We start from the raw sequence: 397,616 nt of genomic DNA on the forward strand, positions 1-397,616 counted from the left end.
AGGTCTTGGACTACGCCACCCCGGCTGAGAAACTCAACGAACTACTCACTGTTGCGCACACCCCTTGAATCCGCCACTCCAGGGCGGGCGGAGATACCTCGAACCGGCAGTCGGGGTGCTGCCGGCGTCAGGAGATGTCGGACGGCCGGAGCGCGCGGGGCGGCAACAGCCCCACGCAGTCGCTGCGCAGCGGGGTGAGCAGCGCCTCGGCGATGCCCTCCAGCTGCTCGGCCTGGCCGGGGTCGAGGTGCTCGAAGACGAGGCGGCGCACCTCGGCGGCGTAGCCGGGCTCCACCTCCTCGACGACGCGGGCACCGGCCGCGGTCAGCCGCGCCAGCGTGCGCCGGGCGTCGGTGGGGTCGTTGCTGCGGGTGAGCAGCTCACGCTTCTCCAGCCGGGCGACGATCCGCGACAGGTGGGACGGGGTGACGCTGGCGGTGGCCGCGAGGCGGGTCATGTGCACCTCACGGTCCTCGCTGAGCGAGAGCCAGCGCAGCACCTGGTACTCGGCGTGGCTGAGCCCGGCGGCGCGGTCGAGGTGGGCGTCGAGCTCGGCCGGCAGCCACGTCATCACCCCGATCAGCAGGGACCACGCGCGGTCCTGCTGCGGGGTGAGGCGAGGCGTCGGCATGGGCCCACCCTACGATCATTTGCCGCGGCAAGCATGGCCTCGTACAGTCTTTTCCGCGGCAAGCAATGCCGTGACCCGATCGAGGAGCCTCCCGTGCTTGCTGCCCGCTACCACCGCTTCGGCGCCCCGGACGTCCTGACCGTCGAGGAGGCGCCCGAGCCGCACGCCGGCGAGGGCGCGGTCCGCATCCGCGTGCAGGCCGTCAGCGTCAACCCGATCGACGTGCTGCTGCGGGCCGGGCACCTGCAGGGCGTCCTCGACCTGCCGCTGCCCCTCGTCCCCGGCCGGGACGCCGCCGGTGTGGTCGACGAGGTCGGGCCCGGCGTCGAGGACGTCCGCATCGGCGACCTGGTGTTCGGGCTCGGCGGGATCAGCGACACCACCGGGGAGCACGCCGTGCTGACCGCGTGGAGCGCCGTGCCGGAGGGCTGGTCCGCACCGCAGGCCGCCGCCGCGGGTCTGGCCGCCGCCACCGCCGCGAACATCGTCGACGCCCTCGGCGACCTGTCGGGCAGGACGCTGCTGGTCGAGGGCGCCTCGGGCGCCGTCGGCCGCGCCGTCGCCGCCTTCGCCCTGGACGCCGGCGCCACGGTGATCGGTACCGGGCGGGAGTCCAACCACGCCGCCCTGGCCGAGCTGGGCGTCCTGCCGACCACCTACGGCGACGGCTTGGCCCAGCGGGTGGCCACCCTGGCACCCGGAGGTGTCGACGCCGCCGTGCACTCCGCACCGTCGCCGTCCCTGCCCGACCTGGTCGAGATCGTCGGCGACCCTGCGCGGGTCGTCACCGTCATCGACAGCGAGGGGGCGCAGCGGCTGGGCGCGCGCAAGGTCGACGCCACCAACGACTCCGCCCAGCTGCGCCGCTTCGCCGACCTGGGTCGTCGCGGCGGCTACACCCCGCCCGTCGAGCACGTGCTGCCGCTGGCCTCGGCCGCCGAGGCGCACCGGCTGGCCGAGAGCGGCAGCGGCAAGGTCGTCATCACCGTCCCCTGACGTCGGGACGCCAGCACCGCCCCGGGGCCCGCTGGTGCAGGGGCCACGACGAGGCGGGCTCCGGGGCGCTGGCCTCCCACCCGTGCCCGGGCTGTCCCAGCGCTAGCCCTGTGAGCCGAGCAGTGGGAGCCAGGTGAGTGCGCTGGAGACGAGCGCGACGAGCAGGAACGTCGCCAACGTGATCAGCAGCCAGCGCCGGCGGTGCCATCCGAGCGCCATCACCGCCGGGCCGGCGCTCAGGGAGAGGGAAGCCCCCAGGATCGGCACCCAGATGTCGGGGTCCAGCTCCGCCTCCTGCCACGAGTACAGCCCGAAGGTCATCAGCGAGGCCAGGAAGAAGCAGAAGCCGGCCGGCACCAGGCTGAGCCCACCCACCACGACCGCCGCGGCACGGATCCACCGCTGCCGGCGCACGGCATCGGTGGCCGGCGCCGACTCCTGATCGCGAGCCGATTCTGCGGGCATCGGGGCACCTTCCGTCGGGGCTGGGACCAGTGTCGCGGCTCGTGAGGGTCACGGATCCCGGATCGCAGCCCTGCGGGCCACGACGGTGATGATGGTGACCGCACAGCAGCTGCAGCGCTACCTGATCAACGGGCTGACGCCGCACCGAGACGTCCTGAACTGCCCAGACGGAGGAGACCATGCAGATCACCCGGTTGAGCGTGCACCACGTCGAGCCGAGGTACTCCTTCCTCGTCGTGCACACCGACGACGACAGCCTGTTCGGCGTCGGTGAGGCGTGCCTGGAGGGCAAGGCACGGGTCGTCCAGACCGCGGTCGAGGAGTACGCGCACCTGCTGATCGGCCGCGACCCCCGGCGGATCGAGCGGATCTGGCACGACCTGCACCGCAGCACCTTCTACCCGATCGGCTCCGTCCTCTCCAGCGCCATCTCCGCCATCGACCAGGCCCTGTGGGACATCGTCGGCAAGCACCACGGGGTGCCGGTGCACGAGCTGCTCGGGGGTCGCGTCCGTGACCGCGTGCGCGCCTACCGCCACGTCAACGTGGGCGACCACGGCCCGGACGAGGTGGCCCGCGACCAGGACCACATCGACGAGCTCGCCGCCGAGGCGCGGCTGGCGGCCCAGCAGGGCTGGAGCATGATCAAGACCGCCCTCCCCGGACCGGCCCGAGGGCTGGAGTCGGCGGCCTTCGTCGACTTCCAGACCCGCCGGTTCGCCGCCCTGCGGGAGGCGGTCGGGCCCACGGTCGACATCGGTATCGACTTCCACGGCCGGGTCGGCCCGGCGCTGGCGAAGACGCTGATCAAGGCGATCGAGCCGTGGTCGCCGATGTTCGTGGAGGAGCCGTGCCTGCCCGAGAACGTGGACGCGCTCGCCGACATCGTCCGCAGCACGACGGTGCCCATCGCCACCGGTGAACGGCTGTTCACCCGCTACGGCTTCCGCGACGTGCTGGAGAAGCAGGCCGCGGCGGTGCTGCAACCGGACCTGGCGCACTGCGGCGGCATCTCCGAGGGCCGCAAGATCGCCACGATGGCCGAGACGTACTACGTCCAGATGGCCCCGCACAACCCGCTCGGCCCGGTGAACCTGGCCGCGAGCCTGCAGCTGGACCTGGTGACGCCGAACTTCCTCTGCCAGGAGCAGCTGACCCTGGGTGAGGGCCTGGTCGAGGAGCCGCTCCGGGTCGTCGACGGCTACCTGGAGGCGCCGACCGCGCCGGGTCTGGGCGTGCAGCTCAGGCCCGAGGTGTTCGAGAGCGACTGGGCCGGTGACTGGCGGCTCCCCTCGTGGTCGGATCCGACCGACGGCGCGCTGCTGCCCTGGTGAGGACGCCGCTCATCAGCGAGGGCCGAGCAGCCGTGATCAGGAGGTGGCGCGGCGGGCGTTCGAGCTGGCCTCGCGCAGGGCGTCGGCCATCACCGTGACGACCTCGTCCTGCAGGACGTCCTCGGCGGCCGGCGCGATCAGCCGACAGACCCGCCGCACCACGGTCACCTCGTCCGGCCCCTCGTCGAGGAGGGCCAGCACCTCGGGGGCCAGCGGGTCGCTCGACGGGTCGCGGAACCGGGCGAGGTAGGCCAGCCAGAGCCCGACCAGCCGGGCCGTCCACTCCGGACGCAGCCCGGCGGCGAGCTGGTCACGCATCGTGCCGAAGACCCGTTCCGGCAGCTTCCGTGAGCCGTCGCGGGCGACCTGGGCGGTGGTGTGCCGGATCATCGGGTTGGCGAAGCGGCGCAGCACCTCCGCGCGGTAGCCGGGGACGTCGGCACCGGGCGGTGGCTGCAGCACCGTCGCCACCTCATCCATCAGCGCCACCACCTGCTGGTGCAGCGCCGGGTCGGCGGCGGCGCTGCTGATGGTGTCGTGGCCGGCGAGCGCGCCCTGCCAGGCCAGCAGCGAGTGCGAGGTGTTGAGCACCCGGAGCTTGAGCTGCTCCCAGCCGGCGACGTCGGGCACCAGCTGGACACCGACCCGGTCCCAGCCGGGATGGCCCGCCACCAGATCGTCCTGCACCACCCACTGGCTGAAGGGCTCGGCGACCACCAGGCCGTGGTCGACCAGCCCGCTGAGCGCCGCGGCGGCCTCGACGTCGGCCGGGGTGGTGGCGGGGACGATCCGGTCGACCATCGAGCTCGGGAACGCGACGGTGTCGGCCACCCACGACGCCAGCGCCGAGCCGGGCTCGAGCAGCCGGCCGACGGCGTCCCTGAGCACCCGGCCGTTGTCGGAGAGGTTGTCGCAGCTGATGACGCTGAGCGGGGCGCGGCTGCGCTCGTGCCGGCGCGCCAGTCCAGCCGCCAGCCGGCGCAGCGGGATCGAGGTCGCCGGGTCGGCGTAGGCCTGCTCGGTGATGGTCAGCGTCACCACCCGGGTCCGCTCGTCGGCCAGCGCGTCGGCGATCGCGTCCTCCTGCTCGGCGGCGAGCACGTCGAGCACCGCGTCGACCAGGTCGAGCCGGTCGCCGTCGGGGTGGCGCACGAGCACGCCGTAGGCGCCGCCCTGCTCGGCCATCGTGCGCGCGACGTCGGGGCGGCGTCCGGTGACGCCGAGGACGCCCCAGCTCCGGTCGCCGGACAGGGCCATCGCCCGCTCGGTGTAGAGCCCCTGGTGGGCGCGGTGGAAGGCGCCGAACCCCAGGTGCAGGTGCCCCACCGACTCCGGGTGCGACCGGGCCGGTGTGACACCGGGCGCCGACACCTCCGCCGCGGCCTCGCGCGTCAGTCGTCCCACGTCACGCTCCCCTCCCGCGCGTCTCGGACGTCCGACGAATGCGGCGCTCCCGGGCGTCCTGAATTATCGTGGTCCGACCGGTACCGAACGAGAGGCACCCCTGGTGAGCACTGCCGCTGCACCGACCGAGGACGTCCGCACGGACCCCACCCTGCTCCTGCTCAGCGAGGAGGACGACGTCGCCGTCGCCCTCGCCGACCTGGTCGCCGGCCAGCAGGTCGACGTGGCGGGCGGGGCGCTGACGGTCACCGCCGACGTCCCGCGCGGGCACAAGGTCGCGCTGCGTGCGGTGCCGGCGGGTCAGGACGTCCGCAAGTACGGCCAGGTGATCGGACGAGCCACCGCCGACATCGTCCCCGGCGCGCACGTCCACACGCACAACCTGTCCATGTCGGACACCGAGCGCCAGCACGAGTTCGGGGTGGCCCGCTGGCGGCCGCCGGCACCGACCGGCGAGCGTCCGACGTTCCAGGGCTACCGCCGCGCCGACGGCCGGGTCGGCACCCGCAACTACATCGGCGTCGTCACCTCGGTGAACTGCTCGGCCACCGCCGCCAAGCTCATCGCCGAGCAGTTCCGCGGGATGGCGCTGGACGCCTTCGAGAACGTGGACGGCGTCGTGGCGTTGACCCACCAGAGCGGCTGCGGGCTGGTGAGCGGGTCGGAGGGCGCGGACGTGCTGCTGCGGACCATCCGCGGCTACGCCACCCACCCCAACATCGGCGGGCTGGTGCTGCTCGGGCTGGGCTGCGAGATGCTCGAGCTCGACCTCATCTCCGCCGACCTGCCGCTGCCCGCCGACACCCTGGTCGAGCGGATGACCATCCAGGAGACCGGCGGCATCCGCGCCACCGTCGCCGCCGGCGTCCAGGCCGTGAAGGACATGCTGCCGCGGCTGGACGAGCGCCGCCGCGAGACCGTCGACGCCGGCGAGCTGGTGCTGGCGCTCAACTGCGGCGGCTCCGACGGCTACTCCGGCATCACCGCCAACCCCGCCCTCGGCGTCGCCTCCGACCTGATCGTGGGCTGCGGCGGACGTTCGGTGCTGGCCGAGACCCCGGAGGTCTACGGCGCGGAGCACCTGCTGACCCGGCGCGCGGTCTCGCCCGAGGTCGGCCAGAAGCTGCTCGACCGGATCGAGTGGTGGCGCGCCTACACCGCCGCCGGTGGCGGCACCATGGACAACAACCCCTCCCCGGGCAACAAGGCCGGCGGGCTGACCACCATCCTGGAGAAGTCGCTGGGTGCGGTGGCCAAGGGCGGACGGGCCGAGCTGGTCTCGGTGCTGGAGTACGCCGAGCCGATCGTCGAGCGCGGGTTCTCCTTCATGGACACCCCCGGCTACGACCCGGTCTCGGTCACCGGTCTGGTCGCCGGCGGGGCCAACCTGGTCTGCTTCACCACCGGCCGCGGCTCGGTGTTCGGCTGCAAGCCGGTGCCCAGCGTCAAGGTGTCGACCAACTCCACCCTGGCCCGCCGGATGCCCGACGACATCGACCTCGACGCCGGCACCATCATCGACGGCGGCCGCAGCGTGGAGGAGGTCGGCCACGACCTGTTCCGGCTGTTCCTCGCCGTCGCCTCGGGTCAGCAGACCGTCAGCGAGGAGCTGGGGGTCGGGCAGGAGGAGTTCGTCCCCTGGCAGCTGGGTGCGGTGACCTGAGCCGCGGCAGTCGCGCGCCAGGTCAGCTGAAGGAGAGCCCGGCGAGGTCCTCCATGGTCTCCCAGTAGCGACGGGCCAGGTCCGGGTCGCGGGCCGCCTCGGGCACGGGGGCGTAGGTCGGCGCCCCGCGCAGACCCTGGACGTCGCGGGGACCGTAGTAGGCGCCCCCCGTCGCCATCGGCGAGGTGGCGGCGTACAGGGCGGGCAGCGCACCGACGGCCGCGTCCTGCCACATGAAGGGCAGGTACTGGAAGCGGAACCCCTCCGGGGTGTCGAGCCCGGGCCCGTCCACGACGATGCTGGTGCGGCAGACGCCGGGATGCACGGCGAGGCTGGCGATGCCCCAGCCGCCGGCGGTGCTGCGGCGCTGGCACTCGAAGGCCATCAGCAGCGCGCCCAGCTTGGTGTCGTCGTAGGCCCGCCCGTAGTCGTAGCTGCGCACCTTCTGCAGGTCGTCGAAGTCGATCTCGCCGACCCGCGAGCTCGACGTCCACACGATCCGGGGCGCAGTGCCCCGCTGCAGCAGCGGTCGCAGCCCGGCCGACAGCACGAACGGCCCGCGGGCGTTGGTCGCGAACACCCGCTCCAGGCCCTCGGGCGTCTCCTCGCGCTCCAGACGTCCCTGCACCCCGGCGTTGTTGATGAGGAGGTCGAGGCGGTCACCGGCGTCCTCCATGCGGGCGACGAAGGCGGTGATCGAGGCGAGGTCGGTGAGGTCGAGCGTCTCGAACCGGACGCGGGCCCCGGGGGCGGCGGCGCGGATGCGGCGGACCGCTTCCTCACCCCGTCCCTGGTGGCGGGAGGCGATCGTGACGTCGGCGCCGGCGCGGGCGAGCCCCAGGGCCTCGTGGTAGCCCAGTCCGCTGCGGCCGTCCTGCGGGTAGCCGTTGCCGCCGGTGACGACGGCCCGTCGCCCGGCCTGGGACGGCATGTCGGCCGCGGTCCAGGCTGGGACCGCCGACGGCGGTGCGGTGAACCGTCCTCCGGCGAAGCCCACCGAGCCCGCGGCCGCAGCCACCACCGCCCCGCGCAGCAGCGCGCGTCGCGTCACCCCGCGACCTTTCGGCGTCCCCGTCCCGGCCGGCATCGACCGGTCGGTGTCGTCATGTGGCATCGTCGCCCCCTCTCGTCTTCCGTATACTATACCGTGGAGTATATCGGGTGGTGATCGGGTGGCACCCGATTCGGACGACCTGCCAGGGTGACGACATGAAGACCATCGACGGCCTGCCGCTGACCGAGGCGATCCTCAAGGCGGCGATCGCGACCTTCTCCGAGCGCGGCTACGACACCGCCTCGATGGACGAGGTGGCGGCCAGGGCGTCGACGACCAAGCGCACCGTCTACGCGCACTTCGGCAACAAGGAGGGCCTCTTCCGCAGCGCGCTCGGCAGGGCGGTCGAGCTGGTGCGGAGCGAGCTGCCGACGCTGGACGACCTGACCGACCCCGCCGGGGAGCTGACCGCGTTCGCGATCGGCTTCAGCGACATCAGCACCTGGCGCAACCCGGTCCGGCTGCAGCGGGTGGTGATCGGCGGGGCCGGCCAGTTCAGCGACCTCGGTGCGATGCTGCACCGTGAGGTGATCGAGCAGGCGGAGAGCACGGTTGCGGCCTACCTGCAGCGGCTGGACGCCTCCCGTGGCGGTGGTGGCGACGAGCAGCACCACCGGCGGCTGGCCGGGTACTTCCTCAACCTCACCACGGCCCGCCAGCGGTTCGCGACCCTGTTCGGTGCGCGCGAGCCGATCCCCGACCACCCGCACCGGGTGGCGCCGCCGGACACCGACCACGCCACCATCCGGGAGGCGGTCGGGCTGTTCCTCCGCGGCAGCGGCCTCGACGGCTGAGCGGCCCGGTGCAGGAGGTGACCCCGGCGGAGTGCGGGTGCGCCTGGACCCCGGGCTGCGGGACGCCTACAGCCGCGCCGGCGTCCGGCTCGCGCGCTCGCTGCTCCGCGAGGAGGTCCGCACCCAGGCCTTCCTCAGCGAGCGGGCCGCCGAGCGGCTGCGCGCCAGCGGCGCGGCGCGGGTGGTGCCGAGGCGGGCCGCGACGCTCCCGCACGACCGCGAGTCACGCGGCCACGGCCAAGCCGGTGGTCGTCACGTGTAGAAGAGCTGCGCGGTCACCCGGCAGGACGACGACGGGACCAGCCGCACCCAGTGCGCGCTGAAACCGGGAGGGAACACCAGGCACTCGTAGCTGTCGACGGTGAGCGTCCGGTAGCGCCGCCACTGGCCGGTGCCCATGAAGTCGACCTCGACCGCGAACTCGACCGGTCCGGCGGCCTCGGTGGTGAGGTGCAGGCACTTCTGGTCGTACCCGGTCATCAGGTAGGGGTCGGACGGCACCCCGGCCTCGACGTCGTCCTCCCACCACGGGCCGCCCCAGCCCTGCGGCTTGCCGAACGACCACAGGTCGTCGGTCTTGCCGAACCACAGCCCCGCCTGCGGCTGCCCGGCGTGGGGGTTGGAGTCACGGATCGGGGTGGTCTGGTCGCCGGCCATCACCAGCAGCCCGTTCCAGGAGCAGAAGTCACCGACCACCCGCAGGTGGGAGGAGATCGGGCGGATGCCCCAGACCGAGGAGCCGTACGTCATCGCCGGCAGCTCGAAATAGGTGCCACTCGCGTCCAGCAGCAGCCGCTCGGACTCGACCTCGCGGATCCGCGGCCACTCGGTGGTGAAGGCGTGGTCCTGCGTGTGGGTCGACTTCGGCAGGCGGTACACCTTCCACCCGGTCTCGGGCAGGTAGACGTGCAGCAGCGCCGACGCCCGGTCCTGGCCCACGGCGAACAGGGCGTCCCCGATCCCGTTCGCGCTGCCCAGGGTGTTGAACTGGGTCCGCGCCAGCGTGCGCCACTCCGTGCCGTCCCACTCGGCCAACCGGCCCTCGCTCTCCCCCGTCGGGAAGTCCTTGTCGTAGTAGGAGTTGTTGCACACCACGACCCGGCCGTGACGGCTGATCGCGTCCTTGAAGTGCGGATAGCCGCGGACGTCGAGCACCTCCAGCAGGTCGAACAGCTGGGTCACCTCCAGGGTGTGCACGTCGACCTCGAAGAACTCCCCCTCCATGCCGAGGGTGTAGACCTTGTTCGCCGGGTCGGTGAGGTGGCGGCAGGTGGCGGTCAGCCGGTGGTCGACCAGGGCGTCGATGGTGCGGACGTTGCCCTCGACGTCGATCACGTGCGGGCCGATGAAGAGCTGGTTCGACTCGTGGTGGACGATCCGGTTGGCGTAGGTGCCGACGACGCTGGCCGGGTGCTTGGTCAGCTGCAGGTCGTCGTCGAGGGTGAACAGCCCGGTGCCGCCGCCGGTCGGGGCCTTGTGGGCGACGTAGGTGACGAACCAGAGCCGGTCGGCCCACGGCATCAGCGCCCCGATCCCGGTCTCGCTGCGGGGCACGTGGTCGGCCTTGACGGCGGCGCTCGGCACCACTCCGCTGATCGTGAGCGGGGCGGTCGGGCTGGGCGGGGTCATCGGGTTTCCTTCCGTGGTGGATCGGGTGCGTGCGCTCGGCGGGTGGGCGATCGCCCTTCGACAGGCTCAGGGCGTTGGGGCGGCTGGGTGCGTTCAGGCTCGGTCGGATCGCCCTTCGACGAGCTCAGGGCGTTGGGGGCGGGTCAGGGCGTTGGGGGCGGGTCAGGGCGTTGGGACGGGCTCAGGGCGTTGGGCGGGGGTCGCTCCGGGCTCAGATCGCGGGGGACGGGGTGGCGTAGGCGCGGAGCGAGACGACGTGGGCGGCCCCCCTGCTCCCCGGCGCCACCACCCGGACAGCCGTGACGTCGGTCGGCACGGTCAGCGGGTGGACGCGGTGGCGGCGGCGGTTGCCGGTCGCCTCGGCCAGCACCGTCCAGGCACCCTCGACCTCGACCTCGACCCGGTAGTCGGTCAGCAGGTCCGGCATCACCTCGGGTTCGGTGCGGTGGTGGTGCAGGTTGATCAGGTCGATGTCGACCGAGTCGTCCAGCACCAGCTCCACCGAGCTGATCGTCACCGGCTGGTCCCAGCGGGCCTCCAGCCACGGCTCCGGGTCGAGGCGACGGTCCTGCGAGACCCAGGTCTGCGGACCGCCGTACGGGCGGGCGTACCCACCGCGGGCCTTCTCCGGCGCGTAGGCGTCGACGTCGTCGGAGACCCGCAGGCACGGGCTCTGCCGGTGCAGCACCTGCTTCCAGTGCCGGAACTGCTCGGTCCAGCGCTCGTCGGCGGCCGGCTCGCGGTAGGTGAGGGCCAGGACGCCCAGCGGGGCGTGCTCGTCGACGTGCAGCCGGACGCCCGCGGCGGCCTCGACCACCACGAACGCGTTCTGCGGTCGCTCGGGTCGCCAGTCGAGGTCGAGCGCCACCCACTGCTTCTCCCCGGCGCCCACCGGCACCGTGACCGAGCGCAGCTGCTCGTCGGGCAGGTACACCTGGGGCCGGCTGGTGCGGTGCAGCCGGACGGTGAGCTCGGTGTCGGTGTCGGCGTCCACCAGCAGCGAGAGCGTCCCCAGCGCGGGGTCGACGGGCAGCACCAGCCCGAGCGGGGCGTCCAGCGGGTGGGTGCCCGCCGGCTCGTCGGCGACCAGCTGGCGCAGCGTCGAGGAGGCGCTCAACGTGGCGCTGAGCACCCGGTCGGCCGGGTCGTCGTGCACGACGCCGAGCACGGACGCGTCGGCCCGCACCAGCGCCCGGTGCACCTCCTCCATCCGCCCCGCCACCAGTTCCCGCGGCGTCACCCCGGCGCGGGTGGCCAGCGCGGCGCCGACCCCGGCGGCCTCGCCGAGGACGGCGCAGGTGGCCATCACCCGGGTGCTGCCGAAGGCGACGTGGCTGGCCGAGATGTTGCGCCCGGCCATCCACAGGTTGGACACGTTCTGGCTGTACAGGCAGCGCATCGGCACGTGGTAGGGCCCGTCGGGGTGCCAGTGCTTGGAGCCGGCCTCGCTGGCGTACATCCCGCCGGGCGGGTGCAGGTCGATCGACCAGCCGCCGAAGGCCACCCGGTCGGCGAACTCGGTCATCCCGAGCACCTCGTGCTGGGTGAGGACGTGGTCGCCGAGGAAGCGGCGGTACTCCCGCTTGCCCGGCACCGCCCCGATCCACTCCAGGGTGAGGTTCTCCGCGTCGTAGCGGCCGGAGTTCTTGATGTGGTCCCAGATGCCGTAGACGGCGGCCTGCAGCTCGTCGCGGATGCGCTCGTTGTCGTCGACGACGTCCAGCTCGCCACCCCACTCGATCCACCAGTAGGCGCAGCCGTTCTTCTCCGTCGAGATGATCCGCCGCTCGGGGATGGAGGTGGTGGTGATGTCGAGGGCGAACGAGGGCGGCACGAACTTCACCGGGCGTCCGGCGTCCTTGGAGTAGAAGAGGAGAGTCGAGCCCAGGGTGTTGTCGTCGGGCACCTCCGGGGCCCACGACTCCTGGTAGGCCGAGTACGGCTCACGGCCGGTGACGTGGCGGGCGCCGGCGAGGTAGCCGACCAGCCCGTCGCCGGAGCAGTCGAGGAAGGTGGGCGCGGTGAAGGTGATCAGCCGCTCCGAGCCCATCATCCAGCCGGTGACCGACTCGATCCGGCGGTCGTCCTCGGGCCCGGACGCGCTGACCTCGCGGACGTCGGTGTTGAGGAACAGCGTGATGCCGGGCTCGGCGCGGACGGCCTCGAGCACGGTGAGGTCCCAGTAGTAGGGGTTGCCCTCGGGGTTGGTGAACTGGTTCTCCACGAACAGCTCGCCCATGATCCCGGTCTCGCGGGCGTTGAGCTGGGTGCCGTGCGCGGTGGCCCCGCAGACCCACACCCGGATCTCGCTGGAGGAGTTGCCGCCCAGCACGGGGCGGTTCTGCACCAGCGAGACCGAGGCCCCCTGCCGGGCGGCGGCGATGGCGGCGCAGACGCCGGCCAGACCACCTCCGACCACGACGATGTCGGAGGAGACGTTCTCGGTGCGCATGGGGCTCACTTCCTGGAGGGTGGGGGTCGGTCACGGGCGTCGGGGTGGGCGCCTCCGGTGAAGGCACGCTCGAGGCTGTCGGCACTGCGCTGGGCGACCAGCACGAACAGCAGGCTGGCGGCGAGGACGTCGCTGGTCCGGCCGCCGAAGTAGTCGGTCCAGGCGCTGCCGTTGGGGGTGCCGGTGAGCAGCACCTCGTCGGCCACCCGCTCCAGCGGGGTGCCTGCGACGCCGGTGATGAGGACGGTCCGGGCCCCGTGCTCGCGGGCGCGGCCCAGGAAGTCCTCCGCCACCGGGTCGTTGCCGCTGCGCGAGAGGGTGAGGGCGACGTCGCCGGCGCCCAGCAGCGAGGCGACCACCTGGGACTCCTGGCGTCCGCTGTGGAACCAGCACGGGCGTCCGATCCGCAGCAGCCGCAGATGCAGCTCCTGCATGGCGATGGAGTCGCCCCACTCCCCGAACAGGTGGATCCGTCCGGCGGCCGCGATCGCGTCCGCCACCCGGGTGGCGGTCGGCAGGTCGATCGCGCCGAGCGCCACCCGCATCGCGTTGGCCTGGGTGCCGGCCAGCGTGGTGAGCACCTGGTCGGCCGGGTCGTCGGGGCTGATCATCCGGCCGATGTCGGACTCCCAGGCGGCCTGGGCGTCGCGGCCGTTCTCCTCCGCGATCGCCGCCCGCAGGGCCGGGTAGCCGTCGTAGCCCAGCAGCACCGCCAGCCGGGTGACGGTGGCCGGGGACGTCCCGGCCTGCTCGGCCAGCCGGGTGATCGGCGCCCGGCCGACCTCCTGCGGGTGGTCCAGCACCAGCTGGGCCACCCGGGCCATCGCCGCGTTCAGCCCGGGGAGGGCGTCACGGATCTGCTGCATCGGGCTCTGGGTGAGGGCTCTGTCCACGTCCCTCATCCTCGCCTGTGCCGTCGGTGCGCTCACTTGATGCCGGTGTGGGTGAGAGCCTGGACGAAGCGTCGCTGCAGCAGCAGGAACACCACCAGCACCGGGACGATCGTGACCACCGAGGCCGCCATCGCCAGGCCCGGGCTCAGCGCACCCTGCTCGTTGGTGAAGCTGGTCAGGCTGAGCGGCAGGGTGTACATCTCCGGGCTGGAGATGAGCACCAGCGGGGTCTCGTAGTCGTTCCACGACCAGACGAAGGCGAGGATGCCGAGGGCGGCCATCACCGGGCTGGCCAGCGGCACGTAGATGCGGGTGAAGATCCGCCACTCCGAGGCGCCGTCCATCCGGGCCGCCTCGGCGAACTCCGAGGGCTGGGCGACGAAGAACTGCCGCATCAGGAAGGTGCCGAGCACGGTGAACATGCCGGGCAGGATCAGCGCCCACAGGGTGTCGTAGAGGCCGAGCTGCTGGAAGTAGATGAAGCGCGGGACCAGCAGCAGCTGGGCGGGGATGATGGCGGTGGCGAGGTAGAGCAGGAACACCTTGTCGCGGCCCTTGAAGGTGAACCGGGCGAAGGCGTAGCCGGCCATGGTGGCGGTGACCAGCTCACCGGCCACCCGCAGCAGCGCCACGAACACCGAGTTCGCGAACGCCGGGAGGATCGAGTCCTCGCCGAAGAGCACGGTGGTGTAGTTGCTCAGCTCCGCCGGGCTCGGGATCCACTCCATCGGCACGGCGTAGGCGTCCAGCTCGTTCTTGAACGAGGTCGACAGCATCCAGGCGAACGGGGCCAGGAAGGCGATCGCCAGGATCCACAGCGGGACGCCGACGGCCCAGCGGCGGGTCCGGCGACGGCGTCGGCGCTGGCGCGCCCGGTCGGCGGCGTCGGTGGTGGCGGGGACGGCCGACGACGCGGCGGAGCGGCGCGGGGCGTCCAGGGTGGTCTCAGTCATGGAGGGTCCTTCCGCGCTGGGCGCGCCAGGTGAGCACGGTGAGGGCGAGGACGCCCACGAAGGTGGCCATGCCGATCGCGGCGGCGTAGCCGAACCGGTAGAACTGGAAGCCGTTCTGGTACATGTAGTACGAGACGACGGTGGTGGCGTCCCCCGGCCCGCCGGCGGTGATCAGGGCGATCAGGCCGAAGCCCTGCGAGGCACCGATGAACAGCGTGACCAGCAGGAACACCGTGGTCGGCATCAGCGAGGGCCAGGTGATGGTGCGGAACCGCGTCCACGCCCCGGCCCCGTCCACCTCGGCCGCCTCGTACAGCTGGGTGGGGGCGTCCGACAGCGCGGAGAGGTAGATCATCGAGGCATAGCCGACGCCGCTCCAGATCGCGATGAGGATGAGGGCGGGCAGGGCCCAGTGCGAGGAGGCGAACCAGCCGGGCACGTCCTGCAGCCCGAAGGCGGCCAGCGTCTGGTTCACCAGTCCGGCGGAGGGGTTGAGGATCATCAGCCAGACCATGCCGATCGCCACCACGGTGACGATGTAGGGCAGGAAGAAGATCACCCGCAGCACCGCTCGGCCGGGGACGTCGCCGTTGAGCAGCAGCGCCAGCCCGAGCCCGCCGAGGACGGTGAGCGGGACGCTGATGCCGGCGTAGACCACGGTGCGGAGGGCGGCGTTCCAGAAGCCGGGGTCGACGGCCAGGTCGAGGAAGTTCTGCAGGCCGACGAACTCGATGCCCTCCAGGCCGGAGACGAGGTTCCAGCTGGTGAAGGACAGCCCGACCACCGACAGCAGCGGGATGAGGGTGAAGGCGAGGACGCCGAGGAGGTTGGGGGCGAGGAAGGCCCAGCCGATCCACGGCTTGGGCAGCGAGGGGTTGCCGCGGCCGGTGCGGGTCGCGGTCGTCGGGGCCGGGGTGGGCGCGGCAGGAGGTGCCAGCGGCGGCGTGAGGGTCATCAGGCCTGCCTCTCGTAGCGTCGGATCGCCGCGTCGGCCAGGGCGTCGATGCTGGCGACGGCGTCGGCCGGGGACTTCTCGCCGATCCAGCAGAGGTTGCGCTGCTGCTCGCTGACCAGGCTGATCTCGGGGACGGCGCTGAGGATGGTGTCGGTCATCAGCTTGGGCTCGTCGGTGAACAGCGTGCGGCGGAACGACTCGACGTCGAACCACTGCTCCGGCTCCTCGCCGAGGACCCCGGCCAGCACGTCCTCGTCGGGCAGGACGTCCAGGGCGGGGATCTTGCCGCCGCCGAGCATGGGGCCCGCGCCGTCGGTCACCCAGTAGCGGACGAACTCCCAGGCCAGGTCGATCTTGGTCGAGCGCGGGTTGATCATGATGAAGTTGTTGAAGCTGCCGCCGTTCCAGTCACCGCGGGCGGTGGTGGGCGTCGGCGCGGCCGCGACGAGGAAGTCGTGCGGGTAGTCCTCGGCGTTGTTGAGGTAGCGCAGGTTGAACGGCGCGGTGGGCCAGACGACGAACTCCCCCTGCAGGAACGGGGTCTGCTGGTAGGCCTCGAGCTGGCGGGCCAGCACCTCGGTCCAGGGGTAGGCCGCGCCGTCGTCGATCAGGCTGCGGCCCAGCTGCATCCACTCCAGGAAGGCGGGGTCGTCGAAGTTGGAGCCGCCCTCCGGGGCGTACCAGTAGTTCGCGCCGAGGGAGACCCTGGCCGTGTCGGGCACGGAGTAGGTGCCGTAGCGATCCGGCCCGGCGAGCTCGCGGACCGTGGCGGCGAACTCGTCGACCGTCCAGGCCCGGGGCAGCTCGATCCCGGCCTGCTCACGCAGGGACTCGTTGAAGAGCAGGAAGTGGGGCTCGCGCGCGGTGGCGAGAGCGACGATGCGGCCGTCCACCATGGTCGCCCGCGGGGCGGTGGTGTCGAGGTAGGGCGCGAGTTCGGGGTCGGCCCGGACGCGGTCGGTGAGGTCGAGCGCCATCCCCGAGCCGGCCCGCAGGGCCATGTTCTGCGCGGCGTAGGTGAAGTAGACGTCGATGTCGACCCCGCCCTGGAGCGCGGTGTCGACCTTGAGGTTGCCGCGGTCGTCGTTGACGAAGCGGGTGTAGGTCACCTGCTCGCCGGTGGCGGCGGTGAAGCCGTCGACCAGCTCCTGCGGGCCGTTGGCGGCCGGTACGCCGCCCCAGACCTGGAGGGTGGTGGAGGGTGAGCCGGTGCTGCCTGATCCGCAGCCGCTGAGGGCTGCTGCTGCCCCTGCGCCGGCCGCGGCCCCGAGGAGGGCGCGGCGGGAGAGGGTCGTCCGTGGTGTCATCGCTGATCTCCCTTGATGCTGTGCGATGGCAAAAAATTAGCGGGCGGCCGGCCTGCACGGCAAGCACCTGTGAAGAATTTTCTTCCCGCGGGCACCGACACCCGGATGCCCGACGAGTCGACGTCGACGCGCGGTCAACGATGAGGGCCAGCGTCACCCGGACGTGTGCGGTAGACCGGCACATCCGAGCGCAGACCAGGAGGAACCACCGACATGCCGGCGAAGGCGGCTGCTGCTGCGACGAGGTTGAAGGCCGACGACGGTCCGCAGGTCACGTCTGACGTGCCGAGCGTGCCAGCCGCCAGCCGGTCCGCGAAGGTGTCCGCGGCGGCTGCGGCATCGGCCGCATGCTGACCGGTTGCCGAGGGCACCGGCTTGCCGGTGCCGGAGACGAAGGCCTCCCAGACGAACAGCTCGGCCTGGCCTGCGGTCCAATGACTCGGGCTCGTGGTGACGCGCAGCGTCGACATCTGCGACGCGAGCCAGTCCAGCATCCAGGCCAGCTGGACCAGACCGGTGGTCAGGGCACCACTACCCGCGCCCGCGGACCATGGCCGCGACTGACCTCCGCCGGTCTCGCCCTGACGAGCGCGGCCCAGGGTCCGCCATCCCTCGCTCGTGTCGACCGGGCTGACCGGCACGACGATCGGCGCCTCGAACCCGAGCGCCACCGGAGCACCCGAGGACAGGGCGTCGAGCACCGCGCTCGAGGCGCCATGGGGATCCGCGCCCGCTCCTGCCGGTCGGCGCGAAGGGAGGTCGAGAGCGGCCCAGGCGAAGTTGCGCTGCACGGACCCGACGTCCACCGCCACGACTCGGCATCGCCGCAAGGAATCGACTGCCACGCGGTGGACGCTAGCTCCTCGACGCGATCGGTAGGCGGGTCCGCCGGGCACGCCCGCCGAGAGGCGGGGGCTCGCCGCGCCCGGCGGACCCGACCGGTCTCAATCCACCGGCACCCCATCGGTCCACACCCGGGTCGGCGCGTAGCCGGCCTTGGTGACGGTGACCTCGACCGACAGCGTCCTGCCGGCATCGGCCTCGGTGACCTTGTGCTGGCGGGTGTCGGCGCCCTCGACCGGGACGCCGTCGCGCAGCCACTGGTAGCTGGTGCGCACGCCAGGCTGGCGCCAGCGGCCCGGCGCGACCACGAGCGTCTGACCCACCTCGGCCTGTCCGCGCAGCACCGGCTCCGACACCGGCACCAGCTGCGGACCAGCGGCCTCGGCGTAGGCGTCGACGGCCTGCCGCAGCGACTCGGCCGCCTCCACCACCTGGGTGTGGGTGACGTCGCCGGCACCGGGGGCTCGCACCCGTGCCAGGACGTCTTCGCCGACCTCCAGCGCGCTGGCGAGGGCGGCGTAGTCGTCACCGTCGACCGGGGCGTAGGCGCGGGCGTCCCCGACGGCGGCGGTGAGGTCGGTGGTGTCGAGGAGCATCAGGTTGACGTCGCGGGTCTGGCCGGAGGCGAACTCCAGCCGCAGCCCGGACGATCCGAGCGGACGGCTGAGCAGGAACTCCCGCGCGATCGTCAGCTCGCCGTCGGCGAAGGTGTAGTCGTCGGCGCCCAGGCTGCCGAGGACATTGCCCTCCGGGCCGATGTAGCGGACGCCGGTGAGCTCGTCGCCGTCGAGCTCGACGCCGAAGACCACCCGGTTGGCCGGGTCGTCGGCCGTCGCTGCGTTGACGTCGTAGGTGGCGGACGCGGGGTCGACCTGCGGGTCGGTGTCAGGTGCCTCGGCCGGCCCGTACACCTCGATCTCGGTCATCGTCGGGCTCCACTGCTCCCCCTCGACCAACGAGGTCAGCAGCACCCGCAGACCGGTGGAGGAGATGGTGCCGAAGTCGGTGACGACGTGGTCGTGGCCGATGCCGTCACCGCCCTCGGCGAAGGTCACCCACTCCCCCGTCGCCGCGTCGAGCCGCTGCAGCTCATACGTCTGCACCCGCGGGTTGGTGCCGGAGTCGGTGTACTCGTCGAGCTGCACCTCGGTGAAGGTGGTCGCGGGGCCGAAGTCGAGCTCGAGGCTGATCGGGTAGGTGGCGTCGTCGGCGGCGGCCCAGCGGGTGGTCGGGTCGCCGTCGACGAGGTTGGCGGCCTTGAGCGCGAAGTTGTTGTGCGGGTGGGTGGAGCTGGCGGTGGCGTTCGCCCCGAGCGCGAGGTTGGGGCGCTCGCCCGGGCCCTCCTCCTCGATCGGGTCGTCGTCGACCGGGTTGGTCACCTGCTCACCGATCGGGCTCTCGTGCAGGCCGATGTCGATGCCGTCGCCGTAGTAGAGCGGGGTGCCGAAGAAGTCGGCGTCGCCCACGTTCGGGTTGTAACGGCCGGCGTCGATGAGCGGGGAGGTGGGCCGGAGCTGGAAGTGGGCCGCGGAGTCGACGACGTCCTCCACCCCGCCGTCGCGGTCGTAGTCGGCCGGGTCGCCGACGAACTGGGGATCGGCGGTGACGGCGTCGGCGTCGGCCGGCTGGTCGGGTGAGTGCACCCCGCCGGCCTCGTAGAAGGCGTTGTGGGAGAAGCGGGTCAGCCGGAAGGCGTCGTCGCGGCGGGACCACGGCGTGGGGGTGGTGGTGGAGGTGTTGTAGAAGACGTTGTTGAGGAAGTAGACGGTGTCGAGGAACGTCTCGTCGTGGACGTAGTCCATCTGCGCGGCGTCGTAGACGAAGACGTTGTTGGTGAAGTAGGTGGGTGAGTAGTTGGTGGAGAGCATGTTCTTCACCAGCACGCCGTTGTCGTTGACGCTGAGGTTGTAGCGGGCGACCGAGTTCGAGCTGTTGCCCATGTAGGCCATCCAGCCCGCGGCGTTGTCGTGGGAGTAGTTGTACTCGTAGGTGACGTTGAAGTTCGTGTACTCCAGGTCCCACGGGGTGCCGTCGTACTCGTCGTAGGGTCCGCCGTAGACCTCGTTGAAGCGCATCACCGAATCCGCGCCGGCCCAGAGGTAGAGCGCGCAGGAGACGCCCTCGTAGCGCTGCAGGTAGCCGTTGATCTCGTTGTACTCGACGACCATGTCCTTGGTGTTGGCGAGCTGGATGGCGCCCTGGCCGATGTTCTCGGCGTAGTTGTGGCCGATGTAGACGTCGCGGCTGTAGAGGTCGCGCTCGCGGACCCACAGCTGCTCCCAGCCCTCGTGGAACTTGCCGGTCTCGTCGTACTGGCCGGAGGCGGCGTCGCGGTCGAAGAACCAGTTGAAGGCGAACTGGATGGCGTGCAGCTCGACGGTGCGGAAGGTGTTGTCCTCGATCCGCACGTCCTGGAAGTAGTAGGCGCTCTCCTGGTAGTTCGCGTAGCGGTCGGCGCCGAAGACCTGGAAGACGATGCCGCCGTAGTGGATCTGCTGCCAGGTGCTGGGTCCGTCGATGTGGTGCACGTCGACGCCGCTGATGCGGAAGTGGTCCATGACCAGGTCGTCGCCGTCGGAGAGCAGGTCGGCGTTGATGGTGATCGAGATCCCGTCGCGGACGATGTTGCCCTCGGTGATGTCGACCTCGAAGTCGTCGTCGTTGGACACCTGCAGGTGGTGGATCTCCCAGTACTGCTGGTTGCGCAGCGTGATCGCGCCGGTGGTGCCGACCGTCTCCGGGTTCTTGGTGGTGCCGGTGGTGAACGGGCTCGGGGTGGTGCCATCGGCGGCGATGTAGGGCTTGGCCGCCTCGGCGTCACCGTAGGCGTCGATGGTGATCGGCGCCCCCTCGGCGCCGTCGCCCTTGGGCCACAGCTGCTGGCCGTGCCAGGACTCGCCGGCCTTGAGCAGGATCCGGTCGCCGGGGGCGAAGGTGTGCTCGCTGGCCCGGGTCAGGTTCTGCCAGGCGTCCTCGGGCGAGGTGCCGGGCGCGCTGTCATCGCCGCTGGTGGCGTCGAGGTAGTAGTCGATGCCGCCGTAGGGGTTGGCGCTGTTGCCCGGCCAGTCGGCGGTCTCGGCCTCGGTGGCGGGAGTCGGCTCGGGGTCGGCGGCGCGGGCGTCAGGCGTGGTGGCCCAGGGCAGGGCGAGCGCGAGCAGCACGACGGCCAGCAGGGCGACGGCCGAGCGGGCGCGGGTGGGGAGGGTGGTCACGAGAGGGTCTCCTGGGCGAGGGCGGTGAGGCGGTCGAGATCGGCGTCCACGTCGAGGCCGGCGCGGCGCTCGTCGAGGTAGGCGGTGAGCTGCTCGTCGAGCAGGGCCTGGCGGATGCGGGGGCGGTACTGCTCGAGGGCGGCGGCGGTGTCGGTCTCGGCGTCGAGCAGCCCGACGCGCTGGACGTGCTCGGTGGTGCTGGTGGCCGGGGCGACCGCGCCGACGTCGAGGGTGCTGACGGTCTGCAGCAGGCGGGACTGCGGGGAGTGCTGCGGGGCGGGATCGGACCCGTCGAGGACGGTCTGCTCGGTGGTGGCCGTCCGGCAGCTGCTCAGGTCTTTGAGCCCGCCGGCTGTGATGTCGCCGGTGAGGAGCTCGCGGCATCCCGGGCTCTTCGCGTCGGCGGCCGGGACAGTGAGGGTGACGGCGTTGTAGCGGGTGGCATTGGTGCGCCAGCGGTCGGAGTGGGCCGCGAAGTAGGCCTCGACGTCGGCCTCGGTGGCGTGCAGCGGGTCTCCCGGCTCGTCGCTGAGCCGCTGGCCGACCTCGGTCCGGGCCGCAGCGAGCAGGTGGTCGTAGAACTCGTCGTCGTCGAACTCGGTGAGGCCGTAGACGACCTCGCCCTGGCGGACCGCCTCGGCGCGATCGCTGTTCGTCTGCTCACGGAGCTCCATGAGGGAGGCGAAGTCAGTCTCCTCGAGGACGCCCTGCTCGCGCGCGACGGCGAGAAGGGCTTGGTCGGCGGTGATCTGGTTGACCGCTTGCTCCGCGAGGAGGCGGGAGGCGTCCCGGCCAGTGCGACGGGACTGGTCAGTGGCCGCCGGCGCGAGGCGATGGAGGTGGAAGACCACCTCCTTCTCCGCGATGCCTTCGTCAGCGATCGTGAGCGTTGAGGCGGAAGCCAGAGCCGCGGCCAGCCCAAGCAGAACGGCCGGGAGGAGCGCAGCGGTGGCAGACCCGAGCACGAGCATGCGTCGGAGCCAGCGAGTGGACATCTGCACCATCCGGGGGTCGGACGAATCAGGAGCGAGGTGATGACTCGGCTACGGATCAGATCACGTCATGCCGTGCAGGCCGACCGTAAGTTGCCTGTCTAGACCTGTCAATAGTCAGATGTCTGCCTATGCGGGGTCGGGGCTCAGCCAATCAGCCCACCTATCCGCCGATGGTTGAGCAAGGAGCCGTTGGCAAGTGCCCCTCCCACCTGCGCCCATCTCGTACTGGCACCCGTCAGCTCCGCGGATGACGGCTCCGCACACCGTCATCGCTGTTTCGCAGGGCCGGGCTGCTCCTTGCAGTCGCATGGCTGGCGTGCCCAGCCGTCTTGCGGGCCGTCCATAGAGACTTGACCGCGGCGATGCATGGCGAAGCAGAGCTCAGCGAGGCACAGCGTCCCAGTTCGTGGGTGCGAGACGGCAGGCCTGGCCCAAGTCGCCAGCCAGCCGGTAGTGACTTTGAGACGCAGTCTCGAAGTTGAAGACCCGGACGAGCGAGTAGCGTTCCGACTCCTTCTGGCTGACAGCCAGCTCATGGCGGGTCACGCTGAAAGGCGTGAACTGGCTCCGACGAGTCGTCTTCACCTCGAGGAGCCGTTCCGATCCGGCCGAATCAAAGGACAAGATGTCGAAGCCCAGCCCGTCACCCTGCGTCTGCGAGACATGCTCCACCCGGTCGGCGAGGTCGGGCCTGCCCAGAGTGACGAGCCGAGTCCTCTCGGTCTTGAGGACTGCCAGCTCACCGGCGAGCCCGAGGCTTCGGTTCGCCTCCTCCAGGGCGACGAAGTCGATGTGCCTGCCGACCGGCTCGTGCCACCTCGCCTCATCGAGCTCGATGATTGGTGCGGCCGCCGGCGGCCCAAGCACCTGCACGTCCCAGCGAGGAGACGGCACCCGTGCGAGCGCTCTCGTCGTCAGAGCGTGAAGATCGCGGGCCGCCACCCACCGTTCGGTCACCGCGGTCCGCAGGGCACCCTGAACGTTCGGGAGAGGCTTGTAGCCGTTGATGAACGGCGCCTGCAGATCGCGGAGGATGCTGCTGATGTTCTGCAGCTTACGCTCGACAGAGCCCTTCGACCGCTGCACGACCTGACGCACCTGCTCGTTGTGAGCGGACTTGTTATATGGCTGACCGCTGAGCTCCATCGTGAGCATGGCCAGGTAGCTCTCCAGGACCACCTCGATCTCCTCCGCGGTCCACGCGTCTCCACTGGCCACACCCGCACACTAGAGCGGGCCTGCGATGCCCGGTCGCAGGCACGCCTCAGCGGTCTCGTCCGATCCCACTCGCTCGCGCTGAACCAGGTGGCGTGGTGGTGGACGCCGCACGGCTGTCCAGCCGGTCGAGCCAGGCCTCGACGACATCTGCAGCGGCGCCTGCTGGGACATGCTCCCAAACCCTCAGCGAGACCCACCCCTGCGTCTGCAGGCTGGCATCGGTATCAGCGTCACGTGCCTGGTTCGCCGCGAGCTTAGCCAGCCACCACTCGCGGTTCGCTGCAGGCTTGTTCCCGTGCTCGGGGCACCCGTGCCAGAAGCAGCCGTCGACGAAGACGGCGAGCTTCTGCCGTGTGAACGCGATGTCGATGGTCCTGCGGTTGTTGCCGGGCACTCGGAAGACCACGCGGAACCGACGACCGCGCCGGTGCAGCTCCCGGCGCAGGGCGAGCTCGGCGCTGGTGTCGCGCCGCCGGGCGCGCGACATGCGCGCCGACACGTCGTCCGAGGACGAGCCGGGATGGGCCGGCACGTTGAAGGTGGCCACCACGCTCCGCCCTGCTCCTTGGATCCGTCAGTCCGTAAGGCTAAGCTCATCGCATGCCTGACAGCCCCTTCACCTTCGCCGACCTGTTCGCCGGCGTCGGGGGCTTCCATGCCGCGCTCCACCACGCCGGCGGACGCTGCGTCTACGTGTCGGAGATCGACGACGCCGCTCGAGCCGTCTACGTGAACAACTGGGTCAAGCCTCTGCCGCCCGACCAGCGACCGCGTATCAACACCGACATCAACCTCGACACCGCAGAGGGTGCCCCGGTCGACGTCCCTCCTCACGACGTCCTCACCGCGGGTTTCCCGTGCCAGCCGTTCTCCAAGTCGGGCGCACAGCGGGGCATGGACGAGACCCGCGGGACCTTGTTCTGGAACATCGCCCGCGTGCTGCAGGAGCGCAGGCCTCCGGTGATCGTGCTTGAGAACGTGCGCAACCTCGCCGGGCCACGGCACGCGCATGAGTGGGACACCATCATCCGGACGCTCCGCCAGATCGGCTACCGGGTGTCGAGCCGTCCGGCCGTCTTCTCCCCGCACCTCCTCCCTCCGAGCAGCGGAGGCACGCCGCAGGTACGGCACCGCGTCTTCATCTGCGGCACCTACATCGGCCCCGAACGAACCGCCGCAGAGCTAGCGGCCGGCCGAGAGCCAGACCCTGTCGTCAACCCCGTGGCCGTCGACGGCTGGAACCCGGCGAGCTGGCGCACGGAGTGGATCCTCGACGAGGAGCCGACCGCCGCCCGGTACCGCCTGAGCGCAGAAGAGGTCCGCTGGATCGACGTCTGGGACGACCTCGTGCAGCGTCTGCACGCTCGCGGCGTGACCCTGCCCGGGTTCCCGTTGTGGTCCGACAGCTGGGTGCTCGAGAGCGACCTCGGCGACTTGTCGGCGCTGCCGAGGTGGAAGGCTGGCTTCCTTCTCCGCAACGCCCGCTTCTACGAGCGCAACAAGCTCACCATCGACGCCTGGAGGAAGGACCATCCGGAGCTCGTTGAGTTTCCCGCGACACGCCGCAAGCTGGAGTGGCAGGCCCAGGGCGCTCGATCTCTGTGGGACACCCTCCTGCAGATGCGCCCCTCGGGCATCCGCGCCAAGGCTGCGACCTACCTGCCGGCGCTGGTGGCGATCACGCAGACGTCCATCTACGGACCGGGCAGACGCCGTCTGACCCCGCACGAGACGGCGCGGCTGCAAGGTCTACCGCGGAGCTTCGACTTCGGAGGACAGCCAGACGCGGCCTCCTACCGCCAGACCGGCAACAGCGTCGCCGTCGGAGCGGTGTGGCACGTGCTGCGCAGCCATGTCCTCCGAGACGCCGCTGACCTGCCGGACCGTCTGGTGCGCGCCGTCACCTCAGCACCGAGCCATCTCGTCTCGGATGCGCTCTCGCCAGCCGCCTTCGACCCGTCGCCCGGCTCCGACGCCCTCGATCTGCAGACCTCGATCCTCGCCAGCTAGCCGAGAGCCGCCCTGAGCAGCCGCTGGGCGAACTGGTTCGGCCCATCTGTCGGGTTGAGGTCACCGCTCACCCGCGGCGGGAGGTTCATCGTGTAGGTGATCGAAGACTGGACCACGAAGCTGCTGCTCGACACCTGGGACGAGCGCAGCACGCCCTCCTGCACCTTCTCATCATTCATGTCGTAGAGGCGGGCGAACCGGACGACGTGCGGTGCTGACCACGCTGGTCTATGGCTCGACGTGGGATCCAGCCCTCTCAGGTAGTCGCGGACGTGTGTGCGGAAGCCCTCGATGTGCTCGGCCGCCAGGCCTCGCTCAGCGAGCTGCTCCTCGATGCGGCGCACCATGTCCTGCAGGTTGATGCTGCCCTCGGTGTCCTCGTCGGCTGCCTCGAGCCCCAGGCTGAGCAGGAAGAGCTGCTCCTTCACCCCGTCGACCACCGTCGGCTCTGCCTGGTGAAGGCCCTGCAGACGGTGCTGCGAATCTGGCCTCCGGGTCGCCTTCACCTCGACACCCACCCGGCCGAGCTCGAAGTCGCGGAGCGAGGGCTTCCAACCTTGCCAACCATCGAGGACGGTGACGACATGGTCGTCCGTGGCGCGGCTGACCAGGGCCTCCAGGGCGTACAGCTCGCCGAGGAGCCCGAGGACGGCGTCATCCTGGCGGACGAGTGGGTCGAGCGCGACCGCGATCAGACCTTCGCACGCAGTGAACGCACCCTCACGGTCTTCTGCCACACCGGCGTCGATCAGCTCCTTGCAGATGACGGCAGCGATCTGGTCGTAGCCCGGGCCGTGCGGGATGACGATGCGGTTCGCGTCGATCGGCTCGTGCCCGTGGTACCAGGTCCGGTGGTCCAGGTGCTCCTTGACCGTCGAGACGCTCGCCCGCAGCGGAGCGCCCGGGATGAAGATCTCGACCTGCTGGCGACTGGTCCTCGCCACAGCCAGTGCTTCCGGCGCCACCCAGGTCAGCGCGCGGTCTGCTCCCGAAGCAGCGGCCCGCAGATCGCGGACCGAGGCCCTGATCTCCTCGTAGCTCCTCACGCACGTCCTCTCGTCGCCGCCGCCGCGAACTGCTCGGGGCCTCCGTCGGGCAGGCCCAGTGCGATCGCAACGGTGAGTCGCCCGTCACGCAGCTGCACCGGGTGAAGCAGGACCAGACCAGGATGGCCCTCCGGCCTCCACGTCATCTCACCGGAGGAGCTGCTCGGTGCGGCTAGCCCGCGGTCGAAGTAGTCGAAGTACAGGTCTCCGGGATAGGAGCCGCCGGTGCCCCGGCTCCCCCACCGGGCAGTGAGATGACCGTCCTTCGTCGTCCGCAGCATGGGCCGGATGGCAGCCGGACCCAGCGACTCCGCACCTCCGTCGCCGAAGCGGACACCCACGTGGAAGCTCGGCCTGAGACGCGACTTCTCTGCCAGGTCGACGGTGGACCACGGGCGTCCGGTGATGGGGTCGACCAGGCCACGGGCGTGCCGTTCGAGACACGCATCCCACAACCGCAGGTACGCCGCCCAGGAGTACGGGCACTCCAACGTGTCCTCGAGGGTGGGGGAGGCAGTCTCCGGCGGTCTGTACAGGGGCAGCAGCGCCTCCTCGGTGATGCCGGCGTGCGCGGCCAGGGCCGCCCAACGACGCCCTTGCCACCCGTCAGGTGCAGGAGCGTAGGTCGAGTACCTCATCGACTCGAGGAGCTGTGCGACGTCCCTCAGGGTGAGGCGCTCGTCGAGCATGAGCCCCCTGGCGTCCTCGACCGTCGCGCCACCGACGAGGTGGTGCGGTCGGCTGAGCACGTCCTCGAGGACGGCGACGTTCGGGTCGCCACCCTCGTTGATGCGGGTGAGGAAGGGCGCCGGCCCTGGCCGGAGCGGGACGCTGCTGACGTTGGTGATCTTCCCTGTCGCCTCGAAGAGCTCGCCCTGCAGCACCAGCGGTGACGGGGCGTCGCCGCTGCCATCCATCAGCGCGACGACATGTCTCCTGAGCGCCTCGTCGTTGTCGTGGTACTGGGCGAAGAGGTCATGCTGCGCCCGGGTGAGGAAGACCCGGCAGAGGTCGAGGTCGGCACCGCGGTAGCCGAACCACCGCTGCATCTGCATCTGGGTGTCGGCCAGCGGGTTCTTCGAGACCCGGCTGAAGGCGGTGGTGGTCAACCCCTCCAGCGTCAGACCCCTGGCCATCACGTTGCCTGACACGAAGATGGTGCACAGGTCCGGGGCGGCCGTCCAGCCGTCGTCCTCCTGCTGCTCGGGTTGGAACCTGGGGCGGTCGTCGGCATCCGGGTCACCGTTGATCACCGCGACCCGGGTGGCCGGCACCACCTCCTCGACCAGGAGCCGCTCGATCTCCGGCCAGTCGTCGCCGCCGGGCCACGGCCCCGCCCCTGCTGTCCCGAGCTCGGTGGCCAGGTTCTGCCGGGAGGAGGTGTAGGACGTCAGCCACTCCCTCCACAGCTCCGGCTGCTCTTCGACCTGCCTCGCCAACCCCTCCGCGGACAGGCTGCGCGACGTCTGCGGAAGCCCGTCCGGTGCCACACCTCCGTAGGACCATGCGACGATCTCGTCAGCGGTCTGGAAGTGGTCCGCGACGAGCCCCGACGGGTGCACCAGCATGCAGTGCACCGGCGGGCTGTGCTGCAGGGCCTCCTCACGGCTGCGGAACAGCGTCCCACGGAGCTGGTCGAGGCTCGTGGACGCGAGCGGGCGGCCCGCCGAGGCGTCCTTCCGTCGATGTCGCCAGAGCTTGATCGCACCGGCGACGAGGAAGGCACGAACTGCCGCTCCGAGTGGTGCGTCGATTGCTGGACCCGGCCGATCCGTCTCGACCATCAGGCTGTCGGCGGCCCGGCGGTAGAAGACCTCCCCGCCGGTGTAGTAGGCCGACCGTCCTGCCGGCTCCAAGAACGTCGACGCACGAGGTGTGACCTGGCCGTGGTCGAGCGGCGTCCTGAGAGCGGCCACGAAGTGCTTGGGCGCCAGCGGGTTGACCGCCTCCTGCAAGAAGTTCGCCTGCGGAGTCGCGGTGTACCCGACGTAGGTCGCGTACAAGTTCGGTGACCAGGTCGAGCCTGCCTCCTGCCATCCCTCCCAGAGCCGCACGATCGCGCGCGGGATCTGCTTCTGCGACGCGTCTGGCCCTCCGAGCGCCTCGCCCCGGGCGTCCAGCACCGAGCCGTCATCAGCCTCGTCGTCGAGGACGAGCATGTGGAAGGGCCGGTCCAGCCCGTCGACCGTCGGCTTCAGCCGCTCCACCAGCACCGTGGCGAGCCCCATGAGGTGGTGCACCTCCTTGAGCGCCACGACGACCAGCGGTCGACCTCTTCCGACGGCTCGTCGGAGGAAGGGCTCGGGACGCTCGTACGCTGCTGCTGCACCGCCTGGGTAGCCAGCCTGCGGAGGTGTCCGAGGCATCAGCACGCAGTCGCGGCCCTCCCCGGGCACGAGGAGCTGTGCGGTCAGGCGGTCGTAGGTCTGCCGCCAGAGCGAGAGGCGGGTGCCCGCGAGCACCACGACCAGGTCGACGCCTCGGTCGAGCGCCATCGCACTGACCGCGAGCATGGAGGCCGTCTTGCCCGACTGCACCGCTCCCATGACGATGCCCTGCCTGGACCGGGACGACGGCCAGCCCTCAGTCTGCGGCGGCCCCGCACCGAAGATGCATCGGTCGACCACGTAGCCGGCGTCCTTGCTCAGGACATCCAGCGCCGTCGAGGTGAGGAATCCTCCGCACAGCTCCCGGTACTGCGGCCACCAACCTGTCGGCAGCGGGTCAGGCCTCGGCTCGGGGTGCAGGATGAACGGTGCCAACGGATTCACGGCCTGCCCTGGCCCGACGCCTCCTGATGCTCGGCGCGCAGGGCGACCAGCGTCCGGACGCCTGACGTTCCGAGCGCCTGCCGCACGGCTTCGTCCGCCTGCGAAGGCGTCAGCCCCAGCGTCTCCACGATCCCCAGGGCCACCGTGGCGATGAAGCGCCACTGCTCCTTCGTCTGCGTCTTCGTGGGTCGCCGCCACTCCTTCGAGGCCGTGCTCCGGGCGAGCTCGTCCGCCGCGTCCTCGAGACGGCTGTCGATCCCGTCGGGGTCGGCGACCAGAGCCAGGGCGACGCCCAGCAGGGAGGCGACCAGCGTCAGCTCCTCCCAGGCGGCCTTGCCGCCACGGAAGTTGGGTGCCCACGCATCATCGGCCGCGAGATGGGCCTCGACCGCCGAGGCGAGCGTGACCGCTGCGCGCTGCACGACGGCCTCCTGACGCATGGGGTCCGCACGGTTCTCCTGCACCCGGTGCAGGAAGGCGTTGATGTGCTGCGAGGTGGAGCGGAGACGCAGCTTGCCGTCGTCGGTGAGCCCGTCGAAGACCAGGAGGGACAAGAGCCAGGAGAGGATCTTGGTCCGCCTGTAGCGCGCTTTGCCCATGCCGTACTGGCCGAGGTGGTCCGACAGCGACTCGACCTGTGGCCACACACGGGTCAGCACCTTTGCCACGGTCCTCGGGTCGTGGATGTCGTCCACGTCACCTGCGGCTGCCAGCAGCGCCAACGTCAGCGGGACGTCGTGGAAGACGGCGTTGCGGATCTCCTCGGCGTTCAGGTGCTTTCCCTGCTTGTTGTAGAGGTTGAACACCTCGTGGATCTGCCGAGGGGTCGCCTCCTCGAAGATGATCACCGGAATGCGGTACTCGCTCGTCTGCTGGAACACCTCCTCCAAGGTCTCCATCGTCCCGGCGATCGCGATGCGCTCCTGCTCGATCTCGGTGTAGTACCGGCCGGCCATCTGCTGCAGCACCCCCGGCAGGTCCTTCTCGTTGCGGCCGAGTGGGAACGGGAAGTAGTACTCGCGCTCCTCGGCCGAGGTCAGCGCCTTGCCGGTCGCCTTGGCCACCGCCCGTCTGAAGGCCGGGTAGTCGGTGCGGAACAGATTCTCGAGGTCGGCCTCGGGGAACTGCTGCGCGTACTGCGCCACCCGCCGCAGCGCCACCGGATGGGCACCCATGAAGCGCAGGATCGACGTCAGACGCTGCTTCCCGTCGACCACCTCGAACGGCTGCTGGGCGTCGGTCGACTTCAGCAGGATGACCGACGGCAACGGGATGCCTCTCAGGATGGACGCGATCAGCAGCTGGGCGTCCGTGTTCGGCCAGACGTTGCCGCGCTGGTATGTCGGGCTGAGGTTGAGCTGGTGCTTGCGAGCCCGGGCGGCGAAGTCTGTGATGCTCCACGACCCCGTCTTGGCCTGCACCGCCTTCCCCGGCTCGGCACCGAGCTCCTCCTCGTCCGCCTCCTCCTCCGCGGTCCAGGCCTCCTCCCAGGCCCGGAAGGCGCGCCCGAGGTCCGGCGCGTCCTTGTCGAGCTCGGCCTCGAAGACGTCCGAGTAGATCTTCACCGCCCGGTCGGTCTGACGCCGGAGGGAGTCCAGGCCGTCGGCGTTCAGGCGCCTCGTGCCGTCGGGCTGCAGCTCGACAGCTTCCTCCGGACGAGTGAAGCCGAGACCGAGCACCAGCGAGCTGAGCAGCTCGTCGGGCGTGTGCCCACTGATGCTCGAGACCAGGTACAGCCACGGCTCGACCTCCATCACCTGGTGCAGCCAGGCGGAGCCGGTGAAGTCGACGTCCTCAGGACCGAACGGGAGCGGACCGCCTCGACCGCTCGGGAAGCGCCCGACCCCTGACAGGTGCGCCAGGTTGTCCCTGATCTCCTGCTCGACGGCCTGCCTCTCGTCCTCGGTCTGCGGTGCCGCGGGGGCGACGGTCGTCATCGTTGCAGTGCCCTTCTCATCGAGGTGCGGGTCCGACGGCCGCCCCATCTCCTGCTCGAGCGCCTGCAGCACTCGGTTCAACCCTGTCAGGGTGACGGTGTCACCCGCCGACCAGCAGCTCTCGTCCCAGGCCAGACGGGCGTGACGAACCATCGTCTCGGCGAGCTCCACCTTGCCGAGGTCGTTCGGGAACGACAGGGACATGCGCCTCGCCACATCGACGAGCAGCGCCTTCCGTTCCTTGCTGCCACGACCCAGCTCACCCGGCGCGCCAGTCGCGAGCAGACCTAGGCGAGTCACGGCCTCCTGCTTGGACCTGGCTGAAGCGAACGGGGCGGTCGGCTGAGCCATGGCAGAAGGTTATGCGAGGTCGTCGTCGCGGCTGGCGCCACCTGTCAGTCAGACAGCCGGGCTTGGGGCGCCCCGCGAGAAGGAGCGCCTCCTGGCAGTGCGTGCTTCAGCGCATTGCGTTCCATCTTCGCCCGCGAGACCGCGGCCAGGTCGATGTCGAGGACGTCTGCGAGACGCACCAAGTAGAGAAGGACGTCGGCCATCTCCTCGCCCACCCGAGCGCGCAGCGGTTCCTCGTGCGCCTCCTCGGCGGCGTGCTCGGCCGGGAGCCACTGGAACAGCTCCGCCAGCTCCCCCACCTCACCGACGAGGGCGAGCAGCAACGACTTCGGGTCGTGGAACTGCTCCCAGTCCCGCTCCTCGGTGAAGCGCCGCATGGCAGCCCGCAGCTCGATCAGATCGCTCACCGGTCCAGCCTCGCCTCAGCCGACCAGACGCTCAAGCAGGGCCTGCGTCTCGGCGTCGGTCGAGAACACCGTCTGCCCCTTCATGCCGCGGGTGAGCAGCACCTTGTAGGTGTTGCGCACAGCCCGGTCGAACTCCTCAGGTGAGCCCTTCTTGGCCTGGCTGTCGTGGCTGTGCTCAGGCCGCGCCACCCAGCGGTCCTCTCGCCAGACGAGGTCGGGGCCCATGATGACGCCGGACCAGTCGTACTCGAAGCCCTGCGCGGTGTAGACGCAGCCCACCTGCTCGAAGCCGCGGGCGTCCGAGGCCCAGAAGGGCGTGCCGGGCGCGTCACCGACCGTCGTCTCCTTCTTGTTGTTCCACGGTCGGTGCCAGTCGTCGATGCGCACATCGGCCTTGAGCGCCTCACCGCTGCGGACGTCGCTCCACGGCCAGCAGTAGCCCGCCGCCATCCGGGCGTTGTCACCGGCTTCCAGCCGCTGCGCAGCCGGGCCTCCATCTCGGCCGGGCTGCGGCTGACGCTGAGCTCGAACTGGTCGTCGCCCTCCCAGCGGACGGGGCCGCCGGGCTCCAGTCCGAGCAGCTGGTAGAGCCACTTCTCGTAGGCCCGGCTCCCACCACACCGGAACTGCTCGTTCAGCTCGATCTCCCGGGTGCTCAGCCCGGCGGCCGCGGCGGCCGCCTTGATGTCGGCCACCGTCCCGATCTCGCCGGGGCGCACCACCTGGTACTCGTCGAGCAGGAACACCGGCACCCGGGCGGCATCGATCAGCTCGGCGATCTGCGGTCGGCCGGTGCGTTGCGCCGCCGGCGTCCACCGGTTGTGCGACACCTCGCGGATACGGTGCGCCTCATCGCAGATGAGGACGTCGAGGTCGTTCGGCCGCGCGTCGGCGAAGCTGTTGAAGAACTTGAACAACGACTTCACCTGCGGCGCCCGGGCACCGGCAACCTTGCGCAGCGTCTTGGTGAACGCGCTCGACCCCGTGGCGTGCAGCGCTGCGTAGCCCTGGCGGGCGAGCTCACCGAGCAGCGAGAGCGCGATGACGCTCTTGCCCGAGCCCGGCCCGCCGGTGACGATGAGGACCTCTTTGGTGTTGAGCCGCTGCGCCCGCTCGACCGCGCGCATGACCAGTGAGTACGCCTGACGCTGCGCGTCGAGGAGCACGAACTGCTCGCGTCGCTGCACCTCCTCCGCAGCCAGACCGAGCAGCTGCTTGCTGGGACGGACACGTGCCGAGAGCAGCTGGTCGGCCGCAGCGGCTCCGCCCTCGCCGCTGAGGAGCGTCCGCAGGTAGGCGATCCACTCGCCACGCCGCTGGCCGGTGAACAGCCGGCCGTGCTGGTCGGGCACGAGGTCGAAGAGCTGCCGGACGCCGTCGTCCTGAGCGTTGTGCAGGTAGGCAGCTCCATGCAGGCTCGGGCCGGCGCCGGCCACGAAGTCGGTGAGATAGCGGCAGTAGGCCCGCACCTGCTCCACGGGGTGCAGTCGCTCGCTGCCGTCGCGGAGGACGCAGACGTCCTCGCTGTCGACCAGCATGCTGGCCTCGCTCCACTGCTTGAGCTCCACCGTCACATACACCGGCTGACCGGTTTTCGGCGAGGTACCGCAGAGGAGCGCGTCGACACGCTTGCTGGTGAGCGGCAACTGGTACTCGAGGAGCATCTCCACACCGGACAGCGCGGCGTCGTGGAGGTCGTTGGCGAGCACGGCGAGGCTCTCCCGCCAGGACCGCTGCTCGGCCGGGCTCGGGCGGTGGCCGACCTGACGCCGGAACTGCTCGCTCAGCACGTCCACCAGCGTGTCAGCGCGGACACGTTCGAGGAGGTGCGCCGCGGACCCGCGGAACAATGGCACGACAAACCCCAGGAAGTACGGAACTTCCCGCACGGGTGGGAGGCTCGTCGCGCTGACTCGCCTGTCGGGCCGGGCGGCTTCAGCGGCACTCTACCGAGGGCCCGACGGGGCGCCACGCCCTCCGAGGCGTCCGGGCTGGAGTGTCGGCCGCGCCCTTCTGAACGCGCGGAGAGGGGCCGCACAGCGTCCGGGCTGGCGGCCGCTCCCACGGTGTCGTTCAGGAACGCGTCAGGCTCAGCTGCGGCGCGTTCTGCTCACGCACCAGCTGCCGCAGCTGGTTCGGCCCCTCAGCGGCCTCCGGATCGTCGGTGAACGGGTTGCCCTCCATCGCGCAGACCCGGCCGTCGATCTCACCGGCGCTGTTCGGATCCAGCAGGTACTGCCCCACCAGCTCCCCGGCGCACACGTTGGCCCCGAGCGCCCCGTGCCCCGGGGTCTCGGTGGTCAGCAGCGCGCTGTTCGGCAGCAGGCCGCGAAGGGACTGGGCACCCTCGTAGCGGGTGGCGGGGTCCTCGCGGTTGCCCACCACCAGCACCGGCGCCGCGGTCTGGTTCGTGTACGGGCCGGTGTAGCGGTCCTCGTCGGTGAAGGGCCAGACGCTGCAGGTGCTGCCGGCCCAGGTCCACACCTGACCGAAGGGGCCGTCGGTACGCACTGAGCGGTCACCGGCCCGGTCGATCTGGTCGTGGTCGCTGGGGTTCTCGCTGTCGCTGCAGCCGACCCCGACGAAGCCCTGGTTGGCGTTCACGGTGTCGGGGATCTCGGGGAACGGGGCGTCGCTGGACTGCGCCAGCGTCGACCGCGCGGTGTCGGCGTCCGGCAGCAGCTGGGCCTGCTGGGCGGTGCGTCCCAGCTCCTCGGGGCTGGCACCCGCCTCCAGCTGGGCCAGCAGCTCGGCCAGCAGGGGGAAGAGCGGGGCGTTGTAGAGCAGGTTCATGGTCAAGGCGAGCAGCTCGTCGTAGCCGATCACCAGCACCTCACCGGTGGACGGGTCGCTGAGCTCGATCGGATCCTCCCGCACCCGCTCGGCCAGCGCGTCGAACCGGGACCGGGCGTCGGGGGCGAGCGCGCACGTCTGCGGCCCGGCGTCCTCGCACAGCTCCAGGAAGCGGTCGAGGGTCTCGGTGGCGCCCTCGCCGGAGCGGATCGCGGTCAGGAACGGGAGCCGGCCCGGACGGTTCGCCCACTTCACCGGGTCGATCACGGCGTCCACCACCAGCGCACCCACCCGGTCGGGGAACATGTTGGCGTAGGTCGATCCGAGCTGGCTGCCGTAGGAGATGCCGTAGTAGTGCAGCTTCTCCTCCCCCAGCAGCTCGCGGACGTGGTCGTGGTCGCGGGCCACGTTCGCCGTCGACATGTGCTCGGCGATGGCACCACCGTTCTCCGCGCACGCCTCGGCGAGATTGCGGTCAGCGGCCTCGAAGGCCGGCAGCTCCTCGTCCTCGACGGGGAAGGCGCCCGGCTTGGTCGCGGGCAGCGCGTCCTCGACGGTCGCGAAGCAGTCCAGCGGGGTGCTGCGGCCGATGCCCCGCGGGTCGATGCCCACCAGGTCGTAGCGGGAGGACGCCTCCGCGCCGATCCACTCCTGCAGCTGCGGCCCGCCGGCGGCGACGAACTCCACCGCCGAACCGCCGGGACCGCCCGGGTTGACGAAGAGCGAGCCGATCTTGTTCTCCTGGTCCGACGCCGGCAGCCGGACCATGGCGAGGTCGATCTGCTCGCCGTCGGGGTCGTCGTAGTCGAGCGGCGCCGGCACCAGGGCGCACTCCAGGCCCTCGGTGAGGTCGGCGTAGCAGGGGTGCCAGGCGATCTGCTCGGCCGGTTCGGCGGACGCCGGGACCAGACCGGCCACCAGGACGGCGGCCGCACCGAGGGCTGCGGGTGGGATGAGGCGTGACACATGGGGCACGGGGGTTCTCCTCAGTTGTCGGGGTACTTCATGCTCAGCACACCTCGGCATCGGTCGACCACCCCTGCGGACGCATCTGGGCCCACAGGACTACACCGTCCCGGGCGGCTGCTGACAGACGTCACCACGAGGCCGGGATCCCCCGACCTTGCGGACGTCGACGGCGCACGCCAACCCGTCCGCGAGCGTCGACCCACCGGAAGGCATCCGCCTTGGAGCCAGCGTGAGGACGGCGACATCAGCCGGCCGACGATCTACGCCCTGCACGAGAACCCGGAGTGGTTCCCGCCGTTCGCGGCGGCGTTCGCCGAGCAGGGGTGGAGGTCGAGGAGTGGGTGCTCACCGACGGCGTCCTCGACCTGGACGCCGCCCCGCCGCCGGGGGTGTTCTGGTGGCGGATCAGCGCCTCCACCCACACCCGCGGCCACGGGCTGTCCAAGGACTACGCGCGGGCGTGCTGTCCTGGCTGGAGGCGCACGGCGACCCGGCTCGGGGCCCCGCGAGGCCCCGAGCCGCAGCGGTCAGCCGATCAGTGCCGCCGTACGCGACCGCAGCGAGGCCATCTTGGCGATGACGTTCCGCCCCGGGCAGGCGGTCGCCATCACGTCACCGTGGCCGGCGATCCGGTAGATGGTCTTGCCGGCCAGCGTCACCCGGCTCTCCGGGTCGCGCCCGTACGGCGCGAGCTCCCAGGCCGCCAGGCGGGCGGCGGACTCCAGCATCGCCGTGGTCGCGGCGGCGGTCTCGTAGTTGCCCATGAACGAGATGCCGACGGTGTCGGTGTTCCAGCTGCCGGCGTGCGCACCGTGGGCGTTGGACTCCACGCTGCCGTCGCGGCCCTCGAAGATCCGACCCCACTTGTCGATGAGGAAGTTGTAGCCGATGTCGCACCAGCCCAGCGTGTTGGTGTGGTACGCGTGGATGCCGCGGATGATCTGCGCCGAGTCGGCCTGGGTGTAGCTGTTGGTGCCGGCGGTGTGGTGGATGATCGCGGCGTGCAGCGTCGGGTTCGGGCCGCGGCAGGTGCTGCCCAGGTTGGGATCCGCGCCCCAGCCGCCGCGCCACGTGAGCTCGGGACGGGCCGGCGCCGCGGTCGTCCCGAGGCGGTCACCCGGCACCTCGCGGTCGGAGGCGAGCCGCTCGGGGTCGATGAGCACGACCTGCGGGTCGGCGACGTCGCCAGCGGGAGCGTCGAGCACCCGGACGGCCACGCCGTCGCAGTCCCCGACGAAGATCGGGTCCGTACCGTCGCGGGGGCCGACGGTGCCCTCGACGCGGCCCACCGGTCCATCCCCGAGCGGGCCCCAGTCGCTCCAGCGGCCGTCGCGGCGGACCCGGTATCGGACGTCCGGCGCAGGGGCGTCGGTGACGGTCCAGGTGACGGCGAGGGTGGAGAAGGCGCTGGTGGTGCGGGCGGCGAACTCGGCCACCGGGCGGGCCTCGCGGGACGTCCGGGTGGTGCTGGTGACCGGGTCGAGGTCGAGGTAGTCGATGCGGGTGCGGGACGGCTCGGCGACCGCCGGGAACGGGGCGACCAGACCGGCGCCGACGGTTCCGGTGAGGCCGACGACCCCGCCGAGGCGGAGCAGCGAACGGCGGGAGAGCGCAGCAGAGCCAGACATGGCGACCTTTCAGGGGGGTGGGGTCGTCTGGACGAGGGCACGGCCCTCGCCTCGCAGTTAACCGTCCGGCTCGGCGGATGTCACGGGGTCGGGCGCACGAGATCAGGGCTCGTGGACGTCCGGCTGGTTCAGGAGACGGTGGCGTGCGGGACGGCCGGCAGCTCGAGCGCGTCGAAGAAGTGGCCCACCGTGGACTCGTCGACGCCGCGCACCTGGAGCAGCTGGGACCGGGCCTCCTCGCGGTGCTGGGCGACGTCAGTGGACGTCAGCAGGCCGACGGCGATGAGCGCGTCCGCGGCGTCCTGGACCACGCAGGTGCGCGGACGTCCGCCCAGGTGGCAGGGATTCCGCATGACCCGGGCGAAGGCGTAGTCGTCCAGGCCGGTGATGTGGGTGAGCTTGTCGGCACGGCACGCCCGGTGCAGGTGCCAGCGGTCGACCGCCCGGCGGATCTCGTCCGGCTCGCAGGCGGGATCGGTCGCGGTGGCCGTGGTGAAGACCGCAGCGATCAGCGCGAGCTCCACCTGGTCGGCGTAGCTCGACGGGTGCGTGGCCGAGATCGGTGGAGGGGTGGCCTCCTTCGCCGTCGGCTTCCGCAGGAACCGGTCCAAGAGCATCGTCGCTCCTCCTACGTGTCGTCGTTGACCCTTCGAGAGTAGATCAACGCTCCACCGGTCAGAGGATCCGGCGGCGACGGGCTGACCCTGCGGCGTGGTCGTCTGAGGCCACCCCAACGGAAGGACTGATCGATGTCTCCCACCCCTCCCCAGCTCAGCCGTCGGCACGCGTTCGGCGTCACCGCGGCCCTCGGACTCGGCGCCGGGCTGTCGGCGCTGCCCACCCTCACCGAGACCGCGGCCGCCATGCCGCCGATCCCCGAGCCCGGCATCCCCGACCGCAAGGTGCTGAGCTACACCTACCAGCGGCAGGCCACCCAGAACTGGTGCGCGGCGGCGTCCGGTCGGATCGCGCTGTCGGCCAAGGGCAAGACCCCGACCCAGAACTCGCTGCGCAAGCAGATGGGGATCGGCCCGGAGGGCAGCCACGGGCTGCAGGAGCCCCGCGAGATCGCCTGGACGCTCAACGCCCGGCTCGGGCTCGGCGGCAAGTCCTTCCGCTACCGGCTCTACATCCCCGCAGCCGGCACGCTGAAGGAGCGGCTGCGTTACCGCACCCGGATCAGCATCCACAACGGCTATCCCGTGGTCATCAACATGAACAGCGTCGCCGGTGAGCCCTACAGCGCCGGGCACTACATCGCGATCGTCGGCTACGACAAGACCCGCTACAAGATCGCCGACCCGGACGCGCCCAGCCGCAACGGCGTCTGGTACCACCAGAACGACATCGTCGACTGGAACAAGCGCAACCGCTTCACCGCCTTCGGCACCTGATCCGTCGGCTGAGCGCTGCCGGTGCGACCGTCTCGGTCGTACCGGCAACCGCGGTTCCTGTGGCTTTCGCGGCCGGTTATCCCCAATCCACATGACTTATCCACAGGTTCTGGTGAAAGGCTGTGGGCCGCGGGATCCCGGTGGCAGGATGACGACCGAGACGGCTCGAGGCCTCACCCCAGGGAGGAGCGGATCTCGTGAGACGACGGCTGCGTGCCGCCATGGTGGGCATCGGGCTAGGGTCTGCCTTGTTCGTGGGAGCGTGCCGTGGCGCAGACCCCGATCCAGCTCCTACGGCGGTATTGCCAACGCCGGCCGTCCCTTCCGCGAGCCCCTCACACAAGTCAGCAGAACAACAGGCGGCGAACGCAGCGGCTGAGCGATATCTTGCGGGCCGGGATCTTGCGGAGTCGCTGCTGGTGGATGGCGCCTACGACGATCCGGCTAGTCAACTCGAGCAGTACTTCTCCGGGCAGTACCTCGAGTTCTGGGAAGCAGAGTTCGCTGAGTACCGCGACAAGAGCTGGTCCACGACCGGCGACGTACGAACGGTTATCGAGAGCGCCGGGTCGTACGAACCAGCCTCGGCGAGCGGCCCCGAGACGATCAAGATCTACGCGTGCGTCGACTTCCGTGAGACCACTGTGGTGGACGAGGACGGTCAAGAGCAGGAGCGCGGCTTCGACTTCTCGCTCGATGAGGTCCAGATGGTCAATACCAGTGACGGCTGGATGGCCGACTCCGTCGGTTCTGCAGTGTTGAGAGAACTCGAGGACACACCATGCGCTGGCGTTCTCGCGTCGTAGGACTCGTCTATGTGGGCGGCATCTTCCTCATCGGCGCCTCAGTCACACAGCCCACCGCCGTGGCCAATCCGTCCCCTCAGGACGTACGCATCGACAGTAATGGCGCCACGGCGGAGTTCTTTGAGGAGAATGCTGGAGACGGCAGTGGAGCCGACGACGGCCATGCCCGGGGCGGCTCAGGCCAAGAGGCAGCGGGGGCCGATACGCGGAGTCCCGGATCTTCAAGCCGGCGCGGCTTCCGCGACTACGGCGCTCCTGTTCCGGACAGCGGCGGCGCCTACCAAGCGCCAACGCGACAAACGACTGAGGGCAGCGCACCGCCACCGCACCGCTGGGCAACCTCCGGACGAACCGCGATACCTGGGATCGGGTCCTGCGATCGAGCTGTTCAGCAAGGCTTGGATGCTGGGTGCGTTCCGGCGGATCAGACGCCGGCAGCCGGGCCGGAGATAGAGCCGGATGAGCCAGCAGCACCTGCGGCTGCACCGGAAGCAGCGGCCGAACCCGCAGTTGACCCAGTGGTCGCAGCCCTGTCGCTGATCGCTGAGATCGAGTTTGCCGGCGGCACTCCGCAGATCGGACCCCCTGCCGACATCAACCCCTGGGACATCTACGTGGTGGGCTATCCGTACTGGTTCTGGACCGACGGGCCGACCTCGCTCACCGACTCCGAGGAGTCCCTCGGCGTCGAGGTGTCGCTTGAGGCGACGGCCACCTCGGTGACCTTCACCACCGGCGACGGCGGCAGCGTCACCTGCGACCCGGCGAGCGCACCCGCCTGGGGCAGCTCCGTCGCACCCGAGGAGCCCTCGCCGAGCTGCGGCTACACCTGGGAGCGACGCTCGGCGACGCCCGATCACCCAGACGCCACCCACACTGTCACCGCCACCACCACCTGGGAGGTCGACTGGACCGCCGGCGACGCCTCCGGCACGGAGGTCGTGCAACGCAGCGAGTCCGTCGACGTCGTGGTCGGAGAGCTGCAAGCCCTCGTCACCGGCTGACCCACCGCCCTCGGCCGAGGACGAGTCTTCGCTGAGCACACCCGGCGACCGGCGCGCAGGTGGTTGCTCAGGAGGAGGACGGCGCTGGTCCGGGGGCTCCGCCCCGACTTCCGTCGGCTCACGCTCCCCGCGGGTCAGGGTGCCGCGACAGCTCCGCCCGCCTCGCGCCCGTCGACGATCAGGGCCAGCCGGTCGGCCGCGTCGAGCACGACCGGGGCCAGCTGGGGCACCCGCTCGGTCGTCACCCGCGCCGAGGGCCCGGAGATGGAGACGGCCAGCCGGACGCTCTTGGTCGGAACCGCCACGGCGATGCAGCGCACCCCCACCTCCTGCTCACCGTCGTCGATCGCGTAGCCGCGGGAACGGATGGCGGCCATCTCCTCGAGCAGCCCCGCCACCGTGGTGATCGTCTGCGACGTCCGCGGCTCCATGCCGGCATGTTCGACGATGGCGCGGACCTCGTCGTCGGGCAGCGCCGACATCAGCGCCTTGCCCACCCCGGTGCAGTGCGGATCGACCTGCCGGCCGACCTCGGTGAAGGTCCGCATGGTGTAGGGCGACGGTGACTGCGCCAGGTAGATCACCCGGTCGTTGGACAGGATGGCCAGGTTCGCGGTCTCGGACGTCTGCTCGGTCAGCGCCCGGAGGACGGGATGGGCCCACGTGCTCAGGGTCTGGCGGACCACCTCGCCGTAGCTGAGGAAGCGCGGCCCCAGGGCGTAGAGCCGGTTCTGCGTCTGACGCACCAACCCGTGCTCGCCCAGCGTCGCCAGCAGGCGGTGCACGGTGGTCAGCGGCAGCCCGGTCTCCGCCACGAGCTCACTGAGCGACGCCTGCCCGCCGGCTGCGGTCAGCGCCTCCACCACGGCCACAGCGCGCTGCACCGACTGGACTGCACCACCGGCCATCTTTTCCTCCGACCTGTTGACGGGACCGCTCACACACCATAGCGTTCCGCATGTCGAATAGTAGTTTCCACCAGGCGGAAGTCAGAGTTGATGATCCAGATCCTTGGAAGTTCCCGTCCCGACGCAGAGCGGGTGCTCACCCCCCAGGCCCTCGAGCTGGTCGAACAGCTCCACCACCACTTCGACGGACGTCGTCGAGAGCTGCTGGCGCTGCGAGCGGAGCGGGCCCGCACCATCACGGCAGGCAAGGACTTCGACTTCCTGCCCGAGACCGCCGACATCCGCTCAGGTGAGTGGACCGTGGCCCCCGCCGGGCCAGGTCTGGACGACCGCCGGGTCGAGATCACGGGCCCCCCGGAGCGCCGGATGGCGGTGAACGCGCTGAACTCCGGCGCCAAGGTCTGGCTCGCCGACCTCGAGGACGCCATCACCCCGAGCTGGGACAAGCTGGTCGACGCCCAGCTCACGCTGCACCGCGCGGTGCACGGCGACCTGGACTTCACGACCGAGCAGGGCAAGGAGTACCGCCTCGGTGAGGAGCTGGCGACCATCGTCGCCCGGCCCCGGGGCTGGCACCTGCTGGAGGAGCACGTGCTCGTCGACGGCACACCGGTCGCCGGCGCCCTGTTCGACTTCGCGATCTACCTGGCCGCCAACGCCGAACGGCTGCTGGCCAACGGCAGCGGCCCCTACTTCTACCTGCCCAAGCTCGAGAGCCACCTCGAGGCCCGGCTGTGGAACGACGTCTTCACCTTCGCCCAGGAGCGGCTGGGCATCGCGCACGGGACGATCCGCGCGACCGTGCTGATCGAGACGATCCCGGCCGCCTTCGAGATGGAGGAGATCCTCTACGAGCTGCGGGACCACGCGGCAGGGCTCAACGCCGGCCGCTGGGACTACATGTTCAGCCTCATCAAGTACTACCGCGACCGCGGAGCCCGGTTCGTGCTGCCGGACCGCAACGCCGTCACCATGACGGTGCCCTTCATGCGCGCCTACACGACCCTGCTGGTGCAGACCTGCCACCGGCGCGGCGCCCACGCGATCGGCGGGATGTCGGCCTTCATCCCCAGCCGCGACGCCGACGTCAACGCCACCGCGCTGGACAAGGTCCGGGCCGACAAGGAGCGCGAGGCCGGCGACGGCTTCGACGGCTCCTGGGTGGCCCACCCCGGCCTGGTCGACATCTGCCGCAGCGCCTTCACCACCGTGCTGGCGGACCGTCCGCACCAGAAGGACGTGCTGCCCGACGGCCACGTCTCCGCTGCCGACCTCCTGGCCGTCGACCAGACCCCCGGCGCCGTGACCGACGAGGGCCTGCGCAGCAACGTCTCGGTCGCCCTGCGCTACCTGCGGTCCTGGCTGGGCGGCGTCGGCGCCGCGGCGATCGACAACCTCATGGAGGACGCGGCGACCGCCGAGATCGCCCGCGCGCAGGTGTGGCAGTGGGTGCACTCCGGGACGCGGACCTCCTCGGGTGAGCCCATCACCGCCGAGGCCGTCCGAACCCTGGTGGAGGAGCAGGTCGCCGCCCTCGGGCCCGACTTCCCGCCGGCCGCCAGAGACGTCTTCCTGCAGATCGCGCTCGCCGACGACTTCGACGACTTCCTGACCACTGTCGCCTACCCCCACGTGGTGGAACCGTCGGCTCGCGCCGACGTCGCCGCAGGGGTCTGACCACGTACCCGAGGAGAACGATGACCATGACACGGATCAGCCGACGCAGCCTGATCACCGGCCTCGGCGCCCTGGGCGCCAGCGGGGCACTGGCCGCCTGCGGTGGCGGGCCGGCTGGCTCCGCGACGCCCAACGAGGTGTCCTTCGCCAACTGGTCGGACAACTTCGCCGATCTCTACACCCAGAGCCTGGACGCCTACGAGGCCCAGTCGGGTGTGACGGTCGTACGCCAGGCCGATGTCCCCTTCGACGACTACCAGACCAGGTTCCGCACGCTGCTCTCGGGCGGGCAGCCGCCGGGTCTGATGCGGCTCAACGACGACTTCGTGCGCGAGATGACCGACAAGGAGCAGCTGGCCGACCTCGGCGAGCGGATCAGCGGTCTGAGCGAGGAGGAGTACTTCGCCGACGTCGCCGCCTTCACCGCTCTGGAGTCCGGGCAGGGCGGCCTGCCCATCGGGTCATCGCCGCGGGTCCTCTTCTACAACAAGACGATGCTCCAGGAGGCGGGGATCACCCCGCCCAGCAGCTGGGTACCCGACCAGTGGCAGTGGGACGACGTGCTTGCTGCCGCCCAGGAGGTCACCGGAGGGGACCGGTACGGCATCTGCCTGTGGACGGACACCGGCTTCGAGAACACCTTCGCCGTGAACAACGGCGGCCCGGGGATCTTCTCCGCCGACGGCACCAGCTTCACCCTGGCCGACCCGGCCGGCATCGAGGCGATCCAGTGGGTGGTCGACCTGACCCTCAAGCACAAGGTGCAGCCGACCTGGGCCTACCTCACCGGGGAGGACGCCGACCTGAGGCTGTTCACCGCCGGCAACCTCGGGATGTTCTTCGGCACCATGGGCCTGGCCACCTACATGCGGGAGAACGTCACCGACTTCGAGTGGGACGTCGCCCCGATGCCGGCCAAGGTCGAGCAGCGGCAGGAGGGCAGCCTCTCGGTCTTCGTGGTACCCCGGGAGTCCGCTGACGTCGACCGCGGCTGGGAGCTGCTGCAGTGGATGGTGGGCCGCGAGTCGGGCTCGATCTTCGCCGAGGCCGGCGCCTTCATCCCGCTGCACCGGGAAGCGGCCGCACTGGTCGAGAAGACCTCCACCCAGGGCGAGAACATGGCATTGTTCGCCGAGGCGGCCGGGTACCAGACCACCGTCAACTCCACCCGAGCCACCGCGCAAGCCGTGCAGCTCTACCGCCCCCAGCTCGAGCGCGCCTACATCGGCGAGATCAGCGTCGAGGAGGCGCTGACCAGTGTCCGGGCCCAGGTCGAGCGTGTCATCGGCTGACATGTCCGTGCTGACAGAGCCCACCGCGTCGGCGGTCGCCCGCCCGGAGCGACGGCGACAGCGGCGGCGCGCCGCCCTGCAGGGCTGGGCGTTCGTCGCTCCCCTGGTCATCGGCATCGCGGTGTTCCAGGCGTATCCGCTCCTCGTGTCGCTGTGGGCCTCCTTCCACTCCTGGGACGGTTTCACCACACCGACCTGGATCGGGCTGGACAACTTCACCGCGATGCCGGCCGACGAGCTGCTCGTCAACTCGGTGAAGATCACGCTGCTGTTCACGCTGGGCTCGATCCCGCTCACCGTCGTCCTGGCCCTGCTGCTGGCGGTGCTGTGCAACCGCGGGGGGCGGATCAGCAGCTCCTTCTTCCGCACCGCCTACTTCACGCCCTACGTCACCAGCATCGTGGCCATCAGCCTGGTCTTCACCCAGTTCTTCGCCCCCGAGGGCGTGATCAACCAGGTGCTGGGTCTGGTCGGCATCGACGGTCCGGAGTGGCTCGCCGACTCCACGTTCGCCCTGGTCGCGGTCATCGTCGTCGCCGTCTGGCAGGGCGTGGGCTACCCGATGGTCATCCTGCTCTCCGGCCTGCAGGCGATCCCGAAGGAGCTGTACGAAGCAGCCGACGTGGACGGGGCCAGCCCGCCCGCACGGTTCCTCCGGATCACCTTGCCGCTGCTGACTCCCCAGCTGTTCTTCGTGCTCATCACCCAGTTCATCCTGAGCTTCCAGATCTTCGGGGTGGTGTTCGTGATGACCTCCGGCGGACCGGGGAACGCCACGTCGGTGTTCATCTACTACGTGTTCCAGAACGCGTTCTCCTTCGGCCAGCTCGGTTACGCGTCCGCCATGGCGTGGGCGATGTTCCTCTTCATCGTGGCCCTCACCGTCATCCAGCTGCGACTGCAGAAGAAGTGGGTGTTCTACGCATGACCGTCCTCGAGAAGCAGACCGCGCTGCCGGCTGCACCCGGTGCCGAGCAGGGCCGAGGGTACCGCCGACGCGCCCGCCGGCTCAGCGGATGGTCGTTCGTCCGGGTGCTGTTCATGCTCGCCCTGGTCGTCGTCTTCGCCACCCCGCTGCTCTGGATGATCAACAGCTCGTTGCGGACCGAGGCGGCCATCGCCGCCGACCCGCTGGGGCTGGCCGGTCCACGTCTGGAGCTGGACAACTACGCCGTGGCGGGTGAGGCCGTCGCGCCCTTCTTCCTCAACAGCGTGAAGCTCGCCGTCCTCAACGTGGTCGGGGTCCTCCTGATCGGAGCGCTGGCCGGGTACGCCTTCGCCCGGATGCAGTTCCCCGGCAAGGGCGTGCTCTTCGCGGTGGTCCTCGCCACCGCCATCGTCCCCGGCATCGTCTACCTCATCCCCCAGTACGCGCTCTTCCAGCAGCTCGGCTGGATCGACACCCACCTGCCGCTGTGGGTGCCGAGGGTCCTGACCCCGGTCTTCGCCACGTTCCTGCTCCGCCAGGCCTTCCTCGGTCTGCCTCGAGAGCTCGAGGACGCCGCCCGGATCGACGGGGCCGGGACGCTGCAGATCTTCTTCCGGGTGATGATCCCCCAGGTCAAGCCCGCCCTGGCGGCGGTCGGCATCTTCACCTTCATCGAGAGCTGGAACGACCTGTTCGGCCCGCTGATCTTCCTCAACTCCACGTCGCTGCAGACGCTCCCGGTGGCGCTGGCCCTCTTCCGTGGCGAGTTCTTCACCACCGTCAGCACCCTGATGGCTGCCTCGACGCTCACCGTCGCACCGGTGCTGGTGGTCTACCTGTTCGCCCAGCGCTACATCGTCGAGGGCATCACCAGCAGCGGCGTGAAGGGCTGAGCAGCACCGCCGACGAACGCGCAGAACCACCCGACCGAATCCGCCCCAGAAGGAGCGATCCACCATGTCCGACGCCGCACTCCCCTGGTACCGCCGCACGCTGCGCTGGGGCCAGACCAACCTGACCGAGACCGACCCCGAGCGCTACGACCCAGAGCTGTGGCGGGCGCAGTGGAAGGCGACCCGGATCCAGGGCGTCATCGTCAACGCCGGCGGCATCGTCGCCTACTACCCGAGCGCGTTCCCGCTGCAGCACCGGGCGAGCCACCTGGGTGATCGCGACCTCTACGGCGAGATCGTGGCCCACGCCCGGGCCGACGGGCTGAGCGTCATCGCCCGGATGGACTCGAACCGGGCGGGCGAGGAGTTCTACGCCGCGCACCCGGACTGGTTCAGCTGCGACGCCGACGGCGCTCCGTACCGGGCGGGCGCCGCCTACATCTCCTGCGTCAACAGCCCCTACTACGACGAGTACCTGCCTGCGGTCTTCCGCGAGATCATCGAACGCAGCGCACCCGACGGCTTCGCCGACAACAGCTGGGCCGGGCTCGCCAGCCACCAGATCTGCTACTGCACCTACTGCCGTACCCGCTTCCGCGACGCCGTCGGTGAGGCGCTGCCGGCTCGCCGGGACTGGGACGACCCGGTCTTCCGGGAGTGGGTGCGGTGGAACGACCGGCGCCGGGTCGAGATCTGGCGGCAGAACACCGCGGTGACCACCGAGGCCGGTGGCCCCGACTGCGTCTGGGTGGGCATGCTGCACGGCGACCTGGCCGACCAGGTCAAGCGGTTCACCGACCTCCGCGAGCTCACCCGTGACGCGAAGATCCTGTTCGTCGACCACCAGCGCCGCACCCAGCGGGACGGCTTCGCCGAGAACGCCGAGGTCGGCAAGCGCCTGCACCAGCTCGCCGGCTGGGACGTCCTCATGCCGGAGAGCCAGGCGATGTACGCCGCGGGGGCGGGCTTCTTCCGCTCGACGTCGATGCCCGAGGCCGAGGTCCGGGTCTGGTCTGCCTCCGGGACGGCCGGCGGCATCCAGCCGTGGTGGCACCACATCAGCGCCTACCACGAGGACCGGCGTCAGTACGCCACCGCCGAACCCATCTTCACCTTCCACGAGCGCAACGAGCGCTACCTCACCGACCGGACACCTCGGGCCCAGGTCGCCGTGGTGTGGTCCCAGGCCAACTCCTACTTCCACGGCCGCGACGACGTGGACAACACCGCGGTGGCACCCAACCGGGGCATGGTCGCGGCACTGCGCCGGGCCAGGATCCCCTACCTGCCGGTGCACGCCGACGACATCGCCGGGCTCAGCGAGGAGATCGGCGTGCTGGTGCTGCCCGACCTCGCCGTGATGTCGGCCGAGCAGTGCGAGGCCGTACGAGCCTTCGCGGCCCGCGGAGGATCGGTGGTGGCGACCGGGCAGACCAGCCTGAAGGATGCCGACGGGCAGCTCCTGGACGACTTCGGGCTGGCCGACGTGCTCGGCGTGTCGGCCACCGGCAGCTCCCGCGGCACGGTGCAGCCCTACGCCTTCGACATCGAGGACTGGCAGCGGCACGACTACCTGCGGTTCGACGACGCCGTGGCCGACGAGTCCTCGCCGCTGCGGTCGGGCCTGGAGGGGACCACCATCCTCGCGCTCGGCGGTCGGCTGGAGGGCGTGCGTGCCGTCGACGCCGATGTCGCCGCCACCTACGTCGAGCCCTTCCCCTTCTACCCTCCGGAGCTGGCCTGGCTCCGCACCGAGCCGACCAGCACTCCGGTGCTCACCGTCCGCGCGCACCCGGCGGGTGGGCGGATCGCCTACCTCGCCGCCGACCTGGACCGGGCCGCGTCCCGGGACCACCGGCCGGACAGCCTGCAGCTGCTCGGCAACGTGGTCCGCTGGACGCACCCGGCACCGCCGCTGCTCGAGGTGGACGGCGCGGGCGACATCGACTGCCACGTCTACGAGCAGGACTCGGCACTGGTCGTGCACCTGGTCACCAACACCGCACCCAGCCCCGTGCCCGGCTCCCTGCACGAGCTGATCCCGCTGGGCCCCTTCCGGGTGCAGGTGCGAGATCCCCGGCTGACGGGCGAGATCCGGGGCCGCGCCCTGGTGGCCGACACGGATCTCACCGTGTCCACCGACGCCGGCACGGCCACGGTGGAGGTGCCGAAGCTCCTCGACCACGAGATCGTCGTGCTCGGCCTTCCCGGGTGAGGACCTCCCTCATCCCAGCAGGGGCCGGGCCGGCCCTGTGAGGGACCGGCAGCCCGGCGATCCCCCGCTCGTCCGTGCTGCCGGCCCCTCCTGGGTCCCGGGCCTGCGCCGACGGCCGCGGTGGCTCGTGGGAGGTGGCTCCGGGTGCCGAGAGGTGCGCGAGGCACCGACGAGGCCGCCCGTTGCCCAGCGCTCATCCGCAGGCTTACGCTCGCCAGATCCGGACGGCCTCCCGAAGGGATCGCAACGATGCGACCGACCCCGACCACCCCTGCCTCCACGCGCCACCTCCGCACCGCGGCCCTGCTCAGCGCGCTGGCGCTCACCGCCACCGGCCTGACGGTCACCGCCGCTCCCACCCCGGCGCAGGCCGAGGACGAGCTCGTCACCCTGGTCGGCAGCCTGCAGAGCGAGCTCGGCTGCGCCTCCGACTGGGACCCCGGCTGCACCGACACCGTCCTCGAACCCACCGGCGGCACCGGGTACGCGGCCACGTTCACGGTCCCGGCCGGCAGCTGGGAGCTCAAGGTCGCCATCGGGGGCACCTGGGACGAGTCGCACCCGGCCGCCAACCGTCCGCTGGTGCTCGAGGACCCGACCGAGCTCGAGGTCGCCTACGACTCCCAGACCGACGCGGTCGACGTCCGCTCCGCCGACCTCCCCGGCGACGCCACGCAGGCCGACGCCGACCTCGCGCAGGACTCGCTGCGGGCGCCCGTCACCACCGAGCAGTTCTACTTCGTGATGGCCGACCGCTTCGCCAACGGCGACCCGTCCAACGACACCGGCGGCATCACCGGCGGACGGCTCGACCACGGCTTCGACCCCACCGACAAGGGCTTCTACCACGGCGGCGACCTCGCCGGCCTCCAGCAACAGCTCGACTACATCGAGGGGCTCGGCACCACCGCGATCTGGCTGACGCCGTCGTTCAAGAACAACCCGGTCCAGGGCGCGGGCGCCGACGCCAGCGCGGGCTACCACGGCTACTGGATCACCGACTTCACCCAGATCGACCCCCACCTCGGCACCAACGAGGAGATGAAGGCGCTCATCGACGCCGCCCACGCCCGCGGCATGAAGGTCTACTTCGACATCATCACCAACCACACCGCCGACATCATCGACTACGCCGAGGGCGAGTACTCCTACATCGACAAGGCGACCGAGCCCTACCGCGACGCCGCCGGCACCCCCTTCGACGACGCCGACTACGCCGGCACCGACACCTTCCCCGAGATCGACCCGGCCACGTCCTTCCCCTACACCCCGGTCTTCCGCACCGAGGCCGACGCGACCGCGAAGACCCCGGCCTGGCTCAACGACCCGCGGCTCTACCACAACCGCGGTGACTCCACCTTCGCCGGCGAGTCCAGCACCCACGGCGACTTCATCGGCCTGGACGACCTGTGGACCGAACGCCACGAGGTCGTCGACGGCATGATCGACATCTACTCCACCTGGGCCGAGTTCGGCATCGACGGGTTCCGCATCGACACCGTCAAGCACGTCAACCTGGAGTTCTGGCAGGAGTTCTCCCCCGCCGTCCTCGAGGCCGCCCGCGCCGGCAACGAGGACTTCTTCATGTTCGGCGAGGTGTTCGACGCCAACCCCGCCTACACCTCCACCTTCACCACCGAGGGCCAGCTGCAGGGCGTCCTCGACTTCGGCTTCCAGGCCCGCGCGGTCGAGGCCGCAGGCGGCGGCGTCGGCAGCACCGGGCTGCGCGACTTCTTCCTCGCCGACGACCTCTACACCGACACCGACTCCAACGCCTACCAGCTGCCCACCTTCCTCGGGAACCACGACATGGGCCGCGCCGCGATGCTGCTCAAGGCCAAGGGCCTCGACGACGCCGCGCTGCTGCAGCGGGTCGGACTCGCCCACGAGCTGATGTTCACCAGCCGCGGCCAACCGGTCGTCTACTACGGCGACGAGCAGGGCTTCATCGGCGCCGGCGGCGACAAGGACGCCCGCCAGGACATGTTCGCCGCCCAGACCGCCCAGTACGCCGACGAGCCGGTCCTCGGCGGCCCGTCCGGCTCCCGCGACCGCTACGACACCAGCCACCCGCTGTACCGGCAGATCCGCGAGCTGTCCGAGCTGCGCGCCGACCACCCGGCCCTGGCCGACGGCGCCCAGCAGCACCGCTACGCCTCCGACCAGACCGGGCTGTACGCCTTCTCCCGCGTCGACCGCGAGGAGCGCCGCGAGTACCTCGTGGTGGTCAACACCGGCAGCGAGGAGCAGACGGTCGCCATCCCCACCTGGACGCGGAGGGGCAGCCTGCGCGGCATCCACGGCGACGACGCCCGGCTCCGTGCCGACGCCGAGGGCCGCGTCGAGGTCACCGTGCCCGCGACCTCCACCGTGGTCTACCGCGCCGACCAGCCGCTGAAGAAGCGGAAGAGCGCGCCGGACGTCGTCCTCGTCAGCCCCGACGGACGTCCGGGGCAGCCGGCCGAGCAGGCCACCGTGGGCGGCCGCGCCGAGATCCGCGCCGGCACCACCGACAGCGTCTTCGCCCAGGCCAGCTTCGCCTGGCGTCCCGCCGGCACCAGCGAGTGGCAGCCGCTCGGCACCGACGACAACGCCCCCTACCGGGTCTTCCACGACGTCGACGAGCTCCCCGCCGGCGCCCTCGTCGAGTACCGGGTGGTGCTGGAGGACGCCAGCGGCAACCTCAGCGCCGACTCCTCTTCGGCCGTGGTGGGCGACCCCGCCCCGCCGCCGACCGGCCCCGGTAGACCGACCGGGCCGGTCGAGCAGCCCGAGGCGGTCTCGGTGCCCGGCGACCACAACAGCGAGATGGGCTGCGCCGCCGACTGGGCGCCCGACTGCGAGCAGGCCCAGCTCACCCTCGACCCCGACGACGACATCTGGAAGGCCACGATCGACCTGCCCGCCGGCCCGCACGCCTACAAGGCCGCGGTCAACCGGTCCTGGGACGAGAACTACGGCGCCGGGGCGGTCCGCGACGGCGCCAACATCTCCTACACCGCTCCCGGCGGCCCGGTCACCTTCTACTACGACCACGCCACCCACTGGGTGACCAGCGACGCCCAGGGCCCGATCCTCACCGCCCCGGGCTCGATGCAGAGCGAGCTCGGCTGCCCCGCCGACTGGTCCCCGGACTGCATGCGCCCCTGGTTGCAGGACCCCGACGGCGACGGCACCTACACCTGGTCGTCGACCGAGGTGCCGGCCGGCAGCCACGAGCTCAAGGTCGCCCACGGCCTGGGCTGGGACGAGAGCTACGGCGCCCCCGACGGCGGCAACATCACCTTCACCGTTCCCGCCGACGGGCTGGTCACCACCATCAGCTACGTGCTCGCCACCCACCAGATCACCGTCGGCACCGCCGCCCCCGGCAGCGCGCCCGACCTCGGCCAGCAGCGCGCCTCCTGGGTCCGCGACGACCTGCTGGCCTGGCCGTCCGACGCGCTCGGCGACCTGCCCGTCGAGCTGCTCGACTGGCGGCTGCACAGCGCACCCGAGGGCGGGGCGGGCATCGACGCCGAGACGCTGTCGGGCACCCGCTCGGTGCCGCTCACCCGGCTGCCCGACGGGTTGCCCGAGGACGTCCTGGAGGACTTCCCGCACCTGGAGGGCTACGTCGCACTGCGGCTCGACACCACCGACAAGGCCGCGAAGGAGTGGTTGACCGGGCAGCTCGCGGTGGCGGTGTACGACGACATCGGACGCCTCCAGGACGCGACCGGCGTCCAGGTGCCCGGCGTCCTCGACGACCTCTACGCCGACGCCGAGGACGCCGACCTCGGCGCCACCTGGCAGGGACGACCCGGCGCGGCCCGGCCGTCGCTGCGGCTGTGGGCGCCGACCGCCAAGGACGTCGACCTGCTGGTGTGGCCCGGCGCCGGCGCGGAGACCCGTCCGGTCGAGGAGGCCACCCGCGTCCAGCTGCGGCGCGATCCCGACGGCACCTGGCTCGGCCGCGGCACGCCGCGCTGGAACGGCGCGCACTACCTGTACGAGGTGCGGGTCTACGTGCCGCAGACCGACACGGTGGAGACGACGTTGGTCACCGACCCGTACTCGGTCGCGCTGACGCTGGACTCCACCCGCTCGGTGCTGGTCGACCTGCGCGACCCCGACCTGGCACCCGAGCAGTGGCGCTCGGCCGAGCCGCCGACCCTGGGGGACGAGGTCGACCAGTCGATCTACGAGCTGCACGTGCGCGACTTCTCGATCGGCGACGAGGACGTCCCGGCCGAGCAGCGCGGCTCCTACCTGGCCTTCGCCGCCGACGGCAACGGGATGCGGCACCTGCGCGAGCTGGCCGGGGCGGGGCTCAACACCGTGCACCTGCTGCCGACCTTCGACATCGCCTCCATCCCGGAGGACCCGGCCGACCAGCGCACGCCGGACTGCGACCTCGCCGCGCTGCCGCCGGACAGCCCCGAGCAGCAGGCCTGCATCGCCGAGGTCGCCGCGGCCGACGCGTTCAACTGGGGCTACGACCCGTGGCACTTCATGGCCCCGGAGGGCTCCTACGCCTCCACCGCGGAGACCGCGCACGGCGGGCAGCGGGTGGCCGAGTTCCGGGCCATGGTCGGCGGGCTGCACGACGCCGGGCTGCGGGTGGTGCTCGACCAGGTGTACAACCACACCGCCGCCTCCGGGCAGGCCGAGAGGTCGGTGCTCGACAAGGTGGTGCCCGGCTACTACCACCGGCTCGACGCCGTGGGGGAGGTGGAGACGTCGACCTGCTGCCAGAACGTCGCCACCGAGCACGCGATGGCGCAGAAGCTGATGGTCGACTCGACCGTGCTGTGGGCCCGCGACTACAAGGTCGACGGGTTTCGATTCGACCTGATGGGACACCACAGCCGGGAGAACATGCTGGCGGTCCGGGCAGCGCTGGACGAGCTGACGGTGCCCCGGGACGGCGTCGACGGGTCGGCGGTGACGCTGTACGGCGAGGGCTGGAACTTCGGTGAGGTGGCCGACAACGCCCGCTTCACCCAGGCCAGCCAGGGCCAGCTCGACGGGACGCACATCGCGACCTTCAACGACCGGCTGCGCGACGGCGTCCGCGGTGGCGGGCCGTTCGACGAGGACCCGCGCACACCCGGTTTCGGCAGCGGCGGCACGGATCCCAACGACACCGACCTGGTGCAGATCGGGCTCACCGGCAACCTCCGCGACTTCGAGCTGCGCTCGGCCGAGACCGGTGAGGTGGTGAGCGGGGAGGAGATCGACTACAACGGCGCCCCGGCCGGCTACGCCACCGACCCCGACGAGGTGGTCACCTACGTCGACGCCCACGACAACGAGACGCTGTTCGACGCACTGACGTTCAAGCTGCCGCCCGACCTGCCGATGGAGGACCGGGTGCGGATGAACACCGTCTCGCTCGCGACCGCGACGCTCGGGCAGGGGGTGACCTTCTGGCACGCCGGTACGGACCTGCTGCGCTCGAAGAGCCTGGACCGCAACTCCTACGACTCCGGCGACTGGTTCAACAGCCTCGACTTCACCCGCACCGACAACGGGTTCGGCCGCGGGCTGCCGCCGGCACCGGACAACGAGGACAAGTGGGACTACATGCGTCCGCTGCTGGCCGACCCCGACCTCGAGCCGGCCCCGGCCGACATCGACGCCGCCGCCGAGGCCGCCCAGGACCTGCTGCGGCTGCGCTACTCCTCTCCCCTGTTCCGGCTGGGCTCGGCCGAGGCGGTGGAGCAGAAGGTCAGCTTCCCGGTCTCGGGCACCGCGGACGGCCGCGCCGACGTCATCGTCATGCGCATCGACGACACCGTCGGGGCGGACGCCGACCCCGAGCGGGACGGGCTGCTGGTCGTCTTCAACGCCTCCGGCGAGCCGCTCACCCAGACGGTGCCGGGGCTGGAGGGTGCGGAGCTGGAGCTGTCGGCTGTCCAGGCCGACGGCGCTGATGAGGTGGTGAAGGGCGCGACCTGGGACGCCGAGGCCGGAGCGGCGAGCGTCCCGGCGCGGACGGTGGCGGTGTTCGAGCAGCGATGACGAGAGGTCGGAGGGTCCTGCTCGGCCTGCTGCTGACCGCGCCGCTGCTCCTCGCCTCCTGCACCGACGACTCGGCCGTCTCCTCGGTGCCCGCTGAGCTGGTGACCGAGCTGGCTCCGGTCCTCGCCGTCGACGCGTGCCCGTCCGAGCGGTTCCTCGACGACGGCGCCGGCCACCTCTACCCCGACCCGCCCGAGGGTGCCGTGCCCGAGGAGGTCGTGGTCGAGCTGGTGTGGTGCCAGCTGACCGGCCAGCACGTGGTCGAACGCCGGACGGGGATGGTCGGGGACGGCCTGCTGGAGCGGGTGACCGACCGGACGCTGACGGAGGGTCAGGTCGACGGTGAGTGCCCGGCGACGCTGCCCGACGTGCCGGCGCTGCTGGCGGTGACGGACGAGGGCACGTACCGGGTCGCGCTCCCACGGACTCCCGGCTGCGGCGACGTCAGCCCGGTGGTCGCGGCCGCGCTCGACCCTGACGACGACCGGTGGCAGGTCACCCGCACGGTGCGCATCGACCAGCCGTGATCACGAGCGCGGAGGACGATCAGGCTTCGTGCCGGTAGCCGCGGATCCGCAGCGACCACTCCAGCCGGCCGTCGACGTCTGGACGGGCCAGCTGGTCGGGTTCGGCGGTGTCGACGTCGGTGGCGGCGCCCAGCAGCGGTTCGACACCGATCGAGCGGTAGGGCGCGCCGTCGGGCCAGCCGCCGAGGTTGCGCCACAGCAGCAGCGACACCGGACCCGCGCCGCGGTCCAGCCGCCAGGACAGCTCGAGGACGTCCGGACCGTCGACCAGCCGGACGCTGCTGGTGTCGACCACGGCCAGCCGGGCGGTCCCGTCGGCCGGGCCGCAGCGGTCGAGACCGTCGTCGGGCCAGCGACCTGGGCGCCATGCGCCGTCACCGCTGACGTCCTGGACCCGGAGCGGGGTGCCGCCGGGGACGACGACGCGGGCCTCGTCGGACAGCGCGTAGAGGCCGTGCATCGCGTGCAGCACCCCGTGGCCGGGCTCGCCGTGCAGGTCGTAGCGGACGGTCAGGCCGGTCGGTTCGGCCTCGATCCGGCGGCGCAGCTGCCAGCCGAGGGCGGCGACGCTCGCGTCGGTCGGGGTGCCCTGCCAGGGGCGGGACCAGACGTCGCCGTGGTCCCAGCGGCCGGCGACGGTGGGAAAGCACTCCTCCACGCCGCCGGCGTCGACGAACGCCTCGCCGGGTCGGACGCTCGTGCGGTCGGTGGCGACGACCGGTCGGTGCCAGAGCCACTCGCGCATACCGTCGGATCGCCCTTCGACAGGCTCAGGGCGTTCTGGCTGGGCGAGGACGGCCGGGTGGTCGGAGGTGCGCAGGGACGTCCAGCGGCCGCCGTGGTCGAGGTCGATCTCGACCGTCAGCGGCCGCCGGCGCACCGTGGTCAGCCCGCGGGGGTCAGCAGCGGGCGCAGCGCGTCGGCGCTGACCTGCGGCAGCGAGTCGGCCGGGACGCCGGTGGCGAGGTAGGCGTCCAGGCTCGTGCGGAGCTGCCGGGCCGCGGGGCGGATGTCCAGGTCGGAGTGGAGGTCCATCGAGCACACCACCAGGCGACCCTCCCCGACGGCGACCTCCCACAGGACGCCGAGGCGGCGGGCGGAGAACCAGGTGTCGATGGGCTGCACGATCGGGCGGACCGGCACCGGCAGGTCGTCCAGCACCACCGCGTGCGCACCGTGCAGCGGCTCCCACCACTGCCAGTCGGTGTGGCCGTCGGACGGGAAGCCGGCGAGCGCCGGATGGTCGGGGTCGTGGGTGATGCCGAGGGTGTGCGGAGCCTGGTTCTTGGTCCACGCGGTGTTCCAGAACACCGGGGAGAACCCGAGCGCGACGTCGGTGTGCGGTGCCCCGAGCTCGGGGAACAGCAGCACGGTCCTTCCCTCGCCGGCGGCGGCGAGCGCCTCCTCCAGGTCGGCGGTGGTGAGGACGTCCGGGCTCGCCTGCAACGGTGCTGCGGCCGGGTAGACCCACAGCGGCCAGTCGTTGGCGGACACCGCACCGTCCCCGGCGGACACCGTCAGCTCGAGGGTGAGGCGGCGGGCGTCCGACACCTCCGGCAGGGTGATCGGCACGCGGCCGTGGCGCTCGCTGTTGCCGATCGCGATGGTCCCCTCGAACGCGGTGCCGGAGTCGACGACGGCGCCGTCGTCCTCGCGCAGGGTCCAGGCGAGGGTCGCGCCCTCCAGTGGTGCGGCGCCGAAGTGGGCGACCTGCGCCTCGGCCTCCAGCGTCTCCCCGCCCGTGAAGACCCGCTTCGGCAGCCGCGCCAGGGGCACGGTCGGTCCGCAGAACCGGGCGAACTCGGCCGCGGTGCAGTAGCCCTTCTCCTCCCAGAACGCGTCCAGCACCCCGACCAGCGCGGTGCCCTGACCCGGGAAGTCGGTGAGGCCGAGCAGGTGGAAACCGCCGAAGCCGGGCGTCCGCAGCGCCGCCTCGATGTCCTCGCGGTAGCAGAGCTTCTGCAGCTGGCCGGAGGCCTGCAGGAACTCCTCGCCCTGGTCGGCCATCCCGGACGCGGCCAGGAAGTCGGCGAAGACGTCGAAGTTCCGCGCCTGCATCAGCCCGGTGTACTTCTGCCGCTCGGCGAGGTTCGGGTACGCGCACCACTGACCGATCTCGTGGCTGACGATGGGCCGCGGGGTGGCCTCGACGTCGCTGGAGTAGTCCGACGTGGTCTCCGGGGGACGTCCGTTGATCCGCGACGCCAGCCCCTCGCCCCAGCGCTGCACCCGCGGGTGCGGGATGTTGTCGAAGTCGTTCTCGGGGATCGCCGGCCAGCCGGCGCCGCTGGTGTAGAGGTGGCGCGGGTCGAGCCGCTGCATGTGCGCCACCCACGGCCCGAGGAACTCCACGTCCCGCCCGCCCGGCTCGTTGCCGTGGGCCATCATCAGGAACGACGGGTGGTGGCCGAAGGTCTGCAGGATCGCGCGGCTCTCCTCGAAGACGTAGCCGTCCACCGGCCGCGACTCCCCCACCGCCGCACCCTGGTTGGCCCAGACCGGCCCCTCCACCTGGAAGTAGAAGCCGGCCTCGTCGGCGGCCACGAACGCCGCGTCCGGCGGGCACCAGGAGTGGAAGCGGAGCAGGTTGAGCCCGAACGCCCGGCAGGTCGCGATCACCCGGCGCCAGGCGTCCACATCGGTCGGCGGGTGGCCGGTGAGCGGGAAGACGCAGGACTCCAGCGTCCCGCGGATGAAGGTGCGCCGGCCGTTCACGGTGACCTGGGTGCCCTCGGTGCCGACCTCACGCAGCCCGAGGACCAGCGTGCGGGTGTCGGTCGAGGACGTGTCGCCGACGGTGGTCTCCACCGTGACGGTGAGCTCGTGCAGCGCCGGGCTGAACTCGTCCCACAGCGGCGCGTCCTCCCCCAGCTCCAGCTCGACGTCGACGTGGCCGCCGCCGGCGGTCATCCCGCGCTCGAGCAGGTCGCGGTCGTGCTCGGGCTCGACCGGGACGCTGACCGACACCTCCGCCGGCGCCGTGCCGACCCGGCGGGCGGTCACGGTGACGGTGCCGTGGCCGATGCCGGCGGTGCCGCTGGCGAGGTCGACCCCGACCCGCACCCGGCGGTTCGCGACGTCGGGCAGCGGCGTCACGTGGCGGATCCGCACCGGCGCGAGCGCCTGCAGGGTCAGCGACCCGATCACGCCGTTCCAGTTGCCCTGGGTGTGGTCGGAGATGCTGTGGGCGTTCGGACCGACGTCGACGATGGTCCGGTTGTCGACCTTCAGGGTGAGCCGGTGGGTTCCCGGATCGAGCTCGCCGAGGTCGAAGCGGTGCGGGGTGGACAGGCTGCGCTCCGAGCCGACCCGGACACCGTCCACCCACAGCGTCGACTCCCAGTGCACCCGCTCCAGCTCGAGCAGCACCCGCCGACCCTGCCAGGACGCCGGCACCTCCACCTCGCGCTGGAACCAGGCCGCACCCCGGTAGTAGCGGCGGGGCTGCAGCCAGAACGGCACCGCCACGTTGCCCGGCTCGCGGTAGGGAGCGTAGCGCTCGTCGGTGAAGAAGGAGCGGTCGACCACCATCCCGGTCCAGGGGGTGTCGACGGTGATCTCGTCGCCGAAGCCCTGCTCCTGGATCGACCCGGGGAGCCGGACGTCCTCGCCCGCGGGGTCGGCGGCGAACCAGCGCTCCTGCTCGCCGACGTCCTCGGGGTCGAGCCGCAGGGACCAGATGCCGGCGACGTCGAGCCGGTCGGCGGTCGTGGGAGTCGAGATGGTGTGGGCGGCGAAGGTGTCGGTGGTCATCGGGTGTCGGCCTCCGGGTTGGGCGGTCGGGTGCGGGTGCTCGTCCTTCAACAGGCTCAGGACGTCGGGATCGGTCGGACGTTCCGGAGCGGGTGCGCGGCGGAGGGCAGCACCCGCCCCGGAGGTCACTTGTTGCTGCCGACCAGGAGGCCGGAGACGAACTGCTTCTGGAAGATGAAGAAGACGATCGCGGTCGGGATCGCGGCCACCAGGGAGGCGGCGGCGATGACGTTCCACTGGCTGGAGAAGCCGCCCTGCAGGTTGAGCAGGGCCGCGGTGATCGGGAACTTCGTCTCGCTGCGCAGCACGGTCAGCGCCCAGATCAGGTCGTTGAAGATCCAGGTGGTGGCCAGGGCCGCCAGCGCGGCCAGCGACGGACGCGACAGCGGCAGCACCAGCTGGGCGTAGATCCGGGCCGCGCCGGCGCCGTCGAGCCGGGCCGCCTCGAACATCTCCTCCGGCAGCCCGCGCATGAAGCCGTGCAGCACGAAGGTGTAGAAGCCGATCCCGAAGCCGACCTGCACCAGGGTGAGGGCGAACAGCGAGTCGTAGATCCCGACCGACTGGGTGATCTGGGCGACCGGCACCAGCAGGATCTGCGGGGGCAGCAGGTTGCCGGCCAGCATCACCAGCAGGATCGCCTTGCGCCCCGGGATCCGGTAGCGGCTGAGCGCGTAGGCCGCCCAGGACGACAGCAGCAGCGAGCCGATCACGCCGGCCGCGGTCACCAGCAGGCTGTTGCCGAGCGCCTGCAGCAGCCCGCCCCCGGCGAAGGCGCCGGCGAAGCCGTCCAGGGTCAGCGAGACCGGGAACGCGCCCAGCCCGCGCTCGGCGATGTCGTCGAAGGAGCGCAGCGCGATCATCACCACGAAGAGGATCGGGCTGATCCACAGCAGCGTGAGCGGGATCATCGCCACGTGCAGCCAGGGCGAGCGGCCCCGCCGGCGTCGCCGCCGCGGTGCGGTCGCCCCCGCGTCCAGGGTCATCGCGGTCATGTCAGTCCTCCTCCCGCGCCTGGCGGGCCAGGTAGGTGATGATGAAGCCGATGGCCAGCAGGAAGATGACCACCGCGATCGCCGAGGCGTAGCCGAGGTTCCCGGCGGTGAACGCCTGCTCGAACATGTAGGTGCTGAGCAGCTGGGTGCTGTTGAACGGGCCGCCGCGGGTCATCGCCCAGACCAGGTCGAAGGTGCGCAGCGAGTCGATCACCGTCACCGCGAAGACGACCATGTTGACCCCGCGCAGCTGCGGCATGACCACGTGCCAGAAGGTCTGCCACCGGCTGGCGCCGTCGACCGAGGCCGCCTCCTCCAGGCTGGCGTCGGCACCCTTCAGCCCGGCCAGGTAGAGCACCATGATGTAGCCGACCTGGCGCCAGATGCCGGCCACCAGCACCGCGTACAGCGCGAGGTCGGGGTCGGCCAGCCACTGCCGCTCCAGCGAGCTCAGCCCGAGGACGTCCAGGCCGGCGCTGATCGGCCCGCCCGGCTGGTACATCACCCGCCAGAACAGACCGGTGACGGCCATCGAGACCACCATCGGCAGGTAGATCGCGCTGCGGTAGATGCCGACGCCGCGGCCGGGCTTGTTGAGCGCGACCGCCAGAGAGAGACCCCCCAGCACCGAGAGCCCGCCGAACAGCACCACCCAGATGACGTTGTTCTTGAGCGCCGTCTGGAAGATCGGGTCCGCGGCCAGGTCGGCGAAGTTGGCGAACCCGACCGGTTCCGCCGCCCCGATCCCGTTCCAGCTGGTGAAGGCGAGGGAGAAGGAGTTGGCCGCCGGCCAGAAGACCCAGGCCAGCTCGACCGCCAGCGGGATGGCCAGGAACAGCCACACCACCACCGGGACCTTGCGCAGCCGGCCCGCCAGGGACGTCCCACGCGGGGTGGACCGGTCGGCCTCCGGCCCGCGTCGCGACGTCCCCGGCCTGGCTCGCCGCCCCTGCTCGGGCGCCGGGGCCCGGGTGTCGGTGCTCATCCGCCGAAGACCCGCTCAGCGGCCGCCTGCCACTCCTGCAGCACCTCGTCGCGCGAGGACGGGTCGGAGAGGAACCGGGTCAGCGCGGCGTCGGCGGTGGTCTGCAGGGCGTCGGAGGAGTCCCGGTTGAAGAACTGGGTGATCCGCTCGGTGCTGCCGAGCAGCTCGATCCCCTTCTGCACCAGCGGGGCGAAGTTCGACGTGTCGACGTCGGGCGAGGTCGGCAGGTTGGACGAGCCGGCGCCCTCGATGAAGGCCTGCTGCTGCTCGGCGGAGGCGAGGTAGGACAGGAACGCCTTCGTGCCCTCCGGGTCGCCGGTGCCCGCGGCGGCGAAGAAGCCGTCGGTGGGCGCCTCCTCGGCAGTCGGCACCGCGTCGTTGATGACCGGCACCGAGAAGAAGTCCAGGTCGTCGCGCTGGTCCTCGGGCAGGTACTGGGAGACGAAGGCGCCGATGAGGTACATGCCGGCCTCGTTCTGCACCAGCGGGGTGGCCCCCTGCTGGGCGTCGTAGCTGGCCATGTTCGGGTCGAAGTAGGGGATCAGCCGCTCGTACTGCTCCATCACGTCGACCACCTCGGGATCGGTGAACGAGCGCTCCCCGGCCAGCAGCGCCAGGTGGTAGTCCGGACCGTTGATCCGCAGGTTGAGGTAGTCGAACCAGCCCGAGGCCATCCACGGGGTCGGACCGATGCCGTTGGCCAGCGGGATGATCCCCTGCCCGGACAGGTTCTCGCAGAGCGCGAGGAACTCGTCCCAGGTCGTCGGCGGCTCCACCCCCCACTCCTCGAAGGCCGAGCGCTTGTAGAAGACCGACCACCAGTAGTAGTTGGTCGGCACGAAGATCTGCGTGCCGTCCTCGGCCGTCGACAGCTCGCGCAGCGCGTCGGAGAAGCCCGCGCAGGCACCGTTCCCGGTCCACAGGTCGGAGACGTCGAGCAGCAGGCCCTCGGCGGCGTAGTCGCGGGCGACCGAGCCGGCGTACCAGCTGATGACGTCCGGCGGGTCGGAGGCGCGCAGGTAGTTGGTGAGCTGGGCCCTGAACTGCTCGGTGGCCACCGAGTTCATGGTGACGTCGCCCTCGTAGCTGGCGACGATCTCCTCCAGGGCCGCCTTGGGCGCAGTGTCCTGGATGGAGTTCTGGAAGACGAGCGGTCCCCCACCACCACCACCACCACCGCCGGCCCCACCGCCGCCGGCCGCGCCGCCGCCTCCGCCGCTGCCCACGCAGGAGGTGAGCAGGGCGGACGCGCCGACCCCGGCGGTGGCGCCGAGCAGACCCCGTCGGCTGAGGGGCGTCCTGCTGAAGCTGTTGGTCATCGGTGGTCCTCCTGTGCGTCGTCGTTGGCGCTGGCGGGACGGTTCCCGTCAGTGGTGGAGCGGGGCGGGCGTGGGGAGGGGGTGGGGAGGATCACGGCGTGGCTCCCCGCCCGGAGAGCTGACCGGCCGGCCGGGCGCCCGGGGACGCCGGCCCGTGCAGGAGCGCGGTGTCGAGCTGGTCGACGGCGGCGAGCAGGTCGGCGGCGTGGGTGGAGGCCGCCAGCGAGGCGTCGGCCAGCTGGCGGCTCGCGCGTTCGGTGGCGCCGTCGAGCAGGGCCAGCTGGGCGTCGAAGAAGGCGACCCGTCGGTCACGGACCACCACCGGGTCCTCCTCGAAGAGCAGCAGCTCCGGCAGCGAGGTGGCGAAGAACTCCACCCGCGGCTCGGTGGCGGCGTAGTCGTCGCGGAAGGCCCGCAGCTCCTCGGTGAGCCGCTGCGCCTCGGGATCGCGGCCGAGCCGGCGCAGCGCGAGGACCGTCCAGAAGGTGGTCTCGGAGTGGGTCTGGGTGGCCATGGCCTGGAAGTCGCCGCGCTGGCCGGCGGCCTGCTCCCAGGCGGTGCGGGCCGCGTCGGCACGTCCGGCCCGCTGCTCGGCGTCGCCCAGCAGCAGGTGCAGCTGCGCGGTGGCGGCCAGCGGGTGGCGGGCCTCGCCGAGGACGGCCGGGTCGGGCTCCAGCGCGGTGGTGAGGTGCTGGACGGCCTCGGCCGCGCGGTCGTCGGCCAGCGCGGTGAGCGCGAGCCGCAGGTGCGCCCGCTCCCAGGCGGCGAGCACCTTGCCCTCCCCGCCCTCCCAGGGCTGGAAGACCCGGCTGCGGACCAGCTCGACCGCCGCGGCCGCCTCGCCGGTGGTGGTCATCAGCTCGGCCACCTCCAGCGTGGCGTCGTCGCGGCGGGCGGCCAGCTCGGGCACCTCGCGCCAGGCGGCGAGCCGCTCGGCCGCACCGGTCCCGGCCAGCGCGGCCAGCTGGTCCTGCTCGTAGCGCAGCCGCGGGTCCGCGGGGTCGGCGGCGACCGCAGCCCGGTAGGCCTCCTGGCCGCCGTCGAGGTCGCCGAGCTGGTTGACCCGGTGGACGCCGAGGTTGCGCCAGGCCATCGCGTCGGCCGGGTCGGCGTCGGTGGCGGCCTCCCAGAGCGCGGCCGCCTCGGTGTGCCGGCCGACCGAGTAGGCCCACAGACCGAGCAGGGTGGCGGCGCGGGGGTGGGCGGTGGCGCCGGGGGTGAGAGCGATGAGGTCGTCGAGGACGTCCCCGGCGCGGGTCGGGTGGGTGCCGTTGATGTCGTGGACCGGGGCGGGGGCGAGGACCGAGGCGAGGAGGGTGGCGTCCTCGAGGCGGCCCGGGAAGCACCAGCGGGCGTCGACCGATGCGGCCCGGGCGGCGGCGTCGGCGGCCTCGTCGGGTCGGCCGAGGCGGCCGAGCAGGTCGGCGCGGTACCACCACAGCAACGGCCGGCTGGCGGTCTGGCCGATCGCGCGGGAGTCCTCCCGCTGCTCGGCGAGGTCCAGCACGGTCAGCGCGTGCTCCAGCTCGCCGACGCCGACCAGCTCGAGGGCGACGTCGAGGCAGGTCTGCGCGTCCTCGCTGGGCAGCTCGCCGGCCAGGGCGCGCAGCCACGGGTCGAGCGGGTCGAGCCGGCGCGCACGGGCCAGCACGTCCTCGGCGGTCGGGTCGTCCAGACGCCGCCGGCACACCACCTCCAGCGCGGCGGCCTGCAGGTGGTCGGGCTCGGTGCGGGCGACGTCGGCCAGCCGGTGCAGGGCGTCGGCGTGCCGGCCGGCGCGGGCGTCCAGACGGGCCATCCGGTAGCCGGCCGCGGCACGCCAGGCACGGGTCCAGGCGGCTCGGCCGTAGGCGTCGTAGGCGTCGGTGTCGCGGCCCTGGCGCTCGCGCAGCAACCCCAGCAGGTACAGCACCTGGGTGTCCTGCGGGTTGGGGTGGCGCCGGCGCAGCCGCCGGTCGGCGGTGGTCAGGTGCGTCTCAGCCTCGCCGGTGCGGCCGGCCCGCAGCGCGCGCAGCGCCAGCCCGGTGCGGGAGGCCAGGTGCTCGGTGTCGCGGCGCAGCGCCTCGGCCCAGTACGGCTCGGGCGAGCGGGTGGGGTGGCGGTACAGCTCGAGGTGCTGCCCGGTCAGCCCCAGCTCCTCCACCGACTCGACGAGCTCGGGCGCCGGCGGCTCGGTGGCTGCGGTGATCTCGCTGCTACGCGGCTCCCCGACCGGCTCGGTCCAGGAGAGGAGCACCTCCCCGCCGGAGCGGACGGTCAGCGTCACGGGGGCGACGAGGTCGCGGTGGGTGGCGCGGTGGGCCGTCCCGGGGTCGAGGTCGACCACCTCGCGGACCCGCCGCCCGCCGGCGTCGGTCAGCTCGACCTCCAGACCGGGGCGCGGGCGGGTGACGACCACGCCGACCTCGAGGCCCTCCTCGGTGCGCCGCAGCCGCACGGCGGCCTCCTGCCCGGCGCGGTCGACCGGGCCGATGGCGCGCAGCGGGTACCAGGTCTGGGTGAAGACCTTGGTCTCGCCCGGCGCGAGGTAGCTGAAGTCGGGCTGGTTCTCGGTGAAGACGCCGGCCATCAGCTCGATGTAGTGCGAGCCGTCGTCGGCGAGGTTGGCGTCCCAGGCGTGCCCGAACGGGTCGTTGCCCCACGTCCACTGCTTCTTGCCGACGGCGACCTGGTGGTCGGCGACGTGGACGAAACCGACGCCGGTGCGGTGGTCGTAGCCGCCGAAGAAGTCCTCGGCGCTGCCCACGGCCATGTAGGAGGTGGGCACCGGGATGTTGCGGTACCAGTCGAGCTGGTCGGCGCGGCGCGGGGTGCCGTCGGCGGCGGTCGAGACCTCGGTGCGCGCGGGGTAGTCGATGCCGTAGTAGGGACGGTCGGCGTGCGGGAAGGCGGTCACCGCGCGCTTGGCGTGGTCGGCGACCATCGTCACGTCCGAGGGGAAGAACGACTGGTAGTCGTCGTCCACCCGGGCGGCCACGTTGGCCCACCAGAGGAAGGTCTGGGTGCGCTCGGAGCGGTTGTAGAGCCGGACGTCCACCTCGATCCGCGAGCTGCCGGGGCGCAGCCGGACGCCGTGCATGCCCTTCATCCGGGCGAACGGGTCGTGGTCGGAGCACCAGACCACCGCCGAGCCGTCGTCCTCGGTGACGATCGTCCAGTCGGTCGGCAGGTAGGTGGCGGGGCGGTGGTGCTGGGGCCAGTTGAACTCGACCCCGCCGGCCAGCCACGGCCCGGCCAGCCCGACCAGGGCCGGCTTGATGACGTCGTTGGCCCAGAAGATGTCCTGCCCGCTGACCCGGTCGTGGGCGGCGTGGATGCGTCCGCCGAGCTCGGGCAGCACCACCACGTGCACCCACGCGTTCTGCAGGTGCACCGCGCGCCACCGCCGCAGGGTGGGCTGCTCGGCGATGCGGTCGTGGAACGGCAGCGGGTAGACCCGGCCCGAGGAGCCCTGGTAGACGCGCCGGTCGAGGTACATCGGCAGCTGCTCGGGCTCGGCCGGGTCGTAGGTCGGCAGCGTCAGCCACCCGTCCCAGGCCGCCACGTCGAGCCCGTCGAGCTCGGTGGGTCGCGTCATCTCCGACGCGGTCTCAGCGGTGAGCATGGCCACGACGCTACGGCGGCTCCCGGACGCACCTGAAGAGACGATCCCGCCGACCTGGGTGGACGATCCGACGATCAGGTCACGATCCGGTGACCTACCATGAAGGGATGCGCATCCGCGATGGGTTCCCCGGGCAGCGGATCCGGGTGCTGCCGCCGGAGGTGGTCCGGACGGCCTCGTCGACCGGTCTGACCGGCCGGTTGCTGGTCACCGACGCCGGCTACTTCCCGCACGCGCTGCACCACGGTCGCCAACGACGGCGCGGTGTCTCGGGGTCGATCGTCATCTTCTGCGTCAGCGGACGCGGGTGGTGCGAGGCCGCCGGGGAGCGGGTCGGCGTGGAGGCCGGGGAGGTGCTCGTCGTCCCCGCCGGGCTCGGCCACGTGTACGGCTCCGACGACACCGACCCGTGGACGATCTGGTGGATGCACGTGCGCGGGCCCGACGCCGACACCGCCGTCGGCCAGGTCTGCGGCGGGCACGCCCGGGTGCGGGTGCTGCGGGTCCACGACGCCTTCCGGCTGACCGCCGAGCTGACCCGGGTGGTGGAGCTGCTGGAGACCGACGAGACGATGCCGAGCCTGGTCCGTGCGGCCGGCAGCGCCTGGTCGGTGCTGGCCTCGATCAGCGCCGACGACCTGGCCGGCGACCCGCAGCGGGCCGAGCCGGTGCGCCAGGTGCGCGAGCTGCTGCGCCGCGACCCGGCCGCCCCGGTCTCGGTCAGCGCGCTGGCCCGCACGGCCGGGCTGTCGACGTCGCACTTCGCGGCGCTGTTCCGGCAGGCGACCGGTGGCGGGGTGGTCGAGTACAGCAAGCGGCTGCGGATGGCCCGGGCCTGCGAGCTGCTCATCACCACGACCCGCCCGGTCGGCGAGATCGGCGGCTCGGTCGGCTACCCCGACGCGCAGTACTTCGCCCGGCAGTTCCGCTCGGTGCACGGCTGCACCCCCTCCGACTTCCGCCGGCACCACGCCGGGACGTCGGAGCCCGAGGAGGGGGACGCGGTGGACGGCCGCCTCGGCGCCGTGCGCGGCTGAGCCGGCGCTCAGCCCTGCTCGGCGGACTCCAGCTGGGCCAGCACCCGCTCCCGGGAGCGGGCCAGGTGGTCGGCGATCGCGGCCTTGGCGCCGTCCACGTCACCGGCGCCGATGGCCGTCATCACCGCGACGTGCTCAGCCACCACGGTCGAGGGGGTGGTGCGCCGGTGCGCGGCGAACTGGCCCATGGTGAGGTGGATCTCGCCGGAGATCATCTCGTACATCCGCGTCAGCCGCTCGCTGCCCAGACCGTGGATCAGCGACCAGTGGAAGGCGATGTCGGCCTGCACCTGCTCGGCGAAGTCCGACCGGTTCGCCGCCGCCTCCATCTGGGTCTGGGCGCGCTCGGTCTCGGCCGGGACGCGGCGCAGCGTCGCCAGGTGCCCGGTGGCCGCCTCCTCGAAGGTGGTGCGGCTGAAGAACAGGTCGTCGATCTCGGCCGCCCCCAGCTGCGGCACCACGGCGGACTTGTGCGCCACCCGGCGGAGCAGCCCGAGCGCGGTCAGCCGCTCCAGGCACGACTTCGCGGTCGGCCGAGCCACCCCGTACTCCGAGGTCAGCCGCTGCTCGGTGACCTTCTCCCCCGGCGCGATCTCGCCGTTGATGATGCGTCCGCGCAGCGACTCGAAGACCGCCTCGGTCAGTGACGAGGGACCGAGCTTGAACTGACCCGTGGTGGTGGCCACGCAGCACCTCTCCCGTTCGACGACCCGTCTCCCGCGACGCCGGTCGCGCGCGGTGGTGCCCATGATGGCAGCCGTCGACCTACGCGGCCGTCAGCCAGCCGAGGCCGTCGACGGTGCCGGCCGCGGGCCGGTACTCCGCCGCCACCGGACCGGCGAAGCCGATCCGGTGCAGGGCCTCGGCGACGGCATCCCACGGCACCTGCCCGGTGCCGGGCTCGGAGCGGTCCGGGACGTCGGCCAGCTGCACGTGCCCGATCCGCCCGGCCGACGCCTCGACCGCGGCCGGCAGGTCGACCCCGTTCATGCCGAGGTGGAAGGTGTCGACCAGGAGCACCAGGTTCGGCGCGGCGGCCTCGTCGAGCAGCGCCAGCACCTCGGTGTGCGTGGTCAGCGGGTACTCCCCGTTGAGCCCGCGGGCCAGCGGCTCGACCAGCACCGTCCCGCCGAGGTCGGCCACCGCAGTGGCGGCCCGGCGGTAGGCCTCCACCGCCGTCGCGTGCTGGGCGTCGAGGTCGCCGGAAGGGTCCAGCTGGCCGTGCAGCAGGTTGAAGGAGCGGCAGCCGGTGGCCTCGGCGATCCGCAGCAGGACGTCCGTGCTGGCGGCGAGCTCGTCCTGCCGCTCGGGCCGGCAGGCGATCCCCCGCTCACCACCCGGCATGTCGCCGGCGAAGAAGTTCAGCCCGGTCAGCTGCAGCTGGGAGTCGGCCAGCAGCCGCACCAGCTCCTCGACCTCGGCGTCGTCCGGACGCGGGCCGGCGAACGGCCACCAGCTCTCCACCAGCGTGAACCCGGCCGCGGCCGCGGCCGCGAACCGCTCCCGGTAGGGCAGCTCGGCGAAGAGCAGTGAGAGGTTGGCACTGACGTCGAACCCGTTCCAGCTGATGCGTCGCTCCATGGCGACCACCTTGGCAGATCTTGCTCGACATGTCAGCATGTCTGACAATCTGACGAAGGAGAGGTCGACCAGTGACGATCACCGAGCCGAAGCCCACGTCCGCCGTCCCCGACCGCGACCCCGAGTGGTACCGCCGCGCGACCCGGTGGACGCAGCTGACGTTCACCGACGACGACCCCGCCGTCCTCGACGTCGACTTCTGGCTCGACGTGATGCGCCGCACCCGCTCGAACGCGCTCTGCCTCAGCGCCGGCGGCTACATGGCCTTCTACCCGACCCGGATCCCCTTCCACCACCGCAGCGCCCACCTCGGCGACACCGACCCGTTCGGCGCACTGGTCGAGGGCGCCCGCCGGCTCGGCATGCACGTGATGGCCCGGGTCGACCCGCACGCCGTGCACGCCGACGCCGCCGAGGCCCACCCGGAGTGGCTCGCGGCCGACGCGGAGGGGCGTCCGATCCCGCACGCCTCCCAGCCGGGCGTCTGGTACACCGACCCCTGCAGCAGCTACCACCGCGACTACCTGACCGAGGTCGCCCGCGAGATCGTCTCCGACTACGACGTCGACGCCGTCTTCGCCAACCGCTGGGAGGGCCACGGCGGCGTCTCCTACGCCGAGGGCACGGCCCGGGCGTTCCTGGCCGACACCGGCCACCGGCTGCCCCACGTCGACCGCCCCGACGACCCCGCCTGGACGGCCTACGCCGGCTGGCGCAGCCGCCGGCTGAGCGAGCTGGTCGTGCGCTGGGACGACGCCGTCCGCGCCATCCGCCCGCACGTGCGGTTCATCCCCAACCGCGGCGCGATGCTCACCCGCGACCTGGTGCGCGAGCTGGTCGACGACCGCTACCCGATGTTCTTCGTCGACAAGCAGGGCCGCTCGGGCACCGAGGCGGCCTGGACGCCGGGCCGGATCGGCAAGCGCACCCGCGGGCTGTTCCCCGACCGTCCGGTCGCCCTCATCACCTCGGTCGGTCCGGAGTCGCCCGTGCTGCGCTGGAAGGACTCGGTAGCCGACGGCCACGAGCTGCGCAGCTGGATCGTCGACGGCTTCGTCCAGGGCGCCCTGCCGTGGTTCACGAAGTTCAAGGCCGAGTGCTTCGACACCCGGTGGGTCGAGCCGGTGGCCGAGGCCTACCAGCTGCACGAGCGCTGCGAGCCGCTGCTCTCCCGGCTGCCGGTCACCGCCGAGGTCGCGGTGCTCGACACCCAGACCCGCTCCAGCACCAACCCGTGGGCCAGCCACGGCGCCCCGAGCAGCCACGAGGACGGGTTCTACCAGGCGCTGGTGGAGGCCCGGATCCCCTTCGAGTACGTCGCCGACGAGGCCCTCACCACCGAGCGACTCCGCGACGTCCGGGTGCTGGTGCTGCCGCGGGCCGCCCGGCTGGGAGCGGCCCAGGTGGAGGTCATCGAGCAGTTCGTGGCCGGTGGCGGCAGCGTGGTCGCCGCCTTCGACTCCGGTCTGCCGCCCACCACCGAGCCGGACCGGCCCAGCCTGGCCGGGCTGCTCGGCGTCCGGCTGGTCGAGGACGTCCGCGGACCGGTGAAGAACAACTACATCGCCCTCGCCGACCCGCACCCGGTCAACCAGGGCTACGACGGGGCGCAGCGGATCGTCGGCGGCACCCAGCTGCTGGGCATCGAGGCGGTGGACGACGCCGACGTGGTGTTCCGCTTCGTGCCCGACTACCCCGACCTGCCGATGGAGGAGGTCTACCCGCGGCCCGGCGTCGAGCGGCCGGCGGTGGTGGCCCGCGAGCACGCCTCCGGCGGGCGCACCGTGCACATCGCCTTCGACCTCGGCCACATCTTCTGGGACGCGCTGCAGTCCGACCACGGCCGGCTCATCGCCAACGCCGTCCGCTGGGCGCTCGGCGACGCCGGGCCGTCGGTCGAGGTCGGCGGACCGGGGCTGGTCGACGTCGCCGTCCGGTCCGGGGAGGGCGAGCTCGCCGTGGCGGTGGTCAACCTCACCAACCCGATGGCGATGCGCGGGCAGAGCCACGAGACCATCCCGCTCGCGGGCCAGAGCGTCAGCGTCCGGCTGCCGGCGGACGTCCGGGATGTCACGGCAGAGCTGGTCGTCGCCGGCGGCACCACCGAGGTCGAGGTCGTCGACGGCCGCGCGGTGGTCCAGCTCGACCCGGTCGAGCTGCTGGAGGTCGTCCACCTGCGCTGGGAGGCCGCGTCCGCCTGAGATCGGCCCGGGCGGGGTGATCGCCCTTCGACAGGCTCAGGGCCCTGGGGTCGGGTTCGGCGACCGGCGCGAGCTGGCACCGGGGCCGACACGGTGCACACACCCACCACAGCGCGCTGAGCCTGTCGAAGCGTGAGCATCCCGAGGCCCTTCGACAGGCTCAGGGCGTTGCTGGCTCGGCTGAGGGGGTTGCTGGCTCGGCTCAGGGCGCTCGGACGGGAGCTCAGGAGGTGGGCGGCGGGGCGGTGGAGGCGCGGACGAGGAGCTCCTCGTCGGTGGCCCAGCGGACCTCGTCGACCTCGATGCCGAGCTCCTGCAGCAGCAGCTGGGCGGCGACCCGGCCACGGAGGACGACGTTGCGCTGCACGGTGGTCAGCGGGGGGTCGATCCACTGCCCGACCGACTGGCCCTCCGCCCCGATGACCGAGACGTCGCCCGGGGTGCGCAGGCCGAGGTCGCGGGCGGCCTTGATGCCGGCGATGGCCATGGTGTCGTTGCCGTAGAGCAGCGCCGTCGGTCGGTCCGGCGCGGTGAGCACCTCACGGGTGACCTGCTCGCTGGCGGTGCCGGAGTAGGAGGTCGACACCATCGGGCCGAGCTCCAGCCCGTGGTCGCGGACCGAGGCCTCGAACGCCTCGCGGCGCCGCACCGCCTGGACCCGGGTAGCCGGGCCGCCGATGAAGCCGAGCCGGCGGTGCCCGAGCCCGAGCAGGTGGTCGACGGCCTGGTCGATCGCCGGACGCGGGTCGGTGCGCACGTGCGGGATCGGGTCGTCCCCGTCGGGCGTCCCGACCAGCACCGCCGGCAGCCCCAGCTCGCGCAGCAGCGCGGGTCGGGTGTCGCCGATCACGCTGTCGGTGAGGATCGCCCCGTCGACACGACCGGCGTCGACCAGCCGACGGTAGATCTCGCTCTCCGCGCCGGGCGGCTGGTCCACCAGGTGCAGCAGCAGGCCGTAGCCCCGGCTGCTCAGCGTGGTCTCGATGCCGGTGATCAGCTCGGCGGTGGTGGCCGAGACCGCAGGCGGCGCCTCGTGCCGGTTGAGCACCAGCGCCACCGTCTGCGAGCGCGCCCGCCGCAGCGCCACCGCGTGCGCGCTGGGCTGCCAGTGCAGGTCGCGGGCCGCCTGGAGCACCCGGTCACGGGTCGCCGTCGAGATCGAGCCGGTGCCGTTGAGCACCTTGGAGACCGCCGTCTTGGAGACGCCGGCGCGCGCGGCGACGTCGGTGATGGTGGCCCGGCCGGACTTCGGCACCTGATCGCCCTCCTCGAGATCTGCTCGTCCGGAAATCCGCGGACGGGTCTTGCCGGGCGACGATACCTCGCCTAGTGTACCGGTACACCAGGTGTAACGATGCACTAGATGGAGGTCCCCCTGTGGTAGTCGGCTTCATCGGTCTGGGCGTGATGGGCGTCCCGATGGCCAGCAACCTTCTCTCCGCCGGTCACGAGCTGGTGGTCCACCGCGTCAAGGAGCGCTCGCAGCGCCTGCTCGAGCAGGGCGCCGTCGCGGCGGACTCCCCCCGCGCGGTGGCCGAGCGCAGCGAGATCGTCGTGCTGATGCTCCCCGACACCCCCGACGTCGACGCGGTGCTCTTCGGCGAGGACGGCGTCGCCGCCGGGCTCGCCACAGGCTCGTTGGTGGTCGACATGTCCTCGATCTCCCCGGTCGAGACCGTCGAGTTCGCCCGGCGCATCGCCGAGGCGGGCAGCGACTACGTCGACGCCCCGGTCTCCGGCGGCGAGGTGGGCGCCCGGGACGCAGCGCTGACGATCTTCGTGGGCGGCGAGGACGGCCCGGTGGCACGCGCGATGCCGCTGCTCGAAGCGATGGGTCAGCGGATCACCCACATCGGCGGCGTCGGCGCGGGGCAGACCGCCAAGGTCGCCAACCAGGTCATCGTGGCCCAGACCATCCAGGCCGTGGCCGAGGGCCTGGCGCTGGCCCGGGCCGCCGGGGTCGACCCGGCCGTGGTCCGGGAGTCCCTCACCGGCGGGTTCGCCTCCTCGCGGATCCTCGAGCTGCACGGCCAGCGGATGCTCGACGACGCCTTCGACCCGGGATTCCGGATCCGGCTGCACCGCAAGGACCTCGCACTGGCCCAGCAGGCCGCCCGCCACCACGGCGTCAGCCTGCCCGGCACCGAGACGGTCGCCGGCCAGATGGACGCCGCCCTGCAGCGCGACCTCGGCGAGCTCGACCACTCCGCGCTGATCCGCCTGATCGGCGGGGAGGACGCGTGAGCACCACCACCCGACCCCAGCCCGTCGCCGAGCCCGGCACAGAGACCTCCACCCCATGGTGGCAGCAGCCGTTCCGCACCTTCCAGACCAACCTGCGCGAGATCGACGCCGGGCTGGACGTGGCGGCCGTGCTGGACGCCATCGAGGACTACGGCGCGGACGTCTGGCTGCTCAGCGTCGGCGGGATCATCGCCAACCACCCCAGCGACCTGGACAGCCAGACCCGCAACCCGGCGCTGGCCGCCCGGCCCTCGGGCGACTTGGTGGGCGATGCCACCGCGGCCGCCAGGGCCCGCGGCATCCGGGTGCTGGCCCGGATGGACTTCTCCAAGGTCGACCGCCGGCGCGCCGAGGAGCACCCGGAGTGGTGCTTCGTCGACGCCGACGGGCAGAACCAGGTCTACAACGACTACGTCAGCGTCTGCCCCAGCGCCGACTACTACCAGCGCGAGGTCTTCGAGATCGTCGCCGAGGTGCTGCGGCGCTACCCGCTCAGCGGCTTCTTCTTCAACTGGATGTCGTTCAACGAGCGCGACTACAGCCGCCGCTACTGGGGCGTCTGCCACTGCTCGGCCTGCCGCACCGGCTTCGCCGAGCACGCACCAGGCGTCCCGCTGCCCCGCGGCAAGGGTGACCCCGGCTACCCCACCTGGCGGCGCTGGTCGGCCGGGGTGCTGGACGACCTCACCGCGCGGATGCGCGCCCACGTCCAGGAGCTGGCGCCGGAGGCCGCCCTCATCCTGGGTGACCGGGCCGACATCACCTTCCACGAGGCCAACAACGCGGTCGGACGTCCGCTGTGGCACCACGCCACCGCCGAGGCCGTCAGCGCCGCCCGCTCCGCCGACGACGGACGTCCGGTGCTGGTCAACTCGGTCGCCTTCGTCGACATGCCCTACCGGTGGGCCGGGGAGGACCCCGAGCACTTCGCGCAGTACCTGCTGCAGAGCATCGCCCACGGCGCGCAACCCTCGACCTACGTGATGGGGACGCCGGCGGACAGCCCGTTCACCGCGCTGGCCGCCGGGCGGGAGGTCGTCCGCTTCCACCGCGACTCCGCCGACGTCTACACCGGCCTGCGGTCGACGGCCCGGGTGGCGCTGGTCCGCGGCGTCGACCCCGACGACCCGGACCGGGAGCGGCGCTCCGACGAGTTCCAGGGCTGCTACCTGAGCCTGGTCGAGAGCCACGTGCCCTTCGACGTGGTCCGCCTCGACCGGCTGGCCGAGGTGGCGGCCGACCGCTACGCCCTGCTGGTGCTGCCCGACCTGGGCCCGCTGCCGGCCGGTGCGGTGGACGCGCTGCGGGCGGCGCTGGCGGCGGGGGCGTCCGTGGTCGCCACCGGTGACTCGGGCTGGGAGCACGAGGACCACCAGCTCGGCGAGGCGCTGGGACGCCGGGTGGCCGCCTTCGAGACCGAGGAGTCGCTGCGCTCGCTGCACCTGCGGCTGGACGGCACCTCCCCCGGCGACCTCGCGCCGGTGCTCGGCCGGTTCGAGGTGGTCCGACCCGCGCCGGCGTCCACCGTCGCCTGGCCCGCGATGGGCCGGGCCCGCTACGGCCCGCCGGAGGCCTGCTACGGCCACCGCGACACCGGCCACCCGGGCTGGCTCAGCGGTGCGGTCGGTGGCGGCCGGCTGGCGCTGGTGCCCTGGCGTCCGGGTCTGGTCTACCGCCGGCTCGGCCTCGGCCGGGTCCGCGACGCCTGGGTCGAGCAGGCCCTCGAGCTGAGCGCGGAGCGGCTGCGCTGGACGTCCACGCTGCCGCCGCAGCTGCAGCTGGTGCCGGGACGCTCGCGGGCCGGACAGGTGGTGCACCTGCTCAACCGCTCCGGGGACGCGGTGCAGCGCTTCCTGCCGCCGCTGACGGTGCCGGCGGGACGGCTGACCGTCCCCCTCGACCCGTCCGTGGCCGCCGTGGAGGGGCTGCGGGTGCGGGCCCGGGTGGCCGGCACCGAGCCGACCTGGCGCCGGTTGGGCGACGAGCTCGAGGTCGAGCTGCCCGCGGTGGAGCGCTTCGAGGTGCTCACTCTCGAATCCGTATAACAGTCAGACATGAACTATTGACAGACAATCTGTCACCTCGCACAGTGAACAGGACCGCCGGTCACCGACCGGACTCGCAATGACGGGAGTACGACCATGACGACACTCAGCCGCAGGACCCTGCTGAAGATGACCGCCCTGGCGGGAGGTGGACTGGCCGGCGCGGGTGCGCTGTCGGCCTGCGGCGGCGTCGGCGGTGCCGCCAGCGGTGGCTCGGAGCCGCTGCGCTACGCCATGTGGGGCAACAACGTCCGCCAGCAGAACTACCAGAAGGCGTTCGAGCAGATGCAGGCCGCGATGCCCGACCTGCAGATCGCGATGGAGTTCGCCGACTACACCGCCTTCCAGGAGCGGATGACCACCCAGATGGCGGCCCGCACCGTGGCCGACGTGTTCTGGGTGCCGTCGGCGCAGGTGATGACCTACGCCGACAACGGGCTCTACCGGAACCTGGACGGCCTGGAGACCCTCGACCTCTCCGACTACTCCGAGAGCGACCTCGAGGGCTTCAAGCTAGGCGGCGAGCTCAACACCATGCCGTTCGGGATCTTCGTCCCGGCGATGCGCTACAACGTCACCTTCGCCGAGGAAGACGGCGTCGAGCTGCCCGAGGACGGACCGGGCTGGACCTGGGACTCGCTCGCCGAGTTCGCCCGCGACTACTCGGCGAACAACTCCTCCGGTCGCAAGGCGCTCTCCTACGGCGCCGAGCACGACCTGTCGTTCGAGAACTGGCTGCGCCAGCGTGGTGAGCAGCTGTGGACCGAGGACGGCCGGATCGGCTTCACCGAGGACGGCCTGGCCAGCTGGATCGACTGGTGGGAGGCCCTGCGCACGGCCGAGGCCACCACCTCGATCGGCGAGCAGGACGGGGTCGCCCCCGACTGGCCGACCATCGGCGACAAGATCCTCATGAACTTCGGCAACTCCAACCACATCATCGACGACGCCAAGCAGTTCCCCGACTACGAGTTCGCGCTGCGCCACCCCCCGGTCGACCCGGCGGCCGAGCCCGGCTTCCAGTACCTCTACTTCCCCCGGATGGCGATCTACAGCGGCACCGACGACGAGACCGCCGCCACCGCCGGGCGGGTGCTCACCTACTGCACCAGCACCGTGGAGATGCTGGAGGCGGTCGGGCTGACCATGGGCGCCCCGGTCAACCCGCGGGTGGCCGAGGAGGTCAAGGCGATCGCCAGCCCCGACGAGGTGGAGATGCTCGACCTGGTGGCCGAGGACCGCGCCCTCGACCGGCGTCCCCGCTACGAGGCGCCGGCCGGCTCGAGCACCTGGCGCACCGTCATGGGCCGGGTGCTGGAGGAGGTCACCCTGGGCGACAGCACGCCCAGCAAGGCCGCCGCCGACCTCATCGCCGAGGTGGGCGCCGCCATCGACCGGGCCGCCTGAGGGACCGCGTCCGACGATGACGACCACCACACCCACCCGGCCTCCGGCCACCGTCCCCGGGACCGACGGGCCAGCCCCGCGGTCCCGGGGCCGCCGGCGCCAGGACGTCGCGGCGCACGTCTTCATGACGCCCTGGCTGGTCGGCCTGCTGGCGGTGACCGCACTGCCGATGCTGGCCTCGCTCTACCTCGCCTTCACCGACTACAACATCCTCTCCGCACCCGAGTTCATCGGCGTCGACAACTTCACCCGGATGGTCTCCGACGAGCGCTTCTGGAGCTCGGTGCGGGTGACGCTGCTCTACGTGCTGGTCTCGGTGCCGCTGCAGCTCGCGTTCGCGCTGCTGCTCGCGCTGGTGCTGGACAAGGGGCTGCGCGGGCTGACCATCTACCGCAGCGCCTACTACCTGCCCTCGCTGCTGGGCACCAGCGTCGCGGTGGCGGTGCTGTGGCGCCAGATCTTCGGCCACGACGGGCTGGTCAACCAGGCGCTCGCCCTGGTGGGGATCGAGGGTCAGAACTGGCTGGTGAACCCCGACACCGCGCTCGGCACCCTGATCGTGCTCAACGTGTGGACCTTCGGCTCACCGATGGTGATCTTCCTGGCCGGGCTGCGCCAGATCCCCGAGGAGCTCTACGAGTCGGCCCGGGTGGACGGGGCGACGGTGCTGCGGCAGTTCCGCCACATCACGCTGCCGATGCTGACCCCGATCGTCTTCTTCAACCTGATCCTGCAGACCATCGGGGCGTTCCAGTCCTTCACCCAGGCCCACGTGGTCAGCGGCGGCACCGGCGGCCCGGTGGACTCGACGCTGTTCTACACGCTGTACGTCTACCAGCAGGGCTTCGTCGCCTTCGACATGGGCTACGCCTCCGCCCTGGCCTGGGTGCTGCTGGTCTTCATCGCCCTGATCACCGCCCTGCACTTCGCGCTGTCGAGGTACTGGGTCTTCTACGGAGACTGAGATGAGCGAACAGATCCTCGACCGCACCCTCGACCCGGTGCAGGACCCGCCCAAGACCGAGCCGCCGCCGTCGGCCCGCCGCGAGCGGCGTCGCTCCGACGTGCTGCGCCACGCCGGGCTCATCCTGTTCGGCCTGGTGATGCTCTACCCGCTGGTGTGGATGGCGGTGAGCGCGTTCAAGCCGTCCAACCTCGTGCTCACCGATCCGAGCATCATCCCCACCGAGCTGACCCTGCAGAACTTCCGGGACGGCTGGAACAGCGCCAACCAGCCGTTCTGGGTCTTCTACGGCAACTCGCTGGTGGTGGCCGTCTGCTGCATCATCGGCAACCTGTTCTCCTGCTCGTTGACCGCCTACGCGCTGGCCCGGCTGGACTTCCGGGCCAAGAAGACCTACTTCGCGATCGTGCTCGTCTCGGTGATGCTGCCGATGCACGTGGTGGTCATCCCGCAGTACATCGTGTTCTCCCAGCTCGGGCTGGTGAACACGTTCGTGCCGCTGATCCTGCCGAAGTTCCTCGCCACCGACGCCTTCTTCATCTTCCTCATGGTGCAGTTCATCCGCGGCATCCCGCGCGAGCTGGACCAGGCGGCCTGGCTGGACGGCGCCGGCCCGTTCCGGACCTTCTGGTTCGTGGTGTTCCCGCTGATGCGCCCGGCGCTGGTGACCACGGCGATCTTCACCTTCATCTGGACCTGGAACGACTTCTTCGGCCAGCTGATCTACCTCACCGAGTCCTCGGTGTTCACCGTGCCGGTGGCGCTGAACTCGCTGGTCGACAGCCAGACCCAGAGCGGGATCGGGATGCTGCTGGCGATGTCGGTGCTGTCGCTGGTGCCGATCCTGGCCTTCTTCGCCTTCGCCCAGAAGTACCTGATCCGCGGCATCTCCACCACGGGTCTGAAGTGACCTCGCTGGTGGCGGTGCGGGCGCCGGCCGACCCCGGCCTGGACCGGCTGCGGGCGGTGCTCGGCGACCGGGTGGTCGAGGTCGGGGAGGTCAGCCCGGACGGGTGCCGCCGGGCCGGGGTGGACCCGGCCCGGGTGGGTGCGGTGCTCGGGGCCTCCCCCGCGGACCGGCTGGACGTCTTCCCCGCGCTGGACTGGGTGCACAGCCCGGCCGCCGGGGTGGACGCCTGGGTGCGGCGGCGCACCGTCCCCGACGGCGTCCGGCTGACCAGCGCCGTCGGGAACGGGGCGGTGCCGCTGGCCGAGCACGCGCTGATGCTCATGCTGCAGCTCAGCCGGTCGGCGTTCCGCTGGGCCGAGGCGCAGCGCGAGCACCGCTGGGACCGCTTCGTGCACGGCGAGCTCGCCGGCTCGACGTTGGGGCTGGTGGGGCTCGGCCACAGCGGCACCGACCTCGCCCGCAAGGCGCTGGCCTGTCACATGTCGGTGCTCGCGCTCACCGGACGCCCGCGCACCTCCGACGTCCCCGGTGTGACCACCCTGCACGGCCCGGACGGGCTGCGCCGGCTGCTCAGCGAGTGCGACCACCTCGTCGTCACCTGCCCGCTCACCGAGCAGACCCGCGGGATGATCGGTGCCGAGCAGCTGTCCTGGATGCGTCCGAGCGCGTTCGTGGTGGTGATCTCCCGCGGTGGCGTCGTGGACGAGGACGCCCTGGTCGAGGCGCTCCGCGCGGGCCGGCTCGCCGGCGCCGGGCTGGACGCCCACCCGGTGGAGCCGCTGCCGGCCGACAGCCCGCTGTGGGACCTGCCGAACGTGGTCGTCACCCCGCACAACGCCGCAACCACCGAGCAGACCGCCGAGCGCGGCCGGCAGATCCTGCTGGACAACGCCGCCCGCTGGGTCGAGGGACGCCCGCTGCGCAACCTGGTCGACCTCGATCGCGGCTACTGACCCGGAGCGCGGAGCCACCGCGGCACCCGGGCCGGCCACCTCGACCGGCTACGCCGCGGCGCGCTCCTGGGCGGGCCGGCGGCGCAGCGTCGGCGACAGCAGCGGCGGCGTGCGGTACTCCTGGTCCATCTGCCCGACACCGGTGCCGGGCGGCACGATCTCGTCGACCCGGTCGAGCAGGTCGTCACCGAGGCGCACGTCGGCCGCGGCGAGGAGGTCGTCGAGCTGCTCCATCGTGCGCGGCCCGAGGAGCGCGGCGGTCACCCCCGGGTGCGCGATGACGAACGAGAGCGCGAGATGCGTCAGAGGCATCCCGGCCTCCTCCGCCAGGGCGATGAGCTGCTCGACCGTGTCGATGCGGCGCTCGTCGCGCAACGCGGCGAACATCCGGGTGCGGCGCAGGTCGCTCTCCTGCCCGCGACGGACCCGGCCGGTCAGCATCCCGCTGGCGAGCGGGCTCCAGATCACCGTGCCCATCCCGTAGCGCTGGGCCACGGGCAGCACCTCGCGCTCGATCGTGCGGTCGAGCAGGGAGTAGTGCGGCTGCTCGGCGCGGAACCGCTCGAGGCCACGGCGCTCGGCGACCCACTGCGCCTCGACGATGTCGGAGGCGGGCATGTCGGAGGTGCCGATCGCCCGCACCTTCCCGCTGCGGACGAGGTCGGTCAGTGCCGACAGGGTCTCCTCGATGTCGGTCAGCGGGTCGGGCCGATGCATCTGGTAGAGGTCGAGGTGGTCGGTCTGCAGCCGGCGCAGCGAGTTCTCGACGGCGGTCATGATCCACCGCCGCGAGCCGCCGCGCGCGTTGGGGTCGTCACCGATCGGTCGGGAGAACTTCGAGGCGAGGACGACGTCGTCGCGTCGCCCCCGGAGCGCCCGCCCGAGCAGCTCCTCCGACTCGGCGTAGGCGTCGGCGGTGTCGACGAAGTTGATGCCGGCGTCCAGGGCGCGGGCGACCATGCGGTCCACCTCGCCCTGGTCGGTGGTGCCGAACGAGCTGAACATCATCGCGCCGAGCGCGAAGGGCGAGACGTGGATGCCGGTGCGGCCGAGCGGACGGTGCTGCATGGGATTCTCCTCAGGCTGGCGGGTGCCGCGGAGGCGCGGCTACCCTGGGCGGAAACGGAACGTCCGTCCACAACTATACGGAACATTGTTCCAGTTGTCACCGAGGAGAACGATGCAGACTGACGACGCCGCGGGCGCACCGGCGCCCCGCCGCCGACGCGCGGACGCCGTCCGCAACACGGAGGCGGTGCTGGAGGCGGCGAAGGCGGTGTTCGCGGAGGCGGGGGTCGACGCACCGATGCGCGACATCGCCGCGCGCGCCGGGGTCGGTGTCGGCACGATCTACCGCAGCTACCCGCAGCGCTCCGACCTGATCATCGCCGTGTTCCGGCGCGAGGTCGGCGCCGTCGCCGCAGAGGCCGAACGCCTCGGTCGCGAGCACCCACCCCTGGAGGCGCTGCGGTTGTGGGCCGACCGGCTGGCACGCTTCGTCGCCACCAAGCGCGGCTTCTCCGGCGCGCTGCACTCCGGCGACCCGGCCTACCAGCCGCTGCCGGCGTACTTCCTCGGCGCGCTCGCCCCGCGCGTGCAGGACATCCTCGACGCCGGCGCGCGCGAGGGCACCATCCGTGCGGACGTCCGCGCCGAGGACCTCGTCCCCGCCCTGATCCGCCTCGCCAACAGCCGGTCCGACGAGCACGGCGGGTCCGGGCTGGACATGACGGGGGTGCTCCTCGACGGTCTGCGGGCCGCCCACCCCGAGGCAGGCGGGGCGGACCAGGCGCGTCCGCCCGGACCGGTCGGCGCCGACCCTCGCTGAGCCCAGACTGGCCGCGTGACCGGCCACCTCATCGCCCTCGTCGGCACCTCGAGCGTCGGCAAGACCTCGGCCGCCGCCGCGTTGCAGCCGCTGCTGCCCGAGCCGCACCTGGTGGTCGGCATCGACCTGTTCCTCAACGCGTTCCCGCACCACTGGGCGGGCCACCCGCGCGGGCCGGGGCCGGGGATGTGGTACGACGACCGGACCGACGCCGACGGACGTCCGGTGGCCCGGATCCACTACGGCGAGGCGGGCGTCCGGCTGCTCGCGGGCATGCGGCTGGCGGTGCGGGCGCTCCTCGACGCGGGCAACCACGTCGTCCTCGACGAGATGCCGCTGGACCAGACCGTGCTGCCGGGCTGGCGGCGCGACCTCGCCGGCTACGACCAGCACTGGGTGCGGCTGACCGCCTCGCTGCCGGCGCTGGAGGAGCGTGAGCGCGGACGCCGGAGCGGCCAGCACCTCGGCAACGCCCGCGGTCACCTCGACGTCGTCGGGGACGAGCCGTTCGACCTCGTCCTCGACACCTCCGAGCTGGCGCCGGCCGAGGTGGCCGAGCGCGTGCGCGCCTCCCTGCCCGCTGACTGGCGACGTCTGGAGGAAGCTCCACGAGAAGGTTCCGGCGGCGATGTCGAGAACGTCGCGGGGGCTCCGTCCCCGGGGTGAGCGCGGCCAGAATGGGCCGCACCACACGAGGAGACGAACGATGAAGTACCTGCTGCTCAAGCACTACCGCGGCGCCCCGAAGGGTGTGAACGACCACCCGATGGACACCTGGTCACCCCAGGAGGTGTCGGACCACATCCAGTACATGGACGACTTCGCCAAGCGCCTCCAGAGCACCGGCGAGTACGTCGACGGGCAGGCGCTCTCGCCCGAGGGCGCGTTCGTCCGCTACGACGGCGAGGGACGTCCGCCGGTGGTCGACGGGCCGTTCCCCGAGACCAAGGACCTCATCGCCGGCTGGATGGTCATCGACGTCGAGAGCTGGGAGCGGGCCGTCGAGCTGGCCGGTGAGCTCTCGGCCGCCCCGGGCAAGGACGGCAAGCCGATCCACGAGTGGCTCGAGGTGCGGCCGTTCCTCACTGCACCGCCGACCATCACCGAGTGACCCGGACCCCGTCGACATGGACGAGGCGCTGCTGCGTCGCCTCACCCCCGAGGTGATCGGGGTCCTCGTCCGCCGCGGAGCCGACTTCGCGGCGGGCGAGGACGCCGTCCAGGACGCACTGGTCGAGGCGCTGCGGGTGTGGCCGGAGGACCCGCCGCGCGACCCCAAGGGCTGGCTGGTCACCGTGGCGTGGCGCCGCTTCCTCGACGCCACCCGCTCCGAGACCGCCCGCCGCCGGCGCGAGGACGCCCTCGAGGCCGAGCCGGCGCCCGGACCGGCGCCGTCCGGCGACGAAACGCTGCAGCTGTACTTCCTCTGCGCCCACCCCTCGCTGACCCCGTCCTCGGCGGTGGTGCTCACCCTGCGGGCGGTCGGCGGGCTGACCACCCGCCAGATCGCCGAGGCCTACCTGGTGCCCGAGGCGACCATGGCCCAGCGCATCAGCCGGGCCAAGCGCACGGTGGCTGGCGTCCGGCTCGACCAGCCCGGCGACGTCGCCACCGTGCTGCGGGTGCTCTACCTGGTCTTCAACGAGGGCTACTCCGGTGACGTCGACCTCGCGGCCGAGGCGATCCGGCTGACCCGCCAGCTCGCCGCCGTCATCGACCACCCGGAGGTGGCCGGGCTGCTGGCGCTGATGCTGCTGCACTCCGCCCGGCGCCCCTCGCGCACCGCCGCCGACGGCAGCCTGGTCCCGCTGGCCGAGCAGGACCGCAGCCGCTGGGACACCCGGCTCATCACCGAGGGCGTCGAGGTGCTGCAGGCCGCGCTCGTTCGCGACCGGCTCGGGGAGTTCCAGGCCCAGGCCGCGATCGCCGCCCTGCACGCCGACGCCCCGACGGCGGAGGAGACCGACTGGGTGCAGTTCGTGGAGTGGTACGACGAGCTCCTCCGGCTGACCGACAACCCCGTGGTCCGGCTCAACCGGGCGGTGGCGGTCGGCCAGGCCGATGGCGCCCGCGCCGGGCTGGCCGCGCTGGCCGAGGTGGACCCCTCGCTCCCCCGCCACACCGCCGCCTCGGCGTACCTGCACGAGCAGGACGGTGACCCGGTGACGGCGGCCCGGCTGTACGCCGAGGCGGCACGGAAGGCCTCGAGCGCGGCCGAGCGGGACCATCTGACCCGCCAGGCCGCCCGGCTCAACACCCCGACGGCGTAGGCCCACCGGGATTCCGCTCCACCGTGGGTCACCGGGCGGCCCGGATTCCCGTGGTTGCGCGGGCGGGCGGCGCCAGAGCGGCGACGTGTGCGCGGAATCCGTGTGGCCCCGCCCGGGGTCGCGACCGATTTCGACGGTCAGTCGGCCTCTGCCGAGCGGCAGAGCCGCCAACCATGCGGAGCACCCGCCTCCGACACCGCGACCGACCGTCGAAATCCGCTCCTGCTCTTGACCCCGGAACGCACGGCGCTCTACCGTTCCTGTTCATCGGGACGCCTGTCCCAATCATCGGGAACAACGGAGTACCCATGACCCCACGACTTCGCCGGCGGACGCTGCTGGCCGGCGCGGCGGCGGCCGCGGCCCTCGGTGCGCTGGGCGGCTGCGGACGTCCGGTCGACACGAGCGCAGAGCTGCCGGCGGTGTCCGGCGACTACACCGGTCCGCCGCTGACGCTGCAGTTCTGGAACGGGCTCACCGGCGGGGACGGGCCGGTGATGCGCGAGCTCATCGCGCAGTTCAGCGCCACCCACCCCAACATCGGCATCGAGATGTATGCGATCCCGTGGTCGAGCTTCTACCAGAAGTTCCCCGCCGCGGTGGTCAGCGGGCTGGCCCCCGACCTCGGGCTCATGCACAACTTCCAGGTCGCCACCAACGCCGCCCGCCAGGTCGTCGTCCCGCTGGACCCGCTGGTGCCGGCACTCGGGCTGCGGCAGGAGGACTACCTGCCGGTGGTGTGGCAGTCCGGGCTGATCGACGGCGCGCGCTGGTCGCTGCCGCTGGACATGTGGCCCGACAGCCTCTTCTACAACCGCCGCGTGCTCGCCGACGCCGGGCTCGACCCCGACGCCCCGCCGCAGACGGGCGAGGAGTACCTGGCCGCGCTCGACCGGCTCGCCGCCAACGGCGTCCAGGGCCACTGGCTCCCGGCGGTCGACCCGCAGGGCGTGGGTCGCGGCTTTGACTCGCTGCTGTGGCAGTTCGGCGGCGAGCTCTACGCCGAGGACGGCAGCGCCGCGCTGTTCGCCGAGGAGGCCGGCGTGCAGGCGTTGGAGTGGCAGGCCGGCCTGATCGCCGCCGGCTACAGTCCCAGCGACGTCAGCGGCTCCGACGCCAACGTGGCGTTCAAGAACGACCGGAACGCCTTCCTCTGGGGCGGTCCGGGCGCGCTCATCAACGACCTGGGCAAGGTCGACGACCTCGACTGGGACGTCGCCCCGCTCCCCCAGATCGGCGTCCGGCGGGCGGCCTTCTCCGGCTCCCACCAGTTCGTGCTGATGCGCCAGCAGGAGTTCGACCCCGACCGGGTCAGCGCCACGGCCACCTTCCTGCGCTGGATCATGGGCAACTCCCTGGGCTGGGCCAGCGCCGGACCCGTCCCAGCCCGGCTGCCGGTGCTCGAGCAGCCCGCGTTCGCCCAGCTCTCCGCCCAGGCCAACGTCGCCTCCGGCGTGGAGCACATCCGCTTCTACCCGCTCGTCCCCGGCATCGCCGAGGTGCAGACCACCATCCTCTACCCCGCCGTCGGGGACGCCCTGCTCGGTCAGCTCAGCCCGCGCGACGCCCTGGCCCGCGGCCGCGAGCAGGCGTCCTTCCTGCTGGCGGAGAACCTCACGAAGTACGGGAGGGCCTGATGACCGCCACCACCGCACCGACGTCCGCCCCGCCCGCGCCGGCGGCCCGTCCGGCTCCGACGACCGCGCCCGGCTCGCGCGGCGCCCCGCACCGTCCCCGGCCGTGGACGCCCTACCTGTTCCTCGCGCCGTTCCTCGTCGTCTTCGCCACCTTCGTGCTGGCGCCGGCGCTGTACGGGTTCTGGATGAGCCTGCACAACTGGGACTTCTTCCTGCCCGAGCGCCCCTTCGTCGGGCTGGCCAACTACGCCGAGCTCTTCACCCCCGGCGCCCTGGTGGCCCAGCAGTTCTGGGAGAGCATGCGCGCGACCGGACTGTTCGTGCTGCTGTCGGTGCCGCTGCTGATGGTGATCCCGCTGGCGCTGGCGCTGCTGCTCAACCGGCGCTTCCGCGGCCGCACCTTCTTCCGCGCCGTCTTCTTCGCCCCCTACGTGCTCGGCGTCAGCGTCATCGGTCTGCTGTGGCAGTACCTGCTCAACGCCAACACCGGTCTGGTCAACGGCTACCTCACCGACCTGCTCGGGCTGGAGGAGGGCATCCCCTGGCTGACCGCGCTGCCGTGGGTGTGGGTCACCCTGGTCGGCGTCACCGTCTGGTGGACGATGGGCTTCAACTCCGTGGTCTACCTCGCCGGGCTGCAGGGCATCGACGAGAACCTCTACGACGCCGCCAAGGTCGACGGCGCCAACCGCTGGCAGGAGCTGGTGCACGTCACCCTGCCCGAGCTGCGGCCGGTGATCCTCTTCGTGCTGACCATGACCGTGCTGGCCTCGGCCAACATGTTCGGCCAGTCCTACCTGCTCACCAGCGGCAACCCGTCGGACGAGACCCGCACGGCGATCATGTTCATCGCCGAGGTCGGTCTGGAGCAGTTCCGGATGGGTCTCGGTGCGGCGATGAGCTACCTGCTGGCCCTGGTGCTCGTGGTCGTCAGCGCCCTCAACTTCCTCTTCCTGCGACAGAAGGAGCGCTGAGATGACCACGCTCGCCACCGCGCCGACGTCCGTCCTGCCCGACACCCCGCCGCCCGACCGGCGCCGTCCCCGCAACCTGGTCAGCACGCTGCTGCTGTACGCGGCGCTGCTGATCCTCTCGGTGATCATCATCTCGCCGCTGCTGTGGATGCTCTCGACCTCGTTCAAGACCACCGGGGACGCCACCACGATGCCGCCGCAGTGGATCCCGCCCGAGCCGTCGGTCGAGGGCTACACCACCCTCTTCGCCGACGCCCAGGCCCCGGTGCTGCGCTGGCTCGGCAACTCGGTGCTGGTCGCCGTCCTGCACACCGTGCTGGTGCTGGCCACCGCCGCGCTGGCCGCCTATCCGCTGGCCCGGATGCGCTTCCCCGGACGCGACGTGGTGTTCGCGCTGATCGTGGCGACCCTGTTCGTGCCCGGGTTCGTCTTCCTGATGCCGAACTACCTGATCGTGGACTCCCTCGGCTGGCTGGACAGCATCTGGGCCCTCGTCGTCCCCGGAGCGGCCAGCGCGTTCGGGGTGTTCTTCCTCCGCCAGTTCTTCAGCTCGCTGCCCGAGGCGCTGGAGGAGGCGGCGCTGATCGACGGCGCCAACCGGTTCCAGATCTTCTGGCAGGTGGTGCTGCCGCTGTCGAAGGCGCCGCTGGCCACCCTGGCGGTGCTGTCGTTCCTCACCAGCTGGAACGACTTCCTGTGGCCGCTGTACGTGTTGTTCAACCCCGAGCAGCTGACCCTGCCGGCCGGCCTGGCGACCCTGCTGGGCTCCTACGCCACCGACTACCCGATGATCATGGCCGGGGCGGCGCTGGCGAGCATCCCGGTGCTGGTGCTCTTCGCCTTCGTCCAGCGCTACGTCATCGCCGGCGTCGCCCGGTCCGGGCTGAAGGGATGAGCCGACCGGCCGCGACGGACGTCCCGCCCGCATCGCGACGACCTCGCCGGAGCGCCTCTCCCGAGCGCTCCGGCGGGCTCAGCGCGCTGCGGGTGGGACGGCTCGCGGCCGGGCGACGGCTGGACCGCTGGGGGATGATGCCGCCATGAGCACCCAGCCGAGCACCACGTCGGCCGGCACCCTCGCCCGGGGGCTGGACATCCTCGAGTGGGTGGCCGAGGTCGAACGCGGCTCCATCCCCGACCTCTGCGCCGCCCTCGGGCTGAGCCGCAGCGCCGCGTACCGGATCGTGGCCCAGCTGCGCGACCGCGGGTTCCTGGTCGAGGCGGGGGAGAACTCGGTCCGGCTGGGGCCGGTGGCGATCCGGGTCGGGCTGCAGGCGCTGGAGGGCCTCGACCTGTTCAAGGTGACCCCCGACCACCTCCGTGCACTGGTGGCGACCACGCAGGAGACCGCGTTCGTGGCCGTCCCCGAGGGCGACGAGATGGCCTACGTCATGCAGGAGGTCGGCCCGCAGGTGGTGAAGGTGTCCTCGAAGCTGGGCAGCCGCGCCCCGCTGCACGCCTCCGGGCTCGGCAAGGCCTACCTGTCGGCGCTGCCGGCCGACGAGGCCGACGTCGTCATCGCCGCCCTCGACCTGGTCCGCTACACGCCCACCACCCTCACCTCGGTGGGCGACCTCACCGCCGCGGTCCGCGAGGCCGCCACCCGCGGCTACGCCGTGGACGACTCCGAGCGCGAGCCGGGCGTGCGCTGCCTGGCCGCCCCCATCCTCGACGCCTCCCGGCGTCCGGTGGCCGCGATCAGCGTCGCCGGGCCGAAGGAGCGCATCCTCGCCGCCGAGACCGACATCGTCGCCGCCCTGCGCAGCACCGCCGCCCGGATCTCCGCCGGGCTCGGCCACCACCCGTCCGTCCCGACCTGACCCGACCGAAGGAGCACCGTGCCCGACCCCGTGATCACCGCCGTCGACCTGCACCGCCTGCCCACCCGCTACCCCCGCACCGTGGGCCGCAACGCCCGTCTCGGCAGCCACGGCAGCGGCGGTGAGTCGGCCGTCGCGGTGCTCCGCACCGACACCGGACAGGTCGGCTGGGGGCTGACCGAGGGCACCGGCGGTGACCCGCGGACGGTGGTCGGACGGCCGTTGTCGGAGCTGGTCGACCCGGCCACCGGCGTCCGCGACCTCGACCACGCCTGGCTCGACATCGCCCTGCACGACCTGCTCGGGGTGGTGCACGACCTGCCGGTGCACGCGCTGCTCGGCAGCCGCGGCGCGACCACCGTCGAGGTGTACGACGGCGCCATCTACTTCGACGACCTCGACCCCGAGGACTCACCGGTCGGTGCCGCGGTGGCGGTCGAGAACTGCCGGGCCGACACCGCCCTCGGCCACCGCAGCTTCAAGCTGAAGATCGGCCGCGGGAACCGGTGGATGAGCCGGGCCGACGGCGACAAGCGGGACGTCCTCATCACCCGCTCGGTCCGCGAGGCGTTCCCCGAGGCCAAGGTGCTGGTCGACGCCAACGACGGCTACGACCTCGACGGCTTCCGCCGCTACCTCGACCAGGTGGCCGACTGCGACCTGTACTGGGTGGAGGAGCCGTTCCTCGACGACGCCGACGACCTCGCCACGCTGCGCCGCCACCTCGACGCGGTCAGCCCCACCACCCGGATCGCGGAGGGCGAGACCTCTCCCGACGTCGACGCGCTGCTCCCCGTCGCCGCGGCCGGGCACATCGACGTCCTGCTGATGGACGTCATGAGCTACGGGCTGACCCGGTGGCGGGCGCTGATGCCGGAGCTGGAGCGGATCGGCACCGTCGCCTCCCCGCACGCCTGGGGACGTCCGCTGAAGACGCTGTACGCCGCCCAGATGGCCGCCGGGCTCGGCAACGTCGAGGTGGTCGAGGGCGTCCCCGGCACCACCGACCTGGTCGACGACACCGCCTACCAGTTCGCCGACGGCCACCTCACCGTGCCCGACCGCCCCGGCTTCGGCCTCCCCGTCCCCCAGCTCTGAGCCCCGACGCACGCCACCGCACCCGATGTCCTGAGCCTGTCGAAGGACGCCCACCCAGACGCCGAACCCCCGCCCAGCGTCCTGAGCCCGTCGAAGGACGAGAAGACCGCACCACCCGAGGAGCCCCGTGCAGACCCTGCCCGCCACCCATCCCGACGACTTCCCCGTCCTCGACACCGACGGCCTGCGCGACCGCTTCCTGGTCGACGGGCTGTTCGCCACCGGGGAGGTCGGGTGGGCCTACGCGCACGACGACCGGCTGCTGCTCGGCGGCGTCGACCTGACCGGCGAGCCCCTCACCCTGGAGGCGCCGCCGGAGCTGGCCGCCGAGCACCTGTGCGACCGGCGCGAGCTGGCCGTGGTGTGCCTGGACGGGTCGGTGTCGGTGGAGACCGACGGGCAGACGCACGAGCTGGACGCCTTCGACGTGCTGTACGTGTCGCGGGGCACCGGGTCGGTGCGGCTCACCGGGACGGCCCGGGTGTACCTGGTCGCGGCGCCGGCGCACGCCGACCACCCGACCGCGGTCGGCCGCCGGGACGAGGTGTTCGGCGCCGACCTCGGCGAGCAGGAGCAGGCCAACGTCCGCACCGTCCGCCGCTACGTGCACGCCGACGGGATCGCCTCGGCCAACCTCGTGCTCGGCATCACCACCCTGGCGCCGGGCAGCGTCTGGAACACCATGCCCTGCCACACCCACCCCCGCCGGACGGAGGTGTACCTCTACACCGGGCTGGGCGACGGGCGGGTGGTGCACCTGGCCGGCCCGCCGACCCAGACCCGCTCGGTGGTGGTCGCCGACGGGCAGGCGGTGGTCAGCCCGGGCTGGTCGGTGCACACCGGCGTCGGCACCCGGGCCTACTCCTTCGTCTGGGCGATGGCGGGGGAGAACCAGGACTACGCCGACATGGACGTCGTCGACCTCGGGAGCCTGCGGTGAGCGGGGCGCTCGGTCCGGCCCCCCTCGGAGCAGCACTGTTCGACCTCACCGGCCGGACGGCCCTGGTCACCGGGGCCAACCGCGGTATCGGCCTGGCGATCGCGGAGGGGCTGGCCGCCGCCGGGGCCGACGTGGTGGCCGTCAGCTCCAGCATCGCGACCGAGGGCAGCGAGGTGGCCCGCCGGGTGACCGCGCTGGGCCGGCGCTGCGAGGCAGTCCGGGTCGACTTCTCCGACCGGGAGGCGGTGCTCGAGCTGGGTCGGACCCTGGCCGGGCGGGTGGACGTCCTGGTCAACAACGCCGGCACCATCCACCGTGCGCCGGCGATCGAGCACCCGCTGGACGCCTGGGACCGGGTGCTCGAGATCGACCTCACCAGCCAGTTCGCGCTCACCCAGCTGCTGGCCGCGCCGATGCTGGAGCGGGGTCGCGGCAAGGTGGTCTTCACCGCCTCGCTGCTCAGCCTGCAGGGCGGGATCAACGTGCCCAGCTACGCGGCCGCGAAGTCGGCGGTGGCCGGGCTGACCCGCGCGCTGGCCAACGAGTGGGCGCCGCGTGGGGTCAACGTCAACGCGCTCGTCCCCGGCTACATCGCCACCGACAACACCACCGCGCTGCGCGAGGACCCGGTGCGCGCCGAGCAGATCCTCACCCGGATCCCGGCCGGCCGCTGGGGCCAGGCCTCCGACCTGGTCGGCGCCGCGGTCTTCCTCGCCTCCGCCGCCTCGGACTACGTGCACGGCACGCTGCTGCCGGTGGACGGCGGCTGGCTCAGCCGCTGACGGCGGACGCCGCCCGCAGGGATTCCGTGCCGAGGTCGCCGCGCCCTGTCCGCGTCGGTGGGCAGTGGCGCGCCGCGGAGCCGGAGGTGCGAGGACGCTGGCGCGGAATCCCTGTGCCCGAGGCCAGCGGTCAGCGGCTGACCACGCCAGCGCGCTGAGCCCGTCGGAGCGCGGGCATCCCGCCCATCGACGGGTTCAGGGCGCTGGGGTCGGGTCGGCCGCAGACGTCCAGCCCGCGCCAGCGTCGAGGCGGGACGAACGCCCACTCGCGGCACCCCTCGCGGCGGCGCACCCCGTCGCTACGGGACGACTGCCCACTCGACGCGCTCCTCGGCGCCGCCTGCCCTCGTGGCCGCACTCTCGCCGCGGGACAGGCCCCACGACGCGCTGAGCTCGTCGACACGCGAGCCGAACCCGCCCTTCGACAGGCTCAGGGCGCTGGGGTCGGGCCCACCACGCACGTCCGCTCGCGTCGGCGGGAGAGCGCGAGGAGCGCCCACTCGCAGCACTCATCGGGCTGGCGTCCTCAGCCGAGCCCAAGGGCCGCCCACTCGTAGCACTCGTCGCGGCTCTGCCCCCGCGACGACAACGACCACCCACTCGCAGCACTCGTCGCGGCCCTGCCCCGCGACGGCGCAACGACCGCCCACTCGACGCGGTCGTCGGTCGTCAGCCGTGGCGGCCCCGCGGTGCGGCGACGTGGTAGCCGATGGACTCGCGCCAGCGCTGGTGCACCTCGATCAGCCGGGCCACCTCGTCGGGGCGTCCGGCGGCGAGGTCGATGCGCTCGCCCGGGTCGGCGGCCACGTCGTGCAGTATGAAGCCGTGGCCGGGGTCGGCGTGCTCGACCTGTCGGATCCCCCGCGCCTCGGGGCTGTCGCCGTCGACCCACCGCAACTTGAGGTCGCCGCAGCGCACCGCCCACTGGAACCCGCAGTCCCAGTGCAACGCCCGGTCCGGCGCGGTGCCGTCGCGCAGCAGCGGGGCCAGGTCGGCCCCATCGGCGTCCTCTACCTGCCCACCGGCGGCCGCGACCAGGGTGGGCACCAGGTCGAGCGCGCTCACCAGGCCGGTCCGCTCCGTCCCGCCCGACCAGCCGGCGGCCGGCCACCGCGCCAGGAAGGGCACCCGGACCCCGCCCTCGGCGAGCGTGTACTTCGAGCCCGACAGCGGGGTGTTGTCGCCGTAGTTGCAGGGTGAGCCGCCGTTGTCGGTGAGGTAGACCACCACGGTGTCCTCGGCCAGCCCCGACGCCTCGAGCTGGTCCAGCAGCCTCCCGACCTCGGCGTCCATCAGCTCCAGCTGCGCCAGGTAGTACCCGCGCCCGTGCTCCAGGTTCGGGCTGATCGCGCCGTCGTACCAGTCGGCGTAGCCGCCGGTGCCCTCGTCCCAGTCGCCCCGCGCCGGCAGTCCGCGACGCCGCAGCTCCTCGGCCGGCAGCTGCCAGCAGAAGTTGTGCACCGCGTTGAACGCCACCACCGCGAAGAAGGGACGTCCGTCGTCGGCGGCCACGAAGTCGCGAGCCCGGCGGCCGAGCTCCGCGGTGAGGAACCCCTCGAGCTCGACCTCCTCATCACCCTCGAGCATCGGCTGCACCCCCATCCGCCAGGACGCCTCCGGCCCGTACTCCTCGACCGCGGCGGAGGAGTGGCGCAGGTAGTTGAGCCGGCCCTGCTGCTGCCCGGCCAACCCGTAGAACGTCTGCTCGAACCCGTGCTGCGGCGGGCAGGCCCGGTCGCCTCGGCGTTCGTGGCCGTAGTGCACCTTGCCGAAGTAGCTGGTCCGGTAGCCCAGCTCCCGCACCCGCTCCGCCAGTGACGGCCCATCCGGGTCGAAGGCGGAGTTGTCGAACCAGGTCGCACCCCACCGCTGCGGGTAGCGTCCCGACATCATGGCCGCCCGCGAGGGGCTGCAGATCGGGGCGGTGACGTAGGCCTCGGGGCAGCTCACCCCGGAGGCGGCCAACCGGTCCAGCTGCGGGGTGCGGACGGCCGCGTCGTGCCCGAGGTGGCCCAGGTCGCCGTAGCCGTGGTCGTCGGAGACCACCAGCAGCACGTTCGGCCGCGCGGGCCCGGACGCGCTCACCGGACCGCCAGCTCGCTCACCCAGGACGCCTCGGTGCGCACCGGTCGGCCGGTGACCAGCTCCCCGTCGGCCACGAACCCCTCCTCGCGCCCCTCCAGGTAGCCGACCAGCCGGGCGCGCCAGTCGGCCACCTCGGCGGCCCGGGACGGGTCGGTGGAGAGGTCGTGCAGCTCGTGCGGGTCGGTCTCGAGGTCGAAGAACTGCTCGACACCGCGTGCGGAGGCCCACAGGTACTTCCGCCGCCCGTCGGTGACCCACTGCAGGGACTGCTCGAAGTGGGTGTGCTCGCCGTGGATCTCCGAGCGCCACCCCGGCCGCTCACCGCGCACGTGCGGCAGCAGGCTCCGGCCGTCCACCGTCGCGGGCACCTCCACCCCTGCCATCTCGAGCACGGTCGGCATCAGGTCGCGCAGCTCGGTGACGTCGTCGACCACCTGCCCCCGGGGGACGTCGGGGAAGAACGCGGGCGCCGGCCGGACGACGAAGGGCACGTGCGCGCTGCCCTCGTAGCCCACGCTCTTGCGGTACATGTCGTGGTCTCCCATCATCTCGCCGTGGTCGGAGACGAACACGATCGACGTCTCCTCGAACAGCTCGTGGTCGGCCAGCCCCTCCATCAGCCGGTTGATCTGCAGGTCGATGTGGCTGATGTTGCCGTAGTAGCCGCTCATCGCCCGGTGGTGGCTCTCGGGGTCGAGCCGTCCCATCACGGTCTGGTGGTAGCCGTCGCGGCGGAACTCCTCGAACTCCCCGATCCAGTCCCCCACCGGGGGCTGCACCCGCGGCCCGTGCCAGTACTGGTCGAAGGCCCACTGCGGCGGGTTGAACGGGGCGTGCGGGCGGTGGAAGGAGACCCAGGCGAAGAACGGCGCGGTGGGGTCGCGGCGGTCGAGGAAGTCCAGCGTCTCCTGCACCACCCAGTTGGTGGGGTGCAGGTGCTCGGGCCGGTTCCAGGGGATGGCCACCATCGAGTTGCAGCCGACGCCGTCGTCGAAGTAGTCACCCCCGGCGCCCACCTCGGGCTGGCGGCGCAGCCAGCGCAGGTAGTCGTCGTGGGCCTCCAGGTGCCGCCCGCCGTAGCGGCGTCCGAAGTGCAGGAAGCCGTCGTGCAGCCGGACGTCGTCGAACCCGCAGCGCGACCGCTCGGGGTAGACGTGCATCTTGCCGACGGCCTGGGTCTGGTAGCCGGCCTCGCGCAGCGTCGACTGCATGGTCACCGGGTGGGCCAGGTGGAACGGGACGCCGTCACGGTAGCCGGTCCGCCCGTGCCGTTCCTGGGACTGCCCGGTGAACATCGCCACCCGGGCCGGCACGCAGGTCGGGGTGGCGGAGTAGGCGCGGGAGAAGCGGGTGCCCTGCCCGGCCAGCTCGTCCAGGTGCGGGGTCTTCACCACCGGGTGCCCGGCCGCCGACAGCGCGTCACCGCGCCACTGGTCGACGCAGATGACCAGCACATTGGGACGGCTGGCCGGGCGCCGGCGGGGTCCGGCGGCCCGGCTGATGAGCAGCGGCGGGCCTCCGGCCGGTCCGGCGGTGGCGACGGGTTCGGGGTCGCCGGGGGCGGGGCCGACGCGGGCCGGCGCAGTGGGGTCGGCGGTGGGAGGCGGGTCGACGGGCACGGGCGTGGCTCCTCGGTCGGGGGTGGTGGTCGGCGGGTTCGAGGGGCCGGGTGGGCCCGCCCCGCTCACCCCTTCACCGCCCCGGCGATGCTCTCGACGAAGTAGCGCTGCAGGAAGAGGAACAGCACGATGATCGGCAGCAGGGCCAGCGTGGACGCCGCCGTCATCACCCCCCAGTCGCTGAAGTACTCGTCGCGCAGGGCGTAGATGCCGACCGACAGCGTCCGCAGGTCGGGCCGGGTCAGCGTCAGCACCAGGGGCAGCAGGAAGTCGTTCCAGGAGTGCATGAACTGCAGGATCACCGCGGTGGCGGTCACCGGCTTGGCCAGCGGCAGGTAGACCGTGGCGAAGATCCGCAGGAACCCCGCCCCGTCGACCCGGGCCGACTCCTCCAGCTCCTTGGGCAGCTGGCCGAAGAACCCGGCGAAGAGCAGCACGCTGATGATGCTGACCCCGCCGGCCTCGGCCAGCGTGACGCCCCACAGCGACCCGCTCAGCCCGATCCGCTCGATCAGGTCGTAGATGGGGATGATCGTGTAGCCCTCGGGCAGGAAGACCACCAGCGCGAAGACGCCGATGATCACCTTCTTGCCGACGAACCGGTAGCGGCCGAGCACGTAGCCCATCAGCGCCGAGGTGGTGACGGCGATGAGGATGGAGAAGCCGGTGACGAACACCGTGTTGAGGAAGTAGCGCCCGATCTCGGCCTGCTCCCAGGCGGCGGCGTAGTTGCCGATCCGCAGCACCGACGTGAACGGGTTGACCGAGCCGAAGATCTCCTGGTTGCTCTTCACCGAGGAGGTCAGCGTCCAGACGAAGGGGTAGACCCAGGCCAGGGCCAGCGGCACCAGCACCACGGTCATCCCCACCGCCCAGATCCGCTCCCGCCGGGAGAAGCGGGCCCGGGCCGGCTTCGGACGCGCCCGACGCGGGCGCGGTGCGTCCTCGGTCCGGGGCGGGCGGACGTCCAGCGCGGTCACCGGGGTGCTCCTGCCGGAGCGCCGGCGTCCACCGCCGGGGTGCCGGTGCGGCCGCGGCCGCCCATCCGGCGGACGGCCCAGAACTGCGCGAGTGCGAGGAGCAGGGTCGCGGTGCCGAAGAAGCAGCCCGCCGCCGAGGCGTAGCCCAGCCGGGGGAGCGCGCCGCCGTCGGGGGCGAAGGCCGTCCGGAAGATGTAGATCTCGATCACCTCGCTGCGGAAGTAGGGACCGCCCTGCGTCATCGCCTGGACGATCGCGAAGGCGTGCAGGTTCTCCTTGGCGGTGAGCACGATGATGATCACCGCGAACGGCACCAGGATCGGCAGGGTGATGTGGCGCATCAGCGCCCACGCCCCCGCCCCGTCCAGCCGGGCCGCCTCGTAGTACTCCTCGGGCACCGTCTGCAGCGCGGCGAGCCAGTAGATCATCGTGGTGCCGAAGTTCTTCCAGCCGTGCACCACCAGCGCGGTCCACAGCGCCAGGTCGGGGTCGGAGAGGAACCCGACCGGGGCGTCCACCACCCCGCTACCGGCGAGGACGGCGTTGACCGGTCCGTTGCTGGGGCTCAGCACGAAGGTCATCACCACGCCGATGATCGAGGCCGAGGCCATCACCGGCAGGAAGAACATCGTGCGGAACGCGACCGACAGCCGCAGCACCTGCCGGTTGAGCACGATCGCCAGCAGCAGCGCCAGCCCCACCCGCACCGGCGTCCCGACCAGCACGAACACAGCCGAGCGGCCGAAGGAGTCCCAGAAGAAGCGGTCACGGACGAGCTCGGCGTAGTTGGCCAGCCCGACGAAGGACATGTCGTCGGAGAAGCCGGACCAGTCCATCGTGGAGTACACCCACGACATCACCATCGGGTAGAAGGAGAACATCGCCGTCAGCACCAGGGCCGGCAGCAGGAACAGGTAGCACCAGCGGGTGGTGCTGCGCTCGTACCAGCCGCCCACCCGGGTCTGCACCCGGCGCTGCAGCGCAGGCGTCGTCGCACTCACCGGCGTCTCCCCGCGGTCGCGGCGGGCATCAGCCGAGCGCCTCGTAGTCGGCGGCGGTGTAGTCGCGGGTCGGGTCCCAGTTCTCGAAGACGTAGTCCTCACGGGTGACCGTCGAGCCCTTGGCCGCGGCCGCCGCGATGGCGTCGTCGAGCGCGGCGTTCATCGCCGCGTTGTACCGGCCGAGCTCACCACTGACATCGGTCAGCTCGCCGCTGAAGACGCCCTGCAGGACCTGCGACAGGCCCGGCTGCACCGGCTGGACCTCCAGCTGCACCATGCCGGCATCGGGGTTGCGCAGCTGCACCTGGGGCACCGCACGCATCACCTGGCGCGCGAGGTCGGCAGCCCGGCGGGCGTTCTCATCCAGCAGCCCGGGCTGGTCGGCGTCGGTGTTGGCCTGCTCGATCGTGGAGACCAGGTTGCCGCCGGAGAGCGCCACCATCGCCGCCTGTCCCGCCACCGAGCCCATGTAGGCGGCCAGCTGCCCGGCGACCTCGGGGTTCGGGGTGTCGGCGTAGACCCAGGTCGAGTTGGCGCCGGTCTCCTGGTAGGGCACCACGAACTCCGCGCCGTCGGGGCTCGGCATGGTCGCCATCGCGTACGACCAGTCCGGGGCCGCCCGCTGCCAGGCCGGGATGTCCCACGGCCCGTTGAGGATCATCCCCGCCACCCCGCTCGGCATCTGGGCGCGGGCGTCCTTCTCGTTCAGGGTGAGGAAGCCGGGCACGACCGACCCGTCGGCCACCATCGACTGCAGCAGCTCGACCGCCTGCACCATCTCCTCGGCGTCGAAGATGTACTCCCCGGTGGACATGTCCATCCCGCTGGCCGGGGCCCGCCACCCCGCCGACATGGCCAGGAAGGAGACGAGGTTGCTGAGGTTGTCCCCACCAGCCATCAACCCCGCTGGGCCGGTCTCGGTCACCGCCCTGGCCGCGGCCCGCATGTCGTCCCAGGTACGGATCTGCGCCACGGGGTCGTCGTAGCCGGCGGCCGACATCACCTCGGTGTCGAAGAACAGCATCCGGTCCAGCCGGCGCACCGAGTTGAGCGGGAAGGTGTAGGTCTTGCCGTCGAAGACGTGCACGCCTGGGATGAACGTGGTGGCGGGGAAGGCTGCCTTCCAGGTCTCGAAGTCGGGGACGATGTCATCCAGGGGGCGCACCCAGCCCTCATTGATCGCCACCTGCGCCGGCTGCTCCAGCGGGAGCGCGAAGACGTCGTGGGCGCTGCCGTTGCGGATGCCGAGCGGGACGACCTGGGCGACCTGCTCCCAGCCGCCGCCGTCGTAGCTGGTGGTGACGTTGGGGTGCTTGGCGGTGTAGGCGTCCAGCACCGCCTCGATGAAGACCGACTTGAGGTCGCCGCTGTCGACCCAGCGGAAGGTGACGTCGCCGGTGGGCGTGCCGGGGTAGTCGGGGAAGCTGATCTGGTCGGCCGGGGCCGGGCCCTCGGGCGTCCCGGTGCCGGTGTCGATCTGGCAGCCCGTGGCGAGCAGCGCCCCGCCGAGGGCGCCGGCTCCCAGCAGGGTGCGGCGGGACAGTGTGGTGCGACGCGGCAGGTCCACGGTTCGGCTCCTTCGCCTGAGTGGTTATGCGCCTAACCTGTCGTCCGGTCCGGGCTTCTGTCAAGAGGGTCGGACGGCTAGGGTCCGGGTGTGCGACGAGCGGCGGCCGACCGGTGACCGTCGACGAGCCGCGCCCGCGGACCGCCGGACGTCCGGCGACCCAGCGCGACGTGGCCGAGCTCGCCGGCGTGTCGGTCGCCACGGTCTCCTACGTGGCCAGCGGCCGCCGCGACCGCCGGTCCGCCGCCACGCCGGAGGTGACGGCGCGGGTGCGGGCGGCGATGGAGCAGCTGCACTACCGCCCGCAGCGCGCCGGCCGGGTGCTGCAACGCCGGCGCACCGACCTGGTGGCGATCGCGGCCTACACGCCGTACAACCCGTGGGGGTTGGCGCTGATGAACCAGGTCGAGGAGGTCGCCGAGGCCCGTGGCCTGGGGGTGGTGACGCTGCGGTACGGCCACAGCGTGTCCCGCACCGACCGCGCCGAGCACCTGCTGGCCGACGGGATCGCCGACGCCGCGGTGGTGCTCGCCCGGCCCGACTTCGGCGCCGACCGGCTCGACCGGGTCGCCGCCTCGGGGGTGCCGGTGCTGGCGATCGGTGCGGAGGGGATCGAGCGGAGCCCCGACGCCGCGTGGGCGGCGCTCGTGCAGGACCAGTACCCCGCGCTCGAGGCGGGCCTCGACCACCTGCTGCGCACCGGCTCGCGCCGGGTCGCCTACCTCACCGAGGGCGACGCGGACAGCCCGCGGACCCGCTCCTTCCGCCGGGCGGCGGACGCCCTCGGCCTGGACCCCGCGCGGGTGGAGCTGGCCTTCAGCGGGACCAGCACCAGCCTCACCTCGCTGGAGACCTACCAGGCGGTGCGGGCCCTGCTCGACCGTCCGGACGCCGAGCGCCCGGATGCACTGATGGTCAGCTCCGACCGTGGTGCGATCGCCACCCTGTGGACCGCGATCGACCTCGGTCTGCGGGTTCCGGAGGACCTGCGCATCATCGGCGCCGGCAACACCCCCGACGGGACGGCCGTCAGCCCGCCGCTGAGCACGATCGGCTGCGACGCCGTCGCCTACCGCCCGGCGGTGGAGCACCTGCTGGCGCGGATCGACGACCCCATCCTGCCGCCGGAGCGGATCTCGGTGCCCTGGCGGCTCATCCTGCGCGGCACCACCTGAGCACCCCGACCGCGCGCGGGTGACCGTCCGGGCTGCTTCACTGGAGCCGGTGAGCACCTCCGACCCCCAGGCCGACCGGACGCTGCCCGACTCGCTGGAGACCTACCTGCGGGTGTGGTGCGCCGACCTGCTGGTCGGGCTGGGCCCGCGGGAGCGCCAGCACCTGGTGCAGGCGGTGCAGGACGTCTACCGCGGCGGGCCCTGGCCGTCCCGGCTGATGGTGCAGCGGCAGGCCGAGCTGCTGTCGGCACGGATCGACCTCGCCCAGCTCCGCGACGACGCGATCACCCGCCACCACCGGCTGACCGACGACCTGCTGCTGCTCAGCGTCCCGGCCGAGCACCCGGGCGCGGTGGACCGGCTGAGCCGCCGGCCGGCAGACCGGGCGCTGCTCGACGGCGTCGACCTGGCCCACCGCGAGGGCCACCTCGACGACGCCGAGCTGCGCACCGTGCTGGAGGGGGCGACCGCCCGGACGCCGCTGCCCGACCCGGTGCCCGCCCCGCCGGAGTTCCCCGACCTGCCGCCGGACCATCCCGAGTCCTGGGCGCGGTGGCAGGACCGCGACCCCGACGCGCCGCGCTGACCGCCCCACCCGGCCCAGGCGCCGGTGTGGTCAGATCGTCGGTTGCCGACCCCGCAGGACGACGCCCCGGCCACACTCGCCCTCGGACCGTGGGCCAGCCCGCCGTGCTAGCGTGGCATTGAATATAAGGAAGGACCGGGCGCCGGGCGCCCCCGACGAGAGCGAAGGCCGTGGCCGCCCTCTACCGCCAGATCTACGAGCAGCTGCGCACCGACATCGAGCAGGGCCGTCTCACGGTCGGGGACCGACTGCCCACCGAGACCGAGCTGGCCCGCCAGCACGAGGTCAGCGCGATCACCGTGAAGAAGGCGCTGGACCTGCTGCGCCAGGACGGCATGATCGTACGCCGGCCCCGCCTGGGCACCTTCGTCACCGCGCCGAGCCCGCAGCCACGGACGTCCACCGAGCAGCCGGCGGCGCTGCCGCTGGTCGGCTGCGTGCTGACCAACTTCGACGACACCTTCGGCACCCATCTGCTCGGCGGTCTCCTGGACGCCGCCGCCGGCCAGGCGCTGCTGGTGCCCCGGCGCTCGCACGGGCAGGCCGACACCGAGGAGCAGCTGATCCGCGAGCTGGTGGCCAGCGGCATCCAGGCGCTGGTCCTGGAGCCGAGCTCCTCGGAGTACGTCGCGCCGGCGGTGCTGGAGCTGATCACCGGACGGTTCCCGCTGGTCATCGTCGACCGGGTGCTGGAGCGGTTCCCGGTCTCCACCGTGGGCTCGGACAACGTCGCCGCCGCCCGCGCGCTGACCGAGCACCTGTTCGGCCTCGGGCACCGCTCGATCGGCTTCGTCAGCGCCTCGAGCCACGTGTCCACGCTGGGCGAGCGGCGTCAGGGCTTCCTGCTGGCCCACGCCACCTTCGCCGTCCCGCACGACGAGGCGGCGGTCTTCACCGAGGTGCGCTCGACCCAGCCCGCCCTCGGCGGCGACCTGCACGAGGACCTCGCCGGACTGGAGGCGTTCGTGGCCGCCCACCCCGACCTGACGGCCTTCGTGGCGACCGAGTACAACATCGCGCTGCTGCTGCACGAGGCCTGCCGACGGGCCGGGCTGGACGTCCCCGGCGAGCGCAGCATCGTCTGCTTCGACTCCCCCGACCGGGTCTTCGACGTCCGCGGCTTCCGCTACACCCACGCCCGCCAGCACCAGGAGCGGATCGCCGCGCTGGCCCTCGCCCAGGCGCTGCGGCAGGTCGCCGACCCCACCGCCATCTCCAAGGAGCAGCTCCCGGTCGAGCTGGTCGAGGGCGACTCCACCCTCGCCCTGCGCCGCCGCCGGACCCGCCGCAGCTGACCGCCGAACCCCACGCCGCCGGGCCGGAACGCGACGACGTCCCCGCCGTGGCTCTGCGGCAGGGACGTCGGCGGGTTCAGGCGAGGCGGGTGTCGGCCGGACGGCCCTCCTCCAGACGCGCGCGCAGCTCGGTGGCCTTGATGGCGCTGAGCAGGGCCGAGTACGGCATCGGGCCCCCGGCCGGACGCCGCCAGTCGGTGCCGGGCAGCAGGTGGCCGTCGACCACGCTGCTGGCCCACAGCGCGTCGGTGCTGGTGCGGACGAAGCCGGCCAGCCGCTCCCGGACGTCCTCGGCCCCGTCCACCGCCGCCAGCCGGTCCAGCAGCAGGCCGTAGTAGCGGTAGGCGATGCCCTTGAACAGCCCGACGTCGCCGCCGTCGCCCTCGTCGCCGAACACCTCGCCGTCGCCGAGCGCGGTGAGGGAGGTCAGCGCGGTCCGGCCGGCCCGCTCCAGCAGCGAGGCGTCGCCGGTCACCTGCTCCACCGCCAGCAGGGCACCGACGTAGAGGCCCTGGTTGTAGGTGTAGCGCCAGTCGACGTCGACCCGGCCGTCCTGCTCGCGGTTGACGCCGTCATGGACGAACCCGTCGGGCTCGACCAGGTGCTCCTCGAGCCAGGCGAGCGCCTGCTGGGCGTAGGGGAGGTGGCGCGGGTCGCCGGTCAGCTGGTGCAGGCGGGCCGACAGGATGATGAGCGGACCGTTGGCCGGGGTGTTCTTGTAGTGCAGCGACTGCTTGCGCCAGGCCAGGCTCTCCCCGTGCGTGGTGTTCCAGCCGTGCTCGACCACGTGCTCCCACAGCGCCACCGACTGCTCCAGGTGGCGGGCTTCCCCGCCGGCCCGGTGCAGCCGGAGCAGGGCGAGCGCCCACCAGAGCATGTCGTCGAAGTAGTCGTTGAACAGCTCGCCGCCGTTGCGCTGGCGGATGTTCTCGCTGACCGCGTCGGCCTCGGCCAGCCAGGCCGGGTCGCCGGTGCGGTGCCAGGCGTCCAGCCGGACGTCGACCACGTGGGCCAGCCACCAGTAGTTGAACACCGAGTCGTCGCCGGCGGGGTGGCTGTTGTGCCAGCGCTGGGGCGGTGCGGTGCCGTACCAGTGGTCGAGGCTGGCCTGGGCGACGTCGGCCCGTGCGCCCCACTCGGCGACGGTGCCCGGCCCCGCGGTCAGCGTGGTGGTGTCGGTCATGCTCAGCTCCGGTTCTCGGTGAGGATCTGGTTGCCCATGGTCTCGGCCTCGGCCAGCGCCTGCTCGGCACCGATCTCGCCGGCCAGGAACTTCTGCAGGGCGGGGATCAGCGCCTTGCCCTCCATGTCGGAGTACCCCGGCACCGACGGACGCACCTCGGCGTACTCCATGGTCGCCACCAGCGCCTCGTACTTGTCGTCCTCGGTGAAGAAGGCGTCCTGGGCGGCGTCCCGGTTGGCCGGGATCTGCCCCGACAGCTTGCCGAACTCCAGCGCGTTGGCGGGGTCGGCGCACCACCAGCGCATCAGCTCCCAGGCGCCGTCGGCATTGCCGGCACCGGCCGGGATGGCCAGGCCGAAGCCGCCCATGCCGGCGGCCTTGTCACCGTTGGGCCCGGCGACCGGCTCGGCGGTGCCGTAGGACAGGTCGGCCACCTTGTCGTAGTCGGTGAACGACCACGGCCCGGTGTAGGTCATCGCCACCTTCCCCTCCGCGAACGGCACCCCGCCCTGGCCGAAGCCGAGCTCGTAGACGCCGGCGTCCATCAGCTGCTGCCAGAACTGCAGCACCGCCAGCCCCTCCGGGGAGTTGAAGCCGACCGTCGCCTCGCCCGAGATCATCGAGCCGCCGGCCTGGCGCAGCCAGATGCTGAACAGGCCGGGGTCGTCGAGGGCGAAACCGGACACCTCGAGCGCACCACCGGAGCGCTTGGTGGTGGCCTCGGCGGCCGCCAGCAGCTCGTCCCAGGTGGTGGGCGGCTCGACGCCGGCCTCGTCGAGCAGCGTCACGTTGTAGAACAGCGAGCGGTTGTCGACGATCACCGGCAGCCCGTACAGGTCGTCGCCGACCCGCAGCTCCTGCACGGCCTGGTCATACATCTGGGTGAGGTCGACGCCGTCGGCCTCGACCCGGCCGGTGATCGGCTCCAGCGCACCCTTGGGCACGTAGAGCGGGGTCTGGAAGCGGTCCCACAGCACGACGTCGGGCACCTGCCCGCTGGCCAGGCCGGTGAGCAGCTTCTGCTCCATCTCCTCCTGCGCGACGTAGCGCAGGGTCAGGTCGGGGTGGGCGGCGTTGAAGAGCTCGGCCAGCTGCTCCATCTGCTTGGCCTGGTCACCGACCCAGCTGCCCCAGAAGGTCACCTCCCCGGTGGGGGCGCCGCCGGCGGCCGCGCCACCGCCGGAGGAGGCGGGTCCGCCGCAGGCGGCCAGCGCGGTGGCGGCCGAGGCGCCGAGGGCGAGGGAGCCGAAGGCCCGTCGGGAGAGGTTCATGGTGTCGTCCTTTCGATCACAGCGTCGTGAGGCAGAGGGGGTCGTGAGGCAGAGGGGTCGTGACGGGTGGTGCGGGCAGAGCTGGGCCGACGTCACTTCGTGCCGATGTGGGCGATGCCCTCGATGATCCAGCGCTGGCAGACGAGGAAGAGCACGAGCATCGGGACGCTGGTGAGGATGGTCCCGGCCATCAGCGGCCCGAAGTCGGTGGTGCGCTCGTTGACGAAGGACGACAGCGCCACCTGCACGGTGAGCATCCGTTCGTCGTTGAGCACGATCAGCGGCCACAGGAAGGCGTTCCAGCCGCCCTGCAGCGTCATCACCCCGAGCACCGCCAGCCCGGCCTTGGCCAGCGGGAGGTACACCTGGGCGAAGATCCGGAACTCCCCCGCGCCGTCGATCCGGGCGGCCTCGCCCAGCTCGTCGGGCAGGGACTGGAAGAACTGCTTCATGAAGAAGACCGCGAACGGGCCGGCCGCCCCGGGCAGCACGACCGCCCAGAAGGTGTTGATGAAGCCGAAGCCGCCGTCGCCGAAGAGGTCGTTGCCGCCGACCAGCGGGAAGTGCCGCAGCACCAGGAAGGTGGGCACCATCGTCACCACGCCCGGCACCATCATCGAGCCGAGGAAGACGGCGAACACCGACCTCCGGCCCCGGTAGCGCAGCTTCGCCAGCGAGTAGCCGCCGAGCGCGCCGAAGAAGAGGTTGGTGACGGTGCCGGCGATCGCCAGGAAGGCGGAGTTGCCGAGGTAGGCGGCGAACGGGGTGGCGGTGAAGACCGCGACGTAGTTCTCCAGCGTGGGCCGGCTGGGGATGATCGACAGGTAGCTGCCGAGGACGTCCTCGGCCGGCTTGAGCGAGGTGGCGAGCGTCCACACGAACGGCATCACGGTGGCGAAGGCGATGGCGAGGCAGCCGATCCACCAGGCCACCCGGCCGACCTGCTGCAGCGGGGTGCGACGACGACGGCGGGTCGGGGCGGGCGCGTGCTGCGGGGTGGGGACGGTCGCCGGGTCGATCGAGACGGTGGTCATCACTCACCCACCCTGTTGATCCGGGCGTTGATCAAGGAGAACACCATGATGATCAGGAAGAGCACGAAGCTCAGCGCCGAGGCGTAACCCATCTCCAGGGAGTCGAAGCCGCGGTCGAAGATGTAGTAGACGAGGGTCACCGTGGAGTTGCCCGGGCCGCCCTTGGTGAGGATGTAGGCCTGGTCGAAGACCTGGAAGGCGCCGATGATCTGCAGCGTCGAGACGAGGAACATCACCCGCGAGATGCCGGGCAGGGTGACGTGGCGGAACTGCTGCCAGGCGTTCGCGCCGTCGATCCGGGCCGCCTCGTAGAGGTCGCGCGGCACCCCCTGCAGCCCGCCGAGGAAGATCACCATGTTGGCGCCGAACCCGGCCCACACGCTCATCACGACGATGGCCGGCATCGCCCAGGTGGACTCGTGCAGCCACGCCGGGCCGTCGATGCCGAACCAGCCGAGCGCCACGTTGAACACGCCGTAGGTGGGGTTGAGCAGCCAGAACCAGATCGAGGCGGTGGCCACCGAGCTGGAGACGACCGGGATGTAGAAGAGGGTGCGGAAGATCCGGGCGGAGCGGGCGTTGCGGTTGAGCAGCAGCGCCGAGCCGAGGGCGACCGCGATGCCGAGCGGGACGTACAGCGCGGTGTAGTAGGCGGTGTTGCGCAGCGCGACCCAGAAGAAGGCGTCGCCGAAGACCCGGGTGTAGTTCTCGACGCCGACGAAGCCGAAGTCGCCGATGATCGAGTAGTCGGTGAGGCTGAGCACCAGCGCGGCGACGATCGGGATGGCGAAGAAGACCACGAAGAGCGCCACCGGCACCGCGATGAAGAGCCAGCCGCTGACGGCCTGCTGGCGTCGGGTCGTCGACGGCGGCAGGAGCCGGCGGGGTGGCCGCAGCGCGGACGGCCCGGGTGGGGCGGCCGACGGTTGCGCACGGACGGTGCTGTCCATGATCGAGGTCACATCGTGCTCCCTTGCATCGGTGTGGCTCACATATATTCATATGTTTGTTGCGGCGTCAAGCGTGCATTGCATACGTGCTGAATGGAGAGAAACCCTTGACGGCCGTCCGCGCGGCGACCTAGCGTCCCGGACCATGCGATCACCGTCGATCCGCGGCCGGTTGGCCGTCCTCACCCTCCCCCTGCTGGTGGCGCTCCTGGCCACCCTCGCCCCCGCCGCACCGGCCCGGGCGACCACCGAGACCACCGCCGAGACCGCGATGGCGGCCTACGTCGACGCGTTCTGGGACCCCGACGAGCAGTACTTCACGACCTACTCCGACGGCCGGCCGCGCGGCGGCGTCGGCCCCGAGAACGGCACCTACAGCGACTTCTGGTGGGAGGCCCGGCTGTGGGAGGTGGTGATGGACGCCTGGGAGAGCACCGGCGACCCCGAGTACCGCGCCATGGTCGACCAGGTCTTCGACGGCTTCGTCGCCCACTACCCCGACTTCGGCTCCGACTTCAACGACGACGTCAACTGGTGGGCCATGGGCGCGGCCCGGGCCTACGAGATCACCGGCGACGAGCGCTACCTGGAGACCTCGCAGCAGCTGTTCGCCCGGATCTGGGCCGACCGGGACGAGACCTACGGCGGCGGCATCTGGTGGCGCCACTCGGTGCAGGACCAGAAGAATGTCGCCACCAACGCCCCGGCCGCGCTGACCGCCGTCCGGCTGGCCCGCCACACCGGCGACGAGGCCTACCTCGACCGGGCCGTGGAGCTGTTCACCTGGGTGGACGAGGCGCTGGTCGACGACGACGGCCACGTGCACGACCACTGGGAGGGCGAGGACACCCTGGTCCGCTGGGACTTCACCTACAACTTCGGCACCTACATCAGCGCCGCCACCGCGCTGTACGAGGAGACCGGCGACCAGACCTACCTCGACAAGGCGCTGCTGGCCGCGGTCTGGGTGACCACCCGCCTCACCAACGGCGGCACCTTCCGCGACGAGGGCATCGGCGACGGTGGCGGGTTCAAGTCGCTGCTGGTCCGGGCCCTGGTCGACCTGGTGCAGCGGCACGGGCAGGAGCAGTACCTGGAGCAGCTGCAGGACAACGCCACCCAGGCCTGGAACCACCGGCGCTCCGACGGGCTGATGGGCCCGGACTGGTCGGCGCCGACGTCCAGCGGCCCGCTGCAGAGCCTGGCCGCGAGCTCCGGGCTGACCGCGGTGCTGCTGGTGCCGCCGGACGGCGTCCGCGGGGTGCTGGCCGAGTCCGGGGTCTACGAGGCCGAGAACGCGTCGGTCGTCGGCATCGACCTCGAGGCCACCTCCCCGGGCTGGACCGGCCGCGGTTACCTCGCCGGATGGGGCCAGGACGGCGAGCAGGTGACCTTCCACGTCAACGTGGCCCGCGCCGGCAGGCACACCGTCACGTTGCGCTACGCCGGTGACGACGGCGACGCCACCCGGATGGTCATGCTCAACTCCCGGGTCTGGGACGTCTCGGTCGACTTCCCCGAGACCGGCGGCTGGGACCGCTGGACCACCCAGGAGATCTCGCTCCCGCTGAGCAAGGGCCACAACTCCATCCAGATCCGCCTCGACGAGGCCTCGGACAACCTGGCCCACCTCAACCTCGACCGGATCGAGCTCACCCGCCCCTGACGCCCCCCGCACGTCCGCCCCGCGAGTGTGGGCGAATCGTCGTACAGCCCAGCCGGATACCGACGATTCGGCCACATTCGCGGATGCCGGGGTGGGCCGGGGACGGGCGGGGTGGCCGGGGCGGGGTGGCCGGGGCGGGGGAGGGGCGGACGCCTAGGGTCGCAGACATGACCGAGACGCGACGCCGTGTGCTGCTCACCGGGGCCACCGGCTACATCGCCGGCCAGCTGCTGCCCGCCTTCCGGGAGCGCTACGACCTCACCCTGGTGGACGTCCGCCGCACCGACCGGGACGGCCGCGAGCTGCCCGACGTCCAGGTGGTGGATGCGCTCGACGACCCGGAGGGACGCTTCGACGCGCTCTGCCGGGGGATCGACACGGTGGTGCACTGCGGGCACCTCAAGCCCGAGACGCCGTCGTACGCCGCCGAGCGGCGCAACGTCGACCTCACCGCACGCGTGTACGAGGCGGCTCAGGCCGCGGGGGTGCGCCGCGTGGTGGTGACGAGCACCAACCAGGCCAGCAAGTGGTACGAGCGGCCGTGGCGGGAGGGGCTCGTCGACCGGGTCGGGCCGGAGGACTACCCGCGCCCCGACACCTGGTACGGCTGGGCCAAGGTGGCCTACGAGTCGATGGGCTTCCTCTACGCCACCGGGCAGATCGGCCCGGCGCTGCCCAACGTGCAGATCCGCATCGTCGCCCCGCGCCCGATCCGCGCCGCCGACTTCGCCGACCGGCCCGTCGCGGACTTCCACCGCGACCTCGCCGGCTACGTCAGCCCGCGCGACCTGCAGCAGCTCTACGTCCGCTCGATCGAGGCCGCCTCGGTGGACGACGAGCACGGGGTGCCGTTCCAGATCTTCTACGGCGTGTCGGCCAACGCGCGCACCTTCTGGAGCACCGCCAACGCCCGGCGGGTGGTCGGCTACGCGCCGCAGGACGACTCCGAGCGCGCGTTCGCCGACGAGATCGCGCAGGTCTTCGGCGCCGGCTGACGCCCGGCTCAGGAGCGGGCGGCGTCGGCCTCCGGACGTGCGGTGGAGACGTCGTCGGTGTCGCGCGCGCGGCGCAGGGCCTCGATCAGCGACCGTGCGTCGTGCGGGCCGGTGTGGCGGCGTCCGTTGATGAAGATGGTCGGCACGGCGGTGATCTCCATCGCCTCGGCGTCCAGCATGTCGTCGCGGACCCGCCCCGCGACGCCCGGCGAGACGAGGTCGGCCTCGAAGCGGTCGACGTCCAGCCCGAGCTCCTCGGCCCGGCGCAGCATGTCGCGGGGCTGCTGGTGCAGCTGGTCGGCGAACAGGCTGCGCTCGAACTCGAAGAACTTGCCCTGCCGCGCCGCCGCCTCCGACGCCTCCGCCGCGGCGATCGCATTCGGGTGGTAGCGCAGCAGCGGGGCGTGGCGCCACACGTAGCGCAGCTCCCCACCGAGCTCGCGGACCACCTCCTGGATCGCCCCGGACGTCTTGAGGCAGAAGCCGCACTGGAAGTCGCCGTACTCCACCAGCGTCATCGGCGCGTCCATCGGCCCGTAGACGTGGTCGCGCGCCGTCACCGGGCGCTGCAGCACGTGGCCGACCTCCTCCGCCGGGTGGGCGTGCTCGGTGAGGCGGAAGATGAGCGTCGCCAGTCCGAAGGCGATGGCCGAGGCGAGCAGGATGCCCATCCGGGCCTGGTTCGCGACCGCCTCGTCGTCGATGGCGAGGTCGACGATGAACAGCGAGAGCGTGAACCCGACGCCGCACAGCGCCGCCCCGCCGGCCAGCCGGCCGCGGGTCAACCCCGGGCCGAGCTCGCCGATCCCCAGCGCCCGGACCAGGGCGGTGGAGCCGAGGACGCCGATCAGCTTGCCGACCACCAGCCCGACCACCACACCCCAGGTGACCGGGGAGACCGCCGCGGCCGCGAGCCCCTCCATCGACACCTGCACCCCGGCGTTGGCCAGCGCGAACAGCGGCAGGATGACGAAGGAGACGTAGGGGGCGTAGGCCGACTGCAGCCGCTCGTTGATCGAGATCGACTCACGCAGGCTGTTCGCGGCGGCGCGGGCGTACTCGGTGGTCGGGGACTGGCGGAAGGTGCGGGCCAGCGCGAGGGCGTGCTCGACGTCCTGCCGGCTCGGCCGGTACACCGGCACCAGCAGCGCGACGGCGATGCCGGCCAGGCTGGGGTGCACGCCGGAGGCGAGGAAGGCCAGCCAGACGATGATCGCCAGCGTGGTGTAGATCGGCGCGCGACCGCTGGGCAGGTGCCGCGTGAACCAGATCCCGACCATGCCGGCGGCGGCCACCAGCAGCGGCACCGGGTCGAACTGCTCGGTGTAGAACAGCGCGATGATCGTCAGCGCGCCGATGTCGTCGACCACGGCCAGCGCGAGCAGGAACACCCGCAGCCGGCCACCGGCCCGGGGGCCGATGAGGGCCAGCGCGCCGACGAGGAAGGCGGTGTCGGTCGAGATGACCACCCCCCAGGCGCTCTCCCACCCCGAGCCGCGCGCCACCAGGACGTAGAGCAGCGCGGGCACGACCAGCCCGCAGAGCCCGGCGACGACCGGGACGACGGCCCGCGACCAGCTGGTCAGCTCGCCGATCGTCAGCTCACGGCGCACCTCCAGCCCGAGGGTGAAGAAGAACAGCGCCATCAGCGCGTCGTTGACCAGGGCGTGCAGGGTGAAGTCGAGGGTCAGGTCACCCAGTCCGAGCACGAGGTGGGTGTCCCAGAAGGTCTCGTAGCTGTCGTGGGCGACGTTGGCCCACACGATCGCCAGCGCGGTGGCGAGCAGGAGCAGCAGCGCCCCGGTGCGGGTCGGACCCATCCGGCGGACGAAGCTGGCGATCGGGATCTCCCGCCGGTTCGGGTCGGGACGCTCCGGATCGGGCGAGGTGTCGATGACGACGGGAAGCGACATGGCGACCCCCTGACGTGGCTGGGCTGCTGGGACGGCCGGTGCAGGGATCGCCGTCGACCCGCGTGACCGGCATCACCCTAGCCCCTGGCGTAACCTCCCGGCCATGAGTCAGGTGGAGGTCACGGTCCGGGGTCGGTACAGCGCGTTCCAGCCGCCCGAGCGCGGCACCGTGCACCTCACGGTGACGCTCGAGGGTCCGAAGGAGCCGTCCGTGCACGGCGGCGTGGCGGAGGCGGTCGGCGCCGTGACCGAGCGGGTGCGTCCGCTGCACGACCCGGCCGCGGGACCGGTCACCTGGTGGGCCAGCGACCAGCTGCGCACGTGGGCCCGCCGGCCGTGGAACTCCGAGGGCAAGCAGCTGCCGCTGGTGTTCCACGCCTCGGCCGACGTCCGGGTGAAGTTCGCCGACTTCAGCGTGCTCAGCCGGTGGCTGGCCGAGGTGCTGCAGGTGCGCGGCGTGCGGGTGAACCGGATCGAGTGGGCGCTGACCGAGGCGAGGAAGACCGAGCTGACGCACCGCGTCCGGGCCCAGGCGGTGGCCGACGCCCGGCAGAAGGCCCAGGCCTACGCCGACGCCCTCGGGCTCGGCGCGGTGACAGCCGTCGCGGTCGCCGACGCCGGCATGCTCGGCCAGGGGCTGGAGCCCTCGAACGGCGCCCCGCCGGTGGCCTTCGCCCGCGCCGGCGCGGCGTCCGGCGGTGCGGCCGAGGTGGCATTCGCCCCCGAGGACGTCGAGGTGTCGGCCGCGGTCGACGCCCGATTCCTGGCCGGCTGACGACGGCGGCCCGGGTCCGTCCCGGACGTGCCCCGGCGCGAGCCTCCCGGTGACGGCGAGGCCTGCGTCGGATGAGCAGCGTCGGACCCGGGCCGGCCCGACGGGTCAGCCGGCAGCCGGTGCGACGTCGAGCACCCAGGTGACGCCGAACCGGTCGGTGAGCATGCCGAAGCCGGGGCTCCAGGCCGAGGGGCCCAGCTCCTCGACGACGGTCGCGCCGTCGGCCAGCCCCTCCCAGTAGCCGCGCACCTCCTCCAGGCTCTGACCCTGGACGGAGAGGAAGAACGGCTCGCTGGTGAGCGTGAGGCCCTGCTCGCGGCGGGTGGTGGCCTCCACCGGCGCGGGCTCGCTGCCCGGCACGTCGTAGGCCAGCACCCGGAAGCCGTTGTCGGCGAACAGCCGACCGAAGACCACCCTGTCGGCGTCCGGCGCCTCGGCGGGCATACCGAGCTGGGCGTAGCGGGTCAGCTGCAGCTCTCCGCCGAAGACGGACTGGTAGAAGCCGAGCGCCTCGGCCGCCCGGCCGCGGAAGTTGAGGTGGGTGACGGTGGTGAGGGACATGTCGACTCCTTCGATGCCTGCGCCGGACCTCCCGGCGACGCGACCCACGATGCCGGCGGTGCCGGACAGGGAACGTCCGCTACTCGTGGCATCGTCGGACTCGTGCCGACGAGCTCCTCCGCCCAGACGTCCGGACGTCTGCTGACCCTGCTCTCGCTGCTGCAGGCCCGCCGGGACTGGTCGGGGCCGGCGCTGAGCGAGCGGCTCGGCGTCAGCGACCGCACCCTGCGCCGCGACGTCGACCGGCTGCGCGAGCTCGGCTACCCGGTCCGCGCGCTGATGGGTCCGGCCGGTGGCTACCGGCTCGACGCGGGCAGCCAGCTGCCGCCGCTGCTGCTCGACGACGAGCAGGCGGTCGCCGTCGCGGTGGCGCTGCGGGCGGCCGTCGGGACCGGCGCGGAGGTGGCCGAGGGGGCGGCGCGGGCACTGACCACGCTGCGGCAGGTGCTGCCCGCACGGCTCCGGCAGCGGGTGGACGCGCTGGACTTCACCGCCGTCGTCCCCGGTGACCGCGCGGGTGCGGCGGTCGACCCGGGCGTCGTGCTGGCGATCACCGCGGCGATCCGGGCCCGGGAGGAGCTGCGCTTCGACTACGAGCCTGGCACGGACGCGGCTCCAGAGGGGCGGGCGTCGAGCGGGCCGCCGCCGCGGCGTGTGCAGCCGCACCACGTGGTCGTCCGGGCGGGACGCTGGTACCTCGTCGGCTGGTCGGCCGAGCGGGAGGACTGGCGCGTGTACCGGGTCGACCGCATCCGGCCGCGGACGCCGAACGGCCCCCGATTCACCCCGCGCGAGCTGCCGGGCGGTGACGTCGGCGCATTCCTGGACGCGCGGTTCCGCGGGGCGGCCGACGGGTCGACGGGGTGGCCCTGCCGGGGCACCGTGGTGCTGCACCGGCCGGCGTCGGAGGTGGGACCCTTCGTCGGCGAGGGCACGGTGGAGCCGCTCGGCGCGGAGCGCTGCCGGGTCGCGCTCGGCTCCTGGTCGTGGGCCGGGCTGGCCGCCACGCTGGCCCGCTTCGACGCGGATGTCGACGTCCTCGGTCCGCCGGAGCTGCGCCAGGCCTTCGCCGACCTCGCCGCCCGCGCCGCCCGGGCCGCCCGGGCCGCCGGCGGATGAGCGTCGCCCGTACCAAAACCTGTCGATAGCGGCCAGACACGCCCATATCCGCCATGTCGGGCTCCTATGAACATGTTCTGGAGCGCGAGAGGCCCTTCGACAGGCTCAGGGCGCTGGGATGGGTCGGCCGCTGAGCTCGTCGAAGCGCGAGGGTCAGGTGCGTTCGGTGTCGCGGACGGAGGCGCGGAGGGTGCGCCAGGGGCCGGCGCCGGTGCCACGGATGCGGTAGCGGCCGACGGCGGCGGGGACGATGAAGGTCTCGGCGTAGTGCACCTCGAACGGGTCGAAATCCCCGTCGGGGGACTCCACGACGGCCGCCTCGCCCTGCACCAGGTTGAGCACGTGCACCGTGCCGTGGGTGTCGTGCTCGACCGGCGCGGTGAAGGTGTGGCGGCGGGTCTCGATGAACTCCAGCTCGTGCAGGCCGGTCCGCTCCTCGGTCCAGCCGTCGCCGGCGTCCACCGGCTCGACCTGGTCGACGAGGTTCTGCCGGGTCCAGTCCGTGTCACGGCGGACGTCGATGTTGGCCAGGCCGTGCTCGAGGTGGATCGGCCGTGGACGCCCGTCCAGTCCGAGGCGGCCCCAGTCCCACAGCTTGAAGGTGAAGATGAAGGGGGTCGCCGACACCTCCAGCACCATCGAGCCCGCGCCCGAGCAGTGCACCGTCCCGGCCGGGATGAGGAAGTGGTCGTGCGGACGCGCGGGGAACGTGTTGACCAGCCGGTCGGCGTCCACCTCACCTCCGGCCTGCCCCTCCTCCAGCGCCGCCCGGACGTCCTCCAGCCCCACCCCGGGACGCAGCCCCAGGTAGACCTGCGCCCCGGGCTCGGCGTCGAGCAGGTAGTAGGACTCGTCCTGGGTGTAGGGCATCGCGAAGTGCCGCTGGATGTAGTCGGTGGTCGGGTGCACCTGCAGGGAGAGGTTGCCCCCGGCCATGGTGTCGAGGAAGTCGAAGCGGATCGGGAACTCCGCCCCGAACCGGGCGAAGGTCCGCTCCCCCAGCAGTTCCCGCGGGTGCCGCAGCACCAGGTCGATGGCGGGGATCTCGACGTGCTCGGCCCCGAGCCCGAGCCGCAGGCTGTTCTCCTCCGGGACGCCGTCGAAGCACCACGCGTAGTGCTGCCCGCCCGGCGCCGGGTCGAGCCCGCACACCTCCTCCATCCAGGTGCCGCCCCAGGGTCCGGGGTCGAAGAAGGGGACGAGCCGGAACGGACGGGCCGCCGCCTGCTCCAGCCCCGCCCGCAGGGTGTCGCCGGTGACCAGCTTCGGGGTGGCCGTCGTGGTGTCGAGCAGGTGGGAACACCGCGCCAGCAGCGGCCGCTTGTGCTCGTCGGCGACCCGCCACTCGACGAAGAAGCCACGCTTGTACTTGCGCAGCACGTCCTCCTCGCCGTTGCCCGCCCGCCAGTTGCCCGCTCCCGCCCGGAACCGCTGCTGGATCTCCCACCGCGGCAGGTCGGCCAGCACCACCGGCGCCTCCGCAGGCACGACGAGGCTGGCACCCCAGCCCACGACGACGGTCGGCCGGTCGGTCCGCGCCAGCTGGTGGCGCAGCCGGTCGAGCTCGCCGGGGTGGAAGAAGGCGCCGATCCGGCGGCGGCTGAGCACCCCGAACACGCGGTCGTCGGTCAGCTCGTCGGCGAGCAGCTCGTCGAGGTCCTTGGCGCTCAGGGCGGCCTCGGCCTCGACGTCGACGACCACCAGCGCCGGGTCGGCGGCCGACAGCGCGTCCCGCACGGCGCCGACGTCGACGCCGGGGTAGCAGTCGACGGCGAGCGGGGAGGACGTCGCGCGCGCCAGCCCGGCCAGCTGGGTCCAGACGGCCTCGCCCGTCCACAACGGGTGGGCGCCGTCGAGGGCGACGACGGGGTGGCGGTCGTAGTTGCCGTGTCCGGGCACGGTCAGTCCTTTCCGAGGAGGTGACGGGCCTGGTCGGCCATGCCGAGGGTGGCGGAGGCCCAGACGTCGGGGGCCACCCGAAGGTCGGGTGCGGCCGACGGCTCCCACACCAGCGCGGCGAGCCGGCGGCGCAGGTCGTCGAGGAAGTGCGGGGCCGCGCTGGCCAGGCCGCCGGTGAGCACCACGCGGTCCGGTCCGACGACCGCGCAGGCGTTGGCGATCCCGACCGCCCACCAGCCGACCAGCTCGTCGAGGACGGCCCGTCCGAGCGGGTCGCCGGTGGTGGCGGCGGAGACGACCAGCGCGAGGTCGGCGTCGGCGGGCAGGGTCGAGGACGGGTGGCGCGCACGCTGCTCGGCCACCACCCGCGGCAGCGCCCAGCCCGAGGCCAGCGCCTCCAGGCAGCCGCGCCGCCCGCAGGTGCACTCCGGCCCGTCGGGGAGCAGCTGCTGGTGCCCGCCGAGGACGCCACGGTGCCCGGGCCCGTCGCGCAGCGCGACGCCGCCGACCACCAGCGAGGAGCCGACCCCGGTGCCGAGGGTGAGGGTGAGGAGCACCTGCGCCCCCTGCCCGGCGCCGGCGACGTACTCGCCCCAGCCGGCGGCACGGGCGTCGTTGTCGACCGCCACCGGGACGCCGAGCCAGCCGCCCACCTCCCCGGCGAGGTCGCGGTCGACCAGCGAGCCCACCTTGTCGTGCACCGAGCGCATCACCCCGCGGCGTCGACCACGCCGGGCAGCGCGAGCCCGGCGGCGGCGACCGGCCCGGCCGGGGTGGGGTCGTCCTGCCAGGAGCGCGCCAGGGTCTCGAGCGCACCGAGGTCGGCCTCGCCGCCGCGGTGGGGCAGCCGGGAGGCACGCAGCACCCGTCGGCCGTCGAGCTCGGCCACCTTGGTGCTCGACCCACCGATGTCGGCAGCGATGACGGTCACCGGGTCTCCGTTCAGGTATCGATACCGCAGGTATACCAGACGGTGGCCCGCTTCAGGGTCAGGAAGCGAACGGCTCCCAGGCCGGCACCGGCTGGAGGTCGAAGGCCGCGATGATCCGGTCGGCTGCCTCGTCGGGGGTCGTCGTGCCGGTGTCGATGCGCAGGTCGACCGGAGGCCGCTCGACCTCGACGGTGCTCCGCCGCAGCCGGCGCAGCGTCTCCAGGTCGGTGAGCTTGCCGACCTCGTGCCGGCTCGGCAGCCCGATCCGCCGCTCCTGCTCGGCCGGGTCGACCACCAGCTCGACGAAGTGCACCCGCCCGCCTTCGTCCTCGACGCTGCGGCGGGCCCGCTCGGGGAAACCCGGCCGGACGGTGGCCTCCGGGGTGAAGGTGAAGACCAGCGAGACGTCCGCGGCGGCCGCCCGGGCGAAGGTGGCGAGCCAGAACTGCTCGCGGAGCTCGACGAACGGCGGCGAGCCGAACGGGAACACCGCGGTCAGCGCGTCCACCACGAGGTGGTTGTGGAGGACGCCGGAGTGCAGCCGGGCGGACAGCGCGCGGGCCACCGTCAGCTTGCCCGCGGCGGCGACGCCGTGCAGGAAGACCAGGTCCATCGCGCCGACGCGAGTGCGCCGCCTCCCGCGCGGCCACCGCATGGGGGAGGCTCAGCGACGCCGCAGCGGGTCGCCGTGGTGGACCAGGTGCGTGGCGACCACCTCGTGCTGGGGCGGCAGCTCCTCGCGGCTGCGCAGCCGCTGCAGCAGCAGGGCGGCGGCTCGGCGTCCCACCTCGGCCGGGGCGTAGGTGACCAGCGAGACCGGCATCGCCAGCAGCGGCGCGGTGGCGATGTCGTCGAAGCCGACCACCCGCAGCGGGACGCCGGCCGCGGCGACCCAGCGGCAGGCGGCCAGGGTGTTGCGGTTGTTCGCGGCCAGCACGGCGGTCGGCGGGTCGGGCGCGGCCATCAGCCGCCACATCCGCGCGTCGGCCGCGGCGGTCTCGGCCGGCAGGTCGACGAGCAGGTCCTCGGCCACCTCGACCCCGCACTCGGTCTGCCCGGCGAGGAACCCGCGGCGGCGCTCCGCACCGGGCCAGGACGGGTGCGGCAGCCCGAGGAAGGCGGTGCGCCGGTGCCCCTCGAGGACGAGCTGGCGGCTCGCCTCGCGCGCGCCGCCGAAGTCGTCGACCACCACCGAGTCGACCTCCGGCGAGGAGCCGCGGCTGGTGGCCAGCACCACCGGCAGGTCGTGCAGGCTCGCCCGCGACAGGTGGTCCTGGTCCGCGCCGGCCGGCACCACCACCAGCCCCTCGACGCGGCGGGACGCCAGCCCGTCCACCACGGCCCGCTCCCGGCTGCCGTCCTCCCCCGACGTGCCGAGCAGCACCTGCAGCCCGTGCTCGGCCGCCACCTCCTCCACGCCGGTGGCGAGCTGGGAGTAGAAGGGGTTGCCCAGGTTGGTGACGACCAGGCCGAGCAACCCGGTGGCCCTGCCGGCCCGCAGCCCCCGCGCCCAGTCGTTGCGCCGGTAGCCCAGGGCGTCGACGGCGGCGAGGACGCGGGCCCGCAGCGCCGGGTCGACGGTCGGCTCGTCGCGCAGGGTGCGCGAGACCGTCATCGGCGAGACGCCGGCGTGCGCGGCGACGTCGCGCATGGTCGGGGGCTGACTCACCCCGGCATCCTCCCGCCTCGCCGCGGCCGGCAGCCACCCCCTTGCCGGAGGCGTCGCGTTATCGTTACCTTGCTGGTGCACCCGCTTCGACGTGGAAGGAGCAGCGCGATGGGCCGACGGCCGTCCCGTCGGGCGACGCGCCCGCCGTCCGTCCGCGCGCACCCTGCTCCCCCGCTGAGCCCCATCCCCTCGCCGGTCGCCCCAGCGACCGGCCCCTCGCGCACCCGCTGACCCGGAAGGACCTCCCCGTGCCGGACGACAAGGCCCTCATCTCCGCCCGCCCCTGGTCGGGCGACGACGCCCGCGACGGCATGCTGCGCGTCAGCGCGTGCGCCGCCCTCACCCTCCCCGAGGGTGAGCTGGCGGTCGTCTGCGAGCCGATGACCCGCCGCGACGAGGACGGCACCCGGTGGCGGGCGCTGCGGATCGACCTGCCCCCGCGGCTGGCCACGCCCGTCCGCGCCGAGGACGTCCGGCTCGAGGACGTCGGCGGCGATGCCGTGCCGGTCCGCCCGGTCGACGGCCCGGCGGGCAGCGTCAGACTGCTGGTGCCGTTCAGCACCGAGGAGCGCAAGCTGCGGCTGTCGGTGCCGACCCTGGGCGAGGGCGTCGTCCTCGACGTCGTCACCGACGTGCCGCGGGAGTGGACCATCCACCTGGTGCACCACTCCCACCTCGACATCGGCTACACCGACCCCCAGCCGCGGATCCAGGCCGAGCAGCGGGCCTACCTCGACTCGGTGCTGGAGCTGGCGCGGGCCACCGACGACTGGCCCGAGGAGTCCCGGTTCCGGTGGGCGGTGGAGTCGCTGTGGAGCTTCGCCCAGTGGGCCGAGCTGCGTCCCGAGGCCGACGTCGAGGAGTTCTGCGAGCGGGTGCGGGCCGGGCAGATCGAGCTGACCGCGATGCCGTACAACCTGCACACCGACACCTGCTCCACCGACGAGCTGCACGAGCTGCTGCGTACCGCGCGGGAGGTCCGCGACCGCTTCGGGCTGCCGTTCAGCGCCGCGATGCAGACCGACGTCCCCGGCGCCGTGGTCGGGCTGCCGGCCGCGCTCGGCGAGGTCGGCGTCCGCTACCTCGCGGTGGCCCACAACTGGGCCGGCCGCTCGATGCCGCACACGAGCGGCGGGGAGCACCTGCCCCGGTTGTTCCGCTGGACCACCCCGGCCGGGGACACCGTGACGGTGTGGATGACCGACAGCCCGCACGGCCTGGCCTACATGGAGGGCCCGTTCCTCGGCTTCGCCGACCGATACGAGACCGTCGACCGGCTGCTGCCGTCCTACCTCGCCTCCACCGCCCGCAACGCCTACCCCTACCCGCCCGGCGTCTTCGGCTGGCACGGCGAACCGGTCACCAACCGCGAGCCCTACCCCTGGGACGTCCTGCACCTGCGCACCCAGGGCTGGATCGGCGACAACGCCCCGGCCCGGCTCACCGCCGCGAGCATCGTCCGGCGCTGGAACGAGACCTGGGAGTGGCCGAAGCTGCGGATGTCGACCAACACCGACTTCTTCACCGACGCCGAGCAGCGCCTCGGCGACCAGCTGGAGACCTTCGAGGGCGACTGGGGCGACTGGTGGGTCGAGGGCGTCGGCTCCGCCGCGCTGCCGCAGGCGCTGGTGCGCGGCGCGCAGGCCCGGGTCACCGACGCGCAGGTGGTCTCCTCGACCGGGCGCCTGCTCGGCGGGAGCGCCGACGTGGCCGAGCCGGTGCACGCCCGCCGCACCTACGAGTCGATCTCGCTGTTCAACGAGCACACCTGGGGCGCCGCCAACTCCTGGCTGTCCGCCGACGAGGGCGGGAGCTCGGGTGAGCAGCAGTGGCACTGGAAGTCCGCCCACGCGCTGGCCGCCCAGGAGCGCTCGGAGGCCTTCCTCGAGCGGTCGCAGGCGGTGCTCGGGGCGCAGCTGCCGCGGGCCGCCGGGGCGGTCGAGACCGTCTACGCCCTCAACACCCAGACCTGGGCGCAGACGACGACCGTGCGGTTCCTGCTGCGGGAGTCGGTGGTGCCCGACGACACCGCGGTCGAGGTCCGCGACGCCCGCACCGGCCAGGCGCTGCCCTGCACCAGCGAGCCGCAGAGCAACGTCACCCACCGTCAGGCCGGGCGCTGGCTGCGGGTCCCGGTTCCGGACGTCCCCGGCGTCGGGATGGTGCGCCTCGACGTCGTCCCCGTCGACCACCAACCCCGGGAGGGCAGCGAGCACGACGTCGACGAGGGCCTGCCCGGGGTGGTCGTCGACCACGACACCGAGGACGCCGTGCTGCCCGACCTGCCGCGCAGCGAGCTCCTCACCCTCTCCAACGAGCACCTGCGGGTGCGCTTCGACGAGCGGCGCAGCTGCATCGCCTCGATCGTGGAGCTGGCGACCGGGCGGGAGCTGGTCGACCCCGATGCGGTGATCGGCTTCAACGGCTACGTCTACGACACCTACACCAGCGCGGGCGGCTTCAACCACCAGTCCAACAAGACCGAGACCGGGCCGTACCTGGAGCTGCTCGGCTCGCGCAGCCTGGCCCGTCCCTGCGCGGTGCTCGAGCGCACCGACGACGGCGTGGAGCAGCGGCTGGTGGTCGAGTTCGCCGCCGACGGCCTCGACCGCGGCCGGACCACCCTGCGGCTGCGCCGCGGCGAGCCGGTGCTGCACATCGAGAACCGGCTGTGGAAGCCCGCGACGATGACCAAGGAGAGCGCGTTCTTCGCCTTCCCGTTCGCGGTCGAGGACCCGACCGTGCGCTACGAGGTCAGCGGCGGCGTCACCGGGGACGGGCTGGCGCACGTGCCCGGCGCGCCGCAGCACATGCGCGCGATCCGGGACTGGGTGAGCCTGGACGACGCGGCCGGCTCGGTCGCCTGGGTCAGCCCGGACGCCCCGCTGGTGCACCCCGAGACCATCGCCCTGCCCTACGCCCCGTTCCCCGACTCCACCCGTCCGCGCCAGCCCGGCACGATCTACTCCTGGGTGCACAACAACGTCTGGGACACCAACTTCCCGGTGCAGCAGGGCTTCGACGCCACCTTCCGCTTCGCGGTGGGCGTCCCCGCCGGACGACCGCTGACCAGCACCGCGCTGGCCGCGGCGACGGCCGCCGCGGTGGTGCACCCGCCGGTGCCGGTGCTGGCCCGCGGCCCGGTGGCCGAGGACGCGCCGGCGGTCCGGCAGCTGGTGGAGGTCGGCGACCCGCGGGTGAAGCTCGTCAGCGTGTGCGCCGGCGCGGAGAGGGCGCTGCAGCTGCGCTTGCAGTCCTTCGCCGACGAGCCGGTCGAGGTGCGTCTCCGGCTGCCCGACCAGACGGTGCGCGCGGCCCGGCAGACGACCTACCTGGGTGACGTCCGGGGGGAGCTGGCGGCCGACGGTGACGCGACGTCGGTCCGGCTGGAGCCGTTCGCGGTGGCCGCGGTCGAGCTCGATCTCCGCTGACGCCAGCCCCGAGCTTCGACAGGCTCAGCGCGCTGTGCGCCGGTCCGCGCTGTGTCCCAGGCCGCGCGGTGCCCGAGTCCGCGCTGGGTGACGTCCGCGGGTGTCCGTCCTCTCCGAGCCTGCTGGGGGCGTCGGTGACGCTTGGCAGCGACTGAACACGCCGTGTCTCGACGGTGGCCACCGGCCGCAGGGGCGGCGCTGAGGAGGTGATCCGCACACGGGCGGGCAGCGGCCCGGCGCGACCCCGCAGAGTTCAGCCCGCCCGCACCGCCGCGTCACCCGGTGTTCAGCACCGCCGCCCTAGCGTGACGGAGGTCAAGAACCCACCCCCCAGCCTGGAAGGGCGTGCGCAGACATGGCCGAAGAAGCAGACCCGTCGCAGCAGGACCCCACCTTCACCCGCCGCCGGATGCTCGGTGGCGCCGCCGCCGGAGGCGCCGGGATGGCGCTGTCGGTGCTGCCGTCGAGCGTGCAGCGCGCGCTCGCCACGCCGCTGCCGAGCAAGCGGCCCTCGTTGGACGACGTCGAGCACGTCGTGCTGCTGATGCAGGAGAACCGCAGCTTCGACCACTACTTCGGCACCATGTCGGGGGTCATCGGCTACTCCGACCCGAACGCCGTCGAGCTGCCCACCGGGCGGAGCGTCTTCTACCAGCCCACCGACCAGAACGCCGACGGCTACGTGCTGCCGTTCCACCTCGACAGCCGCACCACCTCGGCCCAGGGCATGCCGACCGCCGGCGACTACGCCTGGGACCCGGCCCACATGGCGTGGAACGGCGGGAGGATGGACCAGTGGCTGCCGGCCAGCTACCGCTACTTCGGCGGCGACAAGTCGAACATCCCGCGTCTGATGGGCTACTTCGAGGAGCAGGACATCCCGTTCCACCGGGCCCTGGCCGACGCCTTCACCATCTGCGACCGCTACCACTGCTCCATCCTCGGCTCGACCACGCCGAACCGGGTGATGTGGGAGACCGGCACCGTCGACCCCGACGGCCGGGCCGGCGGTCCGATCCTCACCAACGCGATGGACGAGAACAGGTGGCGCAGCTACGCCGAGGAGCTGACCGACGCCGGCGTGAGCTGGCGCTTCTACCAGGAGCAGGGCGGCATGCGCAGCCAGACCGGCTGGTTCAAGACCTTCCGGGAGGCGCCGGAGTCCTCACCGCTGCGCCAGAACAGCCGGATGGTCCCGACCGGCCAGTTCGAGTACGACGCGCTGCACGACCGGCTGCCCACGGTGTCCTGGCTGTTCCCGCCGACCGACCAGAACGAGCACCCCAACCAGTCGATGCCGGCCGCCGGCGCCAGCTACATCGCCTCCAAGATCGACGCCATCGCGGCCAACCCGGAGGTGTGGGCCAAGACGGTGTTCCTGCTGGTCTGGGACGAGAACGGGGGGATGTTCGACCACGTCGTCCCCCCGACGCCGCGGCCCGGCACGCCGGAGGAGTTCGTGACCCTGACCTCACCCGGCGGGGTCGACGGCGGCGGACGTCCGCTGGGCGCCGGCTTCCGGGTGCCCTGCATCATCATCTCGCCGTGGACGGCCGGAGGCTGGGTGTGCAGCGAGCCCTTCGACCACACCTCCCACCTGCGCTTCCTGGAGCGGGTGACCGGGGTGCCGTGCCCGACCATCAGCCAGTGGCGCCGCGACACCTTCGGCGACCTGACCTCGGCCTTCCGCTTCGCCGGCCGGGCCGAGCAGCCGCCGGTCATGCCCAGCACCGCCGGCGACCTGACGCGGGCCCGCTACGAGGTGGCCACGCTGCCTGAACCGGCCTACCCCGAGGACCGGCAGACCCCGCCCAAGCAGGCACCGGGCACCCGCCCGAAGACCCCCCGACGCCGCTGACCCGACAGCACTGACGCCCGCGGCGCAGGATCCCGCGGGCGCTCCGGGGCGGACCTCAGCCGCTCGGTGGGCTGAGCCGCTCCTGGCAGCGGCTGGCGTGGACGGCCTCGGCCTCGGCGTCCCAGCCGTCGAGGTGGACCAGGTGCGGGTAGACGAAGCCCTCCCTCAGCCGGACGAGGTCGGCCCGCGCCCTCGTGCGACGGAAGTCGTCGGGGATGCTGCCGACGGCGTCCACCGTCCCGCGCACCGCCCGAGCAGCCCGGCGCGGGCTGCGCCCGTCCCCTCCGCGCCATCAGGACGTGCTCCTTGCGTCGCGCCCATGGCGTCGAGACTAGGCGGGTCAGCGCGGGTACAGCGTCGGAAAGCCGTTGCCCCCGCCCACCCCCCGGCGGCCACGATGAGCGGCCGGAAGGAGGACGTCGTGCCGGAGAAGATCGCACCCAAGGCCCTCTCGTGGGCCTCGGTGCTGGAGGAGAAGACCCGCGCCCAGGCGGTGCAGACGGCCGGAATGCCCTTCATCCACCCGCACCTGGCGCTGATGCCGGACGCCCACCTCGGCAAGGGCGCGACGGTCGGCTCGGTGATCCCGACCGACCGGGCGATCATCCCGGCCGCGGTGGGGGTCGACATCGGCTGCGGGATGGACGCCGTCCGCACCCAGTGGACCGCCGAGGACCTCGCCGGCCGCGACCTGCGCGCGCTGCGGACCGGGATCGAGCGCGCCGTCCCGCTGTCGGCGGGGAAGGACAACCGCCGCCTCATCGACAGCGCGGCCGCGCGGGTCGAGCAGCTGGAGCGACTCGCCGGCGAGCACCAGCTCGACCCGGCCCGCTACGCCGCGAACTGGACGCTGCAGCTGGGCAGCCTCGGCTCGGGCAACCACTTCATCGAGGTCTCCCTCGACACCGACGACCGGGTGTGGCTGTTCCTGCACTCCGGCTCGCGTGGGGTGGGCAACAAGATCGCCTCCCAGCACATCGCGGTCGCCCAGGAGCAGTGCCGGCGGCAGCGGGTGGAGCTGCCCGACCGCGACCTGGCCTACCTGGTCGAGGGCACCGCCGAGTTCGACGCCTACCTCCGCGAGCTGCGCTGGGCCCAGGAGTTCGCCCGGCTCAACCGTGCGGAGATGATGGACCGCGTCCGCCAGCAGATCGCCCGCCTGATGGGCGCTGAGGTGGAGGCGGAGCTGGAGGTGTCCTGCCACCACAACTACACCGAGCAGGAGGAGCACTTCGGACGCCGGGTGTGGCTGTCGCGCAAGGGCGCGATCTCGGCGCGGAAGGGGGAGTGGGGGCTGATCCCCGGCTCGATGGGCACCCGCTCCTACGTGGTGCGCGGGAAGGGCAACCGCGACTCGCTGTGCTCGGCACCGCACGGGGCGGGGCGGATGCACTCCCGCTCGGCGGCGCGCAAGCGGTTCACCCAGCAGCAGCTGCGCGAGGCGATGGCCGGCATCGAGTACCGCGACACCGACGCCTTCCTCGACGAGCACCCCGGCGCCTACAAGGACATCGACCAGGTGATGGTCGACGCCGCCGACCTGGTCGAGGTGGTGCACGAGCTGCGCCAGGTGGTCAACGTCAAGGGCGACTGAGCCCGACGGTCTCCACTTCGCGATCTTGTCCCGATGTCGGTGCACGATCGCGAAGTGGGACGCGCTCGGCACGCACAAGGGCGGCCGGGAGCTAGCCGGGCGCCCAGCGGTACAGGACGTCGGGCTCCCGCTCCTCGTTGTCGCCGTCGGTGCGGCGCACCTCGACGAACCCGTGCCGCTCGTAGAAGGAGCGCGCCCGGGAGTTCCGCTGGAAGGTCCACAGCTGCAGGGGCCCGCTCGCCACGTCCTGCGCCAGACGCAGCAGGCGCGCTCCCAGCCCGCACCCCTGCTGCTCCGGCGCGACGTAGAGCTGGTTGATCCAGCCGGGGCTGAGGGCGAGCACGGCCACTGGCCTGCGGTCCTCCCCCGGCCGGCACGCGACCCTGACGTCGTGCTCGCGCAGCAGCACCTCCGCCACCCACACCTCGTCCTCGGCGAGGGTGTGCGGCACGGCGAGCCAGGGCATGGCCTCGGCCTTGGTCCGGCGGATGAGCCGCGCCACGTCGGGGGCGTCGGTGTCCTCCGCTCCCCGGATCACCGGGCTGCTGTCGGAACCGGACCCTGCACGCACGGGGGTCACGCTAGAGGTCCGAGCCGGTCGCCTCGACGTCTTTTCCGCAGCGGCCGCAGACTGCTCCGGCCGGCCGGGGGCCCGGGGACGCGACCCGCTGGTGGTCGCGTCCCCGGGTCTCGCGGGCTCAGGCCCGTTCGATGTCGGAGAACAGGCCGGTGAAGGGGGTGCCGAGCTCGCCGAGCCGGGTGAACAGCTCCCCGGCGACCGGCGTGGTGACGGCGGCCGAGGCCGCGTCGTAGTCGTCGAAGTAGAGGTCGAGCGTGCGGTGGGCCGGGGTGGGCGTGCCGTCCTCCTTGGGCCAGACCCTGGCCGACTCGGTGCGGCGCAGGCCGGGCAGCTGGGTGGCGAGCTCGACCAGCGGGGCGTAGGCCTCCTCGAAGGCCTCGACGTCGGTCGGGTTGTCGATGATGAAGGTGATCTTGGTGGGCATGGACGGTCCTTTCGTCGGTGGTGCTGTGGTGGTTTCGCGGCCGCCGGTCAGCGGCCGAGGGTCTCGAGCAGGCGGAGCCACACCTCGCTCATCGTCGGGTAGGCGGGGACGGCGTGCCAGAGGCGCTCGACCGGCACCTCCCCGGCGATCGCGATGGTGGCGGCGTGGACGAGCTCGGCGGTGTCGGGCCCGACCGCGGTGAAGCCGACGACGACGCCTCGGTCCTCGTCGACGACGAGCCCGGCCCGTCCGCGGTAGCCGTCGGCGTGCAGGGCCGCGCCGGCCACGGCACCCAGGTCGTGCTCGACCGCGCGGACGCGCAGGCCCGCGGCCCGTGCGCTGGCGGTGGAGTGGCCGACGGCGACGACCTCGGGGTCGGTGAAGACGACCTGCGGCACGGCCAGCCGGTCGGCGGTCGCGGCGTGCCGGCCCCAGGGTCCGTCGTGGACGGGAGCGCCGGTGGCGCGGGCGACGATGACGTCCCCGGCGGCCCGGGCCTGGTACTTGCCCTGGTGGGTGAGCAGCGCCCGGGCGTTGACGTCACCGGCGGCGTAGAGCCAGCCGTCGCCGACCGGACGATCCTCGGCGTCCAGCACCCGGAGGGTCTCGTCGACCTGCAGCCAGGAGCCGTCGGCCAGACCGAGCGACGACAGGCCGAGGTCGTCGGTGTTCGGGCGGCGGCCGGTGGCGACGAGGATCTCGTCGGCCCGGACCACCTCGCCGTCGCCGAGGGTGATCGCCACGCCGTCGGCGTCGCGGCGGACCTCGGTGGTCTCGGCCCCGATCATCACCCGCACACCGGAGGCCTCGAGCGTCTCGACGACCTGCGCCGAGGCCCAGGGCTCGACGTTCGGCAGCACGCCGTCGCGGGCGAGGAAGGTGACCTCGGCGCCGAGGGCGCGGTAGGCGGTGGCCATCTCGGTGCCGACGACGCCGCCGCCGAGGACGGTCAGATGACCGGGTACCTGCCGGGCCGAGACCGCCTCGCGGCTGGTCCACGGCCGGCTCTCGGCCAGACCGGGGATGGGCGGGACGGCGGCCCGGGTGCCGGTCGCGACCACGACGGCGTGCCGGGCGACGAGGTCGGTGGTGCTGCCGTCGGCGGCGGTCACGGTGACCGTGCGCGGCCCGCTGATCCGGCCGTGGCCGCGGTGCAGGCCGATGCCGGCCCCGCGGAGCCAGGCCACCTGGCCCTCGTCGTCCCAGCCGGAGGCGAAGCGGTCGCGGCGCTCGAGCACCGCGGCGGCGTCGAGCGGGCCGGTGACGGCCGCGGCGGCACCGGGCAGCGCCCGGACGGCGCGGAGCGCGGCAGCGTCCCGCAGGAGGGCCTTGGTCGGCATGCAGGCCCAGTAGGAGCACTCGCCGCCGACCAGCTCCGACTCCACGACGGCGGCGGTCAGCCCGCCCTGGACGACGCGGTCGGCCACGTTCTCCCCGACCGGTCCGGCGCCGATGACGACGACGTCGACCTCGGTCGCGGCGTTCATCGGGCGGCCTTCGCGGCGCGCCCGAGGCGGAGGGCGGAGAGGAGGAAGAAGATGCCGCCGAGGGTGGCGTAGCCGGCCAGGCCGGTCAGTGCGCCACCGCCCCCGCTGGCCTGGAGGATGAAGCCCGAGCCCGCGAGCACGGAGATGCCACCGCTGAGGATCATCGGCCACTGCCCGCCCAGCCGGCGGCGGACCAGGCCCACGGCGAGCTGGACCGCGCCGGCGGTGATCGCCCACACGCCCCAGACGACGAGCACGGCCGGGACGCCGGACGTGGAGGCGATGGCGAGCCCGACGACGGTGAGTCCGCTCAGCACCATGTTGACGACGAGCAGGGGCGTCGGCCGGACGGCCCGGGAGGCGCGGTGGTCGACCACGGCAGCCACCAGGTCGACCAGCGGGTAGAGCAGCAGGAGGCCCACGGTGAGCGGGCCGAAGGTGCGCGCGGTGAGCGCGAGCAGCACCGCCCACACCACCGCGAAGACGAAGCGGGCGAGGTAGAGGGTGCGTAGCCGCGGGGCGAGTGCGGTGGGTGCGGTGTCGGTCGTGCTGGTCACGTCAGGTCCTGTCTCTCCGGTCCGGAGATCGTCCGGACCACTAGTAGAATTACTAGTCACTCTACATGGATCGACACAGAAGGCAAGGCGGAAGGAGCGGCATATGATCGAGCGGGTGAAGAAGGGGTCGATGCGCGAGCGGCTGGTCGAGGCGGCGACGGAGCTGTTCTACGCCGAGGGGCTGCGGGCGGTGAGCGTCGACAAGGTGATCGAGCGGGCCAGCACCACGAAGGTGACCTTCTACCGGCACTTCTCCAGCAAGGACGCGCTCGTGGTGGCCCACCTGGAGCGTCGCGCGGAGCAGGAGCGGGCCGGCGTCACCGGGGCGATCGAGCAGGCCGGTGGCGACCCGGCGCAGGCGTTGCGCCTGATCTCGGAGACGCTCGGCGTGATGTCGTGCCAGCCCGGGTTCCGCGGCTGCCCGTTCATCAATGCCGCCGCGGAGTACCCCGATCCCGACAGCGAGGTCCGCAAGACCGTCGCCGCGCACCGCGGCTGGTGCCGCCAGACCTTCGAGGACCTCGTCCGCCCCCTCGACCTCCCCGACCCCGCCGGCACCGCCGCCGATCTCATGCTGCTGCGCGACGGCGCCATGGTCGCCGGCTACCTCGACGACCCCGACCCCCTCGCCGCCTCGTTCCTGCGCAGCGGCCTCGCCCTGATCGGCCAGGACTGACGAGCTGCTCCCCGACAGCGGGCTGGGCCTGTCGAAGCCCGAGCTCGCCGTCACGAGCTCGCAGCTGCGCGGTCACCCCCGCGCCGCACGCGTCGGCTCAACCTGACGCGGGCACGGGTCTACGGGCGCTGGAGCTCTCCGGCCGGGAACGACACCCCGGTCAGCTCCTCCGACACCACCCACAGCCGACGCGCCACCGCCTCGTCCAGCGCCGCTGCCGACCGGCCGACGAGCTTGGGCGCACCGCGTCCCTCGAAGGCTCCACCCGGCCCGGCGTAGCTGCCGGGCGGCACGTCCGCGGTGGCCGCGTACAGCGTGGGCCGCGCGCCCTCCTCGTCGCTCTGCCCCACCCGGCGGAAGAACGCCGACGCGAGGCCGTGCAGCGGCGCGGGCACGCTGCCGGGCCGCAGCAGGTTCGTCGCCGCCAGACCGGGGTGGGCGGCGGTGGCGATGATCGGTGAGCCGGCCGCGATGAGGCGCCGCTGCAGCTCGGCGGTGAAGAGCAGGTTGGCGAGCTTGGACTGCGCGTAGGCCGCCATGGCCCGGTACCGACGGCGCTCCCAGTTGAGGTCGTCGAAGTCGATCGTGCCGGCCCGGTGCCCCATCGACGCGACCGTGACGACGCGCTCCCGGATCCGCGGTAGCAGCAGGTTGGTCAGCGCGAAGTGGCCGAGGTGGTTGGTGCCGAACTGCAGCTCGAAGCCGTCCGCTGTGCGGCCGAGCGGCGGGATCATCACGCCGGCATTGTTGATCAGCACGTCGACCGGACCTGGGAGGTCGTCGGCGAAGGTCCGCACGGACGCGAGGTCGGCCAGGTCGAGCCGGCGGACGCCCACCTCGCCGGTCATCGTCGAGGCAGCCTCGGCGCCCTTGGCGGTGTCGCGGACCGCGAGCACGACCCGGGCGCCACGGGCGGCGAGCACCCTCGCGGCCGCCCGGCCGATGCCGCTGTTGGCGCCGGTGACGACGACGGTGCGGCCGGTCTGGCCGGGGACGGTCGGGTCGGCGGGGGGCACGCGCCCCAACCTAACCGCCGGTGGCCAGCGGTCCGGGTGCCCACACCAGGTTTCGGTCACGGCCCATCTCGCGCGCCCCCCTCGACCCCGAACATCCGAGTCAGGGTGGTCGGCCAAGATCGCCTCGTGCAGCTCGGAGAGCGCGACCGTCGCGGCGTGCATCGGCCTCCCGTCCAGGGAGAGCCACTTCCCGTCGAGCACCGTCTGGACCTTGTTGCTGATGACGACGTGCGTGGGCGAATGAGGGCGCCTGCCCGAGAGTCGTAGTGGTCGAACGCGGTTGCGATCAGCCCGGTCAGATCGACCTGCGCAACCGCGCCGTCGCTTCCGGTTGCGCCGATACGCGTGGCAGCAACCTCCCGCTCCATGAACGCAACCACCTCCGCGACCACCGCGTGATGCCGTCCGCGATGAGCGCCTGCGTACCGGCATCGGCGACCGCCCACAGCATCGAGGCGGACTCCGGGATCGAGAACGTGAAGTCGTACCCCGCAACCGCCCGCCGCCTGCCGCGCTCGGCTTCTTCGGCGTCGATCGCGGCGACCACCTCGGCCCGCGCTGCCGGGCCGAGCTCGGGGTCGAGGGTGGCGGTGCGCTCCTCGATCCGCTCAGTCGCGGACCTGTAGGGCGGGTAGGCGTGTCCGAGCGGGTCGCCGGTGATCGGGTGGCGGCCCATGCCGACGCGGAGCTGGAGCTGGGCTTCGGAGACCTGCTCGCCCTCCCCGATCCGTCCGCCACCGAGGCCAGCGAGGCCGCCGCCGATCCAGCGGCCAGGCGGTGTTCCCTCGGCGGTGGAGTACCGGGTCAACGGCGTCGAGAGCGACCTGTCGCCGTCGCCGGCCGCCACGGTGCGCAGCAGGTCCTTGTAGCCGTCACCCGCGCTCATCACTCGGCATCGAGACCGTCACGCGCCCGACCTCCTCCACCGCTGCTCACCAGGAGAGGTGCGCGGCGCCGGCCCAGGGCGCCCTCTGATGCGACTCGGGACGGTTCCACCTCGATCTGCCAGCGGTGTGGTGGCTCAGAGAATCGGTCGGGCTGAAGGTAGCGGCGAGCCGTCGCAAGGTCGCTCGGGTGCGAGGCCGGCCATGCGGCCGACCGTGGACACGTCCGAAGGAGACGACGATGAGCGACGCAACCCCCGGTGCTGCAACCCTTCGCAACCTGGAACCCGACCCGTGGGGTTGGGGGAACGAGCCCGCCGGACCTCTTCGGGCGCTTGGCGTACTCGGAGACCTGGCCGACCTCCCGGCATGACGCACGATGGACCGGCCTACCCGCTTCCGCAGTCGGCGCCCCGCACCCCCGGTTTCGCATCGTCATCCTCGCCCACCGCGCTGTTCCGCACACCGCTCACCTCGGATGGCTCATGGGGCTGGAGGACGGCTGGGCTACTGACGCATCATCCGGACTCACCCCGCCCAGCAGACCGCGCTGGGAAACGGGGTCCTGCCGTTGCAGGGTTCGGCGGCTCTGGCCTCGCTTGCTCGCATCTCAGCGTAGGTGTCGATGGACGCCCAGTGCCAACCCAGGTTGACGCTACGTCCCCTGCCAACCTAGGTTGGCACCATGACGGAGGCGACGACGTTGGCGGCGGCGGCCGGTGACCAGGACCCGCATGTGGGGCTGGTGGCGGTGGCCGCGTTGCGGAAGCTGGTCGATCAGTTGGAGCGAGCCCAGGTGCAGCGGGCGCGTGAGCAGGGCTGGTCGTGGGAGCGGATCGCGGACGACCTGGGCGTGACGCGGCAGGCGACCTACAAGAAGTACGGGAGGCGATGAGCCGTGAAACGGTTCGCAGGTATGGCGCGGGCGACGGTGGCGTCGGCGGTGGGAGCGGCGCAGCGCGACGGCTCGGCTGAGATTCGTGAGGAGCACCTGCTCGCGGCGGTGCTGGACTCGGCGGTCGGCGCGCGGGTGCTCGCTCCGCTGGGTGATGTCTCGACGCGGACGCGGGTGTTCGAGGACATCGCGCGCCTGCGGCGCTCGGGCGGCTACACGGCCGAGCAGCGCGACGCCTTGTCGGCATACGGGCTCGATCTGGACGGGCTGGTCTCGCGGGTCGAGTCCCAGCTCGGCGATGGCGTCCTGGATGAGCGGGCTCGTCGCCGCTCGGGCGGGCCGAAGCTCTCCCCGGCTGCGGCAGGAGTGATCGAACGTGCCGCCCGTGAGGCCGCAGACGACAGTTCGGCGCGCGTCGATGTCACGCATCTGGCGCTGGGTTTGGTCGCCTCGCGCGGCGTGGTCGGCGACGTACTGGGCGAGCACGACCTGACCGTCGCCGCGGTGCGTACCACGATCCGCAGCAACCGCTCCGGCCAGACAGGGCAAGGCTGGTGAGTCGTGCGATCGAGTGCCGCGATCTGCGGATGCGGTATGGCGACCAGGATGTCCTGGCTGGCGTGGACTTCGACGTGGTGGCCGGTGAGACGGTGGCGCTGCTCGGGCCGAACGGGGCGGGCAAGACGACCACGATCGAAGTGCTGGAAGGGTTCCGCCACCGCTCCGCCGGGCACGTCGCCGTCCTCGGCGTCGATCCTTGGCACGGCGATGACCGGTGGCGGTCGCGGATCGGTGTGGTGATGCAGTCCTGGCGCGATCACCCCAAGTGGCGAGTACGGGAACTGCTGGCCTACCAAGCCTCGCTGTACGCCCCTTTCGTCCCCGCCGGAGCATCGCGGCCGTGGGGGGTGGACGACCTGCTCGCTGCGCTGAACCTCGACGGCCTGGCGGACGCGCAGATTCGCACGCTGTCCGGTGGGCAGCGACGGCGGCTCGACATCGCGGTCGGGCTGGTCGGACGGCCCGAGATCGTGTTCCTCGATGAACCCACCGCCAGCCTGGACCCACGCGCCCGCCGCGACTTCCTCGCCCTCATCCAGCGCGTCGGAGACGACCTCGGCTCGACCATCCTCATGACCACCCACGACCTGGCCGAGGCCGAAGAACTCGCCGACCGGATTCTGATCCTCGTCGGCGGGCAGGTGATCGCCACCGGCACGTCGAAGGAGCTCACCGATCAGATCGCCGGTCACGACCGGGTTCGCTGGGCGGTGGACGGCCAGCGTCACGAAGAATCCACTGGCGACTCCACCGCGTTCGCGCGCGACCTGTTCTCCCGCTACGGCGAACAGGTGCACGAGTTGGAGGTGCGGCGAGCCTCGCTGGAGGACGCCTATCTGTCCATCGTCCAGGCCGCCGAACACGACACACCTCCCGGCGATATCGAGGAGAAGGCGGCATGACCCCCACCACGACGGCACTCAGAAGCGGCCTGCGGCGGGGGGTCATCGAGTTCCGGCAGGACTTCACCGGTGCCGCGCTGATCGGGCAGTTGTTCTGGCCCGTCCTCACCCTGGCGTCGCTGTTCTTGCTCCGTGACCGCACCGTCGGTGACGGGAGCGTCAGCCTGGGCACGATGGTCTATCCCGGCCTGATCGGCATGTTCGTGTTCTTCGGCATGGTCGCGCTCACGCAACGCCTCAGCGCAGACCGGGAAGACGGCACTCTGCTGCGCGCCAAGGCCACCCCCGGCGGCATCCGCGCCTACCTCGTCGGGCGTTTCGTGACCACCGCCCTCACCGTGGTCGCCTACCTCGTGATCGTGGGCGTGCCCGGCGCACTCACTGTCACCGGGCTCGCACTCCTCACTCCCGATCGACTGCTGACCCTCGCGTGGGTGCTCACGCTCGGCATAGTCGCCACGCTGACCCTCGGTGCTGTCCTCGGATCCCTCATCCCGAGCGCCCGCGCTTCCAGCTACATCGCGCTGCTGGTCATGGGCTTGGTCGCTATCTCAGGGATCTTCTACCCCATCACCGCCCTGCCCGGCTGGCTCCAAGGGATCGCACAGGCTTTGCCGGTCTACTGGCTCGGTCTCGGCACCCGCGCCGCCCTGCTGCCCGAGTCCGCAGCCGTCCTCGAAATCGTTGGATCGTGGCGAACCGGGGAAACCGCAATCGTCCTGGCCGCTTGGTCCGTCGTCGCCACCCTGCTCGCCCCCGCCCTGCTCAGAACCATGACCAGGAAAGAGTCTGGCTCCCGCGTCGCCGAACGCCGCGACAAGGCACTCCAGCGGCTCGGCTGAGACCTGACGCAGAGCGCACCTGGCGGCTGGACAATGCCCCAGTTCAGAGTCCCTCCTGTCGGCCGAAGCCGACGCGATCGCTGGTGCCGAGTACGGACACCCCTTCGCCGAGCGCGTGACGCAGCGCAATGGCTACCGTCATCGCGATCTCGACACCCGTGTCGGCACGATCGATGTCGCCGTCCCGAAGCTCCGCGAGGGCTCCTACTTCCCGGAGTGGCTGCTCGAACGGCGCAAGCGCGCCGAGTCCGCACTGAATCACGGTCGTCGCCGACTGCTACCTCGCTGGCGTCTCAACGCGCCGGATGGACAAGCTCGTGAAGACCCTCGGCATCCACGCGCTGTCGAAATCGCAGGTGTCCCGGATGGCTGCCGAGCTCGACGAACATGTCGATCAGTTCCGCAACCGGCGTCTCGATGACGTTGGCCCGTTCACGTTCGTCGCGGCCGACGCGTCTCGCATTCACGAGCTTCCCGAAAGACGTCTGGTCGCAGATCTGGTCGAACAACCCCAACGAGCGCCTGAACCGCGTGATCCGCCGCCGCACCGACAGCGTCGGCATCTTCCCAAACCGGGACGCGATCATCCGTCTCGTCGGCGCGGTCCTCGCCGAGCAGACCGATGAATGGGCCGAGGGACGGCGTTACCTCGGCCTCGAGCTCCTCGGTCGCTGCCGCTTGACCCTTGTCCCCGATGCTGGAGAGGAGACCGACACCGACGACCCCGTCCTCGCCCTGTCCGCCTGACCACAACCCGCTCGATCGATCACGCGAGCGTTACACCACTCCACGAGACCTGACCCGACGACGGCGCGGTTCGCCGTGTGGTGTTCTCCGACCCGGAGGTCGCCGCCGTCGGGCTCACCGAGACCGCCGCGCGGGAGGCCGGGCTGACCATCCGTGCCGTCGAGTACGACCTCGGCTAGGTCGCCGGCGCCAAGCTTCACGCGGACGGCTACGCGGGTCGCGCGAAGCTCGTCGTCGACGAGGATCGCAAGGTCGTCGTGGGGGCCACGTTCGTCGGCCAGGATGTCGCCGAGCTGTTGCACTCCGCCACGATCGCGATCGTCGGCGAGGTGCCGATCGACCGGCCCTGGCGCGCCGTGCCGTCGCATCCGACCATCAGCGAGGTCTGGCTCCGGCCGCTCGAGACCTATGGCAGGCCCTGAGCCCTCGGCTGCGGCTCACCAAGGCGGCCCCCCGGCGTGCATCGCCAGGGGGCCGCCTTCTTCTGACCGGGTTAGCCTGCGAGCTAGCGCAGCTGGGCTCCGTCCGGGAAGTCGGTCGTCACGGTGAGGTCGCGCCACGCCTCGATCTCGGCGTCGACCGCGGCGCGGGCAGTGCTGACCAGTCGCAACGCGTCCGAGCCGAGGACGAGGTGGGCGGGCGGCTCGGGCGACTCGATGACGGTGAGGACGGCGTCTGCGGCCTTCTCCGGGTTGCCGAGCTGGTTGCCGTTCGCGCGGAGGCGGTTCTCGCGGATCGGGTTCATCAGCTCGTCGTAGTCGGCGATGGATCGCTCGGAGCGGATCATGGATCGGCCGGCCCAGTCAGTGCGGAAGGAGCCGGGCTCGATCGCGGTCACGTGGATGCCGAGGTGCTTGACCTCCTTGCCGAGCGATTCGAGGATGCCCTCCAACGCGAACTTCGAGCCGCAGTAGTACGCCATCCCGGGGACGGTCATCAGGCCGCCCATCGAGGTGACGCCCATGAGGTGGCCCCTGCGGCGCTCGCGCATGTAGGGCAGGGCGGCGTGAAGCGTCGCGGCTGCCCCGAAGACGTTGACATCGAACTGGCGGCGCAGCTCCGACAGCGGCGACTCCTCGAAGACGCCCTCGTGCCCGTAGCCGGCGTTGGCGATGACGACATCGAGGGGACCGACGTTCGCCTCGACATCCGCGACGGTCGAGGAGACCGCGTCATCGTCGGTGACGTCGAGGATGCGGGGGACGGCGAGCCCGTCGGGCGAGAGCGCGGCGAACGCCGCCGCGGCCTCGTCGTTGCGCACGGTACCGATGACTCGGTGCCCGGCGGCGGTGAACCGCGTCGCAAAGGCTCGGCCGAAGCCCGAGCTGACGCCGGTGATGAAGATGTTCTTCTGATCAGACATACGAGAAGTCTACATCACGACAGTTATTCTTGACGGCGCGTCGATTTCTGTCGACGAGGTGGCAGGATGGGGGCATGGGCGAAGCAGAGGTCGATACCGGACGGCGTCGTGGCAGGTCGAAGGGCGATCTGCGCGAGGAGGCGATCCTGGCAGCCGCGGAGCGCCAGCTCGCGTCGGTCGGCTACGAGTCGATCACCGTCGCGACGCTGATGGAGGAGGCCGGCGGAACCCGGGGAGGCTTCTACTTCTACTTCCGCACCAAGGCCGACGCCGTCGCGGCGCTCGTCGAGCGGACCGTCAGCGCCCTTCACGTCTCACTCGAGTCACTGTCCGTCGACCAGCCGGGCGCGGAACCGGTCGATCTCATCCGTGAACTTCTCGTGCGCACGCAGGCCATCTGGGCCGAGCACGGCCCCGTCATGAGTGCCGCGGTCGAGCTCGCGCCGACGGTTCCGGCGATCGGGGACAGGTGGGCGGCCGCACGGGACGCGGTCACGCAGACCGCGACCAGGATCGCCATTCAGGCGGGGCTGCCCGATTCCTCGGCCTCGGACGGCGCTGCAGCGGTCACGGCATTGCTGGTCCGGATGGGCGAAGGCGCCTTCTACGAGGCCACCAAGCGTGCTGCTCCCCCGCTATCCGAGGTCACTGCGACCTGCGGCCTGATCTGGCAGCGCTGCCTTGGTGCGTAGATCCCGATGCGCAGCCCGTCGGGGCTGAACTGACCGGCAGCCGCCCAGCTCGACCCCGCCGCGCCCCGCGACCGTGGGAGCCGCTGATGGTCCCCTCGCCCAACGTGGCAGCCTTCGCGCTCGCCGCCGTCGTCCTGATCGTCATCCCTGGCCGCAGCGTGTTGTTCACCATCGGCCGGTCTTTGGCATATGGGTGGCGCGGCAAAGCGCTCTCCGTGCTGGGCAACGCCATCGGGACGTCGCCCGCGACCGCGTTGGTGGCGCTCGGGGTCGGTCAGGTGATCGCCGAGTCCGTCGTCGTTCTCACCGCGGTGAAGATCGCCGGAGCGCTCCACCTGATACACCTCGGCGTGCAGGCGATCCGCCACCGCCACGATCACGCGGTGTTGCCATCGAGTCAAATGCAGGCGCCCAGCAGTGCTCGACAGCTCTGGCAGGGCGTCGTCGTGGCTGTCACAAACCAAGACACTCATCTTCTTCGTCGCGGTCCTGCCCCAGTTCGTCAGCCGCGACAGCGGTTCGGTGCCCTTGCAACTCACGGTCCTCGGCTGCCTTCTCGCCCTGATCGCGTTGTGCTGCGACAGTGTCTGGGTGCTGATCGCGGGTACGGCACGAAGGTGGTCCGGACGCAGCCCACGCGGCTGTCGCAGATGAGCGCCGGCGGCGGCGTCATGATGATCGGCCTCGCGGGGTCGTGGTGGCCACCGGCAACAAGCACTGGCGCCTGAGCGGTCCAGGGAAACGAGACGCCCGTCAGTTGCTCCGAGGTCTCCCAGAGTAGCTTTCCGACGGCGGGGTCGAGCGCTTCGCGAGACGCTTCCACGTCGATCGCGTCGCCGCGCCGCTCGTTCCGGCCGCCGGGCCCGAAGAACTCGCCTCCGTGAAGCTCCGGCGCGGTGGCGGCGCGGAGTTTGCGGGAGCGCGCCCTGCTCGGTGGGCTGGGTCGGAAGGAACAGGCCTGTGGCGATCCGGCCGCGCTCCTCCCACGCGCGGGGCACGAGGTTCGACCGGGACACCCCGGGGTGCGCCAGCGTGCTGATGACCGGAGAGCCCTTGGCGCGGAGCCGTCTGTCGAGTTCGATCCCGAACGCCGTGGTGGCGAGCTCGGATGCTCCGTAGGCGGCGGAGGCATCCCAGCGACGTCCGAACATGAGGTCATCGAAGTCCAGGTGGGCGGGCTTGTGCGAGATCGAGCTGAGCGACACGACCCGGGGCCGGTCGCCGCGTTCGAGGAGCGGGAGCAGGAGCCCGGTGAGGGCGAAGTGGCCGAGGTGGTTGGTGCCCAGGTGCGGCTCGAATCCGTCGGCGGTGGTGCGCCGTGGGCCGAGGATCACGAGACCGGCGTTGTTGACGAGCAGGTCGACTTTGTCGAATCGTCCTCGGCGCGCTCGGCGAAGCTCCGGACGGAGTCGAGCGAGGCGAGGTCGAGCCGGCGGCCGCACCTATACCAGCGCCCGGGACGGCCTCGACGAGATCCTCGACCTGCTCACCGACCTCGGCGATCTCTACAACCGATGCGAACCTGCTGAACGCCGCATGCTCAACCGAGCCCTGTTCGACCGCATCATCATCGACGAGGACGAGAACGTCAGCGTCGTCCCTGCCGAGCCCGCCGCCAGCGTCCTCGCCCACGTCAACACCGACGTCCCCGAGCCGGTGACCGCAGAAACGAACCTGCCCCGCACTCAGGCGGGGCAGGTTTCGATTCTCTCAACTCACGTGGAGCCAACGGGACTCGAACCCGTAACCCCCTGCTTGCAAAGCAGGTGCGCTACCAATTGCGCCATGGCCCCGTGGCGAGGAGGACCTCGCCGACGTCCGATGGTAAGACATCGCACCGACCGTCCGCCATCCACGGAGTTCGCCGCACCGAACTCCTGCGTGCGTCGATGCGAAGACTATGGTTCTCCCATGCGGAGGAACGCTGCGGCGTGGACGGCCGTGGTCGGCGTCCTGGTGCTGCTGCTGTCCGCCTGCCAGCCGGCGGCCCGGGCTGAGGACGACGATCGTCCGCTGGTCCTGACGACGTTCACCGTGCTCGCCGACGTCGCCCGCAACGTCGCCGGGCCGCACCTGCGGGTCGAGTCGATCACCAAGCCGGGCGCGGAGGTGCACGGCTACGAGGTGACGCCGGGCGACCTGCGGCAGGCGTCCGAGGCCGACCTGGTCCTCGACAACGGGATGGGGCTGGAGGGCTGGTTCGAGCAGTTCGTGGCCGAGCTCGACGCCCCTCGCGTGGTGGTGAGCGAGGGCGTCCAGCCGATCGACATCGCCCCCGACCCGGAGAACCCGGGTGGGTACGCCGGACGTGCCAACCCGCACGCCTGGATGAGCCCGCTCAACGTGCAGCGCTACGCCGCCACCATGGCCGACGCCTTCGCCGAGCTCGACCCCGCCCACACCGCCGACTACCGCGCCGCCGCCGAGCGCTACGCCGCCGAGCTGCAGGACGTCCACGACGACCTGGTCAGCCGGCTCGCCGACCTGCCGCCGGAGCACCGCGCCCTGGTCACCTGCGAGGGGGCCTTCTCCTACCTGGCCCGCGACGCCGGGCTGAGCGAGGTGTACCTGTGGCCGGTCAACGCCGAGCAGCAGGCGACGCCGCAGCAGATCGAGCGCGCGATCGGCACCGTCCGCGCTGCGGGGATCCCCGCGGTGTTCTGCGAGTCGACCGTCTCGGACCGGCCGATGCAGCAGGTGGTGCGGGCCACCGGCGCCCGCTTCGGCGGTGTCCTCTACGTCGACTCGCTGTCCGAGCCGGACGGGCCGGTGCCCACCTACCTCGACCTCATCCGCCACGACACCGACCTCATCGCCACCGCCCTCGGAGGACGCCCGTGACCACCCCCGCCGTCGAGGTCGACGCCCTCACCGTGCACTACGACGACGTGCTCGCCCTCGACGACGTCACCCTGCGGCTGGCGCCCGGGCGGGTGTGCGGGCTGATCGGCATGAACGGGGCCGGCAAGTCGACGCTGATGAAGGCGGTGCTCGGTGCCGTGCGCCCCGACCGCGGCACGGTCCGGCTGCACGGGCTGACGCCGGCGCGGGCCCGCCGGAGCAACGTCGTCGGCTACATGCCGCAGAGCGAGGCCGTCGACTGGGACTTCCCGCTGTCGGTGCGCGACGTGGTGATGACCGGGCGCTACGGGCACCTCGGGTTCACCCGGCGTCCGGGACGCCGCGACCGGGACGCCGTGGACGCCGCGCTCGACCGGGTCGGGCTGGCCGACCTCGCCGACCGGCAGATCGGGCGGCTGTCCGGCGGCCAGCGCAAGCGGACCTTCCTGGCCCGCGGGATCGCCCAGGAGGCACGGGTGCTGCTGCTCGACGAGCCGTTCGCCGGTGTCGACACCACCTCCGAGGCCACCATCACGCGGCTGCTGCGCGAGCTCGCCGGCGACGGTGTCACCGTGCTCGTCTCCACCCACGACCTGCAGGCTCTGCCCGAGCTGGCCGACGAGGCGGTGCTGCTGCGCCGGCGGGTGCTGCGGCACGGTCCGCCGGCGGAGGTGCTCGCGCCGGAGACGCTGGCGCTGGCGTTCGGGCTGGAGGAGTCGGCCGGCGCTGGTGGGGCCCTTCGACAGGCTCAGGGCGCTGGGGTCGGGTCGGCCGCGCAAGCCCCACCACAGCGGGCTGAGCCTGTCGAAGCCCGAGCACCTGGGGCCCTTCGACAGGCTCAGGGCGTTGAGGTTGGGGATCAGGGCGCTGGGGTCGGCGAAGCGCACGACGACAGGGGCGTGCGGTGATCGAGTGGTTGGTCGAGCCGTTCACGTTCGGCTTCATGCAGACCGCGCTGGCCTCGACGCTGGTCGCGTCGGTGACGTGCGCGGTGCTGTCGTGCTGGCTGGTGCTCATCGGCTGGTCGCTGATGGGCGACGCCGTCTCGCACGCGGTGCTGCCCGGGGTGGTCCTGGCCTACGTGGTCGGGGCACCGTTCGCCCTCGGTGCGCTGGTGTTCGGGGTGCTGGCGGTGGTGCTCATCGGGGTGGTCCGCGACACCGGGCGGGTGAAGGAGGACGCCTCCATCGGGATCGTGTTCACCACCCTGTTCGCGCTCGGGCTGGTGCTGGTCTCGGTGACGCCGTCGCAGACCGACCTCACCCACATCATCTTCGGCAACCTGCTGGGCGTCTCCCCGGCCGACCTGGTGCAGATCGTCGTCCTCGGCGCGGTGGTGCTGGTGGTGCTGCTGCTCAAGCGCCGCGACCTCGTCCTCTACGCCTTCGACCGGGTGCACGCCCATGCCATCGGGCTGGACGTCCGGCTGCTGTCGGCGCTGCTGCTCGGCCTGCTCGCCCTCACCTGCGTGGTGGCGCTGCAGGCGGTCGGGGTGGTGCTCGTGGTCGCGATGCTCATCATCCCCGGGGCCACCGCGCACCTGCTCACGGAGCGGTTCACGCGGATGCTGGTGCTCGCCCCCGCGCTCGCGGCGGCCTGCGGGGTGCTCGGGCTCTACCTCAGCTACCACCTCGACACCACCCCGGGACCGATGGTGGTGCTCGCCCAGGGAGCGGTGTTCGCGGTGGTGTACCTGGCCAGCCCGCGCAACGGCCTGGTCGGACGCCGGCTGGCCGCGGCGCGTCGCCGGCGCAGGCTCGCGTCGGTCTGAGTCGGGCGGATCGCCCTTCGACGAGCTCAGGGCGTTGGGGTGGACTGGCCACGCTGCCCCACGTCGGTCACGGCTGGCGCGGGACGAGCCGGCCCAGGTGGTGCACCGCGGTCACGACCTGCCCCGTGCGCACGAACGCGCTCTGCAGTCCGGCGAACGGTCCGTCGGCCACCAGGAACCGGTCGTCCGGCAGCGGCTGCAGCGGGAACTCGACGGTCTCGCTCGTGCCGTCGTCGTCGATGATCGTGCCGCGGATGACCAGACCCGAGCCGGCGCTCCGCACCTCCAGCTCGATCCCCTCGGCCCGGAACGTCCCCGTGTACGGGGCCAGGTCGGCGGCACTGCGCTGGACGACCTCGGGCGAGGTCTCGCTGAGGTCGAGCCGCGACGCGAGCACCGAGGTGGTCAGGCGCTCGCTCAGCTGCCGGCCGGCCGGGGCGGCGTTGGTCAGCACGACGACGGCGAAGCCGCGCTCGGGGGCGACGGTGACCGAGGCGTGCTGCCCGGACACGTCTCCGCTGTGCTCGAGCAGCCGGGTGCCGTCGACCTGACGCAGCATCCAACCCAGACCTATGCCGACGCCGGGCATCACCTCGTGCGGGGTGCTCGCCGACCCCATCGCCCGCAGGGAGTCGGAGGCCAGGACGCGGGTCCCGTCCGGAGCGGTGCCCTCACCGAGCTGGAACGCCGCCCACGCCAGCAGGTCGGTGGTGCTGCACGACAGCCGTGCCCCGGCCGGCACCCAGCCGCGCGGACCGCTCCAGGTCGTGACGTCCGCCCCGTCGGTCGAGCGCCGGCCGACGGCGAACGGCCGGGTCATGATCACGTCCAGCTCGCTCGACGTCTGGGTCAGCCCGAGCGGGGTGAGCACCAGCTCAGCCAGCGCACGGTCGAACGTCGTGCCGGTGACCTCCTCGACCAGTCGACCGGCGAGGACGAAGGAGGCGTTGTTGTACGCCGCCGCCGAGCGCGGCGGGAAGCGTTGGGGGAGGTCCGCCAGCAGGTCGACGACACGGGTGATCGCGTCGTCGCCTTCTCCGGTGTCGGGCCAGCTGTCCATCCCGTCCCAGCCGGCGGTGTGGTTGAGCAGGTCGAGGACGTCCACCTCAGCCGGCAGCCGCACCCCGGGCAGGTAGGCGCTCACGGGCCGGTCGAGGGCCACCCGACCCTGCTCGACGAGCACCATCACGGCGGTCGCGGTGAAGCTCTTCGCGACGGAGCCGATCTGGAAGAGCGTGGCCGGTGTGATGGGGGTGCCGCCCTCAACCCTGGTCCAGCCGCTGACGGCGATCTCGGACCGGCCCTGGTGCACGACCCCGACGGCCGCGCCGGGGATGGCCAGCTCTTCAGCCAGCGCGGCCAGCTCGTCGGCGAGGGTCACGTGGGCAAACTACCCGCCGGGCTGCGTCTCGGCGCTAGCGGCCGGAGGGGCCGCGGGTGGGGGCGGTGTGGTGGCGGAGCGGGGCGTTGGAGCGTCCGGCCGCCTGCTCGCGGCGTCGCGCCACCTCGGCGGTCGGGGTCGTCCGGACGCTCTCGGGAGGCGTGAGGTCGGGGCCGCGGCCGATGTCGGTGGCGGGACGGGCGAAGCTGGCCCGGACGCGCTGCTGCGCCTGCTGGGTGCGGGTGAAGCTCTGCCAGGCGTCCGGCACCGACAGCTCGCGCCCCTCCTGGCGCGCACGGGCGTGCTCGCGCTCGTAGTGCCGGAACGCCTGGCCGGCGTCGCGGAAGGCCTCCCCCATCGCGGTGTGGGCGGGAAACCGCTCCTGGAACTGGGCGATGCTCTGCGGGTCGGAGCAGTCGACCACCGCGAAGCGCTGGGGGAACCGACGCTGCGCCGCGTCGAGCGCAGCCCGCACCTTCGGGTCCTTCAGCCGGCTGAGATCGGCATGGGCCCAGACCCTCGTCTGCCCGCGCGCCGCGGCCCGGGCGTCGAGCTGGATCTGCCGCAGGACCGCCGTCCGGTCTCCGCCACCGACCTTCGTCTCGATCCCGAAGCCCAGGTCCTCGTTGCCCAGGTCGTGGGTGCGCCGTGGACCGGCCGCACCCAGTCTCACCTCGGTCGACCATCCTCGCGCCGCCGTGTAGCCGTGCGACCCGATGGCCATCGAGGTGAGGTCGCGGAAGCCGTGCCCGCGGCGCTGCTGCTCCGGCCAGAACTGCCGGGCCCAGTCGCGGGCCCGCTGCCAGCCGTCGACCTCCTTCGGCGTCTCGCCCCGGCGCAGCTTGCGGGCCCGGTACCGCTCGAAGGCCTCGCGTTCGTCGGGCGGGAGTGTGTCGGTCACGGGGTCAGCCGAACAGCTTCGCGAACTCGATCTCGGCCCAGGCGGGGTAGGCCGGACGCCCGGCCTCGACCCACTGCCCGTAGGTCTCCTGCTGGTACCCGAAGGTCGTCGACAGCTCCTCGCCGGTGCGCCGGCCGACGACCGAGGTGAGCAGGGTCAGCAGCGTCACCGGCTCCAGGTCGTAGGGCAGCTCCACCACCGGGAGCCGGCCGTAGGTGTCGGACACGTCGGCGTAGCGCCACCGGCCCTCGAAGTTCCGCACGAACACCTCGCCCAGGTAGCGGTGGAAGGCGTCGATCGTCCCCGCGTCCTGCGGTGACGTCCGGGGGTTGGCAGCGTCCATGTCGGGGAAGATCCGCAGCGCCGCCGCCTCGGCGTGCCGCACACCCTCGAGGCCGAAGCGGTCCGCCGGCATGTCGGGGACCACCTCGGCGAAGAACCGGTCCAGCCCGGCCTCCATCCCGGCCAGCCACTCCTGCCACACCGGATCAGCCTCCAGCTCGGCGTAGTGGCGCTGCAGCTCCGCGTACTCGCGCTCGTCCTGCGTCATCCCGCCTCCTGTGTCCTCCGCGTCGTCTCCGGCCCCGACGTCCTCCGGCGTGAGGCCCGCGATCGGGTCCCCGTGCACCCGCACCCAGTCCAGGTAGCCGGGCCGGCCGGCCGCCACCCAGGCGCCGTGCTGCTCGACGTGGCGGCGGTACTCGGTCAGCCACACGTCCCCGGTCCGCTGGTCGGCGGCCTGGTTGAGCAGCACCCGGACCGACGTGGCCTCGGCCGTGTACGGCAGCCCCACCGCCGGGTCCGGACCGTGCCCGTCGTCGGCGTCGAGGTTGACCCACCTGCCGTCCAGACGCCGGATGAACACCTCACCGAGGTAGCGGTGCATCGGATCGGACGTGGCGAAGTTCTGCGGTGTGGCGCTCGGCTCCGCGGAGCGGATGTCGGGGTAGAGGCGCAGCGCCGCCTGCTCGGCGTGCCGCAGCCCCTCCTCACCCCACGGGTCGTCCGGCATGTCGGGGACGACCTCGGTGAAGAACGAGTGCAGCGACGCCCGCATGAACGAGGCCCACTCGACCCACTCCGGGTCCTGGGCCCGCTCGGCCAGCTCCTCCTGCCACTGCGCGTACGCGTCGGCGAAGCGGTCCGTCAGATCTGCCACGTGCTCACCTCCTCGACACGGCCGACCCTACTGAGGTGCGGGGTCCGTCGTCGCTGATGGCGGCAGCAGGTCGAGACGCGGCGCTCACATCCCTGAGACCCAGATCGACTCGGCCGCGGCGGCACCCAGGCTGAGCGGCGTGCGGTCCACGGCGAGCTCCAGGGTGCCGGCATAGGGAGTCGGTTCGCGCACCTCGACCACGGTGCCGATCCGGACGCCGCGGTCGGCGAGGAACTGCAGCAGACCGGGGTCGGTGTCGCTGATCCGCTCCACCCGCACCCGCGACCCCGGCTCGACGGTGGTGAGCACCACCGCCGTCGGCAGCTCCACGGTGCCGTCGGCGCTGGGGATCGGATCGCCGTGGGGGTCGCGGCGGGGAAAGCCGAGGACGGCGTCGATCCGGTCGACCATCAGGTCGGAGACGGCGTGCTCCAGCGTCTCGGCCTCGTCGTGCACCTCGTCCCAGGAGTAGTGCAGCGACTCCACCAGGAACGCCTCGATCAGCCGGTGCCGGCGCACCATCGCCAGCGCCAGACGCCGCCCCTCGGCGGTCAGCTCGACCGCGCCGTAGCGGACGTGGTCGACCAGGCCCTGCTCGGCCAGGCGGCGGACCCCGTCCGAGACCGAGGACGCCCGCAGCCCGGTCCGCTCGGCCAGCACCGTCGTCGTCACGGGCGCCTCCGACCACTCCGACAGCGTCCAGATCGCCTTGAGGTAGTTCTGGGCGCTGGCGCTCAGCTCGGAGACGGACACGGCCGCAGTCTAGGAAGTCCGCCCGGCCGCGGGCAGCGGTCAGCGGGCGGTGCTCGCCCCCTTCGACAGCTCAGGACGACGCTTCGACAGGCTCAGGGCGTGGGAGGCAGGTCGGACGGGGTTCGGTGTCGGTGGCGTGGCGCATGATGGACGGGTGAGTGCTCCACCCGTGCTGCTGGCCGTCGACGGCAACTCGTTGCTGCACCGCAGCTACCACGCGCTGGCCGGGACGGGGGCGCGGACGGTGACCGGGGAGCCGGTGTGGGCGGTCCGCGGGCTGCTCACCCAGGTGGTGGCGGCCGCCGACCGGGTGGGGCCGTCCCTGGTGCTGGTCGGCTTCGACGACCCCGAGCACAGCCGGCGGCGCACCCGCTGGCCGCAGTACAAGGCCCAGCGCGCCGACAAGCTGCCCACGCTGGTCTCCCAGCTGCGGCTCGCCGCGGCGGTGCTGCGCGAGCTCGGCGTGCACGTCGTCACCCCGGACGGCCTGGAGGCTGACGACGTCCTCGCCACCGCCGCCGCCCGCACCGCCGCCGCCGGCGGACGCACCGTGCTGGTCACCTCCGACCGGGACGCCTTCGCCCTCATCGACGAGCGCACCAGCGTGCTGCGGGTCATCAACGGCGGCGTGGACGCCTCCCCGCTGATGACCCCGGACCGGCTGGAGCTGCTGCTCGGCGTCCGTCCGCACCAGTACCGCGACTTCGCCGCCCTGCGCGGCGACCCGTCGGACAACCTGCCCGGGGTCTCCGGGATCGGGCCGAAGCGGGCCGCCCGCCTGCTGGCCGCGTTCGGCACCGCGGAGGCGGTCTTCGACGACGTCGCCGCCGGCGGCGCCCGGGTGGCCGGGCTGGTCGGCCCGGGCACCCGCGACCGGTTGGCCGACCCGCAGGCCCGCGCCTGCTGGGAGCTCAACCGGGCCGTGATGGCCAACGTCTGCGACGTCGAGCTCGGCCTCCACCCCGACCGCCGGCCGGGCCGGCTGCCGCTGTCGCCGGACGTGGTGCGGCGGGTGCTGGTCGGCCACGGGCTGCCCGGCACCGCCAAGGTCGCCGAGCGCTGCCTGTCCGGGCTGGAGCCGTGCCATCCCGGACCGCCCGTCCCCGGTGACCCCGTGGTCGACTCCCTGCCCTGGGACGCCCGCGCGGAGTGGCGCTCGCGGCAGACCCTCCCGCCGCTGCCCACCCGTCCGGTCGACCTGCAGGCCACCCTGTTCTGAGCCAGGGTCACCCCGGGGCATCTCCCCTTCTGGTCGCACCGGCGACACGGTTGGATGGGTCCGTGCTGTCGGACCTGTTCCAGCTGGTCCTCGCCGAGGTGGGGGCGGCGCTGACGCTGCAGCCGCACGTCAGCGGTGTCGGCGCGGGCGACCAGGTGCTGGTGGGTGCGGTGCTCGCGGTGCTGGTGGCGGTCTCGATGCTCGCCGGCGAGAGCGCGCTGCTGGCCATCAACCGGGTCCGCGGGCTCGCCTACTGGCTCACCCTCGCGATGACGGCCACCGGCGTGCTGCTGCTCTACCTCACCCAGGCGAGCCTGCTGTGGGTGCTGGGCATCGCCATCGGCCAGCCCACCGACTGGCTGGTGCTCGCCTACGCCACCCTGCTCGCGGCGTCGCCGAAGCTGCTGTCGTTCATCCAGATCGTGCCCGGCTTCGGCCCCTTCCTGGGACGCCTGCTGTCGGCCTGGGGGTTCCTGGTGCTGTGGGCGGCCACCGCGTCGGTGTTCGCCGTGGGCGAGGGGCTCGCGCTGCTCGTCGCCGCCACCGCCGGGCTCACCGGGCTGGCAGCCAGCCACTTCGGCGGACCGCCGCTGGTGCGCGTCCGCGACCGGATCTGGACGGCCATCACCGGACGTCCGATGCGTCGCTCCAGCGCGGAGCTGCTGCAGCTGCCCGGGCTGCTCGACGACGGTGTCGTGGGTGAGCGCCGGTGATCGCCGGGTTCCCCCTCGCCGAGATCGTCGTGGGGGCCGTCGCGCTGCTCCTGCTGCTGCTGATGACCGCCCCGTTCGAGGCGCTGTGGTGGTGGTCGCAGCAGGAGGAGCCGGTGCAGCGCCGTGCCCCGCGCGAGGTCGGCCCGGCTCCCACGCAGGGCACCACCTGGATCGTCTACCTGGCCGGTGTCGGCACCGCCTCCTCGGAGTCCAGCCGTCCCGAGCAGCCGCTGCTGGACCGGCTGCGCAACCGCCTCGGCGACGAGGCCGTCCTGGTCACCGGGGTCTTCCCGTACTCCGTCCTCGACCACGGCCTCACCACCGATCGCGACCTGTCCTGGCTGTGGCGGGTGCTGGACCGGATGCAGCGGCGCAAGTGGCCGGTGCTGCCGCTGCTGATCAACCTCTACAACGTCTTCCAGGTGCTGGTCTCGGCCGACCGCCGCTACGGGCCCTTCTTCAGCCTGGCGATGGCCCGCACCATCTGGGGACGGCTGCGGGCGGCGGGCTACCAGTCCGGCAGCGGCGACCCGGTGGTGCTGCTCGGCTGGTCCGGCGGCGGGCAGATCTGCCTCGGGGCGTCCTGGTACCTGGCCGACCAGGGGGCGCCGGTCTACGTGCTCAGCCTCGGCGGCGTGCTCTCCTCCGATCCCGGCCTGGACCGGGTGCGCCACCTGTGGCACCTCCACGGCTCCCGGGACCGGGTGCACCGGCTGGGTGCGCTGCTGTTCCCGTCGCGCTGGCCGACGTCGCGGGACTCCTCGTGGAACCGGGCCAAGCGGGAGGGACGCATCACCACCACCGAGATCGGCCCGTACACCCACTCCAGCTCGCCGTCCTACCTGACCCGGCGCCCGCAACCCGACGGCTCCGTGCCGATCGAGGTCACCACCGAGGCCCTGCTCGGCACCCTGGCCGGGGCGGGCCTGCTGGTACGCGACCGGGCCCGCTGACCCCGAGGTCAGCGGGCCCGTCGGCACAGCTCGGCGTGTGCGGCGCCTCGACGGAGGCGTCGCGGTCAGACGTTGTAGCGGTCCCCGTTCGGCGAGGTCGGCAGGCAGCACATGATGAAGACGATCAGGCCACCGATCGAGGGGATGAGGTTCAGCAGCACGAGGAACCCGGACTGGCCGGTGTCGTGCAGCCGCCGCACCTGCAGGGCGATGCTCGGCACGATGATCGCCAGCCCGTACAGGCCGATGATCAGACCGATGATGCCCAGACCGGCGCCGGCGCCCGAGCTGACCTGGGACGGGTCGGAGGCGCTGCCGGCGGTCGCCGCCACGATGGCGATCGCGATCACGTAGAGCACGGCGACGACGATGACGTTGAACAGCGTCGCCCACAGGAACTCGCTGCGGCTGGCGCGGCCGTTGAACTGGGCGTACTTCTTGAAGAACCGGCCGATCGCCTGCCCGAAGGAGGCGCCGTAGAGGGGCTGCGTCAGCGGGTCACCCGACGACGGGCCCTGGCCGTAGGGAGCGGGCTGGCCGTAGGGGTTGGGCTGGCCGTACGGCTGGGAGGGGACGCCCTGGGAGGGCCCGGAGGCCTGCGGGTCGTACTGCGGCTGTGTCATGGCGCAGACGCTAGTGCCGATGGAGGCCATCCGGGCGTCAGTTCCGCGACCGGAGGGCGGCGCGGCGTCACCACGGGCGTGGCGCTCAGAGGAACTGCGCCGGGTCGAACTCCTCGATCGGGATGACCCGCAGCCGCGGCAGCCGCTCGTTGAACGCCTTGACGTCGAGCTCCAGGTCGATCAGCTCCATCCCGCGCTCGGCCAGCGCGGTGAAGCCGGAGTTGCGGAACTCCGAGAACCCGACCAGGGCCGTCCGACGCTCGCCGACCAGCGCCGACATCTGCGGCAGGAAGTCGCCGTCGTGGCTGGCCAGCACGACGTCGCCGCGCCGGCGTCCGATCTCCTCCAGGGTGCGCTGGATGGCGATGTCGACGACCTTCTCATCCGGTGCCCCCGACAGCGGGACGGTGACGAAGCCGATCGCGGTCAGCGCCTGCACGAACGGCATCGGCAGCTCTCCGGGCACCGCGAGGAAGAACAACCCCTTCACCGGCTGGCTCCAGCGGGCCTCGACGAACTGCAGCAGCCGCTCCCAGCGCGGACGCTCCTGGGGCAGCGGACGGCGCCGCAGGATCGACTGACCGAGGGTGGCGTCGAGGTTCTCCCCGTCGACGAGCAGGTAGGTCAGGGGCGCGTCGCCGTCGGTCATGGCGGTCACGCTACGCCGCCGGACGCCTGGGTGCCCGACGACCCGCGCCAGGTAACGAAAAGATCACGAATGCGGTCCGGTCGCCGAGGGGCTTGCGGTCGGTGCGCACCGCGAGGTTGCCTGTGGGATCGGTCGACGCCGTCCCACCGGGGGGTGTCCGTCCCGCCGACATCCCCACAGGGAAGGACCGCATGAATCTCGAAGAGGCGATCAACAGCTTCCTGGACCCGTTCAGCACCGGGTTCGCCAACCTCGTCTTCGCCGAGGTGACGTTCGGCCCGGTCAGCTTCCCGGTCGTGGTGGCCTGGCTGATCCTGGCCGCCCTCGGCTTCACGATCTACTTCGGCTTCATCCAGTTCCGCGGCGCGAAGGTGGCCCTCGACGTCGTCCGCGGCAAGTTCTCCAAAGCCGACGACCCCGGTGAGGTCACCCACTTCCAGGCGCTCGCCTCGGCGCTGTCGGGCACCGTCGGGCTCGGCAACATCGCCGGCGTGGGCGTCGCGGTGACGATCGGCGGTCCCGGTGCCACCTTCTGGATGATCGTCGCCGGCCTGCTCGGCATGTGCACCAAGTTCGTCGAGTGCACCCTCGGGGTGAAGTACCGCGACATCGACGAGGACGGACAGGTCTCCGGCGGCCCCTTCAAGTACCTGCCGATCGCCTTCGGTGAGCGCAAGCACCCCGCGCTCAAGGTCGTCTCCCGCGTCCTCACCGGCGTCTTCGCCGTCTCCATCCTGATCTTCGGGGTCGCCGGCGCCGGCATGTTCCAGTCCAACCAGACCTTCCAGCAGCTGCAGTCGATCACCGGCGGCGCCGAGGACGGCCTGCTCAGCAGCACGACGGCCAAGCTGGTGGTCGGCCTCATCTTCGCCGGGCTGGTCGCCCTCGTCATCATCGGCGGCATCCGCTCGATCGCCACCGTCACCAGCAAGCTGGTCCCGGCGATGGCGCTCTTCTACGTGGTGGCCTGCCTGCTGGTGCTCATCATCAACGTCGACCAGATCCCGTCCGCCTTCGCCGCGATCGTCGACGGCGCGTTCAACCCGGTCGGCATCGCCGGCGGCGTGGTCGGCGTGATGATCGTCGGCTTCCAGCGCTCGGCGTTCTCCAACGAGGCCGGTATCGGCTCGGCCGCCATCGCGCACTCCGCGGTGAAGACCCGGCGTCCGGTCTCGGAGGGCTTCGTCGCCCTGCTCGAGCCGTTCATCGACACCGTCATCATCTGCACCATGACGGCGCTGACGATCATCATCGCCGACACCCCGTCCTACAGCGCGGCGCAGGAGGCCTACCGCACCGACCAGACCGAGGTCGGCGGCGTCACCCTCACCTCCGACGCCTTCGCCACGGTGCTGCCGTGGTTCCCGGTGCTGCTGGCCATCGCGGTGGCGCTGTTCGCCTTCTCCACGATCCTCACCTGGTCCTACTACGGCCTGAAGGCCTGGCACCACCTGTTCGGCAAGCGCCGCTGGAGCGACATCGTCTTCCGGGTGCTGCTCTGCGGGTTCGTCGTCATCGGTTGCCTGGCGGCCCTGTCCAGCGTGGTCACCATGGCCGACGCGGCCCTGTTCCTGTGCGCCTTCATCAACATCATCGGTCTGGTCATCCTGCTGCCGGTGGTGCGGCGGGAGATGACGGCCTACCTGCGCGACCGCAAGGCCGGCACGCTGCACGAGCTCGGCGCCGAGGACGAGGCGGAGCTCGCCGAGATCAAGCGGGAGCACGGCAACGACTGACCCCAGGCAGACGGGAGCCCCGCCACCGGAGCGGTGACGGGGCTCTCGTGGTCCCGTGTGCGGACGCCGCGATCAGGCCTTGGCCTCGATGCTGGGCGTGGTGCCCTCCGTGGAGCTGAGCACCTCGATCTTGCGCGGCTTGGCGCGCTCGGCCACCGGGATGGTCACGGTCAGCACACCGTTGTCGTAGCTGGCCGAGATGCGCTCGGTGTCGATGCCCTCGCCCAGGGAGAGCTGGCGACGGAACTTGCCGCCGAAGCGCTCGGAGGTCAGCCACTGGACGCCCTCGTCGCTGCGCGCGGTGCGCTCGGCGGTGAGGGTCAGGGTGCCCTCGTGGACGCTGACGTCGACCGAGCCCGGGTCCACCCCCGGCAGGTCGGCGAGCAGCACGTAGTGGTCACCCGCGCGGAACAGGTCGACCGGCATGAACCGGGGCACCCGAGACGTGTCACCGCTCATGCCCAGGAGCTGCTTGGCCATCGCGTCGAAGTCGGAGAACGGGTCGAAACGAAGCACAGCGATCACCTCCCACATGTGCGACCGGCCCGGCCACCGTGGCCGGGACCACTGGAGCTGTGCACCTCCATTTTTAGCACTCGAAGGGAGAGAGTGCTAGTCGTCGCGTTCGCCCTCAGCGAACGGGTCCCAGTCGTCGGCCAGGGCGTCGAAGACGCCGACTTGGCGGCCTCGACACCGGTGCCGCGCTTGAGCTCGTGGTACCGGTCGCGCGCCACCGGGTCGTCGCGCAGCCGCGCCCAACCCCGGACGAAGCGGGTGTCGTGCTCACCTCCGACGACGGTCACCGCGATCCCGACCACCGGGGGCACGGGGCGCTCGAAGGTCGCGAACTCGTCGGTCCAGAGGTGGCGGTGCACCGGCTCGGCCACCCGGTGCAACCGCTCCACCGCCACGTCGAGCTCGCCGGGGCCGACCCGCAGGTGCAGGTCGACATCGCCCTGGGTGAGCAGACCGGGCAGGCTGCTGCCCCCGGTGAGCACCAGCTCCCCCGGCACCTGGTGCCGCGCCAGCAGCGCCGCGGCGTCCCGGGCCGTCTCCCGGGCCCGGGCGACGGAGTCCTCGTCGGTGGTCAGCACCCGGGGATGGTCGCACCGCGGCGGCTCCTGGGCCAGCGGGTGGGGCTCAGCCGGGCAGCCGGGCGGCCAGCAGCTCGAGCACGTGCTGGTAGGACGCGCCGGTGGCACGGGTCATCCCGAGCTCGCAGGTGCGGTTGCAGGACGCGTACGCGTCGCCACCCACCCGCGCCACCTCGGCGGCCTCGGGGGCGGTCGCGGCGGCGGTGAGCTCGGGATGCAGCAACCCCCGGTCACCGGCGAAGGCGCAGCAGCCCCAGTCGACCGGCACGTGGACGTCCTCGGCGACCGCCGACGCCACCCGGGCCAGGTCGGCGTCCAGGCCGAGCCGGCGGGAGGAGCAGGTCGGGTGGACCGTGAGGCGGGCGACCCGGTCGGCCTCGGGCAGCCGCGGCAGCACCACGTCGGCGACGAAGGTCAGCGCGTCCACCACCTCCACCCCGGTGCCCTCCAGCGCGTGCCGCAGCCCCTCGGTGCAGCTGGTGGCGTCGCAGACCAGCGGCACCGCGCCGTCGGAGGTCGCCGCCCGGACGGCCAGCTGCAGCCTGGCCACCATCGCCGCGTGCCCCTCGGGCAGGCCCTTGGACGTCCAGGGCGTCCCGCAGCACAGCCCGTCCACCGTGCTCGGCACCGCGAGCCGGACCCCCGCTCGCGCGCACAGCTCCTGCACGCTCCACTGCACCCCGGGCGTGGGACGTCCGTCGACCTCGGCCGGGCCGAACAGGGCGCCGGTGCAGGAGGGCAGGAAGACCGCGTCGACCACCGGGCCCGGACGCCGGGCGAGCTCGCCGGCCACCGTGCTGCGGGCCGTCCCGCCCGCCGGCAGCTCCGGCGACCACAGCGGCACCGTCTCCGCGCCGGCGACGGCCCGGGCCACCCGGTTGAGCCCGCGCACCACCGGGCCGGGAGCGGCACCGGCCACCGACAGCGCGGTCGAGCCGAGGCGTCCGACGGTGTCCCAGTGGCCGGCGGCGGTGCGCCAGGCGGCCCGCTCGGGTGCGGGGTGGTCGTCGGTGCGGAGCCGCTTGACCAGGTCGCCGGTGTTGATGAGCACCGGGCAGGCGGTCTGGCACATCCCGTCGGCCGCGCAGGTCTGCACCGCGTCGTAGGCGTACTGGTCGTCGAGCTCGGCGACCAGCGCGTCGTCCCCGGCCGCCCGGGCGCGGGCCCGCGCGCGGCGGACCACGATCCGCTGCCGCGGGGTGGTCGTCAGGTCGCGGGAGGGGCAGACCGGCTCGCAGTAGCCGCACTCCACACAGCGGTCGACCTCCTCCTCCACCGTCGGCGTCACCTTGATGTGGCGCAGGTGCACCTCGTCGTCGTCGGTGAGCAGCACCCCCGGGTTGAGGGTGCCGGCGGGGTCGAGCAGCCGCTTGGTCTCGCGCATCACCTCGTACAGCTCCTCGCCGAACTGGCGCCGCACGAACGGGGCCATCACCCGTCCGGTGCCGTGCTCGGCCTTGAGCGTGCCGCCGTGGCCGAGCACCAGGTCGACCATCGCCTCGGTGAAGGCGGCGTAGCGGCGCAGCGGCTCCGGCTCGGCGAAGCGGTCGGTGATCATGAAGTGGACGTTGCCGTCGCGCGCGTGGCCGAAGATCACCGAGTCGCCGTAGCGGTACTCCTCGAACAGCGCGGTCAGCGCGGTGCAGGTCTCGGCCAGGGCCGGCACCGGGACGGCGATGTCCTCCAGCAGCGCGGTGGTGCCCGAGGGGCGGGCCCAGGAGACCGCGGTGAACAGCCCCTTGCGCAGCTTCCACAGCGCGGCCCGGGCGCGGGCGTCGGTGGTCAGCGGGGCCGGGCCGGCGAGCGCCAGGTCGGCCAGCACCGGGGCGGCGTCGGCGGTGAGCGCGGCGAGCTGGTCGGGGTCGTCGGCCTGGTACTCCAGCAGCAGGGCGGCCTGCCGGTCGACGTCCAGGGCGGCCAGCTCGGGCGGCACCTCGGCCAGCGACTGGCCCACCCGCAGCGACACGGCGTCCATCAGCTCCAGCGTCGCGGCACCGGTGCCCACCAGGGCGGGCAGCGAGCGGTTCGCGGTGGCGAGGTCGTCGAAGACCAGCAGCGCCGACGCCGCGTGCGGGCGCAGCGGGACCGTGCGGAAGGTGGCCTCGGCGACGAAGCCGAGCGTGCCCTCGCTGCCGACCATCAGCCGGGTCAGCAGCTCCGGCACGGTGTCGGCGTCGACGAAGGAGTTGAGCCCGTAGCCCATCGTGTTCTTCATCGCGTACTGCTGCTCGATGGTGGCCAGCGAGGACGGGTTGGCGCGCACCCGGTCGCGTAGCCGCAGCAGGCCGGCGTGCAGGTCCGGCTCGCGGGCGCGGAGCAGCGCGTCGGCGTCCGGGGCGCCGGTGTCGACGACCGTGCCCGAGGCCAGCACCACCACCAGCGACTCCAGCGTGCGGTAGCTGTTCTCGGTGGTGCCGCAGGCCATGCCGGAGGAGTTGTCGGCGATGACGCCGCCGACGGTGCAGGCGATCTCGCTGGCCGGGTCGGGGCCGAACTTGCGGCCGTAGGCGGCCAGGTGGGCGTTGAGCCGGCGCACCGTGACCCCCGGCTGCACCCGCACCCGCGCGCCGCCGTCGAGCACGGTGAGGTCGGTGAAGTGCTGGCGGACGTCGACCAGCACGCCGTCGGTGACGCCCTGCCCGGACAGGCTGGTGCCGCCGCTGCGCAGGGTGACCGGGACGCCGGTGCGGGCGCTGGTGCGGAACAGCGCGCCGACCTCGGCGGCGTCGCGGGCCACCACCACGGCCTGCGGGGTCAGCTGGAAGTGCGACGCGTCCGGGCCGAGGGCGTGGACGTCGAGGGCCCGCGAGCGGACCCGCGCCGGCTCGGTGACGGCGCCGGCCAGCTCCGCCAGCAGCGTCTCGCGGGGCAGGTCGGACGTCGGGGTCAGCACGGCGTCGACCCTACGCCGCCGGGCGTCAGGTGCGTTCGGTCGCGGTGGGGCGGTGTGCGGGGCGGGGACGGGCGACCCCAACGCGCCCGGGTGGTGGCGCGCTGGGGTCGTCGGGGTCAGCCCCGGGGTGGGACCGTCAGGGTGAAGGTGCCGTCGGCGCGGTCGTCCCAGGTGGTGGTGTAGGCGGCCAGGTAGTCGTCGAGGTAGGGCGAGCGGGCGCCGTCGGTGGGCTCGTCGTCGGTGTTCTGCAGGTCCAGCTCGAGCCGGGCGCGGGTGATCGTGATCGTCTCCCCGGACGGGGTGTCGGCCCACGACCACGAGGTGTTGGTGCCGATCCCGACGGCAAGCTGGTGACCCTCACGGAGCGTCCAGTCGGTCGACTTGAGGTCGAAGGCGACCGAGCCGTCCTCGACCAGCGACATCTGCTCGTCGAACATCACCGCGGTGCCGTCGGGCGCGACGTCCCACAGCCGCACCAGCACGTTGCCGCTGCCCTCGACGTCCAGGAGCACCCGCGGGGTGCCGGTGACGCGGGTGTCGACGCGGACCGGCCGCGACCAGGTCTGGTAGCCGTCGGCGTCCTCGGTGGTGCGCGGCCCGCGGGCGACCCTGCTCTGCACCACCGGGTCGGGGGCGTGCTCCATGTCCCACGCCGTGTCCGCGCCGGCCGCCGCCAGCCGGGCGTCGCCCGCGCCGCCGTCGTCGACGTAGTCGTCGCGCTGCAGACGGACCGTGGTGGAGCGCGTCACCACCGGCCAGGTGTCCTCGGCGCGCCACCGGCCGGTGTTGTCCTCGACCACGAACGCCGGGTCCTCGACCTCGGGCTCGACGTCCTTGAGGTGCTCGTCGTAGAAGCGCAGCACCTCCTCGAACCAGCCCTCACGACCCATCCGCAGGACGCCGTCCGGGCCGCGGTCGTTACCACGCACGTGCTCCCACTGGCCGAGCCAGCCGCGCTGCTCGCCGTCGTGGTTCTCCAGGTAGGCCTGCATGTCCTCGGGCTTGGTGTTCGGCTCGATGAAGCCCTGGGTGACGAAGACCGGCACCTGGGAGCCCTCGGCCTGGGCGGCCAGGTCGCGGGCCTGCCAGTAGGCCGACTCCTCGTCGGGGTCCTGCGTGTCGGTGAGGTTGTCGGCGAAGCACTCGGGGTGCGACCGCTCGTAGGCGGCGTTGGCCCGGTACCGCTCGGAGTCGTCGGCCATCCCCTGGATGGAGGCGATCGAGTTGTAGGCGCGCGGCGTGCCGAGGTGGTTGGGCCGGCGCACGCCGTTGGAGAAGAGGTAGTTGTACATGTCCCAGACCGGCTCCTGGGCCACCACGGCGTCCAGGCCCTCAGGTTCGAGGTTGGCACCGACCAGCCCGGTGGAGGCGTCGTAGGACTTGCCGTACAGCCCCACCCGCCCGTTCGACCACGGCTGGCTGGCGGCCCATTCCACGGCCGCCTCGACATCGGCCTGCTCACCGGGGCCGACCCAGTCCAGGCAGCCGGTGCTGCCGCCGAAGCCGCGCAGGTCGACCATCACGAAGGTGTAGCCCTCGGCCATCAGGTCCGCGCCCTCGACCAGGTCGAAGAAGCGCTCGGACGGGCCGGTGTGCTCGAAGCCGTCGTCGCCGGTCTGGCCGGCGTGGGCGAAGTAGGGCCCGACCGACAGGATCACCGGCGTCTGCGCGTCGGCAGGCAGGTCGGCCGGGCGCAGCACGTCGGCGTGCAGCTCGACGCCGTCGGTGGAGGGCAGGTAGTGCTCGGTCCAGGCCGCACCCTCGGGCACCCGCGGGTTCTCCTCGGAGGTGACGGGGTCGTCGGGGGTGGGGATCGGGGCGGCCGTGGCGGGGGCCGGCACCAGGGTGGCGCCGACCAGCACCGCGCCGGCCAGCACCGGCAGCAGGGGACGGAGGTTCATTCGGGTGCTCCTGGGGTGAGGAGGGGTGGGGTGCCGTCAGGCTAAGCCCGACCACCGACACCGCAACAGGGTCAGACGCCCCCGACCGCCCGCCGAGGGGAACGGTCGAGGGCGTCCGCGCGCCGTCCGACCCCTCGTCCGTTCCGCTCACCGATCCAGGATGGCGGCCCCGCCGTGCGGGCGGCGGCGGGCCCACGAGTGCCACCGTGGTCGGGGCCGGCCCTGTCGACGTTGGGACCACGGCCCCATGGGCGGCCCGGGCGTCGCTCCTAGGCTTGGGCCGGTGGCCGCGGGGTGCGGCCGGGACGGTGCAGGAGGCGCGGGTGCAGGAGAGGGGCGTGAGCCAGCTGGACGTCTACCACCCGCTGCAGGCCCCGCGGGAGCCGGCACCGGAGAACGCGTGGTCGCGCGACGCCGTCATCACGCTGGTGTTCGTCCTGTTCGCCTACGTCACCGGCGTCGCCTTCGGCCTCGGGGCCGGGTTCCTCTCCACCCTGGTCGCGCTGCCGCTGGTCTTCCGCCGGCACTACCCGATGCTGATGCTCTACGGCAGCACCCTCGGTGCACTGGTGCAGCTGGTGCTGCCGAACATCCAGGCCAGCGTCGTGGTGGTGCCGTTCGTGGTCTACAACGTGGCACGCTGGGTGGCACCGCCTGCGGCCGCTCGGCTCTCGGTGATCATCGGGCTGATCGGCTCGATCCTCGGCCCGGTGCGCTGGACCACCGACGACTCCTACTACGGCGGGCCGTCGTTGCTGGCGGTCTACGCCTTCACCTGCCTGGTCTGCGTGCTGGCCGCCTACGTGTTCGGACGCCGCCGGCACGAGTCGATCCGCTCCGTCGACGAGCGCCGCCAGGCCGAGGAGACCACGCTGCGGATGCAGCTGGCCGCCAGCGAGCAGCGGGCGCGCGCCGCAGAGGTGAACGAGCGCAACCGGATCGCCCGGGAGCTGCACGACATCGTCGCCCACTCGCTGTCGGTGATCGTCGTCCAGGCCGAGGGCGGGCGCGCGCTGGCGGCCAAGAAGCCCGAGCTGGCGGGGGACGTCCTCGACACCATCGCCGAGACCTCGCGGGACGCGCTGACCGAGATGCGCCGGATCGTCGGCGTGCTGCGGCACGGCCCCGACAACGCACCCGCCGACTGGAAACCCGCCCCGGGGCTGGGCGACCTCGCCGACCTGGTCCAGCGGACGTCGGACCGGGCGACCCTGGAGGTCCGCGGGGCGCTGCCCCAGGTCAGCCAGACCGTCGGCCTCACGGTCTACCGCGTCGTCCAGGAGGCGCTGACCAACGTGCTCAAGCACGCCGGCCCGGACGCCCGTGCGCGGGTGCTGCTCGACTGCACCTCCCCGTCGGCGGTCGAGCTGGTGGTCCGCGACGACGGCGTCGGCGCCCGGGCCGGCACGGACGGTCGCGGTCACGGCCTGCGCGGGATGCACGAGCGGGTCCACCTGGTCGGCGGCCAGGTGCGCACCGGGCCGCACCCCGAGGGCGGGTTCGAGGTCCGCGCCCGCTTCCCGCTCGCCCCCGCCCGACCGGCTCCCGTCCAGCCGACCGGACCGCGGCCCACACCCGTCCGGCAGGACCAGCCCGGCCCGGCCTCGCAGCCTCCGACCCCGCCGTCGGCCGGGCGTCCCCGCCCACCGGCCCGCGACCGCCCCACCGGCGGCGACCGCCCCACCAGCGGCGACCGCCCCACCAGCGGCGACCGCCCCACCAGCGGTGACCGTCCCGTCGTGCGTCCCGGCCCCGCCGCCCCGGCACGCCGCGACGCCTGGCGCCCGCTGCACGCCGACCCGGACGCCCTCCCCGGCCAGCCCGCGGCCGCGGCCGATCGGTCCGGCCGTCCGTCCCGTCCCGGCGCGGAGGAGCCGGCGGTCCCGCTGCCGCGCTACCCGCGCGCCGACCCCACGGGCCGACCGGCGCAGCACCCCCGTCCGGCCGCCGGCGCCGGGCCCCACCGCGACCGGGCCGCCGCGGCCCGGCCGACGCCCACCCCGGAGCAGCCGGGCACGCCGGCCCCGCGCGGGCCGCGTCCCGACACGTCCGCCGAGGAGCTCACGGTCAGCCTGGACACCCAGCCGACCGTCAGGATGGACCCCGACCACACCGAGACCAGCGTCCTCCCCCGCACCCCCGGCACCGACCGGCCCGCGGACCCGGGACGACGCGAGCCCCCGAGGAGCCGCCCGTGAGCCCGACCCGAGTCTTCCTCGCCGACGACCAGTCCCTGGTCCGCGGCGGGTTCCGGATGCTGATCGAGGCCGAGGACGACATGGCGGTGGTCGGCGAGGCCTCCGACGGCGCCTCGGCCGTCCGCGCGCTGGCGAACCGTCCGGCCGACGTGGTGCTGATGGACATCCGGATGCCCGTGATGGACGGTGTCGAGGCCACCCACCGGCTGGTGCACTCGGGCAACCCGACCAAGGTGCTGGTGCTCACCACCTTCGATCTCGACGAGTACGTCTTCGCCGCGCTCAAGGCCGGCGCCAGCGGGTTCCTGCTCAAGGACGCCCGGCCCGAGGAGCTGCTGGCCGCCATCCGCGACGTGGCCGCCGGGGACGCCGTGATGTCGCCCAGCGTGACCCGCCGGCTGCTCGAGCACGTGGTGCCCACGCTGCCCTCCTCGCCCACCGACAAGGGGCCCGACCCGCGGCTGGGCGTGCTCACCGACCGCGAGCAGGAGGTGCTGGTCGAGATCGCGCGGGGCGCCACCAACAGCGAGATCGCCCGCACCCTCTACATGGCCGAGGGGACGGTCAAGACCCACATCGGACGGCTGCTGGCCAAGCTGGAGATCCGCGACCGGGTGGGGCTGGTGCTGTTCGCCTTCGAGACCCGGCTCGTCGAGCTCTGAGGCCCTGACGGGGTCGTGGCTGAGCGCTCGGCCCGCTCAGTGCTCGACGATCTGCAGGGCGCCGGAGGGGCAGCGCCCGACCACGTCCCGCAGCTGCTGCGCGGACGCCTCGGTGGCGGCGACGTTCGGGTCGATCCAGGGCCGGGCAGCGACGTCGAACACCTCGGGCATGCCGCGGACGCACTCGGCGGCGTGACGGCAGACCTCGCCGTCGAAGGACACGTCGAGGACCGGACCGGTGTACACCTTCGCGGCCATGGTCAGTCCTTCGCCGTCGTCGCGGGCACGCCGTAGACGAGCGGTGCGTAGTCACGGTGCCGGCCGATCCAGCCCTTGATGAACGGGCACAGCGGCAGCACCCGGTGGGTGCCCGTCGCGCGGACGTCGTCGAGGGCGAAGCGGGCGATCGCCGAGCCGACGCCGTGGCCCTCGAAGCGGGGGTCGACCTCGGTGTGGGTGAAGACGAGGAGCTCGTCGGTGCGGATGTACTCCGCGAACCCGGCGACCTCGTCGTCGATGCGGGCCTCGTAGCGCTGCTGCTGGGGACGGTGCTGCACGTCGATGGTGCTCATCTGCTCTCCTCGACCGGTGGGCGACAGCACCAGCCTCCCACCCGATACGTGAATGTTCAACCATCGTAGGCTCGTCCTGTGGCGGAGGACCCGTGGCTGACCGAGGACGAGATGGCGACCTGGCGCGCCCTCGACCGCGTCCTCACCCGGCTGCCCCGCGCCCTGGAGGCCCAGCTCGAGCGCGACGCCGGGCTCGGCTACATGGAGTACTACGTGCTGGCCGGGCTCTCGGACCAGCCCGGGCGCACCATCCGGATCAGCCGGCTCGCCGAGCTGGCCCACTGCGAGCTGTCCCGGCTGTCCCACCTGATCAGCCGGCTCGAGCGCCGCGGTCTGGTCCGGCGCGAGCCCGACCCCGACGACCGCCGCTCCACCCGGGCGGTCCTCACCGAGGAGGGGCACCGGCTGCTGGTCGCGGTGGCCCCGGCCCATGTCGCCCTGGTGCGGCGCCTCGTCTTCGACGACCTCTCCCCCGCCGGGCAGCGCATGCTGCGGGAGGCGGCCGACCGGATCGTCACCCGGCTCGACGAGGTGGGGGCCTGAGCCGCCGCCCCACCGGGGCGACCACCTCGGCCGCCGTGGAGCGGACCGCCACCGAGGTCAGCCGCGGCGGTAGGCGTCCGGCCATCGCGACCATCGCCGCCAGCGTGCCGCGGGGGTCGTCCCAGGCCGACAGGTAGCTGCGCTGCAGGGAGACCGGGAGCGCGAAGAAGGCGTCGAAGAAGCGGACGGTGCCCGCGGCGTCGAGCCCGAGCAGGGTGCGCAGCCCGGCCTGCCGCAGCCGGCGGGTGGCCTGCGCGGCCGGCGTCCACAGCGCCCGGCGCGGGTCGCGGCCGGCGCGCACCGCCGCGACCACCACGTCGGCCAGCCGGAGCGAGACGGCCACGCTGTAGCCGGTGCCGGGGTGCATCAGCCCGCCCCGCGCGCCGAACGGCACCGGCCCGGGTCGGCGTCCGGCCGCCGGGTCGGGTTCGACGGCGAATCGCACGTGCTCGGTGCGCTCGTAGCCCGACAGCGTGAGGCCGTGCCCGGCCAGCCGGGTCTCCAGCCGCTCGCGCAGCTCGCGCATCCCCAGCGCGGGACGTCCGACCAGGCAGGTCTCCTCGAGCAGGGCGTCGTCGGCATCGAGCGGCAGCGCGTAGAGGAAGTTGGCCGGGCCCTCGGACGCGCTCTGGCCGGCGGTGGCATGGTCGTGGCGGCGCCAGTCCATCAGCCACGGCCCGCCGAGCACCTCCTCGGCCCGCCGGCGCGAGACCACCACCCCGACCGCGGTCTGCTGCGCCCGGGCCGGGTCGAGCGGGGCGCCGCGGGCGTCGAGCACGCAGCTCGCGGTCAGCCGGGTGCCGTCACGCAGCAGGACGCGGGTGGCGTCGGCCTCGGCGACCGTGCCGGTGAGCAGCTGCGCGCCGTCCAGGGTCAGGCTCCGCTGCAGCCGGGGGGTGCTCAGCACCACGTACTCGCGCGGCACCCGACGGGCGGTGCCGGTGTGCACCCAGGGCTCGAACCGGGTGCTGACCGCCTCGGGCGCCAGCCAGCCGGGCAGCTCGTCGGCCCAGGCCGCGTAGGTCGGCGTCCAGGGGCGTTCCGGTGCCGGGTCGACGGCGACCACCTCGACCCCGGCCGCCGCGAGCCGGTGGGTCAGGGCGCGTCCGGCCGGGCCCAGACCCAGCACCAGCACCGACACCCGACGACCCATCACGTCCCCAGCCTGGCACCCGGTGCCCCGTCCCGCCCGGTCGGGCGGGCCGTCGCACCCCGGCGCCGACCTTGCCGCGCGGTGGCACAGTGGCCGCATGAGACGCGCCGCGGTCGGCCTGCTCGTCCTCCTCTCCGTGGTGGCCGCCTGCGGCGGCGATCCGGACGCCGGCGCGGAGGACGCCCCACCGCCACCCACCTCCGCGGCCACCTCCCCCTCGCCGACGCCCACTCCGACGCCGACGCCGTCGCCCACCCCGACCCCCACGCCCGACACCGAGCCCGGGCTCGAGGTGGAGGTGCTGGCCGACGACCTCGAGCTGCCCTGGGACGTGGCCGAGCTGGCCGGCGGCGAGCTGCTGGTCACCGAGAAGGAGAGCGGCCGGCTGCTGCTCCTCGACGGCACGGAGCAGCGGGTGCTCTCCGACGGGCCGTCCGGGCTGTGGTCCAGCAACGAGACCGGGTTCATGTCGCTGGCGCTCGACCCCGAGGACGACGACCGCTTCCTCACCTGCCACGGGCACCGCGACGACGGCGAGACCGACGTCCGGGTGGTCGGGTGGACCCTGGACGAGGAGCGCACCGAGGCGACCGAGGGCGACGCGTTGATCAGCGGGATCGGCAGCACCACCGGGCGCCACGGCGGCTGCCGGCTGGAGATCTCCGCCAAGGGCGAGCTGTTCGTCGGCACCGGCGACGCGGCGGTGGGCGAGAACCCGCAGGACCGCACCAGCCTCAACGGCAAGGTGCTGCGGGCCGACCCGGCCACCGGCGAGCCGCTGGCCGACAACCCGTTCATCGACGCGGAGGACCCCGACGAGCGGCTGGTCTACACCTACGGCCACCGCAACGTGCAGGGCATCGCCTTCCGCGACGACCAGGTGTTCACCGCCGAGCACGGCCCCGACGTCGACGACGAGGTCAACCTCCTCCAGCCCGGCGGCAACTACGGCTGGGACCCGGTGCCGGGCTACGACGAGTCGGTGCCGATGACCGACCAGGACCTGCCCGGGGAGCAGGTCGAGGCGGTGTGGAGCTCCGGCGACCCGACGCTGGCCATCTCGGGGATGAGCGCGGTCGAGGGGCCGCAGTGGGGCAGCTACGCCGGTGGGCTCGCGGTCGCCGCGCTCAAGGCCAGCGAGGTGGTCTTCATGAGCCTGGACGAGGACGGCACCGTCACCGACACCCGCACCCCCGACGTCCTCACGGAGTACGGACGCCTCCGCTCGGTCACCCAGGCCGCCGACGGCTCGCTGCTCATCACCACCTCCAACGGCTCGGACGACCAGCTCCTCCGCGTCACCCCCACCGGCTGACCCCTGCCCCGCCGCCCACGGCACACACGTTCGTCGGGCCCCACCCACGCTGCAGCATGGGTGCCGTCGTGCGAAGGTGTGTGCCCGGGGGTGGGCGGCGGCGTGCCGGGACGTCCGGTGCCGTCGAGTTGGGGCAGGTGTCACCTCGTCGTCGTCCCGATGTCGCCTGGGAGGGCCAGCGTCGACGTCATGAACCTCACCCCCACCCCCAACCGTCGGACCGTGCTCACCGCCGGTCTCGTCGGCACCGCCGCCGTCGCCGCTCCCGCGATCACGACGCCCACCACCGCCTTCGCCGCCCCCACGCCGCGGCAGGACCCCTTCACCCTCGGCATCGCCTCCGGCGACCCGGACGCGACCAGCGTCATCCTGTGGACCCGGCTCGCCCTCGACCCGCTGGCCGACGACGGCCGCGGCGGGATGGCGTCGGGCACCTATCAGCTGCGCTGGGAGGTCGCCGAGGACGAGCGGTTCCGCCGCGTCGTCCGCCGTGGCCGCGCCCTGGCCAAGCCGGAGTTCGGGCACGCGGTGCACGTCGAGGCCAGCGGGCTGCGTCCGGACCGCGAGTACTGGTACCGCTTCCGTCTCGGCCGCCACCTCTCCCCCGTGGGCCGCACCCGCACCACCCCGCGGGCCGGCGAGATGCCCTCCGCGCTGGCGATGGCCTTCGCCTCCTGCGCCCGCTGGGAGGACGGCTGGTTCACCGCCTACCGCCACCTCGCCGCCGAGCGTCCCGACGTCGTGCTGCACCTGGGCGACTACTTCTACGAGTACCAGGCCGGCCCGGAGGGCAACGTCCGCGGGATCGAGGGCCCGGAGACCATGACGCTGGCGAACTACCGGCAGCGCCACGCCCAGTACAAGACCGACCCGGACCTGCAGGCCGCGCACGCGGTCGCGCCGTGGCTGGTCACCTGGGACGACCACGAGCTCGACAACAACTGGGCCGACGAGATGCCGGAGAAGCCCGAGGAGCAGCCCGGCTTCCTGGCTCGCCGTGAGGCGGCCTTCCGCGCCTACTACGAGAACATGCCGCTGCGGCCGTCCTCGGCGCCCAGCGGGATCGACCTGCAGCTCTACCGGCGGGTCCGGTGGGGCCGGCTGGCCAGCTTCCACATGCTCGACACCCGCCAGTACCGCTCCGACCAGGCCTGCGGGGACGGCTTCGCCACCGACTGCGCCGCCGCCGACGACCCGTCCCGCAGCATCACCGGCGCCGCCCAGGAGGCCTGGCTGCTGGACGGCTTCCGCGAGTCCGACGCCCGCTGGGACCTGCTCGGCCAGCAGGTCTTCTTCGCCGTCCGGGACCGCGACGAGAGCCCGGCGGAGGCCGTCTCGATGGACGCCTGGGACGGCTACGCCGCCTCCCGCCGGCGGATCACCGAGGGCTGGCTGGACGCCGGCGTGCGCAACCCGGTGGTGCTCACCGGCGACGTGCACACCCACTGGGCCAACGAGCTCAAGGCCGACTGGGACGAGCCAGAGGGTCCGAGCGTCGGTACCGAGCTGGTGACCTCCTCGATCACCTCCGGCGGGAACGGCCAGGACCTGGAGATCGGCAGCTACCCGTGGCAGGAGTGGAACGAGCACATCAAGTTCCAGAACCAGCTGCGCGGCTACGTCTCCACCGTCATCACCCCCGACAGCATGGACGTCAGCTTCCGCTGCCTGCCCTACGTCGAGGAGCAGGGCGCCCCGGCCTTCACCCGCGCCCGCTACGTCGTCGAGGACGGCCAGCACACCCTCAACCTGGTCGAGGACAACCCCCTCGACACCGTGCAGCCCCGCTGACCCCCTCCACCCCCGGCCGCCCCGAGGCCTGACCCCTTCCCGCGGGTGTGGGCGTTCCGTCGGACCCGACCAGCTCGGAGCGACGGTTCGGCCACATCCGCGGGCGCCGGGCCGGGGTGGGTGGCGAGACCGGGAACCCCCGGCCGGCGGGGACTGGCACGATCGCTCCCGTGGAACCCGATCTCGCACTGCTCAACAGTCGGGTGCTCGACCCCGCCTCCGGGACCGACCTGGTCGGCGACGTGGCGATCAGCGACGGACGGGTCGCCGCCGTCGGTCCGGGGGTCGGTGCCGGGGCGAGCCGGACGATCGACGTCTCCGGCGCGCTGGTCACCCCGGGGCTGGTCGACCTGCACACCCACGTCTTCGCCGGTGCCGGTTTCTGGGGTGTCGCGCCGGACCCGCTCGCCTGGAGCACCGGTGTCACCACCTGGGTGGACGCCGGGTCTGCCGGGGCGTACGCGGTGCGGGCGCTGGCCCGCCAGGTCGCGGCCACCGGCGTCCGGGTGCACGCGCTGCTCAACGTGTCCGGGATCGGGCTGACCGGCTCCACCGGTGAGTCACTGCTGCTCGAGCACTGCGACGTGGACGCCGCCGTCGCCGCGATCCGCGAGCACCCCGCCCTGGTCCGCGGGATCAAGGTGCGCGTCGACCGGCACACCGTCGGCCCCCACGGGCTGGAGCCGCTGCGCCGCGGGCTGGAGGTGGCCGAGGCGACCGGGCGTCCGCTGATGGCCCACATCGGCTACGGCCCGCCGTCGGCCTCCGACGTGGTGGCGCTGCTGCGCCCCGGCGACGTCCTCACCCACTGCGCGACCGGGGTGGCCGAGGGGCTGGTCCGCGACGGACGCCCCGAGCCGGCCCTGGTCGAGGCAGCCGCCCGCGGGGTGGTGCTCGACCTCGGGCACGGCTCGGGCGGGTTCTCCTACCCGGTGCTGGACGCCCTGCTGGCCGCCGGGCTGCCGCCGGCCACCGTCTCCTCCGACCTCCACGCGCGCTCGCTGCACGGCCCGGTCTTCGACCTGCCGACCACGATGGGCACCGTGCTGGCGGCCGGGATGGACCTGGTCGACGTGGTCGCCGCCGCCACCGTCACCCCCGCCCGGGTGCTCGGGCTGGACGCCGGCACGCTGGCGGTCGGCGCCCCGGCCGACATCGCGGTGTTCGACCTGGACGAGGGCGAGCACGTCTTCGGCGACGCGCACGGCGTGACCCGCACCGGCTCGGTGCGGCTGGTCAACCGGATGACCCTGCTGGACGGCCGTCCGCTCGCCCCGCGCTGGCCCGAGCCGGTGCCGTCGTGGATCCCGCTCAACGACCGCCAGCGGGCCGCCCTGGACGCCCGCGAGCAGCGGCTGCGCGCCGAGCTCACCCGTCCGCTGCTCGAGCCGCACGAGCTGAGCGAGCAGTTCCCCCGCCCCGAGGAGACCGCTCATGACCCCTGCTGAGGACGTCCGCCGGTACGGCCTGGACGAGCCGCTCGACGCCCGGTTCCGCAACCTGCCCGTCGACCCGGAGCTGCTCGCGCGCGCCGGCACGGTCGGCGGGGTGGCCGGCGCCGGCTGGCACCTGGACGACCTGCTGCTGCCCAGCGCGACCCTGCGGGCGTCCGCGCTGCGGCACAACGGCCGGCTGTTCGCCGACTGGTGCGCCGGGCACGGGGTCGACTTCGCCCCGCACGGCAAGACCTCGATGAGCCCGCAGCTGGTCGCCGACCAGCTCGCCGACGGGGCCTGGGCGATCACCGCCGCCACCGTCGGGCAGGCGCGGGCGATGCGGGAGTGGGGTGTGCCGCGGGTGCTGCTGGCCAACCAGGTCACCGACCGCGCCGGGCTGGCCTGGCTCGGGCACACGCAGCGCAGCGACCCGGGGCTGGAGCTGCTGGTGCTGGCCGACAGCGTCGCCGGGGTGGAGCTGCTGGCCGCGGCCGGGACGCCCGGGCGTCCGCTGCCGGTGCTGCTCGAGCTCGGCGTGCCCGGAGGGCGCACCGGGTCGCGGAGCGTCGAGGAGGCGCTGACCGTCGCCCGCGCGGTCGAGGCGGCACCGGGGCTGCGGCTGGCCGGGGTGGAGTGCTTCGAGGGCGTGCACCCGGGCGACCGCAGCGCGTCCGCGTCCGCCGCGGTGAGCGCGATGGTCGACCTGCTGGGCGAGCTGCTGTCCACGCTGGACGCCGAGGGCCTGCTGCAGGAGGAGGCCGTCATCACCGCCGGCGGCTCCTCCTACCCCGACCTGGTGGTGGCCAGCTGGGCCGGCCTGCCGACCCTGTCGGTGCCGGTGCGGCGGGTGGTGCGCTCTGGCGGCTACCTCTTCCACGACCACGGCATGCTCGCCCGGGTCTCCCCGTTCCGCGAGCTGCGCCCGGCGCTGGAGGTGCACGCCGCGGTGCTGTCGGTGCCCGAGCCGGGGCTGAGCCTGGTCGGCTTCGGCAAGCGGGACGCCTCCTTCGACATCGACCTGCCGGTGCCGCTGGACGCCGGCCCGGGCGTGGTCGTCACCGGGCTCAACGACCAGCACGCCTTCGTCCGCTCCGAGGAGGACGCGCCGTGGCGGGTGGGCGAGCGGGTCCGCTTCGGCATCTCCCACCCCTGCACCACCCTCGACCGCTGGCCGCTGATCCCGCTGCTCGACGACGACCGCGTCGTGGGCGCCGTCCGCACCTACTTCTGAGCCGCCGTCGGTCGGTCCGGGCCGGGTCGGGAGACGCCCCCAGCGTCCACGTGTGCACACATATCAGGTCCTGCGGTACGCGACGTGCCGACGAGGGTGGACGGATCGTCGGTACGCCTCCGCTGGGAACGACGGTCCGGCCACACGCGCGGCGACGGCCTCCGGAGGAGCAGGTGGTGCGGGGCCCTGGTCCGGGACCGCGGTCGGAGCGTGGACGCCCACGGTCGGACGGGCGACGCTCACCGAGTGCCCACGGTCGCGGTCGCCAAGGCCCGTAGCGGCACGAGGACGAGGTCGCTACGGCTCTAGCGTCGAGGGCGTCCCCAGCCTCCGACGACAGGACGCCCATGAGCACCGCGACCCGGCCCGCCCCGCCCGACGCCCCCACCAGCACGGTGGTGGCCAGCGCCCTCGACCTGAGCAAGGTGTACGGCTCGGGCAGCACCGCCGTCCGGGCCGTCGACGGGGTCAGCGTGAACATCCACCGCGGCACCTTCACCGCGATCATGGGACCGTCCGGGTCGGGCAAGTCCACCCTCATGCACTGCCTCGCCGGGCTCGACCGCACCACCGGCGGCAAGGTGTTCCTCGCCGGTCAGGAGCTCAGCGCGCTGGACGACCGCCGGCTCACCCGGGTCCGCCGCGACCAGGTCGGTTTCGTCTTCCAGTCCTTCAACCTGCTGCCGACCCTGACCGCACGGGAGAACATGCTGCTGCCGCTCGACCTCGCCGGCCGGCGTCCCGACCCGGACCACCTGCGGGAGGTGGTGGACGCCCTCGGCCTGGCCGACCGTCTGGGACACCGGCCGAGCGAGCTGTCCGGCGGCCAGCAGCAGCGGGTGGCGATCGCCCGCGCGCTGCTGACCCGTCCGGCGGTGGTCTTCGCCGACGAGCCGACCGGTGCGCTGGACTCCGCCACCGCCGAGGAGGTGCTCGGGCTGCTGCGCGACTCGGTCACCCGGCTGGGCCAGACCGTGGTGATGGTCACCCACGACCCGCAGGCGGCCTCGGTCGCCGACCGGGTGCTGGTGATGGGCGACGGCCGGCTGGTCGACGACCTCGACCGCCCGACCCCCGAGCAGCTGCTGGCCGCCACGGCCGGTGGCCGCGCCCGTCACGCCGTCGACGAGCGCGCCGACGAGGTGGGTTCGTGACCAGCCTGCGACTCGCCCTGGCCGAGCTGCGCACCCGTCCGACCCGGCCGCTGGCGGTGGTGGTGGCGGTCGCCATCAGCGTCGGGTTCATGGTGGCCAGCGTCGCCGTGGTGCGCACCGAGTTCCACGCCACCGGCGTCGCGATGACCCGCCAGCTCGCCGGCTCCGACCTCGTGGTCGAGGAGTACACCGCCCCGACCGCGGACGTCCGCGCCGCCCTCGAGGCCGTCCCCGGGGTCGAGCTGGTCGAGCCCTCGTACCGTGTCGGCGCCCGGGTCGAGGCGGACGGGCGCAGCTCGACCGCCGTCGTCACCACCGTCGGCCCCGACCCGCGGCTGCGGCCGGCCGACCTCGTCGAGGGCCGCTGGCCCACCGGTCCCTCGGAGGTCACCGTCGACGACGCCGCGATCGAGGCCCTCGACACCGGGCTGGGCGGTGAGCTGGTGCTGGACGCCGGCAACGGCGCGCAGCCCGTCACCGTGGTCGGACGCACCGACGCCGGGGCCGGCCTGATGGGCGGCGGGAGCCTGCAGCTGCACGCCGCGCCGGCGTGGTTCGAGGCCGCGGCGAGCGCGGAGACCGGCGCCGGCACCTACCTGGTGCTGGCCGACCCCGGCGTCGACCCGGCCTCGCTGGTCGCGCCGCTGCAGCAGGCCACCGATGCCGTCGTGGCCGAGCCGGGCACCTCCGCCTCGGTGCAGACCACCGCCGAGGCCGTCGCCGCCTCGGTCTCCTCGGCCACCGACGGCGCCGACGTGCTGACCGTGCTGCTGATGGTGTTCGCCTCGATCGCGCTGCTGGTCGGCGCGCTCATCATCGCCAACACCTTCGCCATCCTCATCGCCCAGCGGCGGCGCCAGATCGGGCTGCTCCGGGCGGTCGGCGGATCCACCGCCCAGCTGCGCGCCGGGCTGCTCGCCGAGGCCGCGCTGGTCGGACTGGTCGGCGCGGTGCTCGGGGTCGCCCTCGGCGTCGGGGTCACCGCCGCCGTCGCGGCCTGGACCGGCTCCCTCGCCACCGGGCTGCAGCTGCCGGTGGTGGGCGTGGTCGGCCCGGTGCTGGCCGGCGTCCTCGTCACCGTGCTCGCCTCGCTGGCCGCCATCGGACGGGCCACCGCGATCAGCCCGATGGAGGCGCTGCGCCCCGTCGCCACCCCGGCCCAGGGACGCCGGGCCACCGTGGTCCGCGTCGTCGTCTGCGGGCTGCTCGCGGTCGTCGGTGGCGGGCTCGCCGCCGTCGCGCTCCACCCGTCGGTGGTCGGTCTCGCCGGTGAGCCGGTGCTGGCCGTGGCGATCCTCGGGGCCGCGGCGCTGTCGCTGGCCGTGCTCGGCGCGGCGCCGCTGTACGTGCCGACGCTGGTGCGCGGTGTCGGGCTGCTCACCCGCGTCCTCGGCCCGGTGGGGCGGATGACCACGGCGCAGATGAGCCGCAACCCGGCCCGCACCGCCGCCACCTGCGTGGCGCTGATGCTCGCGGTCGGCGTCACCGTCACCCTGCAGACCGGCGCGGCGACCACGTCGCGCACCCTGCTCGGCGACATCGAGGAGCGCTTCCCCGTCGACTTCTCGCTCACCCGCTACGACGGCGCCGACGTGCCGCCGGAGACGGTCGAGCGGCTGCGCGCCGTGGACGGCGTCGAGCGGACGCTCGTGCTGCCGGCCGGGCAGGCCGACACCGGCGACGGCTACGTCCGCACCGTCTACGCCGTCGACCCGGCCCAGGCCGACGCGTTCCTGCCCGAGCCGCTGCCCGCCCTCGACGACCGCTCGGTGGTGCTGTCCCCGCAGGAGGGGCTGGACGCCGGCGACGAGGTGGCCGTGACCGTCCTCGACCCCGCCGACGGCACCGAGGGCCGCACCGCCACCTACACCGCCGTCATCAGCCACGCCGCCCACGGGGGCGCGCTGCTCACCGAGCAGGCCTTCACCGACCTGTTCGGCCAGACGAACGCGGCCGGGCTCTGGCTGGACGCCGACCCTGCCGCCGACGCCGCGCAGGTGACCGCCGACGTCAGCTCGGTCGCGGGCAGCACCGACTACCGCGACGCCGGCGTCTACCAGCAGGCCACCGGCTACACCCAGGTGCTCGACACCCTGGTGCTGATCGCCACCGGTCTGCTCGGAGCCGCGGTGCTGATCTCCCTGGTCGGGGTGGGCAACACGCTGGCGCTGTCGGTGATCGAGCGGACCCGGGAGTCGGCGCTGCTGCGGGCGCTCGGTCTGCAACGCCGCCAGCTGCGGCTGATGCTGCTGCTGGAGGCGCTCACCGTGGCGGTGGTGAGCGCGGTCGTCGGCGTCCTGGCCGGCGGGTTCCTCGGCTGGCTGGGCGCCAGCGCGCTGATGGGCGTGCTGGGCCAGGAGGAGGCCGAGCTCGCCGTGTCCTGGCCGCAGACCCTCGGCGTGGCCGCGGTCGCACTGGTCGCCGCCGCGCTGGCCTCCGTGCTGCCCGGACGCCGGGCCGCGACCGCCCCGCCGGTGGCCGCGCTCGCGGTCGAGTGAAACCGGTACGCGGGGCGGCACCGACGACCGGTGCCGTCCCGCCGGAGCTGATGCAGCCGAGGGCGCCGTCGGCCCAGGCCGCACCTCGTGCACCTCTCTGCCCGGCCCCTCGGCGCGGGAGTCGAACCAGACCTGCAGCGCCCGCGCGGTCATGGTGTCCTCCTGCGTCGTCGGTCGTCGCTGCTCCCGGTACCGACCGGGCCCGCCTGCCGGGACTCATCGCCCGGATCTGCTGGTCGCGCAGCGGCGCATCGGTGTAACGTCAAACCCGACCGCGTCCCCCTCTGGACAGGAGCTCGCCGATGAGCACGCCCACCAAGGTCGTCATCGACCTCGACGTCCCCGGCCCGACCATCAACCGCCACCTCTACGGCCACTTCGCCGAGCACCTCGGCCGCTGCATCTACGGCGGCTTCTGGGTGGGTGAGGACTCCGACATCCCGAACGAGGGCGGGATCCGCCTCGACGTGGTGGAGGCCCTGCGGGCCCTCGACATCCCCAACCTGCGCTGGCCCGGCGGCTGCTTCGCCGACGACTACCACTGGCGCGACGGCATCGGCCCGCGCGAGCAGCGTCCCTCGATGGTCAACAGCCACTGGGGCGACGTGGTCGAGGACAACTCCTTCGGCACCCACGAGTTCATGGCGCTGTGCGAGCTGCTGGGCGCCGACCCTACGTCAGCGGCAACGTCGGCTCGGGCACGGCGCAGGAGATGAGTGAGTGGGTGGAGTACCTCACCCGCGCCGGCGACTCGCCGATGGTGGCGCTGCGGCGGCAGAACGGCCGCGACGAGCCGTGGAAGGTGCCGTTCTGGGGGCTGGGCAACGAGACCTGGGGCTGCGGCGGCCACATGCGCGCCGAGGCCTACGCCGACCTGGCCCGCCAGTACGCCACCTACTGCCGTGACCACGGCGACCACCAGCTCTACCGGATCGCCGCCGGCGCGGCCGACGACGACCTGGCCTGGACCGAGGCGCTGATGAAGGCCATCGGTGGGCTCGGCTGCCGGCTGTCGGCGAAGACCCGCTTCCAGGCGGTGTCGTTCCACTACTACACGCACGCCGGAGACGCGATCGCGAAGACGCCGGCGACCGAGTTCAGCGCCGAGCAGTGGTACGGCACCCTGCAGAAGGGGCTCGACATCGACCGGGTGATCCGCGGCCACTCCGCGGTGATGGACGCCTACGACCCCGACCGCCAGATCGGTCTGGTCTGCGACGAGTGGGGCACCTGGTGGTCGGTCGAGGAGGGCACCAACCCCGGCTTCCTCTACCAGCAGAACACCGTGCGGGACGCCCTGGTAGCCAGCACCCACCTCGACATCTTCCACCGCCACGCCGAGCGGCTGGTGATGGCCAACATCGCCCAGACCGTCAACGTGCTGCAGGCGATGCTGCTCACCGACCCCGACACCGAGGCCCTGGTGCTGACACCGAGCTACCACGTGTTCGAGATGAACAAGGGCCACCAGTCGGCCCGCCGGCTGCCGGTGCACGTGCTGGACGGCCCACGCCACGAGAGCGAGCAGCACTCGCTGGAGCTGCTGTCGGTCTCGGCCAGCGCCAAGGACGGCACGGCGCTGGTCTCGCTGAGCAACCTCTCCCTCGACGCCGCCCAGGAGGTCGCGCTCGACCTGCGCGGGCTCGGCTTCGCCTGCGATCGGGCGCGGGTGCTGACCGCCGACGAGCCGCAGGCCCACAACAGCGCCGAGCACCCCGACCGGGTGCGGCCGGAGGCGCTGGACGTCCGGCTGGACGGGTCGACGCTGCAGGTGACCCTGCCGCCGCACAGCTTCGCCACCTGCGAGCTGACGCTCAGCTGAGACGCGTCGACCCCCGCTCGACCAGCCGCGGCGGCGGCATCACGACCCTGGTCGGGCGGGGGTCGGGCCCGCCCTCGATCCGGGCCAGCAGCAGCTCGCAGACCGCGTCGGCCATGGCGTCGTTGCCCGGGTCGACCGTCGAGAGCCGCGGGACGCTCCACCGGCCGGCGTCGAGGTCGTCGAAGCCGATCACCTGGACGTCCTCGGGCACCCGCAGCCCGGCGTCGGCCAGCGCGCGCAGCGCCCCGAGCGCGGCGCTGTCGGTGAGGGCGAACACCGCGTCGAACGGCTCCCCGGCCGCGACCAGCTCCTCGACCAGGCGGTGGCCGTCGCGGCGGGTGAAGGATGACGGCCGCACCAGTTCCTCCACCACCTCCACCCCCGCCTCGGCGTGCGCGGCCCGGTAACCCTGCGTGCGCAGGTGCGGCATGGAGTGCTCGGGGTCGTCCCCGCCGCCGAGCAGCGCGATCCGGCGGGCGCCGGAGCGGAGCAGCGTGGCGGTGGCGAGCCGGGCCCCGCCGACGTTGTCCATCAGCACGTGGTCGAAGCGGTCGGGCACGGTCTGCTCGCCGATGAGGACCACCGGCGTGCGGGGCCGGACGGCCGCCAGCGCCTCCGCGTCGCCGGCGACCACGCTGAGCACGAACCCGTCGTAGGCGTCCAGGCGGGGAGCGCTGAGCGAGTCGAGCTCGGCCGAGAGCCGGGCGGCCGTCCGCTCCAGCACCAGCCGCAGGCCGTGCCGCTCGAGCCGGTCGACCAGCCGGTCGGCGAGGGCGGTGTGGTACTCCGACTGCAGGTCGGGCACCGCCAGCCCGATCGTCCCGGTGCGCCCGGAGCGGAGCTGGCGGGCGGTCAGGTTGACCCGGTAGCCGAGCTCGTCGATCGCCTGCAGCACGCGGGCGCGGGTCTCCTCCCCGACCCGGCCGGGGCGCTGGTTGATGACGTTGGAGACCGTCATGTTGGACACCCCGGCGCGGCGCGCGACGTCCTCGATCGTCACCCTGGTCACCACGGGCGGCCCTCCTCCCGGCGGGAATCCGTCCCGGCCGCCGGCATGGGTGCAGCGCGGCTGGGTACGTCCCGATCCCAGCACACTCTCGTGGGAGGACCCCTCATGTCCGAGCGCAACACCGTCGTCCGTGCCCTCCACGACCTGGGCGCCGCCGCCTGGTTCGGTGGCTCGCTGATGGGCGCGGTCGGCGTCAACGGGGCGGCCGCGGCCGCGAAGGACCCGCAGGAGCGGACCCGGCTGTCCTCGATCGGCTGGGCCCGCTGGACGCCCTGGCAGGTGGCCGCGATCGTCGCCCACACCATCGGCGGCATCGGCGTCCTCGTCGGCAACCGGCGGCGGGTGGCGGTGCAGAGCGAGGCCAGGAGTGCCTCCATCGCCAAGATCGTGGTGACCGCCGCGGCGATGGGCGTCACCGCCTGGGCGGGTCTGCAGGGCAGCACGGTCGCCCGGCGCTCGCAGGAGGGCGCCCAGGGCGCCACCGAGCCCGGGTCGGGCTCCAGCGACGAGCTCGCCTCGGCGCAGCGCCAGCTCAAGGCGGCGCAGTGGCTCCTCCCCGTGCTGACCGGCGCGCTGGTGGTCATCGGGACCATCCACGGCGAGCAGCAGCGCGGGCCGGCCGGCGTCCTCGACATGGCCCGCCGCCGTCGCCGCTGACCCGGGACGGGAGGAGCCCTGTGACCAGCACCGCCGGAACACCTCCGACCGACGAGCCGATCGGCTCCCTGGAGGTCGTGCACCTGTTCGAGTCAGGGCCGATGCCGACCGGCGTCAGCGTCTCCGACTCGGGCCGGGTGTTCGTCAACTTCCCGCTGTGGGGCGACGACGTCCCAGCCACCGTGGTCGAGCTGCGCGACGGCCGCGCCGTCCCCTACCCCGACGAGGCGTGGAACAGCCCGTCCGGGCAGGACGACGAGGGCGCCTTCGTCTCGGTGCAGAGCATCGTGGTGGACCCCGCCGACCGGCTGTGGGTGCTCGACACCGGCAGCCCGCTGTTCGAGCCGACGCAGCCGGGCGGGCCCAAGCTGGTCTGCGTCGACCTCGCCACCGACACCGTCGCACAGGTCATCACCTTCGACCCGGAGGTCGCGCTGCCGACCACCTACCTCAACGACGTGCGTTTCGACCTGCGCCGGGGCGAGGCCGGCGTGGCCTTCGTCACCGACTCCTCCGACCAGGGACCGAACGGGATCATCGTGGTCGACCTGGCCAGCGGGCAGGCGTGGCGCCGGCTGCACGACCACCCGAGCACCAAGGCGGTGCCGCCGCCGGAGCTGCGGATGGTGGTGGAGGGTGCGGAGTTCGCCGAGCGCGCCGAGGACGGCACGGTCTCGCCGGTGCTGATGGGTTCGGACGGCATCGCTCTCAGCGCCGACGGCCGGCGGCTCTTCTACTGCCCGCTGGCGGGCCGGCACTGGTACTCCGTCGACACCGACGCCCTGGCCGACCGGACCCGTCGCGACGCGGACGTGGCCGCCACCGTCCGCGACGAGGGCGACAAGGGCTGCATCAGCGACGGCCTGGAGACCGACGACCAGGGACGGCTCTACGTCACCGACGGCGACCACGACGCCATCCACCGCCGCCTGCCCGACGGCCGCTGGGAGACCGTGGTGCACGACTCCCGGCTGCTGTGGCCGGACACGTTGTCGGTGGCCGCCGACCAGCACCTCTACGTCACCGCCAACCAGCTCTACCGGCAGGCGAAGTACCAGGGCGGGGAGGACAGGCGCCGCTACCCCTACGTGCTGTTCCGGACGCCGATCGGTGCCGGCCCGGTCCGCCTGCGCTGACCCCCCACAGCGCCCTGAGCCTGTCGACGGGCGGGATCCCGAGCCGGACGCCTGGGTGGGCGACCGCCTCTGCTGATTGCCCTTCGACACGCTCAGGGCGTTGGGCCGTGTGAGCGCGTTGGATGACGTCAGCGTCGTGGTCGCGCCAGTCGCTCACGCGGCGGCCAGGACCAGCGCGTGCTCGGCCAGCCGTCGCCGCGCCCGGGAGCACCGCCAGCGGACCACGTCGGTGCTCATCCGGTGGCGCTCGCCGGCTGCGGCCGAGGTGAGGCCGTCGGCGTAGACGCTGAGCAGCACCGCCGCCGTCGGCTCGTCGACCAGCCCGAGGGCCCGGGCGTGGCGCACCACCCGGTGCACGCTCAGCTCGTCGGCGGGCGGACGGCTGGAGGTCCACAGCTCGTCGAGGACGGCGTCCGGCACGGCCAGGGCCGCGGTCGGGCGGCCCTGCTCGCGCCGGACGGCCTTGCGGGTGTCCATCCACAGGTTGGCCGCGACGCTGCGCGGGCGGCGGGCGAGCGGGTAGCCGGCGATCGTGCACCACAGCTGCGCCACGTAGTCGCCCAGCTCCGCGCCGGCGTCGGCCCGGGCCAGCCGGACCAGCTTGCCGAGCATCGCCTGGACCACCACCCGTCCGGCCAGCTGGGCGTCGCCGCCGCCGTGCTGGGCCCGCCCCACCAGGAAGCCCAGCACGGCGTCCGGCGCGCCCCCGACCCGCTCCAGCACGTCCCCCGGCGTGCTGGCCCCGGTCAGCTCCCCGCAGCCCTCGGCCCACCCGATCACCGCCGGTGACGGCTGCGCCCCGAGCTCGGCCCACTCCTCGTGCAGCCCGCGCCGGACGTCCCGTCCCGCCTCTCCCGCCGCCTGTGCCATGCCCCGCTCCTCCCGTCGCTCCGACGGGATCCACGCTGGTCGGGCGCTGTTGCCGCAGGTGTTGTCCGAGGTGCGGCGCCTGCTGTCCCGACCCGTCCTGTGGTGGCGAACCCGCCGCGCACCACGGCGGGAGGCGACGTAGCCTGGCTGCACCATGACCGAGCGACCACCCAGCCGCGCCGAGGCCGCCGCGCACCGGATCGCGCTCTCCGACGCCGCCTCCCGGCACGAGTCCACCCGCGCCCAGCAGCTGGTCGACGAGTTCGTCCGCGAGGCGCGCGCCCGCGGCCACGAGCCGCAGCCGTTGATGGCCCAGCTGCTGTCAGGTCGCACCGTGCGCACCGACAAGCGCGGCTGGTACCTGCGCAAGAACCAGTCCCTGGCGATCGGTGAGGACGGCGGCTACTACGTGCTCACCGTGCCCGGCGGGATGGTGGAGCGGCTGCGCGGCGTGAAGCTGCAGCCGACCCCACCCCCGTTGCAGGTCGGGCGCGGCGGACGCGACGGCGAGACCGGCGACCTGCGGGAGTTCCTCGCCATGACGCTGGAACGTCTCGCGCAGCGCTGACCCGGACGCAGACCCGGCACGCGGGACGACCAGCATCAGCCCACCCGGTCCACACCGCCCCCCTGCGCCGGACGCGCCGCCAGCTGGTGCAGCAGCGCCGCCGCACCCGGGTGCCGCTCGGCGATCTCCGCGGCGATCTGCACCCACTCCTCGGCCGGTGCCACGCTGAGCAGCTGCTGCTGCAGGGCCGCGGGCTCGGTCGTCGGCGCGGTGGTCGCCCAGGAGTCCTGCGAGGCGGCGATCCGCGCGACCTCCTCCGCGGCCTGCGCGGGCGACGTCCGGCCCGCGGAGACGTCGGCGGCGAGCTGGCGCAGCTGGACCAGCCGGGCGTGGGCGAGCGGGCTGCCGATCTTGACCCGTCGTCCGGCGACCAGGTGGGACAGCATCGGGGTGGACAGACCGAGCACCCGGGCGACCGCCGTCTGGTTGATCCCCAAGGCGTCGCAGATCCCGGCGACCAGGCCGGCCAACGGCTCGCCGTAGAGCTCCTCCTGGCGTCGGCGGTTGGCCGCCTGCTCCGACATGCTGTCCCCGTCCACAACCGGTATTGACAATCGGAAACTGTGGTTGTTTCCTATTGGACATTAGCCGATTCGACCCGAGGATGGCCACATGCGACGTCTCGCTGCTGCAACCCTCTCGCTGATCATCACCACCGCTGTGCTGCTGCTCCCGGCCGCACCCGCGCACGCCGACGAACCGGGCCGGCTGCTCCTGGTGATGGACTCCTCGGGCTCCATGGCCGAACCCGCCGGTGACGGCCGGACCAAGATCGAGGCCGCCAAGACCGCCCTCGGTGAGGTCATCGACACCCTCCCTGACGACGCCCCGGTGGGGATGCGGGTGTACGGCTCGGAGGTCTTCGACCGCTCCGACCCCGGGGCGTGTGAGGACAGCCGGCTGGCGGTGGAGATCGGCACCGACAACCGGGAGCAGCTGCGGGCGGAGGTCGAGAGCTACCAGCCCTACGGCGAGACGCCGATCGCCTACGCCCTGGAGCGGGCGGCCGAGGACGTCGGCGACAGCGGTCGGCGCTCCATCCTGCTCGTCTCCGACGGCGAGGAGACCTGCGTCCCCGACCCCTGCCCGGTGGCCGAACGGATCGCCGCCGCCGGGATCGACCTGCGGATCGACGTGGTCGGCCTGCGGGTGACCGGCAAGGCCCGGGAGCAGCTGACCTGCATCGCCGACCGTGGTCGCGGCACCTACTACGACGCCGAGGACACCGACGAGCTCACCGAGACCCTGCGCCAGGTGCAGGAGCGGGCGGTGAACGAGCTGGAGGTCAACGGCCGGCCGGTGCAGGGCACGGTGCAGGGGGTCGACGCCCCGGCGATCGGGCCGGGCAGCTGGGTGGACGAGGCCGGCGAGGGCGAGGAGCCGCGGCACTACCGGATCGAGCGGCAGATCCCCGGTTCGACGCTGTGGGCCGGGGTGTTCATGCGTCCGGAGACGGGGATGACCCAGCTCGACGTCGACCTGCTGACCACCGCCAGCGAGAGCTGCGGGTCGGCCACCGCCCAGGTGCTCACCAAGTACGGCGGCGAACGAGGGTGGCTGCTGGCCAACGCCGTGGCGTCCGAGGACGACGAGGAGTGCGTCGAGGGGGACCTGGTGCTGCGCGTGGCCCACTCCGGGTTCGGTGACCCGGTGCCCGGCCAGCCCTACCAGCTGATCGTGACCGAGGAGCCGCCGGTGGAGCAGACCGGCGCCCGGGCCGACGACCGGCCGGCCTGGCAGGACCTCGGCGAGGGCCCGCGGCAGCGGGTGCAGGGCGGGAGCTCGATGGACGACGCGCCCGAGGTGGGCGAGGGCACCGTCACCGCTGACATCGTCCCCGGGGAGATCCAGTTCTTCCGGGTGCCGCTGGACTTCGGCCAGCGGCTGCAGGCCCGGGCCGTGCTGCCCGAGGCGGCCGGCTACGCCCGTGGGCACCGGTTCCTCCACGTCCAGGTGCTCAGCCCGGTGGCCGGGGACGCCGACGGAGGTGGGCCCACCGACCCACCAGACGGCCAGACCGGCGCGATGAGTGGCGGTGGAGCGGCTCAGGCGGCGGCCGGTACCCCGACCGTGCTGTGGGCGAACCGCGAGAACCCCCGCACCGAGAACGCCGCGCTCCCGGGGGACTACCTGGTGGCGGTGTCCTACACCGACGACGCCAGCCGCCCCACCACGGAGCAACGCGCCCTCGAGCTGCAGCTGGGGGTCTTCGGCGAGGCCGGGAACGGTGCGCCGACCTACCGCTCCACCGAGCCGACCCCGACGCCCTCGGCCACGCCGTCCAGCCCGTCGGCTCCGGCACCATCCGACCCGGCGCCGAGCAGCACCGCGGCGGCCGGCCAGGACCAGCCGGACGAGCCCGAGCAGGACGGCATCGGGCGTGGCTGGCTGCTCGGTGGCGCCGCCACCGGGGTGGTGCTCTTCGGCGGTCTCGGCGTGCTGGCCTGGCGGTTGCTCCGGCGCGGCTGACCGCCCGTCCGGAGCACCGGGCGAGCCTCAGCCCAGCAGCGCGAGGAGCAGCAGCACCGCGGACAGCCCGGCCAGCACGAAGCTCACCACCATGACCGCTCGCAGCAGCTGCGGCCGGGCCCTGGGTCGGCCCTGGTCGGGCCGGGTCGGGGCGGACGGGTCGGGCTCGCTCCGTGCCGGGACGGGTGACGTCGGCCCGGCCGGTCGCTGGGTGACGACGCCTGCCTGGGGAGGGACCGGCTGCGGGCCCGGGTCGTCGGGCTCCTCCAGCTCGGCGATCTGGTCGAACACCTCGGGCGGGTCGGGCCACTGCTGCCAGACCGGGCCCGGTGGCAGCAGGTGCCGCCGCCGCAGCTCCTCCCGGGCGTCCTCGGCCGAGGCCGGTCGCCGGGCCGGGTCGTCGCTGCTGAGCCACTGCAGGAAGGGCCACAGCCCACCGGCACCGGGTGCCGCCCCGGCCGGGTCGGTCGGCAGCTGACCCGGCGGCAGGCCGGTGAGCAGGCAGCGCCCCAGGACGCCGACCGCGAACAGGTCCTGCCGGGGGTCGGGCTCGGCACCGCGGGCCTGCTCCGGGGCCATGAACCCCAGGGTGCCCAGCGACTGCCCGACGACGGTGAACCGCGGTTCCCCCACCACCGCGGCGATGCCGAAGTCACCGATCCGCACGCAGGGCCAGCCGGAGCCGGTCGGCTCGAGCAGCACGTTGGCCGGCTTGAGGTCGCGGTGCACCACCCCGTGCCGGTGGATCTCGGCCAGACCGTCGAGCAGCTGGTCCACCAGCACCGCCACGTACGGCTCCGGCAGCGGCCCGTGGTCGCGGGACAGCGTCTGCAGCGAGCCACCCCGGACCAGCGGCATCGACATCACCACGTGGTCGTCGTCGGCGGACCACCCCTGCGGGCTGACGACGTGGCGGTGGCGCACCCGCAGGCCCTGCTCGCGGACGAACCGCAGCACCGCCGACGCCTCGGACCCGCGCAGGACCTTGGCTGCCACGTCCGCCCCGAGCTTGTGGTCGCGGGCGAGCCACACCGTGCCCATCCCGCCCTCGGCGATCACCCGTCGCAGCTCGTAGCGCGACGGCACGGCCTCGACCATGGACGCAGACTAGTGCCCGGCCCCTGCCCCGGCCGCCGTCGCTCTCCGGTCACGACCTGGCCGGAAGCCTCCCTAGCGTCGTCGCCATGACCAACGACACGCTGCTCCGCGCCGAGGCGGTCCCCACCGGGGAGGCCGTCCTCAACCCCTTCGCGATCCTCGACGACGCCGCCGGCTGGGTCACCTTCGTGACCGAGGTCTTCGACGCCCCCGAGGTGCTCGAGGCCCGCACGCCGCTGCCCGACGGCAGGCTCATCCACGCCCAGGTGCAGATGGGCACCGTGCAGCTGATGTGCGCCGACCGGCTCGACGGGTGGCCGGCCCGTCCCGCCCTGCTGCAGGTGTGGGTGCGCGACCTCGACCTCGTGCTGCGGCGGGCGGCCGAGCGCGGGGCCGAGACCGTCACCGAGCCGACCCCGTTCTGGGGGGAGACCTCGCTGGCCCGGGTGCTCGACCCCTGGGACAACCTGTGGTGGCTCTATGCCCCCGCTCCCGGCCAGGCCGACCCGGCCGACGACTCCGACGTCGTCTTCAGCACCCTGGACCGGGCGCTGCACAGCCTCAGCACCGGCGCCTGAACCCGACCACAGGAGGACACGACCATGATCGACCACTTCGGCATCGTCTGCGCCGACCTGGCCCGCGCCGAGGACTTCTACGACCGGGTGCTGGCCGAGCTGGGCTGCCGCCGGCTGCTCGACCACGGCGTCGCCGCCGGCTACGGCAGCGACCACCCGCGCTTCTGGCTGGCGCGCGCCGAGGGCGAGGTCGCCAGACGGGAGACCCACATCGCCTTCACCGCCGCCGACCCCGACCAGGTGCGCCGCTTCCACGCCGCCGCGCTCGCGGCCGGCGCGGAGAGCCTGCACGCGCCGCGGCTGTGGCCGGAGTACCACGAGCGCTACTTCGCCGCCTTCGTCCGCGACCCCGACGGCAACAACGTCGAGGCGGTCTTCTCCGGCGGCGACGGCGCGGACGGCTGAGCCTGGCCGAAGCCCGTCAGCCGAGCCCGTCGGCGTCCGGGTGGTGCGACCACGGTGCGGCCAGCGTCCGCAGCACCTCCTCCGAGCCCGTGTCCACCAGCTGCCGCTTCACCGCGCACTCGGCCAGCACCCGGGCCGGGTCCCACCGCACCACGTGCTCCTGCTCGGGGTGCCCGCTGGTGGTGGCCACCCGCGGGCCCGGTCCGCGCGGGTCGCCCCGGTGCGGCAGCGTCACCAGCCAGGCGCCGACGCCGCCCTCGTCGTCGGGGGCCACCGCGGGCACCCAGCGCGGCCCGGCGGCGGCCCGTGCGGCGTCCTCGTCCTCGCCGATCCGGGCCAGCAGGAACTCGCGCAGCGTCATCCCCCCATCCTGCCGGGGCCGGCTCGACGCCGCCGGCGGCCAGGGCCCATGATGCGGTCCGTGACGACTGATCAGGGCAGGTTCGCCGACCGGGTGGCGCTGGTGACCGGGGCTGGGAACGGGATCGGACGGGCCTGCGCCCGGCGGCTGTCGGCCGAGGGGGCGACGGTGGTGGTGGCCGACCTGGACGAGGCGGCCGCCGGCGCGGTCGCCGACGAGCTCACCGGCACCGGTGCCCGGGCACTGGCGGTGGCGATGGACGTCACCTCGGCGGAGTCGGTCGACCGGGCCGTCGCCGGGGCGGTGGACGCCTTCGGCGGTCTGGACGTGCTGGTCAGCTGCGCCGGTGGCACGTTCTCCCACCCGCCGCTGCCCGGCACCTCCGACGAGGACTGGCTGGCCAACCTCGAGCTCAACCTCATGGGCGTCGTCCGGGTGGTGCGGGCCAGCCTGCCGCACCTGCTGCCGCGGCGCGGCAACGTCGTCAGCATCGGCTCGGTCAACGGGCTGGGCAGCTTCGGCAGCGAGCCCTACTCCGCGGCCAAGGCGGCGCTGGTCAACCTCACCGCGAACCTGTCGACCGCCCACGGTCCCGCGGGGGTGCGGGTCAACCTGGTGATGCCGGGCACCGTGCGCACCCGGGTCTGGGACGACCAGCCGGAGTCGCTGGCCGAGCTCACCGCCGCCTACCCGCTGGGCCGGGCCGGCGAACCGGAGGACATCGCTGCCGCGGTCGCCTTCCTCGCCTCCGACGACGCGTCCTGGATCAGCGGGGTGGTGCTCCCGGTGGACGGCGGTCTGATGGCCGCCGGCCCCCTGCGCCGCCGCGGGGCCTGAAACCCTCCTTCGACGCCGGGGTCAGCCGCCGTCGGCCGGAGCGGCGAGCCGCAGCGAGGACAGTCCCGTCAGGTCGACCACGCGCTCCGAGGCGGTGGTGACCAGCACGGCCAGCACCGCCTGGCAGGGTGCGCAGCGCAGCACCGTGCCCATCGCGGTCACGTAGGCGACCACCTCCGCCAGGACGGCGTCGTGCCCGCAGCCCGCGCAGCGACCCAGCGCCAGCGTCACGTCGTCGCCGAAGAGGTCGCTCAGCGCGCCGGCGCAGGCGTTCCCGTCCAGGTGGGTCATGCGCTGCCTCCGAACCGTTCGGTGCGGACCGCCGCGGGCGCGTGCCCGGCCTCCAGCAACCACCGGGACACCGTCTCCACGAACGGCGTCGACCCGCAGACGAAGATCCTCGGCGCGAGCGCGGGGCCCAGCGTCAGCCGGTCCAGCTCCTCGCGCACCAGCCGCCGCGGGGGCCGGCGGTCACCCTCGGGCGCGGAGCGGGTGTGGACGAGGTCGACCCGGGTGCGGCGCAGGGCCGCCAGCTCGCGGCGGAAGAACACGTCGTCGGGGGTCCGCACCGAGTAGAGCAGCCGGAACTCGCTGCCGTCGTCGCTGCGCTCGTGCGCGGCGGCCATCGCGTACAGCGGCACGACGCCGGAGCCGCCGGCGACCAGCTGCACGGGAGCGGGGTCGGGGTCGGCCGAGGGCGTCCAGACGAAGAACCGGCCGAGCGGGCCGTGCACCTCGACCGGGTCGCCGACGGCCAGCACCCGCACCAGGAACGGCGAGACCTCACCGTCGGCCACCTCGTCGACCGCGAGGACCAGGCGCGTCCCCGGTCCGGAGGAGGCCACCGAGTACGACCGGGTGGCCTGGTAGCCGTCCGGGGCGGTGAGCCGGATGTCGACGTGGGACCCGGCGTCGTTGCCCGGCCAGGTCGGCACCTCCAGCTCGATCCGGCGTGCGGTGGCGGTCTCGGCGGCGACGGAGACGACCGTGGCCCGGTGCCAGGCGGTCCGCCGGAGGGTCACCAGTACCGCTCCTCCTGCCACGGGTCGCCGCGGAGGTGGTAGCCGTGCTGCTCCCAGAAGCCGGGGTCGTTGTCCGGCATCAGCTGCAGCCCGCGGAGCCACTTGGCGCTCTTCCAGAAGTACAGGTGCGGCACGAGCAGCCGGGCGGGTCCGCCGTGCTCGGGGGTGAGCGGCTCGCCCTCGGCCTCCACCGCGACCCAGGCCTTGCCGTCGAGCAGGTCCTCCAGCGGGACGTTGGTGGTGTAGCCGCCGTGGCAGTGGGCCATCGCGTAGTCGGCGGAGGTGTCGACGTCGGCGAAGAAGGCGTCGAGCGGGACGCCGCGCCAGGGCATCGCCAGCTTCGACCAGTGGGTGACGCAGTGGATGTCGGTGGTGACGTCCTCGATCCCGAGAGCGGTCAGGTCGTCCCAGGTCCAGCGGTGCTCCGCGCCGTCCTCGGTGGTGATGGTGAAGGTCCAGTCGGCGGTGGACACCTGTGGGGTCGGGCCCGCGGAGAGGACCGGCCAGTCCTCCACCAGCGTCTGCCCGGGTGGCAGCCGCTCGTCCCGCCGACCGCGGCGACCGGTGAACCCGCTGTTGATGAACGACATCGCGCCTCCCCTCCGTGCCCCGCGGTCAATCTAGGAGAGGGAGCCGTCCCCCGTCACGCCCTGTCACCCGGTTCGGCTCAGCTGCGCCCGGCGTCGGTGGCGTCGGGCACGCCCGGGCGCTGCTGGCGGAGACCGTTGCCCTGCTCGACCAGCTGGGCGGCGACGTCCCGGAGCTTGATGTTGCCGTGCTGGGAGACCCGGGCGAGGTAGTCGAAGGCGCGCTGCTCGTCGACGCGGTAGCGCTCCATGACGATGCCGATCGCCTGGCCGATCTGGCGGCGGCTCCGCAGGGCCTCCTGCAGCTGCTCCTCGCGCATCGACTTGCCCAGCGCGTGGGCGGCGTGGTTGGCGAAGAGGGTGGCCACGTGCACGGCGTCGTCGTCGAAGACGTCGATCTCGCCGGCGTAGAGGTTGAGCCCGCCGACGCTGCCCGCCTCGGCGAAGAGGTCGACCCCGAACTGGGAGCGGATGCCCAGCTCGACCGCCTTCGGGCCGAAGCTGGGCCAGCGCCCATCGCCGACGATGTCGTTGGCGACGGTCCGGGTGCGCCCGAGCAGGGAGTCCACGCACGGTCCCTCGCGCAGCTCGAACTGGATCGCGTCGATCCGGTACACCAGCTCGTCGGTGGCCGCCATCGTCTGGATCGAGTCCTTCCGGGCGACGGAGATGCCGACGTGCTGCACCCCGGGCACGGTCGCCCGCACCCCGTGGACGATCGCCTCCAGGGTCTCCTCGGTCGACCGCTGCTCGTGCAGGGTCTCGGCCACCCGCGCCATCACGTCCGCCAGGTCCTCGGGCATGCTGCACCTCCTCGGCGTCGCTCCGTCCCGGTCACCCAACCTACCCATCACAGCCCATGTTGGACACGATGGAAGGACAAGGAGGTCCCCATAGCGGACCGGGGATCGAGCTGACGTCGCTGACCATCAGCTCCCCCGCCCCGAGGGAGCTGGGGGCGGTGCTGGCGGGGCACCGGCCGCAGGAGGACGTCCGGGTGCGGCTCGACCCCGACGGCCACCCGTTCTGCGTCTTCTGAGGCCTTCCGCAGCAGCGTCAGCGCGCGCGGCCGCGCCGGCGACCCACCCCGATGACCAGCGCGAGCGCGAGCAGCAGCACCAGACCGAGCAGCAGGTAGACCGGCAGCACCACGAAGACGATGCCGGCCTGCGCGTCGCCGGAGACCAGTGCCGCCGTGATGAGCCCGCCGGCCAGCACGGCCAGCAGCACGGTGCCGAACCACAGCACCGGCGCGGTCAGCGGTTCCCGCCGGTGCACGACGAGCACCAGGACGGCCGCCGCCACCCAGGGCAGCAGGTTCCAGACGACGAACAGCGCGGCCGTCGGGGCGGCGTCGTCGGCCCCGGAACCGAGCGCCCGCACGACCATCACCACCAGCGTGGCCAGACCCGCGACGGCCGGGACGAGCAGCACCGGAGGCCAACGGCGGGCAGCCGGCGCCGCCACGGGGCGCGTCCGGCCCGTCCGGTGGTCGGTGGTCGTGTCGTCCGCGCCCGTGTCCTCCACCGGGCCAGTATCCCGTAGCCGCGGCGGTCAGGCGGTCGAGCGCTCGGAGGTGCCGAGCAGGTCGCGCAGCTCGGCGGCGGCGCTCCGTCCGGCCCGGTTGGCCCCGACGGTGCTGGCCGAGGGGCCGTAGCCGACGAGGTGGATCCGCGGGTCGGCCGCCACCCGGGTGCCGTCCATCCGGATGCCCCCGCCCGGTCCGCGCAGCCGCAGCGGGGCCAGGTGGTCCAGCGCCGAGCGCCAGCCGGTGCACCACAGGATGACGTCGGCCTCCCAGGTGCGTCCGTCGGACCAGGCGACGCCGTCGGGGGTGATCCGGTCGAAGACCGGGTGCCGCTCCAGCACCCCGGCGGCCTGGGCCGCCGCCACCTGCGGGGTGCGGACCAGCCCGGTCACCGAGACCACGCTCTCCGGCGGCAGGCCGCGACGGACCCGGTCCTCGACCCGCGACACCACCTCGCGGCCGATCTCGGGGGTGAAGTCGTCGTCGCGGAACCGCGGCTGACGGCGGGTCACCCACAACGTCTCGGCCACCGCGGCGATCTCGGGCAGCAGCTGGACGGCGGTGGACCCGCCGCCGACCACCACGACCCGGTGCCCGGCCAGCTCGTCCGGTCCGCGGTACTGCGCGGCGTGCAGCTGCCGTCCGCCGAAGGTCTCCCGACCGGGATAGGACGGCCAGAACGGCCGGGTCCAGGTGCCGGTGGCGTTGACCAGCCCACGGGTGCGCAGCGGTCCGTGGTCGGTCTGGACCAGCAGCTCGGGCCCGAGGTCGCGGACGGCGGAGACGGTGACGGGACGCCGCACGTGCAGCCCCATCCGCTGCTCGTAGGCGGCGAAGTAGGCCGGCACGGCCTCGTTGGCCCGGAGCGAGGGGTCGGGTGCGGTGAAATCCATCCCGGGCAGCCCGAAGATGCCGTGCACGGTCGCCATGCGCAGCGTCGGCCAGCGGTGCTGCCAGGCACCGCCCGGGGCGGGGTTGGCGTCCAGCACGACGTGCTCGACGCCCAGCCGGCGCAGGTGGTACGCGCTGGACAGTCCCGCCTGCCCGGCTCCGACCACCACCACATCCGTCCGCTCCACGACCACCGCAACACCGGCGGGGACGCCGGCACTCCCGCGTCGGGGGCGGGACGGGCGTCGGCCGGGGGTCAGGTCAGCGCGGCCGGGCGGCAGAGCCGGGTGTGCACGTCGGTGCCCAGCTCGGGCCAGATGCTGCGGGCCGCCAACCAGGCGGCCCCGGCCTCGGAGCTGGTCACCCGGCGCAGCTCGGCGTCGGGCCAGCGGCGACCCACCCGCTCGGTCACCCGGTCCCCGACCAGCACGGTTCCGGCGATCCCGCCGGCCAGCACCACCGGGGTGCGCTCGTCGGGCCGGCGGACCGTCTCGACCGCCGCGACCAGCAGGTCGGCCGCCCGGGCCAGGACGTCGGCGGCCAGCGCGTCGCCCGCGGCGGCGGCCTCGAGCACGACGGGAGCGAGCCGGGCCAGCGCCACCGGCGGCGACTCGTGCACCCGGTAGATCAGCCCGGCCCGACCGACCGGGTGACCGAGCGCGGCCAGCACGCCGGCGACCAGCGGCCCGTGCGGCGGCCGGTCGTGGCGCAGTGCGGTGCGGACGGCCTCGCGTCCGATCCAGAACCCGGAGCCCTCGTCGCCGAGCAGCCAGCCCCAGCCGTCCGCGGCGCGCACCTCCCGGCCCGCCTCGATCCGGCTGGCCGCCGCCCCGGTGCCGGCGATCAGCGCGGTGCCGTCCGGTGCCGGGGTGCCGGCAGCGAAGGCGATCTCGGCGTCCCCGCGCACCTGCAGCGGGCAGTGCAGCCCCAGCCCGGCCAGGGAGTCCTGCAGCACGAGCGCCGCCGCCGGGTCCTCGGCGAACCCGGCCACGCCGAACACCGCCGCGCCGACGTCGACGCCGGGTGCGGCCTCCAGCGCCTGCGCGACGGCCGCCCGGATCTGGGCGGCCGCCTCGGCCGGCGGTCGGGAGACCGGGTTGCCGCCGCCGGCGCGACCGTGGCCGAGCACGACGCCGTCGCGGTCGGCGACCAGGCAGCGGGTGCTGGTGCCGCCGGCGTCCAGGCCCAGCACGGCCCGTGCCGTCACGGGGTCAGCAGGCACGGCTCAGGGCAGCCGGCGCAGCCGACCGGCGTAGCGGTCCTCCAGGGCCTGGTTGTGCTCGTCGCCGCCGGGGATGTTGGCCGAGAGGTAGACCGGCGGGGTGAGCCCGTCGGCGACCATCCCGTCGATCACCTCAGCCACCATCATCTGGGCCAGCATCGCCGCGGTCAGCGAGGAGATCCCGCAGGCCGCGCCGCCGCCGGGCAGTGGCAGCACCGCGTCGCCGTAGGGGGCGCCGTTGTCGAGCACCACGTCGGCCAGCTCGTACAGCTTCTTGCCGCCCGGGTGCCGCGAGGGCACCTGGGTGGTGTGCTGCATCGAGGTGACCGCGATCAGGGCGTGACCCTTCTCCTTCACCAGCGAGGCGAACTCCACCACGCTGCCGTTGGCACCGGAGTTGGAGGCGACGACGAACACGTCGGCCGGGTGCACCTGCGGGATCAGCCGGTAGATGGCGTGCGCGGTCTCGGGGTTGCGCTCCAGCAGCGGGTCGGCCAGGTAGTCCGCCCCGGCCTCGCCCACGATGACGGGGTCGCGCAGGGTGAGCCTGTTGGTGGGCACCAGCCCGCCGGCCCGCCCGGCGATCTCCATCGCGAAGGCCTCGGAGTGACCGGTGCCGAACGCCTGCACCACCCCGCCGTCGTCCAGGCACCGCCGCAGCAGCGCGGCACCGGCGCTGACGCCCTCGCGCTGGCTCTGCGCCACCTCCTGCATCGTGGCGGTCATGGTCTGGAGGAAGGCGGACGCGTCAGAGCTCATGGGCCGACCCTAGCCACGCCGTGCCGCCACTTCCGGACGCGTCCGCGCTCACGCGGTCTCCAGCCGGAGCAGCGTCGCCTCGCCCGGGCCGAGGTCGACGCGGAACGGGGCCCGGCCGCGGCTGCGGTAGCGCTCGCTGGCGGGGTCGAAGGCCGAGGCCCGCTGCACCGCCGGGCCCCAGCGCAGCACGCCACGGGCGTCCTCGGTGCGGGAGTGGTTGACCAGCAGCAGGTGACGCCCGTCGGGCCCGTCGAAGCGGCCGAGCACCAGGGCGTCGCCGGTGAGCTCGGCGATCTCGTCGTCGGCCTCGAACGGCTCGAGCCCGCCCGGCACCGAGGCGAGGTTGGCCGCCTGGACGGCGGTGGAGGTCAGCGGCAGCACCTGCAGCCCGACCTGCTGCAACCAGGTGGTGTTGACCTCCTGGGTGGCCTCGTACAGCGGGGTGAGGGTGCCGTCGACCAGCACGATGCCGTCGTGGAAGTTCTCCCCGCGGGCCGGGTCGGGCGTCCAGTAGGTGAAGTACTGGATGCCCTTGCAGCCGTAGGCGAGGCTGATGTTGATCTGCCAGAGCAGGTCGGCCTTGGTCGGGACGGCGTGGGCGGTGTAGCCGACCGACTGCACGAAGGCCCAGGTGGGGATGCCGGTGGGCAGCGCGGCCGCCCGGACGTCGGCCCAGTTCTGGAAGTAGCCGACGTCCTCGCCCGAGGAGAGGATCGGGTAGCGGTCGAAGGAGAGCACCTCCGGCGAGGTCTGCTCCACCGCGGCGCGGTAGTCGAAGCCCGGGAAGTGGTTGATGTAGGGCAGCACGTCGGGGTCGATGGAGCGGATGATGTCGGCCAGCGCGCCGAGGTCGGCCAGCTTCGGCACGGTCGGCTCGTCGTAGAGGTGGATGCCGGCGAAGCTGTCGAAGCCGCCGCCGTCGGGGACGTCCCACTGGCCCAGCCCGCCGGAGAAGTCCTCGGCGAGCAACAGCCGGCCGCCGGCGTCCACCACCCGCACGTCGTCGTAGTAGGCCGACTCCCCGCCGGCCTGGCGGAACCCGACGCCGCCGCTGGCGAAGGTGGTGTCGGTGGTGGTGTCGACCACCCGGCCGTTGACCGAGGTGGTGAAGGTGTCGCCCTCGACCACGGTCTCGACCCGGTAGGTCTCCCCGGCCACCACGTCGAAGCCGAGCGGCACCACGGTGACCCGGGGTGCGCCGTCGACGAAGACCGCCTTGGTGAGGTTGCCCGGGCCGGACTGGTTGTTGAGCAGCCAGACGTAGGCGTTGCGCTCGTCGCGGGCGCGAAAGGCCCACCCGGACTGGGCGTAGCCGCCGGCGCCGGTGGCCCGCGGGCTGGTGCTGAAGGAGAGGGTGTAGTCGGTCCAGCCGGCGCTGTCGCGGCTGATCCCGATCGAGCCGTCGCCGGTGCCGCCGGTGATGAGCAGCCGGCCGTCGGTGACCTCCCACCAGCGCACCGGACGGTAGCGGGCGATGATCTCGCGGAGCTTGGTCTCGGCCTCGGCGCGGGTGAGGGTGAACGGCCCACCGTCCTCGGAGATCGAGACGCTGCGGGTGAGCCAGCGGATGTCGGGGTCGTCGACGAGCACCTTGAGCCCGACCTGGTCGGCGGTGCGCAGCGACCAGGTGGCGATCTGGACGTCGGCCCAGCCGTAGTTACCGGTGTGCAGGTAGGTGAAGCCGGCATCAGCCATCTGCTGGTAGCGCTCGACGGTGGTCTCCAGCGGCGGCGGCGGCCAGAACACGCCGATCGGGAAGCGGGAGCCGTCGAGCAGCGGGCCACCGGTGCCGGTGGCGGTCGGCTGCGGGGTGCGGGCGTGCGCGGGGGCGGCGGCGGCCCAGCCGCTCGCCGGGACGCCCAGGGCGCCGCCGAGGGCGGCTCCCAGGCCGAGGAAGCCCTTGCGGGACACCGGGTGGTCGGTCATCGTTGCTCCTCCTCGCCGCGGGCGGCGATGGCGTGGGTCGGTGCGGGGGGACGTGCGGTCGTGCGGGGCGTGCGGGCAGGACGGGTGGTGCGGGGAGCCACCTGGTGGCCGCGGACGGCGCGGGCGGTGGCGGCGAGCAGATCGGTGGTGCGCTCGCCGCCGAGCTGGGCGACGGCGAGGTAGAGCAGCTCGACCACGGTCAGCTCGGAGAAGCGGGCGGCCAGCGGGCCCTCCCGGAAGGTGGTCTCCTCGGTGACGGTGAGCAGCAGGGAGTCGGCGTGCTCGGCGAGCGGGGAGGTCCGCGCGCCGGTGATGGCCGCGGTGGCGGCGCCGTGCTCGGCGGCGCAGCGCAGCATGTCGACGGTCTCCACGGTGGCCCCGGTGCAGGAGATGGCGACGGCGACGTCGCGCTCGTCCAGCAGCGCCGCCGCGGTCAGCCCCTCGTGGACGTCGGAGTGGGCCCAGACCGCGACGCCGATCCGCTGCAGCCGCAGCTGCAGCTCCGCGGCCATCACCGCACTGCCGCTGACGCCGAGGACGAGCACCCGGCGGGCGGTGCTGATCTGGCGGGCGACGGTGCGCACCGCGTCGAGGTCGAGCCCGGCCAGGGTGTCGGCGACGGCGCGGGACTGCGCCGCCCCGAGCACGGCGGCGACGTCCTCGAGCGGGTCGTCGGCGGTGATGGTGCGCGAGACGTCGGACTCCCAGGCCGAGGGCTGCTCGCGGGCCGAGTCAGCCAGCACGGCCAGCCGCAGCGCCGGGTAGCCGTCCACGCCGAGCCGCCGGCACAGCCGGGAGACCGCCGAGGTGGAGGTGCCGCTGGCCGCGGCGAGCTCGCCGATGGTGCCCGACACGCTGCCGACGGGGTCGGCGATCACCGTCTCGGCCGTCCGCTGCACCGAGGCGGGGAGCGTCGGCAGCAGGCGCCGCAGCTCGGCCAGCACGAGCGGTGGGCGGGAGGCCGTCGTGGTCGACATGACAAAGAGTGTCAGGGGGGGACGCCCAGGTGGCAAGAGGTTGACAAGAACTTTCACAGAGCGCGTCCGTCGGGCGGCGGGGACGACGTGGGCCACCGGGTCCCTAGGTTGGCGACATGCCCGAGGACGACCGTGACGTCGAGACGATCCCCTCCACCGCGGAGGCCGTCGCCAAGCTGCGCCGGCTGGCCGACGCCCTCGAGAGCGGCAGGCCCTTCCGGATCCAGATCGCCGGCGAGCGGTTCCGGGTGCCGGCCCGGGCGCGGTTCTCCGTCGAGCACGAGCGCGGCGACGGGGAGGAGGAGGTCGAGCTCCAGCTGAGGTGGAGCATCGACGACTCCGAGCAGGCGACCGGCGAGGCCGACGACGTCGTCTGAGCGGCGGAGCGCGGCTCAGCCGCGCGGCACCAGCCGGGACCCCGGCAGCGGCGGCGCGGGCAGGGGTGCCGGCTGACCGGACGGGAAGTCGCCGAAGAGCGCCGGCTTGCCGGCGTCCCGCGGGTCGGCCGGCTCGAACCCGAGCTCGGCCTGGTAGCGGCGTCGGTACTCCACGACCTCGTCGTGGTCACGGCCGACGAAGTTCCACCACATGACCACCTGCTCACCCAGCGGCACCCCGCCGAGCAGGACGACGCGGGTGGGCGCGTCGCCGGCGCCGAGCACCAGCTCCTCGGTGCCCGGTGGGACGTAGGCCAGCGAGCGGTGCGCCACCGGCGTCCCGCCGACCGTGACGTCGCGGTCCTCGGCCAGTACGGCGTGCTCGCAGTCGGCCCGGACCGGGAGCCGGGCGGTGGCACCGGCCTCGAGCAGCAGCTCCGCACCGAGCAGGTCCGGGGTGCGGGTGTCGACCGGTGACACCGAGCCGAGCAGGGCGCCGATGAAGACGCGGGCGGTGAGCCCGGGCCGGTGCACCGGTTCGGGCACGTGGTGGACGAACCCGTTCTCGCTGAACCGGGTGGCCTCCGGCAGCGCGTACCAGAGCTGGACGCCGTGCAGGGTGCTGGTGCTGCGGTCGCTGAGCTCCTGGTGGGTGATGCCGCGCCCGGCGATCATCAGGTTGAGCTCACCCGGCCGGACGGTGGCCGCGTTGCCGCCGGAGTCGAGGTGCTCGATCCGGCCGCTGAACAGCCAGGACACCGTCGCCAGCCCGGTGTGCGGGTGCCGGGCCACCTGCATGCCACCGGTGGCCGCGACGTCGTCGGGCCCGTAGTGGTCGAGGAAGCACCACGCCCCCACCAGGGAGCGCTGCCGCTGCGGCAGCGTCCGGTGGACGGTCATCGCCCGCAGCCCGCCGAGCGGCACCAGCCGCGGCTCCAGCACCTCCGTGCCGGCGGCGGGCGGCTGGTCGCCGAGGACACCCTCGGCCGGGCGGGGCTCGGGGTTGGTCATCGCACGGCCCCGCTCTCCGCCGCGCGATGCCGGCGGGCGGCGAGCACGTCGTCCACGGAGCCGACGACGGTGACCCGTCCGCCGTCACCGGGGTCGGGGGCGGGCACCAGCACCTCCGGGTCGACGAGGTGGACGTCGTGGCCGTCGAGGGTGAGCCGGCGCACCACCTCCAGCAGCATCCGCCGCGCCACGTCGTCGACCGAGTAGACGGTGCTGAGGTCGAGGGCCACCGTCGTCTCGGGCATGTCGGTGGCCGCGACCTCACGCACCACCCGCTCCAGCGCGGCGAAGCCGAGACCGCCCTGCAGCTGCACCACCCGGACCGCCTCCGCCCCGCTGCCGACAACCGTGTGGGCGCGGACCACCCCGAGCGCGGGCGGCGGCACCTCCATCACGTGCAGGCCCATGTCGGCGGAGAACCGTCCGAACAGCGACACCCCGCGGACGCTGTTGCCGTGCTGGTCGAGCCGCGGGGAGAAGGTGGCGATGCCGATCTGGCCCGGCAGCGCGCCGATCAGCCCGCCGGCCACCCCGCTCTTGGCCGGGATGCCGACCTGGGTGGCCCAGTCGCCGGCGGCGTCGTACATGCCGCAGGTCGCCATCACGCTGAGCACCTGGCGCACCACCGGCTCGGGCACCACCCGCTCGCCGGTGCGCGGGTTGACCCCGCGGTTGGCCAGCGTCGCCGCCATCAGGGCCAGGTCGCGGGTGGTGACGAGCACCGAGCACTGCCGGGTGTAGCCCTCGACGACGGCGTCCGGGTCCTCGGTGAGGACGCCGTGGCTGCGCAGCAGGTGGCCGATCGCGAGGTTGCGGTGCGCGTGCTCCAGCTCCGAGGCGCACACACCCTCGTCCACCCGCAGCCGCCGGCCGGCGAAGGCCGACAGCCCGTCGAGCACCCGCTCGACCCGTCCGGCCGGGCCGAGCCCGGCGACGCCGGCCAGCGCGTGCGTGGTGATCGCGCCGGCGTTGATCATCGGGTTGCGGGGACGTCCGGTTGCGGGCTCCAGCGAGATCTCGTTGAAGGCCTCCCCCGACGGCTCGACCCCCACCTTGGCCAGCACGGCGTCGAACCCGCGGTCGGCCAGCGCGAGCGCGTAGGCGAACGGCTTGGAGATCGACTGGATGGTCAGCTCGACGTCGACGTCACCGGCCCCGTAGACCTCGCCGTCGACGGTGGCGAAGGCCGCGCCGAGCCGTCCCGGGTCGGCGGCCGCGAGCTCGGGGATGTAGTCGGCCAGCGCACCGGAGGTGTCGGGCTCGACGTCGGCCAGCGCGTCGGCCAGGTAGTCGGGGACCATCGAGCGCATCTGTCCTCCTCGGAGTGGACGGTGGTGCGCGGTGCCCACCGTAGTGCGGCCGGCCGCCGACGGTCAGGACGTCCGCACGTACCGGTCGAGGACCACGTGCACCTCGGTGCCGAACGCCCCACCGGAGCGGCCGAGCAGGCGGTCGGCGTCGGTGGCGCCGTAGGAGTAGGGCGTCATGGTGAACAGCGCGGCCAGCGTGCCCGGGTCGCCGACCGGCAGCTCGTAGCGCACCACCTCCCGCCCGGCCGGGGTGAACCGGGGGTCGGTGAGGACGTGCTTGTCCTCGTCGTGGCGCCGGGGGTGGTCGTAGACGGCGGCCTTGAGCGAGAACAGGTGGTCCGCGCCGGGCCCGCCGACCAGCAGCGTCCCCCCGGGCCGCAGCACCCGGGCGAACTCCTCGACCGGGTTGGGCGAGAAGTGGCTGACCAGCACGTCGAGCGAGGCGTCGGGCACCGGCAGCGCGTAGGAGCTGGCCACGGCATAGGCCCCGGCGGGATCGGCCCGCGACGCCGTCCGCACCCCCGGGCGGGAGACGTCGGTGCCGAGGAGGTCGAGCCCCGGGGCGCGCTCGCGCAGGACCCGCAGGTAGTAGCCCTCGCCGCAGCCGGCGTCGAGCAGCCGCGCGCCCGGGCCGGCAGCACCCGCGGCGAGCCCGGCGACCGCCTCGGCCACCGGCCGGTACCCACCGGAGGCGAAGAAGCGGTGCCGGGCGGTCATCAGCTCGCTGTTGTAGCCCGGCTCCTTGGAGCGCCGGCTCTGCGCCGGCACCAGGTTGGCGTAGCCCTCCCGGGCGACGTCGAAGGCGTGCCCCGCCGGGCAGACCAGGGTGCGGCCGTCGCGGACGCCGAAGGCCCCGGCGCAGAGCGGGCAGACGAAGACGTCCGCCAGGTGCTCCGCGCCGTCCACGGCTCCCGACCCTAGCCCGGCCCACCGGCGTCATCGGGCTAGCTGCCCGAGGACGCGGCCTGGGCGACCGCGGTGGCGGCGACGGCGGTGACGACCGCGATGGTGGTGCGGGTGACCGCCTCGCCGACGGCGGCCGCACCCCAGCTGCCGCGCTCGAGCTCGCGGGCGCGGGTGATCACCGGGGCGCCCCACGGGATCACCGGGTGCAGCTCGGGCAGGGTGCCGCCGGCCCAGACCAGGGCGGTCAGCGCCGCGGTCCGTGGTGCCGGCTCGACGCCGTCGACCAGCACCGCGCGGACGTCGGCGAGCAGGCCGTCCCGGCGGCCGGTGCCGCCGTCGAGCAGGGCCGTGGTGGGGATCAGCCCGAGCGCCCGACGCCGCTCCTGCCGGACGTCCCCGCGGGCCACCAGTCGGTCGAGGACCGGCTGGCGCAGCGTCGGCCCGATGGCGGCCAGCACCGTCTGGACGCCGCGGGTGCGGTCGGCGACGTACCGCCACGCCGTCCGCAGCAGCTCGTCGTCGGGTTCGGTGCCCGGGACGGCCGCCACCTCGACGGCGCCCGACCACCGGGTCGACGTGCGCACCCGTCCGTCCAGCGCCAGGTCGGCCAGCAGGGCGCCGGCCAGGGCGTAGTAGAGCGTGCCCTCGGCGGCGATGGTGCCGGAGCGCGGTTTGAACAGCAGCAGCAGGAGGTCCTCGGCCAGGGTGGGGGCCGCGTCGGGACGGGGTCCGCCGGGTCGGTCGGGGTGGTCGTCGGGCTGGGTCACCGGTGCGTCCTTCCGGGGGTGGGGCGGGGGTCAGACGAGGGTGACGACCTGGAGCGCGAGCCAGGCCGACACGGTGGCGACGGTCGTCCACAGCACGATCGCCACCGCCTGCCAGAGCAGCACCCAGCCCCGCGGCGTGCCGCTGCCGACCAGGAGCGCGGCGGTGAAGGGGGTGGGGACGGCGAGCGGGCCGAGCAGGCTGGCGCCGGGCACGCCGAAGCGGACCAGCCAGCGGTCGAAGCGCTGACGTCCATTCGACTTCGGCTTGGCGCCCGCTCCGGCAGGGGCCGCGAGGTTTGTCCCCTCCTCGCCCTCCGGCGCCGCGGCACCGGCCCCGACGGCGACCCGGTCGGAGCGCCGGGTGACCACGGCGGCACGGGCCCGGGAGGTGAGCACCACGACACCCAGCACGCAGAGGAGGTTGCCGGTGCCGGCGGCGACGGCGGCGACGACGGGGTGCAGCCCGCCGAGCACGCCGACCACGGCGCCACCCTCGCCCTCGACGAAGGGGACGGCGCCGGCCAGCAGCACGATGAGGGGTTGGACGAGGTCGGGGACCTGGGCGACGAGGTCCTGGAACCTGCTGATGAGCTGTTCCACGGGGTTCACCGTGGCTCCTTCCGCCGGCGGCGGCCGGGGACGTCCCGGCCTCGCAGCCATGGAAGACCGTGTCCCTGGGACACGGTCAAGACGCCGCCGGCGCGGCCGCCCGGGGGCACTCGTCCCCGCTCGTGGGATCGGCGGCCAGCTGCTCCTGGGCGAGCACGCCGGCGCGCGCCAGGACGTCGAGCTGGGCGGGGTTGTAGAGCTCGGCGACCGCCTCGGCGAAGGTCCGCCGGGTGACCGCCTCGCTCTTCGACAGCCGCCCCTGCGGGCAGCCCAGCCACGGGTAGTCCCGCAGGGTCTGCGCCAGCGCCGGGGCGAGCCGCTCGGCCAGCTCCCGGCGGATGGCCTCGTCGGCGTCGGGCGCCAGCCGCGTGAGCTGCGCCCCCAGCGCTCCCGTCTCGGCGTCCACCTCGACCATGGTGCGCAGGTCGGCCATGGCCTCGGCGTCGTAGAGCTGGGCGTAGATGTGGATGATCGCGCGGTCGGACTCCGACAGGTGGGCGGCCACCGGCTCGAAGCCGGCGGGGGTGTCGGCGGGGGCGTCGGCGCGCAGGATCGCCGCGATCGCGGACCGGGCCCGCTGCCAGCGTTCGATGCTGGCCGTCAGCTCCGCCTCCAGCGCCCGGAGCGCCTCCGACGCACCGTCGCAGCCCGCACCCACCTCCCCGACGGCCGAGAGCGGCACCCCGAGCTCGGCGAGCCGGCGGATCCGCAGCAGCCGCACGAGGTCGCGCACGCCGTACTGCTTGTAGCCGTTCCAGCGCCGTCCGGGCTCCTCCAGCAGACCGATCCGGTGGTAGTGGCGGACCGTGTTGACGGTCGTCCCGGCGAGCTCGGCGAGCTCGCGGGTGCTCCAGGTCATCTCAGCCGACCCCCGGCCGGTCCCCGGCGGCTCACCGCGCCCGGCCCATCGCCACCCGGCGGCGCGGGGTGGTCGGGGCGCCGACCGTCCGCGGTGCCCCGTGCTGCAGACCGACCAGGGTGCTGCCCAGGACGGCGGCCAGGCTGACGGTGACGGGCAGGGCGACCGGGGCCGCGTCGGCGTCCCCGGTCCGCGTCGGGGCCGCCACCGGGATGTCGTGCCGTGGCGCCGTCCGGCCGGGCGGTCTCACCGGGTGGTGGGTGGTGCTCATCGGGATCTCCTCGCGGGTGCGGGCGGCGGGTGCCGGCCGGGTCAGGCGCCGAGGAAACCGAGCAGCGCCCGGTTGACCTCGTCGCGGTGGGTCCACAGCAGGCCGTGCGGGGCACCCTCGACCTCGACGTAGGTGGCCTCGGGCAGCAGCTGGCGGAAGCGACGCGCGGTGGCGTCGACGGCAGGATGCGGTCGGCGGTGCCGTGCAGGATGAGCGCCGGCCTCCCGCTGGCGCGGACGGCCTCGACGTCGGCGCGGAAGTCCTCCAGCCATGCGGGTACCACCGCAGAGGCGGCGACCGGGGCGCTGGTGATGGCGACGGCCCAGCTGGCGTCCACCGCGGCCTGGCTGATCCGCGAGCCGAGCGTCTCGTCGAGGTTGTAGAAGTTCGCGAAGAAGTCGGTGAACCAGGCGTAGCGGTCGGCGAGCGCGGCCGCGGTGATGCCGTCGAAGACGTCGGGGCCCACGCCCTCGGGGTTGTCCTCGCCGCCGAGCAGGAACGGCTCCAGGGAGGCCAGGAACGCCAGCTTCGCCACGCGGTCGGCCCCGTACCGGGCGACGTAGCGGGCCAGCTCGCCGGTGCCCATCGAGAAGCCGACGAGGACGACGTCGCGCAGATCGAGGGTCCGCAGCAGGGTGTCGAGGTCGGCGGCGAAGGTGTCGTAGTCGTAGCCGGTGCCGACCTTGGAGGAGCGGCCGAACCCGCGGCGGTCGTAGGTGATGACCCGGTAGCCGGCGGCGAGCAGCTCGCGGGTCTGCAGCTCCCAGCTGTGCCCATCGAGCGGGTAGCCGTGGATGAGCACGACGGGCTGGCCCGCGCCCTGGTCCTCGTAGTAGAGCTCGACCGGCGTGCTGTTCTCCGTACCGACCCTGATCTGTCCCATGTCCGTGCCCTTCCGGCAGTGTCCTGGTGGCGGCCGGTCCGGCCCGGCAGCCTGCGCCCAGGCTCGCGCGGGCCGCGCCGGCTTCGCGTCGGTAGAACCCCCGCAGCGGGCCACCGGGGTCACCTGGAGGGCTAGGTGGCTCTCGCCGGGGCCGGCGATTGGTCTTGCAGCGCTGGAGGGCGGGGTCGGGCTCGTGGATGATGGTGCCCGCCACACACCCGGGACGCCCTGGGGCCGCAGATCGGAGCCGTCATGCATGACCTCCTCGGTCGGGACGCCGAGCGCCGGACGATCGAGCAGCTGCTCGCCCGCGCCCGGGCCGGCCGCAGCGCCACGCTGGTCTTGCGGGGCGAGGCGGGGATCGGGAAGACGGCGCTGCTCGAGGAGGCCCGCGCGCTGGCCGAGCGGTCGGGGTCCCAGGTCTCGTCCTCGACGGGGGTGGAGGCGGAGGCGCAGCTCGCCTTCGCCGGTCTGCACCAGCTGTGCGCCCTGTTCCTCGACCGCGGCGCGGCCCTGCCCGAGCCGCAGGCCGCCGCCCTGGCCGTCGCCTTCGGGGAGCGGAGCGGGCCGGCTCCCGACCCGTTCATGGTCGGCCTGGCGGTGCTCAACCTGATGGCGGAGGTGTCGGAGGAGCAGCCGCTGGTCTGCCTGGTCGACGACGCGCAGTGGCTCGACCAGCCGTCCGCGCAGGTGCTCGCCTTCGTCGCCCGGCGGCTGTCGGCGGAGCGGGTGGCGATGCTGTTCGCGCTGCGCGACTCCGCCGAGGGCGACGTCCGGCTCTTCGCCGGGCTGCCCGAGCTGCGTCTGGGTGGTCTCGGGGAGGCCGACGCCCGTGCGCTGCTGGCCGCGGCCCTGCCCGGACCCCTCGACGACGGGGTGCGCGACGTCGTCGTGGCGGAGGCGCGGGGCAACCCGCTCGCGCTGCTGGAGCTCCCGCTGGGGGTGCAGCCGGCGCAGCTGGGTGGCGGGTTCGGCTGGCCGGACGTCGCGGACGTCCCGCGTCGCGTGGAGGACAGCTTCCGTCGCCGGTCCGGTGACCTGCCTGCCGCGACCCAGCAGCTGCTGCTGGTGGCCGCGGCCGAGCCGACCGGCGACGTCGCGCTGCTGTGGCGGGCGCTGGCGCACCTGGGCGTCCCGCGGGAGGCGGCGGCGCCGGCCGAGTCGGCCGGGCTGGTGGAGGTCGGCTCGCGCGTGCGGTTCCGGCACCCGCTGGCCCGCTCCGCGGTGTACCGGGCGGCCCCACCGTCCGAGCGCCGGCGGGTGCACGGCGCCCTGGCGGCGGCCACCGACGCCGACGCCGAGCCGGACCGGTTCGCCTGGCACCGCGGGCGCTCGGTGCAGGGCACCGACGAGGAGGCTGCGGCAGAGCTCGAGCGCTCGGCAGGACGGGCCCGTTCCCGCGGTGGGTTCGCCGCCTCGGCGGCCTTCCTGCAGCAGGCGGTCGAGCTGACCGCCGACCCCGCCGACCGGGCACGGCGCGCCCTGGAGGCGGCCCACGACAAGCAGCAGGCGGGCGCGTCGGAGGCGGCCCTGGAGCTGCTGGTGGTGGCCGAGGGCGGCCCTCTCGACCCTGCCCAGGAGGTGCGCACCCGCCTGCTCCGCGCCCAGATCGCCTTCGCCCTCCGTCGCGGCGGCGACGAGCCCGACCTGCTCGTGGACGCGGCGCGGGCCATGGCCCCGATCGATCCCGCGATGTCCCGCGACATCCACCTGCACGCGCTGGACGCGGCGATGATCAACAACGCCACCGTGGCGTCGCGGATCGCTGCGACCGTCGCCGCCGCCCCGCCGGCCCCGGTGCCGCCACGGCCCTCGGACCTGCTGCTGGACGCGCTCGCGGTCACCCTGGCCGAGGGGTTCGAGCAGGGCGTGCCCGGGCTGCGGGAGGTGGCCCGGGCGCTGCGGGACGCGTGCGCGGACCCCGACCGGGCCGGTGGGTGCGAGCCGTGGCTGCTGCTGGCCGGACGCATCGCCGTCGGCGTCCTCGACGACGAGCTGGCCTTCGAGCTGGCCGAGGAGCACGTCCGGGCCGCCCGGGCCGCCGGTTCCCTCGCCGGGCTGCCAGCTGCACTGAGCCTGCTCTCCAACGTCCTGGTGATCGGTGGCCAGCTGACCCGCGCCGGCGAGGTCGCGGCTGAGGCGGCGGCGATCTCGGACTCGATCGGCGTCGTACCGCTGCGGCACGCGCAGGTCATCCTCGCCTCCTGGCGGGGTGACCGTGCGCTGGCCTCGGAGCTCTACACGGTGACCATGCGCGACACCCGCTACCCCGACGACGGCGCCGAGGCCGGTTCGGCCCGGTACGCGATGGCCGTCCTGCACAACGGGCTCGGGGACTACCCGACCGCGCTGGAGGCGGCGGGACGGGCGGAGGCGTCTCCGGAGCTCTCGCTCAGCACGGCCCTGCTGCCTGAGCTCGTCGAGGCCGCGGCCCGGACCGGTGACACCCGCCGGGCCGGTGCGGCGCTGGAGCGGTTGAGCGCGCGGGCCCGGGCCTGCGGGACGTCCTGGGCGCTCGGGCTGGAGGCCCGCTCGCGAGCGCTGACCAGCAGCGGAGCCCGGGCCGAGGAGCTGCACCGCGAGGCCGTCGCCCGGCTGGAGGAGTCGCGGATGGGGGCTGAGGCCGCCCGGGCGCACCTGCTGCACGGCGAGTGGTTGCGGCGCGAGGGCCGCCGCGCGGAGTCCCGCGAGGTGCTGCGCACGGCCCACCGGCGCCTCTCGGAGATGGGGGCGGAGGCGTTCGCCGCCCGCGCCGCCCGCGAGCTGCGCGCCACCGGGGAGCACCCACGCCGCCGCACCGCGCAACCCGCCGACGAGCTGACCGCCCAGGAGCTGCACATCGCCCGGCTGGTCGCCACCGGGGCGACATCGCGGGAGGTGGCCGCCCAGCTGTTCCTCAGCCCGCGCACGATCGAGGCGCACCTGCGCAACATCTTCCGCAAGCTCGGCATCACCTCCCGCCGCCAGCTGCGGGCACTCGATCTGCCCTGACCGCGGGCCGGTGCGTCCGCGGCACCGTCGGAGGGTGGCCGGCCGGACGTGGCGGACCAGCCGGGTCAGGCGGGTGGGAGGCCGGACCGGACGAGGCGGTCGACCGCCCCCACGACGTCCGGCGGGTCCTGCAGCGGCGGAGGCCCGTCCGCGTCGGGGTTCGTGGCGCAGGCGAGGAGCGTGAGTGCGGTGCCGAGGGCGACGAAGGCGACGAGCGCCCGCAGCACCGAGCGGCGGGCGGGTGTGGTGGGGACGGGCTGGATGGTCATCGGTCGTCTTCCTGGCGTGTGACGGGGTGCCGGCCGGGCAAGCGCCGGGCTCGGGGACCAGTCGAGGCCGTGTGCCCACGACCGGGTCAAGCCGGCCCCAGGGCCGTCCGCCGCGGCCACGACGTCAGCGGATCGTGGCCCGCACCGCCTGCGCCACCGGGGTCGAGCCCTGGGTGACCTCGAGCAGCTGCCGACGGACCCGCGGCTCGTGCAGCAGCTCGGCCAGCGTGGCGGCGACGTCGGCCCGCGGGATCTCGTCATCGGGTTGGGCCGGCCCGAGCGCCACCTGCCCGGTCCCGGGGCGGTCGACCAGCAGCGAGGGGCGCAGCACCACCCAGTCGAGGTCGCTCAGGGTGACGGTGACGTCGACGAGCTTCTTCACCGCGAAGTAGAACTCCTCGTCCTCGTCGGGGCGCTGCCCGCGTCCCGCCTCGGGGAGCACCGACAGCAGCAGGAACCGGTCGACGTCGGCCAGCCGGGCTGCCGCCAGCGTCTCGACCACCGCCTGCCCGTCGACCGCGGCCGTCACCTCGCGGGCACCGGCGTTGGACCCGGCCGCGAAGACGACCGCGTCGGCGCCGCGGAGCAGCGGCGCCAGCGTCTCCGCGGTCGCCCCGGCGAGCGCGCCGACGGAGGCGTCGACACCGAGGGCCGCGAGCTCGGCCCGCTGCTCCTCGCGCCGCACCAGCCCGGAGACGCGATCACCGCGGGCGAGGAGCGTGCGCGCCAGGAGCCTGCCGGTCCGGCCGCTGGCCCCGAGGACGAAGACGTTCACCCGTCGGTGGAACCGGTGCGGACGGCGGTGGGCATCGCGGCTCCTCGAGGTGGTCGCCGGCGGGCCGGTGGGTCGGCGGCCGGTGGCGCACGCAGCGCCTGGCCAGCGTGCGACCGGGGCCTGCGTCTTCGCGTCGGTAGGAGTCACCGAGCCCGGTCGGCGTCCACGGAGCGCCCGGCCGGGCGGGTCTTGACCCTGTCCCGAGGGCACGGTGTCCGATGACCCGGGGCGCCGTCCGGATACGCCCACCCGCCCCGAGGAGTCCCGATGAGCACCTCCGCCGCCCCCGACCGTCCCCGCACCGCCCCCGGCTGGCCCGAGCTGCTCGTCGGGCTCGCGGTGCTCGCCCTGGTCGCCTACGGCACCGCACCGCTCGTGCTCACCCCGCTCGGCCTGGAGGGGGTGGCGCGCGGGCTCGCGCTCGGCGCGCTGTCGGGCGTGGCCGGGATCATCGCCTTCCTCGTCGCGCTGGCGCTGCGGGTGCGACGGCCCGAGGCGTTCGGCGTCCGCGGCACCACCGTCCGCTGGCTGCTGCTCGGCGCCCTCGGCGGACTGGTCGCGCTGGTGGTCGCCCGCATCATCGGGGTGATCACGCTGCTGCTCGGCATCCAGCCCGAGAACATCCAGCAGCCCTACACCGAGGCGGGCAGCGCCGGGGTGTGGTCGGTGGTGCTGTCGCTGCTGTTCCTGGCCCTGCTCACCCCGCTGGGTGAGGAGCTGCTCTTCCGCGGGGTGGTGACCACGGTGCTGCTCCGCTACGGCGCGGTGGTGGGCGTGGTCGGCAGCGCGGTCGTGTTCGCGCTGATGCACGGGATCAACGCGGTCTCCTTCTCCGCCCTCGTCGTGGGCCTGGTGGCCGGTGAGCTGCGCCGGCGCAGCGGGTCGGTGTGGCCCGGGGTGGTCGTGCACGTGGTCAACAACGCGGTCAGCCAGCTGATCGCGCTGCTCCTCGCCGGTCTGCTCTGACCGCGCGCCGAGTGGCACGTTCCCGGGCTGGGACGGGTCCCAGACGCCCGGGAGCGTGACACTCGACGACTCAGAGGTGGGGCTGGACCAGCTCGATGTAGCGACGGGCCAGGGTGGCGACCGTGTCGGCACCGGGCGCCGCCCAGACGTCGGCGTTGAAGATCTCCACCTCGACGTCACCGGTGTAGCCGGCCTCGGCCACCCAGCGCGTGAACGCGGCGAAGTCGACGTGGCCGTCGCCCATCATCCCGCGAGCCAGCAGGGTGTCGGCCGGCAGCGGGGTGATCCAGTCGCAGACCTGGTAGCTGACGATCCGCTCGCCCGCCCGCAGGATCTGCTCGCGCACCCCCGGCTCCCACCACAGGTGGAAGGTGTCGACCACGACGCCCACCTGCTTCGGGGTGAACCGCTCGGCGATGTCGAGGGCCTGGGCCAGCGTGGAGACAACCCCGCGGTCGGCGGCGTAGATCGGGTTCATCGGCTCGATGCCGAGGACCACCCCGCGCTGCTCGGCCTCGGGCACCAGCCGCTCCACCGCGGCGGCGGCGCGCTCGCGGGCAGCCACCAGGTCGCGGTCGCCCGCGGGCAGTCCGCCCGGGACGAGCACCAGCGTCGGGGCACCGAGTGCAGCGGCCTCGTCCAGGGCCCGGACGTTCTCGGCGTGCGCGCGCTCGACGGCGTCCGGCTCGGACACGGTGAAGAACCCGCCGCGGCACAGCGACGACACCCGCAGCCCGGCGTCCCGCACCATCGCGACCGCGGTCTCGAGCCCCACCTCGGCCACCGGCTCGCGCCACAGCCCGATGCTCGGCAGCCCGGCGGCGACGCACCCGTCCACCGCCTCCCGCAGCGACCACTCCGCGGTCGTGCGCTGGTTGAGCGAGAGCCGGGCCAGCCGCGGGTCGCCCGCCGTCGGCGTCTCGACCCGGGCGGCCTCCCCGCTCGGGACGTCCAGGACGCTCATGCCACCCCTCCGTTCCGGCCGCCGCACCCGGCGCCCGGACGCGGGTGTGGACGTCCCGTCGGTTCGACCGGTGCCAGAGCGACGCGATCGCCACACTCGCGGGCAGGGGCGGGGGCGGGGGCCGGCGCCGGGGCGGGTGCGGGTCGGCGGGTCATGGGCGGAGGCCGGCGGTGTCGAGGACGAGCTGCATCCGGGCGGCGGCCAGCTCGGGGTCGGGCAGCAGGCGGGCGGTGTTGGCCAGCTCGAACACGCGGGCCAGGTGCAGCGGCGAGCGGGCCGACTGCATGCCGCCGACCATGGTGAACCCGTCCTGCAGGCCCGAGAGCCACGACACGAAGGCGACGCCGGTCTTGTAGTGGAAGGTCGGCGCCTCGAAGATCGTCCGCGACAGCGGCAGGGTGGGCGCCATCTCGGCCCGGTAGGCCTCCACGTCGCCGGCCTCGAGCGCGGAGAAGGCGGCCGAGGCGGCCGGCGCGATCGCCGCGAAGGCGCCGAGCAGGGCGTCGGAGTGGTGCTCGCCGTCGCCCTCGATCAGCTCGGGGTAGTTGAAGTCGTCACCGGTGTAGAGCCGGACGCCCTCGGGCAGCGCCGCGCGCAGACCGCGCTCGTGCTCGGCCGACAGCAGCGACACCTTGACCCCGTCGACCTTGTCGGCGTGGGCACGGACCAGGGAGAGGAAGTTCTCCGTCGCCTCGGCCACGTCGCGGCTGCCCCAGTAGCCGGCCAGCTGCGGGTCGAAGGCCTCGCCCAGCCAGTGCAGCACGACCGGCTCGGCGACCTGGGTGAGGATCGTCTCGTACACCCGCAGGTAGTCGTCGAAGCCGCGGGCCGCCGCGGCCAGGTGGCGGGAGGCCATCACGATCACCTGCGAGCCGGCGCCCTCGACGTGGGCGACCTGCTCGAGGTAGGCGGTGGTGACCTGCTCCAGAGCGGAGGCGCCCACCTCGGTCGCGGCCAGCTGGTGCGGGGCGACGGTGAGGTGGTCGGTGCCGGCGCCGGAGGCGATCCGTGCCCCGTGCTCCTTGGCCTGGGCGGCGCTGCGGGTGATGAGCTCCGCGGCCGCGGCCCAGTCCAGGCCCATGTTGCGCTGGGCGGTGTCCATCGCCTCGGCCACCCCGAGCCCGTGGGCGAACAGGTGGCGGCGGAAGGCCAGCGTGGCGTCCCAGTCGACCACCGCGGGCGCGCCGGGCACGTTCTCCCCGCGCGGGTCGACGATGACGTGGGCGGCGGCGAAGGCGACCCGGGCGGTGTGCGGCTGCGGGTGCGGGGCCCAGGCCCGCGGCTCGGCCAGCTCGACGTCGTGCCAGCCGCCGTCGACCGCGGGCAGCCGGATCGTCGTGCCGGTGCCGGGCACCTCCTCGGTGCGGGTGGCGGTGCTCATGCGCCCGCCTGGAAGTGCTCGATCTCGACGCGGCGGCCCTCGGTGGACGACGTCAGCCCGGCGTCGACCAGCTGCAGCCCGCGGACGCCGGCGGCCAGGTCGTAGGGGTGCGGGCGACCGGCGTCGACGTCGGTGAGGAACTGCTCCCACTGGGCGCGGAAGCCGTTGGTGAACTCCTGGTTGTCCGGCACCTCGTCCCACTGGCCGCGGAAGTCCTCGGTGGTCGGCAGATCGGGGTTCCACACCGGTTTCGGGGTGCGCACGCGGGGCTGGATCCGGCAGCCGAACAGCCCGGCCACGGCCGAGCCGTGGGTGCCGTCGACCTGGAACTCGACGAGCTCCTTGCGGTCCACGCGGACGGCCCAGGAGGAGTTGATCTGGGCGATGATCCCGCCGTCGAGCTCGAAGATGCCGTAGGCGGCGTCGTCGGCGGTGGCGGTGTAGCGCTCGCCCTGCTCGTCCCACCGCTCGTCGATGTGGGTGACGGCCTTGGCGGTGACCGCCTCGACCTTGCCGAACAGGTTCTCCATCACGTAGTTCCAGTGGCAGAACATGTCGAGCACCATGCCGCCGCCGTCCTCGGCGCGGTAGTTCCAGCTGGGCCGCTGGGCGGGGATGAGGTCGCCCTCGAACACCCAGTAGCCGAACTCCCCGCGCACCGAGAGGATGCGCCCGAAGAACCCGGAGTCGATGAGCCGCTTCAGCTTGAGCAGGCCGGGCAGGTAGAGCTTGTCGTGCACCACACCGGTGCGCACACCCGCGGCCTCGGCGGCGCGGACCAGCTCGATCCCGTCGGCCACCGACTCCGCGATCGGCTTCTCCGTGAACACGTGCTTGCCGGCGGCGACCGCGGCCAGGATGGCGTCCTTGCGCCCGGAGGTGACCTGGGCGTCGAAGTAGATGCTCGCGGTCGGGTCGGCCAGGGCCTCGCCCAGGTCGGTCGTCCAGTCCGCGATGCCGTGCTCCTTGGCGATCCGGCTGAGCTTGTCCGCGCTGCGGCCCACGATCACCGGCTCGACCTGCAGCCGGTCGCCGCCCGGCAGCACCAGACCCCCCTCGTCGCGGATCGCGAGGATGGACCGCAGCAGGTGCTGGCGGTAGCCCATCCGTCCGGTGATCCCGTTCATGACGATCCGGGTCGTGCGTTCAGCCATCTCCGCTCCTTTGCTCAACCGCTTACGCAAGCGCTTGCGTTACGGTAGTACCGCCGACGTCCCGATGGCAACAGGTGGCAGGATGTCCGGCGTGCGCCGCAGCGAGGCGGATCGCACCGAGGAGCCGGCCCACCGAGGGCAGGCGCCACCACGGAGGAGGGTCATGTCGAGCGACGTCCGACCCGCTGCGGGTCGACCGGAGGTCGTCGCGGCGACCACCCGGCTCGAGGACGTCGCCCGGGCGCTCGGCGTCTCCGGCGCGACGGTGTCCCGCGCGCTCAGCGGCAAACCCGGGGTGAGCCGGGAGATGGCCGAACGGGTCCGCCGCACCGCGGCCGAGATGGGCTACGTGGCCAACGTGCACGCCCGGACGCTCGCGGGCGGCCCGACCTCGGTGCTGGGCCTGGTGGTGCACGAGATCGTCGACCCCTACTTCACCGAGATCGCCGCCGCCATGGTGGACGCCGCCGAGGAGCACGGCCTGCTGGTGCAGGTCTGCCACGCCGGCCGCGACCCCGAGCGCGAGCTGAAGCAGGTGCGCACCCTGGTGGCCCACCACGTCCGGGCCATCGTGCTGGCGGGATCGGGCCACCTCGACCCGGCGCTGGAGCAGCCGACCGCCCAGGTGCTGCAGGGGTTCGTGGCCCGCGGCGGCCAGGTCGCGGTGATCGGACGCCGGGGGCTGAAGGCCGACGCGGTGCTGCCCGACAACGTCGGCGCCGGTGCCACCATCGCCCGGCACCTGGTCGAGCTCGGCCACCGCCGGATCGTGGTGCTCGGCGGGCTGGGTGGGTTGACCACCGTGCAGGACCGGATCGCCGGGCTGGCCTCGGTGCTCGACGCCGACCCGGACGTCACCTGGCACCTGGAGCCGTGCGAGTTCAGCGCCGACGGCGCCACCGCCGCCACCGCGACCGCGCTGGACGCCCACCCCGGGACCACCGCCCTGGTCACCCTCAGCGACCAGATGGCGACCGGGGCCCTGGACGTCCTGCGCCGCCGCGGCCTGCGCGTCCCCGATGACCTCTCCGTCACCGGCTTCGACGACATCCGGATCGCCGCCCAGCTCTCCCCCGGCCTGACCACGGTCCGCTTCCCGCTGACCGAGATGGGGCGCAAGGCGCTGGACCTGGTGCTCCGCCCGCACACCGGCCGACCCCGGCGCCGCACCGTGAGCAGCGTCCTGGTGCCCCGCGACTCCACCGCCGCCCCGAACCCGAGGAGATGACCATGTCCACCGCCCTCGTCGTCAGCGGCAGCGGCCGCTGGGCCGACCCCTGGCACCCCTTCGAGCAGACCTCGGAGCGGTTGCGCCAGGTGCTCACCGGCTGCGGTCTGGAGGTGACGGTCCGCGACGACGTCGAGGACGCGCTGACCGGGCTGCCGGCGGTCGACCTGCTGGTGCTCAACATCGGCAACACCGAGGGCCCCGACCCCGACCTGCCCGACCTCCCCGAGCGGCCCGGCCCGGAGGTGGTCGCGGCCATCGAGACCTCGCTGCAGCAGCACCTGGAGCGCGGCGGTGCGCTGCTCGGCGTGCACTCGGCGACCACCGCGCTGCCCACCTCCCCGACCTACGCCTCGCTGCTCGGTGGACGCTGGGTCCGCGGCCGCACCATGCACCCGCCGATCGGGCCGGCCCGGGTCGAGCCGGTCGACGTCGACCACCCCGTCGCCGCCGGCCTGGGCCCGACCGAGCTCGTCGACGAGCGCTACAGCTGGCTGGAGACCGGGCCCGACGTCACCGTGCTGTGCGAGCACGAGCACGACGAGGAGCAGCACCCTGTGGTGTGGGCCCGCACGGCCGGACCGGCCCGGGTGCTCTACAGCGGGCTGGGCCACGACACGCGCTCCTACGACTCCCCCGCGCACCGTGAGCTGCTGGTCCGCGGCGTCGACTGGTTGCTCGGTCGCGGCTGAACGTCAGCCCTGCCGGCCCGGACGCAGCGCCCGGAACCGCCAGCCGTCCTCACCCTGCTCCAGCCGCAGCCCGAAACCGGTGAGCAGCCGGTCGGCGCGGGGACGCCGGGTGAACTCGGTCAGGCCCTCGCGCGCCTCGTCCCCGGCCACCGGCAGCACCTCCTGCACCAGCTCGTCGAGGTCGACGTCCAGCCGGCGGCAGGCCTCGGCCAGCATCGCCAGGTGCCGCACGCTGTCCTCGGCCTCGATCTGGAACCCCTCCACCACGTGGGCGCGGACCGCCGTCCGCAGCAGCTCGGGACGCTGCTCGTCCAGCGCCTGCTCGAGGACGTGCGTGGCCAGCACCTTGAGCGCCGAGCCCACCGGCACCGTCATCGCCCGGCTGACCCGGCGTCGCCCCTCCTCCGGCAGCTCGACGAAGGTGCCGGTCAGGTCCTGCAGCAGCTGCAGCAGCTCGGGACGTCGCAGTCCGGTCGTGTCCTCGGGGAGGACGTCGGCGAGCTCACGGAGCCACTGCACACAACGGTCGGTGTCCTCCATGACCCCATCCTGGCAGGGCCGGTCGGTTCGGCCGCCAGCCGGATGGGAGAGTGGGAGGAGAACGACCGACGAGAGGAGACACCATGCCGGCCCTCGCCAAGATGGCCTACCGCCCGGTCGGCCTCGCCAGCGGCCTGGCCGCCGGTGCGCTGTCGGGTCTGGTGTTCAGGCAGATCTGGAAGCGCATCGCCGACGAGGACGACCCGCCGACCGCGCTGCAGTCGGAGTACTCGCTGAAGCACATCCTGCTGGCCTCGGCGCTGCAGGGGATGGTCTTCGCGGTGGTCAAGACGCTGGTCGACCGGGCCGGAGCGGTGGGGTTCAAGCGGATCACCGGCACCTGGCCCGGCGACTGACCCCCGTCCCGCTCCGATGCCCCACCCGACCGCGAACGGGTGGGACCGGGGTGCGGGTCACGTAGCATCGACGCGGATCCGGACCGGGTCCCCGCCCGCCTGACCGGCTCCGCACCCGGAGGACGGGCGGTTCGGCAGCCCGTACGGGTGCGACGAGTGGTGGGGTCCGTGGAGTTCGTCAAGGCACTGCGCCGGCTCTGGCGCCACCAGCTCTTCCGGCGGCTGGTCGCCGTCCGGATCGCCGTGCAGGCCACCGACGGCATGGTCCAGGTGGGGATGGCGGCCTACCTGCTGCTCGACCCGCGATTCCAGACCACCGGCGCCGACATCGTGGCCGTGATGGCCATCATGTTCCTGCCGTTCTCCGTCGTCGGCCCCTTCGTCAGCGGAGTGCTCGACCGCTGGAACCGCCGGCAGGCCGTCATCGTCACCGACGTCATCCGGATCGGGCTGTCCCTCGGGATGGCCGCGCTGGTGGTGGTCGGCACCGGGACCGCGCTGACGCTCGGGCTGTTCTACCTCGCCGCACTGCTGACCATGAGCCTCAACCGGTTCGCGCTGGCGGGGATGTCGGCGGCGCTGGCGCACACCGTCGACGAGGACGAGTACCTGCTCGCCAGCTCGGTGATGCCGACGGTCGGGCCGGCCGGGGTCGTCATCGGCGGCGGCGCGGCGTTCGCGATCCGCACGCTGGTGGGGCCGTGGCAGGGCACCCAGGCCGCCGACGCGCTGATCTTCGTGGTGTGCGCCGCCGGGTTCGCCCTCACCGTCGTGCTGGCGCTGCGGATCCCCCGCGGTGCGCTCGGCCCCGACGCCGCCCGCCAGCTGGCCGCACGGCGCACCTCGGTGCGCGCGGAGGTGGTCGGCGTGGTCACCGGGCTGGCCGACGCGGTCCGCCACACCGTGCACCGGCGTCCGGCCGCGCTCGGGCTGCTGACCATCGCCCTGCAGCGGATCGGCTACGGGATGGTGATGGTGGCCGCCATCCTCGTCTACCGCAACACCTTCTACGACGTCGCCGACGTGGACGCCGCCACCGCCGCCTTCGGGCTGTGGGCGGGGGCCACCGCGGTCGGCTTCGTGCTCTCCGGCGCGGTCACCCCGTTCTTCGTGGCCCGGATCGGGCTGCGCCGCTGGATCGTCACCGTGCTGGTGGCCGCCGGCGTCCTGCAGGTGGTGCCCGGCAGCATCATCACCCAGCCCACCCTGGTGGTGGCCGGCTTCCTGCTCGGGGTGGCCGCCCAGTCGCTGAAGATCGGTGTCGACACCCTCGTCCAGGCCCACGTCGACGAGGCGTACAAGGGCCGGGTGTTCGTCGTCTACGACATGATCTTCAACACCACCCAGGTCGGCGCGGCGGTGCTGGCGGCGGCGCTGCTGCCGGCCAGCGGGGTGTCGGTGCCGGTGTACGTGGGCATCGGGGTGTGGATCCTCGCGGTGGCCGTCCTGTTCGCGCGGAGCAGCGCCCGGATCGGCCCGGCGCTGTTCGAGAAGGGCACCGAGGACCTGCTCGGCACCCCGGCCACCGATCCGGCGCCGGACGTCGCCCGCCGCTGAGCTCTTCGCGGGGGCTCCGGGATCAGTCGCCGCGGCCGGGGAAGACCTCGGCGAGCTTGCTCTTCACGCCCTGCTTGACCATGCCCACCCGGTCGCTGTCACCCGCGAGGACCGACCGTGCCGTGCTGACCATCTGGTCCCAGCTGGCGTGCGGCGGGATCGGCGGCACGGCCGGGTCGGCGTGCACCTCGACCACACAGGGACGTCGGGCCGCGATGGCCTCGTCCCAGGCCGGCCCGAGCTGGTCGGGCTCGGTCACCTCGATGCCGTGCAGGCCGAGGCTGCGGGCGTAGCCGGCGTAGGGGAAGGCCGGCAGGTGCTGCGACGGCAGGAACTGCGGCGAGCCGCCCATCGCGCGCAGCTCCCAGGTCACCTGGTTGAGGTCGTCGTTGCGCAGCACGAGCACCACCAGCCGCGGGTCGGCCCACTCCTGCCAGTAGTGCGCGATGGTGATGAGCTCGCCGTTGCCGTTCATCTGCATCGCGCCGTCGCCGACCAGGGCGTACACCGGACGGTCGGGGTGGGCGTACTTGGCACCGAGGGCGTAGGGCACCGCGCACCCCATGGTCGCCAGCGTCCCGGACAGGGTGCCGCGCATCCGGCCGCGCAGCTTCACGTGCCGGGCGTACCAGTTGGTGCCCGAGCCGGAGTCGGCGGTGACGATCGCGTCGTCGGGCAGCCGCGGGGACAGCTCGGCGAACACCCGTTCGGGGTTGACCGGGTCGGCGTCGACGGAGGCGCGGGTCTGCAGCACCCCGTCCCAGCGCTCGACGTCGGCCTCGATCTTCTCCCGCCAGCGGCGGTCCTCCTTGCGGTGCAGCAGCGGCAGCAGCCGCTGCAGGGCGAGCGAGGCGTCGCCGACGAGGTTGACCTCGAAGGGGTAGCGCAGCCCGATCATGGTGGGGTCGACGTCGATCTGCACCGCCCGCACCTTCGGCTCGCCGTCGGAGAACGGCGGCAGGAACTGGGTGTAGGGGAAGCTCGAGCCGACCACCAGCAGGGTGTCGCACTCCATCATCAGCTCGTAGGACGGACGGGTGCCGAGCAGCCCGATCGAGCCGGTCACCCAGGGCAGCTCGTCGGAGAGGACGTCCTTGCCGAGCAGGGCCTTGGCCACGCCGGCCCCGAGCACGTCGGCGAGCTCGGTGACCTCGGCCACCGCACCGCGGGCGCCCTGGCCGATGAGCACGGCGACCTTCTCCCCGGCGTTGAGCACCTCCGCGGCCCGAGCCACGTCGTCGGCGGCCGGCACCGGCGCGGCCCACGTCTGGTCGAGGCTGGAGGGGACCATCTTGAAGGCGTGGGTGGGCGGGCTGTAGTCCAGCTCCTGCACGTCGGAGGGGATGATCACCGCGGTCACGGTGCGCTCGCTGGCGGCGATCCGCATCGCCCGGTCGAGCACGTTGGGCAGCTGCTCGGGCACCGTCACCATCTGGCAGAACTGGCTCGCGACGTCCTTGAACAGGGTCAGCAGGTCGACCTCCTGCTGGTAGGACCCGCCCATCGCCGAGCGCTCGGTCTGCCCGACGACCGCCACCACCGGGACGTGGTCCATCTTGGCGTCGTAGAGGCCGTTGAGCAGGTGGATCGCGCCCGGGCCGCTGGTGGCCGTGCAGACCCCCACCCGGCCGCTCAGCTTGGCGTAGCCGCAGGCGGCGAACGCGGCCATCTCCTCGTGCCGGGTCTGGACGAACTGCGGCTGGTTCCCGGCCTTCTGCCAGGCGCCCAGCAGCCCGTTGATGCCGTCCCCGGCGTAGCCGAAGACGTGCTCGACGTCCCACTCCCGCAGCCGCTGGAGGACGAAGTCGGCGACGGTCGTGCTCATGGTGCTCCTCGGGGGTCGGGGCCGGGCCTCGGTGGTGGGTTTCCCGGGGCCGACGACGGCGAAACACCTCCGGACGCCGACGAGGGCCCGTCCCCGAGGAGGTGTCGACCTCCGCGGGCGGGCCCCCGGCGAGGAGACGGCTGGGTCAGCCGACCTGCTTCTTCAGCTGGGTGCCGGCCTTGAAGGCGGGGACCTTCGACGCGGCGATCTGGATCTCCTCGCCGGTCTGCGGGTTGCGGCCGGTGCGGGCGGCGCGCTCGCGCACCTCGAAGGTGCCGAAACCGGGCAGCGAGACCTTCTCGCCCTTGGCCAGCTCGCCGGCGATGGCGTCCAGCACGGCGGAGACGGCCTTGTCGGCCTCGGACTGGGTCGTGCCGGTGGTCTGCGCGACGGCGGCGACGATGTTCTTCTTGCTCATCTGGTGATCCTTTTCCTCGGAGATGCCGACACGCGACGCGACGACCCGGCCGGAGCCGGGTCGTCCCCGGAGGGCACGACGTCGCACGGCAGAGCCCGTGCCGTGTCGGTGTTCAGTGGGCTCATCGGTGTTCACCGTAGCGGTCCGGGGCCCCGGATCCCGCGCAGGGACTGGTGTCGGCGCAAAAAGCTCGCAGCACCAGTCGGTACAAGCAACCCACGCCCGCGTCGCCACTAAACTCGCCGGTGTGGATCAGGAGAAGAGCGAGCCGATCGTTCTGTGGGTTGGAATCGACCCTTACCGATTCCCAGGTTACCGGGACGCCAGTCGCCTCATGGATGTGGTCGAGCGCGCCGTGGACCGTTTCCCACCGGGGACGGTGGAACTGTGGCTGTTCGGGCCGGACGACGATCTCGACATCGAGCTGACTCGACGTCTCAGCGCGCGCCGATGGCGGTGCGTCATGATCGGCCAGGGCGTCCGAGTCGGTGTGGTCCCGACTGAGACGTTCGAACGCATCGTCAATCTCATACGGCTGCACGCACCTGACGCCGCGATTGCGTTCAACGAGTCGATCTACGACGGGCGTGAGGCGGCGTCGCGCTGGGTAGATGAACTAGCGATGAAGAATACGTGAGAGTCCATGGCCGGACCCAGTCGTTCATTCCGCGGCAGGTGTGCGCGGCCACCTCGACGCTGCGCTCGAACTGGCTGTTCTTTTAAGGTGCCCAATTCGGAGAGTCCATCGATGTCGACGGACGCAAGCGCGCGCCGGATCGCGACCGGATCCAGTCGGCTCGGCGTCGCAGGCCCACGTCGTGCAGGACCGCACGCCCCTCTCGCACCGGTGGGCAGGTGAAGCGTACGCGTCATTGATCAGCTCGATCATGGGCGGATGTTGCGGCGGACAGGCACCCGGCCCGGTACCGTCGAGCACTCTCGAGCGCGGCACAGACGATGAGCACGCCGTCGCGCCCTCTCACGACAGTTCACGGAAGGAGGTACATCGCGAGGGCGGCGTCCTCCCGCGACCAGGCACTCACTCGCTGATGACGACGGCACGATCGAAGGCGACGAACCCGGCGAAGTCCTTGCCGACACGCTCGACGGCAGTTGCGCCAGGGGTGACATAGGCCCAGGCGACGTCCTCCGGGCCGTCGACGAGGGAGTAGTAACTGGCCGGTCCCTTCCAAGGGCACGTGTACGGAGTGGCGCTCGGCGCCAGCTCCGACCATCTGACGGAGCTCGGAGGGAAGTACCAGTTCCCCTCGATCATGACGAGGTCCTCGGCGTCAGCGGTGGCGATGACCCGGTTTCCGATCGTGGCCTTCATATCGTCCTCTCGATGCAGTTCTCGTTGAGTGCTGGTGGGTGCTTCTCGCGCCGGGTGATCCTCAGGGCTGGGCCAGTCGCAACTGTTGGACCCGGTCGTGCTCGGACCACAACTCGTGGGGGTATCCCAGTCGGGGCGCGCTGATCTCGTCGAGCCGCCTCAGCTGACGCGCCGGGACCTCGAGCTCGGTGGCCGCCAGGTAGGATCTGAGGTGGTCCACGTTCCTCGGTCCAACTACGGGAATGACCCCCTTCGACATCGACCAACTGATCGCCACTTGCTCAGGAGTCGTGTCGAGGTCCGTGGCGATACTCTCCACGGCATCCAGGACCTCGGACTTGGCGGGGTCCTCCTCCGTATGGAGGAACCGTCTGATCGAGCTCTGCGCGCGGCCTGTGGCGCCCCGCCGGTACTTGCCGGTCAGCAGGCCACCACCGAGGGGGGAAAACCCGAGGACACCCAGGCCGAACGCCTCCGCCATCGGCACCAGTTCCCGGTCGGCGCTGCGCTCGACGAGGCTGTACTCGACCTGGATGGCCACCGGAGGGGCCCAGCCCTGCTGTCTAGCCAGCGTGACGCCCGTGGCCACACGCCAGGCAGGAAAGTTGCAGAGACCGGCATACAGGATCTTGCCGGCGCGGGTCAGGTCATCAAAGGCCCGCACCACCTCCTCCATCGGTGTGGACCCGTCGGCCACATGGGCCCAGAGCACGTCCACGCGGTCCGTATGCAGTCGACGCAGGCTCTGCTCAAGGGACTGGACCATGGCTCTACGGCTGTTCCCGGTGACCTGCAGGCCGCTGCCTGCTGAGGACCCCATGGTGTACTTCGTCGCCAGGACGATGTCATCGCGGTCGGAGGAGATGATGTCGGAGAGGTGCTCCTCCGCCTCCCCGGACTGGTAGTTGGAGGCGGTGTCGATGAAGTTCCCGCCCGCTTCCCTGTAGGTGTCGTACATCGCCCGAGCCTCCGCGGCGTGCGCCCCGTGCCCCCAGCCCGTGCCGAAGTTGCCCGTCCCCAGCGACAGCTCCGACACCCGCAACCCCGATCTTCCGAGAAACCGGTACTGCATTCGTCCTCCACTCCTCCCGTCGTTCCCGCGCAGCACCTTCTCGATCCCCTGCAGGCGCCAATCACCATCGTCCCCGTGGTTCGGCGTACAGTCCATAACGTGCCGTCCAGCAGTGCTTACCGATCGTCCACCAACGACGTCGTCGCCCTCGAGGCGCACGACCCCTTCCGCGATGCCCTTGCGCTGGCCCGCCCCCGCGCCGTCGCTCCGGTCCCGCTGCACGCGACGTCACCGTGGAGGGCCCGGTTCTCCCCCTTCCCGCACATCAAGCTCGGTGTCGTGGTGGAGGGCGGGTGCTGGCTGTGCGTCGACGGTCTAGAACCCCTGCTCCTGCGCACGGGCGACTTCTACCTCCTCGGCAACCCACCTCCCTACGGCCTCGGGAGCTCGATCGAGTTGGCCCGGGGCCACGGCGCGGACGAGCTGCTCCCCGAGGAGGCGGATGCGAGCGCGCTCTCGCTGGGCTCCGTCACGTACACGTGCAGCGTCGACTTCGAGTTCCAGGACTCCGAGGCGTCGATCCTGTTCGCGCCGATCCCCCCAGCTGTCCTCGTCAAGGCGCACGAGCCCGACGGGAAACTGCTGTGGAACATCGCGACGCTGCTGGTCAACGAGATGGAGACACAGCGGGTCGGCCGATCGCTCGTCCTCGAGCACCTGGCCCAGATCCTCTTGGTGCACATGCTGCGGTCGCACGCCGGTTCCTCCCCCGAGCCACTGGGCTGGCTCGCCTCAGTCACCGACGACGGCATCGGGGCGGCGTTGCGAGCCGTTCACGCCGATCCCGCCCGTCGCTGGACGCTCGAGGAGCTCGCCGGGACCGCGATGATGTCGAGGTCGGCCTTCGCCGCCACCTTCCGCAGGAGAGTGGGAAGACCGCCCCGGGACTACCTGATCGAGTGGCGGATGCAGCTAGCGCGTGCCGCATTGCGCACGGACGCCTCCCTGACGGCCATCGCAGCGGCCATCGGGTACCAGTCCGAGAGTGCCTTCAGTACCGCTTTCCGGCGCGTCGTCGGGACGTCACCACGGGAGTTCCGTGTCGCCCAGCGCGTGCAGCAGCGCGACCGTCCGTCTGGTCGTGCTGGGTGACCGGCCGCTAACACTAAGCAGGCCTCTCGTACACGTCTAGATTTGCTGACCGGACTGGGCTGGTGGACCGCTACGTTCTGACCACCATCCTGGCGATCAATCGGATTGGCGGCGCTCCTACGGGGGCCGTTCACGAGGCGGAGCGGATCTCTGAGGCCGCGCCGATGGCGGCGGTGTGCCAGTTCCAGTCCCTGGCCGACCCGGCCCGGTTGACCATCCTGCGCCACCTCGCCCTGGGCGAGCACCGGGTGGTCGACCTCACCGCTCACCTTGGTCTGGGCCAGAGCACCTCCTCGGCCCACCTGGCCTGCCTGCGCGACTGCGGCCTGGTGAGCTCGCGTACCGTCGGGCGGGCCTCGATGTACTCCCTCGCCGTCCCCGCCGAGCTGATGGGGGTGCTGGCGGCCGCTGAGCGGCTGCTGGCCGCCACCGGGGACGCGGTCGCCCTCTGCCCCACCTCCGGCGTCGGGCAGCGAGACCAGCAGTGAGCGGGCACTCCCACAGCCACGCCCCCAGCACCGCCACCGGTGAGCACCGGCGCCGGCTGGTGATCGCGGTAGCGATCACCACCTCGGTGCTCATCGCCCAGATCGTAGGCGGGTTGGTGTCGGGGTCGCTGTCGCTGGTCGCCGATGCCGGGCACGTGCTCGCCGACTCCACCGGTCTGGTGATCGCTCTGATCGCCACCGGGCTCGCCGCCCGGCCGGCCACCGCAGCGCGGACCTTCGGGTTGCGGCGGGTGGAGATCCTCGCAGCCTTCGCCAACGGGCTGCTGCTGGTGGCGATCGCGGTGTGGGTGCTGATCAGCGCCATCGACCGGTGGAACGAGCCGGTGGAAATCTCCTCCAGCCTGATGCTGGCCGTGGCCGTGTTCGGTGCGCTGGCGAACCTGGCCTCCCTGGCCATCTTCGTCCTCCTCATCCCCCCGGGCCTGGGGGCTGCTGCGCGAGGTCGTCGACGTCCTGCTCGAGGCCACCCCCGCGGGGTCGACCTCGCCGAGGTCCGCCGCCACATCCGCGAGATCCCCGGAGTGGTCGACGTGCACGACCTCCACGCCTGGACCATCACCAGCGGCGTCCCGGTCCTGTCCGCCCACGTCATCGTCGACGACGACTGCATCGCCGGCGGCCAGACCGGCATCGTGCTGGACCGCCTGGGTGAGTGCCTGGGCGCGGACTTCGACATCGACCACTGCACCTTCGAGCTCGAACCCGAAGGACACCGCGCACACGAGCCAGCTCACCACGCCTGACGCCAGGCAGCCGCTGATTCCCAGCGCCCCGTTCGCGCCTCTGATCGCCCCGGGCCCGGCATCATCCGTACGAAAGCCCTGCCAACTGCAGTGCGCTGCTCGTCTTTCACGGGGTCCGGACGGGGTCGGGGAGCGGGTCGGAGGGGGCGCGCCCGGCCCGGGCGGAGAGGTGCACCACCTCGACATCGCTCCACTCCTGCCGCAGCAGCTCGGGCTGGTGGCTGACGACCAGCACCGGCGCGCCGGCGAAGAGGGTGTCGACGTCGCGGAGCAGGGCCCGCGCGGTCTCGGCGTCCAGGTGCTCGGTCGGCTCGTCCAGCACCACGGTGGCCGGGGCAGCCAGCAGCACGCGGGCCAGCGCGACCCGCCGCGCCTCACCACCGGACAGCCGGGTGCCGTGCTCGCCGACGTGGCGCTCCAGCGGGAGGTCGAGCCGGACGCGGCGCAGCGCCTCGAGGAGCTCGGCGTCGGTGGCGTCGGGACGTCCCAGCCGGAGGTTCTCCGCCACCGTGGTGTCGAAGAGGTGGGCGTCCTGGGTGAGGCAGCCGACCGGACCGCCCACCGCGACCGTGCCCGCCCGTGGGGCGAGCTGGCCGAGCAGGGTCGCCAGCAGGGTCGACTTGCCGACCCCGCTCGGGCCCACCAGCACCACCCGGCGGCCCGGGCGCACCCGCAACGACACCGGCTCGGTGAGGTCGGACGTCCGCCCGACGACCAGCCCGTCCAGCACGACCCCCGGCTCCCCCGCCCACTCCTCCGCCGGTTCGAGGTCATCGCGCACGCCGGGAGCTCCGGTATCACCTCGAACCGTGCGGACGGCCGCGCGCTCTCCTGCCGGTTTGAGGTAATCGCGCTGCCTAGCGGACGCGGTATCACCTCGAACGGGGAAGGGGACGGGGCGCTGCAGGCCGTCGAGACGCGCGAGGGCGGCGGCGGTGCGCCGGCGCGCCTGCTCGGCGTCCACCAGCGGCAGCAGCAGCTCGTGCAGGGCCAGCGGGGTGAGCGCGAGCACCGCCAGCGCGGGCCCGGACAGCTGGCCGGCGGCGACGGCCGTCCCACCGACCCCGAGCAGGGCCACCACCGTGACGGCCAGCGCCAGCCACGCCCCGAGCTGGCCCAGCCCGCGGGCGGTCGCCGCACGCTGCTCGGCCTCCCGCAGCCGGGCGGCCGCGGCCCGTGCCGGCTCGAGCCCGCGGGCCTCCTGGCCGGTGAGGTGCAGCAGGACGGTGTGCCGGTGCAGCCGCAAGACCGCCTCGGCCAGCTCACCGCCGAGCGGGGCGATCCGGGCGTCCAGGCGGGCGGAGACGTGCCCGGCGAGCCGCGGGACCACGAGGCCGGCCAGCAGCAGGTAGCCGGCGAGCACGACCGCGGCCGCCGGCACCAGGAGGGCGAACCCGGTCACCGCGAGGGCCCCGACGCCGAACGCGGTCAGCACCGGCATCCGGACCCGGACCACCCGGTCCTGGGCGGCCTCGGTGTCGAGCACCAGCCGGGCCACCAGGTCGCCCAGCCGGCGTCCGACCATCGGCTGGTCGGCGAGCGCGGCGTAGCTGTCCAGCCGGGCACGGGCCTGGTGGCGCAGCCCCAGCCGGTGCGCGGCGAGCCGGTCGAGGTAGCGCAGCACCCCGCGGCTGAGCCCGAAGAAGCGGACCGCGGTGACGGCCACCAGCAGGTGCAGCACCGGCGGCTGCTCGGCGGCGCGGGCGATGAGCCACGCGGAGGTGGCCATCAGCGCCACGGCGGCGGCGCCGGTGCCGAGCGCGGCGGCTGCGGCCGTGATCGTGGCAACCGTCGTCGGCCGGGTGGGTGACGGTGGGGGCTGGGGGACGGGGTCCCGCCCGCCACGCCCCGACCCCGTCCGCCAGCCCCCACCTTCAGCGGTCGCCGTCGATTGGTGGTCGTGAGCGGCCGCAGCCGCCGCGCTCGGCGGGGCGCCACCGCCGTCACGCTGCGTGTCTGCGCCTCTCGCGCGGAGGGGCGGAGGGAACTCGTCGAGCACAGCCACCTGCGGCCCGACCGCCTCACCCGACCCCAGCGGGCTGAGCCTGTCGGAGCCCGAGGAAGCGACCGGGTCGGCGGACTCGCGGAGCGGACGGGGGAGCTCGACGACGCGGTCGGCGGCGGCGAGCACGGCGGGGCGGTGGGAGACGACGAGGACGGTGACGCCGAGGCGACGCAGCTCGGAGATGACCGTGGCCTCGGTGTCGGCGTCCAGGCCGGCGGTGGGCTCGTCGAGGAGCAGCAGCTCGGCACCCCCGCAGTCGAGGGCGAGCAGGGCGCGGGCCAGCGCGATCCGGCGCTGCTCGCCGGCCGACAGCCCGGAGCCGTCAGCGGCGACCCTGCGGTCGAGCCCGATGTCGGGAGCGCCGGCCCGGTCGAGCGCGGCCCGGACCCGGGTCAGCGGAGCACCCCGGGCCCCGAGCGCGACGTTGTCACCGACGGTGGACGGCCAGAGATCCGGCACCTGCCCCACCCAGGCCACCCGACGCCGCCAGGACGCGGCGTCCACCTGCTCCAGCGGCACCCCGTCGACGAGCACGGCACCGGAGGTCGGCCGCAGGTGCCCCAGCAGTGCCGTCAGCAGCGTCGACTTGCCCGACCCGCTCGGCCCGCTGAGCGCCACCACCTCACCGCGCCCCAGGGTGAGCGACAACCCCCTCACCACCGGCACGCCACCCCGCCGCACGGTCACGTCGCGCAGCTCCACCGGTGCCACCCGCCGGTCGTCGTCGTCGCGGGGAGGGTGGTGCACCGAACTCGGTGCAGAAGGCTCCCCGGTAGCGGCCGGCGCCTCGTCGAGGAGGGCGAAGGCCTGCTCGGCGGCAGCCATCCCGTCGGCGGCGTCGTGGTAGCGGGCGCCCACCTGGCGCAGTGGCGCGTACACCTCCGGGGCGAGCACGAGCACCAGCAGCCCGGTGAACAGGCTCAGCTCGCCGTCGACCAGGCGCAGGCCGATGCCCACCGCCACCAGCGCCACCGAGAGGGTCGCCAGCAGCTCCAGCACCAGCGCGGAGAGGAAGGCCACCCGCAGCGTCTGCAGGGTCGCCTGCTCGTGGCGCTGCTCGACCCGGCGCAGCCCGGCCACCTGGTTGCGGGCCCGGCCGAACACCTGCAGGGTGCCCAGCCCGGCGACCAGGTCGGCGAAGTGGTGCGCCAGCCGCGACCGGGCACGCCAGCGGGCGTCCAGCCGGTCGCGGGTGACCAGACCCACCAGCACCATGAACAACGGGATCAGCGGCAGCGTCACCACGACCACCACCAGCGAGGTGAGGTCGGCCAGCCCGATCGCCACCCCGACCACCACCGGCACCACCACGGCGAGCACCAGCTGCGGCAGGTAGCCCGAGAACCAGGCGTCCAGCGCCTCCACCCCGCGGGTCACCAGCCCGACCAGCGCGCCGCCGGAGGTCTCCGAACCGTCCCCGAGCTCACCCGGACGGGCCAGCCGCGCGGCCAGCAGCTCCTCCCGCAGCTGGGTCTTCGCCGCCGCGGACGCCCGGTGTGCAGCCCACTGCTGGGCGGCCGCCAGCAACCCGCGGGACGCCAGGACGCCCGCCAGCCCGAGCGTGGCCCGGGGATCGGCCGGGTCGCCGGCGACCAGCCCGGCGACCAGACCGGCCAGCAGCCACGCCCCGGCCACGGTGGCCACGGCCTGCGCGGTGCCGAGGACGACCAGCAGCGCGACGGCCCCGCGGGTGGCGCGGCTGCGGCGCAGCAGACGGGGGTCGACCGGTGCCCGGGAGGCCATCAACGCCTCCCGGCGGCGACCAGCTGGGCGTCCGGCATGTGGTGGGTGCCGAGCCGCTTGCGGAAGACCCAGTAGGTCCAGCACTGGTAGCCGATCACCACCGGCGTCACCACGATCGCGGCGACCGTCATGATGCCGAGCGTGTAGTCGGTGGAGGAGGAGCCGCTTACGGTCAGGCTCCAGGCGGGGTCGAGCGAGGAGACCATCACCCGCGGGAAGAGCGTGACGAACAGGGTCGCCACCAGCGCGGCGGTGGCCAGGGCCGTCCCGGCGAACGCCCAGCCCTCCCGGCCGTCCCGGGCGGCGACCAGACCCCCGACGAGCCCGACCAGGACGAGCAACGCCGGCACCGCCGGCCACGGGCTGGTGGCCTGCCCGAGCACCGTCCAGGCCAGGAAGACGGCGGCGACGGCCACCGTCAGCAGCCCGCTCGCCAGCGCCCAGCGGCGGGCACGGACGCGGATGTCACCCACCGTCTTGAGCCCGACGAACAGCGCGCCGTGGGTGAGGAAGAGGCTGGTGGTGAGCAGCGCGCCGAGCAGCCCGTACGGGGTCAGCACGCTGCCGACCACCTCACCCTCCGCGTTGACCGGGACGCCGCCGACCAGGCTGGACAGCACCAGCCCCCACAGCGCCGCGGGCACGGCCGAGCCGAGGACGATCGCCCACTCCCAGCGTCGCTGCCAGGTGAGGTCGTCGCGCTTGTGCCGGAACTCGAAGCCCACGTTGCGCACGATCAGGGCCAGCAGCACCAGCAGCATCGGCAGGTAGAAGCCGGAGAAGAGCGTGGCGTACCAGTCGGGGAAGGCGGCGAAGGTGGCGCCGACCGCGGTGATCAGCCAGACCTCGTTGGCGTCGAACACCGGGCCGACCGTGTTGATCATGACGCGGCGCTCGGCGCGGTCGCGGGCGGCCGGCAGCAGCATCCCGACGCCGAAGTCGAAGCCCTCGAGCACCAGGTAGCCCGTCCACAGCACGGCCACCAGGCCGAACCACAGCACCCGCAGGTCCATGATCATCTCCTCCTCGGGTCAGGTCAGTAGGCGAAGGTGAGGGGCTCGTCGTCCTCGAGCACCTTGGGCGGCGGGGCGTCGTCGAGGCCCTTGCGGATCCAGGTCAGCATCAGCCGCACCTCGACCACCGCGAGCACGGTGTACACGGCGGTGAAGGCGACCAGCGAGACGACCACCTCGAGCACCGTGGTCGAGGGCGAGACGCCGGCGGCGGTCGGCATCAGCCCGAACACCAGCCAGGGCTGCCGCCCGGTCTCGGTGAAGATCCAGCCGAAGGAGTTGGCCAGCAGCGGCAGCAGCGGGAGCACCACCAGCGCCGGCGTCGTCCACCACCCCTGCGGGACGCGGCCGCGCCGGGTCAGCCAGAGCATCGCCGCGCCGACCCCCATCGCCGCCACCCCGAGCCCGATCATCAGCCGGAACGTCCAGTAGGCCAGCGGGATGTTGGGCGCGTAGCTGCCCGGCCCCCAGGTCGCCTCGTAGGCCTCCTGCAGGTCGCGGATGCCCTCCACCTCGGCGGTCGGGTCGCCGGTGGCGAGGAAGCTCAGCAGGTACGGCACCTTGATCGAGAACAGCTCGCGCTCGCCGTCGAGGGAGCCGATGGTGATGACGGAGAAGCTCGCCGGCTGCTCGGTCTCGTAGGCCGCCTCGGCCGCGGCCATCTTCATCGGCTGGACGTCGTACATCACCTTGGCCTGCAGGTCGCCCGAGATCAGCACGCCCAGCCCGGCGACGAGCAGCACCACCGCGCCGAGCCGCATGGCCGAGCGCCAGGTGCGGACCTCGTCCTCCTCCACACCCTCGGCCGCCCGGCGGGACGACCGCAGCAGGTGCCAGCCGGCCACGGCGGCGACGAAGGCGCCGGCCACCATGAAGCAGGCGAAGATCTGGTGGGGGAAGGTGACCAGCACCACCGGGTTGGTCAGCACCGCACCGATGTCGGTCAGCTCGGCCCGACCGCGCTCGGCGTTGACCGTGAACCCGACCGGGTTCTGCATGAACGAGTTGGCGGCGAGGATGAAGTAGGCGCTGAACACCGTGCCGGTCGAGGCGAGCCAGATGGTCATCAGGTGCAGCCGGCGCGGCAGCCGGTCCCAGCCGAAGATCCACAGCCCGAGGAAGGTCGACTCCAGGAAGAAGGCGACCAGACCCTCCAGCGCGAGCGGCGCGCCGAAGATGTCGCCGACGAAGCGGGAGTACTCCGACCAGTTCAGGCCGAACTGGAACTCCTGCACGATCCCGGTGACCACACCGAGGATGAAGTTGATGAGGAAGAGCTTGCCGAAGAAGCGGGTGAGCCGCAGCCACCGCTCGTTCCCGGTGCGCACCCAGACGGTCTGCATCACCGCGACCAGCGCGGACAGGCCGATCGTCAGCGGGACGAAGAAGAAGTGGTAGACGGTGGTGATCGCGAACTGCCACCGCGCGAGGTCGACGGCTTCCATGGACCTCAATCTACTACGCATCGTCGTACTACGACATGTCGTGATGCTCACACGGCCAGCGGGAAAGGGCCGGCCGGGGTCGGGGAACGGGCACGGACGGAGCACGTCCTACACGGCGTCGTAGTACTATCGACGGCGTGGCGACCCTGGGTGAGCTCGAGCGGGCGGTGATGGAGCAGCTGTGGGCTGCCGACTCCCCGCTCAGCGTGCGCGAGGTGCACCAGGCGCTCGGCAGCGAGCGCGAGCTCGCCTACACCACCGTGATGACGGTGCTCGACCGCCTGGCCAAGAAGGACGTCGTCAGCCGCGAGCGGGTCGGACGGGCCTGGATGTACCGGCCGACGAGCACCCGCGAGGCGATGGTGGCCGAGGTGATGCACTCCGCTCTCGTCGAGCAGGAGGTCGACCGCAGCGCGGCGCTGATGGCCTTCGTCAACCGGGTCTCCCCCGACGAGATGGCCCTGCTGCGTGACGCCCTCGGCCAGGTCGAGGAACGCCACAGCTCCCGACAGGACTGACCCGGCGTGGGCGGCCCCCTGCTCGACCTCCCCTGGCTGCCCAGCGGCTGGCTGGTCGCGCCGGTGCTGGCCGGGCTGGCGCTGGTGCTGGTGAAGCCCGGCCCGTCCTGGGTGCGCCGGTGGCGCTTCCTGCACCTGGTGCCGCGGCCGGCGACCGTGCTCTGGCAGGCCGGCACGCTGAGCGCCCTGATCGCCACGGTCGGCGCCGGCGGGGTCGCGGCCTGGCAGCTGTGGCACCTCGGTGAGGGCCACCCGGTGGTGGCGGTGCTGATGGTGGCCGCCGCCGCCTTCGCGCTCAACGTGGTGGTGCGGCTGGTCTGGGGGGTGGTCGTGGTGACCCGGCAGAGCACCACCCGCCGGATCCGGCACCGCCGCTCGGTCGACCTGCTCGCCCGGGTGGACGCCGCCGCGCCGACCGTCCGCGGGATCGCGGCCGACCGCGTCCGGGTGCTCGCCGAGGCGATGCCGATGGCCTACTGCCTGCCCGGCGTGCGCCAGTCCCGGCTGGTGGTGAGCACCGGCACCCTGGAGCAGCTGCACGGCGACGAGCTGGAGGCGGTGCTCGCGCACGAGCGGGCGCACCTGCGGGCCCGGCACGACGTGGTCCTCGACTGGTTCGCCTCGGTGCACCGCGCCTTCCCGCACGTGGTCCGCAGCGACGTCGCCCTGGACGAGGGCCGGCTGCTGGTGGAGATGCTGGCCGACGACGCCGCCCGGCGCGAGGTCGGCTCGGTGCCGGTGGCCCGGGCGCTGGTGCGGATGGCCGGCAGCCCGGTGCCGACCGAGGCCCTCGGCGCCGCCGGTCCGGGTCTGGTGGAACGGGTGCGACGGCTCTCGGACGACCGGGAGCACCGGGCGTTGTCGGTCGCGGTCTACGCGCTGGCCGCGGTGCTGGTCGCCAGCCCGGTCGGCATCCTCGTCGTGCTCTGAACCCGGCCCCGGAGGGGTCTCAGAGCAGGTCCTCCACCCGCTGCACCTTGGCGGTGAGCTGCCCGGTGTGGCCGGGACGGATGTCGGCCTTGAGCACGAGGCTGACCCGCGGCGAGCGCGCGGCCAGGGCGTCCACGCACTGCTTGACCACCGCCATCACCTCGTCCCACTCGCCCTCGATGTTGGTGAACATGGCGTTGGTCTCGTTGGGCAGACCGGACGCCCGGACGATGCGGACCGCCTCCGCGACGGCCTCGGAGACCCCGCCGGTGTCGTCCCCGGCGGCTGGGCTGATGCTGAACGCGACGAGCATGCCCCCACCCTGCCACCCACGCCCAGCCGACCAACCCTCCCCTCCCCTCCGCGAGTGTGGCCGAACCGTCGGTCGAACCGCAGGGAACCGACGATCTGGCCACAGTCGCGGGCCGGGAGGGGCCGGGAGGGCCGCCCGTCCACACCGCCCCACCCCCGCGAGTGTGGCCGAACCGTCGGTCCGGACCCCGGGGAACCGACGATTCCGCCACACTCGCGGGCTGGGCGGGGGCGGGCGTGGGCCGGGGGCGGTGGTGGGGTCAGGGGGCGGTGGCGGTGAGGGTGTGCTCGCCGGGCTCGAGCTCCTGCTCCTCCGCGCCGGGCAGCCGGACCAGCGCGGACGTCCCCTCCGGCACGGTGACCCGGACGTCGAGCTGGCCGTCGGCGACGTCCCAGCGCACCCGGGCCAGCCCGTGCGGGGTCTCCAGCGAGGTCTCGGCCCAGGTCAGCCCGCCACCGGGACGCGGCGCCACCAGCAGGCGCCGGTAGCCCGGTTCGAGCGCGGCCAGGCCGCCGACCACGCGGTGCACCCAGTCGGCCACCGCACCGAGGGCGTAGTGGTTGAAGCTCGTCATCTCCCCGGGGTTGATCGAGCCGTCGGGCAGCATCGAGTCCCAGCGCTCCCAGATCGTCGTCGCCCCCATCGTCACCGGGTAGAGCCACGACGGGCACTCGGTCTGCAGCAGCAGCCGGTAGGCCTCCTCGAGGTGACCGGTGCTGCTGAGCGCGTCGGCGATGAACGGCGTCCCGGCGAATCCCGTCGAGATGTGGTAGCCGCTCTCGGCGACCAGCTCGGCCAGCCGCTTCCCGGCGCGTTCGCGGTCGGCCGGGTCGAGCAGGTCGAACACCAGGGCCAGCGAGTACACCGTGGTGCAGTCGCTCTTCACCCTGCCGTCGCGCACGTAGGCCCGGTTGAACGCGGTCCGCAGCTCCTCGGCCAGGGTGGCGAACTCGGCCACCTCCTCGGTGCGTCCCAGCGCGGTGGCCGCCTCGGCCACCATCCGGGCGCTGCGGGCGATGCAGGCGGTGGCCACCACGTACCGGTCGGCCTTCGCGTCGGCGGGGTGGTGGGGGTCGGCGTCGGGGTCGAGCCAGTCCCCGAACTGGAACCCGCTGTCCCACAGGCCGTCGTCGGACAGCCGCGAGCGCACCCGCCGGACGTGGGCGGCCATCGACTCGAAGCTCTCGGCCAGCACCGTCGGGTCGCCGTAGGCCCGCCACACCGCCATCGGCACCCACACCGCCGCGTCGCTCCACACCGCGGTGCTGTCCACCGGCACGAAGTCGGGCGGGTTCGGCATCCGCCGGATCAGGTCGGGCACCACGTAGGGCACCAGCCCGTCCTGGTGGCGCTGCTCGAGGTCGAGGTCGCGCAGCCAGTCGCGCAGGAAGTCCTCGGCGTCGAACAGCCGGACGGCCGTGGGGGCGAAGGCGGCGATGTCACCGGTCCAGCCCAGGCGCTCGTCGCGCTGCGGGCAGTCGGTGGGGACGTCGAGGAAGTTGCCGCGCATCCCCCACACCACGTTCTCGTGCAACCGCGAGAGCAGCGGCTCGGAGCAGTCGAAGTACCCGATCCGGCGCAGGTCGGAGCTGACCACCACCGCGGTCAGCGCGTCCGCTCCGATCGCGTCCACGCCGCCCGGCCAGCCGTCCACCTCGACGTAGCGGAAGCCGTGGAAGGTGAAGGTGGGCTCGAAGACGTCCGCCCCGCCGGAGAGGGTGAAGCGGTCCGTCGCCTGCGCGGAGCGCAGTGGGCGGGTGCCGAGCTCCTCGTGCTCCAGCACCTCGGCGTGGCGCAGGGTGACCGTGCTGCCGGCCTCACCCTGCACCCGGACCCGCACCCAGCCGACCAGGTTCTGCCCGAAGTCGACGAGCACCCGTCCCGACGGGCTGGTCCAGACCCGCTCCGGCGACAGCTCGGTGATCCGACGCACCGGCGGGCCGACGTACGGCTCGAGCCGGGCCAGGTCGTGCCCGACCACCCGCACCGCCTGCCAGCCGCTGTCGTCGAAGCCGGGCTGGGCCCACCTCGGGTCGTACCGGCGCGCGTCGATGCTCTGCCCGTCGTAGAGCGAGTCCGACGTCGTCGGCCCGGCCGCGGCCCGCCAGCTCTCGTCGGTGCCGATCACCTGCACGTGCCCGTCGGCGAAGCACACGGTCAGCTCGGCGATCGCCGCCAGCTGCTCGCCGTAGGGCGCGCACCGGGGGGCCCAGCCCAGCCGTCCGCGCCACCAGCCGTCACCCAGCGCGACCGCGAGCACCGTGTCGGTGCCGTCGGCGAGCAGGGCGGTGACGTCGTGCTCGGCGTAGCGCAGCCGCCACTCGTAGGCCGACCACCCGGGGGTGAGGACGTCGGCGGCGACCGGACGACCGCCCAGCCAGGCCTCGACCACCCCGAGCGCGGACCACCGCAGCGTCGCCGAGGCCACCGCTCCGTGCCCGGGGTCGAGCCGGACGTCGCCGCGGAGCAGCGGGGCCCCGTCGAGCTCGGTGGCGGGAGTGACGAAGCGTGCGGACCAGGCGTGGGACATCGGTGCTCCTGGGACGGGGACGTCGGTGCGAGCCGCCTCCCGGGACCTGCGCAGCCCCCGGTGGCCGGCTGCTGAGGATGCTAGTGGGTCGGCCCGGGCCGTGGTCCGCGGGCGGGAATGATCTGCCGGACCCGCCGGTTGGACCAGGTGACCGGCACGGACCGAGTCCCCGGGCCCCAACCAGAGCCGTCGCGGAACCCGTCCGACGGGGCCGCGAGTGCGCCACCCGCCGCGAGGCGACCACCGTGCCGGTCCTGTACTTCTCTTCGGCTGACCGCCCCTCGACACTGATCGCCCCTCGACACGCTCAGGGCGCCGGGGCCGGGGACGCTCAGGCGGAGCGCTCGGCCCACCAGCGGCGCAGCTCGGCCTCGGCCTCCTCCGGGGTGGCCGGGCCGTGCTCCATCCGGAAGTCGAGCAGGTGCCGGTAGGCCTGGCCCACCTCCGGGCCGGGCGGCAGGTCGAGCAGGGCCATGATCTGGTTGCCGTCCAGGTCGGGGCGGATGGCCTCCAGCTCCTCCTGCTCGGCCAGCTCGCCGATGCGGCGCTCCAGGTCGTCGTAGGCCTGCCGGAGCCGGGCCGCCTTGCGCTGGTTGCGGGTGGTGCAGTCGGCGCGGGTGAGGATGTGCAGCCGCTCCAGCTGGTCCCCGGCGTCGCGGACGTAGCGGCGCACCGCGGAGTCGGTCCACTGCCCGTCGCGGTAGCCGTGGAAGCGCAGGTGCAGCTCCACCAGCCGGCTCACCGCCTTGGTCTCCTCCGCCGAGAACCGCAGCTCCTTCATCCGCCTCCGGGTGAGCTTGGCCCCGACCACGTCGTGGTGGTGGAACGACACCTTCCCGCCCGGCTCGAACCGGCGGGTGGCCGGCTTGCCGATGTCGTGCAGCAACGCGGCCAGCCGGTTGACCAGGTCGGGACGCCGCTCCAGCCGGTGCTCCAGCTCGATCGCCTGCTCCAGCACCGTGAGGCTGTGCTGGTAGACGTCCTTGTGCCGGTGGTGCTCGTCGCGCTCCAGCCGCAGCGCCGGCAGCTCGGGCAGCACCCGGTCGGCGATCCCGGTGCGCACCAGCAGGTCCAGCCCCGCCCGCGGCGAGGACGTCAGCAGCAGCTTGGTCAGCTCGTCGCGGACCCGCTCGGCGGAGATGATGTCGATCCGGTCCGCCATCGCCGTCATCGCCGCCGCCACGTCCTCGCTGACGGTGAAGCCGAGCTGGCTGGCGAACCGGGCCGCCCGCATCATCCGCAGCGGGTCGTCGCTGAACGACTGCTCGGCCGTGCCCGGGGTGCGGATCACGCCGGCGGCCAGGTCGTCCAGGCCGTCGTACGGGTCGACGAAGGTGCCGCCGGGCACGGTGACGTCGATCGCCATCGCGTTGACCCGGAAGTCCCGCCGCACCAGGTCCTCGGTCAGCGAGTCGCCGAACGACACCTCGGGCTTGCGGCTGTCGGAGCGGTAGGCGTCGCTGCGGAAGGTGGTCACCTCGACCACCCACTCCTCCACTCCCGCCCCCGGAACGGCTGACTCGACCTTGCAGCCGATGGTCCCGAACGCCTTGCCCACCGTCCAGACCGCGGAGCCGAACCCGCGCAGCAGCCGCTCGATGTCGTCTGGCCGGGCGGAGGTGGTGAGGTCGAGGTCGTGGCCGAGCTGGCCCAGCAGGGCGTCGCGGACCGAGCCACCGACGAGGTAGAGCTCGTGGCCGGCGTCGGCGAACAGGCGTCCCAGACGTCCCACCACCGGTGTGATCCGCAGCATCTCGCCGACGGCGTTCGTCTGGGCTCGGTTCAGGCTGGGCACGACCGTCCAGACTACCGAGCGCGGACGCCGGTGGCGATCCGCCGCCCGACCGGCCACGCAGCGCGGGAGCCCCGCCGGGCCGGACGCCGACCGTAGGATGACCGGGTGACCGCTCCGCCACCGCGCCGACCCCGGCTGCGGGGTGTGGTGACCCGGTGTGCGGTGGCGCTGGCGCTGCTGGCCGCCCTGCTCGGGGCGCTGCCGGCCGCACCGGCCGCGGTCGCCGCCGAGCCGCAGGAGGTGTCGCTGCGGTTGGAGGCGGTCACCCCGGGCGTGCTGGACGCCGCCGGCGACACCACCCTCACCCTGCGCGGGACGGCGACCAACACCCGGGAGACGCCGGTGCGCAACCTGCAGCTGATGCTGTGGCGCGACCAGGGCACCCTCTACACCGCCGAGGACCAGCTCACCGACCTCGCGCTGGCCCCGGCCACGCTGCCGGTCGGCGCCCGCGTGTTCGAGGTGGAGACCGCCTACACCACCGACCTGCCCCCGGTGCTCGAGCCCGGCCAGAGCGTGCCGTTCGAGCTCAGCGCCACCGTCGACCAGCTGGGGCTGCCAGCCGGCACCGGGGCCGCCCTGGTCGGTGTGCACGCGCGCGAGAACGGCAGCCAGACCGTCGGCCGGGTCCGCACCCTGGTGCCGGTGGTCGGCACCGACCCGGACCCCGTCGACCTCGTCTCGGTGGTGCAGCTGGACGCTGCCCCGTCCCGGCTCGCGCCCGACCTCTTCGCCGACGACGGCCTGGGCAGCGACCTCACCGAGGGCGGACGCCTCGACACCCTGCTCACCAGCGCCTCCCGGGAGGGGGTGAGCTGGGCGGTCGACCCGCTGCTGGTCGCCGAGGTCGCCGACCTGGCCGACGGCTACCGGGTGGCCGGCGACGAGGCACGGCCCGGGGAGCACGCCGAGGCGGCCCGGCGGTGGCTGTCCCGGCTGGAGGCGCTGCCGGCCGAGACCGGCTACCGGCTGCCCTGGGGCACCCCCGACCTGCTCGCGGTCGCCTCGCACGACGACGCCGCCCTCACCGACGCGGTGGTCGCCGCCCAGCGTCCCGACGCCCTGGCCGCCACCGAGCAGCTCGGCCGCGTCGCCGAGCTGCCGCTGCTGGTGATCCCGGTCGGCGGCGGGCTGGACGCCGAGGGACTGGCGCTGGTGGAGCGGATGGACCCGGCGGTGGTGCTCGTCTCCGGTGCGGAGGGCTCGGCGGTGCTCGAGCACGAGGACGGGGCCGCGCTCGGCGACGTCGACGCCGCCGCGTTCACCCCGACGATCGGGCCCGAACCGCTCGACACCCCGCCGCAGGTCGTGCAGCACCTGCGCACCCGCACCCTGATGGCCGCCCTGCAGGGCGAGCAAGCCGTGGTGCGGGTGGTCGACACCGCCGACCGCGCCCGGGCCGAGGAGCAGGCCGACGCGGGCGCAGAATGGCAGCGCCGCGTCCCGCTGCAGGAGTGGCTGACCACCCTCGCCGACCCGCTCACCGACCAGCTGACCGGACCGGCCGCCGGCGCCGCGGACCAGCTGGCCCCCGACGTGCTCGCCGACGCCGTCCGGCTCCGCTCCGCCACCGTCGCGGCGGCCGAGCTGCTGGTCGACCCCACCGTCACCGAGGACGCCGACCGCGTCACCTCCACCGCCGTCAGCAGCTGGTGGCGGGCCGGCGCGGCCGACCAGGCGGGCCGGCAGCGCTGGATCGCACCCCGCCGCGCCTTCCTCGACTCGCTGCTCGACGGTGAGGCGATCGCGCTGTCGGTGCCCGACGACGTGGAGATGTCGGCCCGCTCCGGCTCCTTCCCGGTGACGGTGACCAACCGGCTCGAACGGGCCGTCCGCGTCCAGGTGCTGTTCACCAGCGAGAACGCCCAGCGCCTCACCGTGCCCCCGGTCACCGGCATCGAGCTGGCACCGGGCCAGACCGTCACCACGACGGCGTCCCCCCGGGCCCGCGTGAACGGGGCGCTGACCGCCCGCGCCCAGCTCGCGACGCCCTCCGGCCGCGCCTTCGGCGAGATCGAGGACGTGCGGATCCGGGCCACCCAGGTCGGGCGCGCCGGCTGGGTGATCGTCATCGCCTCAGGCATCGTGCTGGTCGGTGGCACCGTGCTGCGCGTGCGGCAGGTCCGCGCCTCGCAGCGCGCCGCCACCACGGACCCGGGGAACGCCGAACGCGGCGGGGACGTGCCGCAGTCCGCCGAGGAGGAGACCCGCCGATGAGCACCGACGTCGCGAGCCGGTCGCTGATCTCCTCGAGCGCCCTGATGGCCTCGGGCACGATGGTCTCCCGCGTGCTCGGCTTCGTCCGCGCCGTGCTGATCGCGACCGTGCTCGGCAACGCCACCCGCCAGGGCGAGATCTTCACCTTCGCCAACACCGTCCCCAACAGCCTCTACATCCTCTTCGCCGGCGGGGCGCTCAACTCGGTGCTGGTGCCGCAGATCGTGCGGGCCACCCGCCACGACGAGGACGAGGGCGAGGCCTACACCAACCGGATCATGACCGCCTTCCTGGCGATCATCGCCGTGGTCACGGTGGTGGTCATCCTGCTGGCGCCGCTGGTGCTGCGCATCTACACCGACGCGGGCTGGCGCGACCCGGCCCTGTCGGAGCAGTACCGCTCCATGCTCACCCTGACCTACCTGTGCCTGCCGCAGATCTTCTTCTACGGCGCCTTCTTCCTGGCCGGCCAGGTGCTCAACGCCCGGGGCCGGTTCGGCCCGATGATGTGGGCGCCGATCGTCAACAACCTCGTCTCGATCGCGATCTTCGTCGGCTACCTGCTGGTCTTCGGCACCGGCGGCGACCGCTCCCAGGCCTTCACCACCGGGCAGGAGCTGCTGCTCGGCATCGGCTCCACCCTCGGCATCGCCGTCCAGGCCGCCGTGCTGCTGCCCTTCCTGCGCCGGGCCGGGTTCGTCTACCGGCCGCGGTTCGACCTGCGCGGCGTCGGGCTGGGCCGGACGTTCTCGCTGGCCAAGTGGACCCTCGGGTTCGTGGTGATGACCCAGCTGGCCCTGGTGGTGGTCAACCGGCTGGCCAGCACCGCCACCACCGACAGCGAGACCGGCGGCGGCCTGCTCGTCTACCAGAACGCCTACCTGATCTGGATCCTGCCGCACTCGGTGATCACCGTCTCGCTGGCCACCGCGATGGTGACCTCGGCCTCCGACCTCGCCGCCCAGGGCGACCTGCGCGGGGTCGCCCGCGAGACCACCCGGACGATGAAGCTGGCCAGCACGGTGCTGCTGCCGGCGGCGGTCGCGTTCGCGGTGCTCTCCCAGCCGGTGGCGCGGCTGGCCTTCGGCTTCGGGGAGGGGGCGGCGGACTACCCGCTGGTGGGCTGGGCGCTGGCCGCCTTCGCCCTCGGGCTCGTGCCGTTCACCCTGTTCTACCTGTGCACCCGCGCCTTCTACTCCCTGGAGGACACCCGCACCCCGTTCCTGCTGCAGGCGCTGGTCGCCGGACTCAACGCCGGTCTGGCGGTGCTGCTGGTGCAGCTGGTGGACAACCCCCGGCTGGTGGCCGCCGCGCTCGCGCTGTCGTACTCGCTGGCCTACCTGCTGGCGGTGGTGGTGGCGCTGCTGCGGCTGCGGGCCCGGCTGCCCGGGCTCGGCCTGCGGGCGCTGGTCCGCCACCTGGTCCGGGTGGTGGTCGCCATCGCGCCCAGCGCGCTGGTCGCCTGGCTGGTGACCTGGGGCCTCGGGGTGCTCGGCGACGGCCGGCTGGTCTCGGCGCTGGCGCTGGCGCTGGCCGGGGTGCTGGCCGTCGCGGTGTACGTGGTGATGGCCCGGGTGCTGCACCTGCGCGAGGTCGACGACATCGTCGGCACGCTGCTGCGCCGCGGGTCGGGCGGTGCCCCGGCGGAGGCCGTCGACGGCACCCGGCCTGACGGCGCGGTCGGCACCCGGGAGGATGGGGGTCACGAGCCGGCGAGGCGGACGGAGGACGAGGTGCCCGACGCGGAGGAGGAGGGTCGTCCCGACCCGGCTGCCGACGCCCGTCCCGCGCCCGTGTCGTCCGACGCCGACACCGCCCCGCTCGACGCGGTGGACCGGCCCACCCCGGCGTCCCCGGCGCTCCCGCCGACGGTCCGCGCCGCCCTGCCCGACGACCCCACCGACCCCGACGCCACCCGCCGGAACCCGATCCAGCCGGACGCCGCGCGCCCGGATGCCGAGGACACCCCGCCGGACGGCTCCGCCGCGACCCAGCGCGCGGGTGACCTGCTGGGCCGGCGGTACCGGTTGCAGGAGATCGTGGCCGGACGCTCCGACACCCACACCTGGCGCGCCTTCGACCAGGTGCTCTCGCGCTCGGTTCTGGTGCAGGTGCTGCCGCCGGACGACCCGCGCTCACCGGCCCTGCTCGAGGCCGCCCGCGCCTCGGCCGCCGCCACCGACTCCCGCTTCCTGCGGGTGCTCGACGCGGTGCCCGGCGACGCCCCCGACGTCGGCCCCTACATCGTCACCGAGTACGCCTCCGGCCAGACCCTGGAGGTGCTGCTCTCCCAGGGCCCGCTCTCGGCCCTCGAGGCGGCCTGGCTGGTGCGCGAGGCTGCGGACGCCCTGACCGGCGTGCACGCGATGGGCCTGCACCACCGCCACCTCGGACCGGACGCGGTCACCGTCACCCCCGCCGGCAACCTCAAGATCACCGGCTTCCTGCTCGACGCCGCGATCAGCGACGACGTCGACGACGACCCGGGCGCCGAGCCGACCGGCGTCCGGACCGAGGACGGGGAGGCCCGCGACGTCGAGGACCTCGGTCGCCTGCTGTACGCCGCCCTGGTCTGCCGCTGGCCCGGTGGGCACCGGTTCGGGCTGGAGCGCGCGCCGGTGCACGGGGAGCGGCTGCTGACGCCCCGGCAGGTCCAGCACGGCGTCTCCCCGGCGCTGGACCGCATCTGCGACCAGATCCTCTCCCCAGTCCCCCGCGGCCACGAGCCCCGGCTCACCACCGCGGCCGAGGTCAGCGCCGCGCTCACCCGCGTGCTCGGCACCGCCGACGCGTCCCACGACCTCGAGCGCCGGGTGCGCCAGCCGGTCCCGGTGGTGGGCTCGGGCGATCCGGACGCCGTCGTCGGTCCGGTGCCGCCCGAGATCGTCCACGCCACCCACACCAGCCCCAGCAGCGCGGCCAGCGCCGACCCGGAGCGACCCGGCTCGGTGCGGGTGGTGCACACCGGTGCCCCGCGGCAGCGCCGCTGGCTGGCGGTCCTGGTGCTGCTGCTGGTGCTGGCGCTGATCGGTGCCCTGGTGACGGTGTTCGTGCAGAGCCAGGCCCGGTTCGCCGGCGACGCGCCGGCCCCGACCGGCGCGCCGACGCCCGGCCCGGTGCAGGTGCGGTCGGTGACCGTCTTCGACCCCGAGGGCGACCCGCCCGGTGAGGAGAACAACGAGCAGGCACCGCTGGCCGTCGACGGCGACCCCGAGACGGCCTGGCAGACCGTGTACTACCGCGGCAACCCCGAGCTCGGTGGTCTGAAACGCGGTGTCGGGCTGGTGCTCGACCTCGGGGAGGTCCGCGACGTCACCGGTGTCAGCGTGCTGCTGCCGGAGGAGGCGACCGCGCTGGAGGTGCTGGCCCCGACCGACCGCACCACCGCCGAGGCCCCGCTGGACTCCGACGAGAGCTGGGAGGTCGTCGCCGAGGACGGGTCGGCCACCGGGCAGACCGAGCTGGCCCTGGCCGAGACCACCAGCACCCGGTTCGTGCTGGTCTACCTCACCTCGCTGCCGCCCGCCGGCGACTCCTACCGCGGCAGCATCTACGAGGTCGGGGTGAGCGGGTGAGCGCCCTCCCTCCGTCCGGCGCCGACGGCACCCGCACCGACCGGGAGCTGCTCGCCGCCCACGTCGCCGGCGACGACACCGCCTTCGCCGAGCTGGTGCGCCGCCACTCCGACCGGCTCTGGACGCTCGCGCTGCGCACCATGCACAACCGCCAGGACGCCGAGGACGCCCTCCAGGAGGCGCTGGTCTCGGCCTTCCGCCGCGCCGACACCTTCCGCGGCGACGCCGCGGTCACCACCTGGCTGCACCGGGTGGTGGTCAACGCCTGCCTGGACCGGATCCGCCGCAACCAGGTGCGCCGCACCGATCCGCTGCCCGAGCACGCCGAGCGGGTGCTGCCCGCCACCGACGACCCCGAGGCCGAGACCGAGGCCGGGCTGCGCCGGGTGGCGGTGCTGCAGGCGCTGCGCCAGCTCAACGCCGACCAGCGGGCCGCCCTGGTGCTGGTCGACATGGAGGGCTACTCCGTCGAGGAGGCCGCCACCATCCTGGGCTGCGCGCCCGGGACGGTGAAGAGCCGCTGCTTCCGGGGTCGGGCCAGGCTGGCACCGCTGCTGGCCCCCCTGCGGGCGCACGAGCAGGACCGCACGTGAGCGCGGAGGAGCGCTGGCCGGGTGAGCTGGACAGCAACCAGCGCTGGCAGCCGCACGTCGTCGTGGCCAGCGTGGCCGCGGTGGTGCTGTCGGGTCTGCTGGCGCGCGGCGGCGCCCCGGGCTGGCCCGCCGTGGTGGCGCTGGTGCTGCTGCTGCTCGCCGGCTACCTGCTGCTGGTCTGGCTGCGCACCCGCGCCCGGATGGCGGTCGACGGCGGCGTGCTCACCGTGCGGCGCTGGTCGGCCGTGCACCGGGTGCGCGCGGAGGAGGTCACCGGGGTGCGGCAGCGGCTCAGCAGCCAGGGTCCGGACTTCCGGCTGGACGTCGGCGGGCGGACGGTGTTCGTCCCGGCCTCGCGGGTGCGGCGCGGGCACTCGGTCTTCTTCGACTGGCTGCTCGAGGGCAACCCCGGCGTCCCGCTCGACCGCGGCACCGCCCGCACCCTCGACGTGGTGCGCTCGAGAGGACTGATCGAGCGGTGAGGGCCCGACGGCGGTGGCCGCGGACCGGCCGGCACGTACCCTGGGGGAACCACCGGAGCCCGTCGGCCGTCACAGGCGCGGACCCGGGGGGTCGGGGACGACCAGCAGCGACGGCGACGGACGGGAGACGCGGGTGAGCGAGCACGACGCCGACGCACCGCTGCCGGACTGGCTCGCCGACGCCTCCGCCGAACCGGTGCCCGCCGACGTCCTGCGCCGGATGCTGGGCACCGTGGAGGCCGAGGTGCAGCGCCGCGCCGAGGGCGAGACGACCCGCGAGCGGGCCGCCGCCATCGCCGCCTCGCTGGAGCGGACCAACCGGGGCACCTACGGCATCAACGTCCCCCGCCGGCCCACCGTCCCGCACGCCGAGCACCGCACCGGCTGACCGCCGCCACCGGCACCCGCCCCGGAGCACCGGCCTCGGCGCCGGACCTTCGGGACCTCCTCCTAGACTCGGGGCCCGGGGACGGCACCCTGTGTCCCGGCCGATGCCGCGTCCCCGCGCCGAGGTGGCTGGCCCCGCGCCAGCCCGGGTTCGACCGGGAGGTGCACGATGGACGTCAGTCCGCTGGTGTGGGTGCTCACGATCGTCTTCATCGTCGGGCTGCTCCTCTTCGACTTCATCTTCCACGTCCGCAAGGCGCACGTGCCGACCCTGCGCGAGGCCGCGGTCTGGTCGGCCCTCTACGTCGGGATCGCACTGCTCTTCGGCGTCGCCGTCCTCTTCTTCGGCGGGTCCCGCTTCGGCCAGGAGTACTTCGCCGGCTACGTCACCGAGAAGGCGTTGTCGGTGGACAACCTGTTCGTCTTCCTCGTGATCATCAGCAGCTTCAGGGTGCCGCGGGAGGACCAGCAGAAGGTGCTGCTGTTCGGCATCGTCTTCTCCCTGATCGCCCGCACCGGCTTCATCTTCCTCGGCGCCGCGCTGATCAACACCTTCGCCTGGGTGTTCTACCTGTTCGGCCTCATCCTGCTGATCACCGCGGGCAACCTGCTCAAGCCGGAGAGCTCCGACACCGACGAGGCCGACAACGTCGTGGTCCGGCTGGCCCGGCGCTTCCTCAAGACCAGCGAGGAGTACGACGGCGACAAGCTCGTCACCACCGTCGACGGGCGCCGCGTGCTGACCCCGATGCTGCTGGTGATGGTGGCGATCGGCGGCACCGACATCCTCTTCGCCCTCGACTCCATCCCGGCGATCTTCGGCCTCACCCAGGAGATCTTCCTGGTCTTCACCGCCACCGCCTTCTCGCTGCTGGGCCTGCGCCAGCTCTACTTCCTCATCGACGGCCTGCTCGACCGCCTCATCTACCTCAAGTTCGGGCTGGCGGTGATCCTGGCCTTCATCGGCGTCAAGCTGGTGCTGCACGCGCTGCACGAGAACAACGTGCCGTTCATCAACGACGGCGAGCCGGTCGACGTCTTCGAGGTCTCCACCGGGCTCTCCCTCGCCGTCATCCTCGGGGTGCTCGTGGTGACGGTGGTGGCCTCGCTGCTCAGCCCGCGCGGACGCGCCCAGACCGACATCGCCAACGCACGCCGGCACGCCAAGGCCTACCTCGACCTCGACTACACCACCGACGCCGAGGAGCGGGAGAGGGTCTTCCGCGCCCTGCTGCGCGAGGAGGAGTCGATCAGCCGGCTGCCGGCGAAGCGCCGCCAGTGGATCCGCGACGAGAGCGGGTTGATGGAGCTGCTGCGCCAGGCGCACGCGCTGGCCGACGAGCGGCGTCCCGACCTCGACGTGCCCTCACCGGAGCAGGTCGCGCAGCTGCCGGCCCAGAGCCGGCAGGAGCGGGCCGAGGACGCCGGCGGGCGCCGCTGAGCCGGCGCCCGGGCCCACCGTCGGCGGGCTGTCGGAGGTCCGACCTACGGTGGGGGCATGAGCGAACAGCCGCAGGACGAGCAGAGCACCTCCGCCGGCGAGACCATCGGCGCCTCCAGCCCGGGTCAGGACGAGTCGCTGGAGCGCGACCCGCAGGACTGGGTCAGCGGTGACGACCCGATGACCGAGGCCCAGCGCAGCTACCTCGACACCCTGGCCAAGCGGGCCGGTGAGGAGCTGCCGGCCGACCTGACCAAGGCGCAGGCGTCGGAGCACATCGAGCGGCTGCGCGAGGGCGGGCAGGCCTGAGCCTGGCGACCGCACCGGCAGGAGAGGACGGACCCTCCGGTCCGCCCCCTCCTGCCGGTCGCGGGATCGCCGCGTGAGCTCCCGCCCCGGTCGGGCCGGTCAGTACCAGATGCCGCGGTCAGCGGACTCGACGGTGCGGGGGGCGGAGTACCAGATGCCCCGGTCGGCGGACTCGACGCCGGAGCCCTGGCCGGCCGAGGTGCCGCTGGAGTACCAGATGCCGCGGTCGGCGAGCTCGGCGACGGAGCCGGAGGCACCAGCACCGATGAGCAGGGCGGCGGCGGCGAGGGAGGCGGCGGCGGTCTTCTTGGTGGAGATGGTCATGAGAGGTCGTTCCTTCTGGTCGGTCGAGACGGATGGTGCCGGTCCCGGCCGCCGCGTGCGCGTGCTGCCGCCCGAGATCACCAGACCACCCGGCCCACTCCCCGGGTGCGACTCGGATGCGCGACCGCGGCGTCGGAGGACCCGACCGGACCGGTTGGCCACGCGTCTTGACCTACGGCGCCGCGCGCTGTTGACTCGCAGTCGCAGTCGTCAAGACCTCGCGGAAAGACTGGTCGGCACTGTCGGAGATTGCAAGGACGCGGCACGGTAGGTGAGGAGCAGCCGTGGCAGGTGCAGTGGTGGCCGACCAGGTCGGCAACGGGCGCGGTGCCCGGCTCCGCCGACTGCGCGAGGGCCGGCGGCTCTCCCAGCACGAGCTCGGCGGCGGACGCTTCTCCGCGAGCTACGTCTCCCACCTGGAGACGGGCCGGCGCCCGCTGACCGACGAGGTCATCGACTTCTTCGCCGGCCGCCTCGGTGTCAGCCCCGAGGAGCTGCGCGACGGCGTGATGCCCGCGCCGACCGCCGAGGTCGCGGCCGGCACCGCCGCCCGCCACGAGGTGGAGCGGGCGCTCGCCCAGCACCGCTTCGCCACGGCCGCGCGGTCCGCCGCCGAGGCGATCCGCGAGGCGCAGCAGCGCGGGGCCGTGGCCGACGTCTGGTCGCTGTCCCTGCTGCGTGCCCGCGCCCTGTTCGAGGACGACCGGTACGACGAGGCGGTTGAGGTCGCGACCGGCTGCGCGGAGCACCCGCTGGCGCTCGAGCAGCCGACCCTGGCCATCGAGGCGCTGCTGCTCGCCGCCCGCGCCGCACGGGCGGCCGGCGACCCGGCGGCGGCGCTGGACTCCGCCGAGCGGGCGGCCCGGACCAGCTCGTCGCGTCCGGTGCCCGACCTGCGGGCCGAGGCCGAGGCCGTGCGGATCGGCTGCCTGATGGAGCTGGGCCACACCGAGGAGGCGATCGAGGCCTCCGACGCGCTGGCCGCCGTCCTGGACGACGTCCCCACCGCCCACGTCCGCGGGATCGCGCAGTGGGTGGTCGGCAACGTCCGGCTGCTCACCGGCGCCACCGAGGAGGCGATGGAGCGCCACCGCGACGCCCGTCGGCTGATCAACCCCGCGGTCGACCTCGGCACCTGGGGCCGGTTCCGCAAGGCGGCCGCCACCGTCCGCGTCCAGCTGGGCATCACCGACGAGGCGGACGAGCTGCTCGAGGAGGCCGGGTCGGCGCTGCGCATCGTCGGCGCGCCCAGTGACCTGACCGGGCTGCGGCTGGCCGAGGCCCGGCTCCGGCTGCTCCGTGGCGACACCGTCCGGGCCCGCCAGCTGGTCGAGTTCTGCGCCGGCGAGGAGGAGGTCGCCCGCTCGCCGTACTCCCGCGCCGAGCTGGAGGTGCTGCGGGCCGATCTCGCCGCGGCCGCCGGCGACCGGGCCGAGGAGGCCGCGGCCTGCCGCCGCGCCGCGCTGGGCTACCAGGAGGCCGGGCTGCTGCCCCGGTCGGTGCAGCTGTGGATGCGCCACTCCGAGCTGCTGACCGGAGGGTCCGGCACCGACGCGTGAGGGCCGCGCCCAGGGGGTAGTGCCCGGGCATGACGAACTTCGGCTACACCCTGATGACCGAGCAGTCCGGACCCCGCGAGCTCGTCGGCTACGCCGCGGACGCCGAGCGCCGCGGCTTCGACTTCGAGGTGAGCAGCGACCACTACTCGCCGTGGCTGTCCGCCCAGGGCCACGCCCCCTACGCGTGGTCGGTCCTCGGAGCGGTCAGCCAGGTCACCGAGCGGGTCGAGCTGATGACCTACGTCACCTGCCCGATCCTGCGCTACCACCCGGCCGTGGTGGCCCAGAAGGCCGCCACCCTGCAGGTGCTCAGCGGCGGCCGGTTCACCCTGGGCCTGGGCAGCGGGGAGAACCTCAACGAGCACGTCGTCGGGCAGGGCTGGCCCTCCCTGGACGCCCGCCAGGAGATGTTCGCCGAGGCGGTCGAGATCATCTCCGAGCTGCACACCGGCGACCTCATCACCTACGACGGGGAGTACTTCCGCGTCGACTCCGCCCGCATCTGGGACGTCCCCGACGAGGGCGTCCCGCTGGGGCTGGCGGTCTCGGGGGAGAAGTCGGTGCAGCGCTTCGCCCCGCTCGGCCACCACCTGATCGCGGTCGAGCCGCAGGCCGACCTGGTGTCGGGCTGGGAGGAGGCCCGCCGCGGGGCCGGGGTGGAGGAGCCGAGCCGGGCGATCGGGCAGATCCCGATCAGCTGGGACCCCGACGCCGACCGGGCGGTCGAGCGGGCGCACGAGCAGTTCCGCTGGTTCGCCGGCGGCTGGGGCGTGAACGCCGACCTGCCGACCACGGCCGGGTTCGCCGCGGCGACCCAGTTCGTCCGCCCCGAGGACGTCGCCTCCTCGATCCCCTGCGGCCCCGACCTGGACGCCGTGGTGGAGGCCGTGAAGCCGTACTGGGAGGCCGGCTTCACCGACATCGCGCTGGTGCAGATCGGCGACGAGGCCCAGCAGCGCTTCCTCGACGAGGCCGCCGAGCCGCTGCTGGAGAAGCTCCGCGCCGCCGCCCCCTGATCCCCGGCCACAGCGCCCTGAGCCTGTCGGAAGGTCACCCGTGCAGCCGCGCCCCCTTGACCACCCGGTCGACGGCGTTGCGCTCGCCGACCACCCCGACCCCGACCAGGTCGAGGTCGTCCGAGCCGACCGCGGCGACCTCGGCCCGGTTGTCGGCGTCGTTGCCGGTGGCGAAGAGCTGGGCGGTGTAGATGCTCACCGCCATCCCCCGGCCGGCCGCCCGCGCCCGGGCGGCCGTCAGCGTGGCGGCGTCCCCGGACAGCACGCTGACCGGGTGGCCGAGCATGGGCAGGTAGGACTGCCCGTCGGCGTCGACGTAGGGCTCGCCGACCAGGTCGGGGGCGGCGGCAGTCAGCCCGCTGACCAGGAACGCGGTCACGTTCAGCTCCTGCCAGGCGAGCAGGTCGTCGCGGACGACGACCACGATCTTGGGTCTCTCGAAGGCCATGGGTCCAGGGTGGCCGCGCCCGTGCGGACCGGTCTTGTACGTTCCTCGCCATGCCGCCGGCCGTGCCGCCGACCGACCAGGTCACCGCCTGGCGACCCCGGCTGCCCGGGGTGGCCGAGGTGCTGCACGCCCGCTGGCACCGGCACGCCTACCCCGCCCACACCCACGACACCTGGACGGTGCTGCTGGTCGACGACGGCCTGATCGGGTTCGGCCTGGACCGCCACCAGCACGCGGTGCTGGGGTCTGCGATCACGGTGCTGCCCCCGCACGTGCCCCACGACGGCCGCACGGTGACCCCGGCCGGATTCGGCAAACGGGTCCTCTACCTCGAGCAGGACGTCCTCGACCCGCGGCTGGTCGGGCGTGCCGTCGACCAGCCGCTGGTGGTGGACCGCACGCTGCGCGACCAGCTCGCCCGGCTGCACCACACGCTGCTCTCCGGCGACCCGTGGACGGCCGAGGCCACCCTGGCGCTGGTGGTCGAGCGCCTCGGCTGGCACCTCCACGGACGACCGGCCACCGGTCGGCAGCGTCCCGCTCCGGCGGTGGCCCGGCAGCTGCGCACGCTGCTGGACGCCGACCCCGTCGGCGCACCGCCGCTGACCGAGATCGCCCGGCTGCTCGAGGTCAGCAGCACCCACCTGATCCGGTCCTTCACCCGCACCTACGGGTTGCCGCCGCACCGCTACCTCGTCGGTCGCCGGCTCGACCTCGCCCGCCGCGCGCTGCTGGCCGGTCAGGCCCCGGCCGAGGTGGCGGTCGGCACCGGCTTCCACGACCAGTCCCACCTGACCCGGCACTTCCGGCGGCTGCTGCAGACCACGCCCGGCCGTTACCAGCGCAGCGGGGCCGCTCCCGGCGGCCCGGGCTGAGGCGCGGGGCTCACAGCCGGTCGAGCAGCCATCCCGGGCCCTGCACCGCGGCGCCGGCCGCGAGCACCCGGGCCCGCAGGCCCCGGTCGGCGGTGACCACCGTGACGTCGGCCTCCGCGGCGGCCACCACCTCACGCACGACGGCGTCGTCCCCCTCCCCGGAGGCGTGCACCACCTCCACGGCGCCGCTGCGGCCCGCCGGCGCGCCCCCGCGGGCCCGGCCCTCCAGCACCAGGACGACATCCGCGCCGAGGTCGGCCGCGGTCAGCCGCTCGAGCAGCCGGCGCGCCGCCCCGGCCCGGTCGCGCCACCAGCCGTCCGGGCGCGAGCCGACGACGTTGGCGGCATCCACCACCAGCACCGCCCGCGCCGCCACGGCGACCTCAGAAGATGGCCGTGCGGGCGTCGGGGTCGGCCTCCAGACGGCCGGCCAGCCGCAGCACGTAGCCGGCACCGGCGAGCACGTGCAGCACCGCGCCGGCACCGAAGGCGACCAGCCCGACCAGGGTGAAGGCGCCGGCGCCCGGGATCGCGGCGTCCCCCAGCAGGGCGGCCGGCATCGCCACCATGATGAGGGCCGTCCGCACCTTGCCGGCCCACGAGGCCCGCATCCGCTCGATCCGGGAGCGGAACCGCAGCCCGGCCAGCAGCACCACCACGTCGGTCACCACGATCAGCGCCAGCACCCACCACGGCACCAGCCCGGCCACCGTCATCGTCACCAGGATGATGAGGATGCCGAGCCGGTCGGCCACCGGGTCGAGCCAGATCCCGACGTCGGACACGGTGTGCGTGCGGCGGGCCAGGAACCCGTCCACCCAGTCGGTGGCGCCGAAGACGACCAGGGCCACCGTGGCGGCCAGCCGCGCGTCGGTGCCGAGCACGAGCCACACCACCAGCGGCACGAACACCACCAGCCGGGCCAGCGTGATCGCGTTGGGGACGGTCGCCCACCCGTGGACGACCTCGCCCCGCGCCGGACGGTCGACCTGGGTACCCGCGGGGTCGGACATGGCGGCCAGTCTAGGTGCGGCGCGACACCGGCGGTTCAATCCCGAGGGCGGAGGAGAAGTCAGCGTATGAATCACTTCTCCGGGTACAGCGAAGTTCCGGCGCGCACGTGCCGGACCCGATCAGGAGGTGGCACATGACTGCAACACATCGATCGACGACGCTCGACGGGCTGCACCGCCTCCGACGGACCCCACAGCAGCGCCTCCGGCGCGGTCTCGCCGCCGGCGTCCTCGGCCTCGGGCTGCTCGGCACCGCCGCCTGCAACCCCGCCGCGCAGAACCCCGCGCCAGCCCCTGAGGAGGGCGGCACCGACTTCGCCAGCGCCCCCACCGGCAGCCTGCTGATCAGCGGCTACAACCCGTCGGACGAAGTGGCCCAGTCCCGCGCCGACCACGCCGAGGCGCAGCTGGCCGACGTCGAGATCAGCCTGGACACCACCAGCTTCGACACCCAGAAGTTCGCCGCCCAGGCGGCCTCGGGCGACGTGCCCGACCTCATCCGCGCCGACCGCAACCTCGTCGCCACGCTGGCCGACCAGGAGCTGGTCCAGCCGATCGACGAGTGCTTCGCCGCCCACCAGGTGGCACCCCGGGAGTACTTCTACCCGGCCACGGTCGACGACGTGACCTACGACGGCGCGGTCTACGGCGTGCCCGAGTTCTTCCAGCCCTCCGCCCTGCTGGTCAACACCCGGGTGCTGGAGGAGGCCGGGGTGTCCCTGGAGGAGGTGTCGACCTCCGACCCGCAGGCGGTGGTCGAGCTCGGCGAGCGGCTCACCGAGCTGGACGGGGACAACCCGACGCGGCTCGGCTTCGACGCCGACATCCCCGGCTCGGCCGCGATGTGGATGACCCTGCGCGGCGGTGCGGTGCAGGCGCCCGACGGACGTCCCACCCTGGACACCCCCGAGAACGTCGCCACGCTCACCTGGATGAAGGAGCTGATGGACGCCCAGGGCGGCTACCCCTCGATCAAGAGCTTCAAGGACTCCCAGGACGTCTTCGGCGACGCCAACCCCTACGTGGCCGACGAGGTCGCGGTGGCCACCTGGGCCCAGTGGTACGTCAACGTGCTGTCGGACTACGCCGACGACATCGAGCTGGCCGCGGTGCCGATCACCGACGCCTCGGGGCAGCCCTTCGCGTGGGCCGGCGGCAGCGCCTTCGCCATCCCCACCGCCGCGAAGAACCCGGCGGCCGCCTGCGCCTGGGCGATCGAGGCCACCTCCACCGACGCCTGGATGGCCGCCGGTGAGGCCCGTGCCGCCACGGTCGAGGAGGAGGGCAGCATCAACACCGGGCTGTTCACCGGGTCCCCGGTGGCCGACCAGGCCGTCCGCGAGGCCTTCGTCACCACCTCCGGCAACGAGCAGTTCGACCAGGTCATCGACACCTACTACCAGGTGCTGTCCAACCCGCGCACCCGCGGCGCCTCCGCGGTCGGTGAGCAGATCGGCAACGACCTGGAGAACGCGGTGGTCGTCACCCTCTCCGGGGAGACCGACCCGCAGACCGCGCTGACCGAGGCGCAGGCCTCCTCGACCCGGGCCTGGGAGCAGTCGAGGGCCGGTTCGTGAGCTCGGCCCACACGGTGGGCGTGACGGGGAGCGGGGCCACCGGCCCGAGGGCGGCGGCCGAGCTCACCGACACCCCCGCCCCGCGCACCCCGCGCGGGCGTCGCCGCAAGGTCAGGGAGAAGTACAGCTGGCGGGAGTCGCTGGCCGGCTACCTCTTCATCAGCCCCTGGTTGATCGGGTTCCTCACCTTCACGGTGATCTCGATGACCTGGAGCCTGGTGCTCTCCTTCACCGACTACAACCTCGCCACCGGCTCGCAGACCCCGGCCGGGCTGGACAACTACCGGCTGGTGGTCGAGGACCCCAAGGTCGTCACCTCGCTGCTCAACACCTTCGTCTTCGTGGTGCTCTCGGTGCCGCTGGAGCTGGTGCTGGCGATGGTGCTGGCCCTGCTGCTCAACACCGTCCGACGCGGTTCGGGGCTGTTCCGCACTCTGCTCTACCTGCCCAAGATGACCCCGGCGGTGGCCACCGCCGCGGTGTTCCTGCTGCTGCTCAACGGCAACGAGGGGGCCATCAACGCGGTGCTGGAGTTCTTCGGCATCCCCGGTCCGCAGTGGCTGTCGGACCCGAGCTGGGTCAAGCCGTCCATCGTCGTGATGGGTCTGTGGGGCGTCGGCGGCTCGATGGTCCTGCTGCTGGCGGCGCTGCGCAACGTCCCCAAGGAGCTGCACGAGGCGGCGGCGGTGGACGGGGCGAGCACGGCCCGGCGCTTCTTCAGCATCACCGTGCCGATGATCTCGCCCACGGTGTTCTTCGTGGTGGTGGTCAACACCATCGCGGCGCTGCAGGTGTTCGACCAGGCGTACCTGCTCTTCTACCGCGACGGGAACAGCAACGCCCCCGACGCCGCCCTGTTCTACGGGGTGTACCTGTTCCAGCAGGCCTTCCAGCAGTTCAACTTCGGCTTGGCCGCGGCGATGGCGTGGCTGCTGTTCGTCATCATCCTCGGCATCACCGCCGTGCAGATGCTCGTCGGCAACCGCACCGTGCACTACGAGGGAGGACGCTGATGGCCACCGACATCTCCTCGGAGCGCATCGTCGCCCCGGTCCGCCGCAGCGCGGAGGCCGAGAGCACCCAGTGGGCCGGGCCGCCGAAGCACCGGGTGCTGGCCCTCGCCGGCCAGGTGGTGCGCTGGACGCTGCTCGGCGGGTTCTCGCTGCTGTTCCTCTACCCCTTCGCCTGGCTGCTGTCGGCCAGCCTCAAGCCGCGCGGGGAGATCTTCGACAACCGCCTGATCCCGCACACCGTCGTCTGGGACAACTACGTCGAGGTGTTCCACCAGCTGCCGCTGCTGGCCTGGCTGTGGAACTCGGTGGTCATCGCCCTGCTCTCGGCCGGGCTGATGACGATCTCCAGCTCGCTGGTGGCCTTCGGCTTCGCCTACTTCCGCTTCCCCGGGCGGGCCTGGCTGTTCCGGCTGCTGCTGGCCTCGATGATGCTGCCCGGTGCGGTGACGCTGATCCCGAACTACCTGATCTGGCGCTACCTGGGCTGGCTGGGGACGTCGGTACCGCTGTGGGGGGCGGCGCTGTTCGGCTCGGGCTTCTACATCTTCCTGATGCGCCAGTTCTACCTGTCGCTACCCAGGGAGCTGTTCGAGGCGGCCCGGGTCGACGGCTGCTCCGCGCTGGGCCTGTTCACCCGGATCGCCTTCCCGCTGGCGCTGCCCGCCTCGGTGATCGTCTTCATCTTCGAGTTCCAGGCCGCCTGGAACAACTTCACCGGTCCGCTGATCTACCTCAACGCGACCGGGGTCGAGAACTTCACCGTGCCGCTGGGGATCGCCCACGCGATGAGCATCTACAGCCCCACCAACGGCGGGCAGGGTGACTACCAGTACGTCATGGTGGCCTCGCTGCTGGTGACGCTGCCGATGATCGCGGTGTTCGCCTTCGGCCAGCGCTACTTCGTCGAGGGGGTCGCCTCGGTGGGGGTGAAGGGCTGAGCCTCCCGCAGCGGGTAGTCGCCGCCTGGTGGCTGCACCCGCGGCTGTCGCTCTCGGTGCGGACGGCCGTGGCGGCCGTGGTCGCCTGGCTGCTGGGACAGCTGGTGCCGCCGCCGCTGGCCGACTACCCCTACTACGCCCCGCTCGGCGCGGTGATCTCCACCGGGTTCACGGTGGTGAGCTCGGTGCGCGAGGCCGTCCGGACGGTGCTGGCGGTGCTGCTCGGCGCCGGGGTCGCCGCCCTGGTCGACCTGTGGCTCGGACCGGGGGTGCTGGCGCTCGGGGTGGTGGTGGCCGTCTCCACCGTGCTGGCGGGGTGGCGTGCGGTGGCGGGGACCGGGACGTGGGTGGCGACCTCGGCGATCTTCGTCCTCATCCTCGGCAACGCCGACCCCCAGGCCTACGTCGGCGCCTACGCGGGGCTGATCGCGCTCGGGGCGCTGGTCGGCATCGGCGTCAACCTGCTGCTGCCGCCGCTGCCGCTGTCGGTCTCGGAGCGGGAGCTCACCTCCCTCGGCGGGGTGCTGGCCGACCAGCTGCGCCGGTTGGCCGACGGCCTCGGCGCCGAGCAGCTGCCCACCGCGGAGGAGTGGCAGGACCGCCGGCTCGAGCTCGAACCGGTGGTCGGCCGGGCGCGGGAGTCGGTGGCCACCACCCAGGAGGCGCGCCGGGGCAACTGGCTGGCCCGCTGGTGGGCCGAGCGCAGCACCCGGCAGACCGACCTGGCGCACCGGCTGGAGATCCACGCCCGGGTGGTCGACGTGCTCACCCTCACCGTCACCGAGCAGGAGACCCGCGACGCCCAGGAGCCGGCCCTCGGCCCGCGGCTGCGCACCGTGGTGGCGGACGCCCTCGGCGCCTACGCCGACGCCCTGGACCGGATCGGCACCGACACCGAGCCCCCCGACCTCGACGCCCTCGACGCCGCGACCAGCCGGCTGCGTGAGGAGGTCCGGGAGGTGGCCCGGCAGAGCAGCTCCGACTCCTTCAGCGCGGCCTCGGTCGCGGTGTCGCTGGAGCGCGGGCGGCGCGCCTTCGGCGAGGAGGACGTCACCACCCTCGGCGGCCGCGACTGACCACCGCCTGCTCGTCGGTTCCGGGGTGGCTCAGCCGGCGAGGGTGGCCTCGACCAGCGGGGCGTCGGCGGCCGAGGCCGGCTGGGTGGTCACCTCGCCGGTGACGTTGCCGGCGGCGCGCAGGTCGTCCAGGGCGAGGGTGAGCGCGGCGAGCGCCTCCTCGCTCGCGGTGATCTCCAGCGCGGTGACCTCGGTGCGCTGGCTGACCTTCGCCGTGGACTTGCTGCCGCGGATCTGGGCCATCACCTCGCTGGCGGTGGTGAGCACGGCCAGGTCACCGGTCTCGACGGCGAGCTCGTCGACGGTCGGCCAGGACGCGCGGTGGATCGACCCGTCCTGCCACCACGACCAGACCTCCTCGGTGACGAAGGGCAGGAACGGGGCGAGCAGCCGCAGCTGGGTCGACAGCGCCAGCACGAACGCAGCCCGGGCCGAGGTGGCGGCGGCGTCCTCACCGCGGGCCCGGGACTTGACCAGCTCGAGGTAGTCGTCGCAGAAGTCCCAGAAGAACCGCTCGGTCGTCTCCAGCGCGGTGGTGTAGTCGAAGCGCTCCAGCGCCTCGGTGGCCTCCTCGACCACCCCGCGCAGCCGGGTCAGCAGGGCGCGGTCGATCGGCTCGGTGACCAGGGCCGGGTCGAGCAGCGAGGCATCGGCCCCCAGCCCGTAGGCCTCCGGCGCGGCGAGCACGAACTTCGACGCGTTGAGCACCTTCATGGCCAGCCGCCGGCCGACCTTCATCTGGGCCTCGTCGAAGGCCGAGTCGACGCCGGGGCGGGCGGCTGCGGCCCGCCAGCGGACGGCGTCCGAGCCGTACCTGGCGAGGATGTCGTCGGGGACGACGACGTTGCCCTTGGACTTGCTCATCTTCTTGCGGTCGGGGTCGAGGACCCAGCCCGAGAGCGCGGCGACCCGCCAGGGCAGGGTGCCGAACTCCAGGTGGGAGCGGACCAGCGTGGCGAACAGCCAGGTGCGGATGATGTCGTGGCCCTGCGGGCGCAGGTCCATCGGGAAGGTGGCGGCGAACAGGGCGGGGTCGCGCTCCCAGCCGCAGACCAGCTCCGGGGACAGCGAGGACGTCGCCCAGGTGTCGAGGACGTCCGGGTCGGCCATGAACCCGCCGGGCTGGTTGCGCTGGCTCTCGTCGAACCCGCGCGGGGCCTGGGAGGCGGGGTCGACGGGCAGCTCGTCCTCGCTGGCGAGGATCGGCTCGTCGTAGACGGGCTCGCCCTCGGCGTCCAGCCGGTACCAGACCGGGAAGGGGATGCCGAAGAAGCGCTGGCGCGAGACCAGCCAGTCGCCGTTGAGACCGTCGATCCAGTTGGTCAGCCGGGCGCGCATGTGCTGCGGCACCCACTCCAGCTCCCCGCCGCGCTCGATCAGCGTCTTCGCCAGCTCCGCGTCGCGGCCGCCGTTGCGCAGGTACCACTGGCGGGTGGAGATGATCTCCAGCGGCTTGTCACCGCGCTCGTAGAAGTTGGCCATCCGCTGGGTCGGCTTCGGCTCGCCGTCGAGGTCGCCGCTGGCGCGCAGCAGCTCGACGACGGCCTCGCGGGCGGAGAAGACGGTCTTGCCGGCCAGCTGCTGGAAGGCCTCCTCGCCGGCGGCGGGGATCCACTCGGGGGTCTCGCGCTGGATCCGGCCGTCACGGCCGATGATGGTGCGGGTGGGCAGCTGCATCTCGCGCCACCACTGGACGTCGGTGAGGTCGCCGAAGGCGCAGCACATGAGGATGCCCGAGCCCTTCTCCGGGTCCGCGGCCTCGGAGGCCCGGACCTCGACCTCGACGCCGAACAGCGGCGAGGTGACCGTGGAGCCGACGAGGTGGGCGTAGCGCTGGTCCTCGGGGTGGGTGATGAGGGCGACGCAGGCCGGCAGCAGCTCGGGCCGGGTGGTCTCGATGTGGACCGGCCCCTCGGCAGGGCTGTCGGCGGTCGGGTGGAAGGCGATCCGGTGGAAGGCGCCGGGGTAGTCGCGGGCCTCCAGCTCGGCCTGGGCGACCGCGGTCTGGTAGGTGACGTCCCACAGCGTGGGGGCGTCCTGCTGGTAGGCCTCGCCGCGGGCCAGGTTGCGCAGGAAGGCGCGCTGGGAGACCCGCTGGGCCTCGGTGCCGATGGTCGTGTAGCTCTGCGACCAGTCGACCGAGAGCCCGAGGGTGCGCCACAGCGACTCGAAGACCTTCTCGTCCTCCTCCACCAGCTGGTTGCACAGCTCGATGAAGTTGCGCCGGCTGATCGGCAGCTGCCGCTTCGCGTCCGGCTTCTCCGGCGGGGTGAAGTCGGGGTCGTAGGGCAGCGACGGGTCGCAGCGGACGCCGAAGTAGTTCTGCACCCGGCGCTCGGTGGGCAGGCCGTTGTCGTCCCAGCCCATCGGGTAGAAGACGTCCTTGCCGCGCATCCGCTGGTAGCGGGCGATGACGTCGGTGTGGGTGTAGCTGAAGACGTGGCCGACGTGCAGCGAGCCGGAGACGGTGGGCGGCGGGGTGTCGATGGAGAACACCTGTGCGCGGTCGGTCGAACCTCCGAAGCGGTAGGTGCCCTGGTCCTCCCAGCGGGTGGACCAGGCGGCCTCCAGGCCTTCGAGGACGGGCTTCTCCGGGACGCGGTTCACAAGGGCGCAGTCTACGGAGTCGCCTCGCGCGTGTCCTCCGCGTTCGGACCGCTCCGGCGCCGCCGGGACGTCGGCTCAGGAGGAGAGGACGGCGGTGTTGTTCGTCGGGTCCGTGTCCTCGACCGAGGGGTCGGTCAGCCGAGCCGTGCCGCTGAGCTCGTGGGGCAGCGTCCACAGGTGCACACGGACGTCGCTCTGCTCGGTCGCCGGCAGGGTGCAGGTGACCGTCTCACCGTCGACGGTGCAACCGGCGGGGCCGGAGAAGCCGGCCAGGTTGGCGACCGACAGCTCGAGCACGCTGCCAGCACCGACGTCGTGCACCGGGATCGTCACCCACCAGCTGAGCACCCCGGAAGACACCTGCGGCGCGCCGAGGCGGGGGTCCGCCGTCGCCGTGGGGTCCGGGGTCGGCGTGGGATCCGGGGTCGGCGTCGGGTCCGGGGTCGGCGTCGGGTCCGGGGTCGGCGTCGGGTCCGTGGTCGGCGTCGGGTCCGGGGTCGGCGTCGGGTCCGGGGTCGGCGTCGGGTCCGGGGTCGGCGTCGGGTCCGGGGTCGGCGTGGGATCCGGGGTCGGCGTCGGGTCCGGGGTCGGCGTGGGATCCGGGGTCGGCGTGGGATCCGGGGACGGCACGCCCGTCGGGCCGGCGCTCGGACCGGTGGTCGGGTCGGTCGGTGCGGGCGCCACCGACGGGCCTGGTGCCGGCGCGGCCGGCCCGCCGGAGCCGGGAGCCGGCTGGTCCGGTCCGGCGGGTGGCCGCGACACGGTCGTCGGTGCCGCGGCGGGCCCGGTCGCGGGCGGGTCGTCCGGTGTCGTCGGCGAGGGCGTCGGATCGGTCGTCGAGGGTTCCGGCAGTGCCGCGGGCAGCCCGTCCGCCGCCGGGCCGGGCCCCGGCTGCTCGTCGGCCGACGGAGCACCGGGGATGTCGGTGCCGCCGGCGGGCGGGTCGGCCGGGGCCGGTGCGGACGACGGGTCGGTCGGTCCGCCCGGGGCGGTGGCAGCCGGCTCGGTCACCACCGCGGGGCCCTCCGACGCGCTCGAGGCGGGTCGCTGGGTCAGCGCCGTCGCCACCACCAGGGCCACCAGGACGACGAGGGCGGCCACGCCGGCGGAGGAGGCCGCGAGCCGGCCGACGCGGGATGCGGCCCGGGCCACGCCGGTGGCCGGCTGCGCGGTACCCGAGCCCGACGACGGCTCCGTTCCGGCCGGGGCGGCCACGGCCGGAGTGGCGGGTGCTCCGGCCAGGGCGTGCACGAGCCCACCGGCGGAGCCGAGCACGACCATCCCGAGGGCGATCCCGGCGCCCCGTCCGAGCAGGGCCAGCACCTGCACGCGCGACTCCGAGCAGTCGTCGCACTCGGCCAGGTGCTGCTCGACGCGTCGCCGCTCGTCCGTGGTCAGCTCGTCGCGCTCGTGCGCGGGCAGCAGCGGTCGGACCGCCCGGCACTCCTCCGCCACCGCGCTGTCCAGCAGCGCCTCGAGGTAGGCCGCGGCCAGCCCCTTGCGGGCGCGGTAGGCCAACGCGGAGACGGCTCCCGCGCTGGTGCCCAGCAGGCGCGCCACCGTGGCCGGCGGATCACCTTCCACGGCGGTGTGCCAGAGCACCAGCTGCCAGCGCTCGGGCAGCTCGCTGAAGGCCCGGCGCAGCACCTCCAGGTCGAGGCTCTGCTCCATCTCCTCCGGTGTGGCCGCGACGGTCGGGCTCTGCTCGACGCCGTGGTAGTCCTCCAGCCAGGTGACCCGGGCGTCCTTGCGGGCCCGCGACGTCCAGGTGTTGCGGACGGCGGTGAGGAAGTAGGGCCGGAACGCGGTGTCGGGGCCGCCGCCGTCGCGCAGCTGGGTCAGCGTCCGCGCGAAGGCCTCGGACACCAGGTCCTCGGCGTCGGACCTGCCGGCCAGCCCGGTGGCGAACCGTGAGGCGGACTCGTGGTGACGGACGTAGAGCTCGGCCGCGGCGTCCATGCCGCCGCGCCGGATCTCCTCGATCAGGGTGGCGTCGCTGATCTCGGGCAGCAGCTCAGCCACAGCAGACCGCCTCTCGGGACAACAGGACCCGGGCAGGGGGGACCGATGGCCCGGGGACGCCGCAACCATGATGGCAGAGCGGGGACCGGCGGCCAAGAGCCGCCGGTCCCCCGGTCTGCCACGTCCTCGCGGTCAGGACGACTGCCTCCGGTTCCGGCCGAGCAGCACCACGACGCTGCCGAGGGCCAGGGCCAGCACACCCAGGACGAGCACCCCGGGCCCGTCACCGCCGGTCTGGGCCAGCGGCTCCTCCGGACCCTGGGCACCGTCCCCAGCGCCCACGTCCCCGCTGCCGGTGTCGTCCCCGCCGACCTCATCGGTGCCGCCCAGCTCCGACTCCGGGGACGGGTCCTCCGGGGCGGGTGCGGGAGCGGTCGGTGTCGCCGTGGCCTCGCCCGGGCCCGGCGTCGGAGCCGGCTCAGGCGTGGGCGTCGGCTCAGGGGTCGGCGTCGGCTCAGGGGTCGGCGTCGGCTCAGGGGTCGGCGTCGGCTCAGGGGTCGGCGTCGGCTCAGGCGTGGGCGTCGGCTCAGGCGTGGGCGTCGGCTCAGGGGTCGGCGTCGGCTCAGGGGTCGGCGTCGGCTCAGGGGTCGGCGTCGGCTCAGGGGTCGGCGTCGGCTCAGGCGTCGGCGTCGGCTCAGGCGTCGGCGTCGGCGTCGGCGTCGGCTCAGGCGTCGGCGTCGGCTCAGGCGTCGGCGTCGGCGTCGGCGTTGGCTCCAGGTCGTAGGTGTTGGTCGCCGTCACGACCGGGACCGTCACCGGCTCCCGCTCGACGGTCACCGTGGTGGCCGCGAACGAGGTCGCCCCGGAGGAGGCTCGGTCGTCGGCCACGGTGCACTCGGCCCCGTGCGGGACGTCGGTCACCGTGACCACCTCACCGGCGCGGACCGTGAGCAGCCCGCGCTCGCCCAGGTCGACCGTCTCTCCGACCGAGGTGCAGACCACCTGCAGCTGGAAGGCCTCCGGCGCGGTGCCGGCGTCGGGGCCGTCCACCACCTTGGTGACCTGCAGCGGCCCGGTGGCCAGCGCCGCACCGACCCGGTTGCCCTCGGTCGGCGGCAGCTCGGTCAGCGCCCCCTGGTCGTTCGCGGTCGCGGACGAGGCCACCGTGTTCCAGGCGATCGTGTCCGCACCCGCACCGGCCGACTGGGCCGGGGTGGTGGTGACCAGGTCGACCGTGACCGTCCCGGTCGGGTCGAGCAGGTCCTCGGAGAGGTCGAACTCGAACATCAGGGCGGTGACCTCGGACGGGTCGACGTCGTCGGTCAGCAGCTGCCACTCGCCCTCGGGGCAGGTGCCCCCGCGGAGGTCGTCGAGGCAGAGGACGTCCTGGTCGGTCCAGTACACCCGGAGCTCGCTGACCGTGCCGCCCTCGGCGCCCACCAGCCGCACGTCCTCCAGCAGCGGGTGCCACTGCGAGCCACGCGGTGCCGGCACGGTCGCGGCGAAGTCGCCCAGGTCGGGCAGCCGGTCGACCGCCCGCACCGTCTGCAGCGGCAGGTTGCCGGTGTTGGTGAAGGTCATCCGCCAGGTCACCTCGGTGCCCGGGGCGCTGACCGGCACGCAGCCGCCGGAGTGGAAGCCGTCCTCGTCGGGCTCGCAGCTCCCGGTGCCACGGGTGTCGAGGACGTCGAGCTCCTGCTCGGCCCGCACCGTCTTGTCACCCCGCAGGGCGCCACCCACGAAGGGGTGGACGGTGGTGTCGTCGGTGCACTGCCCGTCGTCGGTCGGGGTGCCGTCGCACTCGTCCCAGGGACGCTCACCGCTGATGCCGGTGACGTTGGTGACCTGGGTGTTCCCGGGCAGGCCGGGACGGAAGCGCATCTGCACGCCGATGGTGTAGGTCTGCCCGACCTCCAGCACCGTCCCGGCCGGGAAGGTGAAGGTGATGAGGTCGCCGTCCTCGTCGAGCACGGCCTGCACACCGTCGGGACCGAGGTCGGTCGGCATCGCCGGGCCGTTGCCGGGCTGCGGCGCGGCCCCCTCCAGCGTGAAGTCGTAGACGGACTCCGGCGTGGCGTCGGGGTCGATCTCGAGCATCGGGCCGTCGGCGTCGGTCGGGATCCGGTCGGTGATCACCGGGTCGACGATCGGCACGTCGCCGGTGTTGGTGAAGGTCAGCTCGAAGGGGATGTCGGCCTGCGGCTGGCGTCCGCCGGCCGGGGTCTTGGTGACCTGGACGGCGTTGCGGGCGTGCCGGTAGGTGATGGTGTCCTCGGCCGTCGAGCTGGCGCTCAGCGGCCCGTCCGGACCCTGCTCGAGACCGGTCACCGTGGTGGTGATCTCGTTGCTGGCCTGGCCGGCCACGTCCTCGCCCGGGGCCGGCACGCTGCCGGCCAGGGTGGAGGGGACGGGACCGCCGGTGTGCAGCTCCAGGCGCCGCTGCACCCGCAGCGGGATCGTCTGGGTCGGCGTGGACGGGTTCTCCCAGATCCGGCCGTCGGCGCGGGCGAAGGTGAACCGCAGACCCTGCACCTGCTCGGGGGTGACCCCGGCCGGGAGCGTCGGGACGGTCCCGAAGGTGCCCTCCTGCCAGGTCGCGCCGGTCAGCTGCACGTCCTCGCCTCCCACACCGAAGGTGCCTCCGGTCAGCACGTCGACCTTGACCCGGTCGATCGGCGCGGTGAGGCGGAAGCCGTCGCCGAAGCCGGTGAAGTCGTACTGGTTGAAGAAGCTGGCGTCGGTGTCCTCGACCACCATCTGCGCGGTGCGGGTGGGGCCGGAGGGGCGACCGGTCAGGGTCAGGTTCACCGGCTCGCGGGTCGGCTCGGTCTGGGTGTCGGGCTGGAAGGTCTTGGTGGTGACCACGCCGATGCCCTGCGCCCGCAGCTCGATCTCGGCCTCGTCGGTGTCGGTGAACTCCTCGGTGGGCACGTCGTAGCCGACCAGGTCCTCACCCAGGACGGTGGCGTGGTTCTCCACCACCGTGCCGGGCTGCGGCGCTTCGCCGCTGGTGCGCCCGGTCGGGCGGAGGCGGGTGTCGAAGGTGACCTGGGCCCGTGCGCCCTCGGTGATGCGTCCGCTGTAGACCACGGTGAAGCCGGTGACGTCGGCCAGGGCGGCCGCGTCGGCAGCGAGCGCCTGGTCGCGGGTCAGGTCGGTGGTCGTGCCGTCGGCCCGCTGCAGCCGCACCACCACCGAGTCCGCGCCGATCGAGGCCGGGCCGGTGATCGTGCTGAAGTCGGTCAGGTCGAACACCTCGAACGGGTCGGTGCCTCCGGACGGCTCGGTGATCGTGAGCCGGTCGATCCGGCGCGGCGTGGTGTTGACCGCCACCAGGCTGGCCCGTCCCGAGGGGTAGGCCGCCGGGTCGGTGCCCGCGGGCGGGACGCCGAGCGGACCACCGGACCAGGTCTTGTCCACGGTCACGCTGAGGTTCACCTCGACGATGGTGATGACGTCGGAGGCGTCGTCGCTGACCACCAGCTGGCCGTCGGTGTAGCCGCTGGCACGGGCGTCGTTGCGGACCTCGCCGGCCTCGTCCTCGTTGTAGGTGCCCTCGCTCAGCACCGGCACGCCGGGAGCGGAGCGCAGCTCGTCACGGACCGCGAACACCAGGTGCACGTGCCGGTCGTGCTCGAAGGTCCGGGCGACGCCGCTGCCCACGGCCGGGTCGGTGAGGCCCTGGATGCGGTCGGCGCGGGTGGGGCTCTCGGCGTAGACCAGGCGGACGGCGATGGTGGACGCGCGCTCCCTGGAGGTCAGCTCGAGGCCGGGGAAGGTGCCGTCGCAGGCCTCCGGGCACGGATCGGCGCTGGCAGCCACCCACCGTCGGCTGCGGGAGTCGAAGAGCTCGACCCGCTCCACCCGGTCGAAGCGCAGCAGCGGGTCCTGCTCGCTGGTGATCGGGTCGATCCGGACCAGGTCGAAGGCGTCGAAGACGGTCTCGTCGACCCGGTCGAAGGAGGGCTCGGGAACGTCGCTGATGACGACCTCGTCCAGCCCGGAGCGGCCGGCGGTCGACCAGGACAGGGTCAGCCCCGCCTCGTCACCGGTGCGCTCGCCGACGGTCCTCGGCTCGTCCCAGTCCTTCTCGAGCAGGTCGCCCTCACCCGGGACCACCGGCACCAGCTCGATCGCCGGGCACGGCTGCGGCGTGCCCGCCCGGTCCGCGGTGGCGGTCGGGGCGCTGGCGTCGCTGGCGGCGCAGTTCTCCACCGTGTCGGCCTCGTTCGGCGTGTCCTGCGACAGCGTCACCATGATGTTGGGGTTCACCTGCTGGCCGGGCGGGAAGCCGGACTCGCTGGTGTAGACGAAGCGCAGCCCGCGGACCTCCAGGTCACCCGGCACCTCACGGGTGAACGTGGTCGGACCGGCGATGTCCTCCATCCCGCTGATGGCGGCCCAGCTGCCGTCGGGCCGCAGGTACTCCACGGTCACCGCCGCGTCGGCCGGGACCGGGGTCTGGATGATGCTGCGGGCGTCGAAGGTCTGCCACCACTCGTTGTCGGGGTCGCCGTCGGCCGGGTCGGAGACGACCAGGCGGGTGGCGCGCACGGTGGAGGCCGGGAAGTCGCTGATCCGGCCGCTGAGCTGGATGATCGCCGTCTCACCGGGGACCGCGGGGATCCGGCTGGGCGAGATCCGCTTGCCCACCTCGACGGCGAGCCGCTCGACGATGGTGGTGATCTGGTCGGTGGCGGTGTCGGTGCCGGTGTAGCCGCCCGGCGCGGTGGACTCGACCAGCACCTCGTTCTCATGGCCCAGCTCGTCGACCTGCTGCCCGGTGGGCGCGGTGACGTCGAACGGGACGGTGGCCTCGGCACCCTCGACGATCTCGCCGGTGAAGGTGACGGTGAAGCCGGTCACCTCGCAGCCCTCGGGCGCCTCCGGCAGGGTGTCCACCGCGTCGGTGGAGGTGCTCTGCCCACCACCGGCGGCGCACTGCCACTCCACGGTGGCCGTCTGCGCACCGCGGGGCCAGACCACCGCGTCGGTGAAGCCCTCGAAGGTGAAGCCGCGGTCGGTGAAGAAGTTCTCGTCCCCGCCGGGCTCGGTCAGCGACAGCGTGTCCAGCACGCGGGAGCTGGTGTTGGTGGCGCCCAGGGTGACGGTGGCGGTGCCACCGACCACGACCTCGCGCGGGCGGATGGTCTTGCTGGCCTCGACGGTGATGCTGCTCTCGACCACGGTGTACTCGGCCGACCCGGTGGCCGGCTCGGACTCCACGTCGCCGACCGCGACGACCGCGTCGGCCTCGTTCGGCACGACACCGGTCTGGATGTCCTCGCGCTGCTCCAGCGGCAGCTCGATGCGCGCCTCGGCGCCGACCTCGATCAGGTCCTCGTCGGTGCTGACGAAGGTGACCCGGACGCCGGTGACGTCACCGGGGTCCACGCCAGAGGGGAAGGCACCGCCGTCACCGGCGGTGACCCAGCTGCCGTCGACCCGGTACTCGACGTCGGCCCGCTCGGCCCCGGCGGGCAGCTCCATCTGCGGCGCGGCGGTGAGGGCGAGGCTGTCGAAGGGGGCTCCACCGGCCCCGGTGGGATCGGTCACGGTGAGGGTCTCCACCGCCAGGTTCGAGGCGTTGCCGGCCTCGAGGGTGAGGGTGGTGGCCTGTCCGGGCGACAGCACGCCCTCGTCCGGGCTGAAGGACTTGCTCACCTCGGCGGCCAGCTCCAGCGGCACCTCGGGCACGACCGGGAAGGAGTCGCTGACCTCGTCGGCGTTGTCGGCGGTCACGGTGGCGGTGTTGACCAGCTCCGTGCCGCTGGCCGCAGCCGGGACGTCCTCGCTCAGCCGCACCGGGATGAGGATGACGGCGGTGGAGGCGTCCTCCATGCCGACGGCGCCGGCGGGCTCGCGCAGCGGGTTGCGGAACTCGACGGTGATCGGCGACCCGTCGGTGACCACGGTCTCGCCGCCGCCGGTCACGGTCACCGCGGCGTCGGTGCGCTCCACCCACTCCGGCAGCGGGTCGGTGAGGGTGGCGTTGGTGCAGCCACCGAACTCGGTGTTGGTGCAGGTGACCTGGACCCGGTAGACGAAGGTGTCGCCCGGCTGGAGGGTGGCGCCCTCCTCCAGCCCGTCCGCGCTCTTCTCCAGCGTCAGGTAGCCCTGGTTCTCCTCCGCCTGCGCCGGCGTGGCGATCGTGCCGCCGAGAGCGACCAGGGTGGCCAGCAGCACGAGCAGCACCCGCCGTAGCACCCCGGCCCCGGAGTGCTGGGTGGACGGACCTGGGCGCGGTGACGGTGGCATGGACGTGCTCCCCCTGTTGATCAGATGCGGTGCGGAACCTGGCCGACGACGGGTCCCCCGAACTCGTCGTCGACCTGTTCCGGGGAAGGGACGCGCAGGTGACGGATCCATGACGCTGCCGGCGTGTGACGCTGCTCACGCCAGCAGGACCGCAGACGAGCGGTCGGCACGGACGGTGCCGGGACTAGGTCGAGGGAGCCTCGACCACGGCGTCGCGACGCCCGTAGGTGTGGCGCAGCAGCGTGCGGGCGGCGTGGTAGCCGTTCATCCCGTGCACCCCGGGGCCGGGAGCGGCGGCGGCCGAGCCGAGGTAGAGGTCGCTGCGGCCCACCCGCCACGGGTTGAGGGCAGGGACGGGTCGCAGCAGGGCCTGCTGGCTGGTGAGGGCGCCGCTGTAGATGTCGCCGCCGTCGTAGGCCGGGTTCTCCCGCTCCATCGCCGGCGCCGAGCGGGCGGTGCTGGCCACCACGGTGTCGGTGAACCCCGGGGCCCAGCGCTCGATCTCGGCCAGCACCAGTGCGGTCGGGTCACCGGCCCAGCCGCTGGGCAGGTGCGCGTAGGCCCACAGGACGTGGTGCCCGGATGCGCTGCGGCTCGGGTCGTGGTCGGTGGGGGCCGAGACCAGCACCACCGGGTGCTCGGGGACGCGGCCGCGGGCGACGTCCCGCTCGGCCCGGGCGAGGTCGGCGGCGCTGCCGCCGAGGTGGATGGTCGAGGCCCGGCGGAGCCCCGGATCGCGCCACGGGACGGGCTCGGAGACGATGAGGTCCACCTTGCCGACCGCCGCGCCCCGGCGGACCCGGCGCGCCAGCGCGCGGTACGGCCCCGGCACGGCGGTGCCGCCGATCCGCAGCAGCTCGGGCACCGAGGTGGCGAACAGCACGGCGTCGCGGGGTGGCAGCTGGTCCAGGGAGGTGATCCGCGCGCCACAGGTGATCTCCACCCCGACCGAGCGCGCCTCCTCGACCAGCACGTCGACCACCCGCTGGGAGCCGCCGACGACCACCGGCCAGCCGAAGCCGTGCGCCTGGGTGGCCAGCGCCAGCCCGGTGAGCGGTGCGCTCAGGGCGTCCAGCCGGTGGTGCACGTGCGCGGCGACCCCGGAGAAGAGGTCGGCGGCCCCACCGGTGAGCGCCCGCAGCGCCGGCAGCGGTGACCACTGGCGCAGCGCCGGCAGGCCGTAGCGCAGCGCCAGCCCGGGCCGGGTGGCCGCGGCCAGCGGGTTGCCGCCCACCAGCCGGGCGACGTCCTCGGCCCGGTCGACCAGGGGCCCGAAGACCCGCTGCCAGCCCCGGCCGTCCCGACCGAGGCCCTCGACGGTGGCCGCCAGGTCGGTGCAGGCGTAGACGCTGCGGTCCCCGGCGACCGGCTGGGCGTAGGCGACCTCGGGGACGACCAGGTCGAGCCGGTCGGAGAGGCCCAGCGAGCGCAGGAACGGCGAGGACAGCACCCCGGGCAGCACCGCGGCGCAGACGTCGTGCCAGGTGCCGGGCTCGAGCAGCTCACGGCTTCGCGACCCGCCGCCGGGGGTCTCGGCGGACTCCCACAACCGCACCCGGACGCCCGCCCGGCCGAGCACGATCGCGGCGGCGAGCCCGTTGGGCCCGGCGCCGACGACGTCGACGACCCCGCGCCCGGCGCGGCTGCTAGACACGGGAGGCGGAGCGGCCGACCGCCGGCTCCCGCTCGCCCGGACGCTCCCCGACCGGCTCCGTCGACGGCTCCGTCGGGGCGTCCGGGGACGGCTCGGGCGGGGTCGCCGCGGCCTCACGCCAGGACCGTCGCAGGTGGTCGCGCAGCGACAGCCAGGTGACGTCGCGGATGAAGATCGAGTCGATCGCGATCATCGTCAGCGAGAACCAGGGCAACCCCATCAGCACGGCGATCCCGACGTGGAAGGCGGTGATCCCGAACAGCCCGATGATGCGGGTGAAGCGGGCGAGCAGCAGGAGGGGGAAGCACATCTGCAGGATGATCGAGGACCACGACATGATCGTCACGGCCGGCGTCCAGGCCGTCAACAGGTCGCTCAGCTCGGGCCAGGTGCCGAAGCGGTCGGTCTGCAGCGGGTTGTAGATGGCGTAGCCCTGCTGCCACGGCGTCCCGCCGGCCTTGAACAGCGCGCCCGAGGCGTAGACGAAGCAGACGTGGCAGGTGATGGCGACCAGCACCAGGTTGTGGGTGGTGCTCGTCAGCCACGACGGCAGCAGCGGCTCCCCGGCCCACTTGCGGGCCAACCACCCGCGGGACGGGTCCACCGGCCGGGCGCGGCGGCGGGCGTCCACCGACCAGCGCATCGCCGGGTCGGCGAACAGCAGGTACAGCAGCACCATCCGGTACATGTTGTCGCCCTGGTCGCCGAGGGAGTCGTTCATCTCGATGAAGCTCACCCAGCCGACGAAGAAGACCGGCAGCACGATCCGGGTGCGCCAGCCCACGGTGAAGGCGACCGCGAGCACCCCGAGCAGGAGGTAGGCCACGGTGAACGCCACGTCGTGGAGCGCGATCCGGTGGAAGAGGCTGAACAGCCAGATCTCGGGGAAGTCGCTGATCGGGTCGGCGGCCTCGCCGTTCCAGGCCGAGCCGCTGCCGAAGGCGTACAGCCGGGTGCCGAAGTTGGACGCCAGCAGGCCGACCGCGGTCAGCCCGAGCCCGATCCGGGCGACGGCCAGCCCGTAGCGGGCGTGCTTGCCCTCGGTCAACCACCGCTCGCTGAAGGTGACCACGCCGCCGACGATGCGGGCGACGAGCTCGACGAGGTCCTGCACCAGCCGGCCGGCGAACCGTCCGACCCGGCGCCCGGGTGAGCTGCTCACTGCCCGGACTCCTCGAGCGCCTCGACGAACACCTCGCGGAAGTTCTCCCGGGACTGGCCGGGCTCCTCGACCGGCCCGCGGAACCCGACCGGCACCGGCTGCGGGGCGGGACGCTCGGGGTTCGCGTCGTGGCGACGGGCGAAGGGCACCACGTTCTGCCGGCTGACCAGGAACTGCACGGCGACGACCTCGTCCCCGAAGGCGGCGTGGGCGACCTGCGTGGAGTAGGCGGTGATGACCCGCTCCACCTCGAGGTAGTCCTCGACGTCGGCCGCGTCACCCAGGTCGAGCAGCGCGGTCTCCAGCCGCGGCTGCCAGTCGTCCTTGTACCAGCCGAGCTCGACCACCTCGCGGTGCGCTGGCGTCAGCTCCTGCCAGGTGCCGCGGTAGCGGGAGGCCAGCTCGGTCGACTGGATGCCCGCCCGCGGCGGCACCAGGTTGTGCTGGATCATGCTGATCTCGGCCGCGGTGGCGTCCACCCACTCGGTGGTGACCTCCGCACCGTCCCGGACGACCGTGGCCCGCACCTGCAGCCGGTAGTCGCCGTTGATCGGCTCAGGGGCGAAGACGCTCCAGCTCTGGCCGAACATGGGGATCATGTAGCCCTGCAGGACGCCGTCGGGGTAGAGCTGGCGCAGCCCGGAGGCGGGCGCGATCCACAGGAACTGGCTGAACACGTGGAACGCGGTGAAGGCCACCGCGAGGGCGACCACCAGCCGGACCCACCACGGACGGCGACCGCCGCCAGGCTCTGCAGCCTGGACGGCGGTCGCGTCGGTGTCGTGCGGTGCGCTCACGGACGTCCGCTGCCCCGCAGCCGTCGGCCGACCAGGACGGCGGCGCCCGCGGTCACCAGCAGGCCACCGAGGACCAGCACCCAGACCGGGAACCCGGCGCCGGTGTCGGGCAGGCTGTCCTCGCCGTCGCCCACACCGGGCCCACCGTCGGCGTCGTCGTCCGCGCTGGCCGCAGCCTGGGCGCCGTCCGAGCCGCCCTGGGTATCGGCGGTCGCGGCGGCCTGGGCGCCGTCCGAGCCACCCTGGTCGTCCGCGGTCGCCGACGAATCGTCCCCAGCACCGTCGACGACGACGAACGCGGTGTCGTTGTTCTCCTCGGGGACCTGACCGGAGACCTCGCCGACCATGTCGACCTGGTGGTCGCCGAGCTCGAAATCGGGGTCGATCTCGAAGGTGAAGACCACGTCGCCGTTCTCGTCGGCCGTGCCGGTCAGGTCGAACGGGGTCGAGTTCACCGTGGCGGTGACCCGCTCGCCGGCGGTGAAGCCGCTGCCGTAAGCCTCCTGGACCACGCCGGTGCCGCGGGTGATCTGGCGGTAGCGGACCGTCGCCCGCAGCTCGGTCTCCTCACCGTCCTCGTCGCCCTCGGCGTTGGAGCTGGCGGTGGCCGAGGCCTGCGCCGACGAGGTCCCGTTCGCGGCGACGGCGGCCGAGGCCTCAGCGGCGGCGTTGTTGTCGTCGTCCGCGGACCCGACCGCGGTGGAGTCGGCGTTCACGGTGGCGTCGGCCTCAGACGTCGACTGGGCCGCCGCGACCGCAGCCGCGTTCGGATCGGCCTCGACATCGGCCGAGGCGTCGCTGGAGGCGTCGTCGGTCGCCGCCGCCTCAGCCGCCGCGGTGGCGTCGGAGTCGGACGCCGCACTCGCCGTCGTGGTGGCATCGGCCAGCGCCGCCGACTCCGCCGCCGCCTGGGCCGCCGGGTCGTTGTCGGCATCGGCGTCGGCCGACGCGCTCGCCGAGGCGCTCGCGTTCAGGTCGGCGTTCGCCTCGTCGTCGTTGCTGCCATCGGCGTCGTTGGAGGCGCTGGCGTCGGCCGAGGCCGCGGAGGACGAGTCGGACTCCGCCGTGGCCGCGGCAGCCGCCTCCGCCGCCGAGTCGTTGTCGTCGTCGGCGGTGGCCGCCGCGCTCGCCGTGGCGTCGGCGTTCAGCGACGCGTCGGCCTCAGACGTCGACTGGGCCGCCGCGACCGCAGCCGCGTTCGGATCGGCCTCGACATCGGCCGAGGCGTCGCTGGAGGCGTCGTCGGTCGCCGCCGCCGAAGCAGCGGCGGTGGCGTCGACATCGGCCTCGGCGCTCGCCGTGGTGGTGGCATCGGCCAGCGCCGCCGCCTCCGCCGCCGCCTGGGCCGCCGGGTCGTTGTCGGCATCGGCGTCGGCCGACGCGCTCGCCGAAGCGCTCGCGTTCACATCGGCATCGGCGTCGACCGTCGCATCCGGGTCGGCTGCCGCATCGGGATCAGCGGCCGCATCGGGATCGGCTGCCGCGTCCGGGTCGGCGTCAGCCGCACCCTCGACGCTCGCATCGGCCGAGGCGTCATCGCTGGAGGAGGCATCCGCCGCGACCGCAGCAGCGGCCTCGGCCGCCGAGGCGTTGTCGGCGTCCGCATCGGCCGAGCTGGCGCTGGTCGCGTCGGCGTTCGCGATCGCCTCGGCGTCGCTGGTCGAGGTCGCCGCCGCCGTGGCCGCCGCGTTCGGGTCGGCCTCCACGTCGGCGGAGGCGTCGCTGGAGGCGTCGTCGGTCGCCGCCGCCTCAGCCGCTGCGGTGGCGTCGGAGTCGGAGGCCGCACTCGCCGTGGTGGTGGCGTCGGCGAGCGCCGCGGCCTCCGCCGCCGCCTGGGCGGCCGGGTCGTTGTCGGCGTCGGCCTCGGCGGATGCCGCGGCCGAGGCGCTGGCGTTGAGGTCACCGTCGACATCGGCGTCGGACGTCGAGTCGGCGTCGTCGGACGCGCTGGCGGCAGCCGAGGCGTCCGCCGAGGAGGTGGCGTCGGCGGCGACCGAGGCCGCGGCCTGGGCAGCAGCGTCGTTGTCGGCGTCCGCCGTGGCCGTCGCCGCCGCGTTCGTGTCGGCGTTGGCCGTGGCGTCGGCCTCCGACGTCGACTCAGCCGCCGCGACCGCAGCCGCGTTCGGGTCGGCGTCCACGTCGGCCGAGGCGTCGCTGGAGGCCTCCTCGTCCGCTGCCGCAGCAGCCGCCGCGGTGGCGTCCACATCGGCCTCGGCGCTGGCCGTGGTGGTGGCGTCGGCCAGGGCCGCCGCCTCCGCCGCCGCCTCGGCAGCCGGGTCGTTGTCGGCATCGGCCTCGGCCGAGGCACTGGCCGACGCGCTGGCGTTGACGTCGATGTCGCCCTCGACGCTGGCGTCGGCCGAGGCGTCGTCGGAGGAGGTCGCGTCGGCGGCGACCTCGGAGGCCGCTTCGGCCGCCGAGGCGTTGTCGGCGTCCGCAGCGGCGGAGGCCGCGACGGAGGCGTCGGCAGCCGCCACCGAGTCGGCGTCGGCGGTGGAGGTCGCCGCGGCCTCGGAGGAGGCGCTGGAGGCCGCGTCCGGGTCGGCGTCGACGTCGGCCGAGCTGTCGGCGGAGGCGTCCGTCGAGCCGGTGGTGTCGGTGTCAGCGGTCGACGCGGCCTGGGCGGCGGCCTCGGCAGCCGCCGTGGCATCGGCGTCCGCCGCGGCGGTGGCCGCTGCGGCGGCGTCGGTGTTGTCGTCGGCGTCCGGGTCGGCAGCCGCCTGGGCCGCGGCCTCGGAGGCGGCGTTCGCGTCGCTGTCCGCGGCGGCGCTGGCGGCAGCCGAGGCGGAGGCGTTGGCGTCGGCGTCGCCCGCCGGGGCGGCCAGCTTGACGGTGGCCGACGCGAGGTCGATGTCGACCAGCGGGTCGCCGGGGAGCAGCGCGATGCTCAGCGCGGACTGGGTGAAGGAGTCCGCGTCCTCAGCGCGCGGGTCGACGAAGTCGCCCGGCGTCTCCTGCACGTTCACCGTGATGGCGAGCAGGCTGGTCGCCACGCCGTCGATCACGGGGTCGAGCGCATCGGCGAGGGTGTTCACGACGGGGGTGACGGCCGTCTCGGCCAGCCCGGCGTCGGTCACCGCTTCGAGCAGAGGGCTGGTCAGGTCGTCGAGGATCCCCGTCAGCAGCGGCGCGAGCGCGTTGGTCAGCGCGCTGAGGTTCAAGCCGGCGAGCTCCAGCTCGACGCCGGTCGTCGGCTCCTCGGCGCCTTCGGCCCCGGTGAATCCTCCGAGCGTGCCGTCCAGGGTGATCGCGAGGTCGGCGACCGGCAGCCCGGCGAGGGTGACGTCCCCGGTGATGGCGATGGTGAGGTCGGCGCTGTTCAGGGCGTCGTTCACCGTGTCGACCACCAGGGCCGGGACCGTGTCGAGGACGGCCGCGATCTGGGTGTTGATGGCCTCGATCGTCTCGCCGTCGAGCAGCTCGGTGTTCGGAGGGAGGTCGTCCAGCGTCCCGCTGGTCACCATGGCGCCGAGATCCACCACGATCTCGCCGGTGCTCAGGTTGATGGTGACGCCTTCCTCCTCCTCGCCGATCGGCTGGGCGAGCACGTTGGCGAGCGCGGTCTGCAGGTCGAGGTCGAGCGTCGCCGTGACGTCCAGCTCCTCCACCTCGCCCAGCGGCGGGACGATCGGCAGCGGCTGCAGTGCGGCGTTCACGGTGTTCCGGATCGCTGCCAGCGACGGTGCGACGGCGTCGTCGATCACCCCGCCCTCGGCGGTGATGGCGTTGATGTCGGTGGAGACGTCTCCCACCAACCCGTTCAGGCTGGTGACCGTCGCCTCCGTCGCCGGGCTGGTGAGGGTGAGCGTGCCGTCGCTGATCTGGTAGTCGCCGACGTAGTTGCCCTCGTCGTCCACCGTGGCCAGGCCGGAGACGGCGCCCAGCTCCAGGCTCGCCTCCTCGAGCAGGGTGCTCAGGCCGGCCTCGTCGAGCAGCGGGGTGAGGTTCACGCTGGCCTGCTGGGCCGGGTCGTCCGCGGCGGCGATGTCGATGGCGCCGGACTCGGTGACCGCACCGGAGGAGGCGAAGGGATCGCCGCCGGTCTCACTGCGGCCGTACTGCTCGAGGGCGCCGAGCTCGATCAGGCCCTCGGTGCCGAACAGGGGTACGCCGACCTCGGCGTCGACCAGACCGCTGAGGACGCTGGCGTCGATGTTCTCGAAGCCGGCGCCCGGGGTGGTCGGGTCGGCGAAGTACGCGCCGTCCAGGTCGGCGATGGTGTTGAGGTCCAGGGCCCCGGCGTCACCGGTGAGGAGCCTTCCCTCGGCCTCGGCACGGTCCACCTCGGCTGCCTGGCTGGTTGTCGGCATCAGGGCGATGGTGGAGACCACCGCCGCGACGGCAGCGAGGGCGAGCGGGACGCGAGGGCGCAGACCCATGGGGAATCCTCCGAGCGTGAGCAAAGCGTGCTGGGGCCGGCGACATGGCCCGTTCTGCTGGTTCCCCCGAATCAGCGAGCGCTGGTGGCTCGAGGCAAGTAGACCCGCAAGGCACCGTGCTGCGCAACTCCCCGAGCAGGAGTCGGACGAGGACCTCCGGCTGAGGCAGGGGCAGGACGACCCCGGTGCGGTGCGGGATGAGGTCACGCGCAATGGGTAGGACGGCCTCATGCGGATCATTGTCGGCGTCGTCCCGCCCGCCGGCGTCCGCGGGACGGCCGCGGAGGCGGGCGGGTGAGGATCCTCCACTGGCACGTGCACGGGTCCTGGTCGACGTCGTTCGTGGCCGGTGCGCACGACTACGTGGTGCCCCTGCTGCCCGACCGCAGCGCCGACGGCGGCGGGCGGGCGCGGTCCTGGGACTGGCCGGCGTCGGCTCGCGAGGTGCCGGCCGACCGGCTGCGGGACGAGCCGTTGGATGTCGTCGTGCTGCAGCGGCCGCACGAGCTGGAGCTGGTCGAGCGCTGGACGGGCCGGCGTCCGGGACGCGACCTGCCGGCGGTCTACCTCGAGCACAACGCCCCGACCGAGCACGCCGTCCGCAGCCGGCATCCGGTGGCCGACCGCGACGACATCCCGGTCGTGCACGTCACCTGGTTCAACCAGATGGCCTGGGACTGCGGCCGGGCGCCCACCCGGGTGGTCGAGCACGGGATCATCGACCCCGGCCACCGCTACACCGGCGAGCGGGCGTCGCTGGCCGCCGTGGTCAACGAACCGGTCCGCCGCTGGCGCGTGGCCGGCACCGACCTGCTGCTGCGGATCGCGGGCGAGCTCGACGTCGACGTCCACGGCATCGACTCCCACCTGCTGCCGGCCGCCGCGGCCGAGCACGGGGTCGACCTGCCAGCCGCACGGGTGCACAACCTCTCCCAGCAGGAGCTGCACGACCGGATCGCCACCCACCGGGCCTACCTGCACCCCTACCGCTGGACGAGCCTGGGCCTCGCGCTCCTGGAGGCGATGATGCTCGGCATGCCGGTGCTCGCGCTGGCCACCACCGAGCACCCGCGGGCGGTCCCGCCGGCCGCCGGGACGCTCAGCAACGACGTCGACGCGCTGGTCGCGACCGCGCGGCGCTGGATGGACGACCCGGACGAGGCGCGGGCGGCGGGTCTGGCGGCCCGGGAGCACACGCTGGCCCACTACGGGCTGGAGCGGTTCCTCGCCGACTGGGACCGGGTGCTGGAGGGCGTCACCGGCTGAGCCACCCGATCAGCCGGTGCGGCGGCCGTCCCGGTCGAAGTGGTGGAGCCGCTGCGGGGCGACGGCGCAGCGGACCGGTTCACCGGCCTGCAGCCAGCGGGTGCCGCTCTGCTGGCGGAGGGTGAAGGAGGTGGTGCCGTCGTGGCAGACCACGTCCTGGGCCGAGCCCGTGAACTCGCAGAGCTCGGCCGTGCCCTCGACGAGCAGGTGACCGGCCGGGGCCTCCTCGCCGGGCGCCAGCAGCCGTCCGTCCTCGGCGCGCCAGCCGAGCACGCCGTCGCCGGGCCCGGGCCGCAGGTTCATCGGCGGCGACCCGACGAAGGTGGCGACGAACCGGTCGACCGGCGCGGCGTAGACCTCCTGCGGCCGGGCCGCCTGCACCACCCGGCCGTCCTTCATCACCACCAGGTGGTCCGACATGGTCATCGCCTCGTGCTGGTCGTGGGTGACCATCACCACCGTCGCGCCGATCTCGCGGTGCAGCCGCTGCAGCCCGGCCCGCGCCGAGGCGCGCAGCTGGGCGTCGAGGGCGGCCAGCGGCTCGTCGAGCAGCAGCACCGGCGGCCGCCGGACGACCGCGCGGGCGAGCGCGACCCGCTGCCGCTGGCCACCGCTGAGCTGGTCGGGACGGCGGTGGAGCAGCTCGCCCAGCTCCAGCAGCTCGGCCACCTCCCTCGTCCGGCGGGCGATCGTGGCGCGGTCGGGTCCGGCGCCGCGACGGCGGCGGGCCTGCAGCCGCAGCCCGAAGGAGATGTTGGCGGCGACGTCCATGTGCGGGTACAGCGCGTAGTCCTGGAAGACCATCGCCACCCCGCGCTCGCCGGCCGGCACCCGGGTCAGGTCGCGGCCGTCGGCGAGCAGGGCACCGGAGGTCGCCGGCTCCAGCCCCGACAGCAGCCGGAGCAGGGTGGTCTTCCCGCACCCGGACGGGCCGACCACCGCGGTGAACGAGCCGGGCGGGACGTCGAGGTCGACCCGGTCGAGGGCTGTCGTGGTGCCGTAGCGCTTGGTCAGCTCCTGCATCTGCAGACGGCTGGCGGGTGCGGTGCTCATCGTGCTCCCCTCTGCATGAACGCCTCGGTGATCTGCCGGGACGCGACGAGGTAGACCAGCAGGATCGGGAGGCTGGTCAGCGTCGCCGCGGCCAGCAGCCCGCCGTAGTCGTTGCCCTCGGCGGTGGTGAACTGGCTCAGCCCGATCTGCACGGTGGTGTCGGCCGCGCGCGGGGCGATGAGCAGCGGCCAGAGGTAGTCGTTCCAGGTGGTGATGAAGACGAGGACGGCCACCGCCGCGATCGCCGGGCGCAGCGCCGGCAGCACCACGTGCCACAGCACCTCCCGCGGCAGCGCACCGTCCAGCCGGGCCGCCTCGGCCGCCGAGACCGGGAGGGCGCGGACGTGCTGCACGAGCACCAGCACGGCCAGCGCCGACGACCCCAGCTGGGGCACGATCAGGCCCGCCTCGCTGTTGAGCCACCCGAGCCGGGTCGCCATCAGGTACTGCGGGACGATCAGCGCCTGCGGCGGGATGGCCAGCGAGACCGTCATCAGCGCCAGCACCGGACGCCGGCCGCGGGGAGCCAGGTGGACCAGGGCGTAGGCGGCGAGGCAGCCGATGACCACCTGCCCGAGCGCCACGCCGGCCGCCATCACGAAGGTGTTGCCCACCAGCGTGGCGACCGGCCAGCGCTGCAGCACCCGGGCGTAGTGCTCCAGGGTGGGGGCCACCGGCTCGAGCCCGAAGACCGCCGACGCCGGACGCAGGGAGGTCAGCACCGCCCACGCGACGGCGAAGAGCAGCACCACCACGGTGGCCGAGAGCACGAGGTGCCACAGCAGCACGCGCCAGGTGAGCTGGCTGCGCACACCCGGGTCAGCGCTCGCCACGTCGACCCCGCACCAGCCCGGCGACCAGCGCGGCCGCGGTGAAGAACACGAGCACCAGCACCGAGGCCGTCGAGGCCATCCCCGTCTCGAAGTAGACGAAGCCGAGCGTGTGGATGCGGTGGTAGACGTTGTCGGTGGCGCCGTCAGGACCGCCCTGGGTGAGCACCGACACGTTGGTGAAGGTCCACTGGCCGGCCAGCACGAGGCTGAGCAGCCCGAGCAGCACCACCGTGGCGCGCAGCTGGGGCAGCACGACGAAGCGCACCACCTCCACGTCGGTGGCTCCCTCCAGCCGGGCCGCCTCCACCGGACGCCGGTCCAGGCCGGACAGTGCGGCGCAGAAGAGCAGCAGGTTGAACGCGACCACCCGCGCCGAGGTGACGACGACCACCACCGGCAGCGCCCACGCCGGGTCGCCCAGCCAGTTGACGCGGGGCAGCCCGAACCAGCCCGTCACCTCGTTGGCCAGCCCGTTGAGCGGGTTGAGCAGGAACTGCCAGGCCACCGCCACCGCGACCGGGGCCACCATCGCCGGGACGAAGAGCAGGGAGCGGTAGACGGTGCTCGCCCGCCCGGGCCGCAGCCAGAGCAGCACCGCCAGCAGCAGCGGCACCACCGTGGCCGCCGGCAGCAGCGCCACGGCGTAGACCAGGGTCTGCAGCGCCGCCTGCCCGAACTCGGGCTCGGCGAGCAGACGGCGCAGGTTGTCGAGCCCGACCAGCTCGGCGGTGGGGCTGGTGAGGTCCCAGTCGACCACGCTCAGCACGAGCGTCCCGAGCACAGGCAGGTAGACCCACACGCCGACCAGGACGAGCAGCGGCAGCAGGTAGGGCCAGGCTCCGGGGCGCCACCGGCGACGCCGCACGGCGGCCGGTGCGGCGACCGTCCCGGCGACCCCGGCCGTCACGGCGTCCCGACCAGCTCGCGGATCCGGTCGGAGGTCGCCGTGAGCGTGCTCTGCGGGTCGGCGCCGCGGAGCACGATCGGCGCGACCGCCTCGTCCTGCAGCAGCTGGGTGGCCTGGTTGGCCCGCGACCCGGCGAAGGAGCGGTAGGGCTGCATCCGGTCGAGCTGCTCGATGGTCGGCACCAGCAGCGGATTCTCCTCCAGCCACGGGCCGAGCTCGGCCACCACGCTGCTGCGCAGGGGCAGGTAGCCGATCTCGGTCGCGATCATCCGGTAGCCCTCCTCGCCGGTGAGGAAGCGCACGAGCTCCCACGACGCCTGCTGCTCGGCCTCGGTCCCGCTCAGGACGACGAGCGAGGCGCCGGAGTGGGTGGGAGCCGGTGGCGCGTCCCCGAAGGCGGGGAACCCGGTGGTGCGCAGCTCGAAGCTGCCCTGGGCGGCCTGCTGGACGGTGCCGAGCACGGCGGTGCTGATCACCAGCATCCCGAGGTCGCCGGTGGAGAACGCGGCCAGCGCGTCCTCGACCGAGACCGCGGGCTGGAGGCCGTCGGCGGTCAGCGCCGCGACCTGGCGCAGCCCCTCCACCGAGGCGGGGGAGTCGGCGGTGACGGTGCCGTCCCCGGCGAGCACGCCGCCGCCGGCGCTGTTCATCACCGACTGGGTGAGGTAGTCCGACTTCGCGGTGTCGGCCACCCCGAAGTAGACCCCCTCCGCGCCGGTGGCGGTGACGGCCTCCGCGGCCTGCCGGATCTCGGCCATCGTCTGCGGCGGCGCATCGGGATCCAGCCCGGCCCGCTCGAAGAGGTCGGCGTTGTAGAGCACCGTCGGGATCGAGATCGTGTACGGGAGGGCGTAGGTGTGCCCGTCGCGGGTGCCGGTCTGGACGGGTCCGGGCAGGATGCCGGCGACGTGCGGCTCCCAGTCGGCTCCGGCGAGCTCGTCCAGCGGCTGCACCGGCAGCGTCTCCAGACCCTCGGTCAGCTTGCTGTAGCCCAGCTGGACGACGTCCGGCGGCTCCCCGGCGGCGGTGGCGGCCCGGGCGGAGGTGAGGACGTCGGCGACCGGGACGGCCTGCGGCTCGACGGTGATCTCGGGGTGCAGCTCGGCGAAGCGGTCCAGCAGCGCCTGGGTGCCGGTGCCGGCCGCGCCCTGGGTGCCGTAGTTGTAGGAGCTGAAGGTGATGGTGACCGAGCCGGGGGCGCTGCCCGCCTCCTCGGTCGAGCAGGCGGCCGCGGAGAGCAGCAGCAGGCCGGCGGCCAGCGGGGTCAGGGCGCGGGTGACGGGTCTCATGGTGTGCCTCTCGGTCGGTCGGCGGTGCGTCGTGGTCGGGACGGGCGGGAGGAGGAGGGTGGCCTCCGGTCAGGGCGGGGTGGGTCCGGTGGCCGCGGCCAGCGCACCGATGGGGACGACCTCGCCGACGTGGGCGACCCCGACGGGGCCGTCGAAGACCTCCGCCGCCCGCGCGCGGTGCCACTCGTGCTGGTCGGGGTCGGGGCTGGCGAAGTGGGTGAGGGTGAGCCGGCCGACGCCGGCCTCCTGGGCCGCCTGGCCGGCCTCGGTGGAGGTGAGGTGGCCGTGACCGCTGCGGTCGGTGCTGCGCAGCGTGCTCTCGCAGAGCAGCAGGTCGGCGTCGGCGGCGAGGTCGGCGAGGGCCGGGGTGACGCCCGTGTCGCCGCTGTAGACGAGGCTGGTGCCGTCGGGGGCCTCGAGGCGGGTGCCGCAGTTGGGCGCCACGTGCTCCAGCAGCCGCCAGTGCAGCCGCAGCCCGCCGACCGCGAAGGTGTCACCCGGCTGGTACTCCACCACCTCGAACCCGAGCTCGAAGGCGCGGTCGAGCACCGGGTTGCTGGTGACGGGGAAGAGCGCGGCCCACTCCCGCAGCGTCGCCGTGGCCCCGCTCGGCACCAGCAGCGGCACCGGCGGCACCTCGGCCAGCTCGGTCCGTCCCGAGGTCGGGTCGAGGTGCAGGCGCTGGTTGAGCACCATCTTGCCGATCGGCAGCAGGTCGAGCAGGTGGTCGGTGTGCAGGTGGCTGACCACCACGGCGTCGGGACGCGTCCCGGCCAGGGCGGCGCTGAGGCCGACCGCGGTGCCGGGCCCGGCGTCCAGCATCACGGTGGTGCCGCCGGAGCTGACCAGGTAGCCGGAGCTGGCCTGGCCGCCGGCCGGCATGCCGGCCATCCGGCCCAGAGGGAGGAGCTGCATCGTCTGCCTTCGTCAGGTGGCCCGCTGCCGGGCCCTCCCTCCCATCGTCCGGAGTGTCCGGTCGGGCCAACAAGGTCGACCTGGCGAAGGGACGATCGGCCCAGCCGATCGATCGGGAGGGGCGCTCGACGACCCGCCGGTCGCGCGCTCAGGCGGCGTCCACGCCGCCCGGGTGCCCGGCCAGCGCCACCAGCTGGTCGAGCACCAGCCGGACCGGTGGCGGAGCGGGCCGGGCGACGAGGGCGTGCAGCTGCAGCGTCGGCTCGGGCGGGCCGAGGCGGAGCACCGCCATCCCGCTGGCCCGGTTCTGCTCCCCGCGCGGGACGGAGCAGAAGCCGATCGCGTCGGTGATCTCCAGCTCGAGCAGGTAGCTGGCCAGGTCGGTGCTGGCGTCGGACGGCACCAGCCGGACGCCGGCCGCGGCCGCGGTGCGGAGCACGACCTGGTCGATGTGGGACCCGCTGCCGCGGACGCCGGTGAGGTAGCGGTGGCGACCCAGCTCCGGGTAGCCGACGAGGTCGCGGTCGGCCAGCGGGTGCCCGTGCCGGACGGTGCCGACCACGGGCACGTCCCGCAGGTGGACCGAGTCCACCCGCGACGAGTCCACGGGTCCGTAGCCCAGACCGAGGTCGAGGTCGCCCCGTTCGAGCGCCCGGAGCTGGTCGTCGGTGCCCATCTCGCGGAGCAGGGTGCTGAGGTCGGGCAGCCGGTCACGCAGCCGCTCGAGGAGGGGGAGCAGCAGCAGCCGACCGGCAGGGTAGTTGGTGCCGATCCGGACGGTCCCCCGCCGACCGCTCGCCGCCTGGCGGGCCAGCTGGACGGCCTGCTCGAGCCGGCCGAGCACCTGCTCGACCTCCTCGAGGAAGACCTCCCCGGCGGCGGTCAGCTCCACCCGGCGGGACGTGCGGTGCACCAGCTGGGCGCCCACGTCGGCCTCCAGGCGCTGCAGCTGCTGGCTGACCGAGGACTGCCCGAGGTACAGCCGCTGGGCGGCCCGCCCGAAGTGCCGCTCCTCGGCCAGCACGCGGAACACCTCGAGGTGGCGCAACTCCATGGGCCGATGGCAGCACCCAGGGGTGAACACCGGGCGAACGGGCGACCTCGTCCACGCGGACGGATCCGGGGTGGGCCTAACTGGACTTGAACCAGTGACCTCTGCCTTATCAGGGCAGCGCTCTAACCGTCTGAGCTATAGGCCCGGGAGGTGCGTCAGCACCGAGGGGAGATACTAGCCCACCGGTGCGGACGCGCCAAACCTCAGTCGTCGGTCTCGGCCAGCGTCACCTGCAGACCACCGAGCATGGTGGCGCCGAGGTTGTAGAGGAACGAGGCGACGGTGCTGATCGCGGTGATCAGCAGCACGTCGACCACCGCCAGCAGCGCCGTCGCGCCGAGCACCCGCGGCCCGTTGACGTACTCCTCCAGCCGGAAGGGGTCGGCGTCACCCGGGGCGGCGAGCATGCTGGTGACGGCGTCGTTGACCCCCTGGAACAGACCGGACGTCTGCAGCACCCACCAGACGAAGGCCACGGCCACCCACATCGCGATCCCGGCGGCGATGGAGAACAGGAACGACATCTTCATCACCGACCACGGGTCGATGCGGGAGAGCCGCAACCGGGCACGCCGGGGCTTGCGCGCCGCGGCCGCCTTCGCGCCGGCGCTGGTCTCGGTCGCCGCCGGCTCCTTCATCGAGCCGCTCACCGTGGTGAGAGCGCCCGTGCCGACCAGCACCTCGGTGCTCCCGTCCTCGGTCTTCTCCGACCCGGCACGCTGCGGCGTGGCGGTCTGCTGCGCGGAGGCGTCCGAGGTCGCCGGGCGGTCGGCGACCTCCGCCGGGGCGCCGCCGGCGGCACCCTGCGGCGGCTGGAACGCGACCGGCCGGTTGACCCGGGTCGGCTCGTCGTCGGGCGACCCGCCGCGACGCTGGTCGGCCGAGGTCTTGCTCCAGGCGTCGGAGGGCTGGTTGCGGACCGGCCGCTGCGGCTGCCCGCCCGACGCCGCGGGCGCAGCCGATCCGGCAGCGGCCCCGGCGGCAGCACCCGCACCCTTCGCCGCACCCTCACCGGCTGGCCGACCCTGGCCGCCAGGCTGACCCGGGGCGCCGGCGCCCGTGCCAGCCCTGCCGGGTCGGTCCCCCCGGGCAGCGCCGCCGGAGGCAGCCCCGGCCGGGCTGCCGCCCTGACCCGGTCGCCCGGCCGGCGGCTGCTGGCCGCCGCCGGGACGGCCGGAGCCCGTCTCGGGCGCGCGTCCCATCAGCCGGTCGGCGCGGGTCGGAGCACCGTCGGAGCCGCCGCCCGGCGCGTCGCCGCCCTCCACCCGCGGCTGGACCACCGTGTCGTCGTCGGGGTTGGCCGTGACCTTCGTCCGATCACTCACGGGTGTCGTCCTCCTCGGCACCGGGAGACGGCGCGTCGTCCGTCGCCGGAGCGTCCGCGTCCGGCGTCAAGCCCCCATTATCGTCATCGGCACCCGAAACCGAACCGTCGGCGGCCAGGTCGGCGTCGCTGGTGTCGTCCCCGGCCGGCGCGGCGACCTCGGTCAGGACCGCGTCGGCGGCCTGCACCGCCGCGGTCGCGGCACCCTCCTCGGCCGACTCCGCGGCCTGCTGCTCGACCTCCTCGGCCACGCTCGCCTCCGGGTTGATGGCGATCACGGCGACCGCGTCACCGTCGCGCACCCCGACGAAGCGGACGCCCATGGTGTCGCGGCCCTTGACCGCGACCTCCGACACCGCGCTGCGGGTCACCTGGCCGCTGGTCTTGATGGCCAGCACCTGGTCGGACTCGCGCACCACGATGCCGCCGACCAGCTCGCCACGGTCCTCGTTCAGCCGCATCGCCTTGATGCCCAGCCCGCCGCGGCCCTGCACCCGGTACTCCGAGACCGCGGTCCGCTTGCCGTAGCCGCCGTCGGTGACGGTGAACACGTAGCGGTCGTCCTCGGGCATGTCGGCACCGATGATCGACATCGACAGCAGCTCGTCCCCGGGGCGGAACTTCATCCCGGTGACGCCGGAGGTGGCCCGGCCCATCGGCCGCAGCTGGTCGTCGCTCGCGGAGAACCGGATCGCCTGGCCCTTGCGCGAGATCAGCAGCACGTCGTCGTCCTCGCTGCACCGGGCCGCCCCGATCAGCTCGTCGTCGTCGGAGCGGAAGTTGATGGCGATCAGCCCCGCCTGGCGCGGCGAGTCGTAGGCCTGCAGCGCGGTCTTCTTCACCAGCCCCTGGCGGGTGGCCAGCAGCAGGTAGGGCGAGTCGTCGTAGCCGCGGATGTCGAGCACCTGGGCGATCCGCTCCTCGGGCAGGAACGACAGCAGCCCCGCCACGTGCCCGCCGCGGGCGTCCCGGCCGGCCTCGGGCAGCTGCCACACCTTGGCCCGGTAGACCCGGCCCAGGTTGGTGAAGAACAGCACCCAGTGGTGGTTGGTGGTGGCGAACATGTGCTCGACCTCGTCGTCGGTGCGCAGGGTGGCCCCGCGCACCCCCTTCCCGCCGCGCTTCTGCACCCGGTAGAGGTCGCTGCGGGTGCGCTTGGCGTAGCCGCCGCGGGTGATGGTGACCACCACGTCCTCATCGGGGATGAGGTCCTCGTCGGAGAGGTCGCCGTCGGCGCGGATGATCTGGGTGCGCCGCTCGTCGCCGTACTTGTCGACGATCTCGGCCAGCTCCTCGGAGATGATCTGACGCTGCCGGGCCGGGGTGGCGAGGATGTCCTTGAGGTCGGCGATCAGCCGCTCGTACTCGGCCAGCTGGTCGATGATCTTCTGCCGCTCCAGGGCCGCCAGCCGCCGCAGCTGCATGTCGAGGATGGCGTTGGCCTGCAGGTCGTCGATGTCGAGCAGCTCACGCAGCCCGGTGCGCGCCTCGTCGGTGCTGGGGCTGCGCCGGATCAGCGCGATGACCTCGTCGAGGGCGTCCAGCGCCTTGACCAGGCCGCGGTAGATGTGGGCCTTGGCCTCGGCGTCGGCCAGCCGGTAGGCCGTCCGGCGCTGGATGACGTCGAGCTGGTGGGTGATCCAGTGCGAGATGAACTGGTCCAGCCGCAGCGTCCGCGGCACGTCGTCGACCAGCGCCAGCATGTTGCAGCCGAAGGTGTCCTGCAGCTGGGTGTGCTTGTAGAGGTTGTTCATCACGACCCGCGGCTGGGCGTCGCGCTTGAGCACGATCACCAGGCGCTGGCCGGTGCGGGCGGAGGAGTCGTCGCGGATGTCGGCGATGCCGTTGAGCCGTCCGGTGTTGACCAGGTCGGCGATCTTCAGCGCCAGGTTGTCCGGGTTCACCATGTAGGGCAGCTCGGTGATCACCAGCAGCTGGCGTCCCGTGCGCTGCTCCTCCTCGAGGTCGATCACCGCGCGCATGGTCACCGAGCCGCGACCGGTGCGGTAGGCCTCCTCGATGCCCTGACGGCCCACGATCAGCGCGCCGTTGGGGAAGTCGGGGCCCTTCACCCGCTCGATCGCGGCCTCGAGCAGCTCCTCGCTGGAGGCCTCCGGGTTCTGCAGCGACCACTGCACCGCCTCGGCCACCTCGCGCAAGTTGTGCGTCGGGATGTTGGTGGCCATGCCGACCGCGATGCCGGTGGAGCCGTTCACCAGCAGGTTGGGGAACCGCGCCGGCAGCACCGTCGGCTCGCTGTCGCGGTTGTCGTAGTTGGGCTTGAAGTCGACGGTGTCCTCGTCGATGTCGCGGACCATCTCCATGGCCAGCGGCGCCATCCGGCACTCGGTGTACCGCATCGCGGCGGCCTTGTCGTTGCCCGGGGAGCCGAAGTTGCCCTGCCCGGCCACCAGCGGTGCCCGCATCACCCACGGCTGGGCCAGGCGGACCAGGGTGTCGTAGATCGCCCCGTCGCCGTGCGGGTGGTACAGACCCATCACCTCACCGACCACGCGGGAGCACTTGTTCCAGCCCCGGTCGGGCCGGTAGCCGCCGTCGTACATGGCGTAGAGCACCCGCCGGTGCACCGGCTTCAGCCCGTCGCGGACGTCGGGCAGCGCGCGTCCCACGATCACGCTCATCGCGTAGTCGAGGTAGGAGCGCTGGATCTCGGCCTGCAGGTCGATCGGCTCGGTCCGCTCGGTGGGCGGCTCGATCGGGGTGTCGGTCATGCGTTCTCTTTCTGGGTGCGGGCCGGCTCTGCGACGGGCTCAGGCGTCGGACCGGGTCGGCGGGTTGGGCGGGACCCCGGGCGGCTCGGGAGGGCCCGCCCGGACGTCCTCGCTCAGATGTCGAGGAAGCGGACGTCCTTGGCGTTGCGCTGGATGAACGCGCGGCGCTGCTCGACGTCCTCGCCCATGAGGATGGAGAACATCTCGTCGGCCTGGGCGGCGTCGTCGAGGGTGACCTGCAGCAGCACCCGCTGCTCGGGGTTCATCGTGGTGCTCCACAGGTCCTCGGGGTTCATCTCCCCCAGACCCTTGTACCGCTGGATCGGGTTGACGCTGGGCAGCTTCTTGCCGGCCTCGAAACCGGCGTCGCGCAGGCCGTCGCGCTCCTCGTCGGTGTAGGCCAGCTCGTGCGGGGCGTTCGTCCAGCGCAGCCGGAACAGCGGCGGCTGGGCGAGGTAGACGTGCCCGGCCTCGATGAGCGGCTTCATGAACCGGAACATCAGGGTGAGCAGCAGCGTGCGGATGTGGGCGCCGTCGACGTCGGCGTCGGCCATCATGACGATCTTGTGGTAGCGCAGCTTGTCGAGGTCGAAGTCCTCCTGGATGCCGGTACCCAGGGCGGAGATGATCGCCTGGACCTCCTGGTTCTGCAGGATCTTGTCGATCCGTGCCTTCTCGACGTTGAGGATCTTGCCCCGGATCGGCAGGATCGCCTGGATCCGCGGGTCACGACCGCCCTTGGCCGAGCCGCCGGCGGAGTCGCCCTCGACGATGAACACCTCGCACTCGGTCGGGTCGGTGGACTGGCAGTCGGCCAGCTTGCCCGGCAGCGTGTTGCTGCCCAGCAGACCCTTGCGGTTGCGGGCCAGGTCGCGGGCCTTGCGGGCCGCCGCCCGGGCCTGCGCCGCCGCCTGGGACTTGCGGACGATGTCCTTGCCCTCGTTGACGTTCTGCTCGAACCAGTCGCCGAGCTTGTCGTTGATGACCCGCTGGACGAAGCTGCGGGCCTCGGTGTTGCCGAGCTTGGTCTTGGTCTGGCCCTCGAACTGCGGCTCGGTCAGCTTGACCGAGATGATCGCGGTGAGGCCCTCGCGGACGTCGTCGCCGGAGACCCGGTCCTCGCGCTTCTTGATCATCCCCCAGGTCTCGCCCCACTTGTTGACCGTGTTGGTCAGTGCGGAGCGGAAGCCCTCCTCGTGGGTGCCTCCCTCGTGGGTGTTGATGGCGTTGGCGAAGGTGTGCACGGCCTCGGTGAAGGAGCTGTTCCACTGCATCGCCACCTCCAGGCTCATCCCCTGGGCGGTGGCCTCGGCCTCGACGCCGATCACGGAGGCGTGGATCGGGTCCTTGGCCGAGGACAGGTGGCGGACGTAGTCGACCAGCCCGTCGTCATACTTGAACGTCTCGCCGATCTGCTCGCCGTCCTCGTCGACGTGGCCGGCCCGCTCGTCGCGGATGCTGATCGAGAGCCCCTTGTTGAGGAAGGCCATCTCGCGCAGCCGGTTGGCCAGGGTCTGGTAGGAGAAGTCGACGGACTCGAAGATGTCGGGGCTCGGCCAGAACGAGATCGCGGTGCCGGTGCCCTCGGTGGGCTCGCCCTGCACCAGCTCGCCGTCGGGCACGCCGAGGGAGAAGGACTGGTGCCAGTGGTGGCCCTCGCGCTGCACGTCGACCTCGAGCCGGGACGACAGCGCGTTGACCACCGAGCTGCCGACGCCGTGCAGACCGCCCGACACCTTGTAGCCGCCGCCGCCGAACTTGCCGCCGGCGTGCAGCACGGTGAGCACCAGGGTGACGGTGGGGATGCCCTCGGTGGGGTGCATGCCGACCGGGATGCCGCGACCGTTGTCGGTGACGCGGACGCCGTTGTCGGGCAGCAGCGTCACCTCGATGGTGTCGCAGTAGCCGGCCATCGCCTCGTCCACCGCGTTGTCGACGATCTCCTGCACCAGGTGGTGCAGACCGCGCTCGCCGGTGGAGCCGATGTACATGCCGGGGCGCTTGCGGACCGCCTCCAGACCTTCCAGGACGCTGATCGAGCTGGCGTCGTAGCTCTCCTCGACCCGGTGCCCGGTCGACTCCGTCAGCTCGAAGTGGCTGCCGTCGTCGGCTCCGTCGGTGCCGGCCGGGTCGCCGGGGGTGGCGCCGTCGGTGGACTCGTCAGCGGGGTCGAGGGGGTTGAGGTCACTCACCGAGACAGGCTCCTGTCAGACAGAGGACGCCCGGAGGTGAGACCTCACTCCCCGGGCAGCGCCTTCGCGCCCGGCCAGTCTACCGGGTGGGCGCCCTGGATCCGCGTCGTGAACCGCTCGATCTGTGGACGGTTGTTGTTTCCCGGCCTCCGACGGCCCGTTCGAGCCCTTCCTGGCCCCGTCCGTAGGGGCCGGTATGCGATCCACCCTCCCGGACGCCCCAGGAGGCCCTCGGAGCAGGGTCGGGTCGCCCACCACCACGGTGAGCCGGTCGGCCACCCGTGGTGGCACGGGACGGCTCTAGGCTGCCGCCATGTCCCTGCCACCACCCGGTGTCTGGCTCGACGAGCGGCCGCTGTCGCGGAGCTGGCCCGAACCGGTCCCGCCGCTGCGGGTGCCCGGCTGGGCGCGGATCGGCCTGCCGCTGCTGGTGCTGGTCGCCCTGGTGGCGGCGGTGGTCGGCTTCGGCGGCCTGGAGCAGCGCCGCGACCAGGTGCAGGTGGTGTCCCCCGGCGTCCCGGTGGACTGCAAGAACCTGGTGTTCACCCTGCAGTCGGCCACCGTGCAGCGCGCCACCCAGTGGGACGACTCGATCGCCTGGACCGTCCGCGTCCACGGCACCGTCAGCAACCCCAACGACGAGCCGCTGCGTCCGCGTGACGGCCCCAGCGGGAACCTCGCCCTCGTGCCCGGGGACCCGCTGCCCACCGTCACCGAGCTCGAGGGCTACACCATCGGCGAGGGCGAGGACTCGGTGCGCCGCGCGGTGCCACCCGGCGGGGCGGCCTTCCCGCTCGAGCTGGAGTTCGTGCTGCCCGAGGAGTTCACCCCGCGCGACGTCATCCACGTCGGGCTGGTGGAGAGCGAGTTCACCGACAACTCGGTGCTCGACATCGGTGGTGGGGAGAAGACCTGGAACGGGGGCGACCAGGCCTACTCGGTGTACCTGCCGGTGACGGTGCTGGCCGAGGACGTCTACTGACCGAGCGGGCCCCGGCGTGGAGCGGGATCAGGCCGGCGGGCGCAGCACCCACGCGACCCCGGTCTCGAGGTCGTTCATGGTGACGCCCTTGATGGCGTCGGTCCGCGTCTGCGGCACCTGCACGACCAGCTCGGTCAGGCCGCGTCCGGACTCCGGGCAGTCGTCGGGCACCGGGCGCTCGAGCCCCGACGGCAGCAGGTCGGCGGTGAGCTGCTCGTCCTCGCCCACCAGCACCGAGCCGCCGCAGTAGGTGTCGGGGAGCAGGGTCTCGACCTCGAGGTGGGCGACGAGGAACACCTTGCCGGGATCGGGGGTGACCGGTACCCCGTCGTCGGAGCCGCTCAGGCTGTCGGCCAGGTACCACTCGACCACCCGCTGCCGCAGTCCCTCGGCTTCGACCCAGGCACCAGGAGCGGTCGGCACGTAGGTGATCGAGGTGGCCCGTTCGAAGTAGCGCAGCCAGCCGACGCTGAACAGGGTGCACAGGCACAGCGCCACCACCAGCAGCGGCCACCGCTGCCGGGCCAGCCGCTCACCGAGCGTGGGCCCCACCGAGCTCACCATCGCCTCCTCCCACGCACCCCGGTCACCGGATCGGCCTCGTCGTCGACTGCGAGGAGACCGACAGCTCCCGCCCGGCGGCCTCGGCCACCACCCGCTCCGCCGCAGCCCGGTCCAACCCCAGGTCGACGACGACCACGTCGGAGAACCCGGTGATGAAGGCGCCCACCCCGAGCTCGGCGTGCAGACCGTCCAGGTCGGCCGGGTCGACCTCGTAGACCATCTCGATCGAGCTGACCACGCCCGACTCGCCGGGGAGCAAGTCGTTGGTCATCGCCGGGTAGGAGCGATCGCCGTTGACCAGCGTCACGGTGAGGTTGCCCACCGGCCTCTCCCCCTCGATGGCCAGGTCCACCGGGAGCGCGACGAAGACCAGCGGTGTCGTGTCGAGCTCGGTGGGCTCGCTGTAGGAGATGTCGACCAGCACCTGTCCGTAGCGCGGCTCCCCGACCGAGACCTGGCGTCCCATCAGCTCGGCCCGCTCCCCGACCTCGGCCGACAGCCGGCGGGAGTCCTCCACCTGCTGGATGCCGACCGTCGCCCCGGCCAGACCGAGGCACAGCAGCAGCGCCACCGCGGCCTGCCCGAGCTGGCTCCGCCAACCGGCGACCCGTCGCGGACCGGCCGGCTGCGCCCCGGGGAGCTGCTCGGCCCCCGCCGCCTGCCCCGCGAACAGCGACAGCGCCCGGGTGAACGCGACCGCGAGCAGCACCACCCGCAGGCTCTGGTGCAGCACCCGGTCGACGAGGTCGAGGAAGGGGTCGATCCGGGCCCAGACGTCACCGCTCTGCCCCCCGATGACGCTGTACATGGCGAGGTCGAGCACCTCGAAGGACAGCGACAGCACCGACGAGACGATCACGTAGCCGCCGAGGAAGACGATGCCAGCCCGCAGCACCAGCCGCAGCGACTGCCAGGTGGGCAGGTACTTGTCGTCGATGTCGCCGAGGAAGGCCTCCTGGACCTGCAGCGCCACGGTGCGCAGCCGGGAGGAGGAGCCGGCCGTCTCCAGCCGGCGGACCAACCGGGTCTGCCGGGCCCCGGGCAGCTGGGCGGCCAACGGCTCACCCTTGCGCCACAGGTCGGCCACCGAGACCACCTTCGCCCCGAACACCAGCGCCGCCATCGCCAGCCAGGCGATCGGCTCGGTCAACCCGTTCCAGAACACCGGCCAGACGACCTCGCCGACGAAGGTACCGACGGTGAGCAGCACGTCGGGCAGATCGATGCGGAACACCGAGAAGCCGGCGGCCAGGTCGGCCATCGCCGCATCCCACCAGCTCATCAGCCGTCGGTCGGACAACCAGAGGTTGGCCTGCTCGACCAGCCGGAACCCGCTGAGCAGGAACAGCAGCAGGAAGCAGGCCTCGACGAAGGCGGTGAGCAGGCCGAACAACCGGACCCTGGTCCGGTCGTGGAGGGTGTCGAGCACCCGGCGCAGCACGTACAACCCCACCAGCGCCCCGATGGTGACGACCGTGGCGGTGCGGCTGTTGAGCGGGTTGAGCCCGACCAGGATGTTCTCGAACGGCCCGCGGACGGCGGCGTTGCGGACCACCAGCGCGGTGGCCAGGTCGTCGACGTAGCCGAAGGCGGCGTAGACGGCGAGGAACGGGAGCAGGGTGAGCACCAGCAGCGAGGTCAGCGACGTGTCGCGCTCGTCGTCGTCCTCGGCGTCCGGCTCGGCCCCCCGCACCAGCTCGCGCACCCCGAGCTGGGTGGCGACCATCCGCAGCCCGATCACGGTGGCGGCGAGCATCCCGACCAGCCCCGTGGCGAACAGCGGGACGACCAGGTAGGGCCGGGCGATGCCCTGGGTGACGGTCACCCAGGTGCTCACCTGGTAGGCCAGCCAGCCGAGCAGCATCAGCCCGATCAGCTGCGGCCACAGCCGCCACCACAGCTGGCCGCTGCGGGCGGCGAGCCGGACGGCCTCGGAGAGCATCGAGCTGACGGTGGTCATGTCGGACCGCACTCTAGGACCACCGCGGCCCAGGTCTCCTACGCTGCTGGCCATGACCCAGCCCGCCGCGCCTTGGCTCGACGGAGCCCCGCTGTCGCGGGACTGGCCGCCGCCACCGTCGCGCCGCCCACCCCGGTGGCTGCGCGTCGGCCTGCCGGTCGGGCTGGCGCTGGTGCTGCTCGTCGCTCTGCTCGGCGCCGGGGGGTTCCAGCGCCGCACCGACACCACCACCGTGATGGCTCCGGGTGCCGTCCTCGACGCCGGGCGGCTCGCCTACACCTTCGACCGTGCCGTCGCCGAGGCCGAGACGGGGTCTGGGGAGGGACGCTGGTCGGTCACCCTGCAGGGCACGGTCGCCAACCCGACCGACGAGTCGCAGCCGCTGCCCCACCGCTCCTCGGGCGAGCTGGCGGTCCGCGGCGTGCCGGGGGACCACCTCGCCGAGCTCGGGCTGGTCGAGGCAGGGGGGCCGACGAGCGTGGTGCTGTACCGGACGAACGTCCCGCCCGGCACCAGCCTGCCGCTCACCATCAGCGCCACCCTGCCGCCGGACTACCGGCCCAGCGACCGGTTGCTCGTCGTGGTCTGCGAGACGGAGCTCAGCAACCGGCGGGTGCTCGACCCCGACGCCGAACCGCAGTGGAACCCGACCGAGCGCTGTTTCGCCGTCTTCGCCCCGCTGTCGGTCCGGCCCGGACGCTGAGGCCCCGCTCCCACCCACCCTCGACAGCCCACCGGTGCTGCCGGCCCGTCCCGGTGGTCCCAGCGACGCCCGGTCCGGCTCAGGCAGGTGGCTGCAGCAACCAGGTGGTACCGGGGCCGAGGGTGGGTCGGACGAGCACGCCCCGAATCCGGTCGCGCTCGCGGAGCGGCACCCGGTAGACCACCTCCACCGTCTGCGCGGCGCGTCCGGCGCAGGTCGGCGGGTGCGGACGTCGCACGACCGGGGCCTGCGGGTCCCACACCATCGTCCCGGCGCCCAGCAACGACAGGTCGCACCAGCTCTGCACCGGGCCGTCCGCGGTCGGCGCCTGCTCCGCCTCGCGGGTGTCCACCTGGACCCGGCCCACCACGAACACGGTGCCCGGCGGGGGCCGCTGCGGCTCCTCGCCCGGACCACCGACCAGCAGGTCGGTGCTGTAGAGCTCCGACAGCCGGTAGGTGCTGCCCTCCACCTGCACCCTCGCCCCCGGCGGAGCGGGCCGGACCAGCCACCCGCTGTTGGCCTGGTACCAGCCGACCCAGCCGGCACCGGTGAGGGCTCCGAGGCAGAGCGCCACCAGCAGCAGCCGCCACGGTCGCCGAACCAGGTCGGACGTCCCCGCATCGGCCGCCGGACCGGACGGTGGCGCCCACTCCAGCGAGGGCTCCGACCAGAGGGTCGGACCGCCCGCCCCCTCCCCCTCCCCGGGCGGCCCGGGCGGCGTGCTCACCGCAGACCCTCGGTGAGCGGCGCGGGCAGGCACTCCACCGGGGCGTCGACCAGGTCGCTCCGCAGCTGCTGCGCGGACCCGGCGTCCAGGCCGAGATCGACCCGGAGCTCGGCGTTGTAGCCGCGGTAGATCTCCAGCGGACGCACCTCGATGCCCAGACCGGGTCGGATGTCGTCGGGGTCGATCTCGAAGACGAAGGTGGAACGGGTCCGGTAGCCGGCCTCGGCGTCGACCTGACCGAGGCCGAACTGGGTGTCGTAGCGGCGTCGGTCGCTGACCAGGTCCGCCGTCATCGGTGCTCCCGCGGGCCCGGGCGCCACCAGCTCGACCGGGACCACCACGATCGCCAGCTCCGAGGTCGCCTCGACCTCCTGACCTCCCTCGCGGAGCAGCCGCTGGCCGAAGCGAGGCGCGGACACCGTCACCAGCCGGCCGGAGACGTCGGCGGTCTCACCGACGGCGGCCCGCACCAGCTGCGCCTCGTCCTGCTGCCGCAGCACCACGCTGGCCAGCCCGAGGAGGGTGCAGAGCAGGACCGCGACCCCGAGCCGGCTGGCCGCCCCCACCCGGATGGAGGGCCGCACCCCGGCGGGCGTGGCCGGGACCGCGCCGGCCCGGACCGCGAACCGCGACAACGCGGAGGAGAAGGCCACCGCCAGCACGCTCACCTGCAACGACATCACCAGGACGTCGCTGTCGAGGGTGAGGAAGGGCTGCAGCAGCGCCCACAGCCCCACATCGGACGGCCCGACCAGGCAGGTCAGCAGGTGGTCGAGGAGCAGCGCCAGCAGCTGCAGCGCCGTGAAAGCCACCAGGTAGCCGCCGAGCAGCCCGAGCCCGGCCCGCAGCACCAGCCGCAGCGACTGCCAGGTCGGCAGGTACTTGTCGTCGACGTCGCCGAGGAGCACCTGCTGCACCTGCAGCGCCACCCGGCGGACGCCGGTCGCCGAGGCCGCCGCCCGGTGCAGCCGGTCACGCAGGCGGGGACGGGCCACCGGGGCGGGGGCGGACTCCGCCATCCGCTGCCAGACGTCGGCCAGGCTGAGCACCCGCGAGCCGAACACCAGGGCGGCCAGGGCCAACCAGGCGACCGGCTCGCTGAGCCGCTCCCACACCACCGGCCACAGCAGCGTCGACCACAGCTCGACCGCCCGGTCCCACACCGCCGGCAGGTCCACCCGCAGGACGGCGAAGCCGGCAGCCAGGTCGGCCCCGAGCTCGGACCACCAGCCGAGCAGCCGGCGCTCGGACCACCACGACCGCAGCAGCTCCAGGAGTCGGAAGCCGCTGAGCAGCACGAGGAAGAGGAAGCAGGCCTCGACGAGGACGGTGAGCAGTCCCAGCACCGCCTGTCCGGTGCGCCGGTAGAGCCGGTCCACCACGCGCCGCAGCAGGAACAGACCGACCAGCACGACCGACACCCCGAGGACCGTCCAGCCACTGCCGGTCGGGTCGAGCGCGACCAGCACCGGTGCGCCGAGCCCCTGGGCCAGCTGGGTGGTGTTGACCAGCGTGCCGGCCAGGCTCTCGGCGTGGCCGAAGGCGGTGTAGACGGCCAGGAAGGGCAGCAGCACCACGGTGAGCAGGCGGAGCGGGCTCCGGTCGCGGTCGTCGGGGTCGGCCGCCTCGCCGGCGGCCTGCAGCAGCCGCTCCACCCCGAGCGAGGTGGCCGCCAGGCGCAGCGCGACCACGGTGCTGGCCGCCACCGCCACCAGCCCGAGGGCGACGGTCGGCACCACCAGCCAAGGCCACTCGTCGGTCACCTCGGCCGACAGCAGCAGGGCCGCGTGCCGGCCGGCCCAGCCGAGCAGCAGGACGCCGAGCAGCTGCGGCCACAGCCGTGCCCAGAGGCGCAGGGCCTCCGCACCCAGCCGGGCCGCCTCGAGCCCGATCTCGGCCACCGTCCTCACCGCCGCCCCGATCTCATCCGGCTGGCCTGCGCTCAGCCATAGGTGTCACGGGGGCCGCGGGCGCCACGGATGCTGCGCCGGCCGTGCTTCCAGCTGGGGACGTCCGGGCCGAGCACGGTGATCCGGGTGACCGTCCCCTGGCCGAGCGCCTCGTTCAGCCGGGCCACCAGCTGGGGCGCCATGGTGCGCAACGAGGTGGCCCAGGCGGTGGAGTCCGCGCGCACGGTGAGCACCTGGTCGGCGTAGCGCTCGGGCCAGGAGTGCTCGGCGTTGACGTCGCCGACCAGGCTGCGCCAGCGGCCGAGCAGCAGGTGCAGGTTGACCGTGGTCGTCCACCCCTGCCGCTCGAACAGCGCCTCCATCGCCGCACCGAGCAGCTGGGGGTCGCGCCCGTCGGGTCGGGCCCCGGAGGACTGCGGGTCGGTGGGTCTGCGGCGTGGCCGGCGCCGGCGGGACGGCCCCGAGACCCCGCGCACCTGGCGGCTGATGCTGCGGGCCAGGTCGAGACCGGTGTCGTCGTGGTCCTCGGGGGTGGGATCGGTGCTGGGCCCTTCGACAGGCTCAGGGCGCTGGGGGTCCGGCTCAGGGCGCTGGGGGTCCGGCTCAGGGCGCTGGGGGCCCAGCTTGCCGCGCCGGGCGTCGGGCGCGGGGCGCTCGGCGTCCGGGTGCTCGGGGTCGGTCATGCCGCGGCCACCTCTCCGCCGCCGACCCGGAACCGGTGACCGTCCAGCTCGGCCGGGACGTCCTCGACCACCGCCGCGGTGACCAGCACCTGCTCGGCCTCGCCGACCCCGGCCGCCAGCCGCTGGCGCCGGGTGGCATCCAGCTCGGCGAAGACGTCGTCGAGGATGAGCACCGGCTGGACGTCCTCGCTGCGCAGCAGCGCCGCCGCACCCAGCCGCAGCGACAACGCGTAGGACCAGGACTCCCCGTGGCTGGCGTACCCGCGCGCCGGCAGCTCGCCCAGGCTGAGCACCACGTCGTCGCGGTGTGGTCCGACCAGGGTCAGCCCGCGCTGCAGCTCGTCACCGCGCCGCCGCCGCAGCTCCGAGGCCATCGCCTCGACCAGCTCCGCACGCGCCGGGACGCCCGGTTCGCGCTCGGCCGGCAGCACGGCCGTCTGGTAGCGGGCCGTCGCGACGTTGTTGGTGGGGGCGATGTCGGCGTACCACTGGGCGGTGAAGGGGGCGAGGTCGGCCAGCGACTGCATCCGCGCGTGCACCAGCTCGGCCCCGAGCCGCACCAGGTTGTCGTCCCAGACCTCCAGCGTCCCGGCCGCCTCGGCCATCGCCCGGCTGCGGCCCGAGAGCGACTTGAGCAGGGTGTTGCGCTGCCGCAGCACCCGCTCGTAGTCGGCCTTCACCCCGGCCAGCCGCGGCCAGCGGCCGACCACCAGCGAGTCGATGAACCGGCGCCGCTCGGCCGGGTCGCCCTTGACGACGGCCAGGTCCTCGGGGCTGAACACCACCGTCCGCAGCGCCCCGACCAGCTCGCGCGGGCTCCGTAGCGGCGACCGGTTGAGCCGGGCCTTGTTCGCCCGGCCCGGGGTGATCTCCAGCTCCAGCACCAGCGCGCGGTCGTCGTCGGCGCCGGCCCGCACCCGGGTCCGGACCACGGCCCGCTCCGCCCCGGCGCGCACCAGCGGGACGTCGGAGGCGACCCGGTGGGAGGACAGGGTGGACAGGTACTCCACCGCCTCCACCAGGTTGGTCTTGCCCTGCCCGTTGGCGCCGACGAAGGTCGTCACGCCGGCCGCCAGCTCGAGCTCGACGTGGGAGTAGGAGCGGAAGTCGGCGAGGGTCAGGTGGTCGACGAACACGATCCCCCTTCGACGCGACCCTCGCGGGCTGGTACGGACGTGGACCGAGACCTTAGCGCGCCGGGCGCGCTGGTGGTCGCCCTCCGACCGGCTCAGGGCGCCGGGATGGGGCTCCGTGCCGCACGGGTCAGGTGCGGCTCTCGCCCTGCGCGCCGGGGCCGGACTCGCTGGTGTCGGTGAGGGTGTCCGGGTCCTGGCCGGCGTGCTCGGCCAGCACCGCGTGCCCGCCGAACTGGTTGCGCATCGCGGCGACCATCTTCATGGCCGGCGAGTCGTCCTGCCGGGAGGCGAAGCGGGCGAACAGCGACGCCGAGATCGCCGGGGCCGGCACGGCCAGGTCGATCGCGGCCTCCACCGTCCAGCGGCCCTCGCCGGAGTCCTCGGCGTAACCGCGGATCTTGTCGAGGTTCGGGTCCTCCTTGAGGGCGTTGACGGCCAGGTCGAGCAGCCAGGAGCGGATCACGGTGCCCTCGCGCCACGACTCGAAGACCGCGGGGACGTCGGTCACCTCACCGGAGGCGGCCAGCAGCTCCCAGCCCTCGGCGTAGGCCTGCATGATCGCGTACTCGATCCCGTTGTGGACCATCTTCGCGAAGTGCCCGGCACCGACCTCGCCGGCGTGCACGAAGCCGAACTCCCCCGGCGGCTTCAGCGCGTCGAAGATGGGCTGGGCCTTGGCGACGTCCTCGCTGGAGCCGCCGCACATCAGCGCGTAGCCCAGCTCCTTGCCCCACACACCGCCGGAGACACCGCAGTCGAGGTAGCCGATGCCGCGCCCGGCCAGCAGGTCGGCGTTGTGGTGGTCGTTGATCCACTTGGAGTTGCCGCCCTCGATGACGACGTCACCCTCACCGAGCAGACCCGCCAGCTCCTCCAGCACCGGGCGCACCGCCTTGACCGGGACCATCACCCAGACCACTCGCGGGCTCTCGGTCAGCTGCTCCACCATGTCGGCCACCGTGGTGGCGTCGGAGATCTCGGGGTTGGTGTCGTAGCCGACCACGGTGTGGCCGGCCGCGCGCAGACGGTCGCGCATGTTGCCGCCCATCTTGCCCAGGCCGATCAGTCCCAGCTGCATGTCTCGTCCTCGCTCCTGTGGTGTCGCGGATCGTGGTGGTGGATCGGTCAGGACCTACCCGGAGATCCCGCGCTCAGCGGGTCGCCGGCAGTCGCATCAGCATGATGACGTGGCGGTAGTCGGTCTGCGGCTCGCCGTCGAGCTCGGCCAGCCCGGTGAGCAGGCAGGGCTTGCCGGGCGCGGTGAAGGCGAAGTCGACGTAGGGCGCGTCCAGGGCGCCGAGGGCGTCCAGCAGGTAGTTCGGGTTGAACCCGGCGGCGTCCAGCGACGGCTCGGCCGCGCCGTGCAGGTCGACGGTCGCCTCCAGCGCCTCCGAGGCCTGTGCCTGGTCGCCGGTGGCGGCCTCGAGGGTGATGCTGCCGTCGCCGATGAGCATCCGCAGCGGGGTGTTGCGCTCGGCGACCAGTGCGACGCGCTTGGCGGCGTCGATGATCTCGGCGGTGTTGCCGCGCACGGTGAGCTGCGGCTGGATGCTCATCAGGTGCCGGACCTTGGGGAACTCACCGTCCAGCAGCCGGGTGGTGGTCTCGCGCTCCCCGCCCGCGCCGGTGCCCTGGAAGCCGATCAGGCCGTCGCCCTGGGAGGCGGCGGACAGGCTGATCGAGACGTTCTCGCCGGCGGTCATCGAGCGGGCGGTGTCGGCCAGCACCTTGGCCGGCACCAGCGCCGCACCGCCGGCCGACGGGTTGGCGGGGGACCAGGTGAGCTCCTTGAGCGCCATCCGGTAGCGGTCGGTGGCCAGCAGCGAGACGGTCTCGCCGTCGATCTCCATCCGGACGCCGGTGAAGACCGGGAGCAGCTCGTCTCGGCCCGCGGCGACCACGACCTGGGAGACCGCGCGGGCGAACTCGTCGCTGGCGATGGTGCCGGTCTGCTCCGGCATCGTCGGCAGGTTGGGGTAGTCGGCGACCGGGAGCGTCTGCAGCGTGAACCGGGCGCTCCCGCAGATCAGCTCCATCCGCGAGTCGACGGCGCTGATGTCAACCGGCTTGTTGGGCAGCGATCGGCAGATGTCGGCCAGCAGACGTCCCGACACCAGGGCCTGGCCCTCGTCGGTGACGGTGGCACGCGCGTGCACCTGGGTGGAGGTCTCGTAGTCGAAGCTGGACAGCACCACCGACTCGGCGCCCTCCTCACCGCCTCCGGTGCGGAGCAGCAGACCGGCCAGGATCGGCACGCTCGGCCGGGTGGGCAGGCTGCGCGCAGCCCACTGCACGGCTTCGGCGAGAACGTCTCGCTCCAGTCGAATCTTCATGGTCCTCCTCGAACCGCAGGCGCGTCGATCACGGGTGTTCCGAGGCGCAGGCAAGCAGATCACGCGACCGGGGCCGAGATCGTGAGGTGACTCTAGCGAGGCGCGGGAGCGCGGCGAAAGCCGCTCCGAGCGCGCCGGTGTTGTGCACAGCGAGCGGGCTCCCAGACTTCGAACTCCTTCGAGCATGGATCAGTTCGTCTTCGTCATCACCGCTGTGGATCCTGTGGACAACGCCTGTCCTGCCTGGTCAGCGCGGATCCGGGCTCGTGGACGGTGGTGGGGAGAACGACGAACTACACGGGGAGGATCTGTGCTCCGGCTCCTCCGGTGCTCTCCGGAGTCCCCAGGTGACGGCGTCCGGATGTGGACGTCACCGGGGTTTTCCACAGCTGTGCACACAGGTTGTGGGTAAGAGTTCCACGGATGGAATTCAGACCACATCGGGGCCTGGTCCGACCGCTTCGCCGGGGACCAGGAGGTGGCACATCGAAGGACTAGGGTGCCGCGCATGGCTGTGCCGGGCTGGTATCCCGATCCCTCCCGACCGAACCAGGGCTACCGGTGGTTCGACGGGACGCGCTGGACCGGCCACACCACCAGCGACCCGCACCGTCCCGCGCCGACTCCCCCGCACCCCGCCCGGGCGCGGTCGCAGCTGGCGGTCGTCGCCGCGCTGGTGCTGGTGGCGGCACTGGTCGGCGGTCTGCTGCTCGCCCTCGGGGCCCGGACGTCGGGGCCGTCGGCGAGCGCGCCGCGGCCGACGGTGAGCGCCTGGGACGAGGTCACCACCCCGCCGGCGTCCCCGACCCCGACGCCGGTCCGACCACCCCTGCGGGGGCGGAGGCGTGCGAACCGGCCACCGGTGGCTCCCCGCCGGCCGCGCTGGACCCCGGCCGGGTGCACGGCGGCCCGCTCTCGTTCCCGGTCATCCCCGGGTGGGACGCACCGACGACCAGCGTCCGCTTCCCGCACGGGCGGGCGTCCCGGGTGACGAGGCTGCGGATGACGGAGGAGGAGCTGCCCTGGCAGTCCTCGGCCGAGGTGGGCGAGCTGGTGCTCGGCACGATCGCCGGTCCCGCGCAGGCGCCGGAGCTGTTGCTGCAGTGCGTGCTCAGCAGCAGCTTCTACACCAGTGTGGACGTCGCGGTGGCCGAGAGCAGCGTGCGTGCGGTGAGCGTCGACGGCGCCCCGGCGTACCAGCTGGACGCCCGGATCACCTTCGAGCACCCGCGGCTGCGGACCACCGGATCGGTGCTGCGGATCGTGGTGGTGGACGCCGACGTCGACGGCTACTGGTTCAGCGCGGTGCCGCAGGAGCGCGACGACCTGGTCGCGGCCGTGGAGGAGGCTGGGGCGGGGCTGCGGCTGGAGGACTGAGCCGGAGCGGCCTCAGCGGTGGGCGGCCTGCTTGATCCGGTTGGTCACCTCGGTGACGTGGTTGTAGGTCGAGCGCCGCTCGGCCATCTGGGTGCGGATCTTGCGGTCGGCGTGCATCACCGTGGTGTGGTCGCGGCCGAACTGCGAGCCGATCTTGGGCAGCGAGAAGTCCGTCAGCTCCCGGCACAGGTACATCGCGATCTGGCGGGCCATCACCAGCTGCTGGGTGCGGCTGGCCCCGCAGACGTCGTCCACCGTCAGGTCGAAGTAGGCCGCGGTGGTGGCGATGATGGTCTGGATCGAGATCTCGGCCTCCCCGCCGGGCGGGATGAGGTCGCGCAGCACCTCCTCGGCCAGCTCCATCGTCACCGGCTGGCGGTTGAGGCTGGCGAAGGCGGTGACCCGGATGAGCGCCCCCTCGAGCTCGCGGATGTTGGTCTGGATCCGGCTGGCGATGAACTCCAGCACGTCCGGGCCCGCGGTCAGCCGCTCCTGAGAGGCCTTCTTGCGCAGGATCGCGATCCGCGTCTCCAGGTCGGGCGGCTGGACGTCGGTGATCAGGCCCATCTCGAACCGGCTCCGCAGCCGCGGCTCCAGCGCCTCCAGCGCCTTGGGTGGGCGGTCCGAGGTCATCACGATCTGCTTCTGCGCGTTGTGCAGCGTGTTGAACGTGTGGAAGAACTCCTCCTGGGTCTGGATCTTGCTCTCCAGGAACTGGATGTCGTCGATCAGCAGCACGTCGACGTCGCGGTAGCGTCGGCGGAACTCGGCGGTGCGGTTCTCCGAGATCGCGTTGATGAAGTCGTTGGTCAGCTCCTCGGTGCTGACGTAGCGCACCCGCACCCGGTCGAAGTAGTTGCGCACGTAGTGGCCCAGCGCGTGCAGCAGATGGGTCTTGCCCAGCCCGGAGTCGCCGTAGATGAGCAGCGGGTTGTAGGCCTTGCCCGGGGCCTCGGCCACCGCCACCGCCGCCGCGTGGGCGAAGCGGTTGGACGAGCCGATGACGAAGCTCTCGAAGGTGTACTGCGGGTTGAGCCGGCTCTGCGCCGCGCCCTGGGCGGCCGCGCCCGCGTGCAGGGGGGCCGGCTCACGGGTGACGAAGGCGCTGACCGGTGCCGGTTCCTCCGCCGCGCCGTCCAGCGGGAAAGGGGCGTCCTCGAGCTCGGCCGGCACGACCGGCTGCTCGTCGGCGAGCTGGGTGTCGACGGTCAGCGCGAGGTGGGTCGGACGCTGGTAGTGGTCCGACAGCCGTTCCTCGATGTCGTGGCGGTGCTTGGTCTCGATCTGGTCCCGGGTGAAGTCGTTGGGGACCGCCACCATCAGGGTGCTGCCATGCAGGGTGAGCGCCTTGGTGGCCCGCAACCAGGGGCGCTGCGCCCGGGGAGCGGTGTTGAGGACGTACGACCAGGCCTGGGCGATCGCGTGCTGCGACGTGAGCTCCGGGGAGGGTTCGGTCACGCGCTGCTCCCCTGTCCTCCTGGTCGGGCCCGGTCGTCGAGCGTCGGCGGCTCAGCGGTCCACACAGTTGTCCACAGGATGTGGGTAACCCGCACGCTGCGACAATCTCCCAGGGGGCGTGACTGATCGGACCGCTCGTCGGCGGCGCCGACCCAGGGGAAACTAACAACGTGCTCAAGACCTTGGCAAGCCTCCGGCGACCGACGTGAACCGCCGTCGGCGTGTCGCCTGGACAGGGGCCGCCGGGGCCGTGCGGAGCCCTCGCGACGTTTTGACCGGTGGTGCCGGGGCGCGTATCGTAGCCAGGTCGCTGTACCGGCGCGTAGCGTTCGTGCGTGCCCAGACGAGGGCGGCAACAGACCTCTGCAGGCCGAGAATCGGGAGTCACCCCATGAGCAAGCGCACGTTCCAGCCGAGCAACCGCCGCCGCAGCCGTCGCCACGGCTTCCGCCTGCGGATGCGGACCCGCGCCGGCCGCGCCATCCTCGCCGCGCGTCGCCGCAAGGGACGCTCCGAGCTCTCGGCCTGAGTCCGGTGTGCTGCCCGCCACCCACCGGATGCGGTCCTCGCGCGAGTTCGCCGAGACCATCCGCTCCGGTGTGCGCGTGGGCGGCCCCCGCATCGTGATGCACGCGCGCACCGGCGAGGCCGGCGACGGCGCCCGGGTGGGCTTCGTCGTCTCCCGCGCGGTGGGCGGTGCCGTCACCCGCAACCGCGTCAAGCGACGGCTGCGCCACCTGGTCGCCCAGCACCTCGACGAGCTCGGCGACCTCCGGCTGGTGGTCCGGGCGCTGCCGCGCAGCGCGGCTGAGCCGGACGGGCTCGCCGAGGACGTCCAGACCGGTCTGAGCCGGGTGCACCGACGGCTGGCCGGGGCGAGGTGATGGCGTGCGCCACCTGCTCATCGGCCTGCTCAAGCTCTACCGGCTGCTGATCAGCCCGCTCTACGGCCAGGTCTGCCGCTACCACCCGACCTGCTCGGCCTACGCCCTGGAGGCAGTCACCGTGCACGGCTCGCTGCGGGGCAGCTGGCTGGCCGCGCGGCGGCTGCTGCGCTGCCACCCGTGGACGCCCGGCGGGTACGATCCGGTTCCGGGAACCGCTGCCGCTGCGGAGTGGGAGGCCGAGCAGCGCGCACAGGCGTCGGGCGACGTCGATGCCGACCCCGTCGTGTCCGCCGTGGGCACGACGTCCGCCAACCGACGTGGCCCGTCCGGGCCCGACCACGAGGTGTGAATTGATCGAGGGACTGATCCCGACGCTGGTCCCCCTGCTGTCCGTGATGGGCATCTGGGACTGGTTCGTCGACGTGGGCAACACCCTGATGTACCCGCTGCACTGGGCGGTCTCGGGCATCCTCGTCTTCTTCCACTGGGCGTGGTCCCCGCTGCTGGGCGTCGACTCCGGCTGGACCTGGACGCTGTCGATCGTCTGCCTGACGATCGTGGTGCGGATCCTGACGATCCCGCTGTTCGTCCGCCAGATCCGGTCCTCGCGGAACATGCAGCTGGTGCAGCCCAAGATGCGGGAGCTGCAGAAGAAGTACGGCCACGACCGGGAGCGTCTCGGGCAGGAGACGATGAAGCTCTACCGGGAGGAGGGCGTCAACCCGATGGCGTCCTGTCTGCCGCTGCTGCTGCAGATGCCGATCTTCTTCGCCCTCTTCCAGGTGCTCAACGGTGCGGCGAACGCGGTCAACCCGGCCGACGCCGTCGGGAACTGGCTGCGCGACGACCCGACCCTGGTGAACTCGCTGCGCGAGAGCACCATCTTCGGCGCCCGGATCTCCGACACCTTCCTGTCCTCCGCGCTGTGGGAGGTGAAGGTCCTCACGGTCGTGCTCATCCTGCTGATGACCGCGACGCTGTTCTTCACCCAGCTGCAGCTGATGCGCAAGAACATGCCGAAGGAGGCCCTGGAGGGTCCCTTCGCCCAGCAGCAGAAGATCCTGCTCTACGTCTTCCCCATCATCTTCGCCGTCGGTGGCATCAACTTCCCGGTCGGCGTGCTGATCTACTGGCTCACCTCGAACCTGTGGACCATGGGCCAGCAGTTCTACATCATCCGCAACAACCCGGCCCCTGGCAGCGACGCCTACGCGGCCTGGGAGGAGCGGCAGCGCCAGAAGGGCCACGACCCGAAGGTCGAGGCGGCCAAGGAGGCCGACAAGGCGCGCCGGCAGAAGGGTGAGCCCGAGCCGGCCGCCCCGGCCACCGGCGTCCAGCGACAGCAGGTGCAGCGACAGCAGCCGCGCCGGCAGACCCGCTCGCAGCGGGGCAAGAAGCCCGGGGCACCCGGGCAGGCGCAGACGCGGACCGACTGACGACCCGGCAGGTGCGGCCGTCCGGCCCCTGCCACCCCAGCCCGTGCCCGGGTGGCCAGGTGCGCCCCGGGACCTGAATCGAGAGGGACGACCATGAGTACCAGCGACGAGCTCGTCAGCGACCGCCCGGCCGAGGAGCAGGTCGAGGCGACCGACGCCACGCCGACGACCAGCCCGGACGAGGCGACGGAGGAGACCACTGATCCGCTCGAGCTCGAGGGCGAGGTCGCGGCGGACTACCTGGAGGAGCTGCTCGACATCGCCGACCTGGACGGCGACATCGACACCTACACCGAGGGCGGCCGGGCCCACGTCTCGGTGGTCACCGACACCGACGTGCTGGTCGGCCCCGACGGTGAGGTGCTGGAGGCGCTGCAGGAGCTGTCCCGGCTCGCGGTGATGACCGAGACGGGGCGTCGCAGCCGGTTGATGCTCGACATCGCCGGGCACCGCGACCGTCGCCGGCGCGAGCTGCGTGAGCTGGCGAGCGACGCCGTGCAGGAGGTCAGGGAGACCGGCGAGGCGGTGCGGCTGTCGCCGATGAACCCGTTCGAGCGCAAGATCGTGCACGACGCGGTCGCCGAGGCCGGTCTGGGCAGCGAGTCCGAGGGCGAGGAGCCGCGGCGCCGGGTCGTCGTGCTGCCCGGCTGAGGCAGCGGTGAGCGAGGACTTCACGCCGGCGGAGGTGGAGGCCGAACCCGCCGAGGCCACCGCCGTCTTCGGTGATCGCATCGAGTCGACAAGGCAATATGTCGACATGTTGTCGAGTCGAGGTATCGAGTGGGGCCTGCTCGGTCCGCGCGAGGCCGGACGGCTCTGGTCCCGACACGTGCTCAACAGCGCGGCGGCCGGTGGCGTGATGCCGGAAGGGGCACACGTCGTGGACGTCGGGAGCGGGGCTGGTCTGCCGGGCGTCCCGCTCGCGCTGGCCCGTCCCGACCTGGGCGTGACGCTGTTGGAGCCCCTGCTGCGGCGTGCGGAGTTCCTCGAGCTGGCCATCGACGAGCTGGGGCTGGAAGAGCGGGTGCGGGTCGTCCGGGCGCGGGCGGAGGACCACGAGGACGTGTACGACGTCGTGACGGCCCGAGCGGTGGGTGCGCTGTCGAAGCTGGTGCCGTGGTGCGAGCCCCTGCTGGACGATGGTGGCGAGATGCTGCTGCTCAAGGGCGCGTCGGCACCGGAGGAGCTGGCCAAGGCGGAGAAGCTGCTGCGGCGGCTGCGACTCAGTGCTGACGTACTGTCGGTACGTGCGGACCCACGCAGCGAGCCGACCACGGTGGTCCGGTTGCGTCGAGCCTGACCGCAAACGGCCGTGCGTTGGCGGGGGCGGTCGCGACGCTCCTGCTGGTGACGTCCACGGCGTGCAGCGCGGAGGTGTCCGATGTCGGGGTGCTGGCTTCGTGGTCGGAGAGCGAGTCCGGGCAAGCTGCACTCGAGGCCGTGGTGCCTCGCGGGGCCGGCAGGGTCGTGCGGTCGGAGGAGCTTGCCGGGTTGGTCGCTGCCTGCCGCGGGCGGAGGTGGCCGCCAGGCTGCAGGAGGCACCGGCTGGTGCGGTGCTGCTCGTGGACGGCTACGAGAAGTGCCAGCAGCAGCGTCCGCACGTCGACCGGCAGGAGGGGACGGTCTGGATCGCGGTGCGCGAGGAGGACCGCGACGTGGTCTGGGTCTGGGCGCCGGGCACGTCGGAGCTCTGGTCCGTGCCGGTGGGGACGGTCGGGGGCCCCGAGCCTGAGGTGGTCGAGGCGGCGGAGCGGCTCTGACGGGTGGACGTGGTCGCGGCGGTGGCGTCGGGCGGCGTGGAGGGGACCGTTCCACGTGGAACGGACCGCCGGTGTCTGCGGACAGGCCGCTCGCGCCCGAGCGCTCGGCCGACGGCTCGGCGTATGGTGTCCCGGGTGCCGTGAGCCTCCGTGCTCGAGGTGCAGGGTACGAGGTTGACGAGTCGAGACACGAGGAGATGCGCTGGTGGGTGTGCCACGCCGGGCGATGATCGATGAGGACGAGGCCGGCCCCGCGCCCGAGGTGGAGGTGGAGACAGTTCCGGCGGCGGCGTCACTCCCCCAGCTCCCTCGACCCCGCTCGACCAGGACGTTCGTGGTGGCGAACCAGAAGGGCGGCGTCGGGAAGACGACGACCACGGTGAACCTCGCCGCGGCCCTCGCGCTCGGCGGGCTGCGGGTGCTGGTGGTCGATCTGGACCCGCAGGGCAACGCGTCCACCGCGCTCGGCGTCGATCACCATGCCGGCGTGGCCGGGACGTATGAGGTGCTGCTTGAGGGCGACCGGGTGGAGGAGCACGTGGTGGCCTCCCCTGAGGCCCCCAACCTGCACGTGCTCCCGGCGACGATCGACCTCGCGGGCGCCGAGATCGAGCTCGTGTCGGTTGTTGCACGTGAAACACGGCTCAAGAAGGCTCTCGCCGCCTACCGCGAGACCCATCCGCTCGACTACGTGCTCCTCGACTGCCCTCCCTCGCTCGGGTTGCTCACCCTCAACGCCCTGGTGGCGGCCGACGAGATCCTCATCCCCATCCAGTGCGAGTACTACGCCCTCGAAGGTGTGTCGCAGCTGATGCGCACCATCGACATGGTCAAGGGCCAGCTGAACGACGACCTCGAGCTGAGCACCATCGTGCTGACGATGTTCGACGGACGCACCCGGCTCGCCAGCCAGGTGGCCGACGAGGTCCGGGGACACTTCCGCACCCAGACGCTACCCACGGTCATCCCCCGTTCGGTGCGGATCGCCGAGGCGCCCAGCTATGGGCAGACGGTCCTGTCGTACCAGCCGACGTCGGTAGGCGCCATCGCCTACCTCAACGCAGCCAGGGACATCGCCCGCCGGGGCGTCGAAGGAGGGCACTGATGGCGAAGGCACAGCGACGCGCGCTCGGCCGGGGTCTGGGCGAGCTGTTCCAGAGCACCGACACCGCCGAGCAGTCCCGCGCGGCCGCGGACCGCGCTGACACTCCTGCCCGACCCGAGCTGGTGGACGTGCCGGAGGGTTCCTCCTTCCAGGAGCTCCCCGTCGCGGCGATCGCCCCGAACCCCCGCCAGCCACGCACCGATTTCGACCAGGACGCACTGGCCGAACTGGTCGGCTCGATCAAGGAGATCGGCCTCCTGCAGCCGGTCGTCGTGCGGCCCGTCGCGGATGGTCGGTACGAACTGGTGATGGGTGAACGGCGCTGGCGGGCCACCCAGGAGGCGGGCCTGGACACCATCCCCGCGATCATCCGCCCCACCGAGGACCACGACCTGCTCCGGGACGCGCTGCTGGAGAACCTGCACCGCGCCCAGCTCAACCCGCTCGAGGAGGCCGCGGCCTACCAGCAGATGCTCGACGACTTCGGCTGCACGCAGGAGGAGCTGTCCCGCCGCATCCACCGGTCCCGGCCGCAGATCTCCAACACCATCCGCCTGATGCGGCTCCCGGCGAGCGTGCAGCGGCGAGTCGCCGCTGGCGTGCTCAGCGCCGGCCACGCCCGGGCGATCCTCGCCCTGAGCGACCCGGCCGCCCAGGAGCGCCTCGCGCAGCGGATCGTCGCCGAGGGCCTGTCCGTCCGCTCGGCTGAGGAGGCGGCAGCCCTGGGGGATGACACGCCGGGTGGTACCGCTCGTCGTCGGCGCCCTCGCGAGCTACCCGCGGGAGCTCAGGAGGTGGCCGAGGAGCTGACCGACCGGCTGGACACCCGCGTCCGGGTGGAGGGCAGCGCCCGTCGCGGCCGCATCGTCATCGACTTCGCCTCGGCGGAGGACCTCCAGCGGATCGCCGGGCTGCTCGGCGTGCGTCTCTAAGTCGACAAAACTCTTTGTGGGCCTACCGACGATCCTTCAGCGGCGGCTGCTCGGCGTCGACGGCCTCGCTGCTGGATGCGGGGTGATCGGCGTCGGCCTGCGCGAGGCGGCGCTGGACGTCCTTGGTCGCCGAGCGCTCGGCGACGAAGGACAGGAACGGCACGGTGCCAGCGAGGGCGATCAGCAGCAGCCGGCGCCAGGGCCACCTGACCCGCCGACCGAGGTCGAATGCGGTGATCAGCAGCACCATGTAGAGCCACCCGTGCGGGACGCCGGTCCAGGTGACGACGGTGTCGTCCCCGCCGAGGTACTTCAGCGGCAACCCGACGCAGACCAGGACGACCAGCAGGACACCGACCACCCAGGCCATTACCCGGTACCTGAGCAGTGCCCCCCGCACTCCCTGGACGTCCACCGCGATCTCCCCTCTCTGGTACGAGCTGACCCCCCGAGCCTAGTCGAGCCCACGGAGAGCAACATGTCGCCGTGTCGACAAAGCCCCTTACCGCTATGGAGCGGTGGATCGGTCCCAGCCGGCCAGCTCAGCAGCCAGCCGTACGGCGCCGAGGACCGGTCGTTCGCCGAGGTGCACGCGGTGGCCCAGCGACTCCAGCGCGTGTGTCACCGGTTGCCGGACGGCGTCGACGCCGGTGAGCACACCGCCGGCGAGGACGACGTCGGTCGGGCCGGTGGTGACCACGCTGCAGGTGCCGAGCAGCGCCTCGACGGCCTCGGCCAGGATCGCCGCGGCGGCGGCGTCCCCGCTGTCGGCGGCGGTCACCACCGCGGGCACCAGAGCGGCGACCTGGCCGGCGGTGAGGGGCGCCACGGTGCGGATCCAGTCCTGACGCCGGTCGCCCGACAGGTCCTGCACCCCGAGCGCGGCGCCGACGTGCTGGACCAGCGTGGTGGGCGCGGCGCGGCCGTCCAGCGCCGCGGCGGCCGTCCGCAGCGCCCGCGAGCCGATCCACCACCCCGAGCCCTCATCGCCCAGCCGCCATCCCATGCCGTCGCAGCGGGCCTCCAGGCGGCGTCCGGTGTAGCGCGCCGCGACCGCACCGGTCCCGCTCAGCAGCAGCAGACCGTCGTCGCCGGGGGCACCGCCGAGGAAGGCGATGTCGAGGTCGGTGACCACGGCGTGCGGGGCCGCGACGCCCAGGGCGGCCAGATCGTCGGCGACCCGCTGCCGGACGGTGGCGCCGGCGGCAGCGGCCGCTCCGGCGATCCCCGCGACCACCGCGGCGACGTCGGCCGTCGGGACGTCACCGAGGGCGCCCGAGACCGCCTCGCGGAAGTGCCGGGAGACCTCCGTCCCGACGCTGTGGTGGTTGCCGCCCCCGGTGCGCCGTTCACCGACGACCGTACCGTCAGCCGTCACCGCCACCGCCCGGGTCGACGACCCGCCGGCGTCCACCCCCACCACGACTCTCATCGACAGCGAACGCTACCCCGAGAGGTCCAGACCATGTGGTTGCATGGCCCCCGTGCCCGGGACCAGCGACGACGGACCTCCAGACGCCACCCGTGCCGGTCTGCGCCGCCTGCTGGCCAGCTTCCCCGGCACCACCGTGCCGCCGTGGGTGCGCCAGGCGCTCCTCGACGGCGTCGGCGGTGTCGTCCTCTTCGCCGAGAACACCCCCGACCTGATCACCACCCGACGGCTGTGCGACGAGCTGCACGCCATCGCCCCCGACGTGTTGATCATGGTCGACGAGGAGGGTGGGGACGTCTCGCGGCTGGAGGCGGTCACCGGGTCGTCGATCCCCGGCAACGCCGCCCTCGGGGTGCTGGACGACGTCGCCACCACCGGCCGCGTCGGTCGGGCGCTCGGCGCGCTGCTGCACGCGGTCGGCATCGACATCGACCTGGCCCCGTGCCTCGACGTCGCCAGCCAGCCCCGGAACCCGGTGATCGGCACCCGCTCCTTCGGTGCCGACGCGCAGCTGGTCGCCCGGCACGGGGACGCCTTCGTCCGGGGGATGGCCGAGGGCGGCGTCGCCGCCTGCGCCAAGCACTACCCGGGCCACGGCGCCACCGAGGTCGACTCCCATGCCGGGCTGCCGGTGCTCGACGTCGGCCTGGCCGAGCTCGAGGCGCGCGACGGGCTGCCGTTCCGCACGGCCGTGGCAGCGGGGCTCGAGGCGGTGATGACCGCGCACGTGGTCGTCCCCGAGCTCGGGCCGGACCCGGCCTCGCTGTCGGCGTGGTCGTCGCAGCGGCTGCGCACCGACGGGTTCGACGGGTTGATCATCACCGACGCGCTGGGCATGCGTGCGGTCGGCGACGACCTCGGTCGAGCGGCCGTCGCGGCGGTCGCCGCAGGAGCCGACCTGCTCTGCCTGGACGCCCCGCACGAACGGGACGCCGAGCTGGCGTTCCGTCAGGCGCTGGACGCCCTGACCGCCGCGTTCGCCGACGGCACCCTCGACCTGGCTGCCACCGCGGAGGCCGACCGCCGCGTCGCGGTGGCCGCGGCAGCCGCCCGCCGACGCCGGAAGCAGCCCCGTGTCGACGTCGACACCGCGCTGACCGCGCTGGCCGAGGCCGGCCGTGACGCCGCCCGCCGCGCCCTGCGGACCACAGGGAGCCCGGTGCTCATGCCGCCCGTCGCGCTGGTCGACCTCCGGGGGAGGCAGAACCTGGCGGCCGGACGGACCACCTCCGCCTTCCAGAGCGCGCTCGACGACCGGCTCCGCCGGCTGGGTGAGCCGCCCGCCCGCCGCCTGGACCCCGCCGCGGACGACCTCGACCGGGCCGGCGCGGTGCTCGTGCTGACGCGCGAGCCGTACCCGGAGGCGGCGGAGGGCCGCGCGCTCGCCGCCCTGCTGGAGCGCTGCCCGTCCGCGGTCGTCGTGCACACCGGGCTGCCTGCCGTCGCACCGCACGTCCCGACCCGGGTCGACTGCCACGGAGTGGGGCGGGCCAACGCCGAGGCGGTGGCCGAGCTGCTGCTGCCCGTCCCCGCCGAGCCGAGTCGATGAACGACAGCCACCCGAACCCGCACCCCGAGGAGCGATCGATGACCGCACCGGTCCGCCTGGACGGCATGCCCACCGAGGAGCGCAACCCGCGCTCGCTGCACCTGGACGAGCTCGAGGTCGACGAGCTGGTCGAGGTGATCAGCGGGGAGGACCGCTACGCGCTGGAGGCGGTGGAGCGGGCCCGTCCGCAGATCGCGGCGCTGGTGCGGCTCGGCGTGGAGAGCCTGGCCGGCGGCGGCACCATCCACTACGTCGGCTCCGGGACGTCCGGCCGTCTCGGCGTGCTCGACGCGGTCGAGCTGGTCCCCACCTACAACGTCGGCCCCGAGCTGGTCACCGCGCACCTGGCCGGCGGCCCGGGCGCCTTCCTCAAGGCCGTCGAGGGCGCCGAGGACGACGAGCAGGCCGGCCGCGAGCTCGCCGCGGGCTTCCGCGCCGGTGACCTGGTGGTCGGTCTGGCCGCCAGCGGGCGGACGCCCTACGTGCGCGGAGCACTGCTCGGCGCCGCGGAGGTCGGAGCGCGGACCGGGGTGGTCGCCGCCAACCCGCGGGCGCCGCTGGCCGAGCTCGCCGACGTCGCGGTGCTGCTGGAGACCGGGCCCGAGGTGGTCACCGGGTCGACCCGGATGAAGGCCGCCACCGCCCAGAAGATGGTGATCAACACCTTCTCGACCGCGGTGATGGTGCGCTGCGGACGCACCTACTCCAACCTCATGATCGAGGTGCTGACCACCAACGAGAAGCTGCGGGCCCGCGCGGTGCGGATGCTCGAGCAGGCCAGCGGACGCCCCGAGGCCGACTGCCGCGCCGCCCTGACCGAGGCGCTGACCATCCACCGGGAGGGTGGCCCGAGCGCGATCAAGATCGCCCTGGTCGCGCTGCTGGCCGGCTCGGCCGTCCCCGCCGCGGCCGAGGCCGCTGCCCGGTTCCCCGCCGACCCGTCCCGCGCCGGTGACCCCTCGGGCGTGCGCGCCGCGGTGGCGTCCCTGGGCTGAGCCGCCTGGTCGGTCCGATCGGTGCGGGCGTCGTGGCCCGTTGTCCGCCGCGGTGCCGGCGACCAGATGTGATCATGCACCCGTGCGTCACCTGCGACTCAGCGCACCGGACGGCGTCCGGTACCGACCGGACGAACCGTCCGGGGTCGGCGTCCTGGCCCTGGCTGGGTCCAGCGGACGGGTCGACGGCGAGCGTGCGCGGGTGCTCGCCGAGCAGGGTGCCCTGTCCGAGTCGATCCGCTGGTTCGGCGGTCCGGGGCAGAGCCCGGGCCCCTGGGACGTCCCGGTCGAGCTGTTCCTCGAGCGGGTGGAGGAGCTCCGCCGCGAGTGCGACCGGGTGGTGGTCTGCGGCACGTCCTTCGGCGCCGAGGCTGCCCTGCTGACCGGAGCCTTCTCGAGCTCGGTCGACGCGGTCGCCGCGTTCGCCCCGTCCGACGTCGTGTGGTCCGGCGTCACTCCCGACGGCCGGAGCGCCTCCCACTGGACCTTCGACGGGCGACCGCTGCCATGCGTGGCACTGTCCGCGAGCTGGCGACCCGACCGGGACCCGCCTCGTTTCACCGAGCTGTACCGGCAGTCGTACGGCGCAGCAGGGAAGGAGACCATCGCCGCGGCGACCATTCCCGTCGAACGGGTGCCCGAGGTCGTCCTGGTCGCCGGGGGTGACGACCGGGTGTGGCCGAGCCAGGAGCATGCTGCCCGCGTCGTCGCCCGGCGGCAGCGACACGGGCTGTCGACGGTGGTGGTGCGTGACGACGAGGCGGGGCACCGCACGATCCTCCCGGGTGAGCGCCCGGTGGTCGGCGGCGCCAGGATGGAACGCGGAGGGAGCGAGGCGGCGGATCGACGGCTGGGAGCTGCGGCCTGGTCACACCTCCTCCGGCTGATCGGTCGCTGAGGCCTGGGTGTTCGGTCCGGTGTCACGCGGCCAGCTCGGGCGGGCCCGCCTGGCGGTGAGAACCGCCCGCGGCCCCTACGGTGAGGACGTGCTGCCGTCGGGCTTGTCGATGTTGTGGGAGACGGTCGAGGCGCAGGACGCGCTGCGGGACCGGTTCGGGTTCGACGATCTCGACGCCGTCGCGCAGTGGCTCATCGCGACCCTCCGAGACGGCTGGGCGATCACGGCCGTTGAGGTGCGCCGGGTCGTCCTCAGTGACCAGAACGCGATCGCGTGGGCGAGCACCGACCGGGGCGCCCTCGTGGTGAAGTGGTCGCGGGCCGAGGCGCTGTTCCCGGTGCTGGAGGCCACCACGGTGGTGCTCGGCACGCTCGGCACCCGCGGCCTGCCGGTGGCGGCCCCGCTGCCGGCGGTCGGCGGGCGCGTCCGGCTGGTGCGCACCGGGCCGCGCGGACCGCTGTCGGTCGCCGTGCTGCCGGAGCTGAGCGGGGACTGGCTGGACATCACCGACGAGTCGGCGGTGCGGGACGCCGGCGCGTGTCTGGCGCGGTTGCACGAGGCCCTCGCCGACTGCTCTGGCGACCGACTGCCCCGGGGCGCACGGACGTCCGCCTCCCCGACCGACATCCGGCACTGGGTCACGGCCGAGGGTCACCGGCTCCCGGACGACGTCGCGCGACGGCTGGACGAGCTGCTGACCGACCTACCGGAGCTGGACGACCGTCCCCAGCTGGTGCACCAGGACTACCGCGCGGCCAACCTCCTGGTCCGCGACGGCCGGGTGGTGGGGGTCCTCGACTTCGACGAGCTGGGGATCGGTCGTCGCGTGCACGACCTGGCGCACGCCAGCGTGTACCTGGCGACCCGGTTCACCGACTGGGGGCCGACGCCCGCGTCCATCCAGCAGCAGCTGCGGACGGGTTACGAGTCGGTCCGGCCGCTGGGGAAGGCCGAACGGCACTGGTGGGACGTCCTCGTCCTCTGGCAGGGTCTGCGCGCGTTCCCGTCCGCGACAGCAGGGAGGTGAGCGGCCTCAGCCCGCCGGCTCCGCCTGGTCGCGAGCGCCGTCCTTGCGGCCGATGTCACGGGCGATGAGGACGGCGAGCACCAGACCGAAGCCGGCGAACACCCACCACTGCAGGGCGTAGCCGCCGTTGCGCAGCTCGCCCTCGCCCTCGGGCAGGGTGACCGCCGCCTGCTCCAGACCCTGCGCCGCGGCGTGCTCGGCGTCCAGGGTGACGAAACCGTTGACCAGCGGCGGGTCCCAGGACTGGGCCACCTCCGAGAGCCGCACCGAGGCGAGCTCGCCGGGCTCGGGCTCGGCGCCCTCGACCCGCGCCTCGGACGCCAGCAGGATCCCGCTCAGCCGCTGCGGCCCGGACGGCGGCGCCGGCGGGTCGGCGACGTCGGGCAGCGCCGCCACCCCGCGGACCACCGGGACGGTGCTGCCGTCGTCCTGCACGAGCGCCGACAGCACCCGGTAGCGCCCCGGCTCCCCGGGCACCGGGATGAGGAACTGCGGCTGCGACGCCGAGAACTCCCCGGCGAAGGTGACGGTGCGGCCGTAGCCGTCCTCGGGCAGCTCCCCGGGCGGGGCCACCTCACCCAGCGGACGGGCCGGCTCGGCCGCCCGCTGCAGGGCGAACCCCTCCGCCTGCTGGCGGTACACGTCGAGCTGCCACCAGCCGAGGCGGACCATCGCGCCCGCGATCACCAGCGCCAGCAGCACCACCCCGACCTGCTTGAGCCGCGTCACCAGCACGGGCACGCCGCGAGCCGCACCGGTCACGGGCGGTGGCGGCCGCGGGCCAGCTCGACCAGCTGCAGCAGCACCGGGCCCAGCCCCAGACCGGCCTGCTCCAGCGCGATCGGGACGGTCGAGGTCGGGGTGAGCCCCGGTGCGACGTTGGTCTCCAGGAAGGTCGGACGCCCCTGCTCGTCGACGATGATGTCGGTGCGGCTGAGGTGGGCCAGCCCGAGCGTCTCGTGCACGTCGAGGGCCATCCGGGCGCACGCCTCGGCGGCCTCGGTGCTGATCTCGGCGGGGCAGAGGAAGCGGGTCTCCCCGGCGGTGTAGCGCGCGGCGTAGTCGTAGACACCGGACTCGGGCCGGATCTCCACCGCCGGCAGCGCCTGCGGCCCGTCCGGTCCCTCGACCACGCCGACGGCCACCTCGGTGCCGGTGACGAAGGTCTCCACCACCGCGACCGAGCCGTAGGCGTAGGCGGCGACCATCGCCGAGGACAGCTCACCCGGCTGGTCCACCCGGGTGCAGCCGAGGGCCGAGCCGCTCCGCGACGGCTTGACCATCATCGGGAAGCCGATCTGCTCCCCGAGCGCCCGGACCAGCGCGGCGGCGCCGAGCTCGCGGAAGATCTCGTGCGGCAGCGCCACCTGCCGCGGGGTGCGGATACCGGCCTCGGCCACCACCCGGGTGGCGATCGACTTGTCGAAGGCGACCCGGCAGGCCGCGCCGGTGGAGCCGACGTAGGGCACGTCCAGCAGGTCCAGCACCTCGCGCAGGGAGCCGTCCTCACCGGCCTCACCGTGCAGCAGCGGAAGCACCACCGAACCGGGATGGGAGCGCAGCGTGCTGATCAGCTGGGGGTCGACGTCGTGCTCGAGCACCTCCACCCCGGCGTCCTGCAGCTGTTCGGCGACGCGGCGTCCGGAGCGCAGGGAGACGTCGCGCTCGTGCGACAGCCCGCCGGCCAGGACGATCACCGGTGCGCTCACGGCCGGCTCCTCCGCTGCTGGGTGCTCTGCCGCTGGGTGCTCTGCTGCTGGGGCACGTCGCTCAGGTCCTTCCTCGTTCGGTGGTGCGCCCTGGGATCGTGTCCGCAGCCGGGCCGCGGGACGCCGACACGCCGCGACACACCGGCGGTGACGGAGATGACATACACGTTCTCGGGGGGCAGGGGTGGACGCCTAGCTCTGGTTCGCGCGGGGGCCGCGGGTGAGCGGCGGGGTGGTGGTGGCGTCGCGGGCGTCGAGGCCGAAGGTGTGGTGCAGGTCGAGCTCGCGGTGCAGCACCTCGCCGAGGCGGCGGCAGCCCTCGCGGATCCGGTCCGGCGGCGGGTAGCAGTAGGAGACCCGCACGTGCCGGGCGCCGAAGCCGTCGGCGAAGAACGCCGAGCCCGGCACGTAGGCGACCCGGGACGTGATCGCGCGGGGCAGCATCGCCTGCGAGTCGAGCCCCTCGGGCAGGGTGAGCCAGACGAAGAACCCGCCGTCGGGACGGGTCCAGGTGGTGCCGGCCGGCATGAACTCGGCCAATCCCTCGAGCATGGCGTCGCGGCGGATGCGGTACATGTCGCGGAAGCTGACCACCTGGCCCTGCCAGTCGCAGGTGGTGAGGTAGGTGGTGACGGCGAACTGGCTGAACGTCGGCGGGCACAGGGTGGCCGACTCCTGGGCCAGCACCAGCTTCTCGCGCACCGCGTGCGGGGCCAGCACCCAGCCCACCCGCATACCGGGGGAGAAGGTCTTGGAGAAGCTGCCCAGGTAGAGCACGTTGTCGGCGTCCAGGCTGCGCATCGCCGGGATCGGCTCGCCGGAGAAGCTGAGCAGCCCGTACGGGTTGTCCTCGACCACCATCAGGCCGTGCTCGCGAGCCACCTCGAGGATCTCCTCCCGGCGCTCCAGCGGCTGGGTGACGCCCGCCGGGTTCTGGAAGTTGGGGATCGTGTACAGGAACTTCACCCGGCGTCCGGCCACCTGCAGCCCCACCAGCGCCTCGCGCAGGGCCTCGGGCTGCAGCCCGTGCTCGTCCATCGCCACGTGCACCACGTCGGTCTGGTAGGAGCGGAAGGTGCCCAGCGCGCCCACGTAGGACGGCGCCTCGGCCAGCACGACGTCACCGGGGTCGCAGAAGATCCGGGTGATGAGGTCGAGACCCTGCTGGGAGCCGACGGTGACGGTGACGTCGTCGCGGTGGGCGTGGATGCCCTCCAGCCGCATCACCTCGGTGATCGCCTCGCGCAGCGCGGGCTCGCCCTGGCCGGAGCCGTACTGCATGGCCCGTGGCCCCTCCTTGCCGATCATGGCGGCGAGGTTGTCGGCGATGACGTCGAGGGGGAGGTCGGCGATGTTGGGCATCCCCCCGGCCAGCGAGACGACCTCGGGGCGGTTGGCGACCTCGAAGAGCGAGCGCACGGCCGAGGCGGTGGTGCCGTGGGTGCGGGCGGCGTAGCGCCCGGCCCAGGTGTCCAGCCGGGTGTCCTGGCGTGCCCGTGGGCTCTGCTCGGGGAGGCTCACCCCCGCGATGCTACCCGCGGGAGCGGGCCCGGACCGGCAGCGCCCGCCGTTGTGGCCGACGACCTACGATGACGACATGACGGCCGAACCAGCGCGGGGAGGGGCGGACGCCCGGGGGCGCGACGACGTGCGGACCGGGGCCCCGGTGTCCGCGGTCACGGTGGCCCGGGCCCACGCCGCGGTGCGGCGCTGGCGCTGGGTGGCCCTGCTGCTGGCCGGCATGCTGACCACGCTGGCCCTCGGCTTCCTGGTCGGGCTGGCCCGGCCGCGGACGGTGTCGCGGCCGTGACCCGCGACGGTTCCCGGCGCGGACGGCGGACGCGGGTGCGCCCGCTGCTGCCCCGCGACCTGCCCGACCTGGAGACCTGCGCCGGCTGCCCGAGCACCGACCCGGCTGACGAGGACGTCCGCGCCGCCGTCTCGGCGTGGGGCTGGTGCGGGCTGGCCGTGGTGGACGGGGACCGGATGGGCACGCACGTGCTGGCCACCCCGGTGACCACCGCGGAGGGGGTGGTCGCCCGGGTGACCCGGTTGCACCCGGTCACCGCCACCGACGGCTCGAGCGGGCGAGCCGCCCCCCGGGACACCCACGGCGCCCAGCACCCGATGGAGGTGCGGGTGCACTCCCAGCAGCTCGTCGAGACGCTCGCCGCGCGCAGCCTGCGGCGGGGTGTGGTGGCGGTGGAGGCCCACGCGCACCGCTGGGCCGGCCACTGCGGGATGCCGCCGATGGTGTGGCTGGCCGCGCGCGGTTTCGTCGTCACCCAGACCGGGGCGCTGCACCCGTGGATGCGCCTCGACCTCAACCGGACGGTCGCGGAGCAGTCCGGGCTGCGGGAGGCCTGGAGCCGGCTCACCGACCTGGTGCGGACGCCACCGCCGCCGGAGCCGATCGGCCGGCTCACCCATCGCACCGGCGGCTGAGGGGCATCGCCCGCGCGAGGACGGTCGGCCCGCTCAGACCTCCATCGCGGCGAGGACGCTGTTGGTGTCGTCCATGATGTCGGTGATCGGCTGGGCGGCGATGCCGACGCCGAGCGCCGACACGTTGCCGCGCACCGCGACGCAGACGTCGTAGCCGCTCTCGGCGTCCCGGCCGCACAGCCCGTTCTGCACCGGGCGGACCGCCTCGGCCTGCACCAGCTCGAGCATCCGCGCGGGGTCGCTCACCGGGCGTCCGGCGATGACCACCAGGGACGGCACGGCGTTGCGCTGGTAGGTGGCCGAGACCGTCTCGATGTCGGTGTCGATGGTGTCGGGATCGGAGGTGGCGTTGGGGTCGCGGCTCAGCTCCCCGGCCGCCAGCGGCAGGGCCAGCGGGGGCGGCGGCGGGGTGGGGGAGTCGGTGGGCTGGCCCGAGGCGCCCATCCGCGAGGTGAGGAACGCCGCGACGAGCACCGCGGCCAGCACCAGCACGAGAGCCGTGATCCCGATGATCAGCGGCTTCGCCCCAGGACCCGGCGAGCGATCCTGCTGCTCCTCGCCGTCACCGGTCCCGCCGCCCGGGCCGTCGACGGCCGGGCCGAGGGGCTCCTCGGGGCGTCCGTGCTCGTGGTGGTCGGGCGATGCGGTCAACGCGGCCTCTCCTCACAGGTAGTCGTCGAGCGCCTTCAGCAGCTGCGACTTCGTCTTCGATCCCCGGAACTGCTTGACCAGGGTGCCGCCGACGTAGATCTGCAGGGTCGGCAGCCCGAGCACCTGCTGCTCGGTCGGCGTCACCGGGTTGGCGTTGGTGTCGAGCCTGGTGAAGGTCACCTTGTCACCGTGCTCGGCCGCCAGCTCCTCGATGATCGGCGAGAGCTGGCGGCACGGCGCGCACCAGTCGGCCCAGTAGTCCACCAGCACCGGGCGCGGCGACTCGAGCACCACCGTGCGGAAGGTGGCGTCGGTGACCTCGACGACGTCGGCCATGGAGACCTCCTCGGACGGCTGGGCGGGTGGACGGATGGGGTGCGGTCAGGCGTTGGCCAGCTCGGAGACGACCAGCGCCTCGTCGGCGAGCTCGGCCAGGAAGCGCTCGGCGTCCAGGGCCGCGGCGCACCCGCTGCCGGCAGCGGTGATCGCCTGGCGGTAGGTGTGGTCGACCAGGTCACCGCAGGCGAACACGCCGGTGAGGTTGGTCCTCGTGGTGCCCGGCTGGGTGAGCACGTAGCCCTCGGCGTCCAGGTCGACCTGGCCGGTCAGCAGCTCCGAGCGTGGGTCGTGGCCGATCGCGATGAACAGGCCCTCGACGTCCAGCCGACGGGTCTCGCCGGTGGTGGTGTCGGTCAGCGTCACCGATTCGAGCTTGCCCTCGCCGTGGACCTGGCTGACCTGGGAGTTCCACGCGAAACGGATCTTCGGGTCGTTGTGGGCGCGGGCGGCCATGATCTTGCTCGCCCGCAGCTCGTCGCGCCGGTGCACCAGGGTGACCGAGCGGGCGAAGCGGGTGAGGAAGGTGGCCTCCTCGACCGCGGAGTCCCCGCCGCCGACGACCGCGATGTCCTTGTCGCGGAAGAAGAAGCCGTCACAGGTCGCGCACCAGGACACGCCGTGCCCAGACAGCCGGTCCTCACCGTCCACGCCGAGCTTGCGGTAGCCCGAGCCCATGGCCAGGATCACCGCACGGGCGCGGTAGGTGGTTCCGGAGCTGTCGGTGACGGTCTTGATCGGCGCCGTCAGCTCCATCTCGACGACGTCGTCGGTGACCAGCTCGGCGCCGAACCGCTCGGCCTGGTCGCGCATCTGCTGCATGAGGTCGGGGCCCATGATCCCGGTGGGGAAGCCGGGGAAGTTCTCCACCTCGGTGGTGTTCATCAGCGCGCCACCGGCGGTCACCGAGCCCTCGAAGACCAGCGGCTGGAGGTCGGCGCGGGCGGCGTAGACCGCGGCGGTGTAGCCGGCCGGACCGGAGCCGACGATGATGACGTCGCGGACCCGTCCGGGGTCGGGCTGCGTCGATCCGGTGTCGATCTGAACAAAGCTCATGCGTCCTGCCTCGTCGGTCGTGCGGAGCGGCCGGGCGGGGCTACCGGCCCCGGGGCGACCGCCACTGTACTCACAGCGCCCCTAGAACCAGGCGGCCGTGACCGCTATTCCGGTCCGGTCGTGGCGTAGCGGGCGGCGAAGGTGCGCACGGCCTCGTCGACCACCTGGGCGACGCGTCCGGCGCCCACCTGCCAGCCGGGCACCAGGAGGGCCGGCCAGAAGACGTAGTTGGCGATCATGCCCAGGAACTGGGTGGCGGCGAGGTCCGCGTCCTCGACCCGCACCGTCCCCGCCTCGTGCTCGGCCAGCAGGTAGTCGCGGACGGAGGCGAAGTAGGGCATCTTCCCGTGCGAGAACTGCGCCTCGGCGAGCTCGGGGAACCGCGGCAGCTCCGCGATGACGATCCGGAACAGGTCGGTCATCTGGGGCCGGCCCAGCAGCTCGGCGTAGCCGCGGCCGATGGTGCTGAGCCCGGCGAGGACGTCGCCCACCGGCGGAGGGTCCTCGTCCTCGGCGGTCGACCAGGACTCGGTGACCATGGCGTCGAACAGGGCGGCCTTGGTCGGGAACTGCTTGAACAAGGTGGCCCGCGAGACGCCCGAGCGCTCCGCGACCCGCGCGAGCGACGTCCGGTCGTAGCCCAGCTCGAGGAACAGCGAGGTCGCGGCCGTCAGGATCAGCGCGCGCTTCTCCCGGGCGATGCGCTGGTGGTACGTCGACACGGCCCTGGTCATGGGTCGAGCCTACGAGATGAGTGGCTTGACTCACCACAAGTGGCCGCCTAGTGTCGGCGTGGTGAGTCAGTCGACTCACCAACAATGCCAAGCCATAACCCTCCTGGGAGGACCTCCGATGGGCCGTTTCGACGACCAGACCGTGCTCGTGACCGGTGGGGCAGGTGGTCAGGGATCGAGCCACGTGCGCGCCTTCCACGCCGAGGGGGCGAACGTGGTGATCGCCGGCATCGACGCCGACCGCGGCGCCGCCCTCGCCGACGAGCTCGGCACCCGCGCCCGCTCCACCCCCCTCGACGTCACCGACGAGAGCTCGTGGTCGGCCGCCGTACGGGCCGCCGAGGACGCCTTCGGCTCTCTGCACGTGCTCGTCAACAACGCCGGCGTGCAGAACCCGCCGGCACTGATCGAGAGCACGGACCCCGCCACGTGGTCGCGCATCCTCGACGTCAACCTCACCGGGACCTTCCTCGGCATCAGGGCCGCCGTCCCGGCTCTGCGTCGTGCGGCAGGAGGCGCCATCGTCAACATCGCCTCGACCATGGCCCTCGGCGGCACCGCGCAGTACGCGCCGTACGTCGCCAGCAAGTGGGCCGTGCGGGGCCTCACCCGGACGGCAGCACTCGAGCTCGGCCGAGACGACATCCGCGTGAACACCATCCACCCCGGCGTCATCGCGACCCCGTTCATCCACGAACCGGCGGCCGGCGCCACCACCGCGATCGCCGACGTCTACTCACCCGAGCCGTTCGCCATCCCCCGGCTGGGGGAGCCGACCGACGTCACCGGGCTGCTGCTGTTCCTCAGCTCCTCGGAGGCCTCGTTCGTCACCGGGTCGGAGTACGTCGTCGACGGTGGGCTCCTGCTCGGTCCCGCCCTCCAGAGGGAGACGGCATGACGAGCCCGGGCACGGCCGCAGGGGCCGGCGCCGCACGCGACGGGTCCCTGGCGCACCTGCCCGACCACATCCGGCGGGCCATCGAGATCACCCCCGCCGCGGGCACCAGCGAACGGATCATCGACATCACGACGGTGGGGCGCCGCACCGGCCGGCCACGCCGCATCGAGATCTTCTTCTACCGGGCCGCGGGCCGGACCTACCTGTGCAGCGGCGCCGGCGGGGGTGCCACCGACTGGTGTGCGAACCTCCGCGCGAACCCCGGCTTCACCTTCCACCTCAAGCACGGCGTCCGTGCGGATCTGGCGGCCCGGGCCACACCGGTCACCGACCCAGCCGAACGCCGAGCCGTGCTGGCCGAGATCGTCGCGGACCTCAACCAGCCCCACGACCCCGGCACCATCCGGCCGACCCGGCTCGAGGACTGGGCCGACAGCCGGCTGATGCGCATCGACTTCCCCCGGCTGTGATCGCGGAGCCTCCGGCAGGCTGACCCCTTCGCCGTCACCCACTGTTCACGTCACCGCCGCACAGATCCGGTGGTCGGCCGGGTCGGGCCGGCGTGGGATGGAGTCGTCCGTCCGCCCGACCCAGGAGATGTCATGCCCTCCGTCTTCCGCCGCCGCGCCGCGCTGGCGCTGTCCCTGGCCGTCACCGCCGGGCTGGTCACCGGGCTGCCGACCCAGCCCGCCGCGGCCGAGCCGGCCGCCGGCACCGTCGAGGTGACCGCCCCCCGTCTCACCGGCCGCGCCACCCTCCCCTCGGACTACCTGGCCCCGGGCCCCCGGTCGGGTCGCGAGGTCACCCCGGCCAACGGCGTCGAGGGCCCCTTCGACGGCCAGGTCATCCCGGGGTTCTCCGGTGCGGTGGCCGACGACAACGGCACCTTCTGGGCGTTGCCGGACAACGGCTTCGGCACCAAGGCCAACTCCGAGGACTTCCGGCTGCGGATCTACAAGGTGCGCCCGCGCTGGCAGCAGCCCGACGCCTCGGGCGAGCTGACCGGCAGCGGCGCGATCCAGGTGCTCGACTACATCGAGCTGCGCGACCCCGACCACCACATCAGCTGGCCGATCGTCAACGAGGACCGCGCCGGCCGCCGGCTCACCGGCGGCGACTTCGACGTCGAGTCGATCCAGCGGATGGCCGACGGCTCGTTCTGGATCGGTGAGGAGTTCGGCCCCTACCTGCTGCACGTCTCGCGCAACGGCAAGGTCCTGTCCGCGCCGGTGTCCTCGCCGGTGGGACGGGCCCCGCAGCACCACGACCTCGGTGGTGCGCAGCCGACCGTCCGCTCCAGCGGCGGGTTCGAGGCGATGGCGGCTTCGCCCGACGGCCGCTACCTGTACCCCATCCTGGAGAACTCGCTGGTCGACGACGCCGACCAGCGTCGCCGCGTGGTCGCAGAGTTCGACACCACCACCGGCGCCTACACCGACCGCCGCTGGGACTACCGGGTCGACACCGACGCCAACCTGGTGGCCGACGCGCAGATGGTCGAGCCCGGGAAGCTGATGGTGCTGGAGCGGGACAACTTCGACGGCGAGGCCGCGATGATCAAGCGGATCTACACCGTCGACCTGGACGAGACCGAGCCGTCGGGTGCGCTGGTCAAGACCCTGCACACCGACCTGCTCAAGATCGACAACCCCGACCTGATCGGCGCGGGCGCGGGCTGGGGCACCGGCGAGACCTACTCCTTCGGCTTCCAGTCCACCGAGACGATCGTGCCGATGCCGGACGGGCAGATCATGCTCGTCAACGACAACAACTACCCCGGCAACGCCGCGCGGGTACCCGGCATCCCCGACGACACCGAGATGATCATGATCGATCCCGACGCCGAGCGCGAGCAGGCCGTCAACGCCGTCCCGGTCATCGCCCACCGCGGAGCCAGCGGCAGCCGCCCCGAGCACACCCTGGCCGCCTACGCACTGGCGATCCGGCAGTGCGCCGACGTGATCGAGCCCGACGTCGTCTCCACCAGCGACGGCGTCCTGGTGGCCCGGCACGAGAACGAGATCAGCGGCACCACCGACGTGGCGAACCGCCCCGAGTTCGCCGACCGCCGGACCACCAAGACGATCGACGGCGTCGCGGTCACGGGCTGGTTCACCGAGGACTTCACCCTCGGCGAGCTGCGCACCCTGCGGGCCAAGGAGCGGCTGCCGCAGGTGCGTCCGGAGAACACCCGCTTCGACGGGCTCTACCCCGTGCCCACCCTGACCGAGGTGCTCGACCTGGCCCGGCACTCGCGCACCTGCACCGGTGAGCCGGTCGGGGTCGCGCCGGAGATCAAGCACCCCACCTACTTCGACTCGATCGGGCTGTCCATGGAGGAGCCGCTGGTGGAGGAGCTGGAGGCGGCCGGACTCAACGAGGCCGACGCGCCGGTGGTCATCCAGAGCTTCGAGACGACCAACCTCAAGCAGCTGGCCCGGCGCACCCCGGTGCAGCTGTCGCAGCTGATCAACTGCTCCGGTGCCCCCTACGACCTGGTGGCCGCCGGTGACGACCGGACCTACGCCGACCTGGTCAGCCGGGCCGGGCTGCGGGAGATCTCCCGCTACGCCGACAAGGTCGGCTACTGCAAGGACGTGATGATCCCGCGGCAGGCCGACGGCACCCTGGGCGAGCCCACCGCCGCGATCGCCGACGCCCACCGCTACCGCCTCGACGTGGTCGGGTGGACCTTCCGGGTGGAGAACCAGTTCCTGCCGACCGAGTTCAAGAGCTCGGCCGACCCGAACGCCGACGGCGACCTGGCCGGTGAGATCCAGGTGTTCCTCGACGCCGGGATGGACGAGCTGTTCAGCGACAACCCCGACGTGGCCGTCGCGGCGGTGACCGAGGACTGACCGGCGCGGGAGCGGGTGCGCCGCCGCGTCCTGGGTAGAGCGGCGTCGTGGGCTCGGACGTCACCTTCCTCATCTTCGGCGCGGCGCTGCTCGTCGCGGTGGTGCTGCCGCCTGCCCTGCGCCGGGTGCCGCTGTCCTCGCCGGTGGTGCTGCTCGGCCTCGGGTGCCTGATCGGGCTGCTGCCCGTGGTCGGGGAGGAGCAGTTCTCCCCGCTGGTGCACCGCGACTTCGCCGAGCACCTCACCGAGCTGACGGTGATCGTCGCGCTGATGGGGGTGGGGCTGGCGCTGGACCGCCCGATCAGCCTGCTGCGGCCCGCCAGCTGGCGCGGCTGGTCGGTGACCTGGCGCCTGCTCGGCATCACGATGCCGCTGTGCATCGGCGGGGTGGCGCTGCTGGGCTGGTGGTGGATGGGTCTGACCCTGCCCGCGGCGATGCTGCTCGGCGCGGTGCTGGCGCCCACCGACCCGGTGCTGGCCAGCGACGTGCAGGTCTCCGGGCCCGGGCAGCCCAGCGAGCGCACCGGTGACATCGACGAGACCGACGAGGTGCGCTTCGGCGTCACCTCCGAGGCGGGGTTGAACGACGGGCTGGCCTTCCCGTTCGTCTACGCCGCGGTGCTGCTGGCCGGTGCTCCCTCGCTGGCCGCCTGGGTCGGTGACGGCGGTCTGGCGAGCTGGGTCGGGTTCCACCTGGTCGGCAAGCTGGTGATCGGGGTGCTGGTCGGCGCGGCAGCGGGCTGGGTACTGGGTCGGATCGCCTTCCAGTCCTCCCGCTGGTCGCTGCGGGTGGCCGAGCGCGGGCAGCCGCTGCTCGCGGTCGCGGCGCTGCTGCTGTGCTACGGGCTCGCCGAGGTGGCGCAGGGCTACGGCTTCGTGGCGGTCTTCGTCGCGGCGGTGATGCTGCGGGCGGTCGACCGGGGGCACGGGTACCACCGCCAGATGCACGGGGTGGTGGAGCGGCTGGAGCAGCTGCTGACCCTGGCGGTGCTGCTGCTGCTCGGCATCACGCTGACCAACGGCCTGCTCAACCACCTCACCCTCGGCGGAGCGATGGTGGGCCTCGCGCTGGTGCTCGTGGTCCGTCCCGTCTTCGGCTGGGCGGCGCTGCGGATCGCGCCGCGGGAGGAGCGGGTCGGGGGACGCCCGCTAGGTCGCGCGGAGCGGCTGGCCACCGCCTTCTTCGGCATCCGGGGGATAGGGTCGCTGTACTACCTGGCCTACGCGGCGGGGCAGGCGCACTTCCCGCAGCTGCCCGAGCTGTGGTCGACGGTGGGGTTCACCATCCTGGTCTCGGTGGTGGTGCACGGGGTCGCGGCGACACCCGTGATGTCGCGGGTCGGCGTCGAGGAGGCATGACGGTGGAGCTGCTGCGCGAGCAGTGGGAGCGGTTGCGGGGCTGGCTGGACGACGTGGACGTCTCCGCGCAGCGGGAGCGGCCGTCGGGCCTGGACGGGTGGCAGGTGGGCGACCTGGTGGCGCACCTGGGGATCGGTCTGCACATGCTCACCGAGATCCGGCCCGACCCGGACGCGCAGCCAACCAGCTTCGGCCGCTACGTCGCGGCCTACCAGCCGGCCGCCCCCGTCATGGCCGAGGCCTCGGTCCAGCTGTCGGCCGAGCTCGGGGACGACCTGCTGGGCGGGCTCGACCGGCTGGCCGCCGAGGCGTTCGACGTGCTCGACCCCGCCGACCCGGCGCGCGGCGGGCTGGCCCCGGTGGTGCTGGGCCGCCGCGGACCACTCACCGCCGAGGACTACCTGTGCACCCGGCTGGTCGAGCTGGTGGTGCACGCCGACGACCTGCACCGCGTCCTCGACCCCGCCGGGCCGACGCCGGTGCTCCCGCAGGCGGCGTCCGAGGTCGCCTCCGCCCTCCGCGCGGCCTACCGGGAACGCGCCGGCAGCGACCCTGCACCGGCCGACGACCTGGACTGGATCCGCCTGGCCACCGGCCGCACCCCGAGCGAGGACGTCCACCTGCCGGTGCTCTGAACCCCGCGGGTCAGGCCGCGTCGCGGAGCACGTCGTGCAGGCGACGAGCCGCCGCGCCCAGCGCGGCCTCGGCGGCGGGCTGCACCGTGGCGGCGACCCGGGACTCGCTGAGCACGGCGATCGCGAACCGCTGGCCGTCGTCGTGCTCGAGCACCCCCGCCTCGTGACGCAGGGTGAGGAAGGTGCCGGTCTTGGAGCTCCAGCGTGCGGCGTCGCTCTCCAGGTCGGGCGCCAGCCGTTGCCGCAGCAGGTTGGTGCCCATCAGCGCGCGCAGCCGCTCCGCCCATGCCCCGGTGCTCGACCAGATGTCGGCCAGCAGCCCGACCAGCCCCCGGGCGCTGCCGCTGTTGGCCTGGGAGACGTCCAGCTGGGGCACCAGGCTGCCGCCCTCACCGGTCGCGGCCCGGGCCGCCAGCGCGAGCGCGAGGTGCTCCTGGTCGGCACCGAGCCGGGTGAGCAGGCTGTCGTGCAGTGCCTGGATGGGGTGGCGGACGGTGACGTCGACGTGGCCGCGCCGGCGCAGCTCCTCGGTGACCGTGGCCGGCGGCACCAGCCGGAACAGCAGGTCGGTGGCGGTGTTGTCGCTGAGCCCGAGCGCCAGGTAGAGCAGGTCCTCCACCGCGATCTCGGCCCGGTGCCGGAAGCGGGACAGGCCGCTCGGCCCCGGGGTGCGGTCCTCCTCGGTGACGGTGAGGCTGTCCGACAGGGCGAACGGTGCCGCGGGCGCCTCGGCCCGCAGCAGGACGGCCGCGGCCAGCGGCACCTTGACCACCGAGGCGAGCGGCAGCTGTCGGTCGGCGTCGAGGGCCAGCTCGCGTCCGGTGCGCAGGTCGCGCACGCAGATCCCCGCCGTCAGCCCGGCCGCGGCGAGGTCGTGGCGCACCTCCCGCAGCGCGCGCTCCTCAGCCAGCACGTCCGTCTCCCTCGCTCGCGTCCCCGGGCCCGGTCAGCAGCCTCCCCAGCAGCTCGACCAGGTCGGCGTCGGTGGTGGCCGGACGTCCCGGGTCGCTGCTGGCCAGCAGCCGTCCGCGGACCAGCGTCAGCCCGGCCAGCGGTCGCCAGCCCAGCCCGCAGCGGGCGGCGTCGGCGCGGGTGGTGAGCACCAGGTCGTCCCGGGTGAGCACCCGGTGCACCGCGGCCACCACCGAGCCGGCCCGCCGCAGCTGGGAGGCCGCCAGCCCGTGCCGGTCGCGGTAGCGCTCGAGGGGGTCGCGGACGTGGGTGACGTCGTCCTCGGGCAGCAGCCAGAGCAACCGCGGGCTGCCGGCGCCGCGGCCGGGACGCAGCGACTCCAGGTGCAGCGGGAGGCCGTCCTCGCGGGACCCGAGCCCGAGCGGGACGCGCCAGCGCGCGACGTCGGCGGCGGCCGGCAGGACGGCCAGGTCGGTCCGGTCGTCGGCCAGCAGCTGGGCCCGCCGGCTCGGGACGTCCTGCAGCACCTCGACATCGGTGCCGGCGGCGGTGGCGTCGGCGCTGAACCGGGCCAGCTCGGCCGTGCCGAGCTCCAGCGGCAGCGCGATCCGCAGCGGCGCGCCGCGGCGCAGCTCGGCCTGCTCGCGCAGCGCGTCGGTCGCCTCGACCACCCGTCGGACAGCCGGCAGGACCGCGCGGCCGTAGCGGGTGAGGGCGACGCTGCGGGTGGAGCGCTGCAGCAGCTGCCCGCCGAGGGTGCGCTCCAGCGTCGCCACCCGCCGGCTGACCACGGGCTGGGAGACCTGCAGGCTGGCCGCACCCACGGTGAAGCTGCCACGGTCGACCACGGCCAGGAACGCCTCGCAGGCGGGCAGCAGGTCGACCGGACGGCTCACACATGCCATCTTGGCATGGATCAGCGCCTTCCATGCTTTGTCCGCAAGTGAGACGGGCCGGAGGCTGGACGCCATGACGAGGACGAGACGGGCCTTCGGGATGGTCTGGGCCGGCGTGGTGTTCGTGGTGCTGAGCGCGGTGACCGGGCTGCTCGCGGCGGGCCTGGTGGTGCCGGCCGCCGCCCTGGCCGGGATCGGGGGACGGGCCGCCGCCACCGGCGTCGAGCTGCTGCCGGCCGACCTGGAGACGCCGCCGCAGCCGGAGCGCTCGCGGGTGCTGATGGCCGACGGGTCGGTGCTGGCCGACTTCTACGACCAGGACCGGGTCTACGTCGGGCTCGAGGACATCGCCCCGGTGATGCAGCAGGCCCAGGTGGCGATCGAGGACCACCGCTTCTACGAGCACGGTGCGCTGGACCTGACCGGGACGCTGCGGGCCCTGCTGCAGAACACCGCCGGCGGGGAGGCCACCCAGGGCGGGTCGAGCATCACCCAGCAGTACGTGAAGATGGTGCAGGTCGAGAAGGCCCGCGCCGCCGGCGACGAGGAGGGCGTGCGGGCGGCCCAGGAGCGCTCCTACGCGCGGAAGATCCAGGAGATGCGCTACGCCATCGGCCTGGAGAAGCGGCTGAGCAAGGACGAGATCCTCGAGCGCTACCTCAACCTCGCCTACTACGGCGACGGCGCCTACGGGGTCAACCAGGCGGCCTGGCACTACTTCGGCACCACCGCCGCCGATCTCGACCTGGCCCAGGCCGCGATGCTCGCCGGTCTGGTGCAGAACCCGACCGCGACCGACCCGGTGCGCTTCCCCGAACGCGCGGTCGAGCGGCGCGACGTCGTCCTCGACCGGATGGCCGACCTCGGTCTGGTCAGCCGGCAGGCCGCCGCCGAGGCCCGCCGGCAGCCGTGGGACCCCGACGAGGTGCGTCCCCAGCGCAACGGCTGCGTGGAGTCGGAGTTCCCGTTCCTGTGCGACTACGTCCGCCGCACCCTGGTCGCCGACGCGTCCTGGGGCGGCACCGTGGCCGAGCGGGAGGCGCTGCTGCAGCGCGGCGGGCTGACCATCCGCACCCGGATCGACCCCGGCACCCAGCGGGAGGCCGAGGAGGCGATCGCGGACCTCGTCAGCCCCACCGACCCGGTGATCTCGACGATGACCCTGGTGGAGCCGGGCACCGGGCTGATCCGGGCGATGGCCCAGTCGCGCCCGGAGATGGGCGACGGGCGCGGCGAGACCTTCTACAACTACGCGGTGCCGGCCCGTCTGGGCGGTGCGGAGGGCTTCCAGGCGGGCTCGACGTTCAAGACCTTCGTCGCGGCGGCCGCGCTCGAGCAGGGCATCCCGGTCAGCCGGCGCTACGACGCCCCGGCCCGCCGCGACTTCAGCGGCACCCGGTTCCGCTCCTGCGACGGCCCCGTGACCGTCCCCGACGGCTACCGTCCGAAGAACTCCACCCGCTCCGGCGACGACATGACCCTGCGCACCGCCACCGCCTGGTCGGTCAACACCTACTACCTGCAACTGGGTCGCGACACCGGCATGTGCCACGTCACCGACATGCTGGAGCGGACCGGGGTGGAGCTGTCCGACGGCACGCCGTGGGCCGAGCAGTCCTCGATCTTCTCCCTGCCGCTGGGCCCTGTCGACATCACCCCGCTGTCGCTGACCGAGGCCTACGCCACCTTCGCCGCCGACGGCGTGCACTGCGAGCCGGTGGTGGTGGCCTCCGTGACCGACCGGGACGGCCGGCAGCTGCCGGTGCCGGAGGCCGGGTGCGAGCGGGTGGTCGGCAAGGAGGTCGCCCGCGGCGTCAACCAGCTGCTGCAGGGCGTGATGGACGCGACCGGACGTCCCGCCGACCCCGGGGACGGGCACCCGCTGGCGGGCAAGACCGGTGCCACGGACGACAGCAACGCCACCTGGTTCTGCGGCTACAGCCCGGAGATCGCCGGCTGCGCCTCGATCGCGGTCGACAAGACCCACTCGTACTGGGACGACCACCGCCGCTCGCTGACCGGCTTGTCGCTGGAGGGCGGCCGGGTGCTGACCGGCGACGGCGGCGGGGACGCCGGCCGCCACCTCTGGCGGCCGGTGATGGGCGAGGCGCTGGAGGACGAGCCGCGTACCGCCTTCACCCCGCCCTCCTCGCGACGGCTGGGTGGCGGCTCCCAGGGCGGGTCCGGCGGACGGGGCGACGACCGCGGCCGCGGTTCGGACGACGACGGCGGTCGTTGACGGGACGCCGCGGCTCGAGCCCGGAGCGGGGCCGTCAGGCGGAGCCGACGCCGCGCGCCAGGGTGCGGATCATCAGCGTGCCGACCTCGTGGCTGGAGAAGCGACCTTCCCGCAGCAGGAGCCACGCCCCGAACAGCGTGGTCCACAGCACCGTCGCCAGCCACTCCGGAGGCAGGTCGCCGGCCAGGGAGCCGTCGGCGTAGCCCCGCCGCAGGACCTGCTCGAGCTCGGCGTGCTCGTCGTCCTCCCAGCTGTCGGGATCGATGGGCGCGTCGTCGCCGAAGACCAGCCCGAGCAGGTCGCGCAGCTCCAGCAACGCCAGTGCCAGCCGCTGCAGCGCCTCCAACCCGGTGCCCTCCTCGGGCCGGGCGCCCGCGGCTGCCGCCCGGAACCTCTCGCGGCACAGCTGGTCGACCGCGGCCACCAGCTCGGCGCGGCCGGAGAAGTGCCGGTTCAGAGTGGAGCGACCCACGCCGGCCCGGGCGGCGACCTCGCCGAGGCTGGCCGAGGGATCGGTCGACCAGCACGCGACGGCCGCCTCGACGACTGCCTGCCGGGTGCGGGTGGTGGCGGCGGAGGGCATGCCGGCAGCGTACGCCTCCGGGACAACAGTTGACCAAAGTGGGACATGCGTGTTCCATTGAGACATGACGACCTCGTCCGGCAGCCCTGTTCGCATCGGTCCCGCCACCAGCGACGCCGTCGTCGGCGGCGCGGTGTTCGGCGCCCTCGGACTCGTCGCCGGGCTGGTGCTGCCCTGGCTGGCCGGTGCGGTGCTGCGGATGGACTGGCTGCCCATGCAGAGCCAGGCCGAGGTGGTGCAGCGGGTGGCCGAGCACGTCCCGGTCTGGGTGCTGCCCGCGCTGGGTCTGGTGGCCGGCGTCGTGGTCGGCGTGCTGGGCACCCTGGACGACCCGGAGGTGCTGGTCAGCGCCCGCGAGATCGTCGTGCGCAAGGGTGACAAGCGAACCCGGGTGGCGCGCTCGCAGGTGGCCGAGGCCGGCGTCCGCGACCAGCACCTCGTGCTCTTCGACGCCGCCGACAGCGAGCTGTTGCACCAGAGGGTCCCAGGGGACCCGCAGGCGGTCGAGCGGGCGCTGCAGCAGCACGGCTGGCCCGCGATCCGGCCCTGACGACGCGGGCCTCCGCAGGACGCGGCGGGTCAGAGGTAGACGGCGAGCGGGCCGCGGGGGCCCTGCACGACGACAGGAGTAAGGCGCATCTCCCAGCAGGTGGACGACCGCCCGGAGGGCCCGTGCCGTCGCCTCAGCCGTGCTCCGTCCGGCCCGGTGCGGGCGGGTCGAGCCACGGGAAGCCCTCCGGGTCGGCCGCCGCCCGCGCGCCCACCACCGCGTCGTCGTGGCTGCGCACCCGGTCGCGAAAGGGGAAGTCCTCCGGGCCGACCGCCACCCGACCCAGCGGCCGCACCGGCTGGTGGCTGACCCACTGCGCCGAGCGGACCGGCCCGGCGCCGAGGACGTCCAGCACCTGGCGGGAGAAGCCGTCCGTCGGCAGCAGGTACACCCAGCCGGACGTCCACGGCTCGCCGACGCGGCGGCGGTCGAGGGAGAAGAAGTAGCCCCGCTGCGGCGGATCGCCCCACTCCACGCAGGAGTTGAGGTGCAGGTACGGGTAGCGGCTGCGGTCGAGCACGGCGAAGTACAGCGCCCAGATCCCGTCGCTGGAGGCGTACACCCCGCGCTGCGCGCCGAACTCCAGGACGTCCTCGGCCGACCTCGGCTCCAGCTCGGTGATCGAGCCGGTGGTGGAGCCGTGCAGCAGCACCCGTCCCCGGTCCCCGAGGGAGCACAGCAGCCGCCACAGGGGGTACGGGGAGCCGGGCGGCTCGGTGATCCGCGGGTCGGCGACCGCGGCGAGCAGCGCGTCGGCCGCCGCGTCGACCTCGGGACCGTCCACGCACGGCGGACGCGGCAGCATCCAGTCCGGTGTCATCATCGAGGCACCTCCGTCGTGTCCGGCCAGCGTCCCACGCCGGACGCCGACCGTGCCCCGGGCTCGGACATAGGCTCGACGCCATGAAGGCTCCGCTGCTGATCCTGCTGTCCGCGCTGGTGGCGGTCGTCACCACCGTGCTCGTGCGCCAGAACCGGCGCGCCGCCGCCGAGGCCGAGCTGTGGGCCGAGGCCACCGACCCGCTGCCGCGGACGTCCCCGCCGGCCGACCCCGGCCGCTGAGCCATCCGCACCGCGACGTGGCACGAACTCCGTCCATGAGCACCGACACCGAGCCGACCACCCGGGTCACCAGGAGCGCCGGGGCGCTGGTCGGCCTCGTCGCCGCCGGCGTCGCCCTGGCGCTGGGGCACCTGGTCAGCGCGCTGACCGGGCCCGGCTCCTCGCCGGCGGTGGTGGTCGGCTCCCAGCTGGTCGACCTCGCCCCCACCCCGGTGAAGGACGTGGTGGTGCGGGCCGTGGGGACCGCCGACAAGCCGCTGCTGATCGCTGCGGTCGTGGTCGTCACGCTCGGTCTCGGGGCGCTGCTCGGCACCGCCTGGGGACGCCGCCCGGGGCTCACCCAGCTGGGCATCGTCGCGATCGGGCTGGTCGGGGTGGTGCTCTCGGTGCTCCGCGCCGACCTCGGGCCGCTGGCGGTCCTGCCGTCGGGGGTGGCGATCCTGGCCGGTCTGGTCTCCGTCCAGCTGCTGGGCCGGGCCGCCGCGGGGACCGGGGCGGATGCCGTCGGCTCGCGCCGGCGGTTCCTGGCTGCCCTCGGCGGCGGGAGTGCCGTGGCGGTGCTGGGTGCGGCCGGCGGCAGCGTCGTGCAGGCGCTGGTGCAGGCCGGCTCGGCCGCCCGGCGCGCGTTCGCCCTGCCGGCGCCGACCTCACCCGCCCCGCCGCTGCCCGCGGGCGTCCAGGTGCCGGGGAGCACCCCCTTCACCACGGCCATCGAGGACTTCTACCGGATCGACATCACCCTCATCACCCCGCGGCACGAGGCCGAGGGGTGGACGCTGACCGTGGACGGTCTGGTGGACCGGCCGCTGACCATCGGCTACGACGAGCTGCTGGCGATGCCCATGGTCGAGCGCGACATCACCCTGACCTGCGTCTCCAACGAGGTCGGCGGGTCGCTGGTCGGCACCGCCCGCTGGCTCGGCGTCCCGGTCGCCACCTTGCTGGAGCGGGCTGGCGTCCGGGCCGAGGCCGACATGGTGCTCTCGCACTCGATGGACGGCGGGTTCACCGCGTCCACCCCGCTGGAGGCCCTCACCGACGGCCGGGACGCGCTGATCGCGGTCGGCATGAACGGGCAGGTGCTCCCGGACAAGAACGGCTTCCCCGCCCGGATGGTGGTGCCCGGGTTGTTCGGCTACGTCTCGGCCACCAAGTGGCTGTCCCGGCTGGAGGTGACCCGCTTCGACGCCCAGACCGCCTACTGGACCGACCGCGGGTGGGCCGACCGCGGCCCGGTGCTCACCCAGTCCCGGATCGACGTCCCCTCCTCCCTCGGCAGCATCAGCCCCGACAGCCCGGTGATCGCCGGCGTCGCCTGGGCCCAGCACCGCGGCATCGACAAGGTCGAGATCCGCATCGACGGCGGGGAGTGGCAGGAGACGACCCTGGCCGACTCCGGCGGCATCGACACGTGGCGGCAGTGGAGCTTCCGCTACGACGGCCCGCCCGGACGCCACACCGCGGAGGTGCGGGCGACCGACGGCACCGGGGAGACCCAGCCGGAGCAGCGTCGTCCGGTCGTGCCCGCCGGGGCCACCGGCTGGCACCAGATCCAGTTCACCCTCGAGGGCTGACCGCCCATCCGTCCTCCCGGTCGCGCCGAATACCGACCAGAGGCGCCCGTCCTCTGCGGCCGACAACCCGGCCACGCCGATCGAGGAGGAACCCGATGATGACCACCACGACCCGCCGGACCCGGTTCGCCGCCCTCGGCGCGGCCCTGCTGCTGCCGCTCGCCGCCACCGCCTGCAGCAGCGAGGAGACCGGCCCCGCGACCGCCCCCAGCACGGAGAGCTCCCCGAGCATGGGCTCCACCCCCAGCACGGAGGCCTCGCCGAGCATGGGGAGCTCGCCCCGAACGGACGCCGCCATGGGTGGGGAGCCCTTCGGCGCCGCCTGCGCGGAGGTGCCGACCGACGGCGAGGGCTCGGTCGAGGGGATGGCCGACGACCCGGTGGCGACGGCCGCCAGCAACAACCCGCTGCTCTCCACCCTGGTGACCGCGGTGGGCGAGGCGGGGCTGGGCGACACGCTGAACAGCCAGCAGGCGATCACCGTCTTCGCGCCGACGAACGAGGCCTTCGGGGCCGTCGACCCCGAGACGATGGACGCCGCGATGGGCGACCCGACCGGGCTGCTCACCGATGTGCTGACCGCGCACGTGGTGCCGGAGCGGCTCTCGCCCGAGATGCTCGCGGGTGAGCACGAGACCCTCAACGGCGAGCAGCTGGTGATGGTCGAGGGCAGCGGTGAGGAGTTCACCGTGAACGGCGAGGCGATGGTGGTCTGCGGCAACGTGCAGACCGCGAACGCCACCGTCTACCTCATCGACCAGGTCCTGCTGCCCACCAGCTGACCACCGGATCCCCCCGGACGGGCCACCCCGGCGAGCACGCGGCCGGGGTGGTCCGCGTCGCCCGGCGGGTAGACGCCAGGAGCGGGCCATCCGGGGAGGGTCCGGCTCCGAACAGGAGACGACCAGGAGGAAGGAGGGCGGCATGGGGGCCGGTGAGGAGGAGCGGCACGACAACGTGCTGCCCATGAGGTCGCCCGCGAGCGCCGGCGAGGGGGAGGCGCCGTCGCGGACGGAGCGCAACGAGCGTCTGGTCGAGCTGCTGCGGCGCTCGGCCCGGGGCCACGAGGACGCCTTCGCCGAGCTCTACGACCTGACGTCGGCCCGGGTGCACGGGATCACGGTCCGGGTGCTGCGCAGCCCCGACCACGCGGCCGAGGTCACCCAGGAGGTCTACGTCGAGGTGTGGCGCACCGCCGCCCGCTACGACCCCGCCCGGGGCAGCGTGCTGGCCTGGATGTGCACGATGGCGCACCGGCGGGCGGTGGACCGGGTGCGCTCGGTGCAGAGCTCGCACCAGCGTGAGCACGACTACGGCGTCGCCGACCAGCGCCGCGAGGTCGACACGGTCTGGGGCGGGGTCGAGCAGCACCTGGAGGAGGCGCAGGTCCGCCGCGGGCTGGAGTCGCTGACCGAGATCCAGCGCGAGGCGTTGACCCTGGCGTTCTTCGGCGGTTACACCCATCGTGAGGTCGCCGGGCTGCTTCGGCTGCCGCTCGGCACGGTGAAGACGAGGATCAGGGACGGCCTGATCGGACTGCGCGACGCCCTGGGGGTGGGAACATGAGCCACGACGTGCACGCCGACGTCGGCGCCTACGCGGTGGGCGCCCTGAACGCCTCCGCGCGGGAGGTCTTCGAGGCGCACCTGCCGCACTGCCCGCAGTGCACCCGGGAGGTCACCGAGTTCGCCGAGACCACCGCCGAGCTGGCCCGGCTGACCGAGACGCCGCCGCCACCGGAGCTGCGGGCCGCGGTGCTCGGGGCCGTCCGCTCGGTGCGCCCGCTGCCCCCGGAGACCGAGCCGGCCCCCGCGACGCCCGGAGAGGTGACCGCTCCACGGTGGACGGCCGGCCCGGTCGACGAGCCGTCGGAGGCGGAGGCGCCGGAGGACGAGCTGGCCGCCCGCCGCCCGCGGCGACGAGGCCGGTTGCTGCCCGCCCTGGTGGCCGCCGCGGTCGTGGTCGCGCTGACCCTGGGCGGCTGGGCGGCGGTGCTGCGCCAGCAGCTCGACGAGGCCGCCGTGGTGGCTGCGGAGGAGAGCGAGCTGCTCGCCGCCCCGGACCTCCGGGTCGTCACCATCGAGCTGCCCGACGGCGGACGCGCCAGCTACGCGCTCTCCCGCGAGCAGGACCGGGTGATGCTCGCCGCTCCGACGCTGCCGGATCCGCCCGAGGGCCGGGCCTACCAGCTGTGGACGATGCAGCTGGACGAGGCCGGGGAGCCGGTCGCCGGCACCGTCGAGCCGCACGACGTCTTCGCCGGCGGCCGGGACATCCGGGTCTTCTTCGACGGCCTGCGGGGCACCGACGCCTTCGCCATCACGGTCGAGGACGAGACCGGCGCGACCACGCCGACCATGTCGACGATCTTCGGCATCGCCCCGGTCTGATCCGGGGCGGGCACCGCTCAGATCCAGCCGTTGCGGCGGGCCAGGTGGACGGCCTCGTGCCGGTTCGCGACGCCGAGCTTGCCGACCACCGAGGACAGGTAGTTGCGCACCGTCCCGATCGACAGCGAGGCCCGTTGGGCGATCTCCTCGATCGGGTTGCCCTCGGCGGCCAGGGCCAGCACGTCGGCCTCCCGCGGCGAGAGCGGGGAGTCGCCGGCGCTGATCGCGTCGGCGGCCAGCTCGGGGTCGACGTAGCGGCCGCCGTCGGCGACGGTGCGCACCACCGAGGCCAGGGTCTGGGCGCTGACGGTCTTCGGCAGGAACCCGCGGACGCCGACGGCCAGGGCGTTCTTGAGGTAGCCCGGACGCCCGTGGGAGGTGACGATGACGCAGCGGCAGTCCGGCACCTCGACGGCCAGCCGCTCCGCCACCTCGATCCCGTCCAGCTTCGGCATCTGCAGGTCGAGGACGGCGACGTCGGGGCGGATCTTGCGTGCCACCACGACCGCCTCCTCCCCGTGCGCGGCGCGGCCGACGACGTCGATGTCGTCCTCGAGGTCGAGCAGGCTGGCGAGGGCATCGCGGATCAGACCCTCGTCGTCGGCCAGCAGCACCCGGATGGTCATCGGCTCCTCCTCAGCTCCTCGGCTCCGCAGCGGGACCGGTGGCGACCGGGTCGACCGCCCGCGCACCTCCGGCCGTGGACGTCGGCGCGCCCGCCAGACCGCCGCCGGCCCCGAACGGCACCCGGGCGGTGAGGACGAAGGTGCCGCCGTCGCGGCGGTGCTCCAGCGTGCCCCCCACGGCGTCGAGCCGCTCGGCCATCCCGACCAGCCCGTGCCCTTCGGAGCTGGGGGGCCCTGGGCGGACGCCGTCGTTGACCACCGTGAGCTCGACCGCCGGCGGGTCCTCCTCCGACAGCAGCCGCAGCATGATCCGGGCGCTGCGGGCCCGGCTGTGCCGGATCACGTTCGTCACCGCCTCGCGCACCACCGCCCCGAGCACCACGCCGGTGCCGGCCTCCAGCCGGCCCTCCGGCAGCTGGTCGACCACGACGGACTCGACGCCGGCGGACTCGAGCAGCGACCGGGCGCCGACCAGCTCCTGGGACAGGTCGCTGCCGCGGACGCCGGCCACGATCCGGCGCACCTCCTTGCCGGCGTCGTCGGCGATGGCGCGCACCTGGGCCATCTCGTCGGCGGCGCGCTCACCGCGTCCCCGGCGGGCCAGCTCCGAGGCCAGCTCGCTCTTCACCGCCACCGTGGCCAGGGTGCGTCCGAAGACGTCGTGCAGGTCGCGGGAGATCCGCAGCCGCTCCTCGGCGATCGCCAGCTGGGCGGACTGGCCGCGGGCGTCGTCGAGGGCGTACACCACACCGAGCATCCAGCCGGTCAGCCACACGCTGGCGGCGACGAAGGCGAAGCCGAGGCAGGCGATCACCATCCCGCTGGCGATCGGCACCAGGGAGTCCCCGCTGTGGGGCACGATCACCGCGAGCATGCCCGCGGTGACGAGCACGGGGACGGCCGGCACGAGCCACCAGGGCAGCCGCGGCGCGAAGGCGGAGACCGCGAAGGTCGTCACCACCAGCACCACCATCGGCCAGGCGCTGCGCGGCCAGCCCATCACCACCGGCGCCAGCATCACGATGGCCACGGTCAGCAGCAGCCAGAGCACCAGCCACGGCCGTAGCCTCGGCGGGAGCGGCTCGGGCCGGCGCAGCGTCCGCAACGACCACCGCAGCCAGCCGAAGTTCGTCGCCGTGTGCACCACGACCAGGCTCAGCAGGGTGACCAGCGGCCACCCGCTGTCGGCCGCGGCCAGCAGCAGGCTGAAGGCGACGACCACCTCGGTGAGCAGCATCGAGTACACCGACCAGTGCACGTACAGCACGAACCGGCCGGTGCTGCGCCGCAGGGCGCCCGTGCTGGTGCTCACGGACGCATCCTGCCACCGGCGTCCGACGGCATCCGGTGACGCACGTCACCGGCACCGCGGGACGGGCTCAGCGAGCGCGCCGGCCGCGACGGGCGCGCAGGTAGTCGCTGACCACGTACTCACCGAGCCGGCCCAGTGAGGGGGCCAGCACCCGTCCACCGCAGCGGCGGGCGACGGCGTCCAGGAAGCGCTCGAGGCTGGGGTCGTCGCCGAGCCGGAAGAAGTTGAGGCTTGCCCCGGTGCGGGTGAGCAGGTCGACCTGCTCCAGCGTCGCCCGCAGGGTCTCCCGGCTGGTGGGCCAGTCGAAGACCGGGGTGCCGTCGGGCTCCAGGTGCGCGGTCGGCTCGCCGTCGGTGACCACCAGCACCACCGGTTCGGCCTCGGGGTGGCGACGGACGTGCCGCCCGGCCAGCATCAGCGCGTGGGCGAGGTTGGTGCCCTGCACCCACTCCGGCTCGGCCTGGGCCAGCTGCAGCGGGGTGAGCCGGCGGGCCATCAGGTTGAAGCCGATGATCTCCAGCGCGTCGGTGCGGAAGCGGGTGGAGATGAGGTGCGAGAGCGCCAGCGAGGTCTGCTTCATCGGGCCCCACCGGTCGGCCTGGATCATCGAGAACGACAGGTCCACGCACAGCGCCACCGCGGCGGTGGTGCGCCGCTCGGTCTCGGCGACGACGAAGTCCTCGGGGGCGAGGGTGAGGGCGGCGGTGGGTGATCGCCCTTCGACGGGCTCAGGGCGTAGGGGGCGGGAGGCGTCTTCGCCGGCGCGTCGGGCGACGGCGTTGATGACGGTGCGGACGGCGTCGACCGGCTGCTCGCCACCCAGCTCCCAGGGCAGGAAGGCGCCGGTGCGCTCGTCGGCGGCGCCGGTGCGGCGGTCCTCGTGGGCGCCGGTGCGCTGCGCCTCGAGGGAGGAGAAGATCTGCTTGAGCGCGGTCTGGCCTATCCGGCGCAGTGCCTTGGGGCTGAGCTGCAGCCCGTCCTCGCCGCGGTGCAGCCAGCCCTGCCGCTCCAGCTCCTGCTCCAGCCGGCGCAGCTGTTGGAGGTCGCGGGCGGCCCCGGCGCCGAGCTGGCGCTCCACAGCGTCCACGTCGACGTCGTCCAGGCCGGCGCCGGCGTAGTCCTGGCCGAGCTGGGCCTGCAGCGACTCCAGGTCGGCGAGGTCGGAGACCACCCCGACCGCCTCGCCGTAGCCCAGCCCCTCCTCGCCGTCCACGTCGAACCCGCGACCACCGAACATCCCCGGCCGCAGGCTCTGCAGGGTGTCGCGGAGCTGCTCGAGCTGTTCGGCCAGCCCGCTGTCGCCCATCGCCTGCTGCACCAGCTCGCCCAGCTCGGCCCGCTGCTCGGGGGTGAGCGAGCGCATCATCCGCTCGGCGGCCGCCTGCTGACGGGCCAGCGACTCGATCAGCTCGTCCACGTCGGCGGGGTCGTCGGGGAAGAAGTCGCCGTGCTCGGCCATGAACTCGGCGAACTGCTGCTCGGTGTCCTCGCCGCGGGCGTGGGCGGTGAGCAGGTCGTTGAGGTCGGTGAGCATGTCGCGCAGCGCCTGCGAGGCGGCCGGGTCCTGACCCTGCAGGGCCTGCTTCAGCCCGGCGAACTGCCGGTCCAGCACCTGCTCGCGCAGCATCCGGGTGATCTGCTCGTAGGTCTCGCGGGCCTTGGGCGAGCGCCACTGGTAGTCCTTGAGCTGCTGGACGGCCGCCGCGGGGCTGTCGGGCAGGGTGGCCAGGTCGAGCTCGGCCAGCCGGGCGTCGTCCCCGGGCTCCTCGGCCAGCGCGTCCCGCTCGGCGGCCAGCGCCTGGTCCAGCGCGGCCCGCACCTGGTCGAGGACGCCGCCGAGGTTGCCGCGGCGACGCAGCTCCCGACGGCGCTCGGCGATCCGGCGGCGCAGGTCGTCCAGGCCCGGCGTGCGGTCCAGCCCGCGCCGCAGGAGGTCGTCGAGGGTGTCGCGCAGGCTCTCCCCGCCGAGCACCCGCTGGCCCAGCTCGTCCACCACCCGACGCAGGTCGAAGGGCGGCGCGAGCGGGTCGGGCCCGTCGTGCCAGGCCGAGTAGGACCAGCGGTCGCGCCGGGCCACGTCAGCCCCCGTAGACGGTGCGGGCGCGCGGTCCGCTGTCGAGAACGGCCTTGGAGAGCCGGCGGGTGAGGTAGAGGCCCTCGCAGACCAGCTCGACCGCAGCCGCCGCCTGCCCGGGGGAGACGGTGTCCTCCGACACCCCGAGCGCGGTTAGCACCTGGGCCAGCCCGGGCACCTGGTCGAACTGGTCGAGCAGCTGGCCGGAGGTGACGAGGGCGCCGGTCTCGATGCTGACGTCGGCGTCCTCCTCGGCGTTGGCGAACCGGTCGGTGAATCCGGACAGGTCGAGCCCGGCCAGCCGGTCGCGGTAGACGGTGACGGTGGCCATCCGCAGCAGGTGCTCCACCACCTCGTCCTCGTGGCCCTCCTCGCCCATCTCGAACTCGAGCTTGCCGCGCAGCGCCGGCAGGACGCCGGAGAGGTCGCCGATCCGCGCCACCGGGTGCGGGTCGCCGGTGATCGCCGCCCGCCGCAGCGCCGCACCGGACAGCGCCTCCGCAGCAGCCACCCCGTAGCGGGCGGAGACGCCGGAGGCCTGGTCGATGGCGGTCGAGCCGCGCAGCTCCTCCACCAGCCGGGCGACGACCTCGAGCAGGTGCTCGGGCACCTGGCCGACCACCTCGGTGCCGTCCTCGTCGACGGCCCGGGCGAGCTCGGCCTCCTGCCGGATCAGCGCCACCTCGTCGGCGACCTCGAGCGGGTAGTGGGTGCGGATCTCAGCACCGAAGCGGTCCTTGAGCGGGGTGATGATCCGGCCGCGGTTGGTGTAGTCCTCGGGGTTGGCCGAGGCGACCACCAGCAGGTCGAGCGGCAGCCGCAGCGCGTACCCGCGGATCTGGATGTCGCGCTCCTCCAGCACGTTGAACAGCCCCACCTGGATCCGCTCGGCCAGGTCGGGCAGCTCGTTCAGCCCGAAGATGCCGCGGTGGGCCCGGGGCAGCAGCCCGTAGTGCACGGTCTCGGGGTCGCCGAGCGAGCGGCCCTCGGCCAGCCGGGTGGGGTCGATGTCGCCGATGAGGTCGCCGATGCTGGTGTCGGGGGTGGCCAGCTTCTCGGTGTAGCGCTGGTCGCGGTGCAGCCAGTCCACCGGCAGGTCGTCACCGAGCTCCTCGACCAGCCGGCGGCTGCCGAGGGTGACCGGGTCGAAGGGGTGCTCGTGCAGCTCCGAGCCGGCGATCACCGGCGTCCACTCGTCCAGCAGGGAGGCCAGGGTGCGCATCAGCCGGGTCTTGCCCTGGCCGCGCTCACCGAGCAGGACGACGTCGTGGCTGGCGAGCAGCGCCCGCTCGACCTCGGGCAGCACCGTGTCGTCGAGACCGACCAGCCCGGCCAGCGACCGGTCGCCGGCCCGCAGCCGGCGCAGCAGGTTGCCGGCGATCTCGGCCTTGACGGTGCGGAAGGTGTGCCCGGACGCCCGGAGCGCGCCGAGGGTGGTGGGTGCGGGCTTCATCTCTGACCTCCTCGCAGGAACGGACGTCTGGAAATCTAGCCCCGCCCTCCGAACGGGCCGCGGACGCCGTCGGCCGTCCCGTCGCTACGCTGCCGACGGTGTGGCCGACGGAGGAGAGCTGGCGCGCGACCGTGCCCGGGCTGGTCGCCCGGTACGTGGAGCGGTGGGGGCTGACGCTCGGGGAGGACCACGTCGGTGGCACCGCCTCGCGGGTGGTGCGGGCCCGGACCGCCGACGGCGTCGACGTCGTGCTCAAGGTGTCGCTGCCGCACCGCGAGGCGCGCGGTGAGGCGGCGGCCCTCCGGTGGTGGGACGGCGACGGCGCGGTCCGGCTGCTCGCCGAGGACCCCGACGACCCGTACGCGCTGCTGCTCGAGCCGTGCGTGCCCGGCACGCGGCTCAGCGACCGGCACGACCTGCCGGCCGAGCAGCGGCTGGAGATCGCCGCCGGGTTGCTGTCCCGGCTGTGGGGCCACGGCGTGCCGCCGGACCACCCCTTCGAGCGGGTCGAGGACGTCGCCGCCGAGTGGGCCGACCTGCTGGAGGAGCGGATGCGCACGCTGCGGCCGTCCTACGACCCCGGGCTGGTCGCCTCCGGTGCCCGGCTGCTGCGCGAGCTGCCGGGCACCGCCGGCTGCGAGGTGGTCGTGCACGGTGACTTCAACCCCGGCAACGTGCTGCAGTCGACCCGCGAGCCGTGGCTGGTGATCGACGCCAAGCCGATGGTCGGCGACCCCGGCTACGACCTCTCGCCGCTGCTGATGCAGGTCGACGACCCGTTCGAGCACCCCGACCCGGCGGCCGTGCTCGTACCCCGGCTGGAGCTGCTGGCGGGGCTCACCGGCGAGCCGGTCGAGCGGCTGCGGGCGTGGGTGGTGGCCCGTGAGGTCGAGGCCGCGCTCTGGTACGCCAGCCGTGACGAGCCCGGACCCGGTGCGGACTGCTTGCACCGGGCCGGGCTGGTCGCCGACCTGCGCTGACCCGTCCGGGGGCCGGGGCGATGCGTGGTGGTCAAGCGGTCGGGTCGGCGGACGTGGCCAGACCGCGACGGCGCGACCACAGCCAGATGCCGGCGGTGGCCAGCGCCATGACCACGAGCGGGACCAGCATGATCGGCCCGCCGGTGCCGGCGCTGCGGTCGATGACGATCTCGCTGGTGAGGAAGGCGGCGACCGCGAACAGGGTGGTGTTGTTGACCGCGTGCAGCACCACGGCCGCCTCGACGCCGCCGGTGCGCCAGGTGACCAACGAGCAGGCCAGCCCGAAGCCGAAGTAGTAGACGGCCAGCGTCCAGTCGCCGGCGCCGTGGGCGACCATGAACAGCAGGTTGGCCGGCACCAGGGCGAGCACGAGCGCCGCGGTCGGGTGGCTGGTGAAGGAGGCGAAGCTGCGGGCCAGGATGCCGCGGGCGGCGTACTCCTCACCGGCGGCCTGCAGCGGCGTGGTGAGCAGCGTGATCAGCAGCATCACGGTGGTGCTGACCAGGGTCGCCGGCGCCCCGCCTGCCCCGGCCATCTCCGGGGCGAAGAGGGTGAACCCGATCGCGTACACCGCCCACAGCGGCAGCAGCACCGCCGCGAGCCGCAGCGCCAGGTTCCAGCGGAAGCGACCGTGCACCGAGTGCAGCCAGCGTCCGGACTGGCCGTGCAGCAGGCGCTGCAGACCGAGCGAGACCGGGATCAGCAGCGCCAGGGAGATGTTGTTGACCAGGAACAGCGCGGGCGTCATGGTCATCGTCGACCCGTCCATGGGCATGAGGTCGAGGCCGGTCAGCACCGAGACGAGCAGCAGCGCCATGCCGAGCGCGACGTTGATCACCAGGTAGGCGACCACCAGCAGGACGATGGAGAGCGCGGCGCGCCACCAACGGCTGCGGGGGGTGCGCAGGAAGTGGTGGTACGGGGTGGGGCCGGTCGGCAGCGCCGACGGGGTGGCGGGAGCGGGCGCCGGCTGGGGGACCGTGCCGACGTCACGCAGCGGACGGGAGGAGGGAGGCAGCGTCTCGGACATGGCTCCAGCCTCTGCCCGCGACGGCGCCGCCGGCAGGGCTTCAGCTCACCGGGAACGGTGCGTCGCTCATCCCCGCGCCGGGACGGACGTCATGCCCGGACCGGCTCGCGGTCGGGGTCAGTCGTCGCCCTGGTCGTCGGCGTCGTCCTCGGCGTTGTCGTCCTGGCCGGCCTCGTCACCAGCCTCGTCGTCGCCGCCGTCGTCCTGACCGTCGTCGTCGCCGCCGTCGTCGCTGCCGCCGTCCTCCTGCTGCTCGGTCTGCGGCACCACGGGAGCCTCGCCGCCGCAGGTGCTCAGCACGGTGAGCAGCGCCAGCGCGAGGGCGGCGAGTGCGGTGCGGATCATCAGCGGGAGGGTCATGGGCGCTCCTCGGCGGCGGTCGGAGGTCTGCGACGCTAGCACGGTGCCCGGACGACTGACCCGCTTCACCGCCGACGGCCTCACCTTCGACGTCCGCGACGAGGGCCCGCTGGACGGCCCGGTCGTGATCGCCCTGCACGGCTTCCCCCAGACCTCGGCGAGCTGGGCGGGCGTCGTCCCGAACCTGGTGGCCGCCGGCTACCGGGTGCTCGCACCGGACCAGCGGGGGTACTCACCCGGCGCCCGGCCGGCCGAGGTCGCCCGCTACGACCTGGCCCGGCTGGTGGCCGACGTGCTGGCCCTGGCCGACGCCGCCGGGGCCCGGCGCTTCCACCTGGTGGGTCACGACTGGGGCGCCGCGGTCGGCTGGACGCTGGCCCACCGCCACCCCGACCGGGTGGCGACCCTGTGCGCCGTCTCGGTGCCGCACCCGACGGCGATGTCCCGCGCCTTCCTGGGCACCCAGGCGCTGCGCTCCTGGTACGCGCTGGCCTTCCAGGTGCCCGGGCTGGCCGAGCGGGTGTTCGGGGCCCGCGGCGGCGAGGTGGTCCGGCGGATGCTCGCCCGCACCGGCATGCCGGACCCGGAGCCGGCGGTGCGGCTGCTCACCGACCCGGCCACGGCCACCGGCGCCGTCAACTGGTACCGCGCCCTCCGGCTGCCCGGGCGGCTGAGCACCGGCAGGATCGGCGTCCCCACCCTCTACGTGTGGAGCGACCGGGACACCGCCCTGGGCCGGCGCGCCGCGGAGGGCACCGCGGCGTTCGTCGACGGCCCCTACCGGTTCGTGGTGCTGCCCGGCGTCTCGCACTGGGTGCCGGAGGAACGGCCCGACGAGCTGGCGGGCCTGCTGCTCGAGCACCTGGACGCGCACCCGCTCGAGCGCTGAGCCCGCACCACGCCCGGCGCTGGCCGTAGGGTCGCCCGCGTGAGCCGCACGATCCCCGGCGAGGACGCCACCCGATCCGACCGCGGGCAGCCGGCGCCCCGGCGCGGGCCCCTCGTCGCCGTCCTGCACGTCCTGGCCGGGGTGGCCGGGTTCGGCCTGGGGCTGCTGCCCTGGCTGGTCACCGGGCTCCGGCTCCCGCTGCAGAACCTGTGGGCGGTGGAGGTGCTGCCCGAGCAGATGCCGCGCGTCCTGCTCCCCTTCAGCCAGTACGCTCTGACGCTCGTCCTCGGCCTTGTCGTCACCGGGGCGGCGGTGGTCGGTCTCCTCGCCCGGGTCCGCGGGGAACGGGCCCGGGTGGCACTGCACGCCGGGTCCGGCTGGTTCGGCGCGGCCGTCCTCGCCACGGCACAGACCGCGCAGGTGGTGGCGGACGGTCTGGCCGACGACCCGCGGGCCGACCTCTACCTCACCGCCCTGCTCGCGGTGACGGCCGTCGCCGTCGTGCTCGGGCTGGTCGTGCTGGTCCTGCTCGCGGTGGCGCCTCCGGCCGGGGCTGCGGTCGGCGGGGCGTTCGGGGCGCTGGCCGCCGGCATCTGGCTGAACGCCCTGGTGGTGCCGTTCGGCAGCATCGCGTCGGACTGGCAGACCACGTTGCTGGGCGGGGCCCGCTGGGTGCCCGCGGTGCTGGTCGGGCTGGTGCTGGCCTGGTGCGGCCTGTCCTCGGTCGGCCGGGTGGTCGCCTGGCTGGTCGACCTGGCGCTGCTGTGGGTGGTCCCTGCCGGGCTGACCGCGGTCTCCTACGCGACCGGCTCACGGGTGCTGCTGGGCCAGCCGGCCGAGGCCGTCGCCGCCGGCCTGCAGGTGTTCGGCGCCGCGCTCAGCACCGCCGGCGTCTCGTGGCCGCTGGTGCTGGTGGCTCTGGCGGTCGGCCTCGCCGGCCTGCTGCTGCGTCGCGTCGCCTGTTTCCGAGGACGCGCGACCGGCTGATCGTCCCTCCGACCTAGCCTGCTCGCATGCCCGGATCGACCGACCCGATCGTGGCGGCCATCGCCGACGCCACCCTCGCCGCAGACCTCGACGGCATTCGCATCGTTGGAGTCGACGGCCCATCCGGTTCCGGGAAGAGCACCCTGGCCGTCCCCCTCGCCCGGGCGCTCGATGCGCCGCTCATCCCGGTCGACGACTTCGTCTCCTGGAACGACCTCGCCGGGTGGTGGCCACGCTTCGAGCAGCAGGTGCTGGACCCGCTGTTCGACGGTCGGGACGTCCGCTACCAGCAGCGGGACTGGTCCGACTGGACCGGCGACACCCTGGGCTCCTGGCGGACCGTGCCGTGGGCTCCCGTGGTCGTCGTCGAGGGGGTGACCTGCACCCGCGCCGCGGTCTCCAGTCGCCTCGCCTGCCGGGTGTGGGTCGAAGCTCCACCTGCGGACCGCCTGCGCCGTGGCCTCCAGCGGGATGGGCAGGAGCACCGGGGCCTGTGGGAGCGATGGATGCGGGAAGAAGCGTCCTTCTTCGCGAGCGACGGCACGGCTGGACGCGCTGACTTCCGGGTGGGCGGTACCCGCTGACCTGACCGCTCTTCGGTCGCGCCGACCTGCCAGCGCTCAGCAGGGCCGCGAGGTGCGCGGGTCACACCGCGGCGGGACCGCCGGACGGGTGGTCCGCGGGAGTGAAGATGTGCTCGATCGGGCGGCCGAGCACGCGGGAGATGGTGAAGGCCAGCGGCAGGCTGGGGTCGTAGCGCCCGTTCTCCAGCGAGTTCACGGTCTGGCGTGACACCTCGAGCTGGGCGGCGAGGTCGGCCTGGGTCCACCCGCGGTCGAGGCGCAGGTCCCGGATGATGTTCTCCACCGCGGTGCCTCAGTACCGGAGCCGGGCGATCAGGGAGCCGACCGCCCAGGACAGCCCGTAGACCGGCCACACGAAGATCCACGACAGCGGCGGCGCCCCGGCCAGCTGCAGAAAGCCGTAGCCGAGCGTGGCCAGCGAACCGAGGGCGAAGCCGATCGCCAGCGACTCCACCACGATCCGGCTCTGCAGCTCGTCGCTGCGGCGGATGAAGCGCAGCAACGCCCACGCCGCGCCCAGGCCGGGCAGCACCGGCAGCACCATCAACGGCCACCGCCAGGGTGACGTCTCGAGCGCGGGCAGTGCCAGGACTGCGATCAGCAGCAGGACGACGTACGCCGCCATCGCCAGCGCAAGATCGCGGTGGTAGGTCTTGGCAGGGGTGACAAGTGTCGTTGACATGCGCCCAACGTAAAGCGCGCTTGCCACTCATGACAAGTGGGCTTTACTCAGGTCGGGCCTCAGCGCCATCATCCGCACCGGCTGGTCCTGCGGTCGAACTGGATGCAGTCCAGTAGTAGGTCCTGTCCTGCGCCGACTTCCGCAGCTGCTCTTGTCGGGCCCGGGCGTTGATCGCTCTAGCCCGTAGGGCGGCAGCAGCCTCCGGGCTCGCCGGGCGGCCGTCCCCTCGAAGCCGGAGCCTTCCCGGGTGGGTCGGATCGTCGACCTCCACGATGAAGCCATCGCCCAGCTGCTGCGCCACCTCTTGGGCCAGTGCCACACCGTGGTGAGCCAGTCGGTCGCGGGTGCCGGTCGGGCTGTCGCCCTGCTCGGCGTAGGCGCGGTAGTGCTCGTTCGCCCACTCCTGCAGCCGAGTGACCAGGGAGGCGTCCAGGCGCGCTGCCTCGTAGGGGATCGGCCCGTCGTGCCACAGCTCCGACTCTGCCCAGCCGGCGAACAACCGGATGACGACCTCACCGCTTGAAGAATCCTCGGTCATCGCCCCCCTGGTGCCCTGTTGTCGCTCGACTGCGAACACATGGTGTCGCTCTGAGGTCGCTGTACGCGAGCATCCGGCAGCGGATGCACCCGGCGTCCGACGGAGTCCTCGGCGGTGCGATGACCTTCCGCCCCGCCGTTGGGCGGCGTTACCCTCCGGGGCATCGACGGCGAGACGTCACAGCGCGGGATGGAGGACATCGGTGCTTCAGTTCCAGTCCGAGGTGCGCTCGGATGTCGGCGCAGTGCGGTCGAACAACGAGGACTCGGCCTTCGCGGGTTCGACCTTGCTCATGGTCGCTGACGGGGTGGGAGGCGCTGCAGCGGGCGAGGTGGCATCTGCGAGCGTCACCTATGTCGTGAGCGCCGCCGCCCTGCTGGCGACTCCGGGTTGGGCGCCTGATGAGCTGCTGCTGCAGACCTTCCGGTTCGCGCATCGGCAGATCCTCGACGAGGCTCAAGCGTGCGCTGAGCGGTGGGGAATGGCGACGACGGCGACCGCCGTGCTGACCGACGGTCGGAGCGTCACGATCGCGCACGTCGGCGATTCACGTGCCTACCGTTACGCCCGGGGTCGATTGACCCAGCTGACCCGGGACGACAGCTTCCTCCAGGACCTGCTCGACACCGGCGAGGTCCAGCCGGCCGACGCGGCCGCCTTCGCCTACCGCAACCTCATCACCAAGTCGATCGGTCAGCAGGGGGAGCTGGAGGTCGCTGTCGTCCCCGTCGAGCTGCGCAGCGGTGATCGCATCCTCGTCTGCAGCGACGGCGTCAGCGACGTCCTCGACGAGGTGGAGCTCGCTCGAGCGCTGTCGTCGGAGCGGCGAGCGGCCGACGACATCGTGGCCCTGGCCCTCGAGCGTGGGAGCAGCGACAACGTGACATGTGTCGTCGCCGACGTGGTGGATCGGCCGTGGGTGCGGCCGTGGGGAGTCCTCGCCGGTGCCGGCTGGAACCCAGGCAACCTCATCGACGCCACCGCCGTGCGCCGTCGGGCTGGTTCGGAGAATCTGCAGCTGTCAGGAGCCGACTGAACCCACCGCTGACTGAGATTGGCGGGAGTCACGCACCGGCTCGCGTTCAGTGACGATGGTTTCCGGGCGGGTCCACCGAGCCCGTCTGAGTGCCGGGGGACACGACGCCGTCTGGTGCTGGGGCGCTGACTCCTACGTCGGTGGCGCCGACAGTGCGACGGCGTTGGCTTCCCGCGCGGAGCACGAGGGGCGTGAGAGCGGCCATGACCGCGGTGAGCGCGGCGACAGCGAGCATGGCACCGCGGAGACCGAAGGCGTCCGCGGTTGGTCCGACGTAGGCAGGGCCGGCGAGGAATCCGGTGTAGGCGATGACGGTGATGGTGGAGGTGGCCCGGGCGCGGCGCGCTTCGGAGACGGCGCGGGAGACGACGCGGAGGAGGGTCGGGAGGAGCACGGCGGTGCCGGCGGCGGCGAGGGCGAGCGCTGCGAGGGCGGTGGGCAGGTTCGGGGTCAGGAACAGTAGACCGGCGCCGAGGGTGGCCGTCGCAGCGCCGGCCAGTACGTGGGTGCGGGCGTGACAGGGGTCGATGCGACTGACGGCGAAGCGGGTGACGGCGACGACGCCGGCGAAGACGGCGGGACCGAGTGCGCTGAGACTGGCGGAGGCGGCGAGCTCGTCCTCGAGGTAGACCGCGCTCCAGCTCTGCTGGGCGTTCTCGGCAGCGAAGGCCAGGGCTCCAAGGGCGCCGATTCCGGCGAGCACTGCGAGGGAGATGCCGACAGGCCCGCGGAAGGTCATCGTGGGGGAGGTGGTATCCGGGCTGGTGGTCCTGGAGCGGGCCCGTCCGAGCGCCCGCAGGACCATGACGCAGGTGGTTGCCGCGATGAGAAGGACCACCGCGAAGGAGGTACTGCACGCCCTTGTCGCTGTGGTGCGCCGGTTAGATCGGCGCCGTCGCGGGTGCGGGCCAGATGCCCATCTCAGGACGTCCAGAGCGAGGTCGGTGCGCAGCGACTTCGCCAGCTGCCAGCCGACCATGCGGCGGGAGTAGACGTCGATGACGAACCCGGCATACGCCCAGCCGGAGAACGTGCGGCAGCTAGGTGATGTCGCAGACCCACAACCCGTTCGGTTCACTGGCAGTGAAGTTTCGCCGGACGAGGTCCGGGCGGGTATTCGGGCCCGCGCCCGGGATCGTGGTGTGTTGCCCCTTCGCCCGGGAGACGCCTCGCAACCCGGCGACGCGCATCAGTCGTTTGACCGTGCACCGCGCGACCCGGTGTCCCTGGCGGTGCAGTACGGCGTGCACCTTGCGCCGCGCCGTAGACGCCAAAGTTCGCTGCGTGCACGTCCTGGATGAGCGCGGTCGTGGCAACCTGAGTGCCACCGACGGCGACTACCTACCGGCGCGTCGCGTACAGGTGCGCCTTCTAACCATCGCGATCGCGAGTAGAGCGGCTGACCGGCTACCGCACGGAGGGAGCGGTAGGGTCCTTGCGACCGCCCACACTGGCCGGATGGGGATCTGCGATGCCGAATTTCGCGAAGGACGAGCTTCTCGTCTCGTCGCTCAAGCTCGACCTCAAGAACCCTCGCATGCCCGACAAGCAGTTCGCCAGCGAGGAAGAAGCCCTCGAGTTCCTCGTGGACGTCGGCTCCCTGGAGGAGCTCGTCCAGTCCATCGCGCTGTCCGGCTGGGTCGACGTTGAGCCGCTCATCGTCCTGCGCGAAACCAACGAAGTCATCGAAGGCAACCGGCGGCTCGCTGCCCTGCGGCTCATCGGGGACCCGGAGCGAGCTGAAGCGCTCGGCATCTCCGTCCCGACGCCGCTTCATGAGAACGCCCAGCCGGAGACGGTCAGCACCTGGGTCGTGAACACACGAGCTGAAGCCAGAGACTTCATCGGCTTCAAGCACATCAACGGGCCGTTCAAGTGGGACTCGTATGCCAAGGCCCGGTATGCGGCCATGTGGCTCGAGGAGGAGAAGGCGGACGTCCGCCACGTGGCGCGGCGGCTTGGCGATACGCACCGTACCGTCGCGCGCCTCATCAACGGCTACACCGTGCTGCGCCAGGCAGAGGCTCTCGGCTTCGACCGCGAGGCCATTCCTGGGCGTTTTGCCTTCAGTCACCTGTACACCGCGCTCTCCCGTCCCGACTACAGGGACTTCCTCGGGCTCCCGGACGATGCGGAGTTGTTCGGGAAGAACCCCGTTGACGCCAAGCACCGGGAGAACCTCACGCTGCTCATGGGCTTCCTCTACGGTGGCGAGGACCTCAAGCCGGTCATCCGGAGCCAGAACCCGGACCTCAAGCGCCTCATGCAGGTGCTGCCGAACCGGACAGCCTTGGCGATGCTGCGGGCGAACCGCAACCTGGATGAAGCGCACGCTGTTGTCGAAGACAAGGGCCAGCTCTTCGCTGATGCAGTCTTCGCGCTCTCCACATCCGCGGGTCGCACCAGCGCTCTCATCGGTAACTACGAGGGCGGCGACGACGAGCTCGAGAAGATAGTTGAGAGCATCTCCAGGACTGTGCGCTCGGTCTTGACGGCGATGCGGGAAGCTTCACAGGAAGCCAACAGGTGACCCATGCTGGACGTGTTCTCGCCGGATGACACGCGCGCCGCCATGGCTGACTGGGTAGAGCTCACGCTTGCGATGGGCACAAGGCGCGCCATCACGGACGCAGCGGTCGTGCGCGGCGACGAGGCCATCGAGGATGACCTCGATGCGGGCAGGGATGGCTTCGACGCTGAGGCTGGCGAGGACGGCGAGACCATCGACCGCGAGATATTGGACACCGAGACCGAGAAGCGGCGCGACGACATGTGGGAGGAGCTCGCCTACCGTCAAGAGGCGCTCGGGGAACTCTATCCGTTCGTCTTGTCCAAGAAGGGCGCTACCAACTGGCAGCTCACCCTCCGTGATGCTTCCACTCCTCAGGTCGCACTGGCCCATCACGTCTACCTGGGGGCCTTGGTGATGGCCGCGTTTCGTCAGGGACACATCAAGAAGCAGAAGCGGGACAGGGGCCAGTTCACCCGGCTCGAGAAAAAGATCGCCGGCCAGTTTCAGCACCTGGCGGCGTACGCCGTCGCCACGCTTCTGGGGCAGGCGTACTCCTTCGGTTGGCCCCGGCCCGACAAGTCGAAGTTCCGCGACGCGGCTGTGGATGCGATGGCGTGTCTCGGTCTGGGCAAGGTCCGGGACGACTTCCCGCTGGACTCGACCGGTAGCGAGAAGGACGGCACCGTGGACGTCATCGGATGGCATGCGTTCCGTGACCGGGCCTTCGGCGCGCTGGTGTTGTACGGGCAGGTGGCATCGGGCAAGAACTGGACCAGTAAGCCCATCGGCACCTACCTCGACGAGAAGTTCCTGAGGTACCTGGACCCCGCCCCCTCGAAGCACTACATCGGCGCCACCATCATGCCGTTCCTGCTGCATTCCGAGCTGACCGAGCCACCGCACGGGGACTGGCCCGGGGCAAGGCAGTCACGGGCCCAGGGCCTGGAGATGACTCACGGGACCCTCATCGACCGCCTTCGCCTCACGGAGCTCCTGGGCGAGGGTTTACCGGAGGTGGGCCGACTGCACAACTGCGTAGAACCAGAGCAAGCTCTCAAGGCTCTTGCGGCCTGGGTCAAGAGCTGCCGTGTCTACTGCGACAAGGCCGCCTGACCTTCAGTCCATCACGCCATCGACGTCCGCTACCGCGTCGGAGAGGATCATCCGCTCCTTCGCCAGCGACGCCGTGTGCGCGGAGTAGGGTAACGAGAACGTGCCCTGGTACATCCCGGCGTACAACTTCCGTATCTGCGGCACATCGTCGTAGGTCAGGACCCAGCGGGCGGCGCGTGCGCTGCGTAGCACGTCAGCGAGCGCCGCATGGCCGGCCTCGGCGAACGAGTTCATGTACAGGTCGGAACCCTTGTCGTAGTACGGCGGGTCGATGTAGCAGAAGTCGCGCTCCGAGTCGACAGACTTGGCAATGACCTCGAGGCCGTCCCGATTGCTGACAGTGATGCAATCAGACTGCTGGCCTATCCAGGCCAGTTTCTGGCGCAGGATCTCCCGGTTGAAGCGAGCATCCAGCTTGTAGCGTCCGGCTTGAGCTTGCCCGCCGATGACACCGGCGTTCATAATGCCGGACCGGTTGGTGCGGTTGAGGAAGAACGTTGCGAACCCCAAGCCCACCGCATCTGAGGCGTCACCCGCCCGGTAAACGTCGCGCTGGACATGCCACTCGTCCAGGGTCAGAGCGGTGTCGTCAAACTTCGCCAGGAACTGTTTCGAGTGGTTCGTGACAGCGACCCAGAAGGCGTGGATGTGAGGGTCGAGGTCGTTGATGACGACCCGAGGCACAACCTGGTCGTGGAGCAACGACAGGGCGGCACCGGCGCCTCCCGCGTACGGCTCGACGTATGTGCAGTCGGTCCACCCGCCGCCCTCGACGACGCGGCGCAGGAACCCGGTGAGACGAGTCTTGCCGCCGGGGTATCGCAGAGGGGTGTGAACCACCCCCCGGTGCGCTTTCACCGAGGACAAGTGCATGCGTAGGTTTTCCTTACCAGTCGAGGTCCCTGCAGTTTACGCGCGACCGGTGCGCAGCAGACAGCTACCGCTGCTCCAACGGCGCGCGGGGTGCCGCGGTGTGCGCCCCACTGCGCGAACCAGCGCGAGAGCCGGTCGAGCCGGTAGACGACCGGAGAGCGGCACCGAGCGGCCGCCATGGCCGCCACCGACTGCTGACCGGCCGGTCCGCCCGCTGCCCGGCACCCCGGGCGTCCACCACATGGCCAGAGGAACCACACATGACGGAGAACGTGTTCCGGGTCGGCATCATCGGCGCCGACACCAGGGCTAGTGGGCCGGGGCGTCGCACGTGCCCGCGCTGGCCGCACTGCCGCAGTTGAGGTCAGCGGCGGTCGCCACCCCCCGCGAGGAGAGCGCGCGTCGCGCCGCGGAGACCTTCGGCGCCGAGCTCTGGTTCGCCGATCCGCTCGAGCTCATCCACCACCCGTCGGTCGACGTGGTCACTGTGGCCGTCAAGGCCCCGGCCGATGTCAGGCGTCGACGTATTGGCGGACGCCGGTCCGGGCCGCCTCGGCCGACGCGGCCGACGAAGCGGCCGTTGTGGCGGCGTGGGCGAACCCCGGGGTGTGGTGGGTGCCGTGCGCGAGGTCGCGGGCGAGGCTGGTGCAGACCTCGCCGACGTTGATCGAGGCGCCGGTCCAGATGTCGGCCGCGGTGGACCGACGCCCGTGGCGACCGGGCGGTCGGGTGCCTCGAAGTCCGCCCTGGAGACCAGCTGCAGGTCACCGACCTGGACACCGGCGGGGTGGTGGCCGGTCAGGGTGAGCCAGCCGTCCGAACCACGCACTCGAGCCGGAGCAGCCTCGTCGACAGGTACCCGCCGACCACCTGCACCCGGACCGGGATCCCCGGACCGGCCGTCAGGACGGCGTCGAGGTGGTCCGGCTCCAGGACATCGAGGACGTGGGCCGCCGCTACCTCGAGCACGCCCGCATCCGAGGCCGCCTTGTCGAAGTACTCGTAGGCGCCGGCCGACTCGGGGCCGTTCCGAAGGTCGTCCCGACCACCCGGGCGGAGAGCAGCCGGCCCAGCCGGCCGTCGGCGACCATCTGCGCGGCGCGGCGCACCGAGGGGTTGTGCCGCGCTCGCAAACCGATCACCGTGTGCAGGGAGCCGACCGCGGCGCGATCTCCTCCGACTCCGCGACGGAGGCGCCCAGCGGCGACTCCGAGTAGACCGCCTTGCCCGCTGCGAGTGCGGCGAGGACGAGCTCGCGGTCCCGAGGACAGCACGAGCGCGAGCCGACCAGGTTTCAGGTGGTGGCATCCCGGCCGGATGCGGTCCAGGTGCGCCACAGCCGGGCGTACATCCCGCCGGCGGCGACCAGCTCGTCGTGGTGGCCCAGCTCGACCGGGCGGCCGTCGGCCATCACGAGGATCCGGTCGCAGGCGCGTGCCTGGGTGAGGCGGTGGGCGACGACGACCGCCGTCCGGCCGGCGAGGAGCTCCTCGGCGACCCGCTCGAGGTCGCGGGCGCCGGCGCTGCTCGCCTCGGCGGTCGCCTCGTCCAGCACCACCACCGGTGGGTTGCGCAGGTACAGCCGGGTCAGGGCCAGGTGCTGCTCCTGGGCCGGGGTGAGCGGGTACCCGCCGGCTCCGACGACGGTGTCCAGGCCGTCCGGGAGCGCCCGCGCCCAGGTGGCGCCCGTGCTGTCAAGCGCCGCCTGCAGCTCCTCGTCGGTGGCGCCGGGCTTCGCCAGCTGCAGGTCGGCCCGCAGGGTCCCGGCGAAGACGTGGCTCTCCTGGCTGACCAGGCCCACCAGGGAGCGCAGGTCGACCTGGTCGAGATCGGCCAGGTCGACGCAGATGCCCGGGTCGTCGCCGTCGACCAGCTCGACCGTCCCGGCCGACGGGGGGAAGACGCCGGCGGCGATGGCGGCCAGGGTGGTCTTGCCGGCGCCGCTCTCGCCGACGACCGCCAGCGAGGTGCCCGCCGGCACGACCAGGTCGATCCCGTGCAGCACCTCGTGGCCGTCGTCGTAGGCGTGCCGGATGCCGGTCAGCCGCACCGTCGCCGTGGACAGCCGCGGCGGGCGCACCCGCGAGGTCGGCGGGTCCATCCGCGCCACGCCGACGATCCGCCCCAGCGCGGCGGCCGCCCGCTGGACGTCGTCGAAGGACGTCAGCAGGAGGCCGAGCGGGCCGAACAGGCGGTGGAACAGCAGGGCGGCGGCGGTGACGTCCCCGACCGACACCAGGTCGGCACGCACGAGCAGGAAGCCGCAGACGACGAGCGCGCTGAGCCCGACGGCCTCGGCGGCGTTCATGGTCCAGGCGAACCCGGCGAAGGCCCGCCGGGCCCGCAGCGCCGCGGCCAGTCCCGCCTCGGACGCCTCCCGCACCCGGTCGGTCTGCAGCTCGCCCATGCCGTAGGCGTGCACCGTCCGGCTGCCGTGCACCGACTCCAGCAGGACGCGGGAGCGGGTGGAGGCCCGGGACCGCTCCTCGGCGTACAGCACCGCCGCCCTCGGCAGGTAGGAGCGCAGCGAGAGCACGTACACCGGGACGACGGTGAAGAAGGCCAGGGCGAGCCGCCCGTCCAGTGCGGCGAAGGCGACCACGGACACCCCCACGGTGATGAGGGAGTTGATCACCGCCGAGATCGTCGGCACGGACCGGGTGAACACCTCGACGTCCTCGGTCACGCGCGTGCTGACGTCACCCACACCGGCCCGTTCCAGGGTCTGCGGCGCCATCCGCAGCGACCGGTCGACCACCCGCTCGCGCAGGTCCGCCGCGATGGAGGCGCCCAACCGCTCGGCTTCGCGCAGCGCCAGGCTGGTGAGCACCGCACCCACCACCACCGCTGCGGCCACCGCGACCAGCAGCGGCGTCAGCGCGGGCCACACGTCCGTGCGCCTGTCCACGGCCGCGAGCACCACGTCGACGATCCGGCCCAGCAGCACCGGGGTCGCGATGGTGGCGATGCTGCCGACCACGGCGGCCACGGTGCTGGAGGCCACCAGGCGCGGCAGCGCGAGCGCCGCCCGGCCGACGGCCGCCGCGGTGTCGCGCCCGCTGGCCACCGGCAGCTGGTGGTCCCGGGACGAGCCGGTGCCGACGTCCTGCTCCCGCGCGCTCATCGCAGCACCACCGACCGGTAGGCGTCGACGGCCAGCAGATCGGCGTGGGAGCCGGTGGTGGACGCGCCGTCCGCGTCGATGAACAGCACCCGGTCGCACCGGCTCAGCAGCAGCGGGGAGGTGGTGAGGACGGCGGTGCTGCGCCGGCCGGCGCGGACCCGCCGCAGACCGGCGGCGATCGCGTCTTCGGTGACGGCGTCCACCGCGGAGGTGGGGTCGCGCAGCACCAGCAGGTCCCGGTCGGCCAGCAGGGCGCGGGCGAGCGCGACCCGCTGGCGCTGCCCGCCGGAGAGGTTGGCGCCGTGGTCCAGCAGGGCGATGTCGCCCAGCGCCGGGCCGGGGCCGGCGGCGTCGGCGTGGCCGGTCAGGTCCTCCACCCGCAGCGCGGCGGCGTCGAGGGCTGCCGGCAGCTCGACCTGCCGGTCGGCACCGTCTCCGGTGTCGAGGGCCGCGGCGAGGGAGCCGCCGAGCAGGTGCACCGCGTGCGGCTCGACCAGCAGCCGGGAGCGGACGGCGGCGGGCTCGAGGTCGGCGACCGCGGCATCGCCGAGGCGGACCGTGCCCGCCGCCGGTGCCCGGGAGCCGGCGAGCAGCTCGCTCAGCGTGTCGGCGGTGGCGACGTCGGTCGTCACGACGCCCAGGAGCTCACCCGGCGCCAGGGTCAGCGACAGCGGCCCCAGCCCGTCGTCGACGACGGCGGTGAGCCGGAGCGGGCCGTCCGGTCGCTCGTCGTGCGCCGCGGTCTCGGAGGGGGCCAGGGTGAGCAGCTCGGCGACGCGGCGTCCGCTGGCCCAGCTCACCGCCAGCTCCTGGACGGAGCGGGTGATGTGACCGATCGGGTCGAGCAGGAAGGTCGCCATGCCGATGACGGTGACCAGCTCGGCGAGGCTGATCCGTCCCTCGACCGCGTAGCCCGCGGCCACGGCCGCGGTCAGCACCACCAGCGCGCCGGTGGCGAGCCGGCTGGTGGTGCCCACGACCGCGTTGGAAGTGGTGGCGCGGACGGTCGCGTCCAGCGACAGCCGGCTCGCCGTGCGGTAGCGCCGGACGGCCTCGGCGACCCCGCCGAACCCCCGCAGCGAGCGGAGCCCGGTCAGCAGGTCCGAGGCGACGGCCGCCGAGAGCCCGACGGCCTGCTGGCGGGCGCTGAGCCGGCGTTCGAGGTAGGGCGACAGCAGCCGGACACCGCCGACGAGGACCGTCAGCATGACGAGGACGCCGAGCCCGAGGACGAGGTCGATCCGCAGCAGCACCACCGCCGCGACCGTGAGCCCGACCGTGGATGCCAGCAGCCCGCCGACGGTCTCCATCAGCTGGGTCGCGCCCTGGGTGTCGGAGCTGGTGATGGAGAGCAGCTCACCGGCCTGACGGTCCCGCCCGACGGTGGGGTCGCCGAGGATGCGCCGGACGACAGCCACCCGCTGCAGGTGGGCCTCGGTCACCGCCGCCTTGCCGATCAGGTAGTAGCCGTAGGCCGCCGCGCTCGCGAGCACCGCGAACAGCAGCAGGATGGCGCCCACCCCGAGCAGGATGGCGGGGACGCTGGAGGTGGCGACGGCGATCCCGATCACGTAGCCGGCGGCGACCGGGACCAGCGCCTCGCAGACCTGGTGCGTGGTGGCCAGCAGGTAGCCGAGGGCGAGCGGGCGGCGGTGCCGCCGGAACATCGGACCCCACAGCGGCGAGCGGCCGGTCGCGGCGGCAGGCGGCGTGCGGCGCTTCACTGCATCCTCCTCGGTGACCGCAGGGCTGGCCCGGGGCGGACTCGCGACGCGTGGTCGGTGCCGGTCGGTGGGCAGCTGGAGCGTATCGGGTGGCGGCCGCACCCACCCCCCGGTTCCGCCGGCGCGCGACGTCCGGCAGGACCGGAAATGGCTCGGGAGCTGTCGGTCCCCGGCGATAGCGTTCGGCGCAGGAGGTGCGATGAGCGCGATCACCGTCGACCGGCTGCACAAGACCTACCTCGTGCCTGAGCGCGAGGGCGGGCTGCGCGCTGCCGTCGGGGCGCTGGTGCGCCGCCGTCGGCGCGAGGTGCACGCGGTCACCGACGTCGGCTTCACCATCGAGCCCGGTGAGGTGGTCGGCTTCCTCGGGCCCAACGGCGCCGGCAAGACCACCACGCTGAAGATGCTGTCGGGGTTGTTGCACCCCACCTCCGGCACCGCCAGCGTGCTCGGCCACGTCCCGTGGGAGCGCGACCGTCGCTACCTCGGCCAGATGGCGCTGATCATGGGCCAGCGCAACCAGCTGCAGTGGGACATCCCCGTGCTCGACTCCTACCGGCTCAACCAGGCGGTGTTCCGCATCCCCGACGCCGACTTCAAGGCCCGCGTCGCGGAGCTGAGCGAGCTGCTGGCCCTGGAGGAGCTGCTGCGCAAACCCGTCCGCAACCTGTCGCTGGGCGAGCGGATGAAGTGCGAGATCGCCGGCTCCCTGCTGCACGCCCCGCAGGTGCTCTTCCTCGACGAGCCGACGATCGGGCTGGACGTGGCGATGCAGCGGCGGATCCGCTCCTTCGTGGCCGAGTACAACCGGCGCACCGGCGCCTGCGTGATGCTCACCAGCCACTACATGGCCGATGTCGAGGCGCTGTGCCGTCGGGTCATCGTCATCCACCACGGCCGGCTGCTCTTCGACGGGGCGCTGGAGGAGCTGGTGCACCGCTTCGCCGGCGACAAGACCATCAACGTCGAGCTCGCCGACGAGCACCCGCTCGACCCGGCGACGCTGGGCGCGCTCGTGGACGGCCGCGCCGTGGAGCGCTCGGCCACCGGCTTCAGCGTCCGGGTGCCCAAGGCCGAGACGCCGCGGGTGGCGGCCCGGCTGCTGGCGGGGCTGCCCGTGAGCGACCTTGTCATCGAGGAGCCGCCGATCGAGTCGGTGATCGAGCAGGTCTTCGAGGCCACCAGTGTGGAGGTCGACGGTGGCTGACGTCGCGACCCGGCCGGCGGCGCCTCCAGACTTCTCGAAGGTCTCGCTCGGCGCGCTGCGGCGCTACTACGTCGGCGAGTTCGCGGCGTCGGCGGCCAACAACCTGGCCTACCGCGGGGCGGTGGCGATCTGGGTGGTCACCACGGTCATCCAGCCGATGGTCTCGATCGTGGTCTGGCGCACCGTCGCTGGCCCGGGTGGGGAGGTCAGCGGTTTCAACGCCAGCGAGTTCGTCACCTACTTCGCCGTCACCATGCTGGTGGAGCACCTCACCTTCATCTGGCTGATGTGGGAGTTCGAGTGGCGGATCCGCACCGGGGCGATGTCGCCGTTGCTGCTGCGGCCGATCCACCCGATCCACAAGGACGTCTGCGAGAACCTCAGCTACAAGCTGATCGGTCTGGTCGGGGTGCTGCCGGCGATGGTGCTGCTGGTGATCGGCTTCGGCGGTGACGTCTCGGGCATCGGCGTGGTGCAGGTGCTGACGTTCCTGCCGGCGCTGGTGCTGGCGATGGCGGTGCGGTTCCTGCTTGAGTGGGTGCTGGCGCTGTCGGCGTTCTGGGTGACCAAGACGTCGGCGCTCAACAACCTCTACTTCGCGCTGTTCCTCTTCCTCAGCGGCTCCTTCGCCCCGCTCGCGGTGCTGCCCGAGGCGGTGCGCACCCTCGCCTACGTCTCGCCGTTCCCCTGGATCGTGTCCTTCCCGGTGGAGTTGGCGCTCGGTCGGCGGACCGGGGCAGAGGTCTGGGTCGGCTACCTGGCCCAGGTCGGCTGGGTGCTGGTGGCGCTGGTGCTGCTGCGGGTGGTCTGGCGGCGCGCGGTCCGCGTCTACTCGGCGGTCGGCTCGTGACCGGCGGAAGGGTCGGGGCGGACTGGACGTCCGGCCCGCGGGTGGCACCGGGGGAGGGCGGGCTGGCGGGGCTGGTGCGCCACGACCTGCGCATCCTGCGCACCTACCTCTCCCTCGGCGTGCTCAACCTCGTGCAGTACCGCTCCGACTTCGTGCTGTCGGTGGTCAACGCCGTGATCACGCTGGCCACCCAGGTGCTCGGGCTGTCGGTGATCTTCAGCCGCACCACCGACCTCGCCGGGTGGGGGGTGTACGACCTGCTCGTCCTCATCGGTGTGCACTTCCTCATCGGCGGCGTGCTGGGGCTGGTGGTGCGACCGTCGATGGAGGCGATGATGGAGGGCATCCGGCTCGGCACCTTCGACTTCACGCTGGTCAAACCCGCCGACTCCCAGCTGCTGGCCAGCGTGCAGGTGGTCCGGCCGCAGGCGCTGGTGGACGTCCTGGTCGGGCTGGGCGTGGTCGTGTTCGGGGTGACCCGGGTGCAGGCGTCGCTGTCGGTGGTCGACGTGGTGCTGTCGCTGCTCACCCTGCTCTGCGGGCTGGTGGTGGTCTACAGCTTCATCCTCGCGCTGAGCACGATGGCGTTCTGGTTCGTCCGGCTCGACAACGTGCTGGTGATCTTCCAGTCGCTGTTCGGCGAGGCCGGGCGGTGGCCGGTGACGATCTTCCCCGGCTGGCTGCGGATCGTGCTGACCTTCGCCGTCCCGGTGGCCTTCGCCGTCACCGTGCCCTCGGAGGCGCTGACCGGACGGCTCAGCCTGACCTCCGCACTCAGCGCGGCCGGGCTGGCGCTGCTGTTCTTCGCCGCCTCCCGCTGGTTCTGGTTCTTCGCCCTGCGCCGCTACACCGGCGCCTCGGCCTGACCCGCTGGCGCCGCACGCCACCTCAGCGCGCTGGCAGGGCTCAGCGGCCGGCGGCGTAGCCCTGCATGCCGCGCGGATTCGCTCCGGCCAGCAGGACGCCGGTGTCGGGGTGGCGGGCGACGGCGCTGAGACGCCCCTCCGACCACGGCCCGCCCAGGGTGACCCGGTGCCCGCGGGCCTCCAGCGCCTGCACGGTCGAGGCGGGCACCCGGCTCTCCAGCACCAGCGAGGCCGGCTCGTAGCCGCGCGGCCAGAACGAGTTGACCAGCGCGTTGGTGTGCCAGTTCGGGGCGTCGATCGCACCCTGCAGGTCGAGCACCCGGTCCTGGCCGAAGCGGGCGAGCACCCGGAGCAGGAAGTGGGTGCTCCACTGGTCCTGCTGGTCTCCGCCGGGGGTGCCGAAGGCGAGCGTGGGACGTCCCTGGTAGGAGGCGAGGCTCGGGGTCAGCGTGGTGCGCGGACGCCGGCCCGGCGTCAGGGTGTTCGGCAGGCCGTCGTCCAGCCAGGCCATCTGCAGCCGGTTGCCGAGCGGGAACCCCAGCCCCGGCACCACCGGGTTGGACTGCAGCCAGCCGCCGCTCGGGGTGGCCGAGATCATCGTGCCCCAGCGGTCGACCACGTCGAGGTGGCAGGTGTCGCCGCGGGTGGTGCCGTCGGCGTCCACCGGCGGGGCGACGGCGTCGGGCTGCTCGGGTCGGACGTCCCCGGCGTGCTGCACGGTCGGCTCACCCGACCCGGCCCCCGTCTGCGCGGCCACCTCGCCGGCCAGCAGCCGCTGGATGTGGGAGGCGACGACGGGCTCGTGGCCGGCGAGCGTCCCTGGACGCCAGTCGGCCGAGGCCTGCTCGCCGACCAGTGCGCGCCGGGCCGCGGTGTGCTCGGGAGACAGCAGCGCGTCCAGGTCGACCGGGGCGGCGTCGCCGTACCAGGCGTCGCGGTCGGCCATGGCGAGTTTGGTGCCCTCGACCAGCCGGTGCACCGTCGCGGGGTCGTCGAGGTCGAGACCGGCCAGGTCGACGCCGTCGAGCAGGGCCAGCTGCTGCAGCATCACCGGGCCCTGGCTCCAGGCTCCCGCCTTGTGCACGGTCCAGTCGCCGACGTCGAGGCTGACCGGCTCCTCCCAGGTGGCCTCCCAGCCGGCGAGGTCGTCGCCGTCGAGGGTGCCGGCGTGCGGGGTGCCGGAGGAGTCCATCGTCTCGGTGCGGGCGGTCGCGACCAGCGCCTCGGCGACGAACCCCTCGCGCCAGCAGCGCCGGGCCGCCTCGATCTGGGCGTCCCGGTCCGGGCCGGCCGACTCGGCCTCGGCGAGCAGCCGCTGCCACGTGCGGGCGAGGTCGGGGTTGCGGAACAGCCGTCCGGGCTGCGGCCCGTCCCCGCCCAGGTACACCTCGGCCGAGGACGTCCAGTGCTCGGCGAACAGCTGCTCGACGCTGCGCACGGTGGCGGCGACCTGCGGCACGGGGACGTGACCGTGCTCGGCCAGCCCGATGGCGTGCTCGAGGACGTCGCGCAGGGGCCAGCTGCCGTGGTCGCGCAGCAGCAGCAGCCAGGCGTCCACCGCACCGGGGACGGGGGCGGCCAGCGGACCGGTGCCGGGGACGAGGTCGAGCCCGAGGTCGCGGTAGTGCGCGGCGGTGGCTCCGGCCGGGGCGACACCCTGCCCGCACAGCACCTGCGGCGGCGCACCCTCGACGCTGATGATCAGCGGCACCTCCCCGGCGGGCCCGTTGAGGTGCGGTTCGACGACGTGCAGCACGAACCCGGCGGCCACGGCCGCGTCGGCCGCGCGTCCGCCGCGCTCGAGCACCGACATCGCGGTGGCGCTGGCCAGCCAGTGCGTGCTGCCGACCATGCCGAAGGTGCCGGACAGGGTGGGGCGGGTGGTGAACGACAACGCGACCTCCTCGACGACGCCGTCCACTATCTCGTGGACGCCGCGGCCGGCCACCCGCGGGGTGACCGGCCGCGTGCCGCCGCGCCGGTCAGAGCCGGGTGCGGAGGAACCGCAGCACCAGCGGGATCCTGCTGCTCGCCGCCCACGACCGGCGTCGAGTTGAGCAGCCTACTCACCGACGGCGACACCGCGACCGCCCTCGCACGTGACGTCGGCGGGCACGGGTCGGCGGCGGAGGTCGACGAGCTGGCCGGGTGCGCGCGGTGCTGCAGGCCGCGGTGCGCACCGGGGAGGTGCCGGCCGGGCTGGAGGACGTGCTCGCCGGGGTGGTCCGCCGGCCGCGGCTCGGCCCCGAGGGGTCCGCTGGGAGCTGGCCATCCCCGCCGAGCGGGTGCCCGCGGTGCGGGCGGTCCTCGCCTGGTCACATCTGCGGGAGGCTCGTCCCGGTCGGCTCCGGGCGTGCGGTAACGACGAGTGCCGGCAGTTCCGGTGGACCGGACCCGGGCGGGCACGGCGCGCTGGTGCTCGATGGCGGTGTGCGGCAACCAGATGAAGGCCCGCCGCCACCACTCCCGCCAGCGAGACGCCGCCGTGGGCTGACCCCCGGTAGCCGGGTCCCGCCGACGGATCAGGTCGGTCCGCCTTCGGGGGCTTCAGGAACCTGTCGATACGCCGACGGCCTCGCTGTGGGGCGGAGGGTGTCGCCGTACCGACAGGTCCCGGAACGAGCTCAGCGCTTCTCGCAGGCGATGCCGTCGTTGTCGCGGTCGAGGTCCTTCTCGCCCTTGTACCGCTTCGAACCGCCGTCGTTGTAGGAGTAGACCTTGTCGCTCTTCCTGAAGTTCGTCACCGGCTTGGACTTCCCGGACACCTTGTCCTTCGCCTTGGCCTTGCCCACGCCGTGGGGGTAGACCTTGTTGAGGGCGGTGCAGTTGGCGTAGGACTTCGGCTTCGGCGAACTGGCTGCTTCGACGGTGCCAGCGGTGGGCAGCGCGAGCAGGGCGGCGCTGGCGAGGACGGCCACGAGGGCGCGACGGACGGAGGTGCGGTGCTGCACGGAGGTCTCCTGGGCCGGGTCGGACTGCTGGTGCGGGGGAGGCCGACGTCGGTCCGAACGAGCAGAAGTGTGCGGACGCCGGGGGACCCCACGCAAGAGGGTCCCGGCGTGTCGCAGCGTCCGACTCAGCCCTTCTCGTCGCCGGGCAGCGAGTCGGCCTTGACCGCGTCCCGCGAGCCCATCGGCTGCTCGGGCCCGCGGGTGGTGTCCTTCGCGGTCTGCTGCTCGGCCTCGGCGTTGATCTCCGCACCCAGGAGCACCGCGTAGGAGGTGATCCACAACCACAGCAGCAGCACGATGATGCCGGCGAAGACACCGTAGGTCTTGGCGTAGTTGCCGAAGGTGGAGACGTAGACCGAGAAGCCGATCGAGGCCAGCAGCCAGATCACGGTGGCCACCACCGCACCGACCGAGACCCACCTGAGCCTGGGTGCGTCCCGGTCGGGGGCGAGCCGGTAGAGCACGGCGAGGGCGGCCATCACCAGGGCCACCAGCAGCACCCAGCGCACCGCCAGCAGCAGGAAGCGGATGACAGGGCTGCCGCCGAAGACGGCCTCCAGCAGCGGGGGCACCACCGCCAGCAGGGTGAGCACGAGGACGAGGAAGACGATGGCGCCGAGGGTCAGCAGCAGGGCCAGCCCACGCTTCTTGAGGAAGTTGCGCTCGTCGTCCTCGTCGTAGGCGGCGTTCACCGCGGTGATGAGGTTGCCCACACCGCCGGACGCGCTCCACAGCGCCACCAGCAGCGAGATGATGACGCTCAGCCCCAGCCTCTGGCGTCCGCCGCTGCTCAGCGAGATCAGCTGGTCGGTGATGAGCGTGCGCGCCTCCGCGGGGAGCGGCTGCAGGAAGGAGCCCAGCTGCTGGGTCATCTGGGCGGGGTCGGCGAACAGGCCGTAGAGACCCACCATCGCCGCCAGGGCGGGGAAGAGCGCGAGGAAGCCGAAGAACGCGACCCCGGCGGCCAGCAGCGGCACCTGGTCGGTCTTGGCCTCGGCCCAGCCGCGCTTGGCGATCTGGAACCAGCCCTGGCGGGGGATGTCCTGGGGCCTATCGGCCTGCTCGCCCGGGACGCTGTCGGGCTGCTCGCTACGGGTGGGGGACGACATGGTGCTCTCCTGCTCGAACCGGTGGTGGGGACGCGACGGCCGGAGGACGCACCACCACGCGGTCGGCTCGGCTCCGCGGGTGGCCGTCCTCCGGCCGTCGACGGTTCAGCTGCCGCGCGACTCCTGCACGGCGTCCTTGGACTGCTGGGCCTGGCCCTGGACGTCCGAGGTGGCCGAGTGGCCCTCCTCCTGGACGTTCTGGACGGCCTCGGTGGCGGTCTCCTTGACCGACTGGGCCGCCTCCTGCACCGGCTCCTTGAGGTTGTCGGCCGCCTCGCGGACCACCTGCTGGGCCTGCTCCTTGAGCGGCTCGGCCTTCTCCTGGAGGTCGCCGACCAGCTGCTGCTCCTTCTGGCTCGCCGGGAAGAGCCCGGCCAGCAGCATCCCCGCACCGAAGGCGATCAGACCGGCGGCCAGCGGGTGGCCCTGGGTCTGGCTGCGGATGTTGCCCGGGGCGGAGCTGACGGCGTCACCGACGTTGGAGGCAGCGCCCTGGACGGCGCCGGCGGCGTCGGAGGCGGCCCCGCGGACCGCACCCGTCGCGTCGGAGGCTGCGCCTGCGGCCCGGTGCCCGGCATCGCTGCTGGACCCCATGATGCGATCCTTGACGCCGGTCACGGCGTCCTTCATCTTGTCGCCCTGCCGGCGGGCCATGTTGGCCGGGTTGGCGGTGTCGGCGAGGGCGTCGACGTCGTCGCTCAGCTCCGCCCTGGTGCGGGCGATCTCGGCCCGGATCTGCTCCGGGTCGTTGGACTGCACGGGTTCGGTGCTCATCGGTTCATCTCCTCCTGCCCCTTCAGGGCGTTGGGGACCTTGCTCAGGGTGTCGGTGGTGTCGGGGACGCCGCGGATCCGGCGCATCTCGTTGCGGCCGACCACGGCCAGGATCACGGCGACGATCGCCCAGACCGAGGCGACGATGAGCGCCGCCCACTCGTAGCCCATGAACTGGCCGAAGCCGAACATGGCGCTGAGGCTGATGAAGACCAGCAGCAGCAGCCCGGCCACGGCGGCACCGGCGAACATGCCGATGCCCTTGCCCGCACGGCTCGCCGACTGGCTGGCCTCGGCCTTGGCCAGGGCCACCTCCTGGCGCATCAGCGTGGAGAGGGTGGAGGTGACGTCGCTCAGCAGCTGGCCGATGCTGCGGCCGTCGTCCGACTCGGCGATGCCACGGTGGCCCGAGCCGGTCCCGGTGCCCTGGGCGCCGCTCTGGAGCGACTCCGCAGCGCCCCGGGTGGTCCCGGGGTCCGGCACCGGCATCGGGTTCGGCGTGGGGTCCGGATAGGTGGGGCCGGTCATCGCGTCCCCTCGTTCCGGGGATCGAGCCACGGGTCCTCACCCGGACGCTCGGCCTGCGGGTCGGTCAGGTCCTCCTCGACCAGCGAGGCGGGACGGTCGGACGCCGAGCCGGGTTCGGTGCCGGGCGGGAAGTCCTGCGAGCCCGTGGCGTAGCCGGTGCCGGTCGTGCCGTAGCCGCCGGCCCCGGTGCTCGCCTGCCCCGCCTGGTCGTAGCCGGTCGCCCCGGTCTGCCCGTAGCCCGCCGAGCCGGCCTGGCCGTAGCCGCCGGAGGCGTAGCCGGTGTCGGTGTAGCCGGTGCTGCCGGTGCCCTCGTAGCCGGTCGCGCCGGTGGCGCCGTAGGCGGTGCCGGAGCTGGGGGCCTCCCAGGCGGCGGGGCCCTGACCGGTGCCCGTGGCGCTGGCCCGGCGGGGGCCGGGGTCGTCCAGCGACGTGCGGCTGGCGGCGATGTCGCGGGTCAGGCGTCCGACCACCACACCGGCGAGTGCGGCACCGGCGAGGAAGACCACCGGACGCCGGCGGGCGAAGTCGCGCACCTCGTCCAGCACGTCGGCCGGCTCACGGTTCTCCAGCCAGTGCCCCGCGCTGCCGATGCGGCGCGAGGCCTCCTTGGCCAGCTGGGTCCCGGGTCCGCTCTGCTCGGACTTCGAGGCCATCTCACCCAGCTCCGAGGCGACCGTGTGCAGGCCGCCGGCGAGGCGCTGCTGCTGGCTGGACGCCTGGCCCCGGACCTCGTCCAGGACGGTGCCGACGATGTCACCGGCGCGCTGCTTCGCCTCCTGGGTGACGTTGACCGCCTCCTCCTTGGCGGTGCCGGCGACGTTCTGCACCCCCTCCTTGGCGGTGCCGGCCACCTGCGAGGCCTCCTGCTGGGCGACGTCCTTGGTGGACCCGCCGGAACCGCCGCCGGTGTCCTGGCTGCCGCCGACGGGCTCCGACAGCGACTCGTCCTGGACGGTGCTGCCGTAGCCGGTGACGCCGGGCGCGGTCGGGTCGTCGCTGCTGGACCAGGTGGTGGGCCGGTCGTCGCCGGAGGCCTGCGGGCCGGTGCCGTAGGGCTGGGGGTCGGGATCGTTTCCGTAGCTGCTCACTGCTGCTCCCTTGTGCCGAAGCGCGCAGACGGGCTGCGCTGCGTTCCGAGCCCCTGCCACGCTGCTGGACGGAGGCGTCTGTCCCAGGCACTACCCACCCCGTGTGTCCCCACTCACACGATGTGGTGACGGCCCGGCGCCGGACCAGCCGGGAACGGGCCGTCAGGAGCGCCCTCTAGGGTGGCTGGGTGCGTCTGGCCACCTGGAACGTGAACTCGCTGCGCTCCCGTATCGGGCGGGTCGAGGACCTGCTGCTGCGCCACGACATCGACGTCCTCGCGCTGCAGGAGACCAAGGCCCGGGAGGACCAGCTGCCGCTGCTCGGGCTGCAGGGCATGGGCTACGAGGTGGCCGCGGCCGGTGTGGACCAGTGGAACGGGGTGGCCGTCCTCAGCCGGGTGGGGGTGGAGGACGTCCAGGTCGGCTTCCCCGACATGCCGGGCTGGGGCGATCCGGTGGCGCCGGAGTCCCGGGCGATCGGGGTGACCTGCGGCGGTGTGCGGGTGTGGTCGCTCTACGTGCCCAACGGGCGCAAGCCCGACGACCCGCACTACCACTACAAGCTCGACTGGCTGGCCCGGCTGCGCGCGGCCGCCTCGGGGTGGCTGTCGACACCGACGGCGCTGGTCGGTGACTGGAACATCGCCCCGACCGACGAGGACGTCTTCGACATCACCGCCTTCGCCCGCTCCACCCACGTCACGCCGCCGGAGCGCGCCGCCTTCCGGGCCTTCCTGGACGACGGCTGGGTGGACGTGGTGCGCCCGCACGCCCCCGGGCCCGGGGTCTACACCTACTGGGACTACTACCGGCAGCGGTTCGAGCGGAACCGCGGGATGCGGATCGACTTCGTGCTCGGCTCGCCCTCGCTGGCCGCCCGGGTCACCGGTGCCCGGGTGGACACCGACGAGCGCGCCGGCAAGGGGGCGTCGGACCACGCCCCGGTCATCGTCGACCTCGACGCCGCGTGAGCTGGCCCGAGGACGCCCGCCCCGGTGAGCCGGTGCTGACCCGCTGCACGAAGTGGCCGGGGTCGCCGCACTGGCAGCGCGAGGGCGTCTGGCTGGGGACGGACGCCCACGGCGCCTGGCTCGGACGGCCCGCAGGGGCGCGCAGCTGGCGTCCCGGGGCCGACTACCGCAACACCCTGGACGGGGTGGCGCTGGTGCCGGCCGGGGCCACCGACTGGGTGGCGAGCCTGGCCCGACCGGCCGACCCGGCCGCCGTCGAGGTGTACGTCGACCTGATGTGGGACGTGCGGTGGTCGGCGGAGCAGCGCGGCGTCCTGCTCGCCACCGACATGGATCTCGACGTCGTCCGCACCGCCGACGGTCACACCTTCCTCGACGACGAGGACGAGTTCGCCGCCCACTCGGCGCGCTGGGACTACCCCGAGGACGTGGGTCGGCAGGTCCGCGACCGGGCCGAGCGGCTGCTGGCCGACGTCCGCCGTGGCACGCCGCCCTTCGACGGGTCGACGGCCACGGGGTGGCTCGACCGGCTGGCCCGTCTGGGCTGAGCCGCAGACCGCGGGCGGCGTCAGCCGCGGGGAGTGATCGTCCGGCGCCGGATCTCGCGCTGCTGCTCCCTGCGGGCCCGTTGGGATCTCATGGTTGTATGTAACTGACTGTTCGTTTATTCTCGAGCTCATGAGCAATTCTCGCCCCCTCGCCGGCCGGGTCGCTCTCGTCGCCGGCGCCACGCGCGGCTGTGGTCGCGCGATCGCTGTCGAGCTCGGAGCGCTCGGCGCCACCGTCTACGGAAGCGGTCGTACGACGCGCGACGAGCGCTCCGAGATGGACCGACCAGAGACGATCGAGGAGACGGCGGAGCTCGTCGATGCCGCGGGCGGGACCGGGATCGCGGTCCGCTGCGACCATGCCGTCGGGGCCGACGTCGCGGCGCTGGTGGACCGGATCCGCACCGAGCACGGCCGCCTGGACGTGCTCGTCAACGACGTCTGGGGCGGCGATCCGTTCACCCGCTGGGTCAAGGGCGTGTGGGAGCACCCGCTCGAGGACACGCTCCGGATCGTGCGCAACGGGATCGAGACGCATCTCATCACCGCGCACCACGCGCTCCCTCTGCTGATCGAGACCGGCGACGGGCTGGTCGTGGAGGTCGGCGACGGCAAGGCCGGCGTCCCGTTCCGTGGCGTCGTCGCCTACGACCACGTCAAGGAGGCGGTCGTGCGGCTCGGCTTCTCGCTGGCTGCCGAGCTGCGCCCGTACGGTGCGACCGCGCTCTCCGTGACTCCGGGCTTCCTGCGCTCCGAGGCCATGCTCGAGCACTTCGGCGTCACGGAGGCGACCTGGCGCGACGCCTCCGACGCCCACGGCGGATACTTCCGCTACTCCGAGACCCCTCACCTGCTCGGCCGCGGCGTCGCGGCGCTCGCCGCCGACCCCGACCGAGCCCGCTTCGCCGGGCAGTGCCTCGGCTCGTGGGACCTCATGCACACCTACGGCTTCTCCGACGTCGACGGTGAGCGCCCCGACTGGGGCGTGGTCGACGCGGAGGCGCGTGCGGCCGACCCCGAGATCGCGCTGCCGGCGGCCGAGTAGATGCCGCGTCCGCGCACCGTCTCCGACGAGGCCGTCCTCGACGGCGTCCTCGCACTCGCCCACCGCGTCGGCCCGGCGAAGCTCACGCTCGCCGCCGCGGCCCGCGAGGTCGGCCTCTCTCCCGCCACCCTGATCCAGCGCTACGGCACCAAGCACGAGCTGCTCCTCGCGGCCGACCGCCGCGGCGTAGAGCTGTGGGTCACCCCGGTCGAGGAGGCCGAGCACCCGTCGCCGCTGGACCGGGTCGTGGAGGGCCTGGTCGGCGCGGTGGACCCGGACATGACCCCAGAGGAGATCGCGAACTCGGTGGCGATGCTCCAGCTCGATCTCGTCGAGCCCGACTTCCACGCGGAAACCCTGCGCGGTGCGCGCCGGCTACGCGCGGCGCTCGAGCGCCACCTGCAGGCGGCGTCGATCGCCGGCGAGCTTCGTGACGGCACGGACGTCCGGGCCCTCGCCAAGCTCGTCGAGACGACCTACCACGGTGCCATGATCGGCTGGGCGCTGCACCGCGAGGGATCCCTCGCGGCATGGATGCGCGAGCAGCTCGAGGCGGTCCTCAGCGCCAGCCGTGCCCCGTCGCAGTGAAGCTGCCTCTCGGTAGCCGACGGCAACGAACTCGCCATGCAGGACTCAGGGGCCAGCGAGCCGAGTCCGGGCGCAAGCTCGCAGCCCGAGGTTGACCGCGCAGCGGGCGAAGAAGCCGGGTGGGACCGGGTGCCTTCTCGAGGAGACCGGGTCGGCCGCACACCAGGACGGCTGAGCGTCCTCAGAGGTGCTTGACGTAGTAGCGGGTGCCGTTGGACACGCGCTCGAGCTCGAAGCCGGCGGCTTCATAGAGACGTCGGGCGGCGCTCTGCCGCTCTGAGGTGTCGAGACGAATCGCGCGGCACGATGCTGCGGTGGCGGCACGGATGGCGGTCGCGAGTAGCCGCCGGCCCCAGCCCTGGCCCCGGTAGGACGGGTGGAGGTACATCCGCTTCAGGGTCATGACTCGCTCTCGGGGTGGGGTGAGGGCAGCGGATCCCACCACCTCGTCACCGTCCTTCAGCACCCACACGTGCTGGTAGAAGGCGGCGGGGTCGGCCAGATCGGCATCGAGATCAGGGTCGAAGGAGAAGCCGAACGCGCGATGGATGTCGTTGACCAGCGCAGCGAAGCCCTCTCTGTCCGAGGCGGTCATCTCGAGGATCCGCAGCGCGGGCACGACGTCGCGTCGCTTCTTCAGCAGCCCGGGGATCCAGTGGTGCCCGTACCGTCGCTGCAGCGCGGGGACAGCCCAGTCCCTTCCCGTCACGGTGCCGCGGCACAGGTGCGACCCGCAGGAGCATGGCATCGAGAAGTCGGGGTCGTCGGTGATCGTGCCGTAGTCGACCGTCACCTCCTCGTCGACGGCGATCCGTCGTCGGGCGGTCAGCCAGAGCCCGGGCTCCCACCACAGGTTCGGGTCACAGCTGTGGTTGCCGTACCCGTTGTCCGAACGGCCCGGCAGCACCAGGTTGAGGTCGCGGTCGATGGAGATCGTGTCGATGTAGGTCGAGCTGCTCGCGAACAGGGCTCGCAGCTCGGCATCGTCGACCAGACGCCCACCGAAGCGAGCCACGCGAACCCCCACTGCGACGGGCTCGCGGGCGAAGAGCCCCCGGCCCGCGATGTCGGAGGCTCGGATCTCGATCGCCGGGCTGAGCCACGGCTCTGCTGGCACCGTCACCCAAGACACCCTCAGCCGCTCCTCTCGATGGCGATCATCGCGATGGCTCGGTCGCTGGCGCCACCTGCGTCATGCTTCCAGCGCCAGCTCGAAGCGGCCGGCTCGACCCATCTCCAGCACCACCGTGAGTGACTCCGTTCCCCGGAGCCCGGGTGGGACGTCGAGGGCATAGCTGGTCCCCGTGAGGTCTGCGGTGCAGTCCGGGCCGCCGGTCCCCGTCATCGCCACGTGGAGTGACCGGCCCTCGGTGACGAGCGCAGTCGGCGCCATCGGGCAGCTCGAGGAGCCCCACGTCGTGACGTAGAAGCGGTGACCGACCTCGACCCAGCCGACCTCCGGGGTGCCGTCGACGGACACCGGAGGGTCGTGGCGAGGTGGCGTGTAGGGATCGCCGATGACGGTGGGCGCGGCAGGCGTGCAGGCGCAGACCGCGAGCACGGGGATGGTCAGCAGCAGGAGGAGCCTGCTCAGACGGCGAAGCAGGTGGACGACGCGCTCCATGGGTCAACTCCAGCACAGACACCGAAGCGGGCAACAACGCGGAAGGCGCGGGTGACCGGTCATGTGGAATCCCGGTGGCTCCATGTCGCCCCGGTATTGGACAGTGGTCTGCGCGCATCGTGACGATGGCGGCGTGGATCCATCCCCGCGCTCCGGTCCGGTGGAGCGTCAGCGACCCGACGGGCGTCCTCGGCATCCGGCCGGGGAAGCAAGAGGCGACGCCCGACGCCGCTGGGTCGTCGGGATCTCGACGGCGGTGCTGCTGCTCGCCGTCGTCGCGATGCCGGTCTTCTACGCCTTCGTCCTCGCCGTCGCCAGCTTCTCCGGCTGCTTCCTCGAGTGCACAGAACCCAACATCGGAGCCGGTGTGGGGCTGACGGTCGCCATCGTCGTGCTGCTGGCCCTTCCGGTCGTCGGCGGCGTGGCCGTCGCACGGCTGCACTCCAGCAGCCGGAACGCCGTCGGCGTGGCGATCCTCGCCGTCGTCGTCATGGCGCTGCTCCTGCTGGTGCTCTGAGAGACCGGGAGATCAGATCCTGGGCGCCATCTCGTCGTCGCTGGCCGTCCTCGCGGTGCCGCGAGAGGCCTCCGCAGAATCCGATTGCCCGGGCGTCAGGCCATGCGTAGTGTCGCCGACATGTCTGGTCCTGAGGCATCCACGGTGGGAGCTCGCGGTCACGCCGTCAGCTCCCAGAACCCCTGAGCTCTTCCCTCCTCCTGCGCACCTCCTCCGCATCGGGCGTGCGCGCGCCCGGTCGGGCGCTGACCGCGATGACGAGACGACCTTCTTCTCTCGCTCTCGCCCTGGAGGTGCCTCGATGCCCTTGTCTCTCTACCTGCTCGCCATGGCGGTGTTCGCCATGGGTACCTCGGAGTTCATGCTCGCCGGCCTGGTCCCGGACATCGCGACCAGCTTCGATGTCCCGGTCGCGCTGGCGGGCCTCCTGACGTCGGCCTTCGCGGTCGGCATGGTCGTCGGCGCGCCGTCGATGGCGGTGGTCGCGCGCCGCTGGCCGGCTCGGTCCAGCTTGCTGGGTATCCTCGCGGTCTTCGTCGTCGCGCACGTCGTCGGTGCGGTGACCACGACCTTCTGGGTGCTGTTCGCCACCCGGGTGGTCGCCGCCCTGGCCAGCGCAGGCTTCCTCGCCGTGGCGCTGACCACGGCCACCACCCTCGTGCCGGCCAACCAGAAGGGACGTGCGCTGGCGGTGCTGCTCTCGGGGACGACCCTCGCCACCGTCGCGGGCGTGCCGGGCGGTGCGGTGCTGGGCGCCCTGCTCGACTGGCGGGCCACGTTCTGGGCGGTCGCGCTGCTGTGCCTACCGGCGGCGATCGGCGTCGTCAGGAGCATCCCGGCCCGGCCGCCGGGCCACCACGACCGTCCGGACGGCCCGGCGCTGCGCGGTGAGGTCGCCGAGCTGACCAAGCCCCGGCTCGTCGTGGTCATGGTGCTGGCTGCCCTGGTGAACGCCGCCACCTTCGCGACGTTCACGTTCCTGGCGCCGCTCGTGACCCAGGTCGCCGGCCTGGGCGAGCTGTGGGTCCCGCTGGTGCTCGTGCTGTTCGGTGCGGGCTCCTTCGTCGGCGTCACCGTCGCGGGACGGCTGTCCGACCAGCGTCCCGGCACCGTCATCGTGGTCGGTGGGCCACTTCTGCTGCTCGGCTGGGTCGGACTGGCGGTCCTGGCCGTCCAGCCGGTGGCGCTCCTGGCCCTCGTGCTCGCGCAGGGGGCGCTGTCCTTCGCGGTGGGGAGCACCCTCGTCACCCGGGTGCTGTACGAGGCCCCCGGCGCGCCCACGATGGCCGGCTCGTACGCGACCGCGGCGCTCAACCTCGGTGCGGCCGGCGGCCCCGCCCTCGCTGCAGCGGCCCTCGGTGCGGGCTCGGGCTACCTGGGCCCGGTGTGGGTGAGCTCTGTGCTCGTCACGCTCTTCCTGCTCGTGATGCTGCCGCTCCTGCGGCTGATCGCCCCCCGCGTCGACCAGGAGGTGGTTCCGTGGGCCACGTGATGGTCGCGCGTGGTCCTTGGCGGACGCGCCCGGTGGTGGCTCGTCCCGACGGCTGCGCGGACCTCGGAGGAGGACCATGACCCGCGGTGGTGCCCCGTCCGGTCGGTTCCACTCCTCGCGGGGAGATCGGAGGCAGCGCGTGGACCGGCGGTCGACCGCCCGTGCCCTGGCTGGTTCCAGGATGCGCCGGACGACCATCGCCGTGCTGTCGGCCTGCGCGGTGGGGCTGGCTGCGGCCGTCGCCGCCCCGGTGCTGTGGTTGCAGGTCGACGAGATGGCGGTGCCGCCCGCGGCCGAGCTCGCACCCCTGCCTGCGGGAGTCACGGTCGTCGCCGACGAGGTGCAGTGCGCCTCGGGCGGCTGCTGGCGCGAGCTGACGGTGGACGGGTCGGAGGGCGGATCAGAGGCCGAGCTGGCAGCGGGCGTGGGCGCCGCTCTGGGTCTGCCCACAGGGATCGACGGGGAGCCGGGCGAGAGCTGCCACGCCAGGAGCTGGCTGGATCTGCGTCGCGTCTGCACCGGGGTGGGGGTCAGGCGGGGGGACGTCTACGTCTATCTGCAGTACGAACGGCTCCTCTGAGCTTCCGTGCGGGCAGTCCACAGCGCCCTCGAGGGTCAGCGGTCGTCGAGGAGTGCGATGGCCTCGCACGCTGCTCGGATGGGCTCGTCCATCCACTCCGGGATCGGGTCACCGATACGGCTGCGCACCATGCCGAGGGGCGTGTCCCGAGCAGCCAGGGCGACCAGCTCGAGCCCTCGGTCGCTGACCCGGCCGTAGCGCCGCTCGGCGAGCTGGGCGAGCAGGCGTCCGACCGGGGCGTTGAGGTCGTGGAGCTGTTCCTGGAGCCCCGCTGGAGGATCGGCCTGGAGGTCGCGGTAGCGGAAGACCGTGAGCATCCGGGCGTCGCGCGGGTTCGCCCGGCAGAACCGGGGGACGAGCAGGCCGGTCTCGACAATCGCCTGCACCGGGTCGGAGATCGCGGCGATGCCGTCGAACTGGGCGTGGTAGCGGCGTACCGCTCGGATCCACGCCGAGGCGAAGAGCGCATCCCGTGAGGCGAAGCGGTGGTAGATCGACCCGGAGGGGGCGCCCAGCAGAGCGGTCACGTGGGCCACCGTGGCCGAGCGCCAGTGCTGGTGCACCGCCGCCGTAGCGCCGTCCAGGATGTCGTCGACGCTGAACCGAACTCGCTTGACCATGCCGACAGCCTAGATCGATGCTAGAGAACGTCATCTAGAGAACAGCATCTAGGAGGGTCCATGCTCACCGCCGCCCAGCGGGTCGCCCTGCTGCTGGTCGTCCTCGGAGTGGCGCCGTATACGACCCTCAAGGTCCTCTGGCTCGCCGGCAGCACCGTGGGGCTGCGGAGTGACTCCGGGGTCGCTGAGCTGCACAGCACCCGTTTCGTGGTGGGCAACGTGGTCACCATCGCGCTGGAGCTGGCCGCCGTCGGGCTGGCGGTGGCCTTGACCCGCCCGTGGGGTCGTCGCGTCCCCGCCGGGGTGGTGGTGCTCCTGGCCGCCGGAGCGACCGGGCTGCTCGCACCGATCCTCCTCGGGCTCACCGTGGGCAGCGCCCTGCAGCTGGCCGTGACCGGGTCGCTGCGCACCGACGGGATGGACAACCTGAGCCCGTGGGTGTTCGCGCTGGTCTACGGCGGTTTCGCGCTGCTCGGGTTGGGGCTGGCGGTGCTCGGGTGGCAGTACGTGCTGGCCCGGTGGGCGGGCGTGCTCAGCGAGGCTCCCCGACGGCCGGCCACCTGGGTCACGGTCGTCGGTGGGCTGGGTCTGCTGCTCTTCGCCGCGGCGTCAGTGGGGTGGGGGGTGCTCGGCCCGGGGGACAGCGGTCCGCGAGGCATGGAGGCGATCTCGCAGCGCACCGTCCTGGTGCTGTCGGGTCTCCTGGCGCTGGCCGGCTGGGTGGCTCCCCTCCTGGGACGAGCCGCAGCACTCCGGGCGCACCTGGCGTGGATCCTCACCTGGCTGGGGTGCACGACCGCCGCGCTCCAGAGCGTGACCCACGTGCTCCTGGCCCACCAGGGCGCCCCCACCCCACAGGTCGTGGCGATCTCGGCAGTGGCGCTGCCGGGGAGTTGTCTGCACGGGTTGGCGGTCCTGCGTCAACGCGTTGCCGAGATGGCGTCGGACAACGGCAGTCCGGTGCGGGCGCGGGCCTGAGATGTGGGCCGTCGCTGGCACCAAGGACGACCCGCGTGAGCCGAGCGCGGATCAGGACCGGGTTGAGGACGCCGCATGGTCGCCACGGTCTGGCCAGCACACGCCCCTCGTTGCACCAGCGGATGAGAGCCAGCTACGAGAACCTCTCGAGCAGCCGGGGAGCTCGAGGCATCCTGGCCCTGCCCTCGACGGCGATCATGGCTACCGCTCACGCGTAGCGTTCAGAAGGAGTTCGGATGGAGCATGCGGCCCAGGTCCTGGGGATACCTGTTGCCGCTGACCTGCTCGAGCGCTGGCGAGGCTGGTTCGCCCCGCCCGTGCAGCCCTTCCGCACCGACCTGATGCGACCGGACGTGGCAGCCGCCGCTCCCGACCGTCGCGTGCAGCCGACCGCGGAGTGGCAGGACACGTTCTTCATGTACGACGGGACGTGGACCTGGCTCAGCGAAGCCGAGTTCTGGGCCCTCCGACCCAGCCACCGGCGGGCCCTCCTGGCTATCCGGCGCAGGACGGTACGCCCGAAGACGATGCCGGTGTGGCCCTCGGAGCTGGCTGCCGCCGGCGACGAGGTGATGCTCCGCTGGGTCGCCTCCGGGGCGGTCCGGCCCAGTCGGCACGACGCCCTGCCCACCGATGTGTGGGAGCGCGCGGAACCTCTTCTCCCCAGAGCCCGAGCGCTGGCTGGCACCTTCGCGCAGGGGTCCGGACCGAACTGCTTCGGAACCGTCATGGCGGCGTCCGGGCTCGACACCGCCGACGTCCAGGTGGGTCCGCAGCAGTTCCAGGCCTGGGTCGACGAGTGCGCCGAGCCGGTCAGCGGCACCGCACGCGATAACGAGCCGGGCATCGTCTTCGTGTGGACCGAGCACGGCCAGGTGGCCCATGCGACCGTGAGCGTCGGTGCTGGCTGGATGCTGACCAAGCCGTCGCAGTCGTGGTCCAGTCCCCGGTTGATCATGACCGTCCGGGACGCGGTCAGCTCCTGGCGCTTCCGTGGCACGCAGCTGCACCGTTACCGGCTTCGCCCCCGCTGAGCGGAGTTTCGGCTCGGCGTCGGTGTCGTGTCAGCGCCGCACCTCGGGACCGAGTCCGCTCGGAGCGCAGCTGGCTCAACCGCGACCACCTAGCTCGAGAACCGCGGAGACGAGCTCGGCGAGCGTCGCCCGCCGCGTCCTCGCGTCGCCGACAGCCCAGTACGAAGCCTCGAGGTGTCGGACGTCCGTGTCCATGCTCAGCCTCTCGAACCAGTCCGGCAGGTGCTTGAAGAACGGCGGGTGGTGGCCCTCGGCGAGGAACCAGGCGACGTAGACGAGCCGGTGCAGCTCGACGGCCAACGAGTCGTGGAGCCACCGGTTCCCGGCGGCGTCCGCCTTCTCCAGCTCGGTGAGGAAGTCCGGCGCCCGTGCATCGAGCTGCTCCAGGACGACGGAGACGAGCCGCGGACCGGGCTCCTGCGCTCGCCGCTGGACCGCTTCGCCGTCCCCGGCCCGGTCGACGAGCAGCACGCCCTGGGCGAGCCCAGCGGCGACGTGCACCGGCATGGGCCACTGCTCCTCGCTCCAACCGCCTCCCCGGGTCAGCTCATCCATCCAGCCGGCGAAGACCTGGCGCGGCACGTGCTGCACGTCGAGCTCAAAACCTGCCGCGTGACCCCTCTCGAAGACCAGCGGTCGGTGCCCGGAGACGATGCTCGGGAACGGCAGCGTGCTCGCCGCAGGCATCTCCTCCCAGACGGCGACGAGATCGATGTCGGAGTCGTCACGGAAGCCGGACAGCACAGATCCCTGGCCGTAGGCCCAGGCCAGGTCGTCGTACTGCCGCCACCGCTCGGCGACAGCCTCGACGACGGGACGCGCAGCGGCGGGGAGCTGCTCGAGCCCGTGCTCACGGGAAGGCGGTGGGGGAGCCACCGGCCTGACGCTGCCAGAGAACCCCCCGGCGAGTCACGACCACGGGAGGCGGCACCCGAGGACGTCCACCCGGCAAGTCCTACCGGGGTAGGACCCGAAGTCGTCATCGGAGAGGACGCGCAGGGCCCGCAGACCGAGCCCGGCTGGTGCACATGTGCGAGACCGGCTTCCTGGCGGCCCTCCCCGACACCACCGCCGCAGCGCCCGTGGCCGACCGCCTGCGGGACGCGGCCGACGTGGTCGTCCCGCACGCCTCCGGACGTCCCTGGCTGATCGTCCGCCGGGGCGTCGACCCGGTGCTGACCGCTGCGGCCGGCTCGACCCGCATCGCCCTGGTCGGCCCCGCCGGCGCCACCGCGACCGACCTCGAGCGGGCCGCAGCGGGGATCGGCCGGGCGGTCGAGGCCTACCATGCTGGCCGACCGCTTGCCGGCAGCTACCTCGCCCTGGCCTCGGTCATCGGCGAGCTGTACGCGGCCGGGCCGGCGATGGAGACCCACCCAGGCCGCCGCCGCCGGCGCCCGGATCAACGCCATGCTGCCGAGCGCGGTACCGGCACGCACCTCAGCGGTCCGGGCGAGGACCACATCTGCCGCTGGGCCTGGACGCGCTGGACGGCCTGGCACCGCTCGACCCGACCACCCGCCGGGCACAGCGACCTGTTCTTCATCTGCGACGCCGCCCGGCTGGTGCGCGGCACCGGTCAGATCGGTCAGACGCGGACGTCGCGGCGTTCCTGGAAGCGGGTGGCCAGCGCCACCACCAGCAGCGTGAGGACGGCGCTGGCGCAGACGATCGCCAGCGACCCGCCGGCGGTGAGCTGGCCGCTGTCGCCGAACGTCCCGGTGGCCAGCTGGGTGGCCCGGGCCGTCAGCGCGTGCGGCAGCACGAAGATCACCCCGCCGAGCTCGGCCGCCAGCGCCACCGCGGCGATCCCGGCGCCGACCAGGGCGACCGCGACCGGCGCGGCGAAGGAGCGGAACGCCATCGACAGCGCCGACTGGACGGCGGCCACCGGCAGCACGGCGACCACCAGCAGCGCGGTGACCACCAGGTAGCGCGGGGGCAGCAGGCCCGGCAGCCCGAACAGCAGCTTGCCGGTCACCACGACCGCGACCAGCAGCACCAGCTGCATGACCGCCCCGAGCAGGGCGATCGCCAGCGTCTTGGCCAGCACGATCCGCAGCGTCGGCACCGGGGTGCTCATCAGCGCGTTCCAGTTGCCGCCGCGGTGCTCCGGGCGCCACACCAGCGAGGCGAGGATGCCCAGACCGAGGGTGAGCGGGAACAGCCCGTAGAAGACGACCGAGCGCAACCACAGGGTGTGCCAGCCGTCGGCCAGCTGCTGCTGGGAGACCAGCGTCATGAACGAGCCGGCGAAGACCATCACCAGGGGCAGCAGCACCACGATGCTCCAGCTGAGGGAGCGCTTGAGCTTGCCGAGCTCGGTGCCGAGGACGGCGCTGAGGGACGGGGTCATGACCGGGCCTCCTGACGGTCGAAACGGCTGGTGACGAGGACGAACAGGGCAGCGGCCAGCCCGACCAGGACGAGCACGCTGGGGTAGGACGGGGCCGTCGTGACGAGGTGCTCGCCCTCGTAGCCGGCGACGGCGACCAGCGAGTAGTAGCCCCACGGGGTGGCGTGGGCGAACCAGGCCGGGAAGCCGGAGCCGAAGACGGCGACCACCGTGCCGAGCAGGCCGATGCCCAGGGCGACCAGCTGGTTGTCGACCTTCGCCGAGAGCACCAGGTGCAGCGCCAGCACGACGAGGTTGACCGCCAGGCTGGTGACGGCGAAGCCGGCCCACAGCCCGACCGGCACCGGGGCGTCGATACCGGCGAGCCGGCCCAGCGCCCAGACAGCCAGGTGGGTGACCACGGTGGCGGCGACGACCACCGTGGCGGCGGTGAGCAGCTTGGCCCGGCAGAGCGCGCCGGGGGTGACGCCGCTGGTCGAGCCCAGCAGCCACCCGTTGCCCTGGTGCTCGATGTCGACCATCCGGCTGGCCACCACCGCGAGCAGCAGCGGGGACACCATCGGCACCGCCAGCGACAACCCGGCCAGCGGGACGTCCCAGGTGCGGGTCGCCGGGTCGGCGAACTCGGTGCTGGTGACGGTGCTCAGCAGGGTCAGCGCCACCGTGCCCAGCACCATCAGGCCGGCGACCAGCCCCACCCGCAGGTGGCGCAGCTTGGCGAACTCGTTGACGACGACCGGACCGGTCGCCCCGACCGTCACGGCGCTCACAGCCGACCTCCCGCGGTCAGGGTCATGAAGACGTCCTCCAGGGACTGCTCCTCACGACGGACGCCGTAGATGGGTGCGCCGGCGCCCACCAGGTCAGCGACCACCCGGGCGGTGACGCGGTTGTCGATGCCGCCGATGCGCAGGCTGCCGCCGTCCACCCGGGTGGTGAGCCGGCCGTCCAGCACGGCGCTGGCGTGGCGCGGCTCGGGGGTGTCGATGAGGACGTCGGGGACGGCCGCGGCGAACAGCTGCTCGCGCGAGCCCTGGAACAGCAGCCGACCCTCGGCGAGGATGCCGAAGTGGTCGGCGGCCTTGTCGATCTCCCCGAGCAGGTGGCTGGAGACCATCACGGTGACGCCGCGGGCGGCGAGCCGGCGCAGCAGCTCGCGGATCTCCTCGATGCCGGCGGGGTCGAGCCCGTTGGTGGGCTCGTCGAGGATGAGCAGCCGCGGTTCACGGGCCAGCGCCATCGCGATGCCCAGCCGCTGCTTCATGCCGAGGGAGTAGTTGGCGACCTTCTTGTCCAGCTGCTTGTCCAGCCGGACGGCCTGCACCGCGCGGTTGACCTGGGCCTCGTCCAGCCCGAGGGAGCGCTGCACGAGCCGCAGGTTCTCCCCGCCGGTGAGGTGGCCGTAGCCGGGCGGGGCCTCGATCAGCGAGCCGATCCGGGCCAGCTGGCGGCGTCGGGTGCGGCGGTTCATCGGCTCGCCCATGATGTGCACCTCACCGGCCGACGGCTGGACCAGCGAGAGCAGCATCTTCATGGTCGTCGACTTGCCCGAGCCGTTCGGGCCCAGGAAGCCGTAGACGCAGCCCTGGGGGATCCGCAGGTCGAGGCCCTGGACGACGGCCTGTCTCCCGTAGCTCTTCGTCAGGTTGACGGTGGTGACGGTGTCCATGGCTCCACCCTGCCGAGCGGCGGCCGCCGGATCGTCACTCCTCAGGGTGATCTTCGGCGTCCTACCCAGGTATGACGCCGACGCGGCCTCAGCGGCCGACCAGCCCGCTGCGGAAGGCCAGCACGACGGCCTGGGTGCGGTCGCGCAGCCCCAGCTTGGCGAGGATCCGCCCGACGTGGGTCTTGACCGTGACCTCCTCCACGCTGAGCCGTTCGGCGATCTCGGCGTTGCTGAGGCCCTCGGCGACGAGCAGCAGCACCTCGTGCTCGCGGGCGGTGAGGTCGGCCAGCCGGCGCCCGGAGGGGTCGCGCGGGGGGACCGGGCGCGGGTCGGGGCCGGCGAAGTGCTGCAGCAGGCGGCGGGTGGTGCTGGGTGAGACCACCGCGTCGCCGGCGTGCACGTGCCGGATCGCGGCGAGCAGCTCCGGCAGCGGGGTGTCCTTGACGAGGAACCCGCTGGCGCCGGCCTGCAGCGCGTCGTAGACGTGCTCGTCGAGGTCGAAGGTGGTGAGCACCAGCACCCGCGGGCCGTCCTGCCGGGTGATCTCGCGGGTGGCCTCGACGCCGTTCATCCCCGGCATCCGGACGTCCATCAGCACGACGTCGCAGTCGAGGCGGGCCAGCAGCTCCAGCGCGGCCCGGCCGTCCCCGGCCTCGCCGACCACCTCGATCCCGGGCTGGCCGTCGAGCACCATCCGCAGCCCGCTGCGGACCAGCTCCTGGTCGTCGACGAGGACGACGCGGACGGCGCTCACCGGGCGCTCCCGGTCGGCACCGTCGCGTGGACCTGGAAGCCGCCGCCGGGCCGGGCGCCGGTGCGCAGGGTGCCGCCGAGCGCGGTCACCCGCTCCCGCATCCCGACCAGGCCGTGCCCGGTGCCGGTGCCGTCGGGGCGAGGACCGGCGCCGTCGTCGGCGACCGTGACGGCGACCTCGTCCGGGCTGTGGTGCAGGGTCACCTCGACCCGGCTGAGCCCGGCGCCGGCGTGCTTGCCGACGTTGGTCAGCGCCTCCTGCACCACCCGGTAGACCACCAGCTGCAGGCTGCTGCGCAGCGGCGGCGCCTCGCCCTGCACGCTCAGCGTGACCGGCAGCCCGGTCTCGCGGGCCCGTCCGACCAGAGCGGGCAGGGCGTCCAGTCCGGGCAGGGGGCTGGCGGCGGCGTCCCCGGTGTCGCGGAGCACGCCGAGCATCGAGCGCATCTCCTGCATCGCCTCCCGGCTGGTGTCACGGACCTTGAGCATCGCCGCCTCCGCCTGCGCCGGGTCGCGGTCGACCTGCCGTGCGGCCCCCTCGGCGAGCAGACCGATGGCGCTGAGGCTGTGGGAGACGATGTCGTGCAGCTCGCGGGCGATCCGGGTGCGTTCGGCGGCGGCGGCCATCTCGGCCTCGACGGCGCGGGACCGCTCCAGCTGCTCGGCGCGCAGCCGCAGGCTCTCCACGTACTGGGCGCGGGTGCGGGCCAGGGTGCCGGTCAGCCACGCCACCGCGACCACCATCAGCAGCAGCACCAGGTCGAAGACGGACAGGAAGTACTCGCCGAGCCGCGTCCCGACCGCCCACACCACCCAGCCGGCGACCAGCAGCGCGGCACCGGCCGACCACGGCCACAGGTGCCGGCGGGCGACGCCGTAGAGGGCGAGGGCGAGCATCACGTCGGCCACCAGCAGCGGCACCCCGGCCAGCTGCTGGACGACCGCCACCGCCAGGACGGTCGCGAAGACGGCCCGGGGGTGGCGACGGCGCAGCACGTAGGGCGCGCAGAGCCCGACCGGCACGAGCAGCGCCCACACCGGACCGGTCAGCCCCTGCACGGGCAGGTTGTAGGCGAACACCCCGAGGGCGACCAGGGCGTCCAGCACCACGGGGGACAGCGCTGCCCGCGAGGTGGCGGCCGGGTGGCGCGTCTCCTCGGCGGTCATGGCCTCTGCTCACCTGCCTGGTCGCGGGCACCTGCGGGGACGGACCCCATGCTGGCAGACCGGGCCGGCCCGCTCCCGCCACTCGCTCCACCCGGTGTCGTCCGGGGTCATCGTCCGCCGTCGTGCTCGGCCGCGGCCGGTCGGACCGGCCCCCGGGCCGACCGCACGATCTGCTCGAGACGCCGCAGGTAGGCGTCGAAGGACCGCCGTCCCTGCTCGCTGAGCGCGATCCGTCGCACCCGCTTGTCGGTCGGGGCGTTCGTGACGACGACGATCCCCGCCTCGGCCAGGGCGGACACGTGCTTGGACAGCGCCGACTTGCTCACCCCGACGAGGCGGAGCAGCGCGGAGAACTCGACGTACTCGGCGGGGGCGAGGGTGGCCAGCAGCGTCAGCCGCGCCGGCTCGTGCAGCAGCGGGTCGAGGCGGGTCGACGCCCCCTCGGGGTCGTCGGCCTCCGCGCTCACCGCGTCCTCCCGCGCGCACCCGCCCCGGTGCTCGCGAGACGCTGGAAGCCGGCCCGGCAGACGACCAGGACCACGACGGCGGCGGCGAGCGCGCTGCAGGTGTGGGGGGCGGGCCAACCCGCCGCACGCACGGCGAGCTGGACGCCGAGGTAGGCCACCACGGCCAGCACCGCGCCACCGACGACCAGTGCGGAGCCGACCCGGTCCGACCAGTCCAGCCGGGGGCGCAGGGCTCGTGCTCCCCACAGCCCCGCCACGCCGAGCGCGACCAGCCCCGACAGCCAGACCAGGCCCAGGTCGACCACCACGCCGACGGCCAGCACGGCGGCGGCGACGACGGCTGCGGTGAGCCATGCCCCGCTCCTGGCCGACAGACGGGTCGACCGGTCGGTCCGGGCGAGACGGGCGGCTGCTTCGTCGCTGTCCACGGGAGCTCCTTCCAGCAGTTGTTTCCTGAGAAGAAACTACCGGTTGGTTTCCCCAGAGGCAACCACTGTGCCGCAGACGCCGGTCGTGGCGTGGCGATCGGTCCGTCGGGTGCTCAGGCGCCGACGGCGCGGAGGGCGGCGTCCAGGGTGTCGTCGTCGCCGACGTTGCCCGGCACCACCACCTGGACGACCTCGCGGCCGGTGGGGGTGGTCAGCTGCCACACCGAGACGCCGGGCAGCACCTGCCCGAGCACCCGGGCGCTGGTCGCGCCCAGCCCGGAGCCGGCGACGTCGGCGCCGGTGATGCCGCCCTTGGTCACCACGACGTCGACCTCGTCACGCAGCCGCTGCACGACCGAGACCAGCACCTCCATCACCGAGCGGCCGTGGGCCAGGGTGTCGTGCTCGGCCCGGCGCACCCGCTCGCTGGCGACGGCGGCGAACCCGTCGGCCAGGGCGGGCGCGACCTCGGCCACCAGCCGCGCGGCCTCGGCGGGGCTGTCGGTCAGCGCCCGGTCGGTGTCGACCACGGCGGCCGCGGCGCGTGCACCGCCGGTGGCGCGCTCGAGCTGGCGGGTGGCGGCGCCGGTGTGGGAGCCGCAGACCAGCAGCGTCCGGCCCGGCCCGGCGACGGGAACGTCCAGCAGCCCGCGGCTGGTCACCCCGGCCACGGCGGCGGCGATGGGCGCCCCGCCGCGGACCACCAGCGCCCGCTCGGACCAGGTGCGGCGGACGGCCGCGGCCAGCCGCTGGATGTCGGTGTCGTCGACGACGTCGGGCAGCAGCACCTGCCCGTCGGTGGCGTCGGTGAGCACCCGGAGGAGCACGTCCTGCTCGCCGCGGACCACCTCCAGCGGGATCCGCACCGGTTCGCGGTCGGACTTCTCGCGCACGTAGTCGGGCAGGAACCCCGAGGCGAAGCCGAACACCGGGTCGGCGGCGAACTCGGTCTGCTCGGCCGGGACGTCCTGCCCGGCGATCCGCACCCGGTGCACACCGTCGGCGGTCGTGCGTCCGCCGGCGGGGAAGGCCGGCACGAACAGCAGCGGGGCCGACGGGTCGACGGCGGCGGCCTCGGCGAAGACGTGCCCGCGCAGGGTGGAGTCGCCGCGCAGCAGCAGGTGCACCCGCTCACCCAGCCGCCGTCCGGCCTGCTCGGCGGCGTCGGCGATGTCGCGGACCAGCCGCACCGCGGTGTCCTCGTCGACGGCGCGGGTGTTGGTCAGCAGGTAGGCGGCGTCGGCGTCGGTGAGGGCGTCGGCGATGGTGTCGGCGTCCCAGCGCAGCAGCACGGTGACGTCGGTGGCGGACTGGGTGCCGGTGGGATCGTCGTCGAGGACCAGGACCTTCATCGCGGCCCTCCTAGTGCATGTAGAGGCCGCCGTCGACGTTCAGGGTCTGCCCCGTCACGAAGCCGGCGTCCTCGCTGATCAGGTAGGCCACCGCGGCGGCGACGTCGCGCGGGGTGCCGATCCGCGGCAGCACGCCGTCGGCGGCCATCGCGGCCTTGCGCTCCTCGGTGAGGGTGCCGCCCATGATGTCGGTGTCGACGGGCCCGGGGGAGACGGCGTTGGCCGTCACCCCGTACGGCCCGAGCTCGCGGGCGATCGAGCGGATCAGCCCGACCACGCCGGCCTTCGCCGCCGAGTAGGGCGTCTTGGAGTAGGTGCCGCCGCCGCGCTGGGCCGACACCGAGGAGACCCCGACGATCCGGCCGACCCCGGAGGCGACGAACGACTCCGCCGCCCGCTGCACCACCCAGTGGGTGCCGGTGAGGTTGATCGACTGCACCCGGTGCCACTCGGCGGCGTCCACCTCCAGGTAGGGCACCGGGGAGGAGACGCCGGCGTAGGCGACCACGGCCACCAGCTGGGGCAGCTGCTGCTCCAGCTGGTCGACGGCGGCCCGGACGGCCTCGCGGTCGGCGACGTCGGCGCCCGCGCCGGCCGCCTGCACCCCGTGCTGCTCGGCCACCTCCGCGGCGGTGGCGGCGGCCTGCTCGGCGTCGAGGTCGATGATGCCGACGTGCCAGCCCGCCGCAGCCAGGTGGTGGGCGGTGGCCCGTCCGATACCGCGCGGGGAGGCGGCCCCGGTGAGCAGGACGGTCCGCTGCTCGGGGAAGGCCGGGTTCACGACCCCTCGCCGCCGCGGGTCTGCTGCTCGGGGGCGACCGACACGTCGGCCTCGTTCGGCTCCTCGGGCTGGATGGGTGCCGGGCCGAGCTCGGCGAGCAGCTGCTGCATCCGGACGTAGGCCCGGTTGCGGTAGGCGACCAGCTCGGGCACCCGGTCGGCCGGGACGTCGAGGAAGCCGCCGCCCGTCTTCGCGCCGTACTTGCCCTGGGCGACCAGCTCGGCCAGTGCGGTCGGGGTGGCGAAGCGCTCGGGCCAGCGGGTCTGCAGCGACTCGTAGCAGAACTGGTAGACGTCCAGACCGGCCATGTCGGCGATCGCGAACGGGCCGAAGAACGGCAGCCGGAAGCCGAAGGTGGTGCGGACGATGGTGTCGACGTCCTCGGCGCTGGCGACGCCCTCCTCGACCAGCTGGCTGGCCTCGGAGAACAGCGCGTACTGCAGCCGGTTGAGCACGAAGCCGGTGGAGTCCTTGACCCGGGCGGTCTGCTTGCCGGTGGCGGTGACGATCTCCTCCACGACCGGCAGCACGGCGGGGTCGGTGCCCTCGTGCGGGATCAGCTCGACGCCGGGGATGAAGGGGGCGGGGTTGGAGAAGTGCACGCCGAGGAACCGCTCGACCCCGGTGACGCCCTCGGCCAGCCGGCTGATGAGGATGGTGGAGGTGTTGCTACCGATGATCGCCTGCGCGTCGGCGGCGGCGCAGATCCGGCCGAGGGTGGCGTGCTTGATCTCGATCTTCTCCGGCACCGCCTCCTCGACGAAGGAGGCTTCGGCGACCGAGTCCTCGATCGAGGGCGCCGCGGTGACCCGGGCGGCGATGGTGTCGGGAGCGCCCTCGGGCATCAGCCCGTCGGCGACGAACTGGCCGGCCTCGGTGATGAGGCGCTCGCGGTTGGCGGTGGCGACCTCGGCGCTGACGTCGCTGATCCGGACGTCCGCGCCGGCCAGGGCGAGGACCTGGGCGATGCCGCCGCCCATGTAGCCGCTGCCGACGACGGCGACGGTGCGGCCCTGCAGGGGGGACTGGGTGGTGCTGCTCATGGTGGGTTCCTCTCCGGTGCTGTGCGGGGTGCGTCCGCTCAGCGCGGCAGCAGGGTCTTCAGGTAGCGCATGTTGGTGGCGCAGACGCCGAGGCTGTCCCCGCCGTACTGCTCCATCAGGAACGGGCCGCGGAAGCCGAGCGCGACGGCGTCGCGGACCACCTCGCGGTAGTTGATCAGGCCGAGCTCCATGCTCGTCGGGGTGGCGGTGAACCAGGAGCCGTCGCCGGCCTCGTCGCGGATGTAGTTCTTGACGTGCCAGTAGTTGGCGTAGGGCAGCGTCTTGGCGTGCATCTCGCGCCAGTCCTCGATCGGGCGGTGCAGCCGGACCAGGTTGCCGATGTCGGGGTTGAGCCCGACGTTGTCCAGCCCGATCTCCTGCACCAGCTGGACGGCGCTGTCGGCGGTGCCGAGGTAGGTGTCCTCGTACATCTCCAGCGACATCGGCAGGCCGACGCTGGCGCAGTGCTCACCCAGCTCGCGGAGCCGGCTCACGCACAGCGCGCGGGTCTCGGCGTCGTCGGGGTCCTTCCAGCCCGGGGCGGTCCAGAACCACAGCGCCTTGGCCTGGGCCTCGCTGAACGGGTGGTGCAGGCCGGTGGAGAAGACGCTCATGCCGAGCGCGGCGGCGGCGTCGATGCTGCGGTGCGCGTAGGCGAGGTTGCGCTCGCCCTCGGTGGGGTGGATGACGCTCTGCCGCTGCACGTGCACGGAGATGATCTCGACGCCGTGCTGCTTCGCCACCGCGAGCAGCTCCTCGCGGCGGGACTCCTCGAGGTCGGCGGGGCGGATGTGGTTGTCGGCGATCTCCAGGGCGGTGAAGCCGAGGTCGGCGACCTCGGCGAGCACCTCGTCCCAGCGCTCGACCGGGGCGTCGTGCAGCGGGGCGGCGCCGGGCCGGGCGAAGCCGTGCATGCAGACGGCGATCGGCCAGGTGTCGGCGGTCAGGTCGCCGGTGTCGGCGCTGGTCGGGGCTGTCGTCATCGACTCGTCCTCACGTCAGGCGGGTGGCGCTTCGATCCTGGATCCTATAGGAAGCGGGGAGGGTGTCAACCGGCCGTCCATGGCGTCCGGCTCGACCGTGCCCCCGTGCTGCCCTCTTCACACACCTACGCGCACCGGCACCCACGCTGCAGCCGGTGTGCCGGTGCACGACGGTGTGTGCGGCTGGCTGGCGATCCGCCCTTCACACACCTTCGCGCGCCGGCACACATGCTGCAGCCGGTGTGCCGCTGCGCGACGGTGTGTGCGGTCGGGGTGCGGCGGGCGCGGGGATGGGGCAGTCGGTCAGCCGCGACGGGCCTGCGCGAGTGAGCGGGTGCGGACGCCGACGATGTGGCGCTCCATCGCCTGCTCCGGCGTCAGCTCACCCAGCCCGCGGAAGGCGTCGGCGACGGCGGCGTGCTCGGCCACCGCCTCGTGGACGTCGGTGACGCCGCGCAGGGCGCTCTGCCGCATCCGGTGCAGCTGGGCGCCGAGCGACTCCGACATGCCGACCAGGTAGCGGTTGCCGCAGGCGCGGAAGACCACGGCGTGGAAGTCGGTGTCGGCGGCGAAGTACTCGGTGGTGAGCGCCAGGTCGACGCGGCCGGCGTCCAGCGCCTCGACCACCCGCTCACCGGCCTCGCGGTGGCGCTGCTGGGCCTCGCCGAGCTGGGCGACCAGGTCCGGGCCGGCGGGGGTGGCGAGGCGGGCGGCGGCGGTCTCGAGCACCAGCCGGGCCTCGAACAGCTCCGCCAGCTCCTCGCTGCCCAGCGGCGGGGCGACGCGGTAGCCCTTGAGCGCCTCGCGGGTGACCAGCCCGGTCCGCTCCAGGTGCACCAGGGCCTCGCGCACCGGGGTGGGGGAGACATCGAGCTGGCGGGCGATGGTGTCGATCGCCAACCGGGCCCCGGGCTCGACCTCGCCGCTGAGCAGCAGCTCGAGGATCAGCTCGTAGACGTGGTCGCGCAGCCCCCGGCGCTCGACGCCGCGGCGGGGGGCCGGGTGGGACGGCATGGTCATCGGGGGGCCCGCGCCGGTGGTGCGTCGCCGTCGCCCGGCCGGCCGGCGTCGGCGTCCGTCCCGTCGAGGCCCGTCCCCGGGTCGAGGTCCAGCACCTCGTCCAGGATCGCCGTGACCGCGGCCGGGTCGTGGGCGAACCGGCCGAGGAACATGCCGTCGACGCCGGCGGCGATCCGGGGCAGCAGACCGGGCCCGGCGCTGCCGCCGTAGATGATCCGTCCGGGCAGGTCGGTGTCGGCACGCAGGCGGGGACGCAGCGCCCCGGTGACGACGACGACGTGCTCAGCCGACGCGGGTTCAGCGGCCCCGATCGCCCACACCGGCTCGTAGGCGACCACCAGCTGGCCGGTCAGCCCCGCCTCGCGCGCGGGGGCGAGGGCGGAGGCGATCTGGGCGGCGACGACCTCGGCGGCCCGGTCGGCCTCCATCCGGTCCTCCTCGCCGACGCAGAGCACCGGGGTGAGCCCGTTGCGCAGGGCGGCGGTGGTCTTGGCCGCCACCACCTCCTCGGTCTCGCCGTACAGCCGGCGCCGCTCGGCGTGACCGACCTCGACCAGGGTGCAGCCGAGCTCGGCCAGGACGGCCCCGCTCACCTCACCGGTGTAGGCGCCCTCGTCGTGCTCGGCCAGGTCCTGGGCGCCGATCGCGACCAGCCCGCCGCCGGCCGACCCGGCGACGGTCTCCAGCGCCTCGGGGATGGAGGGGAACTGGGGCAGCGCGAACAGCTCGACCCGGCCGTCGCTGACCGCGGGGTGCTGGCGGGCGGTCTCGGCGACCGCCCGCAGCCACTCCAGCGTCCGGGCGTGGGAGAAGTAGGTCTTGAAGCTGCACCCGAGCAGGAGCGGCACGTCAGCCCCAGAGTGTCTGGTGCGCGGTGCGGACCACCATGGCGAAGGAGACCGCACCAGGGTCCGGGGTGCCGACGCTCTTCTCGCCGTGGGAGCGGGCCCGGCCCAGCTTGGCGGTGAGCTCCTTGGTGCCCTCGGCCGCCTCGTGCGCGGCGGTGGCGGCGGCGTCCCAGGCGGTGCCGAGGTCGTCGCCGGCCTCGACCCGCTCGTCGAGGGTGCGGACGAAGGGGACGATGGCGTCGACCATGGTCTTGTCCCCGACCGAGGCGCCGCCGGCCTTCTCCACCGCCTCCTCGGCCGCGCGGACGGCCGCCGCGACGGCCCGGGCGTCGAGGGCGTCGGTGTCACCGACGGCCTGGCCGAGGGCGTCCAGCATGGCCGCCCAGATGGCCCCGGAGGTGCCGCCGCCCTTGTCGCCCCAGGCGTCGGCGGCCTTGCGCAGGGTGGAGCCGGCGCCGGCGCCGCGGCCGACGGCGTCGCGGGCGGCGTCCTTGGCGGCCCGGCCGCCGCGCTGCATGCCGATGCCGTGGTCGCCGTCGCCGGCGATCCGGTCGATCCGGCCCAGCTCATCGGCCTGCTCGTCCAGCAGGGTGGCGACGGCGTCGAAGACCCGGGCCACCTGCTCGGCGTGCTGCTTCGACTCCTCGCTGCCCTCGGTCACCTCGTCCGCGCCGGCGGCCTTGGCCTGCAGCTCCTCGGCGCTGACGGTGTGCTGGCCGCTCACCTGCCCGCGGCGGAAGGCCGGGGTGTCGCAGGGCGCGGTCCACAGCTGCTCGAGCTCCTCGTCCAGCCAGAGCAGGGTGAGCGAGCAGCCGGCCATGTCGAAGCTGGTGCAGAACTCGCCGACCTCAGGGTCGACGACGACCGCGCCGGCCTCGGTGAGGAGGCGGTGCACGCCGCGGTAGACGACGAACAGCTCCTCGTACTTCACGGTGCCCAGGCCGTTGAGGATCGGCACCACCCGGGCGCCGGCGAGGTCGACGCCGTCGGGCACCTCCTCCAGCAGCTTGGAGACGAACAGCTCGGCCAGCTCCTCGGCGGTGGGGACGTCGGTCTCGTCGATGCCGGGCTCGCCGTGGATGCCCAGCCCGATCGCCATCCGGCCCGGCGGCACGTGGAACAGCGGCTCCTTCGCCCCGGGCAGCGTGCAGCCGTCGAAGGCGACGCCGAGGGAGCGCATCCGGTCGTTGGCGCGGCGGGCGACGGTCTCCACGGCGTCGAGGTCGTAGCCGGCCTGGCAGGCCGCCCCGGCCACCTTGAACACGACGAGGTCGCCGGCGATGCCGCGACGCTTCTCCTTCTCCTCCGGGGGCGCGCTCCAGATGTCGTCGGTGGCGAGCACGGTGCGGCAGTCGATGCCGTCGGCGCGCAGCCGCTCGGCGGCGGCGTCGAAGTTGAGGACGTCCCCGGCGTAGTTGCCGTAGCTGAAGACGACGCCCTTGCCCTGGTCGGCGGCCAGCGCGACCGAGTGCACCTGCTGGGTGGAGGGGGAGGCGAAGAGGTTGCCCATCGCGGCGCCGTGGGCCAGCCCGGGGCCGACCAGACCGGCGAAGGCGGGGTAGTGCCCCGACCCGCCGCCGACCACCAGCGAGACGGTCGGTTCGTCACCCCGGGTGCTGCGGACCACCCCGCCGGGGACGGCCCGGACCCAGCGTCCGTTGGCGGCGACGAAACCCTCCACCAGCTCGTCGCGGAAGTCGTCGGGGTCGTTGAACAAGCGCGTCATCGCGGTCTCCCTCGCGTCGTCGGACTGCGGCGATCCTATAGGAAAGTGGATCGGCGTGGGTGGTCGGTGCGATGAGTTGTCGGTCGGCGCAGGGTCAGAGCCGGTGGCGCTGGCGCCGGGTCGGCGTCCGGACGGAAGGAGGACGCATGGGCAAGCTCGTCTACTCGATGATCACCTCACTCGACGACGAGTACCACCTGTTCACCACGACCACCGTGGTCGGCGGCGGCAAGCGGTTCCTCCCCGACGGCGCCCGGCTCGACCTACAGCTGGTGGAGGAGCACACCTTCGGCAGCGGGCTGCGCTACGCCCGGTACCGGACGCGCTGAACCGGGCGGGTCAGCTGGGCGGGAGGACGTCCACGTGCAGCGGCGCGCAGGTGTCGATGAGCCAGTCGAGCCCGGGTCCGGCGTGGAAGTACCGCCCGAAGCAGACGTCCTGCACGACGGCGTCCCCGGCCCGGTCCCCGAAGAGGACGACCGCGCGCGAGTCGTTGCAGAGCCGCGACGTCCACGCCAGCCCGTCGAAGCCCGCCCGGTGCGCGGCCTCGGCCCACCGGACGGTGCGGGGGTACTCGCTGCTCGGGGTGTCGGTGAGCTGGCTCGCCTCGACGCGCAGGCGTCGCTGCAGCCCGAGCCCGCGCAGGGAGGCCAGCCGCAGGTCGCGGGTGATCAGGAGCCGACCCATCACCACCTGGGTGTAGGCGTCGCTGGTCAGCAAGCCGCCCGTGACGGGGATGTCGTGCAGCAGGGTCTCGGTGAGCGCGGCCGTCGCGGTGTCGGCGGCGTAGAGCACCGGGACCGGCGGATCACCGAAGAAGGCGAACCGGCTGCCCGAGCCGACGCCCGGGTTGAACGTGTGCAACGGACGCCGGGTGCTGCCCACCCGGTAGAGCGCCGTCCCGGCCGTCAGGACCTCCTCGGCGGCGTCGAACGGATCCGGTGGCGGCGGTGTCGTCACCACTGCACCCCGAACGCCTCCCGGGCGACGGACAGCAGGCGGTCGGGGTCGTCGATGACGTCGACGGGCCGGAGACCGTCGAGGTAGGTGGTCGGCGCCATCAACCACTGGACCAGGCCGGCCTCGCTCCGTTCGTGCTCCTCGCCGAGGGCGATCAGCGCCGCGACCACCGGACGGGCCCCGTGGTCGTCGAACTGGAACCCGGGGAAGAGGTCGTAGCGGCCCCGCCGCAGGGCGAGCAGCTGCCCGTCACGTCGGGCCGACAGCGCGAGGTTGCGAGCCGCCTTCGAGCGGGAGCCCAGCCGGCGTCCCGCCTCCGCGCTGGTCAGCAGCCCGAACTCGTCGGCGATCCGCTGGTACAGGCCCTCCTCGGCCTGCACGGCACGGGCGAGGGCCGGGCTGGCGCGGACGTGCGCCGCTTCGATCGCCGCACCGAGCGCTGCGACCGTGCGTCGGGTGCGGACCACCTCGTCGGCCATCTCCCGGGCGATCTCCGCTGCGCTCGTCATCCGACCACCTCCGCTGACAGCGTACCTGGCGATCCACGGCCCGCGCACTCCTCGCACGTGACGGTCCGTCGCTGGAGGCGTGCAGCCCTACCACCACCGGGTTGACCGCCAGCTGCGCCATCCCACGAACTTGTGCACAGATCCGATCCAGACTCTGGTCAAGGCGCCAGCAGCCGTGGTTGTCTCGGACGCGTCACCACCCCCTGGGAGCACGAGAGGCAGTGCCGTGTCGACGGTCATGAGGAGCTCGCCGACGGAGTCCGGGCCACCCACCGGCCCGGTGCCAGGGCCGCCCGAACGCCGCGCGCCCGACGTCGCCAGCCTGGAGCGCGGTCAGCACCAGCTGCGCGCCCGACGATCGCCCCGCTGGATCGCGGCAGGCGTGCTCGCCATCTGCCTCGGCGGCATCGGCGCGGTGCTGCTCTACAACGGTGCGGTCACCTCCGAGCAGGTGCTGCGGGTGAACTCCGCCGTCGCCCGCGGTGAGGTGGTCGAGGCCGGCGACCTCGGACCGGTCACCGTCGGCTCGCTGCCCGGGGTCTCGACCGTGCCGGCCGAGCAGCTCGACGAGCTGGTCGGCCAGCACGCCCTGGTCGACCTCCCCGCCGGCTCGCTGGTGCCCGCCGGCGGGGTCGGTGCACCGGCGGTCGCGGAAGGGACGGTGCGGATGGGCCTGTCGCTGGCGCCGGGACGGCTGCCCAGCCAGACGCTGACGCCCGGCGACCGGGTGCTGCTGGTCCCGGTGCCGGGCCCCGACGACTCCTCCTCCGACCTGGGCTCGGCGGTCCCGGCCGTGCTCGACAGCGCACCGGAGACCGCGCCCGACGGAGTCGCCAGCCTCGTCGACGTCACCGTCGACAGCGCGGCCAGCGAGCGGGTCGCCCGGCTGGCCGCCACCGACCGTCTCGTGCTGGTGCGGGCGGGCTGACATGGCACTGGTGGTGCTGGCTGCGGCGGCGGGAGCGCCGGGCGTCACCGCCACCTCGGTCGGCGTCGCGCTGCTCTGGCCGCGGGACGTGCTGCTGGTCGACGGTGACCGGGACCCGTCCCAGGCGGTGCTGGCCGGGTTCCTGCAAGGCGCCGACGGCCGCGGCCGCGGGCTGGTCGAGCTGGCGCGTGCCCACCGCGAGGGGCGTCCGCTGGAGCAGGAGGTGCTGCACCACACCCTCGAGCTCGCCGGCGACCAGCACCGGCGCCGGCTGTTCCTGCCCGGGTTCACCCATCCCGGCACCGCCCGGCTCTTCTCCCGGGTGTGGGCCGACCTGGCCCGATCGCTGCAGAACCTCGACACCGCCGGCTTCGACGTGGTGGTCGACGCCGGCCGGATCGGTGCGGAGGGCCTGCCTCCCGAGTTGGTTTCGGCGGCCGACGCGGTGGTGGTGCTCACCCGGTCGACGCTGCGCTCCCTGGCGGCGACCCGGCTGTACCTGCCCGAGCTGGCCGAGACCACCGCGCTCAGCAGGGGTCAGCTGGGGCTGGTGCTGGTCGGTGAGGGCCGGCCCTACGGCGCCCGCGAGATCGCGCAGCAGTTCCGGCTGCCGGTGTGGTCGGTGGTCGAGGACGACCCGGCGGCCGCCGCGGTGTTCTCCGACGGTGCTGCCCATCCGCGGCGCTTCGGCCAGTCCGGCTACGTCCGATCGCTCCGTCAGACCGCCGAGACGCTGTCGGGCATCGTCTCCCGCTCGCGCGACCTGGTGACGGGGGCGCCGCGGTGAGCCACCCGTCCCTGCACTCGGTTCCGCTGTTCCGCGACGGCGCCGCGCCGCCGGACGCCGGACCGCCCGGTCCCGCCTCGCCCCGCTCGCCGCGGCTGACCTTCAGCGCCGAGGAGGTGGCGGCCAGCCCCGCGCACGCCGCCGCCCGCGCCGCCGCCCCGGTGGACTGGGGTCTGGTGGTGCTGCTGCGACGGCAGGCCTCGACCGAGATCGCCGAGCAGTCCCGCCAGCACGCCGAGGCCTCCGGACGCCCGATGCCCGAGGTCGACCGCCGTCTGATGGGGCGGGCCACCATCCGCTCGATCGTCCGCCGCCACGCCGAGCAGCTCAGCGCGCTCGGTCAGGAGCTGTGGCCGATCGAGGTCGAGCGGCGCTACGCCTCGGCGGTCGAGGACGCCGTCTTCGGCTACGGCCGGCTGCAGCCGCTGTTCGACCTGCCCGGGGCGGAGAACATCGAGATCCACGGCTGCGACTCCGTGCAGGTGCAGTACGGCGACGGCCGGCGCGTGCCGCACCCACCGGTCGCCGACAGCGACGAGGAGCTGGTCGAGGCCGTCCGCTTCCTCGGCGAGATGGCCAGCCCGAGCCGGCCCTTCGACGACGCCCACCCGACCATGACGCTGGCGCTCGGGCACCGCTTCCGGCTGCACGCGATCGGCTTCGGGCTGGCCCACCGGCCCTCGGTGACCATCCGTCAGCACCTGCTCACCGACGTCACCCTGCCCCAGCTGTGCGACACCGGGCTGATGCCCGACGAGGTCGGCGCCTTCCTGCACGCGGCCGTCCTGGCCCGCAAGTCCGTGGTCATCTGCGGCGACCAGGGCGCGGGCAAGACGACCCTGCTGCGGGCGATGGTCTCCTCGATCCCCAGCAGCGAGCGGTTCGGGACGATCGAGACCGACTACGAGCTGCTGACCCACCTGCTGCCCGGACGGCAGAACATGTTGGCCCTCCAGGCCAAACCGGGCCTCGGGGAGGTGGTGGACGGCCGCCGGCTCGGCGAGTTCACCGTCTCCGACCTCATCCCCGAGGCGCTGCGGCAGAACCTGGCCCGGCTGGTGATCGGCGAGGTGCGCGGCGGTGAGGCGGCCGCCATGTTCGAGGCCATGCAGGCCGGGCCGGGCTCGCTGAGCACCACCCACTCCCGATCGGCGGCCAGCACCATCGACCGGCTGGCGTCCCGGGTCGCCCAGGGCGGGGTGCTCGACATCGACGAGGCCTACCGCCAGATCGCGCACAACGTCGACCTCCTCGTCCACGTCAGCCTGTCCGACGACTCCTGGCGCGGCGGGGTGCGCACCCGCCGGATCAGTGAGATCCGCCAGCTCACCGGGGCCATCGAGGGCGGCCGGCCCAGCACCCACCTCGTCTACTCCGCCAGCGGCGCCGGCGCCTTCTTCCAGCCCGAGCCGGACTTCATGAGTGAGCTGGCACCCTTCCTCGCCACCTGGCGAGCCCGACCCGGGACGCCGACGTGAACGACCTGCTCGCCCTGCTCACCGGCGTCCTCCTGGTGGGCGGGCTGCTGCTGGTCGTCCTGGGCGCCCGGCGCCGGCCGCGACCGCCGCGCCGGGTCCGCGTGCGCGCCGGTGGGGTGGCCACCTGGAGCCGGCTCACCCGTCGTCCGCCCGGACGGGCCGGTCGCCGGCGCGACCTGCTGCTCCTGCTCGGCGTCCTGGCCGGGGCCGCCACCTACCTGGTCACCGGGATCGCGCTCACCCTGGTGCTGGTGCCGGTGGGCGTGATCGGGCTGCCGTGGCTGCTGGCCGACCCCAGCAACCGCGAGCTCGAGCTGCTCCGTGCGCTGGACCGCTGGGTGCGCACCATGACCGCCACGCTGCAGACCGGTCAGTCGGTCCCGGACGCCCTGCGCGGGTCCGTCCGCCAGGCACCCGACCTGCTGGTCGACGACCTCCGGCTGGTCGCCGCCCGGCTCAACGACCGCTGGACGGTGCGCGAGGCGCTGCTGGCGATGGCGGACTCGCTCGACAGCCCGGACGCCGATGCCGTGCTGGCCGCCATGGTGCTGGCTTCCGAACGCGGCGGCACCGGCGTCTCCACCACGCTGCGCGAGCTGTCGGAGTCCACCCAGGACCGGCTGAAGTCGATGCGCGAGGTCGAGGTGGAGCGCGCCAAACCGCGGATCGTGGTGCGCCAGGTCACCGTCATCACCGTGGTGGCGCTGGTGGCGGCGTTGTTCCTGGTGCCCGACTTCTTCCAGCCCTACACCACCCCGCTCGGGCAGGCGCTGCTCGCCGCGCTGCTCGGGGCCTACGCCGGGGCCCTGGTGTGGTTGCGCCGGCTCACCGCGCCGGCGCGGCGGGAGCGCATCCTCACCCCGGAGGTGCTCCGGTGACGCTGCACCTGCAGACCGCGCTGGTCGTGCTCAGCGGCGTCCTCGTCGTCGGGGGGCTGGTGGTGCTCGTCCGCGCACTCGTCCCGGCCACCCCACGGCTGTCGGACGCGCTCGACCTGCTGGCCCTGGACAGCCCGGTGCCGGCCGGGGGACCGAGTGAGAGCGGGGGCGGCGAGCGCTCCCGGCTGGACCGCGTGGGTGCCTGGCTGCACCGACGCTCACCCCAACCGGTCACCGAGCACCAGCTGCAGCTGCTCGAGCTCCGCGGCCAGTCGATCGCGGCCTTCTACTCCGAGAAGCTGGTGATGGCCCTGGTCGGGGCGGCGCTGCCGCTGCTGGTCGGCAGCTGCGCGCTGCTGGTCTTCGGGCTGTCGCTCAGCGTGCCCGTGATCGGGACGGTGCTGGGGCTGGTAATCGGCTGGTTCGTCCCCGACATCGCGCTGCGGCGGGGGGAGCGGGCGAGCCGGGGCGCGGCCAGCGAGGCCCTCTTCACCTACTTCGACCTGGTCGTGCTGGAGCGGCTGGCCAACCGGTCCGGCACCCAGGCGCTGCAGGCGGCGGCGTCGATGTCGAGCAGCCCGCTCTTCCTGCGGATCCAGGCCGCGCTGGAGCGGGCCCGGCTGGAGCAACGACCGCCCTGGCCCGAGCTCAAGCGGCTGGCCGAGCAGCTCGACATGCCCCAGCTGGCCGACCTGGCCGACGTCACCAGCCTGGAGGAGTCCGGGGCGGCGCTCTCCGACACCCTGCGCGCCCGCGTCCGGGAGCTGCGCGACGCCCACCGCAGCGAGCTGACGATCGCGGCGCAGCAGGTCTCGGAGCGGATGTCGGTGGTCATGGTCATCCCGGCCCTGGTGTTCGGCCTGATCTTCCTGGTGCCGCCGCTGCTGCGGCTCATCGGTCCGTAGAAGGCCTGTGCACAACCCGGCAGAACCACCCCCGTCGGTCGGAGATCCCGACAGACTCACCACGAGGAGGAGACCATGACCACCATCTTGAACGCCCTCGTCGGCTTCTGGCTGCAGCCCACCCCGACCAAGGACGAACGCGGGCTGTCCCAGTCCACCGAGAACGCCATCCTGCTGGCCGGTGCCATCGCCATCGCCACCATCGTCGTGACGGCGGTGACCCTCTACGTCCGGGCCAGGATGCCCGAGGCGTGACCAGACCGTCCCGCGGCGAGCGCGGCGTCAGCGAGTCGGTGCAGTGGGCCCTCGTCGTCCCGGTGCTGCTCACCACGTTGCTCGCCGTGATCCAGCTCGGCGTGTGGGTGCACGGCCGCAACACCGTGCGCCACGCGGCGGTGGCCGGCGCCGAGGCCGCCGCGGTGGCTGACAGCAGCGCCTCACGCAGCCGCGCGGAGCAGGCCGCCGGCGAGGTGACCAGAGCCGGTGGGCTGCACTCGGTGCAGGTCCGGGTCCGCAGTACCGACGGCCGGGTCGAGGTGACCACCACCGCGCAGGTCGACCTGGTGGTCGACCTCGGGCTCGGGAGGGTCAGCGGCACGGCCAACGTGCCGAGGGAGCAGCTGACATGACCCCGGCACGGAGCGCCCGGCCGGCCCGCGGAGAGCGCGGCGCGGCCGCCGCCGAGCTCGCCCTCGTCGTCCCCGTGCTCGTGATGGTCATCGGCCTGGTGGTCGCCGGAGGACGGCTCTGGCTCGCCCGGCAGGCGGTGGAGGACGCGGCCGCCGGCGCGGCCCGGGCCGCCTCCCTCGCCCGGAGCCCGGCCGCCGCCCGGCAGGCGGCGCAGGAGGTGGTGCGCAGCAACCTCGGCACCCACGGGCTGGACTGCCTGTCCCTCGACGTCGCGGTCGACCCGTCCGGGTTCGGACGCAGCCCCGGCGCGGGTGGCACCGTCGACGTCTCGGTCTCCTGCACCGTCGGCCTGTCCGACGTCGTGGTGCCCGGGCTGCCCGGGTCGACCGAGCTCACCGCGGACGGACGGTCCGCCCTCGACACCTACCGGGGACGGCGATGAGGGTGGTCCGCGGCCTGGTGGCCCTGCTCGTCCTGCTGGCGCTGCTGGTCGGCGCCCCGTTGCTGCTGGTGGTGGCTGGGCACCTGCCCTCACTCGATCTGGTCGCCCCGACGGAGCTGTGGCGTCGGCTGACCTCGCCCGACGACGGGTCGGCCCTGCTCGTGGTGCTCACCCTCCTCGGGTGGCTCGCGTGGCTGGTGCTGCTGGTGTCGACCCTGGTCGAGAGCGTCGCGATCGCGGCCCGTCGGCCGCTGCGCCTGCCCGGGCTGGCTGTCCCGCGAGGCATGGTCCGCGGGCTGCTGCTGGCCGTGGTGGCGATGGTGGTGACGCCGCAGGTGGCCGGGTCCGCCCAGGCCGAGCCGGTGCTCGCGGTCCAGGCCGGTCCGCAGGCGGGCCCACGGGCGCCGGACCGGCCGGCCGCGCCGGGGGAGAGCCTGCGCAGCAGCGACCACCGTCACGAGGTGGTCGAGGGCGACGACCTGTGGAGCCTCGCCGAGCGCTACTACGGGGACGGCACCCAGTGGCGGCGGATCGCCGCGGCCAACCCGGACCGGCTGACCGGCGGGGCCGACCATCTGCAGGTCGGGTGGCACCTGGTCGTCCCCGGGGTGGCGGAGCCGGGCCAGACCGCGCCGACGGTACGGGTCCGCGAGGGCGACACCCTGAGCTCGCTCGCCGCCACCCACCTCGGCGACCCCGCCCGGTGGGCGGAGCTGCACGCGCTGAACCGTGACGCCGTCCCCGACGCGGACGAGCTGGCGGTCGGCACGGTGCTCGAGCTGCCGGCCGTCGAGGACGACCGCACCGCGGCACCTCAGCGGCCAGCGGAGGAACGCCGTGCGGCGCCGGACGAGGACGCTCCGGACGGCGGCGGGCCCGGTGCGCAGCCCTCACCGCGGCCACCCTCCGCCGAGCCCACGGCGTCCGGGCCTGGCACGCCGACCACCTCCGGCGCACCGACACCGGCCACGCCCGGAGTCGCCCCACCGGGGCCGGGGACGCCAGCCGGGCAGCCGACGCCGGATGCTCCGAGCGGGACGGCGCCGACCTCGGAGGACGCACCGACCACCCAGCCGGGTCCTCCGAGGCCGGTCGCGCCCGAGGCGGAGGACCCCGACGGTGTCACCGCCGACGCGGTCGCCCGGGTCGGTGTGGTCGGCAGCACCGGGGGGCTGCTGGCCGCCGCGCTGGTCGGCGGGTTCGCCTACCGCCGCACGCTGCAGCTGCACGGCCGGCCCCTCGGCCGGGCGCTGCCGCTGCCGTCCCGGCGGGCCAGCACGGTCCGGGCGGCGCTGGCCCAGCACCAGGAGTCGCTGTCGCTGGAGCACCTGCTGTGGGTGCAGCGCCGGGTCGCGGCCCACTGCGCCAGCCGGCAGGAGCCGGTCCCGCCGCTCACGCACGCGGTGGTCGCCCCCGACGCGATCACCCTCGTCCACCGCGGGTTCCTCCCGGCACCCTCGGGCTTCGCGAGCACCAGCGAGCTGCGGCCCGGAGCGGACGGCCCGTCCCGCCGGACCACCTGGACCCTCACCGCCGAGGACTGGCAGGCCCACCGTCACGAGCTCGTCGAGGACGCCAGCGCCGTGGCCTGGCCCAGCCTCGTCTCCCTCGGGCGCACCGATCGCGGGCACCTCCTGGTCTCGCTCACCGACCTCGGCCTCACCACCCTCGCCACCGACGACCCGGAGCTGCTCCGCGCCGCCGGCACCGCCGTGCTGATGGAGCTCGCCTGCAGCCCGTGGGCCGAGCAGCTGACCACCACGGTGCTCGGCGCCGAGGCCGCCGAGTTCGCCCACGCCGCCGACCTCAGCGGGGTCCACGCCGCCACCGGCCTGGACGAGGAGCTCGACCGACTGGAACGACGCTGGCGCGCCCAGCAGCAACGGCCCGGGGTGCTCGCCCTGCACCGCTTCGAGCCCGACGCCGACACCGCCTGGACGCCGGAGGTGCTGGTCCTCGCCGACCCGCCCACCGAGGTCCAGCGGGAGCGGCTGCACGGGCTGGTGCTGGAGGGGGCCCCGGTCGGCGCGGTCCTGCCGGACCCGGCCCGGACGTCGGTCGGGCCCGGGCTGGGCTGCCTGCGCCTGCGACAGGACCGGGCGCGGCTGGAGACCGCCGACGACCCCGTGGTCGAGCTCGTGCCGCAGCTGGTCGGGGTGGAGGTGCGGGAGGCGGTGCTCGAGCTGATGCGGGTCAGCGGGTCGACCGCGACCACACCGGCGTCCTGGTGGGGACCGGCCACCGGCGCCGGCCCCGACGCTGCTGGGGACGAGGACCGGACGGTGGTGCGGCTGCCGGGGAGGGGCTCGCAGGAGAAGGAGGACGATGTGCCCACCAGCGGCGGCGACGCCGATGCGACCAGGCCGCCCACGGTGCTGATGCTCGGCGTGGTCGAGCTGATCGGCGCCCGGGGCACGCCGCCGACGCGGGCGGTCAAGCAGTGCATCGAGTACTGCGCGTGGCTGCTGGAGAACCCGGGGCGCACGGCGCCGGCGATGGCGTCCTCGTTGGTGGTGGCCGAGGGCACCCGGAGGTCCAACATGAGCCGGCTGCGCACCTGGCTGGGCGCCGACGAGGACGGCGAGCCGTACCTGCCCGACGCCTACTCGGGACGGATCTCGCTGCACCCGGCGGTCGGGTCGGACTGGGACGAGCTGCAGGTGCTGGTCGCCGGCGGCGTGCCGCAGGCCCGGACGGACGCCCTGGTCACGGCGCTGCGGATGGTGCGGGGGGCGCCACTGGCCGACGCCGCCCCCGGCCAGTGGGGGTGGGCGGAGGAGATGCGGGTGCAGATGCTGTGCACGATCCGCGACATCGCCCTCGTGCTGACGGACCGGGCGCTGGAGGCGGGCGACCTCGACCTCGCCCGCTGGGCGGCGGCGCGCGCTCTGACGGTGTGCCCCGACGACGAGCGGCTGCTGGTCGCACGGCTGCGCACCGAGCACCGCGCCGGGCACCGTGCTGAGGTGGAACGGATCGCCCGGCGGCTCACCCGCTCGGCCCGGGTGCTCGGGGTGGACCTCGACGGGGACACCGTCCGGGTGCTGCAGGAGGTGCTCGAGGGTCGGCACCGGGCACGGGAGGCCTGAGCGTGGCCGTTCCTGGAGCTGGAGCCGGAGTCGGAGTCGTCGGCTCGTCGCCGACGCGGGTGGGCGCCGATGTCGAGAGGATGGCGCCCATGACTCTCACCCCCGAGCTCGACCGTCTGGTCGCCCGCAGCCAGCGGGAGCACCGCATCCCCAGCCTCACCGTCGCCGTCACCCGCGCCGGGGAGGTGGTCAGCACCGCCAGCGCGGGCACCGTCGACGGCCGCCGCGGCAGCGAGCCGGCCGGCGCCGACACGCAGTACCGGATCGGCTCCATCTCCAAGACCTTCACCGCCGCGTTGGTGCTCCGTCTCCGCGACGAGGGCGTGCTGGCGGTCGAGGACCGGCTCGAGCAGCACCTGCCCGGCACCGCGATCGGCGAGGTCACCGTGGCCCAGCTGCTCAGCCACACCTCCGGGCTGCGCGCGGAGACCGACGCGCCGTGGTGGGAGCGGACCGAGGGCTACCCCTTCGAGCGGCTCGCCCCGCAGCTGCGCCGCGTGCTGCCGGCGGGGGAGCGGCTGCACTACTCGAACGTCGGGTTCGCCGTGCTGGCCGAGGTGGTGGCCCAGCACCGCGGCACCAGCTGGGAGGAGTCGGTGCGCACCGAGCTGCTCGAGCCGCTCGGACTGGCCCGCACCACCGTCCGTCCGAGGGCACCGCACGCCACCGGGCTGGCCCGCCACCCGCACGCCGACCTGCTGCTCACCGAGCCCGAGCACCACCACCACTCGATGGCCGCCGCCGGCCAGCTGTGGTCGACCGTCGGCGACCTCGCGGTGTGGGGGGAGTTCCTCCGCTCCGGCCACCCCGATGTCCTGGCCGCCGAGACGCTGGCCGCGATGCGGCTGCCCCGCGGGTTCAGCGACCTGCCCGGGCAGACCTGGGGCAGCGCCTTCGGGCTCGGCATCCAGGTGACCAACCCCGACGGACGCCGCCGGATCGGCCACGGCGGCTCGATGCCCGGGTTCCTCGCCAACCTCCAGGTCGACGTCGAGAGCGGCCTCGGCGTGGTCGTCCTCACCAACACCACCAGCGGGATGCCACCCACCCTCGGCACCGACATCTGGTCGCTCGTCGACCAGCACCTGCCCCCCGCAGCCGAGCCCTGGTACGCCGACGACACCCAGGCCAGCCTGCTCGACCTCACCGGCACCTGGTACTGGGGGCCGGCGCCTTACGTCCTCGCGCTGCGCGCCGACGGCTGGCTCACCCTCGACCCGGTCGGCGCCGGGCGGGCCTCGGGGTTCCGGCCCGACAGCCCCGACGTCTGGATCGGCACCAGCGGCTACTACGCCGGCGAGCGGCTGCAGGTGGTGCGCCGCGACGGCGTCCCGCACCACCTCGACCTCGCCTCGTTCCGCTTCACCCGCACCCCCTACGACCCCGAGGCCGACCTCCCCGGCGGCGACACCGGCCCCTGGGCCTGACCCGCGTCCTAGACAGCCCTAGAAAGTCCGAGAGCGGCTAGAGAAGCGCAGCTGGCACGTGAGTTCGGAGTTCCCCGGCATCCGATCTCCCGGGGATCCTCATCCAGTGCCCGCTCGGCAGCGGCCGGCTGCCCGCTGACACCACCCACCCTCCGGTTCGAGGTGATGACGGACGGGCAGGTTCAGGAGCCAGCGCAACACCCGATCGGTGGAGGCTGTTGTGGTTGTTGCTGCTGGGGTGAAGGCGCAGGC

General features: G+C 73.2%; 357 protein-coding genes, 2 tRNA genes and 8 pseudogenes. 171 read left to right on the forward strand and 196 right to left on the reverse strand.

All coding sequences use genetic code 11. The features are described 5' to 3' along the window. Positions 1-127: 127 nt before the first annotated feature. Complete coding sequence (locus DT076_RS05545; RefSeq protein WP_114125688.1) at positions 128-631, reverse strand: MarR family winged helix-turn-helix transcriptional regulator; 504 nt, start codon at positions 629-631, stop codon at positions 128-130. A gap of 93 nt (positions 632-724) precedes the next feature. On the opposite strand from DT076_RS05545, the gene DT076_RS05550 reads away from it, so the two are divergent. Beyond that, complete coding sequence (locus DT076_RS05550; protein WP_114125689.1) at positions 725-1,627, forward strand: NADP-dependent oxidoreductase; 903 nt, start codon at positions 725-727, stop codon at positions 1,625-1,627. A gap of 102 nt (positions 1,628-1,729) precedes the next feature. Here the strand turns inward: DT076_RS05550 and DT076_RS05555 are convergent, their stop codons facing one another. Then, positions 1,730-2,092: a hypothetical protein gene (locus tag DT076_RS05555; protein WP_147264064.1), complete on the reverse strand. Its 363-nt coding sequence runs from the start codon at positions 2,090-2,092 to the stop codon at positions 1,730-1,732. 179 nt (positions 2,093-2,271) lie between these two features. Between DT076_RS05555 and dgoD the strand changes: the two genes are divergently transcribed. Next, a complete protein-coding gene (gene dgoD / locus DT076_RS05560) occupies positions 2,272-3,426 on the forward strand; it encodes a galactonate dehydratase (protein WP_114125691.1) in 1,155 nt (384 codons plus the stop codon). 36 nt (positions 3,427-3,462) lie between these two features. On the opposite strand, the gene DT076_RS05565 is transcribed toward dgoD, so the two are convergent. Further along, entirely contained in the window at positions 3,463-4,830 is a 1,368-nt protein-coding gene (locus tag DT076_RS05565) for a mannitol dehydrogenase family protein (protein ID WP_114125692.1), read from the reverse strand. 103 nt (positions 4,831-4,933) lie between these two features. Here DT076_RS05565 and DT076_RS05570 point away from each other — a divergent pair, with 103 nt between their 5' ends. Continuing rightward, on the forward strand, positions 4,934-6,493 hold the full coding sequence (locus tag DT076_RS05570; protein ID WP_233493678.1) for a UxaA family hydrolase: 1,560 nt from the start codon (positions 4,934-4,936) through the stop codon (positions 6,491-6,493). Positions 6,494-6,515: 22 nt separating this feature from the next. Here the strand turns inward: DT076_RS05570 and DT076_RS05575 are convergent, their stop codons facing one another. Continuing rightward, positions 6,516-7,544 (reverse strand): SDR family NAD(P)-dependent oxidoreductase, encoded by a 1,029-nt coding sequence (locus DT076_RS05575; RefSeq protein ID WP_199538994.1) that lies wholly within the window; start codon positions 7,542-7,544, stop codon positions 6,516-6,518. 158 nt (positions 7,545-7,702) lie between these two features. On the opposite strand from DT076_RS05575, the gene DT076_RS05580 reads away from it, so the two are divergent. Both DT076_RS05580 and DT076_RS05585 read left to right on the forward strand, forming a co-directional pair. Next, entirely contained in the window at positions 7,703-8,341 is a 639-nt protein-coding gene (locus tag DT076_RS05580) for a TetR/AcrR family transcriptional regulator (protein WP_147264065.1), read from the forward strand. Positions 8,342-8,378: 37 nt separating this feature from the next. Beyond that, entirely contained in the window at positions 8,379-8,603 is a 225-nt protein-coding gene (locus tag DT076_RS05585; protein WP_147264066.1) for a hypothetical protein, read from the forward strand. Here DT076_RS05585 and DT076_RS05590 read toward each other — a convergent pair. The 11 genes from DT076_RS05590 to vsr form a co-directional block, all read right to left on the reverse strand. Further along, positions 8,594-9,970, reverse strand: a complete 1,377-nt coding sequence (locus DT076_RS05590; protein ID WP_114125695.1) for a hypothetical protein — start codon at positions 9,968-9,970, stop codon at positions 8,594-8,596. The two genes, DT076_RS05585 and DT076_RS05590, sit on opposite strands and share 10 nt — an antisense overlap. Positions 9,971-10,181: 211 nt before the next feature. After that, positions 10,182-12,422 (reverse strand): FAD-dependent oxidoreductase, encoded by a 2,241-nt coding sequence (locus tag DT076_RS05595; RefSeq protein WP_114125696.1) that lies wholly within the window; start codon positions 12,420-12,422, stop codon positions 10,182-10,184. A 5-nt stretch (positions 12,423-12,427) separates the two neighbouring features. Then, positions 12,428-13,324, reverse strand: coding sequence for a MurR/RpiR family transcriptional regulator (locus tag DT076_RS05600; protein WP_114125697.1), 897 nt, complete (start codon positions 13,322-13,324; stop codon positions 12,428-12,430). A gap of 23 nt (positions 13,325-13,347) precedes the next feature. Next, complete coding sequence (locus DT076_RS05605) at positions 13,348-14,268, reverse strand: carbohydrate ABC transporter permease (protein ID WP_114125698.1); 921 nt, start codon at positions 14,266-14,268, stop codon at positions 13,348-13,350. Continuing rightward, entirely contained in the window at positions 14,261-15,223 is a 963-nt protein-coding gene (locus DT076_RS05610; protein ID WP_114125699.1) for a carbohydrate ABC transporter permease, read from the reverse strand. The genes DT076_RS05605 and DT076_RS05610 overlap by 8 nt, the downstream gene beginning before the upstream one ends. After that, positions 15,223-16,530, reverse strand: coding sequence for an ABC transporter substrate-binding protein (locus tag DT076_RS05615; RefSeq protein WP_114125700.1), 1,308 nt, complete (start codon positions 16,528-16,530; stop codon positions 15,223-15,225). The genes DT076_RS05610 and DT076_RS05615 overlap by 1 nt, the downstream gene beginning before the upstream one ends. 134 nt (positions 16,531-16,664) lie before the next feature. Beyond that, positions 16,665-17,375, reverse strand: coding sequence for a hypothetical protein (locus tag DT076_RS05620; RefSeq protein ID WP_147264067.1), 711 nt, complete (start codon positions 17,373-17,375; stop codon positions 16,665-16,667). 99 nt (positions 17,376-17,474) lie between these two features. Then, a complete protein-coding gene (locus DT076_RS05625; RefSeq protein ID WP_114125702.1) occupies positions 17,475-20,585 on the reverse strand; it encodes a discoidin domain-containing protein in 3,111 nt (1,036 codons plus the stop codon). Then, positions 20,582-21,436: a hypothetical protein gene (locus tag DT076_RS05630; RefSeq protein ID WP_147264068.1), complete on the reverse strand. Its 855-nt coding sequence runs from the start codon at positions 21,434-21,436 to the stop codon at positions 20,582-20,584. The genes DT076_RS05625 and DT076_RS05630 overlap by 4 nt, the downstream gene beginning before the upstream one ends. 525 nt (positions 21,437-21,961) lie before the next feature. Next, on the reverse strand, positions 21,962-22,798 hold the full coding sequence (locus tag DT076_RS05635) for a DUF3883 domain-containing protein (RefSeq protein WP_114125704.1): 837 nt from the start codon (positions 22,796-22,798) through the stop codon (positions 21,962-21,964). A 46-nt stretch (positions 22,799-22,844) separates the two neighbouring features. Then, complete coding sequence (gene vsr / locus DT076_RS05640) at positions 22,845-23,348, reverse strand: DNA mismatch endonuclease Vsr (protein WP_233493680.1); 504 nt, start codon at positions 23,346-23,348, stop codon at positions 22,845-22,847. Between the two features lie 50 nt (positions 23,349-23,398). Here vsr and dcm point away from each other — a divergent pair, with 50 nt between their 5' ends. Next, positions 23,399-24,808: a DNA (cytosine-5-)-methyltransferase gene (dcm, locus tag DT076_RS05645; protein WP_114125705.1), complete on the forward strand. Its 1,410-nt coding sequence runs from the start codon at positions 23,399-23,401 to the stop codon at positions 24,806-24,808. Here the strand turns inward: dcm and DT076_RS05650 are convergent. From DT076_RS05650 to DT076_RS05690, 8 genes and pseudogenes are all read right to left on the reverse strand, one after another. Then, positions 24,805-25,752, reverse strand: coding sequence for a PD-(D/E)XK motif protein (locus DT076_RS05650; protein WP_158548054.1), 948 nt, complete (start codon positions 25,750-25,752; stop codon positions 24,805-24,807). The two genes, dcm and DT076_RS05650, sit on opposite strands and share 4 nt — an antisense overlap. A 98-nt stretch (positions 25,753-25,850) precedes the next feature. Further along, positions 25,851-28,625 carry a Z1 domain-containing protein gene (locus DT076_RS05655; RefSeq protein ID WP_114125707.1) on the reverse strand — a complete coding sequence of 925 codons (2,775 nt, stop codon included), beginning with the start codon at positions 28,623-28,625 and terminating at the stop codon, positions 25,851-25,853. Next, a complete protein-coding gene (locus DT076_RS05660; RefSeq protein WP_147264069.1) occupies positions 28,622-30,913 on the reverse strand; it encodes a DUF262 domain-containing protein in 2,292 nt (763 codons plus the stop codon). Before DT076_RS05660 ends, DT076_RS05655 begins: the two co-directional genes overlap by 4 nt. A gap of 44 nt (positions 30,914-30,957) precedes the next feature. Next, the gene (locus tag DT076_RS05665; RefSeq protein WP_233493682.1) at positions 30,958-31,320 is read right to left on the reverse strand and encodes a nucleotide pyrophosphohydrolase; all 363 of its coding nucleotides are present in this window, start codon (positions 31,318-31,320) and stop codon (positions 30,958-30,960) included. 15 nt (positions 31,321-31,335) lie between these two features. Further along, a pseudogene (locus DT076_RS20350) lies at positions 31,336-32,984 on the reverse strand (DNA/RNA helicase domain-containing protein). A 409-nt stretch (positions 32,985-33,393) separates the two neighbouring features. Then, positions 33,394-35,088: an alpha/beta hydrolase gene (locus DT076_RS05675; protein WP_158548055.1), complete on the reverse strand. Its 1,695-nt coding sequence runs from the start codon at positions 35,086-35,088 to the stop codon at positions 33,394-33,396. Positions 35,089-35,609: 521 nt separating this feature from the next. Beyond that, positions 35,610-36,710, reverse strand: a complete 1,101-nt coding sequence (locus tag DT076_RS05685; protein WP_114125710.1) for a peptidoglycan recognition protein family protein — start codon at positions 36,708-36,710, stop codon at positions 35,610-35,612. Between the two features lie 128 nt (positions 36,711-36,838). Then, on the reverse strand, positions 36,839-37,327 hold the full coding sequence (locus DT076_RS05690; protein WP_114125711.1) for a hypothetical protein: 489 nt from the start codon (positions 37,325-37,327) through the stop codon (positions 36,839-36,841). 132 nt (positions 37,328-37,459) lie between these two features. Here DT076_RS05690 and DT076_RS05695 point away from each other — a divergent pair, with 132 nt between their 5' ends. The 3 genes from DT076_RS05695 (at position 37,460) to DT076_RS05705 (ending at position 39,914) form a co-directional block, all read left to right on the forward strand. After that, positions 37,460-38,104, forward strand: a complete 645-nt coding sequence (locus DT076_RS05695) for a C39 family peptidase (protein WP_114125712.1) — start codon at positions 37,460-37,462, stop codon at positions 38,102-38,104. A gap of 197 nt (positions 38,105-38,301) precedes the next feature. Beyond that, positions 38,302-38,910, forward strand: coding sequence for a hypothetical protein (locus tag DT076_RS19155; protein ID WP_147264070.1), 609 nt, complete (start codon positions 38,302-38,304; stop codon positions 38,908-38,910). A gap of 518 nt (positions 38,911-39,428) precedes the next feature. After that, positions 39,429-39,914 (forward strand): hypothetical protein, encoded by a 486-nt coding sequence (locus DT076_RS05705; RefSeq protein ID WP_114125714.1) that lies wholly within the window; start codon positions 39,429-39,431, stop codon positions 39,912-39,914. Between the two features lie 134 nt (positions 39,915-40,048). Here the strand turns inward: DT076_RS05705 and DT076_RS05710 are convergent, their stop codons facing one another. After that, a complete protein-coding gene (locus DT076_RS05710; protein WP_233493683.1) occupies positions 40,049-40,798 on the reverse strand; it encodes an IclR family transcriptional regulator in 750 nt (249 codons plus the stop codon). Positions 40,799-40,912: 114 nt separating this feature from the next. On the opposite strand from DT076_RS05710, the gene aceB reads away from it, so the two are divergent. The 7 genes from aceB (at position 40,913) to DT076_RS05745 (ending at position 54,360) form a co-directional block, all read left to right on the forward strand. Next, positions 40,913-42,499: a malate synthase A gene (gene aceB, locus DT076_RS05715; protein WP_114125716.1), complete on the forward strand. Its 1,587-nt coding sequence runs from the start codon at positions 40,913-40,915 to the stop codon at positions 42,497-42,499. 20 nt (positions 42,500-42,519) lie between these two features. Then, the gene (locus DT076_RS05720; protein ID WP_114125717.1) at positions 42,520-43,791 is read left to right on the forward strand and encodes an ABC transporter substrate-binding protein; all 1,272 of its coding nucleotides are present in this window, start codon (positions 42,520-42,522) and stop codon (positions 43,789-43,791) included. Between the two features lies 1 nt (position 43,792). Beyond that, positions 43,793-44,719, forward strand: coding sequence for a carbohydrate ABC transporter permease (locus DT076_RS05725; RefSeq protein WP_114125718.1), 927 nt, complete (start codon positions 43,793-43,795; stop codon positions 44,717-44,719). Beyond that, positions 44,716-45,612: a carbohydrate ABC transporter permease gene (locus tag DT076_RS05730; RefSeq protein WP_114125719.1), complete on the forward strand. Its 897-nt coding sequence runs from the start codon at positions 44,716-44,718 to the stop codon at positions 45,610-45,612. Before DT076_RS05725 ends, DT076_RS05730 begins: the two co-directional genes overlap by 4 nt. A gap of 64 nt (positions 45,613-45,676) precedes the next feature. Continuing rightward, positions 45,677-47,827 (forward strand): Tat pathway signal protein, encoded by a 2,151-nt coding sequence (locus DT076_RS05735; RefSeq protein WP_114125720.1) that lies wholly within the window; start codon positions 45,677-45,679, stop codon positions 47,825-47,827. A 249-nt stretch (positions 47,828-48,076) separates the two neighbouring features. Further along, positions 48,077-53,833 (forward strand): pullulanase-type alpha-1,6-glucosidase, encoded by a 5,757-nt coding sequence (gene pulA, locus DT076_RS05740; protein WP_114125721.1) that lies wholly within the window; start codon positions 48,077-48,079, stop codon positions 53,831-53,833. Continuing rightward, the gene (locus tag DT076_RS05745) at positions 53,830-54,360 is read left to right on the forward strand and encodes a hypothetical protein (RefSeq protein WP_114125722.1); all 531 of its coding nucleotides are present in this window, start codon (positions 53,830-53,832) and stop codon (positions 54,358-54,360) included. The genes pulA and DT076_RS05745 overlap by 4 nt, the downstream gene beginning before the upstream one ends. Before the next feature lie 19 nt (positions 54,361-54,379). On the opposite strand, the gene DT076_RS05750 is transcribed toward DT076_RS05745, so the two are convergent. The 6 genes from DT076_RS05750 to DT076_RS05775 form a co-directional block, all read right to left on the reverse strand. Next, a complete protein-coding gene (locus DT076_RS05750) occupies positions 54,380-55,240 on the reverse strand; it encodes a hypothetical protein (protein WP_114125723.1) in 861 nt (286 codons plus the stop codon). A 5-nt stretch (positions 55,241-55,245) separates the two neighbouring features. Then, positions 55,246-58,113, reverse strand: a complete 2,868-nt coding sequence (locus DT076_RS05755) for a sugar-binding domain-containing protein (protein ID WP_114125724.1) — start codon at positions 58,111-58,113, stop codon at positions 55,246-55,248. 125 nt (positions 58,114-58,238) lie between these two features. Further along, positions 58,239-59,108 carry a carbohydrate ABC transporter permease gene (locus DT076_RS05760; RefSeq protein ID WP_233493686.1) on the reverse strand — a complete coding sequence of 290 codons (870 nt, stop codon included), beginning with the start codon at positions 59,106-59,108 and terminating at the stop codon, positions 58,239-58,241. Between the two features lies 1 nt (position 59,109). Next, positions 59,110-60,093 carry a carbohydrate ABC transporter permease gene (locus DT076_RS05765; protein WP_114125725.1) on the reverse strand — a complete coding sequence of 328 codons (984 nt, stop codon included), beginning with the start codon at positions 60,091-60,093 and terminating at the stop codon, positions 59,110-59,112. Continuing rightward, positions 60,090-61,412: an ABC transporter substrate-binding protein gene (locus DT076_RS05770; protein ID WP_114125726.1), complete on the reverse strand. Its 1,323-nt coding sequence runs from the start codon at positions 61,410-61,412 to the stop codon at positions 60,090-60,092. The genes DT076_RS05765 and DT076_RS05770 overlap by 4 nt, the downstream gene beginning before the upstream one ends. 91 nt (positions 61,413-61,503) lie before the next feature. Next, the gene (locus DT076_RS05775; RefSeq protein WP_114126002.1) at positions 61,504-65,016 is read right to left on the reverse strand and encodes a DUF5107 domain-containing protein; all 3,513 of its coding nucleotides are present in this window, start codon (positions 65,014-65,016) and stop codon (positions 61,504-61,506) included. Positions 65,017-65,123: 107 nt separating this feature from the next. On the opposite strand from DT076_RS05775, the gene DT076_RS05780 reads away from it, so the two are divergent. Then, positions 65,124-66,053 (forward strand): helix-turn-helix domain-containing protein, encoded by a 930-nt coding sequence (locus tag DT076_RS05780; RefSeq protein ID WP_114125727.1) that lies wholly within the window; start codon positions 65,124-65,126, stop codon positions 66,051-66,053. An 8-nt stretch (positions 66,054-66,061) separates the two neighbouring features. On the opposite strand, the gene DT076_RS05785 is transcribed toward DT076_RS05780, so the two are convergent. Then, positions 66,062-66,739 carry a GntR family transcriptional regulator gene (locus DT076_RS05785; RefSeq protein WP_233493687.1) on the reverse strand — a complete coding sequence of 226 codons (678 nt, stop codon included), beginning with the start codon at positions 66,737-66,739 and terminating at the stop codon, positions 66,062-66,064. A 79-nt stretch (positions 66,740-66,818) separates the two neighbouring features. Continuing rightward, positions 66,819-67,634: a hydroxypyruvate isomerase family protein gene (locus tag DT076_RS05790; protein WP_233493689.1), complete on the reverse strand. Its 816-nt coding sequence runs from the start codon at positions 67,632-67,634 to the stop codon at positions 66,819-66,821. A gap of 71 nt (positions 67,635-67,705) precedes the next feature. Between DT076_RS05790 and DT076_RS05795 the strand changes: the two genes are divergently transcribed. Further along, entirely contained in the window at positions 67,706-69,835 is a 2,130-nt protein-coding gene (locus DT076_RS05795; RefSeq protein WP_233493690.1) for an alpha-amylase family protein, read from the forward strand. Positions 69,836-70,058: 223 nt separating this feature from the next. Here the strand turns inward: DT076_RS05795 and DT076_RS05800 are convergent, their stop codons facing one another. Continuing rightward, on the reverse strand, positions 70,059-71,090 hold the full coding sequence (locus DT076_RS05800) for a LacI family DNA-binding transcriptional regulator (RefSeq protein WP_114125729.1): 1,032 nt from the start codon (positions 71,088-71,090) through the stop codon (positions 70,059-70,061). A 122-nt stretch (positions 71,091-71,212) separates the two neighbouring features. On the opposite strand from DT076_RS05800, the gene DT076_RS05805 reads away from it, so the two are divergent. The 6 genes from DT076_RS05805 (at position 71,213) to DT076_RS05830 (ending at position 78,358) form a co-directional block, all read left to right on the forward strand. Further along, positions 71,213-72,079: an NAD(P)-dependent oxidoreductase gene (locus DT076_RS05805; protein WP_114125730.1), complete on the forward strand. Its 867-nt coding sequence runs from the start codon at positions 71,213-71,215 to the stop codon at positions 72,077-72,079. Further along, positions 72,076-74,124 (forward strand): beta-galactosidase, encoded by a 2,049-nt coding sequence (locus tag DT076_RS05810; RefSeq protein ID WP_114125731.1) that lies wholly within the window; start codon positions 72,076-72,078, stop codon positions 74,122-74,124. The genes DT076_RS05805 and DT076_RS05810 overlap by 4 nt, the downstream gene beginning before the upstream one ends. A 96-nt stretch (positions 74,125-74,220) precedes the next feature. After that, a complete protein-coding gene (locus DT076_RS05815; protein ID WP_147264071.1) occupies positions 74,221-75,531 on the forward strand; it encodes an ABC transporter substrate-binding protein in 1,311 nt (436 codons plus the stop codon). Between the two features lie 16 nt (positions 75,532-75,547). Next, the gene (locus tag DT076_RS05820) at positions 75,548-76,495 is read left to right on the forward strand and encodes a carbohydrate ABC transporter permease (protein ID WP_114125733.1); all 948 of its coding nucleotides are present in this window, start codon (positions 75,548-75,550) and stop codon (positions 76,493-76,495) included. Between the two features lies 1 nt (position 76,496). After that, positions 76,497-77,405 carry a carbohydrate ABC transporter permease gene (locus DT076_RS05825; RefSeq protein ID WP_114125734.1) on the forward strand — a complete coding sequence of 303 codons (909 nt, stop codon included), beginning with the start codon at positions 76,497-76,499 and terminating at the stop codon, positions 77,403-77,405. Further along, complete coding sequence (locus tag DT076_RS05830; protein WP_114125735.1) at positions 77,402-78,358, forward strand: D-2-hydroxyacid dehydrogenase; 957 nt, start codon at positions 77,402-77,404, stop codon at positions 78,356-78,358. The genes DT076_RS05825 and DT076_RS05830 overlap by 4 nt, the downstream gene beginning before the upstream one ends. A gap of 48 nt (positions 78,359-78,406) precedes the next feature. Here the strand turns inward: DT076_RS05830 and DT076_RS05835 are convergent, their stop codons facing one another. After that, on the reverse strand, positions 78,407-79,426 hold the full coding sequence (locus tag DT076_RS05835) for an aldo/keto reductase (protein ID WP_114125736.1): 1,020 nt from the start codon (positions 79,424-79,426) through the stop codon (positions 78,407-78,409). Positions 79,427-79,538: 112 nt separating this feature from the next. Between DT076_RS05835 and DT076_RS05840 the strand changes: the two genes are divergently transcribed. From DT076_RS05840 to DT076_RS05890, 11 genes are all read left to right on the forward strand, one after another. Then, a complete protein-coding gene (locus tag DT076_RS05840; RefSeq protein ID WP_114125737.1) occupies positions 79,539-80,186 on the forward strand; it encodes a TetR/AcrR family transcriptional regulator in 648 nt (215 codons plus the stop codon). Positions 80,187-80,201: 15 nt separating this feature from the next. Further along, positions 80,202-80,852: a phosphotransferase-like protein gene (locus DT076_RS05845; RefSeq protein WP_114125738.1), complete on the forward strand. Its 651-nt coding sequence runs from the start codon at positions 80,202-80,204 to the stop codon at positions 80,850-80,852. A gap of 40 nt (positions 80,853-80,892) precedes the next feature. Beyond that, positions 80,893-81,297 carry a YciI family protein gene (locus DT076_RS05850; RefSeq protein ID WP_114125739.1) on the forward strand — a complete coding sequence of 135 codons (405 nt, stop codon included), beginning with the start codon at positions 80,893-80,895 and terminating at the stop codon, positions 81,295-81,297. Between the two features lie 16 nt (positions 81,298-81,313). After that, positions 81,314-82,456: an RNA polymerase sigma factor gene (locus DT076_RS05855; protein WP_114125740.1), complete on the forward strand. Its 1,143-nt coding sequence runs from the start codon at positions 81,314-81,316 to the stop codon at positions 82,454-82,456. A 308-nt stretch (positions 82,457-82,764) separates the two neighbouring features. Beyond that, positions 82,765-84,093, forward strand: a complete 1,329-nt coding sequence (locus DT076_RS05860; protein ID WP_114125741.1) for an ABC transporter substrate-binding protein — start codon at positions 82,765-82,767, stop codon at positions 84,091-84,093. After that, positions 84,093-85,067 carry a carbohydrate ABC transporter permease gene (locus DT076_RS05865; protein WP_114125742.1) on the forward strand — a complete coding sequence of 325 codons (975 nt, stop codon included), beginning with the start codon at positions 84,093-84,095 and terminating at the stop codon, positions 85,065-85,067. Before DT076_RS05860 ends, DT076_RS05865 begins: the two co-directional genes overlap by 1 nt. A 1-nt stretch (position 85,068) precedes the next feature. Beyond that, entirely contained in the window at positions 85,069-85,962 is an 894-nt protein-coding gene (locus DT076_RS05870) for a carbohydrate ABC transporter permease (RefSeq protein ID WP_114125743.1), read from the forward strand. 145 nt (positions 85,963-86,107) lie between these two features. After that, the gene (locus DT076_RS05875) at positions 86,108-86,887 is read left to right on the forward strand and encodes an IclR family transcriptional regulator (protein ID WP_114125744.1); all 780 of its coding nucleotides are present in this window, start codon (positions 86,108-86,110) and stop codon (positions 86,885-86,887) included. Between the two features lie 18 nt (positions 86,888-86,905). After that, a complete protein-coding gene (locus DT076_RS05880) occupies positions 86,906-87,985 on the forward strand; it encodes an enolase C-terminal domain-like protein (RefSeq protein ID WP_114125745.1) in 1,080 nt (359 codons plus the stop codon). 127 nt (positions 87,986-88,112) lie between these two features. Next, on the forward strand, positions 88,113-88,925 hold the full coding sequence (gene kduI / locus DT076_RS05885) for a 5-dehydro-4-deoxy-D-glucuronate isomerase (protein ID WP_114125746.1): 813 nt from the start codon (positions 88,113-88,115) through the stop codon (positions 88,923-88,925). Beyond that, entirely contained in the window at positions 88,922-89,707 is a 786-nt protein-coding gene (locus DT076_RS05890) for an SDR family oxidoreductase (protein WP_199538997.1), read from the forward strand. The genes kduI and DT076_RS05890 overlap by 4 nt, the downstream gene beginning before the upstream one ends. 669 nt (positions 89,708-90,376) lie before the next feature. Here the strand turns inward: DT076_RS05890 and DT076_RS05895 are convergent. The 5 genes from DT076_RS05895 to DT076_RS05915 form a co-directional block, all read right to left on the reverse strand. Next, a complete protein-coding gene (locus DT076_RS05895) occupies positions 90,377-91,792 on the reverse strand; it encodes a sulfatase family protein (protein WP_114125747.1) in 1,416 nt (471 codons plus the stop codon). Then, positions 91,789-93,411, reverse strand: a complete 1,623-nt coding sequence (locus DT076_RS05900; RefSeq protein ID WP_233493692.1) for an arylsulfatase — start codon at positions 93,409-93,411, stop codon at positions 91,789-91,791. Before DT076_RS05900 ends, DT076_RS05895 begins: the two co-directional genes overlap by 4 nt. Before the next feature lie 65 nt (positions 93,412-93,476). After that, complete coding sequence (locus tag DT076_RS05905; protein ID WP_233493694.1) at positions 93,477-94,391, reverse strand: carbohydrate ABC transporter permease; 915 nt, start codon at positions 94,389-94,391, stop codon at positions 93,477-93,479. Continuing rightward, positions 94,388-95,392 carry a carbohydrate ABC transporter permease gene (locus DT076_RS05910; protein WP_147264072.1) on the reverse strand — a complete coding sequence of 335 codons (1,005 nt, stop codon included), beginning with the start codon at positions 95,390-95,392 and terminating at the stop codon, positions 94,388-94,390. Before DT076_RS05910 ends, DT076_RS05905 begins: the two co-directional genes overlap by 4 nt. 28 nt (positions 95,393-95,420) lie before the next feature. Beyond that, positions 95,421-96,959, reverse strand: coding sequence for an ABC transporter substrate-binding protein (locus tag DT076_RS05915; protein ID WP_114125749.1), 1,539 nt, complete (start codon positions 96,957-96,959; stop codon positions 95,421-95,423). A 113-nt stretch (positions 96,960-97,072) separates the two neighbouring features. Here DT076_RS05915 and DT076_RS05920 point away from each other — a divergent pair, with 113 nt between their 5' ends. The 3 genes from DT076_RS05920 (at position 97,073) to DT076_RS05930 (ending at position 100,015) form a co-directional block, all read left to right on the forward strand. Continuing rightward, the gene (locus tag DT076_RS05920; RefSeq protein ID WP_158548056.1) at positions 97,073-98,134 is read left to right on the forward strand and encodes a LacI family DNA-binding transcriptional regulator; all 1,062 of its coding nucleotides are present in this window, start codon (positions 97,073-97,075) and stop codon (positions 98,132-98,134) included. 49 nt (positions 98,135-98,183) lie between these two features. Further along, the gene (locus DT076_RS05925) at positions 98,184-98,720 is read left to right on the forward strand and encodes a hypothetical protein (protein ID WP_114125751.1); all 537 of its coding nucleotides are present in this window, start codon (positions 98,184-98,186) and stop codon (positions 98,718-98,720) included. 170 nt (positions 98,721-98,890) lie between these two features. Further along, positions 98,891-100,015: a GntR family transcriptional regulator gene (locus DT076_RS05930; protein ID WP_114125752.1), complete on the forward strand. Its 1,125-nt coding sequence runs from the start codon at positions 98,891-98,893 to the stop codon at positions 100,013-100,015. Between the two features lie 76 nt (positions 100,016-100,091). Here the strand turns inward: DT076_RS05930 and DT076_RS05935 are convergent, their stop codons facing one another. The 4 genes from DT076_RS05935 to DT076_RS05950 form a co-directional block, all read right to left on the reverse strand. Next, on the reverse strand, positions 100,092-101,198 hold the full coding sequence (locus DT076_RS05935; RefSeq protein ID WP_114125753.1) for a glycoside hydrolase family 76 protein: 1,107 nt from the start codon (positions 101,196-101,198) through the stop codon (positions 100,092-100,094). A 2-nt stretch (positions 101,199-101,200) separates the two neighbouring features. Next, positions 101,201-102,469, reverse strand: a complete 1,269-nt coding sequence (locus tag DT076_RS05940; RefSeq protein WP_114125754.1) for an ABC transporter substrate-binding protein — start codon at positions 102,467-102,469, stop codon at positions 101,201-101,203. Positions 102,470-102,561: 92 nt separating this feature from the next. Beyond that, positions 102,562-103,503: a carbohydrate ABC transporter permease gene (locus DT076_RS05945; protein WP_114125755.1), complete on the reverse strand. Its 942-nt coding sequence runs from the start codon at positions 103,501-103,503 to the stop codon at positions 102,562-102,564. Further along, a complete protein-coding gene (locus DT076_RS05950) occupies positions 103,503-104,465 on the reverse strand; it encodes a carbohydrate ABC transporter permease (protein WP_199538998.1) in 963 nt (320 codons plus the stop codon). Before DT076_RS05950 ends, DT076_RS05945 begins: the two co-directional genes overlap by 1 nt. Before the next feature lie 133 nt (positions 104,466-104,598). On the opposite strand from DT076_RS05950, the gene DT076_RS05955 reads away from it, so the two are divergent. Together DT076_RS05955 and DT076_RS05960 are read left to right on the forward strand one after the other, a co-directional pair. Then, a complete protein-coding gene (locus tag DT076_RS05955; RefSeq protein ID WP_147264073.1) occupies positions 104,599-106,119 on the forward strand; it encodes a glycoside hydrolase family 76 protein in 1,521 nt (506 codons plus the stop codon). A gap of 167 nt (positions 106,120-106,286) precedes the next feature. Further along, positions 106,287-107,114 (forward strand): NAD-dependent epimerase/dehydratase family protein, encoded by an 828-nt coding sequence (locus tag DT076_RS05960; protein ID WP_114125757.1) that lies wholly within the window; start codon positions 106,287-106,289, stop codon positions 107,112-107,114. An 8-nt stretch (positions 107,115-107,122) separates the two neighbouring features. Here DT076_RS05960 and nhaA read toward each other — a convergent pair whose 3' ends face one another. Further along, positions 107,123-109,027, reverse strand: a complete 1,905-nt coding sequence (gene nhaA, locus DT076_RS05965; protein WP_114125758.1) for a Na+/H+ antiporter NhaA — start codon at positions 109,025-109,027, stop codon at positions 107,123-107,125. Positions 109,028-109,130: 103 nt separating this feature from the next. Here nhaA and DT076_RS05970 point away from each other — a divergent pair, with 103 nt between their 5' ends. Further along, positions 109,131-109,802, forward strand: a complete 672-nt coding sequence (locus tag DT076_RS05970) for an SIMPL domain-containing protein (protein ID WP_114125759.1) — start codon at positions 109,131-109,133, stop codon at positions 109,800-109,802. A 105-nt stretch (positions 109,803-109,907) separates the two neighbouring features. On the opposite strand, the gene DT076_RS05975 is transcribed toward DT076_RS05970, so the two are convergent. Next, positions 109,908-110,363 (reverse strand): VOC family protein, encoded by a 456-nt coding sequence (locus DT076_RS05975; protein WP_114125760.1) that lies wholly within the window; start codon positions 110,361-110,363, stop codon positions 109,908-109,910. 102 nt (positions 110,364-110,465) lie between these two features. On the opposite strand from DT076_RS05975, the gene DT076_RS05980 reads away from it, so the two are divergent. Then, positions 110,466-111,482 (forward strand): helix-turn-helix transcriptional regulator, encoded by a 1,017-nt coding sequence (locus tag DT076_RS05980; protein ID WP_114125761.1) that lies wholly within the window; start codon positions 110,466-110,468, stop codon positions 111,480-111,482. Positions 111,483-111,635: 153 nt separating this feature from the next. On the opposite strand, the gene DT076_RS05985 is transcribed toward DT076_RS05980, so the two are convergent. From DT076_RS05985 to DT076_RS06005, 5 genes are read right to left on the reverse strand one after another with little or no spacing between them, the layout of a single operon-like run. Further along, on the reverse strand, positions 111,636-113,381 hold the full coding sequence (locus DT076_RS05985) for a class I mannose-6-phosphate isomerase (RefSeq protein ID WP_114125762.1): 1,746 nt from the start codon (positions 113,379-113,381) through the stop codon (positions 111,636-111,638). Positions 113,382-113,383: 2 nt separating this feature from the next. Beyond that, entirely contained in the window at positions 113,384-114,082 is a 699-nt protein-coding gene (locus tag DT076_RS05990) for an ROK family protein (protein WP_158548057.1), read from the reverse strand. Positions 114,083-114,090: 8 nt separating this feature from the next. Further along, complete coding sequence (locus tag DT076_RS05995; RefSeq protein WP_114125764.1) at positions 114,091-114,312, reverse strand: hypothetical protein; 222 nt, start codon at positions 114,310-114,312, stop codon at positions 114,091-114,093. Positions 114,313-114,370: 58 nt separating this feature from the next. Continuing rightward, a complete protein-coding gene (locus tag DT076_RS06000; RefSeq protein WP_114125765.1) occupies positions 114,371-114,925 on the reverse strand; it encodes a P-loop NTPase family protein in 555 nt (184 codons plus the stop codon). 51 nt (positions 114,926-114,976) lie between these two features. Continuing rightward, positions 114,977-115,981, reverse strand: a complete 1,005-nt coding sequence (locus tag DT076_RS06005) for a LacI family DNA-binding transcriptional regulator (protein ID WP_199538999.1) — start codon at positions 115,979-115,981, stop codon at positions 114,977-114,979. 248 nt (positions 115,982-116,229) lie between these two features. On the opposite strand from DT076_RS06005, the gene DT076_RS06010 reads away from it, so the two are divergent. Continuing rightward, on the forward strand, positions 116,230-119,412 hold the full coding sequence (locus DT076_RS06010; RefSeq protein WP_114125767.1) for a glycoside hydrolase family 38 N-terminal domain-containing protein: 3,183 nt from the start codon (positions 116,230-116,232) through the stop codon (positions 119,410-119,412). 355 nt (positions 119,413-119,767) lie between these two features. Then, entirely contained in the window at positions 119,768-121,270 is a 1,503-nt protein-coding gene (locus DT076_RS06015; protein ID WP_114125768.1) for an alkaline phosphatase family protein, read from the forward strand. Positions 121,271-121,325: 55 nt separating this feature from the next. Here the strand turns inward: DT076_RS06015 and DT076_RS06020 are convergent, their stop codons facing one another. Then, complete coding sequence (locus DT076_RS06020) at positions 121,326-121,517, reverse strand: hypothetical protein (protein ID WP_114125769.1); 192 nt, start codon at positions 121,515-121,517, stop codon at positions 121,326-121,328. A gap of 174 nt (positions 121,518-121,691) precedes the next feature. Here DT076_RS06020 and DT076_RS06025 point away from each other — a divergent pair, with 174 nt between their 5' ends. Then, complete coding sequence (locus tag DT076_RS06025) at positions 121,692-122,864, forward strand: RtcB family protein (RefSeq protein WP_233493696.1); 1,173 nt, start codon at positions 121,692-121,694, stop codon at positions 122,862-122,864. A gap of 91 nt (positions 122,865-122,955) precedes the next feature. On the opposite strand, the gene DT076_RS06030 is transcribed toward DT076_RS06025, so the two are convergent. The 4 genes from DT076_RS06030 to DT076_RS06045 all read right to left on the reverse strand — a co-directional run bounded on the left by DT076_RS06030 (position 122,956) and on the right by DT076_RS06045 (position 125,912). After that, entirely contained in the window at positions 122,956-123,435 is a 480-nt protein-coding gene (locus DT076_RS06030; RefSeq protein ID WP_199539000.1) for a GNAT family N-acetyltransferase, read from the reverse strand. 127 nt (positions 123,436-123,562) lie between these two features. Next, the gene (locus DT076_RS06035; RefSeq protein WP_114125771.1) at positions 123,563-123,868 is read right to left on the reverse strand and encodes an EthD domain-containing protein; all 306 of its coding nucleotides are present in this window, start codon (positions 123,866-123,868) and stop codon (positions 123,563-123,565) included. A gap of 47 nt (positions 123,869-123,915) precedes the next feature. Then, complete coding sequence (locus tag DT076_RS06040; protein ID WP_114125772.1) at positions 123,916-125,355, reverse strand: dihydrolipoyl dehydrogenase family protein; 1,440 nt, start codon at positions 125,353-125,355, stop codon at positions 123,916-123,918. After that, positions 125,352-125,912: a hypothetical protein gene (locus tag DT076_RS06045; protein ID WP_114125773.1), complete on the reverse strand. Its 561-nt coding sequence runs from the start codon at positions 125,910-125,912 to the stop codon at positions 125,352-125,354. Before DT076_RS06045 ends, DT076_RS06040 begins: the two co-directional genes overlap by 4 nt. 103 nt (positions 125,913-126,015) lie before the next feature. Here DT076_RS06045 and DT076_RS06050 point away from each other — a divergent pair, with 103 nt between their 5' ends. Further along, positions 126,016-126,588, forward strand: a complete 573-nt coding sequence (locus tag DT076_RS06050) for a TetR/AcrR family transcriptional regulator (RefSeq protein WP_114125774.1) — start codon at positions 126,016-126,018, stop codon at positions 126,586-126,588. Positions 126,589-126,707: 119 nt separating this feature from the next. Here the strand turns inward: DT076_RS06050 and DT076_RS06055 are convergent, their stop codons facing one another. Further along, positions 126,708-127,604 carry an oxidoreductase gene (locus DT076_RS06055; RefSeq protein WP_147264074.1) on the reverse strand — a complete coding sequence of 299 codons (897 nt, stop codon included), beginning with the start codon at positions 127,602-127,604 and terminating at the stop codon, positions 126,708-126,710. 308 nt (positions 127,605-127,912) lie between these two features. Next, positions 127,913-128,490, reverse strand: a pseudogene (locus tag DT076_RS20225) (relaxase domain-containing protein); the annotation flags it as partial. Positions 128,491-129,173: 683 nt separating this feature from the next. Between DT076_RS20225 and DT076_RS06065 the strand changes: the two are divergent. The 6 genes and pseudogenes from DT076_RS06065 to DT076_RS19855 all read left to right on the forward strand — a co-directional run bounded on the left by DT076_RS06065 (position 129,174) and on the right by DT076_RS19855 (position 132,857). Next, positions 129,174-129,383 carry a helix-turn-helix domain-containing protein gene (locus tag DT076_RS06065; protein ID WP_114125776.1) on the forward strand — a complete coding sequence of 70 codons (210 nt, stop codon included), beginning with the start codon at positions 129,174-129,176 and terminating at the stop codon, positions 129,381-129,383. Between the two features lie 3 nt (positions 129,384-129,386). Then, complete coding sequence (locus DT076_RS06070; protein WP_147264075.1) at positions 129,387-129,941, forward strand: Clp protease N-terminal domain-containing protein; 555 nt, start codon at positions 129,387-129,389, stop codon at positions 129,939-129,941. Next, positions 129,938-130,846, forward strand: coding sequence for an ABC transporter ATP-binding protein (locus tag DT076_RS06075; protein WP_233493698.1), 909 nt, complete (start codon positions 129,938-129,940; stop codon positions 130,844-130,846). The genes DT076_RS06070 and DT076_RS06075 overlap by 4 nt, the downstream gene beginning before the upstream one ends. Continuing rightward, positions 130,843-131,688 (forward strand): ABC transporter permease, encoded by an 846-nt coding sequence (locus tag DT076_RS06080; RefSeq protein WP_114125779.1) that lies wholly within the window; start codon positions 130,843-130,845, stop codon positions 131,686-131,688. The genes DT076_RS06075 and DT076_RS06080 overlap by 4 nt, the downstream gene beginning before the upstream one ends. Before the next feature lie 49 nt (positions 131,689-131,737). Further along, positions 131,738-132,435: pseudogene (locus DT076_RS06085) on the forward strand (transposase); the annotation flags it as partial. An 80-nt stretch (positions 132,436-132,515) separates the two neighbouring features. Then, positions 132,516-132,857 (forward strand): annotated as a pseudogene (locus DT076_RS19855) (hypothetical protein). Positions 132,858-132,940: 83 nt separating this feature from the next. Here the strand turns inward: DT076_RS19855 and DT076_RS06100 are convergent. Further along, entirely contained in the window at positions 132,941-133,798 is an 858-nt protein-coding gene (locus DT076_RS06100) for an oxidoreductase (protein ID WP_114125782.1), read from the reverse strand. A gap of 74 nt (positions 133,799-133,872) precedes the next feature. On the opposite strand from DT076_RS06100, the gene DT076_RS06105 reads away from it, so the two are divergent. Next, complete coding sequence (locus DT076_RS06105; RefSeq protein ID WP_114125783.1) at positions 133,873-134,490, forward strand: TetR/AcrR family transcriptional regulator; 618 nt, start codon at positions 133,873-133,875, stop codon at positions 134,488-134,490. Between the two features lie 104 nt (positions 134,491-134,594). After that, positions 134,595-135,218, forward strand: coding sequence for a LysE family translocator (locus DT076_RS06110; RefSeq protein ID WP_199539001.1), 624 nt, complete (start codon positions 134,595-134,597; stop codon positions 135,216-135,218). A gap of 327 nt (positions 135,219-135,545) precedes the next feature. Here the strand turns inward: DT076_RS06110 and DT076_RS20425 are convergent. Together DT076_RS20425 and DT076_RS06120 are read right to left on the reverse strand one after the other, a co-directional pair. Next, positions 135,546-135,932, reverse strand: a pseudogene (locus DT076_RS20425) (SDR family NAD(P)-dependent oxidoreductase); the annotation flags it as partial. Positions 135,933-136,210: 278 nt separating this feature from the next. Further along, a tRNA-Ala gene (locus DT076_RS06120) sits at positions 136,211-136,283 on the reverse strand. Between the two features lie 118 nt (positions 136,284-136,401). Between DT076_RS06120 and DT076_RS06125 the strand changes: the two genes are divergently transcribed. Genes DT076_RS06125 through DT076_RS06135 form a run of 3 tightly spaced genes read left to right on the forward strand, consistent with a single transcriptional unit; the run spans position 136,402 to position 139,102 of the window. Beyond that, on the forward strand, positions 136,402-137,331 hold the full coding sequence (locus DT076_RS06125; RefSeq protein ID WP_114125784.1) for a metal ABC transporter substrate-binding protein: 930 nt from the start codon (positions 136,402-136,404) through the stop codon (positions 137,329-137,331). Further along, a complete protein-coding gene (locus DT076_RS06130; protein ID WP_114125785.1) occupies positions 137,328-138,239 on the forward strand; it encodes a metal ABC transporter ATP-binding protein in 912 nt (303 codons plus the stop codon). The genes DT076_RS06125 and DT076_RS06130 overlap by 4 nt, the downstream gene beginning before the upstream one ends. After that, positions 138,236-139,102: a metal ABC transporter permease gene (locus tag DT076_RS06135; protein ID WP_233493700.1), complete on the forward strand. Its 867-nt coding sequence runs from the start codon at positions 138,236-138,238 to the stop codon at positions 139,100-139,102. Before DT076_RS06130 ends, DT076_RS06135 begins: the two co-directional genes overlap by 4 nt. A gap of 67 nt (positions 139,103-139,169) precedes the next feature. On the opposite strand, the gene DT076_RS06140 is transcribed toward DT076_RS06135, so the two are convergent. The 4 genes from DT076_RS06140 to DT076_RS06155 all read right to left on the reverse strand — a co-directional run bounded on the left by DT076_RS06140 (position 139,170) and on the right by DT076_RS06155 (position 143,296). Beyond that, a complete protein-coding gene (locus DT076_RS06140) occupies positions 139,170-140,483 on the reverse strand; it encodes a serine hydrolase domain-containing protein (protein WP_114125786.1) in 1,314 nt (437 codons plus the stop codon). A 34-nt stretch (positions 140,484-140,517) separates the two neighbouring features. Beyond that, positions 140,518-141,384 (reverse strand): hypothetical protein, encoded by an 867-nt coding sequence (locus DT076_RS19315; protein WP_158548058.1) that lies wholly within the window; start codon positions 141,382-141,384, stop codon positions 140,518-140,520. Between the two features lie 4 nt (positions 141,385-141,388). Then, the gene (locus tag DT076_RS19320; RefSeq protein ID WP_114125787.1) at positions 141,389-142,543 is read right to left on the reverse strand and encodes a hypothetical protein; all 1,155 of its coding nucleotides are present in this window, start codon (positions 142,541-142,543) and stop codon (positions 141,389-141,391) included. A gap of 84 nt (positions 142,544-142,627) precedes the next feature. Then, on the reverse strand, positions 142,628-143,296 hold the full coding sequence (locus DT076_RS06155; protein ID WP_114125788.1) for a metal-dependent transcriptional regulator: 669 nt from the start codon (positions 143,294-143,296) through the stop codon (positions 142,628-142,630). 154 nt (positions 143,297-143,450) lie between these two features. On the opposite strand from DT076_RS06155, the gene DT076_RS06160 reads away from it, so the two are divergent. The 3 genes from DT076_RS06160 (at position 143,451) to DT076_RS06170 (ending at position 146,181) form a co-directional block, all read left to right on the forward strand. Continuing rightward, the gene (locus tag DT076_RS06160) at positions 143,451-144,515 is read left to right on the forward strand and encodes a 5'-3' exonuclease (protein WP_233493704.1); all 1,065 of its coding nucleotides are present in this window, start codon (positions 143,451-143,453) and stop codon (positions 144,513-144,515) included. 62 nt (positions 144,516-144,577) lie between these two features. After that, positions 144,578-145,228 carry a hypothetical protein gene (locus DT076_RS06165; protein ID WP_114125789.1) on the forward strand — a complete coding sequence of 217 codons (651 nt, stop codon included), beginning with the start codon at positions 144,578-144,580 and terminating at the stop codon, positions 145,226-145,228. Further along, entirely contained in the window at positions 145,225-146,181 is a 957-nt protein-coding gene (locus DT076_RS06170; RefSeq protein ID WP_114125790.1) for a hypothetical protein, read from the forward strand. Before DT076_RS06165 ends, DT076_RS06170 begins: the two co-directional genes overlap by 4 nt. Positions 146,182-146,246: 65 nt before the next feature. On the opposite strand, the gene DT076_RS06175 is transcribed toward DT076_RS06170, so the two are convergent. Both DT076_RS06175 and DT076_RS06180 read right to left on the reverse strand, forming a co-directional pair. Then, positions 146,247-146,804 (reverse strand): DUF805 domain-containing protein, encoded by a 558-nt coding sequence (locus DT076_RS06175; protein WP_114125791.1) that lies wholly within the window; start codon positions 146,802-146,804, stop codon positions 146,247-146,249. 85 nt (positions 146,805-146,889) lie between these two features. Beyond that, positions 146,890-147,453: an NYN domain-containing protein gene (locus DT076_RS06180; protein WP_114125792.1), complete on the reverse strand. Its 564-nt coding sequence runs from the start codon at positions 147,451-147,453 to the stop codon at positions 146,890-146,892. A gap of 191 nt (positions 147,454-147,644) precedes the next feature. Here DT076_RS06180 and DT076_RS06185 point away from each other — a divergent pair, with 191 nt between their 5' ends. Next, positions 147,645-149,189 carry an alanine/glycine:cation symporter family protein gene (locus tag DT076_RS06185; RefSeq protein ID WP_114125793.1) on the forward strand — a complete coding sequence of 515 codons (1,545 nt, stop codon included), beginning with the start codon at positions 147,645-147,647 and terminating at the stop codon, positions 149,187-149,189. A gap of 72 nt (positions 149,190-149,261) precedes the next feature. Here DT076_RS06185 and DT076_RS06190 read toward each other — a convergent pair whose 3' ends face one another. From DT076_RS06190 to DT076_RS06205, 4 genes are all read right to left on the reverse strand, one after another. Then, the gene (locus DT076_RS06190) at positions 149,262-149,705 is read right to left on the reverse strand and encodes an Hsp20/alpha crystallin family protein (protein WP_114125794.1); all 444 of its coding nucleotides are present in this window, start codon (positions 149,703-149,705) and stop codon (positions 149,262-149,264) included. A 5-nt stretch (positions 149,706-149,710) separates the two neighbouring features. After that, positions 149,711-150,283: a GrpB family protein gene (locus DT076_RS06195; protein WP_114125795.1), complete on the reverse strand. Its 573-nt coding sequence runs from the start codon at positions 150,281-150,283 to the stop codon at positions 149,711-149,713. Positions 150,284-150,329: 46 nt separating this feature from the next. Then, positions 150,330-153,176 (reverse strand): FAD-binding and (Fe-S)-binding domain-containing protein, encoded by a 2,847-nt coding sequence (locus DT076_RS06200; protein ID WP_233493706.1) that lies wholly within the window; start codon positions 153,174-153,176, stop codon positions 150,330-150,332. A gap of 116 nt (positions 153,177-153,292) precedes the next feature. Next, positions 153,293-155,077, reverse strand: coding sequence for a CocE/NonD family hydrolase (locus DT076_RS06205; RefSeq protein WP_114125796.1), 1,785 nt, complete (start codon positions 155,075-155,077; stop codon positions 153,293-153,295). 338 nt (positions 155,078-155,415) lie between these two features. Here DT076_RS06205 and DT076_RS06210 point away from each other — a divergent pair, with 338 nt between their 5' ends. Beyond that, the gene (locus DT076_RS06210; RefSeq protein ID WP_114125797.1) at positions 155,416-157,275 is read left to right on the forward strand and encodes a sensor histidine kinase; all 1,860 of its coding nucleotides are present in this window, start codon (positions 155,416-155,418) and stop codon (positions 157,273-157,275) included. Beyond that, positions 157,272-157,937 (forward strand): response regulator, encoded by a 666-nt coding sequence (locus DT076_RS06215; RefSeq protein WP_114125798.1) that lies wholly within the window; start codon positions 157,272-157,274, stop codon positions 157,935-157,937. Before DT076_RS06210 ends, DT076_RS06215 begins: the two co-directional genes overlap by 4 nt. Before the next feature lie 36 nt (positions 157,938-157,973). Here DT076_RS06215 and DT076_RS06220 read toward each other — a convergent pair whose 3' ends face one another. Together DT076_RS06220 and DT076_RS06225 are read right to left on the reverse strand one after the other, a co-directional pair. Then, positions 157,974-158,195: a (4Fe-4S)-binding protein gene (locus DT076_RS06220; RefSeq protein WP_114125799.1), complete on the reverse strand. Its 222-nt coding sequence runs from the start codon at positions 158,193-158,195 to the stop codon at positions 157,974-157,976. 2 nt (positions 158,196-158,197) lie between these two features. Next, positions 158,198-158,509: a GNAT family N-acetyltransferase gene (locus tag DT076_RS06225; protein WP_114125800.1), complete on the reverse strand. Its 312-nt coding sequence runs from the start codon at positions 158,507-158,509 to the stop codon at positions 158,198-158,200. A 78-nt stretch (positions 158,510-158,587) separates the two neighbouring features. On the opposite strand from DT076_RS06225, the gene DT076_RS06230 reads away from it, so the two are divergent. Next, positions 158,588-159,052, forward strand: a complete 465-nt coding sequence (locus DT076_RS06230) for a MarR family winged helix-turn-helix transcriptional regulator (protein ID WP_233493708.1) — start codon at positions 158,588-158,590, stop codon at positions 159,050-159,052. Here the strand turns inward: DT076_RS06230 and DT076_RS06235 are convergent. Then, positions 159,024-160,205, reverse strand: a complete 1,182-nt coding sequence (locus DT076_RS06235; RefSeq protein WP_233493738.1) for a lycopene cyclase family protein — start codon at positions 160,203-160,205, stop codon at positions 159,024-159,026. The two genes, DT076_RS06230 and DT076_RS06235, sit on opposite strands and share 29 nt — an antisense overlap. Positions 160,206-160,302: 97 nt before the next feature. On the opposite strand from DT076_RS06235, the gene DT076_RS06240 reads away from it, so the two are divergent. From DT076_RS06240 to DT076_RS06270, 8 genes are all read left to right on the forward strand, one after another. Then, positions 160,303-161,520 carry a PQQ-dependent sugar dehydrogenase gene (locus DT076_RS06240; protein ID WP_114125801.1) on the forward strand — a complete coding sequence of 406 codons (1,218 nt, stop codon included), beginning with the start codon at positions 160,303-160,305 and terminating at the stop codon, positions 161,518-161,520. A 189-nt stretch (positions 161,521-161,709) separates the two neighbouring features. Then, the gene (locus DT076_RS06245) at positions 161,710-163,311 is read left to right on the forward strand and encodes an alkaline phosphatase D family protein (RefSeq protein ID WP_114125802.1); all 1,602 of its coding nucleotides are present in this window, start codon (positions 161,710-161,712) and stop codon (positions 163,309-163,311) included. 170 nt (positions 163,312-163,481) lie between these two features. Next, positions 163,482-164,759: an amidohydrolase family protein gene (locus tag DT076_RS06250; RefSeq protein WP_199539002.1), complete on the forward strand. Its 1,278-nt coding sequence runs from the start codon at positions 163,482-163,484 to the stop codon at positions 164,757-164,759. Further along, positions 164,746-165,978, forward strand: coding sequence for an alanine racemase (locus DT076_RS06255; RefSeq protein WP_114125803.1), 1,233 nt, complete (start codon positions 164,746-164,748; stop codon positions 165,976-165,978). Before DT076_RS06250 ends, DT076_RS06255 begins: the two co-directional genes overlap by 14 nt. A gap of 347 nt (positions 165,979-166,325) precedes the next feature. Further along, entirely contained in the window at positions 166,326-167,132 is an 807-nt protein-coding gene (locus DT076_RS06260) for an ABC transporter ATP-binding protein (RefSeq protein ID WP_114125804.1), read from the forward strand. Beyond that, positions 167,129-169,630, forward strand: a complete 2,502-nt coding sequence (locus DT076_RS06265; RefSeq protein ID WP_114125805.1) for an FtsX-like permease family protein — start codon at positions 167,129-167,131, stop codon at positions 169,628-169,630. Before DT076_RS06260 ends, DT076_RS06265 begins: the two co-directional genes overlap by 4 nt. A gap of 302 nt (positions 169,631-169,932) precedes the next feature. Further along, complete coding sequence (locus DT076_RS19860; RefSeq protein WP_233493710.1) at positions 169,933-170,346, forward strand: hypothetical protein; 414 nt, start codon at positions 169,933-169,935, stop codon at positions 170,344-170,346. Beyond that, on the forward strand, positions 170,343-171,452 hold the full coding sequence (locus tag DT076_RS06270) for an alpha-N-arabinofuranosidase (protein WP_233493712.1): 1,110 nt from the start codon (positions 170,343-170,345) through the stop codon (positions 171,450-171,452). Before DT076_RS19860 ends, DT076_RS06270 begins: the two co-directional genes overlap by 4 nt. Here the strand turns inward: DT076_RS06270 and DT076_RS06275 are convergent. Continuing rightward, positions 171,445-172,464, reverse strand: coding sequence for a LacI family DNA-binding transcriptional regulator (locus DT076_RS06275; RefSeq protein ID WP_114125806.1), 1,020 nt, complete (start codon positions 172,462-172,464; stop codon positions 171,445-171,447). The genes DT076_RS06270 and DT076_RS06275 overlap by 8 nt on opposite strands. 102 nt (positions 172,465-172,566) lie before the next feature. Here DT076_RS06275 and DT076_RS06280 point away from each other — a divergent pair, with 102 nt between their 5' ends. Both DT076_RS06280 and DT076_RS06285 read left to right on the forward strand, forming a co-directional pair. Continuing rightward, the gene (locus tag DT076_RS06280) at positions 172,567-173,118 is read left to right on the forward strand and encodes a hypothetical protein (RefSeq protein WP_114125807.1); all 552 of its coding nucleotides are present in this window, start codon (positions 172,567-172,569) and stop codon (positions 173,116-173,118) included. Positions 173,119-173,138: 20 nt separating this feature from the next. Further along, on the forward strand, positions 173,139-174,254 hold the full coding sequence (locus tag DT076_RS06285) for an L-dopachrome tautomerase-related protein (protein ID WP_199539003.1): 1,116 nt from the start codon (positions 173,139-173,141) through the stop codon (positions 174,252-174,254). Positions 174,255-174,407: 153 nt separating this feature from the next. Here DT076_RS06285 and DT076_RS06290 read toward each other — a convergent pair whose 3' ends face one another. Next, positions 174,408-175,124 (reverse strand): hypothetical protein, encoded by a 717-nt coding sequence (locus DT076_RS06290; protein ID WP_114125808.1) that lies wholly within the window; start codon positions 175,122-175,124, stop codon positions 174,408-174,410. Between the two features lie 154 nt (positions 175,125-175,278). Between DT076_RS06290 and DT076_RS06295 the strand changes: the two genes are divergently transcribed. Then, positions 175,279-175,692, forward strand: coding sequence for a hypothetical protein (locus DT076_RS06295; RefSeq protein ID WP_114125809.1), 414 nt, complete (start codon positions 175,279-175,281; stop codon positions 175,690-175,692). A gap of 35 nt (positions 175,693-175,727) precedes the next feature. Here DT076_RS06295 and DT076_RS06300 read toward each other — a convergent pair whose 3' ends face one another. Then, on the reverse strand, positions 175,728-176,216 hold the full coding sequence (locus DT076_RS06300) for a DNA-binding protein (protein WP_114125810.1): 489 nt from the start codon (positions 176,214-176,216) through the stop codon (positions 175,728-175,730). 88 nt (positions 176,217-176,304) lie between these two features. Here DT076_RS06300 and DT076_RS19325 point away from each other — a divergent pair, with 88 nt between their 5' ends. Further along, the gene (locus DT076_RS19325) at positions 176,305-178,161 is read left to right on the forward strand and encodes a vWA domain-containing protein (RefSeq protein WP_114125811.1); all 1,857 of its coding nucleotides are present in this window, start codon (positions 176,305-176,307) and stop codon (positions 178,159-178,161) included. Between the two features lie 27 nt (positions 178,162-178,188). Here DT076_RS19325 and DT076_RS06310 read toward each other — a convergent pair whose 3' ends face one another. Further along, complete coding sequence (locus DT076_RS06310) at positions 178,189-179,259, reverse strand: serine/threonine-protein kinase (protein WP_114125812.1); 1,071 nt, start codon at positions 179,257-179,259, stop codon at positions 178,189-178,191. A gap of 86 nt (positions 179,260-179,345) precedes the next feature. Here DT076_RS06310 and DT076_RS06315 point away from each other — a divergent pair, with 86 nt between their 5' ends. Next, positions 179,346-179,837, forward strand: a complete 492-nt coding sequence (locus DT076_RS06315; RefSeq protein ID WP_114125813.1) for a VOC family protein — start codon at positions 179,346-179,348, stop codon at positions 179,835-179,837. Between the two features lie 24 nt (positions 179,838-179,861). Beyond that, positions 179,862-180,242, forward strand: coding sequence for a VOC family protein (locus tag DT076_RS06320; protein ID WP_114125814.1), 381 nt, complete (start codon positions 179,862-179,864; stop codon positions 180,240-180,242). Between the two features lie 16 nt (positions 180,243-180,258). Here DT076_RS06320 and DT076_RS06325 read toward each other — a convergent pair whose 3' ends face one another. Next, entirely contained in the window at positions 180,259-180,603 is a 345-nt protein-coding gene (locus DT076_RS06325; RefSeq protein ID WP_114125815.1) for a DUF6221 family protein, read from the reverse strand. A 51-nt stretch (positions 180,604-180,654) separates the two neighbouring features. On the opposite strand from DT076_RS06325, the gene DT076_RS06330 reads away from it, so the two are divergent. Then, complete coding sequence (locus DT076_RS06330; protein ID WP_114126017.1) at positions 180,655-181,440, forward strand: SDR family NAD(P)-dependent oxidoreductase; 786 nt, start codon at positions 180,655-180,657, stop codon at positions 181,438-181,440. A 21-nt stretch (positions 181,441-181,461) separates the two neighbouring features. On the opposite strand, the gene DT076_RS06335 is transcribed toward DT076_RS06330, so the two are convergent. From DT076_RS06335 to DT076_RS06350, 4 genes are all read right to left on the reverse strand, one after another. Further along, on the reverse strand, positions 181,462-181,731 hold the full coding sequence (locus tag DT076_RS06335) for a DUF6510 family protein (protein ID WP_114125816.1): 270 nt from the start codon (positions 181,729-181,731) through the stop codon (positions 181,462-181,464). Then, positions 181,728-182,462, reverse strand: coding sequence for an FAD-binding oxidoreductase (locus tag DT076_RS06340; RefSeq protein ID WP_114125817.1), 735 nt, complete (start codon positions 182,460-182,462; stop codon positions 181,728-181,730). Before DT076_RS06340 ends, DT076_RS06335 begins: the two co-directional genes overlap by 4 nt. Further along, a complete protein-coding gene (locus DT076_RS06345) occupies positions 182,459-183,052 on the reverse strand; it encodes a sulfite oxidase-like oxidoreductase (protein ID WP_114125818.1) in 594 nt (197 codons plus the stop codon). Before DT076_RS06345 ends, DT076_RS06340 begins: the two co-directional genes overlap by 4 nt. A gap of 77 nt (positions 183,053-183,129) precedes the next feature. Beyond that, positions 183,130-183,852 (reverse strand): GAF and ANTAR domain-containing protein, encoded by a 723-nt coding sequence (locus tag DT076_RS06350; RefSeq protein WP_158548059.1) that lies wholly within the window; start codon positions 183,850-183,852, stop codon positions 183,130-183,132. Positions 183,853-183,908: 56 nt separating this feature from the next. On the opposite strand from DT076_RS06350, the gene DT076_RS19585 reads away from it, so the two are divergent. Next, positions 183,909-184,088: a hypothetical protein gene (locus tag DT076_RS19585; protein ID WP_199539005.1), complete on the forward strand. Its 180-nt coding sequence runs from the start codon at positions 183,909-183,911 to the stop codon at positions 184,086-184,088. Positions 184,089-184,105: 17 nt separating this feature from the next. Here the strand turns inward: DT076_RS19585 and DT076_RS06360 are convergent, their stop codons facing one another. The 6 genes from DT076_RS06360 to DT076_RS06385 form a co-directional block, all read right to left on the reverse strand. Next, positions 184,106-184,576 (reverse strand): hypothetical protein, encoded by a 471-nt coding sequence (locus tag DT076_RS06360; protein ID WP_114125820.1) that lies wholly within the window; start codon positions 184,574-184,576, stop codon positions 184,106-184,108. A gap of 27 nt (positions 184,577-184,603) precedes the next feature. Beyond that, on the reverse strand, positions 184,604-185,656 hold the full coding sequence (locus DT076_RS06365; RefSeq protein ID WP_114126018.1) for an FAD-dependent oxidoreductase: 1,053 nt from the start codon (positions 185,654-185,656) through the stop codon (positions 184,604-184,606). A gap of 68 nt (positions 185,657-185,724) precedes the next feature. Next, a complete protein-coding gene (locus tag DT076_RS06370) occupies positions 185,725-186,675 on the reverse strand; it encodes an N-acetylglucosamine kinase (protein ID WP_114125821.1) in 951 nt (316 codons plus the stop codon). Between the two features lie 18 nt (positions 186,676-186,693). Then, positions 186,694-187,449: a sugar isomerase domain-containing protein gene (locus DT076_RS06375; RefSeq protein ID WP_114125822.1), complete on the reverse strand. Its 756-nt coding sequence runs from the start codon at positions 187,447-187,449 to the stop codon at positions 186,694-186,696. Positions 187,450-187,497: 48 nt separating this feature from the next. Then, a complete protein-coding gene (locus tag DT076_RS06380) occupies positions 187,498-189,375 on the reverse strand; it encodes a hypothetical protein (RefSeq protein WP_114125823.1) in 1,878 nt (625 codons plus the stop codon). Then, entirely contained in the window at positions 189,372-190,352 is a 981-nt protein-coding gene (locus DT076_RS06385) for a MurR/RpiR family transcriptional regulator (RefSeq protein ID WP_114125824.1), read from the reverse strand. The genes DT076_RS06380 and DT076_RS06385 overlap by 4 nt, the downstream gene beginning before the upstream one ends. A gap of 116 nt (positions 190,353-190,468) precedes the next feature. Between DT076_RS06385 and DT076_RS06390 the strand changes: the two genes are divergently transcribed. Continuing rightward, on the forward strand, positions 190,469-190,729 hold the full coding sequence (locus DT076_RS06390; RefSeq protein ID WP_114125825.1) for an amphi-Trp domain-containing protein: 261 nt from the start codon (positions 190,469-190,471) through the stop codon (positions 190,727-190,729). Between the two features lie 15 nt (positions 190,730-190,744). Here DT076_RS06390 and DT076_RS06395 read toward each other — a convergent pair whose 3' ends face one another. From DT076_RS06395 to DT076_RS06430, 7 genes are all read right to left on the reverse strand, one after another. Beyond that, a complete protein-coding gene (locus tag DT076_RS06395; protein ID WP_114125826.1) occupies positions 190,745-191,740 on the reverse strand; it encodes a pirin family protein in 996 nt (331 codons plus the stop codon). Next, the gene (locus DT076_RS06400; RefSeq protein ID WP_114125827.1) at positions 191,737-193,050 is read right to left on the reverse strand and encodes a glutaminase; all 1,314 of its coding nucleotides are present in this window, start codon (positions 193,048-193,050) and stop codon (positions 191,737-191,739) included. Before DT076_RS06400 ends, DT076_RS06395 begins: the two co-directional genes overlap by 4 nt. A 63-nt stretch (positions 193,051-193,113) precedes the next feature. Continuing rightward, positions 193,114-193,956: a putative RNA methyltransferase gene (locus DT076_RS06405; protein WP_114125828.1), complete on the reverse strand. Its 843-nt coding sequence runs from the start codon at positions 193,954-193,956 to the stop codon at positions 193,114-193,116. Between the two features lie 38 nt (positions 193,957-193,994). Continuing rightward, positions 193,995-194,723 carry a GOLPH3/VPS74 family protein gene (locus DT076_RS06410; protein ID WP_233493716.1) on the reverse strand — a complete coding sequence of 243 codons (729 nt, stop codon included), beginning with the start codon at positions 194,721-194,723 and terminating at the stop codon, positions 193,995-193,997. A gap of 30 nt (positions 194,724-194,753) precedes the next feature. Continuing rightward, positions 194,754-195,332 carry a hypothetical protein gene (locus tag DT076_RS06415; protein ID WP_199539006.1) on the reverse strand — a complete coding sequence of 193 codons (579 nt, stop codon included), beginning with the start codon at positions 195,330-195,332 and terminating at the stop codon, positions 194,754-194,756. Positions 195,333-195,408: 76 nt separating this feature from the next. After that, positions 195,409-196,191, reverse strand: coding sequence for a MerR family transcriptional regulator (locus tag DT076_RS06420; protein ID WP_114125830.1), 783 nt, complete (start codon positions 196,189-196,191; stop codon positions 195,409-195,411). Further along, complete coding sequence (locus tag DT076_RS06430; RefSeq protein ID WP_233493718.1) at positions 196,188-197,345, reverse strand: alpha/beta fold hydrolase; 1,158 nt, start codon at positions 197,343-197,345, stop codon at positions 196,188-196,190. The genes DT076_RS06420 and DT076_RS06430 overlap by 4 nt, the downstream gene beginning before the upstream one ends. Positions 197,346-197,597: 252 nt before the next feature. On the opposite strand from DT076_RS06430, the gene DT076_RS06435 reads away from it, so the two are divergent. After that, positions 197,598-200,336: an ATP-binding protein gene (locus tag DT076_RS06435; RefSeq protein WP_114125832.1), complete on the forward strand. Its 2,739-nt coding sequence runs from the start codon at positions 197,598-197,600 to the stop codon at positions 200,334-200,336. Positions 200,337-200,401: 65 nt separating this feature from the next. Here DT076_RS06435 and DT076_RS06440 read toward each other — a convergent pair whose 3' ends face one another. Together DT076_RS06440 and DT076_RS06445 are read right to left on the reverse strand one after the other, a co-directional pair. Next, on the reverse strand, positions 200,402-200,605 hold the full coding sequence (locus tag DT076_RS06440; protein ID WP_114125833.1) for a hypothetical protein: 204 nt from the start codon (positions 200,603-200,605) through the stop codon (positions 200,402-200,404). A gap of 124 nt (positions 200,606-200,729) precedes the next feature. After that, positions 200,730-201,380 (reverse strand): NAD(P)H-binding protein, encoded by a 651-nt coding sequence (locus DT076_RS06445; RefSeq protein ID WP_114125834.1) that lies wholly within the window; start codon positions 201,378-201,380, stop codon positions 200,730-200,732. A 267-nt stretch (positions 201,381-201,647) separates the two neighbouring features. Here DT076_RS06445 and DT076_RS06450 point away from each other — a divergent pair, with 267 nt between their 5' ends. Then, complete coding sequence (locus DT076_RS06450) at positions 201,648-202,346, forward strand: CPBP family intramembrane glutamic endopeptidase (RefSeq protein ID WP_114125835.1); 699 nt, start codon at positions 201,648-201,650, stop codon at positions 202,344-202,346. A gap of 70 nt (positions 202,347-202,416) precedes the next feature. On the opposite strand, the gene DT076_RS06455 is transcribed toward DT076_RS06450, so the two are convergent. From DT076_RS06455 to DT076_RS06470, 3 genes are all read right to left on the reverse strand, one after another. Then, the gene (locus DT076_RS06455; protein ID WP_114125836.1) at positions 202,417-203,310 is read right to left on the reverse strand and encodes a sugar phosphate isomerase/epimerase family protein; all 894 of its coding nucleotides are present in this window, start codon (positions 203,308-203,310) and stop codon (positions 202,417-202,419) included. Between the two features lie 151 nt (positions 203,311-203,461). Beyond that, positions 203,462-204,691, reverse strand: a complete 1,230-nt coding sequence (locus DT076_RS06465; RefSeq protein WP_114125837.1) for a dihydrodipicolinate synthase family protein — start codon at positions 204,689-204,691, stop codon at positions 203,462-203,464. Beyond that, entirely contained in the window at positions 204,688-205,845 is a 1,158-nt protein-coding gene (locus DT076_RS06470; RefSeq protein WP_199539007.1) for a Gfo/Idh/MocA family protein, read from the reverse strand. The genes DT076_RS06465 and DT076_RS06470 overlap by 4 nt, the downstream gene beginning before the upstream one ends. A gap of 163 nt (positions 205,846-206,008) precedes the next feature. Here DT076_RS06470 and DT076_RS06475 point away from each other — a divergent pair, with 163 nt between their 5' ends. Then, positions 206,009-207,073 (forward strand): LacI family DNA-binding transcriptional regulator, encoded by a 1,065-nt coding sequence (locus DT076_RS06475; RefSeq protein WP_114125838.1) that lies wholly within the window; start codon positions 206,009-206,011, stop codon positions 207,071-207,073. A 2-nt stretch (positions 207,074-207,075) separates the two neighbouring features. After that, positions 207,076-207,765, forward strand: coding sequence for a ThuA domain-containing protein (locus DT076_RS06480; RefSeq protein WP_158548060.1), 690 nt, complete (start codon positions 207,076-207,078; stop codon positions 207,763-207,765). Between the two features lie 3 nt (positions 207,766-207,768). Here DT076_RS06480 and DT076_RS06485 read toward each other — a convergent pair whose 3' ends face one another. Next, on the reverse strand, positions 207,769-208,305 hold the full coding sequence (locus tag DT076_RS06485) for a hypothetical protein (RefSeq protein WP_114125840.1): 537 nt from the start codon (positions 208,303-208,305) through the stop codon (positions 207,769-207,771). Positions 208,306-208,388: 83 nt separating this feature from the next. Here DT076_RS06485 and DT076_RS06490 point away from each other — a divergent pair, with 83 nt between their 5' ends. Then, on the forward strand, positions 208,389-208,661 hold the full coding sequence (locus DT076_RS06490; RefSeq protein ID WP_114125841.1) for a DUF4235 domain-containing protein: 273 nt from the start codon (positions 208,389-208,391) through the stop codon (positions 208,659-208,661). Positions 208,662-208,829: 168 nt separating this feature from the next. Beyond that, positions 208,830-210,218 carry an MFS transporter gene (locus DT076_RS06495; RefSeq protein ID WP_147264077.1) on the forward strand — a complete coding sequence of 463 codons (1,389 nt, stop codon included), beginning with the start codon at positions 208,830-208,832 and terminating at the stop codon, positions 210,216-210,218. Between the two features lie 22 nt (positions 210,219-210,240). Here DT076_RS06495 and DT076_RS06500 read toward each other — a convergent pair whose 3' ends face one another. Both DT076_RS06500 and DT076_RS06505 read right to left on the reverse strand, forming a co-directional pair. Beyond that, positions 210,241-212,043: a thiamine pyrophosphate-requiring protein gene (locus tag DT076_RS06500; RefSeq protein WP_114125843.1), complete on the reverse strand. Its 1,803-nt coding sequence runs from the start codon at positions 212,041-212,043 to the stop codon at positions 210,241-210,243. Between the two features lie 145 nt (positions 212,044-212,188). Then, a complete protein-coding gene (locus DT076_RS06505; protein WP_114125844.1) occupies positions 212,189-212,461 on the reverse strand; it encodes an HU family DNA-binding protein in 273 nt (90 codons plus the stop codon). Between the two features lie 247 nt (positions 212,462-212,708). On the opposite strand from DT076_RS06505, the gene DT076_RS06510 reads away from it, so the two are divergent. Next, positions 212,709-213,098 (forward strand): hypothetical protein, encoded by a 390-nt coding sequence (locus DT076_RS06510; protein ID WP_147264078.1) that lies wholly within the window; start codon positions 212,709-212,711, stop codon positions 213,096-213,098. 402 nt (positions 213,099-213,500) lie between these two features. Here the strand turns inward: DT076_RS06510 and DT076_RS06515 are convergent, their stop codons facing one another. Next, the gene (locus DT076_RS06515; RefSeq protein ID WP_114125846.1) at positions 213,501-213,794 is read right to left on the reverse strand and encodes a DUF427 domain-containing protein; all 294 of its coding nucleotides are present in this window, start codon (positions 213,792-213,794) and stop codon (positions 213,501-213,503) included. A 61-nt stretch (positions 213,795-213,855) separates the two neighbouring features. Continuing rightward, a complete protein-coding gene (locus tag DT076_RS06520) occupies positions 213,856-214,962 on the reverse strand; it encodes an aldo/keto reductase (RefSeq protein ID WP_325048357.1) in 1,107 nt (368 codons plus the stop codon). A gap of 3 nt (positions 214,963-214,965) precedes the next feature. Between DT076_RS06520 and DT076_RS06525 the strand changes: the two genes are divergently transcribed. The 3 genes from DT076_RS06525 (at position 214,966) to DT076_RS06535 (ending at position 217,210) form a co-directional block, all read left to right on the forward strand. Next, positions 214,966-215,958, forward strand: a complete 993-nt coding sequence (locus DT076_RS06525) for an AraC family transcriptional regulator (RefSeq protein WP_114125848.1) — start codon at positions 214,966-214,968, stop codon at positions 215,956-215,958. A 164-nt stretch (positions 215,959-216,122) separates the two neighbouring features. After that, complete coding sequence (locus DT076_RS06530; RefSeq protein ID WP_114126021.1) at positions 216,123-216,446, forward strand: ArsR/SmtB family transcription factor; 324 nt, start codon at positions 216,123-216,125, stop codon at positions 216,444-216,446. Next, on the forward strand, positions 216,443-217,210 hold the full coding sequence (locus DT076_RS06535; protein ID WP_114125849.1) for a cation diffusion facilitator family transporter: 768 nt from the start codon (positions 216,443-216,445) through the stop codon (positions 217,208-217,210). Before DT076_RS06530 ends, DT076_RS06535 begins: the two co-directional genes overlap by 4 nt. Before the next feature lie 106 nt (positions 217,211-217,316). On the opposite strand, the gene cydC is transcribed toward DT076_RS06535, so the two are convergent. The 4 genes and pseudogenes from cydC to DT076_RS06550 all read right to left on the reverse strand — a co-directional run bounded on the left by cydC (position 217,317) and on the right by DT076_RS06550 (position 223,416). After that, on the reverse strand, positions 217,317-219,215 hold the full coding sequence (gene cydC, locus DT076_RS19865; RefSeq protein ID WP_267896810.1) for a thiol reductant ABC exporter subunit CydC: 1,899 nt from the start codon (positions 219,213-219,215) through the stop codon (positions 217,317-217,319). A gap of 93 nt (positions 219,216-219,308) precedes the next feature. Beyond that, positions 219,309-220,958 (reverse strand): annotated as a pseudogene (gene cydD, locus DT076_RS19870) (thiol reductant ABC exporter subunit CydD); the annotation flags it as partial. Then, a complete protein-coding gene (gene cydB, locus DT076_RS06545; RefSeq protein ID WP_114126022.1) occupies positions 220,958-221,971 on the reverse strand; it encodes a cytochrome d ubiquinol oxidase subunit II in 1,014 nt (337 codons plus the stop codon). The pseudogene cydD and the gene cydB, both read right to left, overlap by 1 nt. 23 nt (positions 221,972-221,994) lie before the next feature. Continuing rightward, the gene (locus DT076_RS06550) at positions 221,995-223,416 is read right to left on the reverse strand and encodes a cytochrome ubiquinol oxidase subunit I (protein ID WP_114125851.1); all 1,422 of its coding nucleotides are present in this window, start codon (positions 223,414-223,416) and stop codon (positions 221,995-221,997) included. Positions 223,417-223,553: 137 nt separating this feature from the next. Here DT076_RS06550 and DT076_RS06555 point away from each other — a divergent pair, with 137 nt between their 5' ends. Then, a complete protein-coding gene (locus tag DT076_RS06555) occupies positions 223,554-223,934 on the forward strand; it encodes a BlaI/MecI/CopY family transcriptional regulator (protein WP_114125852.1) in 381 nt (126 codons plus the stop codon). Positions 223,935-223,940: 6 nt separating this feature from the next. Further along, positions 223,941-224,864, forward strand: a complete 924-nt coding sequence (locus DT076_RS06560; protein ID WP_114125853.1) for a M56 family metallopeptidase — start codon at positions 223,941-223,943, stop codon at positions 224,862-224,864. A gap of 19 nt (positions 224,865-224,883) precedes the next feature. Here the strand turns inward: DT076_RS06560 and DT076_RS06565 are convergent, their stop codons facing one another. The 3 genes from DT076_RS06565 to DT076_RS06575 all read right to left on the reverse strand — a co-directional run bounded on the left by DT076_RS06565 (position 224,884) and on the right by DT076_RS06575 (position 229,460). After that, positions 224,884-225,177 carry a thiamine-binding protein gene (locus tag DT076_RS06565; RefSeq protein WP_114125854.1) on the reverse strand — a complete coding sequence of 98 codons (294 nt, stop codon included), beginning with the start codon at positions 225,175-225,177 and terminating at the stop codon, positions 224,884-224,886. A 259-nt stretch (positions 225,178-225,436) separates the two neighbouring features. Beyond that, entirely contained in the window at positions 225,437-227,707 is a 2,271-nt protein-coding gene (locus tag DT076_RS06570; RefSeq protein ID WP_114125855.1) for a family 78 glycoside hydrolase catalytic domain, read from the reverse strand. Positions 227,708-228,038: 331 nt separating this feature from the next. Further along, a complete protein-coding gene (locus DT076_RS06575) occupies positions 228,039-229,460 on the reverse strand; it encodes a CCA tRNA nucleotidyltransferase (RefSeq protein WP_114126023.1) in 1,422 nt (473 codons plus the stop codon). A gap of 147 nt (positions 229,461-229,607) precedes the next feature. Here DT076_RS06575 and DT076_RS06580 point away from each other — a divergent pair, with 147 nt between their 5' ends. The 7 genes from DT076_RS06580 (at position 229,608) to DT076_RS06610 (ending at position 238,506) form a co-directional block, all read left to right on the forward strand. Continuing rightward, positions 229,608-231,719 (forward strand): DUF6049 family protein, encoded by a 2,112-nt coding sequence (locus tag DT076_RS06580; RefSeq protein WP_147264079.1) that lies wholly within the window; start codon positions 229,608-229,610, stop codon positions 231,717-231,719. Continuing rightward, positions 231,716-235,294: a murein biosynthesis integral membrane protein MurJ gene (gene murJ / locus DT076_RS06585; RefSeq protein ID WP_114125857.1), complete on the forward strand. Its 3,579-nt coding sequence runs from the start codon at positions 231,716-231,718 to the stop codon at positions 235,292-235,294. The genes DT076_RS06580 and murJ overlap by 4 nt, the downstream gene beginning before the upstream one ends. Next, positions 235,291-235,887, forward strand: a complete 597-nt coding sequence (gene sigM, locus DT076_RS06590) for an RNA polymerase sigma factor SigM (RefSeq protein ID WP_114125858.1) — start codon at positions 235,291-235,293, stop codon at positions 235,885-235,887. The genes murJ and sigM overlap by 4 nt, the downstream gene beginning before the upstream one ends. After that, entirely contained in the window at positions 235,884-236,369 is a 486-nt protein-coding gene (locus DT076_RS06595; RefSeq protein ID WP_114125859.1) for a hypothetical protein, read from the forward strand. Before sigM ends, DT076_RS06595 begins: the two co-directional genes overlap by 4 nt. A 133-nt stretch (positions 236,370-236,502) precedes the next feature. Further along, positions 236,503-236,757 (forward strand): hypothetical protein, encoded by a 255-nt coding sequence (locus DT076_RS06600; RefSeq protein WP_114125860.1) that lies wholly within the window; start codon positions 236,503-236,505, stop codon positions 236,755-236,757. A 168-nt stretch (positions 236,758-236,925) separates the two neighbouring features. Beyond that, positions 236,926-238,197, forward strand: coding sequence for a TerC family protein (locus DT076_RS06605; RefSeq protein ID WP_114125861.1), 1,272 nt, complete (start codon positions 236,926-236,928; stop codon positions 238,195-238,197). Between the two features lie 57 nt (positions 238,198-238,254). Next, on the forward strand, positions 238,255-238,506 hold the full coding sequence (locus tag DT076_RS06610) for a DUF3072 domain-containing protein (RefSeq protein ID WP_114125862.1): 252 nt from the start codon (positions 238,255-238,257) through the stop codon (positions 238,504-238,506). Between the two features lie 99 nt (positions 238,507-238,605). Here DT076_RS06610 and DT076_RS06615 read toward each other — a convergent pair whose 3' ends face one another. Further along, positions 238,606-238,830 carry a hypothetical protein gene (locus DT076_RS06615; protein WP_114125863.1) on the reverse strand — a complete coding sequence of 75 codons (225 nt, stop codon included), beginning with the start codon at positions 238,828-238,830 and terminating at the stop codon, positions 238,606-238,608. Positions 238,831-239,114: 284 nt separating this feature from the next. Between DT076_RS06615 and DT076_RS06620 the strand changes: the two genes are divergently transcribed. Continuing rightward, a complete protein-coding gene (locus DT076_RS06620) occupies positions 239,115-240,389 on the forward strand; it encodes a helix-turn-helix domain-containing protein (protein WP_114125864.1) in 1,275 nt (424 codons plus the stop codon). Between the two features lie 29 nt (positions 240,390-240,418). After that, positions 240,419-241,405: an LLM class F420-dependent oxidoreductase gene (locus tag DT076_RS06625; RefSeq protein ID WP_114125865.1), complete on the forward strand. Its 987-nt coding sequence runs from the start codon at positions 240,419-240,421 to the stop codon at positions 241,403-241,405. Between the two features lie 34 nt (positions 241,406-241,439). Here DT076_RS06625 and DT076_RS06630 read toward each other — a convergent pair whose 3' ends face one another. Continuing rightward, entirely contained in the window at positions 241,440-241,853 is a 414-nt protein-coding gene (locus DT076_RS06630; protein WP_114125866.1) for a DUF2000 domain-containing protein, read from the reverse strand. Positions 241,854-241,903: 50 nt separating this feature from the next. Here DT076_RS06630 and DT076_RS06635 point away from each other — a divergent pair, with 50 nt between their 5' ends. Next, the gene (locus DT076_RS06635; RefSeq protein ID WP_114125867.1) at positions 241,904-242,728 is read left to right on the forward strand and encodes an AraC family transcriptional regulator; all 825 of its coding nucleotides are present in this window, start codon (positions 241,904-241,906) and stop codon (positions 242,726-242,728) included. A gap of 10 nt (positions 242,729-242,738) precedes the next feature. Here DT076_RS06635 and DT076_RS06640 read toward each other — a convergent pair whose 3' ends face one another. Both DT076_RS06640 and DT076_RS06645 read right to left on the reverse strand, forming a co-directional pair. Next, positions 242,739-243,104, reverse strand: a complete 366-nt coding sequence (locus DT076_RS06640; RefSeq protein WP_114125868.1) for a hypothetical protein — start codon at positions 243,102-243,104, stop codon at positions 242,739-242,741. Positions 243,105-243,111: 7 nt separating this feature from the next. Continuing rightward, a complete protein-coding gene (locus tag DT076_RS06645) occupies positions 243,112-243,741 on the reverse strand; it encodes a CDP-alcohol phosphatidyltransferase family protein (RefSeq protein ID WP_114125869.1) in 630 nt (209 codons plus the stop codon). 134 nt (positions 243,742-243,875) lie between these two features. Between DT076_RS06645 and DT076_RS06650 the strand changes: the two genes are divergently transcribed. The 4 genes from DT076_RS06650 to DT076_RS06665 all read left to right on the forward strand — a co-directional run bounded on the left by DT076_RS06650 (position 243,876) and on the right by DT076_RS06665 (position 248,345). Beyond that, complete coding sequence (locus DT076_RS06650; RefSeq protein WP_114125870.1) at positions 243,876-245,318, forward strand: ABC transporter substrate-binding protein; 1,443 nt, start codon at positions 243,876-243,878, stop codon at positions 245,316-245,318. Continuing rightward, positions 245,315-246,331 carry a carbohydrate ABC transporter permease gene (locus DT076_RS06655; RefSeq protein ID WP_199539008.1) on the forward strand — a complete coding sequence of 339 codons (1,017 nt, stop codon included), beginning with the start codon at positions 245,315-245,317 and terminating at the stop codon, positions 246,329-246,331. The genes DT076_RS06650 and DT076_RS06655 overlap by 4 nt, the downstream gene beginning before the upstream one ends. Beyond that, positions 246,331-247,269: a carbohydrate ABC transporter permease gene (locus DT076_RS06660; protein ID WP_114125871.1), complete on the forward strand. Its 939-nt coding sequence runs from the start codon at positions 246,331-246,333 to the stop codon at positions 247,267-247,269. The genes DT076_RS06655 and DT076_RS06660 overlap by 1 nt, the downstream gene beginning before the upstream one ends. 68 nt (positions 247,270-247,337) lie before the next feature. Further along, the gene (locus DT076_RS06665; protein WP_147264080.1) at positions 247,338-248,345 is read left to right on the forward strand and encodes an FUSC family protein; all 1,008 of its coding nucleotides are present in this window, start codon (positions 247,338-247,340) and stop codon (positions 248,343-248,345) included. Positions 248,346-248,375: 30 nt separating this feature from the next. On the opposite strand, the gene valS is transcribed toward DT076_RS06665, so the two are convergent. From valS to DT076_RS06700, 7 genes are all read right to left on the reverse strand, one after another. Next, entirely contained in the window at positions 248,376-250,952 is a 2,577-nt protein-coding gene (valS, locus tag DT076_RS06670) for a valine--tRNA ligase (RefSeq protein WP_114125873.1), read from the reverse strand. 75 nt (positions 250,953-251,027) lie between these two features. Further along, positions 251,028-252,974: a sigma-70 family RNA polymerase sigma factor gene (locus DT076_RS06675; protein ID WP_158548061.1), complete on the reverse strand. Its 1,947-nt coding sequence runs from the start codon at positions 252,972-252,974 to the stop codon at positions 251,028-251,030. A 132-nt stretch (positions 252,975-253,106) separates the two neighbouring features. Next, complete coding sequence (locus tag DT076_RS06680) at positions 253,107-259,172, reverse strand: DUF5979 domain-containing protein (RefSeq protein ID WP_147264082.1); 6,066 nt, start codon at positions 259,170-259,172, stop codon at positions 253,107-253,109. Positions 259,173-259,356: 184 nt separating this feature from the next. Next, a complete protein-coding gene (locus DT076_RS06685) occupies positions 259,357-260,826 on the reverse strand; it encodes a phytoene desaturase family protein (protein WP_158548062.1) in 1,470 nt (489 codons plus the stop codon). Continuing rightward, positions 260,819-261,988: an HTTM domain-containing protein gene (locus DT076_RS06690; protein ID WP_114125877.1), complete on the reverse strand. Its 1,170-nt coding sequence runs from the start codon at positions 261,986-261,988 to the stop codon at positions 260,819-260,821. Before DT076_RS06690 ends, DT076_RS06685 begins: the two co-directional genes overlap by 8 nt. Further along, complete coding sequence (locus tag DT076_RS06695; protein WP_199539009.1) at positions 261,985-262,785, reverse strand: DUF5819 family protein; 801 nt, start codon at positions 262,783-262,785, stop codon at positions 261,985-261,987. Before DT076_RS06695 ends, DT076_RS06690 begins: the two co-directional genes overlap by 4 nt. Next, positions 262,782-267,164, reverse strand: coding sequence for a choice-of-anchor G family protein (locus DT076_RS06700; RefSeq protein ID WP_114125878.1), 4,383 nt, complete (start codon positions 267,162-267,164; stop codon positions 262,782-262,784). Before DT076_RS06700 ends, DT076_RS06695 begins: the two co-directional genes overlap by 4 nt. 294 nt (positions 267,165-267,458) lie before the next feature. Between DT076_RS06700 and DT076_RS06705 the strand changes: the two genes are divergently transcribed. Beyond that, entirely contained in the window at positions 267,459-268,430 is a 972-nt protein-coding gene (locus DT076_RS06705; protein WP_114125879.1) for a glycosyltransferase, read from the forward strand. A gap of 9 nt (positions 268,431-268,439) precedes the next feature. Here the strand turns inward: DT076_RS06705 and DT076_RS06710 are convergent, their stop codons facing one another. From DT076_RS06710 to gyrB, 10 genes are all read right to left on the reverse strand, one after another. Beyond that, positions 268,440-269,483 (reverse strand): ABC transporter ATP-binding protein, encoded by a 1,044-nt coding sequence (locus DT076_RS06710; protein WP_114125880.1) that lies wholly within the window; start codon positions 269,481-269,483, stop codon positions 268,440-268,442. Next, positions 269,480-270,316, reverse strand: a complete 837-nt coding sequence (locus DT076_RS06715; RefSeq protein WP_199539010.1) for a carbohydrate ABC transporter permease — start codon at positions 270,314-270,316, stop codon at positions 269,480-269,482. The genes DT076_RS06710 and DT076_RS06715 overlap by 4 nt, the downstream gene beginning before the upstream one ends. Continuing rightward, entirely contained in the window at positions 270,303-271,223 is a 921-nt protein-coding gene (locus tag DT076_RS06720; RefSeq protein ID WP_114125882.1) for a carbohydrate ABC transporter permease, read from the reverse strand. The genes DT076_RS06715 and DT076_RS06720 overlap by 14 nt, the downstream gene beginning before the upstream one ends. Beyond that, positions 271,220-272,512: an ABC transporter substrate-binding protein gene (locus DT076_RS06725; protein WP_114125883.1), complete on the reverse strand. Its 1,293-nt coding sequence runs from the start codon at positions 272,510-272,512 to the stop codon at positions 271,220-271,222. Before DT076_RS06725 ends, DT076_RS06720 begins: the two co-directional genes overlap by 4 nt. Positions 272,513-272,581: 69 nt before the next feature. Next, entirely contained in the window at positions 272,582-273,427 is an 846-nt protein-coding gene (locus tag DT076_RS06730) for an MBL fold metallo-hydrolase (RefSeq protein ID WP_114125884.1), read from the reverse strand. A 148-nt stretch (positions 273,428-273,575) separates the two neighbouring features. Continuing rightward, the gene (locus DT076_RS06735) at positions 273,576-274,481 is read right to left on the reverse strand and encodes a LysR family transcriptional regulator (RefSeq protein WP_114125885.1); all 906 of its coding nucleotides are present in this window, start codon (positions 274,479-274,481) and stop codon (positions 273,576-273,578) included. 71 nt (positions 274,482-274,552) lie between these two features. Beyond that, positions 274,553-274,626, reverse strand: a tRNA-Ile gene (locus DT076_RS06740). A gap of 58 nt (positions 274,627-274,684) precedes the next feature. After that, positions 274,685-275,806, reverse strand: a complete 1,122-nt coding sequence (locus DT076_RS06745; protein WP_114125886.1) for a DUF3566 domain-containing protein — start codon at positions 275,804-275,806, stop codon at positions 274,685-274,687. After that, a complete protein-coding gene (gene gyrA, locus DT076_RS06750; protein ID WP_114125887.1) occupies positions 275,799-278,537 on the reverse strand; it encodes a DNA gyrase subunit A in 2,739 nt (912 codons plus the stop codon). Before gyrA ends, DT076_RS06745 begins: the two co-directional genes overlap by 8 nt. A gap of 113 nt (positions 278,538-278,650) precedes the next feature. After that, positions 278,651-280,729 (reverse strand): DNA topoisomerase (ATP-hydrolyzing) subunit B, encoded by a 2,079-nt coding sequence (gene gyrB / locus DT076_RS06755; RefSeq protein ID WP_407642709.1) that lies wholly within the window; start codon positions 280,727-280,729, stop codon positions 278,651-278,653. 313 nt (positions 280,730-281,042) lie between these two features. Here gyrB and DT076_RS06760 point away from each other — a divergent pair, with 313 nt between their 5' ends. Next, positions 281,043-281,711 carry a hypothetical protein gene (locus DT076_RS06760; RefSeq protein WP_114125888.1) on the forward strand — a complete coding sequence of 223 codons (669 nt, stop codon included), beginning with the start codon at positions 281,043-281,045 and terminating at the stop codon, positions 281,709-281,711. 27 nt (positions 281,712-281,738) lie between these two features. On the opposite strand, the gene DT076_RS06765 is transcribed toward DT076_RS06760, so the two are convergent. Next, on the reverse strand, positions 281,739-282,275 hold the full coding sequence (locus DT076_RS06765) for a hypothetical protein (RefSeq protein ID WP_114125889.1): 537 nt from the start codon (positions 282,273-282,275) through the stop codon (positions 281,739-281,741). Positions 282,276-282,297: 22 nt separating this feature from the next. After that, a complete protein-coding gene (locus DT076_RS06770; protein WP_147264085.1) occupies positions 282,298-284,235 on the reverse strand; it encodes a hypothetical protein in 1,938 nt (645 codons plus the stop codon). Positions 284,236-284,287: 52 nt separating this feature from the next. Between DT076_RS06770 and DT076_RS06775 the strand changes: the two genes are divergently transcribed. Beyond that, positions 284,288-284,938: a hypothetical protein gene (locus tag DT076_RS06775; RefSeq protein ID WP_114125891.1), complete on the forward strand. Its 651-nt coding sequence runs from the start codon at positions 284,288-284,290 to the stop codon at positions 284,936-284,938. Between the two features lie 79 nt (positions 284,939-285,017). Here DT076_RS06775 and DT076_RS06780 read toward each other — a convergent pair whose 3' ends face one another. The 6 genes from DT076_RS06780 to dnaN form a co-directional block, all read right to left on the reverse strand. Next, a complete protein-coding gene (locus tag DT076_RS06780; protein WP_114125892.1) occupies positions 285,018-285,668 on the reverse strand; it encodes a hypothetical protein in 651 nt (216 codons plus the stop codon). Further along, positions 285,665-287,569, reverse strand: a complete 1,905-nt coding sequence (locus DT076_RS06785) for a hypothetical protein (RefSeq protein ID WP_114125893.1) — start codon at positions 287,567-287,569, stop codon at positions 285,665-285,667. Before DT076_RS06785 ends, DT076_RS06780 begins: the two co-directional genes overlap by 4 nt. A 41-nt stretch (positions 287,570-287,610) precedes the next feature. Continuing rightward, entirely contained in the window at positions 287,611-288,261 is a 651-nt protein-coding gene (locus DT076_RS06790; RefSeq protein WP_114125894.1) for a DUF721 domain-containing protein, read from the reverse strand. Next, on the reverse strand, positions 288,258-289,397 hold the full coding sequence (recF, locus tag DT076_RS06795; protein ID WP_114125895.1) for a DNA replication/repair protein RecF: 1,140 nt from the start codon (positions 289,395-289,397) through the stop codon (positions 288,258-288,260). The genes DT076_RS06790 and recF overlap by 4 nt, the downstream gene beginning before the upstream one ends. A 127-nt stretch (positions 289,398-289,524) precedes the next feature. Continuing rightward, positions 289,525-290,475, reverse strand: coding sequence for a phosphogluconate dehydrogenase (NAD(+)-dependent, decarboxylating) (gene gnd, locus DT076_RS06800; RefSeq protein WP_114125896.1), 951 nt, complete (start codon positions 290,473-290,475; stop codon positions 289,525-289,527). A 73-nt stretch (positions 290,476-290,548) separates the two neighbouring features. Next, complete coding sequence (dnaN, locus tag DT076_RS06805; RefSeq protein WP_114125897.1) at positions 290,549-291,730, reverse strand: DNA polymerase III subunit beta; 1,182 nt, start codon at positions 291,728-291,730, stop codon at positions 290,549-290,551. A 508-nt stretch (positions 291,731-292,238) separates the two neighbouring features. On the opposite strand from dnaN, the gene DT076_RS20430 reads away from it, so the two are divergent. Both DT076_RS20430 and DT076_RS06815 read left to right on the forward strand, forming a co-directional pair. Continuing rightward, positions 292,239-292,721: a DUF2510 domain-containing protein gene (locus DT076_RS20430; protein ID WP_114125898.1), complete on the forward strand. Its 483-nt coding sequence runs from the start codon at positions 292,239-292,241 to the stop codon at positions 292,719-292,721. A gap of 11 nt (positions 292,722-292,732) precedes the next feature. Then, on the forward strand, positions 292,733-293,107 hold the full coding sequence (locus DT076_RS06815; protein WP_114125899.1) for a hypothetical protein: 375 nt from the start codon (positions 292,733-292,735) through the stop codon (positions 293,105-293,107). A gap of 12 nt (positions 293,108-293,119) precedes the next feature. On the opposite strand, the gene dnaA is transcribed toward DT076_RS06815, so the two are convergent. After that, positions 293,120-294,565 carry a chromosomal replication initiator protein DnaA gene (gene dnaA, locus DT076_RS06820; protein ID WP_114125900.1) on the reverse strand — a complete coding sequence of 482 codons (1,446 nt, stop codon included), beginning with the start codon at positions 294,563-294,565 and terminating at the stop codon, positions 293,120-293,122. A gap of 391 nt (positions 294,566-294,956) precedes the next feature. Between dnaA and rpmH the strand changes: the two genes are divergently transcribed. From rpmH to DT076_RS06865, 9 genes are all read left to right on the forward strand, one after another. Further along, positions 294,957-295,094, forward strand: a complete 138-nt coding sequence (gene rpmH / locus DT076_RS06825; RefSeq protein WP_114125901.1) for a 50S ribosomal protein L34 — start codon at positions 294,957-294,959, stop codon at positions 295,092-295,094. 7 nt (positions 295,095-295,101) lie between these two features. Further along, entirely contained in the window at positions 295,102-295,449 is a 348-nt protein-coding gene (gene rnpA, locus DT076_RS06830; RefSeq protein WP_114125902.1) for a ribonuclease P protein component, read from the forward strand. 4 nt (positions 295,450-295,453) lie between these two features. After that, complete coding sequence (yidD, locus tag DT076_RS06835) at positions 295,454-295,801, forward strand: membrane protein insertion efficiency factor YidD (protein ID WP_114125903.1); 348 nt, start codon at positions 295,454-295,456, stop codon at positions 295,799-295,801. Between the two features lie 25 nt (positions 295,802-295,826). After that, entirely contained in the window at positions 295,827-296,888 is a 1,062-nt protein-coding gene (yidC, locus tag DT076_RS06840; RefSeq protein ID WP_407642710.1) for a membrane protein insertase YidC, read from the forward strand. Positions 296,889-296,981: 93 nt separating this feature from the next. Then, positions 296,982-297,539: a Jag family protein gene (locus tag DT076_RS06845; protein ID WP_114125905.1), complete on the forward strand. Its 558-nt coding sequence runs from the start codon at positions 296,982-296,984 to the stop codon at positions 297,537-297,539. A gap of 7 nt (positions 297,540-297,546) precedes the next feature. Next, positions 297,547-298,188 carry a 16S rRNA (guanine(527)-N(7))-methyltransferase RsmG gene (gene rsmG / locus DT076_RS06850; RefSeq protein ID WP_233493720.1) on the forward strand — a complete coding sequence of 214 codons (642 nt, stop codon included), beginning with the start codon at positions 297,547-297,549 and terminating at the stop codon, positions 298,186-298,188. Positions 298,189-298,405: 217 nt separating this feature from the next. Then, the gene (locus DT076_RS06855; protein ID WP_114125906.1) at positions 298,406-298,648 is read left to right on the forward strand and encodes a hypothetical protein; all 243 of its coding nucleotides are present in this window, start codon (positions 298,406-298,408) and stop codon (positions 298,646-298,648) included. A 226-nt stretch (positions 298,649-298,874) separates the two neighbouring features. Then, on the forward strand, positions 298,875-299,753 hold the full coding sequence (locus DT076_RS06860) for a ParA family protein (protein ID WP_114125907.1): 879 nt from the start codon (positions 298,875-298,877) through the stop codon (positions 299,751-299,753). Next, positions 299,753-300,685, forward strand: coding sequence for a ParB/RepB/Spo0J family partition protein (locus DT076_RS06865; RefSeq protein ID WP_114125908.1), 933 nt, complete (start codon positions 299,753-299,755; stop codon positions 300,683-300,685). Before DT076_RS06860 ends, DT076_RS06865 begins: the two co-directional genes overlap by 1 nt. Positions 300,686-300,707: 22 nt before the next feature. On the opposite strand, the pseudogene DT076_RS06870 reads toward DT076_RS06865, so the two are convergent. Further along, a pseudogene (locus DT076_RS06870) lies at positions 300,708-301,097 on the reverse strand (DUF3817 domain-containing protein); the annotation flags it as partial. Positions 301,098-301,193: 96 nt separating this feature from the next. Continuing rightward, on the reverse strand, positions 301,194-302,117 hold the full coding sequence (locus tag DT076_RS06875) for an N-acetylglucosamine kinase (RefSeq protein WP_114125910.1): 924 nt from the start codon (positions 302,115-302,117) through the stop codon (positions 301,194-301,196). 52 nt (positions 302,118-302,169) lie between these two features. On the opposite strand from DT076_RS06875, the gene DT076_RS06880 reads away from it, so the two are divergent. From DT076_RS06880 to DT076_RS06895, 4 genes are all read left to right on the forward strand, one after another. After that, positions 302,170-303,666 carry a glycoside hydrolase family 3 N-terminal domain-containing protein gene (locus DT076_RS06880; protein WP_158548063.1) on the forward strand — a complete coding sequence of 499 codons (1,497 nt, stop codon included), beginning with the start codon at positions 302,170-302,172 and terminating at the stop codon, positions 303,664-303,666. Positions 303,667-303,704: 38 nt separating this feature from the next. Next, positions 303,705-304,661, forward strand: coding sequence for an N-acetylmuramic acid 6-phosphate etherase (locus tag DT076_RS06885; protein ID WP_114125912.1), 957 nt, complete (start codon positions 303,705-303,707; stop codon positions 304,659-304,661). 82 nt (positions 304,662-304,743) lie between these two features. Beyond that, positions 304,744-305,559 (forward strand): acyl-CoA thioester hydrolase/BAAT C-terminal domain-containing protein, encoded by an 816-nt coding sequence (locus DT076_RS06890; protein ID WP_158548064.1) that lies wholly within the window; start codon positions 304,744-304,746, stop codon positions 305,557-305,559. 88 nt (positions 305,560-305,647) lie between these two features. After that, a complete protein-coding gene (locus DT076_RS06895; RefSeq protein ID WP_233493722.1) occupies positions 305,648-306,586 on the forward strand; it encodes a phosphotransferase enzyme family protein in 939 nt (312 codons plus the stop codon). A gap of 6 nt (positions 306,587-306,592) precedes the next feature. Here DT076_RS06895 and DT076_RS06900 read toward each other — a convergent pair whose 3' ends face one another. The 3 genes from DT076_RS06900 to DT076_RS06910 all read right to left on the reverse strand — a co-directional run bounded on the left by DT076_RS06900 (position 306,593) and on the right by DT076_RS06910 (position 309,825). After that, on the reverse strand, positions 306,593-307,327 hold the full coding sequence (locus DT076_RS06900) for an SURF1 family protein (RefSeq protein ID WP_147264086.1): 735 nt from the start codon (positions 307,325-307,327) through the stop codon (positions 306,593-306,595). Between the two features lie 17 nt (positions 307,328-307,344). Beyond that, positions 307,345-308,295, reverse strand: coding sequence for a D-alanine--D-alanine ligase family protein (locus DT076_RS06905; protein ID WP_114125915.1), 951 nt, complete (start codon positions 308,293-308,295; stop codon positions 307,345-307,347). 192 nt (positions 308,296-308,487) lie between these two features. Next, on the reverse strand, positions 308,488-309,825 hold the full coding sequence (locus DT076_RS06910; RefSeq protein ID WP_456073037.1) for an aminotransferase-like domain-containing protein: 1,338 nt from the start codon (positions 309,823-309,825) through the stop codon (positions 308,488-308,490). 67 nt (positions 309,826-309,892) lie between these two features. Between DT076_RS06910 and DT076_RS06915 the strand changes: the two genes are divergently transcribed. Continuing rightward, positions 309,893-310,105: a hypothetical protein gene (locus DT076_RS06915; protein WP_114125917.1), complete on the forward strand. Its 213-nt coding sequence runs from the start codon at positions 309,893-309,895 to the stop codon at positions 310,103-310,105. Then, positions 310,102-310,740: a hypothetical protein gene (locus DT076_RS06920; RefSeq protein ID WP_114125918.1), complete on the forward strand. Its 639-nt coding sequence runs from the start codon at positions 310,102-310,104 to the stop codon at positions 310,738-310,740. Before DT076_RS06915 ends, DT076_RS06920 begins: the two co-directional genes overlap by 4 nt. Positions 310,741-310,773: 33 nt before the next feature. Here DT076_RS06920 and DT076_RS06925 read toward each other — a convergent pair whose 3' ends face one another. The 4 genes from DT076_RS06925 to DT076_RS06940 form a co-directional block, all read right to left on the reverse strand. Beyond that, entirely contained in the window at positions 310,774-311,391 is a 618-nt protein-coding gene (locus DT076_RS06925) for a hypothetical protein (RefSeq protein ID WP_114125919.1), read from the reverse strand. Between the two features lie 12 nt (positions 311,392-311,403). After that, the gene (locus tag DT076_RS06930) at positions 311,404-311,727 is read right to left on the reverse strand and encodes a thioredoxin family protein (RefSeq protein WP_114125920.1); all 324 of its coding nucleotides are present in this window, start codon (positions 311,725-311,727) and stop codon (positions 311,404-311,406) included. 45 nt (positions 311,728-311,772) lie between these two features. Next, positions 311,773-312,783: a thioredoxin-disulfide reductase gene (gene trxB / locus DT076_RS06935; protein WP_114125921.1), complete on the reverse strand. Its 1,011-nt coding sequence runs from the start codon at positions 312,781-312,783 to the stop codon at positions 311,773-311,775. A gap of 104 nt (positions 312,784-312,887) precedes the next feature. Further along, a complete protein-coding gene (locus DT076_RS06940) occupies positions 312,888-313,517 on the reverse strand; it encodes a TetR/AcrR family transcriptional regulator (RefSeq protein WP_114125922.1) in 630 nt (209 codons plus the stop codon). A 118-nt stretch (positions 313,518-313,635) separates the two neighbouring features. Between DT076_RS06940 and DT076_RS06945 the strand changes: the two genes are divergently transcribed. The 5 genes from DT076_RS06945 to DT076_RS06965 all read left to right on the forward strand — a co-directional run bounded on the left by DT076_RS06945 (position 313,636) and on the right by DT076_RS06965 (position 319,266). Beyond that, the gene (locus DT076_RS06945) at positions 313,636-314,415 is read left to right on the forward strand and encodes a glucose 1-dehydrogenase (RefSeq protein ID WP_114125923.1); all 780 of its coding nucleotides are present in this window, start codon (positions 313,636-313,638) and stop codon (positions 314,413-314,415) included. Next, positions 314,412-314,885 carry a nitroreductase family deazaflavin-dependent oxidoreductase gene (locus DT076_RS06950; RefSeq protein WP_114125924.1) on the forward strand — a complete coding sequence of 158 codons (474 nt, stop codon included), beginning with the start codon at positions 314,412-314,414 and terminating at the stop codon, positions 314,883-314,885. The genes DT076_RS06945 and DT076_RS06950 overlap by 4 nt, the downstream gene beginning before the upstream one ends. A gap of 132 nt (positions 314,886-315,017) precedes the next feature. Then, the gene (locus DT076_RS06955) at positions 315,018-317,273 is read left to right on the forward strand and encodes an esterase-like activity of phytase family protein (RefSeq protein WP_114125925.1); all 2,256 of its coding nucleotides are present in this window, start codon (positions 315,018-315,020) and stop codon (positions 317,271-317,273) included. A gap of 47 nt (positions 317,274-317,320) precedes the next feature. Continuing rightward, positions 317,321-318,631, forward strand: a complete 1,311-nt coding sequence (locus DT076_RS06960) for a cation:proton antiporter (protein ID WP_114125926.1) — start codon at positions 317,321-317,323, stop codon at positions 318,629-318,631. Then, on the forward strand, positions 318,628-319,266 hold the full coding sequence (locus tag DT076_RS06965; RefSeq protein WP_114125927.1) for a maleylpyruvate isomerase N-terminal domain-containing protein: 639 nt from the start codon (positions 318,628-318,630) through the stop codon (positions 319,264-319,266). Before DT076_RS06960 ends, DT076_RS06965 begins: the two co-directional genes overlap by 4 nt. A 10-nt stretch (positions 319,267-319,276) precedes the next feature. Here DT076_RS06965 and DT076_RS06970 read toward each other — a convergent pair whose 3' ends face one another. Further along, on the reverse strand, positions 319,277-320,179 hold the full coding sequence (locus tag DT076_RS06970; protein ID WP_199539011.1) for a serine hydrolase: 903 nt from the start codon (positions 320,177-320,179) through the stop codon (positions 319,277-319,279). Next, positions 320,169-321,074 (reverse strand): LysR family transcriptional regulator, encoded by a 906-nt coding sequence (locus DT076_RS06975; RefSeq protein WP_158548065.1) that lies wholly within the window; start codon positions 321,072-321,074, stop codon positions 320,169-320,171. Before DT076_RS06975 ends, DT076_RS06970 begins: the two co-directional genes overlap by 11 nt. A 73-nt stretch (positions 321,075-321,147) precedes the next feature. Here DT076_RS06975 and DT076_RS06980 point away from each other — a divergent pair, with 73 nt between their 5' ends. Further along, complete coding sequence (locus DT076_RS06980) at positions 321,148-323,313, forward strand: transglycosylase domain-containing protein (RefSeq protein WP_147264088.1); 2,166 nt, start codon at positions 321,148-321,150, stop codon at positions 323,311-323,313. 34 nt (positions 323,314-323,347) lie between these two features. On the opposite strand, the gene DT076_RS06985 is transcribed toward DT076_RS06980, so the two are convergent. Next, the gene (locus tag DT076_RS06985) at positions 323,348-323,896 is read right to left on the reverse strand and encodes a TetR/AcrR family transcriptional regulator (RefSeq protein ID WP_158548066.1); all 549 of its coding nucleotides are present in this window, start codon (positions 323,894-323,896) and stop codon (positions 323,348-323,350) included. 64 nt (positions 323,897-323,960) lie between these two features. On the opposite strand from DT076_RS06985, the gene DT076_RS06990 reads away from it, so the two are divergent. Then, positions 323,961-324,446, forward strand: a complete 486-nt coding sequence (locus tag DT076_RS06990) for a YqeB family protein (RefSeq protein WP_158548067.1) — start codon at positions 323,961-323,963, stop codon at positions 324,444-324,446. A gap of 133 nt (positions 324,447-324,579) precedes the next feature. On the opposite strand, the gene DT076_RS06995 is transcribed toward DT076_RS06990, so the two are convergent. Beyond that, entirely contained in the window at positions 324,580-325,269 is a 690-nt protein-coding gene (locus tag DT076_RS06995) for a hypothetical protein (protein WP_114125932.1), read from the reverse strand. Between the two features lie 80 nt (positions 325,270-325,349). On the opposite strand from DT076_RS06995, the gene DT076_RS19330 reads away from it, so the two are divergent. The 5 genes from DT076_RS19330 (at position 325,350) to DT076_RS07015 (ending at position 329,472) form a co-directional block, all read left to right on the forward strand. After that, the gene (locus DT076_RS19330) at positions 325,350-325,508 is read left to right on the forward strand and encodes a DLW-39 family protein (protein ID WP_158548068.1); all 159 of its coding nucleotides are present in this window, start codon (positions 325,350-325,352) and stop codon (positions 325,506-325,508) included. A 35-nt stretch (positions 325,509-325,543) separates the two neighbouring features. Next, positions 325,544-327,082: a molybdopterin-dependent oxidoreductase gene (locus DT076_RS07000; protein WP_114125933.1), complete on the forward strand. Its 1,539-nt coding sequence runs from the start codon at positions 325,544-325,546 to the stop codon at positions 327,080-327,082. A 95-nt stretch (positions 327,083-327,177) separates the two neighbouring features. Further along, positions 327,178-327,864 (forward strand): fasciclin domain-containing protein, encoded by a 687-nt coding sequence (locus DT076_RS07005; protein ID WP_199539012.1) that lies wholly within the window; start codon positions 327,178-327,180, stop codon positions 327,862-327,864. A 142-nt stretch (positions 327,865-328,006) separates the two neighbouring features. Further along, positions 328,007-328,648, forward strand: coding sequence for an ECF RNA polymerase sigma factor SigK (sigK, locus tag DT076_RS07010; protein WP_233493725.1), 642 nt, complete (start codon positions 328,007-328,009; stop codon positions 328,646-328,648). Beyond that, positions 328,645-329,472, forward strand: a complete 828-nt coding sequence (locus DT076_RS07015) for an anti-sigma factor (protein ID WP_114125934.1) — start codon at positions 328,645-328,647, stop codon at positions 329,470-329,472. Before sigK ends, DT076_RS07015 begins: the two co-directional genes overlap by 4 nt. Before the next feature lie 17 nt (positions 329,473-329,489). Here the strand turns inward: DT076_RS07015 and DT076_RS07020 are convergent, their stop codons facing one another. From DT076_RS07020 to DT076_RS07035, 4 genes are all read right to left on the reverse strand, one after another. Then, entirely contained in the window at positions 329,490-330,098 is a 609-nt protein-coding gene (locus tag DT076_RS07020) for a response regulator transcription factor (RefSeq protein WP_114125935.1), read from the reverse strand. 10 nt (positions 330,099-330,108) lie between these two features. Next, a complete protein-coding gene (locus DT076_RS07025; protein WP_114125936.1) occupies positions 330,109-331,410 on the reverse strand; it encodes a sensor histidine kinase in 1,302 nt (433 codons plus the stop codon). Between the two features lie 67 nt (positions 331,411-331,477). After that, positions 331,478-333,487 (reverse strand): vWA domain-containing protein, encoded by a 2,010-nt coding sequence (locus DT076_RS07030; protein WP_114125937.1) that lies wholly within the window; start codon positions 333,485-333,487, stop codon positions 331,478-331,480. Position 333,488: 1 nt separating this feature from the next. After that, positions 333,489-334,937, reverse strand: a complete 1,449-nt coding sequence (locus DT076_RS07035) for a sigma 54-interacting transcriptional regulator (RefSeq protein ID WP_114125938.1) — start codon at positions 334,935-334,937, stop codon at positions 333,489-333,491. A gap of 98 nt (positions 334,938-335,035) precedes the next feature. Here DT076_RS07035 and DT076_RS07040 point away from each other — a divergent pair, with 98 nt between their 5' ends. After that, positions 335,036-335,917: an aminoglycoside phosphotransferase family protein gene (locus DT076_RS07040; RefSeq protein WP_199539013.1), complete on the forward strand. Its 882-nt coding sequence runs from the start codon at positions 335,036-335,038 to the stop codon at positions 335,915-335,917. A 31-nt stretch (positions 335,918-335,948) separates the two neighbouring features. Here DT076_RS07040 and DT076_RS07045 read toward each other — a convergent pair whose 3' ends face one another. Together DT076_RS07045 and DT076_RS07050 are read right to left on the reverse strand one after the other, a co-directional pair. Further along, entirely contained in the window at positions 335,949-336,947 is a 999-nt protein-coding gene (locus tag DT076_RS07045) for a CPBP family intramembrane glutamic endopeptidase (protein WP_114125939.1), read from the reverse strand. A 117-nt stretch (positions 336,948-337,064) separates the two neighbouring features. Then, positions 337,065-337,307, reverse strand: coding sequence for a DNA primase (locus DT076_RS07050; protein ID WP_114125940.1), 243 nt, complete (start codon positions 337,305-337,307; stop codon positions 337,065-337,067). Between the two features lie 43 nt (positions 337,308-337,350). Between DT076_RS07050 and DT076_RS07055 the strand changes: the two genes are divergently transcribed. From DT076_RS07055 to DT076_RS07065, 3 genes are read left to right on the forward strand one after another with little or no spacing between them, the layout of a single operon-like run. Continuing rightward, positions 337,351-338,196, forward strand: a complete 846-nt coding sequence (locus DT076_RS07055) for an alpha/beta fold hydrolase (protein WP_233493727.1) — start codon at positions 337,351-337,353, stop codon at positions 338,194-338,196. 39 nt (positions 338,197-338,235) lie between these two features. Further along, entirely contained in the window at positions 338,236-339,183 is a 948-nt protein-coding gene (locus tag DT076_RS07060; RefSeq protein WP_114125942.1) for a hypothetical protein, read from the forward strand. Between the two features lie 26 nt (positions 339,184-339,209). Then, complete coding sequence (locus tag DT076_RS07065) at positions 339,210-339,767, forward strand: uridine kinase family protein (protein WP_114125943.1); 558 nt, start codon at positions 339,210-339,212, stop codon at positions 339,765-339,767. Positions 339,768-339,828: 61 nt separating this feature from the next. Here the strand turns inward: DT076_RS07065 and DT076_RS07070 are convergent, their stop codons facing one another. The 3 genes from DT076_RS07070 to DT076_RS19335 are packed head-to-tail and all read right to left on the reverse strand — an operon-like array spanning position 339,829 to position 340,987. Further along, on the reverse strand, positions 339,829-340,050 hold the full coding sequence (locus tag DT076_RS07070) for a helix-turn-helix transcriptional regulator (RefSeq protein ID WP_114125944.1): 222 nt from the start codon (positions 340,048-340,050) through the stop codon (positions 339,829-339,831). Between the two features lie 9 nt (positions 340,051-340,059). Then, positions 340,060-340,449: a hypothetical protein gene (locus tag DT076_RS07075; protein ID WP_147264090.1), complete on the reverse strand. Its 390-nt coding sequence runs from the start codon at positions 340,447-340,449 to the stop codon at positions 340,060-340,062. A gap of 43 nt (positions 340,450-340,492) precedes the next feature. Further along, entirely contained in the window at positions 340,493-340,987 is a 495-nt protein-coding gene (locus DT076_RS19335) for a hypothetical protein (RefSeq protein WP_158548069.1), read from the reverse strand. Between the two features lie 202 nt (positions 340,988-341,189). On the opposite strand from DT076_RS19335, the gene DT076_RS07085 reads away from it, so the two are divergent. Further along, entirely contained in the window at positions 341,190-342,023 is an 834-nt protein-coding gene (locus DT076_RS07085) for a PP2C family protein-serine/threonine phosphatase (RefSeq protein ID WP_158548070.1), read from the forward strand. 46 nt (positions 342,024-342,069) lie between these two features. On the opposite strand, the gene DT076_RS07090 is transcribed toward DT076_RS07085, so the two are convergent. Both DT076_RS07090 and DT076_RS20435 read right to left on the reverse strand, forming a co-directional pair. Then, entirely contained in the window at positions 342,070-342,861 is a 792-nt protein-coding gene (locus tag DT076_RS07090) for an MFS transporter (RefSeq protein ID WP_158548071.1), read from the reverse strand. A gap of 202 nt (positions 342,862-343,063) precedes the next feature. Next, a complete protein-coding gene (locus DT076_RS20435) occupies positions 343,064-343,351 on the reverse strand; it encodes an IS3 family transposase (protein ID WP_114125949.1) in 288 nt (95 codons plus the stop codon). Positions 343,352-343,494: 143 nt separating this feature from the next. On the opposite strand from DT076_RS20435, the gene DT076_RS07100 reads away from it, so the two are divergent. Together DT076_RS07100 and DT076_RS07105 are read left to right on the forward strand one after the other, a co-directional pair. Then, positions 343,495-344,553, forward strand: a complete 1,059-nt coding sequence (locus tag DT076_RS07100) for a ParB N-terminal domain-containing protein (RefSeq protein WP_114125950.1) — start codon at positions 343,495-343,497, stop codon at positions 344,551-344,553. Between the two features lie 3 nt (positions 344,554-344,556). Then, on the forward strand, positions 344,557-345,648 hold the full coding sequence (locus DT076_RS07105; protein WP_114125951.1) for a hypothetical protein: 1,092 nt from the start codon (positions 344,557-344,559) through the stop codon (positions 345,646-345,648). A gap of 3 nt (positions 345,649-345,651) precedes the next feature. Here the strand turns inward: DT076_RS07105 and DT076_RS07110 are convergent, their stop codons facing one another. Then, positions 345,652-346,521 carry a DNA adenine methylase gene (locus DT076_RS07110; protein WP_114125952.1) on the reverse strand — a complete coding sequence of 290 codons (870 nt, stop codon included), beginning with the start codon at positions 346,519-346,521 and terminating at the stop codon, positions 345,652-345,654. Between the two features lie 328 nt (positions 346,522-346,849). On the opposite strand from DT076_RS07110, the pseudogene DT076_RS20440 reads away from it, so the two are divergent. Continuing rightward, positions 346,850-347,188, forward strand: a pseudogene (locus DT076_RS20440) (Gfo/Idh/MocA family oxidoreductase); the annotation flags it as partial. Between the two features lie 131 nt (positions 347,189-347,319). Here the strand turns inward: DT076_RS20440 and DT076_RS19595 are convergent. From DT076_RS19595 to DT076_RS07130, 3 genes are all read right to left on the reverse strand, one after another. Next, entirely contained in the window at positions 347,320-347,490 is a 171-nt protein-coding gene (locus DT076_RS19595; RefSeq protein WP_199539015.1) for a hypothetical protein, read from the reverse strand. A 325-nt stretch (positions 347,491-347,815) separates the two neighbouring features. Then, a complete protein-coding gene (locus DT076_RS07125) occupies positions 347,816-349,645 on the reverse strand; it encodes an ABC transporter ATP-binding protein (RefSeq protein WP_114125953.1) in 1,830 nt (609 codons plus the stop codon). Then, positions 349,642-351,369 carry an ABC transporter transmembrane domain-containing protein gene (locus tag DT076_RS07130; protein WP_114125954.1) on the reverse strand — a complete coding sequence of 576 codons (1,728 nt, stop codon included), beginning with the start codon at positions 351,367-351,369 and terminating at the stop codon, positions 349,642-349,644. The genes DT076_RS07125 and DT076_RS07130 overlap by 4 nt, the downstream gene beginning before the upstream one ends. Positions 351,370-351,568: 199 nt before the next feature. On the opposite strand from DT076_RS07130, the gene DT076_RS07135 reads away from it, so the two are divergent. The 3 genes from DT076_RS07135 to DT076_RS07145 are packed head-to-tail and all read left to right on the forward strand — an operon-like array spanning position 351,569 to position 354,292. Next, positions 351,569-352,576 carry an ABC transporter ATP-binding protein gene (locus DT076_RS07135; protein WP_114125955.1) on the forward strand — a complete coding sequence of 336 codons (1,008 nt, stop codon included), beginning with the start codon at positions 351,569-351,571 and terminating at the stop codon, positions 352,574-352,576. Continuing rightward, positions 352,569-353,426 carry an ABC transporter permease gene (locus DT076_RS07140; RefSeq protein WP_114125956.1) on the forward strand — a complete coding sequence of 286 codons (858 nt, stop codon included), beginning with the start codon at positions 352,569-352,571 and terminating at the stop codon, positions 353,424-353,426. Before DT076_RS07135 ends, DT076_RS07140 begins: the two co-directional genes overlap by 8 nt. Beyond that, positions 353,423-354,292, forward strand: a complete 870-nt coding sequence (locus DT076_RS07145) for an ABC transporter permease (RefSeq protein WP_114125957.1) — start codon at positions 353,423-353,425, stop codon at positions 354,290-354,292. The genes DT076_RS07140 and DT076_RS07145 overlap by 4 nt, the downstream gene beginning before the upstream one ends. A gap of 40 nt (positions 354,293-354,332) precedes the next feature. Here the strand turns inward: DT076_RS07145 and DT076_RS07150 are convergent, their stop codons facing one another. Beyond that, positions 354,333-356,186 carry a gamma-glutamyltransferase family protein gene (locus DT076_RS07150; RefSeq protein ID WP_233493729.1) on the reverse strand — a complete coding sequence of 618 codons (1,854 nt, stop codon included), beginning with the start codon at positions 356,184-356,186 and terminating at the stop codon, positions 354,333-354,335. Positions 356,187-356,675: 489 nt separating this feature from the next. Here DT076_RS07150 and DT076_RS07155 point away from each other — a divergent pair, with 489 nt between their 5' ends. Continuing rightward, the gene (locus DT076_RS07155) at positions 356,676-356,786 is read left to right on the forward strand and encodes a CGNR zinc finger domain-containing protein (RefSeq protein ID WP_199539016.1); all 111 of its coding nucleotides are present in this window, start codon (positions 356,676-356,678) and stop codon (positions 356,784-356,786) included. A 130-nt stretch (positions 356,787-356,916) separates the two neighbouring features. Here DT076_RS07155 and DT076_RS07160 read toward each other — a convergent pair whose 3' ends face one another. The 5 genes from DT076_RS07160 to DT076_RS07180 all read right to left on the reverse strand — a co-directional run bounded on the left by DT076_RS07160 (position 356,917) and on the right by DT076_RS07180 (position 360,741). Continuing rightward, positions 356,917-357,243 (reverse strand): excalibur calcium-binding domain-containing protein, encoded by a 327-nt coding sequence (locus DT076_RS07160; protein ID WP_199539017.1) that lies wholly within the window; start codon positions 357,241-357,243, stop codon positions 356,917-356,919. Between the two features lie 125 nt (positions 357,244-357,368). Next, a complete protein-coding gene (locus DT076_RS07165) occupies positions 357,369-358,352 on the reverse strand; it encodes a YihY/virulence factor BrkB family protein (protein WP_114125959.1) in 984 nt (327 codons plus the stop codon). Positions 358,353-358,457: 105 nt separating this feature from the next. Beyond that, the gene (locus DT076_RS07170) at positions 358,458-359,126 is read right to left on the reverse strand and encodes a DUF3618 domain-containing protein (protein ID WP_199539018.1); all 669 of its coding nucleotides are present in this window, start codon (positions 359,124-359,126) and stop codon (positions 358,458-358,460) included. Then, on the reverse strand, positions 359,123-359,653 hold the full coding sequence (locus DT076_RS07175; RefSeq protein ID WP_199539019.1) for a phage holin family protein: 531 nt from the start codon (positions 359,651-359,653) through the stop codon (positions 359,123-359,125). Before DT076_RS07175 ends, DT076_RS07170 begins: the two co-directional genes overlap by 4 nt. Beyond that, a complete protein-coding gene (locus DT076_RS07180) occupies positions 359,650-360,741 on the reverse strand; it encodes a hypothetical protein (RefSeq protein ID WP_114125960.1) in 1,092 nt (363 codons plus the stop codon). The genes DT076_RS07175 and DT076_RS07180 overlap by 4 nt, the downstream gene beginning before the upstream one ends. Positions 360,742-360,929: 188 nt before the next feature. On the opposite strand from DT076_RS07180, the gene DT076_RS07185 reads away from it, so the two are divergent. From DT076_RS07185 to DT076_RS07200, 4 genes are all read left to right on the forward strand, one after another. After that, positions 360,930-361,712, forward strand: coding sequence for an exodeoxyribonuclease III (locus tag DT076_RS07185; protein ID WP_114125961.1), 783 nt, complete (start codon positions 360,930-360,932; stop codon positions 361,710-361,712). Beyond that, entirely contained in the window at positions 361,709-362,260 is a 552-nt protein-coding gene (locus DT076_RS07190; protein ID WP_114125962.1) for a DUF402 domain-containing protein, read from the forward strand. Before DT076_RS07185 ends, DT076_RS07190 begins: the two co-directional genes overlap by 4 nt. 130 nt (positions 362,261-362,390) lie before the next feature. Then, positions 362,391-363,305, forward strand: coding sequence for an SDR family oxidoreductase (locus DT076_RS07195; RefSeq protein WP_114125963.1), 915 nt, complete (start codon positions 362,391-362,393; stop codon positions 363,303-363,305). Beyond that, entirely contained in the window at positions 363,306-363,893 is a 588-nt protein-coding gene (locus tag DT076_RS07200; protein ID WP_114125964.1) for a TetR/AcrR family transcriptional regulator, read from the forward strand. A 181-nt stretch (positions 363,894-364,074) separates the two neighbouring features. Here DT076_RS07200 and DT076_RS07205 read toward each other — a convergent pair whose 3' ends face one another. Together DT076_RS07205 and DT076_RS07210 are read right to left on the reverse strand one after the other, a co-directional pair. After that, on the reverse strand, positions 364,075-365,016 hold the full coding sequence (locus DT076_RS07205; protein WP_147264091.1) for a GNAT family N-acetyltransferase: 942 nt from the start codon (positions 365,014-365,016) through the stop codon (positions 364,075-364,077). Between the two features lie 69 nt (positions 365,017-365,085). Continuing rightward, on the reverse strand, positions 365,086-365,517 hold the full coding sequence (locus DT076_RS07210; protein WP_114125966.1) for a hypothetical protein: 432 nt from the start codon (positions 365,515-365,517) through the stop codon (positions 365,086-365,088). Between the two features lie 133 nt (positions 365,518-365,650). On the opposite strand from DT076_RS07210, the gene DT076_RS07215 reads away from it, so the two are divergent. The 3 genes from DT076_RS07215 (at position 365,651) to DT076_RS07225 (ending at position 368,106) form a co-directional block, all read left to right on the forward strand. Next, positions 365,651-366,034: a hypothetical protein gene (locus tag DT076_RS07215; protein ID WP_147264092.1), complete on the forward strand. Its 384-nt coding sequence runs from the start codon at positions 365,651-365,653 to the stop codon at positions 366,032-366,034. Between the two features lie 301 nt (positions 366,035-366,335). Continuing rightward, on the forward strand, positions 366,336-367,526 hold the full coding sequence (locus DT076_RS07220; RefSeq protein WP_114125968.1) for a Cmx/CmrA family chloramphenicol efflux MFS transporter: 1,191 nt from the start codon (positions 366,336-366,338) through the stop codon (positions 367,524-367,526). A 181-nt stretch (positions 367,527-367,707) separates the two neighbouring features. Next, complete coding sequence (locus DT076_RS07225; RefSeq protein ID WP_147264093.1) at positions 367,708-368,106, forward strand: hypothetical protein; 399 nt, start codon at positions 367,708-367,710, stop codon at positions 368,104-368,106. A gap of 35 nt (positions 368,107-368,141) precedes the next feature. On the opposite strand, the gene DT076_RS07230 is transcribed toward DT076_RS07225, so the two are convergent. Then, a complete protein-coding gene (locus DT076_RS07230; protein WP_114125970.1) occupies positions 368,142-368,726 on the reverse strand; it encodes a TetR/AcrR family transcriptional regulator in 585 nt (194 codons plus the stop codon). Positions 368,727-368,786: 60 nt separating this feature from the next. On the opposite strand from DT076_RS07230, the gene DT076_RS07235 reads away from it, so the two are divergent. Both DT076_RS07235 and DT076_RS07240 read left to right on the forward strand, forming a co-directional pair. Next, complete coding sequence (locus tag DT076_RS07235) at positions 368,787-369,704, forward strand: hypothetical protein (RefSeq protein WP_114125971.1); 918 nt, start codon at positions 368,787-368,789, stop codon at positions 369,702-369,704. 236 nt (positions 369,705-369,940) lie between these two features. Continuing rightward, complete coding sequence (locus tag DT076_RS07240; RefSeq protein ID WP_114125972.1) at positions 369,941-370,738, forward strand: hypothetical protein; 798 nt, start codon at positions 369,941-369,943, stop codon at positions 370,736-370,738. 75 nt (positions 370,739-370,813) lie between these two features. Here the strand turns inward: DT076_RS07240 and DT076_RS07245 are convergent, their stop codons facing one another. From DT076_RS07245 to DT076_RS07310, 15 genes are all read right to left on the reverse strand, one after another. After that, positions 370,814-371,614, reverse strand: a complete 801-nt coding sequence (locus DT076_RS07245; RefSeq protein WP_114125973.1) for a hypothetical protein — start codon at positions 371,612-371,614, stop codon at positions 370,814-370,816. A gap of 712 nt (positions 371,615-372,326) precedes the next feature. Next, positions 372,327-373,094: an ABC transporter permease gene (locus DT076_RS07250; protein ID WP_114125974.1), complete on the reverse strand. Its 768-nt coding sequence runs from the start codon at positions 373,092-373,094 to the stop codon at positions 372,327-372,329. After that, positions 373,091-373,864: an ABC transporter permease gene (locus DT076_RS07255; protein ID WP_199539020.1), complete on the reverse strand. Its 774-nt coding sequence runs from the start codon at positions 373,862-373,864 to the stop codon at positions 373,091-373,093. Before DT076_RS07255 ends, DT076_RS07250 begins: the two co-directional genes overlap by 4 nt. Further along, complete coding sequence (locus tag DT076_RS07260) at positions 373,861-374,763, reverse strand: ABC transporter ATP-binding protein (RefSeq protein ID WP_114125975.1); 903 nt, start codon at positions 374,761-374,763, stop codon at positions 373,861-373,863. Before DT076_RS07260 ends, DT076_RS07255 begins: the two co-directional genes overlap by 4 nt. An 88-nt stretch (positions 374,764-374,851) precedes the next feature. Continuing rightward, the gene (locus tag DT076_RS07265) at positions 374,852-375,517 is read right to left on the reverse strand and encodes a response regulator (RefSeq protein WP_267896809.1); all 666 of its coding nucleotides are present in this window, start codon (positions 375,515-375,517) and stop codon (positions 374,852-374,854) included. After that, positions 375,514-376,683 (reverse strand): sensor histidine kinase, encoded by a 1,170-nt coding sequence (locus DT076_RS07270; protein WP_114125976.1) that lies wholly within the window; start codon positions 376,681-376,683, stop codon positions 375,514-375,516. Before DT076_RS07270 ends, DT076_RS07265 begins: the two co-directional genes overlap by 4 nt. A 107-nt stretch (positions 376,684-376,790) precedes the next feature. Further along, positions 376,791-377,150, reverse strand: coding sequence for a MarR family winged helix-turn-helix transcriptional regulator (locus DT076_RS19600; protein ID WP_199539021.1), 360 nt, complete (start codon positions 377,148-377,150; stop codon positions 376,791-376,793). Continuing rightward, positions 377,147-377,578: a hypothetical protein gene (locus DT076_RS19605; RefSeq protein ID WP_199539022.1), complete on the reverse strand. Its 432-nt coding sequence runs from the start codon at positions 377,576-377,578 to the stop codon at positions 377,147-377,149. Before DT076_RS19605 ends, DT076_RS19600 begins: the two co-directional genes overlap by 4 nt. A 113-nt stretch (positions 377,579-377,691) precedes the next feature. Further along, the gene (locus DT076_RS07280; RefSeq protein WP_114125978.1) at positions 377,692-378,930 is read right to left on the reverse strand and encodes a four-carbon acid sugar kinase family protein; all 1,239 of its coding nucleotides are present in this window, start codon (positions 378,928-378,930) and stop codon (positions 377,692-377,694) included. A 10-nt stretch (positions 378,931-378,940) separates the two neighbouring features. Then, positions 378,941-379,711, reverse strand: coding sequence for an SDR family NAD(P)-dependent oxidoreductase (locus DT076_RS07285; protein ID WP_114125979.1), 771 nt, complete (start codon positions 379,709-379,711; stop codon positions 378,941-378,943). After that, entirely contained in the window at positions 379,708-380,754 is a 1,047-nt protein-coding gene (locus tag DT076_RS07290) for a 3-hydroxyacyl-CoA dehydrogenase family protein (protein ID WP_114125980.1), read from the reverse strand. Before DT076_RS07290 ends, DT076_RS07285 begins: the two co-directional genes overlap by 4 nt. Before the next feature lie 38 nt (positions 380,755-380,792). Beyond that, positions 380,793-381,737 carry a sugar phosphate isomerase/epimerase family protein gene (locus DT076_RS07295; RefSeq protein ID WP_114125981.1) on the reverse strand — a complete coding sequence of 315 codons (945 nt, stop codon included), beginning with the start codon at positions 381,735-381,737 and terminating at the stop codon, positions 380,793-380,795. A gap of 303 nt (positions 381,738-382,040) precedes the next feature. Then, entirely contained in the window at positions 382,041-382,757 is a 717-nt protein-coding gene (locus DT076_RS07300) for a GntR family transcriptional regulator (protein ID WP_114125982.1), read from the reverse strand. Then, complete coding sequence (locus DT076_RS07305) at positions 382,754-383,605, reverse strand: triose-phosphate isomerase family protein (RefSeq protein ID WP_114125983.1); 852 nt, start codon at positions 383,603-383,605, stop codon at positions 382,754-382,756. Before DT076_RS07305 ends, DT076_RS07300 begins: the two co-directional genes overlap by 4 nt. 1 nt (position 383,606) lies before the next feature. Then, positions 383,607-385,331 carry a dihydroxyacetone kinase family protein gene (locus tag DT076_RS07310; protein ID WP_114125984.1) on the reverse strand — a complete coding sequence of 575 codons (1,725 nt, stop codon included), beginning with the start codon at positions 385,329-385,331 and terminating at the stop codon, positions 383,607-383,609. A 146-nt stretch (positions 385,332-385,477) separates the two neighbouring features. On the opposite strand from DT076_RS07310, the gene DT076_RS07315 reads away from it, so the two are divergent. Then, on the forward strand, positions 385,478-385,660 hold the full coding sequence (locus DT076_RS07315; protein ID WP_233493732.1) for a hypothetical protein: 183 nt from the start codon (positions 385,478-385,480) through the stop codon (positions 385,658-385,660). Between the two features lie 10 nt (positions 385,661-385,670). On the opposite strand, the gene DT076_RS07320 is transcribed toward DT076_RS07315, so the two are convergent. Together DT076_RS07320 and DT076_RS07325 are read right to left on the reverse strand one after the other, a co-directional pair. After that, entirely contained in the window at positions 385,671-386,291 is a 621-nt protein-coding gene (locus tag DT076_RS07320) for an RES family NAD+ phosphorylase (RefSeq protein WP_158548073.1), read from the reverse strand. Beyond that, positions 386,288-386,800 (reverse strand): hypothetical protein, encoded by a 513-nt coding sequence (locus tag DT076_RS07325; protein WP_114125986.1) that lies wholly within the window; start codon positions 386,798-386,800, stop codon positions 386,288-386,290. The genes DT076_RS07320 and DT076_RS07325 overlap by 4 nt, the downstream gene beginning before the upstream one ends. Positions 386,801-387,080: 280 nt before the next feature. Between DT076_RS07325 and DT076_RS07330 the strand changes: the two genes are divergently transcribed. From DT076_RS07330 to DT076_RS07375, 10 genes are all read left to right on the forward strand, one after another. After that, a complete protein-coding gene (locus DT076_RS07330; protein WP_114125987.1) occupies positions 387,081-387,728 on the forward strand; it encodes an SAF domain-containing protein in 648 nt (215 codons plus the stop codon). 1 nt (position 387,729) lies between these two features. Continuing rightward, positions 387,730-388,515: a hypothetical protein gene (locus DT076_RS07335; protein WP_114125988.1), complete on the forward strand. Its 786-nt coding sequence runs from the start codon at positions 387,730-387,732 to the stop codon at positions 388,513-388,515. Then, on the forward strand, positions 388,512-389,993 hold the full coding sequence (locus tag DT076_RS07340; protein WP_114125989.1) for a CpaF family protein: 1,482 nt from the start codon (positions 388,512-388,514) through the stop codon (positions 389,991-389,993). Before DT076_RS07335 ends, DT076_RS07340 begins: the two co-directional genes overlap by 4 nt. Continuing rightward, positions 389,990-390,871, forward strand: a complete 882-nt coding sequence (locus DT076_RS07345) for a type II secretion system F family protein (protein ID WP_114125990.1) — start codon at positions 389,990-389,992, stop codon at positions 390,869-390,871. Before DT076_RS07340 ends, DT076_RS07345 begins: the two co-directional genes overlap by 4 nt. Next, positions 390,868-391,776, forward strand: coding sequence for a type II secretion system F family protein (locus tag DT076_RS07350; protein WP_114125991.1), 909 nt, complete (start codon positions 390,868-390,870; stop codon positions 391,774-391,776). The genes DT076_RS07345 and DT076_RS07350 overlap by 4 nt, the downstream gene beginning before the upstream one ends. A gap of 75 nt (positions 391,777-391,851) precedes the next feature. Further along, a complete protein-coding gene (locus DT076_RS07355; protein ID WP_114125992.1) occupies positions 391,852-392,031 on the forward strand; it encodes a hypothetical protein in 180 nt (59 codons plus the stop codon). Continuing rightward, positions 392,028-392,405 carry a TadE family protein gene (locus DT076_RS07360; RefSeq protein WP_114125993.1) on the forward strand — a complete coding sequence of 126 codons (378 nt, stop codon included), beginning with the start codon at positions 392,028-392,030 and terminating at the stop codon, positions 392,403-392,405. The genes DT076_RS07355 and DT076_RS07360 overlap by 4 nt, the downstream gene beginning before the upstream one ends. Next, a complete protein-coding gene (locus tag DT076_RS07365; RefSeq protein ID WP_114125994.1) occupies positions 392,402-392,848 on the forward strand; it encodes a TadE/TadG family type IV pilus assembly protein in 447 nt (148 codons plus the stop codon). The genes DT076_RS07360 and DT076_RS07365 overlap by 4 nt, the downstream gene beginning before the upstream one ends. Next, positions 392,845-395,937 carry a LysM peptidoglycan-binding domain-containing protein gene (locus tag DT076_RS20230; RefSeq protein ID WP_147264094.1) on the forward strand — a complete coding sequence of 1,031 codons (3,093 nt, stop codon included), beginning with the start codon at positions 392,845-392,847 and terminating at the stop codon, positions 395,935-395,937. Before DT076_RS07365 ends, DT076_RS20230 begins: the two co-directional genes overlap by 4 nt. 89 nt (positions 395,938-396,026) lie before the next feature. Beyond that, complete coding sequence (locus tag DT076_RS07375; RefSeq protein ID WP_233493734.1) at positions 396,027-397,364, forward strand: serine hydrolase domain-containing protein; 1,338 nt, start codon at positions 396,027-396,029, stop codon at positions 397,362-397,364. Positions 397,365-397,616: the final 252 nt, after the last annotated feature.

The organism is Desertihabitans brevis (assembly GCF_003327535.1).
GTDB lineage: Bacteria > Actinomycetota > Actinomycetes > Propionibacteriales > Propionibacteriaceae > Desertihabitans > Desertihabitans brevis.

Bases quoted from the DNA above. Each gene is read 5' to 3' on its own strand.
- DT076_RS05555 (WP_147264064.1), bottom strand. From the start codon at position 2,092: ATGCCCGCAGAATCGGCTCGCGATCAGGAGTCGGCGCCGGCCACCGAT.
- DT076_RS05580 (WP_147264065.1), top strand. From the start codon at position 7,703: ATGAAGACCATCGACGGCCTGCCGCTGACCGAGGCGATCCTCAAGGCG.
- DT076_RS05605 (WP_114125698.1), bottom strand. From the start codon at position 14,268: ATGACTGAGACCACCCTGGACGCCCCGCGCCGCTCCGCCGCGTCGTCG.
- DT076_RS05615 (WP_114125700.1), bottom strand. From the start codon at position 16,530: ATGACACCACGGACGACCCTCTCCCGCCGCGCCCTCCTCGGGGCCGCG.
- DT076_RS06530 (WP_114126021.1), top strand. From the start codon at position 216,123: ATGGCGGCGGTGTGCCAGTTCCAGTCCCTGGCCGACCCGGCCCGGTTG.
- DT076_RS06615 (WP_114125863.1), bottom strand. From the start codon at position 238,830: ATGACCATCTCCACCAAGAAGACCGCCGCCGCCTCCCTCGCCGCCGCC.
- DT076_RS07225 (WP_147264093.1), top strand. From the start codon at position 367,708: ATGCGCCGGACGACCATCGCCGTGCTGTCGGCCTGCGCGGTGGGGCTG.
- DT076_RS06180 (WP_114125792.1), bottom strand. From the start codon at position 147,453: ATGACCGACGGCGACGCGCCCCTGACCTACCTGCTCGTCGACGGGGAG.
- DT076_RS06885 (WP_114125912.1), top strand. From the start codon at position 303,705: ATGACCGCACCGGTCCGCCTGGACGGCATGCCCACCGAGGAGCGCAAC.
- DT076_RS06320 (WP_114125814.1), top strand. From the start codon at position 179,862: ATGATCGACCACTTCGGCATCGTCTGCGCCGACCTGGCCCGCGCCGAG.
- DT076_RS06400 (WP_114125827.1), bottom strand. From the start codon at position 193,050: ATGCGCTCGATGGTCCCCGACTACCTGGCCGACGCGCTGGCCGACGTC.
- aceB (WP_114125716.1), top strand. From the start codon at position 40,913: ATGATCCAGATCCTTGGAAGTTCCCGTCCCGACGCAGAGCGGGTGCTC.
- DT076_RS07170 (WP_199539018.1), bottom strand. From the start codon at position 359,126: ATGAGCACCGAACCCGTGCAGTCCAACGACCCGGAGCAGATCCGGGCC.
- DT076_RS07125 (WP_114125953.1), bottom strand. From the start codon at position 349,645: ATGAGCGCGCGGGAGCAGGACGTCGGCACCGGCTCGTCCCGGGACCAC.
- gyrA (WP_114125887.1), bottom strand. From the start codon at position 278,537: ATGACCGACACCCCGATCGAGCCGCCCACCGAGCGGACCGAGCCGATC.
- DT076_RS06575 (WP_114126023.1), bottom strand. From the start codon at position 229,460: ATGCTGCGGATCACACCGGTGGTGGGACGTCTGGGACGCCTGTTCGCC.
- DT076_RS06205 (WP_114125796.1), bottom strand. From the start codon at position 155,077: ATGAACCTCCGTCCCCTGCTGCCGGTGCTGGCCGGCGCGGTGCTGGTC.
- DT076_RS05790 (WP_233493689.1), bottom strand. From the start codon at position 67,634: ATGGAGCGACGCATCAGCTGGAACGGGTTCGACGTCAGTGCCAACCTC.
- pulA (WP_114125721.1), top strand. From the start codon at position 48,077: ATGCGACCGACCCCGACCACCCCTGCCTCCACGCGCCACCTCCGCACC.
- dnaN (WP_114125897.1), bottom strand. From the start codon at position 291,730: ATGAAGATTCGACTGGAGCGAGACGTTCTCGCCGAAGCCGTGCAGTGG.
- DT076_RS07250 (WP_114125974.1), bottom strand. From the start codon at position 373,094: ATGACCCCGTCCCTCAGCGCCGTCCTCGGCACCGAGCTCGGCAAGCTC.
- DT076_RS05820 (WP_114125733.1), top strand. From the start codon at position 75,548: ATGACGACCACCACACCCACCCGGCCTCCGGCCACCGTCCCCGGGACC.
- DT076_RS06915 (WP_114125917.1), top strand. From the start codon at position 309,893: ATGACGGCCGAACCAGCGCGGGGAGGGGCGGACGCCCGGGGGCGCGAC.
- DT076_RS05975 (WP_114125760.1), bottom strand. From the start codon at position 110,363: ATGTCCCTCACCACCGTCACCCACCTCAACTTCCGCGGCCGGGCGGCC.
- DT076_RS06980 (WP_147264088.1), top strand. From the start codon at position 321,148: ATGACGAGGACGAGACGGGCCTTCGGGATGGTCTGGGCCGGCGTGGTG.
- DT076_RS06440 (WP_114125833.1), bottom strand. From the start codon at position 200,605: ATGACCATCCAGCCCGTCCCCACCACACCCGCCCGCCGCTCGGTGCTG.
- DT076_RS06505 (WP_114125844.1), bottom strand. From the start codon at position 212,461: ATGAGCAAGAAGAACATCGTCGCCGCCGTCGCGCAGACCACCGGCACG.
- DT076_RS07220 (WP_114125968.1), top strand. From the start codon at position 366,336: ATGCCCTTGTCTCTCTACCTGCTCGCCATGGCGGTGTTCGCCATGGGT.
- DT076_RS07300 (WP_114125982.1), bottom strand. From the start codon at position 382,757: ATGACCATGCCGTCCCACCCGGCCCCCCGCCGCGGCGTCGAGCGCCGG.
- DT076_RS06610 (WP_114125862.1), top strand. From the start codon at position 238,255: ATGAGCGAACAGCCGCAGGACGAGCAGAGCACCTCCGCCGGCGAGACC.
- DT076_RS19585 (WP_199539005.1), top strand. From the start codon at position 183,909: ATGTTGGACACGATGGAAGGACAAGGAGGTCCCCATAGCGGACCGGGG.
- DT076_RS06035 (WP_114125771.1), bottom strand. From the start codon at position 123,868: ATGCCCACCAAGATCACCTTCATCATCGACAACCCGACCGACGTCGAG.
- DT076_RS06490 (WP_114125841.1), top strand. From the start codon at position 208,389: ATGCCGGCCCTCGCCAAGATGGCCTACCGCCCGGTCGGCCTCGCCAGC.
- DT076_RS05660 (WP_147264069.1), bottom strand. From the start codon at position 30,913: ATGGCTCAGCCGACCGCCCCGTTCGCTTCAGCCAGGTCCAAGCAGGAG.
- DT076_RS06220 (WP_114125799.1), bottom strand. From the start codon at position 158,195: ATGGCCGCGAAGGTGTACACCGGTCCGGTCCTCGACGTGTCCTTCGAC.
- DT076_RS05730 (WP_114125719.1), top strand. From the start codon at position 44,716: ATGACCGTCCTCGAGAAGCAGACCGCGCTGCCGGCTGCACCCGGTGCC.
- DT076_RS06930 (WP_114125920.1), bottom strand. From the start codon at position 311,727: ATGGCCGACGTCGTCGAGGTCACCGACGCCACCTTCCGCACGGTGGTG.
- DT076_RS06500 (WP_114125843.1), bottom strand. From the start codon at position 212,043: ATGAGCACGACCGTCGCCGACTTCGTCCTCCAGCGGCTGCGGGAGTGG.
- DT076_RS06255 (WP_114125803.1), top strand. From the start codon at position 164,746: ATGACCCCTGCTGAGGACGTCCGCCGGTACGGCCTGGACGAGCCGCTC.
- DT076_RS06105 (WP_114125783.1), top strand. From the start codon at position 133,873: ATGGGCGAAGCAGAGGTCGATACCGGACGGCGTCGTGGCAGGTCGAAG.
- DT076_RS06775 (WP_114125891.1), top strand. From the start codon at position 284,288: ATGACCCAGCCCGCCGCGCCTTGGCTCGACGGAGCCCCGCTGTCGCGG.
- DT076_RS05770 (WP_114125726.1), bottom strand. From the start codon at position 61,412: ATGACCAACAGCTTCAGCAGGACGCCCCTCAGCCGACGGGGTCTGCTC.
- DT076_RS06000 (WP_114125765.1), bottom strand. From the start codon at position 114,925: ATGGACCTGGTCTTCCTGCACGGCGTCGCCGCCGCGGGCAAGCTGACG.
- DT076_RS06455 (WP_114125836.1), bottom strand. From the start codon at position 203,310: ATGAGCGTCCTGGACGTCCCGAGCGGGGAGGCCGCCCGGGTCGAGACG.
- DT076_RS19330 (WP_158548068.1), top strand. From the start codon at position 325,350: ATGAAGGCTCCGCTGCTGATCCTGCTGTCCGCGCTGGTGGCGGTCGTC.
- DT076_RS06310 (WP_114125812.1), bottom strand. From the start codon at position 179,259: ATGGTCGAGGCCGTGCCGTCGCGCTACGAGCTGCGACGGGTGATCGCC.
- DT076_RS05850 (WP_114125739.1), top strand. From the start codon at position 80,893: ATGAAGTACCTGCTGCTCAAGCACTACCGCGGCGCCCCGAAGGGTGTG.
- DT076_RS06815 (WP_114125899.1), top strand. From the start codon at position 292,733: ATGACGGAGGAGGAGCTGCCCTGGCAGTCCTCGGCCGAGGTGGGCGAG.
- DT076_RS06875 (WP_114125910.1), bottom strand. From the start codon at position 302,117: ATGAGAGTCGTGGTGGGGGTGGACGCCGGCGGGTCGTCGACCCGGGCG.
- DT076_RS05825 (WP_114125734.1), top strand. From the start codon at position 76,497: ATGAGCGAACAGATCCTCGACCGCACCCTCGACCCGGTGCAGGACCCG.
- DT076_RS07000 (WP_114125933.1), top strand. From the start codon at position 325,544: ATGAGCACCGACACCGAGCCGACCACCCGGGTCACCAGGAGCGCCGGG.
- DT076_RS06345 (WP_114125818.1), bottom strand. From the start codon at position 183,052: ATGTCGTTCATCAACAGCGGGTTCACCGGTCGCCGCGGTCGGCGGGAC.
- DT076_RS07290 (WP_114125980.1), bottom strand. From the start codon at position 380,754: ATGAGCAGCACCACCCAGTCCCCCCTGCAGGGCCGCACCGTCGCCGTC.
- DT076_RS07045 (WP_114125939.1), bottom strand. From the start codon at position 336,947: ATGTCCGAGACGCTGCCTCCCTCCTCCCGTCCGCTGCGTGACGTCGGC.
- DT076_RS06845 (WP_114125905.1), top strand. From the start codon at position 296,982: ATGAGTACCAGCGACGAGCTCGTCAGCGACCGCCCGGCCGAGGAGCAG.
- DT076_RS06625 (WP_114125865.1), top strand. From the start codon at position 240,419: ATGACGAACTTCGGCTACACCCTGATGACCGAGCAGTCCGGACCCCGC.
- DT076_RS06680 (WP_147264082.1), bottom strand. From the start codon at position 259,172: ATGCCACCGTCACCGCGCCCAGGTCCGTCCACCCAGCACTCCGGGGCC.
- DT076_RS06515 (WP_114125846.1), bottom strand. From the start codon at position 213,794: ATGAAGGCCACGATCGGAAACCGGGTCATCGCCACCGCTGACGCCGAG.
- DT076_RS05595 (WP_114125696.1), bottom strand. From the start codon at position 12,422: ATGCGCACCGAGAACGTCTCCTCCGACATCGTCGTGGTCGGAGGTGGT.
- DT076_RS06565 (WP_114125854.1), bottom strand. From the start codon at position 225,177: ATGCTCGTCGCGTTCAGCATCAGCCCAGCCGCCGGGGACGACACCGGC.
- DT076_RS05760 (WP_233493686.1), bottom strand. From the start codon at position 59,108: ATGACCGCGATGACCCTGGACGCGGGGGCGACCGCACCGCGGCGGCGA.
- DT076_RS05720 (WP_114125717.1), top strand. From the start codon at position 42,520: ATGACCATGACACGGATCAGCCGACGCAGCCTGATCACCGGCCTCGGC.
- DT076_RS06435 (WP_114125832.1), top strand. From the start codon at position 197,598: ATGCATGACCTCCTCGGTCGGGACGCCGAGCGCCGGACGATCGAGCAG.
- DT076_RS06430 (WP_233493718.1), bottom strand. From the start codon at position 197,345: ATGGGACAGATCAGGGTCGGTACGGAGAACAGCACGCCGGTCGAGCTC.
- DT076_RS06185 (WP_114125793.1), top strand. From the start codon at position 147,645: ATGAATCTCGAAGAGGCGATCAACAGCTTCCTGGACCCGTTCAGCACC.
- DT076_RS06375 (WP_114125822.1), bottom strand. From the start codon at position 187,449: ATGAGCTCTGACGCGTCCGCCTTCCTCCAGACCATGACCGCCACGATG.
- DT076_RS06125 (WP_114125784.1), top strand. From the start codon at position 136,402: ATGCGGAGGAACGCTGCGGCGTGGACGGCCGTGGTCGGCGTCCTGGTG.
- DT076_RS07035 (WP_114125938.1), bottom strand. From the start codon at position 334,937: ATGAAGCCCGCACCCACCACCCTCGGCGCGCTCCGGGCGTCCGGGCAC.
- DT076_RS07165 (WP_114125959.1), bottom strand. From the start codon at position 358,352: ATGTCGTCCCCCACCCGTAGCGAGCAGCCCGACAGCGTCCCGGGCGAG.
- DT076_RS06395 (WP_114125826.1), bottom strand. From the start codon at position 191,740: ATGACCAACCCCGAGCCCCGCCCGGCCGAGGGTGTCCTCGGCGACCAG.
- DT076_RS05815 (WP_147264071.1), top strand. From the start codon at position 74,221: ATGACGACACTCAGCCGCAGGACCCTGCTGAAGATGACCGCCCTGGCG.
- DT076_RS06335 (WP_114125816.1), bottom strand. From the start codon at position 181,731: ATGACCCACCTGGACGGGAACGCCTGCGCCGGCGCGCTGAGCGACCTC.
- DT076_RS05940 (WP_114125754.1), bottom strand. From the start codon at position 102,469: ATGAACCTCTCCCGACGGGCCTTCGGCTCCCTCGCCCTCGGCGCCTCG.
- DT076_RS05600 (WP_114125697.1), bottom strand. From the start codon at position 13,324: ATGAGGGACGTGGACAGAGCCCTCACCCAGAGCCCGATGCAGCAGATC.
- DT076_RS06350 (WP_158548059.1), bottom strand. From the start codon at position 183,852: ATGCCCGAGGACCTGGCGGACGTGATGGCGCGGGTGGCCGAGACCCTG.
- DT076_RS07200 (WP_114125964.1), top strand. From the start codon at position 363,306: ATGCCGCGTCCGCGCACCGTCTCCGACGAGGCCGTCCTCGACGGCGTC.
- DT076_RS07175 (WP_199539019.1), bottom strand. From the start codon at position 359,653: ATGACCGGCCCCACCTATCCGGACCCCACGCCGAACCCGATGCCGGTG.
- DT076_RS05590 (WP_114125695.1), bottom strand. From the start codon at position 9,970: ATGACCCCGCCCAGCCCGACCGCCCCGCTCACGATCAGCGGAGTGGTG.
- DT076_RS06990 (WP_158548067.1), top strand. From the start codon at position 323,961: ATGACGACCTCGTCCGGCAGCCCTGTTCGCATCGGTCCCGCCACCAGC.
- DT076_RS05735 (WP_114125720.1), top strand. From the start codon at position 45,677: ATGTCCGACGCCGCACTCCCCTGGTACCGCCGCACGCTGCGCTGGGGC.
- DT076_RS05960 (WP_114125757.1), top strand. From the start codon at position 106,287: ATGACCGAGACGCGACGCCGTGTGCTGCTCACCGGGGCCACCGGCTAC.
- DT076_RS05855 (WP_114125740.1), top strand. From the start codon at position 81,314: ATGGACGAGGCGCTGCTGCGTCGCCTCACCCCCGAGGTGATCGGGGTC.
- DT076_RS07065 (WP_114125943.1), top strand. From the start codon at position 339,210: ATGCCCGGATCGACCGACCCGATCGTGGCGGCCATCGCCGACGCCACC.
- DT076_RS07235 (WP_114125971.1), top strand. From the start codon at position 368,787: ATGCTCACCGCCGCCCAGCGGGTCGCCCTGCTGCTGGTCGTCCTCGGA.
- DT076_RS20230 (WP_147264094.1), top strand. From the start codon at position 392,845: ATGAGGGTGGTCCGCGGCCTGGTGGCCCTGCTCGTCCTGCTGGCGCTG.
- DT076_RS20430 (WP_114125898.1), top strand. From the start codon at position 292,239: ATGGCTGTGCCGGGCTGGTATCCCGATCCCTCCCGACCGAACCAGGGC.
- DT076_RS05835 (WP_114125736.1), bottom strand. From the start codon at position 79,426: ATGCAGCACCGTCCGCTCGGCCGCACCGGCATCCACGTCTCGCCCTTC.
- DT076_RS07230 (WP_114125970.1), bottom strand. From the start codon at position 368,726: ATGGTCAAGCGAGTTCGGTTCAGCGTCGACGACATCCTGGACGGCGCT.
- DT076_RS07270 (WP_114125976.1), bottom strand. From the start codon at position 376,683: ATGACCGCCGAGGAGACGCGCCACCCGGCCGCCACCTCGCGGGCAGCG.
- DT076_RS07050 (WP_114125940.1), bottom strand. From the start codon at position 337,307: ATGACCCTCCCGCTGATGATCCGCACCGCACTCGCCGCCCTCGCGCTG.
- DT076_RS19325 (WP_114125811.1), top strand. From the start codon at position 176,305: ATGCGACGTCTCGCTGCTGCAACCCTCTCGCTGATCATCACCACCGCT.
- DT076_RS06065 (WP_114125776.1), top strand. From the start codon at position 129,174: ATGACGGAGGCGACGACGTTGGCGGCGGCGGCCGGTGACCAGGACCCG.
- DT076_RS06955 (WP_114125925.1), top strand. From the start codon at position 315,018: ATGCCCTCCGTCTTCCGCCGCCGCGCCGCGCTGGCGCTGTCCCTGGCC.
- DT076_RS06570 (WP_114125855.1), bottom strand. From the start codon at position 227,707: ATGTCCCACGCCTGGTCCGCACGCTTCGTCACTCCCGCCACCGAGCTC.
- DT076_RS06965 (WP_114125927.1), top strand. From the start codon at position 318,628: ATGACGGTGGAGCTGCTGCGCGAGCAGTGGGAGCGGTTGCGGGGCTGG.
- DT076_RS06380 (WP_114125823.1), bottom strand. From the start codon at position 189,375: ATGACCGACCACCCGGTGTCCCGCAAGGGCTTCCTCGGCCTGGGAGCC.
- DT076_RS06015 (WP_114125768.1), top strand. From the start codon at position 119,768: ATGGCCGAAGAAGCAGACCCGTCGCAGCAGGACCCCACCTTCACCCGC.
- DT076_RS07005 (WP_199539012.1), top strand. From the start codon at position 327,178: ATGATGACCACCACGACCCGCCGGACCCGGTTCGCCGCCCTCGGCGCG.
- DT076_RS05765 (WP_114125725.1), bottom strand. From the start codon at position 60,093: ATGAGCACCGACACCCGGGCCCCGGCGCCCGAGCAGGGGCGGCGAGCC.
- DT076_RS06100 (WP_114125782.1), bottom strand. From the start codon at position 133,798: ATGTCTGATCAGAAGAACATCTTCATCACCGGCGTCAGCTCGGGCTTC.
- DT076_RS05970 (WP_114125759.1), top strand. From the start codon at position 109,131: ATGAGTCAGGTGGAGGTCACGGTCCGGGGTCGGTACAGCGCGTTCCAG.
- DT076_RS06995 (WP_114125932.1), bottom strand. From the start codon at position 325,269: ATGATGACACCGGACTGGATGCTGCCGCGTCCGCCGTGCGTGGACGGT.
- DT076_RS06465 (WP_114125837.1), bottom strand. From the start codon at position 204,691: ATGAGCACCGCCACCCGCACCGAGGAGGTGCCCGGCACCGGCACGACG.
- nhaA (WP_114125758.1), bottom strand. From the start codon at position 109,027: ATGTCGCTTCCCGTCGTCATCGACACCTCGCCCGATCCGGAGCGTCCC.
- DT076_RS06050 (WP_114125774.1), top strand. From the start codon at position 126,016: ATGATCGAGCGGGTGAAGAAGGGGTCGATGCGCGAGCGGCTGGTCGAG.
- trxB (WP_114125921.1), bottom strand. From the start codon at position 312,783: ATGAGCTTTGTTCAGATCGACACCGGATCGACGCAGCCCGACCCCGGA.
- DT076_RS05545 (WP_114125688.1), bottom strand. From the start codon at position 631: ATGCCGACGCCTCGCCTCACCCCGCAGCAGGACCGCGCGTGGTCCCTG.
- DT076_RS06175 (WP_114125791.1), bottom strand. From the start codon at position 146,804: ATGACACAGCCGCAGTACGACCCGCAGGCCTCCGGGCCCTCCCAGGGC.
- DT076_RS06260 (WP_114125804.1), top strand. From the start codon at position 166,326: ATGAGCACCGCGACCCGGCCCGCCCCGCCCGACGCCCCCACCAGCACG.
- DT076_RS06725 (WP_114125883.1), bottom strand. From the start codon at position 272,512: ATGAGACCCGTCACCCGCGCCCTGACCCCGCTGGCCGCCGGCCTGCTG.
- DT076_RS06945 (WP_114125923.1), top strand. From the start codon at position 313,636: ATGGGCCGTTTCGACGACCAGACCGTGCTCGTGACCGGTGGGGCAGGT.
- DT076_RS06240 (WP_114125801.1), top strand. From the start codon at position 160,303: ATGAGACGCGCCGCGGTCGGCCTGCTCGTCCTCCTCTCCGTGGTGGCC.
- DT076_RS06315 (WP_114125813.1), top strand. From the start codon at position 179,346: ATGACCAACGACACGCTGCTCCGCGCCGAGGCGGTCCCCACCGGGGAG.
- DT076_RS06760 (WP_114125888.1), top strand. From the start codon at position 281,043: ATGTCCCTGCCACCACCCGGTGTCTGGCTCGACGAGCGGCCGCTGTCG.
- DT076_RS06940 (WP_114125922.1), bottom strand. From the start codon at position 313,517: ATGACCAGGGCCGTGTCGACGTACCACCAGCGCATCGCCCGGGAGAAG.
- DT076_RS05610 (WP_114125699.1), bottom strand. From the start codon at position 15,223: ATGACCCTCACGCCGCCGCTGGCACCTCCTGCCGCGCCCACCCCGGCC.
- DT076_RS06765 (WP_114125889.1), bottom strand. From the start codon at position 282,275: ATGGTGAGCTCGGTGGGGCCCACGCTCGGTGAGCGGCTGGCCCGGCAG.
- DT076_RS06485 (WP_114125840.1), bottom strand. From the start codon at position 208,305: ATGGAGGACACCGACCGTTGTGTGCAGTGGCTCCGTGAGCTCGCCGAC.
- DT076_RS07195 (WP_114125963.1), top strand. From the start codon at position 362,391: ATGAGCAATTCTCGCCCCCTCGCCGGCCGGGTCGCTCTCGTCGCCGGC.
- DT076_RS07295 (WP_114125981.1), bottom strand. From the start codon at position 381,737: ATGACGACAGCCCCGACCAGCGCCGACACCGGCGACCTGACCGCCGAC.
- DT076_RS06300 (WP_114125810.1), bottom strand. From the start codon at position 176,216: ATGTCGGAGCAGGCGGCCAACCGCCGACGCCAGGAGGAGCTCTACGGC.
- DT076_RS06270 (WP_233493712.1), top strand. From the start codon at position 170,343: ATGAGTGAGTGGGTGGAGTACCTCACCCGCGCCGGCGACTCGCCGATG.
- DT076_RS06700 (WP_114125878.1), bottom strand. From the start codon at position 267,164: ATGGGTCTGCGCCCTCGCGTCCCGCTCGCCCTCGCTGCCGTCGCGGCG.
- DT076_RS06605 (WP_114125861.1), top strand. From the start codon at position 236,926: ATGGACGTCAGTCCGCTGGTGTGGGTGCTCACGATCGTCTTCATCGTC.
- rpmH (WP_114125901.1), top strand. From the start codon at position 294,957: ATGAGCAAGCGCACGTTCCAGCCGAGCAACCGCCGCCGCAGCCGTCGC.
- DT076_RS06950 (WP_114125924.1), top strand. From the start codon at position 314,412: ATGACGAGCCCGGGCACGGCCGCAGGGGCCGGCGCCGCACGCGACGGG.
- DT076_RS06480 (WP_158548060.1), top strand. From the start codon at position 207,076: ATGTCCACCGCCCTCGTCGTCAGCGGCAGCGGCCGCTGGGCCGACCCC.
- DT076_RS07075 (WP_147264090.1), bottom strand. From the start codon at position 340,449: ATGTCAACGACACTTGTCACCCCTGCCAAGACCTACCACCGCGATCTT.
- DT076_RS07365 (WP_114125994.1), top strand. From the start codon at position 392,402: ATGACCCCGGCACGGAGCGCCCGGCCGGCCCGCGGAGAGCGCGGCGCG.
- DT076_RS06710 (WP_114125880.1), bottom strand. From the start codon at position 269,483: ATGAGCACCGCACCCGCCAGCCGTCTGCAGATGCAGGAGCTGACCAAG.
- DT076_RS07135 (WP_114125955.1), top strand. From the start codon at position 351,569: ATGAGCGCGATCACCGTCGACCGGCTGCACAAGACCTACCTCGTGCCT.
- DT076_RS05725 (WP_114125718.1), top strand. From the start codon at position 43,793: ATGTCCGTGCTGACAGAGCCCACCGCGTCGGCGGTCGCCCGCCCGGAG.
- sigK (WP_233493725.1), top strand. From the start codon at position 328,007: ATGGGGGCCGGTGAGGAGGAGCGGCACGACAACGTGCTGCCCATGAGG.
- DT076_RS05745 (WP_114125722.1), top strand. From the start codon at position 53,830: ATGACGAGAGGTCGGAGGGTCCTGCTCGGCCTGCTGCTGACCGCGCCG.
- DT076_RS06390 (WP_114125825.1), top strand. From the start codon at position 190,469: ATGCCCGAGGACGACCGTGACGTCGAGACGATCCCCTCCACCGCGGAG.
- DT076_RS06770 (WP_147264085.1), bottom strand. From the start codon at position 284,235: ATGACCACCGTCAGCTCGATGCTCTCCGAGGCCGTCCGGCTCGCCGCC.
- murJ (WP_114125857.1), top strand. From the start codon at position 231,716: ATGAGCACCGACGTCGCGAGCCGGTCGCTGATCTCCTCGAGCGCCCTG.
- DT076_RS06860 (WP_114125907.1), top strand. From the start codon at position 298,875: ATGATCGATGAGGACGAGGCCGGCCCCGCGCCCGAGGTGGAGGTGGAG.
- DT076_RS06660 (WP_114125871.1), top strand. From the start codon at position 246,331: ATGGCCACCGACATCTCCTCGGAGCGCATCGTCGCCCCGGTCCGCCGC.
- DT076_RS06635 (WP_114125867.1), top strand. From the start codon at position 241,904: ATGCCGCCGGCCGTGCCGCCGACCGACCAGGTCACCGCCTGGCGACCC.
- DT076_RS05865 (WP_114125742.1), top strand. From the start codon at position 84,093: ATGACCGCCACCACCGCACCGACGTCCGCCCCGCCCGCGCCGGCGGCC.
- DT076_RS19860 (WP_233493710.1), top strand. From the start codon at position 169,933: ATGAGCACGCCCACCAAGGTCGTCATCGACCTCGACGTCCCCGGCCCG.
- DT076_RS06550 (WP_114125851.1), bottom strand. From the start codon at position 223,416: ATGGAAGCCGTCGACCTCGCGCGGTGGCAGTTCGCGATCACCACCGTC.
- DT076_RS07100 (WP_114125950.1), top strand. From the start codon at position 343,495: ATGCCGAATTTCGCGAAGGACGAGCTTCTCGTCTCGTCGCTCAAGCTC.
- DT076_RS05935 (WP_114125753.1), bottom strand. From the start codon at position 101,198: ATGACCGACACCACCACGCTGACCGCGGGGCCGGGCACCGTCGCCGAG.
- DT076_RS19335 (WP_158548069.1), bottom strand. From the start codon at position 340,987: ATGACCGAGGATTCTTCAAGCGGTGAGGTCGTCATCCGGTTGTTCGCC.
- DT076_RS05695 (WP_114125712.1), top strand. From the start codon at position 37,460: ATGTCTCCCACCCCTCCCCAGCTCAGCCGTCGGCACGCGTTCGGCGTC.
- dgoD (WP_114125691.1), top strand. From the start codon at position 2,272: ATGCAGATCACCCGGTTGAGCGTGCACCACGTCGAGCCGAGGTACTCC.
- DT076_RS07315 (WP_233493732.1), top strand. From the start codon at position 385,478: ATGGGCAAGCTCGTCTACTCGATGATCACCTCACTCGACGACGAGTAC.
- DT076_RS06730 (WP_114125884.1), bottom strand. From the start codon at position 273,427: ATGCAGCTCCTCCCTCTGGGCCGGATGGCCGGCATGCCGGCCGGCGGC.
- DT076_RS07260 (WP_114125975.1), bottom strand. From the start codon at position 374,763: ATGGACACCGTCACCACCGTCAACCTGACGAAGAGCTACGGGAGACAG.
- DT076_RS06475 (WP_114125838.1), top strand. From the start codon at position 206,009: ATGTCGAGCGACGTCCGACCCGCTGCGGGTCGACCGGAGGTCGTCGCG.
- DT076_RS07240 (WP_114125972.1), top strand. From the start codon at position 369,941: ATGGAGCATGCGGCCCAGGTCCTGGGGATACCTGTTGCCGCTGACCTG.
- DT076_RS05840 (WP_114125737.1), top strand. From the start codon at position 79,539: ATGCAGACTGACGACGCCGCGGGCGCACCGGCGCCCCGCCGCCGACGC.
- DT076_RS05870 (WP_114125743.1), top strand. From the start codon at position 85,069: ATGACCACGCTCGCCACCGCGCCGACGTCCGTCCTGCCCGACACCCCG.
- DT076_RS06865 (WP_114125908.1), top strand. From the start codon at position 299,753: ATGGCGAAGGCACAGCGACGCGCGCTCGGCCGGGGTCTGGGCGAGCTG.
- dcm (WP_114125705.1), top strand. From the start codon at position 23,399: ATGCCTGACAGCCCCTTCACCTTCGCCGACCTGTTCGCCGGCGTCGGG.
- DT076_RS06645 (WP_114125869.1), bottom strand. From the start codon at position 243,741: ATGTCCGACCCCGCGGGTACCCAGGTCGACCGTCCGGCGCGGGGCGAG.
- DT076_RS05945 (WP_114125755.1), bottom strand. From the start codon at position 103,503: ATGACCACCGTCTCGATCGACCCGGCGACCGTCCCCACCCCGCAGCAC.
- DT076_RS06470 (WP_199539007.1), bottom strand. From the start codon at position 205,845: ATGGCTGAACGCACGACCCGGATCGTCATGAACGGGATCACCGGACGG.
- DT076_RS07020 (WP_114125935.1), bottom strand. From the start codon at position 330,098: ATGACCATCCGGGTGCTGCTGGCCGACGACGAGGGTCTGATCCGCGAT.
- DT076_RS07335 (WP_114125988.1), top strand. From the start codon at position 387,730: ATGGCACTGGTGGTGCTGGCTGCGGCGGCGGGAGCGCCGGGCGTCACC.
- DT076_RS06450 (WP_114125835.1), top strand. From the start codon at position 201,648: ATGAGCACCTCCGCCGCCCCCGACCGTCCCCGCACCGCCCCCGGCTGG.
- DT076_RS06040 (WP_114125772.1), bottom strand. From the start codon at position 125,355: ATGAACGCCGCGACCGAGGTCGACGTCGTCGTCATCGGCGCCGGACCG.
- DT076_RS05685 (WP_114125710.1), bottom strand. From the start codon at position 36,710: ATGTCTGGCTCTGCTGCGCTCTCCCGCCGTTCGCTGCTCCGCCTCGGC.
- DT076_RS07355 (WP_114125992.1), top strand. From the start codon at position 391,852: ATGACCACCATCTTGAACGCCCTCGTCGGCTTCTGGCTGCAGCCCACC.
- DT076_RS05775 (WP_114126002.1), bottom strand. From the start codon at position 65,016: ATGCTCACCGCTGAGACCGCGTCGGAGATGACGCGACCCACCGAGCTC.
- DT076_RS07325 (WP_114125986.1), bottom strand. From the start codon at position 386,800: ATGACGAGCGCAGCGGAGATCGCCCGGGAGATGGCCGACGAGGTGGTC.
- DT076_RS06245 (WP_114125802.1), top strand. From the start codon at position 161,710: ATGAACCTCACCCCCACCCCCAACCGTCGGACCGTGCTCACCGCCGGT.
- DT076_RS07105 (WP_114125951.1), top strand. From the start codon at position 344,557: ATGCTGGACGTGTTCTCGCCGGATGACACGCGCGCCGCCATGGCTGAC.
- DT076_RS05955 (WP_147264073.1), top strand. From the start codon at position 104,599: ATGCGATCACCGTCGATCCGCGGCCGGTTGGCCGTCCTCACCCTCCCC.
- DT076_RS07015 (WP_114125934.1), top strand. From the start codon at position 328,645: ATGAGCCACGACGTGCACGCCGACGTCGGCGCCTACGCGGTGGGCGCC.
- DT076_RS07110 (WP_114125952.1), bottom strand. From the start codon at position 346,521: ATGCACTTGTCCTCGGTGAAAGCGCACCGGGGGGTGGTTCACACCCCT.
- cydB (WP_114126022.1), bottom strand. From the start codon at position 221,971: ATGGACCTGCGGGTGCTGTGGTTCGGCCTGGTGGCCGTGCTGTGGACG.
- DT076_RS07310 (WP_114125984.1), bottom strand. From the start codon at position 385,331: ATGACGCGCTTGTTCAACGACCCCGACGACTTCCGCGACGAGCTGGTG.
- DT076_RS06325 (WP_114125815.1), bottom strand. From the start codon at position 180,603: ATGACGCTGCGCGAGTTCCTGCTGGCCCGGATCGGCGAGGACGAGGAC.
- DT076_RS06630 (WP_114125866.1), bottom strand. From the start codon at position 241,853: ATGGCCTTCGAGAGACCCAAGATCGTGGTCGTCGTCCGCGACGACCTG.
- DT076_RS05780 (WP_114125727.1), top strand. From the start codon at position 65,124: ATGCGCATCCGCGATGGGTTCCCCGGGCAGCGGATCCGGGTGCTGCCG.
- DT076_RS05690 (WP_114125711.1), bottom strand. From the start codon at position 37,327: ATGCTCTTGGACCGGTTCCTGCGGAAGCCGACGGCGAAGGAGGCCACC.
- DT076_RS06225 (WP_114125800.1), bottom strand. From the start codon at position 158,509: ATGAGCACCATCGACGTGCAGCACCGTCCCCAGCAGCAGCGCTACGAG.
- DT076_RS06735 (WP_114125885.1), bottom strand. From the start codon at position 274,481: ATGGAGTTGCGCCACCTCGAGGTGTTCCGCGTGCTGGCCGAGGAGCGG.
- DT076_RS06295 (WP_114125809.1), top strand. From the start codon at position 175,279: ATGACCGAGCGACCACCCAGCCGCGCCGAGGCCGCCGCGCACCGGATC.
- DT076_RS07210 (WP_114125966.1), bottom strand. From the start codon at position 365,517: ATGGAGCGCGTCGTCCACCTGCTTCGCCGTCTGAGCAGGCTCCTCCTG.
- DT076_RS05875 (WP_114125744.1), top strand. From the start codon at position 86,108: ATGAGCACCCAGCCGAGCACCACGTCGGCCGGCACCCTCGCCCGGGGG.
- DT076_RS06235 (WP_233493738.1), bottom strand. From the start codon at position 160,205: ATGGGTCGTCGGGTGTCGGTGCTGGTGCTGGGTCTGGGCCCGGCCGGA.
- DT076_RS06385 (WP_114125824.1), bottom strand. From the start codon at position 190,352: ATGTCGACCACGACGGCCTCCCGCCCACCGCTCGTGCTGGCCGAGCTG.
- DT076_RS06420 (WP_114125830.1), bottom strand. From the start codon at position 196,191: ATGACCTGGAGCACCCGCGAGCTCGCCGAGCTCGCCGGGACGACCGTC.
- DT076_RS07375 (WP_233493734.1), top strand. From the start codon at position 396,027: ATGACTCTCACCCCCGAGCTCGACCGTCTGGTCGCCCGCAGCCAGCGG.
- DT076_RS06985 (WP_158548066.1), bottom strand. From the start codon at position 323,896: ATGCCCTCCGCCGCCACCACCCGCACCCGGCAGGCAGTCGTCGAGGCG.
- DT076_RS06330 (WP_114126017.1), top strand. From the start codon at position 180,655: ATGCGGTCCGTGACGACTGATCAGGGCAGGTTCGCCGACCGGGTGGCG.
- DT076_RS06080 (WP_114125779.1), top strand. From the start codon at position 130,843: ATGACCCCCACCACGACGGCACTCAGAAGCGGCCTGCGGCGGGGGGTC.
- DT076_RS05755 (WP_114125724.1), bottom strand. From the start codon at position 58,113: ATGACCACCGACACCTTCGCCGCCCACACCATCTCGACTCCCACGACC.
- DT076_RS06520 (WP_325048357.1), bottom strand. From the start codon at position 214,962: ATGGACTGTACGCCGAACCACGGGGACGATGGTGATTGGCGCCTGCAG.
- DT076_RS06290 (WP_114125808.1), bottom strand. From the start codon at position 175,124: ATGGCACAGGCGGCGGGAGAGGCGGGACGGGACGTCCGGCGCGGGCTG.
- DT076_RS06280 (WP_114125807.1), top strand. From the start codon at position 172,567: ATGTCCGAGCGCAACACCGTCGTCCGTGCCCTCCACGACCTGGGCGCC.
- DT076_RS07280 (WP_114125978.1), bottom strand. From the start codon at position 378,930: ATGAAGGTCCTGGTCCTCGACGACGATCCCACCGGCACCCAGTCCGCC.
- gnd (WP_114125896.1), bottom strand. From the start codon at position 290,475: ATGCAGCTGGGACTGATCGGCCTGGGCAAGATGGGCGGCAACATGCGC.
- DT076_RS05860 (WP_114125741.1), top strand. From the start codon at position 82,765: ATGACCCCACGACTTCGCCGGCGGACGCTGCTGGCCGGCGCGGCGGCG.
- DT076_RS06790 (WP_114125894.1), bottom strand. From the start codon at position 288,261: ATGACCGACCCCGAGCACCCGGACGCCGAGCGCCCCGCGCCCGACGCC.
- DT076_RS06650 (WP_114125870.1), top strand. From the start codon at position 243,876: ATGACTGCAACACATCGATCGACGACGCTCGACGGGCTGCACCGCCTC.